The 458,177-nt window shown below is 72.6% G+C and carries 397 protein-coding genes, 3 tRNA genes, 4 pseudogenes and 3 riboswitches (1 of these 407 running past the window's edge); of the genes and pseudogenes, 164 read left to right on the forward strand and 240 right to left on the reverse strand.

The genetic code is table 11. The annotated features are described in order from the left end of the window. The 4 genes from IE237_RS00005 to IE237_RS00020 form a co-directional block, all read right to left on the reverse strand. The coding region (locus tag IE237_RS00005; RefSeq protein WP_308433012.1) for a carboxyl transferase domain-containing protein at positions 1–258 on the reverse strand (258 nt) is incomplete at its 3' end. 153 nt (positions 259–411) lie between these two features. Continuing rightward, on the reverse strand, positions 412–2,733 hold the full coding sequence (locus IE237_RS00010; protein ID WP_189800625.1) for a polysaccharide lyase 8 family protein: 2,322 nt from the start codon (positions 2,731–2,733) through the stop codon (positions 412–414). 113 nt (positions 2,734–2,846) lie between these two features. Beyond that, a complete protein-coding gene (locus IE237_RS00015; protein ID WP_189799689.1) occupies positions 2,847–6,692 on the reverse strand; it encodes an endo-alpha-N-acetylgalactosaminidase family protein in 3,846 nt (1,281 codons plus the stop codon). Positions 6,693–6,820: 128 nt separating this feature from the next. Next, the gene (locus IE237_RS00020; RefSeq protein ID WP_189799690.1) at positions 6,821–7,330 is read right to left on the reverse strand and encodes a hypothetical protein; all 510 of its coding nucleotides are present in this window, start codon (positions 7,328–7,330) and stop codon (positions 6,821–6,823) included. Between the two features lie 235 nt (positions 7,331–7,565). On the opposite strand from IE237_RS00020, the gene IE237_RS00025 reads away from it, so the two are divergent. Then, a complete protein-coding gene (locus tag IE237_RS00025; RefSeq protein WP_189799691.1) occupies positions 7,566–8,177 on the forward strand; it encodes a YceI family protein in 612 nt (203 codons plus the stop codon). Positions 8,178–8,262: 85 nt separating this feature from the next. Here the strand turns inward: IE237_RS00025 and IE237_RS00030 are convergent, their stop codons facing one another. Together IE237_RS00030 and IE237_RS00035 are read right to left on the reverse strand one after the other, a co-directional pair. Further along, positions 8,263–9,096, reverse strand: a complete 834-nt coding sequence (locus IE237_RS00030; protein WP_189799692.1) for a hypothetical protein — start codon at positions 9,094–9,096, stop codon at positions 8,263–8,265. Positions 9,097–9,170: 74 nt separating this feature from the next. Next, entirely contained in the window at positions 9,171–10,319 is a 1,149-nt protein-coding gene (locus IE237_RS00035) for a serine hydrolase domain-containing protein (RefSeq protein WP_189799693.1), read from the reverse strand. A gap of 149 nt (positions 10,320–10,468) precedes the next feature. On the opposite strand from IE237_RS00035, the gene dnaN reads away from it, so the two are divergent. Beyond that, complete coding sequence (gene dnaN / locus IE237_RS00040; RefSeq protein ID WP_189799694.1) at positions 10,469–11,572, forward strand: DNA polymerase III subunit beta; 1,104 nt, start codon at positions 10,469–10,471, stop codon at positions 11,570–11,572. A 4-nt stretch (positions 11,573–11,576) separates the two neighbouring features. Here the strand turns inward: dnaN and IE237_RS00045 are convergent, their stop codons facing one another. From IE237_RS00045 to ureA, 7 genes are all read right to left on the reverse strand, one after another. Then, on the reverse strand, positions 11,577–12,914 hold the full coding sequence (locus IE237_RS00045) for a hypothetical protein (RefSeq protein ID WP_189799695.1): 1,338 nt from the start codon (positions 12,912–12,914) through the stop codon (positions 11,577–11,579). 52 nt (positions 12,915–12,966) lie between these two features. Further along, a complete protein-coding gene (gene cimA / locus IE237_RS00050) occupies positions 12,967–14,583 on the reverse strand; it encodes a citramalate synthase (RefSeq protein ID WP_189799696.1) in 1,617 nt (538 codons plus the stop codon). Positions 14,584–14,865: 282 nt separating this feature from the next. Beyond that, positions 14,866–16,218 carry an MFS transporter gene (locus tag IE237_RS00055; RefSeq protein ID WP_189799697.1) on the reverse strand — a complete coding sequence of 451 codons (1,353 nt, stop codon included), beginning with the start codon at positions 16,216–16,218 and terminating at the stop codon, positions 14,866–14,868. A gap of 75 nt (positions 16,219–16,293) precedes the next feature. Next, the gene (locus IE237_RS00060) at positions 16,294–16,839 is read right to left on the reverse strand and encodes a TetR/AcrR family transcriptional regulator (protein ID WP_229842267.1); all 546 of its coding nucleotides are present in this window, start codon (positions 16,837–16,839) and stop codon (positions 16,294–16,296) included. Between the two features lie 211 nt (positions 16,840–17,050). Beyond that, positions 17,051–18,067 carry an agmatine deiminase family protein gene (locus tag IE237_RS00065; protein WP_189799699.1) on the reverse strand — a complete coding sequence of 339 codons (1,017 nt, stop codon included), beginning with the start codon at positions 18,065–18,067 and terminating at the stop codon, positions 17,051–17,053. A gap of 10 nt (positions 18,068–18,077) precedes the next feature. After that, a complete protein-coding gene (locus tag IE237_RS00070; protein WP_189799700.1) occupies positions 18,078–19,760 on the reverse strand; it encodes an urease subunit alpha in 1,683 nt (560 codons plus the stop codon). After that, the gene (ureA, locus tag IE237_RS00075) at positions 19,760–20,446 is read right to left on the reverse strand and encodes an urease subunit gamma (protein WP_189799701.1); all 687 of its coding nucleotides are present in this window, start codon (positions 20,444–20,446) and stop codon (positions 19,760–19,762) included. The genes IE237_RS00070 and ureA overlap by 1 nt, the downstream gene beginning before the upstream one ends. Before the next feature lie 149 nt (positions 20,447–20,595). Between ureA and IE237_RS00080 the strand changes: the two genes are divergently transcribed. Continuing rightward, positions 20,596–22,020 (forward strand): cytosine permease, encoded by a 1,425-nt coding sequence (locus IE237_RS00080; RefSeq protein WP_189799702.1) that lies wholly within the window; start codon positions 20,596–20,598, stop codon positions 22,018–22,020. A gap of 3 nt (positions 22,021–22,023) precedes the next feature. Here IE237_RS00080 and IE237_RS00085 read toward each other — a convergent pair whose 3' ends face one another. The 3 genes from IE237_RS00085 to IE237_RS41265 form a co-directional block, all read right to left on the reverse strand. Continuing rightward, positions 22,024–23,115: a branched-chain amino acid aminotransferase gene (locus IE237_RS00085; RefSeq protein ID WP_189799703.1), complete on the reverse strand. Its 1,092-nt coding sequence runs from the start codon at positions 23,113–23,115 to the stop codon at positions 22,024–22,026. 258 nt (positions 23,116–23,373) lie between these two features. Beyond that, on the reverse strand, positions 23,374–24,414 hold the full coding sequence (locus tag IE237_RS00090; protein ID WP_189799704.1) for a 3-isopropylmalate dehydrogenase: 1,041 nt from the start codon (positions 24,412–24,414) through the stop codon (positions 23,374–23,376). A 92-nt stretch (positions 24,415–24,506) separates the two neighbouring features. Next, positions 24,507–24,638, reverse strand: a complete 132-nt coding sequence (locus IE237_RS41265) for a hypothetical protein (RefSeq protein WP_256341282.1) — start codon at positions 24,636–24,638, stop codon at positions 24,507–24,509. Between the two features lie 468 nt (positions 24,639–25,106). On the opposite strand from IE237_RS41265, the gene IE237_RS00095 reads away from it, so the two are divergent. Both IE237_RS00095 and IE237_RS00100 read left to right on the forward strand, forming a co-directional pair. Then, a complete protein-coding gene (locus tag IE237_RS00095) occupies positions 25,107–25,448 on the forward strand; it encodes a PadR family transcriptional regulator (RefSeq protein WP_189799705.1) in 342 nt (113 codons plus the stop codon). Then, complete coding sequence (locus IE237_RS00100; protein ID WP_189799706.1) at positions 25,445–26,182, forward strand: hypothetical protein; 738 nt, start codon at positions 25,445–25,447, stop codon at positions 26,180–26,182. Before IE237_RS00095 ends, IE237_RS00100 begins: the two co-directional genes overlap by 4 nt. 7 nt (positions 26,183–26,189) lie before the next feature. Here IE237_RS00100 and IE237_RS00105 read toward each other — a convergent pair whose 3' ends face one another. Beyond that, positions 26,190–26,726 (reverse strand): GNAT family N-acetyltransferase, encoded by a 537-nt coding sequence (locus tag IE237_RS00105; protein ID WP_189799707.1) that lies wholly within the window; start codon positions 26,724–26,726, stop codon positions 26,190–26,192. Positions 26,727–26,822: 96 nt separating this feature from the next. Here IE237_RS00105 and IE237_RS00110 point away from each other — a divergent pair, with 96 nt between their 5' ends. Beyond that, positions 26,823–27,710 carry an alpha/beta fold hydrolase gene (locus tag IE237_RS00110; protein WP_189799708.1) on the forward strand — a complete coding sequence of 296 codons (888 nt, stop codon included), beginning with the start codon at positions 26,823–26,825 and terminating at the stop codon, positions 27,708–27,710. Here IE237_RS00110 and IE237_RS00115 read toward each other — a convergent pair. The 3 genes from IE237_RS00115 to IE237_RS00125 form a co-directional block, all read right to left on the reverse strand. After that, positions 27,700–27,936 carry a hypothetical protein gene (locus tag IE237_RS00115; protein WP_189799709.1) on the reverse strand — a complete coding sequence of 79 codons (237 nt, stop codon included), beginning with the start codon at positions 27,934–27,936 and terminating at the stop codon, positions 27,700–27,702. The two genes, IE237_RS00110 and IE237_RS00115, sit on opposite strands and share 11 nt — an antisense overlap. A 125-nt stretch (positions 27,937–28,061) precedes the next feature. Beyond that, positions 28,062–29,693: an L-glutamate gamma-semialdehyde dehydrogenase gene (gene pruA, locus IE237_RS00120; protein ID WP_189799710.1), complete on the reverse strand. Its 1,632-nt coding sequence runs from the start codon at positions 29,691–29,693 to the stop codon at positions 28,062–28,064. Positions 29,694–29,723: 30 nt separating this feature from the next. Beyond that, positions 29,724–30,650: a proline dehydrogenase family protein gene (locus IE237_RS00125; protein ID WP_189799711.1), complete on the reverse strand. Its 927-nt coding sequence runs from the start codon at positions 30,648–30,650 to the stop codon at positions 29,724–29,726. 183 nt (positions 30,651–30,833) lie between these two features. Here IE237_RS00125 and IE237_RS00130 point away from each other — a divergent pair, with 183 nt between their 5' ends. From IE237_RS00130 to IE237_RS00140, 3 genes are read left to right on the forward strand one after another with little or no spacing between them, the layout of a single operon-like run. Then, entirely contained in the window at positions 30,834–31,955 is a 1,122-nt protein-coding gene (locus IE237_RS00130; protein ID WP_189799712.1) for a PucR family transcriptional regulator, read from the forward strand. Positions 31,956–31,992: 37 nt separating this feature from the next. After that, positions 31,993–33,141, forward strand: a complete 1,149-nt coding sequence (locus IE237_RS00135) for a DUF1266 domain-containing protein (RefSeq protein ID WP_189799713.1) — start codon at positions 31,993–31,995, stop codon at positions 33,139–33,141. After that, positions 33,138–34,307, forward strand: coding sequence for a DUF1266 domain-containing protein (locus IE237_RS00140; RefSeq protein ID WP_189799714.1), 1,170 nt, complete (start codon positions 33,138–33,140; stop codon positions 34,305–34,307). Before IE237_RS00135 ends, IE237_RS00140 begins: the two co-directional genes overlap by 4 nt. Positions 34,308–34,332: 25 nt before the next feature. Here IE237_RS00140 and IE237_RS00145 read toward each other — a convergent pair whose 3' ends face one another. From IE237_RS00145 to IE237_RS00175, 7 genes and pseudogenes are all read right to left on the reverse strand, one after another. After that, positions 34,333–34,908 (reverse strand): TetR/AcrR family transcriptional regulator, encoded by a 576-nt coding sequence (locus IE237_RS00145; protein WP_189799715.1) that lies wholly within the window; start codon positions 34,906–34,908, stop codon positions 34,333–34,335. A 76-nt stretch (positions 34,909–34,984) separates the two neighbouring features. Further along, entirely contained in the window at positions 34,985–36,574 is a 1,590-nt protein-coding gene (serA, locus tag IE237_RS00150) for a phosphoglycerate dehydrogenase (protein WP_189799716.1), read from the reverse strand. A gap of 237 nt (positions 36,575–36,811) precedes the next feature. Beyond that, the gene (gene ilvC / locus IE237_RS00155; protein WP_189799717.1) at positions 36,812–37,813 is read right to left on the reverse strand and encodes a ketol-acid reductoisomerase; all 1,002 of its coding nucleotides are present in this window, start codon (positions 37,811–37,813) and stop codon (positions 36,812–36,814) included. Positions 37,814–37,932: 119 nt separating this feature from the next. Then, entirely contained in the window at positions 37,933–38,460 is a 528-nt protein-coding gene (gene ilvN, locus IE237_RS00160; RefSeq protein WP_024756291.1) for an acetolactate synthase small subunit, read from the reverse strand. Between the two features lie 30 nt (positions 38,461–38,490). Further along, positions 38,491–40,341: an acetolactate synthase large subunit gene (locus tag IE237_RS00165; protein ID WP_189799718.1), complete on the reverse strand. Its 1,851-nt coding sequence runs from the start codon at positions 40,339–40,341 to the stop codon at positions 38,491–38,493. Positions 40,342–40,567: 226 nt separating this feature from the next. Beyond that, positions 40,568–43,406 (reverse strand): annotated as a pseudogene (locus IE237_RS00170) (putative bifunctional diguanylate cyclase/phosphodiesterase). A gap of 472 nt (positions 43,407–43,878) precedes the next feature. Then, a complete protein-coding gene (locus tag IE237_RS00175; protein WP_229842155.1) occupies positions 43,879–44,844 on the reverse strand; it encodes a 2-hydroxyacid dehydrogenase in 966 nt (321 codons plus the stop codon). Positions 44,845–44,919: 75 nt separating this feature from the next. On the opposite strand from IE237_RS00175, the gene IE237_RS00180 reads away from it, so the two are divergent. The 3 genes from IE237_RS00180 to IE237_RS40455 all read left to right on the forward strand — a co-directional run bounded on the left by IE237_RS00180 (position 44,920) and on the right by IE237_RS40455 (position 47,530). After that, entirely contained in the window at positions 44,920–45,930 is a 1,011-nt protein-coding gene (locus IE237_RS00180; protein WP_189799719.1) for an aldo/keto reductase, read from the forward strand. 104 nt (positions 45,931–46,034) lie between these two features. Next, positions 46,035–47,165, forward strand: coding sequence for a PQQ-dependent sugar dehydrogenase (locus IE237_RS00185; protein ID WP_189799720.1), 1,131 nt, complete (start codon positions 46,035–46,037; stop codon positions 47,163–47,165). A 14-nt stretch (positions 47,166–47,179) separates the two neighbouring features. Further along, a complete protein-coding gene (locus IE237_RS40455; RefSeq protein WP_229842268.1) occupies positions 47,180–47,530 on the forward strand; it encodes a DUF6191 domain-containing protein in 351 nt (116 codons plus the stop codon). On the opposite strand, the gene IE237_RS00190 is transcribed toward IE237_RS40455, so the two are convergent. The 7 genes from IE237_RS00190 to IE237_RS00220 form a co-directional block, all read right to left on the reverse strand. Beyond that, the gene (locus tag IE237_RS00190; RefSeq protein ID WP_189799721.1) at positions 47,414–50,470 is read right to left on the reverse strand and encodes a helix-turn-helix transcriptional regulator; all 3,057 of its coding nucleotides are present in this window, start codon (positions 50,468–50,470) and stop codon (positions 47,414–47,416) included. The two genes, IE237_RS40455 and IE237_RS00190, sit on opposite strands and share 117 nt — an antisense overlap. A 7-nt stretch (positions 50,471–50,477) precedes the next feature. Beyond that, positions 50,478–50,666, reverse strand: a complete 189-nt coding sequence (locus tag IE237_RS00195) for a hypothetical protein (RefSeq protein WP_189799722.1) — start codon at positions 50,664–50,666, stop codon at positions 50,478–50,480. A 160-nt stretch (positions 50,667–50,826) separates the two neighbouring features. Further along, positions 50,827–51,405, reverse strand: a complete 579-nt coding sequence (locus IE237_RS00200; protein WP_189799723.1) for a hypothetical protein — start codon at positions 51,403–51,405, stop codon at positions 50,827–50,829. Between the two features lie 35 nt (positions 51,406–51,440). Then, positions 51,441–51,998, reverse strand: a complete 558-nt coding sequence (locus IE237_RS00205) for a GNAT family N-acetyltransferase (protein ID WP_189799724.1) — start codon at positions 51,996–51,998, stop codon at positions 51,441–51,443. Next, positions 51,976–54,216, reverse strand: coding sequence for an MMPL family transporter (locus IE237_RS00210; protein WP_189799725.1), 2,241 nt, complete (start codon positions 54,214–54,216; stop codon positions 51,976–51,978). The genes IE237_RS00205 and IE237_RS00210 overlap by 23 nt, the downstream gene beginning before the upstream one ends. Before the next feature lie 132 nt (positions 54,217–54,348). Continuing rightward, on the reverse strand, positions 54,349–56,427 hold the full coding sequence (locus IE237_RS00215; RefSeq protein WP_189799726.1) for a phosphocholine-specific phospholipase C: 2,079 nt from the start codon (positions 56,425–56,427) through the stop codon (positions 54,349–54,351). Positions 56,428–56,618: 191 nt separating this feature from the next. Further along, positions 56,619–57,551: a hypothetical protein gene (locus IE237_RS00220; RefSeq protein ID WP_189799727.1), complete on the reverse strand. Its 933-nt coding sequence runs from the start codon at positions 57,549–57,551 to the stop codon at positions 56,619–56,621. Positions 57,552–57,894: 343 nt separating this feature from the next. On the opposite strand from IE237_RS00220, the gene IE237_RS00225 reads away from it, so the two are divergent. After that, positions 57,895–58,350 (forward strand): RICIN domain-containing protein, encoded by a 456-nt coding sequence (locus tag IE237_RS00225; protein ID WP_189800628.1) that lies wholly within the window; start codon positions 57,895–57,897, stop codon positions 58,348–58,350. A gap of 73 nt (positions 58,351–58,423) precedes the next feature. On the opposite strand, the gene gatB is transcribed toward IE237_RS00225, so the two are convergent. From gatB to IE237_RS00270, 9 genes are all read right to left on the reverse strand, one after another. Then, on the reverse strand, positions 58,424–59,935 hold the full coding sequence (gene gatB / locus IE237_RS00230) for an Asp-tRNA(Asn)/Glu-tRNA(Gln) amidotransferase subunit GatB (RefSeq protein ID WP_189799728.1): 1,512 nt from the start codon (positions 59,933–59,935) through the stop codon (positions 58,424–58,426). A 16-nt stretch (positions 59,936–59,951) separates the two neighbouring features. Next, positions 59,952–60,185, reverse strand: coding sequence for a hypothetical protein (locus IE237_RS00235; RefSeq protein ID WP_189800629.1), 234 nt, complete (start codon positions 60,183–60,185; stop codon positions 59,952–59,954). 5 nt (positions 60,186–60,190) lie between these two features. Next, the gene (gene gatA, locus IE237_RS00240) at positions 60,191–61,687 is read right to left on the reverse strand and encodes an Asp-tRNA(Asn)/Glu-tRNA(Gln) amidotransferase subunit GatA (protein ID WP_189799729.1); all 1,497 of its coding nucleotides are present in this window, start codon (positions 61,685–61,687) and stop codon (positions 60,191–60,193) included. Between the two features lie 5 nt (positions 61,688–61,692). Further along, positions 61,693–61,989 (reverse strand): Asp-tRNA(Asn)/Glu-tRNA(Gln) amidotransferase subunit GatC, encoded by a 297-nt coding sequence (gene gatC, locus IE237_RS00245; RefSeq protein ID WP_015036350.1) that lies wholly within the window; start codon positions 61,987–61,989, stop codon positions 61,693–61,695. Between the two features lie 93 nt (positions 61,990–62,082). Beyond that, positions 62,083–64,197 carry a putative bifunctional diguanylate cyclase/phosphodiesterase gene (locus tag IE237_RS00250; protein WP_189799730.1) on the reverse strand — a complete coding sequence of 705 codons (2,115 nt, stop codon included), beginning with the start codon at positions 64,195–64,197 and terminating at the stop codon, positions 62,083–62,085. Positions 64,198–64,510: 313 nt separating this feature from the next. Then, positions 64,511–66,691, reverse strand: a complete 2,181-nt coding sequence (ligA, locus tag IE237_RS00255) for an NAD-dependent DNA ligase LigA (protein WP_189799731.1) — start codon at positions 66,689–66,691, stop codon at positions 64,511–64,513. 15 nt (positions 66,692–66,706) lie between these two features. Further along, positions 66,707–67,705 (reverse strand): methionine synthase, encoded by a 999-nt coding sequence (locus tag IE237_RS00260; protein ID WP_189799732.1) that lies wholly within the window; start codon positions 67,703–67,705, stop codon positions 66,707–66,709. A 2-nt stretch (positions 67,706–67,707) separates the two neighbouring features. Then, positions 67,708–68,406 carry an SDR family oxidoreductase gene (locus IE237_RS00265; RefSeq protein WP_189799733.1) on the reverse strand — a complete coding sequence of 233 codons (699 nt, stop codon included), beginning with the start codon at positions 68,404–68,406 and terminating at the stop codon, positions 67,708–67,710. A 7-nt stretch (positions 68,407–68,413) separates the two neighbouring features. After that, complete coding sequence (locus tag IE237_RS00270) at positions 68,414–68,953, reverse strand: LOG family protein (protein ID WP_189799734.1); 540 nt, start codon at positions 68,951–68,953, stop codon at positions 68,414–68,416. A 78-nt stretch (positions 68,954–69,031) separates the two neighbouring features. On the opposite strand from IE237_RS00270, the gene IE237_RS00275 reads away from it, so the two are divergent. Continuing rightward, positions 69,032–69,598, forward strand: coding sequence for an alpha/beta fold hydrolase (locus IE237_RS00275; RefSeq protein ID WP_189799735.1), 567 nt, complete (start codon positions 69,032–69,034; stop codon positions 69,596–69,598). 1 nt (position 69,599) lies between these two features. Here the strand turns inward: IE237_RS00275 and mnmA are convergent, their stop codons facing one another. Then, positions 69,600–70,733, reverse strand: coding sequence for a tRNA 2-thiouridine(34) synthase MnmA (mnmA, locus tag IE237_RS00280; protein ID WP_189799736.1), 1,134 nt, complete (start codon positions 70,731–70,733; stop codon positions 69,600–69,602). Between the two features lie 61 nt (positions 70,734–70,794). Here mnmA and IE237_RS00285 point away from each other — a divergent pair, with 61 nt between their 5' ends. Further along, the gene (locus IE237_RS00285; RefSeq protein WP_189799737.1) at positions 70,795–71,469 is read left to right on the forward strand and encodes an N-acetylmuramoyl-L-alanine amidase; all 675 of its coding nucleotides are present in this window, start codon (positions 70,795–70,797) and stop codon (positions 71,467–71,469) included. On the opposite strand, the gene IE237_RS00290 is transcribed toward IE237_RS00285, so the two are convergent. The 11 genes from IE237_RS00290 to IE237_RS00340 all read right to left on the reverse strand — a co-directional run bounded on the left by IE237_RS00290 (position 71,462) and on the right by IE237_RS00340 (position 83,782). Beyond that, on the reverse strand, positions 71,462–72,625 hold the full coding sequence (locus tag IE237_RS00290; RefSeq protein WP_189799738.1) for a cysteine desulfurase family protein: 1,164 nt from the start codon (positions 72,623–72,625) through the stop codon (positions 71,462–71,464). The genes IE237_RS00285 and IE237_RS00290 overlap by 8 nt on opposite strands. Positions 72,626–72,798: 173 nt before the next feature. Continuing rightward, positions 72,799–73,647, reverse strand: coding sequence for a thioesterase family protein (locus IE237_RS00295; protein ID WP_189799739.1), 849 nt, complete (start codon positions 73,645–73,647; stop codon positions 72,799–72,801). A 24-nt stretch (positions 73,648–73,671) separates the two neighbouring features. Then, a complete protein-coding gene (locus tag IE237_RS00300; protein ID WP_189799740.1) occupies positions 73,672–74,349 on the reverse strand; it encodes a trimeric intracellular cation channel family protein in 678 nt (225 codons plus the stop codon). A gap of 375 nt (positions 74,350–74,724) precedes the next feature. After that, a complete protein-coding gene (locus tag IE237_RS00305; RefSeq protein WP_189799741.1) occupies positions 74,725–75,882 on the reverse strand; it encodes an ABC transporter ATP-binding protein in 1,158 nt (385 codons plus the stop codon). Between the two features lie 8 nt (positions 75,883–75,890). Then, on the reverse strand, positions 75,891–76,997 hold the full coding sequence (locus tag IE237_RS00310) for an ABC transporter ATP-binding protein (RefSeq protein WP_189799742.1): 1,107 nt from the start codon (positions 76,995–76,997) through the stop codon (positions 75,891–75,893). Next, positions 76,994–77,992: an ABC transporter permease gene (locus tag IE237_RS00315; protein ID WP_189799743.1), complete on the reverse strand. Its 999-nt coding sequence runs from the start codon at positions 77,990–77,992 to the stop codon at positions 76,994–76,996. The genes IE237_RS00310 and IE237_RS00315 overlap by 4 nt, the downstream gene beginning before the upstream one ends. A gap of 114 nt (positions 77,993–78,106) precedes the next feature. After that, entirely contained in the window at positions 78,107–79,873 is a 1,767-nt protein-coding gene (locus IE237_RS00320; protein ID WP_189799744.1) for an ABC transporter substrate-binding protein, read from the reverse strand. A 110-nt stretch (positions 79,874–79,983) separates the two neighbouring features. Then, the gene (locus tag IE237_RS00325; RefSeq protein WP_189799745.1) at positions 79,984–81,009 is read right to left on the reverse strand and encodes an ABC transporter permease; all 1,026 of its coding nucleotides are present in this window, start codon (positions 81,007–81,009) and stop codon (positions 79,984–79,986) included. Between the two features lie 362 nt (positions 81,010–81,371). After that, positions 81,372–82,163, reverse strand: coding sequence for an enhanced serine sensitivity protein SseB C-terminal domain-containing protein (locus tag IE237_RS00330; protein WP_189799746.1), 792 nt, complete (start codon positions 82,161–82,163; stop codon positions 81,372–81,374). A 78-nt stretch (positions 82,164–82,241) separates the two neighbouring features. Next, positions 82,242–82,982, reverse strand: coding sequence for an enhanced serine sensitivity protein SseB (locus tag IE237_RS00335; RefSeq protein WP_189799747.1), 741 nt, complete (start codon positions 82,980–82,982; stop codon positions 82,242–82,244). 140 nt (positions 82,983–83,122) lie between these two features. Next, positions 83,123–83,782, reverse strand: a complete 660-nt coding sequence (locus IE237_RS00340; RefSeq protein WP_189799748.1) for an AAA family ATPase — start codon at positions 83,780–83,782, stop codon at positions 83,123–83,125. Between the two features lie 160 nt (positions 83,783–83,942). After that, positions 83,943–84,042, forward strand: a riboswitch (glycine riboswitch). A 1-nt stretch (position 84,043) separates the two neighbouring features. Further along, positions 84,044–84,155, forward strand: a riboswitch (glycine riboswitch). A 60-nt stretch (positions 84,156–84,215) separates the two neighbouring features. Between IE237_RS00340 and gcvT the strand changes: the two genes are divergently transcribed. The 4 genes from gcvT to IE237_RS00360 all read left to right on the forward strand — a co-directional run bounded on the left by gcvT (position 84,216) and on the right by IE237_RS00360 (position 88,605). Further along, positions 84,216–85,340, forward strand: coding sequence for a glycine cleavage system aminomethyltransferase GcvT (gene gcvT, locus IE237_RS00345; protein WP_189799749.1), 1,125 nt, complete (start codon positions 84,216–84,218; stop codon positions 85,338–85,340). Between the two features lie 77 nt (positions 85,341–85,417). Further along, positions 85,418–85,795, forward strand: coding sequence for a glycine cleavage system protein GcvH (gene gcvH / locus IE237_RS00350; RefSeq protein ID WP_189799750.1), 378 nt, complete (start codon positions 85,418–85,420; stop codon positions 85,793–85,795). Between the two features lie 31 nt (positions 85,796–85,826). Next, entirely contained in the window at positions 85,827–87,095 is a 1,269-nt protein-coding gene (glyA, locus tag IE237_RS00355; protein ID WP_229842157.1) for a serine hydroxymethyltransferase, read from the forward strand. A 139-nt stretch (positions 87,096–87,234) separates the two neighbouring features. Beyond that, positions 87,235–88,605, forward strand: coding sequence for an L-serine ammonia-lyase (locus IE237_RS00360; RefSeq protein ID WP_189799751.1), 1,371 nt, complete (start codon positions 87,235–87,237; stop codon positions 88,603–88,605). A gap of 73 nt (positions 88,606–88,678) precedes the next feature. Here IE237_RS00360 and IE237_RS00365 read toward each other — a convergent pair whose 3' ends face one another. Continuing rightward, positions 88,679–89,995: an FAD-dependent monooxygenase gene (locus tag IE237_RS00365; RefSeq protein WP_189799752.1), complete on the reverse strand. Its 1,317-nt coding sequence runs from the start codon at positions 89,993–89,995 to the stop codon at positions 88,679–88,681. Positions 89,996–90,212: 217 nt separating this feature from the next. On the opposite strand from IE237_RS00365, the gene IE237_RS00370 reads away from it, so the two are divergent. Beyond that, complete coding sequence (locus IE237_RS00370; protein WP_189799753.1) at positions 90,213–91,202, forward strand: ABC transporter ATP-binding protein; 990 nt, start codon at positions 90,213–90,215, stop codon at positions 91,200–91,202. Next, on the forward strand, positions 91,199–92,029 hold the full coding sequence (locus IE237_RS00375) for an ABC transporter permease (protein ID WP_189799754.1): 831 nt from the start codon (positions 91,199–91,201) through the stop codon (positions 92,027–92,029). The genes IE237_RS00370 and IE237_RS00375 overlap by 4 nt, the downstream gene beginning before the upstream one ends. An 82-nt stretch (positions 92,030–92,111) precedes the next feature. On the opposite strand, the gene IE237_RS00380 is transcribed toward IE237_RS00375, so the two are convergent. The 6 genes from IE237_RS00380 to IE237_RS00405 are packed head-to-tail and all read right to left on the reverse strand — an operon-like array spanning position 92,112 to position 102,164. Beyond that, positions 92,112–93,101, reverse strand: a complete 990-nt coding sequence (locus IE237_RS00380; RefSeq protein WP_189799755.1) for a thiopeptide-type bacteriocin biosynthesis protein — start codon at positions 93,099–93,101, stop codon at positions 92,112–92,114. An 11-nt stretch (positions 93,102–93,112) separates the two neighbouring features. After that, positions 93,113–94,678, reverse strand: a complete 1,566-nt coding sequence (locus IE237_RS00385) for a nitroreductase family protein (protein ID WP_229842162.1) — start codon at positions 94,676–94,678, stop codon at positions 93,113–93,115. Beyond that, positions 94,675–96,597, reverse strand: a complete 1,923-nt coding sequence (locus tag IE237_RS00390) for a TOMM precursor leader peptide-binding protein (protein WP_189799756.1) — start codon at positions 96,595–96,597, stop codon at positions 94,675–94,677. Before IE237_RS00390 ends, IE237_RS00385 begins: the two co-directional genes overlap by 4 nt. Then, positions 96,587–98,386: an amino acid adenylation domain-containing protein gene (locus tag IE237_RS00395; RefSeq protein ID WP_189799757.1), complete on the reverse strand. Its 1,800-nt coding sequence runs from the start codon at positions 98,384–98,386 to the stop codon at positions 96,587–96,589. Before IE237_RS00395 ends, IE237_RS00390 begins: the two co-directional genes overlap by 11 nt. 2 nt (positions 98,387–98,388) lie before the next feature. Further along, positions 98,389–100,974 (reverse strand): lantibiotic dehydratase, encoded by a 2,586-nt coding sequence (locus IE237_RS00400; protein WP_189799758.1) that lies wholly within the window; start codon positions 100,972–100,974, stop codon positions 98,389–98,391. After that, on the reverse strand, positions 100,971–102,164 hold the full coding sequence (locus IE237_RS00405; RefSeq protein ID WP_229842163.1) for a hypothetical protein: 1,194 nt from the start codon (positions 102,162–102,164) through the stop codon (positions 100,971–100,973). Before IE237_RS00405 ends, IE237_RS00400 begins: the two co-directional genes overlap by 4 nt. Positions 102,165–102,377: 213 nt before the next feature. On the opposite strand from IE237_RS00405, the gene IE237_RS00410 reads away from it, so the two are divergent. Then, positions 102,378–102,941 carry a hypothetical protein gene (locus IE237_RS00410; protein WP_189799759.1) on the forward strand — a complete coding sequence of 188 codons (564 nt, stop codon included), beginning with the start codon at positions 102,378–102,380 and terminating at the stop codon, positions 102,939–102,941. A 102-nt stretch (positions 102,942–103,043) separates the two neighbouring features. Here the strand turns inward: IE237_RS00410 and IE237_RS00415 are convergent, their stop codons facing one another. From IE237_RS00415 to IE237_RS00425, 3 genes are all read right to left on the reverse strand, one after another. Further along, a complete protein-coding gene (locus tag IE237_RS00415) occupies positions 103,044–103,214 on the reverse strand; it encodes a thiazolylpeptide-type bacteriocin (RefSeq protein WP_189799760.1) in 171 nt (56 codons plus the stop codon). Between the two features lie 36 nt (positions 103,215–103,250). Further along, a complete protein-coding gene (locus IE237_RS00420; protein ID WP_189799760.1) occupies positions 103,251–103,421 on the reverse strand; it encodes a thiazolylpeptide-type bacteriocin in 171 nt (56 codons plus the stop codon). Between the two features lie 140 nt (positions 103,422–103,561). Beyond that, complete coding sequence (locus IE237_RS00425) at positions 103,562–105,247, reverse strand: SagB/ThcOx family dehydrogenase (RefSeq protein ID WP_229842165.1); 1,686 nt, start codon at positions 105,245–105,247, stop codon at positions 103,562–103,564. 380 nt (positions 105,248–105,627) lie between these two features. Between IE237_RS00425 and IE237_RS00430 the strand changes: the two genes are divergently transcribed. From IE237_RS00430 to IE237_RS00445, 4 genes are read left to right on the forward strand one after another with little or no spacing between them, the layout of a single operon-like run. Further along, the gene (locus IE237_RS00430; RefSeq protein ID WP_189799761.1) at positions 105,628–107,088 is read left to right on the forward strand and encodes a multicopper oxidase family protein; all 1,461 of its coding nucleotides are present in this window, start codon (positions 105,628–105,630) and stop codon (positions 107,086–107,088) included. Between the two features lie 42 nt (positions 107,089–107,130). Beyond that, on the forward strand, positions 107,131–108,795 hold the full coding sequence (locus tag IE237_RS00435) for a class I adenylate-forming enzyme family protein (RefSeq protein ID WP_189799762.1): 1,665 nt from the start codon (positions 107,131–107,133) through the stop codon (positions 108,793–108,795). Beyond that, positions 108,792–109,721 (forward strand): 2-amino-3,7-dideoxy-D-threo-hept-6-ulosonate synthase, encoded by a 930-nt coding sequence (locus IE237_RS00440; protein WP_189799763.1) that lies wholly within the window; start codon positions 108,792–108,794, stop codon positions 109,719–109,721. The genes IE237_RS00435 and IE237_RS00440 overlap by 4 nt, the downstream gene beginning before the upstream one ends. After that, entirely contained in the window at positions 109,693–110,808 is a 1,116-nt protein-coding gene (locus IE237_RS00445; protein WP_189799764.1) for a 3-dehydroquinate synthase II family protein, read from the forward strand. Before IE237_RS00440 ends, IE237_RS00445 begins: the two co-directional genes overlap by 29 nt. A gap of 86 nt (positions 110,809–110,894) precedes the next feature. On the opposite strand, the gene IE237_RS00450 is transcribed toward IE237_RS00445, so the two are convergent. Together IE237_RS00450 and IE237_RS00455 are read right to left on the reverse strand one after the other, a co-directional pair. Continuing rightward, on the reverse strand, positions 110,895–111,500 hold the full coding sequence (locus IE237_RS00450; RefSeq protein ID WP_189799765.1) for a response regulator transcription factor: 606 nt from the start codon (positions 111,498–111,500) through the stop codon (positions 110,895–110,897). Positions 111,501–111,542: 42 nt separating this feature from the next. Continuing rightward, positions 111,543–112,070 (reverse strand): SDR family NAD(P)-dependent oxidoreductase, encoded by a 528-nt coding sequence (locus tag IE237_RS00455; protein WP_189799766.1) that lies wholly within the window; start codon positions 112,068–112,070, stop codon positions 111,543–111,545. Between the two features lie 99 nt (positions 112,071–112,169). Here IE237_RS00455 and IE237_RS00460 point away from each other — a divergent pair, with 99 nt between their 5' ends. Next, complete coding sequence (locus tag IE237_RS00460) at positions 112,170–113,153, forward strand: helix-turn-helix transcriptional regulator (protein WP_189799767.1); 984 nt, start codon at positions 112,170–112,172, stop codon at positions 113,151–113,153. Between the two features lie 43 nt (positions 113,154–113,196). Here IE237_RS00460 and IE237_RS00465 read toward each other — a convergent pair whose 3' ends face one another. Next, entirely contained in the window at positions 113,197–113,457 is a 261-nt protein-coding gene (locus IE237_RS00465) for a hypothetical protein (protein ID WP_189799768.1), read from the reverse strand. A 412-nt stretch (positions 113,458–113,869) separates the two neighbouring features. Then, positions 113,870–114,085 carry an EF-hand domain-containing protein gene (locus tag IE237_RS00470; protein ID WP_189799769.1) on the reverse strand — a complete coding sequence of 72 codons (216 nt, stop codon included), beginning with the start codon at positions 114,083–114,085 and terminating at the stop codon, positions 113,870–113,872. Between the two features lie 74 nt (positions 114,086–114,159). Here IE237_RS00470 and IE237_RS00475 point away from each other — a divergent pair, with 74 nt between their 5' ends. After that, positions 114,160–114,798: a GNAT family N-acetyltransferase gene (locus tag IE237_RS00475; protein ID WP_189799770.1), complete on the forward strand. Its 639-nt coding sequence runs from the start codon at positions 114,160–114,162 to the stop codon at positions 114,796–114,798. Between the two features lie 32 nt (positions 114,799–114,830). On the opposite strand, the gene IE237_RS00480 is transcribed toward IE237_RS00475, so the two are convergent. From IE237_RS00480 to IE237_RS00505, 6 genes are all read right to left on the reverse strand, one after another. Then, complete coding sequence (locus tag IE237_RS00480) at positions 114,831–116,024, reverse strand: YncE family protein (RefSeq protein ID WP_189799771.1); 1,194 nt, start codon at positions 116,022–116,024, stop codon at positions 114,831–114,833. Continuing rightward, on the reverse strand, positions 116,024–116,785 hold the full coding sequence (locus IE237_RS00485; protein WP_189799772.1) for a polysaccharide deacetylase family protein: 762 nt from the start codon (positions 116,783–116,785) through the stop codon (positions 116,024–116,026). Before IE237_RS00485 ends, IE237_RS00480 begins: the two co-directional genes overlap by 1 nt. 403 nt (positions 116,786–117,188) lie before the next feature. Then, complete coding sequence (locus IE237_RS00490) at positions 117,189–117,695, reverse strand: ATP-binding protein (protein ID WP_229842167.1); 507 nt, start codon at positions 117,693–117,695, stop codon at positions 117,189–117,191. A 97-nt stretch (positions 117,696–117,792) separates the two neighbouring features. Further along, positions 117,793–118,560 (reverse strand): enoyl-CoA hydratase/isomerase family protein, encoded by a 768-nt coding sequence (locus IE237_RS00495; protein ID WP_189799774.1) that lies wholly within the window; start codon positions 118,558–118,560, stop codon positions 117,793–117,795. A gap of 82 nt (positions 118,561–118,642) precedes the next feature. Continuing rightward, positions 118,643–119,899 (reverse strand): L,D-transpeptidase, encoded by a 1,257-nt coding sequence (locus IE237_RS00500; protein WP_189799775.1) that lies wholly within the window; start codon positions 119,897–119,899, stop codon positions 118,643–118,645. A gap of 172 nt (positions 119,900–120,071) precedes the next feature. After that, positions 120,072–121,250, reverse strand: coding sequence for a L,D-transpeptidase (locus IE237_RS00505; RefSeq protein ID WP_189800634.1), 1,179 nt, complete (start codon positions 121,248–121,250; stop codon positions 120,072–120,074). A 215-nt stretch (positions 121,251–121,465) separates the two neighbouring features. Here IE237_RS00505 and glgX point away from each other — a divergent pair, with 215 nt between their 5' ends. Then, on the forward strand, positions 121,466–123,670 hold the full coding sequence (gene glgX / locus IE237_RS00510; RefSeq protein ID WP_189799776.1) for a glycogen debranching protein GlgX: 2,205 nt from the start codon (positions 121,466–121,468) through the stop codon (positions 123,668–123,670). A gap of 249 nt (positions 123,671–123,919) precedes the next feature. Here the strand turns inward: glgX and IE237_RS00515 are convergent, their stop codons facing one another. From IE237_RS00515 to IE237_RS00530, 4 genes are read right to left on the reverse strand one after another with little or no spacing between them, the layout of a single operon-like run. Then, on the reverse strand, positions 123,920–124,561 hold the full coding sequence (locus tag IE237_RS00515) for a response regulator (RefSeq protein ID WP_189799777.1): 642 nt from the start codon (positions 124,559–124,561) through the stop codon (positions 123,920–123,922). Beyond that, positions 124,558–125,856, reverse strand: a complete 1,299-nt coding sequence (locus tag IE237_RS00520) for a sensor histidine kinase (protein WP_189799778.1) — start codon at positions 125,854–125,856, stop codon at positions 124,558–124,560. The genes IE237_RS00515 and IE237_RS00520 overlap by 4 nt, the downstream gene beginning before the upstream one ends. Before the next feature lie 17 nt (positions 125,857–125,873). Beyond that, positions 125,874–126,623 carry an ABC transporter permease gene (locus IE237_RS00525; protein ID WP_189799779.1) on the reverse strand — a complete coding sequence of 250 codons (750 nt, stop codon included), beginning with the start codon at positions 126,621–126,623 and terminating at the stop codon, positions 125,874–125,876. Further along, on the reverse strand, positions 126,620–127,522 hold the full coding sequence (locus IE237_RS00530; protein ID WP_189799780.1) for an ABC transporter ATP-binding protein: 903 nt from the start codon (positions 127,520–127,522) through the stop codon (positions 126,620–126,622). The genes IE237_RS00525 and IE237_RS00530 overlap by 4 nt, the downstream gene beginning before the upstream one ends. Before the next feature lie 137 nt (positions 127,523–127,659). Between IE237_RS00530 and IE237_RS00535 the strand changes: the two genes are divergently transcribed. After that, positions 127,660–129,438, forward strand: coding sequence for an ABC transporter ATP-binding protein (locus IE237_RS00535; RefSeq protein WP_189799781.1), 1,779 nt, complete (start codon positions 127,660–127,662; stop codon positions 129,436–129,438). Next, complete coding sequence (locus tag IE237_RS00540) at positions 129,435–131,258, forward strand: ABC transporter ATP-binding protein (RefSeq protein WP_189799782.1); 1,824 nt, start codon at positions 129,435–129,437, stop codon at positions 131,256–131,258. The genes IE237_RS00535 and IE237_RS00540 overlap by 4 nt, the downstream gene beginning before the upstream one ends. Before the next feature lie 137 nt (positions 131,259–131,395). On the opposite strand, the gene IE237_RS00545 is transcribed toward IE237_RS00540, so the two are convergent. Beyond that, entirely contained in the window at positions 131,396–132,886 is a 1,491-nt protein-coding gene (locus IE237_RS00545; RefSeq protein WP_189799783.1) for an MFS transporter, read from the reverse strand. A 125-nt stretch (positions 132,887–133,011) separates the two neighbouring features. On the opposite strand from IE237_RS00545, the gene IE237_RS00550 reads away from it, so the two are divergent. The 4 genes from IE237_RS00550 to IE237_RS00565 all read left to right on the forward strand — a co-directional run bounded on the left by IE237_RS00550 (position 133,012) and on the right by IE237_RS00565 (position 138,410). Continuing rightward, positions 133,012–133,917, forward strand: coding sequence for a TetR/AcrR family transcriptional regulator C-terminal domain-containing protein (locus tag IE237_RS00550; RefSeq protein ID WP_189799784.1), 906 nt, complete (start codon positions 133,012–133,014; stop codon positions 133,915–133,917). 246 nt (positions 133,918–134,163) lie between these two features. Continuing rightward, positions 134,164–136,188 (forward strand): M4 family metallopeptidase, encoded by a 2,025-nt coding sequence (locus IE237_RS00555; protein ID WP_189799785.1) that lies wholly within the window; start codon positions 134,164–134,166, stop codon positions 136,186–136,188. A 76-nt stretch (positions 136,189–136,264) separates the two neighbouring features. After that, complete coding sequence (locus IE237_RS00560; protein ID WP_189799786.1) at positions 136,265–136,921, forward strand: response regulator; 657 nt, start codon at positions 136,265–136,267, stop codon at positions 136,919–136,921. Continuing rightward, entirely contained in the window at positions 136,914–138,410 is a 1,497-nt protein-coding gene (locus tag IE237_RS00565; RefSeq protein WP_189799787.1) for a sensor histidine kinase, read from the forward strand. The genes IE237_RS00560 and IE237_RS00565 overlap by 8 nt, the downstream gene beginning before the upstream one ends. Here IE237_RS00565 and glgP read toward each other — a convergent pair whose 3' ends face one another. From glgP to IE237_RS00595, 6 genes are all read right to left on the reverse strand, one after another. Beyond that, positions 138,411–140,975, reverse strand: coding sequence for an alpha-glucan family phosphorylase (gene glgP, locus IE237_RS00570; RefSeq protein ID WP_189799788.1), 2,565 nt, complete (start codon positions 140,973–140,975; stop codon positions 138,411–138,413). A 112-nt stretch (positions 140,976–141,087) separates the two neighbouring features. Next, a complete protein-coding gene (locus tag IE237_RS00575) occupies positions 141,088–142,485 on the reverse strand; it encodes an FAD-dependent monooxygenase (RefSeq protein ID WP_229842169.1) in 1,398 nt (465 codons plus the stop codon). A gap of 33 nt (positions 142,486–142,518) precedes the next feature. Beyond that, complete coding sequence (locus IE237_RS00580) at positions 142,519–143,625, reverse strand: monodechloroaminopyrrolnitrin synthase PrnB family protein (protein WP_189799789.1); 1,107 nt, start codon at positions 143,623–143,625, stop codon at positions 142,519–142,521. 102 nt (positions 143,626–143,727) lie between these two features. Beyond that, positions 143,728–145,176, reverse strand: coding sequence for an MFS transporter (locus tag IE237_RS00585; RefSeq protein WP_229842172.1), 1,449 nt, complete (start codon positions 145,174–145,176; stop codon positions 143,728–143,730). Then, positions 145,173–146,603 carry a 4-hydroxyphenylacetate 3-hydroxylase family protein gene (locus IE237_RS00590; protein WP_189799790.1) on the reverse strand — a complete coding sequence of 477 codons (1,431 nt, stop codon included), beginning with the start codon at positions 146,601–146,603 and terminating at the stop codon, positions 145,173–145,175. Before IE237_RS00590 ends, IE237_RS00585 begins: the two co-directional genes overlap by 4 nt. A 137-nt stretch (positions 146,604–146,740) precedes the next feature. Next, complete coding sequence (locus IE237_RS00595) at positions 146,741–147,748, reverse strand: AraC family transcriptional regulator (protein ID WP_189799791.1); 1,008 nt, start codon at positions 147,746–147,748, stop codon at positions 146,741–146,743. A gap of 118 nt (positions 147,749–147,866) precedes the next feature. Between IE237_RS00595 and IE237_RS00600 the strand changes: the two genes are divergently transcribed. The 5 genes from IE237_RS00600 to glgB all read left to right on the forward strand — a co-directional run bounded on the left by IE237_RS00600 (position 147,867) and on the right by glgB (position 156,803). Next, positions 147,867–148,808, forward strand: a complete 942-nt coding sequence (locus IE237_RS00600) for an SDR family oxidoreductase (protein ID WP_189799792.1) — start codon at positions 147,867–147,869, stop codon at positions 148,806–148,808. Positions 148,809–149,134: 326 nt separating this feature from the next. Next, positions 149,135–151,120: an alpha-1,4-glucan--maltose-1-phosphate maltosyltransferase gene (locus IE237_RS00605; protein ID WP_229842173.1), complete on the forward strand. Its 1,986-nt coding sequence runs from the start codon at positions 149,135–149,137 to the stop codon at positions 151,118–151,120. After that, a complete protein-coding gene (gene treS, locus IE237_RS00610; RefSeq protein WP_189799794.1) occupies positions 151,117–152,829 on the forward strand; it encodes a maltose alpha-D-glucosyltransferase in 1,713 nt (570 codons plus the stop codon). Before IE237_RS00605 ends, treS begins: the two co-directional genes overlap by 4 nt. A 245-nt stretch (positions 152,830–153,074) precedes the next feature. After that, complete coding sequence (locus tag IE237_RS00615) at positions 153,075–154,412, forward strand: maltokinase N-terminal cap-like domain-containing protein (protein ID WP_189799795.1); 1,338 nt, start codon at positions 153,075–153,077, stop codon at positions 154,410–154,412. Positions 154,413–154,568: 156 nt separating this feature from the next. Further along, the gene (gene glgB / locus IE237_RS00620; RefSeq protein WP_189799796.1) at positions 154,569–156,803 is read left to right on the forward strand and encodes a 1,4-alpha-glucan branching enzyme; all 2,235 of its coding nucleotides are present in this window, start codon (positions 154,569–154,571) and stop codon (positions 156,801–156,803) included. On the opposite strand, the gene IE237_RS00625 is transcribed toward glgB, so the two are convergent. Beyond that, a complete protein-coding gene (locus IE237_RS00625; RefSeq protein WP_189799797.1) occupies positions 156,790–159,072 on the reverse strand; it encodes a HelD family protein in 2,283 nt (760 codons plus the stop codon). The genes glgB and IE237_RS00625 overlap by 14 nt on opposite strands. A gap of 156 nt (positions 159,073–159,228) precedes the next feature. Beyond that, complete coding sequence (locus IE237_RS00630; RefSeq protein ID WP_189799798.1) at positions 159,229–159,753, reverse strand: Lrp/AsnC family transcriptional regulator; 525 nt, start codon at positions 159,751–159,753, stop codon at positions 159,229–159,231. Between the two features lie 67 nt (positions 159,754–159,820). Here IE237_RS00630 and IE237_RS00635 point away from each other — a divergent pair, with 67 nt between their 5' ends. Continuing rightward, positions 159,821–160,717: an NAD-dependent epimerase/dehydratase family protein gene (locus IE237_RS00635; protein ID WP_189799799.1), complete on the forward strand. Its 897-nt coding sequence runs from the start codon at positions 159,821–159,823 to the stop codon at positions 160,715–160,717. After that, positions 160,717–161,598 carry an aldo/keto reductase gene (locus tag IE237_RS00640; protein WP_189799800.1) on the forward strand — a complete coding sequence of 294 codons (882 nt, stop codon included), beginning with the start codon at positions 160,717–160,719 and terminating at the stop codon, positions 161,596–161,598. Before IE237_RS00635 ends, IE237_RS00640 begins: the two co-directional genes overlap by 1 nt. A 149-nt stretch (positions 161,599–161,747) precedes the next feature. On the opposite strand, the gene IE237_RS00645 is transcribed toward IE237_RS00640, so the two are convergent. Further along, positions 161,748–163,157, reverse strand: coding sequence for a cation:dicarboxylate symporter family transporter (locus IE237_RS00645; protein ID WP_189799801.1), 1,410 nt, complete (start codon positions 163,155–163,157; stop codon positions 161,748–161,750). Between the two features lie 129 nt (positions 163,158–163,286). Here IE237_RS00645 and IE237_RS00650 point away from each other — a divergent pair, with 129 nt between their 5' ends. The 4 genes from IE237_RS00650 (at position 163,287) to IE237_RS00665 (ending at position 167,161) form a co-directional block, all read left to right on the forward strand. Further along, entirely contained in the window at positions 163,287–164,924 is a 1,638-nt protein-coding gene (locus IE237_RS00650) for a sensor histidine kinase (RefSeq protein ID WP_189799802.1), read from the forward strand. Further along, positions 164,921–165,616, forward strand: a complete 696-nt coding sequence (locus IE237_RS00655; protein WP_189799803.1) for a response regulator — start codon at positions 164,921–164,923, stop codon at positions 165,614–165,616. Before IE237_RS00650 ends, IE237_RS00655 begins: the two co-directional genes overlap by 4 nt. A 165-nt stretch (positions 165,617–165,781) precedes the next feature. Next, positions 165,782–166,390, forward strand: a complete 609-nt coding sequence (locus IE237_RS00660) for a helix-turn-helix domain-containing protein (protein ID WP_370468146.1) — start codon at positions 165,782–165,784, stop codon at positions 166,388–166,390. Between the two features lie 27 nt (positions 166,391–166,417). Beyond that, a complete protein-coding gene (locus IE237_RS00665) occupies positions 166,418–167,161 on the forward strand; it encodes a tyrosine-protein phosphatase (protein WP_189799805.1) in 744 nt (247 codons plus the stop codon). A gap of 169 nt (positions 167,162–167,330) precedes the next feature. Here the strand turns inward: IE237_RS00665 and IE237_RS00670 are convergent, their stop codons facing one another. Both IE237_RS00670 and IE237_RS00675 read right to left on the reverse strand, forming a co-directional pair. Further along, entirely contained in the window at positions 167,331–168,386 is a 1,056-nt protein-coding gene (locus IE237_RS00670) for a helix-turn-helix domain-containing protein (RefSeq protein ID WP_189799806.1), read from the reverse strand. Between the two features lie 276 nt (positions 168,387–168,662). After that, the gene (locus IE237_RS00675) at positions 168,663–169,688 is read right to left on the reverse strand and encodes an ATP-dependent 6-phosphofructokinase (RefSeq protein WP_189799807.1); all 1,026 of its coding nucleotides are present in this window, start codon (positions 169,686–169,688) and stop codon (positions 168,663–168,665) included. Positions 169,689–169,991: 303 nt separating this feature from the next. Here IE237_RS00675 and pta point away from each other — a divergent pair, with 303 nt between their 5' ends. The 3 genes from pta to pyk all read left to right on the forward strand — a co-directional run bounded on the left by pta (position 169,992) and on the right by pyk (position 174,809). Further along, positions 169,992–172,070: a phosphate acetyltransferase gene (pta, locus tag IE237_RS00680; protein ID WP_189799808.1), complete on the forward strand. Its 2,079-nt coding sequence runs from the start codon at positions 169,992–169,994 to the stop codon at positions 172,068–172,070. Then, positions 172,067–173,296, forward strand: coding sequence for an acetate kinase (locus tag IE237_RS00685; RefSeq protein ID WP_189799809.1), 1,230 nt, complete (start codon positions 172,067–172,069; stop codon positions 173,294–173,296). Before pta ends, IE237_RS00685 begins: the two co-directional genes overlap by 4 nt. 82 nt (positions 173,297–173,378) lie before the next feature. Continuing rightward, positions 173,379–174,809: a pyruvate kinase gene (gene pyk, locus IE237_RS00690; RefSeq protein WP_189799810.1), complete on the forward strand. Its 1,431-nt coding sequence runs from the start codon at positions 173,379–173,381 to the stop codon at positions 174,807–174,809. Between the two features lie 85 nt (positions 174,810–174,894). Here pyk and IE237_RS00695 read toward each other — a convergent pair whose 3' ends face one another. The 4 genes from IE237_RS00695 to IE237_RS00710 form a co-directional block, all read right to left on the reverse strand. Then, positions 174,895–176,199 carry a hypothetical protein gene (locus IE237_RS00695; RefSeq protein ID WP_189799811.1) on the reverse strand — a complete coding sequence of 435 codons (1,305 nt, stop codon included), beginning with the start codon at positions 176,197–176,199 and terminating at the stop codon, positions 174,895–174,897. Beyond that, entirely contained in the window at positions 176,189–176,758 is a 570-nt protein-coding gene (locus IE237_RS00700) for a DUF6114 domain-containing protein (RefSeq protein ID WP_189799812.1), read from the reverse strand. The genes IE237_RS00695 and IE237_RS00700 overlap by 11 nt, the downstream gene beginning before the upstream one ends. 119 nt (positions 176,759–176,877) lie before the next feature. Then, positions 176,878–177,543 (reverse strand): DUF6230 family protein, encoded by a 666-nt coding sequence (locus tag IE237_RS00705; RefSeq protein WP_189799813.1) that lies wholly within the window; start codon positions 177,541–177,543, stop codon positions 176,878–176,880. Between the two features lie 603 nt (positions 177,544–178,146). Then, a complete protein-coding gene (locus IE237_RS00710; RefSeq protein WP_189799814.1) occupies positions 178,147–179,112 on the reverse strand; it encodes a tetratricopeptide repeat protein in 966 nt (321 codons plus the stop codon). Positions 179,113–179,440: 328 nt separating this feature from the next. Between IE237_RS00710 and IE237_RS00715 the strand changes: the two genes are divergently transcribed. Further along, positions 179,441–180,076, forward strand: coding sequence for a TetR/AcrR family transcriptional regulator (locus tag IE237_RS00715; protein WP_189799815.1), 636 nt, complete (start codon positions 179,441–179,443; stop codon positions 180,074–180,076). Positions 180,077–180,133: 57 nt separating this feature from the next. On the opposite strand, the gene icmA is transcribed toward IE237_RS00715, so the two are convergent. The 4 genes from icmA to IE237_RS00735 all read right to left on the reverse strand — a co-directional run bounded on the left by icmA (position 180,134) and on the right by IE237_RS00735 (position 184,124). After that, the gene (gene icmA / locus IE237_RS00720) at positions 180,134–181,834 is read right to left on the reverse strand and encodes a coenzyme B12-dependent isobutyryl-CoA mutase large subunit (protein WP_189799816.1); all 1,701 of its coding nucleotides are present in this window, start codon (positions 181,832–181,834) and stop codon (positions 180,134–180,136) included. A gap of 72 nt (positions 181,835–181,906) precedes the next feature. Then, a complete protein-coding gene (locus IE237_RS00725) occupies positions 181,907–182,239 on the reverse strand; it encodes a DUF3817 domain-containing protein (RefSeq protein ID WP_189799817.1) in 333 nt (110 codons plus the stop codon). A gap of 55 nt (positions 182,240–182,294) precedes the next feature. Further along, complete coding sequence (locus IE237_RS00730) at positions 182,295–182,804, reverse strand: MarR family winged helix-turn-helix transcriptional regulator (protein WP_189799818.1); 510 nt, start codon at positions 182,802–182,804, stop codon at positions 182,295–182,297. Between the two features lie 9 nt (positions 182,805–182,813). Continuing rightward, positions 182,814–184,124, reverse strand: a complete 1,311-nt coding sequence (locus IE237_RS00735) for an MFS transporter (RefSeq protein WP_189799819.1) — start codon at positions 184,122–184,124, stop codon at positions 182,814–182,816. An 80-nt stretch (positions 184,125–184,204) separates the two neighbouring features. On the opposite strand from IE237_RS00735, the gene IE237_RS00740 reads away from it, so the two are divergent. Beyond that, positions 184,205–185,197, forward strand: a complete 993-nt coding sequence (locus tag IE237_RS00740; RefSeq protein WP_189799820.1) for an ArsR/SmtB family transcription factor — start codon at positions 184,205–184,207, stop codon at positions 185,195–185,197. Positions 185,198–185,200: 3 nt separating this feature from the next. Here the strand turns inward: IE237_RS00740 and IE237_RS00745 are convergent, their stop codons facing one another. The 5 genes from IE237_RS00745 to IE237_RS00765 all read right to left on the reverse strand — a co-directional run bounded on the left by IE237_RS00745 (position 185,201) and on the right by IE237_RS00765 (position 188,081). Beyond that, positions 185,201–185,890 (reverse strand): TetR/AcrR family transcriptional regulator, encoded by a 690-nt coding sequence (locus IE237_RS00745; RefSeq protein ID WP_189799821.1) that lies wholly within the window; start codon positions 185,888–185,890, stop codon positions 185,201–185,203. Next, entirely contained in the window at positions 185,887–186,570 is a 684-nt protein-coding gene (locus IE237_RS00750) for a DUF4166 domain-containing protein (protein WP_189799822.1), read from the reverse strand. Before IE237_RS00750 ends, IE237_RS00745 begins: the two co-directional genes overlap by 4 nt. Further along, positions 186,567–187,289: a hypothetical protein gene (locus IE237_RS00755; protein ID WP_189799823.1), complete on the reverse strand. Its 723-nt coding sequence runs from the start codon at positions 187,287–187,289 to the stop codon at positions 186,567–186,569. Before IE237_RS00755 ends, IE237_RS00750 begins: the two co-directional genes overlap by 4 nt. Before the next feature lie 157 nt (positions 187,290–187,446). Further along, complete coding sequence (locus IE237_RS00760) at positions 187,447–187,740, reverse strand: MTH1187 family thiamine-binding protein (protein WP_189799824.1); 294 nt, start codon at positions 187,738–187,740, stop codon at positions 187,447–187,449. Continuing rightward, positions 187,737–188,081 carry a DUF3817 domain-containing protein gene (locus IE237_RS00765; RefSeq protein ID WP_189799825.1) on the reverse strand — a complete coding sequence of 115 codons (345 nt, stop codon included), beginning with the start codon at positions 188,079–188,081 and terminating at the stop codon, positions 187,737–187,739. Before IE237_RS00765 ends, IE237_RS00760 begins: the two co-directional genes overlap by 4 nt. Positions 188,082–188,188: 107 nt before the next feature. Here IE237_RS00765 and IE237_RS00770 point away from each other — a divergent pair, with 107 nt between their 5' ends. The 4 genes from IE237_RS00770 to IE237_RS00785 all read left to right on the forward strand — a co-directional run bounded on the left by IE237_RS00770 (position 188,189) and on the right by IE237_RS00785 (position 190,896). Then, complete coding sequence (locus IE237_RS00770; RefSeq protein WP_041662875.1) at positions 188,189–188,827, forward strand: AIM24 family protein; 639 nt, start codon at positions 188,189–188,191, stop codon at positions 188,825–188,827. Next, on the forward strand, positions 188,827–189,477 hold the full coding sequence (locus IE237_RS00775) for an AIM24 family protein (RefSeq protein WP_189799826.1): 651 nt from the start codon (positions 188,827–188,829) through the stop codon (positions 189,475–189,477). The genes IE237_RS00770 and IE237_RS00775 overlap by 1 nt, the downstream gene beginning before the upstream one ends. Continuing rightward, complete coding sequence (locus tag IE237_RS00780; protein WP_189799827.1) at positions 189,474–190,259, forward strand: AIM24 family protein; 786 nt, start codon at positions 189,474–189,476, stop codon at positions 190,257–190,259. The genes IE237_RS00775 and IE237_RS00780 overlap by 4 nt, the downstream gene beginning before the upstream one ends. 160 nt (positions 190,260–190,419) lie before the next feature. After that, the gene (locus IE237_RS00785) at positions 190,420–190,896 is read left to right on the forward strand and encodes a MarR family winged helix-turn-helix transcriptional regulator (protein WP_189799828.1); all 477 of its coding nucleotides are present in this window, start codon (positions 190,420–190,422) and stop codon (positions 190,894–190,896) included. A gap of 64 nt (positions 190,897–190,960) precedes the next feature. On the opposite strand, the gene meaB is transcribed toward IE237_RS00785, so the two are convergent. Further along, positions 190,961–191,917: a methylmalonyl Co-A mutase-associated GTPase MeaB gene (gene meaB / locus IE237_RS00790; protein WP_189799829.1), complete on the reverse strand. Its 957-nt coding sequence runs from the start codon at positions 191,915–191,917 to the stop codon at positions 190,961–190,963. Between the two features lie 29 nt (positions 191,918–191,946). Then, positions 191,947–193,155: an acetyl-CoA C-acetyltransferase gene (locus IE237_RS00795; protein ID WP_189799830.1), complete on the reverse strand. Its 1,209-nt coding sequence runs from the start codon at positions 193,153–193,155 to the stop codon at positions 191,947–191,949. Between the two features lie 137 nt (positions 193,156–193,292). Between IE237_RS00795 and mce the strand changes: the two genes are divergently transcribed. The 7 genes from mce to IE237_RS00830 all read left to right on the forward strand — a co-directional run bounded on the left by mce (position 193,293) and on the right by IE237_RS00830 (position 203,556). Then, positions 193,293–193,745, forward strand: a complete 453-nt coding sequence (mce, locus tag IE237_RS00800) for a methylmalonyl-CoA epimerase (RefSeq protein ID WP_189799831.1) — start codon at positions 193,293–193,295, stop codon at positions 193,743–193,745. 212 nt (positions 193,746–193,957) lie between these two features. Then, positions 193,958–198,475 (forward strand): polarized growth protein Scy, encoded by a 4,518-nt coding sequence (gene scy / locus IE237_RS00805; RefSeq protein WP_189799832.1) that lies wholly within the window; start codon positions 193,958–193,960, stop codon positions 198,473–198,475. A gap of 114 nt (positions 198,476–198,589) precedes the next feature. Next, positions 198,590–199,525, forward strand: coding sequence for a coiled-coil domain-containing protein (locus IE237_RS00810; protein WP_116158785.1), 936 nt, complete (start codon positions 198,590–198,592; stop codon positions 199,523–199,525). Positions 199,526–199,620: 95 nt separating this feature from the next. Then, positions 199,621–200,589, forward strand: coding sequence for an ABC transporter ATP-binding protein (locus tag IE237_RS00815; RefSeq protein WP_189799833.1), 969 nt, complete (start codon positions 199,621–199,623; stop codon positions 200,587–200,589). A 3-nt stretch (positions 200,590–200,592) separates the two neighbouring features. Continuing rightward, positions 200,593–201,372 (forward strand): ABC transporter permease, encoded by a 780-nt coding sequence (locus IE237_RS00820; protein ID WP_189799834.1) that lies wholly within the window; start codon positions 200,593–200,595, stop codon positions 201,370–201,372. Between the two features lie 190 nt (positions 201,373–201,562). Continuing rightward, positions 201,563–202,723 carry an ABC transporter ATP-binding protein gene (locus IE237_RS00825; RefSeq protein ID WP_189799835.1) on the forward strand — a complete coding sequence of 387 codons (1,161 nt, stop codon included), beginning with the start codon at positions 201,563–201,565 and terminating at the stop codon, positions 202,721–202,723. Further along, on the forward strand, positions 202,720–203,556 hold the full coding sequence (locus IE237_RS00830) for an ABC transporter permease (RefSeq protein ID WP_189799836.1): 837 nt from the start codon (positions 202,720–202,722) through the stop codon (positions 203,554–203,556). The genes IE237_RS00825 and IE237_RS00830 overlap by 4 nt, the downstream gene beginning before the upstream one ends. 3 nt (positions 203,557–203,559) lie before the next feature. Here the strand turns inward: IE237_RS00830 and IE237_RS00835 are convergent, their stop codons facing one another. Beyond that, on the reverse strand, positions 203,560–203,886 hold the full coding sequence (locus IE237_RS00835) for an Rv1322 family protein (protein WP_189799837.1): 327 nt from the start codon (positions 203,884–203,886) through the stop codon (positions 203,560–203,562). 198 nt (positions 203,887–204,084) lie between these two features. On the opposite strand from IE237_RS00835, the gene IE237_RS00840 reads away from it, so the two are divergent. After that, positions 204,085–205,119 (forward strand): LLM class flavin-dependent oxidoreductase, encoded by a 1,035-nt coding sequence (locus tag IE237_RS00840; protein WP_189799838.1) that lies wholly within the window; start codon positions 204,085–204,087, stop codon positions 205,117–205,119. A 109-nt stretch (positions 205,120–205,228) separates the two neighbouring features. On the opposite strand, the gene IE237_RS00845 is transcribed toward IE237_RS00840, so the two are convergent. Beyond that, the gene (locus IE237_RS00845) at positions 205,229–205,621 is read right to left on the reverse strand and encodes an SCO5389 family protein (protein WP_015036224.1); all 393 of its coding nucleotides are present in this window, start codon (positions 205,619–205,621) and stop codon (positions 205,229–205,231) included. Between the two features lie 249 nt (positions 205,622–205,870). Here IE237_RS00845 and nucS point away from each other — a divergent pair, with 249 nt between their 5' ends. After that, complete coding sequence (gene nucS, locus IE237_RS00850) at positions 205,871–206,542, forward strand: endonuclease NucS (protein ID WP_041131270.1); 672 nt, start codon at positions 205,871–205,873, stop codon at positions 206,540–206,542. A 79-nt stretch (positions 206,543–206,621) separates the two neighbouring features. Here nucS and IE237_RS00855 read toward each other — a convergent pair whose 3' ends face one another. The 4 genes from IE237_RS00855 to IE237_RS00870 form a co-directional block, all read right to left on the reverse strand. Next, on the reverse strand, positions 206,622–209,207 hold the full coding sequence (locus IE237_RS00855; protein WP_189799839.1) for an ATP-binding protein: 2,586 nt from the start codon (positions 209,205–209,207) through the stop codon (positions 206,622–206,624). Between the two features lie 227 nt (positions 209,208–209,434). Further along, complete coding sequence (locus IE237_RS00860) at positions 209,435–209,758, reverse strand: STAS domain-containing protein (RefSeq protein WP_030210572.1); 324 nt, start codon at positions 209,756–209,758, stop codon at positions 209,435–209,437. Positions 209,759–209,885: 127 nt separating this feature from the next. Then, on the reverse strand, positions 209,886–210,734 hold the full coding sequence (locus tag IE237_RS00865; RefSeq protein WP_189799840.1) for a 3-hydroxyacyl-CoA dehydrogenase family protein: 849 nt from the start codon (positions 210,732–210,734) through the stop codon (positions 209,886–209,888). Between the two features lie 183 nt (positions 210,735–210,917). Beyond that, complete coding sequence (locus IE237_RS00870) at positions 210,918–211,556, reverse strand: TetR/AcrR family transcriptional regulator (protein ID WP_189799841.1); 639 nt, start codon at positions 211,554–211,556, stop codon at positions 210,918–210,920. Between the two features lie 105 nt (positions 211,557–211,661). On the opposite strand from IE237_RS00870, the gene IE237_RS00875 reads away from it, so the two are divergent. From IE237_RS00875 to IE237_RS00885, 3 genes are read left to right on the forward strand one after another with little or no spacing between them, the layout of a single operon-like run. Further along, complete coding sequence (locus IE237_RS00875; protein ID WP_189799842.1) at positions 211,662–212,435, forward strand: ABC transporter ATP-binding protein; 774 nt, start codon at positions 211,662–211,664, stop codon at positions 212,433–212,435. Positions 212,436–212,444: 9 nt separating this feature from the next. Then, positions 212,445–213,203 (forward strand): ABC transporter permease, encoded by a 759-nt coding sequence (locus IE237_RS00880; protein WP_189799843.1) that lies wholly within the window; start codon positions 212,445–212,447, stop codon positions 213,201–213,203. A 4-nt stretch (positions 213,204–213,207) separates the two neighbouring features. Further along, the gene (locus IE237_RS00885; RefSeq protein WP_189799844.1) at positions 213,208–213,780 is read left to right on the forward strand and encodes a cob(I)yrinic acid a,c-diamide adenosyltransferase; all 573 of its coding nucleotides are present in this window, start codon (positions 213,208–213,210) and stop codon (positions 213,778–213,780) included. Here IE237_RS00885 and IE237_RS00890 read toward each other — a convergent pair. Then, positions 213,697–214,332, reverse strand: a complete 636-nt coding sequence (locus tag IE237_RS00890) for a hypothetical protein (RefSeq protein WP_189799845.1) — start codon at positions 214,330–214,332, stop codon at positions 213,697–213,699. The two genes, IE237_RS00885 and IE237_RS00890, sit on opposite strands and share 84 nt — an antisense overlap. A gap of 161 nt (positions 214,333–214,493) precedes the next feature. Here IE237_RS00890 and IE237_RS00895 point away from each other — a divergent pair, with 161 nt between their 5' ends. From IE237_RS00895 to IE237_RS00905, 3 genes are all read left to right on the forward strand, one after another. Continuing rightward, a complete protein-coding gene (locus tag IE237_RS00895) occupies positions 214,494–215,675 on the forward strand; it encodes a sensor histidine kinase (RefSeq protein WP_189799846.1) in 1,182 nt (393 codons plus the stop codon). Further along, on the forward strand, positions 215,672–216,310 hold the full coding sequence (locus IE237_RS00900) for a response regulator (RefSeq protein ID WP_189799847.1): 639 nt from the start codon (positions 215,672–215,674) through the stop codon (positions 216,308–216,310). Before IE237_RS00895 ends, IE237_RS00900 begins: the two co-directional genes overlap by 4 nt. 123 nt (positions 216,311–216,433) lie before the next feature. Beyond that, on the forward strand, positions 216,434–218,281 hold the full coding sequence (locus tag IE237_RS00905; RefSeq protein WP_370468133.1) for a glycoside hydrolase family 18 chitinase: 1,848 nt from the start codon (positions 216,434–216,436) through the stop codon (positions 218,279–218,281). Between the two features lie 53 nt (positions 218,282–218,334). Here IE237_RS00905 and IE237_RS00910 read toward each other — a convergent pair whose 3' ends face one another. The 25 genes from IE237_RS00910 to IE237_RS01030 form a co-directional block, all read right to left on the reverse strand. Next, the gene (locus IE237_RS00910) at positions 218,335–218,781 is read right to left on the reverse strand and encodes a DUF2550 domain-containing protein (RefSeq protein WP_189799848.1); all 447 of its coding nucleotides are present in this window, start codon (positions 218,779–218,781) and stop codon (positions 218,335–218,337) included. 146 nt (positions 218,782–218,927) lie between these two features. Further along, positions 218,928–219,302: a F0F1 ATP synthase subunit epsilon gene (locus tag IE237_RS00915; RefSeq protein ID WP_189799849.1), complete on the reverse strand. Its 375-nt coding sequence runs from the start codon at positions 219,300–219,302 to the stop codon at positions 218,928–218,930. A 112-nt stretch (positions 219,303–219,414) separates the two neighbouring features. After that, positions 219,415–220,857 carry a F0F1 ATP synthase subunit beta gene (gene atpD / locus IE237_RS00920; protein ID WP_189799850.1) on the reverse strand — a complete coding sequence of 481 codons (1,443 nt, stop codon included), beginning with the start codon at positions 220,855–220,857 and terminating at the stop codon, positions 219,415–219,417. Then, positions 220,857–221,774, reverse strand: a complete 918-nt coding sequence (locus IE237_RS00925; protein WP_189799851.1) for a F0F1 ATP synthase subunit gamma — start codon at positions 221,772–221,774, stop codon at positions 220,857–220,859. Before IE237_RS00925 ends, atpD begins: the two co-directional genes overlap by 1 nt. A 20-nt stretch (positions 221,775–221,794) precedes the next feature. After that, positions 221,795–223,393, reverse strand: a complete 1,599-nt coding sequence (gene atpA / locus IE237_RS00930; protein ID WP_189799852.1) for a F0F1 ATP synthase subunit alpha — start codon at positions 223,391–223,393, stop codon at positions 221,795–221,797. Positions 223,394–223,542: 149 nt separating this feature from the next. After that, positions 223,543–224,358 carry a F0F1 ATP synthase subunit delta gene (locus IE237_RS00935; RefSeq protein ID WP_189799853.1) on the reverse strand — a complete coding sequence of 272 codons (816 nt, stop codon included), beginning with the start codon at positions 224,356–224,358 and terminating at the stop codon, positions 223,543–223,545. After that, on the reverse strand, positions 224,355–224,900 hold the full coding sequence (locus tag IE237_RS00940) for a F0F1 ATP synthase subunit B (RefSeq protein ID WP_189799854.1): 546 nt from the start codon (positions 224,898–224,900) through the stop codon (positions 224,355–224,357). The genes IE237_RS00935 and IE237_RS00940 overlap by 4 nt, the downstream gene beginning before the upstream one ends. A gap of 40 nt (positions 224,901–224,940) precedes the next feature. After that, positions 224,941–225,207: an ATP synthase F0 subunit C gene (gene atpE / locus IE237_RS00945; protein ID WP_024761915.1), complete on the reverse strand. Its 267-nt coding sequence runs from the start codon at positions 225,205–225,207 to the stop codon at positions 224,941–224,943. Positions 225,208–225,298: 91 nt separating this feature from the next. Beyond that, positions 225,299–226,108, reverse strand: a complete 810-nt coding sequence (atpB, locus tag IE237_RS00950) for a F0F1 ATP synthase subunit A (RefSeq protein ID WP_189799855.1) — start codon at positions 226,106–226,108, stop codon at positions 225,299–225,301. 225 nt (positions 226,109–226,333) lie between these two features. Then, the gene (locus IE237_RS00955) at positions 226,334–226,747 is read right to left on the reverse strand and encodes a Cg1360 family ATP-synthase-associated protein (RefSeq protein WP_189799856.1); all 414 of its coding nucleotides are present in this window, start codon (positions 226,745–226,747) and stop codon (positions 226,334–226,336) included. A gap of 264 nt (positions 226,748–227,011) precedes the next feature. After that, on the reverse strand, positions 227,012–228,346 hold the full coding sequence (locus IE237_RS00960) for an MraY family glycosyltransferase (RefSeq protein ID WP_189799857.1): 1,335 nt from the start codon (positions 228,344–228,346) through the stop codon (positions 227,012–227,014). A 107-nt stretch (positions 228,347–228,453) separates the two neighbouring features. After that, positions 228,454–229,701, reverse strand: a complete 1,248-nt coding sequence (gene glyA, locus IE237_RS00965) for a serine hydroxymethyltransferase (RefSeq protein ID WP_189799858.1) — start codon at positions 229,699–229,701, stop codon at positions 228,454–228,456. A 228-nt stretch (positions 229,702–229,929) separates the two neighbouring features. Then, complete coding sequence (locus IE237_RS00970) at positions 229,930–230,580, reverse strand: arsenate reductase/protein-tyrosine-phosphatase family protein (protein ID WP_189799859.1); 651 nt, start codon at positions 230,578–230,580, stop codon at positions 229,930–229,932. Continuing rightward, positions 230,577–231,224, reverse strand: coding sequence for an L-threonylcarbamoyladenylate synthase (locus IE237_RS00975; protein WP_189799860.1), 648 nt, complete (start codon positions 231,222–231,224; stop codon positions 230,577–230,579). The genes IE237_RS00970 and IE237_RS00975 overlap by 4 nt, the downstream gene beginning before the upstream one ends. A gap of 40 nt (positions 231,225–231,264) precedes the next feature. Beyond that, a complete protein-coding gene (prmC, locus tag IE237_RS00980) occupies positions 231,265–232,110 on the reverse strand; it encodes a peptide chain release factor N(5)-glutamine methyltransferase (RefSeq protein WP_189799861.1) in 846 nt (281 codons plus the stop codon). Positions 232,111–232,150: 40 nt separating this feature from the next. After that, positions 232,151–233,227, reverse strand: coding sequence for a peptide chain release factor 1 (gene prfA / locus IE237_RS00985; protein WP_189799862.1), 1,077 nt, complete (start codon positions 233,225–233,227; stop codon positions 232,151–232,153). A gap of 96 nt (positions 233,228–233,323) precedes the next feature. After that, complete coding sequence (rpmE, locus tag IE237_RS00990) at positions 233,324–233,542, reverse strand: 50S ribosomal protein L31 (RefSeq protein WP_030321069.1); 219 nt, start codon at positions 233,540–233,542, stop codon at positions 233,324–233,326. 158 nt (positions 233,543–233,700) lie between these two features. Beyond that, positions 233,701–234,795, reverse strand: coding sequence for an LCP family protein (locus tag IE237_RS00995; protein WP_189799863.1), 1,095 nt, complete (start codon positions 234,793–234,795; stop codon positions 233,701–233,703). Between the two features lie 204 nt (positions 234,796–234,999). Beyond that, the gene (rho, locus tag IE237_RS01000; RefSeq protein WP_308433013.1) at positions 235,000–237,030 is read right to left on the reverse strand and encodes a transcription termination factor Rho; all 2,031 of its coding nucleotides are present in this window, start codon (positions 237,028–237,030) and stop codon (positions 235,000–235,002) included. Between the two features lie 421 nt (positions 237,031–237,451). Continuing rightward, entirely contained in the window at positions 237,452–238,369 is a 918-nt protein-coding gene (gene thrB, locus IE237_RS01005) for a homoserine kinase (RefSeq protein ID WP_024761927.1), read from the reverse strand. A gap of 311 nt (positions 238,370–238,680) precedes the next feature. Next, entirely contained in the window at positions 238,681–239,751 is a 1,071-nt protein-coding gene (gene thrC / locus IE237_RS01010) for a threonine synthase (RefSeq protein ID WP_189799865.1), read from the reverse strand. A gap of 6 nt (positions 239,752–239,757) precedes the next feature. Further along, positions 239,758–241,050, reverse strand: coding sequence for a homoserine dehydrogenase (locus tag IE237_RS01015; RefSeq protein ID WP_189799866.1), 1,293 nt, complete (start codon positions 241,048–241,050; stop codon positions 239,758–239,760). 135 nt (positions 241,051–241,185) lie between these two features. Beyond that, positions 241,186–242,577: a diaminopimelate decarboxylase gene (lysA, locus tag IE237_RS01020; RefSeq protein ID WP_189799867.1), complete on the reverse strand. Its 1,392-nt coding sequence runs from the start codon at positions 242,575–242,577 to the stop codon at positions 241,186–241,188. A 12-nt stretch (positions 242,578–242,589) separates the two neighbouring features. After that, a complete protein-coding gene (gene nrtL, locus IE237_RS01025; RefSeq protein ID WP_189799868.1) occupies positions 242,590–243,552 on the reverse strand; it encodes an ArgS-related anticodon-binding protein NrtL in 963 nt (320 codons plus the stop codon). Between the two features lie 234 nt (positions 243,553–243,786). Then, on the reverse strand, positions 243,787–244,251 hold the full coding sequence (locus tag IE237_RS01030) for a response regulator (protein ID WP_189799869.1): 465 nt from the start codon (positions 244,249–244,251) through the stop codon (positions 243,787–243,789). Positions 244,252–244,411: 160 nt separating this feature from the next. Here IE237_RS01030 and IE237_RS01035 point away from each other — a divergent pair. Further along, positions 244,412–244,483: transfer RNA gene (locus IE237_RS01035), tRNA-Arg, on the forward strand. A gap of 197 nt (positions 244,484–244,680) precedes the next feature. Here the strand turns inward: IE237_RS01035 and IE237_RS01040 are convergent. After that, the gene (locus IE237_RS01040; protein WP_189799870.1) at positions 244,681–245,025 is read right to left on the reverse strand and encodes a hypothetical protein; all 345 of its coding nucleotides are present in this window, start codon (positions 245,023–245,025) and stop codon (positions 244,681–244,683) included. Positions 245,026–245,453: 428 nt separating this feature from the next. On the opposite strand from IE237_RS01040, the gene IE237_RS01045 reads away from it, so the two are divergent. Together IE237_RS01045 and IE237_RS01050 are read left to right on the forward strand one after the other, a co-directional pair. Further along, positions 245,454–245,840 carry a hypothetical protein gene (locus IE237_RS01045; protein ID WP_189799871.1) on the forward strand — a complete coding sequence of 129 codons (387 nt, stop codon included), beginning with the start codon at positions 245,454–245,456 and terminating at the stop codon, positions 245,838–245,840. Positions 245,841–246,049: 209 nt separating this feature from the next. Then, the gene (locus tag IE237_RS01050; RefSeq protein ID WP_189799872.1) at positions 246,050–247,090 is read left to right on the forward strand and encodes a hypothetical protein; all 1,041 of its coding nucleotides are present in this window, start codon (positions 246,050–246,052) and stop codon (positions 247,088–247,090) included. A 136-nt stretch (positions 247,091–247,226) separates the two neighbouring features. Here the strand turns inward: IE237_RS01050 and IE237_RS01055 are convergent, their stop codons facing one another. Together IE237_RS01055 and ku are read right to left on the reverse strand one after the other, a co-directional pair. Beyond that, positions 247,227–248,768: a M4 family metallopeptidase gene (locus IE237_RS01055; protein WP_229842272.1), complete on the reverse strand. Its 1,542-nt coding sequence runs from the start codon at positions 248,766–248,768 to the stop codon at positions 247,227–247,229. A gap of 345 nt (positions 248,769–249,113) precedes the next feature. After that, on the reverse strand, positions 249,114–250,118 hold the full coding sequence (gene ku, locus IE237_RS01060) for a non-homologous end joining protein Ku (protein ID WP_189799874.1): 1,005 nt from the start codon (positions 250,116–250,118) through the stop codon (positions 249,114–249,116). Between the two features lie 50 nt (positions 250,119–250,168). Between ku and ligD the strand changes: the two genes are divergently transcribed. The 3 genes from ligD to IE237_RS01075 all read left to right on the forward strand — a co-directional run bounded on the left by ligD (position 250,169) and on the right by IE237_RS01075 (position 254,511). After that, positions 250,169–251,134 carry a non-homologous end-joining DNA ligase gene (gene ligD, locus IE237_RS01065; RefSeq protein ID WP_189799875.1) on the forward strand — a complete coding sequence of 322 codons (966 nt, stop codon included), beginning with the start codon at positions 250,169–250,171 and terminating at the stop codon, positions 251,132–251,134. A 236-nt stretch (positions 251,135–251,370) separates the two neighbouring features. Continuing rightward, complete coding sequence (locus IE237_RS01070) at positions 251,371–252,225, forward strand: ATP-dependent DNA ligase (protein ID WP_189799876.1); 855 nt, start codon at positions 251,371–251,373, stop codon at positions 252,223–252,225. A 192-nt stretch (positions 252,226–252,417) separates the two neighbouring features. After that, complete coding sequence (locus IE237_RS01075) at positions 252,418–254,511, forward strand: PBS lyase (RefSeq protein WP_189799877.1); 2,094 nt, start codon at positions 252,418–252,420, stop codon at positions 254,509–254,511. A gap of 151 nt (positions 254,512–254,662) precedes the next feature. On the opposite strand, the gene IE237_RS01080 is transcribed toward IE237_RS01075, so the two are convergent. Further along, positions 254,663–256,180, reverse strand: coding sequence for a glycerophosphodiester phosphodiesterase (locus tag IE237_RS01080; protein ID WP_189799878.1), 1,518 nt, complete (start codon positions 256,178–256,180; stop codon positions 254,663–254,665). 138 nt (positions 256,181–256,318) lie between these two features. Between IE237_RS01080 and IE237_RS01085 the strand changes: the two genes are divergently transcribed. The 4 genes from IE237_RS01085 (at position 256,319) to IE237_RS01100 (ending at position 261,333) form a co-directional block, all read left to right on the forward strand. Then, positions 256,319–257,095 carry an NADH-quinone oxidoreductase subunit E gene (locus IE237_RS01085; protein WP_189799879.1) on the forward strand — a complete coding sequence of 259 codons (777 nt, stop codon included), beginning with the start codon at positions 256,319–256,321 and terminating at the stop codon, positions 257,093–257,095. After that, positions 257,092–258,363, forward strand: a complete 1,272-nt coding sequence (locus IE237_RS01090; RefSeq protein WP_189799880.1) for an ATP-binding protein — start codon at positions 257,092–257,094, stop codon at positions 258,361–258,363. Before IE237_RS01085 ends, IE237_RS01090 begins: the two co-directional genes overlap by 4 nt. Positions 258,364–258,475: 112 nt before the next feature. Next, complete coding sequence (locus IE237_RS01095) at positions 258,476–259,858, forward strand: FtsW/RodA/SpoVE family cell cycle protein (protein WP_189799881.1); 1,383 nt, start codon at positions 258,476–258,478, stop codon at positions 259,856–259,858. Further along, positions 259,855–261,333, forward strand: coding sequence for a penicillin-binding transpeptidase domain-containing protein (locus IE237_RS01100; RefSeq protein ID WP_189799882.1), 1,479 nt, complete (start codon positions 259,855–259,857; stop codon positions 261,331–261,333). The genes IE237_RS01095 and IE237_RS01100 overlap by 4 nt, the downstream gene beginning before the upstream one ends. A gap of 38 nt (positions 261,334–261,371) precedes the next feature. On the opposite strand, the gene IE237_RS01105 is transcribed toward IE237_RS01100, so the two are convergent. Both IE237_RS01105 and IE237_RS01110 read right to left on the reverse strand, forming a co-directional pair. After that, positions 261,372–262,016 carry a hypothetical protein gene (locus IE237_RS01105; RefSeq protein WP_308433014.1) on the reverse strand — a complete coding sequence of 215 codons (645 nt, stop codon included), beginning with the start codon at positions 262,014–262,016 and terminating at the stop codon, positions 261,372–261,374. A gap of 258 nt (positions 262,017–262,274) precedes the next feature. Further along, positions 262,275–263,387, reverse strand: a complete 1,113-nt coding sequence (locus tag IE237_RS01110; protein WP_189799884.1) for a ferritin-like domain-containing protein — start codon at positions 263,385–263,387, stop codon at positions 262,275–262,277. Between the two features lie 110 nt (positions 263,388–263,497). On the opposite strand from IE237_RS01110, the pseudogene IE237_RS01115 reads away from it, so the two are divergent. The 5 genes and pseudogenes from IE237_RS01115 to IE237_RS01135 all read left to right on the forward strand — a co-directional run. Beyond that, positions 263,498–264,441, forward strand: a pseudogene (locus IE237_RS01115) (AurF N-oxygenase family protein). A 30-nt stretch (positions 264,442–264,471) separates the two neighbouring features. After that, positions 264,472–265,194 (forward strand): TetR/AcrR family transcriptional regulator, encoded by a 723-nt coding sequence (locus IE237_RS01120; protein ID WP_189799885.1) that lies wholly within the window; start codon positions 264,472–264,474, stop codon positions 265,192–265,194. A gap of 27 nt (positions 265,195–265,221) precedes the next feature. Further along, positions 265,222–265,503 carry a DUF8847 domain-containing protein gene (locus IE237_RS01125; protein ID WP_189799886.1) on the forward strand — a complete coding sequence of 94 codons (282 nt, stop codon included), beginning with the start codon at positions 265,222–265,224 and terminating at the stop codon, positions 265,501–265,503. A 74-nt stretch (positions 265,504–265,577) separates the two neighbouring features. Next, positions 265,578–267,098, forward strand: a complete 1,521-nt coding sequence (locus IE237_RS01130) for a C40 family peptidase (protein WP_229842175.1) — start codon at positions 265,578–265,580, stop codon at positions 267,096–267,098. A 102-nt stretch (positions 267,099–267,200) separates the two neighbouring features. Then, positions 267,201–268,112 (forward strand): annotated as a pseudogene (locus IE237_RS01135) (MFS transporter); the annotation flags it as partial. 275 nt (positions 268,113–268,387) lie between these two features. Here the strand turns inward: IE237_RS01135 and IE237_RS01140 are convergent. Continuing rightward, the gene (locus tag IE237_RS01140; protein WP_189799887.1) at positions 268,388–268,915 is read right to left on the reverse strand and encodes a DUF6584 family protein; all 528 of its coding nucleotides are present in this window, start codon (positions 268,913–268,915) and stop codon (positions 268,388–268,390) included. Positions 268,916–268,997: 82 nt separating this feature from the next. On the opposite strand from IE237_RS01140, the gene IE237_RS01145 reads away from it, so the two are divergent. After that, entirely contained in the window at positions 268,998–269,171 is a 174-nt protein-coding gene (locus IE237_RS01145) for a hypothetical protein (RefSeq protein ID WP_189799888.1), read from the forward strand. A 142-nt stretch (positions 269,172–269,313) separates the two neighbouring features. On the opposite strand, the gene IE237_RS01150 is transcribed toward IE237_RS01145, so the two are convergent. From IE237_RS01150 to IE237_RS01170, 5 genes are read right to left on the reverse strand one after another with little or no spacing between them, the layout of a single operon-like run. Beyond that, positions 269,314–270,549 (reverse strand): styrene monooxygenase/indole monooxygenase family protein, encoded by a 1,236-nt coding sequence (locus IE237_RS01150; protein WP_189799889.1) that lies wholly within the window; start codon positions 270,547–270,549, stop codon positions 269,314–269,316. 47 nt (positions 270,550–270,596) lie between these two features. After that, the gene (locus IE237_RS01155) at positions 270,597–271,310 is read right to left on the reverse strand and encodes a GTP-binding protein (protein ID WP_189799890.1); all 714 of its coding nucleotides are present in this window, start codon (positions 271,308–271,310) and stop codon (positions 270,597–270,599) included. Continuing rightward, positions 271,291–271,704, reverse strand: a complete 414-nt coding sequence (locus IE237_RS01160; protein ID WP_041134250.1) for a DUF742 domain-containing protein — start codon at positions 271,702–271,704, stop codon at positions 271,291–271,293. The genes IE237_RS01155 and IE237_RS01160 overlap by 20 nt, the downstream gene beginning before the upstream one ends. 5 nt (positions 271,705–271,709) lie before the next feature. After that, on the reverse strand, positions 271,710–272,201 hold the full coding sequence (locus IE237_RS01165) for a roadblock/LC7 domain-containing protein (protein ID WP_030688835.1): 492 nt from the start codon (positions 272,199–272,201) through the stop codon (positions 271,710–271,712). Then, complete coding sequence (locus IE237_RS01170; RefSeq protein ID WP_229842177.1) at positions 272,198–275,050, reverse strand: nitrate- and nitrite sensing domain-containing protein; 2,853 nt, start codon at positions 275,048–275,050, stop codon at positions 272,198–272,200. Before IE237_RS01170 ends, IE237_RS01165 begins: the two co-directional genes overlap by 4 nt. A gap of 371 nt (positions 275,051–275,421) precedes the next feature. On the opposite strand from IE237_RS01170, the gene IE237_RS01175 reads away from it, so the two are divergent. Next, complete coding sequence (locus tag IE237_RS01175) at positions 275,422–276,213, forward strand: protein phosphatase 2C domain-containing protein (protein WP_189799891.1); 792 nt, start codon at positions 275,422–275,424, stop codon at positions 276,211–276,213. An 83-nt stretch (positions 276,214–276,296) separates the two neighbouring features. Here the strand turns inward: IE237_RS01175 and IE237_RS01180 are convergent, their stop codons facing one another. Beyond that, positions 276,297–276,779, reverse strand: a complete 483-nt coding sequence (locus IE237_RS01180) for a MarR family winged helix-turn-helix transcriptional regulator (protein WP_189799892.1) — start codon at positions 276,777–276,779, stop codon at positions 276,297–276,299. A gap of 234 nt (positions 276,780–277,013) precedes the next feature. Between IE237_RS01180 and IE237_RS01185 the strand changes: the two genes are divergently transcribed. Next, entirely contained in the window at positions 277,014–277,850 is an 837-nt protein-coding gene (locus IE237_RS01185; protein ID WP_189799893.1) for a lysozyme, read from the forward strand. Between the two features lie 201 nt (positions 277,851–278,051). Further along, positions 278,052–278,933 carry a lytic polysaccharide monooxygenase auxiliary activity family 9 protein gene (locus tag IE237_RS01190; protein ID WP_189799894.1) on the forward strand — a complete coding sequence of 294 codons (882 nt, stop codon included), beginning with the start codon at positions 278,052–278,054 and terminating at the stop codon, positions 278,931–278,933. A gap of 28 nt (positions 278,934–278,961) precedes the next feature. On the opposite strand, the gene IE237_RS01195 is transcribed toward IE237_RS01190, so the two are convergent. Then, positions 278,962–279,555, reverse strand: a complete 594-nt coding sequence (locus tag IE237_RS01195; RefSeq protein WP_229842178.1) for a DUF4240 domain-containing protein — start codon at positions 279,553–279,555, stop codon at positions 278,962–278,964. A gap of 101 nt (positions 279,556–279,656) precedes the next feature. Next, the gene (lon, locus tag IE237_RS01200; protein WP_189799895.1) at positions 279,657–282,068 is read right to left on the reverse strand and encodes an endopeptidase La; all 2,412 of its coding nucleotides are present in this window, start codon (positions 282,066–282,068) and stop codon (positions 279,657–279,659) included. Between the two features lie 131 nt (positions 282,069–282,199). On the opposite strand from lon, the gene IE237_RS01205 reads away from it, so the two are divergent. The 7 genes from IE237_RS01205 (at position 282,200) to IE237_RS01235 (ending at position 288,242) form a co-directional block, all read left to right on the forward strand. Continuing rightward, on the forward strand, positions 282,200–282,847 hold the full coding sequence (locus IE237_RS01205; protein WP_189799896.1) for a GNAT family N-acetyltransferase: 648 nt from the start codon (positions 282,200–282,202) through the stop codon (positions 282,845–282,847). An 87-nt stretch (positions 282,848–282,934) separates the two neighbouring features. After that, entirely contained in the window at positions 282,935–283,468 is a 534-nt protein-coding gene (locus IE237_RS01210; RefSeq protein ID WP_189799897.1) for a hypothetical protein, read from the forward strand. A gap of 114 nt (positions 283,469–283,582) precedes the next feature. Beyond that, positions 283,583–284,179 carry an RNA polymerase sigma factor gene (locus tag IE237_RS01215; RefSeq protein WP_189799898.1) on the forward strand — a complete coding sequence of 199 codons (597 nt, stop codon included), beginning with the start codon at positions 283,583–283,585 and terminating at the stop codon, positions 284,177–284,179. Then, positions 284,176–285,417: a zf-HC2 domain-containing protein gene (locus IE237_RS40465; protein ID WP_229842179.1), complete on the forward strand. Its 1,242-nt coding sequence runs from the start codon at positions 284,176–284,178 to the stop codon at positions 285,415–285,417. The genes IE237_RS01215 and IE237_RS40465 overlap by 4 nt, the downstream gene beginning before the upstream one ends. Further along, a complete protein-coding gene (locus IE237_RS01225) occupies positions 285,414–286,211 on the forward strand; it encodes an ABC transporter ATP-binding protein (protein ID WP_189799899.1) in 798 nt (265 codons plus the stop codon). The genes IE237_RS40465 and IE237_RS01225 overlap by 4 nt, the downstream gene beginning before the upstream one ends. A 40-nt stretch (positions 286,212–286,251) precedes the next feature. After that, on the forward strand, positions 286,252–287,574 hold the full coding sequence (locus IE237_RS01230; RefSeq protein WP_189799900.1) for a hypothetical protein: 1,323 nt from the start codon (positions 286,252–286,254) through the stop codon (positions 287,572–287,574). A 59-nt stretch (positions 287,575–287,633) separates the two neighbouring features. Continuing rightward, positions 287,634–288,242, forward strand: coding sequence for a hypothetical protein (locus tag IE237_RS01235; RefSeq protein ID WP_189799901.1), 609 nt, complete (start codon positions 287,634–287,636; stop codon positions 288,240–288,242). 13 nt (positions 288,243–288,255) lie between these two features. On the opposite strand, the gene IE237_RS01240 is transcribed toward IE237_RS01235, so the two are convergent. Further along, positions 288,256–288,897, reverse strand: coding sequence for a TetR/AcrR family transcriptional regulator (locus tag IE237_RS01240; RefSeq protein WP_189799902.1), 642 nt, complete (start codon positions 288,895–288,897; stop codon positions 288,256–288,258). A gap of 184 nt (positions 288,898–289,081) precedes the next feature. Between IE237_RS01240 and IE237_RS01245 the strand changes: the two genes are divergently transcribed. The 6 genes from IE237_RS01245 (at position 289,082) to IE237_RS01270 (ending at position 298,805) form a co-directional block, all read left to right on the forward strand. Next, complete coding sequence (locus IE237_RS01245; RefSeq protein ID WP_189799903.1) at positions 289,082–290,827, forward strand: glycoside hydrolase family 3 protein; 1,746 nt, start codon at positions 289,082–289,084, stop codon at positions 290,825–290,827. 184 nt (positions 290,828–291,011) lie between these two features. Further along, positions 291,012–292,076 (forward strand): 5'/3'-nucleotidase SurE, encoded by a 1,065-nt coding sequence (surE, locus tag IE237_RS01250; protein WP_189799904.1) that lies wholly within the window; start codon positions 291,012–291,014, stop codon positions 292,074–292,076. Positions 292,077–292,160: 84 nt separating this feature from the next. Continuing rightward, entirely contained in the window at positions 292,161–292,832 is a 672-nt protein-coding gene (locus IE237_RS01255) for a spermidine synthase family protein (protein ID WP_189799905.1), read from the forward strand. Between the two features lie 71 nt (positions 292,833–292,903). Beyond that, entirely contained in the window at positions 292,904–293,641 is a 738-nt protein-coding gene (locus IE237_RS01260; RefSeq protein WP_189799906.1) for a response regulator transcription factor, read from the forward strand. Further along, entirely contained in the window at positions 293,638–294,750 is a 1,113-nt protein-coding gene (locus IE237_RS01265) for a HAMP domain-containing sensor histidine kinase (RefSeq protein WP_370468134.1), read from the forward strand. The genes IE237_RS01260 and IE237_RS01265 overlap by 4 nt, the downstream gene beginning before the upstream one ends. Positions 294,751–295,019: 269 nt before the next feature. Beyond that, positions 295,020–298,805 (forward strand): multifunctional oxoglutarate decarboxylase/oxoglutarate dehydrogenase thiamine pyrophosphate-binding subunit/dihydrolipoyllysine-residue succinyltransferase subunit, encoded by a 3,786-nt coding sequence (locus IE237_RS01270; RefSeq protein ID WP_189799908.1) that lies wholly within the window; start codon positions 295,020–295,022, stop codon positions 298,803–298,805. Between the two features lie 86 nt (positions 298,806–298,891). On the opposite strand, the gene fxsT is transcribed toward IE237_RS01270, so the two are convergent. The 7 genes from fxsT to IE237_RS01305 form a co-directional block, all read right to left on the reverse strand. Further along, positions 298,892–301,915 (reverse strand): FxSxx-COOH system tetratricopeptide repeat protein, encoded by a 3,024-nt coding sequence (gene fxsT, locus IE237_RS01275; protein ID WP_189799909.1) that lies wholly within the window; start codon positions 301,913–301,915, stop codon positions 298,892–298,894. 59 nt (positions 301,916–301,974) lie between these two features. Next, positions 301,975–303,252: an HEXXH motif domain-containing protein gene (locus tag IE237_RS01280; protein WP_189799910.1), complete on the reverse strand. Its 1,278-nt coding sequence runs from the start codon at positions 303,250–303,252 to the stop codon at positions 301,975–301,977. A gap of 90 nt (positions 303,253–303,342) precedes the next feature. Beyond that, a complete protein-coding gene (locus tag IE237_RS01285; RefSeq protein ID WP_189799911.1) occupies positions 303,343–303,549 on the reverse strand; it encodes an FxSxx-COOH-like cyclophane-containing RiPP peptide in 207 nt (68 codons plus the stop codon). A gap of 90 nt (positions 303,550–303,639) precedes the next feature. Further along, complete coding sequence (locus tag IE237_RS01290) at positions 303,640–306,780, reverse strand: SAV_2336 N-terminal domain-related protein (RefSeq protein ID WP_189799912.1); 3,141 nt, start codon at positions 306,778–306,780, stop codon at positions 303,640–303,642. A gap of 7 nt (positions 306,781–306,787) precedes the next feature. Beyond that, the gene (locus tag IE237_RS01295; protein WP_189800642.1) at positions 306,788–307,804 is read right to left on the reverse strand and encodes an AAA family ATPase; all 1,017 of its coding nucleotides are present in this window, start codon (positions 307,802–307,804) and stop codon (positions 306,788–306,790) included. A gap of 316 nt (positions 307,805–308,120) precedes the next feature. Continuing rightward, positions 308,121–310,154: a VMAP-C domain-containing protein gene (locus IE237_RS01300; protein WP_189799913.1), complete on the reverse strand. Its 2,034-nt coding sequence runs from the start codon at positions 310,152–310,154 to the stop codon at positions 308,121–308,123. Then, entirely contained in the window at positions 310,151–310,591 is a 441-nt protein-coding gene (locus tag IE237_RS01305) for a CU044_2847 family protein (protein WP_229842180.1), read from the reverse strand. The genes IE237_RS01300 and IE237_RS01305 overlap by 4 nt, the downstream gene beginning before the upstream one ends. A gap of 125 nt (positions 310,592–310,716) precedes the next feature. Here IE237_RS01305 and IE237_RS01310 point away from each other — a divergent pair, with 125 nt between their 5' ends. After that, positions 310,717–310,902 (forward strand): DUF6104 family protein, encoded by a 186-nt coding sequence (locus IE237_RS01310; protein ID WP_024761804.1) that lies wholly within the window; start codon positions 310,717–310,719, stop codon positions 310,900–310,902. 21 nt (positions 310,903–310,923) lie between these two features. On the opposite strand, the gene IE237_RS01315 is transcribed toward IE237_RS01310, so the two are convergent. Beyond that, on the reverse strand, positions 310,924–311,739 hold the full coding sequence (locus IE237_RS01315) for a hypothetical protein (RefSeq protein ID WP_189799914.1): 816 nt from the start codon (positions 311,737–311,739) through the stop codon (positions 310,924–310,926). A 150-nt stretch (positions 311,740–311,889) separates the two neighbouring features. Between IE237_RS01315 and IE237_RS01320 the strand changes: the two genes are divergently transcribed. Both IE237_RS01320 and IE237_RS01325 read left to right on the forward strand, forming a co-directional pair. Further along, on the forward strand, positions 311,890–312,801 hold the full coding sequence (locus tag IE237_RS01320; RefSeq protein WP_189799915.1) for a DUF4097 family beta strand repeat-containing protein: 912 nt from the start codon (positions 311,890–311,892) through the stop codon (positions 312,799–312,801). Position 312,802: 1 nt separating this feature from the next. Then, on the forward strand, positions 312,803–313,717 hold the full coding sequence (locus tag IE237_RS01325; RefSeq protein WP_189799916.1) for a PadR family transcriptional regulator: 915 nt from the start codon (positions 312,803–312,805) through the stop codon (positions 313,715–313,717). Between the two features lie 270 nt (positions 313,718–313,987). Here IE237_RS01325 and IE237_RS01330 read toward each other — a convergent pair whose 3' ends face one another. From IE237_RS01330 to IE237_RS01340, 3 genes are all read right to left on the reverse strand, one after another. Beyond that, positions 313,988–315,430 carry a cellulase family glycosylhydrolase gene (locus IE237_RS01330; RefSeq protein WP_370468135.1) on the reverse strand — a complete coding sequence of 481 codons (1,443 nt, stop codon included), beginning with the start codon at positions 315,428–315,430 and terminating at the stop codon, positions 313,988–313,990. A gap of 90 nt (positions 315,431–315,520) precedes the next feature. Next, the gene (locus tag IE237_RS01335; RefSeq protein WP_189799917.1) at positions 315,521–316,486 is read right to left on the reverse strand and encodes a zinc-binding dehydrogenase; all 966 of its coding nucleotides are present in this window, start codon (positions 316,484–316,486) and stop codon (positions 315,521–315,523) included. Positions 316,487–316,658: 172 nt separating this feature from the next. Then, on the reverse strand, positions 316,659–317,870 hold the full coding sequence (locus IE237_RS01340) for an NAD(P)-dependent malic enzyme (protein ID WP_189799918.1): 1,212 nt from the start codon (positions 317,868–317,870) through the stop codon (positions 316,659–316,661). Between the two features lie 537 nt (positions 317,871–318,407). Between IE237_RS01340 and IE237_RS01345 the strand changes: the two genes are divergently transcribed. The 3 genes from IE237_RS01345 to IE237_RS01355 are packed head-to-tail and all read left to right on the forward strand — an operon-like array spanning position 318,408 to position 321,116. Continuing rightward, the gene (locus IE237_RS01345; protein WP_189799919.1) at positions 318,408–319,370 is read left to right on the forward strand and encodes an ABC transporter substrate-binding protein; all 963 of its coding nucleotides are present in this window, start codon (positions 318,408–318,410) and stop codon (positions 319,368–319,370) included. A 31-nt stretch (positions 319,371–319,401) separates the two neighbouring features. Continuing rightward, positions 319,402–320,352, forward strand: a complete 951-nt coding sequence (locus IE237_RS01350) for an amino acid ABC transporter permease (RefSeq protein WP_189799920.1) — start codon at positions 319,402–319,404, stop codon at positions 320,350–320,352. Then, positions 320,349–321,116 carry an amino acid ABC transporter ATP-binding protein gene (locus tag IE237_RS01355; RefSeq protein ID WP_308433016.1) on the forward strand — a complete coding sequence of 256 codons (768 nt, stop codon included), beginning with the start codon at positions 320,349–320,351 and terminating at the stop codon, positions 321,114–321,116. The genes IE237_RS01350 and IE237_RS01355 overlap by 4 nt, the downstream gene beginning before the upstream one ends. A 59-nt stretch (positions 321,117–321,175) precedes the next feature. Here the strand turns inward: IE237_RS01355 and IE237_RS01360 are convergent, their stop codons facing one another. Continuing rightward, complete coding sequence (locus IE237_RS01360; protein ID WP_189799921.1) at positions 321,176–321,925, reverse strand: class I SAM-dependent methyltransferase; 750 nt, start codon at positions 321,923–321,925, stop codon at positions 321,176–321,178. A 106-nt stretch (positions 321,926–322,031) separates the two neighbouring features. On the opposite strand from IE237_RS01360, the gene IE237_RS01365 reads away from it, so the two are divergent. Further along, the gene (locus tag IE237_RS01365) at positions 322,032–322,661 is read left to right on the forward strand and encodes a CGNR zinc finger domain-containing protein (protein ID WP_189799922.1); all 630 of its coding nucleotides are present in this window, start codon (positions 322,032–322,034) and stop codon (positions 322,659–322,661) included. On the opposite strand, the gene sodX is transcribed toward IE237_RS01365, so the two are convergent. Continuing rightward, positions 322,565–322,999, reverse strand: coding sequence for a nickel-type superoxide dismutase maturation protease (sodX, locus tag IE237_RS01370; RefSeq protein ID WP_189799923.1), 435 nt, complete (start codon positions 322,997–322,999; stop codon positions 322,565–322,567). The genes IE237_RS01365 and sodX overlap by 97 nt on opposite strands. Positions 323,000–323,161: 162 nt before the next feature. On the opposite strand from sodX, the gene sodN reads away from it, so the two are divergent. Beyond that, on the forward strand, positions 323,162–323,557 hold the full coding sequence (gene sodN, locus IE237_RS01375; protein ID WP_030688769.1) for a superoxide dismutase, Ni: 396 nt from the start codon (positions 323,162–323,164) through the stop codon (positions 323,555–323,557). Between the two features lie 69 nt (positions 323,558–323,626). Here the strand turns inward: sodN and IE237_RS01380 are convergent, their stop codons facing one another. Continuing rightward, a complete protein-coding gene (locus IE237_RS01380; RefSeq protein ID WP_189799924.1) occupies positions 323,627–324,112 on the reverse strand; it encodes a GNAT family N-acetyltransferase in 486 nt (161 codons plus the stop codon). Next, positions 324,109–325,077, reverse strand: coding sequence for a LysR family transcriptional regulator (locus IE237_RS01385; RefSeq protein WP_189799925.1), 969 nt, complete (start codon positions 325,075–325,077; stop codon positions 324,109–324,111). The genes IE237_RS01380 and IE237_RS01385 overlap by 4 nt, the downstream gene beginning before the upstream one ends. 197 nt (positions 325,078–325,274) lie before the next feature. Here IE237_RS01385 and snpA point away from each other — a divergent pair, with 197 nt between their 5' ends. After that, the gene (snpA, locus tag IE237_RS01390; RefSeq protein ID WP_189799926.1) at positions 325,275–325,919 is read left to right on the forward strand and encodes a snapalysin; all 645 of its coding nucleotides are present in this window, start codon (positions 325,275–325,277) and stop codon (positions 325,917–325,919) included. 55 nt (positions 325,920–325,974) lie between these two features. Here the strand turns inward: snpA and IE237_RS01395 are convergent, their stop codons facing one another. Genes IE237_RS01395 through IE237_RS01405 form a run of 3 tightly spaced genes read right to left on the reverse strand, consistent with a single transcriptional unit; the run spans position 325,975 to position 327,300 of the window. Next, on the reverse strand, positions 325,975–326,394 hold the full coding sequence (locus IE237_RS01395; RefSeq protein WP_189799927.1) for a DUF6304 family protein: 420 nt from the start codon (positions 326,392–326,394) through the stop codon (positions 325,975–325,977). Positions 326,395–326,436: 42 nt separating this feature from the next. After that, positions 326,437–326,676, reverse strand: coding sequence for a hypothetical protein (locus tag IE237_RS01400; RefSeq protein WP_189799928.1), 240 nt, complete (start codon positions 326,674–326,676; stop codon positions 326,437–326,439). A gap of 42 nt (positions 326,677–326,718) precedes the next feature. Continuing rightward, on the reverse strand, positions 326,719–327,300 hold the full coding sequence (locus IE237_RS01405; RefSeq protein WP_189799929.1) for a dihydrofolate reductase family protein: 582 nt from the start codon (positions 327,298–327,300) through the stop codon (positions 326,719–326,721). Positions 327,301–327,426: 126 nt separating this feature from the next. On the opposite strand from IE237_RS01405, the gene IE237_RS01410 reads away from it, so the two are divergent. Next, positions 327,427–328,002: a TetR/AcrR family transcriptional regulator gene (locus tag IE237_RS01410; protein WP_189799930.1), complete on the forward strand. Its 576-nt coding sequence runs from the start codon at positions 327,427–327,429 to the stop codon at positions 328,000–328,002. A gap of 28 nt (positions 328,003–328,030) precedes the next feature. Here IE237_RS01410 and IE237_RS01415 read toward each other — a convergent pair whose 3' ends face one another. Continuing rightward, positions 328,031–329,074: a family 2 encapsulin nanocompartment cargo protein polyprenyl transferase gene (locus IE237_RS01415; protein ID WP_189800645.1), complete on the reverse strand. Its 1,044-nt coding sequence runs from the start codon at positions 329,072–329,074 to the stop codon at positions 328,031–328,033. 147 nt (positions 329,075–329,221) lie between these two features. After that, on the reverse strand, positions 329,222–330,637 hold the full coding sequence (locus IE237_RS01420; protein WP_189799931.1) for a family 2B encapsulin nanocompartment shell protein: 1,416 nt from the start codon (positions 330,635–330,637) through the stop codon (positions 329,222–329,224). Between the two features lie 253 nt (positions 330,638–330,890). On the opposite strand from IE237_RS01420, the gene IE237_RS01425 reads away from it, so the two are divergent. Both IE237_RS01425 and IE237_RS01430 read left to right on the forward strand, forming a co-directional pair. Then, positions 330,891–331,481, forward strand: coding sequence for an N-acetylmuramoyl-L-alanine amidase (locus IE237_RS01425; protein ID WP_189799932.1), 591 nt, complete (start codon positions 330,891–330,893; stop codon positions 331,479–331,481). 49 nt (positions 331,482–331,530) lie between these two features. Beyond that, positions 331,531–332,448 (forward strand): 1-aminocyclopropane-1-carboxylate deaminase/D-cysteine desulfhydrase, encoded by a 918-nt coding sequence (locus IE237_RS01430; protein WP_189799933.1) that lies wholly within the window; start codon positions 331,531–331,533, stop codon positions 332,446–332,448. Here IE237_RS01430 and IE237_RS01435 read toward each other — a convergent pair. Continuing rightward, complete coding sequence (locus IE237_RS01435; RefSeq protein WP_189799934.1) at positions 332,445–334,037, reverse strand: Na+/H+ antiporter; 1,593 nt, start codon at positions 334,035–334,037, stop codon at positions 332,445–332,447. The two genes, IE237_RS01430 and IE237_RS01435, sit on opposite strands and share 4 nt — an antisense overlap. Positions 334,038–334,076: 39 nt before the next feature. Here IE237_RS01435 and IE237_RS01440 point away from each other — a divergent pair, with 39 nt between their 5' ends. The 3 genes from IE237_RS01440 (at position 334,077) to IE237_RS01450 (ending at position 335,978) form a co-directional block, all read left to right on the forward strand. Continuing rightward, a complete protein-coding gene (locus tag IE237_RS01440; protein ID WP_189799935.1) occupies positions 334,077–334,337 on the forward strand; it encodes a UBP-type zinc finger domain-containing protein in 261 nt (86 codons plus the stop codon). A 205-nt stretch (positions 334,338–334,542) separates the two neighbouring features. Then, positions 334,543–334,956 carry an ATP-binding protein gene (locus tag IE237_RS01445; RefSeq protein WP_019889334.1) on the forward strand — a complete coding sequence of 138 codons (414 nt, stop codon included), beginning with the start codon at positions 334,543–334,545 and terminating at the stop codon, positions 334,954–334,956. Continuing rightward, a complete protein-coding gene (locus tag IE237_RS01450) occupies positions 334,953–335,978 on the forward strand; it encodes an RNA polymerase sigma factor SigF (RefSeq protein WP_189799936.1) in 1,026 nt (341 codons plus the stop codon). Before IE237_RS01445 ends, IE237_RS01450 begins: the two co-directional genes overlap by 4 nt. A gap of 10 nt (positions 335,979–335,988) precedes the next feature. On the opposite strand, the gene IE237_RS01455 is transcribed toward IE237_RS01450, so the two are convergent. Beyond that, on the reverse strand, positions 335,989–336,393 hold the full coding sequence (locus IE237_RS01455; RefSeq protein WP_189799937.1) for a hypothetical protein: 405 nt from the start codon (positions 336,391–336,393) through the stop codon (positions 335,989–335,991). Positions 336,394–336,518: 125 nt separating this feature from the next. Between IE237_RS01455 and IE237_RS01460 the strand changes: the two genes are divergently transcribed. Both IE237_RS01460 and IE237_RS01465 read left to right on the forward strand, forming a co-directional pair. Beyond that, positions 336,519–337,487, forward strand: a complete 969-nt coding sequence (locus IE237_RS01460) for a diacylglycerol/lipid kinase family protein (RefSeq protein ID WP_189799938.1) — start codon at positions 336,519–336,521, stop codon at positions 337,485–337,487. A 317-nt stretch (positions 337,488–337,804) separates the two neighbouring features. Beyond that, on the forward strand, positions 337,805–338,062 hold the full coding sequence (locus tag IE237_RS01465; protein ID WP_003953983.1) for a WhiB family transcriptional regulator: 258 nt from the start codon (positions 337,805–337,807) through the stop codon (positions 338,060–338,062). 148 nt (positions 338,063–338,210) lie between these two features. On the opposite strand, the gene IE237_RS01470 is transcribed toward IE237_RS01465, so the two are convergent. Beyond that, the gene (locus tag IE237_RS01470; protein ID WP_189799939.1) at positions 338,211–339,677 is read right to left on the reverse strand and encodes a sensor histidine kinase; all 1,467 of its coding nucleotides are present in this window, start codon (positions 339,675–339,677) and stop codon (positions 338,211–338,213) included. A 401-nt stretch (positions 339,678–340,078) separates the two neighbouring features. Next, the gene (locus IE237_RS01475; RefSeq protein WP_189799940.1) at positions 340,079–340,681 is read right to left on the reverse strand and encodes a TetR/AcrR family transcriptional regulator; all 603 of its coding nucleotides are present in this window, start codon (positions 340,679–340,681) and stop codon (positions 340,079–340,081) included. Positions 340,682–340,765: 84 nt separating this feature from the next. Here IE237_RS01475 and IE237_RS01480 point away from each other — a divergent pair, with 84 nt between their 5' ends. Both IE237_RS01480 and nagB read left to right on the forward strand, forming a co-directional pair. Beyond that, a complete protein-coding gene (locus IE237_RS01480) occupies positions 340,766–341,530 on the forward strand; it encodes an SDR family oxidoreductase (RefSeq protein WP_189799941.1) in 765 nt (254 codons plus the stop codon). A gap of 183 nt (positions 341,531–341,713) precedes the next feature. Beyond that, positions 341,714–342,499, forward strand: a complete 786-nt coding sequence (nagB, locus tag IE237_RS01485) for a glucosamine-6-phosphate deaminase (RefSeq protein WP_189799942.1) — start codon at positions 341,714–341,716, stop codon at positions 342,497–342,499. Positions 342,500–342,560: 61 nt separating this feature from the next. Here nagB and IE237_RS01490 read toward each other — a convergent pair whose 3' ends face one another. The 4 genes from IE237_RS01490 to IE237_RS01505 all read right to left on the reverse strand — a co-directional run bounded on the left by IE237_RS01490 (position 342,561) and on the right by IE237_RS01505 (position 347,416). Then, complete coding sequence (locus IE237_RS01490) at positions 342,561–344,084, reverse strand: glycoside hydrolase family 3 protein (RefSeq protein WP_189799943.1); 1,524 nt, start codon at positions 344,082–344,084, stop codon at positions 342,561–342,563. A 9-nt stretch (positions 344,085–344,093) separates the two neighbouring features. Further along, positions 344,094–344,930 (reverse strand): carbohydrate ABC transporter permease, encoded by an 837-nt coding sequence (locus IE237_RS01495; protein ID WP_189800646.1) that lies wholly within the window; start codon positions 344,928–344,930, stop codon positions 344,094–344,096. Positions 344,931–344,959: 29 nt separating this feature from the next. Then, positions 344,960–345,982 carry a carbohydrate ABC transporter permease gene (locus IE237_RS01500; RefSeq protein ID WP_189799944.1) on the reverse strand — a complete coding sequence of 341 codons (1,023 nt, stop codon included), beginning with the start codon at positions 345,980–345,982 and terminating at the stop codon, positions 344,960–344,962. A 138-nt stretch (positions 345,983–346,120) separates the two neighbouring features. Beyond that, on the reverse strand, positions 346,121–347,416 hold the full coding sequence (locus tag IE237_RS01505) for an extracellular solute-binding protein (RefSeq protein ID WP_189799945.1): 1,296 nt from the start codon (positions 347,414–347,416) through the stop codon (positions 346,121–346,123). 285 nt (positions 347,417–347,701) lie between these two features. Here IE237_RS01505 and IE237_RS01510 point away from each other — a divergent pair, with 285 nt between their 5' ends. The 19 genes from IE237_RS01510 to IE237_RS01600 all read left to right on the forward strand — a co-directional run bounded on the left by IE237_RS01510 (position 347,702) and on the right by IE237_RS01600 (position 368,294). After that, positions 347,702–348,466, forward strand: coding sequence for a GntR family transcriptional regulator (locus tag IE237_RS01510; RefSeq protein ID WP_053649500.1), 765 nt, complete (start codon positions 347,702–347,704; stop codon positions 348,464–348,466). Positions 348,467–348,920: 454 nt separating this feature from the next. Next, positions 348,921–349,127 carry a hypothetical protein gene (locus IE237_RS01515; RefSeq protein ID WP_189799946.1) on the forward strand — a complete coding sequence of 69 codons (207 nt, stop codon included), beginning with the start codon at positions 348,921–348,923 and terminating at the stop codon, positions 349,125–349,127. A 26-nt stretch (positions 349,128–349,153) separates the two neighbouring features. Beyond that, positions 349,154–349,432: a hypothetical protein gene (locus tag IE237_RS01520; protein ID WP_189799947.1), complete on the forward strand. Its 279-nt coding sequence runs from the start codon at positions 349,154–349,156 to the stop codon at positions 349,430–349,432. A gap of 49 nt (positions 349,433–349,481) precedes the next feature. Further along, positions 349,482–350,504 (forward strand): glycosyltransferase family 2 protein, encoded by a 1,023-nt coding sequence (locus tag IE237_RS01525; protein ID WP_189799948.1) that lies wholly within the window; start codon positions 349,482–349,484, stop codon positions 350,502–350,504. Positions 350,505–350,538: 34 nt separating this feature from the next. Further along, on the forward strand, positions 350,539–351,501 hold the full coding sequence (locus tag IE237_RS01530; RefSeq protein WP_189799949.1) for a UbiA prenyltransferase family protein: 963 nt from the start codon (positions 350,539–350,541) through the stop codon (positions 351,499–351,501). Between the two features lie 5 nt (positions 351,502–351,506). Next, on the forward strand, positions 351,507–352,496 hold the full coding sequence (locus tag IE237_RS01535; protein WP_189799950.1) for a lysylphosphatidylglycerol synthase domain-containing protein: 990 nt from the start codon (positions 351,507–351,509) through the stop codon (positions 352,494–352,496). After that, positions 352,493–353,923: an aspartate aminotransferase family protein gene (locus IE237_RS01540; RefSeq protein WP_189799951.1), complete on the forward strand. Its 1,431-nt coding sequence runs from the start codon at positions 352,493–352,495 to the stop codon at positions 353,921–353,923. Before IE237_RS01535 ends, IE237_RS01540 begins: the two co-directional genes overlap by 4 nt. Next, complete coding sequence (locus IE237_RS01545; RefSeq protein WP_189799952.1) at positions 353,917–354,969, forward strand: NAD-dependent epimerase/dehydratase family protein; 1,053 nt, start codon at positions 353,917–353,919, stop codon at positions 354,967–354,969. Before IE237_RS01540 ends, IE237_RS01545 begins: the two co-directional genes overlap by 7 nt. Positions 354,970–354,981: 12 nt before the next feature. Then, entirely contained in the window at positions 354,982–356,025 is a 1,044-nt protein-coding gene (locus IE237_RS01550) for a glycosyltransferase family 2 protein (RefSeq protein ID WP_189799953.1), read from the forward strand. Continuing rightward, the gene (locus tag IE237_RS01555) at positions 356,018–357,133 is read left to right on the forward strand and encodes an endonuclease/exonuclease/phosphatase family protein (protein ID WP_189799954.1); all 1,116 of its coding nucleotides are present in this window, start codon (positions 356,018–356,020) and stop codon (positions 357,131–357,133) included. The genes IE237_RS01550 and IE237_RS01555 overlap by 8 nt, the downstream gene beginning before the upstream one ends. Next, positions 357,130–358,101, forward strand: coding sequence for an endonuclease/exonuclease/phosphatase family protein (locus tag IE237_RS01560; RefSeq protein WP_189799955.1), 972 nt, complete (start codon positions 357,130–357,132; stop codon positions 358,099–358,101). Before IE237_RS01555 ends, IE237_RS01560 begins: the two co-directional genes overlap by 4 nt. A gap of 17 nt (positions 358,102–358,118) precedes the next feature. Further along, positions 358,119–359,084 (forward strand): aldo/keto reductase, encoded by a 966-nt coding sequence (locus tag IE237_RS01565; RefSeq protein WP_189799956.1) that lies wholly within the window; start codon positions 358,119–358,121, stop codon positions 359,082–359,084. Further along, on the forward strand, positions 359,074–361,038 hold the full coding sequence (locus IE237_RS01570) for an MMPL family transporter (protein WP_189799957.1): 1,965 nt from the start codon (positions 359,074–359,076) through the stop codon (positions 361,036–361,038). Before IE237_RS01565 ends, IE237_RS01570 begins: the two co-directional genes overlap by 11 nt. Before the next feature lie 17 nt (positions 361,039–361,055). After that, positions 361,056–362,039: a LuxR C-terminal-related transcriptional regulator gene (locus IE237_RS01575; RefSeq protein WP_189799958.1), complete on the forward strand. Its 984-nt coding sequence runs from the start codon at positions 361,056–361,058 to the stop codon at positions 362,037–362,039. A 100-nt stretch (positions 362,040–362,139) separates the two neighbouring features. Continuing rightward, positions 362,140–362,403 (forward strand): DUF3311 domain-containing protein, encoded by a 264-nt coding sequence (locus IE237_RS01580; RefSeq protein ID WP_189799959.1) that lies wholly within the window; start codon positions 362,140–362,142, stop codon positions 362,401–362,403. Next, positions 362,400–364,025, forward strand: a complete 1,626-nt coding sequence (gene mctP / locus IE237_RS01585) for a monocarboxylate uptake permease MctP (RefSeq protein WP_189799960.1) — start codon at positions 362,400–362,402, stop codon at positions 364,023–364,025. Before IE237_RS01580 ends, mctP begins: the two co-directional genes overlap by 4 nt. Before the next feature lie 87 nt (positions 364,026–364,112). Beyond that, positions 364,113–364,613 carry a GNAT family N-acetyltransferase gene (locus tag IE237_RS01590; protein WP_189799961.1) on the forward strand — a complete coding sequence of 167 codons (501 nt, stop codon included), beginning with the start codon at positions 364,113–364,115 and terminating at the stop codon, positions 364,611–364,613. Between the two features lie 55 nt (positions 364,614–364,668). Then, a riboswitch (cobalamin riboswitch) is annotated at positions 364,669–364,791 on the forward strand. Positions 364,792–364,923: 132 nt separating this feature from the next. Next, complete coding sequence (locus tag IE237_RS01595; protein WP_189799962.1) at positions 364,924–367,278, forward strand: ribonucleoside-diphosphate reductase subunit alpha; 2,355 nt, start codon at positions 364,924–364,926, stop codon at positions 367,276–367,278. Further along, positions 367,278–368,294 carry a ribonucleotide-diphosphate reductase subunit beta gene (locus IE237_RS01600; protein ID WP_189799963.1) on the forward strand — a complete coding sequence of 339 codons (1,017 nt, stop codon included), beginning with the start codon at positions 367,278–367,280 and terminating at the stop codon, positions 368,292–368,294. Before IE237_RS01595 ends, IE237_RS01600 begins: the two co-directional genes overlap by 1 nt. A 66-nt stretch (positions 368,295–368,360) precedes the next feature. Here the strand turns inward: IE237_RS01600 and def are convergent, their stop codons facing one another. The 8 genes from def to IE237_RS01640 all read right to left on the reverse strand — a co-directional run bounded on the left by def (position 368,361) and on the right by IE237_RS01640 (position 375,624). Next, positions 368,361–368,996 carry a peptide deformylase gene (gene def / locus IE237_RS01605; RefSeq protein WP_189799964.1) on the reverse strand — a complete coding sequence of 212 codons (636 nt, stop codon included), beginning with the start codon at positions 368,994–368,996 and terminating at the stop codon, positions 368,361–368,363. Positions 368,997–369,063: 67 nt separating this feature from the next. Further along, on the reverse strand, positions 369,064–370,044 hold the full coding sequence (locus tag IE237_RS01610; protein ID WP_189799965.1) for a tetratricopeptide repeat protein: 981 nt from the start codon (positions 370,042–370,044) through the stop codon (positions 369,064–369,066). Positions 370,045–370,123: 79 nt separating this feature from the next. After that, entirely contained in the window at positions 370,124–371,380 is a 1,257-nt protein-coding gene (locus IE237_RS01615; RefSeq protein WP_189799966.1) for an HD domain-containing protein, read from the reverse strand. Beyond that, positions 371,377–372,771, reverse strand: coding sequence for an HD-GYP domain-containing protein (locus IE237_RS01620; protein WP_368858561.1), 1,395 nt, complete (start codon positions 372,769–372,771; stop codon positions 371,377–371,379). Before IE237_RS01620 ends, IE237_RS01615 begins: the two co-directional genes overlap by 4 nt. A gap of 148 nt (positions 372,772–372,919) precedes the next feature. Then, a complete protein-coding gene (gene rsrA, locus IE237_RS01625; protein ID WP_189799967.1) occupies positions 372,920–373,237 on the reverse strand; it encodes a mycothiol system anti-sigma-R factor in 318 nt (105 codons plus the stop codon). Then, the gene (locus IE237_RS01630) at positions 373,234–373,890 is read right to left on the reverse strand and encodes a sigma-70 family RNA polymerase sigma factor (protein ID WP_187282890.1); all 657 of its coding nucleotides are present in this window, start codon (positions 373,888–373,890) and stop codon (positions 373,234–373,236) included. Before IE237_RS01630 ends, rsrA begins: the two co-directional genes overlap by 4 nt. Before the next feature lie 252 nt (positions 373,891–374,142). Further along, positions 374,143–374,775 carry an alpha/beta hydrolase family protein gene (locus tag IE237_RS01635; RefSeq protein WP_189799968.1) on the reverse strand — a complete coding sequence of 211 codons (633 nt, stop codon included), beginning with the start codon at positions 374,773–374,775 and terminating at the stop codon, positions 374,143–374,145. A 33-nt stretch (positions 374,776–374,808) separates the two neighbouring features. After that, complete coding sequence (locus IE237_RS01640) at positions 374,809–375,624, reverse strand: SOS response-associated peptidase (protein ID WP_189799969.1); 816 nt, start codon at positions 375,622–375,624, stop codon at positions 374,809–374,811. Positions 375,625–375,673: 49 nt separating this feature from the next. Between IE237_RS01640 and IE237_RS01645 the strand changes: the two genes are divergently transcribed. The 4 genes from IE237_RS01645 to IE237_RS01660 all read left to right on the forward strand — a co-directional run bounded on the left by IE237_RS01645 (position 375,674) and on the right by IE237_RS01660 (position 379,154). Further along, positions 375,674–376,369: a M50 family metallopeptidase gene (locus tag IE237_RS01645; protein WP_189799970.1), complete on the forward strand. Its 696-nt coding sequence runs from the start codon at positions 375,674–375,676 to the stop codon at positions 376,367–376,369. Between the two features lie 20 nt (positions 376,370–376,389). Then, positions 376,390–377,721 (forward strand): 3-phosphoshikimate 1-carboxyvinyltransferase, encoded by a 1,332-nt coding sequence (gene aroA / locus IE237_RS01650; protein WP_189799971.1) that lies wholly within the window; start codon positions 376,390–376,392, stop codon positions 377,719–377,721. Positions 377,722–377,724: 3 nt separating this feature from the next. Then, positions 377,725–378,738, forward strand: a complete 1,014-nt coding sequence (gene rsgA, locus IE237_RS01655) for a ribosome small subunit-dependent GTPase A (RefSeq protein ID WP_189799972.1) — start codon at positions 377,725–377,727, stop codon at positions 378,736–378,738. A 92-nt stretch (positions 378,739–378,830) separates the two neighbouring features. Beyond that, positions 378,831–379,154 (forward strand): DMT family transporter, encoded by a 324-nt coding sequence (locus IE237_RS01660; RefSeq protein ID WP_189799973.1) that lies wholly within the window; start codon positions 378,831–378,833, stop codon positions 379,152–379,154. Here IE237_RS01660 and IE237_RS01665 read toward each other — a convergent pair. Beyond that, positions 379,046–379,681, reverse strand: a complete 636-nt coding sequence (locus tag IE237_RS01665; RefSeq protein WP_189799974.1) for a TetR/AcrR family transcriptional regulator — start codon at positions 379,679–379,681, stop codon at positions 379,046–379,048. The genes IE237_RS01660 and IE237_RS01665 overlap by 109 nt on opposite strands. 117 nt (positions 379,682–379,798) lie before the next feature. On the opposite strand from IE237_RS01665, the gene hisN reads away from it, so the two are divergent. Beyond that, complete coding sequence (gene hisN, locus IE237_RS01670) at positions 379,799–380,599, forward strand: histidinol-phosphatase (RefSeq protein ID WP_189799975.1); 801 nt, start codon at positions 379,799–379,801, stop codon at positions 380,597–380,599. A 28-nt stretch (positions 380,600–380,627) separates the two neighbouring features. Here hisN and IE237_RS01675 read toward each other — a convergent pair whose 3' ends face one another. The 4 genes from IE237_RS01675 to IE237_RS01690 all read right to left on the reverse strand — a co-directional run bounded on the left by IE237_RS01675 (position 380,628) and on the right by IE237_RS01690 (position 386,139). Then, the gene (locus tag IE237_RS01675; RefSeq protein WP_189799976.1) at positions 380,628–381,191 is read right to left on the reverse strand and encodes an RICIN domain-containing protein; all 564 of its coding nucleotides are present in this window, start codon (positions 381,189–381,191) and stop codon (positions 380,628–380,630) included. A 32-nt stretch (positions 381,192–381,223) separates the two neighbouring features. Beyond that, a complete protein-coding gene (locus IE237_RS01680) occupies positions 381,224–382,099 on the reverse strand; it encodes a peptidoglycan-binding protein (RefSeq protein ID WP_189799977.1) in 876 nt (291 codons plus the stop codon). 5 nt (positions 382,100–382,104) lie between these two features. Then, entirely contained in the window at positions 382,105–383,007 is a 903-nt protein-coding gene (locus IE237_RS01685) for a CAP domain-containing protein (protein ID WP_189799978.1), read from the reverse strand. A 123-nt stretch (positions 383,008–383,130) separates the two neighbouring features. Next, complete coding sequence (locus tag IE237_RS01690) at positions 383,131–386,139, reverse strand: AfsR/SARP family transcriptional regulator (RefSeq protein ID WP_189799979.1); 3,009 nt, start codon at positions 386,137–386,139, stop codon at positions 383,131–383,133. A gap of 135 nt (positions 386,140–386,274) precedes the next feature. On the opposite strand from IE237_RS01690, the gene IE237_RS01695 reads away from it, so the two are divergent. Further along, positions 386,275–387,723, forward strand: coding sequence for an AfsR/SARP family transcriptional regulator (locus IE237_RS01695; RefSeq protein WP_189799980.1), 1,449 nt, complete (start codon positions 386,275–386,277; stop codon positions 387,721–387,723). Between the two features lie 127 nt (positions 387,724–387,850). Here the strand turns inward: IE237_RS01695 and IE237_RS01700 are convergent, their stop codons facing one another. Beyond that, a complete protein-coding gene (locus tag IE237_RS01700; protein ID WP_189799981.1) occupies positions 387,851–388,375 on the reverse strand; it encodes a hypothetical protein in 525 nt (174 codons plus the stop codon). A gap of 230 nt (positions 388,376–388,605) precedes the next feature. On the opposite strand from IE237_RS01700, the gene IE237_RS01705 reads away from it, so the two are divergent. Then, positions 388,606–388,995, forward strand: a complete 390-nt coding sequence (locus tag IE237_RS01705) for a CBS domain-containing protein (protein WP_189799982.1) — start codon at positions 388,606–388,608, stop codon at positions 388,993–388,995. Between the two features lie 82 nt (positions 388,996–389,077). On the opposite strand, the gene IE237_RS01710 is transcribed toward IE237_RS01705, so the two are convergent. Beyond that, positions 389,078–390,547 carry a catalase gene (locus IE237_RS01710; protein ID WP_189799983.1) on the reverse strand — a complete coding sequence of 490 codons (1,470 nt, stop codon included), beginning with the start codon at positions 390,545–390,547 and terminating at the stop codon, positions 389,078–389,080. Positions 390,548–390,699: 152 nt separating this feature from the next. On the opposite strand from IE237_RS01710, the gene IE237_RS01715 reads away from it, so the two are divergent. Next, positions 390,700–391,119, forward strand: a complete 420-nt coding sequence (locus tag IE237_RS01715) for a Fur family transcriptional regulator (protein ID WP_055641420.1) — start codon at positions 390,700–390,702, stop codon at positions 391,117–391,119. A gap of 211 nt (positions 391,120–391,330) precedes the next feature. On the opposite strand, the gene IE237_RS01720 is transcribed toward IE237_RS01715, so the two are convergent. From IE237_RS01720 to IE237_RS01735, 4 genes are all read right to left on the reverse strand, one after another. Next, positions 391,331–391,404, reverse strand: a tRNA-Met gene (locus IE237_RS01720). Positions 391,405–391,467: 63 nt separating this feature from the next. Further along, on the reverse strand, positions 391,468–393,432 hold the full coding sequence (locus IE237_RS01725) for a tetratricopeptide repeat protein (protein WP_189799984.1): 1,965 nt from the start codon (positions 393,430–393,432) through the stop codon (positions 391,468–391,470). A 202-nt stretch (positions 393,433–393,634) separates the two neighbouring features. Then, positions 393,635–393,708 (reverse strand) — tRNA-Met (locus IE237_RS01730). Positions 393,709–393,753: 45 nt separating this feature from the next. After that, positions 393,754–396,657 (reverse strand): UPF0182 family membrane protein, encoded by a 2,904-nt coding sequence (locus tag IE237_RS01735; protein ID WP_189799985.1) that lies wholly within the window; start codon positions 396,655–396,657, stop codon positions 393,754–393,756. A 135-nt stretch (positions 396,658–396,792) separates the two neighbouring features. On the opposite strand from IE237_RS01735, the gene IE237_RS01740 reads away from it, so the two are divergent. After that, the gene (locus tag IE237_RS01740; protein WP_189799986.1) at positions 396,793–397,344 is read left to right on the forward strand and encodes a PPA1309 family protein; all 552 of its coding nucleotides are present in this window, start codon (positions 396,793–396,795) and stop codon (positions 397,342–397,344) included. A gap of 63 nt (positions 397,345–397,407) precedes the next feature. Here IE237_RS01740 and IE237_RS01745 read toward each other — a convergent pair whose 3' ends face one another. The 4 genes from IE237_RS01745 to IE237_RS01760 all read right to left on the reverse strand — a co-directional run bounded on the left by IE237_RS01745 (position 397,408) and on the right by IE237_RS01760 (position 400,657). After that, positions 397,408–398,496, reverse strand: a complete 1,089-nt coding sequence (locus IE237_RS01745; RefSeq protein WP_189799987.1) for a YlbL family protein — start codon at positions 398,494–398,496, stop codon at positions 397,408–397,410. Positions 398,497–398,561: 65 nt separating this feature from the next. Next, positions 398,562–398,696, reverse strand: coding sequence for a hypothetical protein (locus tag IE237_RS41695; protein WP_370468150.1), 135 nt, complete (start codon positions 398,694–398,696; stop codon positions 398,562–398,564). 287 nt (positions 398,697–398,983) lie between these two features. Then, positions 398,984–399,445, reverse strand: coding sequence for a molybdenum cofactor biosynthesis protein MoaE (locus tag IE237_RS01755; protein WP_189799989.1), 462 nt, complete (start codon positions 399,443–399,445; stop codon positions 398,984–398,986). Positions 399,446–399,547: 102 nt separating this feature from the next. Beyond that, positions 399,548–400,657 carry an SDR family oxidoreductase gene (locus IE237_RS01760; protein ID WP_189799990.1) on the reverse strand — a complete coding sequence of 370 codons (1,110 nt, stop codon included), beginning with the start codon at positions 400,655–400,657 and terminating at the stop codon, positions 399,548–399,550. A 214-nt stretch (positions 400,658–400,871) separates the two neighbouring features. Here IE237_RS01760 and IE237_RS01765 point away from each other — a divergent pair, with 214 nt between their 5' ends. Together IE237_RS01765 and IE237_RS01770 are read left to right on the forward strand one after the other, a co-directional pair. Then, entirely contained in the window at positions 400,872–402,293 is a 1,422-nt protein-coding gene (locus IE237_RS01765) for a zinc-dependent metalloprotease (RefSeq protein ID WP_189799991.1), read from the forward strand. Further along, positions 402,290–402,817 (forward strand): NUDIX hydrolase, encoded by a 528-nt coding sequence (locus IE237_RS01770; RefSeq protein WP_189799992.1) that lies wholly within the window; start codon positions 402,290–402,292, stop codon positions 402,815–402,817. Before IE237_RS01765 ends, IE237_RS01770 begins: the two co-directional genes overlap by 4 nt. A gap of 51 nt (positions 402,818–402,868) precedes the next feature. Here the strand turns inward: IE237_RS01770 and IE237_RS01775 are convergent, their stop codons facing one another. From IE237_RS01775 to IE237_RS01790, 4 genes are all read right to left on the reverse strand, one after another. After that, the gene (locus IE237_RS01775; protein WP_189799993.1) at positions 402,869–403,624 is read right to left on the reverse strand and encodes an AIM24 family protein; all 756 of its coding nucleotides are present in this window, start codon (positions 403,622–403,624) and stop codon (positions 402,869–402,871) included. Positions 403,625–403,643: 19 nt separating this feature from the next. Further along, complete coding sequence (locus tag IE237_RS01780; protein WP_189799994.1) at positions 403,644–404,324, reverse strand: AIM24 family protein; 681 nt, start codon at positions 404,322–404,324, stop codon at positions 403,644–403,646. 11 nt (positions 404,325–404,335) lie between these two features. Further along, entirely contained in the window at positions 404,336–405,991 is a 1,656-nt protein-coding gene (locus IE237_RS01785; RefSeq protein ID WP_189799995.1) for a TerD family protein, read from the reverse strand. Between the two features lie 132 nt (positions 405,992–406,123). Next, on the reverse strand, positions 406,124–406,699 hold the full coding sequence (locus IE237_RS01790) for a M48 metallopeptidase family protein (protein WP_189799996.1): 576 nt from the start codon (positions 406,697–406,699) through the stop codon (positions 406,124–406,126). A gap of 220 nt (positions 406,700–406,919) precedes the next feature. On the opposite strand from IE237_RS01790, the gene IE237_RS01795 reads away from it, so the two are divergent. Beyond that, on the forward strand, positions 406,920–408,080 hold the full coding sequence (locus tag IE237_RS01795) for a TOMM precursor leader peptide-binding protein (RefSeq protein WP_189799997.1): 1,161 nt from the start codon (positions 406,920–406,922) through the stop codon (positions 408,078–408,080). Between the two features lie 41 nt (positions 408,081–408,121). After that, entirely contained in the window at positions 408,122–409,471 is a 1,350-nt protein-coding gene (locus IE237_RS01800) for an ABC1 kinase family protein (RefSeq protein ID WP_189799998.1), read from the forward strand. Here IE237_RS01800 and IE237_RS01805 read toward each other — a convergent pair. The 6 genes from IE237_RS01805 to IE237_RS01830 form a co-directional block, all read right to left on the reverse strand. Next, positions 409,468–410,136, reverse strand: coding sequence for a class I SAM-dependent methyltransferase (locus tag IE237_RS01805; protein ID WP_189799999.1), 669 nt, complete (start codon positions 410,134–410,136; stop codon positions 409,468–409,470). The genes IE237_RS01800 and IE237_RS01805 overlap by 4 nt on opposite strands. A 28-nt stretch (positions 410,137–410,164) precedes the next feature. Further along, a complete protein-coding gene (locus IE237_RS01810) occupies positions 410,165–410,347 on the reverse strand; it encodes a hypothetical protein (protein ID WP_189800000.1) in 183 nt (60 codons plus the stop codon). Between the two features lie 122 nt (positions 410,348–410,469). Continuing rightward, the gene (locus IE237_RS01815; protein WP_189800001.1) at positions 410,470–410,793 is read right to left on the reverse strand and encodes a putative WhiB-interacting protein; all 324 of its coding nucleotides are present in this window, start codon (positions 410,791–410,793) and stop codon (positions 410,470–410,472) included. Next, positions 410,790–411,158, reverse strand: a complete 369-nt coding sequence (locus IE237_RS01820) for a WhiB family transcriptional regulator (protein ID WP_189800002.1) — start codon at positions 411,156–411,158, stop codon at positions 410,790–410,792. Before IE237_RS01820 ends, IE237_RS01815 begins: the two co-directional genes overlap by 4 nt. A gap of 170 nt (positions 411,159–411,328) precedes the next feature. Beyond that, positions 411,329–411,676 (reverse strand): hypothetical protein, encoded by a 348-nt coding sequence (locus tag IE237_RS01825; protein ID WP_370468137.1) that lies wholly within the window; start codon positions 411,674–411,676, stop codon positions 411,329–411,331. Between the two features lie 171 nt (positions 411,677–411,847). Then, positions 411,848–414,028, reverse strand: a complete 2,181-nt coding sequence (locus tag IE237_RS01830; protein ID WP_189800003.1) for an ATP-dependent DNA helicase UvrD2 — start codon at positions 414,026–414,028, stop codon at positions 411,848–411,850. A 146-nt stretch (positions 414,029–414,174) separates the two neighbouring features. On the opposite strand from IE237_RS01830, the gene IE237_RS01835 reads away from it, so the two are divergent. After that, positions 414,175–414,432 carry a mycoredoxin gene (locus tag IE237_RS01835; RefSeq protein WP_189800004.1) on the forward strand — a complete coding sequence of 86 codons (258 nt, stop codon included), beginning with the start codon at positions 414,175–414,177 and terminating at the stop codon, positions 414,430–414,432. 94 nt (positions 414,433–414,526) lie between these two features. Here IE237_RS01835 and IE237_RS01840 read toward each other — a convergent pair whose 3' ends face one another. After that, a complete protein-coding gene (locus IE237_RS01840) occupies positions 414,527–415,324 on the reverse strand; it encodes a hypothetical protein (RefSeq protein ID WP_189800005.1) in 798 nt (265 codons plus the stop codon). 92 nt (positions 415,325–415,416) lie between these two features. Further along, positions 415,417–417,057 (reverse strand): recombinase family protein, encoded by a 1,641-nt coding sequence (locus IE237_RS01845; RefSeq protein ID WP_189800006.1) that lies wholly within the window; start codon positions 417,055–417,057, stop codon positions 415,417–415,419. A gap of 56 nt (positions 417,058–417,113) precedes the next feature. Here IE237_RS01845 and IE237_RS01850 point away from each other — a divergent pair. Further along, positions 417,114–417,200, forward strand: a pseudogene (locus IE237_RS01850) (NrdH-redoxin); the annotation flags it as partial. A 65-nt stretch (positions 417,201–417,265) separates the two neighbouring features. Here IE237_RS01850 and nudC read toward each other — a convergent pair. The 7 genes from nudC to IE237_RS01885 all read right to left on the reverse strand — a co-directional run bounded on the left by nudC (position 417,266) and on the right by IE237_RS01885 (position 428,949). Next, on the reverse strand, positions 417,266–418,213 hold the full coding sequence (gene nudC, locus IE237_RS01855; RefSeq protein WP_189800007.1) for an NAD(+) diphosphatase: 948 nt from the start codon (positions 418,211–418,213) through the stop codon (positions 417,266–417,268). 35 nt (positions 418,214–418,248) lie between these two features. Next, positions 418,249–419,667 carry a dipeptidase gene (locus tag IE237_RS01860; RefSeq protein ID WP_189800008.1) on the reverse strand — a complete coding sequence of 473 codons (1,419 nt, stop codon included), beginning with the start codon at positions 419,665–419,667 and terminating at the stop codon, positions 418,249–418,251. Positions 419,668–419,677: 10 nt separating this feature from the next. Beyond that, entirely contained in the window at positions 419,678–423,091 is a 3,414-nt protein-coding gene (locus IE237_RS01865; RefSeq protein ID WP_189800009.1) for an ATP-dependent helicase, read from the reverse strand. Positions 423,092–423,151: 60 nt separating this feature from the next. After that, positions 423,152–423,958: a hypothetical protein gene (locus tag IE237_RS01870; RefSeq protein ID WP_189800010.1), complete on the reverse strand. Its 807-nt coding sequence runs from the start codon at positions 423,956–423,958 to the stop codon at positions 423,152–423,154. A 91-nt stretch (positions 423,959–424,049) separates the two neighbouring features. After that, the gene (locus IE237_RS01875; protein ID WP_189800011.1) at positions 424,050–424,796 is read right to left on the reverse strand and encodes a hypothetical protein; all 747 of its coding nucleotides are present in this window, start codon (positions 424,794–424,796) and stop codon (positions 424,050–424,052) included. Between the two features lie 137 nt (positions 424,797–424,933). Next, positions 424,934–428,347, reverse strand: coding sequence for an ATP-dependent helicase (locus tag IE237_RS01880; RefSeq protein ID WP_189800012.1), 3,414 nt, complete (start codon positions 428,345–428,347; stop codon positions 424,934–424,936). 176 nt (positions 428,348–428,523) lie between these two features. Beyond that, positions 428,524–428,949 carry an MGMT family protein gene (locus IE237_RS01885; RefSeq protein ID WP_189800013.1) on the reverse strand — a complete coding sequence of 142 codons (426 nt, stop codon included), beginning with the start codon at positions 428,947–428,949 and terminating at the stop codon, positions 428,524–428,526. Positions 428,950–429,099: 150 nt separating this feature from the next. Between IE237_RS01885 and IE237_RS01890 the strand changes: the two genes are divergently transcribed. Continuing rightward, entirely contained in the window at positions 429,100–431,745 is a 2,646-nt protein-coding gene (locus IE237_RS01890; RefSeq protein WP_189800014.1) for a flippase-like domain-containing protein, read from the forward strand. An 83-nt stretch (positions 431,746–431,828) separates the two neighbouring features. After that, on the forward strand, positions 431,829–433,403 hold the full coding sequence (locus IE237_RS01895; RefSeq protein ID WP_189800015.1) for an alpha/beta hydrolase: 1,575 nt from the start codon (positions 431,829–431,831) through the stop codon (positions 433,401–433,403). Positions 433,404–433,464: 61 nt separating this feature from the next. Here the strand turns inward: IE237_RS01895 and moeZ are convergent, their stop codons facing one another. The 11 genes from moeZ to IE237_RS01950 all read right to left on the reverse strand — a co-directional run bounded on the left by moeZ (position 433,465) and on the right by IE237_RS01950 (position 448,184). Next, entirely contained in the window at positions 433,465–434,643 is a 1,179-nt protein-coding gene (gene moeZ / locus IE237_RS01900; protein ID WP_189800016.1) for an adenylyltransferase/sulfurtransferase MoeZ, read from the reverse strand. Positions 434,644–434,706: 63 nt separating this feature from the next. Continuing rightward, positions 434,707–435,453, reverse strand: coding sequence for a spherulation-specific family 4 protein (locus IE237_RS01905; protein WP_189800017.1), 747 nt, complete (start codon positions 435,451–435,453; stop codon positions 434,707–434,709). Beyond that, on the reverse strand, positions 435,441–436,412 hold the full coding sequence (locus IE237_RS01910) for an NAD-dependent epimerase/dehydratase family protein (RefSeq protein ID WP_189800018.1): 972 nt from the start codon (positions 436,410–436,412) through the stop codon (positions 435,441–435,443). The genes IE237_RS01905 and IE237_RS01910 overlap by 13 nt, the downstream gene beginning before the upstream one ends. Positions 436,413–436,593: 181 nt before the next feature. Beyond that, on the reverse strand, positions 436,594–438,066 hold the full coding sequence (locus IE237_RS01915) for a hypothetical protein (RefSeq protein WP_229842184.1): 1,473 nt from the start codon (positions 438,064–438,066) through the stop codon (positions 436,594–436,596). A 13-nt stretch (positions 438,067–438,079) separates the two neighbouring features. Continuing rightward, positions 438,080–439,717, reverse strand: coding sequence for a glycosyltransferase (locus IE237_RS01920; protein ID WP_189800019.1), 1,638 nt, complete (start codon positions 439,715–439,717; stop codon positions 438,080–438,082). A 190-nt stretch (positions 439,718–439,907) separates the two neighbouring features. Continuing rightward, the gene (locus IE237_RS01925) at positions 439,908–441,545 is read right to left on the reverse strand and encodes an ABC transporter ATP-binding protein (RefSeq protein WP_229842186.1); all 1,638 of its coding nucleotides are present in this window, start codon (positions 441,543–441,545) and stop codon (positions 439,908–439,910) included. After that, the gene (locus IE237_RS01930; RefSeq protein ID WP_189800020.1) at positions 441,542–442,531 is read right to left on the reverse strand and encodes an ABC transporter permease; all 990 of its coding nucleotides are present in this window, start codon (positions 442,529–442,531) and stop codon (positions 441,542–441,544) included. Before IE237_RS01930 ends, IE237_RS01925 begins: the two co-directional genes overlap by 4 nt. Beyond that, positions 442,528–443,541 (reverse strand): ABC transporter permease, encoded by a 1,014-nt coding sequence (locus tag IE237_RS01935; RefSeq protein ID WP_189800021.1) that lies wholly within the window; start codon positions 443,539–443,541, stop codon positions 442,528–442,530. The genes IE237_RS01930 and IE237_RS01935 overlap by 4 nt, the downstream gene beginning before the upstream one ends. Continuing rightward, complete coding sequence (locus IE237_RS01940) at positions 443,538–445,283, reverse strand: ABC transporter substrate-binding protein (protein WP_189800022.1); 1,746 nt, start codon at positions 445,281–445,283, stop codon at positions 443,538–443,540. The genes IE237_RS01935 and IE237_RS01940 overlap by 4 nt, the downstream gene beginning before the upstream one ends. Positions 445,284–445,632: 349 nt before the next feature. Next, positions 445,633–447,210 carry a DUF3152 domain-containing protein gene (locus tag IE237_RS01945; protein WP_229842187.1) on the reverse strand — a complete coding sequence of 526 codons (1,578 nt, stop codon included), beginning with the start codon at positions 447,208–447,210 and terminating at the stop codon, positions 445,633–445,635. A gap of 8 nt (positions 447,211–447,218) precedes the next feature. Further along, on the reverse strand, positions 447,219–448,184 hold the full coding sequence (locus tag IE237_RS01950; RefSeq protein WP_189800023.1) for an alpha/beta hydrolase: 966 nt from the start codon (positions 448,182–448,184) through the stop codon (positions 447,219–447,221). A 140-nt stretch (positions 448,185–448,324) separates the two neighbouring features. On the opposite strand from IE237_RS01950, the gene IE237_RS01955 reads away from it, so the two are divergent. From IE237_RS01955 to IE237_RS01970, 4 genes are all read left to right on the forward strand, one after another. After that, a complete protein-coding gene (locus tag IE237_RS01955; protein ID WP_189800024.1) occupies positions 448,325–448,540 on the forward strand; it encodes an Rv3202a family protein in 216 nt (71 codons plus the stop codon). A 164-nt stretch (positions 448,541–448,704) separates the two neighbouring features. After that, entirely contained in the window at positions 448,705–449,364 is a 660-nt protein-coding gene (locus IE237_RS01960; protein ID WP_041131117.1) for a TetR/AcrR family transcriptional regulator, read from the forward strand. 135 nt (positions 449,365–449,499) lie between these two features. Continuing rightward, entirely contained in the window at positions 449,500–449,727 is a 228-nt protein-coding gene (locus IE237_RS01965; RefSeq protein WP_189800025.1) for a DUF3107 domain-containing protein, read from the forward strand. Positions 449,728–449,915: 188 nt separating this feature from the next. Then, complete coding sequence (locus IE237_RS01970; RefSeq protein ID WP_189800026.1) at positions 449,916–450,185, forward strand: hypothetical protein; 270 nt, start codon at positions 449,916–449,918, stop codon at positions 450,183–450,185. A gap of 31 nt (positions 450,186–450,216) precedes the next feature. Here the strand turns inward: IE237_RS01970 and IE237_RS01975 are convergent, their stop codons facing one another. Beyond that, positions 450,217–450,939 carry a ferritin-like fold-containing protein gene (locus IE237_RS01975; RefSeq protein ID WP_189800027.1) on the reverse strand — a complete coding sequence of 241 codons (723 nt, stop codon included), beginning with the start codon at positions 450,937–450,939 and terminating at the stop codon, positions 450,217–450,219. A gap of 486 nt (positions 450,940–451,425) precedes the next feature. Here IE237_RS01975 and IE237_RS01980 point away from each other — a divergent pair, with 486 nt between their 5' ends. Then, complete coding sequence (locus IE237_RS01980; RefSeq protein ID WP_229842188.1) at positions 451,426–454,005, forward strand: DEAD/DEAH box helicase; 2,580 nt, start codon at positions 451,426–451,428, stop codon at positions 454,003–454,005. Positions 454,006–454,093: 88 nt separating this feature from the next. Then, entirely contained in the window at positions 454,094–454,981 is an 888-nt protein-coding gene (locus IE237_RS01985; protein WP_189800028.1) for an alpha/beta fold hydrolase, read from the forward strand. On the opposite strand, the gene IE237_RS01990 is transcribed toward IE237_RS01985, so the two are convergent. Further along, entirely contained in the window at positions 454,965–455,894 is a 930-nt protein-coding gene (locus IE237_RS01990; protein WP_189800029.1) for an NYN domain-containing protein, read from the reverse strand. The two genes, IE237_RS01985 and IE237_RS01990, sit on opposite strands and share 17 nt — an antisense overlap. Before the next feature lie 175 nt (positions 455,895–456,069). Here IE237_RS01990 and IE237_RS01995 point away from each other — a divergent pair, with 175 nt between their 5' ends. Next, positions 456,070–456,222, forward strand: coding sequence for a DUF8834 family protein (locus IE237_RS01995; protein ID WP_086823662.1), 153 nt, complete (start codon positions 456,070–456,072; stop codon positions 456,220–456,222). Positions 456,223–456,326: 104 nt separating this feature from the next. Here the strand turns inward: IE237_RS01995 and IE237_RS02000 are convergent, their stop codons facing one another. The 3 genes from IE237_RS02000 to IE237_RS02010 form a co-directional block, all read right to left on the reverse strand. After that, positions 456,327–456,932 (reverse strand): MarC family protein, encoded by a 606-nt coding sequence (locus tag IE237_RS02000; RefSeq protein ID WP_189800030.1) that lies wholly within the window; start codon positions 456,930–456,932, stop codon positions 456,327–456,329. A 217-nt stretch (positions 456,933–457,149) separates the two neighbouring features. Continuing rightward, positions 457,150–458,010 (reverse strand): PHP domain-containing protein, encoded by an 861-nt coding sequence (locus IE237_RS02005; protein ID WP_189800031.1) that lies wholly within the window; start codon positions 458,008–458,010, stop codon positions 457,150–457,152. 107 nt (positions 458,011–458,117) lie between these two features. Continuing rightward, a protein-coding gene (locus IE237_RS02010) for a DUF6758 family protein (RefSeq protein WP_041131110.1) crosses the window boundary here: on the reverse strand, positions 458,118–458,177 show its end. Its footprint extends 579 nt past the window's final position; only the last 60 of its 639 coding nucleotides appear in the window; its start codon lies off the right edge, out of view; it ends in the stop codon at positions 458,118–458,120.

Below are 458,177 nucleotides of genomic sequence, written 5' to 3' on the forward strand. Positions count from 1 at the left end.
ACCGTCGGTGTACGGCTTCTTCGCCTCCAGGCCGAAGCCCTGGGCGCGGTGCCGGCGCAACTGCTCGACCTCGTTGAAGGAACCCGGGTCGAGCAGCAGCTCGATGCGCTCACGCGCCGTCAGCTTGCCCTTCGCGTGCTGCGCCTCGGTCGCGCGCTCACTCGGGCCACGCAGCGCCTGCTCGCGCAGGACGTGCAGCTCGGCCACTCGGCCACGGGCGTCAGCGGGCTCGCTCGGGATCTGGTCCACAACGGTCATGTACCGACCCTACGAAGTCACACAAGAAAACCCCGCCGTCGACTCCGTACAGTCTCGCGTGTCGAATCCTGGTGGGGCTGGACAGAACCCTTGCCCGTCCAGCCCGAGTCAACAGCCAGACACCCCTCGTGTTTGTCGGGTTCCGACATAGACCTAGACGAGAACCTCGCAACCATGGGTCGTACCCCCGGTACCCGGGGTGATCCGCAGCCGCAGCGCGGACCCGGTGGCGAGGACCTCCACCGAGGGATCGTGGCGGAGCACCCGGCGGACCGGACGGTTCCACACCAGCTCCAGCGGCTGCCCCGTGCGCAGCGGCTCGGAGACCCTCAGATCGAGGACGGAGCGGCGGCGCCGGACGAGGACGCTCGCGGGCGCGGTGACCGTGAGGGGTCCCACCGTACCGGCCTGCCAGAGGTTCGCGGCGGTCATTCCGAGGGACGGGACGGCGATCGCCTGACGCTCGGCGGTGTTGTCGAGAACGTGCAGCCAGCGGGGGTCGGCGGCGCGGGCGGCGACCGTGCGCCGGGAGGCGCCCGGCATCAGGAGGTACACGTACGAGGCCGCGACCGGGTCGGTGCCGTGGTCCAGCCAGAGGGTCTGGTAGCGGCGGGTGCGGCGCTCGGTGGAGCTCGTGGTGTTGATGTCGCTCCAGGCGCCGGTACGGTCCTCGCGCAGGGTGCGCAGGTCGCGCGTCCCCCGGGGGAAGACCCAGCCGCCGTGGCCCTCCAGGTGCGCCCAGCCGCCGCCGGTGGTGAGGGCCTGGGTGCCCGCCTCCCCCAGGAGCCGGTTGTCGACCACCGTCTCGACGGGCACCCCGTCGGTCGCGGTGATCCCGGCGCCCAGGCAGATGACCGCGTCCGCCGCGCAGAACCAGGACTTGCGCGCCTCCAGGGTGGAGCCGAGGCCCTTGAGGTGCTGGCCGACGGCCGCGTACTCGCCGTCGGTGGCCCCGCCGACCCAGCGCACGGCCGGTCGGGGCGCGCCCCACTCGCCGCCCGCCCGGTCGGCGAGCCGCTTGGTGGAGACGGTGGTGCCGGGGAGGCGGTACGGATCGACGGTGGGCCAGAACCAGTCGGTGTACTGGTCGCCGAGGTCCGGGGTCCACCAGGAGAGCATCCCGGCGCCGGTGTGCCAGCCGCGCGGGTTCTCGCCGTTGCCGCACTCGTAGTACGTGATCCGGTCCGAGGCCATCGCGATGCCGGCGGCCCAGCCGGGGCGGCGGTGGACGGCCCGGTCCATCGCGGCGAAGAGCCGGTGGCCGGTGGGTTCGGGGGCGGCGGGGACGGGGGCGGCGGCCACCGCGTGCAGCCGGGCGAGGTCGGCGACGCCGAACTGGCGGGCGGCGAGGATCGGGGAGACGGTGTCGCGCTCGATCCACCCCTTCACGCGCGCGTGCCACCGGTCCCGCTCGGCCGCGGACGCTCCGCCCGCGAGGAGGGCGATGGCCGCGATGACGCCCTGCCCGTGGAAGTGGTCGGAGCGCATGATCCGCCGGTCGTCGTTCTTGAGGTAGCCGCGGCTGATGGCGCGCCCGTTGACGGCGTCCATCATCAGGCCGTCGTAGAGGAAGGGCGCGTAGGCCTTCTCGACGCTGTCGAGGACGATCTGCCGCTGGGGGTCGGTGACGGCCCAGCTGGAGCCTGCGAGGAGGGAGAAGAGCCGGCCGAGCCCGTCGAGCATGACCTGCCCGTACGTGCCGGAGTAGGCGACCCAGGTGTGCTGGACGAAGGAGCCGTCGGCGTAGAGGCCGTCGCCCTGGGCGACGTACGGGAAGACGGGCGAGAGGGCGTCGCGGGCGAGGGCGATCTTGGCGGGGTTCGCGCCGAGGACCCCGCGCAGGGCGACCGAGCGGCAGAGGTCGACGCGGTTGGCGCCGGTGGAGGTGCCCGAGTAGTTCGTGAGGACCGAGTCGGGCACGAAGTGGTCGACGGCGGCGCAGGCGGCGGCGATGCGCTCGGCGCCGAGCCGCGGGTGGAGCACGGCCACGATGTCCATGAGGAGGCGGGGGCTGCCGATCTGCCACTCCCACCAGTTGCCGTAGCGCGGGGCGCCCGCCCGGTAGACCGTGGCGGAGAGGTGGTCGAGGCCGCGCAGCACGTCGGCGAGCAGGCTCTCGTCGCCGGTGAGTCCGGTGCCGGGCTGCGCGTACGCCTGGGTCATGGTCCACAGGCGGCTGTAGCTCTGGGTGATGCCGGCCGGCGGGTCGAAGGGGGCGTCGGGCCAGAGCGAGGTGGGCGTGGCGGCCATGCCCGCGCGGAAGGTGCGCGCGAGCGTGCCGGTCTCGGCGAGCCGGCCGGCGTAGGGCTCGGCCCCGGCGTCGAAGCCGGAGCCGAGCTGGAGGTCGAGCCAGCGGAGCCGCAGTGTCTCGAACTCGTCCGCCGGGTCCGCCGCGCGGGCGGAGGGGGAGAGTGCGAGGGCGGTCGCGGCGGCGGCCGTCGTGCTCAGGAAGGTGCGGCGGGACCAGAGGGGCAGGGACACGGGAGCCTCCCGGGGGAAGTGGTGGAGACCGGTCGGCGCCCGGTGTAACACCCTGTTTCCGACGCAATCAATGAGCACGGCAAGCGCTTACCGCCTCGGGGCCTCCGTCAGCTCCCACAGTGGAAGCGGGCGCTCCCCCAGTCCGCGTGGTCGTTGCCGTTCCCGTCGCCGCCGTCGCCGACCACCAGGTCGACGTAGGAGGCGCCGGTGACGTCGGCGGTGAGCGACCAGGCGGGGTCCGCGGCCTTGAGGACCGGGGACTTCACCTTCTCCGCGCCGTCCGCGAGCACACTGAACTGGACGCTGCCGCGGCTGGTCTGGACGTCGTCCACCCCGACCTCGGCGGTGAGCGAGGTGCACCGGCCGCCGAGGTAGTAGCGGACCTTGGCCGGGGCGTGGGTGCCCAGACCCTTCGCGTACGTCACTCCGCCGATCCGCAGCGGGGAGCCGTCGCCGGCGCCTGTCTCGCCGTTGGAGAGGTCGCGCTCGACGGGTCCCCAGCCGTTCTCGGACGAGGTCCAGTCGAGGTCACTGGCCCAGCTGTCGGCGGTGGGCGGCGGCGGCAGGGTGCGCACGGTGGTGGCGGCGGTGAGCTTCCGCTCCCCTCCCCCGACGGTGTAGGCGACGGAGGCGCCCAGCGGGTACGGCTGGTAGGCCGCGTCCACCGGCGGTGTCACCTGCCAGGTGGCGGTGGCCTTCGCGCCCGGGGCGACCGTGCCGAGGGCGACGGGCGCGGCGGGTTCGGCGGTCCAGCCCTCGGGGAGGGTGAGGACGGCCCGGGCGCCGGTGGCCTCGGTGGCCTCGTCGTTGCCGAAGGTGGCGGTGACCTGGTTCGGCCGGCCGGGCTCCAGGGTCTCGGGAGCGGTGACGGTGAGCGTGCCGCAGGCGGCGCGCTCGGCGGCCGGGCCGAGGTCGGTGACGGTGAAGCCGTCGAGGACGAAGTCGGCGCCGTCGGGGGCGTCCCCGCGCTTGCGCAGGCCGGTCCAGGTGTCGCCGCAGCCGGCGGTGACGGTCTCGGTGAAGTGCCCGGTGGTCCGCTGCTGCCCGATCGGGGTGCGCCGGGTCTCGACCGCCCCGGTGCCGTTCGCGCGGTCGTAGCCGGTGACCCACTCGTACGCGCCCGCGTGGCTGGACTGGTAGTCGTACTCCACGCGGTAGTTGTGGCCGTCCTTCATCGGGACGGTCCAGGGCGCGGTCCGGTAGACGAGTCCGCTGTTCTCGTCGTGCGACTTGAGGGTCTCGGCGCCGCCGATGACGTCGTCGATCGGCTTTCCGTTCCAGCCGGCCTGGGTGTACGGGGCGTGCAGCTGGGCGATGTGGGTGCGCGGGTCGGTCGTGCCGCCGGAGTCGCCCTTGAGGAAGGGGCCCCAGCCCTGGTCGACGGCCTCGAAGTCCTCGTACGCGACCGTCCCGGCCTTCGTCGCGGGGGCGTTGGCCACGATCCGGACGTCGTCGATCCGTACGGTCGCCTCGCTGCCGCTCGCGGCCTGGATCCGCAGCGGTACGGAGCCGCCGGCGGGTGCGGTGAAGGTGACCTTGGCGCGCTGGAAGCGGGTGCCGTTCCAGTCGGAGGCGGCGACCCGGTCCTCCAGGGAGGAGCGCTCGACGGTGACGGCGGTGCCGCCGGCGGAGAGGGTGGTCGGGCGGGTCTTGCCGGGTTCGACCTCGATGAGGGCGGAGGCGGTGTACCGCTTGCCGGGGGTGAGGCCGGTGATCTGCTGGCGGACCGAGGCGGTGGTGGTGCCGCCGAGCTTCGCGCTGTTGCGGCCCTGGTCGTCGGTGTCTCGGGCGACGGTGCCGGCCGTGGTCCAGGCGCCGAGCTTCGCGTCGTTGAAGCCGGGGTCCTTCACCGGGGTGCCCTGGCCCCACCGCGGGGCGGTCTGCGCGGGGGCGCTGTCCGGGTAGAGGACGTAGGGCTGTCCGGCGGTGGCGTCGAGGGTGATCCGTCCGCCGGAGGGCCGTACGGTGCCGGTCTTCACGCGGCCGTTGTCGGTGAGCTTGTAGACGGTGTACGCGCGCGTGCCGCCGGGTACGGCCCAACTGGTCGTCCCGCCGGACTTGTTGTAGTGGTAAAGCTTCTTGCCGCCGTCCCACGGGAGCAGGTAGCTCTCGCCGTCGAGGACCTTGCGGCCGTTCTCGTAGAAGGTGCGGCGGCCGTTCTCGACGGTGCCGCGGACGCCGCCGGTGAAGGTGATGTCGTCGCCGTTCCAGCGGGTGATCTTCTGCTGCTGGAGGTACTTGGCGGGCAGGTTCCGCTGCCAGATGTTGGCGGAGAAGGCGTTCCAGTCGGTCTCGCCGGTCCAGCCCTCGAAGTCGACCAGGGCGGTCTGGCCGAGGACCGGGTGGTTGTTCCAGACGTCCTTCTCGCCGTTGCGGATGAAGCGGATGATCTGCGAGTTGAGGCCCTTGTTGGTGGCGCCGCCGTAGTCGAGGTCGTTGGCCCAGTGGGCCCAGAGGGAGGACCGCTCGAACTTCTCGGACCACTCGGTGGCGACGTTCCAGCCCTGCGCCTGGACGGCCTGCATCGTCTTGTCGGCGATCCAGCCGTGCGTGTAGTAGACGTCGATGTAGAGCATCGACAGGTTGGGGTCGGTCTCGTCGCGGAGCTGCTGGAAGCGGCGGGCGAGGTCGCCGCTGTTCACGTCGCGGCGCTGGTCGATGTAGTAGCTCTGGTTGAGCCAGTTCCAGCCGGGCTTGGTCTTGTCGACGAGGGTCTCGCTGAAGTTCTTCGCCTCGGGGTACGACTCGGTGGCGTTCACGTGGACGCCGAAGCCGGCGCCCCACTTCCTGCCCTCGCGCAGCAGGGTGTTGAGGTCGGCGAGGCCGCCGGCCCGCTTGTTGTAGTTGCCGCCGTAGTCGGGGTGGGCGGAGTCGTGGCCCTCGGAGCCGTACCCCTTGAGCAGCGCGAACTGGCCGAGTCCGTCCGTGGAGAGCGAGATCCGCTTGACGTCGTCGAGGGTGCGCAGGAAGGGGTGGGTGGCCTGGGAGGCGAAGTTGAACGGGATGTGGGCGACGACCCTCCCGGGCGTCTGCTCGCTGCCGGGGGCCTTGATCCCGATCGCGCGGAAGGCGACGGCGCCGTCCTGCCAGTCGGTGGTGCCGTCGGCGTTGGCGTCGGGGGTGACGACGACCTTCGCCCAGGGCAGGTTGTCGCCGCTCTCGGGCTGCGGGGCGCCGGCGCCGCGGTAGGTCCACTGGCCGGACCAGACGCCGACGCGGGTCTCCGCGCCGTTCCTGCGGGCCTGGTGCCAGAAGCGGGCGCCGTCGCGGGCGGAGGCGCCGGAGGGCTTGTCGTAGCTGGAGTTGGACTCGACGGCGGCGGCGAGCCGGCCGGTGTTGACGATCGCGTAGCTCGCGCCGACCGGGTTCGCCTCGGCGGCGGTGGCGTCGGTGACCTGGGCGAAGACGTCGGCGGTACGGGTGGAGTCCGGGTCGAGCCGGGTGAAGGCGGTCGCGGCGCCGGTGTCCGAGGAGCCGACGGAGACCAGGTCGTGGCCGGGGACGTCGATCGTGCCGACGCGGAAGGTCTCGGTGTCCCGGACGGCGGTCACCTTGAAGGTGGTGGTCCGGCCGGCCACGCTCAGCCGGGCGTCGATCTCGACGCCGGGCAGGTCGGGGAAGACGAGGGTGTACGCGGCGGAGCCGGCGGTCAGGACGGGGGCGCCCTTGGCCTGGACGGCGTGGGCGGTGCCGTTGAGGACGACCTGTGTGACGGGGGCCGTGCTCCCGAGGAGGCGGGCGCCGCTCGCCCTGTCGGTGTACGACAGGACGCGGGGGAAGTCCTCGGCGACGGCGACGGAGAGCTGGTCGGAGCCGATGACGGCGTCGGCGGACGCGGCCGCGGGGGCCCCGGTCGTGTCGGCCAGGGCGGGCCCGGACAGGGCGAACACCGTGGCCGAGGCGGCCGCGAGCGCGCAGGCCGCACGGAGTCTGGAGGAGAGGGGGAGGGACATGCGGACCAGTCAGCCGCGCCCCGGCGGCACCGTCAACGAGATCGCGCCGAGCGGACCCCTCCAGTCCAAGAACCCCCTTCGGTTAGTCCAAGTGACCACCGAAGGGGGCTCGTTCGCCGCTGTACGGGTCAGCAGCCGCCGCAGTTGTAGAAGGTCACGTCCCAGTGGTTGCCCTCGTCGGCGTAGACGTTGCCCGCGCCGGACCTCCACTGCGGGGCTCCGTCGCCGCGCACACCGATGTAGGTGAAGGTGTTCTTCACGTAGTTGGTGATGCAGGTGGCCTTGCCGAAGTCGAGCTTGTAGCCGTTCCAGTGCGAGTAGGTGCCGCTCGCGTGGCCGGTCTCGGTGCCGCCGGTGATGTTGAGGGCGCAGCCGCTGGCACTCCGGAGGGTCTGGGCGCCCTGGGCGGTGGCGAGGTTGAGCTGCTCGAAGGACGTACAGGTGGAGTTGTTGCGGTCCGAGCAGCCGCCGGACGAGGACCAGGTGATGCCGGAGGACCGGAACATCGAGGTCGCGGTGGCGTGGCTGATCTTGGTGACCGCGTGGGCCTCGCCGGCGGCGGTGAGGACGCCGACGCCGGGCGCGAAGAGCGCGCCGAGGACGAGGGCCAGAGCGGTCAGGACGGAGCGGAGCTTCATCGGGAGTGCCTCCTGCTGGTGACCGTGACGGATGGGGACGGCGGTGCAGGTGGAGCCGGTGGATCCGGTGGCGCTGGAGAGATGGTGCCGTAGTTCTACGCGCGTCCGCCAGAGGGCGTCGGTGTCCGTGTGACGCCATCCGGATGAACATCCTCCAGGGATGTTGAATGTTGAACGGAATAGGGTTACAGTCGTTCTCGTTGAAGGTTCAACAAACACCGACAAGGAGCACGTCATGGGTATCTTCGGCCGCAAGAGCACCGAGTCCGCCGTCGCCACCGCCACCCTGCCCGTCGACCCGGCGCTGGCCGCCCTGAGTGGCGACTACACCATCGACCCGGCGCACAGCAGCATCGGCTTCACCGTCCGTCACGCGATGGTCACCAACGTCCGCGGCACCTTCGCCGAGCACGAGGGCGCGCTGAAGCTCGACGGCTCGAACCCGGGCGCCTCCACCGCCTCGATCGACGTCAAGATCGCCTCCATCGACACCGGCATCGGCGACCGCGACGGCCACCTGCGCAGCGGCGACTTCTTCGACGCCGAGCAGTTCCCCCTGATGAGCTTCCGCTCCACCGGCGCCGAGCAGCTGGGCGGCGACAAGTACCGGATCACCGGCGACCTGACCATCAAGGACGTCACCAAGCCGCTCGCCATCGACCTGGAGTTCAACGGCACCGCGACGGACGTCTACGGCAACGAGCGCGTGGGCTTCGAGGGCTCCGCCGAGATCCTGCGCTCCGCGTGGGGCCTGACCTGGAACGCGGCCCTGGAGACCGGCGGCGTCATGGTCAGCGACAAGGTCAAGCTGAACTTCGACATCTCCGCGATCAAGAACGCCGCCTGATCCTTTCCGGCACCCCCGGACACACGAGCGCGCCCGCCCTCCGCAGCAGCGGAAGGCGGGCGCTCGGCGTTTCCGGGACCGGGCGTCAGCCGCGCTTCTCGGCGGCGGTGCGGAAGGCGAGGGCGGTCTTCGCGGCCCCGGCGAGGTCGCCGCCTCCTCCTCCGAGCAGCACGCTGCCGAAGGTTCCGGAATCGGTCCACGCGCACAGCACCGGCTGAGCCCCGGACGCCGCGAGGGTCCCGCAGCTCAGCTTGCCGCCCCAGGGGCCGGCGTCGAACGGGGTCACGTCCTGGGCCTTCGCCCCGGCGAAGAAGTTCCGCAGCTCCTGGTCGAGCGTGTCCCTCCCCTTCTCCGCGGCGAGGGAGGGGTCCCACTCGACGGCGTCGATGCCGAGCATCAGGTCCGGGGCCCCGTCGCCGTCACGGTCGTAGTACCACTGCCTGCCCCTCGGCCTCTTCTTCCCCTTCATCGGGTCCTCCCCCGCAAGGAGCCGGTACTCCCCGACGCGTTCGGGCCCTTCGACGACCCGGTCCGGGACGGCCTCACCCTGCCCGGCCCCGGCCACCGCGGCGGAACCGGCCCCCGACCGCGCCGCCGGGGGCTCCCCCTCGAACGAGAGCGCCCTCGTGACGCCGAGGGCGACGATCGCCGCGACCACGCCGAGGACGATCCTCTGCCGGCGCCGGGCGCGCGCCCAGGATCCGTCGGCGCCACCGTCCGTGACACGCGCGTCGGCCTCCGCGGCTTCGGCGAGCGGGGCCGGCGAGGAGGGCGCGGGGCCGCGGCCCGGGGCCTCCTGCCGCCAGGAGCGGGTGAGGCGCCAGACGAGGGCTGCGGCCAGGACGGCGACCAGGAGCGTCCCGATGGCCTGGCCCTGGGCGAAGGACTCCGAGGAGGGGTCCACGGCAAGGATGATCATGACGAGGATCGTAGGGGCGCGGCGGGCCCGGGCGGGTCACGATCCCGCATCGCCCCGGCACGCGATCGCGCAGGTCAGACGGACTTCGCCGCCTCCACGACCGCCGGGACGAGGCGGTCGTTCTCGGGGGCGCCCGGGCCGGCCAGGAAGCCGAAGCGGCGGCGGGTGTAGCTGTAGGCCAGGCCGGTGGACGGGTCGGCGAAGGCCTGGGAGCCGGGGGCGCCGCTGTGGCCGACCGCGGTCGGGCCGAGGGACGGGTGGCGGGTGGCGAGCGGGACGAAGCCGAGGCCGAAGGCGTTCTCGGAGCCCGTGACGAGGTCGGTGCCCTCGGAGTGGATCCGGGCGAACTCGGCCAGGGTGCCGGGGGTGAGCAGCGGAGGCCGGCCGTCGAGCTCGCCGGCGATCGCCGCGTACATCCGCGAGAGGCCGCGGGCGGTGCCGACGCCGCCGCCGGAGAGCGGTGCCTGGACGCGGACGGCCCGGGAGTTCCCGTACCCGACGTCGTCGAACGGCGGATCGGCGTGGAGGTTGAACGCGATCGCCATGAAGCTGTCCGGTGCGACCGGGTTCTCGGCGAGGAAGGCCTGCTCGGCGGGGGTCGGCCGGACCGGCAGGGCCGTACGGAAGCGGGGTTCGAGCTCCTCGGGCAGGCCGAGGTGGTAGTCGAGGGCGTACGGGACGCGGACCCGCTCCTCGTAGAGTTCCTGGACCGTCCGGCCGGTGGCCCGCAGCACCACCTCGCCGACCAGGGCGCCGATCACCAGGGCGTGGTAGCCGTGACCCGTGTCCGGCTCCCAGAAGGGGCGCTGCCCTGCGAGGCGCGCGGCGATCAGGCGGTCGTCGGCGAGCTCCTCGTCCGAGAGGCCGCCGTCCGCGCCGATCAGTCCGGCGCGATGGGCGAGCAGCTGCCGGAGGGTGATCCTCTCCTTGCCCTCGGCGGCGAACTCGGGCCACCAGGAGGCGACTTCGCGGTCCAGGTCGAGGACGCCGTCCTGGACGAGGAGGGCGGTGATCAGGGCCATGACGCCCTTGGAGGAGGAGTACAGCCCGAGCAGGGAGTCGCCGTCGACGCCGTCCCCGCCCCAGAGGTCGACGACGAGCCGGCCGCGGTGGTGGACGGCGAGCTGGGCACCGCCGTCCCGCGCCTCGTTCGCGGCGATCCCCGCGAACACCTCCCGTACGGACTCGAATCCGGGCTCCACCGTGCCGTGGACGTCGGGCATGGCTCCACTCCCCCTGTCTGTCGCTGCCGTGGTCACCCAGCAGAACGATCAAGGGCGCGGTTCCCTTCCCGTTCCGCGGAGTGGAGTTCGATCCTGCCCGGAACGGCCGCTCGACGCCGTTGTCAGTGGCGGCCGCTAGCGTCGCCGGCATGGAATTCCGCATCGACAGCGCCGTGTTGACCGACGCCGTGGCCTGGGCCGCGCGCGTGCTGCCGGCCCGCTCCCCCCTGCCCGTGCTCGGCGGACTGCTCCTGGAGGCGGCGGAGGGCGGACTGCGCGTCTCGGGCCTCGACCACGAGGCCTCGGCCCGCGTCGAGGTCGAGGCCGACACCGCCGTCGAGGGCCGGGCGCTCGTCCTCGGCCGGCGTCTGCTCGACATCTGCAAGGTGCTGCCCAAGGGCCCCGCCGAGCTCGCCGTCGAGGGCGCCCGCCTCTCGGTGACCTCGGGCGACGCCCGCTTCGGCCTCTCCCTGCTGCCGCTCGACGACTACCCCGCCGCGCCCGCCCTGCCCGAGGTGCGCGGCCTGGTGGACGGGGACGCCTTCGCCGCGGCGGTCGGCCAGGTCGCGGTGGCCGCCGGCCGGGACGACTCCCTGCCCGTCCTGACCGGGATACGCCTCGCCCTGGACGGCGCCACGATGACGCTCGCGGCCACCGACCGCTACCGCTACGCGGTCCGCACCCTGGAGTGGCAGCCGGAGGCCGGTGCCCCCGCGGAGGGGGCCGACGTGGTGGTGCCGGCCCGCCGCCTCACCGAGATCGCCCGCTCCCTCGCCGGCACGGGCCCGGCCCGTCTCGCCCTCGACTCCGGCTCGCTCGGCTTCGAGAGCGCCGACACCCGCAGCACCACCCGGCTGCTCGACGGCCGGCTCCCCCGTCACGACAAGCTCTTCGCGCTCGGCGAGCACGCCCTCGCGGTCACCGGGCGGGCCCCGCTGACCGAGGCCGTCAGGCGGGTCGCGGTCGTCGCCGAGGGCGACAGCCCGGTCCAGCTGGCCTTCTCCCCCACCGGCCTGCACCTCCAGGCGGGTTACGAGGACGACGTGGCCTCCCAGCGCCTCCCCGCCACCCTCACGGGGGCGGAGTCCCTGACGGTCGCCTTCAACCCGGGCTACCTCCTGGACGCGCTGGGCTCACTGGCTTCGCCCGAGGTCCACTTCCACCTCCTGGGGCCCGGCCAGCGCGCCCTGCTCACCGACGGCCCGGAGGCGACCCACCGCCATCTGCTGATGTCGGTGAAGCCGCTGGTCTGAGCCGTCAGAAGCCGCCGCCGCCGTCGAATCCACCGCCGCCGCCGAAGTCCCCGCCGCCCCCGAAGTCGCTCGACCCGAAGTCCCCGGAGCTGAAGTCGGCGCCGGAGAAGTCGCCGCCCTGGAAGTCGCCGCCGCCGTACTCGGAGGCGTACGCGGGGGTGGCGAGCATGGAGCCGAGCATGGTGCCCACGAGGAGGCCGGGCAGCATGCCGCCGCCGAAGTAGCCGCCGGCCCAGGGGCCGTAGGCGGGGCCCGCCTCCCAGTAGGGGCGGCGGCCGGTGTCGGTGTCGACGGTGCGGGCCACCGGGTCGAGGCCGTCGTCGAGGCGGGCCGCGTCGGCGGCGCAGACCGGGACCTGGCGGGGGGCGCCGCCGGCCGGGGTCCAGGTCCGGTCGTCGGCCGCGGGACCGTGACGGGGGTCGAAGAAGCACGGGGGCCGCCGCTCGGGGAGCGGGCGGGACTCGCGGCGGGCGGCCAGGACGGCCAGGGAGTAGCGGCCGTCCTCCAGGGCCTGGGTGACCTCGCGGACCTCGTGCGGCCGGGCGACCGCGCCCATGAGGGACTTGGCCCGGTCGTAGGAGTCGAGGGCGCGCTCGTAGTCGCCGCGCATGGCGTCGTCGGCACCGCGCTCGGCGGGGTGGAAGTCGAGGCGTTCGAGCTCTTCACCGAAGGCGGTGATGTCCTCGTCGACGACGACCCGGAGCCGGTCGAGCGCGGCACGCTCCTCGGCCTCCTTGCGGAGCCGGTTGCGGCGGACGACGGCGTAGGCGCCCGCGCCGCCGGCGACGACGACCGCTCCGAGGGTCACGAGCCCGGCGACGGGGACGCCGGAGTCCGTGCCGGCGGAGCCCCAGGAGGCGGGGGCGGAGCCGCGGAGGGTGGGCAGGGCCTGGTCGACGAAGTTGTTGAGCTCGGTGGCCGCGTCGGCGCCGGGCTGGCGTACGGAGGTGACGAGGTTGTCCACGGCGTCCCGGGACATCACCGAGCGGTCGGCGCGGGCGTCGAAGCCGTCGCCGAGGCGGATCGCGTACAGGCCGGTGATGCCGGTCTGGGTGCGCAGGTTCTGGAAGAGGTTCTCCGGCGGGAACTGCGCGTTCGCGGGGAGCACCGCCACGAGGAGCGGCTTGTCCGCGTTCTTGATCTTCTGCGCGAGGGCGTCCGCGTCGGCCTTGGAGAGCTGGTCGGCGGCGCCGGGGTCGACGTACACCGGGCCCTGTTTCAGGGCGGCGGCCGCGTCGGACACGCCCGTGGCCCTGGCGCCCGCGGTGGGCGCCAGGACCAGAAGCAGCAGCAGGAACAGCCCGCCGAGGGCCGACCACACGGATATCGCCCTGGTCCTCATGGTTCGACGCTACCCGAACCAGACCAAACCGAACACAGATGGGCGATACGGACTATTCCGCCGGGTCGACCCCGGCCCGCAGCAGGCCGTACGTGAAGGCGTCCTCCAGGGCCTGCCAGGACGCGGCGATGACGTTCTCGCCGACGCCGACCGTGGACCACTCGCCGTTGCCGTCGCTGGTGGTGACCAGGACCCGGGTCGTGGACTCGGTGCCGTGGCGGCCCTCCAGGATGCGGACCTTGTAGTCGACCAGCTCGAACTTGGCGAGCTGCGGGTAGATCCGCTCCAGGGCCACCCTCATCGCCCGGTCGAGGGCGTTGACCGGGCCGTTGCCCTCGGCGGTGGCGACGATCCGCTCGCCCTTGGCCCAGAGCTTCACGGTCGCCTCGTTGGCGTGGGTGCCGTCGGGGCGGTCCTCGACGATCGCCCGCCAGGACTCCGTACGGAAGTAGCGACGGGCCCGGCCCTCGGCCTCCTCGCGGAGCAGCAGCTCGAAGGAGGCGTCGGCGGCCTCGTACGTGTAGCCCTTGAGCTCGCGCTCCTTGACCCGCTCGACGACCCGGGCGACGAGCGCGCGGTCGCCGCCCAGGTCGACGCCGAGCTCCTTGCCCTTGAGCTCGATGGAGGCGCGGCCGGCCATGTCGGAGACCAGCATCCGCATGGTGTTGCCGACCAGCTCGGGGTCGATGTGCTGGTAGAGGTCGGGGTCCACCTTGATCGCCGAGGCGTGGAGTCCGGCCTTGTGGGCGAAGGCGGAGACGCCGACGTACGGCTGGTGGGTGGAGGGGGTGAGGTTGACGACCTCGGCGATGGCGTGCGAGATCCGGGTCATCTCGGCGAGGGCGCCGTCGGGGAGGATCTTCTTGCCGTACTTGAGCTCCAGGGCCGCGACGACGGGGAAGAGGTTGGCGTTGCCGACCCGCTCGCCGTAACCGTTGGCGGTGCACTGGACGTGGGTGGCGCCCGCGTCGACGGCGGCGAGGGTGTTGGCGACGGCGCAGCCGGTGTCGTCCTGGGCGTGGATGCCGAGGCGGGCTCCGGTGTCGGCGACGACGGTGGCGACGACGGCCTGGACCTGGGCGGGCAGCATGCCGCCGTTGGTGTCGCAGAGGATGACGACGTCGGCCCCGGCCTCGTGGGCGGCGCGGACGACGGCCTTGGCGTAGTCCGGGTTCGCCTTGTAGCCGTCGAAGAAGTGCTCGCAGTCGATGAAGACCCGGCGCCCCTGGGAGGTCAGGTAGGAGACGGTGTCGCGGACCATCTCCAGGTTCTCTTCCAGAGTGGTGCGCAGGGCGAGCTCGACGTGCCGGTCGTGCGACTTGGCGACCAGGGTGATCACCGGAGCGCCGGAGTCGAGGAGCGCCTTGACCTGCGGGTCCTCGGCCGCGCTGCCACCGGCCCTGCGGGTCGCGCCGAAGGCGACGAGTTGCGCGTTCTTGAACGCGATCTCCTGCCGGGCACGGGCGAAGAACTCCGTGTCGCGCGGGTTGGCGCCGGGCCAGCCGCCCTCGATGAAGCCCACGCCGAAATCGTCGAGGTGCCGGGCGATGGTCAGCTTGTCCGCGACGGTGAGGTTGATGCCTTCACGCTGCGCCCCGTCGCGCAGCGTCGTGTCGAAGACATGGAAGCTGTCGTCGAGGCGCGAGCCCTCGGCGTTCTCCGTGGTCATGGCTGTGATGGCTCCTGTCGGATGTGGCTCCGGAAGGGATGGATCCACTTGCCCCCATTCTCACGCGTCGTCCGTTTCCGGCATGGGTGGGGCCGGAAAACGAAAAAACCCCTCGCGGGTGCGAGAGGTCTGCGCGCGGGTCTGAGGCACGGTGTCCACTGCCGCGGGGGTGGTGCCGCGATTCAGTGGCCACTGCGGACCGGCGCGCCGCTGCCGATAATCATCGTGGTAGCAAGCACGCCGGAAGTCTGACACAGGTGCGCGGCCGACGGGACGCCGGTCTCACGATACGGGCAGTTGATCTCGCTCCTGCCCCGGCCGCTCTCCCGGCCCCTGTCCGGGCAGCGCGGAGCCGGCTGCGCCGACGCGGCCCAGGTCGATGTCGCGGGTCTCCCGCATCGTGAGGTAGACGACCAGGGAGACGGCCGCGCAGCCCGCCACGTACCAGGAGAAGCCCGACTCGGCCCCGGCGTCCTTGAACCAGAGCGCCACGTACTCGGCGGTGCCGCCGAAGAGGGCGTTGGCGATGGCGTACGGCAGGGCGACGCCGAGCGCGCGGATGCCGGTCGGGAAGAGCTCGGCCTTCACGCAGGCGTTGATCGAGGTGTAGCCGGTGACGACGAGGAGCGCGAGGAGGGAGAGGCCGAGGGCCGGCCAGAAGGAGCCGGCGTGCTTGAGCATCGTCAGGATCGGGACGGTGAGGAGGGTCGAGCCGACCGCGAAGGTGATGAGGAGCGGGCGGCGCCCGATCCGGTCGGAGAGCCGGCCGGCGAGCGGCTGCAGACAGGCGAAGACGATCAGCGCGCAGAAGGAGACCAGGGTGGCGGTCTGCTTCGGCAGCCCGGCGGAGTTGGAGAGGTACTTGGTGAGGTAGGTGGTGTACGTGTAGTACGCCACGGTCCCGCCCATGGTGAGCGCGATGACGAGGAAGACCTCCCGCCGGTGCGCCCACAGGGCCTTGAGGGTGCCCTGCTGTCCCCGCGCGACCCCGGAGTCGGCGGTCTCCTCGTACACCTCCGTCTCCAGCATGTTCCGGCGCAGGTAGAAGACGACGGCCGCGCCGAGGGCGCCGACGACGAACGGGATCCGCCAGCCCCAGGCGTGCAGGGCGTCGGCGGACAGGGTGTGCTGGAGGACGAGCAGCAGACCGAGGCCGAGGATCTGGCCGGCGGTCATCGACACGTACTGGAAGCTGGAGGCGAAGCCGCGGTGCTCGGGCGCGGAGGCCTCGGTGAGGTAGGTGGCGCTGGCCGCGTACTCGCCGCCGACGGAGAGGCCCTGGAGGAGGCGGGCGAGGAGGAGGACGGCGGCGCCTCCGTATCCGGCGAAGGAGTAGGTCGGCGCGACGGCGATCAGCACGGCGGAGGCCGACATCAGCGTCACCGTGAGGGTGAGCGCCGCCTTGCGGCCCTTCCGGTCGCCGACCCGGCCGAGGAGCCAGCCGCCGACGGGGCGCATGAAGAAGCCGACGGCGAAGATGCCGGCGGTGTTCATGAGCTTGGCGGTGTCGTCGCCCTCGGGGAAGAAGGCCCCCGCGAAGTAGGTGGCGAAGCTCGCGTACACGAACCAGTCGAACCACTCGACCATGTTGCCCGCGGAGCCGACCCAGATCTTCTTCCAGTGCTCTCGTCCCATGGGCAGGAACCGTGCCGGAGATCACGCGGCGCCAACAAGGCTGTAGCGCACAACGATCGGGTGTACTTACGTGCGTTACGGTCGCGAGAGCAGGCTCTGCTCGAGGAACTCCCGCACGTGTGTGAGGACCTGCTCCCGGCCCGTGCCCGGGATGCCGACGGCGACGTGCACGCTGAAGCCGTCGAGCAGGGCCCGCATCCGGGTGGCGAAGCGGTCCGGGTCGACCGCGCGGAACTCCTCCCGCGAGACGCCCTCGGCGAGGATCGCGACCAGGTCCCGGTGCCAGGCCCCCTCGATGGCGGCCTGCCGGGCGCGGGCGTCGTCGTCGGCGTTCTGCGAGCGGTTCCAGACCTCCAGCCAGAGCGTCCAGTGCGGGTCGCGGGGCCCGCGGGGCACGTACACGTCGACGTATCCGTCGAGCCGGTCGCGCGCCGTCCCCGGCCGGGACAGCAGAGCGCTCCGCTCGGCCCCGAGCCGCCCCTCGCTCCATTCCAGGGTCTGCAGCAGCAGCTCGTCCTTGGTCCGGAAGTAGTAGAGGAGGTGCCCGCTGCTCATCCCGACCTGCCGCCCGAGCCCGGCCATGGTGAGCCCGTCGAGCCCGCGCTCGGCGATGGTGTCCATGGCCGCGGCGAGCACGTCCTCCCGCGGCGGGGCCGCCTGGTTGCGCCGCCGGGGGTGGGAGGGGGTGGTGGGGTTGCTGCTCTGACTCACTCGTACGTTCTACAGGATGCGGCCGACGGGCCCTCCCCGAAGGTGACGCCTGGGACGGCCGTCTCGCTGTCGGCGCGGCGCCGGCCCCCGTCGGACGAGTGATCCGCGGGGGCCGGGCGGGTCAGACCTTCGGCTGCTGCTGCGTGATGCAGTGGATGCCGCCGCCGCCCGCGAAGATCGTGCGGGCGTCGACCAGGACGACCTCGCGCTCCGGGAAGAGGCGGCGGAAGATCTCGGCCGCCAGCTCGTCGTGGGGGTCCTCGAAGGCGCAGAGGACGACGCCGCCGTTGCACAGGTAGTGGTTGATGTACGAGTAGTCGACCCAGTCGCCCTCCTCGTCCTTGAGGACGGTCGGGGCGGGGACCTCGACGACCTCCAGGGGCCGGCCCTGGGCGTCGGTCTGGCCGCGCAGGATGTTCACGTACATCTTGGAGCGCTCGTAGTCGGGGTGGGCCGGGTCCTGCTGGCTGTGGACGAGGACCGTGCCGGGGCGGGCGAAGGCGGCGACGATGTCGACGTGGCCCTGGGTGCCGTAGAGGCCGTAGTCGCCGGCGAGGCCGTGGGGCAGCCAGATCGCCTGCGTCGTGCCGAGCTTGGCGTGGATCTCGTTCTCGACCTGCTCACGGGTCCACTCGGGGTTGCGGCCGGAGCCGAGCTGCACGGTGTCGGTCAGCAGGACGGTGCCCTCGCCGTCGACGTGGATCGCGCCGCCCTCGTTCACCAGCGGAGACGTCAGTACGGGGACTCCCGCCGCGTCCGCGACATGGCGGGCGATCTTGGAGTCGTGCTCCCAGCGGGCCCAGTCCTGGGCACCCCAGCCGTTGAACACCCAGTCCACGGCGGCGAGCTCGGTGCCGTTCGTGACGAAGGTCGGGCCGATGTCCCGCATCCAGGCGTCGTCGAGCTCCCGCTCGACCAGGTCGATCTCCGGGCCGAGGAGCGCGGCGGCCGACTCCCTGTCGCCGGGCGCGACGACGACGGTCACCGGCTCGAAGCGGCGGACGGCGCGGGCCACCGACGCCCAGGCGGAGCGGGCCTCGGCGAGCTCCTCCTCGTTGGTGAAGGTGGGGTTGGTGCCGGGCCAGGCCATCCAGGTGCGCTCGTGCGGCATCCACTCGGCGGGCATACGGAAGGTCATGAGTCAGGTCCTAGAGGAAGTAGAGGCGGTTGAGGGAGACGGACTCGGCCGCTTCGGAGCGGATCGGGGAGCCGTCGAGCGAGACGAGGCCCGTGCGGTCGTCGACCTGCACGTCGCCGACACGGGAGTTGAGCCTCAGGTCGGCGGGGCCGATGCCGCGGGTGCCGCGCACCGCGACCCGGCGGCGCCGGGTCGGCAGGGCGTCGGAGCCGAGGTCGACGGCGGCCCGGGCGACGAAGGCGACGGAGAGGTCGGCCGGGGTCGCTCCGTGGGCCCCGAACAGCGGCCCGAGGACGAGCGGTTCGCAGGTGTCGGTGGCGGCGTTCGGATCGCCCACGACCCCCCACGCGGGGAAGCCGTTCTTGATGACCATCTGCGGCTTGGCGCCGAAGAACTCCGGCCGCCAGAGCACGATGTCGGCCATCTTCCCGACTTCGATCGAGCCGATCTCGTGGGCGAGGCCGTGGGCGATCGCCGGGTTGACGGTGAGCTTGGCCATGTAGCGGAGCACGCGCGCGTTGTCGTCGTGCGCGCCGTCGCCCTCCATGGGTCCGCGCTCGGCCTTCATCTTCCCGGCCATGGCGAAGGTCCGGCGTACGGTCTCGCCGGCCCTTCCCATCCCCTGCGCGTCGGACGAGGTGATCCCGATCGCGCCGAGGTCGTGCAGGACGTCCTCCGCGCCCATCGTTCCGGCCCTGATCCGGTCGCGGGCCATGGCGGCGTCGCCGGGGAGGTCGGTCTTCAGGTCGTGGACGGAGACGATCATCCCGTAGTGCTCGGCGACCGCGTCGCGGCCGAAGGGCAGGGTGGGGTTGGTGGAGGAGCCGATGACGTTCGGCACGCCCGCCATCTTCAGGACGTTGGGGACGTGACCGCCGCCGCAGCCCTCGATGTGGAAGGCGTGGATCGTACGGCCTTCGAGCACCTTCAGGGTGTCCTCGACCGAGAGGCACTCGTTCAGGCCGTCCGAGTGCAGGGCGACCTGGACGTCGTGCTCCTCGGCGACTCGCAGGGCCGTGTCGAGGGCCCGGGTGTGGGCGCCCATGTCCTCGTGGACCTTGAAGCCGGACGCCCCGCCCTCGGCGAGGGCCTCCACCAGTGGCGCCGGGTCGGAGGACGAGCCGCGGGCCAGGAAGCCGATGTTGACCGGCCAGGCGTCGAAGGCGTTGAAGGCGTGCCCGAGGGCCCAGGGCGAGTTGACGCCGACGCCCCAGACGGGGCCGAACTCCTGGCCGATGACCGTGGTGACGCCGCTCGCGAGCGAGGCCTCCATGATCCGTGGCGACAGGAGGTGGACGTGGGTGTCGACGGCTCCGGCCGTGGCGATGAGCCCCTCGCCGGAGACGATGGTGGTGCCGGTGCCGACGACGACGTCGACGCCGTCGAGGGTGTCGGGGTTTCCGGCCCGCCCGATGGCGTGGATCCGGCCCTCGCGGATGCCGACGGACACCTTGCGGATGCCCTGCACGGCGTCGATCACCAGGACGTTGCTGATCACGACGTCGCAGGTCTCCCGGACGGCCGCGGCCTTGAGGTGGAGGCCGTCGCGGGCGGTCTTGCCGAAACCGGCCAGGAACTCGTCGCCGGGCTTCTGGGAGTCCGACTCGACGCGGACGACGAGTCCGGAATCGCCCAGGACGACACGGTCCCCGGCGCGGGGGCCGTGCACGGATGCGTACTCGTACGGGTCCATCACTCGTCCTCGATTCCCAGGTAACCGCACGCCCGCGCCCTGCGCAGGGCCTCCTCCTTGGCACCGGGCGCGTCCAGCGGGCCGTCGACCAGTCCCGCGAAGCCGATGGCGACGCGGGCGCCGCCGATCGGGACGAGCCCGACCTCGGCCCGGCCGCCCGGGTCGAAGCGGAAGGAGGCTCCGGCGGGGATGGCGAGCCGCATGCCGTAGGCGGCGGACCGGTCGAAGTCGAGGCGCGGGTTGGCCTCGAAGAAGTGGAAGTGGGAGGTCACGCTGACGGGGACCGTCGCCGTGTTCCGTACGAGGAGGGTGAGCGCCGGCTCGGTCTCCGGGTGTCCGGGGCCGGGCAGCAGCGCGCCCGGCGCCGCGGCGCCCAGGCGTCCTCCGCCGATCGGGTCGGTGACGACGGCGAGCCGCGAGCCGTCGTCGAAGACGGCCTCGACGTGGACCTCGGTGACCACGTCCGCGACACCGGGCAGGACGTCGTCGGGGCCGAGGACGGAGCGGGCCGCCTCGATCGCCTCGGCGAGTCGCTTGCCGTCGCGGGCCGCCTCGCAGACGGTGTCCGCGACGAGCGCGGTCGCCTCGGGCACGTTGAGCCGCAGGCCCCGGGCCCTGCGGGCCCGGGCGAGTTCGGCGGCACCGAAGAGGAGCAGCCGGTCGCGTTCCGTGGGAGTCAGTCGCACGCCCCACACACCTCCTGCCATGGGCGACACGTTTGAGCGACACTCTAAATGTTGAGACGGACTCTTCCAAGCATTGACGTCACCGACAGGCGTAGGTCACATTGAGCGCCGCTCTAAAACTGTCCCGTCCGCCCCCGCAGGGAGTCCACATGCCGATCGAACAGCGTGGCGTCGACACCATCCCCGAGGCCGAACGCACCAGCGGCCCCCGCGACCTCGTCTCGATCCTGCTCGGATCCAACCTCTGTCTGGGGGTGATCGTCTTCGGCTGGCTGCCGGTCTCCTTCGGCCTCGGTTTCTGGGCCTCGGTGACCTCCGTCGTCACCGGCACCCTCGTCGGAGTCGCGGTCACCGCCCCGCTCGCGCTCGTGTCCCTCCGCACCGCGACCAACCTCTCCACCTCCTCCGGCGCCTTCTTCGGCGTCCGGGGCCGGCTCGTCGGCTCCGTGGTCGGCCTGCTGCTCTCGCTCGGCTACACCGCGCTGACCCTCTGGATCGGCGGCGACGTGATGGTGGGCACGCTCGCCCGCCTGATCGGCCTGCCGACCGGCGGCGCGGCGCACGCCGCCGTCTACGCGGTCCTGGCCGCCTGCACCGTGGTGGGCGCGGTGTACGGCTACCGGCTGCTGCTCCGGCTGAGCAAGGCGCTCGCCGTCGGCATGACGGTGCTCCTCGCCGTCGGCCTGGCCGCCTACGCCGGGGACTTCACGACGGCGGCGGTGCCGGACACCCCGTATCTGCTCGGCTCCTTCTGGCCGACCTGGCTGCTCGCGGCCGTCGCGGCGGGGCTCAGCGGACCGGTCGCCTTCATCACCCTCCTCGGCGACTACACCCGGTACGTCTCCCCCGAGCGGTACAGCGCGCGGACCGTGTGGCGGGCCACCTGTCTGGGCCTGACCGTGGGCCTGCTCGTCCCGCAGCTCTTCGGCACGTTCACCGCCCTGGCGGCGCGCGGCGGCCTGGACTACGCGGGGCCGCTCGTCGACGCTTCCCCGGCCTGGTACCTCGTGCCCCTGCTCGTCGCGGCCACCGCCGGCTCCGTCGGCAACGCCGGGCTGATGCTGTACTCGATGGGGCTCGACCTCGACGCGATCCTGCCGAAGGCCACGCGTGCGCGTGCCACCCTCGTGGTCGCGGCGGTGGCGACGGCCTTCGTCTTCCTCGGCCACTTCGCCTCGGACGCCCAGACGGCGATGACCTCGTTCGTGCTGCTGCTCACCGCGATCGGCACCCCGTGGGCGGTGATCACCCTCATCGGGCACGCGCGCTGCGGCGGGCGGTACGACCCGGAGGCGCTCCAGGTCTTCAACAACCGCTCGCGCGGCGGGATCTACTGGTACTCGGCGGGCTGGCACCCGCGCGCCACCGTCTCCTGGGCGATCGGCGCGGCGATCGGCCTGGCCGCGGTGTCGACGCCGCTCTACGAGGGGCCGCTGCTCGCCCTCACGGGCGGGATCGACTGCAGCTTCGTCTTCTCGGGGATCGCGGGCGGCGTGCTGTACGCCGTCCTGACGCCGAACAGGGCTCCCGAGACCGTGACGACGGCCCCGGAAGCCCTGGCGGCGACGGAGTAGGTCCTAGTTGCCGAGCTGGTGCATCCAGCCGTGGACGTCCTCGGACTTGCCGGTCTGGATCGCGAGCAGCGCCTCGCGCAGCTTCATCGTGACCTCGCCGGGCTCGCCGCCCGACTGCTGCCACTCGCCCCGGGCGGACTTGACCGTGCCGACCGGGGTGATGACGGCGGCGGTGCCGCAGGCGAAGACCTCGGTGAGGGTGCCGTTCTCGGTGTCGGCCTGCCACTGGTCGATGGAGACGCGGGCCTCCTCGGACTCGTAGCCGAGGTCCTTCGCGACCTTGAGGAGCGAGTCGCGGGTGATGCCGGCGAGGAGCGAACCGGTGAGGGTCGGGGTGACGATCTTGTCTCCGTACACGAAGTACAGGTTCATGCCGCCGAGTTCCTCGACCCACTTGTGCTCGACCGCGTCGAGGTAGCAGACCTGGTCGCAGCCCTTGGCCGCCGCCTCGGCCTGCGCGAGCAGGGAGGCCGCGTAGTTGCCGCCGGTCTTGGCGTCGCCCACACCGCCGGGGACGGCGCGGACGCGGTCCTCGGAGGCCCAGATCGAGACCGGCTTCACGCCGCCGGGGAAGTACGGGCCGGCCGGCGAGGCGATGACGACGAAGAGGTACTCGTTGGCCGGGCGGACGCCCAGGCCGACCTCGGTGGCGATCATGAACGGACGCAGGTAGAGCGAGTCCTCGCCGCCGTGCGCCGGAACCCAGGCCTCGTCGTGCCGGACGAGCACGTCGCAGGCCTCGACGAAGGTCTCGACCGGAAGCTCGGGCATGCCGAGCCGGCGGGCGGAGGCCTGGAACCGGCGGGCGTTGGCGTCCGGGCGGAAGGTGGCGACGGAACCGTCGGGGCGGCGGTAGGCCTTCAGGCCCTCGAAGATCTCCTGCGCGTAGTGCAGGACGTTCGTGGCCGGGTCCAGGGAGAGAGGACCGTACGGCACGAGCTGGGCGTCGTGCCAGCCGCGGCCCTCGGTCCACCGGATGGTGACCATGTGGTCGGTGAAGTGGCGGCCGAATCCCGGGTTGGCCAGGATCGCCTCGCGCTCCGCGGCGGACAGCGGGCTGGAGGAGGGCTTGAGCTCGATCGTGGGCGTCGTCATGAGTGCGTGTCCTTCACCGGTTGTGTGGGTAGGACCGCGCGCGCACTCCGCCGTCGGGGACGGCTGTCCCTGACGAGGCGGCGTCCGGGCATGCCCGTATGCCGCGGCCCCACGTTCGATTATCGCCCGTGGGGGCCGGTGCGGAAAACGGGTGAGCGCGGTCCGTGATTCGGGGGGAGCGCCCCGCGGCCGCGCATGGGACAGCCGCCGGGCGCTGGTGCGACCCGGCGGCTGCTGTCTGATGTCAGTCGGCGCGGGTCAGCTCGCTACTCGCGCGGCGAGCGCGTCGCCGATCTCGTCCGTCGTGCGGACGCTGTCCCCGCGCTCGGTGAGGTCGGCGGCGACGGCCTCCTCGACCCGGGCGGCCTCGGCCTCGTAGCCGAGGTGGCGGAGGAGGAGGGCGACGGAGAGGACGGTGGCCGTGGGGTCGGCCTTGCCCTGGCCCGCGATGTCCGGAGCGGAGCCGTGGACCGGCTCGAACATGGACGGGAACTCGCCGCTCGGGTTGATGTTTCCGGAGGCGGCGACGCCGATGCCGCCGGAGACGGCCGCGGCGAGGTCGGTGATGATGTCGCCGAAGAGGTTGTCGGTGACGATCACGTCGAAGCGGGCCGGGTCGGTGACGAGGAAGATCGTCGCGGCGTCGACGTGCAGGTAGTCGGTGGTGACCTCGGGGAACTCGGCCGCGACCTTGTTGAAGATGTTCGTCCAGAGGTGGCCGGCGAAGGTCAGCACGTTGTTCTTGTGGACCAGCGTCAGCTTCTTGCGCGGGCGGGCCTGGGCGCGGGCGAAGGCGTCCCGGACCACGCGCTCGACACCGAAGGCGGTGTTGACCGAGACCTCGGTGGCGACCTCGTGCTCGGTGCCCTTGCGGATGGTGCCGCCGTTGCCCGTGTACGGACCCTCGGTGCCCTCGCGGACCACGACGAAGTCGATCTCGGGCTGCCCGGCGAGCGGGGTGGCGACGCCGGGGAGCAGCTTCGAGGGACGCAGGTTCACGTGGTGGTCGAAGGCGAAGCGGAGCTTCAGCAGGAAGCCGCGCTCCAGGACGCCGGACGGCACCGACGGGTCGCCGATGGCGCCGAGCAGGATGGCGTCGTGCTTCTTGAGCGAGTCGAGGTCGGCGTCGGTGAGGGTCTCACCGGTGGCGTGGTAGCGCTTGGCGCCGAAGTCGTACTCCTCGGTCTCCAGCTTCACGTCCTGGGGAAGGACGGCCGCGAGGATCTTGAGGCCCTGGGCCACGACCTCCTGGCCGATGCCGTCGCCGGGAATGACTGCGAGATTGATGCTGTGAGACATGTCGGCACCCTACTCTTCGTCCCATCGTCTGACACGTTCCGTCCGCCATGTGGACGAAGCGCCATGCCGGGGGGACGGTGTCGGACCAGGCGTCAGTGGCCGGTGGAGCCGCCGTTGTCACGGCGGTCGAGGGCGCGCTGGAGGGCGGCGGCGGCGTTCTGGCGGGCCTCGTCGCTGGGACGGTTGGCGGAGTGGCGGACGCGGCGGGCGGTCTGAGCGGCCATGAGGGATCGACTCCTTGAGATCATTGGTGATCCGGATGTGCGGAGATCAGCTTGTGATCGAAGGCGCCGGAAGGGGCGGGGAGCGCCGCCGCAGGGGTTGCCTGCGCAGGGCGTCGCGCTCTCGACCGCCATTCGCTTGATGAAGCGAGACGTTCGGCTCCTACAAAGCTAGGGCAGGCCTCCTCATCTGTCTCCACAATTACTCGGACTTCCTACTATCTGAGACGGCACCTCACCCTCCCGGATCCCCGGCTCACGGATGAGTGACCGCACGGTGAGGGATCGTGCCAGCTCAGGGGTGGCGACATGGCCCACGGACCGGGTCGGGCGGGCCGGTCCGAGATCGGCGATCCCGACCGAGGGCGGTGCTCCGATCAGGGACAGTTCCGGCATCACGGCCATCCCGCGCCTGACCTCCTCCTCACTACCTAGGTTGCATTCCTACCTAGGTAGTGGTGAGATGCATCCATGGCCGCAGACCGCAGATCCAGCTGGCTCAAGGGAGTCCTCGACCTGCTCGTCCTCTCCCGCCTGACCGACGGGGAGAGCTACGGGTACGAGATCGCCAAGGCACTCGCCGAGGCGGGACTCGGCGAGATCAAGGGCGGGACGCTCTACCCCGTCCTGAACCGCCTGGAGGAGGCCGGCCTGGTGGAGGCGGAGTTCCGCGCCGCCGAGCGCGGCCCGGGACGGCGCTACTACCGGCTCACGGCTCTCGGCCGCGAGCGCCTCACCGCCGAGAGCGGGGCGTGGCTGGCCTTCCACCGCGCCGTACAGACCATGCTCAGCCCAGGGGGAACGACACCATGACCACCGACGCCTACTTCGCCGAGCTCTCCGGTTCGCTGCGCGCCGCCCACGTGCCGGACGAGCAGATCGCCGCGACCGTCGAGGACCTGCGGGCCCACCTCGCGGAGACGGGGACGGCCCCGGAGGAGGAGTTCGGCCCCGCCGCCGCGTTCGCCGCGCAGCTCGGGGGCCTCGCGCCCACGCCCGGCGAGCCGGACGGGCGCGCCGAGTCGTGGACCTGGACCGCCGACCTCTTCAACGACCGCCGGATGCTGGCCGTCCACGGCGACCAGGGCTGGGAGGTGGAGTCGCTGGACCCCCTCGGCCGGTTCGTCTGCCGCCGCTCCGCGACGGCGGCACTCCGCTGGGAGTACCGCCGCGAGATCATCGGCGCCCGGCGCCGCACCAAGGTCCTGGCCGAGCTGGAGCCCGAGGGCTGGGAGCTGTGCGGCGAGTGGCTGGTGTACGGCTACTTCAAGCGGCCGCGCGCGGCGACGGCAGGCCCGGCGGGCGCCCTGGGGGCCCGGCCGGCCGCCCCGCACCGCCGGCTGTTCCTGAGCCGCCGCGGCAAGCTGGCGCTCGCGGTGTGGGCCGTCGTGGTCGGCGGCGCGACGGCGGCGTGCTTCATCGGGACGCTCGGCATGGGCGGCCTCGCGATCACCATCGCCCTGACCTCGATGTTCTCCGCCCTGTTCACCTCCCACCTGGAGACGGCCAAGGGGCGGGTGGACCAGGACCGCTCGGTGTCCTCCTGACCCTCCCTCACATCACGTCGCCGTCCCGCCAGTCGAAGACGAGCGGGGCGGCGGGGTCCGGCAGGGGCAGGCCGTCCGCGGGGCGCAGGAACACGGAGCCCTCGTCCTCGGCGAGGTGGACGATCCCCTCGGGTCCGAGCGCTTCGAGGCGCCCCTCCCAGATCCGCCAGCCGCGTGCCCGGTAGAGCGCCGCCCCCTCGTCGGAGGCGCTGAGCGCCCCGAAGGCGTACGCCCCGTCGATGACCCGCTCCAGGCCGTCCATCACGGCGCCGCCGAGCCCCTGCCGCCGGAGGTCCTCCCGGACGGCCACCCCTTCGACGTATCCGATGCGGTGCGAGCGGCCCCGGTGGAGCGGCCTGCGCAGCACGACGGCGCCGTGGGCGACGATGCCCCGCTCGTCCTCGATCCAGGCGTGGACCCCGCCGAGGGTGTGGTCCCAGTCGTCGTCGGAGAAGTCGCCCTCGAAGGCGGTGTCGAGCATCTCGCGTACGGCGCGGAGCCGGGCGGCACCGAGTTCGTGGGTGGGCGCGATTCTCACGGTCATCCCCTCACCCTAACCCCTCATAACCCATTGACAGGTTAATCCGACCCTGATTGAGTTCCCTCATAACTAGTCAAGGCGCCTTAAGGGGTTAGACCGATGTCCGTGCTGCCGACCCACCACCGCACCGTCACCGTCCGGGGCCACGAGATCGCCTACCGCGAGGCCGGCCCGGCCGACGCCCCCGTGCTGCTCCTGCTGCACGGCTTCCCCACCAGCTCGCACATGTTCCGCGACCTGATCCCGCGGCTCGCCGGCTCCTACCGCCTGATCGCCCCCGACCACCTGGGCTTCGGCCGCAGCGCGGCCCCCGACGCCGCCGAATTCGACTACACCTTCGCCGGACTGGCCGCGCTCACCGCCGAGTTCACCGAGGCCCTCGGCCTCGACCGGTTCGCGCTCTACATCCAGGACTACGGCTCCCCCATCGGCCTGCGCCTCGCCCTGGCCCACCCGGAGCGGATCACCGCGATCATCAGCCAGAACGGCAACGCGTACGAGGAGGGCCTCGGCGCCGAGGCCTGGGCCCCCGTCCTCGCCCTGATCGAGAAGCGCACCCCGGAGACGGAGGAGCCGGTCCGCGCGATCCGCTCCCTCGACGGGATCCGCTGGCAGTACGAGACGGGCGTCCCCGCCGAGTACCGGGACCTGCTCAGCCCGGACGCCTGGCACCACGACGCCGCCCTGATGGCCCGCGCGGGCCAGGACGAGATCCAGCTGGGCCTGATCGCCGACTACGGCTCCAACTTCGCCCTCTACCCGGCCTTCCAGGAGTACTTCCGCACCAGCCGGGTCCCGCTCCTCGCGGTCTGGGGCGAGGGCGACCAGGTCTTCGTCCCGGCGGGCGCCGAGGCCTTCCGCCGCGACCTCCCGGACGCCGAGATCCACCTCCTGCCCACGGGCCACTTCGCCCTGGAGACCCACGCGCCGCGGATCGCGGAGCTGATCGGCGACTTCCTCGCGCGGCGCGTCCTCGTCAGGCCGTAGCCTTCTCCAGGTCGCGGGCCATCCGCTCCACCCAGTCGGTGAAGCCCTCACGATGGCGGCCGTCGCTCTCGAGCAGGGTCGCGATCTGTGCGTCCGTGAGCCGGTCGGGGCCCGGCACGGTCAGCAGCCGGTACAGCTCCTTCATCAGGGACAGCATCCGCAGCGCGTCGATGTGCTCGATCGCGTCGACCCCGTGTCCGGGGCCGATGGTCGTCGAACCGGGCATGTCGTGCCTCCTCACCGAGCCCCCTCCCAGCAGCGTAAGCCCACCGCATGAGAACCGCCCCCGTCCTCAGTTGGGGGACCGAGGAGGGGGGCGGTGATCAGGGGCCTCTACGAGGCGGGCGGGCGTCAGCCCATGTGCGGGTAGCCGTACTCGGTCGGCGGGACCAGCGTCTCCTTGATGGCGCGGGTCAGCGTCCAGCGCATCAGGTTCTGCGGGGCACCGGCCTTGTCGTTGGTGCCGGAGGCGCGGCCGCCGCCGAAGGGCTGCTGGCCGACGACGGCGCCGGTCGACTTGTCGTTGATGTAGAAGTTGCCCGCGGCGAAGCGCAGCTTCTCCATCGTGTACGCGGCGGCCGCGCGGTCACCGGAGATGACCGAGCCGGTGAGGGCGTAGTCCGAGACCGACTCCATCTGGGTCAGCATCGCGTCGTAGTTCTCGTCCTCGTAGACGTGGATCGCGAGGATCGGGCCGAAGTACTCGGCCTTGAAGACCTCGTTCTCCGGGTCGGTGCAGGCGATGACGGTCGGGCGGACGAAGTAGCCCACCGAGTCGTCGTAGCTGCCACCGGCGATGATCGTGCAGCTCGGGTCGGCCGCGGCACGGTCGATCGCCGCCTTGTTCTTGGCGAACGAGCGCTCGTCGATGACGGCGCCGATGAAGTTCGACAGGTCGGTGACGTCACCCATGGTGATGCCGTCGACCTCGGCGGCGAACTCCTCCGCGAAGCCGTCGTTCCAGATGGACGCCGGGATGTAGGCGCGCGAGGACGCGGAGCACTTCTGGCCCTGGAACTCGAAGGAGCCGCGGGTCAGCGCGGTCTTCAGGATGGCGCGGTCGGCGCTGGGGTGGGCGACGACGAAGTCCTTGCCGCCGGTCTCGCCGACGATCCGCGGGTACGAGCGGTACTTCTCGATGTTGTTGCCGACCGTCTTCCACAGGTGCTGGAAGGTCTTGGTCGAGCCGGTGAAGTGGATGCCGGCCAGGTCGCGGTGGTTCAGGGCCACCTCGGAGACGGCGATGCCGTCGCCGGTCACCAGGTTGATGACGCCCTTCGGCAGGCCGGCCTCCTCCAGGAGCTCCATGAGGAGCACGGCGGAGTGGGTCTGCGTCGGGGACGGCTTCCAGACCACCACGTTGCCCATGAGGGCGGGGGCGGTGGGCAGGTTGCCCGCGATGGCCGTGAAGTTGAACGGCGTGATCGCGTAGACGAAGCCCTCCAGCGGGCGGTGGTCCAGACGGTTCCACACGCCCGGGGAGTTCGCCGGCGGCTGCTCGGCGAGGATCTGGCGGGCGTACGCCACGTTGAAGCGCCAGAAGTCGACGAGCTCGCACGGGGTGTCGATCTCGGCCTGCTGGGCGGTCTTGGACTGGCCGAGCATGGTGGACGCGGCCAGCGTCTCGCGCCACGGGCCGGCGAGCAGCTCGGCGGCGCGCAGGATGATCGCGGCGCGGTCGTCGAAGGACATCGCGCGCCAGGCCGGAGCCGCGGCCAGGGCGGCGTCGATGGCGTCCTGGGCGTCCTGCTCGGTGGCGCCGCGGAAGGTGCCGATGACGGCCTTGTGGTTGTGCGGCTGGACGACCTTGAACTCCTCGCCGCCGCCGAGGCGCTTCACGCCGCCGATGGTCATCGGCAGCTCGCGCGGGTTCTCGGCCAGCTCCTTGAGCTTGACCTCGAGGCGGGCGCGCTCCGGGGAACCGGGGGCGTAGCTGTGCACCGGCTCGTTGACCGGAGCGGGGACCTGGGTGACAGCGTCCATGAGTCTCGATACTCCTTGTGAGAGGTGGGCTCAGCCCTTGGTGAGGATGGAGCGGACGAAGAAGAGGAGGTTGGCCGGCTTCTCCGCGAGGCGGCGCATGAAGTAGCCGTACCAGTCGGTGCCGTACGCGGTGTAGACACGCATGCGGTGGCCCTCGGCGGCGAGGCGGGTCTGCTCCTCGCTGCGGATGCCGTACAGCATCTGGAACTCGTACTCGTCCAGCTTGCGCCCGGCGCGGCGGGCCAGCTCCTGGCCGATGGAGATCAGGCGCGGGTCGTGCGAGCCGATCATCGGGTAGCCCTCGCCGTCCATCAGGATCTTCATGATCCGGACGTACGCCTTGTCGATCTCGGGCTTGTCCTGGATGGCGACCTCGGCGGGCTCCTTGTAGGCGCCCTTCACGATCCGGACGCGGGAGCCGTTCGCGGCGAGGCGGCGGGCGTCGTCCTCGGTGCGGAACAGGTAGGCCTGGATGACGCAGCCGGTCTGCGGGAAGTCCTTCCGCAGCTCCTCGTGGATGGCGAACATCGAGTCGAGGGTGGTGTGGTCCTCGGCGTCCAGGGTGACGGTCGTGCCGATCTCGGCGGCGGCCGCGACGACCGGGCGGACGTTCGCGAGGGCCAGCTCGTGGCCGTTCTCCAGGGACTGGCCGAACATCGACAGCTTCACGGACATCTCGGCGCGGGCGCCGAGGCCCAGCTCCTTGAGGCGGCCGATGAGCTCCAGGTAGGCGTCCCGGGCGGCGTACGACTGCTCGACGGTGGTGATGTCCTCACCGACGACGTCGAGGGTGACCTCCAGGCCGCGGGCGCTCAGCTCGGAGACGATCGGGACGACGTCGTCGACCGTCTCGCCGGCGATGAAGCGGGCGACGACCTGCTTGGTCCCGGGGGCGGCCGAAACGAGACGGCGCATCTTGTCGCTGCGCGACGCGGCGAGGATCACGGGACCCAGCACGGGGACCTCCAGAAGGACAGGGTGACGAAGGGTGCCGTACCCGATCTTTCGTAAGAATCCGGGAACAGCACGAAGAACCACCGTGAAACCTATGGATCGCTCCGATCGTCCGCCATCTACAGCTGTCACGCATCCGTGCGCGGCATCTCATACAGATGTCTGAGGGGGTGCGAGAATGGCGCTGTGAAGGGCGATTACCAAGAACTGGTGGACGAGATCTCCGCGCTGCTCGGCGCCCCGGCGACGCTGGAGAACCGCGACTTCGGGCTGATCGCCTTCGGCGCCCACGACAGCGACGACGACACCGCGATGGACCCCGTCCGGACGCGGTCGATCCTGACCCGGAAGTCGACCCCGGCCGTCCGCGCCTGGTTCGAGGGCTTCGGCATCACCCGGGCGACGGGCCCCGTCCGCATCCCGGCCGCCCCGGACGCCGGGGTGTTCCGCGACCGGCTCTGCCTGCCCGTACGCCATCGGGGCGTCGTCCTCGGGTACGTCTGGCTGCTGGACGCCGAGCCCGGCCCCACGCCCGCCCAGCTCACGGCCGCGATGGACGTCGCCACCCGGATCGGCGGCCTCCTCGCCGACGAGGAGCGCGCCGACGCCGACCTCTCGCGCGAGTTCGCCGCCGTCCTGACCGCCGGACGCGGCTGGCAGAGCGACATGGCCGTCGCGGCGCTCCGGGTGGCCCTGGGCCCCAGCGCGGACGGTCTGCACACCGTCGCCTGCGTGACCCCCTGGCAGGGCGAGGCCCCCTCGATCCGGTCGGTCCCCGGCGCGGCGGCGGTCGCCGTGCTCCCCGAGGGCGAGTCCGGGGAGTCCCTCGCCGTCCTCGTACGGCTGCGCACGGCCGAGGACCTCTCCCCCGCCCACACGGCCGCCGACCGGCTGCGCGCCGCCGCCCCGGCCGGCATCGCGAGCCCCCGCCGGGGCCTCACGGAGCTCCCGGCGGCCTGGCGCGAAGCCAACACGGCCGCCCGCGCCGCCACGGCCCAGCCGAAGCTCGGCCCCGTCGCGGAGTGGGCCGGGATCGGCCCGTACCGGCTGCTCGCCGCGCTCTACCACCCCGAGATCGACCCCGTCGTCGCCCCGCTGCTCGCCCCCGCCCACGCCGAACTGGCCCGCACCGCCGAAGTGTTCCTCGACAACGCGGGCCAGGCGGGCCGTACGGCGGCGGCCCTGGGCATCCACCGGCAGACGCTCTACTACCGGCTGTCCCGGGTCGAACAGCTCACGGGCCTGGACCTGGACGACGGCGAGGACCGCCTCCTGCTCCACATGTCCCTGAAGTCCGCCCGGCTCTGAACGACAGCCCCTCCGGGCCGGTTTATAGGATCGCCCCATGACCACGGGGAGTTGGGCACCGCCGACGCACACCGAGCAGCTGCTGTACGAGGCCGGGGCGCGCGGGGACCGGGCGGCCGTCCTGGACGCCCTCGGACGGACGCGCCTCCACGTGCTCGTCGCACGGCTGCACGCGGACGTGCCCGACTTCGCCAGGCCCCTCCCCAGCCGGCGCGACACGTCCGCCCGGCGCACCGTCGTACCGGTCCTGACCGAGGGCATGCTGCCGCCGTGGCACGCGGAATGGGTGTTCCGGCAGACCACCCTCGACCGGCTCGCCTCGGCCTGGCCGAACGACCGGTGGTGGCTCGCCGTCAACCCGGACACCCCCTTCGCGGCGACCGTGCCCGCCAGGCCCGCCGACCGGCGGGCCTGGCAGGAGGCGGCCGAGCGGGGCGGCGGACCCGCCCGGCTGCGGCTGCTCACCCATGCCGGCGAGCACCTGCACGGACCGGTCGCGCACGCCCTCGCGCTCGGCGCGCACCTCGCCGTCCTCAACGGCCTGGTGTGGAACGCGCTCGGCGCCCACTACGAGGACTACCCCACCGACATCGCCCGGCTGCGCCGGCCCTGGGCCGTCCACCACCGGGCGGACTTCCGGGACAAGCTGCGGACGCTGATCGCCACCCGGCTCGTGGGCCGGGTCCCCGAGACCGTGCTGGGGATCCGGCGCCGCCTCGCCGCCCGGCTCGGCACCGCGCCCACCGACGGGCAGTGGGCGAAGGAGGTCACGGCCGCCTTCGAGCGGGACGACCCGTACGGCGAGGACCGGGCCGAGGCCGCGGAGTTCCTGCGCCGGATCACGCACTTCGAGGAACGGTTCCGCGCCGACGGGCTGCTCCCGCCGGGCGGCCGCGTCGACACCCTCGCCGCCTTCGACCACGGCCGCGCCGTGAACGTCGCACGGCTCGCGCTCGGCGCGCGGTACTGCGACCCCGCGGAGGCGCAGGACTCCGTGCTGCGGGTCCTCGAAGCCGCCCGGCGGATGTACGGCTCCTGGGAGGCGTTCTCACTGGGCTATCTGCTCGCCCGGCTGATCCACTTCGACGAGGGCGAGCCCGAGCCGATGTACCAGGAGTCCCTGACCCTCCACCGCGTCCTCACCCAGGACCCCTCCAGCCCCTACCGGAACATCCCGTGGTCATGAACCCCCACCGCCCCCAGCCCCACGGCACCCCCTGGATCCCGCCCTCCGAGACCGAGCAGCTGCTGCACGAGGCGGCGCTGCGCGGCGACTTCAGGGAACAGATCCGTGTCCTCGCCGGGGCCGAACTCTTCATCGGCGCCCCCAGGGCGCAGGTGGACGCCGAACCCGACGCGATCTACTGGCGCGCCCAGCAGGTGGCGAAGGGGCTCGTCGTCCGGCCCGTCCTCACCCGGGGGACGCTGCCGCCCTGGCAGCCGGACTGGGTGTTCCACCGGATCACGCTCCGGTGGGCCGCCGAGTGCACCTGGCGCGACCCCCGGGTGCTCCTCGCCGTCAACGGCGGCACCCCCGGCGAGCTGCTGCTGCCCGCCACGCCCGAGCACCGCGCGGGGTGGCTGCGCGCGTACGGCGAGCGCGAGCACGGCTCGGGAGACCGGTTCGCCGCCCTGCGCCACGGGCCCCTGCACGGCCCGCTCGCCTTCGGTCTGGCCTGCGGCGCCCATCTGGCCTTCGGCAACGGCGTCCCGTGGAACGACGTGGGTTCCGTCTACCGGGGGTACACCGAGGAACTGGAGACGCTCCGCGACTCCTGGGACATCACGGACCGGGCCGGCTGGCGCGAGGAGCTGGACGCTCTCCTCGACGGGCGCAACAGTCCGCCGGAGCCGGACTTCGCCCTCCGGGTCCGCGAGGAGCTCAGGATCGGGCGGGGCGCGGTGCCGGCCGCCGACGACTGGCGGGAGACGGCCGCCGGGCACGCCCAGGACCTGGGCGCGGGCCCCGCGGCGGTGCGGCACGTCGAGGAGCTGGTGCGCCGCATCCTGCGCTACGAGGCCCGGTTCCGGGCCGAGGGGCTGCTGCCGCCGGACGGGCGCGTGCGGAAGACGGTCGCGTACGACTACGGCCGCGCGGTGAACCTGGCCCGCTGGGGCCTGTCGGCCCGGTTCTGCGCACCCCCCGAGGCCGAGCAGGCGATCGTCCACGCGGGAGCCCTGGCCCGCTCGGCGTACGGGTCCTGGGAGGAGTACTCGGCGGGGTACGCGCTGGGGCGGGTGCTGCGCTTCGACGGGGAGGAGTACGGCTGCTTCCACGAGGGGAACGTGGCCGCCCACCGCGCCCTGACGGAGTACGGGGGCAGCCCCTGGCGCAACATCCCGTGGCGCTGAGCGCCGCCCCCGGCGGCCTTCGCCCCTACTGACCCTCCATCAGGACCCTGAGTCCCGCGGTGAGGTCGTCGGCGCTCGGCGCCGTGTCCGGGTCGACCATCCACTGGATCATGACCCCGGTCGCCAGCGCCTGGCAGAGCAGCCCCGCCACCCGGGCCTTCTCGGGGTCCTTCTCCGGGTCGATGCCGAGGAAGCCCTGGGCCATGCCGAGGCGGCCCTCGCGCTGCGGCTCCTTGATGGCCTCACGGAGCTTCTCGTCGTCGTCGATGCGTGTGACGACCTCGGTCTGCAGCTTCCAGACCGGACGGCTCGCCCCGGCGGCCGCGACGACCTGCTCCCAGACGGCGTGGAATCGTTCGTACGGGTCGGCCGGCAGCGTCTTCTCGCCCTCGGCCCCGGCCGCGCCGGCCCGGTCCCCCCACTCCTCGGTGAGCGCCAGGAAGGCCTGCTGGAGCAGGGCGTCCTTGGAGCCGTAGTGGTAGCCGATGGAGGCGAGGTTGGTGCCCGAGGCGGCGACGATGTCGCGCGCCGTGGTGCGCCTGTACCCCTTCTCCAGGAGGCAGCGCTTGGCGCCTTCGAGCAGGTCTTCCTTGTGTCCCATGACAGCACTGTACCCGGCCTCTAGACACTTGTGTAAGACGAGCGTCTAGAGACCGGGTACGGGCGAGCGGGGTGCGTCAGATCAGGTTGACCGAGCGGGCCGAGGCCGCGCCGATCTCCTCCGCGATCTCCGCGAGCACGGTGGCCGGCACCGTGTCGTCCACGGTGAGGACGACGAGCGCCTCGCCGCCCTCCTCCGCGCGCGCCACCTGCATGCCCGCGATGTTCAGACCGGCCTCGCCGAGGATCCGGCCCACCGTGCCGACGACACCCGGACGGTCCTCGTACCGCAGCACGACCATGTGGTCGGCGAGCGCCACGTCCACGTCGTAGTCGCCGACCGCGACGATCTTCTGGAGGTGCTTCGGGCCGGCCAGCGTGCCGGAGACCGCGACCTCCTCGCCGCTCGAGAGCGTGCCGCGCACGGTGACCACGTTGCGGTGGTCGGGCGACTCGGAGCTCGTCGTCAGACGGACCTCGACACCGCGCTCCTGCGCGAACAGCGGGGCGTTGACGTACGACACGGTCTCGTCGACCACGTCCTCGAACACGCCCTTGAGCGCCGAGAGTTCGAGCACCTTCACGTCGTGCTGGGTGATCTCGCCGTAGACCTCGACGTCGAGACGGGCCGCGACCTCGCCCGCGAGGGCGGTGAAGATCCGGCCGAGCTTCTCCGCGAGCGGCAGACCCGGCTTCACGTCCTCCGCGATGACACCGCCCTGGACGTTGACCGCGTCCGGGACCAGCTCGCCCGCGAGCGCCAGGCGCACCGACTTGGCGACCGCGATACCGGCCTTCTCCTGGGCCTCGTCCGTGGAGGCGCCGAGGTGCGGGGTACAGACGACCTGGTCGAGCTCGAAGAGCGGGGAGTCCGTGCAGGGCTCCTTCGCGTACACGTCGAGGCCCGCGCCGGCGACCCGGCCCTCCTTGAGCGCCGAGTACAGCGCCGTCTCGTCCACGATCCCGCCGCGCGCGGCGTTGACGATGCGGACGGAGGGCTTGACCTTGTGCAGCGCCTCGTCACCGATGAGACCGATGGTCTCCGGCGTCTTGGGCAGGTGGACGGTGATGAAGTCGGCGACCTCGAGCAGCTCGTCCAGGGCCAGCAGCTTCACGCCCATCTGGGCGGCGCGGGCCGGCTGCACGTAGGGGTCGTACGCGACGATCTTCATGCCGAAGGCGGACATGCGCTGGGCGACCAGGACGCCGATGCGGCCGAGGCCGACGACGCCGAGGGTCTTCTCGCTCAGCTCGACGCCGGTGTACTTGTTGCGCTTCCACTCGCCGTTCTTCAGCGCGGTGTTGGCCTGCGGGATGTTGCGCGCGGTGGCGACGAGCAGACCGCACGCGAGCTCGGCGGCGGTGACGATGTTCGAGGTCGGGGCGTTCACGACCATCACGCCGGCCTTGGTGGCGGCGGAGACGTCGACGTTGTCCAGACCGACACCGGCACGGGCGACGACCCGGAGCTTGTTCGCGGCGGCGAGGGCCTCGGCGTCGACCTTGGTCGCGGAGCGGACCAGGATCGCGTCCACGTCGGCGATGGCGGGGATCAGCTCGGCGCGGTCGGCGCCGTTGCAGTGCCGGATCTCGAAGTCCGGGCCCAGCGCGTCGACGGTGGCGGGCGACAGCTCTTCAGCGATGAGTACGACAGGTTTCGAGCTCACGTGAGTCCTCACAGGTCCAGTGCGGACGGCCGTCCCGACGGCCGCAGGCGGTGGAGGGGGCTTGCCGCGTGAAAGCGCACGACGCTGTGGGCCTGACGCGTATGTTGTTGAGCAGTGTAGTGGTGCGTCGGCGCCGTTCATGCGCCTCGTTGGAAGGATCACCCGTCCGTGGTTGGACGGGGTGTCCAACGATGTGGCGAGGGGCCGGACACACCGTCCGGCCCCTCGCCCGAAGGCTTACGCCTCCTCGTCGTTCACCCAGCTCATGAGCTTGCGCAGCTCCTTGCCGGTGGTCTCCAGGAGGTGGTTCTCGTCCTGGGTCTTGTACTCGTTGTACTTCTTCAGACCGCCGTGGTACTCGGCCATCCACTCCTTGGCGAAGGTGCCGTCCTGGATCTCCGCGAGGACCTTCTTCATCTCGGCCTTGGTGGCGTCGGTGATGATCCGCGGGCCGGTGACGTAGTCGCCCCACTCGGCGGTCTCGGAGACCGACCAGCGCATCTTCTCCAGGCCGCCCTCGTACATGAGGTCGACGATGAGCTTCAGCTCGTGGAGGCACTCGAAGTACGCGATCTCCGGCTGGTAGCCGGCCTCGGTCAGGGTCTCGAAGCCCGCCTTGACCAGCGCCGCGGTGCCACCGCAGAGGACGGCCTGCTCACCGAACAGGTCGGTCTCGGTCTCCTCGGTGAAGGTCGTCTTGATGACGCCGGCGCGGGTGCCGCCGATGCCCTTGGCGTACGAGAGCGCCAGCGCGAAGGCGTTGCCCGTCGCGTCCTGCTCGACGGCCGCGATGCACGGAACGCCGCGGCCCTCCTCGTACTGACGACGGACCAGGTGGCCCGGGCCCTTCGGGGCGACCAGGGCGACGTCGACGCCCTCGGGCACCTTGATGAAGCCGTAGCGGACGTTCAGACCGTGGCCGAAGAAGAGCGCGTCGCCCTCCTTCAGGTGGTCCTTGATGGACTCCTCGTAGACCTGGGCCTGGATCGGGTCCGGGGTCAGGATCATGATGAGGTCGGCCTCTTCCGCCGCCTCGGCGACGGAGACGACGCGCAGGCCCTGCTCCTCGGCCTTGGCCTTGGACTTCGAACCCTCCTGGAGACCGACGCGGACGTCGACACCGGAGTCACGGAGCGACAGCGCGTGGGCGTGGCCCTGGCTGCCGTAGCCGATCACCGCGACCTTGCGGCCCTGGATGATGGACAGGTCGGCGTCGTCGTCGTAGAACAGCTCGGCCACTGGGAATCTCCTTGAGGTGCTGGTGGTGCGTCCCACCGTACGGCGGGGAGCGGGAGGAAAGTTTTCGGGTCTCGTCAGTCGGACCGCCGGATGGACCGGCGGTCGACCTCCGGCGACTCTCAGGCGCTGCGGTCGAGGGCCCGCAGGGACCGGTCCGTGATGGACCGGGAACCACGCCCTATGGCGATCGTGCCGGACTGCACGAGCTCCTTGACGCCGAACTGCTCCAGCATCTTGAGCATGGCGTCGAGCTTGTCACTCGAACCGGTGGCCTCGATGGTGACCGCCTCGGGCGAGACGTCCACGGTCTTGGCGCGGAACAGCTGCACGATCTCGACGATCTGGGAGCGGGTCTCGTTGTCGGCGCGGACCTTCACCAGGACGAGCTCGCGCTGGATCGCAGCGCTGGGCTCGAGTTCGACGATCTTCAGGACGTTGACCAGCTTGTTGAGCTGCTTGGTCACCTGCTCCAGTGGCAGGTCCTCGACATTGACCACGATGGTGATGCGGGAGATGTCGGGGTGCTCGGTGACGCCCACGGCGAGCGAGTCGATGTTGAAGCCGCGGCGGGAGAACAGGGCGGCGATCCTGGCGAGGATGCCGGGCGTGTTCTCGACGAGAACGGAGAGCGTGTGCTTGGTGGACATGTCTGGGTCTCTTCCTTTTCGCTCTTCGCCTCAGTCGTCTTCGCCGTCGCCGAAGTCGGGGCGGACGCCCCGCGCGGCCATGACCTCGTCGTTCGAGGTGCCGGCGGCGACCATCGGCCAGACCTGGGCGTCCTCGTGGACGATGAAGTCGATCACGACCGGGCGGTCGTTGATGGCGTTGGCCTCGGCGATGACCTTGTCCAGGTCGGCCGGGTCCTCACAGCGCAGGGCGACACAGCCCATGGCCTCGGAGAGCTTGACGAAGTCGGGGACGCGGGTGCCCTTGTTCGCCTGGACGTCGTCCGGGCCGGAGTGCAGGACGGTGTTCGAGTAGCGCTGGTTGTAGAAGAGCGTCTGCCACTGACGGACCATGCCCAGGGCGCCGTTGTTGATGATGGCGACCTTGATCGGGATGTTGTTCAGGGCGCAGGTGGTGAGCTCCTGGTTGGTCATCTGGAAGCAGCCGTCGCCGTCGACCGCCCAGACCGTGCGGTCCGGCATGCCGGCCTTGGCGCCCATCGCGGCGGGGACCGCGTAGCCCATCGTCCCGGCGCCGCCGGAGTTCAGCCAGGTGGCCGGCTGCTCGTAGTCGATGAAGTGGGCGGCCCACATCTGGTGCTGGCCGACACCCGCGGCGAAGATCGTGCCCTCCGGCGCGAGCTGGCCGATGCGCTGGATGACCTGCTGCGGCGAGAGGCTGCCGTCCTCCGGCAGGTCGTAGCCGAGCGGGTAGGTCTCGCGCCAGCGGCTCAGGTCGCTCCACCAGGCGGTGTAGTCGCCCTTGTTGCCCTCGCTGTGCTCGGCCTGGACGGCCTGGACCAGGTCGGCGATGACCTCGCGGGCGTCACCGACGATCGGGACGTCGGCGGCGCGGTTCTTGCCGATCTCGGCCGGGTCGATGTCCGCGTGGACGATCTTGGCGTACGGGGCGAAGCTGTCGAGCTTGCCGGTGACGCGGTCGTCGAAGCGGGCGCCGAGGGCGACGATCAGGTCGGCCTTCTGCAGCGCGGTGACGGCGGTGACCGCGCCGTGCATGCCCGGCATGCCGACGTGCAGCGGGTGGCTGTCGGGGAACGCGCCGAGCGCCATCAGGGTCGTGGTGACCGGGGCGCCGGTGAGCTCGGCGAGGATCTTCAGCTCGGCGGTGGCGCCGGCCTTGATGACGCCGCCGCCGACGTACAGGACGGGCCGCTTGGCGGCGCTGATCAGCTTGGCGGCCTCGCGGATCTGCTTGGCGTGCGGCTTGGTCACCGGGCGGTAGCCGGGCAGGTCGGTCTGCGGCGGCCAGCTGAAGGTGGTCTTCGCCTGCAGGGCGTCCTTGGCGATGTCGACCAGGACCGGGCCCGGGCGGCCGGTGGAGGCGATGTGGAAGGCCTCGGCGATCGTCCGCGGGATGTCCTCGGCCTTGGTGACGAGGAAGTTGTGCTTGGTGATCGGCATCGTGATGCCGCAGATGTCCGCCTCCTGGAAGGCGTCCGTGCCGATCGCCTTCGAGGCGACCTGGCCGGTGATCGCGACCAGCGGGACCGAGTCCATGTGCGCGTCGGCGATCGGGGTGACCAGGTTGGTCGCGCCGGGGCCCGAAGTCGCCATGCAGACGCCGACCTTGCCGGTGGCCTGGGCGTAACCGGTGGCGGCGTGGCCCGCCCCCTGCTCGTGACGGACGAGGATGTGACGCACCCGCTGCGAGTCCATCATCGGGTCGTAGGCGGGGAGGATCGCGCCGCCGGGGATGCCGAAGACGGTGTCGGCGCCCACTTCCTCGAGAGAACGGATGAGGGACTGCGCACCCGTGACGTGCTCGACGGTGGTGGCGGGCTGCGCGCCGTTACGGGGCCGCGGCTGCGGATGGTGCCCGGTGGCCTGCTCGGTCATCAGCATCTCTTCTCGAGGCAGAGGGTTTTTGCGAGGTGTTGTGCGAGGTTTACGTCGTTTTGGGGTGAGCCAGTGCAACAAAAAACCCCTCGTGCCGTGAGGCAAGCGAGGGGAGCGCGTCGGGTGCGTTCTCAGCGGGACCTACGGGGGCCCTGCCTCAGCCGACGCGCTTTCCAAGTACGAGAATTCGGGTGCGCATGGCACTGACCCTCCCTCTCCGCCCTCACCACTGTCAAGTGGGTGGGACAGGCGTCTCATTATTTGAGCGGATCGGGGGACGGTTTCCCGACACGCACGGGCACCGCTCCGGGCAGCGGGTACTCGTCCCGTACGAGGGCCCTGCGCAGCCGGTACTCGTCGAGCGGGCCCGAGAAGGCCATGCCCTGGGCGTGGCTGCACCCCATCGCGCGCAGGGCGATGACCTGCTCCGGGACGTCGACGCCCTCGGCGACGGTCTGCATGCCGAGCTCACCGGCGATGCGCAGCACCCCACGCGTGATCTTGCGGAGCCGGGCCGACTCGACGACGCCTTCGACGAGCCCGCGGTCCAGTTTCAGTATGTCGACGGGGAGCCTCCGCAGGGCGTTGATCGCCATGTGTCCGCTGCCGAACCCGTCGAGCGCGATCCGCACGCCGAGCCGACGCAGGGTGACCAGGCGCTGCTCCAGCTCGTCGAGCGAGGTCCGGGGGTCGCTGTCGGCGAGCTCCACGATCAGCGAGCCGGACGGCAGCCCGTGCCGGGTGAGCAGTGACTCGACCGAGCCGAGCGGCAGCGAGCGGTCCAGGAGGCGCCGGGCGGAGAGCCGGATGGACACGGGCGTACGGTGGCCGATCTCCGCCCGCTCGGCGGCCTGCTCCACGGCCTCCTCCAGCAGCCAGCGGCCGAGCTCGGCGGTGCGCTCGCCGTCGTCGGTGACCCGGAGGTACTCGGCCGGGGTGAAGAGGATGCCCTGGCTGGAGCGCCAGCGGGCCTGGGCGCTGACGGCGGAGATCCGGCCGGTGGAGAGGTCGACGACCGGCTGGTGGAGCAGGGCGAACTCGCCGTCGTGGAGGGCGGTGCGCAGCCGGGCGGCCAGCTCGGTCCGCCGGACCACCTCGGCCTGCATCTGCGGGGCGTAGAGCTCGACGCGGTCCTTGCCGGCGGCCTTGGCCCGGTACATGGCGAGGTCGGCGTTGCGCAGCAGGTCGCCGGCCTCGATGCCGGGCTCGGCGAAGGCGACGCCGATGGAGGCGGCGACCCGTACCTCGTTCCCGCCGTCCACGCGGTAGGGCTGGGAGAGCGTGAGCCGGAGGCGGTCGGCGATCTCCTGGACCTGGTTCCGGCGGGCGGCCCGGTCGCGTCCGCCGTCGCCGAGGATGAGCGCGGCGAACTCGTCGCCGCCGAGCCGGGCGGCGGTGTCCCCGGCCCGTACGGAGTCGTGGAGGCGGCGGGCGGCCTGGACGAGCAGGTCGTCGCCCGCCTGGTGGCCGAGGCGGTCGTTGACCCCCTTGAAGCCGTCGAGGTCGATGAAGAGCACGGCGGTGCCGGGGTCCGAGGAGCGCCGGCCGCTGAGCGCCTGCCGGACCCGCCGGGTGAAGAGGGCGCGGTTGGGCAGGTCGGTGAGCGGGTCGTGCTCGGCGTTGTGCTGCAACTGGGCCTGGAGGCGGACGCGTTCGGTGACGTCGCGGCTGTTGAAGATCAGGCCGCCCTGGTGCCGGTTGACGGTCGACTCGACGTTGAGCCAGTCGCCGCGGCCCGAGCGGAAGCGGCACTCGATCCGGGTGGTGGGCTCCTCGGCGGGCGAGACGGCCAGGAAGCGGCGCACCTCGTGGACGACCGCGCCGAGGTCCTCGGGGTGGATGAGGGAGGCGAGCTCGGAGCCGATGAGTTCGTCGGCCTCCCGTCCGTACACGCCGGAGGCGGCCGGGCTGACGTAGCGCAGCATCCCGGTGGGCGCGGCGATCATGATGACGTCGCTGGAGCCCTGTACGAGCGACCTGAAGTGGTTCTCCTTCTGGGCCAGTTCGTGGGTGAGGGCGATGTTGTCGAGGAGCATGATGCCCTGGCGCACGACGAGGGCGAGCACGACCGTGCAGCCGGTGAGGACGACGACGCGGTCGATCCGCCGCCCCTCGACGACGTTGTACAGGATGCCGAGGGTGCAGACCGCGGCGGCGAGGTACGGGGTGAGGGCGGCGAGCGAGCCGGCGACCGGGCGGCTGTGGAGCCAGGGGCCGCGCGCGGTGGCCGCGCTGTCCGGTGGACGGCGCACTCCCCAGGGCGCGTAGGCGAGCAGCAGCGAGCCGGCGAACCAGCCGGCGTCGAGCAGCTGGCCGGAGGCGTAGTTCTCGCGGAGCAGCGGCGAGGTGAACAGGGCGTCGCACAGCACGGTCAGGGCGAGCGCGGCGATCGCCGTGTTCGTCGCCGAGCGGTTGGCCTGCGAGCGCCGGAAGTGCAGCACGAGGACCATGCTGACGAGCACGATGTCGAGCAGCGGGTACGCGAGCGACAGCGCGGCCTGGGCGACGGACTCGCCCTCGAAGTGCGCGGTGCGGGCGAGGGCGAGGCTCCAGGACAGCGTGAGCAGGGAGCCGCCGATGAGCCAGGCGTCGAGTCCCAGGCACACCCAGCCGGCCCGGGTGACGGGCTTCTTGGCGAGGACGAGGAGGCCCACGATGGCGGGCGGCGCGAAGAGTAAGAAGAAGAGATCCGCGACGGAGGAGTCCGGCACCTCGGCGCGGAGCACGACCTCGTACCAGCCCCAGACGGCGTTCCCCGCGGCCGCCATGAAGGAGGAGAAGGCGAAGAGCAGCCAGGCCGGGCGGGCGCTGCCGCGGTGGGTGCGGCCGTAGAGGAAGCAGGAGACGGCGGCGGTGAACGCGGCGGCGCTGAGCCCGAAGTCGCCCATGAAGAGCGCCAGTCGGGGGGATCCCCAGCCGAGGGAGGCGCCGGTGGTGTAGGCCGCGCAGACGAGTCCGAGGGCGACCTGGGCGGCGGCCCCGCCGAGGCGGGGGCGCCCGGGGTCCGGGTGCCCGGAGCCGCCGGCGCCGCCGACGGGGCGGCGCGTGATGACCGCCCCGGGCGCGCTCACCGGATCCTCCGGTGCCGCGCCGCCGCACCCGGCCGCGTCGTGCGGCCGCGCCGCCGGCTCGTCGGCACCCCCGGGGGCGTGCCCGCCGCGGTCATGGGCGTCACGGTCGCGGGTGTCGCGGCCGGCGTCCTGCGGCTCGGCGGCGCGTGGCGTCCGGTGTGGCACCGCCTGGTCCGGCACCGACGGTGCGAGGCCCGTGGCGAGGCGTGGAAGGCTCGCCGGCGGCGGTGTCGCCGCGTCGGATCGTCGGTCCTCCGGCCGTGCTTCACCCGTCGCCCCCCTCGGAATCTGATGTCCCGTCACTTCGCTCCCCAGCGTCAGCCCGTTCTCGACGCAGTCCCCCGCCACCGGACGATACACCAGGACCGTCACTCAGGGACAGGGTCGCAGTACTCTCCGTGACGATCAGGGGGCTTGTGTGCGGCGCGTGTCGGGGGCGCGCCACCCGACCGGCCGGAGCGCGGCCCTCCGGTCAGCCGGTGGTGAGGAGGACGTTGGCCAACTCCTCGCCCGCCGCGAACCGCCGCAACTGTCCCGCGATCAGCCGCTTCGCCCTCGGCATGAAGGCCGAAGTGGAACCTCCCACATGGGGACTGATCAGGACACCGGGAGCGTGCCACAGAGGGTGCCCGGCCGGCAGCGGTTCCGGGTCGGTGACGTCGAGCGCCGCCGTGATCCTGCCGCTCTCGACCTCCTTGAGCAGCGCGGACGTGTCGACGACCGGGCCCCGGGCGACGTTCACCAGGAGCGCCCCGTCCTTCATCCTCGCCAGGAACCCGGCGTCGGCGAGACGGGTGGTCTCGGGCGTGAGCGGAGTGGAGAGCACGACCACGTCCGCCTCCGGCAGCAGTGCGGGCAGGTCCGCCAGGGCGTGCACCGGGCCGCGCTCTGTGGTGCGCGCGGAGCGCGCGACGCGCGCCACCCGCGCGCACTCGAAGGGCGCGAGCCGGTCCTCGATGGCGGCGCCGATCGATCCGTACCCGACGATCAGGACGGACTTGTCGGCGAGCGCCGGGTAGAAGCCGGCCCGCCACTCCTCGGCGTCCTGGCCGCGCACGAACCCCGGGATGCCGCGCAGCGAGGCGAGGATCAGGGCGAGCGTGAGCTCGGCGGTGCTGGCCTCGTGGACGCCCCTGGCGTTGCAGAGGGCGACCCCCGGCCGCAGCGAGCCGATGCCCGGCGTGACGTGGTCGATGCCGGCGGAGAGGGTCTGCACGACCCGGAGGGAGGTCATCCCGGCCAGCGGCCGCACGGCGATCTCCGAGCCCTTCATGTACGGGACGACGTAGAACGCGCAGCGCGCCGGATCGGCGGGGAATTCGGGACCGCCGTCCCAGAAGCGGTAGTTCAGGCCCGACTCACCGGGCGCGGGGAGCCCCTCGATCTCGTCGGCGGGAACGGGAAGCCACACGTCAGCGGTCGTGTCTTCGAATCTCATGACCGGGAGGCTATGCGAAGAATCCCGGGCGCCATTGGTTACTTTGGGGGACGGCACAGGGAGGGGTACCGGCAGGTGGAGCGCAGGAGTATCGGGGCGACGGCGCTCGACGTGGGGGCGATCGGCCTGGGGTGCATGCCGATGAGCTGGGCGTACAGCCGTTCGGAACAGCGCGGGGACCGCTCGCTGCGGACCGTGCACGCGGCGCTCGACGCCGGGGTGAGCCTGCTCGACACCGCCGACATGTACGGGCCGTTCACCAACGAGCTTTTGGTGGGGCGGGTGTTGAAGGAGCGCCGGTCCGAGGCCTTCGTCTCGACCAAGTGCGGACTGCTCGTCGGCGACCAGCACGTGGTCGCCAACGGCAGGCCGGGGTACGTGCGTCGGGCCTGCGACGCCTCGCTGCGGCGGCTCCAGACCGATGTGATCGACCTCTACCAGCTGCACCGGGCGGACCCCGAGGTGCCCATCGAGGAGACCTGGGGCGCCATGGCCGAGCTGGTGTCGGCGGGCAAGGTGCGGGCGCTCGGCCTCTGCGCCGTCGGCGCCCGGTCGGCCCGCCGGGGCGCGACCGGCGCGGGCCGCGACGGGTACGAGGGAACGATCCGGCAACTGGACCGCATCCAGCAGGTCTTCCCGGTCGCGGCGGTGGAGGCGGAGCTCTCGGTGTGGTCGCGGGAGGCACTGGTACGCCTGCTGCCCTGGTGCGCGGCGCGGGGCGTCGGCTTCCTGGCGGCGATGCCCCTGGGGAACGGCTTCCTGACCGGGACGCTGACCCCGGGCAGCGGCTTCGAGCCGGACGACCCGCGGGCCCGGCACCCCCGGTTCACGGCCGAGATGATGGCGGCGAACCAGCCGATCGTGGCGGGCCTGCGCCGGGTGGCCGCGCGGCACGGGGCGGAGGTCACCCCGGCGCAGGTGGCGCTCGCGTGGGTGCTGGGCCTCGGGCGGCACGTGGTGCCGGTGCCGGGGGCGAAGCGGGAGCGGTGGGTGGTGGAGAACGCCCGGGCGGCGGCACTGCGGCTCACGGCGGAGGATCTCGGGGAGATCGCGAGGCTGCCGGCGCCGCGTGGGTCCTGGGACTGAACGGCCCGCGGAGAAGTCGGTCCCGGCGGCCGGGAACCTGATCGGGTCGAGCGGTGTATCAAGGGTGTGGGGATGCCGCTCGACTCGTCGAAGGGGACCGGACCATGAGCCGTCCTGTCGTGAAGGCCCTGTGGGGCGCCGCCGTGCTGGTGCTCGTGGCCGGCTGCTCCTCGGGAGGCACCGGGGAGCGCTCCGGCACGGCTCCGCCGACGACGGTCTCCGCCCCGCCGTCCTCACGGTCCTCGCCGTCCGCTCCGCCCTCCGCCGGCCGGGTGTCCGTGGCGGGCACGCTCACCGAGGGGCTGAAGTCCCCCTGGGGGCTGGCGGAGCTGCCCGGCGGGGATCTGCTCGTCTCCTCGCGGGACGAGCGGACGATCACCCGGGTCGACGGGCGGACCGGCGCGAAGACCCCGCTGGGCGAGGTGCCGGGCGTGGTGCCGGGCGGTGAGGGCGGGCTCCTGGGGCTCGCGGTGCGGGACGGCTGGGTGTACGCGTATCTGACGGCCGCCTCGGACAACCGCATCGTGCGCATGCGGTACGGCGGCGGGGAGGGTGACCGGCTCGGCCCGCCGGAGCCTGTGCTCACGGGCATCCCGAAGGGATTCGTGCACAACGGCGGACGGATCGCGTTCGGGCCGGACGGCATGCTGTACGCGGGGACGGGCGAGACGGGCCGGACCGGCCTCGCCCAGGACCGGGCGTCGCTGGGCGGGAAGATCCTGCGGATGACACCGGAGGGCGGGCCGGCACCGGGCAATCCCTTCCCCGGCTCGGTGGTCTATTCGTACGGTCACCGCAATGTGCAGGGCCTCGCCTGGGACCCGGCGGGCCGGCTGTGGGCGGCCGAGTTCGGGCAGAACACCTGGGACGAGCTGAACCTGGTGGAGCCGGGGCGGAACTACGGCTGGCCGGAGGCCGAGGGGCGGGCCGGAAGATCCGGGTTCGTGGACCCGGTGGCCCAGTGGCCGACCTCGGAGGCCTCCCCGAGCGGAATCGCGTACGCGCGGGGCGCGATCTGGATGGCCGGGCTGAGAGGCGAGCGGCTGTGGCGCGTGCCGCTCTCCGGAGCGGAACGATCCGGGGACCCCGAGGCGTTCCTGACAGGTGAGTACGGACGCCTGCGCACGGTTGTCGCGGCGGGCGGCGACCGGCTCTGGCTGGTGACCAGCGAGACCGACACCCGGGGGACTCCCGGGCCCGGGGACGACCGGATCCTCCGGCTGGAGGTGAGGTGAGGGAGGCGGTGACCGTGTTCGGCGGACTGGACGAGTTCTTCGCGCCGGGGCGCAGGCACATCGAGGAGGAGCGGCGCAGGGAGGCCCTCACCCGGGAGGACCCCGGGGACGCGGACCCGGGGCGGGGTCCGGTGGACCTGGCCTCGGGCCGCGTGACGATACGTCTCCCCCGCCCGGCGGACGGCTCCGGCGGGGCGGGGGAACCGGCTTCCGGTGCGGCGGCCGAGGGGTCAGAAGGGTCGGAGGGGTCAGAGGGTCGTGTCGAGGAGGTGCAGGCGGTGCGCCATGGCGGCGGCCTCGCCTCGGCCGGCGACACCGAGCTTGGCGAGGATGTTGGAGACGTGGACGCTGGCCGTCTTCGGTGAGATGAACAGCTCCTCGGCGATCTGGCGGTTGGTGCGGCCGGCCGCGACCAGGCGCAGCACGTCCTGCTCCCGGGGGGTGAGGCCGAAGCTGTCGTCCCCCGGCTCCACCGGTGACGGGGCCTGCTTCTCCGGGGTGAGGGAGAGGCGGGCGCGGGCGGCGAGGAGTTCCACGTCCTCGCGGAGCGGGCGGGCGCCGAGGCGGACGGCGGCCACCTGGGCCTCGCGGAGCAGGGCCGCGGCCTCCTCGCGGCGGCCTCCCTCGACGAGCAGGGCGTCGGCGAGGCGGTGGCGGGCGCGGGCCAGCTGGTGCGGGCGTTCGAGCGGCTCGTAGGCGGCGACGACCTCGGCCCAGCGGGCGGCGGTCTGGCGGCCCTCGGCGCGGGCGAGCTCCTCGGACACCTGCCGGGAGTGGGCCTCCCAGACCGGGGCCGGGGTGGCGAGGGCGCGGACGCAGCGGCGGACGACGTCGAGCGCCTCGGCGCGGCCCTCGTCGGCGGCGGGCAGCCCCCGGCTGTCGGCCTCGGCGGTGACGGCGGTCAGGACGAGCGGCCAGCCGTAGCGGTGGGTGCCGGGCGGGAAGCCGGTCTCCGCGGTGGCGGCGAGCTGGCGCCGTACGTCCGCGAGGCGTCCCTCGGCGGCGGCGACGGCGATCTCGGCCTGGGCCATGGGCAGGGTGTACTGCGGGATCGGGTCGCGGGTGCCGTAGCGGGTGCGGGCCTCGGCCAGGTGTGCGGTGGCCCTGGCCGGCTCGCCGCGGGCGGTGGCGAGGTGGGCGAGCTGCAGCAGGGCCGTGCCGCCCGGCTTGGTGCTGCTCGCCCCGGAGCGGAGCAGCAGCTCGGCCTCCTCCTTGCTCCGGTCCCATTCGCCGAGCGAGAGGAGCGACTCGGAGAGGTTGGCGCGGATCCAGCCGGCGCTGTCGACGAGGCCCCGGGAGCGGGCCAGTTCGATCCCGGAGACGGCGATCTCCACGGCCTCGCGGGAGCGGCCGAGGGCCTCCATGGAGGAGGAGAGGTTCACATGGGCGCGGGCGGCCTCGTGGAACTGGCCGAGGGCGATGGTCCGTTCGCGTGCCTCGTGCATCGCGGCGAGCCCGCCCTCGGTGTCACCGGCCGAGACCATGATGGTGCCGAGGGTGATCCGGGCGTTCAGTTCGATCGGTTCGGCCTTGACGAACCGCGCGTACTCGACGGCGCGTTCGGCGGCGGCGAGCGCCTCGGGGCCGGGGTTGCGGAGCATGCCCCAGCCGGCCGCGCCGACCAGGACGGTGGCGTGGACGGCGGACGGCGGGAGGCCCTTGACGAGTTCCTGGGCGCGGGCGATCTCGGGCCAGCCGTCGCCCCGGCCGAGGTTGGACTGGAGGCGGGCCATCTCGGTCCAGAACCAGGCGGCGCGCAGCGGGTCGTTCTCGTCGCCGTCGAGGAGCCGGAGCGCCGTGCGGCAGATCTTCGCGGCCCGCTCCCGCTCGCCGCTGAGCCGGGCGGCGACGGCGGCCTCGGCGAGCAGGTCGAGGTAGCGCAGGGAGGTGGTGTCGGGGTCGCAGCCGCAGGCGGGGTACGCGTCGGCGTAGTCGATGGGGCGCAGGGACCCGCGTGTCTCGGCGGGGACCTTGTCCCAGAGCTCCATGGCCCGTTCGAGGAGGCTGAGCTGCTCGGTGTAGGCATGGCGCTTGCGGGTCTCGACGGAGGCCTGGAGGACGGCGGGGAGGGCCTTCTCCGGGGCGTGCGCGTGGTACCAGTACGTGGCGAGCCGGGTGGTCCGCTCGTGGGCGCGGACGAGGCCGGGGTCGGCCTCCAGGGCCTCGGCGTAGCGCCGGTTGAGGCGGGAGCGTTCGCCGGGCAGCAGGTCGTCGCTGACGGCCTCGCGGACGAGGGAGTGGCGGAAGCGGTAGCCGTCGCCGTCGGGGACGGCGAGCAGGATGTTGGCGCCGACGGCGGCCCGGAGCGCCTCGATGAGTTCGTCCTCGGAGAGGCGGGCGACGGCGGCGAGCAGTCCGTACTCGACGGTGGAGCCGCCCTCGGCGACGATCCTGGCGACCCGCTGGGCGGCCTCGGGGAGCGTCTCGACCCGCACGAGCAGGAGGTCGCGCAGGGAGTCGCTGAGCTGGCCGGCGGCGCAGCCGGCCTCGTGGGAGACGACGAGTTCCTCGACGAAGAAGGCGTTGCCGTCGGAGCGTTCGAAGACCTCTTCGACGAGTCCGGGGTCGGGTTCGGCGGCGAGGATGCCGGTGAGCTGGCGGTGCACCTCGGCGCGGGTGAAGCGGGAGAGTTCGATGCGGCGGATGGTGCGGAGCCGGTCGAGTTCGGCGAGGAGGGGGCGCAGCGGGTGGCGGCGGTGGATGTCGTCGGCGCGGTAGCTGGCGACGACCACGATCCGGCCGCGGCGCAGGGTGCGCAGGAGGTAGGTGAGCAGGTGCCGGGTGGAGGCGTCGGCCCAGTGCAGGTCCTCCAGGACGAGCACGATCGTACGGTCGGCGGCGAGCCGTTCCAGGAGCCGTACGGTCAGTTCGAAGAGCCGGGCGGTGGAGTCCTCGTCGGAGGGCTCGTGGCTGCCGGGGTCGCCCAGTTCGGGCAGCAGGCGGGCGAGCTCGCCCTCGTGGCCGTCGGCGGCGGCGGTGAGTTCGTCGGGAAGGCGGCGGCGGAGCGCGCGCAGGGCGGCGGCGAAGGGGGCGAAGGGCAGGCCGTCGGCGCCGAGTTCGACGCAGCCGCCGAGGGCCACGACGGCACCCTGGTCGCAGGCGGTGTCGAGGAACTCCTCGATGAGCCGGGTCTTGCCGACGCCCGCCTCCCCCGCGATGAGCAGGGCCTGGGGCTCTCCCGCGGTCGCGCGGGAGAGCGCCTCGGTGAGGGCGGTGAGTTCGCCGGCGCGGCCGACGAAGACGGGGCTGACTGACCTGGTCTCCACGGCGCCGAGCATCGCACAGACTTCCGTGCCGTCGCTCATAAGGGGGTCACGCGGCCCGGACGAAGCGACCGCGACCGCCGTCGGTCACCTGTCCCTCCTTGACCTGGCCCGCGTGGCGGCGGCCGAAGAGGTGCAGGCCCTTGTGGGTCGCCGCGGCCTCGTGGGCGAGGCGGTGGGCGGCGGCCTCGGCGATGAGCTCGGCGTGGTGCATGGTGTGGAGTTCGTACGCGAACATCGTGTGCTCCCCTGGGTTTCCCGGTTTCGGTGTCGCTCTCTGCGATGCCTCTACTTTCGTTTCCCAGGGGGTGCCGTCACATCGGGCGAGTGCCGCATGTTCGGGGCAGGGGGGTCCTTAGGAGGGTCCTAGGGGGGCCTTAGGTCGTGCCGCGGGGTGCTCAGGACCCGGCGGTCGGGAGGCTCAGGAACAGGTCGAAGTAGGTACCGACCGACAGGAGCAGCCCGAGGCCGCCCAGGACGGCGCCGGCGACGGCGACCGCGCGCACCCAGGCGGGGCGCCGGGGCAGGGTGAGCACGAGGGCGGCGACGATCAGGGCGAGCAGGGCGAAGACGCCGTTCACGAGGGCGGTGCTGTGCCAGGCGTCGCCGTAGATCTCGCTGATCTGCTGGGCCGGGGTGCCGCTGCCGGAGGTCTTGATCTGCCCGACGAGCGTCTCGCGCTCGGCGACGACCTTGCCGGTCCACGTGCCGGTGAGGGCGACGGCGGAGAGGGCGGCGGAGACCACGGCCGCGGCGCCGGCGCCGATGCCGGTGGCCTCCGGGGAGGCCGCCTCCTCGTCGTCCTGCTCCTCGTCCTGCGCGTCGTCGTCCTGCGCGTCCGGCTCGTCGGGCAGGTCGGCGTCGGCGGCCGCGGGCGTCCCGGCGTCCGGGGTGGTGTCCGCGGCCTCGGTGGTCGCGTCCTCCGCCACCTCGTCGGTCTTCGCGGTCGCGGTCTTCTCGGTCGTCTTGGTGTCCATGCGGCGCACGCTAGGGCGCCCACATGAGAGGCGGCTTAAGACGCCTTCGCCGCGCGCCATTCCGGGGCGAGGACGGCCCAGATCTCGGTGTCGGCGCGGCTGCCGCGGTACAGGTAGTTCTCCCGCAGGACGCCTTCCCTGGTCATCCCGAGGCGGCGGGCGACGGCGACGCTCGCGCCGTTCTTCGTGGAGGCGTACCACTCGACGCGGTGGATGCCGCGCTCCTCGATCGCCCAGTCGATGATGGCGCGGCAGGCCCGGGTGATCAGGCCCTTGCCCGCGGCGGAGGGCTCCAGCCAGCAGCCCGCCTCGGCGGTGCCGTTCGCGACGTCGAAGGTCCGGAAGAGCACGCCGCCGACGAGGGTGCCCCCGTCCCAGATGCCGTAGAGGCGTCCGGTGTCGCTCGCGGCCTTCTCGGCGTACGAGCGGAGGTAGGCGCGGGCGGATTCGAGGTCCGCGACGACGTCGGGGAGGCCGATGTGCTGCCCGATGAACTCCCGGCCCCGGTCCATGTGGGCGAGCAGCTCCTCGGCGTGGAAGGGCTCCAGGGGCCTCAGCTCGGCGCCGTCGTCACCCAGCGATATCGCGAACATCGTCGTTCCTCTCCTCCGCGGCCGCAGCCGTCACGCGCTGTACGGGGATCTTCGCACGCGCGTCGGCGGCCTCGCGGCACTCGGGCGGTTCGATGCTGATCCTCGGGAGGAGCCGGTCGAGCCACTTCGGCAGCCACCAGTTCGCGCCGCCGAGCAGGTGCATGAGCGCGGGGACGAGGAGGGTGCGCAGGACGAAGGCGTCGAGGGCGACGGCCGCCGCGAGCGCGATGCCGAACATCGCGATGACCCGGTCCCCGCTGAGGACGAAGGCCAGGAAGACGGAGATCATGATGACCGCGGCCGAGTTGATCACGCGGCTGGTCTCGGCGAGGCCGATCCGGACCGCCCGCCGGTTGTCGCCGGTCTCCAGCCACTCCTCGTACATCCGGCTGACCAGGAAGACCTGGTAGTCCATGGAGAGTCCGAAGAGGACGGAGACCATGATCACGGGGAGGAAGGGTTCGATCGGTCCGGCGCTGCCGAGGCCGAGGAGCTCGCTCCCCCAGCCCCACTGGAAGATCGCGACGACGATGCCGAAGGCGCCGGCGACGGCGGCGACGTTCATGACGGCGGCCTTGAGCGGGATGCCGATCGACCGGAAGGCGAGCAGGAGCAGCAGGCAGCCGAGCGCGACGACGACGCCGACGAAGAGGGGCAGCTTGCCGACGATGATCTCGGCGAAGTCGTCGTACGAGGCGGTGACGCCGCCCACGTGGACGTCGAGGGAGGTGCCGGTCTCGGCCTTCGGGAGGACGTCCGTCCGGAGCCGGTCGACGAGCTCGCTGGTCGCCTTGGACTGCGGCGAGGAGTCGGGCACGACGGTGAGGACGGCGGTGTCGCCGGCGCTGTTGTACGTGACCGGGGAGACGGAGGCGACGCCCTGGGTGGCTCCGAGGGCGGTCGGCAGCTGGTCGAGGGCGACCCGGTCGTCGGCGCCGTCGAGGCCGGCGACGAGGGTGAGGGGCCCGTTGACGCCCGGCCCGAAGCCCTCGGCGAGCAGGTCGTACGCCTGGCGCGTGGTCGCGGTGGCCGGGCCGTTGCCCTGGTCGGAGGTGCCGAGGTGGAGCGAGAGGGTCGGCAGCGCCAGGACGCCCATGACGACGACGGCGACCGCGCCGAGGAGCTTGGGGTGCCGCTCGACGAAGGCGGACCAGCGGGCGGCGAAGCCGGTGGGCAGTTCGGGCTGGGGTCCGCGCTCGGCGAGCACCCGGCGTTCGCGCCGGGACAGCGCCCGTACGCCGATGAACGAGAGCAGCGCGGGGAGCAGGGTGACGGAGGCGGCGACCGTGAGGAGCACGGTGAGCGAGGCGGCGATGGCGACGCCGTTGAGGAAGCTGAGCTGCAGGATCAGCATGCCGAGGAGGGCGATGCAGACGGTGGCGCCGGCGAAGACCACGGCGCGGCCGGTGGTGGCGACGGCGGTCTCGGCGGCCTCGGCGACGGAGAGGCCGCGTTTGAGGCCTCTGCGGTGCCGGGTGACGATGAAGAGGGCGTAGTCGATGCCGACGCCGAGGCCGACGAGCATGCCCAGCATGGGGGCGAAGTCGGCGACGGTCATCAGATGGCCGAGGAGCACGATCCCGGAGTACGCGATGCCGACGCTGACGAGCGCGGTCGCGATGGGGAGCGCGGAGGCGGCGAGCGAGCCGAAGGCGAGGAAGAGGACCACGGCCGCGACGGCGACGCCGACGATCTCGGCGATGTGTCCGCCGGGGGCCTCGGTGAGGGCGACGGCGCTGCCGCCGAGTTCGACCTGGAGGTCGTCGGAGGCGGCGGCCCTGGCGGTGTCGACGAGGGCGCGGGCCTGGGTCTCGGGGATGTCGTCGGCCTGCGCGTCGAAGGTGACGGTGGCGTAGGCGGTGTGCCCGTCCTCGCTGACCTGGCCCCGCGCGTCGCCGTACGGCGAGGTGACGGCGGCGATGCCGGGGAGGTCGGCGACCTTGTCGAGCATCGCCTCCATGCGCTGCTCGACGGCGTCGGCGCGGACGCTGCCCCGGTCGGTGTGCCAGACGATGGTGTCGCTGTCGCCGCCGAGGCCGTGGAAGCCCCGGTCGAGGAGGGCGGTGGCCCGGCCGGACTCGGTGCCGGGGACCTCGTAGTCGTTGGAGTACGCACTGCCGGCGAGGGTCGCGCCGGCGGCGGTACCGCCGAGCGCGAGGAGCCACAGGAGAACGACGACGAGACGGTGCCGGAGGCACCACCGTGCGATTGCGGCCAAAGGACGTGCTCCTGACTGGATCTGTACTCGCGCCCCACTGTTACAGCCAAACGTGATCGTTTGCCCGTTTCGTGGCGATCCTCACAGGGTGTGCGAGAGGCCGGGGACCAAGGTCCCCGGCCCCTGGGGACCTCAGCCCGAGACGCTCGCGCGGCCGTTCTCGATGTGGCCCATGAGCCGGCGGCGGAAGCCGCCGGGTGCGGTCACCTCGACGTCGTACCAGCCGTGCGCGTCGGCGGCCGAGTGGACGACGGTACGGGTCCTCCCGGGCTTCACCGTGACGGTGCGGGTCCAGTCGGCGAGGTCGTCCTCGTCGACGTACCCCAGCGGCCGGACGGTGAAGGAGACGGCGGCCGGTCCGGTGTTCCGGACGGTGAGGTGCAGGTCACGGTCGTGGTGGTCGACCCGGGTGGCGAGCTCGGCGCCGCCCGTCGCGGGGCCCTCGAACTCGCGCCGGAAGCCGTTCGGGCCGGTGATCGTGAAGCGGTAACGATCACCCGGAACGGGGACGGTCCACTCCCCCTCCCCCCTGACGTCCCGGTGCTGGGGGACGGCGAACTCGCCCGCGTACGGGTAGAGCGCGAAGTGCGCGCTCGCCTTCCCCCGGTTGCTGAGCGCGACCGTCACGGCACCGTCACCGGTCGTCGCGGAGGCGTCCGGCTGGTACGGCAGCGGGCGGGCACGGCGGACGCCGGGCTCCTGGACGGGCATCCGCTGCACGGCCGGGGGCTGGGGCCGCCAGCGCCCGGTGAAGGGCGGGATCGGGCCGGGCTGCTCGACCTCGGGCTGCCGGCGGCCGCGCTGGAAGTCGAAGGCGGAGGTGAGGTCACCGGTGACGGCCCGCCGCCAGGGGGTGATGTTGGGTTCCCGGATGCCGGTGAGCTTCTCCAGGAAGCGGATCACGGAGGTGTGGTCGAAGGTCTCGGAGCAGACGTAGCCGCCGACCGACCAGGGGGAGACGACGAGCAGCGGGACGCGGATGCCGAGGCCGGTGGGCTGGCCCTTCCAGTGCTCGTCCGTGTCGTCGGCCGGCGGGACGGGCGGCGGGACGTGGTCGAAGAAGCCGTCGTTCTCGTCGTAGTTGATCAGGACGACGGTGTGGCGCCAGACGTCCGGGTGCGCGCCGAGGGCGTCGAGCACCTTGTAGACGAGGGTCGCGGAGGCGATCGGCGAGGAGGAGCCGGGGTGCTCGGAGTCGATCGCGGAGGGGACGAGGTAGGAGACCTCGGGGAGGGTGCCGGCGGCGACGTCCGCACGGAAGGCGTCGGCGAGGGTGCCGCTCTCGACGCGGCGGAGCCCGCGCTCGAAGAGGGAGCGCTCGGCGGCGGTGAGCGTGGCGACGCCCTCCTCCAGGAGGCCGAGCAGCCTCGCCCGCTCGGTGAGGTCCTCCGTGTCGCGGACGGCGGCGTAGAAGGACTCCATGAAGGTGTGCCCGCCGGTGCCGGCGAGCGCCTTGCGGGCGATCTTCTTGAAGGTGGTGAAGAACTCGATGTTGTTGTCGGTGAAGTTCTCCCACTCGGTGTACGTCTTCCAGCTCCGCCCGGCGGCTTCGAGCCGCTCGGCGTAGGTGGACCAGCCGTAGCCGGGGTGGGTGCCCTCGGCGTAGGCGGCGTTGGTGACGGCCCGGCTGCCGTCGGCCTCGAAGCCGGTCCAGCCGGACCAGAGGTGGTTGCGGTTGGGGCTCGTCGAGGTGTGGATGGACGAGTGGTAGGCGTCGCAGACGGTGAAGGTGTCGGCGAGCTCGTAGTGGAGCGGGATGTCCCGCCGGTCGTAGTACGCCATGGTGGCGGCGGTCTTGGCCGAGACCCAGCCGTCCATCCAGCCGCCGTGCCAGGCCTTGCCGCCGCCGCTCCAGGAGTGGTCGAGGTCGCCGATGTACTGCAGGTCCTTCTGCTGCGTCTCGGCGGCGCCGCGGATCGGGAAGGGCAGCACGGTCCGGCCGAGCGCGGCGGGCTGCTCGAAGACCGGCTTGCCCGAGGGGAGTTCGATGGCGTTGCGGTCGCCGAATCCGCGGACCCCGCGGAGGGTTCCGAAGTAGTGGTCGAAGGAACGGTTCTCCTGCATCAGGATCACCACGTGCCGGATCGCCGCCATCCCCCCGGCCGGGGGCTCCGCGGCCATCGCCGCCTGCAACGACGGCGGCAGCAGCGAACCGGCCGCGGCGACACCGAGGGCGCCCCCGCCCAGTGCGAGGAGCCTTCGGCGGGACATCTGGGACTTCTCGGGGGACAAGACCGACCTCCAGTCGACTGCCCATGGTTCGCCTTCGAGCCATGGGGTGGTTCGCCGGGGACGGTAATGAGACCGGATGACCGAGAAGAGGCCTCACGGGGGCGCGGTGGTGAACGTCCGTCAGACCGCGACGACGATCCGGGCGACCGTCGTCGCGGGGTGGTGGAGCCTCAGGTCCCGGTCGGGGTGACGCAGTGACCGGGGCCGCTCGGGAGGACCCGCTTCTCGTCGTACAGGTCGGCCAGGGTGACGCGGGGCCCCTTCCCCGACCGGCCCGCCTTCCACCGGCCCTCGGCGGAGAGCGGGTGGAGGTAGCCGTCCTTCGGGGCCGCGCAGTCGTGGTTGGCGACCTCGCTCGCGTAGCCGACCAGGACGAGCTTCCCTCCCTTGGCCGTGACCGTCATCTGGCGCCGCACGGCGATCCGCGACACCTCGGGGACGTCCGGCATCACCTCGTGGCCCCTGGCCCACACCAGGGGGTAGACGAAGGCGTAGTCGGCGTGCACCGTCATCTCCCCCGTCGCCGAGACCTCGTAGGTCATCGTGCCCCGCGACCGGACACCGCTCTCGTCCAGGTACGCCTCCTCGGGGTCGAAGCGGGTGACCAGGTCCTTGCGTACGGCCTCGTCGACCCCGTGCGGATCGAGCAGGGCGAGCGCCGCCGCGGGCTCGGCGCCGGCCAGGACGTCCTCCGAGACGTTGGTCTCGACGAGCAGGGTCTTCACGTCCTCGAGGACGGCGGTCATCTCCTGCGCGCTGAGCCCGCCGGCCGCGAAGGGCACGGGGACGTAGATCCCGTCGGCCCCTTGCACCCAGCCGGAGGCGGGCGAGTTCCGGAACGGCATGTCGCTCGTGTACGGCCACTCGAGGGGCCAGAGCTCCTCGTGGAGCGTCTGCGCGCCGAACGGCTCGTACGGCGGCCGCTCCCCCGTCACGTCGCTCAGCCAGTACCCGAACCCGCCGAGCAGCAGCACACAGGCACCGGCCGCGAGCGCGATCTTCCGGCGCCGCACCACCCTGTCCCGCCGCAGCGCCTCCTGGCGTCCGGGATCGCTCTCCTCCGCGCGCAGCCGGGCGACATATTCCTTGGCTTCCAACGACATTCTCCGTTCCCTCCCCTGCTCCGTCAGAGATCGACGGAGCGGAGCGGAGCCTCTCATATGCGGTGCCGGCCGTCACCGCCGTTTCCCTCTTCGTCGCCGGGGCGGCTTCCTAGAATGGCCGGATGAGTCTGAGCGGGCTGCGCACGGGGGACCCGAGGCAGGTCGGCGAGTGGACGCTCGTCGGTCGGCTGGGTGCGGGCGGCATGGGCGTCGTCTACCTGGCACAAGGTTCCGACGGGCGGCTCGTCGCCCTCAAACGGTTACGGGAGGACCTCGCCTCGGACTCCGAGTTCCGGGAACGGTTCCGGCGTGAGGCGGCGGCGTTGCTGCGCGTGCAGGGGACCTGCACGGCACGCGTGCTGACCGTCGGTCCACACCGGCGGCGACCCCACCGCCTCCGCCGTCACCTTCCGCGGCCACGGGCCCGGTCACCAACACCCACAGCGGCCTGTGCCTCGACACCAACGGCCCCCAGCGCCCCGGACTCGACGTGGTGCTCCGCACGTGCGGGAACTTCAGCGGTCAGATCTGGCGCCACGACGAGACCGGCCTGCACCTCACGAACACCCCCAGCGGCCTGTGTCTCGACACGAACGGGAAGCCCGCCACCGGCGTCCCGGCCGTGCTCAACCCGTGCGGGAACCACACCGGCCAGCAATGGCGCTACGACGCCGAGAGCGGCCGGCTCGCCAACCCGGCGAGCGGCCTGTGCCTGGACACGAACGGCGCCCCGGCGAACAACGTCGCCCTCGTACTCGACCCGTGCGGCAACTACACCGGCCAAGGCTGGCGGATGTGACAGCGGCCCCGCACCGGAACTCCGGTGCGGGGCCGCCCTCTTGAGCCGTACGAGAACTCCGTACGGCTCGGCATCAGCCTTCGCTGACGCCCAGCTTCTCCAGGATCAGGTCCTTGACCTTCGCCGCGTCCGCCTGGCCACGGGTGGCCTTCATGACCGCGCCGACCAGGGCGCCGACGGCCGCGACCTTGCCGCCGCGGATCTTGTCGGCGATGGCCGCGTTGCCCGCGATGGCCTCGTCGACCGCCGTGCCGAGCGCGCCGTCGTCGGAGACGACCTTCAGACCGCGCTTCTCGACGACCTCGTCCGGGGTGCCCTCGCCGGCGAGGACGCCCTCGATGACCTGACGGGCCAGCTTGTCGTTCAGGTCGCCGCCGGCGACCAGGGCGGAGACCCGGGCCACGTCGGACGGGGTGATGGACAGCTCCTCCAGGGAGACGCCCTGCTCGTTGGCGTTGCGCGCCAGCTCGCCCATCCACCACTTGCGGGCCGAGGCCGCGTCCGCGCCCGCCTCGGTGGTGGCGACGATCGCGTCGACCGCGCCCGCGTTGAGGATGGCCTGCATCTCCACCTCGGAGACGCCCCACTCCTCGCGGAGCCGGTTGCGGCGCACGCGCGGGAGCTCGGGGAGGCCCTTGCGGAGCTCCTCGACCCACTCGCGGGCCGGGGCGACGGGGACGAGGTCGGGCTCCGGGAAGTACCGGTAGTCCTCGGCGTTGTCCTTGATGCGGCCGGAGGTGGTGGAGCCGTCGTCCTCGTGGAAGTGACGGGTCTCCTGCACGATCGTGCCACCGGCGGTGAGCACGGCCGCGTGGCGCTGGATCTCGAAGCGCGCCGCGCGCTCCACCGAACGGAGCGAGTTGACGTTCTTCGTCTCCGAGCGGGTGCCGAAGGTCGTGGTGCCGTTCGGACGCAGCGACAGGTTCACGTCGCAGCGCATCTGGCCCTTGTCCATGCGCGCCTCGGAGACGCCCAGGGCACGGATCAGCTCGCGCAGCTCGGCGACGTACGCCTTGGCGACCTCGGGGGCACGCTCGCCCGCGCCCTCGATCGGCTTGGTGACGATCTCGATGAGCGGGATGCCGGCCCGGTTGTAGTCGAGCAGGGAGTGCGAGGCGCCGTGGATGCGGCCGGTCGCGCCACCGATGTGGGTGGACTTGCCGGTGTCCTCCTCCATGTGGGCGCGCTCGATCTCCACGCGGAAGACCTCGCCGTCCTCCAGCTGGACGTCCAGGTAGCCGTTGAAGGCGATCGGCTCGTCGTACTGCGAGGTCTGGAAGTTCTTCGGCATGTCCGGATAGAAGTAGTTCTTCCGGGCGAAGCGGCACCACTCGGCGATCTCGCAGTTCAGCGCGAGACCGATCTTGATCGCGGACTCGACGCCGATCGCGTTGACCACCGGCAGGGAGCCGGGCAGGCCGAGGCAGGTCGGGCAGGTCTGCGAGTTCGGCTCCGCGCCCAGCTCGGTCGAGCAGCCGCAGAACATCTTCGTCTTGGTGCCGAGCTCGACATGGACCTCCAGGCCCATGACGGGGTCGTACGCGGCCAGCGCCGCTTCGTACGACAGCAGTTCAGTGACGGTCACGGTGAGACTTTCCCTCTCAGCCCAGCAGGACGTCGTCGTCGCCCAGGCGCTTCAGCTCCCGGTAGAGGATCGCCAGGCCGGTAACAATGGCGGCGGCGGACACGGCGGAGTCGATCAGCCGCAGCACGTCGTGGTCGTTTCGGGCCAGCTTGGCCTGCTTCGCGACACTGACGGCGCCGAACGCGGTGGTCGCCAGCGACACGTAGATGCCGGTCTTCGACTTCTTGAAGTTCTTGGCCTTCTTTGCCATGGCACTCACAGCGACGGAGCCTCCTCAAGCAGCGGGTGACCCCACTTTTCCACGAAGGCGGCCTCGACGGCGGCGCCGACCTTGTACAGCCGGTCGTCCTTCATGGCGGGGGCGATGATCTGCAGGCCGACCGGGAGACCGTCCTCGGGCGCGAGGCCGCAGGGCAGCGACATGGCGGCGTTGCCGGCCAGGTTGGTCGGGATGGTGCACAGGTCCGCGAGGTACATCGCCATCGGGTCGTCGGCGCGCTCGCCGATCGGGAAGGCGGTGGTGGGCGTCGTCGGGGAGACGATGACGTCCACCTCCTCGAAGGCCTTCTCGAACTCGCGGGTGATGAGCGTGCGGACCTTCTGCGCCGAGCCGTAGTACGCGTCGTAGTAGCCGGAGCTCAGCGCGTACGTACCGAGGATGATGCGGCGCTTGACCTCGTCGCCGAAGCCGGCCTCACGGGTGAGGGCGGTGACGTCCTCGGCGGACCGCGTGCCGTCGTCGCCGACCCGCAGGCCGTAGCGCATGGCGTCGAAGCGGGCCAGGTTGGAGGAGCACTCCGACGGCGCGATCAGGTAGTACGCGGAGAGCGCGAGGTCGAAGGTCGGGCAGTCCAGCTCCACGATCTCGGCACCGAGCGACTTCAGCAGCTCGACGGACTCGTCGAAGCGCTGCACGACACCGGCCTGGTAGCCCTCGCCGCGGAACTGCTTGACGACGCCGACGCGCATGCCGGCGACCGAGCCGTTGCGCGCGGCCTCGACGACCGGCGGGACCGGGGCGTCGATGGAGGTCGAGTCGAGCGGGTCGTGTCCGGCGATCGCCTCGTGGAGGAGGGCCGCGTCCAGGACCGTACGGGCGCAGGGGCCGCCCTGGTCGAGGGAGGACGAGAAGGCCACCATGCCGAAGCGGGAGACGCCGCCGTAGGTCGGCTTGACGCCGACGGTGCCGGTGACGGCCGCGGGCTGGCGGATGGAGCCGCCGGTGTCCGTGCCGATGGCGAGCGGGGCCTCGTACGCGGCGAGGGCGGCCGAGGAGCCACCGCCGGAGCCGCCGGGGATCCTGGTCAGGTCCCAGGGGTTGCCGGTCGGGCCGTACGCGCTGTTCTCCGTGGAGGAGCCCATCGCGAACTCGTCCATGTTGGTCTTGCCGAGGATGACGACGTCGGCGGCCTTGAGGTTCTTGACCAGGGTCGCGTCGTACGGCGGGATCCAGCCCTCGAGGATCTTCGAGCCCACGGTCGTCGGCATGCCGACGGTGGTGAAGATGTCCTTGAGCGCGAGCGGCACGCCGGCGAGCGGGCCGAGCTTCTCGCCGCGGGCGCGCTTCTCGTCGACGGCACGGGCCTGGGCGAGCGCGCCCTCGCGGTCGACGTGCAGGAAGGCGTGGACCTTCTCGTCGACGGCCTCGATGCGGGCGAGGTGCGCCTCGGTGACCTCGACGGCGGTCAGCTCGCCGGCGGCGATCTTCCCGGCGATCTCGGCCGCGGTGAGCTTGATGATGTTGTCCGTCATGACTGTTAGTCCTCCCCCAGGATCTGCGGCACCTTGAAACGCTGCTGCTCCTGGGCCGGGGCGCCGGAGAGCGCCTGCTCGGGGGTGAGCGACGGACGGACCTCGTCCGCGCGCATGACATTGGTCAGCGGCAGCGGGTGGGAGGTCGGCGGTACGTCTTGGTCGGCGACCTCGGAGACGCGGGCGACCGCGCCGATGATGTCGTCGAGCTGGCCGGCGAAGTGATCGAGTTCTTCGCCCTTCAGCTCCAGACGCGCCAGCCGTGCGAGGTGGGCGACCTCCTCGCGCGTGATGCCAGGCATGCGGATCCTCACGGGGTGAGCTTGATGGTGTCGGACCATCCTATGGCGCCGGTGCCGCTGCCCGTTAAACGGTTTGCCCCGGGCGGGGGTGGATCACTGCACGACCTGGCCCGAGGGGTGGTCCAGGTCGACCTCGGCGGCGATGTCGGCGGGACGGCGCCAGCCGTGCTCGCCGCGGGCGAGGAGCCAGGCGGTGGCCTCGCCGGGCGGCATGGCGGCGGCGACCAGCCAGCCCTGGACGGCGTCGCAGCCCAGGTCGCGCAGGCGCTCCCAGGTCTCGTCGTCCTCGACGCCCTCGGCGACGACGAGGAGCCCGAGCGAGTGGGCGAGGTCGACGGTGCAGCGGACGATCTCGGCGTCCTCGGTGTCGACCGCGAGCCGGGCCACGAACGAGCGGTCGATCTTCAGTTCGCTGACGGGCAGCCTGCGCAGATGGACGAGGGAGGAGTAGCCGGTGCCGAAGTCGTCGAGGGACATCTTGACGCCGTGGCCGGTGAGGCCGTTCAGCGTGTCGGCGGCCCGCTGGGGGTCCTCCAGGAGCACGTGCTCGGTTATCTCCAGCTGGAGGGCGCCGGCCGGGACGCCGTGGCGGGCGAGCCGGGCGGCGACGGCGCCGGCGAAGCCGGGGGTGTGGACGTCGCGGGGCGAGACGTTGACGGCGACCGGGACGTTGAGGCCCTGGGCGCGCCAGCGGGCGACCTGGGCGAGGGCGGTCTCCAGGACGTACTCGGTGAGGTGGGGCATCAGGCCCGAGGACTCGGCGATGGCGATGAACTCGTCCGGCGGCACCTTGCCGCGCTCGGGGTGGACCCAGCGGACGAGCGCCTCCAGGCCGGCGACCTGGCCGTCGAAGCGGACCTTCGGCTGGTAGTGGAGTTCGACCTCGCCGGCGTCGAGGGCGCGGCGGAGGTCGCCGAGGAGGCCGAGCCGGTCGGGCGTGTTGGAGTCGCGCTTGGACTCGTAGACCTCGACGCCGGTGCGGTCGCGCTTGGCCTGGTACATGGCGACGTCGGCCCGGCGCAGCAGGCCCTCGGCGTCGAGGGCGTGGTCGGGGAAGACGGCGACGCCGGCGCTGGCCTCCAGGACGAGGGTGAGCCCGTCGAGGTCGAGCGGCGAGGAGAGCTCGGCGACGAGGTGGCGGGCGACCCGCTGGGCGCTGGTGGTGGAGTCGGCGGTGGGCAGCAGGACGGCGAACTCGTCGCCGCCGAGCCGGGCGGCCTCGGCGCCGCGGGGCAGGGCGAGGCGGAGCCGTTCGGCGATCTGCAGGAGCAGCCGGTCGCCGGCGAGGTGCCCGAGGGTGTCGTTGACGGAGCGGAAGCGGTCCAGGTCGATCAGGACGAGGGCGGCGCGGGCTCCCTCGCCCTCGGCCTCCTCCAGGGCGTTCCAGGCCCGCTCCAGGAGCCACTGGCGGTTGGGGAGCCCGGTGAGCGGGTCGCGGAGCTGTTCCTCGGCGCGGGCGCGGGCGATCCAGAGGGTGGAGTCGAGGGCGATGAGGGGGACGGCGAAGAGCGGCAGGAGGATCGGCCGGGTGGCGGCGACGACGCAGATGAGCGGGGCGATGCCGAGGAGGGCGACGGCGACGAGGCCCTGCCGGAGGAGGGCGGTGCGGGCGATGGTGGGCAGTCCGCGGCCCTGGGGTGCGAGCGTGTACCACAGGAGGAGGCGGGTGACCACGAGGTAGGTGCCCGCGGCGAGGACGACTTCCGGGAGGTCCCCGATCGTCCAGTCGAGGGGCCGCCAGGGCTGTTCGACCGTCGGTACGTCTCCGAAGGCGGCGAGGACGAGGGCGGCGGCGCCGACCCCGAGGATGTCGGCGGCGCCGTGCTGCAGGCCCTGGCGCCAGCGGTGCCGGCGGGCGGCGCCGACGAGGGCGACGACGGTGAGCGAGACGAGTCCCGCGGGCACCCAGCCGTACAGCAGGAGGACGGCGAGGGTGAGGGCGGCGCCGGAGCCGGTGCCGCCCCACCAGCGGTCCCGGCCGAGGGCGACCAGGTGGCCGACGATGAGGCCGGTGAGGACGGCGAGGGACCAGCCGGCGACGCCGCCTGGGAAGAGTCCGTGGCCGGCGCCGATGGCTCGCTGGAGCCCGGCGACGAGCACGACGGCGGCGATGCCCACCACGGCTGCGGGCAGCCGGGAGGGGAAGCCCAGGGGGACCACACGGCCGTGCGGCCGTGGGACCCTGGCGGCGCTCTCGGTCGGTTCCATTCCCGTCCCTCTCACAGGCGGCGGTGCCGTCGGTGTGCGATGGGCCGCGCTGACGCGGCCGTTCGTCGTCCGGCCCGTCGTCCGGCGTGCGGCCGCCGACGGGCGGCCGCTCCCGGTGTCACGGGGCCGTTGTCCTGACGCCACGCCGGCAGAGCCCTCGCGCGGGCGTGCAGGACTGGACGCACGGTCACCACACTAGGCCGCCGAGGGCTCCGACGGGCAGCGCTCTCCCTCTCTTGCCCGAATGCGACCTGGCCACCCGTAACGATCTGGTATGCGCCGAACGGGTGAGCTTCCGACGGGTGTCCGGGGGCTACTCGGCGACGGGCACCGCGGCCTCCCGAGCTGCGTCGGGCCCCTGTTCGAGCAGGACGGAGAAGCCTTCCTCGTCCAGAACCGGAACCTTCAGCTGCATCGCCTTGTCGTACTTCGAACCAGGGTTTTCACCCACCACGACGAAGGCGGTCTTCTTCGAAACGGAACCGGTCACCTTCGCTCCGAGCCGCTGGAGCGACTCTTTTGCGCCATCCCTGGTGAACTTCTCCAGGGTGCCGGTCACCACGACCGTCAGACCTTCCAGCGGACGCGGGCCCTCGTCCTCTCCGGCCCCCTCGTCCTCCAGGCTGACCCCCGCGGCGCGCCACTTGCGCACGATCTCGCGGTGCCACTCCTCCGAGAACCACTGCTTCACGGCGGCCGCGATGATGCCGCCGACCCCGTCGACGGCCGCCAGCTCCTCCTCGCTCGCCTGCTCGATCCGCTCCAGGGAGCGGAACTCGCGGGCCAGCGCCTCGGCCGCGACCGGCCCCACGTGCCGGATGGAGAGCCCGTTGATGAAGCGGGCGAGCGGGCGGGTCCTCGCCGCCGCGATGTTCTCCAGCATGGCGAGCGCGTTCTTCTTCGGCTCGCCCTTCTGGTTGGCGAAGACCGTGACGATCTTCTCCTCGCCGGTCTTCGGGTCGCGCCTCGGCAGTCCGCTGTCCGGGTCGAGCACGTACGCCTTGATCGGGAGGAGCTGCTCGATGGTGAGGTCGAAGAGGTCGCCCTCGTCCGCGAGCGGCGGCTCGGACGGCTCCAGGGGCCGGGTCAGCGCCGCCGCCGCCACCGCGCCGAAGTTCTCGATGTCCAGGCACTGGCGCCCGGCGAGGAAGAAGAGACGTTCACGCAGCTGGGCCGGGCACGTCCGGGCGTTCGGGCAGCGGAGGTCGATGTCGCCCTCCTTCATCGCCTTCAGCGGCGTCCCGCACTCCGGGCACTCGGCGGGCATCACGAACTCCCGCTCGGTGCCGTCCCGCAGGTCGGCGACCGGACCGAGGATCTCCGGGATGACGTCGCCGGCCTTGCGCAGCACGACCGTGTCGCCGATCAGGACGCCCTTGGCCTTCACCACCTCCTGGTTGTGGAGGGTGGCGAACTCGACCTCGGAGCCGGCCACGGTCACCGGCTCGACCTGCGCGTACGGGGTGACGCGTCCGGTCCTGCCGACGCCGACCTTGATGTCGACCAGCCTGGTGTTGACCTCCTCCGGCGCGTACTTCCAGGCGATCGCCCAGCGCGGGGCGCGCGCGGTGGAGCCGAGCCGGCCCTGGAGGGGGATCTCGTCGAGCTTGACGACGACCCCGTCGATCTCGTGCTCCACGGAGTGACGGTTCTCCCCGAAGTACGCGATGAACTCGCGGACGCCGTCGAGCGAGTCCACCACCCGGTTGTGCCGGGCGGTGGGCAGGCCCCACTCGTGGAGCAGCTCGTACGTCTGCGAGAGGCGGGAGATGTCGAAGCCCTCACGGGCGCCGATGCCGTGCACCACCATGTGGAGCGGGCGGGAGGCGGTGACCTTCGGGTCCTTCTGCCGGAGCGAACCCGCGGCCGCGTTGCGCGGATTGGCGAAGGGCTTGTCACCGGCCTCCACCAGACGGGCGTTGAGCCCCTCGAAGGCCTCCATCGGGAAGTAGACCTCGCCGCGGATCTCCACCAGGTCGGGGACGCGGTCGCCCTTGAGGCGCTCGGGGATGTCGGCGATCGTCCGGACGTTGGGCGTGATGTCCTCGCCGGTGCGGCCGTCGCCGCGGGTGGCGGCGCGGGTCAGCCGCCCGTGCTCGTAGGTGAGGTTGACCGCGAGGCCGTCGACCTTCAGCTCGCACAGGTAGTGGTAGTCGGGCGTGCCGACGTCCCGTGCGACGCGCTCGGCCCAGGTGGCCAGCTCCTCGTCGTCGAAGGCGTTGTCCAGGGAGAGCATGCGCTCCCGGTGCTCGACGGAGGTGAACTCCGTCTCGTACTGCCCCGCGACCTTCTGGGTCGGCGAGTCCGGTGTCCGCAGCTCCGGGTACTCCTCCTCCAGCGCTTCGAGCGCGCGCAGGAGCTTGTCGAAGTCGCCGTCGCTGATGACCGGCTGGTCCTTCACGTAGTACCGGAAGCGGTGCTCCTCGACCTGCTCGGCCAGCTCGGCGTGCTTCTCCCGTGCCTCGGCGGGCAGGGCCCCCTGTTCGACTGCCACCGTTTCGTCCTCCCGTTACTCAGGGTTGTCCGCGAGCGACCGTGCCGCTCTGACGCAGTGGGCGAGCGCCGCCCGGGCATAGGCGGGCGAAGCACCCGCGAGACCGCACGAGGGCGTGACCACGACGGACTCCGCGAGAGTCCCCGGATTCAGCCCCAGCCTGCGCCACAGCGTCCTGACACCCATGACGCTACCGCCCGGGTCCGACAATGCCGTGTCGGTGGACGGCACCACACCGGCGAAGAGCTTCGTCCCGGCCTCCACGGCCTCGCCGATCGGCTCCTCGTCACGTTCGGTGAGGAGCGAGAAATCGAACGAGACGCCCGCCGCCCCGGCGCGCCGCAGCAGCGCGAAGGGGACGTCGGGGGCGCAGGAGTGGACGACGACCGGCCCGTCGTGGACGGCCATGACGTCCCGGAGGGCGCTCTCCACGACCTGCCGGTCGACGGCCCGGTGGGTGCGGTAGCCGCTGGCGGTACGGACGTGGCCGCGCAGCACGGCGGTGAGCGAGGGCTCGTCGAGCTGGAGGACCGGCTGCGCGCCGGGGACCCGCTTGCGCAGCTCCGCCAGGTGCGCGCGGAGGCCCTCGGCGAGGGAGCCGGCCAGGTCGCGGCAGGCTCCGGCGTCGCCGAGTGCGGCCTCGCCGCCGCGCAGCTCCAGGGCGGCGGCGAGCGTCCACGGGCCCACGGCCTGGACCTTGAGGGGGCCCTCGTACCCCTGGGTGAACTCCTCCAGGGCGTCGAGGTCCTCGCCGAGCCAGGAGCGGGCCCGCTTGGTGTCGCGGCCGGGCCGGTCGCTGATCCGCCAGCCGCTGGGCTCCACGTGCGCGTAGAGGTCGACGAGCATCCCGATCGTCCGGCCGATCATGTCGGCGCCGGGGCCGCGCGCGGGCAGTTCCGCGAGGAACGGGAAGTCCTCGAAGGATCCCGTGACGGTCTTCGCCGCCTCGCGCGCGTCGCCGCCGGGCAGGGACCCGACGCCGGTGGCCGGGCCCCAGAGGTTCGTGTCGCCCATGTCTACCGCCCCGGGCGCACGGTGAGGTCGTTGATCTCCGCGTCGCGCGGCAGGTCGATCGCGGTGAGGATCGCCGTCGCGACCGACTCGGGATCGATCCAGCGGGAGGCGTCGTACTCCTTGCCCTCCTGCTGGTGGACCTTCGCCTGCATGGGGCTGGCGGTGCGGCCCGGGTAGACCGAGGTCACCCGCACCCCGTTGGCGTGCTCCTCGTGGCGCAGGGAGTCCGCGAGGGCCTTGAGGCCGTGCTTGGAGGCGGCGTACGCGCCCCACTCGGCGTGCGCGTTGAGCCCGGCGCCCGAGTTCACGAAGACGACGTGGCCCTGGGAGACCCGCAGCTGGGGCAGGAAGTGGCGGGTCAGCTCGGCCGGGGCGACCAGGTTGACGTTCAGCTGGTGGTGCCAGGTCTTCGGGGTGAGCTCCCCGATCGGGCCGAGGTCGACGACGCCCGCGATGTGCAGCAGGCTGTCGACCCGGTCGGGGAGGCTCTGGTGCGAGAAGGCCCAGGACAGCCGGTCCGGGTCGGCGAGGTCCCCGACGAGGGTCCGCGCGCCGGGGAACAGCGCCGCGAGCTCCTTGGCCCGGCCCGCGTCGCGCGCGTGGAGCACGAGTTCGTCCCCGCGCGCGTGGAGGCGGCGCGCGACGGCCGCGCCGATGCCGGAACCCGCTCCGGTGATCACATGTGTAGCCATGGGCACCATGCTCGCATCAGCGGGAGGCGATCTCCGCCTCCAGGTGCGCGAGGGCCGACGGGCCGTCGTCCGCGAAGAAGACGAGGTCGGTGAGGGGGATCGGGAGGAAGCCCTCCTCCTCCATGCGGTGGAACTGGGCCTTCAGTCCGTCGTAGAAACCGGCCGTGTTGAGGAGGACGACGGGCTTGGCGTGCTTGCCGTGCTTCTTCAGCTCCAAAATCTCGGTGGCCTCGTCGAGGGTGCCCGTGCCGCCGACCATGACCACGACCGCGTCGGACTTGGCGAGGAGCAGCGCCTTGCGCTCGGCCAGGTCCCCGGCGACGACCATCTCGTCGGCGTTCTCGCGGGCCTTGTGGGCGAGGAAGTCGACGGAGACGCCGACGAGCCGGCCGCCCGCCTCCTGGACGCCGTCCGCGACGACCTTCATGAGGCCGGTGTCGGAGCCGCCCCAGACGAGGGTGTGACCGGCCTTGCCGAGCAGGCCGGCGAACTCGCGGGCCGGGGCGGTGTACCGCTCGTCGAGGTCGGCGGCGGAGAGGAAGACGCAGATGTTCATGGCCTCCACCGTAGGGGGTCGCGGAAGAAGTCCGGCGGGCGGCGATGAGTTCCGGCGACGGCCCCGGTCTGCCCTGCCATGGACGAGGTGAGCACCATCCCGGGCGGTGTCCGGGGCCGGGTCGTGTCGCGGGACGGCACGGAGATCGCGTACGAGCGCTACGGGGACGGCCGTCCCCTCGTGCTGGTGGGAGGCGCGGACGGCGGCGCGGGGCGGGCGCTCGCCGGGCTGCTCGCCCGGCGCTTCTCCGTCGTGACCTACGAGCGGCGCGGGGTAGCCGCGGTGGAGCGGGAGATCGAGGACCTGGCGGCGGTCCTGGAGGCGGCGGGCCCGGGGGCCGCCGTGCACGGCACGGAGACGGGCAGTGTCCTCGCGCTCGCGGGGGCGGCGGCCGGGCTGCCGGTGGACGCGGTGTCGGTGTACGAGCCGGAGCCGCTCGCGGACGGGCTCGTCCGGGCGGTCCACGCGCGCGTGCTGGTCGTCGACGGGGGCGCGAGCCCGGCGGCGACCCGGCAGGCGGCACGCGCGCTGACGGCGGCCCTCCCCCGGGCCCGGCACCGCACCCTGACGGGCCAGACGCACGAGGTGGCCCCGCACGTGCTGGCCCCGGTCCTGGCGGAGTTCCTGGACGAACCGGTCCCGTGACTCAGGCGGTGGCCGTCGCGGCGGTGCGCCGGGTGGTCGCCGCGATCGTCGCCGAGCCCACCACGCGCGTGCCGTCGTACAGCACGATCGCCTGGCCGGGGGCGACGCCGCGGACGGGCTCGTCGAAGGAGACCGTCAGCTCGCCGTCCTCCAGGGCCGCGCTCACGGGCGTCTCGCCGCCGTGGGCGCGGAGCTGGGCGGTGTAGCGGCCGGGTCCCTCGGGGGCGGTGCCGCACCAGCGGGGCTTGATGGCGGTGAGGGCGGTGACGTCGAGGGCCTCGGCGGGGCCGACGGTCACGGTGTTGTTCACGGGCGAGATGTCGAGGACGTAGCGGGGCTTGCCGTCCGCGGCCGGGTGGCCGATCCGCAGGCCCTTGCGCTGGCCGATGGTGAAGCCGTACGCGCCCTCGTGGCTGCCGACCTTCGTGCCGGACTCGTCGACGATGTCGCCCTCGGCCTTGCCCAGCCGGGCGGCGAGGAAGCCCTGGGTGTCGCCGTCGGCGATGAAGCAGATGTCGTGGCTGTCGGGCTTCTTCGCGACCGCGAGCCCGCGCCGCTCGGCCTCCGCCCGGATCTCGTCCTTGGTGGTGAGGGTGTCGCCGAGCGGGAACATCGCGTGGGCGAGCTGCTTCTCGTCGAGCACGCCGAGGACGTACGACTGGTCCTTGGCCATGTCGGAGGCCCGGTGCAGCTCGCGGGTGCCGTCCTCGTTCAGGACGACGGTCGCGTAGTGGCCGGTGCAGACGGCGTCGAAGCCGAGGGCGAGGGCCTTGTCGAGGAGCGCCGCGAACTTGATCTTCTCGTTGCAGCGCAGGCACGGGTTGGGGGTGCGGCCGGCCTCGTACTCCGCGACGAAGTCGTCGACGACGTCCTCGCGGAACCGCTCGGCGAGGTCCCACACGTAGAAGGGGATGCCGATGACGTCGGCCGCCCGGCGCGCGTCGCGCGAGTCCTCGATCGTGCAGCAGCCGCGTGCTCCGGTGCGGAAGGACTGCGGGTTCGCGGAGAGGGCCAGGTGCACGCCGGTGACGTCGTGACCGGCTTCGGCCGCGCGGGCGGCGGCGACGGCGGAGTCCACTCCGCCCGACATGGCGGCGAGGACGCGGAGGGGGCGCTGGGGCGGAGTCTGAGTCATAGCCCTACCAGGGTACGGGGCGCCGGGAACCGCGGTCGCGGTAGTAAGCGTTCTCCCGGGCATGGGGAGCGACTCGAAGGGCACGGGGACCGGGGCGGGCGGGCGGCGCGTGGGGCGGCGGGCCGTGCTGATCGGCGGCACGGCCGCCGCCGTGGGCACGGTCGCGCTGGCCCGGGACGAGCTGGCGCGCCTCTGGTGGCGCCTGCCGGGGATGGAGAAGAAGCGGGTCGAGGGGGAGCTGGACCACAAGGGCGCCGAGTGGACGTCGGCGGCGCGGGCGAACTGGCGGCGGGCCGACCGGCCGGACGACTACACGATCGACCGTGTGGTGATCCATGTCGTCCAGGGGAGCTACGCGACCGCCCTGAAGGTCTTCAAGGATCCGGGACACGGGGCCGCCGCGCACTACGTGGTCCGCAAGGACGGTCATGTGGCGCAGATGATCCGCGAGCTCGACGTGGCCTTCCACGCCGGGAACCGCGACATGAACGAGCGGAGCATCGGCATCGAGCACGAGGGCTTCGTCGACCGGCCGCGGGACTTCACGAAGGCGATGTACGAGGGGTCGGCGCGGCTCACGGCCGACATATGCGCCCGGTACGGGATACCCGTGGACCGGGAGCACATCATCGGGCACGTCGAGGTCGAGGGAACCGACCACACCGATCCCGGTCCGCACTGGGACTGGGACCGGTATCTGGAGCTGGTGCGGAGGGCGCGCTCGCGGCTCAGCTGAGGCCGGCGGTGCGGGCCCGTTCGACGGCGGGTCCGATCGCCCCGGCGACCGCCGCCACGTCCTCCTTGGTGGAGGTGTGGCCGAGGGAGAAGCGCAGGGTGCCCCGGGCGAGGTCCGGGTCGGTTCCGGTGGCGAGCAGGACGTGGCTGGGCTGGGCGATGCCGGCGGTGCAGGCGGAGCCGGTGGAGCAGGCGATGCCGGCCGCGTCGAGGAGCAGGAGCAGGGAGTCGCCCTCGCAGCCGGGGAAGGTGAAGTGGGCGTTGGCGGGGAGCCGGTCGACCGGGTCGCCGCCGAGGATCGCGTCGGGCACGAGCGCGCGGACGGAGGTGACGAGTTCGTCGCGCAGGGTGCCGACCTCGCGGGCGAACTCCTCCTGCCGCTCGGCGGAGAGCCGGGCGGCGACGGCGAAGGCGGCGACGGCGGGCACGTCGAGGGTGCCGGAGCGGACGTGCCGCTCCTGGCCGCCGCCGTGCAGGACGGGGACGGGGGTGTGCTCGCGGCCGAGGAGGAGGGCTCCGATGCCGTACGGGCCGCCGATCTTGTGGCCGGAGACCGTCATCGCGGCGAGCCCGGAGGCGGCGAAGTCGACCGGTACCTGACCCACGGCCTGGACGGCGTCGGCGTGCAGGGGGACGCCGAACTCGGCGGCGACGTCGGCGAGTTCCCGGACCGGCATGATCGTGCCGATCTCGTTGTTCGCCCACATGACGGTGGCCAGGGCGACGGATCCCGGGTCGCGGGCGATCACCTCGCGCAGCGCCTCGGGATGGACGCGGCCGTGGGCGTCGACGGGCAGGTACTCGACGGTGGCGCCCTCGTGCGTGGCGAGCCAGTCGACGGCGTCGAGGACGGCGTGGTGCTCGACCGGGCTGGCCAGGACGCGGGTGCGGCGGGGGTCGGCGTCGCGCCGGGCCCAGTACAGGCCCTTCACGGCGAGGTTGTCGGCCTCGGTGCCGCCGGAGGTGAAGACGACCTCGCTCGGCCGCGCGCCGAGCGCGGCGGCGAGCGTCTCGCGTCCTTCCTCGACGGTCCGCCGGGCGCGCCGTCCGGCGGCGTGCAGGGAGGAGGCGTTGCCCGTGACGGCGAGGTGGGCGGTCATCGCCTCGATCGCCTCGGGCAGCATGGGCGTGGTCGCGGCGTGGTCGAGGTAAGCCATGGTGGGTCGATTCTACGAGCCCACCCACCGGCTCCCGGCGCCCGGCCTGTTTACGCCGGGCGCCGACGGCGGTTCTCAGCCGCGTCGCCCGGGGTCGGAGTTCGGCCACGCGGGGCGCTGCCCGGGGCGCGCGGGGTCCGGTCGCGCGGGGCGCGGGGCGGTTCGCGCGGGGTTCAGTCGCGCGGGGCGCGGGCCAGCTGGCGGGACTGGGCGACCAGGCGGCCGGCGCTGTCCCACACCTCGGCGTCCTCCTCCAGGAAGCCGCCGGCGAGGTTCCGGGTGGTGATCGAGATCCGCAGCGGGCCGGGCGCCGGGCGGCAGCGCACGTGGGTGGTGAGCTCCACGGTCGGGGTCCAGCCCTTGAGGCCCAGCTCGAAGGAGGTCGGCGGCAGGGCGTCTACCGCGAGGAGCAGGGACAGGGCGTCGGGCTCGCGGCCGTCGGCGAGGCCGAACCAGGCGCGCATCTCGCCCTTGCCGGAGGGGGCGCCGACCGCCCAGCCCACGCAGGCGGGGTCGAGCCGGAGGTCGAGCCGGTCGGCGATCGCGGAGGAACCGGGGATCCGCGGGGCCGGGTTGTCGGCGGCGCTGAAGCAGTTCTCGATCGGGGCCATCGCCGGGGGCGTCGCGACGGTGCGGACGTCGTCGGGGAGGGCGTCGAGGGATCCGTACGAGGCGAGGACGCGGATGCGCTCGACCTCGGTTCCGTCCTCGGTGAACTGGAAGAGCGAGGCCTGGCCGGTGGAGAGGGTCCGGCCGGTGCGGACGGTCTCCGTACGGATCACCGCGGGGCCCGGCACGGAGGGCGTGAGGTAGTGCGCCGAGATCGTGAACGGGTCCGGGTGCGGGAGGTGGTCGCCGAGGGCGCGGCCGAGCAGGGCGAGGAGGTAGCCGCCGTTGACGGCCTGGATGATCGTCCAGCCGGCGGAGAGGTCGGCGTCGTAGACGCCGGGCTCCCGGAGGGTGATCGCGGTGTCGCGGTCGAACTCGCTCGTGACGGTGGCGGTCTCGGTGCTCGTGCTCATGGATCCGACGGTACCGCAGGGTAGCTACTGAGCGGTAGCTTTTTCCGGCTCCTCGCGGGCGGAGGAACGGCGGTTCCAGGCACGGGGCGCGCGCCAGTGGTAGCGCATCGCGAAGAGGCGGAGCACGAAGGCGGTCAGGACGGCGGTGCCGCTCGTGAACGCGTTGAGCGTGTCGAACCGGATGCACAGCACGACCATCGTCGCGCCCACGATCGCCGGGACGGCGTACAGGTCCCGGTCCCAGCGCAGCAGCGACGGCACCTCGTTGGCGAGCACGTCCCGCAGCACGCCGCCGCCGACGGCGGTCGCGAGACCGAGCGCGGCGGAGGAGGTGAGGCCGAGGCCGTAGTCGTACGCCTTGATGGTGCCGGTCACGCAGAAGAGCCCCAGACCGGCCGCGTCGAAGACGTTCACCGCGGTCTGGGTGCGCTCGACCTCCGGGTGCAGGAAGAAGACGAGGACCGCAGCGACCAGCGGCATCAGGAAGTAGCCGAGATCGGTGAAGGCGGCGGGCGGTACGGCGCCGATGATCAGGTCGCGGAGGAGACCGCCGCCGAGGGCGGTGACCTCGGCGAGGACGGCGATGCCGAAGACGTCGAAGTTCTTGCGGACGGCGAGGAGGGCGCCGGAGATGGCGAAGACGAAGATGCCGACGAGATCGAGGGCGTGTTGGACGGAGGGGGTGAACAATTCGTGGAGCACGGGGCCATTGTCCCGGTTGCCCGGGGTGCCGTGGCCGGGCGGTGCCCGGCTGCCGTGTGGGCAGGCGTCCCGCGGGGCGGTGCCCCTCGCGGGGGCCGCGCCCGGGACGGCGCCTCAGCGGCGCCTCCGCGTTCCGCGCCCTGGACCCGCACCACGAGCTTGGTGCGCGAGGTACGGGTCAGGGCGCGTAAGCCTTCGGCGCCGGCAAGGGCGCCGTTCCGTTGTGCCCACCCTCCCCCAAGCTCTCGGCTTCGCTCGAGCAGGGGGGACCCCCATCGCCCTGGGGGCACCTCCCGGACGAAGCCTGGGGGAGGAACGCATGCCCACAACAGGCGGAGCGCCTGCCCACAACGGGATGGGCAGGCGCTCCGGGGGTCACTCCTTGGGCGCGTCGCCCTCGGCCGCGGCCTCCGGCTCAGCCGGGGTCGGGGCCTCCGCCTCGGCCGGCTCGGCCGCCTCCGGCTTCGACGGCTCCGGCTTCGGTTCCGTCGGCTGCGGGGCCTTCGTGATCGTGACGTCCACCGATTCGCGGGCGGCCGGGATCGTCACGCCCTCCGCGTTCTCCGGGTGGTGGCAGGCCACGCGCTGGCCCGGGCGGAGCTCCAGGAGCGGGGGCTCCTGGGTCTTGCACAGGTCCGTGGCCTTCCAGCAGCGGGTGTGGAAGCGGCAGCCCGGCGGCGGGGCGATCGGCGACGGGACGTCGCCCTTCAGCAGGATGCGGTCGCTCTTGGCTCCCCGGCGGCGCGGGTCCGGGATCGGGACCGCGGACATCAGGGCCCTGGTGTACGGGTGCATCGGGGACTCGTAGAGCGACTTGCGGTCCGCGAGTTCGACGATCTTGCCCAGGTACATCACCGCGATGCGGTCCGACACGTGGCGGATCACGGAGAGGTCGTGGGCGATGATCACGTACGTGAGGCCGAGCTCCTGCTGGAGGTCGTCCAGGAGGTTGACCACCTGGGCCTGGATGGAGACGTCCAGGGCCGAGACGGGCTCGTCCGCGACGACCAGCTTCGGCTTCAGGGCCAGGGCACGGGCGATGCCGATGCGCTGGCGCTGGCCGCCGGAGAACTCGTGCGGGTAGCGGTTGTAGTGCTCGGGGTTGAGGCCGACCAGACCGAGCAGGCGCTGGACCTCCTTCTTCACGCCGCCCTCGGGCTCGACGCCCTGGAGCTTGAAGGGGGCCGAGACGATCGTGCCGACCGTGTGGCGCGGGTTCAGCGAGCCGTACGGGTCCTGGAAGATCATCTGGATGTCCCGGCGGAGCGGGCGCATGCCCGAGACGCCGAGGTGCGAGATGTCCGTGCCCTGGAACTCGACGGTGCCGTCGGTCGGTTCGAGGAGCCGGGTGATGAGCCGGCCCATCGTGGACTTGCCGCAGCCGGACTCGCCGACGACGCCGAGGGTCTCACCGGGGTAGACCTCGAAGTCGAGGCCGTCGACCGCCTTGACCGCACCGGTCTGGCGCTGGAGCAGCCCCTTCTTGATGGGGAAGTGCTTCTTCAGGCCGTTGACCTTGAGCAGAGGCTCCATGTTGTCGCTCACAGTTTCGGCGCAATCTCTTCGGTCCAGATGCGGGTCCGCTCCTCCTGCGGCATGTGGCACGCCGAGAAGTGGCGGTCCCCGGCCGGCGCCAGCTCCGGCCGCTGGGTGCGCGTGATGCCGCCCTTGGGGACGTCCGCGTACGGGCAGCGGGGGTTGAAGGCGCAGCCGCTCGGGATGTTGATGAGGCTGGGCGGGTTGCCCTTGACCGGGATGAGCCGCTCGGTCTGATCGCGGTCGATCCTCGGCATCGAGCCGAGCAGGCCCCAGGTGTAGGGGTGCTGCGGCTCGTAGAAGACGGACTCGGCCGGTCCGCGCTCGACGCAGCGACCGCCGTACATGACGAGGATGTCGTCGGCGAGCTCGGCGACGACGCCGAGGTCGTGGGTGATGATGACGACCGCCGAGCCGAACTCCTTCTGGAGGTCCCGCATCAGGTCGAGGATCTGGGCCTGCACGGTGACGTCGAGCGCGGTGGTCGGCTCGTCGGCGATGAGCAGTTCGGGGTTGTTGACGAGCGCCATGGCGATCATCGCGCGCTGGCGCATGCCGCCGGAGAACTCGTGCGGGTAGTTCTCGAACCGCTTGGCGGGCTCGGGGATGCCGACCCGGTCGAGGAGTTCGACGGCCCGCTTGCGCGCCGTCTTCTTGTCGACGTCGTTGTGGATGCGGTACGCCTCGACGATCTGGTTGCCGACCGAGTAGTACGGGTGCATCGCGGACAGCGGGTCCTGGAAGATCATCGCCATCTCGCGGCCGCGCATCCGGCGGACCTCGTCCGGGTCGGCGGAGAGCAGCTCGCGGCCGTTGAGCCAGATCTCGCCGGAGATCTTCGCCTTCTGCCGGCCGTACTGGCCGACCGTGTGCAGGCCCATGATGCCGAGCGAGGTGACCGACTTGCCGGAGCCGGACTCGCCCACGATGCCGAGGGTCTTGCCCTTCTCCAGCTGGAAGCTGAGGCCGTCGACCGACTTCACGAGACCGTCGTCGGTCGGGAAGTGGATCTTCAGGTCGCGTACGTCGAGGAAGGCGTCGGACGGGGCGGACTTCCCGGTGTCGACGGGCTCTCCCACGGCCGCGCCCGTCTTCGTCAGCTTGTCCGTCATGCGAGCCTCACTCGGGGGTCGATCACCGCGTACAGCAGGTCCACCACGAGGTTCGCGATGACGACGCAGGCGGCGGTGATGAGGGTGACGGCCAGGATCAGCGGCAGGTCACGCTCGCTCACGCCCTTGATGGCGAGGCCGCCGAGGCCGTGGAGGCTGAACGCGGTCTCGGTCAGGATCGCGCCGCCGATGAGGGCGCCGAGGTCCATGCCGAAGATGGTCAGGATGGGGGTCATGGTGGAGCGCATGGCGTGCTTGCCGAGCACGACCGGCTCCGGCAGACCCTTGGCCCGCGCGGTGCGGATGTAGTCCTCGCCGAGGACCTCCAGCATGGTGGCGCGGGTGAGTCGCGCGTACATCGCCGCGTACAGGAAGGCGAGGGTGACCCAGGGAAGGAGCAGTCCGCCGAACCAGCCGCCGAAGGACTCGGTGATCGGCACGTACGAGGCGTCGACCCAGTGGAGCTGGGTGCGGAAGACGAGCATCGCCAGCATGGCGGTGAAGAAGATGGGGAGCGAGACACCGGCGAGCGCGGTGATCATCGCGGCGCGGTCGATGACCGTGCCCCGCTTGAGCGCGGAGACCACGCCCGTGGACACGCCGAGGACCAGCCACAGCACGGCGGCGCCGACGACCATGGAGAGGGTGACCGGGAAGGCGTCGACCAGCATGGTCCAGACGTCCTGCTCGGTACGGAACGAGTAGCCGAAGCAGGGCGCGGCACAGTGGATCGTGTCGCCGCCGCCGGTGTAGTCCCGGCCGACGAAGATGCCCGAGACGAAGTGCCAGAACTGCACCAGGATCGGCTCGTCCAGGCCCAGCTTCTGCCGGATGGCCTCGATGGAAGCCGGATCCGCCTGCTTGCCGACGAACATCGCGGCAGGATCGCTGCCGGTCATCTTGGGGATGAGGAAGAAGATGCTGAGCGTCACCAGAGTGACGACGAGCAGCATCACGACGACTGCGAAGAGCCGTCGGATTATGTATGCAAGCATGCGGTCGGCCGGTCGGCGGCCGGGGAACCCGATCGGGTTCCCCGGCCGCCGCCAACGGCCATCACCTGCCCTTCGGACCTGGCGGCGGGTGGTGCGCCGGTGAAGCGGGTCGGATTACTTGACGACGCCGAGCGACGCGTAGTCGTAGCGGCCGTTGTAGGCGTCCGCCGTGTAGACGTTGGTCAGCCGGGAGCTGCGCCAGATGATGTTCTTCTCGTGGGTGAAGGGCAGGTAGACCGCGGCCTCCGAGACCTTCGTGTTGATCTGCTTGTAGAGCTCGCCGGCCTTGGTCGGGTCGGTCTCCTTCAGCGCCTGGTCGAACAGACCGTTGACGGCCTTGTCGTTCAGCTCCGAGAAGTTGTTGTTACCGCTCTGGAGGATGAAGCGGCCGTCGACCAGCGGCTGCAGGAAGCCCTGACCGGTCGGGAAGTCGGCGCCCCAGCCCATGATGATGATGCCGTAGCCCTTCTCCTTGACCACCTTCGGCGAACCGATGATGCCGGAGGTCTGGGCGCCGTCGAACTGGTCGATCTGGGCGTCGATGCCGACGGCCTTCAGCGACTGCTGGAGGGACTCGGCGGTCGCGATCTCGATCTTCTTGTTGTTGCGGACCGCGATCGTGGTCTTGAAGCCGTCCGGCTTACCGCACTTCTTCAGCGCCTCCTTGGCCTTGGCCAGGTCCGGGGCGCCGGCGAGCTTGCCGTACGGGTCGTACTTGGCGTCGGCACCCTTGAGCGCCGGCGGCAGCATGTTGGAGGCGATGTCGCCACCGGCCTGCGGGCCACCACGGGCGGTCTGCAGGGACTTCGAGTCGGCGGCGTAGATGATCGCCTTGCGGCACTCGATGTTGGGGATCACCGTCTGCGGGAAGACCGCGTAGCGGATGAAGCCCGTCTGCGGGTTGTCGACGTTGTCCTTGTGCTGCTGGAGCACCTTCTGGCGCGCGGCGGCGCCGACACCCGTCGCGTTGATGTCGAGGTCGTACTCGCCCTCGACCAGGCGGTTGTCCATGTCGTCGGCGTTCGTGGTGAACGTGACGCTGATCCTGTCCGGCAGGGCCTTGCGGACGGTGTCCGTCTTGGCGTCCCACTTGTCGTTGCGGACGAGCTTGATGGACTTGTTGGGGGTGTACGACTCCCACTTGTACGGGCCGGAGGAGAAGGGCTTCAGGCCGTACTTGGCCTTGGTGTCCTTGTCCTGGCGGACCGGGGAGGCGGCGGGCATGGCCAGCATCTGCAGGAAGTCACCGTTGGCGACCGGCAGCTTGAAGATGATGGTCTTGTCGTCCGGGGTCTCGATCGCCTTCAGGCCGAGCTTGTCCGCGGCGGTGTCCTTGTACGGACCCTTGTACTCGCCCTTGGGGTCGAGGACCTGCTGCAGGTAGATCGGGCCGCCGGAGATGACGTCCTGCGCCCAGATGCGCTCGATGCCGTACTTGATGTCCTTGGAGGTGATCGGCTTGCCGTCCTCCCAGGTGATCCCGTCCTTCAGCGTGAAGGTGTAGGTGAGGCCGTCGTCCGAGACCTTGCCGGCGTCGGTGGCGAGGTCCGGGACCAGCTCGGTGGAGGCGGCGCCCGGCTCGGCCTTGAAGGTGACGAGCTGGCGGGTGTAGTAGCGGGCGAAGTCCCACACGAAGCCGTAGTAGCCGCGCTGCGGGTCCCAGTTGTCGGCCTCCTGCGAGCCGATGAACTTCAGCTCGCCGCCCTTCTTGTCGGAGGCGTTGGCGACCTTGTTCACGGCGGCGTTGAAGCCGGCCGCGCCCGCCTTGCCCTTGCCGCCACCGTTGTCGCCGCTGCCGCCGCCACAGGCGGTGGTGACGACCATCGTGGCCGCGGCAAGCAGCGCGCCCGCGGCGATTCTGCGCTGAGAGCTCTTCAGCATGGGTCCAGCAACCTCCGGGATAGTGGCGGCCGTTACGGCGGTCCGCCGATTGGGGATGGGCCTCCTGTCGCCAGCGGCAGGGGCGGGTCTTGCGTGTCGTCGGCGAACGGTCAGCGGGAGCCCTTCGGGTCGAGCGCGTCACGCACGCCGTCGCCGAAGAGGTTGAACGCCAGAACGGTGATGAAGATCGCGAGGCCGGGGATCACCATGAACAGCGGGTCCGACTCGTAGGTGGTGATGGCCGTCGACAGCATCTGGCCCCAGGAAGCGGTGGGAGGCTTCACACCCGCGCCGAGGAAGCTGAGCGCCGCTTCGGTGAGGATGTTGGTGGGGATCATGAGGGTCGCGTAGACCATGATCGGGGCGAGCAGGTTCGGCAGCAGCTCGCGGCGGAGGATGTAGAAGCGGCCGGCGCCCAGGCTCTGGGCGGCCTCGACGTACTCGCGGTTGCGCAGCGAGAGGGTCTGGCCTCGGACGATACGGCCGACGTACGGCCAGCCGAAGAAGCCGATCACCAGGACGAGCGCGGCGATGCGCACGCCCGATCCGTCCAGTCCGAGGAACTCGTTGGGCAGCACCGAGACCAGGGCGATCGTGAAGAGCAGCTGCGGGAAGGCGAGCATGACGTCCATGACCCGGCTGAGGGCCGCGTCGACCCAGCCGCCGAAGTAGCCGGCGATGACGCCGAGGACGGTGCCGAGGAAGACCGCGAAGACCGCCGCGAGGAAGGCGACGAGCAGGGAGATCCGGGCGCCGTACACGATCCGGCTGAAGACGTCGCGGCCGTTGACGGGCTCGACGCCGAAGAGGAAGTCGGAGCTGACCCCGCCCCAGGAGCCGATCGGGGTGCCGAACAGCGGGTCGATCTGGTCCTCGTGGAACTCGTCCGGCGGGTGGCCCAGGAGGCCGACGATGACCGGCGCGAAGATCGCGACGAGGATGAGGAAGACGACGACGAAGGCGCCCGCGAGGGCCAGCTTGTCGCGCTTGAGGCGGGTCCAGGCGATCTTCCAGGGCGAGCGCCCCTCGATCGCCTTGGAGGCGCCGGAGTTGTCCGGAGTGCCAGGAGCGTCGGGCGCGCCGTCGACGGTGGCGGTCGCCTCGCCCGCACTCGTCTCGTGCAGTGGTGCCGTCATCGTGGTGAGGACCCCTCTCGGCCGCCGGTAGCCGGCCCTTGCCCGCCGCGGGTAGCGGCTCGGTGGAACAACATGCTGGGCACCTGCTCGAAAGGAGCGGAACGCCCGGTGTTCCGGGGAGTCTTCAATGCGTTTGTGATCACCCGCCAGCCCTGACGGGGAATGTTTGCTCAAACGTGATGCGGTGCTGCGACTTCCGTTATCCGGACGTCGTGATCACCTGAGCGGACCAACCGGGGCCCTCTCGCCCGCAATCGGACATGTCGCTCAACAGGTGTCGCGAGCTGTCGAATTGGGGTGAACGAAGGCCTCCGGAGTGGACTCCGGAGGCCTTTGCCGACAAGTGGGACAGGAGGGACGTCTCAGTATCCGGACGGAGCCGGTGGCGGGTACCCGTACCCCGGTACGGCGGCGGAGCCGCGTCCGGCGTGCGCCTCCCGGTCGTAGAACGGGCGCGCGTTCGCCCGCAGCCACAGGGCCACCGGGTCGTACGCGTCGGAGAGGGCGACCGTCGAGACGGGCAGCTCGTCGGGGACGGCGCCGATCGACTGGCGCATCATCGAGCGGACCGTGTCGACGGCCGCCGCGGACGTGTCGTACAGGTCGAGGCCGATGACGAGGTACGGGGAGCCGAGGGCCGGCTGCACCCAGCCGCGGCGCAGCGCCCGGACGGCCGGGGTGCGGTGCGCGTTCTGCGTGAGCAGGGCGTAGAACTGCGGGATCTCCAGGGCGGGCTCGGTGACGCGCAGCGGTCCGGCGGGCATCCGGTCGAGGCCGGTCGCGATCCGGCGCAGGTCGGCCCAGGGGATGCCGACGCCGCCGCCGGGGGCGTGCGGATTGAGCCAGACGCCCCAGCGGTCGGGGTAGAGGGCGCGGGCGATCTCGCGGCCGGTGACGAGCTCGTGGGCGCGGTTCCAGCCGGAGGCGGCGAGCTCCTGGGCGGAGGTGACGCAGGGCGCGTAGCCGAAGCCGTCGACCTCCATGTTCCCGTACTGGGCGTCGGGCGAGCCGGGGGCGCCCTGCCAGAGCAGCATCCAGAGCTCGCCGTCGGCGAGGGCGTGCAGCAACTGCTCGTACGCGTCGTAGCGTCCGGGTGCCACCTGGCGCAGCATGTGCTCGACCGTTCCGGCCGCAGCGGTGCCTGACGCGCTCACCCTGGGTCCCGCCCCTCTTCCGTCCACCACGTACGTCTGTCCAGCGATCCAGTCAGTTCAGCTTAAACAGGGTGCCGCTCACACGGCGGCGCGCTGGTAGAAGGGGCGCACCCGCTCCAGCATCCAGTCGCCGACCGGGTCCTGCGCCATGTCGAGCAGGATGAGGTTGACCGGCCAGGCGACCTCGACGCGGCCGAGGGCGCGGCCGAGGGCGTCCAGGGGGGCGTTCCGGTCGACGCCGTCCCAGCCGGCGAGCTGGACGCCGACGAAGAGGGCCGGTTCGGTGCCCTCGACGCTGGCGAGGGCACGGCGGGCGGTGGTGACGACTCCGGTGGCCTCGAACTCGGCGGAGGCGGCGGCGAGGAAGTCGACGGGGTCGTCCTGCCAGTCGGGCTCGAAGAGCCGGACGCGGCCGCCGCTGGCGGGGCCGTCGAGCGGGGTGCGGCCGGCGCGGCAGAGCTCGGCGACGGCGGGCGGGGGCAGCGGGACGCCGACGGTGCCGCCGGGGTTCACGGCGATGCCGAGCTGCGGGGGCAGGCCGCGGGCGAAGTCGCGGGCGGGGGCGACGGTGAAGGACATGTGGTCGCCGACGCAGGCGAGGAACTGCTGTTCGGAGCTGAAGACGGGGACGTAGGCCGCGCCGTCGATCTCCATGGTGGCGAGGTCGAGGCCGGGGCTGTCGGGGCCGCCGCCGTTGGGCAGGGGCACCCAGACCGGACTGCGGCCCAGCACCTCGACCAGGCGTCCGCCCGCCTCGGGGTTGCCGAGTGAGGCGGCAAGGACCTCTTCGAGCTCATTGCCCGGCCACGTCACGTCCACGGTCGCGTTTCCCCTTCTCGCACGGCCTGCCGCACCGGCCGCCCGGCAGCACCCTAACGCCGCCCCGGCGCCGCCGTGGCCAAAAGGGAAGGGTACGGGCGTCCCGGGACGGCCCGGGACGCGGCGTGGGGAGCGGACGGTCAGGCGGCCTCCCGGAAGCCGATCCTGCGGAGGGAGTCGGCGGCGTCCCGGTCGAGGAGGGTCACCGAGGCGCAGCCGTGCGGCAGGCTGCCGGACTCGGCGGCCCGCAGGAGCCGGCCGACGGCCCTCCGGTGCCGGGCGAAGGCGTACGCGGAGACGCCGCGGCCCCGGGCGTGCTGCCCCTCCCGCGCGGTGTCGGGGGTGACGTCGAGGAGGAGCAGGTGCAGGGCGCGGCCGCGCCGTCTCGCCTCGCGGGCGAGCCAGGCCCGCACCCAGGACTGGGTGCCGCAGTCGTGGACGATCACGCTCGCGCCGGAGCGCAGGACGCGGCGGAGTCCGGCGTAGTGCGCGATCCGGACCAGGGGGCGGTAGACGGCGTACGGGAGGAGGCGGGGCATGCGGGCCTCCCAGCGCTCACGGGTGTCCTGCGAGTCGATGCCGCTGTCCCCGGCGGCGCGCTTCATCAGGGTGGACTTGCCGCTGCCGGGCAGCCCGGAGACGACGACCAGGTCGCCGGCGGCGAAGGTGAGCGCACGGGGCCCGCGGCCGCCGCGCTCGCGCAGGTCGCGCAGGATGCGGCCGCGGCGGCTCCGGGCGCGGGCCCGCTGGGACGGTATGCCGGTACTCGCCGCGTATGCGCCGGTGTGCTGGATCCTCATCGCTCTCCCCCTGTCGGGTCTCAGGAGACCTGAGGAGACCCTTGCCCACGAAGTGTAAAGAAACGGTAATGCGGCACAAGCGATTTGCCCCGCCGACACCGCGTGCAATGATGTGCGCGCCAGGCGCGCACAGTCGCCGCACAATCGCATACCGGCCGCTCGAATCCGCGCGGGAGAGTTCCGGACCGCCGAGCGCGTCCGGGCGCCGAAGGAGCAAGACCCTCCCTTGAATCTCTCAGGCCCCGTACCGCGTGGATGAGGCAGATCTGAAAAGCGGGACACCCTGCCGTGTCCCCACCCAAGGTGCAAGCCGACCTCTCGGTGACGAGATGCTCTCGGTGAACCTCTCAGGTTCCATGACAGATGGGGAGGACGTCCTCGCCCGTCATGTGTTTTCGTCACCGATCACGCCCTTGGGACCCGGGAGCCACCCATGAGCACTGCCCCCCGTCTGACCGCCCTCGATGCCCTGCATCGTTCGCTGGGCGCGACCATGACCGACTTCGCCGGCTGGGACATGCCGCTCCGGTACGGCAGCGAGCGCGACGAGCACAACGCCGTCCGTACGCGGGCCGGCCTCTTCGACCTCTCCCACATGGGCGAGATCACCGTCACCGGCCCGCAGGCCGTGGAGCTCCTCGACCACGCCCTCGTCGGCAACATCTCCACCGTGGGCAACGGCCGCGCCCGCTACACGATGATCTGCCAGGAGGACGGCGGCATCCTCGACGACCTGATCGTCTACCGCCTCGGCGAGACGGAGTACATGGTCGTCGCCAACGCCTCCAACGCCCAGATCGTCCTGGACGCCCTCGTCGCCCGCGCCGAGGGCTTCGACGCCGAGGTCCGCGACGACCGCGACGCGTACGCCCTGCTCGCGGTCCAGGGCCCGGAGTCCCCCGGCATCCTGAAGTCGATCACCGACGCCGACCTGGACGGCCTGAAGTACTACGCCGGCCTGCCCGGCACGGTCGCGGGCGTGCCGGCGCTGATCGCCCGCACCGGCTACACCGGCGAGGACGGCTTCGAGCTGTTCCTGAAGCCCGAGCACGCCGAGGGCGTCTGGAAGGCGCTGACCGAGGCGGGCGAGGGCGTCGGCCTGATCCCCTGCGGCCTGTCCTGCCGCGACACGCTCCGCCTGGAGGCGGGCATGCCGCTGTACGGCCACGAGCTGACCACCGCGCTCACGCCCTTCGACGCGGGCCTGGGCCGGGTCGTGAAGTTCGAGAAGACGACCAACGAGGGCCGCTTCGTCGGCCGCGAGGCGCTGGAGAAGGCCGCCGAGCGCGCCGAGACCGCCCCGCCGCGCAAGCTCGTCGGTCTGGTCGCCGAGGGCCGCCGGGTCCCGCGCGCCGGCTTCCAGGTCGTCAAGGACGGCGAGGTCATCGGCGAGGTCACCTCCGGCGCCCCGTCCCCGACCCTCGGAAAGCCGATCGCCATGGCGTACGTGGACGCGGCGCACGCCGCGCCCGGCACCGAGGGTGTAGGTGTGGACATCCGCGGCACCCACGAGCCGTACGAGGTCGTCGCGCTGCCGTTCTACAAGCGCCAGAAGTGACGCAGTCGTCTCATCCCCGGTCTCATCCCGCGAGACCGACGTTCATCAGTACTCCCCCGATCCAGGAGAATCAGGTCATGAGCAACCCCCAGCAGCTGCGCTACACCAAGGAGCACGAGTGGCTGTCGGACGCCGTGGACGGCGTCTCGACCGTCGGCATCACGGAGTTCGCGGCGAACGCCCTCGGTGACGTCGTCTACGCCCAGCTCCCCGCCGTCGGCGACACCGTCACCGCGGGCGAGACCTGCGGCGAGCTGGAGTCGACGAAGTCCGTGAGCGACCTCTACTCCCCCGTCACGGGCGAGGTCGTCGCCGCCAACGAGGACGTGGTGAACGACCCGTCGCTGGTGAACACGGCTCCGTTCGAGGGTGGCTGGCTGTTCAAGGTGCGCGTCACCGGTGAGCCGGAGGAGCTGCTCACCGCCGACGAGTACACCGCGTTCTCCGCCGGCTGAGACCGGGCCCGAGACCCCTAGGGATCGATTCATGTCGCTTCTGAACACTCCCCTCCACGAGCTGGACCCCGACGTCGCCGCCGCCGTCGACGCCGAGCTCCGCCGTCAGCAGTCCACCCTCGAGATGATCGCCTCGGAGAACTTCGCTCCGGTCGCGGTCATGGAGGCCCAGGGCTCCGTCCTCACCAACAAGTACGCCGAGGGCTACCCGGGCCGCCGCTACTACGGCGGCTGCGAGCACGTCGACGTGGCCGAGCAGATCGCCATCGACCGGATCAAGGACCTGTTCGGCGCCGAGTACGCCAACGTCCAGCCGCACTCCGGCGCCTCCGCGAACCAGGCCGCCCTCTTCGCGATCGCCCAGCCCGGCGACACGATCCTGGGCCTGGACCTGGCGCACGGCGGCCACCTCACCCACGGCATGCGCCTGAACTTCTCCGGCAAGCAGTTCAACGTGGTCGCGTACCACGTGGACGAGGCCGGCCTGGTCGACATGGCCGAGGTCGAGCGCCTCGCCAAGGAGCACCGCCCGAAGGTGATCATCGCGGGCTGGTCCGCCTACCCGCGCCAGCTGGACTTCGCGGAGTTCCGCCGGATCGCCGACGAGGTCGAGGCCTACCTGTGGGTCGACATGGCCCACTTCGCGGGCCTGGTCGCCGCCGGTCTGCACCCGAACCCGGTCGAGTACGCGGACGTGGTGACCTCCACCACGCACAAGACGCTCGGCGGCCCGCGCGGCGGCATCATCCTCGCGAAGAAGGAGTTCGCGAAGAAGCTGAACTCCTCGGTCTTCCCCGGCTTCCAGGGCGGCCCGCTGGAGCACGTGATCGCGGCCAAGGCCGTCTCCTTCAAGATCGCGGCCTCGGAGGAGTTCAAGGAGCGCCAGCAGCGCACCCTCGACGGCGCCCGCGCGCTCGCCGAGCGCCTGGTCCAGGACGACGTCACCGCCCACGGTGTCTCCGTCCTGTCCGGCGGCACGGACGTGCACCTGGTCCTGGTGGACCTGCGCGACTCCGAGCTCGACGGCCAGCAGGCCGAGGACCGTCTCCACGAGGTCGGCATCACGGTCAACCGGAACGCCGTTCCGAACGACCCGCGCCCGCCGATGGTCACCTCGGGTCTGCGCATCGGCACGCCGGCGCTCGCGACCCGCGGCTTCCAGGCCGAGGACTTCGCCGAGGTCGCCGACGTCATCGCCGAGACCCTGAAGCCGGGCTTCGACGCCGACAAGGCCGCGGCCCTCAAGGCCCGGGTGACCGCGCTCGCGGACAAGCACCCGCTGTACCCCGGCCTGAAGTAATTTCGTACCCTTTTGTTCGTACGGAATCTCCGGGGCACCGCGCACACTGGACAGTGGGCGCGGTGCCCCGCCCCTTGCTCAGCCCTTTCTGCTCCACCCCGGCAGACAACGGCGTCTAGCCCCCACAAGGAGTCCTCCCGTGGCCATCTCGGTCTTCGACCTGTTCTCGATCGGCATCGGCCCGTCGAGCTCCCACACGGTGGGCCCCATGAGGGCTGCCCGGATGTTCGCCCGCCGGCTGAAGAACGAGGGCCTGCTCGCCCACACGGCGAAGATACGGGCGGAGCTGTACGGCTCCCTCGGCGCGACCGGCCACGGCCACGGCACCCCGAAGGCGGTCCTGCTGGGCCTGGAGGGCAGCTCGCCGCGCACGGTGAACGTCGAGACCGCGGACGACGAGGTCGAGCGGATCAAGTCGAGCGGCCGGATCAACCTGCTCGGCGCGCACGAGATCCCCTTCGACTTCGACGCCGACCTGATCCTGCACCGGCGCAAGGCGCTGCCGTACCACGCCAACGGGATGACGATCTTCGCGTACGACGCGGAGGGCGGCCTGGTCCTGGAGAAGACGTACTACTCGGTCGGCGGCGGCTTCGTCGTCGACGAGGACGCGGTCGCCGGCGAGAACCCGATCGTCCCCGACGACACCGTCCTGAAGTACCCCTTCCGCACCGGCGACGAGCTGCTCCGCCTCGCGAAGGAGACCGGCCTGTCGATCTCCGCGCTGATGCTGGAGAACGAGAAGGCCTGGCGCACCGAGGACGAGATCCGCGAGGGCCTGCTGGAGATCTGGCGGGTCATGCAGTCCTGCGTGTCGCGCGGCATGTCCCGCGAGGGCATCCTGCCCGGCGGCCTGAAGGTCCGCCGCCGCGCCGCGAACCTGGCCCGCAAGCTGCGCTCCGAGGGCGACCCGAAGATGCACGCCATGGAGTGGATCACCCTCTACGCGATGGCCGTGAACGAGGAGAACGCGGCGGGCGGCCGGGTGGTCACGGCTCCGACGAACGGCGCCGCGGGCATCATCCCCGCCGTCCTGCACTACTACACGAACTTCGTGCCCGGCGCCGACGACGACGGCATCGTCCGCTTCATGCTGGCGGCCGGCGCGGTCGGCATGCTCTTCAAGGAGAACGCCTCGATCTCCGGCGCCGAGGTCGGCTGCCAGGGCGAGGTCGGCTCGGCCTGCTCGATGGCGGCGGGCGCGCTCGCCGAGGTCCTCGGCGGCTCGCCGGAGCAGGTGGAGAACGCGGCCGAGATCGGCATGGAGCACAACCTGGGCCTGACCTGCGACCCGGTCGGCGGACTGGTCCAGATCCCGTGCATCGAGCGGAACGGCATGGCGGCGGTCAAGGCCGTCACGGCGGCGAAGATGTCGATGCGCGGCGACGGCAGCCACCTGGTCTCCCTCGACAAGGTCATCAAGACCATGAAGGAGACGGGTGCCGACATGAGCGTCAAGTACAAGGAGACCGCGCGCGGCGGTCTCGCGGTGAACATCATCGAGTGCTGAACCGTTCACGCACACGGCCGGCCGGCCCCGGGACTCCCGGGGCCGGCCGTTCCCGTTCCCGTCACGCCGCCCTTCACGCCGGGCTCGGCACCACGCTCCGGCCCGTCTCGTGGGCGTACAGCATCGCCCGGTCCCGCAGCGCGGCGTGGACCGCCATGCGGGCGTCCCGGCGGCGCTGCGCCGGACCGTCCGGCAGGTGCAGGATGCCGGCGTTGCCCCGCGAACCGCGCTGGATCTCGGCCGTGCGGGGGATCCGCAGCCCCTGGTAGCGGTCCAGCCGGGCCGCGGTCGTCGCCGCCGCCGGGTCCGCCAGGCACGCCGCCAGGTCCATCGCGTCCTCGACCGCCTGGTTGGCGCCCTGCGCCATGAACGGCAGCATCGGGTGGGCCGCGTCGCCGAGCAGCGTGAGCCGGCGCGAGGACCACACGTCCAGCGGGGGACGGTCGTGCAGCGCCCACTGGTGCGTCGACTCGACGGCCGCCACGACGTCCGCGACCAGGCCCGTCCAGCCGCCGAAGACCCCGCGCAGCGCCTCCGGGTCGCCCGGGGCCGACCAGGACTCGCCGGGCGACGCGGCCATCGGCACGGTCGCCGCGAAGCTCAGGTACTCCCCCGCCGCGACCGGGTAGCACACGAAGTGCCCGCCCGGGCCGAGCCAGAGGCGTACCAGGGGCTCGCGGGCCGTGTCCGGGAGGGCGTCCACCGGCACCAGGCCCCGGTAGATGCCGAGCCCGGCGAACTCCGGCTCGTCACGCCGGAACGCCTCGCGGACCGTGGAGTGGATGCCGTCGGCCCCGACCACCAGCTCCGCCCCGCGGACCGTCCCGTCCTCGAAGCTCAGCCGCACGCCCTCGGGCCCGGTCTCCCGGGCCTCGCTCAGCCGCTCGCCGAGCCTGAGGGCGTCGGGGTCGACCAGCGAGAGCAGCGCGTCGTGGAGGTGCGCGCGGTGCACCGCGTAGTACGGGGCCCCGAACATCCGCTCGCACTCCGCGCCCAGCGGCGTCCGCGCGATCGGCCGCCCGCTCCACCCCCGTACCTCCATGGCCTCGATCGCCACCGCCCGCTCGCGCAGGGCCGGGCCGAGGCCGAGCCGCAGCAGCGGCCGGACCGCGTTCGGCGAGAGCTGGACCCCCGCCCCCACCTCCGCGAGCCGCCGCGCCTGTTCGTACACCGTGTACGGAATGCCCATGGAGGAGAGCGCACCGGCCAGGGCCAGGCCGCCGATGCCGGCGCCGACCACCGAGACGTGCGGCCGCTCCTCCGCTCCCCACTCGTCCAGATCCCCGAACCGCACCTTTGAGACCGCCTTCCGCGTCGCTGCTGTGTCGGCACCGTCGGCGTCGCCGGCCGCGGTCTCCCCCGGTCCGGCCGTCCGCCGCATCCCGAGCATGGGCGGGCCGCCCGCCCCCGGCAACGCGGGTCACGGCCCGCGCTGACAACTGTCGCGGCTTCCATGACGTCCGTCACCGGCGCCCCCGCGCGCCCGCTCGGGGCCCCTGCCGCGCGCCTAACGTCGAGGCCGCGCCCCGGAGTCCGTCTGCGGGCGACGACCCCACGACGCCCCACGAGACCGGGAGGCACACAGTGACACGAGCGGAGGGACCGCGGTGACCGCCGCGGTGGCCGTCGAAGGCCTGCAGAAGCGGTACGGCGACCACGAGGCCGTACGCGGAGTCGACTTCACCGTCGCCGAGGGCGAGATCTTCGCCCTGCTCGGGCCGAACGGCGCGGGCAAGACCACCACCCTGGAGATCCTGGAGGGCTTCCGCGAACGCGACGGCGGCCGCGTCGAGGTCCTCGGCCGCGACCCCGGCGTCAAGGCCGACGGCCACTGGCTGCGCGGCCAGGTCGGCCTCGTCCTCCAGGACATCGCCGTCGAGCCCTATCTGTCGGTGCGGGAGACCGTCGCCCGGAACGCCGGGTACTACCCGGACCCGCGGAACGTCGACGAACTCCTCGACCTCGTCGGCCTGAACGAGAAGAAGGGCGCCAAGGTCAAGGACCTGTCCGGCGGCCAGAAGCGCCGGCTCGACCTGGCCCTCGGCGTCGTCGGCCGGCCGAAGCTGCTCTTCCTGGACGAGCCGACCACCGGCTTCGACCCGAACGCGCGCCGCGGCGCCTGGGACGTCGTGCGCAACCTGCGCGACGACGGCACCACCGTCGTCCTCACCACCCACTACATGGACGAGGCACAGGCCCTCGCCGACTCGGTCGTCGTCATCGCCGAGGGCCGGATCGTCGCCTCCGGCACGCCGGACACGCTCGGCGGACGCGACAGCGCCCAGACCCGGATCCGCTTCGCGCTGCCGGCCGGCGCCTCGCTCGCCGACGTGCCCCTTCCGGTGAACGACGTCGAGGACGGCCTCGTGACGGCCGAGACGACGGAGCCGACGGCCGCGCTGCACCGGCTGACCGGCTGGGCCCTCGACCGGGGCACGCCGCTCGACCGGCTCACCGTCGAGCAGCCCACCCTCGAGGACGTCTACCTGAGCCTGACCAGCGAGTACGTACAGCAGGAAGCCTCCTCGCCGTCGTCCGCGCGGGGGCGCAAGACGCCCGCGGGACGAGGGCGCCGACCCGGACGGAGCCGCTCATGACCACCCTGATCCCCCCGACCGCCGAGACCGCGGCGGCGGCCCCGTCCGCGCGCGCGGACGCGCCCCGCGAGCGGAACCCGCTCGCCCTGCTCGGCCATCAGATCCGCTACGAACAGCTGTCGTTCTGGCGCAACCCGCAGTCGATGGTCTTCACCTTCGTGCTGCCGATCGTCATCATCGGCATCTTCGGCGCCGTCTTCAGCGGCAGCGAGGGCCAGGACTTCTTCTTCGGCCTCACCGGCATGCAGTACTACACGCCGGTGATCGCCGCCGTCTCCGTGCTCGGCGCCTGCTACGGCCAGCTGGCGATCGTGCTCGCGATGCGCCGGCAGACCGGCGTCCTCAAGCGGCTGCACGCCACCCCGCTGCCCGCCTGGGTGTACTTCGCGGGCCTGCTCGTGCACTGCGTCGTCGTCAGCATCGTGGACGTCGCCCTCGTCTTCGGCATCGGCGCCCTCTACGGCGTCGACCTGCCCACCCACTGGGGCGCGGTCCTCCTCACCCTGGTGCTCGGCGCGGCCAGCTTCTGCGCGCTCGGCGTCGGCGTGGCCTCGCTGATCAAGAACTCGGAGGCGGCCCCGGCCGTCGTGCAGTTCATCCAGTTCCCGCTGGTCTTCATCTCGGGCAGCTACTTCCCGATCCACGCCGAGCTGCTCAACACCATCGCGGGCCTGCTCCCCGTGAAGCCGTTCAACGACGCCATGCTGGCGCTCTTCACGCAGGACGCCGGCTTCCAGTGGCGTGACCTCGCCGTCCTCGCCGCCTGGGGTGTCATCGGTGCCCTGATCGCCGTCCGCAGCTTCCGCTGGGACCCGCGCCCCGAGTAGTGGGGGGGGAACGCATCAGGAAGGCCCGGCCGGGTTTCCCGGCCGGGCCTCCTGCTGTGTGACACCCCGTGGGGGGCGGGGGTCACGCGGCGGGCACCGCGGGGGATCCGGTGCCGTGCGGTACGGGGGTGTTCTCCGGGAGCGGGAAGGCGTGGGCCAGCACCGCGTAACTGCGCAGCTCCTCCAGGAGGCTCAGGCCCAGCCGGTTGTGGAGCATGTGCGCGTGCGAGAAGAGGACCATGCCGGGGTGGGACGGGGACTGCGCCCGGATCTCCTCGGCGTGCGCGGCGAGGAGGGACGGGGACTGCGCCCGGATCTCCTCGGCGTGCGCGGCGAGACGGTCGTGCCAGCCGGCGAACGGGCCGTGGGCCTCGGGGTCGAGGGTCACGGCGCCCTCGACCCGGGTGATCGTGTCGAGGAGCGCGGCCGGGTGGCCGGCCTCGGCGGCCCAGGCGCGCCAGGCGCCGAGACCGTGGGCGAAGTAGTACGCGCGCTCCGCCGGGTCCCCGAGGGCGGCGGCGACGGCCAGGGTGCCGCGCAGGGCGAGCAGGGCCCGCTGCCGTTCGCCGGTCACCCGGGGCAGGGCGGCCAGGACGAGGCCGCTGGACAGGGTGAAGAGGGACTCGGCGGCCGGCATGAGGGCCCGGCCGCCGTAGCGGTCGAACTCCGGCTCGTAGACGGCCGGGTGGACACCGGGCGGCAGCAGGTCCTTCACGGTGGTGTTCTCGCCGGTCTCGCCCGCGGCGGCGAGCCGCTCGGCCCCGCTGCGGTAGGCCGCGGGGTCGAGCGGCTCCTCGCCCGGGGCGGGGGCGCCGGCCACGGCGAGACGCGCGGTGAGCGCGGCCTCGACCCGGGCTCGCGCCCCGGCGTCGAGGTCGCCCACGCGCAGCCGCAGATGGGGACCCGACTGCCAGTAGCGGATGAAGAACCACGGTGTGCCGGGGACCAGTTCGCGGACGGTGGGGCCGATGACGTCGGTGACGACCCGGTCGTGGGCCGACCGGGCCGTGGTGCCGAGGTGGAGGTGCCAGGCGGTCCACTCGGTGGGCCGGGGATCAGGTGGCGGGGTCACGGGACGCTCCTTCAGAGTCTGAGGTCGAGCAGCGCGCCGCCGGTGGGCTGCGGTACCCCCACGACCACGGACAGGACGACCATCTCGTCCGGGTCCAGGCCGAGGACGCGCTGGGTGGGGATCTCCTTGAACGCCCGCACCGGGCGGGCGAAGAGGCCGGAGGCCGCGGCGGACAGGCAGAGGCCGTGCGCGGCCCAGCCGGCGGCGTGCTGGACGGCGCCCCAGCCGGCCGGCCCGAGGCGCTCGAAGAGCTCCCGGGTCCGCACCGAGAGGAAGACGGTCAGGGGCGCGTCGCGGATGCCGCAGCCGTTGACGGGCGAGACGCCGTAGCCGTACCGCTCCTCCAGGCGTTCGGGTGCGGTGGGGTCGCCGCGCAGCAGGTGCGCGGCGCCCTCCCGCAGCCGGTGGACGCCGTCGGTCCGCCCGTCGACGCCCTGGACGACCGCGGTGACCTTCAGGGCCGCGAAGGCCGCGGCCAGTTCGGGTCCGGGCGGCGGGACGGAGAGCCAGCGGGCGGCGCTGTCGAGGGCCTCGGCGGGCACGCGCGCGCGGCGGCCGCTCATGCCGTGCAGGGCGCGCGGCATCCGTCCGGAGTGGCGCCGCCACAGGAGCTCGGCCCAGTCCGGCACGACCGCGGAGGGCCCGAGGCCCTCGGGGACGGCGGTGGTGAGCGGGGCGGGGGCGCTGCCGTAGGTCTGCGCGCGGTTGACGTGGATCAGGGCGGCGAGGGCGGGGTCGGTGCGGTCCAGGTGCGCGGGGGGCTCCGGTACGGGTCCCCCTCCCCCGGCCGCCGGTCCGGCGCCGTCCAGCTCCACCACGAACGGCAGGGACCAGGCCCAGGCGTCGTCGAGGCCGAGGGCGGGCAGCAGGGTGTGGGCGTCCGGGCCGGGCGGGCGCAGTCGCGCGGGGACGCCGAAGAGTTCCAGGCCGAGGCTCAGCGACCGCAGCACGAAGCCGAGTTCGATGGCGACGAGGGAGCCGCGGAACCACTGGTAGGCGGGCGGTACGGAGGTGTACCGGCCGGTGAGGAGGACGTTGCGGGCGGGCGCGGCGGGGGTGCCGGTGAGGGCGTGCCGGTCCGGTTCGAGGAGGCGCCAGGGCATGCCCGCGCCCCCGTCCACGAAGGCGTGGACGGGGAAGAGGCAGCGGGGCGAGGCGTAGGGCCGGTGGTCGTTGTAGGGGTTCTCGGGCTCTCTTCGCCGGGGCCCGAAGGCGGTCACGAGGGCGCGGCCGAGCCGGTCCCCGTCCGGTCCGGCCGCGTACGGGGTCACCGGCGGCACGGCCGGGAACGGCAGCGCCGCGAGCCGGTCGTGGGTGCCGGCCGGCAGGGCCCCGCGCGGGCCGCCCCCGCGCGGGGGCGGGGGCGGCACGTGCGTGTCGGGCGGCGGCTGCGGCACCCAGGTCCACGGGGGCGCCTCGGGTGCGTCGTCCCCGGCGCCGTACGCGTACCAGAGTGGCTCGCGGGCGATGCTGTTGTCGCCGTCCGGGCCTGGCAGGTCGACGGGCCCGCGCCGGGGCGGTACCCCGGAGTCGCCCCAGCGGGGTGCGGTGGCCGGTCCGATCGGCGGCGCCGTCACGGGAACGGGTGGGGGTCGAGGGGCAGCGCCCGGTGCTCCTGGCCGGTGCCGCGCAGCGCGGCCGTGAGCCGGGGCAGTCCGGCGAGGCGCTGCTGGGCGTGGCCGAAGCACATCGGGAGGATGCCGGGGACGACCGCGCGGGCCACGTGGATGCCCGCGTCGGCGTGCTCGCGGCTCGTCTGGTCGACGAGGACGATCCGGTCGAGTCCGGCCTCGGCGAACAGCCCGCGGACGAAGTCCAGGGCGCCGCGCACGTCCCCGCCGGAGCCCCGGTCGAGCCGGCCGGGCCAGTCGGGGAAGGCCTCGTCCAGGGTGACCCGGGGTCCGCCGAGGGCGGCGGTGGCGCGGGCGGCGGTCTCGGGCAGGGAGGAGAAGCGGACGTGGTCCTCCAGCTCCTGGACCAGCCACGGGTCCTCGACCATCGGCTCGACGTCCTCGCGGGTCCAGTCGACCGGGTTGGTGACGAGCTGGGCGACCTCGCGCAGGGCGCCGCGGATCGCGGACTGCGGGTCGGCGCCGGAGCCGGCGGAGGAGAAGGTCGCGGGGAAGGGGTTCAGCCGGTTCACCGCGAGGACCCAGACGACCGGCAGGCCGATGTCCCGGGTGGCGACGAGGAGATGGACGTCGAAGCCCCGGGACTCCATCAGCTCGATCATGGCGCGGCTGGTGGGGTCGGTGAGCGTGTGGTTCGGGATGGTCGGCAGCGGGGCGGCCCGGTGCCAGGAGAGCAGGAACGCGTCCCGCTCCGCGAGCTCGAACAGCGAGTGCAGGGCGGCCTCTTCGAGGTTCGCGCCGACGGCGCAGCCGCTGGACGACTCGTAGAAGTAGTGCTTGCGGCCCGGTGTCCCGGCCTCGCGGGCGGCCCTGCGGTCCCGGCGGTGGTTGTACTCGTACTGGTAGAAGGCGTGGTCGGCGGGGACGAGCAGCGCGCGCCCGTCGTCGAGGTCGTGGCCCCACACCCAGTCCATCGGGGTGTCCGCGTCGAACGGCGTGGCCCGGCTGGTGGGGTGGGCGAGCTGCTCGGCGGTGTACTGCCCGAGCCCGGCCGGGTCGACGGCGTGGCCGGCGACCTCCCGGTACGAGCGGTGGGTGAGGACGGGCAGGTCGTACGGGAAGCCGGCGAGCCGCTCGTACGCCTCCAGGATCGCGACCGGTCCGGTCTCGGCGAAGGTGCGGGCGCGGCCGTGGCCCATCGCCGGGGCGTCCGGCACCACGGCCATGCTCATCGCGAAGGGCGCGCGGGACTCGCGCAGGAGCGCGCGGACGGGCCCGAAGCGCTCGTCGACCAGGCGCTCCTGGAGGACCCCGCGCTCGACGAGCCGGCTCGCGGCCGTGCGGGTGGAGTCGTCCGGGAACGCGGGCCGGTCGGTCAGCGCGAGCGGCGCCGGGGTGCCGGTGCCGTCGAGCCGCTCGTACGCCGGTCCGCACAGGGGGCAGTGGAAGCTGCGGGCGATGCGGTGGCGGCGCAGGCCGCGCGGGGAGACCGCGAAGAGTTCGCCGGGCCCGAGCGGCCGCTCCGCGAGGTGCTCCAGGGTCGCCCGGAGCAGTTCGGGGAGGAGCGGCGCGCCCGGCCCGGGGGCGGCGGTCGCGTGCCGGAGGTCGCCGACGAGGGGGTGGTCGGGGACGGTGCGGTCGCGGACCTCGGCGCAGCCCGCGCAGCCCGCGTCGGTGCCGGGCCGCCAGAGCGGGCCGACGAGGACCTCGTCGGCGCGGAGACGGACGGAGAGGTGCGGGCGGCCCGCGGCGCGGGCCTCGTCGAACCGGCCGCGTTCCCAGCCGAGGTCCCAGCCCCGGTCGACGGCGACGGTCCCTTCGGGGAGGAGGCCGGCGAGGGCGTCGAGCGCGTCCCGCCAGGCCTCATCGGCGGGGAGGGCGTCCAGGCCGGGGCCGAGGGCGAGCGTGAGGGTGTCAGTGGGCATCGTGGGCCTCCACGGGGCCGTACCAGAGGGGGAGCTCGCCGAGCACCGGGTCGTGGCGGTGGGCCTCGCCGCGGTAGGTGGTGCCGGTGGCGGCGAGCTGGGCGCGCAGCGCGTCCAGGGCGGCGCGGTCGGCGAGGAGCAGGGCGTCGGTGGAGAGCGGGTCGACGGTGCCGGGGGCGGTCGTGCCGGGGGCGGGGGCGGTCTGGGTGCGGGCGAGGGCGGTGCACAGGGCGTTCCGGACGGCCTCGGCCGTGTCGGCGCCCCAGGCGCGTCCGAGGACGGCGCCGTCGGCGGTCACCTCGGCGAGCCGCCAGTCGAGCCCGGGCACGCGGGCGATCCGTACGACCGGTTCGTCCGGGCGGAGGGCCCGGAGGCGGGCCAGGATCCGCAGGCCCTCGGGGTCGGTGCCCCCGGGGGCTCCGCCGCCCGCGGCCACGGCGGGGTCGCCCGCCGGGAGGGCCGCGGGCGGCTCGTGCGGGGTGGCGGTCTCCGCCGGCGGGAACGGGGTCTCCTCGGCGAGCAGGCGCAGCGCGCCGTCGAGGAGCCAGTGTTCCCGCGTGAGCCCTGCCGCCGGGGTGGGAGCCCCGGGGATGCGGGCGTGCGGGCCGGCCGCCGGGGTGGGAGCCCCGGGGATGAGGGCCCGCAGGGCCTGGAGGGTCGCCGCGACGGCGGCGGTCTCCTGGTGGGCGGCCCAGGCGAGGACCGTGGTCGTGGGGCGGCCGGCCGTGCGGAGCTCGGCGGCGCGCAGGGCGAGCGGCATCTGGGGCAGGTCGGCGCCCTCGGTGAGGGCGAGCGGCCCGGTCCAGCGGGCGGCGAGCGGGGCGGCGGCCTCGCGGGCCTCGTCCGGCTCGGGGCGGTCGTCGGCGGGGGCGTCGGCGAGGGTGTGCGTGTGGACCTCCGCCGTACGGGCCTCCGCCGTACGGGCCTCCGCGTCCTGGAGGGAGCCGGGTCGGCCGGGCGCGGCCGCCATGGGGGCTCCCTCGACGGTGACCCGGTCCGAGACCAGGTCCGTCCCGTGCACGACGTGGGCCTCGCCCACGTCCGCCGTACCGGTCAGGGTGTCGACGAGCAGCTGGGCCGCGAGGGCGCCGGCGAGCGCGTCGGCCACGGGGCGGGGCGCGGGCGCGGTGGCCTCGGCGGCGGCCCAGGCGCGGGCCCGGTCGTGGAACGCGTCGCGGACGGCCGGGTGTCCGGGGCCGCTGAGGGCCGGTCCGACGAGGGTGACGCCGGTCGTGCCGATCCGGACCGGGACGACCAGGGGCGCGTCGGACGGGGGACGGGGGTCGTCGTCCTCGCGGATGTCGAGGACGGCGTCGGGGGCCTGGGCCCCCGCTTCCGTGAGGACCGTGCCCACACCCGCGCGGCGCAGGCCCCGGACGGCGGGTCCGGTGGCGGCCCGCGGCCCGGTGACGAGCACGGTCGCGGCGCGGAGCCGGGCGAACGCGCCGTACGGGTCGTCGAGGAGGCCTTCGAGCCGGGCGAGGGACTCGGCGTGCCGTTCCCGCACGTCGGCGGGGGGCTCGGGGGCGGTGTACGCCGCCGGGTCGAGGAGCAGTCCGTTCGCGCGGAGCCTGTCGACGAGGTGGCGTACGGCGGGGCGGGCGCGTTCGGTGCCGATCTCGGCGACGAGCGCGTCCTCGTCGGTGCCGTCCTCCAGGAGCGGGACGCAGCCCTGGGCGACGGCGTGCAGGACCTCGGAGCCGCGCAGGACGAACTGGGCGCGGACGCCGCTGAAGTAGACCCCGCCGGGGACGGGAGCGTAGTGCAGGTCGGGGCGTGCCTTGAGCATCGTCACCGCTCCTCAGCCTGGGTGCTCGGGTGGTAGGTGAAGCGGCCGCCGGCGGTCCGGCCGACCTCGACGACCCACTCGGTGGCGTGGGTGCCGTCGACGACGCCGGGCAGCGCCTCCTCCAGGTAGCTGCCGCCGGTGTCGGCGCCGCGCCGTTCCAGCATCCGGGGCAGGACGCGGGCACCGAGCGCGCTGCTCAGGTCCACGTACTGGGGCTTCTGCTGGAGGCGCTTGGACTGGATGTCGGGGGCTCCGACGGAGAGCGGGCCCTCGTCCTCGGGGACGGTCTTGACGACGACCTCCTCGGGGACGCCGTGCTTGGCGCGCCAGGCGTTGAGGGCGAGGAGCCGCTCGTGCTCCTCGGGTCCGGCGGCGAGCGCGGTGCCGAGTTCCTCTCCCCCGTACCAGCGGCGGCGGCCGATGAGGACGTCGCCGACGGCCATGCGGGGCGCCGTGCGGGTGGTGGCCCTGTCCCAGGGGGTGGCGGCGTGCCAGCTGTTGGGGAGGGCGTTGAAGAGGCGGCCGCTGATGGCGAGCCCGGAGGCGACGGAGAGCGGCGGCGGGAAGAGGCCGGGGTGGCCGGTGCCGAGGGGCAGGACCCGCAGCGGGGCGCCGTCGGCGTCCTCGACGCGCAGGGAGTCGGTCTCGGGGTCGTGGGCGAGCCGCAGTCCGAACCAGTCGTCGGGGGTGAGGCCGCCCGGCAGGATCGGTGTGTGGGCGTTGACGTTGAGGCGGTGCAGGCCCAGGTCCTCGGTGACGCGGGCGCCGTCGTGGCCGTACACCCGGCGTACGTGGTCGGCGAGGCGGGGCAGCGCGCGGCCGCCGAGGCGCCGGTCGGCCTCCAGGAAGCGGGCGTAGAGCATGCCGTGGCCCGGCAGGCCGTCGTTGAGGACGAGGTGGCCGTCGCCGCGCTGGAGCAGGATGCCGTAGATCAGCGGGTCGCGGCGGAAGCGCTCCGGCAGGTCGCCGGTGAGGCCGGCGACCTGCTCCGGGCTGATGCGGAGGGTGTCGTCGCCGCGCTCGACGGCCTGGCCGATGAGGGCGTGGAGCGCCTCGGTGACCTCGCGGCGCAGCTCGTAGATGCGCTCCAGGGAGCCGTCGGCGGGGCCGATGCCCTTGAGCGCGGTCGGGTCGCCGGGGCCGTCGGGGCCGTAGACGGCGGCCATGGCGGCGGCGCGGCGGGAGACCTCGCCGACGACGAAGGGGGCGTGGGCGGCGAGGGGGACGTTCGCCCCGGGGCCGAAGCGCTCGACGAACGCGGCGGTCATGAGGACCCGGACGTCGTGCAGCCAGTCGAAGACGGTGAGGAGTTCGACGGCCGGGCCGAGGTCCTTCAGGGACTCCTTCCAGGGCTCCGTGGCCACCGTCAGCGGCGGCATCACGTAGTCCTCCTCGACCGTGACGTGCGCGGGGCGGCCGGCGGCGTGGCTGAGCTCGCCGAGGGCTCCGCGCAACTCGGCCAGCGCGGCGCCGCGTTCGGCGGCGGGCGCGGCCGTGAAGGCGGGCAGCCCGGTCTTGACGCGGTCGGTGAGCTCCTTCGTGAGCGGGCGGTCGTCGTCCGGGGAGAGCAGGTCGTCGTAGTCGGCGGAGCCGTCCTCGGCCTCGTGGAAGGTGCACAGCAGGCCCTGGGCGACGGCGCCCCTGACCTGGCGGTCGGCGTCCTCGGGGGTGCGCCCGGAGCGTTCGGCGACGTGGGCGACGACGGACGGGAAGGGACGGGGGCCCATGGACACCGCGTCGAGGAGGTCGCCGGCGGGGCCGTCGAGGGAGACGGCGGCACGGCGCATCCCCTCGGGCCCGGGCCGCAGGAAGAACAGCTTCCCGGCCGCCGGGTCGGGCGCGGAGGTGGGCGGGAGTCCGATCCAGAGCTCTTCGAGGGGCCGGTCGGCGGGGTCGGGCAGGCCGCCGACCACGTAGTTGAGCATCACGCGGTCGAGGCCGGGGAAGGCGGTCGCGCCGGGGAATCCGGTCTCGTCGGGGCCGGGGGCGGCCGGGTCGGGCTCCGCGATGCCGACGGCGGTGAACCGGGCCAGCGGGCTCGTGCGGACCATGGCGCGGGTGACGTACTGGATGAGTCCGCGCTCGGACTTGCGGGACTTCGCCGGGACCCGGCCGGGTGCGGCGACGGCCGTGCGGTAGCGCTCGGCCTCCTGGTGGACCTCGGGCGCGACGAGCGCGAGGGAGCGCAGCAGGTCGGGGTCGCCGAGGAGTCCGGCGAGGACTCCGCGCTCGCGTTCGGCCGCGTCGGGGTAGCCGGCGACGAGTTCGCCGCGGATCCGGTCGCGCTCCTCGCGGGCGCCGAGCCAGGCCGCGATCGCGGGTCCGGCGGGCTCGGGGGCCTTCTTCGGGGCCTTGTCGTTGTGCACGGAGCGGCGCAGGGCGATGAGTTCGCGCCGTTCGGCGTCGTCGGTCGCGGCGCCGATCCGCTCGTACAGCTCGTCGGAGGCGGTGGCGGCGGCGTCGGCGAGGGTCCGTTCGGCGGCGGTCAGCAGGGCGAGCAGGCGCCGCAGCTCGGGGTCGGCGAGCCGGGCCCGGCGCAGCGGGTTGACCCGCAGGAACCAGAGCGGCTCGGGCGTCACGGCGGTCATCGCGGGGCTCCCTCGGGGGCGGTGGCGGTCGTGTCCGGGTCTCCGGCGGGGCCGTTCGCGGCGATCCGCTCGCGCCAGGAGACGCCGAGCACCTCGTCGACGGTCTCGGCGATCGCGAAGCACGTGTAGTAGCGCTGCATCGGGGAGACGGTGAGCAGCGGCAGCTGCTCGTAGAAGAGGTTGGTCAGGAGGCGGAAGGCGGCGAACCACGGGGAGGGGGAGGCCGTCACCCCGGCCGCGCCGACGGTCCGGTGGAAGTCGCTGTCGGGCTGCTCGCCCTGCGGCACGACCCGGGTGGCCCCGGGCGGGCCCATCTCGGAGCGGTCGAGGCCGTCGGTGGCAGCGTCGAGGAGGTCGAGGGTGAGGGTGCCGGCGGCGACCGCGCTCTCCAGCGCCCCGGCTCCGTAGGCGAAGCCGGTGCGCCAGGCGGCGGCGGTCGCGGAGACCTCGCCGCTCAGCCGCTGTTCGACGACCCGGCGGAGGACCGGGGCGTCCTGGGCGAGGCGCTGCCGGAAGACGGGCCGCACGTCCTTGGTGGGCGCGGCCCAGGCGAGGAAGGCCTCGACGTGGGAGCGCGGCGAGAAGACCCCGTAGCCGAGGCCGAGGGCGTGGGTGTCGGCGAGCGCGGCGAAGGCCTCGGCGAGGCGGAGGGTGCCGGAGCCGGGCCCGGCCGCGAGGTCGTCGACGGTCCGCAGCAGGGCGGGGGTGAGCGCCGCGTGCACGACGGTACGGAAGGTGTCGAGGCGCGGGTCGCGGGAGGTGTGCGCGGTGCCCGCGCCGCCGGGGGCGATCCGCTCGACGGTGCCGTGCTCGCGCAGCGGCAGGTAGGGAGGCTGGACGGCCTCCAGGCGGCCGAACTCCCGCGCCTGGTCGAGGTAGGTCTCCTCGGTGAGGGCCCGGGGCGGGTCGAGCGGGCCGGCGTCCAGGCCGCGGACGACCGCGTCCCAGTCGGGGCCGCCGCCGGGGAGGCCTGCGGCGTCCCGGGCGAGGATGTCGACGTGCGGTCCGTGCAGCCATCCGCGGCGCAGCTGGACGGCGGGGGCGCCCGCCTCGTTCAGCGCGCGGGCGACCGGGACGACGTACCGGGCGAGCCAGGCCGGTGTGACCGGCATCCGTGTGTGCAGCCGCACTCCCGTCAGGCCGTCGGAATCCGGCTTCACGGCAGTGCGCTCCAGCGCATCAACCCCCATGCTTTCGCACCTTCCGAGAAATCGAGAATTAACGTCCTGTGTTCCGCTCGAAATGATGCCGCGAGGGAATTGCGGCGGAACAGGGAAAAGGAGTCGCCGCTGACATGTGTCACGCTTTCCGTGACGCTCGGGCCAGGGCTCCGCCGACCCCCTCGGGGTCGGACTGGCCGAAAATAGACAACCCGGTCGGATCATCGCTGTAGGGTCCGCGCCATGACTACGGAAACCACCGACGCGGAGTGCCTGGCTCTCACGCGCAATCTGCGCCGTCGCGGCGCGATCGTCCTCGCCGTCTTCGCCCTCGTCTGGGCCTTCGCCGGCGGTTCGGGGATAGCGGCGGTACCGGTTTCGGTCACCGTCGGCGTCGTCGCGGCGGCCGTGACGGCCGGCGCGGTGGTCCTCGCGTTCCGGGGCACCGCGGGTCCCGTGACCCGTCTGGTGCGGCTGCCGGAGAAGTGGAACCGGGGGGTCGGCCTGGTCAACGCGGCCGAGCTGGTGGCGATCTTCGCGGTGATCGCCGCGTCGAACGCCTCGGGGCACCCGGAGTTCATCCCGGTCGGGATCTGCCTGGTGGTGGGCCTGCACTTCTTCCCGCTGGCCCGCCTCTTCGACCAGGGACAGTACAAGTGGACCGCGATCTTCCTGACGGCGGTCGCGCTGGTGGGGCTCGCCGTCCTGGCGGCCGGCACCACGGCGGAGACCATCCGCACGGTGGTGGGCCTGGGCGCGGCGCTCGTGCTCTGGGCCTCGTCGTTCCACGTCGCCCTGCGCGGCTGACGCCCCCCGCACACTCCCGAAACGCACGCGAGGATGCGCCACCCGGCCTGAGCCGGGCGGTCGCATCCTTCGTGCGTCGTGCGTTCAGCCTCGGTTACTCGGTCAGCAGGCCGAGCAGGTGGAGGACGAGGACGACGAGGTGCCGATCGAGCCGCTGGAGGCACCCATCTCCGGGAGGGCGACACCCTGGGCGACCTCGAGGGTCTCCAGCTCGTCGACGTTGAAGTCGTCGAACGCCTTGTCGTCGCCGTTCTTGATGTCGTCGATGCTCATGCTGCGATTCCTTTCAGCGTTTCGGTCGGGGGAGGTTCAGCAGGCGGAGCAGGTGGAGGACGAGGAGGACGAGGTGCCGATCGAGCCGCTGGAGGCACCCATCTCCGGGAGGGCCACGCCCTGGGCGACCTCGAGGGTCTCCAGCTCGTCGACGTTGAAGTCGTCGAACGCCTTGTCGTCGCCGTTCTTGATGTCGTCGATGCTCATGTGAATTCCTTTCGGATTTCTTCTCGGCAACCGTTCGGCTGCATCACCAATAATGCTGACCGGCCACCCGGTGCACCAGCCTTTCCAAGCACGGCCTGACGTTTATCACGCCCGGAATAACGGGCGTCATGCCGAAAGCCTCAGGGATTCTCGGGAAGGGACCACTCGGGGCTGTTGAGCATCCGCCAGCCCTCCCCCGGCTCACCTGCGACGGAGTCGTCGGGGCGCCGGCTGCCGAGCAGGAAGTCGCCCACCGAGGACTCCTGGAGGTAGTCCAGGCCGAGCACACGGGCGGACATGTCGGCGTCGCCGTTGCCCAGGGCGCAGGGGGCCAGGCCGAGGGCCGTCGCGACCAGGTACATCGTCTGGTAGAGCACGCCGGTGTGCCGGAGCGTGGTCGCGTACGCGATGGCCCGGTACTTCCACGACATGCGCTGGAAGCGGGCCGTGACGGTGACGAGCACGTCGGGGCGGGCCTCCATGCCGGTGGCCCGCGAGGCCACGTGGAAGAGGGACTCCCGGTCGGCCTCCTCGTCGTTGCGCAGGATCAGCCGGTGGCCGACGGGGTCGTAGTAGTAGATGCCGGGCTCCAGGCCCGCGCAGCGCCGCACGGTGACGTACAGCTCCAGTTCGTAGCCCTGGCCGCCGCTCGGGTACGGACGCGAGACCACCTCGTCGCGCGTGCCGCCCGGCTCGGGGGTGTAGTGGGCGCGGACCCGGGCGACCCGGTAGAGGAGCTCACCGAGCTGGCGCGCGGTCATCTCCTTCTCGCCGTACCCCCGGATGGAGCGCCGGGTCTCGATCGCGGTGGTGAGGGACGGGTCGCGCTCCGCGATCTCCTCCCGGGTCGGCCGGTACAGGGGCACGAAGGGGCCCTCGGGCACCGGCTTCACCGCCGGCCGCGGCTCGATCGCGCCCCGGTGCGGATAGACGGCGCCGAAGACGTCGTCGTACCGGCCGGAGCGGATCCGCGAGTGGAACAGCAGGTCGTGGAAGTCCCACTGCCGCAGGACCGGTTCGGCGTCGGAGGCGAAGGCGCCCTCCTCGTCGGCGAGTTCGGCGAAGCCGGCGCCGACGAGGTGGCCGAGGACGTCGGCGGTGGAGGCGGCGTCGAGGCCCGCGTCCGCGCCGAGCCGCGCGGGGGTGCCGGGCGCGCCGAGGGCGGCGGCCAGGGTCCGGGCGGCGGTGTCGGTGAGCACCGCGCGGTACTTCACGAGCGGCGACTCCAGGACGAGGGCACCGTCGCGGCTGCGGCAGAAGGCGAAGCGGGAGAGGCGTACGGTCGCGTCGGAGCCGACCGCGACGGGCCGGTACTCCGCGTCGCGGGCCACCGGCTCCAGGCGCAGCAGCATCCGCCGCGCGCCGCCCTCCGGGGCCCGGCCGCCCCGGGCGAGGACGGCGTGGGCGACCAGGTGCCGGGCCCGGCCGAGGATCCGCTCGACGTGGACGCGTTCGGCGGGGAGCAGCCCCTCGTACAACTCCTCGGTGGGCAGCGGTCCTTCGGCGAGGCGCCGCAGGGCGGTGCGGACGCCGCCCCGGACCGGCCGGACGGCGAGCGAGGTCGCGGGCCCGGCGAGGGTGGCGGCGTCGCCGTCGTCGGCGAAGAGCACCCGGACACCGGCGGTGAACACCGGGACGGCGGGCGCGGGTTCGCCCGCGGCGGGCGGGGTGGACCCGGCTCCGCCGGCCACCGGCGCGGCGGGCGTCGCGGCCCCGGGTCCGGCGACCACCGGCGGGGTGGTCTCCGGTGCGGGCCCCCGTGCGCCGGCCGTCGGCGGGGTGGTCTCCGGTGCGGTGGGGTCTGCGTGGGTCTGTGTGGTCTGCACGGGGCCTCCGTGGGCGCGTGGACGAGGGTCCGGCGCCGGGGGCCGAGCGGCCCTGGCGCCGGCGGACGGGACGGCGCCGCCCGCAGGGCAGACGCCGGGCAACACTCTCGCGCCGGGAATTCACCCCCGGTCCCGCGCCACCGGAATCGGTGACATTTCCCGGGCGGTCCGTGACGGGGAGCATTCCGCGCCGTGACGCCCGTCATCCCGGAGGGCCCCATTCCCGTGTCCACCGGCGGAAATGACCGAGGTCATCGATCGCGTGACACATGCAAGCACCGGGGCGAACTCCCTCGGAGTTCCACCCGTTCGCGCCCATGCTCGGAGAGCGAATCGACAGACCTTTCGCTCCCGGAAAACCGTCACGTAAGGAATCCGCTGTGTTCTCTCGCCGCCATGCGATACGACTCGGACTCACCGCCGGTGCCGTCGGCGCTGTCGGCGCGGCCGGCGGGGTCTTCCAGGGCCTCACCTCGGGCACCCCGGCCGTGGCCGCCGAGCCTCCGGCCGGACCGCCCGCGGTCACCCCGTTCACCGTGCCGCTGCCGCGGCCGCGGGTCCTCGCCCCGTACCGGCGGACCCGGTCGGCCGACTACTACGCGGTCACCATGCGCAGGGCGAGGGTGGAGATCCTGCCCGGCCTGAAGACCGAGGTCCTGACGTACAACGGCACCTTCCCCGGCCCCACCATCCGGGCCCGCAGCGGCCGCACCGCCGTCGTCCGGCAGATCAACGGGCTGTCCATGCCGACCTCGGTGCACCTGCACGGCGGGGCCAACCCGCAGGAGCAGGACGGCGGGATGATGGACGTGATCCAGCCGGGGGCCGCGAGGACGTACGTCTACGCCAACCGGCAGGTGGGCGCCACCCTGTGGACGCACGACCACGCCCACCACATGGAGTCCGAGCACGTCTACCGGGGCCTCTCCGGGCTCTACCTCCTCGGCGACGAGGCCGAGGACGCGCTCGGGCTGCCCTCGGGGCCGTACGAGGTGCCGCTGATCCTGCGGGACGCGCACTTCGACGCGGACGGCCAGATGGTCTACACGATGGACGACGCCCTCAACCGCACGACCATCCTGGTCAACGGGGCCCCGTGGCCGCACCTGAAGGTGAAGGCGCGCAAGTACCGCTTCCGGATGGTCAACTCCTGCAATCTGCGGATCTTCGTGATGGCGCTCTCCGACGGCAGCCCCATCGTCCACATCGGCTCGGACGGCGGGCTGCTCCCGGCGCCGGCGCCCTCGCCGGTGATCGTCCTCTCCCCCGGCGAGCGCGCCGACTTCGTCATCGACTTCTCCCGGTACGCGCCGGGCACCCAGGTCACCCTGTCGAACATGCTGGGTCCCGGGCCGACCGAGCTCGTCGGGCAGATCATGCGCTTCGACGTCGAGGAGAAGGTGGACGACCCGAGCCGGGTGCCGGACGTCCTCACCACCCTCCCGGCGCTGCCCACGCCGACCGTCGAGCGCTCCTTCGAGCTGCGGATGGACGAGCCGGGCACGGGCCACCAGGCGTACATCAACGAGAAGACCTTCGACCACGACCGGATCGACACCGAGATCGCGTGGGGCTCCACGGAGGTGTGGACGGTCAAGAACACCAGCACGACCGTCCCGCACAACTTCCACACGCACCTGGTGCAGTTCCGCATTCTCGAGAGGGACGGAATGCCGGTCTATCCCGCGGAGGCGGGACTCAAGGACACGGTGCTCCTCTTCCCGGGACAGACCGCGAAACTCCAGCTGACCTTCGACACGCACCGCGGGGTCTTCCCCTATCACTGCCACATGATCGACCACAGCGCCATGGGAATGATGGCGCAGATGCGCATCGCCTGACCCTTCCCCTGATTTTCCCGCCTCTTTCGGAAAGGAGGAACGATGTACGTACGCCGCATTCTCGACGCCCTCGGGAAGGACCCGGGGCGCGTGGTGATCGACCACGCCGACGAGGCCGTCACGGCCGGCCGGCTCGCCGGCTCCGTGCGGGCCGCGACCGCCCTGCTGCACTCCCGCGGCGTCCGCCCCGGCACCACCGTCGCCGTGCTGACCGGCCCGAACCGGCCGTCGATGCTCGCCGCGCGGTACGCCGTCCATCTCCTGGGCGCCACCTCCGTGTACGTACGGTCGATGAACCCCCGCACGGACACGGAGACCTTCTCCGTCGCCACCCAGGCGCGGCTCCTGGAGGACCTCCGGGTGTCGGTGCTGCTCGTCGACGACGAGAGCGCCGAGCGCGGTGAGTGGCTCACCCGCCGCGTACCGGAGGTGACCCCGCTGACCATCCCCTGGGGGGCGGCGGCCGAACCCCCCGGGCCGCTGCCGGCGCGGCTGCCCGAGCCGCGCCCGGAGGACCTCGCGACCGTCGAGTTCACCAGCGGGAGCACCGGCCGGCCGAAGATGGTCGCCCAGCGGAACGACACACGTGAGGAGCTCGTCCGCCGCCTCGCCCATGGCCTCGATCCCCGGGGACCCGCGACGCTGCTGTCCGTCACGCCGATCAGCCACACGACCGCGCCGATGGCCGACGCGGTCCTCGCGAGCGGCGGACGGGTCGTCCTGCACGACGAGTTCGACGCGGGCGATGTCCTCGATGCCTTCGAGCGCCACGGGGTCACCGACGTCTACCTCGCCGTACCGCACCTCTACCGGCTCCTGGACCACCCGGCCGCCCCGCTCACCGATCTGTCCTCGCTGCGCCGCATCACCTACAGCGGCACCCCGGCGGCGCCGGCGCGGGTGGCCAGGGCCGTCGAGCTCTTCGGCGACGTGCTCATCCAGGTGTACGGGACGACGGAGGCGGGCGGCATCAGCAGCCTCAACCCGCTGGACCACCGCGAGCCCGAGCTGCTCGGCTCGGCGGGCCGCCCGTTCCCCTGGGTGCGGGTGGAGATCCGCGGCCCCGGCGGCGGACCGCAGGTGGAGCGGGGGGTGACGGGCGAGATCTGGATCAGCTCGCCCACCGTCACGGCCGGCTACATCGGCGACGAGGAACGCACCGGGACGGTCTTCCGCGACGGCTGGCTGTGCACCGGCGACCTGGGACACCGGGACCGGTACGGCTACCTCCGGCTGGACGGCCGGATCGGCGACGTGATCAAGCACGGCGGTCTCAAGCTGGATCCGGCGGCCATCGAGGAGGCGCTGATGCGCCATCCGCAGGTGCGCCAGGCCACGGTGTTCGGGGTCCGCGACCGCGACTGGGTGGAGCAGGTGCACGCGGCCGTCGAGCTGTACTCGGGGGCCGGGCACACCTCCTGCGACCTGCGGGGATACGTGGCCGCCGCGCTGACCCCGGAACACACGCCGGTACGGGTCTCGGTCTGGCCGCGGCTGCCGCTCACACCCTCGGGCAAACCGGACCGCGCCTATCTGCGCTCCGTCTCGCCGCCGGACCCCACCGCCGATCCCGCCGGCGTCGGAGCCGGCGGGCCGGCCCCCAGCTCCCCGCGCGGAGCCACCGCGCGGGCCGACCCCGTCCGCGCGCGCGGACCGGGTCACCAGCCCGATCACGCCTCCTCGCGAACCAGAAAGGGCGTTCCATGACCGGTTTCGGCCACTTCGCCCGGTCGCTGCGGCTACGGCGGCTCTACCGCCACAGCACGGCCGGCCTGATGATCACCCCTCTCGACCACTCGATCCACGACGGTCCGGTGGTGCCCAAGGGCACGACGCTCGACCAGCTCGCCGCCAAGATCGCCGCCGGCGGCTCGGACGCCGTCGTCGTGCACAAGGGCAGCGTGCGCCACATCAGCCCGGAGCGGTTCGCCGCGATGTCGCTGATCATCCACCTCAACGCGAGCACCAGCCAGGCGCTCGACCCCAACGCCAAGTACGTCGTCGCCGGCGTCGAGGAGGCCCTGCGCCTCGGCGCGGACGCGGTCAGCGTCCACGTCAACCTCGGCTCCGACGACGAGCGGCAGCAGATCGGCGACCTCGGGAGGATCGCCGACGCCTGCGACCGCTGGAACCTGCCGCTGCTCGCCATGGTGTACCCGCGCGGGCCGCGGATCAGCGACCCGCGGGACCCGGCGGTCGTCGCGCACGCCGTGACGATCGCCGCCGACCTGGGCGCGGACCTGGTCAAGACCGTCTTCCTCGGATCCACCGCGGAGATGCTCGACCTGACCGCGGCCTGCCCCGTACCGGTCCTCGTCGCGGGCGGGCCCGCCCTCGACAAGGAGGAGGACGTCCTGGCGTACGTCCGGGACGCCATCGCCGGCGGGGCGGGCGGGGTGGCCATGGGCCGCAACATCTTCCAGGCCAAGGACCCGCGCGCCCTCGCGGCCAAGGTCGCCCGGATCGTGCACCACTTCCCCGAACAGCACTTCGCCGGCGCCCCGTTCGGCGATCCGGACCAGGGGCCGGTGCACAGCGAACGTCTCACCCCCGATCACCTCGACGACTCATCTCTCGACAACCACCTGACAGGAGGTCCGCATCATGACGGACGCCAAACTGTGCTGGCTTGACATCCGCGAGGCCGGCGACGCCACCGCCGCCGTCCTGGAGGAGGCGGTGCACCAGAAGATCGACGGCATCGTCTCCGCCGACCCGGCCGTCTTCGCCGGCCTGCCGCCCACCGTGCGCAGGGTCCTGCTCTTCGAGGACGGAGCCGCGACCGTCCCCGCCGACCTGGGCGAGGCCGACGTGGTGATCGTGCCCGGCCCGCGCGACGCCCGCGCCGAGCTCGAAGCGGCCCACCCGGGCGTGCAGTTCGGGCGGTACGTGGAGATCGTCGACGCCGACACCCTGGAGGACGCCTGCCTGGCGGCGCGTCTGGAGGCCTGGAGCGTCCTCGACTTCCGCGACCCGACGAAGATCCCGCTGGAGATCGTCATCGCGGCCGCGTCGGGCGCGCCCGGCTCGATCGTGACGACCGCGGCCGACACCGAGGAGGCCGAGATCCTCTACGGCGTCCTGGAGCACGGCTCGGACGGTGTCCTGATGCGGGGCCGTACGGTCGGCGACGCGACGGCGCTGCGGACCGCGGCGACGGCGCACGGCGGCGAGATCTCCCTGGTCGAGCTGGAGGTCACGGCGACCACGCACATCGGGATGGGCGAGCGGGCCTGCGTCGACACCACGACGCACTTCCGCAAGGACGAGGGCATCCTCGTCGGTTCGCACTCCAAGGGCATGGTCCTGTGCGTCAGCGAGACCCACCCGCTGCCGTACATGCCGACGCGGCCGTTCCGGGTCAACGCGGGCGCCCTGCACTCGTACACCGTGGGGCAGAACGGCCGCACCCACTACCTGAGCGAGCTGCACGCCGGCAGTTCCGTCCTGGCGGTCGACGTGGACGGCCGCACCCGGCCGGTCAGCGTGGGCCGGGTGAAGATCGAGACGCGTCCGCTCATCTCGATCGACGCGGTCGCGCCCAGCGGGCAGACGGTCAACCTGATCCTCCAGGACGACTGGCACGTGCGGGTCCTGGGCCCCGGCGCCGCGGTGCTGAACAGCACCGAGCTCAAGCCGGGCGACCGCATCCTGGGTCACCTGCCGACGGCCGACCGTCATGTGGGCTACCCGATCAACGAGTTCTGCCTGGAGAAGTAGGAGCACCCGGCACCACCTTCTCGTGACGCCCCGCCCCGGCACGCCCCGTGCCGGGGCCGGCTCGCGTCCGGGGGTCACGGCGCCCCTCACAGCAGCCCGCACTCGGCGGCGATGCGGGCCGCGTCGAACCGGTTGCGGCCGCCGAGCTTCTTGATCGCCGCCGAGGTGAGGTTCCGTACCGTCCCCGCCGCGAGGTAGAGCTCTCCCGCGATCTCCTTGACCGTCGCCCCGCCCGCCGTCAGCCGGAGCACGTCCGTCTCGCGGACGCTGAGCACCGCCTCGCCCGCCGCCGGCGTCCGCAGCAGCCCCGGGTCGACCGTGAGGCAGCCGCCCGCGACCCCCACCAGGGTGGTGATCAGCTGCGGCAGCCGGGCCGTCTTGGGGACGACGCCGAGCGCCCCGGCGGCCACCGCCCGGTCCACCACGGAGGGCGTGGCCGAGCCGACCATGAGCGCCACCCCGCAGGTCGGATGGTGCGAGCGGACCTCGGTGGCCGCGCGCAGGGCCTTGCCGCCCATGGTGCTCTCGCCGAGGAGCAGGACGGTGGGGCGGTGCCGCTGGACGGCCGGCAGGACCGACTCGAAGGTCGTGGCGAGACCCACGACGTCCAGGCCGTTGGTGCCGTTCAGGGTCTCGGCGAAGGCCTCCAGGACCAGCTGGTGGTCACCGGCCACGACGACGCGAATGGACATGTCTCTCCCCGTGGTGACTTCTCGCAGTGGGTTGCGGCCGGCTCAGCGGCTGGGGGCCCGGGCCGCCTCCGCGGCCAGGCCGTCGACGACGGAGCGGACCCAGGCGCGGTCCTCGGCCGTCCCCGGTTCCGGGCCGTCCCCGGCGGCCGGGGCCCGCTCGATGTGCCGGGCGCCGGGCGGCAGCGCGCCCGCGAGGGCGGCCGAGACGATCCGGAAGGCCCGCCGGAGGCCCTCCGCCGCGCCCGGTGGCGGCAGCACCACGACCGCGGCCGCGACGGGCCCGGCGTCGGCGGCGATCTGGCCGGGCAGCCGGGCCGCCTCGTCCGGGTCGCCGATGTCGATCCGGTACGGGAGGGCCACGAGCCCCCGGTCCGCGAGCTCCTTGCAGAGGAAGGCCGCGTTGGTGGCGGCGTCGTCACCGCGGCCCGGATGGCCCGCGCCGACGACGGCGACGATCGCCCCGGCGGCACAGAGCCGGGTGGTGAGCTCCCGGCCGACGCCCGTCGTCGCGTCGACGACGAGGACGACGAGACCGTCGAGCCGCGGCGGAGAGGATCCGGTACGGGCCACGTGAACGCCCTTTCGAGGAGATCGTCGAGCGGGTAGCGTGCTGATCGTGTCAATGGGGTGAATCGGGTGGCTCGTGCGACCTGGCAAGGGGGACACCACGTGGACGAGGTCTCATCGCTCGATCAGCACACGCTGGGCGTCTATCGCGCGATCCTGTTCCACAAGGAGCACGATCCGGAGCGCCTGGCGAAACTGCTGAACTGCACGGCCGAGCAGGTGGAGGAAGCCCTCGTCCTGCTGACGCGGCTCTCCCTGCTCGCACCGTCCCGGGACACCCCGGGCGGGGTGCGGGCGGTGAACCCCTCACTGGGCCTGAAAGTGCTGCTCCAGCGGGAGGAGCGCGAACTCGCCTCGCGGCAGCAGCGGATCGAGCAGAACCGGGCGGCGCTCGCCGCCCTCGCCGCCGAGTACACGGCCTCGGGCCGGTCGGGCGGTCTGGACGGGGCGGAGCACCTCGACAACGTCGACGACATCCGCACCCGGCTCGAAGCCCTGGCCGAGTCCTGTACGCACGAGTCGCTCGCCTTCCATCCCGGCAAGGCCCTCACCGAGGAGTCCGTCGAGGCCGGCCGGCCCCTGAACGAGCGGGCGATGGACCGGGGTGTCCGCTTCCGGACCGTCTATCTCGACAGCGTCGCGGGCGACCGGGTCACCCGGGCGCACGCCCAGTGGATGGCCGAGCGCGGCAGCGAGATCCGTACCTCGCCGACGCTCCCCATGCGGCTGCTCATCGTCGACACCACGGCGGCGGTCGTCGCCGGGCTGCCGGGCCAGGCCCAGCCGTCCGCACTGCTCTTCAGCAGCCAGCCGGTGGTCCTGGCCATGCGCGCCCTGTTCGAGGCGTACTGGGAGCACGCCTCCCCCCTCGACGGTCCCGGGGACGCCCTGCCGGGCGGGCTCACCCCGCAGGAGCGCAAGCTGCTCCAGCTGCTCGCGAGCGGTCTCACCGACGAGGCCGTGGCGCGTGCGCTGGGCATCGGGGTGCGGACGGAGCGGCGGATCGTCGCCGACCTGATGGACCGGCTCGGGGCGTCGAGCCGCTTCGAGGCGGGGGTGCAGGCGACCCGCAGGGAGTGGATCTGAAGCGGTCCCGCGGCGGTCGCGGCGGTGGTCACACGCATGGTGATCAGTCCCGGGGGGCGGTCGGCCAGACGAAGTCGTCCGGGATCTGGGGGATGCAGGGCAGGCCGGGGAGCGTGGGCACGCAGGGGAAGCTCGGCATCTCCGGGTGAGGCGGCGTCGGCCAGACGAAGTCGTCACCGCCCTGGGTCACGGCCGGCGGGGCGGCCGGGGCGGCCTGGGCCGGCGAAGCGAGCAGGACTCCGCCGAGGACGGCGGCGGCGACGGTGGCGAGGATGCTGCTGGTGGCGCGGAGGCGACAGGACATGCGGGTCTCCATTCCAGGGCGGCAACGGTACGAGTGCGGTCGTACGCGCTTCTCGGGAGGTCCTCGGCGACCGGGGGGTTTTCAGCCTTCCCGGCCGCACACCCAGAGGAAATCACCGCGGGGGCCCGCCTGTCCGCTTCCGGACAGGCCAGGAAGCTGCCTGGCAAAGAGCTGCCGCACGACCTGCGGGGAAAACGGAGGGCTTCTCCGAGCGGACCCGCGTCTTCCGGCCAAAAGCCCAGGCCGGAGGCGCCCCCGGGCCCGGGCCGGGATCCGGCCACGCCACCGTGCGTCGCGCGTCCCCGGGAACCGGGAACCCGCCGGAAACGACGCCGGGCCCCGGGCGGGCGGCAACGCGGGGTTGCTGCGCCCACCGGGACCCGGTGGATGGGGCCTGGCGTCAGGCGCCGGCTCAGGCCTTGCTGTAGTGCGCCCAGAACTCGTCCCAGGACAGCACACCGTCGCCGTTGTCGTCGCGCTGCTTGATGAGCACCTCGGCGACCGTCTCGGTGACGTTGAAGTCGCCGTGCTTCGCCATGAGGCTCTTGTACTCCGCGGCGGTGATGAAACCGTCCCCGTCGGTGTCGAAACTGTCGAATGCCTTGCGTGCGTCGTCGATGTCCGCCACTGCGTCCGCCCCTTCTCGGTGCTTGTCTGACGGGGGTCAGATTAGCTGGCTCCCCGGTGCCGGATGATGGGGGCATGAACGACGACGTGGCACGGATCCTGGCGGCGGCGGCACACGGGGAGTTCCCTCCCCCGGACGGAGCGACGACGGTGGTGCCGCAGCCGGGGCCCCGGGACGCGGGGGTGCTCGCCTTCACGGCCCACTCGGTGGTCTTCACGGACGCCGACCCCGAGTGGGTGCGGGCGGAGCTGGCGGCCACGTCCGCCGACCCGCTGGCGGCGAGCATGAACCCGGCCTTCCTGCTGGCGCTGATGGCCCGCACCGGCCGCCGCATGAACACGATCGACCTGCTCACGGTCGCCGACGCGCTGCCGGGCCCGCCCCCGCTGGAGCTCCGCGAGATCGACGACCCCTCGCACCCCCGGGTGGCGCGGGCCCTGAAGTACCGCGACGAGGTCCGGGTGTGGGCGGCCGACGGCGGGGTCCTGATCCTGGGCCGGGGTGTCGCGGGCCGCTGGGAGGCGGCGATCGAGGTGGACGAGGAGGTGCGCCACCGGGGCCTGGGCCGGGCCCTGGCGACGGCGGCCCGCCACCTCACCCCGGGCGACGTGGTGTGGGCCCAGCAGGCCCCGGGCAACGCCCGCAGCGTCCGCGTCTTCCAGGCGGCGGGCTACCGCCCGGTGGCCTCGGAGGCGCTCCTGACCGCCGTCTGACCGGCCCGGCGCCCGGCCGCCGCCCCGGCCCGCTACCGGAAGATGCCGGTGTGGCCGAGGGAGTAGCGGCCGGGCTGGGGGTAGACGGCGAGGCCGTGGGGGCCGCTGCCGACGGGGATGCGGGCGAGCTGCTTGCCCGTGGCGGTGTCGATCGCGTAGACCTCGGAGTCGTAGCGTCCGGAGAGCCACAGGACCTTGCCGTCGGCGGAGACGCCGCCCATGTCGGGGGAGCCGCCGTCCGGGAGCGACCACTTCTTGGTGAGCTTCTTCTGCTCGAAGTCGAAGACGGAGACCGAGCCCTCGCCGCGGTTGGAGACGTACATCTCGCGCGAGTCCCGGCCGACGTAGAGGCCGTGGCAGCCCTTGCCGGTGGGGAGCAGGGTGGGGGTGGTGAACTTCTCGCCGTCCAGGACCCACATGCCGTGGGCCATCATGTCGGCGATGTAGAAGGTCTTGCCGTCGGGGGAGATCTTCACGTCCTGCGGCATGGCGCCGTCGAACGGCAGCTTCTGCTGGCCGATCACCTCCATCTTCTCGGTGTCGACCTTGAGGAGTTCGCCGGAGAACTCGCAGGAGACGACGAAGTAGCGTCCGTCGGCGGAGAAGTCGGCGTGGTTGACGCCGAAGCAGCTGACCGGGACGGACTTCTTCCGCTCCATGGTGTGCGGGTCGCGGAAGACGAGTTCCCGGTCGAGCGAGGCCATGACGACGGCGTACTTGCCGTCGGGCGTGAAGTAGAGGTTGTACGGGTCGTGGACCTCGACGGGCTTGCCCGCGACGCCGGTGGCGGGGTCGATGGGGGTGAGCGTGTGGCCCCGGTTGTTGTTGACCCAGAGGGTCTTCATGTCCCAGGAGGGGACGACGTGCTGGGGCTGGACGCCGACCGGGATGGTCTCGACGACCTGGTAGGTCGTGGGGTCGATGACCGAGACGGTGTTGGAGTTGGTGTTGGGGACGTAGACCCGGGAGGGGAAGTCCCGCACCACCGGGGAGAGCTTGTTCGGCCGGTCGGCGGCGTAGACGTCGTGCGGGTCGAGCAGGGGCGGCATCCCGGGCAGTCCGGCGGGGGCGGCGGCCGGCTTGGGCAGGGCGGGGGCGGCCTTCTTCACGGGGGCGGCGCCCTCGGGGTGGTTCGCGGTGCCGCAGCCGGCGAGGGCGGTGAGGAGGGCGGCGGCGAGAAGGGTCCGGGTGCGCGCCGTGAGGTGTCTCTGTGCGGTGTGTGCCATCAGCTCAGCAGCTCCGTGGTGGTGACCGCGCTCAGGCCGCGGCGGTCGAGGTCGGCGAGGAGGAGGGGCAGCGCGGCGGCGGTGTCCGGGTAGCCGAAGTGCAGGCTGACGACGGATCCGGCGCGGACCGGCCCGGTGACGTTGCGGACGACGGCCGCGGCGCCGGGCGAGGTGAAGTCGAGGGAGTCGACGTCGTACGAGAGGACGTGCGGGTATCCGGCGCGCCGGGCGGCGCGCAGGACGGCGGGGGCCGCGTTCCGGGCGCGGGAGGGGCGGAACCAGGTGCCTACGGACCCGGTGAGCCGGCGCAGGCGCCCCGCGCAGGCCTCGATCTCGGCGAGGGCCTCGGCCTCGGTCATGGCGTTGATGTCGATGTGGCGCTGGGTGTGGTTGCCGAGGTCGTGGCCGCCGTCGAGGATGCGGCGGGCCATGCCGGGGTGGGTGTCGAGCCAGCCGCCGACGGCGAGGACGGTGACGCGGGCTCCGGCGTGCTCCGCCTGGGCGAGGAGCCGCCGGGCGAGGGCGGGGTCGCCCTGGCCGTGGAAGGTGAGGGCGACCCTGGGCCGGTCACGGGGGCCGTGGGTGATCTCGTCCGGCTGTCCGGGGAAGCGCCGGGGGGCCGGGGCGAGGGGCGCGGGGGCGGGGCGGTGCCCGGCGGCGGGGGCCGGGGCGGGTTCCGTGCCGCAGGCGGTGGCGAGGGCTCCCGCGAGGGCGGCGGCCGCGCCCGCCCGGAGGGCTCCTCGGCGGTCGGTCGGCTTCACGCGACCATTCAAGAGGGACTTCGCCGGATTGGTGACGATTAGGCCAATTCAGGACGTTTGCGGGCATACCTGGGGCGTCCAGCATGCGGACGATCCCGGGAAACAATCGATGAACCGCATAGCCATTCAATGTTTGCAAGGTGAGTGCTGCACGTCACCAACGATTCACTGTTGAACTGTCCGCTTTTATCCCATCTTGCCCCACTAGGGACTTTTGGCGACAAGGCCCCCTGTCTGCCATAGTCGGAGACACGACCCCCATTGACCCGGGCCAGGTCGACCTAGCGGCCGTGGATACACCCCCCCGTCCACGGCGCACCACACGGAAGCCCCCACGCGCCTCACCACGGCGCACGGGGGCTTCCGTGCGTCCGGGGCCAGGGCCGTCGTCCGGGCCAGGGCGTCAGGGGCGGTCCGCCACCCGCATCTCGAACCAGGTGGTCTTGCCGCGCGGCGCGAGGTCCACGCCCCAGCGGTCGGCGAGCTTGTCGACGAGGAAGAGCCCGCGGCCGCTGATGTCGAGCTCGTGCACCGGCATCAGGCAGGGCAGTCCGCGCGAGGGGTCGCGGACCTCGATCCGGATCCAGCCGCGGCGGCGCTGCAGCCGCAGCGCGAAGACCCGGGCCCCGGTGTGCCGGACGGCGTTCCCGACGAGCTCCGAGACGAGGAGCACCGCGTGCTCGGCGATCTGCGGACCCAGCGCCCACTGTCGCAGCACGACGTGATGGGTGAGCCTGCGGGCCACCCACGCGGACTCGGGGCGGGACGGCAGCCGCACGTCCTCCTCGGCCGGATTGCCGTACAACTCCACTGCTTCGGCGGCCTGTTCGTCCTCCGCGGCAGGTGACCACCGCGGCGCGGCGGCGCTCGCGCGCTGCCACGGTTGTTCCCTACCCTCCAGGCCCGCCATGCCCCCCATCATGGCCGCACGGAGACGTCCGCGGGGGCCGTTCCGGTGGAATCGGCCCCCGCATGTGAAGGATCGTCACCCGACCCGTGAAGGATCGTCAGGCGAACTTCGCCTTCCCGGGGCCCTCCTCGACGAAGCTGCGCATCCCGCGCTCGCGGTCCTCGGTGGCGAACAGACCCGCGAACCAGTTCCGCTCGATGGCGAGACCGGTGTCGATGTCGGCCTCCAGACCCTGGTCGATCGCCTCCTTCGCGGCCCGCAGGGCGACGGCCGGGCCCTGCGCCAGCTTCGCGGCCCAGGCGTGCGCCTGCTCGTACACCTCGGCGGCCGGGACGACCCGGTCGACCAGGCCGAGCGTCAGGGCCTCGTCGGCCTTCACCATCCGGCCCGTGAAGATGAGGTCCTTGGCCTTGGAGGGGCCGACCAGCCGGGACAGACGCTGGGTGCCGCCCGCACCCGGGATCAGGCCGAGCAGGATCTCCGGCTGGCCCAGCTTGGCGTTGTCGGCGGCGATCCGGTAGTCGGCGCAGAGCGCGAGCTCGCAGCCGCCGCCGAGCGCGTAACCGGTGATGGCGGCGACGACCGGCTTGGGGATGCGGGCGACGGCGGTGAAGGAGTCCTGGAGGGCGCGCGAGCGCTTGACCATGGCCACGTGGTCCATGACCTGCATCTCCTTGATGTCCGCACCGGCGGCGAACACCTTCTCGCCGCCGTAGAGGACCACGGCCCGCACGTCGTCGCGGTCGGTCGCCTCCTGGGCCAGCTCGCGCAGCCGGTCCTGGGTGGCGACGTCCAGGGCGTTCATCGGGGGGCGGTCGAGGCGGATCGTGCCGACGCCTTCGGCGACTTCGAGGTTCACAGTCATGGGAGGAAGGTTAGTGGCCGTTAACGGGAGCGGGCCCGGTGCTGTTGCTCACAGCACCGGGCCCGCGCTCAGTCGCGTACGACTAGGCGATCCACTCCGACCAGTCCATGTTCCAGCCGTTCAGGCCGTTCTCCGGCGTGATCTGCTTGTCCTTGGAGTTCTTCACGATCACGACGTCGCCGATGATCGAGCTGTCGTAGAACCAGGCGGCCGGCATCGAGCTGTCGCCCGCGCCCCGCGCGTCCTGCAGACCGACGCAGCCGTGGCTCACGTTGGAGGAGCCGAAGGTGGAGGCGGGGGCCCAGTAGTTGCCGTGGACGAAGGTGCCCGAGTTCGACAGACGCATCGCGTGCGGCACGTCCTTGATGTCGTACTCGCCGCCGAAGCCGACCGTGGCCCCGTTCATGCGGGTCACCTTGTACTTCTCGCTGATGACCATCTGACCGTTGTACGTGGTCGTGGACGGCGCGCCCGCGGTGATCGGCAGCGTCTTGATGACGGCGCCGTCCCGCTCGACCTTCATCGTCTTGGCGCTCGCGTCGACGGTGGAGACCTGACGGCGGCCGATCGTGAAGGAGATCGACTTCTTCTGCTTGCCGTAGACGCCCGGGCGGCCCTCGACGCCGTCCAGGTTCAGGGCGACCGTGACCTTGGTGCCGGCGGCCCAGTAGTCCTTGGGACGGAAGTCGAGCCGGTCGTTGCCGAACCAGTGGCCCTCGATCTCGACGGCCGGGACGGCCGTCACCTTGATGGCCTTCTCGACGGCCTCGGGGTCGGTGATGCCCCGGGTGAAGTTGATGGAGACCGGCATGCCGACGCCGACGGTCGAACCGTCCTCCGGCGTGTAGTGGCCGATGAAGGTGTTCTTCGGGACGAGGGTGGTGAAGGTGGTGTCCTTCGCCGACTCACGGCCGTCCGCGTCCTTCGCGATCGCGTGGACCTTGTACTGGGTGGACGCGGCCAGGTGCGCGGTCGGCGACCAGCTGGCACCGTCCGCGGCGATCTTGCCCTCGACCGCGGTGCCCTTGGAGTCGGCGACCGTGACCGTGGTCAGCTTGCCCTGCGACGCGGTGATCTTGAGGGCACCGCTGGTGGCGACCGAGTCGGCCCCGTCCTTCGGAAGGATCGTCACGACCGCCTGGGAGGCCGCGTTCTCCTGCTTGCCGCCGCCCTGGGCCGCCGGGCCCTGTCCCCCCGCACCCCCGCCGGTGGCGGTCTCACCGCCGCCGCAGGCGGTCAGGACCAGGAGCAGCGCCCCCGCCGCCAGGGCCTGCAGCCTGACGCCCCCGCGTCGCCGCACGCTCTTGACCGATGCCCCCGATATCGGCTGCCCGTTCACTGTGGTCTTCTCCCCTCGCACGGCCTGGCAACGCCACGACCCCACCCCCGTGCGCATCCGCTCGCGCACACAGCGCTAGATAATCACACCGCAGGACACGAAAGTTCCTCGTGAATGTCACCGTTCCGTCCCGATCGGCGTGCTAGGGGCGGATGCGCGGAGCGGGCCGGGCTCAGTGCAGGGCGGAGCCGGCCTTCCAGAGGTTCCACTCCAGGTTCCAGCCGCCGAGGCCGTTGTCGGGAGCGACCTCCTTGTCGCGGGAGTTCACCACCTCCACCACGTCGCCGACGAGCGTCCGGTCGAAGAACCAGCCCGCGGGCGAGTCCGCGCTGCCGCCCTTCTCGTCCCGGAGTCCCACGCAGCCGTGGCTGACGTTGGCGGAACCGAAGGTGGAGGCATCGGCCCAGTAGTTGCCGTGCAGGAAGGTCCCCGAGTCGGTGAGACGCATCGCGTGCGGCACGTCCTTGATGTCGTACTCGCCGCCGAAGCCGACCGTCCTGCCGTCCATCCGCGTCACGTCGTACAGCTCGGTCACGACCATCTTCCCGTTGTACGTGGTGGTCTTCGGCGCCCCCGCGGTGATCGGCACGGTGGTGAGCAGCTCGCCGTTCCGCCGGACCTCCATGGTGTGCGCCGCCGCGTCGACCAGGGAGACCTGGGAGCGGCCGACGGTGAAGCCCACCGTCCTGCGCTGGACGCCGTACACGCCGGGCGCCCCCTCGACGTCCCGCAGCCCCAGTTCCACGGTGACCTTCGTCCCGGGCCGCCAGTACGCGGCGGGGCGGAAGTCGAGCCGCTCCTTGCCGAACCAGTGGCCGACGACCTCCACCGGCGGCTCCGAGGTGATCCGGATGGCCCGCTCCACCTCGGCCCGGTTCTCGATCGGCCGGTTGAAACCGAAGGAGACGATCATGCCGGTGCCGACCGTGGAACGGTTCTCCGGTTTGAAGTAGCCGATGAAACGGGACTCGGGGACCACCGTGGTGAAGGTGGTGTGCCGGGCCGAGCGGCGCCCGTGCCCGTCGAGCGCGACCGCGTCCACGCTGTACTTGGCGGCCAGCGCGAGCCGGGTGTCCGGCCGGGGCCGCCAGCGCAGCCCGTCCGGCGAGATCTCCCCGGCGACCTCGGCCCGCCGGCCGTCCTCGATCTGAGCGACGGTCACCCGTTCGAGCCGCCCGCTGTCCAGCTTCACCTCGACGGGCCCGTCGGCCGGCACCGCCCGGCTGCCGTCCTCCGGACTCACCCGGATGACGTCGCCCGGAGCCCGCGCCTTGCCCGGCAGGCTGATGTCCACGCCCCCTTCGCCGTCGGCCCCGGTGCAGCCCGCGAGCCCCATCGAGAGCCCCGCCATCAGTCCCGCCACCACGAGGGCGTGGCTCGCCCGCTTCCATACAAGTGTCACGCTCGGCCCAACGACGGCCACCCTCCAGGGGAAACGTGCGTGCGGGTCATGTTGGGAGCACGGCCGTGCGGGCAGAACAGGGGGAGAACCACGCGTGGGAGCGACGGCCGGGACGCCGCCGCTCCCCCGGGTGCGGGCCCGACGAGCCGCGGGAGGCCGGGACGGTGGCGAGCGCAGCCGAGCAGGAGGCGGTACCCGAGCATGCCCTGGAGCGGGCCGGGCCACCGGTGTGGCCGGGGGCGCCGACCCCGCTGGGGGCCCGCTGCCGGGTCGGCCCGGGCGGGGTGACGGGCACCAACTTCGCCCTGTGGGCGGGCGGGGCGGAGGCCGTGGAGCTGTGCCTCTTCGCCGCCGACGGGACGGAGACACGGCTCCCGCTGACCGAGCTGACCCACGAGATCTGGCACGGCTTCGTGCCCGGAGTCGGGCCGGGACAGCGGTACGGCTACCGGGTGCACGGCCGCTGGGACCCCTGGACCGGCGCCCGCTGGAACCCGGCGAAGCTGCTCCTCGACCCGTACGCGCGGGCCGTCGACGGCGATTTCGCGGCGCTGCCCCCGGAGGCGTACGGACACGTCCGGGACTGGCCCCAGCAGCACGTGGCCGACACCGTCCGCGACGAGCGGGACTCCGCCCCGTACGTCCCGAAGGGCGTCGTCGTCCATGACGACGACGACTGGTCCGACGACCGCAGGCCCAAGACGCCCTGGCAGGACTCCGTCATCTACGAGCTGCACGTCAAGGGCTTCACCCGGCTGCACCCGGGCATCCCGGAGCACCTGCGCGGCACGTACGCCGGGCTCGCGCACCCGGCCGCGATCGACCACCTGGTCCGGCTCGGCGTGACCGCGGTCGAACTGCTCCCGGTGCACCAGTTCGCGCACGAGGACCACCTCCTGCGGCGCGGACTGCGCAACTACTGGGGCTACAACTCGCTCGGCTACTTCGCCCCGCACGCCGGATACTCCTCCTCGGGAACGGCCGGGCAGCAGGTCGGCGAGTTCAAGCGGATGGTCCGGGCGCTGCACGCGGCCGGCATCGAGGTCATCCTCGACGTCGTCTACAACCACACGGCCGAGGCCGGCGAACTCGGCCCCACCCTCTCCCTGAAGGGCATCGACAACCGCGGCTACTACCGGCTCCAGTCCGACGCCCGCCGGTACGCCGACTACACCGGCTGCGGCAACACCCTGCACGTCGTGCAGCCGCAGGTGCTCCGCCTCATCACCGACTCCCTGCGGTACTGGGTCACCGAGATGGGCGTCGACGGCTTCCGCTTCGACCTGGCCGCGGCCCTCGCCCGCTCCTTCCACGACGTCGACATGCTCTCCCCCTTCCTGGCCGTCATCGCCCAGGACCCGGTCCTGCGCCGGGTCAAACTGATCGCCGAACCCTGGGACGTGGGCAACGGCGGCTACCAGGTGGGCGCCTTCCCTCCCCTCTGGACCGAGTGGAACGACCGCTACCGGGACGCCGTACGGGACTTCTGGCGCGGGGCGCTGCCCGACGTGCGGGACCTCGGCTACCGGCTCTCCGGCTCCAGCGACCTGTACGCCTGGGGCGGCCGCCGGCCCTACGCCTCCGTCAACTTCGTCACCGCCCACGACGGCTTCACCCTGCGGGACCTCGTCACCTACGAGCGCAAGCACAACGAGGCCAACGGCGAGGGCAACCGGGACGGCACCCACGACAACCGCTCCTGGAACTGCGGGACGGAGGGCGAGACGGACGACCCCTCGGTCAACACCCTCCGGCTGCGCCAGCAGCGCAACCTCCTGACCACCCTCCTCCTCTCCACCGGGGTCCCGATGCTCGTCGCCGGTGACGAGATGGGCCGCACCCAGGGCGGCAACAACAACGCCTACTGCCAGGACAACGAGCTCGGCTGGCTCGACTGGTCGCTGCCGGACGACCCGGGCCGGGCCGGGCTGCTCGCCCTCACCCGCCGGCTCCTCTCGCTGCGCCACCGCCACCCGGTGCTGCGCCGCCGGGCCTTCTTCTCCGGCCGGCCGCAGGGCGCGGACGGGCTGCGGGACCTGGCCTGGTTCACCGCCGAGGGCACCGAGATGACGGAGCGGGACTGGTACGCGCCGACGGCCACGCTCGGCCTCTACCTCTCGGGCCGCGACATCCCCGGCCGGGACGAGCGGGGCGAGCAGATCACCGACGACAGCTTCCTCGCGGTCCTGCACGCGGGCTCCCGCCCCCTGGAGTTCCGCCTCCCGGGCCCGCCGTGGGCGGCGACGTACGAACTCATCGTGGACACGTCGAGAGAGGACCAGTCGGAGGCACCGGGCACGTCGCACGCGGGGGGCGGGACGATCACGGTGGGGGCGCGGTCGATGGTGCTGCTACGGGTGGGGGCGTAGCCCGCCGCCCGTTGTGGGCATGCGTTCCTCCCCCAGACTTCGTCCGGGAGGTGCCCCCAGGGCGGAACGGGTGGGCACAACGGAACGGCGCCCTTGCCGGCGCCAGAGGCTGCTGTGCCTGGACCCGCACCGACTGTGCGCCGCGCAGGGTGGTGCGGGTCAGGGCGCGGAACGCGGAGGCGCCGCTGAGGGCGCCGTCCCGTGTGCCCACCCGTCCCGCCCAGCGGGACGATTGCCCACACGGGGGTCTCACGCGCCGCCCAGGATGCCCCGTTCGTAGCCCGTCGCGACCGCCGAGGCCCGGTCGTTCACGCCCAGCTTGCCGTAGATGTGCGTGAGGTGCGTCTTCACCGTCGCCTCGCTGATGAACAGCTCCGCCGCGATCGCCCGGTTCGCCGTGCCCTTCGCGACGAGGGCGAGGATCTCGCTCTCCCGGGCGGAGAGCGTGCTGTCGGCGGCGGCCGGCGCGCGGACGGCGGTGACCAGCCGGGAGGCGACGGCCGGGGAGAGGACCGTACGGCCCTCGGCGGCGGCCCGCACGGCCGCGAACAGCTCCTCGCGGGGCGCGTCCTTCAGGAGGTACCCGGTGGCGCCGGCCTCGATCGCCGGGAGGGTGTCGGTGTCCGTGTCGTACGTGGTGAGGACGAGGACCCGGGAGCGGGCGCCGCGCCGGGTGAGCGCGGCGATCGCGTCCACCCCGCCGCCACCGGGCATGCGCAGGTCCATGAGGACGACGTCGGGGTCGAGTTCCAGGGCGAGTTCGACGCCCCGGACACCGTCGGGGGCCTCGCCGAGGACGCGGAAGCCGGAGCCCTCGGCGGCGAACATGCCGCGCAGGCCGTCCCGTACGACCGGGTGGTCGTCGACGATCAGGAGCGTGATGTCAGTCATGGCGTTCCCAACGGTACGCGAGCGGAGATCGCCGTGCCCTCGCCCGGCGCGGTCTCCACGGCGACCGTGCCGGCGAGGCGCTCGGCGCGGGCCCGCATGCCGTCGAGCCCGAACCCGCCGCCGTCGGCGGGCCGTTCGGGCCGGGCGAGCGGGTCGAAGCCGCGGCCGTCGTCCCGTACGTCGAGGGTGATCTCGTCGCCCATGTAGGAGAGGGTGACACCGGCCCGGGCGGCCCCGGAGTGGCGCGCGGCGTTGGACAGGGCCTCCTGGGCGATCCGCAGCAGGGTGGCGGCGACCTCGTCGTGCAGCGGCGCCTCGGTGCCGGTCACGGTGAACCGGGTGTCGACGCCGGTGCGTTCGGCCCAGTCGGCGACCGTCTTGCGGAGGGCCTCCGGGAGGGCGTCGTGCTCCAGGGCGACCGGGCCGAGGTTCCGTACGGAGCGGCGGGCCTCGCCGAGGCTGTGCCGGGCGAGGTCGGCGGCCCGCCGGAGGTGCGCCTCGGCGTCCTCCCGGCCGGGGGCGGCGTTCGCGGCCTGGAGCTGGGTGACGATCCCGGTGAGGCCCTGGGCGATGGTGTCGTGGATCTCGGCGGCGAGCCGCCGCCGCTCGTCGGCGACGCCGGCCTCCCGGGCCTGGAGGAGGAGCTGGGCCTGGAGGGCCGAGTTCTCGGCGAGGGCCTGTTCCAGGCGGCTGTTGGCGCGGCCGAGTTCGGCGATGGTGGCGGCCCGCTCGGCGGCCTTCTCGGCGTCCTTCGTGGCGAGGTGGGAGAAGCCGAGGGACAGCGCGGCGTTGAGGGCCAGCAGCCCGCCGAAGGCCAGCCACTGCACGAGCGAGGCGGGCGGCAGGCCGCCGGACTGGGAGCCGGCCATGATGACGGCGGTGACGAGGAGCCCGGCGCGGGCGAGCCGGCGGGGCAGCAGGTGGGTGGCGTCGAAGTAGCCGATGCAGGCGTAGATCGAGAAGAAGGGGCTGAGCCAGGTCAGCGCGAAGGCGAGGGCGGTCCGGAGGACGAAGTGGACGGTCGAGGCGGGCCCCGGCGCACCCGGCACGAGCACGGGTCCGCACCCGGGCGGCTCGGGCTCCCACCCGGTGGCCGCGGCCACCCTGCGGCAGCGGTGGTCCCAGAGCACGTGGAGGAGGAGCACCGCCGCCACCAGGGCGGCGGCCTCCCCCTTCTCCTCGCGGTCCATGAACTCGTCCGCCGACGCCGCGGCGATCGCGACGGCGATGCCGAGCAGTCCGTACGGCCCCCAGCGGAAGAACTGCCGCCAGCGGTCCTCGACGGTGGTGGGCACCCCGTCCCCCTCTTCCCTCACTCCCAGCGGAACCAGCGCACCGAGGCGCCGGTCAGCAGGGCCGTCCACAGGGCCGGCACTCCGAGGGCGGCCCAGCCGGGCCAGCCGCCCGAGGCGGCCGCGTCGAGTGCCTCGGAGGCGGCGCCGAACGGGGTGAACCCGACGATCCGCTGCAGGGTATCCGGCATGGCCTGGACCGGCACCCAGACCCCGGCCGTGAACATGGCGGGGAAGAAGACGACGGAGCCGATGGCCGTGGAGACCTTCTGGGTCCGGGAGACGGCGCACACGGCCGAGCCGAGGGCCAGGGCGCCCGCGACGGCGAGCAGCAGGGCGAGCAGGTATCCCGCGAGGTTCTCCGGCAGGGCGACGCCGAAGGCGATCCGTCCCACCGTGATCGCGAGCACCGAGGAGACGAGCGCGGCCGTGCCGTGCAGCACGAGCTGGGCGGTGAGCACCGCCCCGGGCCGGACGGGGGTGGTGGACATCCGGCGGAGGATGCCGCGTTCGCGGTAGGCGGCGAGGACCGGGGGCATGGCCTGGAGCCCGGCCATGATGAGGGCGAACAGCACGGAGACGGGGACGTAGACGTCGATGACGCGGCGCCCCCCGAGGTCCTCGGAGGCCTCCCGGAAGGAGGGGATCAGACCGAGGATCACGAGCAGCACCGTGGGCGAGAGCATCACCCAGAACAGGGCGGCGGGTTCGCGGCCGAAGAGACGGAACTCGGTGCGCAGGACGGTCGCGGCGGGGCCGGCGGTGCTCATCGTTCGGTTCCCGTCAGGTCGAGGTAGGCGTCGTCGAGGGAGGCGTCGGCGACCCGGAGCTGGCCGGCCGTGATGCCCTCGCGGGCGAGGAGGGAGACGAAGGCGGCGACGGTCTCCTCCGTGCCGGCGACGACCGCCCGGCCGTCCTCCGTGCGGACGGACACGGCGCCGGGCAGGGTCCGCAGCGCCTCCGGGTCGAGCGGGGTGCCGGCGGCGAAGGAGATCTCCTTGGCGGCCGACGCCCGGGCGATCAGGCCGCCGGGGGTGTCGAGCGCGGTGATCCGGCCCCGGTCGAGGACCGCGATCCGGTCGCAGAGGCGCTGGGCCTCCTCCATGAAGTGCGTGACGAGCAGCACGGTCACGCCGGAGTCCCGGAGGGACTCCACCAGCGACCACACCTCGCGGCGGGCCCGCGGGTCGAGACCGGTGGTGAGCTCGTCGAGGACGACGACCCGGGGGTCGCCGAGGAGGGCGAGGGCGATGAACAGCCGCTGCTTCTGGCCCCCGGACAGCTTCCCGAACCGGGTCCGCAGGTGCGGAAGCAGCCCGAGCCGCTCGGCGAGCTCCTGCCGGTCGGCGGGCCGCTCGTAGAAGGAGGCGTACAGGTCGAGCGCCTCGCGGACGGTCAGCTTGGCCTGGAGCTCGCTCTCCTGGAGCTGCACCCCGAGCACCCGGGTGACCTCGTCGCGCTGCGCGGCGGGGTCGTACCCGCACACCTTCACCCACCCCTCGTCGGGGGTCCGCAGCCCCTCGACGCACTCCACCGTGGTGGTCTTGCCGGCGCCGTTGGGGCCGAGGATCCCGAAGATCTCCCCCTCGCCGACCTCGAACGAAACCCCGTCGACGACCTTCCGGCCGCCGTACGTCTTGTGCAGTCCCCGCACCTCGATCGCTGTCATGTCCCCAGACTGCCGAGCGGGCCGGATCCGGAACATCGGCCATCGCGCTCGAACCGGCATCAGCCGATCGGTCGATGCCGGAGTACGACCGAAAACCGGATGAGCCGCGACAGTGGTGAACCGTATGGTCGGACCTGATGCCCGAGAAACCGATCCCCCCGCACCCCGACCGCTCGACGGTCCGCGTCCTGCTCCGTCTCTGGCCGTACGTGCGGCCCGTGCGGAACCGGCTGTTCACGGCCGCGATCGTCGCGATCGTCGCCTCCTGTCTGTCGCTCGTCATCCCCCTCGTCCTGAAGTGGCTGGTGGACGGGCCCGTCGCGGACCGGGACCCCGGGGGCGTCTGGCTCGGGGCCCTGTACCTGCTGCTCCTGGGCATCACCGAGGCTGTCCTGTTCGGCTTCCGCCGCTGGCTGGTGGCGCGCCCGCTGTCCTCCGTGGAGGCCCGGATGCGCGCCGACCTGTACGGCAGGCTGCAGCGCCTGCCGATCGCCTTCCACGACCGCTGGGCGTCCGGACAGCTGCTCTCGCGCGGGACGACGGACCTGATGCTGGTCCGGATGTTCCTGGCCTTCCCGCTGACCTTCCTCCTGGTCAACGGCGTGACGATCCTCGCCGGTTACGTCCTCCTCCTGGCCCAGGACTGGTCCCTCGGCCTGGTGCTGCTCACGCCCGTCATCCCGCTCGTGATCGTCTCCAACCTCTTCGAGCGCCGGTACGGAGCGGTGGCGCGCAGGGCCCAGGACCAGGTCGGCGACCTGACGACGGTCGTCGAGGAGAGCGTCCTCGGCATCCGGATCGTGAAGGGCTTCGGCCGGCACCGCAGCCAGGCACGGGCCTTCCGCGCACTCTCCGGAGAACTCCGCGGCACGGAACTGGCCAAGGCCCGGCTGCTCGCCATGATCTGGGCGGTCATCACCGCCGTACCGGAACTGGCCATCGGTGCGGCCCTCGTGCTCGGCACGGTGCAGGTCGCCGACGGGAACCTGTCGGCGGGCACGCTCGTCGCGTTCCTCTCGACGGCCCTGGCCCTGCGCTGGCCGGTGGAGTCGATCGGTTTCCTGCTCGCGATGAGCCAGGAGGCGGCGACCGCGACGGAGCGGTACTTCGAGGTGATGGACGCGGCGGAGGAGCCGGACACCGCCGGGGTCACCACCGCCGCCGGCACCCCGGACGGGGTGCGCTTCGAAGGCGTCACGTTCCGCTACCCCGACGCCCCCGAGGAGACACCCCCGGTCCTGGACGGCATCGACCTCCACATCCGCCCGGGCGAGACGCTGGCCCTGGTCGGCGGCACGGGCTCCGGCAAGACGACCCTCACCGCCCTCGTACCGCGCCTGCACGAGGCGACGGCCGGCCGGATCCTCCTCGACGGCGAGGACATCGCCCTCATGGAACGGCAGAAGCTCCGCGCCCTCGTCTCGATGGCCTTCGAGGAGCCGACGCTGTTCTCGGCGAGCGTCGGCGAGAACGTCCTGATGGGCGCGGAAGGGGCCGGTGACCCCGAGCTGCGGCGCGCCCTGGACATCGCGCAGGCGGACGGCTTCGTCGACCGGCTCCCGGACGGCACGGCCACCCAGGTCGGCGAGCAGGGCCTCAGCCTGTCGGGCGGCCAGCGGCAGCGGCTCGCCCTGGCCCGCGCGGTGGTCGGCAGGCCCCGGTTCCTGGTCCTGGACGACCCCCTCTCGGCGCTCGACGTCCACACGGAGGCCCGCGTCGAGGCGGCCCTGCGGGAGGTCCTCAGGGAGACGACGGCCCTGGTCGTGGCGCACCGCCCGTCGACGGTGATGCTCGCCGACCGGGTCGCACTGCTCTCACGGGGCCGGATCGCCGCCGTGGGCACCCATCAGGAGTTGCTGCGGAGCAGCGCCGAGTACGCCTGGCTGATGTCCGGCGAAGGGAACGACAACCGATGACGGACACACCCGCGGAACCGACCCACGAGTCCCCGGCGGACCCCTTCGACCGCGACGACCTCCCGGCACCCAGGGGAGCGACGGGAGGCCTGCTCCGGGACCTCCTGTCCACCCACCGCACGCGCGTGGTGATCGCGGCCCTGATCCTCCTCGTCAAGGAGGCCGCGGTCCAGGCGGGCCCCCTGCTCGTCGCGTACGCCATCGACCGGGGCGTCCCGGCCTTCCGTGCGGGCGATCACGGCCCGGTGATCGCGGTGGCGATCGGCTACCTCCTCTGCGCCACCCTCTCGGGCGTCCTCCAGTACGCCTTCGTCCGCGGCGCGGCCCGCATCAACCAGGACGTGCTGCTCGACCTGCGCGGCCGGATCTTCCGCCACGCGCAGCTGCTGAGCGTCGACTTCCACGAGCGGTACACCTCGGGCCGTCTGATCTCCCGCTCGACCACGGACGTCGAATCACTGCGCGAACTGCTCTCGGAAGGCCTCCAGGAGCTGATCGGCGTCGTCCTCTCCTTCGCGTCGATCTCCCTGGTCCTCCTCTGGCTGGACTGGGGCATCGGAGCGGTGGCGGTGGCCTCCTTCGTGCCGCTCCACCTCCTGATCCGGCTCTACCGGCGGCGCGCGGGCGAGGTCTACTCGGAGCGCTCCACGGCCATCGCGGGCGTGATCGTGAAGTTCGCGGAGACGATGAACGGCATCCGCCCGGTCCGGGCGTTCCGCCGCGAGCGGGCCAACGACGAGGAATTCGCGGTACTGAACCACCGCCACGAACGAAGCAACGGCGACGCCCTCCTCGAGATGGCCCGCTATGTGGTCGGCTCCCGCCTCGTGGCGAACACGGCGGTGGCGGGCATGTGCCTGTGGGGCGCGTACCGCGTCGCGGACGGCACGCTCGAACTGGGCGTCCTGGCGGCGGCGGTGCTCTACATGCGCCGCCTGTACGACCCGATCGACCGCCTCGGCATGTTCCTGAACTCGTACGAGTCGGCGGCGGCGTCGCTCGCCAAGATCGCCGGGCTGCTGGCCCAGGAACCGGGAGTCCCGGAGACGACGGCACCCCGGGAGCTGCCGGCCAGGCAGGGCGGCAGGGAGATCACCTTCGAGAAGGTCGGCTTCGCCTACCGGACGGGCGGCGAGGTGCTCCCCCGCTTCGACCTGACGATCCCGGCGGGCCAGACGGTGGCGGTGGTGGGTGCGACGGGCGCGGGCAAGTCCACCCTCGCGAAGCTCCTGGCGCGCTTCTACGACCCGACCGAGGGCCGGGTGAGGCTCGACGGGGTGGACCTCCGTGACCTGGCGACCCCCGAGCTCCGCCGCGGGGTGGTGATGGTGACGCAGGAGGCGTTCCTCTTCTCCGGCACGGTCGCGGACAACATCGCGATCGGCCGCCCGGAGGCGACGCGTGCCGAGATCGAGGGGGCGGCGAAGGCGATCGGGGCGCACGACTTCATCACCTCGCTCCCGGACGGCTACGACACGGACGTCCGCAAACGGGGCGGCCGCATCTCGGCGGGCCAGCGCCAGCTCGTGGCCTTCGCCCGCGCGCTCCTCGCGGACCCGGCGGTCCTGATCCTGGACGAGGCCACGAGCTCTCTGGACGTACCGGGCGAGCGCGCGGTGCAGCGGGCGATGGACACGGTCCTGGCGGGCCGTACGGCGGTGGTCATCGCCCACCGCCTGTCCACGGTGGAGGTGGCGGACCGGGTCCTGGTGATGGAGGGGGGCCGGATCGTCGAGGACGGTCACCCGGCGACCCTGGTGAGGGGCGAGGGCCACTACGCGGGCCTCCACCAGGCCTGGCGCGAAAGCCTGGTGGGCTGAGGAGCAGAGGCTCACGAACGGAAGTGGGGGATGGGCGGGGGGTTGTGTTCGAGACGTAGAGCGTGATGTGTGGCGCCCCGGCGCCGTACATCATGCAGTCCCGAACACAACCCCCCGCCCATCCCGCACGACCCACGTCAGACCTGCCGCCCCCGCAACAACACCAGCGACAGGACACCGGCCAGAAGCATCAGCAGGGCGGCCCCCAGAGCCGCACCGGACATGGCCTCCACGAAGGCGCTCCGGGCGGCGTCGACGACGGCGGGGGCGGAGCCCAGCGCACCCCCCAGGGTCTCCCGGGCGGCGGGCGGCGCCGAGGAGGGCATGGCGGCGGTGTACACGGCGGCACCGATCGAGCCGAGGACGGCCATCCCCAGCGCCCCGCCCAGCTCCGACCCCGATTCGAGGACGGCGGCGGCGGCACCGGCCCGCTCGGGCGGCGCGGCGCCGAGGGCGAGTTCGTTGGCGAGGGTCATCGCGGAGACGAGCCCGGCGGCGTAGACGGCGCTGCCCACGAGGACGACCCAGAAGGGCGTGGCGCGGTCGATCGTGGCCAGCCACCCGAAGCCCGCGGCGGCGACGAGGAAGCCGCCGCCCATGACGTGGGCGCGGTCGACCCGCTGGGCGAGCACCGCGGCGACGGGCGCGGCGACCATGACGCCGCCGGCGGGGACGAGGCTCCAGAGGGCCGCTTCGAGGGGGCTCTGTCCGAGGACGGACTGGAGGTACTGGGTGAGGAAGACGGCGAAGCCGACGGTGGCGACCATGGCGAGCAGGTTGACGAGGAGGGAGCCGCCGTAGGCAGGGGTGCGGACGAGCCGCAGGTCGATCATGGGGTGGTCGAGCCGCGCCTGACGGCGGACGAAGACGACCCCGAGAAGGAGCCCCACGGCGATGCCCAGGGCGGGCACGGGGGCCCATCCGTCCTTGGCGAGCTCCTTGATCCCGTGGATCACGGGCAGCAGCGCGGCGAGCGAGAGCCCGGCGCTGACGAGGTCGAACCGCCCCCGGCCGGCCGCTCCCTTGGACTCGGCGAGCAGCAGGGGCGCGAGGACGAGGAGCAGGACCATGGCGGGCAGGTTGATGAGGAACACGGATCCCCACCAGAAGTGTTCGAGGAGCGCGCCGCTGACGACGGGCCCGAGGGAGATGCCGCTCGCCATGACGGTGGTCCAGAGGGTGACGGCCTTGGCGCGCTGGGCCGGGTCCTGGAAGAGGGTGCGGATCAGGGCGAGGGTGGACGGCATGAGGCAGGCGCCGGCGACGCCGAGGAGCGCGCGGGCGCCGATGAGGGCGCCGGGGCTGTGGGCGTAGGCGGCGGCGACGGAGGCGGCGCCGAAGAGGGCGGCGCCGAGGAGGAGGAGTCTGCGGCGCCCGACGCGGTCGCCGAGGGAGCCCATGGTGACGAGGAGTCCGGCGAGCACGAAGCCGTACATGTCGAGGATCCACAGCTGCTGGGTCGCGCCGGGGCGGAGGTCGGCGGCGATGGAGGGGATCGCGAAGTAGAGGACGGAGACGTCCATGGAGACGAGGAGGAGGGGGAGCATGAGGACGCCGAGGGCGGTCCATTCGCGCCGGCCGGCGCGGGCGGGTCCTGCGGCTGTCGACGGGCCTGCGGTGAGTGTCATGCGGGCAGCGAAGCAACACGGGGCGTACAGCGCCACGAACGCCCTAGTGCACCCCCCAACACCCCTATGAAACCCCAGATCACACGGCTGTACGCCGCACAGGTGCACTAGTACACTCGCCCCCCGTGACGACGGAACCGCCCTACCTGAGCATCGCCGCCGAGATCCGGGGCCGCATCCAGACCGGAGCGCTGGCCCCGGGTGACCGGGTGCCGTCGACGCGGGCGATCACGCGGGAGTGGGGCGTGGCGATGGCGACGGCCACGAAGGTGCTGGCGGCGCTGCGCCAGGAGGGCCTGGTCCGGGTGGAGCCGGGCGTGGGCACGGTGGTCGTGGACCCGCGGCAGGCGCGGCAGGCGACGGCTCCGGCGCTGACGCAGGCCCGGATCGTGCGCGCGGCGCTCGAACTCGCCGATTCCGAGGGCCTGAACGCCCTGACGATGCGCCGGCTCGCGACGGTGCTGGACACCTCGGCGATGGCGATGTACCGGCACGTTCCGGGCAAGGGCGAGCTGGTGCGGCTGATGGCGGACGAGGCGTGCGGGGAGGTGCCGCTGGGTCCGGTGCCGAGGCACTGGCGGCCCGGTCTGGAGCGGGCGGCGCGCTGGCTGCGCGAGGTGTACGCGCGGCACCGGTGGATGGCGCAGGCGATGGCCTCGTTCACGCGCCCGGTGGCCTCGCCGAACGCGATGGCCTACACGGAGTGGGTGCTGGCGGCGCTGCGGGAGACGCCGCTGACCTCGTCCCAGAAGCTGCACACCCATCTGACGCTGTTCGCGTTCGTCCAGGGTCTGGCGCTGGCGGACGATCTGGAGGAGCAGGCGCGGCTCGACACGGGCCTGTCGGACGGCGAGTGGATGGAACAGAACGAGCCACGCTTCGACGCGATGCAGTCGGGGCACCCGTACCCCCTCCTCGACGCCGTCACCCGTGACGGGGGCTTCGAGCTGAGCCTGGAGAGTCTCTTCGAATTCGGGCTCCGGCGAACGTTGGACGGCGTCGCGGCCATGATCGACGAAACGTCCGGTTAACGAACACGGCCTTACGGGCAGCGGACGATTTCCGGCCAACTTCCTGACGCGGTCCTGACAGGTCCCCGTCATTCCTGTCACTCTCTCCCCGGTTCTTCGCACCAGAGTTCACCGCTTCACCCGAACGAGTCCGGGGTCATCCGAACGCGTTCGGTGTCACACGTACGTGCTCCACAGCTCTCTCCTTGCTCTGCCCGGACGGGCTCACCCAAGTCCGCCGGTACCCCCCTCGCATAAGGAGTCTGCGTGAGATCCACGCCCAGCCGTCGCGCCACCGCGACCGGCGCTCTGATCGCCGCCGCCGCCATGCTCACCATCGGTGTGCAGGCCGGCACCGCTTCGGCCGACATCGACACCTTCGCGGCGGCCCCCAAGGCGCTGTCCGCCGGCAAGGCCAACCCGGGCAAGCTCCCGGCCGACCTCACCCCCGCCCAGCGCTCCGCGCTGATCAAGGCGGCGGACGCGGACAAGGCCGCCACGGCCAAGTCCCTCGGCCTCGGCGCCCAGGAGAAGCTGGTCGTCCGCGACGTCGTCCAGGACCGCGACGGCACGACCCACACCCGGTACGAGCGCACCTACGCCGGACTCCCGGTCCTCGGCGGTGACCTGATCGTCGCCGAGACGAAGGCCGGCGCCACCACCGGCGTCATCAAGTCGAACCGTGCCGAGCTCAAGAACGTCGACCTCGCCGCCGACGTCGCCCCGGCCGCCGCCGAGAAGCAGGCCCTCGGCCTCGCCGCCGCGGAGGGCTCGAAGAAGGCCGCCGCCGACCGCGCCCCGCGCAAGGTCGTCTGGATGGCCCAGGGCGCCCCCGTCCTCGCGTACGAGACCGTCGTCGGCGGCCTCCAGCACGACGGCACCCCGAACGAGCTGCACGTCGTGACGGACGCGAAGACCGGCGCCAAGCTCTACGAGTGGCAGGCCGTCGAGACCGGCATCGGCAACACGCAGTACAGCGGCCAGGTGACCCTCGGCACCGCGCCCTCGTACACGCTGACCGACACCGGCCGCGGCAACCACAAGACGTACAACCTCAACGGCGGTACGTCGGGCACCGGGACGCTCTTCACCAACACCACGGACACGTGGGGCAACGGCCTCGCCTCCAACAAGGAGACGGCCGGCGCCGACGCGCACTACGGTGCCGCGCTCACCTGGGACTACTACAAGAACGTGCACGGCCGCTCCGGCATCCGCGGTGACGGCGTCGGCGCGTACTCCCGGGTCCACTACGGCAACGCCTACGTCAACGCGTTCTGGCAGGACAGCTGCTTCTGCATGACGTACGGCGACGGCTCGGGCAACAGCAAGCCGCTCACGTCCATCGACGTGGCCGCGCACGAGATGACCCACGGCGTCACCGCCGCCACCGCCAACCTGACCTACAGCGGCGAGTCCGGCGGTCTCAACGAGGCCACCTCGGACATCTTCGCGGCGGCGGTCGAGTTCTACGCCAACAACGCCAACGACAAGGGCGACTACCTCGTCGGCGAGAAGATCGACATCCGCGGCAACGGCACCCCGCTGCGCTACATGGACAAGCCGAGCAAGGACGGCTCGTCCAAGGACTCGTGGTACTCGGGCATCGGCTCCATCGACGTCCACTACTCCTCGGGCCCGGCGAACCACTTCTTCTACCTGCTCTCCGAGGGCAGCGGCGCCAAGGTCGTCAACGGCGTGAGCTACGACTCGCCGACCTCCGACGGCCTGCCGGTCACCGGCATCGGCATCGACAAGGCCCGGCTGATCTGGTTCAAGGCGCTCACCACCAAGTGGGGCTCGTCGACCAACTACGCCGGCGCCCGCACGGGCACCGTCGCGGCGGCCACCGAGCTGTACGGCGCCGGCAGCGCCGAGGTCACGGCCGTCGAGAACGCCTGGGCCGCGATCAACGTCGGTTCCCGCCCCGGCGGCCCCGGCGGCGGCACGGTGTTCACCAACGACGCCGACGTCTCCATCCCGGACAACGGCGCCGCGGTCACCTCGTCGCTGACCGTCTCCGGCGTCGCGGGCAACGCGCCCTCGACCCTCAAGGTCGGCGTGGACATCGTCCACACCTACATCGGTGACCTCGTCGTCGACCTGATCGCCCCCGACGGCTCGGTCTACAGCCTGTCGAACCGGGCCGGCGGCAGCGCCGACAACATCAACCAGACCTACACCGTGAACGCCTCCTCCGAGGTCGCCAACGGCGTCTGGAAGCTCCGCGTCCAGGACAAGGCGTCGATCGACACCGGCTACATCAACAGCTTCAAGCTGACCTTCCCGTAAGCGGCACCACACGGGAGCGGGCGCCCGGAGGGAACCTTCCCTCCGGGCGCCCGCGCGTCTGCATACCCTGGACCGCATGATCAGGGTGCTGCTTGCCGACGACGAGACGATGATCAGGGCCGGAGTGCGAGCCATCCTCGCCACCGACCCCGGGATCGAGGTGGTGGCCGAGGCCGGCGACGGGCACGAGGCCGTCGAACTCGCCCGCGAGCACCGGCCCGACGTGATCCTGCTCGACATCCGGATGCCCCGGCTCGACGGGCTCGGCGCGGCCGAGGAACTGCGCGCGACGGTGCCGGACGCGGCCGTCGTCATGCTCACCACCTTCTCGGAGGACACCTCCATCGCCCGGGCGCTCGGCAGCGGCGTGAGCGGATTCCTCCTCAAGTCCGGAGACCCGCGCGAGCTGATCGCCGGGGTCCGCGCCGTGGCCGGGGGCGGCGCCGCCCTCGCCCCCACGGTCGCCCGGCGGGTCATCGACACCCTCGGCGGCGAGCGGTTCACCCGCGCGGCCGCGGCACGCTCCCGCCTGGAGCCCCTCACCGGACGGGAACGGGAGGTCGTCGCCCTCCTCGGCGCCGGGCTCTCCAACCAGGAGATCGCCGGCCGCATGTACGTCGTCGAGGGCACCGTCAAGGCGCACGTGAGCGCCGTCCTCGGCAGGCTCGGCCTGCGCAACCGGGTCCAGCTCGCCGTCCTGGCGTACGAGGCGGGCCTGGTCCCCGATGCGTGAACGCGCCTTCGACCTGGCGCTCTGGCTGCTGCTGTGCGTCCCCGTCCTGCTCAGGTCGGACCCGAACGACGGCGGGAGCTGGACCGAGGTCGTGGTCGGCGTGGCGCTCCTCGGCGGCTGCGTCGCGGTCAGCCGGCGGTGGCCGCCGGTGCCGATCGCCGTCATGGTCGCGGTGAGCCTGTCCTCCACCCTGGAGCTGTTCACCGCCTCGTACACCCTGGCCCTGGTCGCCTTCGGCTATCTCGCCGGACGGCGGCAGGAGCGGACCCGGGCGGCGCTGTGGCTGTTCGGCGCGGTCGCGGTGGCGGGGCTGCTCCTGACGACGGTCACGCACACCTCCCTCGGCCAGTGGTTCACGCTGCTGCTCACGCTGGCGCTGGCGGTCGTGGCGCCCTGGCTGATCGGCCGTTACGTGCGCCAGTACGACCGGCTCGTGCGCAGCGGCTGGGAGCTGGCCGACCGGATGGAGCGGGAGCAGGAGGCCGTCGCCGACCGGGAGCGGCTGCGGGAACGCTCCCGGATCGCGGGCGACATGCACGACTCCCTCGGCCACGACCTGGCCCTGATCGCGGTCCGCGCGGGCGCCCTGGAGGTCGATCCGGGGCTCGGGCCCGCCCAGCAGCACGCGGCGGGCGAGCTGCGGCGGGCGGCGGCGGACGCGACGGCCCGGCTGCGGGACATCATCGGCGTGCTGCGCGAGGACGACGCCGGGGCGCCGACGACCCCGGCCGGGGAGACGGTCGAGGAACTGGCGGCCCGGGCCCGGGCGTCGGGACTCGACGTCACGCTCACCCCGACGCCGGTGCCGACGCTGCCGGGCATGTCCGGCCTCGCCCTGCACCGGGTCGTGCAGGAGGGGCTCACGAACGCGGCCAAGCACGCGCCCGGCGCGGCCGTCGCGGTCTCCGTCGCCCCGGACCCGGCGAGCGTGCGGGTCCGGGTGGTCAGCGGCCCCGGCGCGGCGGAGGCGCTCCTGCCCTCGGGCGGGACCGGGCTCGTCGGGCTCGACGAGCGGGTGCGGCTCGCGGGCGGTGCGCTGACGCACCGGGTCACCGGGGACGGCGGATTCGTCCTGGAGGCCGTCCTGCCCAGGAACCCCCCGGCGCCGCTGCCCGCCGCGCCGACCTCGGCGAGGGAGCTGGACCGGGCCCGCCGCGAGGTCCGCAAGGGCCTCGCGCGGGCGATCTGGATCCCGCTCGCGCTCCTCGTCGCCCTGGGTCTGCTGATGGCCGGGGTCGCCCTGTGGACCCAGCACCAGTCGTACCTGGAGCCGGAGGACTACGGCCGGATGCGGGTCGGGCAGTCGCTCGCGGAGCTCTCCGAGGACCTGCCCGAGCATCCGCTGGACGGCCCGCCGCAGCGCACGCCGGCGGAGCCGCGCGGCATGGACGAGTGCCGGTACTACCGGTCCACGATGCTGGCCGCGATCCCGGTGTACCGGCTCTGCTTCGTCGACGGGCACCTCGCCGGCAAGGCCGAGGTCCCGTAGCTACCTCAGGAGCACCCCCGCCCCCTCCCCCGTCGTCTCCTCCGGCAGCGCCGCGAGGCCGAGCTCGGCCGGGTGGGCGAGCAGCGGGTGGGCGGGCAGGACGCGGACCGTGCAGCCGAAGGAGCCGGTCCGGTCGAGCTCCAGGGTGCCGGCGTAGGGCAGGCGTCCCTCCAGGTCGGGTCCGCCCGCCGGCTTGAGGGTGACGGTGCGGGTGGCGGCGAGGGTGTCGTCGGCGTCGACCCGGCCGGTGACGGCCTGCACCTCGACGTCGTCGGGGCCGAGCGCGCCGAGCGTCACCCGGACGCGGACGACGGGCGTGGCGCCCAGTTCGGCGTCGGCGAGGTCGTCCGCGAGCCCGTCGCCGACCTCGACGCGGTCGACGGCCACCTTGGGCCAGGCCTCCCGGACGCGCGTCTTCCAGGCGGCGAGGTCCCGCGCCCGGTCCGGACCGAGGGCCCGGCGGGCGCCGGCGGCGGGCACGTACAGCTTCTCGACGTACTCGCGGACCATCCGGTCGGCGAGCACCTTCGGGCCGAGGTCGGCGAGGGTGCGCCGGACCATGGCCGTCCAGCCGGACGGCACCCCGTCGGGGCCGCGGTCGTAGAAGCGGGGCGCGACCCGGCGCTCGATCAGCTCGTAGAGGGCCGCGGCCTCCAGGTCGTCGCGGCGGTCCTCGTCGGCGGAGGCGGCGCCGTCGGCGGTGGGGATGGCCCAGCCGAAGTCGGGCCGGAACCACTCGTCCCACCAGCCGTCGAGGACGGAGAGGTTGAGGCAGCCGTTGAGGGCGGCCTTCATGCCGCTGGTGCCGCAGGCCTCCAGGGGGCGCAGCGGGTTGTTGAGCCAGACGTCGCAGCCGGGGTAGAGGCCGCGGGCCATCTCCATGCCGTAGTCGGGCAGGAAGACGATCCGGTGCCGGACCCGTGGGTCGTCGGCGAAGCGGACGAGTTCCTGCACGAGCCGCTTCCCGCCGTCGTCGGCGGGGTGGGCCTTGCCGGCGACGACGAGCTGCACGGGCCGCTCGGGGTGGAGGAGCAGCGCCCGCAGCCGGTCCTTGTCCCGCAGCATCAGGGTGAGCCGCTTGTACGAGGGGACGCGGCGGGCGAAGCCGATGGTGAGGACGTCGGGGTCGAGGACGGACTCGGTCCAGCCGAGTTCGGCGGCGGCGGCGCCGCGCTGCCGCCAGGAGGCCCGCAGCCGGTCGCGCACGTCGGCCACGAGCCGTTCGCGGAGGGTGCGGCGCAGCTCCCACAGCTCCCGGTCGCTCGCGTCCGGGGAGAGCCGGGTGACTTCGGGGGCGACCCAGGTGGGGGCGTGGACGCCGTTGGTGATGGAGGTGATCGGCACCTCCTCGGCGTCGAAGCCGGGCCAGAGTCCGGCGAACATGGAGCGGCTGACGGCGCCGTGGAGGGTGGAGACGCCGTTGGCGCGCTGGGCGAGGCGCAGGCCCATGGCGGCCATGTTGAAGACGCCGGGTTCGCCGCCGAGGGGGGTCTCGTCGCCGAGGGCGAGGATCCGGCCGAGGTCGACCCCGGGGAGGGCGCCGTCGTCGCCGAGGTGGCGGGCGACGAGGGCCCGGTCGAAGCGGTCGATGCCGGCCGGGACGGGGGTGTGGGTGGTGAAGACGGTCCCGGCCCGGACGGTCTCCAGGGCGCTGCCGAAGTCGAGTCCCTCGCCCTGGAGTTCACGGATCCGTTCGAGGCCGAGGAAGCCGGCGTGGCCCTCGTTGCTGTGGAAGACCTCGGGGGCGGGGTGGCCGGTGAGCCGGGTGTAGGTGCGGACGGCGCGGACGCCGCCGATGCCGAGGAGCATCTCCTGGAGGAGCCGGTGCTCGCTGCCGCCGCCGTACAGCCGGTCGGTGACGCTCCGTTCGCCGGGGGCGTTCTCCTCGACGTCGGAGTCGAGCATGAGGAGCGGGACGCGGCCGACCCGGGCGATCCACAGGTGGGCGTGGAGGCTGCGGCCGCCGGGGAGGGCGAGGGTGATCCGGGCGGGGGTGCCGTCGTCCTCGCGGAGCAGGGTGACGGGCAGCTCGCCGGGGTCGAGGACGGGGTACTGCTCCTGCTGCCAGCCGTCCCGGCCGAGGGACTGCCGGAAGTAGCCGTGCCGGTAGAGCAGGCCGACGCCGATCAGCGGGACGCCGAGGTCGCTCGCGGACTTGAGGTGGTCGCCGGCGAGGATGCCGAGGCCGCCGGAGTACTGGGGCAGGGCGGCGGCGACGCCGAACTCGGGCGAGAAGTAGGCGACGGCGGCCGGGACGTCGCCGGAGCGGCCCTGGTACCAGCGGGGGGCGTGCAGATAGTGGTCGAGGTCCTCGGCGGCGGCGCCGAGGCGGACCAGGAAGTCCCGGTCGGCGGCGAGGGCGGCGAGCCGGGGCGCTTCGAGGGCGCCGAGGACCCGGACGGGGTCGGCGCCGTTCGGCACCGCCTCGGAGGGGGGTACCAGGGATTCGAAGAGCGCCCGGGTGGGCTCGTGCCAGGACCAGCGCAGGTTGTGCGCGAGGTCGGCGAGGGGTCGAAGGGTGTCGGGGAGGACGGGACGCACGGTGAATCGACGGATTGCCTTCACGTTGTCCACCTTCGCAGGCGAGTACGGAGCGGAGCGGGCGCACCACGCTGTGCGTCCGGCGTGCCGCTCCGACGTTAGGGCAGGGGACCCCGTCGGGCCACGGCGCACGGGGTCAGACGGTGGGTACCGCCGGCTCGTACGGGGAGCCCTGGTTCACGGTGGCCGGGTCGAAGGCTCCGGTCGCCGCGTACCGTCCGGCGATGGCGGCGAGCTCCTCGGCGGGGATGACCTGGTGGATGTCGGTGAAGCCGTGCGGGGCGCGCGCGTGGGCGAGGTCGATGACGACCTCGGGGCCGAGCTGCCGGTTGGCGTGCTGGAGGGCGGTCATGGCGGGGCGGCGTTCGCGCTCGTACGCGGCGAGGCCCTCGGCGGGGTCGGCGTGCCGGGCGAGGGCGTGGGCGAGGGCGCGGGCGTCGACGATCGACTGGGTGGCTCCGTTGGAGCCGATCGGGTACATGGCGTGGGCGGCGTCGCCGATGAGGGTGGTGCGGCCGTGGGTCCACCGGTCGAGGGGTTCGCGGTCGACCATCGGGTATTCGTGCGCGGTGTCCGCGGCGCGCAGGACGGCGGGGACGCTGACGCCGTCGAACTCCCAGCCCTCGTAGTGCGGGAGGAAGGCGTCGACGGGGACGGCGCGGTTCCAGTCGCCCCGCAGCCGCTCCTCGCAGGCGTCGCCGGGGGTGTCGGCGGGCCGGGCGAGGGCCCAGTTGACGAGGACCTCCCGGCCGGGTCCGGTGGGCCGGCCCATCGGGTAGACGACGGCCTTCTGCCGGTCGTCGCCGGCGATGAGCATGAAGGAGCCCACGGCCCGTGCGGGCATCCGGGAGACCCCCCGCCACACGAGCATCCCGTTCCACGGGGGCCCGCCCTCCGCCGGGTACAGCGCCGCGCGGACCGCGGAGCGGATGCCGTCGGCGCCGACGAGGACGTCCGGTTCGAGGGAGGCCCGGCCCCGGACGGGTCCGTCGCGGTGTTCCAGGCGCAGCCGGGGCCGGCCGTCCGGGAGCAGTTCGACGCCGGTCACCTTGACGCCCGTGACCAGGGCCGCCGAGCCGAGCCGGGCGCGGACGGCGCCGGCGAGGACCTGCTGGAGGTGGCCGCGGTGGACCGACAGCTGGGGCCAGCGGTAGCCGGCGCCGAGGCCGCGGGGTTCGCGGGATATCAGGCCGCCGGAGCGGTGGTAGTAGCGCAGTTCGCGGGTGCGCAGGGCGCCCGCCTCCAGGGCGTCGAGCAGGCCGAGCGCGTCGAGTTCGCGGACGGCGTTCGGCATCAGGTTGAGCCCGGCGCCGAGGGGGCGGATGGCCGCGGCGGCCTCGACGACCGTCACCCGTTCGAATCCGGCGGCGTGCAGGGCGAGGGCGGCGGTGAGGCCGGCGATGCCGCCGCCGGCGATCACGATGTGCGGGCTGTGACCGTAGTGCGGCCGGTGGTCCGGTCCGTGGGGAGCGGGGGTGCGGAGGGCGGGGGTGCGGGGGGCGGGGGTGCGGGGGACGGGGTTGTGGGGGGACATCTCGAATGCTCCTTCGCGCCGATGGGGCCTGTCCTACGCGGCCGACGGGCCGACGGGAGCCCCGGCGGGACGGCGCCGCGCGGTCGCGCGGCGCACCATGGTCTCGTTCTCCCTGGTCAGGTCCAGGATCGAGCGCAGCAGCGCGACGGGGGCCCCGCCGCTGCCCTCCTCGTACAGGCGCACCTCGTCGCTGTACGCCTTGCGGGCGATGCCGAGGTGCCGGGCCCGGAAGGTCTTCAGGATCCGCAGGACGCGGCCGAGCGCCTCCGCCGAGGCGGCCAGCACGGGCGGCAGCCGGTCGGCGCCCTCCCAGCTGACCGCCGCCGACAGCTTGCTGACGGCGGAGACACCGCCGCGGTGCCGGGCGTGGAAGGCGCGCCAGGACGGCAGGGCGTAGGGCAGGGACTCGGCGAGGAAGGCGTCGTAGGCGGCGTCGGAGCGGTCGCACTGCCACAGCGTCAGGTCGACCAGCCAGAGCGGGACCTGTGCGGCGGCCGGGCCGAGGTAGTCGCGGCCGTCGATCTCGACCTCCTCGAAGTACGGGCGAAGGGTGAGGGCGAAGTACGCGGGCGGGACCTGCGCGACGGTGAGGTCGATGGAGTCCACCATCGTCCGCACGTGGCCGGCGACGCGGTCCAGGGCGGCGGCGAAGCCGGGGGCGTACGGTTCGAGGCGGGCGACCCGGGCGCAGTCCTCCAGGGCCGCGACGAGCCCCGGGAAGACCATACGTACCGCGTCCTGGAGGCGGGCCTCGGTCGGGTCTCCGGTGTAGGTGCGGCGGCGGGGGCCGTCGGGGTTCCAGGTCGTGTAGTGGTGGACGGTGTCGCGCGGGATCATGTCGGTGCGGCGGCCCAGGAGTTCCAGGACGGGCAGCGCCTCGGGCACCGCGGCCAGCGGCTGCACGCCGTGCCGTTTGAGGGAGCCGAGCAGGATGCCGAGGTCCCGCATCGCGGCGAGTGCGCCGCCGACGCTCCACAGCGCGGCCCGTTCGGGGTCCGGCAGGAGGGCCCGGAGGGCGACGGTCAGGGCCGCCGTGTCGGCCCGCGCGTTCATCGCGGGGACCGCGGCGAGCAGGGCGTCGGCGCCCAGCGGGTCGGCGGCGCGTATCTCCTCGGTCATGTGACGCGGGTCGCCGAGCACAGCGGGCTCCTCTTCTTCGGGGCTCGGTTCGCCTCCGGGGCGCTGGTGCGGCCCCTCGGCTCACTCGCCGGGTGGTCGTGGGCATCGCGGAGCGGGACGGGGTCAGTACGGATCGGGCACCCGGTCCTCCGGTGCCGCGGCCCGCTCCGGGAGGTGGAGGCGTACGGAGAGCAGGGCGGCGAGCGCGGCGAGGGCGGCGCCGGTGAGGAGGGCGGCGCGGAAGCCGGCGGTCTCGGCGGCGGCCCGGGCCGCGCCGGCGGCCCCGGTGCGGGTGGTGTCCGCGGTACGGGCGGCGGCGACGGCGACCAGGACGGCGAGGCCGAGGACGGAGCCGAACTGCTGGCTGGTGTTGACGAGTCCGGAGGCGAGTCCGGTCTCCTCGGGTGCGGCCTCGGCCGTCGCGGCGACGTTGGTGGTGACCATGACCAGCGGCAGGGCGGCGCCGAGGAGGAGGCTGGGGGCGAGGACGGTGCTCGCGAAGGTGCCGTCCGGGGTGAGCGCGAGGGCCAGCCAGAGGGTTCCTGCGCACAGCAGGACGAAGCCGAGGGTCATGGCCCGGTGCAGGCCGACGCGGAAGATGATCCGGCCGGTCTGCGGGGCGACCGCGACGACGACCAGGGAGAGCGGCAGGAGTCCGAGGCCGCCGCCGAGGGGCGCGTACCCGAGAACGCTCTGGAGGTAGAGGCTGACCAGGAAGAACATCGGGAACAGCGCGGTCTGCGCGAGTGCGGCGAGGATGTTGGCCAGGCGGAGCGCGGGCCGGGCGAGGACCGCGGGCGGGACGAGCGGGGCGGCGGCCCGGGTCTCGACGGCGGCGAAGGCGAGCAGCAGCGCGAGCCCGGCTCCTCCGGCGCCGAGGGTGCGGGCGGACAGCCATCCGGCTTCGGCGCCGCCGACGAGGGCGTGGGCGACGAGGCCGAGCCCGGCGGTGGCGGTGAGCGCCCCGGCGAGGTCGAAGCCGCCGCGGGGCGCGGCTGCGGTGCGGGGGGCGAGGATCCGGAGGGCCGGGGCGGCGAGGGCGGCGGCGAGCAGGACGTTCAGCCAGAACGGGGCGCGCCAGCCGAGGGCGTCGGTGAGGACGCCGCCGAGGACCGTGCCGAGGACGCCGCCGAGACCGCCCATGGCGGCGAAGGCGCCGAGGGCCCTGTGCCGGGCGGGGCCGTCGGGGAAGAGCAGGAGGAGCAGGGCGAAGGCGGCGGCCGCGGCGAGGGCGGCACCGACGCCCTGGGCGGCGCGGGCCGCGACGAGGGCGTCGGCGCCGGGGGCGAGACCACCGGCGGCGGAGGCGACGGCGAGCAGGCCGAGGCCGCCGAGGAAGACCCGCCGGTGGCCGAGGAGGTCGGCGACGCGTCCGCCGAGGAGGAGCAGTCCGCCGAAGGTGATGAGGTAGGCGTTGGCGACCCAGGAGAGGCCGGTGGAGCCGGAGCCGAGGTCCTCTCCGACGGAGGGCAGCGCGACGTTGACGATCGCGGTGTCCATGATCAGCAGCAGCTGGGTGGAGGCGAGCAGGGCGAGCGCCCCGCGCCGTGGGACCGGTGGTGGTGCCGTCACCGGGTCGTCCCCAGGCCGTAGCCGTCGAGGCAGGCCCGGGCGAGGTTCTCGCACTCCCCCGCCGCGCCGGCCCAGGTCTGCATGGTCAGGTAGACGTGCGGGGCGCCGTGGTAGAAGCGCTCGTACTGCTCGTGGCGGCCGGCGAACTCCGAACCGAGGGCGTCCCAGGCGAGTTTGAGCAGCTTGACGCGGTCCTCCGCGGAGTGGCCGGGCGTCGCGAAGTAGCGGCGGACCAGGGGCCCGAGTTCGGGGTGGAGGAGGTCGCGGCCGCTCGCGGGGAGCTGGACGAGGGCACCACCGGCGAGGAGCTTGACGTCCTGGACGGCGCGCGGGTAGAGCTCGCCGGCCATGATCCGCTGGGCGAAGGAGATCTCCTGCCCGGGGCGGACCCCGCCGCGCCCGCCGTCGACCTCCTCGTAAGAGGCCTCGGCGGCGAGCACGAAGGCCTTGGCCTGGGCGACCATGCCGAGGAGCCGGCCGAGGGCCTGGGTGACGGGCGGCAGTTTCTCGGTGCCGTTCGAGCGGGTGAGGAGGATCGCGAGGCCGGTGAGGAACTCCAGCTTGGTCCAGAAGCGGGTGGCGGCCTGGTGGACGAGGTTCGGGTAGGCGGGGGTCTGCCACCAGATCGCGCCGGTGGTGGCCGGGTCCCGGTAGGTGAGCACCCGCTCCCAGGGCACGAAGACGTCCTCGCAGACGAGCATCGCGTCGTTCTCGTCGTACCGGGAGGAGAGCGGGTGGTCGAAGACGGAGCGGGAGCGTTCCTCGTAGGAGGTGCGGGAGATCAGCTTGAGGCCGGGGGTGTCGAGCCGTACGGAGAAGGTGACGGCGCGCTCGGTGTCGTCGGCGGCGAGCGGCTCGATGGTGCCGACGAGCAGCTCGTCGGCGAAGACCGCGCCGGTGCCGATGGTCTTGGCGCCGCGGACGACGATCCCGCCGTCGCGTTCCCCGACGACCCGCAGGGTGAGGTCGTCCTCGCCGCGCCCGGAGGCGGGGTTGGTGAGGGTGAACGCGACGTGCAGGTCTCCCTCGGCGATCCTGCGGTGGAAGGCGAGGGCGTGGTCGGCGCCGTCGAAGGTCTCGCCGGTGAAGACGGCGGGCGCGGCGGCGAATCCGGCCGCGCCCGCGGCCATGTAGTCGGGGGTGCGGCCGAGGAAGCCGTAGCTCGCCGCGGCCGTGGTGCGGAAGGCGCGGCGCCGGGCGACGAGGTCCTCGTAGGAGCGGGGCACGGCGCAGGCGCGGCGCACCCCGCCCTGGACGAGGACGGGGCGGTGCACGGGGTCGTCGGCGAGGTCGTAGAGGCCGGCGAAGGAGGCGGCGGAGGCGCGGAAGGCGGGGTGGGCGGTGACGTCCTCGACCCGTTCCCCGTCGAGCCAGATCTCGCGCCCGTCGCGCAGTCCCTCCAGATACTCCTGCCCGGACCTCGTCACCGGTGTGTCGCCTCTCCTCGGGTGCCACGGCTCTGCCGTCCCGAGCCTGTCCCGGTGGACCCGGCCGGACAATGAACGTCCGTCCAGGGGTCCTTAAGAACCGTCCAGGGGCTCCCGAAGATGTCAGGTCGGCGGGATCAGGCGGCTCTGACCTCCCCCGCCCGGTACTCGCCGGGGGTCACCCCGAACCACTTGCGGAAGGCGAGGTGGAAGCCGACGGCGCTGCGGTAGCCGACGCGGGCGGGCAGGGCCGACTGCGGGAGGGAGGTCTCGGTGAGGAGCCGTCCCGCCTCCTGCATGCGGCGGGCGGCGAGGTAGCGGGCCGGGGAGTCGCCGACGAGGTCGCGGAAGGCGGCGGTGAAGGCGGAGCGGGACATGCCCACCTCCCGGGCGACGGAGTCGATGGTCCAGGGCTCGGCGAACCGGGTCGCCATCATGACGACCGCCCGGCTGATCCCGGGGTGGCGGAGCAGCGGCAGCGAGGCCGGGTTCCCGGCGAGTTCGCGGAGGAGCGGGCGGAGCGCGAGGACGAGCGCCATCTCGAAGGCGCGCAGCGTGATGAGCCGGTCGCCGGGGCCGACGGGCCGGTCGGGGGCGGCGAGCAGCCGGAGGGTGTCGCGGAGCAGCGGTTCCCGTTCGACCTGGGGGCCGTCGAGGACGAGGGCCCAGGGCAGGGAGGTGTAGAGGTCGGTGGCGGCGCTGGCGTCGTAGTGGAGCCCGGCGCAGAGGAGGCGGCTCTCGGGGCCGCTGCCGTCGATGACGATCTCGCCGGAGGTGCCGGGCTGCCGTTCGGGCAGGACGGCCTTGAGCGGGAGGCCCTGGCGTTCGGGCCGGTCGGAGAGGCGGTGGGCGGCGCCGGTGGGGAAGACGACGAGGTCGCCGGCGTGGAGTTCGACCGGGGTCTCGTCGTCGGTGGTGATCCAGCAGGTGCCCTCGACGACGTAGTGGAGGACGGCGCAGCTGCGTTCGGCGTCGCCCTCGATGGCCCAGGGGGCGCGGACGTGCCAGCGGCTGTCGAAGACGCCGGTGAGCCGGAGGGGTTTGAGGAGTTCGCTCAGGAGGTCTTCGTGTTCGCCCTCGACGAAGGAGTCATGCCGGTCGAGGGGGTCTCGCCGGTCGCGACGGTCGGTTCCCGCGGTTTCCATGGACGATCCTTCAACTTCCGCCCCGGTTTGTTAATTGAACGGCCGAAGCCGTCGCGGCGAGCCTGGAGGGACGCCGTCACGGCAGCGGTGACAGCCTATCGAAGGGCCTCAGACACACATGTCCAGTGAGATTCCGATGCGGGTGGCGGTCGTGGGCGCGACCGGCTTCCAGGGCGGTGCGGTGGCCCGCCTCCTCGCCGAGCGCCACCACCGGGTGCGGACCCTGACCCGGCGCCCCGAGGCGGACCGGCCGCCGCTCCCGGGCGCCTTCTTCCTCGCGGGCGACCTGGGGGTCCCTGGCGATGTGCGGCGGCTCTTCGCGGGGGCCACGCACGCGTTCGTCACGATGCCGCTGGTGTACGACGAGACGCGGGTGGAGGCGTACGCGCGGAACATCGCGGAGGCCGCCCTGGCGGCGGGGACGTCCCGCCTCGTGTTCAACGCCAACACCCGTCTCCCGCTGGGCCCGACGGACGTCGCCGCCTTCGAGACGCGGCGGCTCGCGGAGCGGGTGCTGCGGGACAGCGGGGTGCCGCTGGTGGTGGTCCGGCCGCCGGTGTACCTGGACAACCTGTTCTCGCCGTGGAACGGCCCGGCGCTCGTCGACGACGGCGTCCTCGCCTATCCGCTGCCGGAGTCCGCGCGGACGGCGTGGCTGTCGCACCGGGGTCTCGCGGAGGCGGCCCTCGCGGCGCTCACCCGGGAGGGCCTGGAGGGCCGGACCTTCGACATCGGCGGGGACCGCGCCCTGACGGGCCGCGACCTCGCGGCGGCCTTCGGGCGCGGGCTGGGCCGGGCGGTGCGGTACGAGGAGCTGGATCCGGCCGTGTTCGAGCGGGGCCTGGCGCAGCTGCTCGGCCCGGAGACGGCGGCCGGGGTCGCGGGGATCTACCACTACATGGCGAGCGGCGCCGATCCGCTGCTGATGGCGGACGACGACGGGGTGTCGTCGGAGGTCCTCGGCCTGGAACCGGCCCCGGTGGAGGAGTGGGTGGCCCGCCAGCCCTGGCAGGTGTGGTCGACGGACGCGGAGGAACCGGACGCCTCGCCGCGCCCCTGACTCCGCCCGCAGACCGAGCCCCGCCCCACAGAGGCGGGGCTTCTTTCTTGTCCGGGTCGGGTGCTTGCCGATGTGCCTACGTCCGAGTAGTTAACAAAGCGCCGGATTGCCCACCCGAGAACCGTGGGAAGGCTCCTGCGGTACACCCCCGAACCCGTCCCTCCGTGACCTTCGTTCATCCCTGTTTCATCCCTGTGGACCCGCCATCCGAGTGAACGCGGACAGGAGCCGTCATGCCCGCAACCCGCCGGCCGTCGACGGAGCTAGAAAGAGCGCACCACCACCCGCACCCCCGTAACCCGTCAGGTGATGCTGTGAATCCGCTCATGGGACGCATTCCCGTACTGGACGTACGCCCGCTGGTCGACTGTGGCCGGCGCCCCGCGAAAGCGGTGGCCGGAGAGTCCTTCGAGGTGACGGCGACCGTCTTCCGCGAGGGCCACGACGCGGTCGCCGCCAATGTCGTACTGCGCGGCCCGTCGGGCCGCCCCGGCCCGTGGACCCCGATGCGCGAACTGGCCCCGGGCACCGACCGGTGGGGTGCCGAGGTCACCCCGGACACCGAGGGCCTGTGGACGTACACCGTGGAGGCCTGGAGCGACCCGGTGGCCACCTGGCGCCACACGGCGAGGATCAAGATCCCGGCCGGGATCGACTCCGAACTGGTCCTCGCCGAGGGGGCCGAGCTGCACGAGCGGGCCGCGAAGGGCGTCCCGAAGAAGGGCGGCGGCCGGGAGGCCGTGCTCGGGGCGGCGGACGCGCTGCGCGACGTCTCCCGTCCGGCGGCCGTGCGGCTGGCTGCGGCGCTCGCCCCGCAGGTGGTCGACGCCCTGGACCGGCACCCGCTGCGCGAACTGCTCTCCGCCTCCCCCGCGTTGCCGCTGCAGGTGGAGCGCGAGCGGGCCCTGTTCGGCTCCTGGTACGAGTTCTTCCCGCGCTCGGAGGGCGTGCGGAAGGTGAAGGGCCGTACGGTCCCGGGGAACTTCCGCACCGCGGCCGAACGGCTCCCCGCGGTCGCGGCGATGGGCTTCGACGTGGTCTACCTGCCGCCGGTGCACCCGATCGGCGAGACCCACCGCAAGGGCCCCAACAACTCGCTGTCGGCGTCGCCGAGCGACGTCGGCGTGCCCTGGGCGATCGGCTCGCCGGAGGGCGGGCACGACGCGCTCCACCCGGACCTGGGGACCTTCGAGGACTTCGACGCCTTCGTGGCGCGGGCCCGGGAGCTGCGGCTGGAGATCGCCCTGGACTTCGCGCTCCAGTGTTCCCCGGACCACCCGTGGGTGGAGAAGCACCCGGAGTGGTTCCACCACCGCCCGGACGGTTCGATCGCGTACGCGGAGAACCCGCCGAAGAAGTACCAGGACATCTATCCGATCGCGTTCGACAAGGACATGGACGGGATCGTCGCCGAGACCGTGCGGGTGCTGCGGCACTGGATGGACCACGGGATCCGGATCTTCCGCGTGGACAATCCGCACACCAAGCCGGTGGTGTTCTGGGAGCGCGTGATCGGCGAGATCAACCGGGCGGACCCGGACGTGATCTTCCTGGCGGAGGCGTTCACCCGTCCGGCGATGATGCGGACGCTCGGCGCGATCGGATTCCAGCAGTCGTACACGTACTTCACCTGGCGCAACACCAAGGAGGAGCTGACGGAGTACCTGACCGAGCTGTCCGGGGAAGCGGCCGCGCAGATGCGGCCGAACCTCTTCGTGAACACCCCCGACATCCTGCACGCCTACCTCCAGCGGGGCGGCCGGCCGGCGTTCGAGGCGCGGGCGGTGCTCGCGGCGACCCTCTCGCCGTCCTGGGGCATGTACGCCGGCTACGAGCTGTGCGAGAACACCGCGCTGCGGGACGGCAGCGAGGAGTACCTCGACTCGGAGAAGTACGAACTGCGGCCGAGGGACTGGGAGTCGGCGGAGCGCTCCGGGGCGACGATCACCCCGCTGATCACCGCGCTGAACCGGATCAGGCGCCGCAACCCGGCCCTCCGCCGGCTGCGGAACCTGACCTTCCACGACACCGACAACGCGCAGGTGATCGCGTACTCGAAGCGCTCCGGTTCGAACATCGTTCTGGTGGTCGTCAACCTCGACCCGCACCACACCCAGGAGGCTTCACTCTCGTTGAACATGCCGGAACTCGGCCTCGACTGGCACGAGACCGTGCCGGTGCGCGACGAGCTCACCGGCGAGACCTATCACTGGGGCAGGGCAGCTTACGTGCGCCTGGAACCGGGCGTCACGCCCGCGCACGTACTCGCCCTGCGACCGTCCCCGCAGACCGGAGGGTCACCCACCACATGACTGTCAACGAGCCCGTCCCCGACACCTTCGAGGACACCCCCGCCAAGGACCGCGATCCCGACTGGTTCAAGCGGGCGGTGTTCTACGAGGTCCTCGTCCGCTCCTTCCAGGACAGCAACGGCGACGGCGTCGGCGACCTGAAGGGCATCACGTCCAAACTGGACTACCTCCAGTGGCTGGGCGTGGACTGCCTCTGGCTGCCGCCGTTCTTCAAGTCCCCGCTGCGGGACGGCGGCTACGACGTCGCCGACTACACCTCGGTGCTCCCCGAGTTCGGCGACCTGGCCGACTTCGTGGAGTTCGTCGACGCGGCCCACCAGCGCGGCATGCGCGTGGTCATCGACTTCGTCATGAACCACACCAGCGACCAGCACGAGTGGTTCCAGGAGTCGCGGCGCGACCCGGAGGGCCCGTACGGCGACTACTACGTCTGGGCGGACGACGACAAGCAGTACGCCGACGCCCGGATCATCTTCGTCGACACCGAGTCGTCGAACTGGACCTTCGACCCGGTCCGCAAGCAGTACTACTGGCACCGGTTCTTCTCGCACCAGCCGGACCTCAACTACGAGAACCCGGCGGTGCAGGAGGAGATCCTCTCCGCGCTGAAGTTCTGGCTGGACCTGGGGATCGACGGCTTCCGGCTGGACGCCGTGCCGTACCTGTACCAGCAGGAGGGCACCAACTGCGAGAACCTCCCGGCCACCCACGCCTTCCTCAAGCGGGTGCGCAAGGAGATCGACGACCACTACCCGGACACGGTGCTGCTGGCCGAGGCCAACCAGTGGCCGGAGGACGTCGTCGACTACTTCGGCGACTTCCGCTCGGGCGGCGACGAGTGCCACATGGCCTTCCACTTCCCGGTCATGCCGCGGATCTTCATGGCCGTCCGGCGCGAGTCGCGCTACCCGGTCTCCGAGATCCTGGCCAAGACCCCGGAGATCCCGTCCGGCTGCCAGTGGGGCATCTTCCTCCGCAACCACGACGAGCTCACGCTCGAGATGGTCACGGACGAGGAACGCGACTACATGTACGCCGAGTACGCCAAGGACCCGCGCATGCGGGCCAACATCGGCATCCGGCGGCGGCTCGCCCCGCTCCTCGACAACGACCGCAAGCAGATGGAGCTGTTCACCGCGCTGCTCTTCTCGCTGCCCGGCTCGCCGGTGCTCTACTACGGCGACGAGATCGGCATGGGCGACAACATCTGGCTGGGCGACCGGGACGGGGTGCGGACCCCGATGCAGTGGACCCCCGACCGGAACGCGGGCTTCTCCTCCTGCGACCCGGGACGGCTCTACCTGCCGGCCATCATGGACCCGGTCCACGGCTACCAGGTGACCAACGTCGAGGCAGGGATGGCCTCGCCGTCCTCGCTCCTCCACTGGACGAAGCGGATGATCGAGATCCGTAAGCAGAACCGGGCCTTCGGCACGGGGACGTACACGGAACTCCCGGCCTCCAACCCGGCGGTGCTCGCCTTCCTGCGGGAGACCGCCCCCGAAGAGGGAATGGACGCCGACCTGGTCCTCTGCGTGAACAACTTCTCGCGGTTCGCGCAGCCGACCGAGCTCGACCTGCGCCGCTTCGACGGCACCCGGCCCGTGGAGCTGATCGGCGGGGTGCAGTTCCCGGCCATCGGCCAGCTGCCCTACCTCCTGACCCTTGCGGGACACGGCTTCTACTGGTTCCGTCTCAAGAAGGCCTGAGCGGGAGCCAGTTCCCGCTCGCTCGGGGTGGGACGGTTTCCCCCGTCCCACTCTGGGCACTGTGAACGACACACGATCCACGCCACGATTCAGGTCCATCCGGGCCTTCTTGCCGGGCCCATACGGATCTTCCCCTTCCGACACGTCCCGCACATCCGGACAGTCACAGCCGCAATCCGGGACACTCTGCGCATTTGAACGTATACGAACGCCACTTGCGCGCCCCGGGGAAAGGACGCGATGCCATGCCGGAGACCGCATCCACCACCCGGGCCCCGGACGCCCTCCTTCCGGCCCTCACCCCCCTGCTCCACGAATGGCTGCCGAGACAGCGCTGGTTCGCGGGCAAGGGCCGCCGGGTCACCGGATTCACGCTGGACGCGGCCACCGAGCTGCTGCCCCTGGACGGCGCGGGACCCGGTCTTCTCCATCTGCTCGTACGGGTCGAACAGCCCGGCCGGCCGGCCGGGACGCCCGCCGACTGCTACCAACTCCTCCTGGGCGTACGGACCCAGCTCCCGCCCCGCCTCGCCCCCGCCCTGATCGGGCGGATCCGGCAGGGGCCGCTCGCCGGACGGGCCGTCTACGAAGGGCTGCGCGACCCGCGGCTCGCCGGCCTCCTCTACGAGCGGCTGCGCACCCCGGGCCGGACCGGCCCCCTGCGCTTCCACGCCACGACCCCCCTCCCGCCCGCCCTCGCCCCCCGCATGCTCGACGCCGAACAGTCCAACTCGTCACTGGTCTTCGGAGATTCGTTCATCCTGAAGATCTTCCGAAGGGTCAGCCCGGGGGCCAACCCCGACCTGGAACTCCCCCTCGCCCTCGCCGGAGCCGGCTGCGCCCGCGTCCCGGCACCCGTGGCCTGGTTCGAGTCCGGTGCCTCCACCCTCGGCGTCCTCCAGCCCTATCTGCGGGACTCCCGCGACGGCTGGCGGCTCGCCCTCGACGCGCTCGCCGACGGGAGGGAGTTCACCACGGAGGCCCGGGCCCTCGGCCGCGCGACGGCCGAGGTGCATCTGGCCCTCGCCCGGGCCCTCCCCACCCGGCGCCTCGCCCGGTCCGAGACCGAGCTGCTGGCCGCCGCGATGGACCGCCGGCTGCACGAGGCGGCCCAGGCGGTCCCTGCGCTGCTGCCGCACGTGCCGGGCCTGCGGGCCGTGTTCGCCGCGGCGAGCGGCGGGGCCGCGGTGCAGCGCATCCACGGGGACCTGCACCTCGGGCAGACGCTGCGCGGCTCCGACGGCGGCTGGGCCGTCATCGACTTCGAGGGCGAACCGGCGAAGCCGCTGGACGAACGCCGCAGCCCCCAGCCCACCGTCCGCGACGTCGCCGGGATGCTCCGCTCCTTCGACTACGCGGCCCGCACCCACCGGCCCTGGAACGCCGACTGGGCGGCCCGGTGCCGGGCGGCGTACTGCACGGGCTACGCCGAGGCGGCGGGCGTGGACCCCCGGGCGGACCCGGCGCTCCTGCGGGCCTACGAGACGGACAAGGCGGTCTACGAGGTCGTGTACGAGGCCCGCCACCGTCCGGACTGGCTCCCGGTCCCGATGTCAGCCATCGAACGCCTGTCCACGCCGTGACCCCGACCCGGCCCGTGTGGGCAATCGTCCCGCCGGGCGGGACGGGCGCGGCCCGCAACGGCGCGGCCCGCAACGGGGCCCGTTCGGCCGAGTTTCCCCGCGACCCGCATCACCGTTGCGCATTCGTACCCCCCGTACCCCCCAGGAGGCACCCCCGTGACCGCCCGACCCGCAGGCAAGACGGCCGGCAAGACGCCCCGTAAGGCGCCCCCGCTCGACCCCGGCGACCGGGCCCGGCTGCTCGCCGGGGAGCATCACGATCCGCACGGCGTGCTCGGCGCGCACCCGGTCAGGGGCGGGGTCGTCATCCGGGCCCTCCGCCCCTGGGCGAAGGAGGTGGCCGTCCTCACCAAGGGCAGGCGGATCGAGCTCGACGACGACGGCGACGGGCTCTTCTCGGTGCTCGTCCCGCTGCTCCGCAAGGTGCCCGCGTACGAGCTGCGGGTGCGGTACGACGGGGACGAGCTCGCGGTCCACGACCCGTACCGCTTCCTGCCGTCCCTCGGCGAGCTGGACCTGCACCTGATCGGCGAGGGGAGGCACGAGGAGCTGTGGACGGCGCTCGGCTCCCACCCGATGACGCACGAGGGCGTCGAGGGCACCCGGTTCGCCGTGTGGGCGCCGAACGCGCGCGGGGTGCGGGTCACGGGCGACTTCACGCACTGGGACGGCACGGCCCTGCCGATGCGTTCGCTCGGTTCGACGGGCGTGTGGGAGCTGTTCGTGCCGGGGGTCGGCGAGGGCGCCGTCTACAAGTACGACATCACGCGGCCCGACGGCTCGCACACGGTCCGCGCGGACCCGATGGCCCGGCGTACGGAGTGCCCGCCGAACACCGCGTCGATCGTCACCGCGTCGCACTACACGTGGGACGACGCGGAGTGGATGGAGCGGCGCGGCTCCCGCCCGCCGCACGAGGCGCCGATCTCCGTGTACGAGGTGCATCTGCCGTCCTGGCGGCCGGGGCTGACCTACCGCCAGCTGGCCGAGCAGCTGCCCGCGTACGTCCGTGAGCTGGGCTTCACGCACGTGGAGCTGATGCCGGTCACGGAGCATCCCTTCGGCGGTTCCTGGGGCTACCAGGTCACCGGGTTCTACGCGCCGACGGCCCGCATGGGCACCCCGGACGACTTCAGGTTCCTGGTGGACGCGCTGCACCGGGCGGGGATCGGGGTCCTGATGGACTGGGTCCCGGCGCACTTCCCGAAGGACGACTGGGCGCTGGCCGAGTTCGACGGGCGGCCGCTGTACGAGCACGAGGACCCGCGCCGCTCGCACCATCCCGACTGGGGGACCCTGGAGTTCGACTACGGCCGCAAGGAGGTGCGGAACTTCCTCGTCGCCAACGCCGTGTACTGGTGCCAGGAGTTCCACGTGGACGGGCTGCGGGTGGACGCGGTGGCCTCGATGCTCTACCTCGACTACTCGCGGGAGCACGGCGAGTGGCTGCCGAACGAGTTCGGCGGCCGGGAGAACCTGGACGCGGTGGCGTTCCTGCAGGAGATGAACGCGACGGTGTACCGGCGCTGCCCGGGGATCGTCACCTTCGCCGAGGAGTCCACCGCCTGGGACGGGGTGACGCGGGCGACGGACCAGGTGGGTCCGGGCGGCTTCGGCGGTCTGGGTTTCGGCATGAAGTGGAACATGGGCTGGATGCACGACTCGCTGGAGTACATGCAGAAGGAGCCGGTGCACCGCAAGTACCACCACCACGAGATGACGTTCTCGATGGTGTACGCGTACAGCGAGAACTACATCCTGCCGATCTCGCACGACGAGGTGGTGCACGGCAAGCGGTCCCTGGTGTCGAAGATGCCGGGCGACTGGTGGCAGCAGCGGGCCGACCACCGCGCGTATCTGGGCTTCATGTGGGCGCATCCCGGCAAGCAGCTGCTCTACATGGGGCAGGAGTTCGCGCAGGGGGCGGAGTGGTCGGCGGACCACGGCCCGGACTGGTGGCTGCTCGATCCGGCGTACGGGGCGGAGGCGGACCACCGGGGGGTGCGGGATCTCGTCCGGGACCTGAACACGGTGTACGCGGCGACGCCCTCGCTCTGGGAGCGGGACACCGTTCCGGAGGGTTTCCAGTGGGTGGTGGGGGACGCGGCCGACGACAACGTCTTCGCGTTCCTGCGTTTCGACGCCTTCGGTTCGCCGCTGCTCGCGGTGTCCAACTTCTCGCCGGTGGTGCGGCACGACTACCGGCTCGGGGTCCCGGACACGTGCGCGGCCTGGGCGGAGGTCCTGAACACGGACGCGGCGCGGTACGGCGGCTCGGACGTGGTGGGCACCGACCCGGTGAAGACCGAGTCGGTGCCGTGGCACGGCCGTGACGCGAGCGTGCGGATGACGCTTCCGCCGCTGGCGACGGTCTGGCTCAGGCCCGCGTGACGGCCGGGGTGACGGGGCTCGTGACGGCCGGCGTGACGGTCGGCCTGATCACACCGAGTCGCTGAGTGGCCCGGGTGAGCGCCACGTACAGGTCGTTGACGCCGTGCGTGGCGCCCTCCCGGATGCCGTCGGGGTCGACGACGAGCACCGTGTCGAACTCCAGGCCCTTCGCCTGCCGGGGGTCGAGGAGCACCACCGGGCGCGTGAGGTCGGGCTTCGGGCCGTACGCGGCGCCGGGGAGTGCCGTGATCAGCCCCGGGTGGAGGCCGGGCGGGGCGATCACCGCGATCCGGCCCTCCTCGCGGAGTTCGGCGGCGACCGCGTCGGCGGCCTCCTTCACCGGGTCGTCCGCGGTCCGGTCCCAGGGTTCCACGCCGGTGGAGCGCACCGAGCGGGGCGGTTCGAAGCCGGGGTCGGCGGCGCGGCGCGCCTCGGCGGCGACGGCCATGATCTCGGCGGGCGTGCGGTAGTTGACGCCGAGGCGGACGTGGTCCCAGCGGTCCTCGACGTACGGGCCGAGGATGCTCTCCCAGGTGCCGACGCCGGCCGGGTCGCCGGTCTGGGCGGGGTCGCCGACCAGGGTCATGGAGCGGCTGGGGCTGCGGCGCATGAGGAGCCGCCAGGCCATGGCGGAGAGCTCCTGGGCCTCGTCGACGATGATGTGGCCGAAGGCCCAGGTGCGGTCGGCGGCGGCCCGCTCGGCGGCGGTGCGGTGGTCGGCCTCCTCGTGGCGCTCGGCGAAGCGTTCGGCGTCGATGATGTCGTGGGCGGAGAGGACCTCGGAGGCGTCCTTGTCGAGTTCCTCCTTGTCCTCGAACTCGTAGGTGCGGGAGGCGAAGGAGACGTCGAGGACGCCCTGCGCGTACTGGATCTGCTTCTGGCGTTCGGCCTCCTCGGCGGCGCGGGCGGCGGAGTCGTCCTCGCCGAGGAGTTCGGCGGCCTCGTCGAGCAGCGGTACGTCGGCGGGGGTCCAGGGTCCGCCGTCGCGCCGGATCGCCTCGGCGTCGGCCTCCGTGAGGTGGGTGGGTCCGGCCAGGTATCCGGCGAGGAACTCCCGCGGGGTGAGGCCGGGCCAGAGGGTGTCGATCGCCGCGTGGACCTCGGGGTTGGCGGCGATGCCCTTGGCGAGGAGGGCGATGTCGTCGGGGCCGAGGAAGTTGGGGCCGCCGTAGGGGTCGGCGCCGATGCGGTCGGCGAGCTGTTCGGCGAGCGCGTCGAGGATCCGGAAGACGAAGTAGGGGCGGGCGAGGTTGTGCGGGAGGGCGGTCTCGCGGGCCTTGTGGCGGGCTTCGAGGGCCATGTCCCAGTCGATGACCAGGTCGCCGTCCTCGTGCGGGACGATCAGCGGTTCGCCGCGCTCGGGGACCCGCTGGTGGTCCCGTACGGCCGCGGCGAGGGCGTCGGCCATGGCGGCGGCGCCCTTGACGGCGGCGGCGTGCGGGGTGTCGGTGCCGGTGGCCCGGACGCCGGGGAAGAGTTCGGCGGGGGTGGCGAGGAGGACGCCGGTCTCGCCGAGGGAGGGCAGGACGTTGCCGATGTAGCCGAGGAAGGCGGGGTTGGGGCCGACGATGAGGACGGCCCGCTTGGCGAGCTGCTCGCGGTGCGCGTAGAGGAGGTACGCGGCGCGGTGCAGGGCGACGGCGGTCTTGCCGGTGCCGGGGCCGCCCTCGACGACGAGGACTCCGCGGTGCGGGGAGCGGATGATGGCGTCCTGCTCGGCCTGGATGGTCTGGACGATGTCGTGCATGCGGCCGGTGCGGGCGGCGTCGAGCGCGGCGAGCAGTACTTCGTCGGCGTTCCGGCTCTCGTGGCCGGTGCGGGTGGCGTCGGCGAGGTCGAGGACCTCGTCGTGGAGGGAGACGACCTCGCGGCCCTGGGTGGTGATGTGGCGGCGGCGGGTGAGGCCCATCGGCTCGTACCCGGTGGCGAGGTAGAAGGGGCGGGCGATCTCGGCGCGCCAGTCGACGACGAGCGGGGTGCGGTTCGGGTCGTCCTCGCGGATGCCGAGCCGGCCGATGTGGTGGTCGCGGCCGTCCTGGAAGACGAGCCGGCCGAAGCAGAGTCCGCTCTCCCCCGCGTTGAGCGCGGAGAGCAGCCCGGACTGCTCGGCGACCATCACGTCCCGTTCGAGGCGGCCCTGGCTGCTGCCGACCCCGGGGGTGCGCAGCGCCTGCTCGACGGCGGCTTCGGCCTGGTCCCTGAGGTCGTCGAGTCGTGCGTAGAGATCGGCGATGAATTGCTGCTCATTCCGAAATTCCTCGGTTGACAATTCGACTCCCGGCGCGATACAGTGCGTTTATTGAACTTCTCCGCGTCTGGAGCATGTCCGGACACGGAATCCATAAATATACGCGAAACAATGCCCCGACTGTCCATTCTAGTCGGGGCATTTCTGTGTGCCCTGTGGAGCGCGTGCCCCGCGGAGTCAGTGCGAGGCGGGCGGCAGCAGGGGTTTGCGGACCACCGGGGAGGACAGCACGATCGAGGTCGTGGTCCTGCCGAGGGCCGAGGTCTGCTCCAGGATCTCCTCCAGGTGGATCGTGTCGGTGACCGCGACCTTCAGGATCCAGCAGTCCTCGCCGACCACGTGGTGCACCTCCAGGATCTCGGGGCGCGCGGTGAGCTCCAGGGTGCGCGGGTGCTTCAGGGTGTAGCCGCCGTGCGGGTTCACGCGGATGAAGGCCTGGATGCCGTAGCCGAGCAGGGCCGGTGCGACGTGCGCGCCGTAGCCGGTGACCGCCCCGCCCGCCTCCAGGCGGCGGACGCGCCCGGTCACGGCCGCGGGGCTGAGCCGGACGCGCCGGCCGAGCTCGCTGAGTTTGATGCGGCCGTCGGTCTGCAGGAGGTCCAGGATCTGCCGGTCGATCGGGTCGAAGGCGGTCGCCGAGGTTTCGTCGGTGGCGGCGCGCGAATGCCGTGGTTCCTTCGGCGGGACGGCCTGCACTCCCATGTTTCCCCCTTCAATCGGCGAGCGCACAACGTAACACTTGACCCCGGAAGCAAGGGAGTTGAGGTTCATGGACATTCTGGTCATCGGCGGCAACCGCTATTTCGGAAAGCGGCTCATCACGCTCCTCCGGGAATCCGGGCACCGCGTCACGGTGCTCAACCGGGGTTCTTCCGCCGCCCCGGAGGGAATCGAGCGGCTGATCGCCGACCGCGACGACGAGAAGGCGCTCACGTCCGCCCTCGCGGGCCGCTCCTTCGACGTCGTCGTGGACCAGGTCTGCTACACCCCGCGCCAGGCCGAGATCGCCCGGCGGGTGTTCGCGACGCGCACCCGGCGCTATGTGATGACCTCCACCGTGGAGGTGTACGAGTACGAGGACTCGGCCGTGCCGGTCGCCGAGTCGGCCCTCGACCTGGCCGCCGTGACCGTCGACACGGGCCTGCCGTGGGGGGACCCGGAGTTCCTCGACGCGCACTACGGCGAGGGGAAGCGGCAGGCCGAGGCGGTCTTCGCGGCCGGGTCCCCGTTCGCCTGGGCCTCGGTCCGGGTGGCCCATGTGCTCGGTGGCGCCGACGACTTCACCGGACGTCTCGACCACTACGCGCGGCGCATCCGCGCGGGCGAACCGATCTCCGTGCCGGTGGTGAACCACCCGGCGACCTATGTGTACGTCGAGGAGATCGCCGCCTTCCTCGCCTGGGCGGTCGGCGCGGACTTCACCGGGCCGGTGAACGCGCACTCCCACGGCCCGCTCACCACCGCCGACCTCTGCGCGGAGATCGAGAAGCTGGTCGGCGGCCGGACCGTCTTCCGGGAGGTGGAGGTCGGCGAGGTCTCGCCGTTCTCCTTCGCCCGCTCGTACGGCATGGACAACTCCCGTGCGACCGCCCTCGGTTACTCCTTCACCGACTCCGGCGAGTGGCTCGCGCGGGCGGTCTCCGAGACGGTGGGGGTGGAGCGCTGATGGGCTACCGGATGCTGGGGGACGTACGGGTCGGGGCCGTCGGCCTGGGCACGATGCCGCTCTCCATCGAGGGCCGGCCCGACGGGGCGCGGGCCGTCGCCACCGTGCACGCGGCCCTGGACGCGGGGGTGACCCTCCTCGACACCGCCGACTCCTACCACCCGCCGGGCGGCGCGCCGGGCGAGGGCGAGCTCCTCGTGGCGCGGGCCCTCGCCTCGTACGGCGGCGGCACGGACGGCGTGCTCGTGGCGACGAAGGGCGGCCGGGGGCGCACGGCCGACGGCGGCTGGACCGTCGACGGCCGGCCCGGGCACCTGCGGCGGGCGGCGGAGGGCTCGGCGCGGCGGCTCGGCGTCGAGGCGATCGGCCTGTACCAGCTGCACAAGCCGGACCCGGCCGTCCCGTACGCCGAATCCCTCGGCGCGGTACGGGAGCTGCTGGACGCGGGCACGGTCCGGCTGGCGGGGATCTCCAACGTGGACGCCGCGCAGATCCTGCTGGCCCGGGAGATCCTCGGCGACCGGCTGGTCTCCGTGCAGAACCGCTACTCGCCGGCGGTGCGGGACAGCGAGGCCGAGCTGCGGCTCTGCGCGGAGCTCGGCCTCGCCTTCCTGCCGTGGAGTCCGCTGGGCGGGATCTCGCGGAGCTCCCTGGACGGGACGTCCGCCCAGGAGGCGGACCCGGAGTTCGGGGCCTTCCACCGGGTCGCGCGGGCCCGCGGGGTCAGCCCGCAGCGGGTGGCCCTCGCCTGGCTGCTGGCCCGCTCGGCGACGGTGCTCCCGATCCCGGGGGCGAGCCGGCCGGAGACGGTGCGGGACTCGGCGGGTGCCGCGTCGCTGACGCTCTCGCGGGAGGAACTGGCGGAACTGGACGGCCGCTGAGAGCGAGGGCGGCCCCGCGTCGACAGCGAGGAGGGCGGCCCCGGCCGCTGCCGGTGCCGCCCTCCTCCCGAGGCCCGGATCCGGCTCAAGGCCCGGGACTCGGGGTCCTTCCCGCCCTCGCGGGGCGGGTCGTGTGCCGCGCTCCCGGGTCAGACGCCCGCGCGGGCCTTCTCCTCGCCCTCCTCGGCGCGCTGGTCCGGCACCGGTGCCGAGGCGTGGTCGTCGACCAGGGTCTTCTCGTCGAAGGGGACCCGGCCGGCGAGGACCTCCTCGACCCGCGCCCGGTCGATCTCCTTGGTCCACGTGCCGACGAGCACCGTCGCGACCGCGTTGCCCGCGAAGTTGGTGAGGGCGCGCGCCTCGCTCATGAAGCGGTCGATGCCGACGATCAGGCCCACCCCGTCGACCAGCTCGGGCCGGTGCGACTGGAGGCCGCCCGCGAGGGTGGCGAGCCCGGCGCCGGTGACGCCCGCGGCACCCTTCGAGGCGATGATCATGAAGACGAGGAGCGAGATCTGCTCGCCGATCGAGAGCGGGTCGCCCATCGCCTCGGCGGTGAAGAGCGAGGCCATCGTCAGGTAGATCGCGGTGCCGTCGAGGTTGAAGGAGTAGCCGGTCGGCACGGTGATGCCGACGACCGGCTTGCTGACGCCCAGGTGCTCCATCTTCGCGATGAGCCGGGGCAGCGCGGACTCCGAGGAGGAGGTGGACAGGATCAGCAGGAACTCGCGGCCCAGGTACTTCAGGAGGGACCAGATGTTGATCCCGGCGACCAGCCGCAGGAGCGCGCCGAGGACCACGAAGACGAAGAGCCCGCAGGTCAGGTAGAAGCCGATCATGATGACGGCGAGGGACTTGAGCGCGGCGGCGCCGGTCGCCCCGACGACGGCCGCGATCGCGCCGAACGCGCCGACCGGAGCGGCCCACATGATCATGCCGAGGATGCGGAAGACGAGCCGCTGGATGTGGCCGATGCCGCGCAGGACGGGCTCCCCGGCGGAGCCCATGGCCTGGAGCGCGAAGCCGGCGAGGAGCGCGACGAGGAGCGTCTGGAGGACCTCGCCCTCGGTGAAGGCGGAGACGAGGGTGGTCGGGATGATCCCGAGCAGGAAGTCCGGGGTCGACTCGCTCGCGCCCTCGGCCTGCTTGGCGCCGGCCTCGGCGATCTCCTTGGTGAGGTGGAGCCCGGAGCCGGGCTCCAGGAGGTTGCCGACGAGCAGACCGATCGCGAGTGCGACGGTCGACATCACGAGGAAGTAGCCGAGGGCGAGGCCGCCGACGGCGCCGACCTTCGCGGCCTTCCGGACCGAGCCGACGCCGAGCACGATCGTGCAGAAGATGATCGGCGAGATCATCATCTTGATCAGATTGACGAAGCCGGTGCCCAGCGGCTTGAGCTCGACGGCGACCCCCGGCGCCAGGAACCCGACCGTGATGCCGAGCAGTACGGCGCCGATGACGGCCAGATACAGATAGTGCGTACGGTCCCGGCGTGCGGCCACGGGGTCCTCCTCGTGCTGATGGGTGTCCACGTCCCGGTGGACTCCGCGACTATCCATCAGGCTGTGACCCGGGTCACGGTTACGTACGTTTCGTTCACGACCGAAACGACCGACCCCCCGGTGGAGAAGGGCACGATTCGGGAACGCGGTGCCGCCCCGCCCGTTCCCACGTGCACACTTACCCGCATGCGTCTCCCGCTCCCCCGCCCCCGCAGCCTGGCCGGCCAGCTCTTCGCGATGCAGGTCGTGCTCGTGGCCGTCGTCGTGGCGGGGTGCGCGGTCTTCGCGTACGTCACGGACCGGGCACAGGCCGAGGAGACCGCGCGGCGCCAGGCCACGGCGACCGCCGCCGCCGTCGCCGACTCCCCGTCCGTGGTCGCCGCCGCCCGCTCCGCCGACCCGACGGCCGCCCTCCAGCCGTACGCGGAGTCGCTGCGCCGCCACGCGGGCGTCGCCTTCGTGGTGATCATGGCCCCGGACGGCACCCGCTGGACGCATCCCGAGCCGGCGCAGATCGGCCGCACGTACCTCGGCCACATCGAGGAGGCGCGGCGGGGCCGCCTCTACTCGGAGACCCACCTGGGCGTCCTCGGCCCCTCCGTGCGGACGGTGGCACCGGTCTTCGACGGCGACCGGGTCGTCGCCCTGGTCAGTGCGGGCATCACGATCGACAAGATCAGTGAGCAGGTACGCGAGCAGGTGACCGCCCTGCTCGGCATGGCGGGCGTGGCGCTCGCGCTCGGCGGAGCGGGGACGTACGTCGTGAACGCGCGCCTCCGCCGCCACACGCACGGCATGAACGCCACCGAACTGAGCCGGATGCACGACTACCACGAGGCCGCGCTGCACGCGGTGCGGGAAGGCCTCGTGATGCTCGACGGACGGCGGCGCATCGCCCTCATCAACGACGGCGCGCGGGAGCTCCTCGGCCTGGACGGGGCGGTCGTCGGCCGCCCGGCCGCGGAGCTCGGCCTGCCCGCCTCGCTGACCGGCGCGCTGCTCTCCTCGGAGCCGCGCGTCGACGAGACGCACCTGACGGCCGACCGGGTCCTCGTGGTCAGCACCCGCCCGGTGGTGGGCGGGGAGCGGCGCGGCACCGTCGTCACCCTCAGGGACCGCACCGAACTCCAGGCGCTCTCGGGCGAGCTGGACTCCGAGCGGGGCTTCACGGAGGCGCTCCGTTCCCAGGCCCACGAGGCGGCGAACCGGCTGCACACGGTCGTGTCGCTGATCGAGATGGGCCGGGTGGCCGAGGCCGTGGAGTTCGCGACGGCGGAGCTGGAACTCGCCCAGGCGCTCACGGACCGGGTCGTCGACGCCGTCGGCGAACCGGTCCTCGCGGCGCTGCTGCTCGGCAAGGCGGCGCAGGCCAACGAGCGGGGTGTGGAGCTGGTCCTCACCGAGGACAGCCGCATCGACGACGGCCGGGTCCCGGCGGCGCTGCCCTCCCGGGATCTGGTGACGATCCTGGGCAACCTCATCGACAACGCGGTGGAGGCGGCCGGCGGGACGCCGCACGCGCGCGTGACGGTCACCGTCGCGGCACGCGCGGGCGACGGCGAACTGCTGCTCCGGGTCGGCGACAGCGGCCCCGGTGTCCGTGCCGCCGACCGGGAGGCGGTCCTCGGGCGCGGCTGGTCCACCCGGGGTCCCGGCCGCGGCCTCGGCCTCGCCCTGGTGGGCCAGGCGGTCGCGCGGGCCTCGGGCACGCTGGACCTGGCGGAGGCGGAGGAGGGCGGCGCGCAGTTCACCGTGCGGCTGCCGCTGCCGAGGGACGGCGGGGCCCCGGGTGCCGTCGGCACGGAGAAGGAGGTGACCGCGTGAGCAGGAGCCCCCTCCGGGTCCTCGTCGTCGAGGACGACCCCGTCGCGGCCGACGCCCACGCGCTCTACGCGGGGCGCGTGGAGGGCTTCGGTGTCGTCGGGGTCGCCCACTCGCGGGCCGCGGCCGTGCGGATCCTCGACCGGACGCCGGTCGATCTGATCCTGCTCGACCTCTACCTGCCCGACGGCCACGGACTGCAGCTGCTGCGGGCCCTGCGCGCCGCCGGGCACTCCGCCGACGTCATCGCCGTGACCTCCGCCCGCGACCTGGCGGTCGTCCGGGAGGGCGTGTCCCTCGGCGTCGTCCAGTACGTCCTGAAGCCGTTCACCTTCGCCACGCTGCGGGACCGGCTCGTCCGGTACGCCGAGTTCCGGGCGGCCGCCGGGGAGGCCTCCGGCCAGGACGAGGTGGACCGGGCCCTCTCCGCGCTCCGGGCCCCGCACCCGGCCACGCTCCCCAAGGGGCTGAGCGCCCCGACGCTCGAAGCGGTCACCCGTACCCTGCGCGCCACCCCGGCGGGGCTCACGGCCGCCGAGGCCGGCGCGGCCGTCGGGATCTCCCGGATCACCGCGCGCCGTTACCTGGAGCACCTGGTCACGGAGGGCCGGGCCGTGCGCGCCCCGCAGTACGGTCAGATCGGGCGGCCGGAGCTCCAGTACCGCTGGCTCGACGGCCCGGCGCGCGGGCACTGAGCACCCGCGCGGTTACCGATCGGTTCCCATGTTCCTACGACGAAGCACGTTTGGGGGAACGCACCGTAGCCAGCCGTCACTTCTTGTACCTAGCGTGGCCGGGTGCACCAACCCTCCCCACCCTTCGACGCCCAGGCCGCGCGCCGGCTCCGCGAGGCCCTCGGCATGGCCCCCGGGCACGTCGCCTACGGCCTGCGGGCGCAGTACGGCATCCTCGTCGAGCCCGAGATCGTGGTCGCCTGGGAACGCGGCACGGCGGTCCCGGGCGAGCAGCAGCTCACCGCCCTCGCGGGCGTCCTGTGGTGCTCCCCCTCGGACCTGATCGCCGCCGCGTCCACCCTGCGGGAGCACCGGGTGGCGCGCGGGCTCTCCGCCGAGGAGCTCGCCCGGCGGGTGGGCGTGTCGGCCTCCGCGTACCAGCGGATGGAGGACGAGGGCCGCTGGCGCGGCACCGAACGCCAGACGGCCGCCCTCGCCGAGGTGCTCGGCCTGGGGCCGCGCGAGCTGATCACCGCGACCGGCGGCGACGAGGCACTCGCCGAGCTGCTGCGCGACGCGGCGACCACCCGCTGGCAGGCGTACGTGAAACCGGCGGTGAAGATGATGCCGCTGCCCAAGCGGGTCGTGGAGTCCGCGCTCCAGCGGCTCCACACCGAGTACCACGCGCGGATGGTGGCGACCAGCAGCTGGGGCGCCTCCGCGGCGACCGGCGACGAGGGGCGCGCCTACCTCGGGGAGATCACCGCGCACTTCTGGGCGGCGGTCGGACCGTGACGGCGGAACGGCCCGTAGATTGGCGCCGTGAGACGACACATACCCTTCGAACGACTCCACAACTTCCGTGATCTGGGCGGCTATCGGACCGCCGACGGCGGGACCGTGCGGTGGGAGACCCTCTACCGCTCCGACTCCCTCGGCAAGCTCGCGGACGCCGGCCCGGCCGACCTGGAGCGCTTCCGCGCGCTCGGCGTGGGCACGGTGATCGACCTGCGCTATCCGTGGGAGATCGCCGGCAGGGGCCGCCTGCCGGAGACCGAGGAGGTCTCCTGGCACAACCTCTCCATCGAGCACCGCCCCTACGACCAGGAGGCGATCGACCCGGCCCTCGACCCCTGGCGCTACCTCGCCGACCGGTTCGCCGAGGTCGCCGAGGACGGGGCGGAGGAGCTCCGCGCGGCCCTGGAGCTGATCGCCGCCTCCGAGGGGCCGCTCGTCTTCCACTGCGCCTCGGGGAAGGACCGTACGGGTCTGCTCGCGGCCGTCGTCCTCGCCCTCCTGGACGTCCCGGACGAGGAGATCCTCGCGGACTTCGCGCTCACCGAGCTGGCCACGGAGCGGCTGATCGGCGACTGGCGGGCCGCGCACCCCGGCCGGGAGCCGCGCTGGCCGGGCTACGGCCGGGCGCCCGCCGACATCATCCGGCTGTTCCTCGCGGATCTGCGCGAGCGGTACGGATCGGTGTACGGGTACGTCACCGGTCACGTCGGGCTCGACCCGGCCGTGGTGACGGCGCTCAGGGCCCGTCTCGTGGAGGCCCCCCGGTAGCCTCCGTGAACGCCTCGCGGGGCCGCCGGGGTCAGTGGGATCCCGGCGGACCGAGGGCGCGTCGGCGGCCGTGACGGGCGCCGGCGCGGATGCCGAACTGCCATGGCCCGCCTCGGTGTTCGCGCGGACCGCGCTCGCCGCCGTGCGCCGATCTTCGCCCCGTCCCCCGTCAGTCCCGCCGGTCGAAGTCGAAGAGCTGGCCCGCCGCGTCCGGCGCGCAGGGCGCCTGGGCGAGCCGTGCCCAGGCGGCCGAGCGGTCGCCGACGACGGTGACGCAGCTGCCGGGGGTCGCGGAGTCCACCGGGACGATCCGGTAGCCCTCGACGGGAGTGCCGTACGCCTCCAGGGCGAAGGACTCGACCCGGGTCGGGTCGCCGCACTCCGAGTCCTCGTACGCGGCGTCGGGTATCCGGCCGCCGGAGGGTATGCCGGAGCAGCCGGGGCCGAAGTCGGGGTGGTCCGAGACGATCCTCCACCGGCCGCCGCCCACCTCCGCCAGCGAGTAGCGCGGGACGCCCTCGGCGGCGCACGGCAGCTGATGTATCTGGCCGGTGCGGGCGCCGCGCCGCTCGCCCAGGCAGAACTCGGTGCCGGTCACCCGGATGCGGACGTCCCCGGCGGCGGGTGCGGTGGGGGTACGGGGCGGATGCCCGGCGTGCCCGTCCTTCAGGAAGGCGACGACGCTGATGCCGGCGAGGACGAGCCCGGCGAGCGCGACCGCCGCGACGAGGCCGCGCCGTATCCGCGACCGGGGCCCGGGCCGGGCCGGGCCCGCACCCCCGCCGGGGCCCTCGGCGGCCCCGGGCCAGGCGGGCGCCGGCCCGGGACCCTCGCCGGGACCCTCGCCGGGGTCGGCGCCCGGGTCCTCGGTACGGTCGGCGAAGGTGTCCTCGGCCCCGCCCCCGCCCGCGGCTTCCGCCGGGCCGGGCCCGTACACCCCCCGTACCGCGAGTTCCTTCCGTACCGTCTGCCAGTCCGCCAGCTCGCCCGGTGCGACCCCGCACGCGCGGACGAAGGCGGTGAGGAGCTCCTCGCGGGGCAGGGTCGGGCGGGACAGCATGTTCGCCACCGTCGAGCGGGGCAGGACGTCGCCGCGGGCCTCCGCGTGGGCCGACAGCTCGCGGTAGGTCAGGCCCGACCAGTCCTTGAGGGCCTGGAGGCACGCGAGGAACTCGGCGGCGCTCCGTGCCTCCCGTGGATCAGGAGCGTGCTCCCCCGGCGTCATCCGCGCCTCCCCCTTCGGCCGGACAGCGTTGGGACATGTCCGGGACAGGCCCCAAGCCTTGTTGATCGCGCGCCGTGGCTCAAGAGTGGAATTCGGCATTTCCGGGGGTGATGCCGTGCACGCCGAGTGGCCCCGACCGTCCACGGGGGGACGGTCGGGGCCACTCGGACCGTTCGGGTCCCGGAAGGAATCCGGGAGAGGCGGGGGCGGAGGTCCCGGCGCGGGGGGGGCCGGAGGACCGGGCCGTCCGGACCGCGCGGGTCCTCCCGCGGGAGGCTAGAAGACGGACTCGGCCTCGCGCATGCGGTCCTCGGGGACCCTCTTGAGCTGGGTCACGGCCTCGGCCAGCGGCACCATCTCCACGTTCGTGCCGCGCAGCGCCGTCATCCGGCCGAAGTCGCCGCGGTGCGCCGCCTCCACCGCGTGCCAGCCGAAGCGGGTCGCGAGCACCCGGTCGTACGCGGTCGGCGTGCCGCCGCGCTGCACGTGACCGAGGATGACCGGGCGGGCCTCCTTGCCGAGGCGCCGCTCCAGCTCGACGGCGAGCTGGTTGCCGATGCCCTGGAAGCGCTCGTGGCCGAACTGGTCGATCTCGCCCTTCTTGTAGTCCATCGAGCCCTCGGCGGGGTGGGCGCCCTCGGCGACGCAGATGACGGCGAACTTCTTGCCGCGCGCGAAGCGCTCCTCGACCATCTTGACGAGGTCGTCGATCTGGAAGGGGCGCTCGGGGAGGCAGATGCCGTGGGCGCCGCCGGCCATGCCGGACTCCAGGGCGATCCAGCCGGCGTGGCGGCCCATCACCTCGACGACCATCACGCGCTGGTGGGACTCGGCGGTGGTCTTGAGGCGGTCCATGGCCTCGGTGGCGACGCCGACGGCGGTGTCGAAGCCGAAGGTGCGGTCCGTGGAGGAGATGTCGTTGTCGATCGTCTTCGGGACGCCGACGACGGGCATGCCGGCGTCGGAGAGCATCCGCGCGGCGGTCAGGGTGCCTTCGCCGCCGATCGGGATGAGGACGTCGATGCCGTACTCGCGGGCCAGGTCGGAGGCGGAGTCGGCGGCCTCGCGGAGCCGGTTCCGCTCCAGGCGGGCCGAGCCGAGGATGGTGCCGCCGCGGGCCAGGATGCCGCTGACGGCGTCGAGGTCGAGGGGCCGGAAGTGGCCGTCGAGGAGGCCCTTGAACCCGTCCTCGAAGCCGATGACTTCGTCGTCGTGGCCGGTCAGCGCCCGGTGCACGACCGACCGGATCACTGCGTTCAGGCCGGGGCAGTCGCCGCCTGCGGTGAGAACTCCGATGCGCATCGTGCTGTGTCTCCTGCTCGGTCGCGGTCCGTTATGAGCCACCGCAATTCTCACACGCTCCGCCTGACGGGCGCGCTCGCCGGCGGTCAGCGCGTCCTCGTGGGGGGCTCCTGGGGGGCCTTTCGGCCCGGGTTTCCGGGCCCTTCGTCCGGCGGGCGACGTAACCATCGGCGGAGGTATTGTCAAGGGGGTAATGCCGCCCTATAGGGGCTTTCTGAGCACTGTCGATTGACGAACGGGCCGCAGAGGTGTCGCGAGGGCGCCGCTCGGCCCCTTCCGCAGGACTGGACAGGAGACCACGGCGTGACGCGCAGCGTGTACGTGACCGGGATCGACCGCGGTGACGGCCGCCAGGTCGTCGAGCTGGGAGTCATGGAGCTCCTCACCCGCCAGGTGGACCGGGTGGGGGTGTTCCGGCCACTGGTGCACGACGGCCCCGACCGGCTCTTCGATCTGCTGCGCGCCCGCTACCGCCTCTCGCAGGACGCCTCGACGGTCTACGGCATGGACTACCACGAGGCCTCCGCGCTCCAGGCCGAGCGGGGCACCGACGAGCTGGTGTCCCGGCTCGTCGACCGCTTCCACGCGGTCGCCCGCGACTACGAGGTCGTCCTCGTCCTCGGCACCGACTTCGCCGCCACCCAGCTCCCGGACGAGCTCGCGCTCAACGCGCGCCTCGCCAACGAGTTCGGCGCCTCCGTCATCCCGGTGGTCGGCGGCAAGGGCCAGACCGCCGAGTCCGTACGGGCCGAGGCGCGCAACGCCTTCCGGGCGTACGACGGGCTGGGCTGCGACGTGCTCGCGATGGTCGTCAACCGGGTGGCCGCCGAGGACCTCACGGCGCTGGAGCGGCTCGCGACCCGGGTCCCCGTGCCCTGCTACGTGCTGCCCGACGAGCCGGCGCTCGCCGCGCCCACCGTCGCCCAGATCACCCACGCGCTCGGCGCCTCCGTCGTCCTCGGCGACGACGCGGGGCTCGCGCGGGACGCGCTCGACTTCGTCTTCGGCGGCGCGATGCTGCCGAACTTCCTCAACGCGCTGACCCCGGGCTGCCTCGTCGTCACCCCCGGGGACCGCGCCGACCTCGTCATCGGCGCGCTCGCCGCGCACTCGGCCGGCACCCCGCCGATCGCCGGCGTGCTGCTCACCCTGAACGAGCGGCCCAGCGAGGAGATCCTGACCCTGGCGGCCCGCCTCGCGCCCGGCACCCCGGTCATCTCCGTGCCCGGCAACAGCTTCCCGACCGCCACCGAGCTGTTCTCGCTGGAGGGCAAGCTGAACGCGGCCACCCCGCGCAAGGCGGAGACCGCCCTCGGTCTCTTCGAGCGGCACGTGGACACGGCCGACCTCCTCAAGCGGATCTCGGTCGCGCGCAGCGGCCGGGTCACCCCGATGATGTTCGAGCACGAGCTGCTCGAACAGGCCCGGGCCGACCGGCGCCGGGTGGTGCTCCCGGAGGGCACCGAGGAGCGGGTGCTGCGCGCCGCCGATGTGCTGGTCCGCCGTGACGTCTGCGACCTGACGCTGCTCGGCGACGTCGAGGCCATCCGCAAGAAGGCGGCCGACCTGAGCGTGAACCTCGGCGACACGCAGCTGATCGACCCGCAGACCTCGGAGCTGCGCGACACGTTCGCGGAGAAGTACGCGGCGCTGCGGGCCCACAAGGGCGTCACCGTGGAGCTGGCGTACGACGTCGTCTCCGACGTGAACTACTTCGGCACGCTGATGGTCCAGGAGGGGCTGGCCGACGGCATGGTGTCGGGGTCCGTGCACTCCACGGCGGCGACCATCCGGCCCGCCTTCGAGATCATCAAGACGAAGCCGGACGCCTCGATCGTCTCCTCGGTGTTCTTCATGTGCCTCGCCGACAAGGTCCTGGTGTACGGCGACTGCGCGGTCAACCCCGACCCGAACGCCGAGCAGCTCGCGGACATCGCCGCCCAGTCGGCGGCGACGGCGGCCCGCTTCGGCGTGGAGCCGCGGATCGCGATGCTCTCGTACTCCACGGGCACCTCGGGCTCCGGCGCCGACGTCGACAAGGTGCGGGAGGCGACCAAGCTGGTCCGCGAGGCCCATCCGGAGCTGCGGATCGAGGGCCCGATCCAGTACGACGCCGCCGTCGAGCCCTCCGTCGCGGCGACGAAGCTGCCGGGTTCGGAGGTGGCGGGGCAGGCGACCGTGCTGATCTTCCCGGACCTCAACACGGGCAACAACACGTACAAGGCCGTGCAGCGTTCGGCCGGCGCCGTGGCCGTCGGCCCGGTGCTCCAGGGTCTGCGCAAGCCCGTGAACGACCTCTCGCGCGGCGCGCTCGTCAGCGACATCGTCAACACGGTCGCCATCACGGCGATCCAGTCCCAGGCCCAGGAGCTGCCGGCATGACGACTCCCACCCGTGTACTCGTCCTCAACTCCGGCTCCTCGTCGGTGAAGTACCAGCTGCTCGACATGCGTGACGACAGCCGCCTCGCGCAGGGGCTCGTGGAACGGATCGGCGAGGGGACCTCCCGGCTCGTCCACACGCCGCTGCAGGGCGGGGGAGGTCGGAAGCGCGAGAAGAACGGGCCGATCGCGGACCACGCCGCCGCGCTGAAGGCGGTCGCCGAGGAGCTGGCGGCGGACGGTCTGGGCCTGGACTCCCCCGAGTTGGCGGCGATCGGCCACCGGGTGGTGCACGGCGGACTGCGGTTCACCCAGCCGACGGTCATCGACGAAGAGGTGCTCGCGGAGATCGAGCGGCTCGTGCCGGTGGCGCCGCTGCACAACCCGGCGAACCTCACCGGCATCCGTACGGCGATGGCGCTGCGCCCGGACCTGCCGCAGGTGGCGGTCTTCGACACGGCCTTCCACACCACGATGCCGGAGTCGGCGGCGCGGTACGCGATCGACGTGGAGACCGCGGACGCGCACCGCATCCGCCGGTACGGCTTCCACGGCACCTCGCACGCGTACGTCTCGCGGGAGACGGCGCGGCTGCTCGGCAAGGAGCCGGAGGAGGTGAACGTGATCGTGCTGCACCTGGGGAACGGCGCCTCCGCCTCGGCGGTGCGGGGCGGCCGGTGCGTGGACACCTCGATGGGCCTGACGCCGCTGGAGGGCCTGGTCATGGGCACCCGCTCGGGCGACATCGACCCGGCCGTGACCTTCCACCTCAAGCGGGTGGCGGGCATGTCGGAGGACGAGATCGACGTGCTGCTGAACAAGAGGTCCGGTCTGGTGGGGCTCTGCGGCGACAACGACATGCGGGAGATCCGCCGGCGGATCGACGAGGGCGACGAGCGGGCGGCGCTCGCCTTCGACATCTACGTCCACCGCCTGAAGAAGTACATCGGGGCGTACTACGCGGTGCTCGGCCGGGTGGACGCGGTGGCGTTCACGGCGGGGGTCGGCGAGAACGCCGCGCCCGTGCGGGAGGCCGCGATCGCCGGTCTGGAGGAGCTGGGGCTCGCGGTGGACGCGGACCTCAACGCGGTGCGTTCCGACGAGGCCCGGATCATCTCGCCGGTGTACGCGCGGGTGGCGGTCGCCGTGGTGCCGACGGACGAGGAGCTGGAGATCGCACGCCAGAGCTACGCGCTCGTTCTGGACGAGGCGAGCTCGAACGAGTGAACGCTTGAGCGGGCCCGCGCCCATTTGTACTTTCCGCCAGACGGAATATTCCGCAGTGAAACAAACCGATAGGATCCGCCTCATGCGCCGTTCCAAAATCGTCTGCACGCTGGGCCCCGCCGTCGACTCGTATGAGCAGCTGAAGGCTCTCATCGAGGCCGGCATGAACGTGGCCCGATTCAACTTCAGCCACGGGTCCCAGGCAGAGCACCAGGAGCGGTACGACCGCGTCCGGCAGGTCTCCGCGGACACCGGTCGCGCCGTCGGTGTCCTCGCCGACCTCCAGGGCCCGAAGATCCGCCTGGAGACCTTCGCCGAGGGACCGGTCGAGCTGGTGCGCGGTGACGAGTTCACCATCACCACCGACGACGTCCCCGGTGACAAGTCGATCTGCGGCACCACCTACAAGGGTCTGCCGGGCGACGTCTCCAAGGGCGACCAGGTCCTGATCAACGACGGCAACGTCGAGCTGCGGGTCGTCGAGGTCGACGGCCCCCGGGTCAAGACCATCGTCGTCGAGGGCGGTGTCATCTCCGACCACAAGGGCATCAACCTGCCCGGCGCGGCGGTCAACGTCCCCGCCCTCTCCGAGAAGGACGTCGACGACCTCCGCTTCGCCCTGCGGATGGGCTGCGACATGGTCGCCCTCTCCTTCGTCCGCGACGCCGACGACGTCAAGGACGTCCACAAGGTGATGGACGAGGAGGGCCGCCGGGTCCCCGTCATCGCCAAGGTCGAGAAGCCGCAGGCCGTCGAGAACATGGCCGACGTCGTCGCCGCCTTCGACGCGGTCATGGTGGCCCGTGGCGACCTCGCGGTGGAGTACCCGCTGGAGAAGGTCCCGATGGTGCAGAAGCGCCTCGTGGAGATGTGCCGCCGCAACGCCAAGCCGGTCATCGTCGCCACCCAGATGATGGAGTCGATGATCACCAACTCGCGGCCGACCCGCGCCGAGGCGAGCGACGTCGCCAACGCGATCCTGGACGGCGCCGACGCGGTCATGCTGTCGGCCGAGTCCTCGGTCGGCGCGTACCCGATCGAGACCGTGAAGACGATGTCGAAGATCGTCGCCGCGGCCGAGGAGGAGCTCCTCTCCAAGGGCCTCCAGCCCCTGGTCCCCGGCAAGAAGCCGCGCACCCAGGGCGGCTCCGTCGCCCGCGCGGCCTGCGAGATCGCGGACTTCCTCGACGGCAAGGCGCTGATCGCCTTCACGCAGTCCGGCGACACGGCCCGCCGCCTGTCCCGCTACCGCACGCAGCAGCCGATCCTCGCCTTCACGACGGACGAGGGCACCCGCAACCAGCTCACCCTGAGCTGGGGCGTCGAGTCCTTCCTGGTCCCGTTCGTGGACAACACGGACTCCATGGTCGACCTCGTGGACGCCGAGCTCCTCAAGCTCCAGCGCTACAACGCGGGCGACACCATGGTCATCACCGCCGGCTCGCCCCCCGGCGTCCCGGGCACGACCAACATGGTCCGCGTGCACCACCTCGGCGGCGGCGAGCACAAGTGACGCCGCGCTGACGCCATGACGAGGGCCCCCGTCCGGATCGGACGGGGGCCCTCGTCATGGGCGGCTCCCGGAGTGGTACGCGGGGTCAGCTGGGCTCGATCGTGTTGCGGAGGCCCTTGACCTTGAGGGTGCCGCCGAACTGACCCGCCTGCTTGAGCTTCACGTTGGTGAAGAAGACCTCGGGGATGTTCAGCGGAGGCGGGGACTCGGGGCCGAAGGTGATCGGGATGATGCCGAGGAGGTTGCCCTTCAGCTCCTCCGTGTACATCGTCACCGTGCCGCCGGTGATCGTCGACGTGGTGCCCTTGTCCGAGCGGACGTGCCCGGTGAGGCCGTCGGAGTGCTCCGTCAGCTGGTGCAGGTCCTTGATCCCCACCGAGGACGCGGTGAACTTCAGCACCTTCTTGATCTTGCCACTGCCGGTCTTCACCTCGACGATGCCGTGGTACTTCAGACCGTGCAGCGTGAGCCACGAGCTCTCCAGACGCCAGGGCTCGTCCGGGAGGAGCGGGATGCCCTGCTCCAGGTCGGCGTCGGCGAGCGCCTGCTCGTCCAGTTCGGGGCACGGGAAGCGGGGCTTGGCCCCGTCGGGTATGTCCGTGTCCTGCTTGACGTCGAGCCCCTTGGCGCTCTCGGGGAGCTCCTCGACCTCGGCACCGGCCTTCGCCGCGGCCTTCTCGATCGCCGTCCGCGTCCCCTCGTCGTCCGGGTCCGCCGCGGGCTTCGGCTTCGAGGACGCGGTGGCGGTCGGCGCCGGCGCGTCGGCCGTCGGCTTCTCGGCGGGTGCCGCGGTCTGCTGCGGGGCGGAGGTGGTCGGCGCCGCCGTCGTGGGCGTGGCCGTCGGCTCCTTGTCCGGGCCGTCGAAGAGGTCCTTCAGGGCGTCGCCGACGCCCAGCGGGTCCAGCGGGTTCTTGGACTTCGTGGGCGAGGCGGTGGCCGTGGGGGTCGCGGTGGGCGCGGGGGCGTTCTGCGCCTGCTCCCGCGTCTGCTGCGCGGCCGTCTGCCCGGTCGCCGTCGCGGTGGGCGTCGGGGTCGCGGACGGGGTCGCGGTGGCGGACGGGGTCGCGGTCGCCGAGGGGGTGTCCGTCGGCCTGACCGTGGCGGTGGCGGTGGGCTTGGCGCTCTCCTCCGGCTTCGCCGTCTCCGTCGCCTCCGGTGTCGGCTCGTCCGAGCGCGTCACACAGGGGCCGGGGGCGAAGGGCAGGTCCTTGTCGTCCGCGAGGGCGAGCTTGGGCGTGAGGCCCATGCCCACGAACACCGCGGTCGGCATGGCCGCCAGTGCCATCGCCTTCCCGGCGGGGCCCTGGATCCTGTTCAGCAGCGACTTGCGCGGGGCCGCGTGCCGCGGGCCCTCCTTCGCGAGCGCCGACTGATTCTCGTCACCCCGCACTGTTCCTCCCGCCGTTGGCGTCGATCGTCGATTCGGTCGCCTGGTGCTCCGCCTCGCGCTGCTCCGGGACCACGGCCGCCGGCACGACCTCCGTCTCGGGCTCCGCACCGGCCTCGTCCGAGGCCTCCGGCCGACCGTCGTGCTGTGCGTCCTCGGTCTCCTCGACCGGGGGCGCGGGCGCCCAGGCGGCGGAGAGGCCGCCTCCGATGAGGGCGAAGAGGAATCCGATGACGAGGCCGCCGAAGTTCGACACCGGGATGGAGACGAGTGCCAGGATGATCGACGCAACGCCCGCGAAGACCCGGACGACGGGCTGGAACCACATCGTCAGACCGAGCGTGATGAGCAGGACGCCGATGATCAGCGCGCCCGCGCCGGCGGTCGTCTGCATGGCGAGCGTGACGTTGCCGAGCCGCATGTCCCCGTACGGGAGGTAGGCGATCGGTACGCCGCCGATCATGGTGAACAGTCCCGCCCAGAAGGGCCGGGTCTGCCTCCAGACCTTGAACCGGTTCTCCTTTTTGGGGACTTCGCGGGAAGCGGGGATCTCGGCGCTCATGGAACAGCTCCCTGGAAGCGGTGTTGCTGAGAAAGATGGAGAGAACGAACCTGGCGGGTGGGACCGCACGCGACGGCCCCACCCCTCAGGACGGATCGGTCCTCAGGGACCGGCCGGTCCTAGTAGCACTCGGCGTCCGTGCCCCGGTGCAGCGACAGGTGCAGGTCGGGGAGCTTGAAGGTGCCGGCCGTGGTGGCCCAGGCCTTCTGCTGCACGTTGTTCAGCGTCGCCTGCTCGGCGCGCTGGCCGAAGCCGTACGGGTTGGCCTTGGTGTTGGGCTGGATGCCCGGCTTGCCCGGCGACTTCGGGAGGGCACCGGCGGCGACGCCGATGTCGATGTTGGTGAACTCGGCGTCGGCCTTGAGCTCGGAGACATCCAGGTAGATGCCCTTCGCGTAGACCTTGTCCGCGTCCTTGCCGGTCTTGGCGGCCTCGGTGCCGGCCTCCAGGCGGAGGGTGACGTCACCGATGAACGGCACCTTCGGCGTGACGACCGACTGGCACATGTTCGTGATCCAGGCCTCGGAGAAGCCGGACACGGCCACCGGGGCGGCGAAGTCCTTGCCCTCGAGGTCCTTGCCCGCGTCCACGCTGCCGTACTGGACGAAGTCCGTACCGACGAGGCTGTTGGCCTTAACCTTGAATTCCTGGCCGGAGATGCTGAAGGACGCGGCCAGCGCGCCCTGGGCCAGGCCGACACCGATCGCGGCCGTCGCGGCCACGCTCGGGACCATGACGACGGCGAACCGCTTCCATCTGGTCCCGCCACGAACCTGGGACTTCATGAGAATTCCTCCTTCTCGGACGTACATCTCCGGAGGGCCCGGGGGGCCACCCTGGGATGGGAGAAGAGCTACGTCCTCGGGAAGGAGAGCGCCGAGGCATCAGGCGGCGCGATGCGCGTCCGAATCACCGGCGATCACCCCCGAGCGACAACCATGGGTCACGCCTTCGGGCGCGACCTGTTGTGGACAGGCCCCGTTCGGTGAGAGCGGGAACCCCCCTGTCCGCGACCGGTGCCGGAACACCGGTCCACTCGGTGGGGACCCTGGCCGCGATCCCGGTTGGTTGCCGGGGTGGTGCGGTTCGGACCGAGCGTCGCCGATCGTGGTCCATTCCGGGCCCCCGCACAAGGGGGTTCGTTACTGGCTAGTAACGGGTGGATAACCACGTCATGGCGGCGCGGTACCGAACGGGCACTCTGGGTACGTTCGAGCGACCGGGAATGTCGGTAGATCATCGGATGAATCCGGACAGAATGCCGGGTTCGATTTACTGCAAGTAACAGCGGCCGCGATTACCAAGTTTTGGTAAAGCGCGGCCGCGTTTTGTCACCCTGCTGCCAAATCGTCAAACGATCCGGCGCCCTGAACCGGGCCGGACAGCCCTCAGAACAGCACCCGGGCGAGGGCCTGCCGGGCCGCCGTCACGCGCGGGTCGTCGGAGCCGATCACCTCGAACAGCTCCAGGAGGCGCAGCCGCGCCGCGTTCCGGTCCTCGCCCGCCGTACGGCGCACGGTCTCCACGAGACGGCCGAAGGCGTCCTGCACGTGACCGCCCACCAGGTCGAGGTCCGCGGCGGCGATCTGCGCGGTGACATCGGCCGGATTGTCCGCCGCGTTCCTGCGGACGGCGCCGGGGTCCAGATCCTGCACCCTGGTGAGCAGTTCGGCCTGGGCGAGGCCGAGCTTGGCCTCCGGGTGGGCCGGGTCGTCGGCGAGCACGTTCTTGTAGGCCTGGACGGCGCCCGCCAGGTCACCCGCGTCGAGGGCGGACATGGCCGCTTCGAGGAGGGCGTCGTACGGGCCGGCGGGCCGCGCGGCGGGGGCGGAGGCATCGGCGTCGGCGTCCACGGCGATGCCCGTGAGGCCGAAACGCTCCTCGCCGACCTGGATCAGCTGGTCGAGGGTCTCCCGGATCTGCGCCTCGGGCACGGCGCCCTGGAACAGCGGCAGCGCCTGACCGGCGACCACCGCGAAAACGGCCGGAATTCCCTGGATGCCGAACTGCTGCATCAGCATCTGGTTGGCGTCGACGTCGATCTTGGCGAGCAGGAAGCGGCCGTTGTACTCGACGGCGAGACGCTCCAGGAGGGGGCCCAGCTGCTTGCAGGGCTCGCACCACTCGGCCCAGAAGTCGAGGACGACCGGAACCTCGGCGGAGCGCTGGAGCACATCACGCTCGAAGCCGGCCTCGTCGACGTCGATCACCAGGGCCGAGGGGGACACGGCGGCGGAACCGCCCTGCCGGGCGGCTTCGGCGCGCACCTGCTCCGCCTTCGCCTTGGCCTCTCCGGCCGCCTTCACCGCGGCGAGGTCGACGACGCCGCTCATGGACATGTTTCGGGGCTGCATGGATACATCCTCCCCCCTCCGCGCGCGTAACCGGTAAGTCATGGCTGAACCGTGCCGTCCGCGCATCTCCCGCCGGTGTGCGAGACGCGTGGACGACACGGTTCTTCGTCTTCGGTGGCACCGGGTCCCCACCCGGCACCTTCTGTCGTGCCGGGTCCCCACCCGGCACTGCGGTTGTCGCTCAGGCCGCTCAATGCCTTTCGCTACAGGTCGTAGCGTAACTCCAGGGGAGGAGCGCGCGGGAGGGCGCGAGCGGGATCCGCGCGGTGAACTGCCTCACATCACCGGCCTCTGGCGGTATACCTACCGGCGGGTATGGTCGCTTTTCATGTGTAGTCGCACCAACCCCCGCAGCAGCCGTACCGGGCGCCCCCGCTCCACCGAGGCCCACACGGCCATCCTGGAGGCGACCCGCGCGGCCCTGGTCGAGCTGGGCTGGTCCAAGCTCACGATGGGGGACGTGGCGGGCCGCGCCGGGGTTGCGAAGACGACGCTCTACCGCCGCTGGGCCAACAAGAACGAGCTCGTCGTCGACGCCGTCGCCGTCCTCTTCGACGAACTCGAACTGCCCGACCTGGGTTCCCTCCAGGCCGACATCGAGCACGTGGTGCTGCAGTTCGCGGCCCTCCTCGAACGGCCCGAGACGAAGACGGCCCTGATGGCCGTCGTGGCCGAATCGACCCGGGACGAGCCGCTGCGCGAGCGCATCCGCGCCTCCATAGTCGACCGCCAGAAGCGGCTGGTCCTCGCGGGCCGCGAGCGGGCGCAGCAGCGCGGTGAACTCCCGGCGGGCCGTGACCCGATGGCGGTGGACGCCACCGACGACCTGATCTTCGACGTCATCGCCGGCGCGGTCGTGCACCGGGCGCTGGTCAGCGCCGAGCCGGTCGACGCGCCCTGGGTGGCCCGGCTCTCCGCCCTCCTGGTGGGCGGCCTGGGAGCGGCCGCGGCGGCCGGGGCCTGAGACGACGAGGGGGCGGTACGGGAGTCCCGTACCGCCCCTTTGTCACGTCCTGCCGGATCAGAAGCCCGGGGGCTCCGTGTAGACGCCCCACTCGTCGCGCAGCGCGTTGCAGATCTCGCCGAGCGTGGCCTCGGCGCGGACGGCCTCCAGCATCGGGGCGATCATGTTCGAGCCGTCGCGGGCGGCGGCCAGCATCGCGTCGATCGAGGCGCGGACCTTGGCGTCGTCGCGGCGGCCCTTGCGCTCGCCGAGGACGCGGACCTGCTCCCACTCGACCTCGTGGCTGACCCGCAGGATCTCCAGGTCGCCGGTGACGGAGCCGTGGTGGACGTTGACGCCGACGACCCGCTTGTCGCCCTTCTCCAGGGACCGCTGGTACTGGAAGGCGGACTCGGCGATCTCGCCGGTGAACCAGCCGTCCTCGATGCCGCGCAGGATGCCGGAGGTGATCGGGCCGATGGGGTGCTGCCCGTCCGGGTGGGCGCGGCGGCCGCGCTCCTTGATCTGGTCGAAGATCTTCTCGGCGTCGGCCTCGATGCGGTCGGTGAGCTGCTCGACGTACCAGGAGCCGCCGAGCGGGTCGGCGACGTTGGCGACGCCGGTCTCCTCCATCAGCACCTGCTGGGTGCGGAGCGCGATCTCGGCGGCCTGCTCGCTGGGGAGCGCGAGGGTCTCGTCGAGGGCGTTGGTGTGGAGGGAGTTGGTGCCGCCGAGGACGGCGGAGAGGGCCTCGACCGCGGTGCGGACGACGTTGTTGTACGGCTGCTGGGCGGTGAGGGAGACGCCGGCGGTCTGGGTGTGGAAGCGCAGCCACTGGGCCTTGTCGGTCTTGGCGCCGTACACCTCCTTCATCCAGCGGGCCCAGATCCGGCGGGCGGCGCGGAACTTGGCGATCTCCTCGAAGAAGTCGAGGTGCGCGTCGAAGAAGAAGGAGAGGCCGGGGGCGAAGACGTCGACGTCGAGGCCGCGGGAGAGGCCGAGCTCCACGTAGCCGAAGCCGTCGGCGAGGGTGTACGCGAGCTCCTGCGCGGCCGTCGCCCCGGCCTCGCGGATGTGGTAGCCGGAGACGGAGAGCGGCTTGTACGCGGGGATGTTCGCCGCGCAGTGCTCCATCAGGTCGCCGATGAGGCGCAGATGGGGCTCGGGCTCGAAGAGCCACTCCTTCTGCGCGATGTACTCCTTGAAGATGTCGGTCTGGAGCGTGCCGTTGAGGACGCCCGGGTCGACGCCCTGGCGCTCGGCGGCCACGAGGTACATGCAGAAGGCCGGGACGGCGGGCCCGGAGATCGTCATGGACGTCGTGACGTCCCCGAGCGGGATGTCCTTGAAGAGGACCTCCATGTCGGCGGCGGAGTCGATGGCGACACCGCAGTGGCCGACCTCGCCGAGGGAGCGGGGGTCGTCGGAGTCGCGGCCCATGAGGGTGGGCATGTCGAAGGCGACGGAGAGGCCGCCGCCGCCGGCGGCCAGGATCATCTTGTACCGCTCGTTGGTCTGCTCGGCGTTGCCGAAGCCGGCGAACTGGCGGATGGTCCAGGTGCGGCCCCGGTAGCCGGTCGGGTGGAGACCCCGGGTGAAGGGGTACTCACCGGGCCAGCCGATGCGCTCGAACCCCTCGTAGGTGTCGCCGGGCCGGGGCCCGTAGACCGGCTCGACGGCGTCGCCGGAGAGCGTGGTGAAGTCGGCGTCCCGCTTGCGGGCCTTGTCGTAACGGGCCTGCCAGCGACGGCGGCCTTCCTCGATGGCGTCAGCGTCCATGCTTCGAATTTACTAGGACGTCCTAGTAAATGTCGATGGCAAACCCCCGCACATCAGTGCGGGGGTGAGTCCTCAGGCCTTGACCGGCTCCGGCCGCACGCCGCTGACCAGCGGAAGCGTGTCACGGACGACCTTGCGCTCGACGAAGAAGGCGGCGAAGGGGATGGTCCCGGACAGCAGCACCCACAGGAGCCGGCCGAACGGCCACTTCGCCTTGGAGCCCAGGTCGAAGGCGAAGACCAGATAGATGATGTAGAGGACGCCGTGGGCCTGGGAGACCGCGAAGGTCACGTCCTCGCCCATCTCGAACCCGTACTTGAAGACCATGCAGGTGCACAGCACGAGCAGCATGACGGCGGTCACGTACGCCATGACGCGGTAGCGGGTCAGCACGCTGGATTTCATGGCTCCGAGCGTAACGGCACGTTCCGGGCGATCTTCGCGGGGGCCCGGTTCCGGGTCAGCCCTCGTCGAAGTCGTGCGCGGAGACCCGCAGCGGGCGCAGCATCGCGAAGATCTCCGCGCACTCCTCGGCGTCGTACGCGCCGAGGCCGAACTCCATCTCCATCAGGTCGCGGGTCGCGGACTCCACCACCTCGCGGCCCTTCTCCGTGATCGAGGCGAGGGTGCCGCGCCCGTCGTTGGGGTTGGGGCGCTTGTCGACGAGACCCGACCTCACCAGGCGGTCCACCGTGTTCGTCACCGAGGTGGGGTGGACCATCAGCCGCTCGCCGATCTTGGACATCGGCAGCTCGCCGGCCTTCGAGAAGGTGAGCAGGACCAGGGCCTCGTACCGCGCGAAGGTCAGTCCGTACGGCTTGACGACCGCGTCGACCTCCGCGAGGAGGATCTGGTGGGCGCGCATGATGGAGGTGATCGCGGCCATCGAGGGGACCGGGCCCCAGCGCTTCTGCCAGAGTTCGTCGGCTCGGGCGATGGGGTCGAAGGGGAGACTGAGCGGCTTCGGCACGCATTGACCTTACCGACTGGTCATATGCCGGTCAGCCCCGTCTCGCCTTTCGGTCGCCCGCAGCTCGGCGGCGGCCGCGAGGAGGCAGAGCGTGCCGAGGACGCCGGTGCCCGCGACGACCATGTGCACGGGGGCGAACTCGGCCGCGATCCCGGCCCCGGCCATGCCGACGCCCTGGACGGTCATCATGCCCGCGGTCATCAGGGTCATGGCCCTCCCCCGCTGCTCCTCGGGGACGGCGGCGACGAACCAGGCGTCGAGACCGAGGGTGTACGCCCCGGTGGCACCGGCCAGGAGGAGGGCGACGGCCGCGAGGGCGACGCCGGGCTCGGGGGCGTACAGGAGGTAGGGCAGGACGCCGGTGACGGCGAGCGGCAGCACGATCCGGGAGCGGGTCGCGGCGGAGAGGAACGATCCGGCGAAGAGCTCGCCCGCGATGGTGCCGACGGGCAGCGCGCACATGAGGAGCCCGAGGGCGGCGGTGGAGACGCCGATCTCGTCGGCGTAGGGGGCGGCGAGCGCCTCGGGGACGACGGCGAAGAGCGGCGGCACCCAGAACATCAGCATCAGGGCCCGCACGCGCCGGTTCCGCAGCACCGCCCAGGTGCCGGAGAGCCCGCTCGCCTCGCCGGCCGCCCGGGCGGGACGGCGGGCGGTGCCGAGGCGGAGCAGCAGGGCCGAGACGAGGAAGGTGGTCGCGGTGACGGCGAGGGCGCCGCGCGGGGGGACGAGGGTGAGGAGGACACCGCCGGCGGCGAAGCCGGTGAGGAGGGCGCTCTGCGACACGATCCGCAGCAGCGACCGCCCGAGGACGAACAGGTCGCCCTCGCCGAGGATGTCGGCGAGGGTCGCCATGCGGGTGCCGTTGAAGACGGGCGAGACGACGGCGACGGCGCAGCGCAGGACGAGCAGGACGGCGACGGGGGTGGCGGGGACGACCATGAGCGCGACGCAGCCGGCGCAGACGAGGTCGCAGACGACGAGGATGCGGCGGGGCGGGAGCCGGTCGGTGAGACCGGCGAGGAGGGTGCCGCCGAGGAGGTACGGCAGGAACCCGAGCGCGAAGGTGAGCGAGGAGAGGAGCGGCGACCGTGTCAGGTCGTACACGAGCACGGTGAGCGCGAGCTCGCTGACGACGACACCGAGCAGCGAGAAGAGGTGCGCCACGAACACGACCCGGAACTCCCGCACGGCGAAGACGGCGAGGTAGCCGGGGGCGGGGGCGGTCGTCGCGGGCGCGGCGGGGAGGCCGTCCTCCGAGGCGTGGGCAGGGGTGGGCGCGGGCGCCTGGGACGGCGCCCGGGTGTCGTTCTCGGGCATGGCCGCAGCGTGCCCGGCGCGGGAGTTCCGGCCTAGACTTTCGGCTCCAGGCGAATGTTCCGGTCGTTCCAGGGGGCTGCGTGCCGTACCACCTGCATTTCGGCGAGGCCGACCCGCTGCGGATCCGGTTCGCGATCTCGCCGCTCTGGGAGACGCACTCGGCCGTGCGGGTCCTCGCGCGGCCCGCCAAACAGGGGTACCACCTGCCGTGGATGCGGCGGATCGCGGACGCCGCGCGGGAGCTGGACCTCGGGCCGCTGCAGCTGCTGATGCCGCTCCGCGGGCACAGCCCGGACTTCCTCTATCCGCCGCCGCTGGGGCCCGCCGCCGCCTTCGAGGACGAGATCGCCGCGGTGCGGGAGACCGACCCGGCGCTGGTCCTGGACGACTTCGAGCGGGCGCTCGCGGAGACCCCGGGGGCGGCCGCGACGCCGGAGGGCCGGCGGCTGCTCGCGGATCCCGCCGGGGCGGTGGTGCACCTCGCCGAGCTGCTCCGGGAGGCGTGGGAGGCGCTGATCGCCCCGGACTGGCCCCGGCTGCGCGCTCTCCTGGAGGCGGACGTGGCGTACCACTCGCGGCGGCTCGCGGAGGGCGGGCTCGAACGCCTCCTGGACGAGCTGCACCCGGCCTTCGCGTGGGACGCGGGGACCTCGACGCTCACCGTCGCGTACCCCGGCCGGCACATCCGGCCGCTGGAGGGGCAGGGGCTCGTCCTGATGCCGTCGGTGTTCACCTGGCCCGACGTGGTGAGCGGCTTCGATCCGCCCTGGCAGCCGACGGTGGTCTACCCGGCGCGCGGGATCGGCGGGCTGTGGTCGGAGTCCGGGGACCGCACCCCGGAGGCGCTGGCCCGGCTGCTCGGTCCGGTGCGGGCGGGCGTCCTGTGTGCCCTGGCCGAGCCGATGGGGACGACGGCGCTCGCCCATCTCCTCGGCCGGGCACCCTCGTCCGTCTCCTCGCATCTGACGGTCCTGCGGGACGCGGGGCTGCTGACCTCGCGGCGGTACGGCCACCAGGTGCTGTACGAGCGGACGCCGCTGGGCATCGCGCTGTCGGGGGCCGGCCCGGGGTGACCCTCACGCCTCCAGGCGGCGGCGCAGGGTGTAGGTGACGGCCTTCCGCGCGACCGGGTTCAGTTCCTCGACGGCGGCCATCAGGGCCCCGAGCTGCTCCAGGGCGGTGAGCGCGGCCTCCGCGCCCGCCGGGTCGACCCCTTCGTAGAGTTCGAGGCCGACGAAGGAGGCGGCGACCGCGCGGGCGAGCCCGGCGGGGTCGGTGAACTCGGCGAGCGGGGTTCCGGCGAGGACGCGGACGAGCACCTGCTCGATCTCGGCGATCCACAGGTCGAGCCCGGCGGCGGTGGCCGGGGCGAGCCGGGGGTGGGTCTGGGCGCCCGCGAGCAGCTGCCCGAGGACGGCGACATGGCCGGCGTCCCGCTCCTCGGCGTGCATCTCGCGCCCGAAGGCGAGCAGTTCGGCGAGGCTGCCGACGGAGCGGAGCCGCTCCCGGTGGCGGGCCACCCGCAGCTCGGCGCCGTGCCGGCAGGCGGCCGCGAGCAGTTCGTCGACGGAGCCGAAGTGGTAGAAGACAAGGGCCTGGTTGACCCCGGCGGTGGTCGCGATCGCGCGCGCGGAGGCCTTGGTGATGCCCTGCTCGACGAGGGTGCGCAGGGCGCCGTCGAGGAGCTTCTCCCGGGTCTCCTGGCTCCTGGCGTCCTGCGCCGCGGCCTTCGGGACCCGCACGGCCCCCCGCCCGTCCCCGGTCATGCCCGTACCTCCTCGCGCACCGGGCGCAGCCCCGCGCGCACCCCGTGGGAGCCTACGTCGGCGTAGGTGGCGGTGAAGGACCCGCGGTAGCCGAAGAGCGGTCCGAAGCGGCGGTTGACGACCCGGACGTCGATGCGGAAGCGGCCGGTGCGCTCGTCGAAGGACTCCCGCACCTCGGCCCGGCCCGCCACGAGGTCCGGGACGCGCATGTCCACCGGGCCCTCGCGGAAGCGGTGTTCGCCGGAGGTGACGAGGAGCGAGCCGTCGGGTTGCGCGGTCGGGTGCAGGTCGCTGGCGAGGTGCTGGTGGGTGCCGAGGTAGTCGAGGACGCAGTCGCGCTCGGGGCTGTGGACCATGGTGGCGTCGAAGCGCCGGGGGCCGCCGGGCAGGGCGAAGGTGCGGACGAAGGTGACGGTCTCCCGCCCGTACGAGTCGAGGTAGGGGACGTTCTCGATGGTGAAGGGGACGTCGCGGCCGGTGCGGGGCAGCAGGATGTTCCGCAGGCCGCCGAGGGCGAGGAAGGGCTTCACGAAGGCCCGGCCGTGCCAGATGCGGTCCATGACGCCCCGTCCGACGCACATCTCGCCGCTCGCGAGTCCGACCGAGAAGCGCCGCTGGAGCTCCGGGTGGAGCCGCTCGAACTCGGCGTCCCCCATGGCGGTGCGGAAGATCGAGGTCACGGCTGCTCCAGGGTGGCGAGGAGCCGGGGCTCCGCGTGGCGGGCGGGCGGGGTGCGCAGACAGCGCCGGGCCGCGGGGGCGCGCGACGAGGGCGGTACGAGGACGGCGGCGGCGAGCCCGAGGATCGTGAGCGGGACGGCGGCGGGCGAGACGAGCCCGAGCGGCAGGGCGGTGGCGAGCCAGGGCACGGCCACGAGCAGGATCCGGGCGGCGAGTTCGAGGAGCCAGCGGTCGCGGGAGCGCTCGGGGGTGATGCCCCGTTCGCACCAGAGCCGCAGCCGGTCGAAGGACCAGGCGGTGGCCCAGCCCATGAGGGGCCGGAAGACGAGCCGGTCGGCGAGCCGGCCGGCGCGGCCCCAGCGGGGCCGGTAGTCGTAGCCGGTGAGGAAGCGGACGCCGTCGGGGGTGGGGACGTAGCGCCAGTAGCCGCTGCCCTCGGCGAGGAGCGAGAGCGGGTGCGGCGAGGCGAAGCGGAGGGCGGAGACCCGGTCGCCGCCGGCCCGGTGGCGCTCCCCCGCGGAGACACCGGTGCCGGCGACGACCAGGAAGGGCAGTACGCGCGTCGCGTAGCGGAAGTGCTGGGGCTCGCCCTCGGCGCGCGGGAGGTACGAGATCTCCGTGAACCGCAGGTCCCACCGCTGGTGCCGGCCGGGTTCCTGCGTGCGCTCCCAGAGGGTCTCCAGGTCCGCGCGCACGCGCGTCTCGATGTAGAGACCCATGACCGTTCCCCCAGCTCATCCGGCATTTTGAGCGAGTGCTCAAAACTGCCTCGGGAGGGAAGGTAGCCGATTTTGAGCAGTCGCTCAACCGGTGGACACGAAGAAGCCCCCGGTCCTGGGTCCAGGACCGGGGGCTTCTCGCGTACGGGCGGGGGCGTCAGGCCCCGAGGTGGCGCTCCACCGTCTCGACCTTCGAGGTCAGACCGTCCGTGACGCCGGGCCGGATGTCGGCCTTGAGGACCACGGAGACGCGCGGCGCGCGGGCCTCGACGGCGGCGACGGCGCGCTTCACGACGTCCATCACCTCGTCCCACTCGCCCTCGATCGAGGTGAACATCGCGTCGGTGCGGTTCGGCAGGCCGGACTCCCGGACGACCCGGACGGCGTCGGCGACGTACTCGCCGACCTCCTCCCCCACCCCGAGGGGGGTCACCGAGAACGCGACGATCACGCCTTCACCGCGCTCTCCGCGCGGGCGCGGGAGGCGATGACCGCGTCCTCGGCCTCACGCTTCAGCTTCCGCTCGGCGTAGAAGCCGCCCAGGGGCAGGACCGAGAGGACGAAGTAGAGGGCGGCGGTCCCGAAGCTCCACTTGGTGCGGTTCCAGGCGTCCAGCCAGAAGAGGACGTACAGGATGAACAGCACGCCGTGGATCGCGCCCATCACCGGCACCGCGTTGAAGTCCGTCGTCCGCTTGAGCACCGAGCAGACCAGCAGGAGCAGGAACGAGACGGCCTCCGGCGCGGAGACGAGCCGGAGCCGGTGGAGGGAGGAAGCGGTCTTGATGTCCACGGAGGGGGTCACCTTCGTTCGATCTTGTGAACGGATGCACAAGGGCGCGTCCATTGTGCACGGCGACTTTGCTGTCTCTTTAGCCGGGGGCCCAGTACCTTCCTCGGGTGGCAACGTTCCGACTCCAAGGCAGCAAGGTGCTCGCCGTCTCGATGACCGGCGACGCCGTCAAGGCGAAGAACGGCTCGATGGTCGCCTATGACGGCCAGATGGCGTTCAAGAAGATGAGCGGGGGCGGTGAGGGCCTGCGCGGCATGGTGACCCGCCGGCTCACGGGTGAGCAGATGGAGGTGATGGAGGTGCGCGGCCAGGGGACCTGCTGGTTCGCCGACCGGGCCTCCGAGATCAATCTCGTCTCCCTGCACGGCGACAAGCTCTGGGTGGAGGCGAGCAACCTCCTCTGCACCGACGCGGGGCTGCGCACCGGCACGACCTTCACGGGCCTGCGCGGCGGCGCCACCGGCAACGGCCTCTTCACCACGACCGTCGAGGGCACCGGCCAGGCGGCGATCATGTCGGACGGCCCGGCGGTGGTGCTGCGGGTGACCCCGCAGTACCCGCTCCAGGTCGACCCCGGCGCGTACATCGCCCACCAGGGCAACCTCCAGCAGCACTTCCAGTCGGGTGTGACCTTCCGCACCCTGATGGGCGAGGGCGGCGGCGAGGCGTTCCAGATCCGCTTCGAGGGCGACGGGCTCGTGTACGTCCAGCCGAGCGAGCGGAACACGATCGGGGGCGACGTCTGATGCCGTTCCGCGAGATCAACTCGAAGATGGTCGAGGCGACCGTCATCCCGGGGCAGCGGATGTTCAGCCAGCGCGGCGCGATGCTCGCGTACCGCGGCGACGTCACTTTCACGCCGAACATGGCCGGCGGCCAGGGCGGCCTGATGTCGATGATCGGCCGACGGGTGGCCGGCGAGGCGACCCCGCTGATGACCGTCGAGGGCAACGGCACGGTGATGTTCGGGCACGGCGGCCACCACATCCAGGTGATCGCGCTGACGGGCGACACCCTGTACGTCGAGGCCGACCGGCTGCTCGCCTTCGACGGGACCCTGGAGCAGGGCACGATGTTCATGGGCTCGCAGGGCGGGGTCATGGGCATGGTCCGCGGCCAGGTGACCGGCCAGGGCCTCTTCACCACGACCCTGAAGGGCCACGGCTCGGTGGCCGTGATGGCGCACGGCGGTGTCATCGAGCTGCCCATCACCCCGGGCCGCCCGGTCCACGTGGACCCGCAGGCGTACGTGGCGCACCACGGCGACGTGCGGAACAAGCTCTCCACGGCGCTCGGCTGGCGCGACATGGTGGGGCGCGGCTCGGGCGAGGCGTTCCAGCTGGAGCTGAGCGGCAGCGGCGCGGTGTACGTCCAGGCCTCGGAGGAGAAGCTGTGAGCACCCCTGTCATCCACGACCCGCACTCCCTGCCGTCGGACGACAACGTCAATCCGTACACCTTCTGCGTGGAGCTCAAGGGCTCCCAGTGGTTCCTGCAGAAGGGGAAGATGATCGCCTACTACGGGCGGATCGAGTTCAACGGCATCGGGCACGGACGCCTGGACCGGCTGGTGCGGACGTCCTTCCACTCGCCGCTGCACGCGAGCGACTGGGTGGTGGCCGAGGGCAGCGGGAAGATGCTGCTCGCGGACCGGGCCTTCGACGTGAACTCGTACGACCTGGACGAGGGCAATCTGACGATCCGCTCCGGGAACCTGCTGGCCTACCAGCCGACGCTGTCGCTGAAGCAGTCGATCGTGCCGGGCTTCGTGACGCTGATCGGCACGGGCAAGTTCGTGGCCGCGTCGAACGGTCCGGTGGTCTTCATGGAGCCGCCGATGCGGGTGGACCCGCAGGCGCTCGTCGGCTGGGCGGACTGCCCCTCGCCCTGCCACCATTACGACCACGGCTACATGACGGGCGTGATGGGCGGTGTCCGCGCGCTGACGGGCATCGGCGGGACCTCGGGCGAGGAGCACCAGTTCGAGTTCGTCGGGGCGGGTACGGTACTGCTGCAGTCGACCGAGCTGCTGATGGCGGAGCGGGCGGTCGGCGCGCCGCCGGCGCAGGCGGGCGTTCCCGGCGGGCACGGGGCGCCTGGTTCCGGCCAGGGGCCGCTGGGGTCGGTACCGCGCCTTCCCGGCCAGCTCGGTGACCTCCAGCGTCGCTTCGGCCTGTAGCCGGTAGTCTGCGGAGTGTGACGTCCTCGAACGTCTGCGCCGGTCCGCGAGCCCGGCATGATCGGCAGGGTGCCCCCTGAGCCCGGAACACCGGACGCGGTGCCCGGCGTCACACTCCCCGACTTCGTCAAGTATTCAACTTCTTAGGTAGAATCCATATATGGAGACCGAGACGGCCACCCCCTGGCTCACCGACGGCGAGCAGTGCGCCTGGCGCACGTTCCTGGACGTCCAGAGAATGCTGACGTACCAGCTGGAGCGGGACCTCCAGCCCTTCGGCCTGACGATGAACGACTACGAGATCCTGGTGAACCTCTCGGAGTCCGCGGAACGGCGACTGCGCATGAGCGACCTCGCCGCCGCCACCCTCCAGTCGAAGAGCCGGCTCTCCCACCAGATCACCCGCATGGAGAACGCGGGGCTCGTACGCCGCGAGAACTGCGAGTCCGACCGGCGCGGGCTCTACGCCGTGCTCACCGACGACGGCATGGAGACCATGCGCAAGGTCGCCCCGCACCACGTCGAGTCCGTGCGCAAGCACTTCATCGACCAGCTCAGCGGCGAGGCCCTCGGCGACCTCCACCAGTCCCTGAAGCCGGTCGCCGAGCAGCTCCGCGGCCGCCGCGGCAAGCCGTGACCTGACAGAGAACGGGAAGGGCCCCTCCGGTGACCGGAGGGGCCCTTCCCGTACGTGCCGGGGATCAGTTTCCGGTCAGGCTCGCGACCAGTTCGTCGGAGGCCGCGTACGGGTCCAGGGCGCCCGCCACGATCCGCTCCGCGAGCGCGTCCAGGCGCCGGTCGCCGTGCAGGTCGCCGATGCGCTCGCGCAGGGCCGTGACCGCGATGGTCTCCACCTCGCGCGCGGCACGGGCCCGTCGGCGCTCCGCCAGGACCCCGTGCTCCTCCATCCACGCCCGGTGCTTCTCCAGGGCCTCCACGACCTCGTCGATGCCCTCGCCGCGCGCCGCGACCGTCTTGACGATCGGCGGCCGCCAGTCGCCCGCGCCCCGCGCCTCGCCGAGGCCCAGCATGTGGTTGAGCTCCCGGGCGGTGGCGTCCGCGCCGTCCCGGTCGGCCTTGTTCACCACGTACAGGTCGCCGATCTCCAGGATGCCCGCCTTCGCGGCCTGGATCCCGTCGCCCATACCCGGCGCGAGGAGCACGACCGAGGTGTCGGCCTGGGAGGCGATCTCGACCTCCGACTGCCCGACGCCGACGGTCTCCACGAGGATCACCTCGCAGCCGGCCGCGTCGAGGACGCGGATGGCCTGCGGGGCGGACCAGGCGAGGCCGCCCAGGTGGCCGCGGGTGGCCATGGAGCGGATGTAGACGCCCGGGTCGGAGGCGTGCTCCGACATCCGGACCCGGTCACCGAGCAGCGCTCCCCCGCTGAACGGGGAGGACGGGTCGACGGCCAGGACGCCGACCCGCTTGCCCGCCCTGCGGTACGCGGAGACCAGCGCGGACGTCGACGTGGACTTGCCCACGCCCGGCGAGCCGGTCAGGCCCACCACGTACGCGCCGCCGGTGAGCGGCGCGAGCGCCGCCATCACCTCGCGCAGCTGCGGGGACGCCCCCTCCACGAGCGAGATGAGCCGGGCCACGGCCCGCGGCCTGCCCTCCCGTGCCTGGGCGACGAGTTCGGGGACGTCCACCATCTGCGCTGCTCCTTGCCTGGGCCGGGTGCTTACTTGCCGTTGCCGGGGACGCGCACGATCAGCGCGTCGCCCTGGCCGCCGCCACCGCACAGGGCCGCCGCGCCGACGCCGCCGCCGCGCCGCTTGAGCTCCAGGGCGAGGTGGAGCACGACACGGGCGCCGGACATGCCGATCGGGTGGCCGAGGGCGATCGCGCCGCCGTTGACGTTCACCTTCTCGGGGGTCACGCCGAGGTCCTTCATTGACTGGACGGCGACCGCGGCGAAGGCCTCGTTGATCTCGATCAGGTCGAGGTCCTCGACGCCCAGGCCGTCCTTCTTGAGGGCGTGCAGGATCGCGTTGGACGGCTGCGACTGGAGCGAGTTGTCCGGGCCCGCGACATTGCCGTGGGCGCCGATCTCGGCGATCCACTCCAGGCCGAGCTCCTCCGCCTTGGCCTTGCTCATCACGACCACGGCGGCGGCGCCGTCGGAGATCTGCGAGGAGGTGCCGGCGGTGATGGTGCCGTCCTTGGCGAAGGCCGGGCGGAGCTTGCCGAGGGACTCGGCGGTGGTCTCCGCGCGGATGCCCTCGTCCTTGGAGAAGATCACCGGGTCGCCCTTGCGCTGCGGGATCTCGACCGGGGTGATCTCGGCCTCGAAGATGCCGTTCTTCTGGGCGGCGGCGGCGCGCTGGTGCGAGAGGGCGGCGATCTCGTCCTGCTCGGGACGCTGGATGCCGAGGCGGGTGTTGTGCTTCTCCGTGGACTCGCCCATGGCGATGCCCTCGAAGGAGTCGGTGAGGCCGTCGTAGGCCATGGCGTCGAGCATCTCGATGGCGCCGTACTTGAAGCCCTCGCGGGACTTCGGCAGCAGGTGCGGGGCGTTCGTCATGGACTCCTGGCCGCCGGCGACGACCACGTCGAACTCGCCGGCGCGGATCAGCTGGTCGGCGAGCGCGATGGCGTCGAGACCCGAGAGACACACCTTGTTGATGGTGAGCGCGGGGACGTTCATCGGGATGCCGGCCTTGACGGCCGCCTGACGGGCGGGGATCTGCCCGGCGCCCGCCTGGAGCACCTGGCCCATGATCACGTACTGCACCTGGTCGCCGCCGATGCCGGCCCGGTCGAGGGCCGCCTTGATGGCGAAGCCGCCGAGGTCGGCGCCCGAGAAGGACTTGAGCGAGCCGAGCAGGCGACCCATGGGCGTGCGGGCGCCCGCGACGATCACTGAGGTGGTACCGGTCGTTCCAGACATGAGGCACGGCCCCTTGGGATGAGGAGTGAACGAGGGTTTACCGCCAATGTACTGAGCGGCGCCGCGCGCGGTCACCGGCCCGATGGTGTGATCGCGCGCACGTTGCGTAACCACCCTTCCAGCGGTGCACTGGAGGCATGCTGACGCGTATCGACCACATCGGGATCGCCTGCTTCGACCTGGACAAGACCGTCGAGTTCTACCGTGCCACGTACGGTTTCGAGGTCTTCCACTCCGAGGTCAACGAGGAGCAGGGCGTCCGCGAGGCCATGCTCAAGATCAACTCGACCGACGACGGCGGGGCCTCGTACCTCCAGCTCCTCGAGCCCACCCGGGAGGACTCGGCGGTGGGCAAGTGGCTCGCCAAGAACGGCGAGGGCGTGCACCACATCGCCTTCGGCACCGCGGACGTCGACGGCGACGCCGAGGCCATCCGCGGCAAGGGCGTCCGGGTCCTCTACGACGAGCCGCGGATCGGCTCCATGGGCTCCCGGATCACCTTCCTCCACCCCAAGGACTGCCACGGCGTCCTCACGGAACTGGTCACCTCGGCCAAGCCGTCCGCTGACCACTCCTCAGCGGAGCACTGACCTCCGGATTCCTGGCCCGGTAGAGTGGGCGGCTCCGGGCCGGGGCCGGTCGGGGCCGCTCCGTGCGGCACCGAAGTCGGGATGTCGGGGTCGTCCGATCTGCCACCATTCCCCGGGGGCCGTCCTCGGCCTTGAGGGCGTGCTCGTTGGAGTTGCGACCAGGGTTGGGGTCTCCCCTGCTCGAAGAGCTCGGGGAAGGATGGGACCGCGCAGTGCGGGGCTACGAACGCCAGGAGAGCCACCGAGCTGAAGACGACCATCTCGCCAGGTTCGAAGCCGAGATGGACCGGCTGAAGACCGAACGCGAGAAGGCCGTCCAGCATGCCGAGGACCTGGGCTACCAGGTCGAGGTCTTGCGCGCCAAGCTCCACGAGGCGCGCCGCACCATCGCGTCCCGGCCCGCGTACGACAGCGCCGACATCGGCTACCAGGCCGAGCAGATGCTGCGGAACGCGCAGGCGCAGGCCGAGCAGCTCCGCCAGGACGCCGAGCGCGAGCTGCGCGAGGCCCGCGCCCAGACCCAGCGCATCCTCCAGGAGCACGCCGAGCACCAGGCCCGGCTCCAGGCCGAGCTGCACAACGAGGCCGTCCAGCGCCGCCAGCAGCTCGACCAGGAGCTCAACGAGCGCCGCCAGACCGTCGAGGCGCACGTCAACGAGAACGTCGCCTGGGCCGAGCAGCTCCGCGCCCGCACGGAGTCCCAGGCCCGCCGCCTGATGGAGGAGTCCCGCGCGGAGGCCGAGCAGTCGCTCGCCACCGCCCGCGCCGAGGCCACCCGGCTCGCCGAGGAGACCAGCCGCCGGGTCGGCGCCGAGGCGGAGACCGCCCGTGCCGAGGCCGAAGCGATTCTGCTGCGCGCCCGCAAGGACGCCGAGCGGCTCATCGGCGCCGCCTCCAGCCAGGCGCAGGAGGCCACCACCCACGCCGAGCAGCTCCGCTCGTCCACCGCCGCCGAGACCGACCAGGCCCGCCGCCAGGCCACCGAGCTCTCCCGCGCCGCCGAGCAGCGCCTGCAGGAGGCCGAGGAGAAGCTGCGGCTCGCCCGCGCCGAGGCCGAGAAGGCCCTCGCCGAGGCCAAGGAGTCCGCCACCCGGCAGCTCGCCTCCGCCGAGTCGGTCAACGAGCAGCGCACCCGCACCGCCAAGACCGAGATCGCCCGGCTCGTCGGCGAGGCCACCAAGGAGGCCGAGGCCCTCAAGGCGGAGGCCGAGGAGAAGCTCCGCGAGGCGACCGCCCAGGCGGAGAAGCTCGTCACGGAGGCCTCCGAGAAGGCCGTCACCGCCGCCGCCGAGGACTCCGCCGCCGCCCTCGCCAAGGCCGCGAGGAACGCCGAGGAGATCCTCACCAAGGCGTCCGAGGACGCCCGCGAGACCACCCGCAAGGCCTCCGAGGAGGCCGAGCGGGTCCGCCGCGAGGCCGAGACCGAGGCGGACCGGCTGCGCGCCGAGGCCGGGGAGCAGGCCGACGAACTGCTCGGCTCGGCCAAGGACGACACCAAGGAGTACCGCGCCAAGACGGTCGAGCTCCAGGAGGAGGCCCGCCGGCTGCGCGGCGAGGCCGAGGCGCTGCGCGCCGAGGCCGTCGACGAGGGCGAGCGGATCCGCGGCGAGGCCCGCCGCGAGGCCCTCCAGCAGATCGAGGAGGCGGCGAAGACCGCCGAGGAGCTGCTCACCAAGGCCCGCACGGACGCCGAGGAGCAGCGCACCAAGGCCGGCGCCGAGAGCGAGCGGGTCAAGTCGGAGGCGATGGAGCGCGCACAGACGCTCCGGACCCAGGCCGAGGAGACCCTGGAGCGCACCCGCGCCGAGGCCGAGCGGCTGCGCGCCGAGGCCGAGGAGCAGGCCGAGTCGGTGAAGGACGCGGCCGAGGAGGCCGCCGCCGGACTCCGGGCGGACGCCGAGCGGGCCGCCGAGGCACGCCGGGCGGAGGCCGCCGCGGAGCTGACCCGGCTGCACACCGACGCCGAGGCGAAGGTCACGGCCGCCGGCGAGGAGCTCGCCGACGCGCGGACCGAGGGCGAGCGGATCCGGCGCGAGGCCGCCGAGGAGACGGAGCGGCAACGGAGCGAGGCCGCCGAGCGGATCCGTACGCTCCAGGAGCAGGCCGAGCAGGAGGCCGAGCGGCTGCGGGCCGAGGCCGCTTCGGACGCGTCCACCACGCGCACCGAGGCCGAGTCCGCCTCCGTACGGCTCCGCACCGAGGCCGCCGAGGAGTCCGAGCGGCTGCGCTCGGAGGCCCAGGAGACCGCCGACCGGGTGCGGGCCGAGGCCGCGGCCGCCGCCGAGCGGGTGGCCGCCGAGGCCGCCGAGGCGCTGGCCGCCGCGCAGGAGGAGGCCGTCCGGCGCCGCCGGGAGGCCGAGGAGACCCTGGAGTCGGCCCGCTCCGAGGCCGGCCGGGAGCGCGAGCACGCCCGGGAGCAGTCCGAGGAGCTCCTCGCCGCCGCCCGCAAGCGGGTCGAGGAGGCGCAGGCCGAGGCGCAGCGCCTGGTCGAGGAGGCGGACACACGGGCGACCGAGATGGTCGCCGCGGCCTCGCGAGCCGCCCAGGAGCTGCGGGACTCGGTGGCCGGTCTGCGCGAGCAGGCCGAGGAGGAGATCGCAGGGCTGCGCAGCGCCGCGGAGCACGCGGCCGAGCGGACGCGCACCGAGGCGCAGGAGGAGGCGGACCGGGTCCGCGCCGACGCGTACGAGGAGCGGGAGCGGGCGTCGGAGGACGCCGTCCGCACGCGCGAGCGTGCCCAGGAGGAGTCGGAGGCCGCGAAGGCGCTGGCGGAGCGGACGGTCACGGACGCGCTCGCCGAGGCGGAGAAGCTGCGGGCCGACACCGCCGAGTACGCGCAGCGGGTACGGACCGAGGTGACGGACTCGCTCGCCTCGGCCGAGCAGGACGCGGCCCGCACGCGGGCGGACGCCCGGGACGACGCGAACCGGATCCGTTCGGAGGCCGCCGAGCGCGCCGAGTCGACGGTCGGCGAGGCGCGTACGGAGGCGGAGCGGATCGCCGCCGAGGCCGCCGCGCTGCGCGCCGAGGCCGAGCAGGTCAAGGCGGACGGCGAGGCACAGGCCGAGGCCCTGCGCGCCGAGGCACGCGCCGAGGGCGAGCGGGTCCTCGACGAGGCCCGCAAGGCCGCCGACAAGCGCCGCGCGGACGCCGCCGAGCAGGCCGACACCCTCGTCGGCGAGGCCACCGCCGAGGCCGAGCGGCTCACCGCCGAGGCGGTCGAGCTCATGGAGACGACCGAGCAGGACGCCCTGCGGCTGCGCGCCGAGGCCGAGCAGGTCAAGGCCGACGGCGAGGCACAGGCCGAGGCCCTGCGCGCCGAGGCACGCGCCGAGGGCGAGCGGGTCCTCGACGAGGCCCGCAAGGCCGCCGACAAGCGCCGTACGGACGCCGCCGAGCAGGCCGACACCCTCGTCGGCGAGGCCACCGCCGAGGCCGAGCGGCTCACCGCCGAGGCGGTCGAGCTCATGGAGACGACCGAGCAGGACGCCCTGCGGCTGCGCACGGAGGCCGAGCAGGTCAAGGCCGACGGCGAGGCGCACGCGCAGGCCCTGCGCAACGCCGCGCTGGCCGACGCCGACCAGATCCTGGACGAGGCCCGCGCGGCCGCCGACAAGCGCCGTACGGACGCCGCCGAGCAGGCCGACACCCTCGTCGGCGAGGCCAGGGCCGAGGCCGAGCGGATCGTGAACGAGGCGGCCGAGCTGGCCGATTCGGTCGGCGCGGACGCCCGTGCCGAGGCGGGCCGGACCGTGGGCGCGGCCTCGGAGGAGGCCGAGCGGCTGCGCGCCGAGGGCGCCGAGGCGATCGCCGAGGCCCTGCGGGACGCCGAGCGGATCCGTACCGAGTCGGAGCGGGTGAAGGCCGACGCCGCCGCCGCGGGCGAGCAGATGCGCGCCGAGGCCCGCGAGGAGGCGGACCGGACCCTCGACGAGGCCCGGGAGGCCGGGGCCCGGAAGCGTTCCGACGCGGCCGAGCAGGCCGACCAGCTCGTCGCCAAGGCCCAGGAGGAGGCGCTGCGGGCGACCACGGAGGCCGAGTCGCAGGCCGACACGATGGTCGGCGCGGCCCGCAAGGAGGCCGAGCGGATCGTCGCCGAGGCGACCGTCGAGGGCAATTCGCTGGTGGAGAAGGCCCGTACGGACGCGGACGAGCTCCTGGTGGGGGCGCGCAGCGACGCGACGGCCATAAGGGAGCGGGCCGAGGAGCTGCGGGGCCGGATCGAGGGCGAGATCGAGGAGCTGCACGAGCGGGCGCGGCGCGAGACGGCCGAGCAGATGAAGACGGCCGGCGAGCGCGTCGACAAGCTGGTGACGGCCGCGACCGAGCAGCGCGCCGAGGCGGAGGAGAAGGCGAAGGAGCTGGTCTCCGAGGCGAGTTCGGAGGCGAGCAAGGTCCGGATCGCCGCGGTCCGCAAGGCGGAGGCGCTCCTGAAGGAGGCCGAGCAGAAGAAGGCCTCACTCGTCGCGGAGGCCGAGGGCATCAAGGCGGAGGCCGAGCGGATCCGCGCGGAGGCCGCGGCCGAGGCCGAGAAGACGGTCGCGGACGGACAGCGCGAGCTGGAGACCCTGACGCGGCGTCGCAAGGACATCAATGCCGAGATCTCCCGTGTCCAGGACGTCCTGGAGGCGTTGGAGTCTTTCGAGACGCCGTCCTCCGGAAAGGACGGGGTCAAGGCGGGTGCGTCGTCGGGGTCCACTCGTACGGGTGGCAAGTCCCAGGACGGCTAGCCACTCAAAAGGCTGGACATTCTCCAGATCAAACGGGCATACGCTCGATGACACGCCGCTTCGGCCCCTAGGATTCCCTCTAACACCTCACCGGTCTCATTCGACAGGAACCCCATGAGCGACACTTCCTCTCCCTTCGGCTTCGAGCTCGTGCGGCGCGGTTACGACCGCGGTCAGGTGGACGACCGCATTACCAAGCTCGTGGCCGACCGCGACAGCGCCCTGTCCCGCATCACCTCGCTGGAGAAGCGCATCGAGGAGCTCCACCTCGAGACGCAGAACGCCCAGGCGCAGGTCACCGACGCCGAGCCGTCGTACGCGGGGCTCGGCGCCCGGGTCGAGAAGATCCTCCGGCTCGCCGAGGAGGAGGCGAAGGACCTGCGTGAGGAGGCCCGTCGCGCCGCCGAGCAGCACCGCGAGCTGGCCGAGTCGGCCGCCCAGCAGGTGCGCAACGACGCGGAGTCGTTCGCGGCCGAGCGCAAGGCGAAGGCCGAGGACGAGGGTGTCCGGATCGTCGAGAAGGCGCAGGGCGAGGCCAACTCGCTGCGTGCCGAGGCGCAGAAGGACGCGCAGTCGAAGCGTGAGGAGGCGGACGCCCTCTTCGAGGAGACCCGCGCCAAGGCCGCCCAGGCCGCCGCGGACTTCGAGACGAACCTGGCGAAGCGCCGCGAGCAGTCGGAGCGGGACCTGGCCTCGCGTCAGGCGAAGGCCGAGAAGCGCCTCGCGGAGATCGAGCACCGCGCCGAGCAGCTCCGCCTGGAGGCCGAGAAGCTGCGGACGGACGCGGAGCGCCGGGCCCGTCAGACGGTGGAGACCGCGCAGCGCCAGGCCGAGGACATCGTGGCCGACGCGAACGCCAAGGCCGACCGGATCCGTTCGGAATCGGAGCGCGAGCTCGCGGCGCTGACGAACCGCCGCGACTCCATCAACGCGCAGCTCACCAACGTCCGCGAGATGCTGGCGACGCTGACCGGTGCCGCGGTGGCGGCGGCCGGCTCCCCGATCGACGACGAGCGCACGGCCGGCGTCCCGGCGCAGCAGTCGCGATGACCCGCGCGGCCGTCGCGTAACGAAGAGGCGGCATCTGCCAGAACCCTCCGTCATTCCGGTGGCGGAGGGTTTTGCGCGCCCGTAGGTTGGGACGCATGATCGAGCTTGAGGGCCTGACCAAGCGCTACGGGACGAAGACCGCGGTCGACCACCTCTCCTTCCAGGTCCGTCCTGGCGTGGTCACCGGCTTCCTCGGGCCGAACGGGGCGGGCAAGTCGACGACGATGCGGATGATGCTCGACCTGGACAACCCGACGAGCGGGACGGTCCGGATCGACGGCAAGCACTACCGGGAACTGGCCGAGCCGCTGAAGTACATCGGGGCGCTGCTGGACGCGAAGGCGATGCACGGTGGCCGTTCCGCGTACAACAACCTGCTGTGTCTGGCGCAGTCGAACCGCATCCCGGCGAGCCGGGTGGGCGAGGTGCTCGACCTGGTGGGTCTGACGCCGGTGGCGAGGAAGAAGTCGAAGGGTTTCTCCCTCGGCATGGGGCAGCGGCTCGGCATCGCGTCGGCGCTCCTCGGTGATCCCGAGATCCTGATGTTCGACGAACCCGTCAATGGTCTGGACCCCGAGGGAATTCACTGGATCCGCAATCTGATGAAGGCGTTGGCGGCCGAGGGCCGGACGATCTTCGTTTCCAGCCATCTGATGAGTGAAATGGCGCTGACGGCCGATCATCTGATCGTGATCGGGCAGGGAAAACTGCTGGCCGACACGTCGATGGCGGATTTCATCCAGCAGAATTCCCGGAGTTATGTGCGGATGCGCTCTCCGCAGCAGGAACGACTGCGGGACGTGCTCCACGCCAACGGTTTTGTCGTGGTCGAGGCGGGCAACGGCACCCTCGAGGTGGACGGGGCGACGACGGAGAAGCTGGGCGAGCTGGCGGCGGAGAACGGGCTCGTGCTGCACGAGCTGAGCGCGCAGCGCGCCTCCCTCGAAGAAGCGTTCATGCAGATGACGGCCGGCGCGGTGGAGTACCACGCGCACGGCACCGACGTACACAGCGGCGCCGCGGCGCCCGGCCCCCAGTGGGGCACGACCTCCCAGGGAGCCTGAACGATGGCAGCGGCATCCGCGGTCCTGCAGTCCGAGTGGACCAAGATCCGGACGGTGTCGTCGACCGTCTGGACACTGGCGAGCGCCCTCCTCGTCACGGTGGCGATGAGCGCGGCGCTGTGCGCCCTGTTCAAGTCGACCTTCGACGATCTCAGCGAGGTGGAGCAGGCCACCTTCGACCCGACGTTCGCCAGCTTCTCCGGGATGATCCTCGGGCAGCTGGCGATGGTGGTCTTCGGCGTCCTGGTGGTCGGCACCGAGTACTCCTCGGGCATGATCCGCACCTCGCTCGCGGCGGTCCCGCAGCGCGCCACCTTCCTCTTCTCGAAGATCGCGGTGGCCGGCGGGCTCGCCCTGGTCGTGGGCCTGGCGACCAGCTTCCTCTCCTTCTTCCTCGGCCAGGCGCTGCTCGGCGAGCACCGCACGGACCTGGGCGCGGACAACGTGCTGCGCGCGGTGGTCGGCGGCGGCCTCTACATGGGGCTGATCGCGATCTTCTCGATGGGCGTGGCGACGATGCTGCGCTCCTCGATGCTGTCGCTGGGCATCCTGGTGCCGTTCTTCTTCCTGATCTCGCAGATCCTCTCGGCCGTCCCGAAGGCCAAGGAGGTCGCCAAGTACTTCCCCGACCAGGCCGGCTCCAAGATCATGCAGGTGGTCCCGGACGCGATGGGCTCGGAGAAGGCACCGTACGGCCCCTGGGGCGGGCTCGGGATCATGCTGCTCTGGGTGGCGGTCTCGCTGCTCGGCGGCTACCTGGTGCTGAAGAACCGGGACGCCTGACCCTCCGGAACGATCGCGCGCGTCCCCTGGGGGAGAACCCCGAGTTTTCCCCCGGGGGCCGCCCGGAGGCTCTCTCCGCTTCGCCGGAACCGTCAACGGCTGGATAAGCTCCTAGCTCATACGGGGGGCTCCGGCCGACGGCCGCCACGCCCCGACATGGATGAGACCGACCTGTCGATGGGGCTGGAGAATGATCGAGGCAGTCGGCCTGACGAAGCGCTACGGCGCCAAGACGGCCGTGTACAACCTTTCCTTCCAGGTGAGGCCCGGTGTCGTCACCGGGTTCCTGGGGCCCAACGGGTCCGGCAAGTCGACGACGATGCGCATGATCCTGGGGCTCGACCGGCCCACCGCGGGCCAGGTGACGATCGGCGGCCACCCCTTCCGGCAGCTGCCGAACGCGCCCCGGCAGGTCGGTGCGCTGCTGGACGCCAAGGCCGTGCACGGCGGCCGGAGCGCGCGCAGCCACCTGCTGTCGCTCGCGCAGCTGGCCGGCATCCCGGCGCAGCGCGTCGACGAGGTCCTCGGCGTGGTCGGTCTCCAGGACGTCGCCAAGCGGCGCTCGAAGGGCTTCTCGCTCGGCATGGGCCAGCGGCTCGGCATCGCGGCGGCCCTCCTCGGCGACCCGCAGGTGCTGCTCTTCGACGAGCCGGTCAACGGCCTGGACCCCGAGGGCATCCTCTGGGTGCGGAACCTGATGAAGAAGCTGGCCTCCGAGGGCCGCACGGTCTTCGTCTCCAGCCACCTCATGAGCGAGATGGCGCTGACGGCCGACCACCTGATCGTGATCGGCCGGGGGCAGCTGCTCGCGGACATGAGCGTCACGGACTTCATCTCGGCGAACTCCGCCGACTTCGCCCGGGTGCGGACCCCCGGGACCGAGCCGGGGCAGCGGGAGAAGCTGACCTCGGTGCTGACGGAGGCCGGCGGCCAGGTGCTGTCCGAGCCGGACGGCGCGCTGCGCGTCACCGGCCTGCCGCTGCCGCGGATCAGCGACCTGGCGCACGGCGCGGACGTGCGGCTCTGGGAGCTGTCCCCGCACCAGGCCTCGCTGGAGGAGGCGTACATGCGGATGACGCAGGGCGCCGTGGACTACCGCTCCACCGACGACCGTCTCGCCCACCTCCAGCCGCCCGTGCAGCCGGGGCAGCCGGGGTACGGCATGCCGCCGCAGCCGCCGGTCCACGAGGTGCCGCAGCAGGGCTGGTACGCCCCGCCGCCGCCCGGACAGAACCCGTACGGCGGGGCGCCGCAGGGCTCCTACGCCCCCGCGCCGGGTCCGTACGCCCCTCCGGCCGCTCCGCAGCCGGGCCTCCCGCAGCCGAGCGACACCCCGAAGGACGCCCGATGACCGCCCCCACCCACCACCACGCCCCGGCGCCGCACGCCTACGTCTCCCCCATCCCGGTCCGCGCCGCGCACCTCGGTGACGCGCTCGCCTCCGAGTGGACGAAGATCCGCTCGGTGCGTTCGACGATGTGGACGCTCGGGGTCATGATCCTGCTGATGTTCGCCATCGGTCTGGGCGTGGCCGCCATCGCGTCCGGCTCCGGCGCCCCGATGGGCGACGAGTCCGCGCTCGGCTTCGGCTTCTTCGGGATGCTGCCGGCGTCGATCTGCGTGATCACGCTCGGCGTCCTGACGATCGCCTCCGAGTACGGCACGGGCATGATCCGTACGACCCTGACGGCCTGCCCGAGCCGGGCGCGGGTGCTCCTGGCGAAGGCGATCGTCTTCTTCCTGCTGGTCTTCTCGGTCACCACGGTGGTCGCGACGCTCGTGGCGCTGGCGCAGGTCGGCATCGTGGACACGGCGGCGGCGCCGACGGGTGGCGAGTGGCTGCGGGCGACGGTCGGCGCGGGCGCCTACCTGGCCGTCCTCGGGCTGATGTCGCTCGGGGTCGGGACGCTGATCCGGCACTCGGCCGGCGCGATCACGGTGATGATCGGCCTGCTGCTGCTCCCGCTGGTGGCGGCGCTGTTCATGTTCTCCGAGGCGCTGAAGTCGGTGCAGGAGTTCCTGTTCACCTACGCGATCCCCTCGCAGATGATCGCGCTGTACAGCGAGCGGCCGCCGTTCGGCGACTCGGGCCCCGCGGGCTGGGAGCCGCTGCTGATCATGGCGGCGGTCGCGGCCGCGGCGCTGGGCGGTGCCTTCGCCCTGCTGAACAGCCGGGACGTCTGACCCTCAGTACCTCGGCGCGTTACGGGACCGCTGCACCCTGCTGGTGCGGCGGTCCTTCGCGTTCCAGCAGGCCTTGTGCCAGTGGCGGCGGTCGTCCACCCCGCCCCACTCCGGCCAGGCGACCACGTGCGGGGCGCCGGGCGGGATCTCCTGGTCGCAGCCCGGGCAGCGGTAGCGCTTGCCGGGTGCGCTCGCCCCGGCGACGAGCCGGACGTACCACTCCTCGCCCTGCCAGGTCTCGGTCCGCTGCGCGCCGCCGTACCGGTCGCCGTGATCGCCCTGCTGCACGGGCTTCTCGCCGCCTCGGGAGCGGTTGTGACGCGGGGACACGGGCACACCTCACAGGGTCTGGGAACACGGACCGTTCCCTCCAGCCTACGGGCCGCCACCCGGTGCCCCGGGCCCCGTCCGGGACGGCTTAGCCGAAAATCGCAAGAACTTCATGAACGGCCGTTGCCTTTGGCACGTGTCAGACGTTGGTGCCTGTGCGAGGGGAGATACGCGTCGGCCGCAAGGAGGCAGAAGGCGATGCGCGTGGGTACGTTCGTTCTGGCAGCCCAGTTCCCGGGCCAGGGCCAGGGGGAGGCACTGCACCGGGCGGTGCGGACCGCCGAGGTGGCCGAGGAGGCGGGGCTCGACTCCGTCTGGCTCGCCGAGCACCACTTCGTGCCGTACGGGGTCTGCCCCTCGGCCGTGACACTGGCCGCGCTGCTGCTCGGCCGCACCCGGCGGCTCCGGGTCGGCACGGCGGTGAGCGTGCTGCCGACCGTCCACCCGGTCGCCCTCGGCGAGCAGGCGGCGCTGCTGCACCTCACCTCGGGCGGCAGGTTCACCCTCGGGGTGGGCAGGGGCGGGCCGTGGGTCGACCTGGAGGTGTTCGGCGCGGGCCTGGAGGCGTACGAGCAGGGGTTCCCCGAATCGCTGGACCTGCTGCTGCGCTGGCTGACCGAGCCGCGCGTCGGCGCCGCGGGGGAACGATTCGCGTTCCGCGAGGTGCCCGTGGTGCCCCGCCCCGACGAGCTGATCGGCGGGGCGGCCTCCCCCGAGGTGGTGGTGGCCTGCACCTCGCCGAAGAGCGTGCGGCTCGCGGCCGAGCGCGGACTGCCGATGCTGCTCGGCATGCACTGCGGCGACGAGGACAAGGCCGAGATGGTCGCGGCCTGGGCCCGGTGCGCGCGGGAGGCCGGGCGGGACCCGGACGAGATCGCGCGGATCGCGGCCGGCCATGTCTCGGCGGGGGTGGCCCAGCTCGCGGACCGGCGGGCGGACGCGGCGGAGGCGCTGGTGAAGGCGATGCCGGGCTGGCTCAGGCAGGGGCTCGACGCGCATGTCACGGTGGACGGCCGGCACCGGGCCATGCGGGACCCCGTCGCGTACACGGAGCTGCTGTGCGGGCTCCACCCGGTGGGCACGCCCCGGCTCGCGGCGGACCGGCTCGCGGCGACCGCGGAGCGTACGGGCATCACGCGCTTCGCCCTGCTCGCGGAGGGCTCGGGCGACCTCGCGGCGACCGAGGAGAACGTCCGGCGCCTGGGCGCGGAGGTCCTGCCGCTCCTGGTGTGAGAGCGGTCCCGTCCGGGACTGTGCTGCCGCTCCGGCACCTGTCGGCGGCGATGCGCGTCGGCTCGCATCGGTCGCGTCCTCCCGCGATGCGGAGCGGCAGCACCATGTCTCAGCAGTCGCGCAGTTCCGGCGACTGGTTCAGCAGCTGTCCCCGTACGGACGTGAAGCGGGCGAGCCGCTCGTCCACCGACGGGTCCAGCGGGAAGACCGCCACGCGGTGGCAGTTCTGGAAGGCGAGACGCACCCCGAAGTGCCGCTGCAGCGCACCACGAATGGCATCGCTCGCGAGCGCGCGCAGCAGCTGACCACGTGCCTGCTCATTCGGCGGCGGCGTCTGGTTGTCGGCGAACTCTCCGCCGTCGACCTTCAGCTGTGCCACCAGAGAACTGATCATCTCCCATGCGTAGGGCAGGGAGGTCCGGACGCAGTCGACGAAGTCGGCTTCGTCGACCTCGCCTCGCTCGGCCTGTTCCAACAGTGCCGGTGAGACGTCGAGCGACATGGGTTCTCCTCTCGCGACCCCGCGGACGGGGTCTTGCGGGCAGGGACGAAGGCCGGTCGTACGCCACGCAGCGTGCACGGACGACGACCTCCAGCTTCCACGGTAAGCGCGCAGTCCGGGCGGCACCAGAAGAATGGGCACACAACCGGCTGATAACCGACGGGTGTTCGGCTCACGACGACCCCCACCCGGCGCCGGGCCGATGCCCGAATCGCGCGGAAGAGCGCCCGTCTTGTAGCGTTGGCGACCATGCGTCTCGTCATTGCCCGTTGCTCCGTGGACTACGCGGGTCGACTCACGGCCCACCTGCCCTCCGCGCCCCGTCTGATCCTGGTGAAGGCAGACGGCAGCGTGTCCATCCACGCGGACGACCGGGCGTACAAACCGCTCAACTGGATGTCCCCGCCGTGCACCCTGAAGGAGGGGGTCGACGGTGAGGCGGGCATCTGGACCGTGATCAACAAAGCGGGCGAGAAACTGATCATCACGATGGAGGAGATCCTCCACGACTCCTCGCACGAACTGGGCGTGGACCCGGGTCTGATCAAGGACGGCGTCGAGGCGCACCTCCAGGAGCTGCTCGCCGACCGCATCGAGACCCTCGGCGAGGGCTACACCCTGATCCGCCGCGAGTACCCGACCGCGATCGGCCCCGTGGACATCCTGTGCCGGGACGCCGACGGCGCGACGGTCGCGGTGGAGATCAAGCGGCGCGGCGAGATCGACGGCGTCGAGCAGCTGACCCGCTACCTGGAGCTGCTCAACCGCGACCCGCACCTGGCGCCGGTGAAGGGTGTCTTCGCGGCCCAGGAGATCAAGCCGCAGGCGCGGGTCCTCGCGACGGACCGCGGGATCGGCTGTGTGGTCCTCGACTACGACGCGCTGCGCGGGATCGAGGACGACAAGCTGCGGCTGTTCTAGCCGCGGCGCAAGGACGAGTACGGGGACGGCCCCGGGTGCGGTGGACGCACCCGGGGCCGTCGTCGTGTCCGTACGGGCGTCAGGCCGGCGACTCCGAGCCGGCGGGGGTGCCGGAGGAGGCGCCGAGGGTCGTGGCCTCCCCCGACTCCGGCGGGGGGGTCGTCGTCGGCGGGACCGTCGTGGGCGGCGGAGTGGTGGTCGGCGGCGGGGTGGTGGTCGTCGTCGGCGGCTTCGGCGTCGTCGTGGTCGGCTTCGGCGACGAGGTGGCCGTCGGCGGCCGGGTCGTCGTGGGCCGCGTGGGCGGTGTCGTGGTCGCCGTCGGCGCTCCGGTCGTCTCCGACGGGCTGTCCGAGGGCGACGCGGAGCCCGAGGTCGACGGGTCCGTCGAGGAGGACGGCGACGCGCTGCCGGAGACGGTGGGGCTCGGGGAGTCCGAGCGGGTCGCCTTCCCGGTCTCGCCCGGGTCGGCCTCGCCCTCGGCCGGCGGCTCCTCGCCGTCGAGGCCGTCGTCGGTGCCGTTCTCGCTCGCGGTGCTGTCGGAGGTGACGCGGTCGGTGGCGGGGTTCTCGCCGTTGCCCGAGGTGGCGCCGAGGGTCACGACGGTGCCCAGGACGGCGACGAGGAGCGCGCCCGCGCCGACGGCGACGAGGTTGCGGCGGGCGCCGTTGAGGATGCCGCCCTTGAGGCCGGGGCGGCGGCCGCCGCCCTCGGCGGTGTCGGGGCTCGTGAGGAGCGTCGGGCCCTCGTCGGCGAAGTCGGGGAACGCGGGGACCGGCGCCTTCGCCGGGGTGCGGACGGGCCCGCCGGGCAGCGGGGCCGTGACGGGCTCCGGTCGCGGGAGGGCGGGGCGGGCGGCCGGGCCGCGCAGGGCGGGGGTGCCGCGCGGCGGGGAGACGGGCTCCTCGGCGCGGGGTGCGGCGGTGTGCGCCCCGGAGAGGTCGGAGACGAGGGCGAGCGCCCGGCGGCCGGCGACGGTGCCGCGCTTGTCGGCGAGCACCCCGCGCATCCCGATGGAGGCCTCCAGCTCGGCGCGGGCGCGCTCCAGGTTGCCGGCGCAGATCGCGAGGACGCCGAGTTCGTGGTGGAAGTAGGCCTCCTCGGCGACCTCGCCGGTGAGCCGGGCGGCCTCCTGGCCGGCGCGCAGGGCGCGTTCCCAGGCGCCCCAGTGCAGTCCGGCGGCGAAGGCGGGGGCGGCGGCGCGGGCGAGGAGGACGGCGGTGGCCCGGTGCTCGGGGGCGGCGTCCCCGGTGCCGGGGATCAGCGCGGCGAGGGCGGCGAGCAGGGCGTCGGACTCGGCGGCGGCCCGCTCGGGGGTGACGGAGGGGTGGGCGGCCCACCAGGCGTAGTGCTGGGCGACGGTGTGGGCGCGGTCGGCGGCCCCGTGCTCGTAGCCGTGGGCGAGGAGCTGGGTGAGGACTCCGGCGGCGAGCCGGTAGCGGGGGCCGACCGGGGAGAGCAGTCCGCAGGCCATGAGTTCGCCGAGGGCGGCGTCGGCGTGGGTGTCGCCGACGAGCGCCGGGAGGTGGGCCTGGTGCGGGACCTCGCCGCCGAGGGCGACGGCGAAGCGCAGCGCGGCCTGGGCGGAGCGGCTGAGGCGGGAGGCGAGGAGGGCGGCCGGTGCTGCGCCCTCGCCGAGGCTGGGCAGCGGTATGTCGCGCAGTTCGACGTCGGGGTCGTCGATGCCGTCGAAGGCGGCGGCCGCGACGGCGGCCGCGGCCGCCGGGTCGGTGGGTCCGAAGGCCTCTTCGAGGGCGCCGAACGCGTCGAACTCGGCGGGGGTGACGCGCAACCGGTCGCGCTGGCGGAGGAGGGCGCCGGCCTGGACGAAGCGGAGCGGGAGGCCCTCGGACTCGAACCACAGGTCCCCGGCCCAGTTGGCCTCGTCCTCGGTGAGGGTGCGGCCGACGGCGCTCTCCAGGAGCTCCAGGGCGGCGGCGCGGCCGAGGCCGGCGAGGAGGATCTCCTCGACGTGGGCGTCGGCGGAGGGGGCGGGTGTGTCGGGGCCCGCGGCGAGGAGGAAGGCGCACTCGGGGGCGGCGGCGAGGAGCTCGTCGAGGGCGGCGCCGCCGAACTCCAGGTCGTCGACGACGACCACGGCGCCGATGTCGCCGAGCCGGTCGAGGAGGCCGGCCCGGTCGGGGCGCTGGTCGGGGGCGTGCCGGACGGCGGTGACGAGCTCGTGGAGGAGTTCGGTGGGGGTGCGGTGGTGACCGGAGAGGCGGACCACGCCGTCGGGGGCGAGGCCGGCACAGTCGGCGGCGACGGCGTCGAGGAGGGCGGTGCGGCCGGATCCGGGGGCACCGACGAGGCGGGCGCAGCGGCCGCGGCCGAGGATGCCGGTGAGCCGTTCGCGCTCCTCCTGGCGTTCCAGGAGGGGCAGCTCGGGTGCGGCGGGGCCCGGCGGGACGGGCGGGGCGGCGGCGCGGGCGGCCTCGGCGCGTTCCTCGGGGGTGCGGGGGCGGGGCGCGGCCGGTTCCTGCCCGGGCGGGCAGGGTTCGATCTCGCTGCCGTCGACGGGGTTGACGGTGAGGAGCAGTTCGCCGGAGACGAGCCGGACGACGCGGGCACGCGGGGGCGTCTGTGCGGGCACGCCGCGGCCCTGACGGGCCTCCTCGCCCTCGGTGTCGTGACCGTACTCCTCCGACCCAGGGTTGATCGGGTCCATGGTGCAAGCCCCCAAGAAGCGGTGTCCTGTGCCCGCCGGTGGTTCCGTCCTGTGCGGGCGGGTCCGTCATTGTGCGGGCGACCGAACCCTAGACCGTGGTCAGACCCTCGGGAACAGCCGGGGTGCTCCCGAGACCAAGACGTCACGGTCTTGTGAGGATTGAGCGTGACGCCTGGTTCACACAGCTGCTTCACAGACGGCGGGGGCGCCGGGGGCGCCCCGGAGGGTCACACCCGGGGCAGGGACTCGAGGGCGAGGCCGCCCTCGATGGCGAGGATGCGGTGCAGTCGGGTGGCGACGAGGAGCCGCTGCATCTGGGGCGGCACTCCGCGCAGGACGAGGCGCCGGCCGCAGCGGCCGGCCCTCCGGTGGGCGCCCATGATGACGCCGAGTCCGGTCGCGTCCCAGGAGTCGAGGCCGGTCAGGTCGAGCACCAGGTCGCCGACTCCGTCGTCGACGGCCGAGTGCAGGACCGTACGGGCGTCCGCCGCGCTGCGCACGTCGAGGCGGCCCCCGACGACCAGCTCGACGTGGTCGCCCCTGATGTGCATATGCGCTCCCCGAGAGTGCTCCGTCTTCGCAACAACTGACTGCCGCACCGGCAGATACGTTGCGCCTTGTCAGCGAACCGATACCGAAATTCACCCCACGGAGTGAGGGCGGGGTGGCGGGTCCGGCTCAGTACTTGTAGAAGCCCTGCCCGCTCTTGCGGCCGATGTCACCCGCGTCCACCATCCGGCGCATCAGCTCCGGGGGCGCGAACTTCTCGTCCTGGGACTCGGTGTAGATGTTGTTGGCGGCGTTCACCAGGATGTCGATGCCGGTGAGGTCGGCGGTGGCGAGCGGGCCCATGGCGTGGCCGAAGCCGAGCTTGCAGGCGATGTCGATGTCCTCGGCGGTGGCGACGCCCGACTCGTGGAGCTTGGCGGCCTCGACGACGAGGGCCGAGATGAGGCGGGTGGTGACGAAGCCGGCGACGTCGCGGTTGACGACGATGCAGGTCTTGCCGACGGACTCGGCGAACGCGCGGGCGGTGGCGAGGGTCTCGTCGCTCGTCTTGTAGCCGCGGACCAGCTCGACGAGCTGCATCATCGGGACCGGCGAGAAGAAGTGGACGCCGACGACGGCCTCGGGGCGCTCGGTCACCGCGGCGATCTTGGTGATCGGGATCGCGGAGGTGTTGGAGGCGAGGACGGCGCCGTCCTTGACGATCTTGTCGAGCGAGCGGAAGATCTCGTGCTTGACGTCGAGGTTCTCGAAGACGGCCTCGACGACGATGTCCGCGTCGGCGACGGCGTCGAGCTCGGTGGTGGCGGTGATCCGGCCGAGCGCGGCCTCCGCGTCCTCGGCGCCGAGCCTGCCCTTGGCGACGAACTTGTCGTACGACGCCTTGATGCCGTCGGTGCCGCGGGTCAGGGCGGCGTCGGTGACGTCACGCAGGACGACGTCCCAGCCCGCCTGTGCCGAGACCTGTGCGATGCCGGATCCCATGAGTCCGGCCCCGATGACGGCGAGCTTCCTGGCCACGATGTTCCACCCCTTAACGCCTGTTCACTTCTGGCTCTCCGGCGGAGATTAGCGGTCGCGGGGCGTCATGTGACCGCGAAGTAATGCGCGTCACGCCCTCTTTGACGGACGTCACACTCACGACACCCCTTCTCCGGGCCGCCGCCCGGCGTCCGGCGGCGCGGCGGGTGCGCGGGGGAGGTCTCAGCCCTCGCGCACCGCGTACGTCAGGACCTTCTCGCCGAGGAGCTCCTCGATCTCGTCGAGGAGGACGAGGGCCTCGCGGGAGACGGTGGTCGCCTTGCGTCCGGCGGTCATCTCGCCGGTGATGTAGCCGACGACGGCGCTCTCGATCCAGGCGATCTGGCCGCCGACGAGCAGCGGCAGCGGGTCGTCGGCGGCCGCGCCGGTCTCCTCGCGCAGGGTGGCGACGACGGCCTCGTGGACCTGGTCGCGCAGGTGGAAGAGGCGGGCCTTGAGCGGGGGCGCGTGCTCGATGACGTTCATGAAGGCGTCGAAGCCGTCCATGAGTCCGTACGCCGGGGACACGGCCCCGATGTCCTGGCGCAGCTCCCGCAGGACCGCCCGGGCGGCGGACTCCCCCCGGTCGCGGCCGCGGATCATGCGGGCGAGCCGCTGGGTGACGCCGTCCATCCGGTCGAGGAAGAGGTCCTCCTTGGCCGGGAAGTAGTTGTAGACGGTGTTGACGGAGACGTCCGCCGCCTCGGCGACGTCCGCGACGGTCACGGCCATGAAGCCGTGCTCCAGGAAGAGCCCGGTCGCGATGTCCGAGATCCGCTGCTTCGTCTCGCGCTTCTTGCGTTCCCTGAGTCCCTCGGCCATGGGCTCATCCTAGGCTCCCTGAAACTTCGGCGCCGATGCAGTTTTGCCATCTCTGTAATTTTGGAGGCGTTGCAAAATTACAGTGACTCTGTTTTCGTGGTCGCCATGCCCATCATCAGCACGGCCGGGCTCGCCCGGACCTTCACCGGCAGGAACGGCCCCGTGGAAGCCGTACGGGGGATCGACCTCACCGTCCGGCCCGGCGAGATCCTCGGACTCCTCGGCCCCAACGGCGCCGGCAAGACCACCACCCTGCGGATGCTCACGACGCTCCTCCCGCCCACCGGCGGCACCGCCACCGTCGCCGGCCACGACCTCGTCGAGAACCCCGCCGCCGTACGCCGGCACATCGGGTACGTCGCCCAGTCCGGCGGCCTCGACCCCCAGGAGACCGTCCGCTCCGAGCTCGTCACCCAGGCCAGGCTCTACGGCCAGGACCGGGCGGGCGCGGCGGCCCGCGCCGAGGAGCTCGCGGCCGACCTCGGCCTCACCGAACTCCTCGACCGGAGGACCCCGGCGCTCTCCGGCGGCCAGCGCCGCCGGCTCGACCTCGCGATGGGACTCACCCACCGCCCGGAGGTCCTCTTCCTCGACGAGCCGACGACCGGCCTCGACCCCGGCAGCCGCACCGACCTGTGGGCGCTGGTGCGGCGGCTGCGCGACGAGCACGGCACCACCGTCGTCCTCACCACGCACTACCTCGACGAGGTCGACGCGCTCGCCGACCGGCTGGTGATCGTGGACAAGGGCACGGTCGTCGCCGAGGACAGCCCCGCCGGCCTCAAGGCCGCGCACGGCGCGACCACCCTCCAGGAGGCCTTCCTCGCCGTCACCGGCCGCGGCCCGGCCCCCGCCGACACCACCCCCGTAGCGGTCTAGGAGACCCCGATGCTGCTCCGCGACACCGCGCTCCTCTTCGGGCGCTACGCCCGCCAGACCCTGCGCTCCCCGTTCCAGATCTTCTTCGGCGTCCTGATGCCGCTGCTCTACCTGCTCTTCTTCGGGCCGCTGCTCACCGGCCTCCCGCTGGGCCGCGAGGGCGACTCCTGGCAGATCCTCGTCCCCGGCCTGCTGCTCCAGCTCGGCCTCTTCGGCGCCTCGTTCGCCGGCTTCTCGATCATCATGGAGAAGGGCTGGGGGGTGTTCGACCGGATGCGGGTCACCCCGGTGAGCAGGCTCGCCCTGCTGCTCGGCCGGGTCCTGCGGGACGCCGCGCTCTTCGTCTTCCAGGCGGTCCTGCTCGTCCTGGCGGCGATCCCGATGGGCCTGCGGGCGCCGGTCGTCGGGATCCTCGTCGGCTTCGGCTTCGTCGCGCTGCTCTCCGCCGCGCTCGCCTCGCTCTCGTACGCGCTGGCCCTGAAGCTGCGCACCCCGCAGGAGTTCGGACCCGCGATCAACACCCTCGCGATGCCGGCGATGCTGCTCTCGGGCCTGATGCTGCCGATGGCCCTCGCCCCGGGCTGGCTCGACGTGGTCTCCCACCTCATGCCGTTCCGCTATCTGGTGGACGCGGTCCGGGAGGCGTACATCGGCCACTACACGACGCCGACCATGCTGTACGGGGTGCTCGTCGCCCTCGGACTGACGGCGCTCGCCGTGACGGTCGGCACACGCACGTTCCGGAGCGCCGGTGCCTCACTAGGCTGATCCCATGGTCAATCTGACGCGCATCTACACCCGTACCGGCGACAAGGGCACCACGGCGCTCGGTGACATGAGCCGGACCGCAAAGACGGATCTGCGGATCTCGGCCTACGCCGACGCCAACGAGGCCAACGCCGCCATCGGGACGGCCATCGCCCTGGGCCGGCTCGACGAGGAGCTCGTGAAGGTCCTCACCCGGATCCAGAACGACCTCTTCGACGTGGGCGCGGACCTCTGCACGCCGGTGGTGGAGAACCCCGAGTACCCGCCTCTCCGCGTCGAGCAGGGCTACGTCGACAAGCTGGAGGCCGACTGCGACCGCTTCCTGGAGCAGCTCGACAAGCTGCGCTCCTTCATCCTGCCGGGCGGCACGCCCGGGGCGGCCCTGCTGCACCAGGCGTGCACGGTGGTCCGGCGGGCGGAGCGCTCCACCTGGGCGGCCCTGGAGGTGCACGGCGAGACGATGAACGCCCTGACCGCCACGTACCTCAACCGGCTATCGGACCTGCTCTTCATCCTTGCCAGGACGGCGAACAAGGAGGTCGGGGACGTGCTCTGGGTCCCGGGCGGGGACCGCTGAACCCGTCCCGGACTTCTGCTCCGGCTCCTTCTTCTGCCAGACGAGGTAGCTGAGCGCGATCAGACCGTGGATGCCGACGGCCCGCCAGGCGCCGAACATCCAGCTCCGCAGGCCGTCGGTGTTCCCGTCGTCGCCGACGTACGCCATGGCGAGGAGGAGCAGGGCGGTGGCGACGGCGCCGCCGACCAGCGTGCCGAGCCAGATCGCGCCCTCGTGGCGGGCGCGCGCCATGCCGTACTTCGGGGGCTTCGGGGGCGGCGGCCCGCCGCCCAGGCGGTGTGCGGCGTGGCCGTCGAGCCACTTCACGGTGCGGTGGCCGTGCCCGACGGTGTAGCCGATGTAGAGCGCCGCGAGACCGTGCTTCCAGCTGGGGTCGGCGCCGTTCTTGAGGTCGATCGCGGTGACGACGAGCAGCACGATCTCCAGGAGCGGCTCGCACAGGAGCAGCGCCATACCCGTCCGGGGCATCTTCAGGAGGTAGCGGGTGGCGAGGCCGGCGGCCAGCAGGACCCAGAAGCCGACCTCGCAGAGCACGATCAGCGTGACGATCACGGCGTTCCCCTTTCGGTTCCCCTTCAGCGTCCCGTGGGACCGGGCCCCGTTCGTCGTCGCCGTTGACGAAGTACGACTACATCCTTCGACGGAGGCCGGCGGGCGCGCGGATCGGCCCGGACGAGGAGGTCCGCGCGCGCGGGGGCGTGTTGGATGAGTACGTGACACTCCCCCGCCCGCACCGCACCGACCTGTTCATCGCCGCCGTCGGCCTCGTCGGCGGCCTCGTCCTCTGGTCGTTCGGGCTGTACGTGACGGGGGACCACGTCTTCGGACAGCGCTGGGCGACACTGATCCCGCTGGCCGTGATGTCCGGGGCGGAGGCCGTGCGCCGCACCGTCCCCCGGGCCGCGCTGGTCGTCGGCACCCTCGCGATCGTCGCCGACCAGTTCACCAACGGGAACCTGGCGACGGTCCTGATGTTCACGGACGTGGTCTACGCGGCCGTCGTGTACGGCCCGGCCGCCTCCGCGCGCCGCATCCCGTACACGACCGGCCTGATCACGGTCGCGGTGACCGCGGTCTTCCTCATCTGGTGGCAGAACGCGTTCGGGCTCCTCATCGGGGTGCTGACCGGCATGATCTGCTTCCTCCCCGCGATCACCGGCGCCATCGTCCGCAACCACCGCGAGGCGGCGGACGCCGCCCGGCTGCGGGCCGAACAGACCGCGCTGCTCGCCGAGATGGACCGGGCGCAGGCCGTGGTGGCCGAGCGGGCCCGGATGGCGCGAGAGCTCCACGACATGGTCGCGAACCACCTCTCGGCGATCGCGATCCACTCCACGGCCGCGCTCTCCCTCGACGAACCGGCCACCACCCGGCAGGCGCTGACGGTGATCCGGGAGAACAGCGTGGCGGGCCTCGCCGAGATGCGACGGCTCATCGGCCTGCTGCGGGACAGCAGCGGGGACGCGGAGCCGGGAGCGGTGCCGAGTCTCGACGCGCTGGACGGTCTGCTCGCCCGGGCCCGTACGAACGGCTCGTCCGGCGGCCTGGAGTTCGTCCTCGAGGACACCCGGCCCGCGGACGGAGCCGCCCTGCCGGCGCCGGTGGAGCTGGCCGCGTACCGGATCGTGCAGGAGTCGCTGACCAATGCGGTCAAGCACGCCTCCCCCGGTACGGTCACCGTACGGGTCGGCCGCGGCGACGGGGTCCTGACCGTGGCCGTGGACTCGCCGTGCGGGAAGCGGCCGGGGCCGTCGGCGCCCGGGACGGGTTCGGGTCTGGTGGGGATGCGGGAGCGCGCGGAGCTGCTCGGCGGGGAGTTCCGCGCGGCGGCCGCGGGAGCGGTCTGGCAGGTGCGGGCGGTGCTGCCCGCGGACGAGAAGGCAGGGAACGCATGACGATCCGGGTGGTCGTGGCCGAGGACCAGTCCGCGGTGCGGGCGGGGCTGGTGCTGATCCTGGGCAGCGCGGCGGACATCGAGGTGGTCGGCGAGGCCGCGGACGGCGAGCGGGCGGTGGAGCTGGCGCGCGAACTGCGCCCGGATCTGGTCCTGATGGATGTGCAGATGCCCCGGATGGACGGGGTGACGGCCACCCGTCTGGTGGTGTCGGAGGGGCTCGCCGATGTGCTCGTCCTGACGACGTTCGACCTGGACGAGTACGTCTTCGGGGCGCTGCGGGCCGGGGCCTCGGGCTTCCTGCTGAAGGACACGGACGCGAAGGACCTGATCACGGCGGTCCGGACGGTGGGGCGCGGGGAGGGCCTGATCGCCCCGGCGGTGACGCGGCGGCTGATCGCGGAGTTCGCGGCCCCGAGGCGTCCGGTGGCGAACTCGGCCGTACTGGACGTGCTGACGCCGCGGGAGCGGGAGGTGCTGTCGGCGCTGGGCCTGGGTCTGTCGAACGCGGAGATCGCGGTACGGCTGGACATGGCGGAGGCGACGGTGAAGACACACGTCAGCAAGGTGCTCGGGAAGCTGGAGCTGCGCAGCAGGGTCCAAGCGGCCGTGCTGGCACAGGAGTTGGGGGTTTAGAAGAACTTTGCCGACGATGGTCTGGACCTCTTGACGATTGGTCCAGACCTTCCTACGCTCGCGGGGCGCGCGCATCTTCACGGACCACCCCCACCTTGTCCGTCCGCAACTTGAGGAGCACCGTTGAGCACTCAAGCACCGACGCGCAGAACAGGGTTCAGACACCGGACCGCCGCCGGACTGACCGCCCTGATCCTGCCGCTGGCCGCCATGGTCGGCCTCGCCTCCCCCGCGGAAGCCGCCACCTCGGCCACCGCGACCTACACCAAGACCCAGGACTGGGGCACCGGCTTCGGCGCCAACTGGACCATCAAGAACACCGGCACCACCACCATCAGCTCCTGGACCGTCGAGTGGGACTACCCCTCCGGCACCGCCGTCACCTCCGCCTGGGACGCCACCGTCACCAGCTCCGGCACCCACTGGACCGCCAAGAACGTCGGCTGGAACGGCACCCTCGCCCCCGGCGCCTCCGTCTCCTTCGGCTACAACGGCGCCGGCTCCGGCGCGCCCACCGGCTGTAAGATCAACGGCGCTCCCTGCGACGGCACCACCCAGCCGGGCGACAACCCGCCCTCGGCCCCCGGCACCCCGGTCGCCTCCAACATCACCGACACCTCGGCGAAGCTCACCTGGACCGCGGCCACCGACGACAAGGGCGTCAAGAACTACGACGTCCTGCGCGACGGCACGAAGGTGACCACCACCACCGCCCTCACCTTCACGGACAGCGGCCTCACGGCCGGCACCGACTACTCGTACACCGTCGTCGCCCGCGACACGATCGACCAGACCGGCCCCGCCGCCGGCCCGGTCGCCGTCCGCACCACCGGCGGAGGCGGCGGCCAGCCCCTCCCGAACGCCGTGAAGATGGGCTACTTCACCAACTGGGGCGTCTACGGGCGCAACTACCACGTGAAGAACATCGTGACCTCGGGCTCCGCGTCCAAGATCACCCACATCAACTACGCCTTCGGCAACGTCACCGGCGGCAAGTGCACCATCGGTGACGCCTACGCCGACTACGACAAGGCCTACACCGCCGACCAGTCCGTCGACGGCGTCGCCGACACCTGGGACCAGCCGCTGCGCGGCAACTTCAACCAGCTGCGCAAGCTGAAGAAGGCCTACCCGAACATCAAGATCCTCTGGTCCTTCGGCGGCTGGACCTGGTCCGGCGGCTTCGGCCAGGCCGTGCAGAACCCGACCGCCTTCGCCCAGTCCTGCTACGACCTGGTCGAGGACCCGCGCTGGGCCGACGTCTTCGACGGCATCGACCTGGACTGGGAGTACCCCAACGCCTGCGGTCTGTCCTGCGACACCAGCGGCGCGGCCTCCTTCAAGAACATGATGCAGGCCATGCGCGCCAAGTTCGGCGCCAACAACCTGGTCACCGCGGCCGTCACGGCCGACGCCTCCGCCGGCGGCAAGATCGACGCCGCCGACTACGCGGGCGCCGCGCAGTACATGAACTGGTTCAACGTCATGACGTACGACTTCTTCGGCGCCTGGGCGGCGCAGGGCCCGACGGCCCCGCACTCCCCGCTCACCTCGTACGCCGGCATCCCGCAGGCGGGCTTCAACTCCGCCGAGGCGATCGCCAAGTTCAAGGCGAAGGGCGTCCCCGCCAACAAGCTGCTGCTCGGCATCGGCTTCTACGGACGCGGCTGGACCGGCGTCACCCAGTCCGCCCCCGGCGGCACGGCGACGGGCCCGGCGGCGGGCACGTACGAGCAGGGCATCGAGGACTACAAGGTCCTCAAGAACAGCTGCCCGGCCAACGGGACGATCGCCGGCACCGCGTACGCCCACTGCGGCACCAACTGGTGGAGCTACGACACCCCCGCCACCGTGAACTCGAAGATGAGCTGGGCCAAGAACCAGGGCCTCGGCGGAGCGTTCTTCTGGGAGTTCAGCGGTGACACCAGCAACGGCGAGCTGGTCGGCGCGATCAACACCGGCCTGAACTAGGACACGAGAAGAAGCGGGGACGGCGCAGCACGCCGTCCCCGCTTCTTCATGCCTCAGGCCACATTCACCCTCTGGCCGGGAGGCGCCGCCTCCAGCCAGGCCATGAAGCCCGTCCGGGCGTCCTCGCTCATCGCGAGCTCCAGGCGGACGCCCTCGTACATACAGGGCTGGATCACGGCGTCGGAGAGGAGCGCGAGCTCCTCCTCGCCCTCCGGCATCCGGCGCTCGAGGGCGACGATGGACGCGCGCTCCAGGACACGGCGCGGGCGGGGCGAGTACGAGAAGACACGGAACCAGGCGATCTCGTCACCGCTGTAGCGGGCGACGCCGTACACCCAGCCCTTGCCGGTCGGATCCGGCTCGTCGGGGATGTTCCAGCGCAGCGAACAGTCGAAGGTGCCGCCGGCGCGCTGGATCAGTCTCCGGCGCAAGCCGAAGACGAAGAGCCCGATCACCACCAGTGCGACGACCAGGCCGCACACGAGCAGAGCGAGGAACATCTTCACCGACCTCCTCGCTGCGTCCCGTAGCCGGCACGGCCGGCAGAACCGAATACAACCTGCATCTGCATCGCCTCAGCCGCGACACGGTCCGGAAAATTCCGGATCGTGCCGCGGCTGAGGGCACTCCTGCTCGGCGCGGTCCGCTAGCGGACCGATACCGCGCGCAGCCGGACCTCGGCGCGCCGCTCGGCGGCGGCGTCGGAGTCCGTCTTCGCACGCTCCAGCGCGCGCTCGGCGCGCTGGGCGTCGATCTCGTCCGCCAGCTCGCAGATCTCCGCGAGCAGAGACAGCTTGTCGTCGGCGAACGAGATGAATCCTCCGTGGACGGCGGCGACGACGGTCGCGCCCTCGCTCGTACGGATGGTCACCGGGCCCGACTCCAGCACACCGAGCAGCGGCTGGTGGCCGGGCATGACGCCGATGTCGCCGGAGGTGGTACGCGCGATGACCAGGGTGGCCTCGCCGGACCAGACACTCCGGTCCGCGGCGACCAGCTCGACGTGCAGCTCAGCAGCCAAGGGTGGCTCCTCGGGTCACCACCCGGCGGTCGTGCCGGGTGTTGGGGTCAATTCTAGGGGGCGTGGAGAGGGGGACGGGACGGATCCCGTCCCCCTCGGGCGAGCACGGGGCTCAGGAGACGCCGAGCTCCTTGGCGTTGTTCTTGAGGTCCTCAAGGCCACCGCACATGAAGAACGCCTGCTCCGGGAAGTGGTCGAACTCACCGTCGCAGATCGCGTTGAACGCGGCGATCGACTCGTCGAGCGGAACGTCCGAACCGTCCACGCCGGTGAACTGCTTCGCCGCGTGGGTGTTCTGGGACAGGAAGCGCTCGACACGGCGGGCGCGGTGGACAACGAGCTTGTCCTCCTCGCTCAGCTCGTCGATACCGAGGATCGCGATGATGTCCTGGAGGTCCTTGTACTTCTGCAGGATTCCCTTGACGCGCGTGGCGGCGTCGTAGTGGTCCTGCGCGATGTAGCGCGGGTCCAGGATCCGGGACGTGGAGTCCAGCGGGTCCACGGCCGGGTAGATGCCCTTCTCGGAGATCGGACGGGAGAGAACCGTCGTCGCGTCGAGGTGGGCGAAGGTGGTGGCCGGGGCCGGGTCGGTCAGGTCGTCCGCGGGGACGTAGATCGCCTGCATCGAGGTGATCGAGTGACCACGGGTCGACGTGATGCGCTCCTGGAGGAGACCCATCTCGTCGGCCAGGTTCGGCTGGTAACCCACCGCGGAGGGCATGCGGCCGAGCAGCGTCGAGACCTCGGAACCGGCCTGCGTGAAGCGGAAGATGTTGTCGATGAAGAACAGCACGTCCTGCTTCTGCACATCGCGGAAGTACTCCGCCATGGTCAGACCGGCGAGGGCGACGCGGAGACGGGTGCCCGGGGGCTCGTCCATCTGGCCGAAGACCAGCGCGGTCTTGTCCAGAACGCCGGACTCTTCCATTTCCGCGATGAGGTCGTTGCCCTCACGGGTGCGCTCGCCGACGCCGGCGAAGACGGAAACGCCCTCGTGCAGCTTGGCCACACGCATGATCATTTCCTGGATCAGAACGGTCTTGCCGACACCGGCGCCACCGAACAGACCGATCTTTCCACCCTTGACGTACGGGGTGAGAAGGTCGACGACCTTCAGGCCGGTCTCGAACATCTCGGTCTTCGACTCGAGGTCCGCGAACGCCGGGGCCTTGCGGTGGATGGACCAGCGCTCGCCGACCTCCGCCTCCGCCTCGGGCTCGTTCAGGATCTGGCCCAGCGTGTTGAACACGCGACCCTTGGTGACGTCGCCGACGGGCACGGTGATGCCGTCGCCGGTGTCGACCACGGGGGCCTGGCGGACCAGACCGTCGGTGGGCTGCATCGAGATGGTACGGACGATGCCGTCACCGAGGTGCTGCGCGACCTCGAGGGTCAGCGTCTTGAGCTTGCCCTCCTCGGCCGGGTCGGCGACCTCGACGTGCAGGGCGTTGTAGATCTCCGGCATCGCGTCGACGGGGAACTCCACGTCGACGACCGGGCCGATGACCCGGGCGACGCGGCCCGTGGCGGCGGCCGTCTCAACAGTGGTCGTCATTACTTGTCACTCCCCGCGGTCGCGTCGGCCAGGGCTGCGGTGCCACCGACGATCTCGCTGATTTCCTGGGTGATTTCGGCCTGGCGGGCCGCGTTGGCAAGTCGGGAGAGGTTGTTGATCAAGTCTCCCGCGTTGTCGGTCGCCGACTTCATCGCGCGGCGCGTGGCGGCGTGCTTGGAGGCAGCCGACTGGAGCAGCGCGTTGTAGATCCGGCTCTCGACGTAGCGCGGCAGAAGGGCGTCGAGGACGTCCTCCGCCGACGGCTCGAAGTCGTACAGCGGTCGGAGGGTGTCCGGCTCGCCGGCCTCCTTCGCCACCTCGTCGAGGCTGAGGGGCAGCAGCCGGGCCTCGATCGCCGTCTGGGTCATCATCGAGACGAACTCGGTGTAGATGATGTGGAGCTCGTCCACACCGCCCTCGGCCGTGTCCTTCTCGATCGCCTCGATCAGCGGTGCCGCGATCTTCTTGGCGTCCGCGTACGTGGGCTCGTCCGTGAAGCCGGTCCACGTGTCGCTCAGCTTCCGCTCACGGAAGTTGAAGTGCGCGACACCACGGCGTCCGACGACATAGATGTCGACCGCGCGGCCCTCGCCCTCCAGCTTCTTGATGAGCTTCTCCGCCGCCTTGATGGCGTTGGAGTTGAAGGCACCGGCCAGACCACGGTCGCTCGAGAGGAGCAGGACCGCGGCACGGCTCGGGTTCTCCGCCTCGGTGGTCAGCGGGTGCTTGTCGTTCGCACCCGTGGCCACCGCCGTGACCGCGCGCGTGAGCTCGGTCGCGTACGGAGTCGACGCCTGCACCTTGCGCTGCGCCTTGACGACACGCGAGGCGGCGATCATCTCCATCGCCTTGGTGATCTTCTTCGTCGCGGTGACGGATTTGATGCGACGCTTGTAGACCCGGAGCTGCGCTCCCATGAGTCAGGTCCCTTCCGTCGTCACTTCGAGACGTTGACGGCGGCAGGGGCGTCCGCGCCGAGCAGCTTGCCGTCAGACGTCTCGAACTGCTGCTTGAACTCCGCGATGGCGTCGGCGACGGCCGTGAGGGTGTCGTTCGACATCTTCTTGCCCTCGCGGATGGAGGTCATCAGGCCGGAGTGGCTCTGGCGCAGGTACGCCAGGAGCTCGGCCTCGAAGCGACGGATGTCGGCGACCGGGACGTCGTCCATCTTGCCCGTGGTGCCGGCCCAGACCGAGACGACCTGGTTCTCCGTGGGCATCGGCTGGTACTGAGCCTGCTTGAGCAGCTCGACCATGCGCTGACCACGCTCCAGCTGCGCCTTCGAGGCCGAGTCCAGGTCGGAACCGAAGGCCGCGAAGGCCTCGAGCTCACGGAACTGGGCCAGGTCCACGCGGAGGCGGCCGGCGATCTGCTTCATGGCCGGGTGCTGGGCGGAGCCACCGACTCGGGAGACCGAGATACCGACGTTCAGGGCCGGACGCTGGCCGGCGTTGAACAGGTCGGACTCCAGGAAGCACTGGCCGTCGGTGATGGAGATGACGTTGGTCGGGATGAACGCGGAGACGTCGTTGGCCTTCGTCTCGACGATCGGCAGACCGGTCATCGAACCCGCGCCCAGCTCGTCCGAGAGCTTCGCGCAGCGCTCGAGGAGACGGGAGTGCAGGTAGAAGACGTCACCCGGGTAGGCCTCACGGCCCGGCGGGCGGCGCAGCAGCAGCGACACGGCGCGGTAGGCGTCGGCCTGCTTCGACAGGTCGTCGAAGACGATCAGGACGTGCTTGCCCTGGTACATCCAGTGCTGACCGATGGCGGAACCGGTGTACGGCGCCAGGTACTTGAAGCCGGCCGGGTCGGACGCCGGGGCGGCGACGATCGTCGTGTACTCGAGCGCACCGGCCTCTTCCAGGGCGCCGCGAACGGACGCGATGGTCGAGCCCTTCTGGCCGACGGCGACGTAGATGCAGCGGACCTGCTTGTTCACGTCGCCCGAGCGCCAGTTGTCGCGCTGGTTGATGATCGTGTCGACACACAGCGCGGTCTTGCCGGTCTGACGGTCACCGATGATCAGCTGACGCTGACCACGGCCGACCGGCGTCATGGCGTCGACGGCCTTGTAGCCGGTCTCCATCGGCTCGTGCACCGACTTACGGGCCATAACGCCCGGGGCCTGCAGCTCGAGGGCGCGGCGGCCCTCGGTCGCGATCTCGCCGAGACCGTCGATCGGGTTGCCGAGCGGGTCGACGACGCGACCCAGGTATCCCTCACCGACACCGACGGAGAGGACCTCGCCGGTGCGCTGCACCGACTGTCCCTCCTCGATACCGCTGAACTCGCCGAGGACGATCGCACCGATCTCGCGCTCTTCGAGGTTCAGCGCGAGACCGAGGGTCCCGTCCTCGAACTTCAGCAGCTCGTTCGCCATGGCCGAGGGAAGACCCTCGACCTTCGCGATACCGTCACCGGCCAGGCTGACCGTGCCGACCTCCTCGCGCGAGGCCGCGTCCGGCTGGTACGACTGGACGAAGTTCTCCAGTGCGTCCCGGATCTCCTCCGGCCGGATCGTGAGCTCCGCCATCTGGGTTCCCTGCTCTCCTTGTTGGGCCCGAAGTTTCTTAAGGGGTCTGGGGGCCGACCCCCAGGAATCTTCTGCAATCTCTGCACGGCCCAACCGGGCCGCTGGTGATGCTGTGTTGCTGTGCTTCTGTGCTGTTGCGGTCGCTGCCGTCAGCCGGCCAGTCGACGGGTCGCCTCGCCGAGGCGCTCCGCGATGGAACCGTCGATGACCTCGTCGCCGACGCGCACGGTGATCCCGCCGAGGACCGCGGGGTCCACGTCCAGGTTCAGGTGCATCTCGCGGCCGTACAGCTTCGCCAGTACGGCACCGAGGCGCTGCTTCTGCCGGTCCGACAGCGGCACCGCCGAGGTGACGACGGCGACCATCCGGTCCCGGCGCGCCGCGGCGAGCTTGGACAGGGACTCGAGTCCCGCTTCCAGGCTACGTCCCCGGGGCTGGGTCACCAGACGGACGACCAGACGCTCGGTGGTCGCGTGGGCCTTGCCGCCGAGCAGGCTGCGGAGCAGCGTGCCCTTCGCGGTGGCCGTGGCGGCCTTGTCCGTCAGCGCCGAGCGGAGCTCGGTGCTGGAGGACACGATCCGGCCGAACCGGAACAGCTCGTCCTCGACACCGTCGAGCGCGCCCGCCTTCTGCGCCGCGGTGAGGTCGGCGGTGTTCGCCAGCTCCTCGGCCGCGTCGACCAGGTCACGCGAACGCGACCAGCGGGAACGCACCATGCCGGAGACCAGGTCGACGGTCTCGCCGCCCACCTGTCCGCGCAGGAGTCGCTGCGCGAGCTCGGCCTTGGCCTCACCCGACTGAGCGGGGTCGGTCAGGACCCGGCGCAGCGACACCTCGCGGTCGAGCAGCACGGTGACGGCGGCCAGCTCGTCCGCGAGCTTCGTCGCGTCGACCGGCGTGTTGTCGGTCAGCGCGTCGAGGGACTCACGGGCGGCGGACAGTGCCTCGCGGCTCGCTCCGTTCATCGGACAGCCTCGGCCTTCTCCTCGAGCTCGTCGAGGAAGCGGTCGATGGTGCGGCTCTGGCGGGCGGTGTCCTCGAGGGACTCGCCTACCAGCTTGCCGGCCAGGTCGGTGGCGAGCTTGCCCACGTCCTGACGCAGCGACGCGGACGCGGCCTTGCGGTCGGCCTCGATCTGCGTGTGGCCGGCCGCGATGATCTCCTCGCGCTGGCGCTGGCCTTCCGCCTTCATCTCCTGGATGATCGCGGTGCCCTGCTCCGTCGCCTCCTGGCGAAGACGCGCGGCCTCGTGGCGGGCCTCGGCGAGCTGGGCCTTGTACTGCTCCAGCACACTCTGAGCCTCGATCTGGGCCGACTCGGCCTTCTCGATGCCACCCTCGATGGCCTCGCGACGCTCGTCCAGAACCTTGTTGATGTTCGGGAGGAGCTTCTTGGCGAGGAAGCCGAAGACGATGACGAAGGCGATCAGGCCGATGACGAGCTCGTCGAGATGCGGGATCAGAGGAGGCTGGGGCTCCTCCGCCTGCGCAAGAAGAAGCGCGTTCACATCAGTGCCTTCCGTAAAAGAATCGGGCAGTCGGTCCGGCTTACTGGTAGACGAAGCCCATGACGATGCCGATGAGGGCGAGCGCCTCACAGAACGCGAAGCCCATGATCTGGTTGGTGCGGATCAGGCCGGCAGCTTCGGGCTGGCGGGCGAGCGCCTGCGTACCGTTACCGAAGATGATGCCGACGCCGACGCCGGGGCCGATCGCGGCGAGGCCGTAACCGATCGAGGCGACGTTGCCGACGACGTTGGTCTTGGCGCTGCCACCTTCGGCGGCGAGGTTGATCATGTCGAGAGCAGCGGACATGCCGTTACTTCCTTCTCTTTCAATGACCCGATGGGGGTTGGCCACCGGACGACTGATGGATTCGGGGGTGGAGCTACGGGGCCGGAACGGCTCAGTGGTGCTCGGAGAGCGCGCCCTGGACGTAGCTGCAGGCCAGGAGGACGAAGACGTACGCCTGGACGGCCTGGATGAAGAGCTCGAAGGCGGTCATCACGAGGACCATCACGAACGAGGCGCCGGCGTAGACGAAGCCCAGGCCGTTCATGAGGTACCAGGTGGCCAGCGAGAACATCACGATCAGCAGGTGACCGGCGAACATGTTCGCGAACAGTCGCACCGCGTGCGTGAAGGGCCGGATCAGGAGGTTCGAGAAGAACTCGAGGACGACGACCATCGGGAGGATGGCACCGAGGGACTTGTCGTAGCCGACGATGTTCTTCCAGCCGCCCACGAAGCCGTGCTTCTTGAAGGTGAGCGAGATCCACATGACGTACACGATCAGCGCGAGACCGGCCGGGAAGGCGATCAGCGAGGTGACCGGGAACTGGGCGAGCGGAATGATCGACCAGAGGTTCATGATCCAGACGAAGAAGAACAACGACACCATGAAGGGGACGTACTTCTCGCCGTCCTTCTTGCCGATGATCTCGTAGACGATGCCGCGGCGCACGAAGTCGTAACCGGCCTCGCCGACCATCTGCATCTTGCCGGGGATCAGCTTGGGCTTGTTGAAGGCGGCCCAGAAGAACCCGACGACCACGATGGAGCCGAGAACGGCGAGCAGCATCGGCTTGGTGATGTCGATGCCCCCCACCGTGGCGATGGGCTCGTACATGAACGTGTGCAGGCCCGGCGCCGGGAAGCCACATCCACTGAAGATGTGGCAATCCGGGTCGAAGGCAAGCGTCTGGTCAGCACTCACCGCGGGCTCCTTCAGCGTGGCGCATAGGTACGGCAACCTCGTTGTGTCGGCGCGGCGCGCAGCCGCGGGTCGGCACTGGACTGGTCTTACGGATAAGGGGGCGGCGGTTCGGCATCGAGCCTCTCGCTGGGACAGGCGCCGTTTCGGATGCCCGCGTCCGCAGTGCCGCAGTTGGCACCGGACGATAGCAGGAAGCCGAACGCGGCTTTATCCCGGCCCTACCCTTCACGACTTCGGCCCCGAGTTTCCGGGGTCGATGTACGTGATCTTGGCCTTCATGTAGGCCCGGGCCTGTGCGGCGACCCACACCACGGTCGTCGCGAGCAGCGTGAAGGCGAAGGCCTTGAAGTCGAACAGCGTCGTGTTCTTGAGCAAGGCCAGGAAGATGAAGAGCACCAGCAGCTGGGCCGTGTAGAGCATGAGCCCCATGGCCTGGAAGAGGTGCGGAAGCGACTTCGCCGTCCGCTGGAGAACCAGCTGCCCGATCCCCATGAAGAGAAGGACCACCAGGGTGCCGACGACGGCACCGATCGCACCCTTGCCACCGGCGACCACCCCGCTGATCACCGTGGCGACGGCGCCGACGGCTGCGGTGGGTACGGCGGTGTGCAGAAGGATGCGTGCGTCGTTCGACGGCATGGCGGTGTCTCCGCTTGCTCTGGAGGGGGCGATGGTGTCGTCATGGACGAGCGTAAGCCCGGTCCGAGGTGGGTCTCGGGGCCAACAGACCGTCGCACTACGGTCTTTCGGCACTGTCGCCGGGTCTCGTGAACCGTATCACAAACTATTTGAATAGGTCTTTACCCATAAGGTGTGCCAACAGTCACACATGAGAGTTACCCCGCGCGTGTGTGCGCGACAGCGAGGCACCTTGTCTGCTATTGGCCCCGGATGGGGCTTTCGTCAACCGCGCGCCCCGGCCTTACTCCTGTCGGAGAAGCGCGAACGGTGACCGATGGCGGTCGCCCCGTTGACCCCCGCGGGCACGGGCTCCCGCTCCTCCTCCGCGGACTCGGCCGCCTCGGCGGACGCGGCGGGCCCGTCGGCCCCCGCCGGCACGACGGCCGGCTTGCGACGGCGGTAGCGCGGCGGCACGACGGACTGGGCCCAGCGGGGAGCGCGCGGCGTGAACCGCGGCAGCAGGAGCAGCACCAGGCCGATCGCGCTCAGCGCGACGACCCCGAGGACGATCCACATCGAGGTCGAGTGGACCGAGTAGGCCAGCGTGCCGAAGGCGATGAGCGCCGACCAGAAGTACATGATCAGGACCGCGCGGCTGTGCGAGTGCCCGATCTCCAGGAGCCGGTGGTGCAGGTGGCCGCGGTCGGCCGCGAACGGCGACTGGCCCTTCCACGTACGGCGCACGATCGCCAGGACCAGGTCGGCCATGGGGATCGCGATGATCGTGAGCGGCAGCACGAGCGGGATGAAGACGGGCAGGGCGGCGTGCGTGGCCTGCCGGGTCGAACCCTCGAAGATCTTCAGCGCGTCCGGGTCGACCTGGCCGGTGATCGAGATGGCGGAGGCCGCCAGGATCAGGCCGATCAGCATCGAGCCGGAGTCGCCCATGAAGATCCGCGCCGGGTGCATGTTGTGCGGGAGGAAGCCCAGGCACATGCCCATGAGGATGGCGGCGAACAGGGTCGCGGGGGCGGCCGCCTCGATCGTGTAGCCGTACCAGAGGCGGTACGCGTACAGGAAGAAGGCCGCGGCGGCGATGCAGACCATGCCGGCGGCGAGACCGTCGAGGCCGTCGACGAAGTTCACGGCGTTGATGGTGAGGACCACCAGGGCCACCGTGAGGAGCGTGCCCTGCCAGGGCGTGAGGGCGACCGTGCCGACACCGGGGATCGGCAGCCACAGGATCGTCAGACCCTGCGCGACCATCACACCGGCCGAGATCATCTGCGCGCCCAGCTTGATGAGCGCGTCCAGCTCGAACTTGTCGTCGAGGACGCCGATGAGCCAGATCAGCGCGGCGCCGGAGAGCAGCGCGCGGGGCTCGTTGGACTGCTCGAAGACGCTGTTCAGGTTCTGCAGGTGGTCGGCGACCAGCAGTCCCGCGCACAGCCCGAAGAACATGGCGATGCCACCGAGCCGCGGAGTCGGTTCTCGGTGTACGTCGCGGGCGCGGATCTCCGGCATCGCCCCGGTCGCGATGGCGAACTTCCGCACCGGCCCGGTGAGCAGATAGGTCACCGCAGCCGTGACACAGAGCGTCAGCAGGTAATCACGCACGGGCTGCCCCACAGGAATAGCTGGCCATCTCAGCCCCACACCCTAGCCGTGCCGTCCATGTGCTTGGAGACACACGGGCCGTCCGAACGGTTGCGCTCGGGCTCGGGTCAGCGCCCATACGGGGGAAATCGGGAGGTCAGCTCCCGTACTTCCGCCCGTACCCGGGCCGTTTCCCCGGGGTCGTCCCGCAACGCGACGGTGAACAGTGCGGCAATTCTCGCCATCTCCGGGGAGCCCATCCCCTGCGTGGTGACGGCGGCGGTGCCGAGCCGGATCCCTCGGCTCTCCCCGTAGGGCAGGGCACAGGTGTCGAGGACCATGCCGGCGGCGGCGAGCCGGGCGCGGGCCGTGCGCCCCTCGACGCCGAGCGGCGCCGGGTCGGCGGTGATGAGATGCGTGTCCGTGCCGCCGGTGGTGAGCGCGAAGCCCTCGGCGGCGAGCGCGGCCGCGAGGACCTTCGCGTGTTCGACCACCTGATGGGCGTACGCCGTGAACGCCGGGGTGGACGCCTCGCCGAAGGCCACCGCCTTGGCCGCGATCGTGTGCATCTGGGCGCCGCCCTGGGTGAACGGGAACACCGCCCGGTCGATCCGCCCCGCGAGCTCCTCGCCGCACAGGATCATGCCGCCGCGCGGCCCGCGCAGCACCTTGTGCGTCGTGGCGCAGACCACGTCGGCGTACGGGACGGGGCTGGGGGCCGCTCCCCCGGCGACGAGACCGATGGGATGGGCGGCGTCGGCGATCAGATACGCCCCGACCTCGTCGGCGATCTCCCGGAAGATCGCGTAGTCGAGGTGGCGGGGATAGGAGATCGAGCCGCAGACGATCGCCTTGGGACGGTGGTGGCGGGCGAGCGCGGCGACCTGCTCGTAGTCGACGAGCCCGGTCTCGGCGTCGACTCCGTACGGCACGAAGTCGAACCAGCGGCCGGAGAAGTTGGCGGGCGAACCGTGCGTGAGGTGCCCGCCGTGACCGAGCCCCATGGCCAGAACCGTGTCACCGGGCCTGAGAAGGGCCGCGTACGCCGCCAGGACGGCCGAGGAGCCGGAGTGGGACTGCACGTTCGCGTGGTCGGCTCCGAAGAGCGCGGTGGCCCGCTCGACGGCGATCCGCTCGACGGCGTCGGCGTACTCGCAGCCGCCGTGGTGCCGGGCGCCGGGATAGCCCTCCGCGTACTTGTTGGCGAGCGGCGAGCCGAGCGCGGCGAGCACCGCCGACGACGTGAAGTTCTCGGCCGCGATCAGCTGCAGGCTGTCGGCCTGCCGCCGTACCTCGCCGAGCAGCACGTCGGCGACCTCGGGGTCCTGCCGGCGCAGGACGTCGAGTTCCTCATCGGGGGGCGCGGTGACCGGCATGCCACCAATGTAGGCGCGCCCCCGCACCCCCGCCTGTCGGCTCCTCCTGACGCACCCCTCGCACCGCCGATGCCGTCAGCGCCGCGCCGAGACCCCCGTCAGGGCCGTCACCACAGGGACCCGATCCCCGACGCGCCCCTCGCACCGCTCGGCCCCGAGGGGCCTCCCGGGCTTCGCGGCGCTGCGGCGGCCTCCGACCGCCGCTCACGGCCGAAGCCCCAGGGCCCGTCAGCGCCGCGCCGAGACCCCCGTCAGGGCCGTCACCACAGGGTCCAGTGCCTGGTTGATCTCGTCGCCGATGGAGCGGAAGAAGGTGATCGGGGCGCCGTACGGGTCGTTGACCTCGTCCGCGTCCACCGAGGGGGCCAGGAGCCACCCGCGTAGAGCCGCCGCCGCGCGGACCAGGGCCCTGGCGCGTTCCACCATGCCCTCGTCGCGCGGGTCCGGGAGCGTCGCCGGGTCGATCGCGCGGACCAGGCGGGTGAACTCCTTCAGCGTGAAGGTCCGCAGGCCCGCCGAGTGGCCCATCGAGATGACCTGCGCGCGGTGGTCTCGGGTGGCCGTCAGGACCAGGTCGGCGCGGATGACGTGCTCGTCGAGGAGCTCGCGGCCGACGAAGCCGCTGTAGTCCGCGCCGAAGTCGGCGAGGACCAGTTCCGCGTTGGCCTCCATCGGGGCGCCCTCGTGGCCCCAGGTGCCCGCGCTCTCCACGATCAGGCCGCCGCCGAGGGGGTCGCCGAGGCGGTCGCTCAGGGCATGGCGGGTCAGCCGCTCGGTGATCGGCGAGCGGCAGACGTTGCCGGTGCTGACGTGGAGGATGCGGAAGGTGCTGCTGTCGTCGTCGAACCCCGCTATGCCACGCCCCTCAGGGGCGGTCAACTGGCCACCTCGAGGTCGGGTACGACCTTCCGGAGCTCCTCCGGGGACAGCGCGCCCTCGCGCAGCAGCACCGGCACCTTGCCCGTGACGTCGACGATGGACGAGGGGACGAGGCCGGGGATCGGGCCGCCGTCGAGGTAGACGGAGACGGAGTCGCCGAGCATGCCCTGCGCCGCGTCGCAGTCCTCCGGCGCCGGGTGGCCGGTGAGGTTGGCCGAGGTGACGGCCATCGGGCCGACCTCGGTGAGCAGTTCGATGGCGACCGGGTGCAGCGGCATCCGGATGGCGACGGTCCCCCGGCTGTCGCCGAGGTCCCACTGGAGGGAGGGCTGGTGCTTGGCGACGAGGGTGAGCGGGCCGGGCCAGAAGGCGTCGACGAGCTCCCAGGCCTGCTCGGAGAAGTCGGTGACCAGGCCGTGGAGGGTGTTCGGGGAGCCGATGAGCACGGGCGTGGGCATGCCGCGGCCGCTGCCCTTGGCGGACAGCAGGTCCCCGACGGCCTCGCTGCTGAAGGCGTCCGCCCCGATCCCGTACACGGTGTCGGTGGGCAGCACGACCAGCTCGCCCCGGCGGACGGCGGACGCGGCCTCGCGCAGACCGGTCACGCGGTCGGTCGCCTCGTTGCAGTCGTATCGCCGTGCCATCAGTTCCCGGCCTCCTCGTACGCGTCGTTCGTCATGGCGCTCATGGCATCGCCTTGCGTGCGGTCGCGAAACGCGGCCGGTTGTTCAGGTCCGGGTGGTCGGCGGCGTCCGCCCAGCCGGCCTCCTCGTTGAAGATCCACGGCACCTGCCCGCCCTGGGTGTCCGCGTGCTCGATGACGACGAGGCCGCCGGGGCGCAGGAGCCGGTGGGCCGTGCGCTCGATGCCGCGGATGGTGTCGAGACCGTCCTCGCCGGAGAAGAGGGCCATCTCCGGGTCGTGGTCACGGGCCTCGGGCGCCACGTACTCCCACTCGGTGAGCGGGATGTACGGCGGGTTGGAGATGACCAGGTCGACCTGGCCGTCCAGCTCGGGCAGCGCGGTGAGCGCGTCGCCCTGGTGGACGGTGACGCGGGAGCCCTCGGCGTTCTTGCGGGTCCACACGAGGGCGTCGTCGGAGAGCTCGACGGCGTGCACGCGCGAGCGCGGCACCTCCTGGGCCATGGCGAGGGCGATGGCCCCGGAGCCGGTGCACAGGTCGACGATGAGCGGCTCGACGACGTCCATGGCGCGTACGGCGTCTATGGCCCACCCGACGACCGACTCGGTCTCCGGGCGCGGCACGAAGACGCCGGGCCCCACCTGGAGCTCCAGGTAGCGGAAGAACGCCCGTCCGGTGATGTGCTGGAGCGGCTCGCGCGCCTCGCGGCGGGCGACGGCCTCCCAGTAGCGGGCGTCGAAGTCCGCGTCCTTGACGTTGTGCAGCTCCCCCCGCTTGACGCCGTGCACGAACGCGGCGAGCTCCTCGGCGTCGAAACGCGGTGAGGGAACGCCGGCGTCGGCCAGCCGCTGGGTGGCCTGGGCCACCTCGGCAAGCAGCAGGTTCACGCTGGTCCTCCGTGGTGCGGGGTGGGGCTTGAGGGGGGCCTTACGCTGCGGCGAGCTTCGCCGCCGAGTCGGCGTCGACGCACGCCTGGATCATGGCGTCCAGGTCGCCGTCGAGCACCTGGTCCAGGTTGTACGCCTTGAAGCCGACGCGGTGGTCCGAGATCCGGTTCTCCGGGAAGTTGTACGTACGGATCTTCTCGGACCGGTCGACGGTGCGGACCTGGCTGCGGCGGGCGTCGGCGGCCTCGGCCTCGGCCTTCTCCTGCGCGGCGGCGAGGAGCCGGGAGCGCAGGATGCGCATCGCCTGCTCCTTGTTCTGGAGCTGGCTCTTCTCGTTCTGGCAGGAGGCGACGATGCCGGTCGGCAGGTGGGTGATGCGGACGGCGGAGTCGGTGGTGTTGACCGACTGGCCGCCGGGGCCCGACGAGCGGTAGACGTCGATGCGCAGGTCGTTGGCGTGGACCTCGACCTCGACCTCCTCGGCCTCGGGCGTGACGAGGACGCCGGCGGCGGAGGTGTGGATGCGGCCGGCGGACTCGGTCGCGGGCACGCGCTGCACGCGGTGCACCCCGCCCTCGTACTTCAGGCGCGCCCAGACGCCCTGGCCGGGCTCGGTGGCGCCGTTGCCGCCCTTGGTCTTCACGGCGACCTGGACGTCCTTGTAGCCGCCCAGCTCGGACTCGGTGGCGTCGATGATCTCGGTCTTCCAGCCGACGCGCTCGGCGTACCGGAGGTACATCCGGAGGAGGTCGCCGGCGAAGAGGGCGGACTCGTCGCCGCCCGCGCCCGCCTTGATCTCCAGGATGACGTCCTTGTCGTCGCTCGGGTCGCGCGGGACGAGGAGCAGGCGGAGCTTCTCGGTGAGCTCCTCCCGGTCCTTCTCCAGCTGCTTGACCTCGGCGGCGAAGTCCGGGTCGTCGTGCATCAGCTCGCGGGCGGTCTCGATGTCGTCACCGGTCTGCTTCCAGGAGCGGTAGGTGGCGACGATCGGGGTCAGCTCGGCGTAGCGCTTGTTGAGCTTGCGCGCGTTCGCCTGATCGGCGTGGACCGAAGGGTCCGCGAGCTTCGTCTCGAGATCGGCGTGCTCGCCGACCAGTTCCTCGACCGCCTCGAACATCGGGGGCTCCTGGGGTTTTCGTCAGTTGCTACGGGACGGCAAAGCGCCGGTCCCGGCCACCCGCGCGGGGCGACCGAGGACCGGCGCAGGGGCTCGCTACTTGGCGGAGCCGGCCTTGCCGAAGCGGGCCTCGAAACGGGCCACGCGGCCACCGGTGTCGAGGATCTTCTGCTTGCCCGTGTAGAACGGGTGGCACTCGGAGCAGACCTCGGCACGGATGGTGCCCTCGGTCAGGGTGCTACGAGTGGTGAACGACGCACCACAGGTGCAGCTGACCTGGGTCTCGACGTACTCGGGGTGGATCTCGCGCTTCAAGGTGTCTCCTAGTTTCGGGAGGGCGCCGGGTCGCCGCCGCGGGTTGCGGACAGCGTGAACCGGGGCCGACGTACCAGTCTGCCAGGACCGGCCGCATCTCCCCAAACCGGGGTCGGGCCGAAGGTATTCCCGGGCGGCCCGGGGGCCGCTCCCGGGGGCTACTTCACGACGCCGTCGGCCTTGCCGGTGGCGGTGTCCTTCGTGGCCGACGCGGGGATCGGCAGGTCGCTCTTGAGGGCCTTCCAGACCTGCCGGGACTGGGCTTCGAGGGGGACGACGCGGTTGGGGTCCCGGGGGTCGTACTCGACGGGCAGGGTGACCATGTGGACGTTCTGGGGGCCGATGCCGGAGAGGCCCTTGGCGAAGCCCATCAGCTCCTGGACCGAGTCGAGCTCGGAGTCGGGCGTGATGGCCTTGGTGGCGGCGTCGGCGAGCCCGTACAGCTTGGTCGGGTTCGAGAAGACGCCGACGTCCTTGACCTGGTCGATGAAGGCCTTCATGAAGGCCTGCTGGAGCTGGATGCGGCCGAGGTCGCTGCCGTCGCCGACGCTCTTGCGGGTGCGGACGAGGCCGAGGGACTGCTCGCCGTCCAGGGTGTGCGTGCCCGGGGCGAGGTCGAGGTGGCTCTTGGAGTCCTTGATGGCCTGCGTGGTGGTGATCTCGACGCCGCCGAGCTCGTCGATGAGCTTCTTGAAGCCGGTGAAGTCGACCTCGATGTAGTGGTCCATGCGGATGCCGGACATCGACTCGACGGTCTTGACGGCGCAGGCGGGGCCGCCGACCTCGTACGCGGTGTTGAACATGGCCCGGTGCTCGCCGGGGACCGCGGTCCCCCGCTCGTCGGCGCAGGCGGGCCGGTCGATGAGGGTGTCGCGGGGTATGGAGACCACGCTCGCCTTCTTGTGGCCCTCGTAGACGTGCACGACCATCGCGGTGTCGGAGCGGGCGCCGCCCTCGTCCTTGCCGTAGGCGCCGTTGTCGCCGGAGCGGGAGTCGGAGCCGAGGACGAGGATGTCGAGCGAGCCGTTGTCGACGTCGTCGGGGCGCTCGGTGCCGAGCTGGGCGTTGATGTCGACGCCCTTGAGGTTGCCGTCGAGCTTGAAGTAGACGTAGCCGAGTCCGGCGCCGCCGAGGACGAGGACCGCGACGGCCCCCGATATCAGGATCGGCGCCTTGCGCCGCTTGGCGCGCTGCTTGCGGCGTCGGCCGCCGCCCGCGCCGCGTGCGCGGCCGCTCTTGCTCTGCTCGGTCATCGTCTTCCTTCGGCCTCGGATTCACCTTCTGTGACGGCGACGCACCCGAAAGGGTTGCATACGGGCCTGTGAGGTTTGGGTGAGCTTCGCCCGGAACAGCACTGCGCCCACCGTGCGGGGCACGGTGGGCGCAGTGGTTCACGCAGGTCACGACGGGGTTACGGGACCGGGGTCCGGCTCTCGTCGTGTGACGCAGCTCTCGCGTCAGTCGTTGTTGCCGGCTCCAGGGGTGGTCTTCTGGATCTGGAGCAGGAACTCGCCGTTCGACTTCGTCTGCTTCATCTTGTCGAGCAGCAGCTCGATCGCCTGCTGCTGGTCGAGCGCGTGGAGCACGCGACGCAGCTTCCAGGTGATGGCGAGCTCGTCGCTGCCGAGGAGGATCTCCTCCTTGCGCGTACCCGAGGCGTCGACGTCGACGGCCGGGAAGATGCGCTTGTCGGCGAGCTTGCGGTCGAGCTTGAGCTCCATGTTGCCGGTGCCCTTGAACTCCTCGAAGATCACCTCGTCCATGCGGGAGCCGGTGTCGACGAGCGCGGTCGCGAGGATGGTCAGCGAGCCGCCGTCCTCGATGTTGCGCGCGGCACCGAAGAAGCGCTTCGGCGGGTAGAGCGCGGTCGAGTCGACACCACCGGACAGGATGCGGCCGGAGGCCGGCGCCGCGAGGTTGTACGCGCGGCCCAGGCGGGTGATCGAGTCGAGCAGGACGACCACGTCGTGACCCAGCTCCACGAGACGCTTGGCGCGCTCGATGGCCAGCTCGGCGACGGTGGTGTGGTCCTCGGCCGGACGGTCGAAGGTCGAGGAGATGACCTCGCCCTTGACCGACCGCTGCATGTCGGTGACCTCTTCCGGACGCTCGTCGACCAGGACGACCATCAGGTGGCACTCGGGGTTGTTGTGCGTGATCGCGTTGGCGATCGCCTGCATGATCATGGTCTTGCCGGTCTTCGGCGGGGCCACGATCAGACCGCGCTGGCCCTTACCGATCGGCGACACGAGGTCGATGATGCGGGTGGTCAGCACGCCCGGGTCCGTCTCCAGGCGGAGGCGGTCCTGCGGGTACAGCGGCGTCAGCTTGTTGAACTCCGGGCGGCCGCGGCCGGAGTCGGCGGCCATGCCGTTCGCGGAGTCCAGGCGGACCAGCGCGTTGAACTTCTCGCGGCGCTCGCCCTCCTTCGGCTGACGCACGGCGCCGGTGACGTGGTCACCCTTGCGCAGGCCGTTCTTGCGGACCTGGGCGAGGGAGACGTACACGTCGTTCGGACCGGGCAGGTAGCCGGAGGTCCGGATGAACGCGTAGTTGTCGAGGATGTCGAGGATGCCCGCGACGGGGATCAGGACGTCGTCGTCCGCGACCTGCGGCTCGCCGGCCTGGAAGTCGTCACGGCCACGACGGCCGCGGCGGTCGCGGTAGCGCCCGCGACGGCCACGACGGCCGCCCGCCTCGTCGTCGTAGTCGTCCTGCGGACCGGCCTGCTGGCCACCCTGCTGGCCGCCCTGCTGGCCCTGGCCGCCCTGGCCCTGGCCACCCTGGCGCTGACGCTGGCCGCCCTGGCCACCGCCCTGCTGCTCGTCGCCCTTGCGGTCGCGCTGACGGTCGCGGCGGTCACGGCGGTCGCCGCGCTCCCCGCGCTCGCCGCGGTCACGGCGGCCACGGCCCTCGGCGCCGTCCTCGGCCTTGGCGTCGCCCTGCGGCTCGGCCTTGACCTCGCGGGTCTCGGTACGGGCCTCGGTCTTGACGACCTGGGCGGCCTCGGCCTTGGCCTCGCCCTCCGGCGAACCGGCGGGGGCGGTGGCGCGACGGCGGCGGCGCTCACCGGCCGGGGCGTCATCGGCGGCCGGCTGGCCCGGGATGTCGATCTGCTGCTGGGCGACGGCCTTCTCGGCCTTCTCCGCCTTGGGCGCGGCGGCCTCGGCGGTCTCGGCCGTGCGGGCCTTGGAGGTGGCGCGGCGCTTCGGCTTGGCGTCGGCGGCGTCGGCGGTCTTGGCGGGGGCGGCGGAGCCGCCACCGGCCTGCGCCTCCTTGATGACCTCGATCAGCTGGCTCTTGCGCATCCGCGCGGTGCCCCTGATGCCGAGGCCGGACGCGACCTGCTGCAGCTCGGCCAGGACCATGCCCTCGAGGCCGGTGCCGGAGCGGCGGCGCCGTGCGGTGCCGGTGGCACCTGCGGCGGGCGCGGCGGTGTCGACACTGTTGTCGGCAGTCACGCCCATCAGATCGGTGGTGTCGCTCACGAAGGGTCCTTCCCTGGAGCGGACGTCGGCCATCTGGCTCGGCGACCGGTTGTGCTGTCCGGCAGGGTCCTGGTTCGTGGACCGTGTCCGGGGCGGTGGTCCCGCCGGGTACGGCGGAGAGAGAAAACGTGCTGTGGCGTCCGGCCCGAGCGCCCCCTGCTCGGCCCTCGGCTCGAAAGAAGAGCGAGGGGTGTCGTGCCGGTTCCGGAGCGTGCTCAAAACTGCTCAGGCAGGCTGCTCAGGCAGTTGAGGAGGCTCCCGGAAGAATGGGTGGTCCCTGATGGGGACACTCCGCACCGCTCCACAAAGAGGTCAGGTGCAGACTTGAGGTTAACACTACCGGCTCCAACAAACATTCCCCCTCTCCCTCACCGGCAATCTCCTGTCCGAGGCGCTGCCCGGCGCCCCGGCCGCCACACGCCTAGGGCGCCAGCGGCAGGACGCTCGCTCCGGACGCGTCGAGGTCGAGCCGGTTCGCGGCCCAGCCCTCGCCCGCGAGGCGGGCGACCTTGTCGGCCGTCCCGTGTTCGGCCAGCGCGAGGACCGTGGGGCCCGCGCCGGAGATGACCGCGGGGACGCCGTCCGCGCGCAGCCGGTTCACCAGGGCGATGCTCTCCGGCATCGCGGGAGCCCGGTACTCCTGGTGCAGCCGGTCCTCGGTGGCCGAGAGCAGCAGCTCGGGGCGGCGGGTCAGGGCCTCGACGAGGAGGGCGGCACGGCCGGCGTTCGCGGCGGCGTCCACGTGCGGGACGGTGCGCGGCAGGAGTCCGCGGGCGGTCTCGGTCAGTACGGGCTTCCCGGGGACGAAAACCACCGGAACGATGGAATCCGAGGGATCCATCCTGATCGCCCGCGCGGCACCGGACTCGGTCCAGGCGAGCGTGAAGCCGCCGAGGAGACAGGCGGCGACGTTGTCGGGGTGGCCCTCGATCTCGGTGGCGAGCTCCAGGAGCGCCGCCTCGTCGAGCTTGGCGTCCCCGCCTATGGTCACGGCGCGGGCGGCGACGATGCCGGCGCAGATGGCGGCGGAGGAGGAGCCGAGGCCGCGGCCGTGCGGGATGCGGTTGGCGCAGACGACCTCGAGGCCGCGCGGCTGTCCGCCGAGCAGGTCGAAGGCCGTGCGCAGGGAGCGTACGAGCAGGTGGCTCTCGTCGCGCGGGAGCGTCTCGGCGCCCTCGCCGGCGATGTCGACGTGCAGCCCGGAGTCGGCGACCCGGACGACCACGTCGTCGTAGAGCCCCAGCGACAGGCCGAAGGCGTCGAAGCCCGGGCCGAGGTTGGCGCTGGTGGCGGGGACGCGCACCCGTACGGCGGCGGCGCGGAACGCGGGACCGGCCATCGCTCGATGACTCTCCTTGATTGCGACAACGGGTATTTCAAGAGAAGTACTCGGAGACCCGGGGGCCGTTTCAGCCGCGGAGGCGACAACGGCAACGACACCGCGCATATGCGTCGGGGCGGGTTCGGTACAGCCTATCGAAGGAAGGTTCTGTGGCGACATAGGGCGCACAGGAGGCGCACGATGCGTGTCGCGCGCCAACCTGTGCGCCTATGTACGTTCCTGATCGGGTTTCGATCAGTGCTGCTGCCCCGGTCGGGGGCGCCGCCGGCCTCTTCCCGGGCCGGCGGTCCCCCGTCGGAGGGTCCGGATCAGGCCAGACCGAGGCGCTCGGCGGCGGCCGCGGCGTCGACCGGGACGGTGACCGGCTGCGGCGCGCCGGCGACGGCCCAGTCGGGGTCCTTGAGGCCGTTTCCGGTGACGGTGCAGACGATCCTCTGGCCGGGGTCGACCTTGCCCTGCGCGGCGGCCTTCAGCAGACCGGCGACCGAGGCGGCCGAGGCGGGCTCGACGAAGACGCCCTCCTGTGCGGCCAACAGGCGGTAGGCCTGCAGGATCTCACGGTCCGTCACCTCGTCGATGAAGCCGCCCGACTCGTCGCGCGCGGCGATCGCGTAGTCCCACGAGGCCGGGTTGCCGATGCGGATCGCGGTGGCGATCGTCGACGGGTCCTTGACGACCTCGCCGCGCACGAGCGGGGCGGAACCGGAGGCCTGGAAGCCCCACATGCGCGGGCGGTGCGTGGCGAGACCGTCGGCGGCGTACTCGCGGTACCCCTTCCAGTACGCCGTGATGTTGCCGGCGTTGCCCACGGGCAGGACGTGGATGTCGGGGGCGTCGCCGAGCATGTCCACGATCTCGAACGCGGCGGTCTTCTGGCCCTCGATGCGGACCGGGTTGACCGAATTGACCAGCGCCACCGGGTAGTTCTCGGAGAGGCTGCGGGCCAGGGTCAGGCAGTCGTCGAAGTTGCCGTCGACCTGGAGGATCTTCGCGCCGTGCACGAGGGCCTGGCCCATCTTGCCGAGCGCGATCTTGCCCTGCGGCACGAGGACGGCGGAGACCATCCCGGCGCGCACCGCGTAGGCGGCGGCGGAGGCCGAGGTGTTGCCGGTGGACGCGCAGATGACGGCCTGCGCGCCCTCCTCCTTGGCCTTGGAGATGGCCATGGTCATGCCCCGGTCCTTGAAGGAGCCGGTGGGGTTGGCGCCCTCGACCTTGAGGTGCACCTCGCAGCCCGTGCGCTCGGAGAGGACCTGAGCGGGGACGAGCGGCGTGCCGCCCTCACGGAGCGTGACGACCGGCGTCGTGTCCGTGACCGGAAGGCGGTCCCGGTACTCCTCGATGATGCCGCGCCACTGGTGGGTGCCCTTGTGGGTCATGGGTCCTTACTCCCCTTCAACACGCATGATGCTGGCGACACCGCGCACGGTGTCGAGCTTGCGCAGCGCCTCGACGGTCCCGGAGAGGGCGGCGTCGGGCGCGCGGTGGGTGACGACGACGAGGGAGGCCTCGCCGTCCTTGCCCTGCTGGCGCACCGTATCGATGGATACGCCGTGCTCGGCGAAGACCGTCGCGACCTGGGCGAGGACGCCCGGCTTGTCGGCCACGTCGAGACTGATGTGGTACCGCGTCACGACCTCGCCCATGGAGCTCACGGGCAGCTGGGTGTACGCGGACTCGCCGGGGCCCGTCGCCTCGTTGAGACGGTTGCGGCAGACGGCGACGACGTCGCCGAGAACGGCGGAGGCGGTCGGCGAGCCGCCCGCCCCGGGGCCGTAGAACATGAGCTGCCCGGCGGCCTCCGCCTCGACGAAGACCGCGTTGTACGCCTCGCGGACGGAGGCCAGCGGGTGGCTGAGCGGGATCATCGCGGGGTGCACGCGCGCGGTGACGGACCCGCCGTCGGCGGCCCGCTCGCAGATCGCGAGCAGCTTGATGGTGCAGCCCATCTCCTTGGCGGAGGCGAAGTCCGCGGCGGTGACCTCGGTCATGCCCTCGCGGTAGACGTCGTCGAGACGCACGCGCGTGTGGAAGGCGATCCCGGCGAGGATGGCGGCCTTGGCGGCTGCGTCGAAGGCCTCGACGTCGGCGGTCGGGTCGGCCTCGGCGTACCCGAGGGCGGTGGCCTCGTCGAGCGCCTCGCTGTAGCCGGCGCCCGAGGTGTCCATCTTGTCGAGGATGAAGTTCGTCGTGCCGTTGACGATGCCCATCACACGGTTGATCTTGTCGCCGGCGAGCGACTCGCGCAGCGGCCGGATGAGGGGAATGGCACCGGCGACGGCGGCTTCGTAGTACAGGTCCTGCCCGTGCTGCTCGGCGGCGGCGTAGAGGCTCGCGCCGTCCTGGGCCAGCAGCGCCTTGTTCGCCGAGACGACGGAGGCGCCGTGCTCGAAGGCGGTGGTGATGAGCGTGCGGGCCGGCTCGATGCCGCCGATGACCTCGACGACGACGTCGATGTCCCCGCGTTTCACGAGGGCGGTCGCGTCGGTGGTGATCAGCTCGGCGGGGACTCCCCCGCGGACCTTGTCGGGCCGGCGGACGGCCACGCCGGCGAGCTCGACCGGCGCGCCGATGCGCGCGGCGAGGTCGTCGGCGTGCGTCGTCATGATGCGCGCCACCTCTGAGCCGACCACTCCACAGCCCAGCAGCGCCACCTTCAGCGGACGCGTACGCATCATCCGACCTCGTTTCTCGTACTACTTCGTATCTCTACGGTTTCGTATCTCTACGGAGAACCAGTCTCACTCACCGGACGAGGGATTCCGCCCCTCGTCCGGATCCTGAGACATCTATTTCATCACTCGACTATTTCATCATCCGACGTCGAGACGCAGGAGATCTTCCTCCGTCTCGCGCCGGACGATGACGCGCGCCTCGCCTTCGCGGACGGCGACGACGGGCGGCCGGAGCGCGTGGTTGTAGTTGCTGGCCATGGAGCGGCAGTACGCACCGGTGGCCGGCACGGCGATGAGGTCGCCGGGCGCCAGGTCCGAGGGCAGGAAGGCGTCCCGTACGACGATGTCGCCGCTCTCGCAGTGCTTGCCGACGACACGGGAGAGCATCGGCTCGGCCTCGCTGGTCCGCGAGACGAGGCTGACGCTGTACTCGGCGTCGTAGAGGGCGGTGCGGATGTTGTCCGACATGCCGCCGTCGACGCTCACATACGTCCGCAGGCCTTCGAGGGGCTTGACGGTGCCGACCCGGTAGAGGGTGAAGGCGGTGGGGCCGACGATGGCGCGCCCGGGCTCGACGGAGATCCGCGGCGTCCGCAGCCCCGCGGACTCGCACTCCCGGGTCACGATCTCGCTCAGCGCCTTGGCGATCTCGTGCGGCTCGCGCGGGTCGTCCTCGGAGGTGTAGGCGATGCCGAGCCCACCGCCGAGATCGATCTCGGGCAGCTCGACCCCGTGCTCGTCGCGCACCTCGGCGAGCAGCTGGACGACGCGCCGGGCGGACACCTCGAAACCGGCCATGTCGAAGATCTGCGAGCCGATGTGGGAGTGGATCCCGATGAGCTCAAGGCCGTCGAGCTTCAGCGCCCGGCGCACGGCCTCGGCGGCCTGCCCGCCGGCGAGGGCGATGCCGAACTTCTGGTCCTCGTGGGCGGTGGCGATGAACTCGTGGGTGTGGGCCTCGACGCCGACGGTCACGCGGATCTGCACGCGCTGCCGCTTCCCGAGGGACTGGGCGATGTGGGCGACCCGCACGATCTCCTGGAAGGAGTCGAGCACGATCCGCCCGACGCCGGCCTCGACGGCCGTGCGGATCTCCTCCTCGCTCTTGTTGTTCCCGTGGAAGGCGATCCGCTCGGCGGGCATCCCGGCGGAGAGGGCGGTGGTCAGCTCGCCGCCGGAACACACGTCGAGGTTCAGCCCCTCCTCCTTGAGCCACCGCACGACGGCGCGGGAGAGGAAGGCCTTCCCGGCGTAGAACACGTCGGCGTCCTTGCCGAAGGCCTCGGCCCAGGCGCGGCAGCGGGCGCGGAAGTCGGTCTCGTCGAGGAAGTAGGCGGGCGTGCCGAACTCCTCGGCGAGCGCGTCGACCGCGATCCCGCCGACGGTGGCGACCCCGCGCTCGTCCCGCGTGACGGTCCGGGCCCAGACCTTGGGGTCGAGGTGGTTGAGGTCGGCGGGCGGCGCGGAGTAGTGGCCCTCGGGCAGGACGTCGGCGTGGCGGGGCCCGGCGGGGTGGGCGGAACGGCTCATGGTCTGCGTCTTTCAGATCTGGTCGGGTGCGCTGATGCCGAGCAGGGAGAGGCCACCGGCGAGCACCGTCCCGGCGGCTTCGGCGAGCGCGAGCCGGGAACGGTGGGCGGCCGAGGGTTTCTCGTCGCCGAGCGGCAGAACGGTGTGCTGGAACGCGAGCAGCGCGTCGGCGGTGGCTTCGAGGTGCCGGGCGACCCGGTCGGGGGCGCGGTGGCGGGCGGCGGAGAGGAGGACGACGGGGTGGTCGCCGAGAACGCCGAGAAGCTCGGGAGCGTGGATGTCCGTCTCGTACGAGGGCGCGATGCCGAGCTGCGTCCCGTTGACGAGCAGCCGCCGGACCCGCGCATGGGCGTACCGGACACGGAAGAGGGAGTTGCGCTCGTGCTGGACGAGGAGGGGCGGCCCGTCGAGGGGACGGTCCTGGGGCGCGGCCCGCAGCAGCGACCAGCGGCCGGCGTCGGCACCGAGGAGCTCGCGCTCGTACGCCCCGCCCCGCACGTGGATCCGCTCGTCCCCGCCGAAGTCCGCGTCGGCCCCCTGGCTCCGCAGGAGCCGGAGGACGACCTCGACGACGATCCGGGCCCGGGACTCTGTCACCTCGGCGAACCGGACGGTGGTGCCGGCCAGGGCGTCGCCCTGCCCGTAGGCGGGTCCGGCGGTACGGATCGCCCGAACGAGTTCGCCGCCGGCATCGCGGCGGAGGGTGAAGTTCAGGAACCCGGGTCCGGTGATGTCGACGGCGAGGATCCCGGGGCTCTCGAGGAGCCGCTCCTGGAGGATCCCGGCGACGTCGAGGGCGCTGCGCCCGGCGGGCCGGGCCAGGGTGAGCGCGACGCTGCTGGCGTACTCCCCGGTCCCACCGGGCCGGGCCCGCTCGACCTTGACGCGCGGGGGGACGTCGACCCGCAGCGCACCGTCGTCGACCGCACGGCGCACGGCGTGCTGCACGGTGAGGGAGAGGTCCGCGGGGGTCACGGGACAAGCCTAGGGGAGGAGGGGGGTCGGAACGCGAACCGGTTTCGCCATGCGGGCACCTGCAGGGCGACGGGGGCACGCGAGCCGGTTTCGCGATGCGGGCACCGGCCCTGGCGACGTCGGAACGCGAACTGGTCTCGCGATGCGGGCACCGGCCCTGGCGACGTCGGAACGCGAACCGGTCTCGCCCTACGGGCACCTGCCCTGGCGACGTCGGCACGCACCGGCCTCGACTCAGCCCGCGCACACTCCTGGCAGCGATCCGTCGACGGCTGCGGCGGGTTCCTCTCCCCCGTCCTGGCCGGCTGCCTCGGGCCGCTCCCGCCGCTCGCGGTGCATCAACTGCCGCACCACGCGCACGAGCTCCGAGGGCTCGAACGGTTTGGCGAGGAAGGCGTCGACACCGGAGGAAACCCCACCGACCTCGTGCTCACCGCAGGCACTGATGATCGCCACCGGCAGATGACTGGTCCGGGGGTCGGCCCGCAGCCGCTCCGCGGTCTTGATGCCGTCCAAGCGGGGCATGACGACGTCCAGGGTGACGACATCAGGACAGACCTGATGTACGACATCCAGACACTCGGCACCATCGGCCGCGGTCACGACCTCGAACCCCTCGAGTTCGAGATTGACCCTGATCAACTGCCGGATCACCTTGTTGTCATCGACAACGAGCACCCGACCGGACACGCCTGACACACGAACGAGAGTAGGCCGCCCCCAACGGCTGCGTCCGGGTTTTACCCACTTCTGACCCGTGCGGGGGACCCAGCCCCCGGTGACGCCCCGGAAATACCTGTTCACAGGCACGCCCGGAGAGCTGGTAGGGTTCTACCCGTCGCCGCCGAACGCGGCGGACGCCCCCGTAGCTCAGGGGATAGAGCAACGGCCTCCGGAGCCGTGTGCGCAGGTTCGAATCCTGCCGGGGGCACTTCGCAGAAGTGCCACACAGACCCCGTGATCAGCGGAAACGCTGAACGCGGGGTCTCTTTGTATGTGCGGCCCTGAGCCACCGCAAGCAGGCTCCGCGGATATTCGTGGAGAGACCCTCGGGGCATCGTCCCCCGGTCAGTCCAGGCAACCGCGAAGGCCCCGGACGGGTCCAGGGGCCTTGAGGCCGGCGGCGGATCACCCTCTGATCGCTCGCACCAAGGCGTTGTTCTCGTCGCTCAGTTCAAACTCGTAGGGGAGCCCGAAGAAGCCGAGAAGCCGCCCCAAGTCGTCAAGGCGGGCGGGGTCGACGACGCCGTTGAGCAGGACGTCCGAACCGTCGATCGGATCGATCTCCACCTGGCACCAACTGGTCTCCAGCTCGTAGCCGTGCCAGGACGATGAACGAGAGCTCCAGCCGGCACGGACGAAGCGAGCGGCTACGGCGGACGCGGTTCGACAGCCGCGGAGCACACCGCACACGTTGTGGCCCAGGTCGATCCACTGCCGATCGAGCGTCAGGCCCTCATCGGATATGTCCATGCCCGGAGTATGAAGCAGCAGCCGAACCCTGCGAGGACCGACGGTCGTGCGCCATCGCACGGAAGCTGTGGCCGGATGTCGAGATCGACAGCGCTTCAAGCCCGACTCCATCGAAGACGTCCGCTCCTCCAGCGACTGCTGGTCCACCCGGAGCAGGGCTTCATGACCAGCCGGCAGGTCCCCCGGATGGCCGTGGACTCCTCATCGACGCACCGTGGCACACTCCTCCTCTGATCACGGGGGTGCATAACCCTGTGACCTGGGAGGGGACCACTGTGCGCAGGATCAGACGGGCCGCCGTTGCGATAGCGGTCATCGTGCTTGGAGCCACGGGCTGCGGCAAGGGCGGTACAGGCACCGAGACGACCACGACTCCTGTGCCGGCGCCGCCACGGCCCAAGGGCACCGGACCGTTCACGAAGGAGTTCGTGCGCACCGATCTGGAAAGCTCGGCCGCGGACGCGGGTGTTCCGGCGAATGATCATGAATATGCCCGTCCGTTCGAGGAGGCTCCGGCGGGCTCGCCTCCATGGTGCGCCGTCGCTTTCAGAGGCATCGGCGACAAGAAGACCCCGCTTGATTTCGAAGACTTCAAGGCCGTGGTGGGCGAGTTGCGTGAACGCGACTGGCAGCAGTCTGGAGGGCTGAGGGAGCGCGAGAACCTGGACGGCGTGATCGGCGATGCCGTCGCGAGCCTCAAGCAGCGTGGCTGGTCCGTGACCGCTCAGTACGGGATCGCCGTGGACGGGGAGACGAGCGCGATCACTCTGACGGCCTACGACCAAGCGTGCATGAAGCGGACTGGCGCCGGCTGACCGATCCCCCTTGCACAGCGAGGCGAACCGGTCAACGGTGCGGCCCAGCCCGGCCGCCGGCCGCACCAGCCGGGGAGGCTGGTGGCTGAAAGTAGATCGTTGACTCGCCCAGGGCAGCCCACCAGGATGCGCGTCATGTTGCGAGGAGATCATCAAGAGAAACTCGCTATCGGAGCTGCCACGCCGGGGAACACAACTAGGGGAAAGCAATGAGGAGTCCGCGCGCATTCCTCCGGGCTCGATCTCAAGCCCGCGGCGACAAGGCCATCGAGGACCTGAAAGCAGCGCTTGGTCAACTCGGAATCGATGAAGCCATACCCGAGCCCCTGGAGCGTGGCCTCCGCCACTACACGAGGTACGAGGTGAGGCTGGCGGCCGCGTCGATCGTTGCGCTTTGGGTGGCCGGCCTGTGGTCCGCAGCAGCATTCGGCCTTCTGGTCAGGGCTGGCACTGCCGTGGCGGCCACGGCCACAAACCTCAGCACCCCCTCACTCGCTTCCGTCGAAAAGCTTTGGAATGAGCGGGGTCCTGAGTCGTTCTGGATCGCCTCGTTGATGCTGGCGGGAGCCATGGCCCTCGCCGCGCTGGTGCTTTTCTTGATCGCGAGCTCAGGCTTCTTCATATCGTCGATGCTGTCCGGATCACCTACTGCATATCGGATACTGGGGACGCGAAAGGGTTGGTATCCCGCCCTCATTTATCGACCCGTCTATCACGCGACGCAAGTCATCGTGAAATGTGGTCGGGCGATCCGAGAACACGGCGAAGAGAAAGTCATCAAAGTCGGCGAAGTTCCCACCGTTTCGGCACAGGCAAGGGACGACATCCAGAAAGCACACCGACTGCGGGGCACCATCGCGCCGTTCGGGCGCCGCAAGAAGGTGATTCGCGATCACACGGCCCGCGTCGCTGCACGGCTTCAGGAGATCGAGGACGACCTTTTCCGTACCCCCGACGATGCGCTGCGCATGCTGGCGACTTCGTGGTTGTCGATCGCCGAGCGTTACGCCGAAGGCCGTATCGGCGCCCTGCTGGATGACGATCTGTCCACGGTCGAGCCGGCACGCACGAGGATTCGCGACAGACTCCGTGACGCCCTTGCCGTCGCGCTCACCGTCGGGACGGTCTTCTTCACCGCCTCCCTCGAACTGCCTCAGGCGATTGAGGGGTACGTGATCGCGGGTTCTGCGGTGGCTGTGCTGATCCTCGTCTACGGGTCGAAGGCCGTACTGGATCGTCGCGTCCGATGACCGCCAAGAATCGGCATTCCCGATATTGCCAGGCCGGCGACCGGTCAGGGTCGGGGGCCGTCGGGTCGGGTGGTGCGCCGGGGAACGGCAGACCCGCGCGGCGTTGTGGGCCGCGCGGGTCGGTGGGACGGGGGTGTTACTTGACGTTGATCGCCGTCCAGGCGGTGGCGACCGCGTTGTACTGGGTGCTGCCCGTGCCGTAGAGGTCCTTGGCCGCGTTCAGGGTGGCCGTGCGGGCGGCGGAGTAGCCCGTCGTGGACGTCATGTAGGTGGTGAGGGCCTTGTACCAGATCTTGTACGCGGCCTGGCGGCCGATGCCGGTCACCGTGGAGCCGTTCGAGGTGGGCGAGTTGTACGTGACGCCGTTGATCGTCTTCGTGCCGCTGCCCTCGGAGAGCAGGTAGAAGAAGTGGTTCGCCGGGCCCGAGGAGTAGTGGACGTTCAGGCGGCCGACCGACTTCGACCAGTAGTCCGCGGAGCTGCCGTCCTTGCTGGGCTTGTCCATGTAACGGAGCGGCGAGCCGTCGCCGTTGATGTCGATCTTCTCGCCGATGAGGTAGTCGCCCTGGTCGGACGCGTTGTTCGCGTAGAACTCGACCGCCGTGCCGAGGATGTCGGACGTCGCCTCGTTCAGGCCGCCGGACTCTCCGCTGTACCGGAGGTTCGCCGTGGAGGACGTCAGGCCGTGCGACATCTCGTGGCCGGCCACGTCCAGGGACGTGAGCGGGTGGGTGTTGCCGATGCCGTCGCCGTACGTCATGCAGAAGCAGGAGTCGTCCCAGAAGGCGTTCACGTACGCGTTGCCGTAGTGGACGCGGGAGTAGGCGGCGACGCCGTCTCCGCGGATGCCGTTGCGGCCCAGCTCGTTCTTGTAGAAGTCCCACGTCACGGCCGCGCCGTAGTGGGCGTCCGCCGCCGCCGTCGCGCGGTTGCTCGCGAGGCCGTTGCCCCACGTGTCGGTGGAGTTGGTGAAGAGGGTGCCGGTGCCCGACGTGCCGCCGTTCAGGTCGTACGTCTTGTGGCCGCCGCGCGCGGTGTCCGTGAGCGTGTACGAGGGGGCCGTGCCGAGCGTCACCTGCCCGCTGTACATCGTGTTGCCGACGCCCGTCTCGATGGCCTCGTCGGCGAAGAGCTCCTTGCCGGTCGTGGCGTCCGTGATGACGGTGCGGCGGCTCGGGGTGCCGTCGGACTGGACGCCCGTGACGACCGTCTCCCAGGCCAGGACGGGCTTGCCGGTGGCCGCCCAGATCACCTTGCGGGCGCCGGACGCGGACTCCTGGGTGTTCGCGGCGGAGGCGAGGGCCGCCTTCTTCGCCGTCGCGGGGGTGACCGCCGCGGTGGTGGTCGCCACGGATATCCGGGCCTCGGTCGCCTTCGTGGTCGAGCGGGCGCCGGACTTCTTCTCGTGCACGACCAGGTCGCCGCCGATGACGGGGAGGCCGGCGTAGGTGCGCTCGTAGCGCGTGTGCACGGTGCCGTCCGCGTCCTTGACGACGTCGCGGGCGACCAGCTTCTCCTGAGCGGGCAGGCCGATGGCCTGCGCGGTGGCGCCGGCCTCGCCCTGGGCCTCGTGGATGGCGGCGGCGCGCTGGGAGCCGGTCAGCTGGATCGCGGTGGCACCGGCCTCGCGCTGGGCATCGGCGCTGGCGGATCCGGTCTGGACTCCGACGACGACCATGGCGGCCGATGCGATCAGGGCGGCGGCTCGGGCGGTGGTACGGCGGTGCGAGGACTGCTGGCGGGTCACGCGGGCTCCTTCGCTGGAAAGCGTGGGGGTTGTGGGGGTGGGTGGTGCGGGTGTGAGCGTGCCAGCGAAGAAGTCTGTTTGACAGGTCTGCAACAAGGATTTGACCATGTGTTGTCCGAAGGACAGCGAACTCTGTTCGCTATGCGGGGAGTTCGGGCGTCACCGCGCGGCCCGCTGCCCAGATTCGGGCAGCAAGAAGCCCCCCGGAGGATCTCCGGGGGGCTTCTGGGGTGTTGGGGCGGTTGTGACGTTACGAGCCTTTTGGGGTGGTCGGGTTCACGCCGTGCGCTTGCGGGCCGCCGCCTTCTTGGCCGTCGTCTTCTTCGCCGTCGCCTTCTTCGCCGTCGCCTTCTTCGCCGTCGTCTTCTTCGCCGGCGCGCCCTTCGTCGTCGCGCCCTTCTCCGTCGCGCTCCCGGCCGCCGCGGTCTTCCTCGCCGTCGCCCTCTTCGCCGCCGTCTTCTTCGTCGGCTTGAGTTCCGTCACCACCGCGTCCTCCCCACGCGCCTCCCTGGCCGCCCGGACGCTGTTCTCCAGGGCCGCCATCAGGTCGATGACCCGGCCTCCGCCGGTCTCCTCGCCCGGAGACGGCGGCGCGACGCCCTCGCCGCCCGCCGCCTTCGCCGCGATCATCTCCTCCACCGCCGTGCGGTAGTCGTCGTGGAGGGTGCTGATGTCGACCTCGCCCAGCGTGGCCATCAGGGCGTCCGCCAGGTCGAGTTCGGCCTCACGGACCGTGACCGGGGTCTCCGGGGCGACGCCCTCCGGAGCGCGGATCTCGTCCGGCCAGAGCAGGCCGTGCATGGCGATCACGTCGTCCACGACCCGGAGCATGCCGAGCCGCTCCCGCCCCCGCAGGGCGTACTTCGCGAGCGCCACTCTGTCGCTGCGCTTGAGCGCCTCGCGGAGCAGGGTGTACGGCTTGGCCGCGGGCACGCCGTTCGCCGAGAGGTAGTACGCGGCGTCCATCTGCAGCGGATCGATCTGCCCGGCCGGCACGAAGGCGACGATCTCGATCGTCTTCGCGGTGGGCAGCGGCAGCGCGGCCAGGTCCTCGTCGGTGATCGGGATCATGGTCCCGTCGGCGTCCTCGTACGCCTTGCCGATCTCCGCCTGCGGCACCTCTTCCCCGTCGAGCTCGCACACCTTCTTGTAGCGGACCCTGCCGCCGTCCTCGGTGTGGATCTGGCGGAAGGAGACGGACCGGCTCTCGGTGGCGTTCACCAGCTTGATCGGGATGCTGACCAGCCCGAAGGATATGGCGCCGTTCCAGATGGATCGCACGTCTCTTCCCTTTCGAGTCGAATCACCCGCAAACGTGGGATTCTCATCGTATGACGCCGATCACAGAGGTGGAGGGGCGGCGCCTGGCGCTCAGCAACCTGGACAAGGTCCTCCACCCGCTCACCGGCACCACCAAGGGCGAGGTGCTCCACTACTACGCGACCGTCGGGGCCTTGATCCTGCCGCATCTGCGCGACCGCCCGGTGTCCTTCCTGCGCTACCCGGACGGTCCCGGAGGGCAGCTCTTCTTCACCAAGAATCCGCCGCCCGGCACACCCTCCTGGGTGAGGACCACCCCCGTGCCCCGCTCCGAGGACCCCCGCGCCCGGCAGGTGGTGATCGAGGACCTGCCCTCGCTCATGTGGGCCGCGAACCTCGTCGTGGAGTTCCACACGCCGCAGTGGCGGGCCTCCTCCCCCGCCGTCGCCGACCGGCTCGTGTTCGACCTCGACCCCGGGCCGCCCGCCGGCGTCGTCGACTGCTGCCGGGTCGCCCTGCACCTGCGCGAGCGGCTCGCGGCGGACGGCCTGGAGGCCTTCGCCAAGACCTCCGGTTCCAAGGGACTCCACCTGCTCGTCCCGGTGCTCCCCACGCCGTCCGCACGCGTCTCGGCGTACGCGAAGCTGCTCGCCGTCGAGGCGGAGGCGGCGCTGCCCGGGCTCGTCACGCACCGCATGGCACGGGCCCTGCGATCCGGGAAGGTCTTCGTCGACCACAGCCAGAACGCCGCCGCCAAGACCACCGCCACCCCCTACACCCTGCGGGCGCGCGCCCGGCCCACCGTCTCGGCACCCGTCACCTGGGAGGAGGTCGAGGGCTGCGCCGCCCTCGCCGGCGATCGCAGCGGTCCCGACGGCCCCGACGATCGCGGTCCCAGTGATCCCAGTGGCCCCAGTGGCCCCGGCGATCCCGATGCGCTGGTCCTTCTCATGGGCGACATCGCGCCACGTCTGGAGCGGTACGGGGACCTCCTGGCGCCACTCTTCGCGCCCGAGCGGGCGGGAGCCGTGCCGTGAACCGGGCCCGCTCGGCGAAGGGGGGCGGCGCCGGAGGCCCGGTCCCGGAGGCGGGTGGGGGTGGTGCCGGTCCGGTTTCCGCGGCGGGTGCGGGCGGCGCCGGAGGCCCGGTCCCGGAGGCCGGTGAGGGTGGTGCCGGCCCGGTCCCGGCGGCCGGTGAAAGTGGCGCCGGGGGCCGCTCCCCGGGGCCTTCCGCCGGCACCGGGACCGCCGTACTGCTGCCGCCCGTCGACGTCATGCGGCCCCGGGCCGCCGACGAGATCCCCGCACAGGCGGAGCCGCCCCGGGAGCTCCAGTACTCCCTCAAGCTGGACGGGTTCCGTGCCCTCGCCTTCGTCCTCGACGGCGGGAAGGTCGTCCTCCAGTCCCGCTCCCGCCGGGACCTCGCTCCGGAGTTTCCCGACATCGCCGCGCACCTGCGCGACCAGCTGCCGCCGGGGATCGTCCTCGACGGCGAGCTGTGCGCCTACCGGGACGGCCGGCTGAGCTTCACCGACCTGCTCCGTTCGCACGCCGACCGGGTACGGGGCGGGGTGCCCGTCTCGTACGTCGCCTTCGACCTGCTCGCCGTCCCCGGGCGCGACGTGCGGGCGCTGCCGCTCCGCGACCGGTGGGAGCTGCTCGGGGCGGCCCTGCGGGAGGCCGGGCCCCCGCTCCAGCGGGTCCTGGCCACGGCGGACGAGGAGACCGCGCGGGGCTGGTTCCGGGACCTGCGGGACGCGGGAGTCGAGGGGGTCGTCGCGAAGCGGCTCGACTCGCCCTACCGCGCGGGCTCCACCTGGGCCTGGCGCAAGATCCGGCACGCCGACACGAGCGATGCCCTCCTGATCGGTCTCGTCGGTCCGCCGGAACGGCCCCGGGCCCTGGTCGTCCGGCTCCCCGACGGCCGCGCCCTGACCACCTCGCCCCGGCTGACCCCGGCGCAGTCGCGCCAGGTCGGCGGCCTGGCGGGCGACCGCGCGGGGCCCCTCGCGGAGGACCCGGAGCACGGGCCGGTGCGGTGGGTCGACCCTCCGCTCCCGGTCGAACTGCGCCAGGTCGCGGGACGGCACGGGACGGCGGCCTTCGTGCGCGTCCGGTCGGAGGGGTAGCCCGGAGGCGGTACGCGGCGTGTCGCCCGCCCGGATACCGAGTGCAACTGCCTTGCTCCGCACCGTACATGGCGGAAAGAGACCGCAACGGGCGCTCCGGGCACGGCAGGTGTCGCCGGTTCGGCCTTGTTGTCCGTCCTGTGGTGCACACTTGCTGCCTGGCACAGCGCTCACGGGGAAGGCGGCCTGGCAATGCTGACGGGGATCGAGGAGGTCGACTGGGCCTCGCTGGGGCACGCGTACGGCCCCGCGGACGACGTGCCGGAGCTGCTCCGCGGACTCGCCTCCGCCGACCCCGCGGAGCGGGAGACCGCGCTCGACGGCATGTACGGCGCGGTGCACCACCAGGGCGACGTCTACGACTCGACGCTCGCCTGCATCCCCTTCCTCCTCGAACTCGTCGCCGACCCCGCCGTCCAGGACCGGGGCTGCATCGTCGAGCTGCTCACCAGCATCGGCGGGATCGAGCTCGACGACGACGAGGAACTGGACGAACTCGACGCGGACGACGAGGAGTTCATCCCCGCCGCCAACTACGCGATGGCCGCCGCCGCCATCGCCGCCGGCGCCGACGTCTTCCTCGGGCTCGTCTCGGACCCCGACCCCGAGGTGCGGCTCACCGCGCCGTGCGCGCTCGCCTCGCTGCACCCCGAGCCCGCCCTGGTGCTGACCCTGCTGCGGGAGCGGCTCACCGTCGAGCGGGACACCGAGGTGCGGCTCGCCCTGGTGGCCGCCGTCGGGCGGATCGCCCTGCGGCACGCGTCGCTGCGCACCGAGACCGTCGACTGGCTCGGCTGGCTCGCCCGCGCCGCGCAGGACCCCGGGCTCCGGCTCGCGGCGCTCGCGCAGCGGGCGCGCTGCGCGCCCGGGGACATCCCGGACGACGTCGTGCCGTGGGTGACCGGGCTCCTGGAGGAGATCAGGACCTCGGCGGACCGGCCGGCCCCCGGCACGGAGCGCGCCGCGGCACCGACCCTCATCGGGCAGGTCCGCGAACTCCTCGAGGAGCACGCCGCCGGGCGGCCCGCGCCGTGGACCGAGGAGCTGCTGCGGACCCTGCACGCCGCGCTCGACGACCGCGTCGACGACCGGATCGCGCTGATCGTCGCGCAGCTGCGCAGCCCGGACTGGGGGCAGCGCTCGGACGCGATCTGGTTGTGCGGCGGTTTGATACGGGTCTGGCGCGGGCGGTACGAGGAGGTCGTCCGGCTCGTCGGCGCGCAGCTCCAGGATCCCGAGCCGCGGCTCCGGGAGGCGGCCACCTCCTTCCTGGAGCGGCTCTTCGAGCTGGGCGCGCCCGCCGCCGACGCGCTCGCGGCCCGCCTGGCCGCGGGGCCGGCCGGGTCCGGTCAGGGCCAGAGCGCTTTCGTCGGGCGGTCCGGGCGGGACGGGGCGCTGCTCGCGCTGGCCCGCGCCGGGGACACCCGCGCGGTCCCGCTGCTCGCGCGCGCCCTGGAGGAGCCCGAGGTGCGGCGCGAGCTGCTGTACGCCATGGACGGCCTGGGGCCCTCGGCGGCGATGCTCGCCCCGCTGCTCCGGCGCCGGCTCGCCGAGGTCGAGCTCGACGAGCGGCTGTACGACCGGGCGGCGCCGCTGCTGTACGCCCTGGCGGCCGTGCGGGGCGGCCAGGCCCTGCCGGAGGTGCTGCGGGTGCTGCGCGGGGCGCCGGCGAACCGGCGCGACTGGGTGCGGGAGGCGGCCCTGCGCACCCTGGCGGCCTTCGGGCCCGCCGCCCGGGAGGCCGTACCGGACATGCGAAGACTCCTGGCCGCCGAGTCGGCCGCGGTGGCCACGACGGCGGCGCGGGCCCTGTGGGCGGCCGAGGGGGACCGGGGGGACGTGCTGCCGGCTCTGGAGCGGTGGCTGCGGCCGGGCACGACCGACGCGGACTGGTGCGCCGCCGCGCAGGCCCTCGGCGAGATCGGCCCGGCGGCGGCCGCGGCGGCCCCTGCCCTCCGGCCCGGCCTGGTCTCGCGGGACCTGTGGGTGCGGGTCCGCAGCGCCGCGGCGCTGTGGCGGGTGACCGGCGAGGCGTCGGCGTCGCTCCCGGTGCTGCTCGCGGCCTGGGAGGAGAACCGGCACGCGCGCGCGGACATCGCGGAGTGCCTGGCGGAGATGGGTCCGGCGGCCGCGGAGGCGCAGCTGGTCGTCCTCACCGAGCTGACGCGCAGGCGCCGTCACAACGCCCGTGAGGGCGGCTCCGGCAGCCACGACATCCATCACGACGAGAAGCTGCTGACCCTGTGCCGGGCGGCGCTGGCCCGGATGGAGCGCGGCACGTTCTAGCCGGGGGCGTCGCCCGGTCGATCCCCGACCTGCCACGAGCGGCCACGAACTGCCACGAGCGGCCACGACCCACGACGACCGGCCACGACCCGCAACGGTCGGCCATGATCCGTCACGACCGGCCACGACCGGTCACGACCGACGGCGCGGCTCAGTGATCGCCGTGGAGCCGGCCCGCGTTCCAGCCCGACAGTTCGGCCGGGCGGTTCGTGATGATCCCGTCGGTGCCGAGGGCCTCCAGGGAGTTCCAGCGGGTCGCGTCGTCGACCGTCCAGACCGTCACCGCCACGCCGGCGGCGTGCAGGCTCTTCGCCAGACCGGGGTGGGCGAGCAGCTCGCCGGCCGGCGGGTTGTACGTGCTCAGGCCGAGCTCTCGGGCGACCGCGACGGGATCGGGGTCCAGCTCGGTGCGCAGCAGGCCGAGGGGCAGCTCGGGCGCGAGCGCGCGGGTGTACTTCAGCGCGTCGACGTCGAAGCTCTGCACGACGACGCGGCCGGCCATGCCGTGGTCGCGGACCTCCTCGACGATCCGGGCCACCTCGGCGCGACTGTGCCGGCCCTTGATCTCCAGGAGCATGTTCCCGCCGCGCCTGCGCAGGTCGTCCAGCTGGGCGGCGAGGGTCGGGACGCGGGCACCGGCGTAGGCGGGGCCGAACCAGGAGCCGGCGTCCAGGGCGTCCACCTCGGCGGCGGTCAGCGAGCGGATCGGGCCGGTGCCGTCGGTCGTCCGGTCCACGTCGGTGTCGTGGAGCACGTACGGCACGCCGTCCTTGCTGGGCTGGACGTCGTTCTCGATCCACTCGGCGCCGCCCCGGCGGGCGACCTCGTCGGAGACCAGGGTGTTCTCCGGCGCGGCGGAGGAGGCGCCGCGGTGTGCGATGACCGCCATCGGGGAGCCGACCGGGCGGAGGAGGGGGTTCGCGCCGAGTTTCGTCACCCGGACGTCGTCGAAGGAGACCCGGGCGCCGTCCACGAGCAGGGCCTGGCCTCCGTCGGCGGTACGGGTGAGGCGGCTGGTGCGGAGGGCCTCGCGGCCGTCGAGGAACCAGCGGGCACGGGTCCCGTGCACCTCCACGGCGAGCCGTACGTCCCGGTCGCCGCCCGCGGCGGCCGGCAGGGCCGCCTTGTCGGTGACGTCCCAGGTGTCGCGGTCGGTGCGCCGCGCGAACTCCAGGAGGCCGCCCGGGGCCGCGCCGCCCCGCAGGGCGCCGACGGACCAGGGGGCGGCACCGCTCGCGGGCACGTCCACACCGAGCGCCACCCAGGGGGCCGCGCTTCCGGTACGGGCCGCGCTTCCCCCGCCCCCGAGCCGGGCCCCACCTCCGATACGGGCCGTGGTCTCCAGCCTGAAGTCGGTCAGGTGCCGGCCGAAGACGATCCGTCCGGGCTGTCCGCCGCCCCCCGGCGCACCGACGAGGCGGCCGCCCTCGACCTTCCAGTCGCCCCCGGCGGCCTTCCAGCCGTCGGGAAGACCCGCTCCGGAGAAGTCCTCGACGACGACCCGCTCCCCCTTCACCGCGGGGGCCGCGACGGGCCGGAGCCCCGGCGACGGTGTGCGGTACACCAGGAAGACGGCGACGAGACCGCACAGGACGGCCAGGACGAGCGCGACGAGGGTGAGACGCCTCCCCCGGCCCGTACCGGAAAGCGCTGTGCGGTGCTTGGTCATGCGCCACACCCTAAGGAGCCCCGGCCCCACGCCCCCGGGCGGGCCCCCCGTTCCGGTTTGTCCCCGATGACCACAGGTGGACAAGACGCCTTCGTTCGTGTTTATGGTCCGGAGGGGGCCGACCGACCGAGGAGGCATGTGAGACCGCGTGGCGTGCGCAGCGCCGCGGGCGTCCTGTGCGCCCTCGGCCTCGCCCTCGCGCTCACCGGCTGCGGTGGCCGCGAGGGCGGCCTCAAGAGCGCCGGGCCCACGCCCACCGCCGTGGGGCCCGTCCGGCTCTGGCCCGATCTGCCGCCCGCGACGAACCCGCCGATCGACTACGGGGAGTCCGACACCCAGCGCGTCCCCGGCGTCGAGGTCACCGACAACGACGTCCACTCGGTCGATCCGGTGGCGGTCGTCCGCGCCGAGGTCCGCGCCCACCCCGACACGTACACCGGCGCCGACGGCCTGTACGAGGAGACCGTCCGGGCGATCGAGGCCTGCGGCACGGCCCCGGCCGCGTGTCCGGTCCTGAAGCCCTACTACCGCGACCTCACCGGCAACGGCCGCGACGAGCTGATCGTCGGGATCCGCATGCCCGAACAGCAGGTCGCGGTGCGCGTCTACGTCGCCGAGAACGGCGGCCTGACCAGGATCATGTCCACCGTCGACCAGGTCATCAGCGTGGAGCTGGCCGGCCGGGACCTGATCCTGCGGGTCGGTTCGGCCGGCATCCCCGGGTACGAGTACCGGACCGCGTGGACCTGGGACGAGCAGCAGGGCAGCATGCTGCCCACCCGGGACGAGATCGTCCGGGTGAAGCCGCCCGGCACCGGTCCCTCGACGGTGCCCGCGCCCCGCCTGGTCAGCCCGACGCCCACCCCGCCGGACACGCCCGCTCCCGCACCCCTCCCCCCGGAGGCCACGCAGTGAGGGCGCCCCGGAGGCCCGCCTGGACCGCGACCCTCACCTGGAAGGCCGCGGTCTTCATCGCGGTGATGTGCTGCGCCCTCGCCGCGCTGCTCGGCGTCCTCGTGCACGTCTCGGTGACCGGCCAGACCGTGAGCGACTCCCGGGACAAGGCCATGGCGCGGCTCACCGAGGTCACCGGGCTCTACGAGGCGGGCGAGCCGCTCCCCCGGTTCGCCGGTGTGGATCCGCCCGGCCTCCCGGCCTCGCTGCGGGCGCTCGCCGCGCGCGGGGAGCGGGGCACGATGGTCACGGAGTACGAGGGCCGGCCGACGATGTGGGCGGCGGGCCCTGCGGACGGCCGCGCCCTCGCCGTACGCCTCGACTACACGCAGAGCGCCGAGACGATCGACGCGCTCGACCGCTCGATCCTCGGCTCCTCCGTCCTGGCGATCGGGGCGACCCTGCTCGTCGGCGTCTTCGCCGTCACCCGGGTCACCCGCCGGCTGCACCTGACCGCGCAGGTGGCCCGGCGGATCAGCGCCGGCGACCTCGACGCGCGCGTGGACGATCCCCGCACCAAGGACCCCTCGCGTCCGCAGGACGAGGTGGCCACGGTCTCCGGGGCGCTCGACACGATGGCCTCCTCGCTCCAGCGCAAGCTGCAGACGGAGCAGCGGTTCACCGCCGATGTTGCGCACGAGCTGCGGACCCCGCTGACCGGGTTGTCGGCCGCGGCGGAGCTGCTGCCGGAGGGGCGGCCCTCGGAGCTCGTACGGGACCGGGTGCGGGCGATGCGCGGGCTCACCGAGGACCTTCTGGAGATCTCGCGGCTCGACGCCCGCACCGAGACGGTGGACCTGGCGGTGCACGAGCTGGGGCCGCTCGCCGAGCGGGTGGTGCGCGCCTCGGGCACGGACACGGAGGTACGGGTCGTGCGGGACGCCACGGTGGAGACGGACCGGCGGCGCGTGGAGCGGGTGCTCGGCAATCTGGTGGCCAACGCGCACAAGCACGGGGCGCCGCCGGTGGTGGTGACGGTGGACGGCCCGGTGGTGTCCGTGCGCGACCACGGGCCGGGCTATCCCGCGTACCTCCTGGAGTCGGGGCCGCAGCGGTTCCGTACCGAGAGCGGGGGCAAGGGGCACGGTCTCGGGCTGACCATCGCGGTGGGCCAGGCCGGGGTGATCGGCGCCGAGCTGGTCTTCGCCGCCGCCCCGGACGGGGGCGCCGAGGCCCGGCTGCGGCTTCCGGAGTACGTACGCCTCGCCGCCGCCGAATCCGAGGAGTGACGGCGGCACCGCCGCACGGACTCGCAGGTTCCGGACCGTTCCGGACCCGAGGAGCGACGGCACACCGTCACACAAAAGGGACATAGGGCATACCGCTTGCTACGTTGCGCCCATGACCGCACCACGGCGACCGGACGCACCCCCGCCCGGCATCCGTGTCCCGAAGCGGCGCGGCGTGGAACTGTCGCTCCTGATCGGCGCGGTCCTGATCTCCGTCCTCGGCTACGCGGAGGTCGGCCTCGCCCGCAGCGGCGCCGTGCCGCCCGACGCCGCCCGGTACGGCGCCGGGCTCGGACTGCTCGCGCTCGTCGCCCATCTCGCGGTCCGCTTCCGCGCCCCGTACGCCGACCCGCTGCTGCTGCCGATCGCGGTCCTGCTCAACGGCCTCGGCCTGGTGCTGATCTACCGCCTGGACCTGGAGACGCCGAAGGACCAGGCGGCGGCGACGCAGCTGGTCTGGTCGACGCTCGGGGTGGCGCTCTTCATCCTGGTCGTCCTGCTGCTCCGCGACCATCGCACGCTCCAGGGGTACGCGTACGTGTCGGTGGCCGCCGCACTCGCCCTGATGATCCTGCCGATCTTCTTCCCGGCGGTGAACGGCGCCAAGATCTGGATCCGGCTCGGCGGGCTCTCCTTCCAGCCGGGCGAGTTCGCCAAGATCCTGCTCGCGGTCTTCTTCGCCGCGTACCTCGCCGCCAACCGCAACGCCCTCGCGTACACCGGCCGCCGGATCTGGAAGTTCCAGTTCCCCACCGGGCGGGTGCTCGGACCGATCGTCGCGATCTGGCTGCTGAGCGTCGGCGTCCTCGTCCTGGAACGGGACCTGGGCACCTCGCTGCTCTTCTTCGGCCTCTTCGTGATCATGCTGTACGTGGCGACCGGCCGGACCGGCTGGATCGCGGTCGGGCTCGTCCTGGCCTCCGCCGGCGCCTTCCTCGTCGGCTCGCTCGAACCGCACGTCCACAGCAGGGTGCAGGACTGGCTCGACCCCTTCGCCTCGATCCGCGCGGGCGACGGGCCGGGGCAGCTGGCCCAGTCGCTCTTCGCCTTCGCCGCCGGCGGGATGCTCGGCACCGGGCTCGGTCTCGGCCACTCCGTCCTCATCGGCTTCGCCACCAAGTCCGACTTCATCCTGGCGACGGCCGGCGAGGAGCTGGGGCTCGTCGGCCTCACCGCGCTCTTCCTGCTGTACGCGCTGCTCGTCGCCCGCGGCTACCGCGCCGGCCTCTCGCTGCGCGACCCCTTCGGACGGCTGCTCGCTATCGGCCTCGCCTCGATCGTGGCGCTCCAGGTCTTCGTGATCGCGGGCGGGGTGATGGGGCTGATCCCGCTGACCGGCATGGCGATGCCGTTCCTGGCCCAGGGCGGCTCCTCGGTCGTCACCAACTGGGTGATCGTCGCGCTCCTCATCCGGGTCAGCGACTCCGCCCGGGCACCCCAGCCGGACGCCTCCGACACCGGGGAACTCGCCAGGATCGGGGAGGGCGCGCGGTGATCCGCTACATCCGGAGGGCCGCCGCCCTCTGCCTGATCCTTCTCGTCGCCCTGCTCGTCAACGCCGCCCGGGTGATGGTCATCGAGGCCGAGTCCCTCGACGACGACCCGGCCAACCGGCGGATCGCGATCGACCGGTACGCACGACCGCGCGGCGAGATCGTCGTCGACGGGAAGCCGGTGACCGGCTCCCGGGACAGCGGGCAGCAGCTGCGCTGGGAACGGACCTACAGACAGGGGCCGTTGTACGCGCCGCTGACCGGATACGCCTCCCAGACGTACGGCACGACGATGGTCGAGCACGCCGAGGACGAGATCCTCGCGGGCACCGACCCCATGCTGGCGCCGCTCCCCCTCTGGAACGACCTCACCCGGGGCCGTCAGCCCGGCGGCGACGTGGTGACCACGATCCGCGCCACGATGCAGGAGGCGGCCTTCCGGGGGCTCGACGGGAAGCGGGGCGCGGTCGTGGCGGTCGAGCCGTCCAGCGGCCGGATCCTGGCGCTCGTCAGCTCCCCCTCGTACGACCCGGGGATGCTCTCCGGGACGGGACGGAAGGTGAAGGACGCCTGGCGGCACCTCACCACCTCGCCGAACCAGCCGATGCTGAACCGGGCGCTGCGGCAGACGTACCCGCCGGGCTCCACCTTCAAGATCGTGACGGCCGCGGCGGCCCTGGACGCGGGGGTGGTGCGGGACGTGGAGGCGCCGACGGACACCCCGGACCCGTTCGTGCTGCCGGGCACCCGGCACGTGCTGCCGAACGAGGCGAAGGGCTGCGGCGACGCCTCCCTCGCGTACGCGATCCAGTGGTCCTGCAACACGGTGATGGCCGGGCTCGGGGTGGAGGTGGGGCTGACGGGGATGGTCGAGGCGGTGGAGCGGTTCGGCTTCAACGACACGACGCTCCGGGTGCCGTCCTGGGTGGCGAAGTCCAACTTCGACCGGGAGATGGGCCCGGACCAGCTGGCGCTGTCGTCGATCGGCCAGTTCGACACGACGGCGACCCCGCTCCAGATGGCGATGGTGGCGGCGGCGGTCGCCAACAACGGGGAGATCGCCCACCCGTACCTCGTCGACCGCACCACGACCTCCCGCGGCACGACCGTGGACCGCACGGGTCGCCGCGGCTACCGGCAGGCGATGAACCCCGCGACGGCCATGCAGCTCCAGCGGCTGATGGTGCGGGCCGTGGAGGAGGGCACCGGCGAGAACGCGGCGATCCCCGGGGCCCGGGTCGGCGGCAAGACGGGCACCGCCCAGCACGGCTTCGGCAACACGGGCACCCCGTACGCCTGGTTCATCGCCTGGGCCCAGGCGGACGACGCGGCCCAGCCGGCGGTGGCGGTCGCGGTCGTCGTCGAGGACGCGGAGGCCTCCCGTACGGACATCAGCGGGGGCGGCAGCGCGGCCCCGGTCGCGAGGGCGGTGATGGAGGAGGCGCTCCGGCTGGAGGCCGAGGCGCGGAACCCGTAGCCCGGTTCTCCGTGCTGCCCCGGGCCCCTCCCCGGGGGTCAGCCGATCGGCTTGCGGATCTCGGCGCGGATCTTCACCGTGGTCTCGGCGAGCGCGGCCAGGTCGATGTCCTGCGGGTCGGTGGTGGCCGTCTCGGGGGTGACGAGGGCGACGGCGGCCGCGGTGTTGTCGTCGCCCCAGGCGCACATGGGGAGCGTGGTCGTGCCGAGAGCGTCCTTCGAGGTGGTGACCTGGCAGCTGACGGTCACGCCGTACCCGGCGGGGGTGAACTCCCTGGGGCGGACGACGAGCGTGGAGCCCTTGTCCGTGGCGGCGCCCTGGAGGATGGACGTACGGCTGGACTCGCCGTTCTTGATGCGGCCGTACATTCCGGAGAGCACGAGGGTGGCGTCGTCCTCGCCCTTGTACTGCCCGACCGCCGCCTTGGCGTCCTTCACGGTGAAGTCGGGGGTGTCCTCGATCTCCTTGCCCTGGGTGTCGGAGAGGTCGGAGACCAGGGTGTACCGGCCGGCGAGGAGGGTCTCGGGGACGACGAGCTCGTGCGTCGCCTCGGGGAAGGAGCCGGTGACGCCGTCGAGCCCGGCCTTGGTCGCGTAGAGGAGACCGCCGACCACGGCCAGGGAGCCGAGGACGATGGCGACGATCGCCCCGGCCGACAGCTTCTTCTTCGGCGGCGGCCCCATGGGCGGCTGCCCCCAGGCCCCCGCGCCCGGCCCGGGGTACTGCGGCGGGACACCGTGCGGAGGGCCCTGCGGGGGGTACCTCGGCGCAGGACCGTGCGGGGGATACCCCTGGGGAGGCCCCTGCGGGGGATACCCCTGCGGAGCTCCGAACGCGCCGGGCTGCTGCGGGGGCGGTACGGGCCCGCCGTACGGCTGGTGGGGCGGTGGATTCGGCGACGACGGCGGCGGCATGGTCATGACGGGCACGCTACGGCACCCCTACGACACCTCCGCCGCCCCCTCCTCGATCGCCGCCTCCACCTCGGCGACCCGCTCGGCCTCCTCCGCCGCGAAGCGCTCGCGGTCCAGCGCCTCCGCGATCTCCTCGTCCTGACGCATCAGCAGGTCCAGGTTGGAGTCGCCGAGGTCGAAGACGCCCATGTCCAGGTAGGCCTTCTGGAGGCGTTCGCCCCAGAGGCCGATGTCCTTGACGCAGGGGACGATCCGGCTGAAGAGGAGCTTGCGGAAGAGGTGCAGGAACTCGCTCTGCTCGCTGAGTTCCTCGGCCTCCTTCCTCGGGATGCCGAAGTTCTCCAGGACCTCGACCCCGCGCAGCCGGTCGCGCATCAGGTGGCAGCCCTCGATGACGAACTCCTCGCGCTCGCGGAGCTCGGCGTCCGTCAGCTGCCTGTAGTAGTCGCGCAGCGCCATGCGGCCGAAGGCGACGTGCCGGGCCTCGTCCTGCATCACGTACGCGAGGATCTGCTTGGGCAGCGGCTTGTCGGTGGTGTCGCGGATCATGCCGAAGGCGGCGAGGGCGAGGCCCTCGATGAGGACCTGCATGCCGAGGTAGGGCATGTCCCAGCGGGAGTCGCGCAGGGTGTCGTCGAGGAGGCCCTGGAGGTTGTCGTTGATCGGGTAGAGCATGCCGATCTTCTCGTGGAGGAAGCGGCCGTAGATCTCGGCGTGCCTGGCCTCGTCCATGGTCTGGGTGGCCGAGTAGAACTTGGCGTCCAGGTCGGGGACGGACTCGACGATCCGGGCGGCGCAGACCATGGCGCCCTGCTCGCCGTGGAGGAACTGGCTGAACTGCCAGGAGGAGTAGTGCCGGCGCAGGTCGCCCTTGTCCTTCTCGGTCATCCTCGCCCAGTGGCGGGTGCCGTGGAGCGTCAGGACCTCGTCGGGGGTGCCGAGCGGGTCGTACGGGTCGACCTCGATGCCCCAGTCGATGCGGGTGGCGCCGTCCCACTGCTTGTCCTTGCCCTTCTGGTAGAGGGCGAGGAGGCGGTCGCGGCCGTCGTCGTAGTCCCAGGAGAAGCGGGCGGCGCCGGCGGCGGGGACCTCCCAGACGGGTCCGGCGGGGGCGTTCACGTAGAGGTCGTGCGTCGACACTGACGACTCCTTCCGTCCGTTTCCAGCAGGCTCACACGGTGGTAGACGGATCGTCAACAAGTCGGACGCGAGGGATTGACGGCATTGCTGACGAGCAGTCTGATAACCGCATGACGCCGTCGAGGACCTCCACCGAGCCCGACTTCAGCCTCCTCCGGGACGCCCTGGGGCCGCTGCGCGACCGCGAGCAGGTCGCCGAGCGCCTCCTGGAGTCCTCCCGCAGGCACTCCTACGACCCGGACACCGAACTCGACTGGTCCGCGCCCTTCGAGGACGGCCTGTGGTTCTGGCGCCCGAGCTGGTCTCCCTCTACGACACCCCGCTCTGGCGCCGGATGTCCGAGGAGCAGCGGATCGAGCTCTCGCGCCACGAGGCGGCGTCCCTCGCCTCCCTCGGCATCTGGTTCGAGATCATCCTCATGCAGCTGCTCGTCCGGCACATCTACGACAAGTCCCTGACCAGCCATCACGTCCGCTACGCCCTCACCGAGATCGCGGACGAGTGCCGCCACTCGATGATGTTCGCCCGGCTGATCCGGCAGAGCGGCACCCCCGCCTATCCGGTGCCGAGGATCTACCACAACCTCGCGCGGATCCTGAAGACCGTGTCCACCACCCCCGGCTCCTTCGCCTCCACCCTGCTCGGCGAGGAGATCCTCGACTGGATGCAGCGCCTGACCTTCCCGGACGAGCGGGTGCAGCCCCTCGTCCGCGGGGTGACGCGCATCAACGTCGTGGAGGAGGCCCGTCACGTGCGGTACGCGCGCGAGGAACTGCGCCGGCAGATGGCGACCACCCCGCGCCGGGAGCAGGAGTTCACCCGGCTGAGCTGCGGCGAGGCCGCACGGGTGTTCTCCACCTGCTTCGTCAACCCGGGGGTGTACGAGGCCGTGGGCCTGGACCGCCGCGAGGCCGTCGCCCAGGTGCGGGCCAGCGGGCACCGGCGGGAGGTCATGCGGTCCGGGGCGCGGCGGCTCACGGACTTCCTCGACGACGTCGGCCTCCTGCGCGGGGCGGGCCGCCGGCTCTGGAAGTCGTCCGGGCTGCTGGCCTGAGGGAACCGTTCCGCGGTTACGCTGCGGTCCATGACGAGCGCCGCCACCCCCGCGTACCGCAGGCTCAGCGTCGAGGAGCGGCGCGGGCAGCTCCTCGACACCGCCCAGGAGCTCTTCGCCCACCGGGCCCCCGAGGACGTGTCGCTCGACGACGTCGCCGAGGCGGCCGGCGTCTCGCGGCCCCTCGTCTACCGCTACTTCCCCGGCGGCAAGCAGCAGCTGTACGAGGCCGCCCTGCGCTCCTCCGCCGACGCCCTGAACCGCTGCTTCACCGAGCCGCCGACCGGGCCGCCCACGGAGCGGCTGGGCCGGGTGCTCGACCGCTACCTGACCTTCGTCGACGAGCACGACGCCGGCTTCAGCGCCCTGCTGCGGGGCGGCAGCGTCGCCGAGACCTCCCGGACCTCGGCGATCGTGGACGAGGTGCGGCGGGCCGCCGCCGAGCAGATCCTCGTCCACCTCGGGGTGGAGCGGCCGGGCCCCCGGCTCGGCATGCTCGTCCGGACGTGGATCGCCGCCGTCGAGGCGGCCTCGCTCATCTGGCTCGACGAGGAGAAGCAGCCGCCCGCGCGGGAGCTGCGGGAGTGGCTCGTCGACCATCTCGTCGCCCTGCTCGCGGCGACCACGGCGAGCGACGAGGAGACGGCGGGGGTCGTGAAGCGGCTGCTGGCGCAGGAGACCCCCGAGGGGCCGGTGGCGACGCTGGCCCGCCGGGTGATCCCGGTGGTGGGCGAGGCGGCCCACCTGCTGTGAGGCGGTGAGCCGGGAGAGACTGAGGGGGTGAAGAGCGAGAACACCCCCTTCCGCGGCGGCCCCCTCGACGGCCGGTCCCTGCCGGTCCTGGTCGGCCCGATCGGCCACCCTCCGAAGTGGTACGAGATCCCGGTCCCGGCGCACGACGGGCACCCGCCGACCCTGCACACGTACCGGCGCGAGCCCTCGGGCTACACGAAGCGGCTCGGGCTCCAGCGCGGCTGGGTCTATGTGTACGCCCCCGAGGGGCGGGAGCGGCGCGAGCTGAAGTGGCCGTGGTCGAAGCCGACGCCGAGGCCGAACGGGTGACGCGGCGGGGCACGCCCCGATTCGTACGGTAATCAGATGAAGTGACCCGTCATCATCCCCGTGGAGGTGGTGACGTGTCGCGAAGGCTGCTGCGCACGGTCTGCACGGGGGCGCTCGCCGCGGCGACGGCGCTCATGGGGGTGCTCCCGGCGGCGGGCGCCGCCCCGGACCCGCCCGCGGACCCTCCGGCGGAGGCCCCGATCGCCTGGGCGGACCCGGCGGCGGAACCGGTGGGACCGGTCGACCCCGCGTCCGCGGGAGCGGACAAGGAGTCGGCGGCACCGGCGTCGGCCACGGGAGCGGCCGCCCCCGCGGCCCGGCCGACCCCGACCACGGATCCGGACGGCCCCGCAGACCCGTCGACCCCGACCACGGATCCGGACGGCCCCGCGGCCCGGCCGACCCCGACCACCGATCCGGACGGCCCCGCAGACCCGGCCCCACCGGCGACCGGTCCCGTCGGTCCCGCCCGCCCGGAGGCCTCCTCGGCCTCCCCCTCGCCCGCCGTCGAGGACGCCCTCGGTGACGACGTCCAGGACGACGCCGCCGCGCTCCCGCCCTCCGGCGGTGGCTCCGTCGGCGCGTTGCTCACCCGGCTGCGGACGCTCTACCAGCAGGCCGAGGCGGCGACCGAGCGGTACAACGCCGCCGAGGAGGCGCTGAAGCTCCAGGCAGCCGACACCAGGACGGTCACCGCCCGGCTCACCGCCGCCCGGACCGCCCTGGCGCAGGGCCGTGCGGCGGCCGGCCGGATCGCCCGGGACCAGTACCAGGGCAGGTCGGCGCTCTCCTCGTTCCCCTCCTCCCTGCGGCTGCTCTTCGCCGCGGACCCCCAGTCGGCCCTGGACCAGGGGCACCTGATGGCCCGCGTGGCCCGCGAACGGACGGCCGCCGTCTCCCGGCTCACGAGCGCCGAGCGGCGGGCGGGCAGCCTCGCGAGCGCCTCGCGCAAGGCGCTGGACCGGCAGCAGGGGCTCGCCGCCGCGCAGCGCGTCCGGCGCGACGAGGTGCGGGCCAAGCTGCTGGAGGTCGAGAAGCTGCTCGCCGCCCTGTCGCCGGACCAGCTGGCCCGGCTGACCGCGCTCGAACACGTCCAGACCGCGGGCGCGCAGCGCGAGCTGCTCGACTCCGGCGTCCTGGACGGCCCGCGCACCCCGTCCGGGGCCGGCGCGGAGGCCCTGCGCTTCGCGGTGGGCCAGATCGGCAAGCCGTACGAGTGGGGGGCGGAGGGCCCGGAGGCGTACGACTGCTCGGGGCTGACGCAGCGGGCGTGGGCGGCGGCCGGCCGGGAGCTGCCGAGGACCAGCCAGGAGCAATGGGCGACGCTGCCCCGGGTGCCCCTGACCGAGCTCCGTCCCGGCGATCTGGTGGTCTACTTCCCGGGCGCGACCCATGTGGCCCTCTACCTGGGCGGGGGCCTGGTGGTGCAGGCCCCGCGCCCCGGCGGGAAGGTGAAGGTCTCACCGCTGGCGGCGAACCCGCTGCTCGGGGCCGTACGGCCCGATCCGGGGGGCACGGCCCTGGAGGCGTACAGCCCGCCCGCGCTCCCCGACGGCGCCAGGGACGGCGGGGACGAGGGCTACGACCGGACGTGAACTCCCCTTCCCTGTCCGCCCCTTGCCCTCGTCCGTAATATGCAACAAGCTTGACGGGTCCTTACCGATGGCCGACCGCCGACCCGGACACGGAGCCCCGTCATGCCCAGATCACTGCCGGACACCCGCCCCCGACGCGCCCTCGCCGCCTCCAACTTCGTCAACGCCGTCGGCAGCGGACTCTTCCTCACCGCCGGAGTCCTGTACTTCACCCAGGCCGTACGGCTCCCGGCCGCCACCGTGGGCCTCGGACTCGGCATCGCCGGGCTCCTCTCCCTGGCCGTGGGCATCGCCGTCGGCCACCTCGCGGACCGGCACGGGGCGCGCGGGGTCTTCATGACGACCCTGACGGTGCAGGCGCTCGCCACGGCGGCCTTCGTGCTCGCCGACAGCTTCTGGCCGTTCGTCCTCGCCGTCTCCGCGGCCACCGGCGCCAAGGCGGCCGGTCTCGCCGCCCGGGCGCCGCTCATCCGGCACTACGGAGGGGACCGGCCGCAGGAGTTCCGCGCCTCTCTGCGGGCCGTGACCAACGTCGGCATCTCCCTCGGCGCGCTCCTCGCGGGATGGGCGGTCCAGGTCGGCACGCTCGGCGCCTACCAGGTCCTCGTCGCCGGGAACGCGTGCGCGTTCGCGGCCTCGGCCGCCGTCCTGTTCCTGCTGCCGCCCGTCGCTCCGGCGCCGGCCGCCCGCGGGCCCCGGTGGATCGCGCTGCGCGACCGGCCCTACCTGGCGCTCACCGCGCTCGACGGCATCATGGCGATCCAGTTCAAGGTGCTCACCGTCGCGATCCCGCTCTGGCTGGTGGGGTCCACCACCGCCCCGCACTGGCTCGTCTCCGGCACCATGCTCACCAACACCGTCCTGGTCGTGGCCCTCCAGGTGCGGGCGAGCCGCGGCGTCGGCTCGCCCCGGGCCGGCGGCCGTGCCTACCGGCGCGCCGGAGCGGCCTTCCTCGTCTCCTGCGCCCTCGTCTCGCTCTCCGCGGGAACGCCCGTGGCGGTGGCGGTCGCCCTGCTGCTGACCGCCGTGGTCGTCCACACGGTCGGCGAACTGTGGCACGCGGCGGGCGGCTTCGAGGTGTCGTACGCCCTCGCACCGCCCCACGCCACCGGCCAGTACCTGGGCGTCTTCGGGCTGGGCGCCGGTCTCTCCGAGGCCCTCGGGCCCGGGCTGCTCATCGCGCTCTGCATCGGCTGGGGCCGCCCCGGCTGGTTCGCCGTGGGCGCCCTCTTCGCGGTGACCGGCCTCCTGACCCCGCTCGCCGTCCGCCGGGCGGAGCGGTCCGGCACCTACGAGAAGAGGGAGACGACCCCCAGCACCCAGACCCCCGCGAACACGACGCCCCCGACCACGCAGCCGAGGCCCGCGATCACCCCGCCGGCGTTCCACCCGCCGGTGTCCGGCGCGTGCTCCTCGTCCCCGTCGTCCTCGTAGGAGGCCGGGTCGTCCCAGTCGACCGGCCGTCCCAGCTCCTCGGCGCGGGCCGTACGCAGCGCCGCGAGCCGCTCCTCGGCGAAGGCGGTCGCCGCCATCGACTCGGGGCCGCGCCACGCGAGGGCCTTCATGCGCCACCCGGGCGACCCGTACCGCTCCTCGAAGGCCGCCGTCTCGTCCGGGCGCCGGTCCTCCTCGAGGTACATCCAGCGCCCCGCCTCGGCCGCGTCCCCGTACAGCCGGTACACCTCGGCGAGCCGGCGGCGCAGCGTCAGGTCGTACGGGAAGGAGGAGACGAGCCCGCGCAGGCGCTGGCGCGCCATCGGCACGCGTCCGGCGGCCAGGTCCGCGTCCACGCGGGCGAGGGTGTTCTGCTGAGACATGAGCACATGATCGGACACCGGGGCGGAACGGCTCGACCCGTTTTACGACGACGGCTCCGCCGGCCGTCGTCGCTGTGTGCGGGTGAGTTCGGAGAGCAGCGTCCACGCACCCTCCGCCGGCGACCACGGGGCGGCGGCGGTCTCCAACTGCCAGCCGTCCCCGCAGCAGCCCCGAGGACTGCTGGGCAGCCTCGGGCTCGGCGCGGTGAACATCGGAAGCTCCATCACCTGCACACCCGCCGCGACCTCCTCCTGACCTCGGCACCTCCGTCGCCGCGCCGGTGGCGCGGCCCTGAAAAGGCCGAGGGCTCCCGTGGGCGATGCACGCCGGCGGGAGCCCTCGGCACCGGAGCGGCCAACCACCCACGGCGACCACTCCGACGCGGGTCGGCGGCCTGTCAGCTCGCGGAGACCGAGGCCAGGTAGGCGTTCGTCTTCTCCGGCTCGAAGAAGAAGTTCTCGAAGTCGGCCGGGTCGTTGAAGCCGTTCGCGAAGCGGTCGGCGACGGGCTGGAGTTCGCCGGCCGCGCCGAGCAGGTTCAGGACGTGCTCCGGCGGGGGCGCCAGCATCGCGTTCGTCCACTTGGTGACGTGCTGGGCCGTCTTCCAGTAGCGGTCGAAGGCGCCCTGCATCCACTCCTCGTCGAAGGGCCTGTCGCCCTGCTCGACGATGGCGGCGAGGTACGCGGCGGCGCACTTGGACGCCGAGTTGGAGCCCTGGCCGGTGATCGGGTCGTTGGCGACGACGACGTCGGCGACGCCGAGGACCAGGCCGCCGCCGGGCAGCCGGCCGATCGGGTTGCGGACGGTCGGCGCGTACCGGCCGGCGAGGGTGCCGCCGGCGTCGGTCAGCTCGACCTTCGTCGCCCGCGCGTACTCCCACGGCGTGAACTTCTCCATCAGCTCCAGCGTCAGCGCCAGGTGCTCGGAGGGGTCCTTGACGCCCTGGAAGACGTCGAGCGGGCCGCCGGGGACGCCCTCCCAGAAGAGGATGTCGGCGCGGCCGCCGGTGGTGAGGGTCGGCATCACGAAGAGCTCGCCGACGCCCGGGACGACGTTGCAGCGGACCGCGTCGAAGTCGGGGTGCTCGGGGCGCGGGCCGAGGCCGTGGACGTACGCGACGGCCAGGGCGCGCTGCGGCTCGCTGTACGGCGAACGGGCCGCGTCACGGCCGAACATGGAGACCAGCTCGCCCTTGCCGGCCGCGACGAGCACCAGGTCGTAGCTGCGGGAGAAGTAGTCCAGGTCGCCGACGGCCGCGCCGTGTATCACCAGCTGGCCGCCGCGCTGGGCGAAGGTGTCCATCCAGCCGGCCATCTTCACGCGCTGGTCGACGGACTGGGCGTGGCCGTCGAGCCTGCCGACCCAGTCGATGAGGCGGGCGGAGTCGGGGCCGGCGACGGAGACGCCGAGGCCCTCGATCCGCGGGGCCTGGGACTCCCAGAAGTCGAGCCCGAGGTCCCGCTCGTGCTGGAGGGCGGTGTCGAACATGCACTGGGTGGACATGACCCGGCCGTTGCGGATCTCGTCCGCGGTCCGGTTCGACATGAGGGTGACCTCGTACCCCTGCGACTGGAGTCCGAGGGCGAGCTGCAGGCCGGACTGGCCGGCGCCGACTATGAGTATCTTCCGCATGGGCGGGGCTCCTGGCGTGACGGGTCGAACTATTCGGGGGGGGCGGGCTATTCGGGCGTGGCTTCGAGGGCGTGCGCGACCATCGCGAGCAGGCTCTCGACGACGCTGTACCGCTTGCGCGCGTCCATGATCACCACGGGCACGTGCGCGGGCACGGTCAGGGCCTCCCTGACGTCGTCCGCCTCGAACAGCTCGGTTCCCTCGAAGTGGTTGACGGCCACGATGTACGGCAGCCCGCAGCTCTCGAAGTAGTCGAGGGCCGGGAAGCAGTCGGTGAGCCGGCGGGTGTCGGCGAGCACGATGGCCCCGATCGCCCCGCGCACCAGGTCGTCCCACATGAACCAGAAGCGCTGCTGGCCCGGCGTGCCGAAGACGTACAGCACCAGGTCGTTGTCGAGGGTGATCCGGCCGAAGTCCATCGCCACCGTGGTGGTGAGCTTGTCCGGCGTCGCGGTGAGGTCGTCGGTGTCCTCGCTCGCGCGGGTCATCAGCGCCTCGGTCTGGAGCGGGGTGATCTCCGAGACGGCGCGGACGAAGGTGGTCTTGCCGACGCCGAAGCCGCCCGCGACGACGATCTTCGTCGCGATCGGGGCGCGGGAGTGGTCGAGCTGCCAGTCCTGGGCGCCCTCTTCGGTGTCGGGCTCCGCGGGGTCGGCCTCCGCGGTGTCGAGGAGGGGATCCTCGGCGCCGGGCTGGGCGGGGATGCCGGCGACCGCCGGGGTTTCGGAGACGGCGGTGGCGTCAGAGACGACGGAGTCCACTCAGCACCCTTTCGAGGAGCGCGCGGTCGGGCTGGCCGGTGCCGTGACCGGTCCCGTACACACGGATCTTTCCCTGGTCGGCCAGGTCGCTGAGCAGCACCCGGACGACCCCCAACGGCATCTTCAGAAGAGCCGAGATCTCCGCGACCGTCCGCATCCGGCGGCAGATCTCGACGATGGCCCGCATCTCCGGCATCAGCCCGCGGGCGGCGGGCCCGCCGTCCGTCAGGACCTTGCGGGCGGCGGGCGCTTCGAGCGCCGCCACGAAGGTCTCGACGAGCAGGATGTGACCGAAGCGGGTACGGCCGCCGGTCAGCGAGTACGGGCGCACGCGCGCGGGGCGCCGCCCCTCTCCGCGTACCGGCAGCTTGAAGGCGTGATGAGCTGAGGACATGGCCGTCACTGGGTGCTCTCCATCGATTTGCGCAGCTCGCTGCGGACTTCGGGGGTGAGTACGTGACCGGCGCGGCCCACGAAGAGCGCCATGTGGTACGCCACGACGCTCATGTCGCAGTCGGGCGTGGCGTGCACGCCGAGCAGCGAACCGTCGCTGATCGACATGACGAAGACGCTGCCCTCCTCCATCGCCACCATCGTCTGCTTGACCCCGCCGCCGTCCATCAGGCGGGCGGCGCCGATGGTGAGGCTGCCGATGCCGGAGACGATGGTGGCCAGATCGGCGCTGGAGCCGCGCGGCCCGTCAGGACGGCCGGCGTCGGCGGCGACCGTCGTGGCCTGCTGGGTGGCCGGGTCCGACGAGAGCAGCATCAGGCCGTCGGAGGAGACGACGGCCACCGAGCGGACACCCGGGACCTCCTCCACCAGATTCCCCAGCAGCCATTGCAGGTTGCGGGCTTCCGTACTCAGTCCGAACGTTCCCGTCGCGGTCAACTGCGTGCCTCCTCGACTGTGTCCCCCGTCATCTCCTCTGTACGTGCGGTCCTCGCGGCTTCCGTGCGTGCCGTGTCGAGCTCCGCCTCCACGTCCCGGCGCCCGGCCTTGGCGCCCTGGTGGAAGCCGCCGAGCCGGCGGCGCAGGGCCTCCGCGTCCACGCCGCCCTGGCGGGGCGTGGTGTCGGCGGAGGGCTGACGGACCACCTGCGGGGTGCGCTTGGGCAGCCCCTTGTCGGTGACCCGCTCCCACTGCGCGGGGCGCGGTCCGGGTACGGCCGCGTCGGCGGCGGGCACCTCGGCGGGCGCCGGCTCCCCGTCGGCGGCGCGCTCGTGGGTGTCCGGCTCCGGCGGCGGGTCGGGCAGCCGGACCTGGAGCGTGGTCTCGGAGACGGACTCGTACGGCGCGTCCGGCGCGTACTCCGGCTCGTAGGCCGTCTCGGTCTCGGGCTCGGGCGCGTACGCCGCCTCGGTCTCGGGGGCGTACGCCGGCTCGGCCTCCGGCTCGGGGGCGTACTCCTGCGCCTGCGCCTGCTGCTGGACGGCCTCCGCCTCCGTCCCCGCACCCGTCTCCGCCGCCAGGAACGCGGCCTCCGCCGCCTCCACGAGCGGGTCGCGGTGCCGGGACGGCAGGGTGTTGGAGTTGGCCTCCGCGACCGAGCCCGGCAGCTGGAGCACGGGCGAGGTGCCCGCGACCCGTACGGGCTCCGACACGGCCGTCGGCGGGGTGGTGGGCAGCAGGGGCAGCGGCAGGACCACGACGGCGGCCGTACCGCCCGGCTTCTGCTCGCGCAGCTCGACGCGCACCCCGTGGCGGGCGGCGAGCAGCGCGATGACCCGCATGCCGAGGCCCTCGCCCTCGAAGGCGTCCGGGTCGGCCTCGGCGAGGCGCGCGTTGAGCTCGGCGGACCGGGAGGCGGTCATGCCGATGCCCGCGTCCTGCACGGAGAGCATCACCTCGCCGCTCTCCAGGAGCCAGCCGGAGAGCTGGACCTCGGCGTCCGGCGGCGAGAAGGAGGTGGCGTTCTCCAGGAGTTCCGCGACGAGGTGGCTCAGGTCGTCCGCGGCGAAGCCGGCGACCTGGGCGTGCGGCGGCAGCGACTGGATGGTGACCCGCTCGTAGCGCTCGATCTCGCTGACGGCGGCGCGCAGCACGTCGACGAGCGGGACGGGCCCGGCGTGGCCGTGGACGTGCTCGTGGCCGGCGAGGACGAGGAGGTTCTCGCTGTGGCGGCGCATGACGGTCGCCATGTGGTCGAGCTTGAAGAGGGTCGCGAGGCGGTCCGGGTCCTGCTCGCGCTCCTCCAGCTTCTCGATGACGCCGAGCTGCCGCTCGACGAGCCCGAGGCTGCGCAGCGAGAGGTTGACGAAGGTGTGGTGGACGGTGTTCCTGAGCCGTTCGAGGTCGGCGGTGAGGAGGGCGACCCGGCCCTGGAGGTCGGCGCGCTGGGCGGCGAGTTCGGCGCCGACGGCGTCCTTGGCGGCGGCCAGGTCGGCGCGCTCGTCGGTGAGCCGCTCGGTCTGCGCGGCGAGGCCGGAGAGCTTGCCGTGCAGGGCGTTGAGCGAGCGGACGACCTGGGCGAACTCGTCGTTGCGGCCGGTGAAGCGGACCGCTTCCTCGCGGTGCGGCTCGGGGGCGGCGGCGAGCCGGGCGGCGCCGAGGCGGAGCACGGCGAGCGGCCGGGTGAGGGTGCGGGCGACGTAGGTGGAGATGCCGATCGCGACGAGGAGGCAGCCGCCGAGGTAGGCGATGCGCAGTTCGAGGGCTTCGACGTCGTCGTCGCGGAGCGCGGCGAGGCGTTCGACCCGCTCGGTGGCGAGGGCGGACTCGACGCCGCGCATCTGCTCGATGCGGGCGGAGAGGGCGGCCTCCAGGGCGGCCGGGTCCGTGCCGCGCTCGGCCTCGGTCAGTTTGGGCTGGTCGGTGAGCGAGGCGAGGGCGAGCTCGGCGGTCTTGACGTCGGGGCCGGTGACGGTGGCCGCGAGGGAGTCGCGGGCGGTGGCGCCGGCGGCCTGGTCGAAGTCGCCGAGGGCGGCGAGCTCGCGGACGCGGGCCTGCTGGGCGGCGGCGGTGAGGCCGTCGCGGGCGCGTTCGGCCTCGGCGGCGCCCTCGGGCACGTCGGCCACGTAGGTGCCGGTCTGCGGGTCGTAGTGGACGTCCCCGGAGGGCTCGGGCTGGGGCACGGAGAGTGCGGCGAGGAGCAGGCCGCGGGTGGTGGAGGCCTGTTCGACGGCGCGGCCGAGGGCGGCGGGGGCGCGGGTGGCCTCGGTCAGTGCGGCGTCGGAGGCGCGGGCCGGGGTCTTGTCGGCGAGCTCGTCGGCGAGGGCCTGGAGCTTCCCTATGACGTCCGAGTACGCCTTGTGGGCCTCCAGGGCCGTGCCCTTGCCGGTCAGCGCGCTGCGGCGGACGGAGGGGACCCCGGCGAGTTCGCGGCGGAGTTCGGCGGGTGCGGCGGGCCGGATCTCGTCGATCTGGCGGTCGACGCGGGTGGAGCGCGCGTCGGTGATCTGCCGCTTGTGCTTGGCGTCGCCGCTCTGGGCGTCGCGTCCGGCGGCGATGTACGCCACGACCTCGTCGCGCTCGTCGGCGAGGGAGTGCGCGAGGGTGACGGCCTGCCGGTCGAGTTCGGCGAGGGTGACGAGGCGCTGCGACTCGGTGAGCTCGGCGGAGGCGGCGAGGATCGCGGGGGCTCCGGCGGCGAGGACGGTGACGCCGACGAGGGCGACGCCGGCGACCAGCCGGTTGCGGACGCGCTTGGGCCGGCCGGCGGGGGCCTGCGGCTCACCGGGGGTCTGGCTCTGCGTGCCGTTGTTGCTCCGAGGCCGCTTCTTCTGCACCGGTGCTCGCATTCTTGATTCGTCCGCCCATGAAGCAGGGGTGACGACCGGTCACATGGAGCGCCCCCACCCCTGGTACGGCTTCCGACCATTCCAGCGCTTCCGGCAAGGGGACGGGCATCGGCCGCTCCGCCACCCGAACGAGTGAACAACACTCAGTAGTTGGCGAACAACTTCCGGAGGCGGCGGCCGGGGGCCCGTACGGGGCGCCGGTTGGATCTTCCGGGCGGGCTTTGGCAGGATGCCCGCCCGCAGCTCCCCGGAGGTGACCCTTCCGCCTCGCCGGCCGCTTCCACGGGGTTGGTACAGGCCTTTTCCGGTCATTTGCAGGTCCGGTGAAGGAGTTCACGGCGGAATGCGCGGGTGCGGGCAGACTGGAGGCCATGCGCAGCGAAGTCGCCTCCCTTCCCGGCAGCCCCGAACGCCCCAACGAGGACTGGGCGGCCGCCGCCCTGCCCGCTTCGGGGAGCGGGGGGACGGTCGTGCTCCTCGACGGCGTCACACCTCCCGCCGGTGATGACGGTTGTGTGCACACGGTCCCGTGGTTCACCGCACGACTGGGCGGGGCTTTGACCGAACTGTCCGGTTCCCGCCGGGACATGCCCCTGTCTGAGATCCTGTCGCTGGCCATCCGGCGCGCCGCGGACGCCCACCGCGACACCTGTGACCTTTCTCACGTGCGAACGCCTCAGGCGACCGTGGTGCTCGTCCGCTGGGACGAGGCGTCGGTCGAGCACCTCGTCCTGTCCGACTCCGCGCTGCTCCTGGAGGCCCCGGACGGGACGGTACGGGCCGTGCTCGACGACCGGCTCGACCGGATGCCGGACGAGGTGCGGCGCTCCCTGGAGGCGACGGACCGGCTGCGGAACCGGGAGGGCGGCTTCTTCACGGCGGCGGCGGACCCGGCGGTCGCGGACCGGGCGGTGACCGGGACGACCCCGCGCGCGGAGGTGCGGGCGCTGGCGGCGCTCACGGACGGGGCGAGCCGCTGGGTGGAGCTGTTCGGCGCGGGCGACTGGGCGGACTGCTTCGGTGTGCTGCGCGAGGAGGGCCCGGCCGGGTTGCTCCGGCGGGTGCGGGCGCTGGAGTCCGCCGACGCGCGGGCGGGCGGGGCGCACCGCTGGAAGCTCCACGACGACGCGACGGCGGTGTACGCGGAGCTGTCGGACCACTGACCCCGGTCCGCTCCCCCTCTCCGGCCTTCCGCTGATCCCCGGCCGCTTCCCTTCCCCGGTTCCCAGCCGACCCCGTCCGCCCCTCAGCCCTCCGAGCGGACGTTGAAGTGGTTCAGGAGGCGGGCGAGTTCGGCGACCTCGGCGCGGTCCCAGTCGGCGAGTTTGCGGACGTAGCGTTCGCGCCGGGCGTCGCGGACGCTGCGGAAGCGGCTGCGGCCCTCCTCGGTGAGGCGGACGAGCGAGGCGCGGCCGTCGGCCGGGTCGGGGTCGCGGGCGACGAGCCCGAGGTCCTCCAGGACGCGGAGCTGGCGGCTCATGGTGGCCTTGCCGACGCCGAAGTACCCGGCGAGTTCGGTGGCCCGCTGGGGGCCGGCGTCGTCGAGCCGTACGAAGAGTCCGTAGGCGGACGACTCCAGTTCGGGGTGGACCTCGCGGGCCATCTCGCCGGACTGGGCGCGGGCGCGGCGCAGGAAGACCGCCAGCTCCCGTTCGAGAGCGAGGAATTCCTGGTATCCACCACCTCCGGCGGTGACCCGGCCTTCACTTCCCGTACCGCTTCCGTGCACGTCAGCACCTCCCGCACGCTTTCCGGTCGCTGAAAGTTTCTTCCGGCGGCGTCCATCGCCGCAGCTCCTTCAGTATTTCGCAGGCGTAGACCAACGGCGGCAACCAGGCCCCCTTCCGCCGGGCGGGTCTACGTGCGTAGCGTCTTTCCCGGCAGCCCCGAATGACATGTCCATTCCAGGCATGGTCGCGGGTCCGCCCCACCGCTCCCCCACCGAGCCTTTCGGAGGCACGCAATGCGTGTGCACAGATCCGGAACGACCCTCGCCGGCGCCGCCCTCGCGGCCCTGGCCCTCCTCCTCCCCCTCGGCCTCTCCGGCACCGCCACCGCCGCCCAGGACCCCGGCGCCCGGCAGGCGACCCCCGCACGCGGCTCCGCCTACCTGGGCATGGGCGTGATCGCGCACGACGGGCAGGGCCCCACGTCCGGCGCCGCCACCCTGGCCGCGCAGACGGAAGGCGTGGACGTCTCCAGCCACAACGGCAACGTGGCCTGGTCCACGCTGTGGAACAGCGGGGTCAAGTGGGCCTACGTCAAGGCGACGGAAGGCACGTACTACAAGAACACGTCCTTCACCCAGCAGTACAACGGCTCCTACAACGTCGGCATGATCCGCGGCACGTACCACTTCGCCACCCCGGACACCACGACCGGAGCCGCCCAGGCCGACTACTTCGTCAACAACGGCGGCGGCTGGTCGAAGGACGGCAGGACCCTGCCGGGCGTGCTCGACATCGAGTGGAACCCGTACGGCGCGACCTGCTACGGCAAGACGGCGTCCGGGATGGTCGCGTGGATCCAGGACTTCGTGAACCGCTACCGGTACCGGACGGGCCGCGACCCGGTGATCTACACGGCCACGAGCTGGTGGAAGCAGTGCACCGGCAACTCCGCGGCCTTCGCCTCGACCAACCCGCTGTGGATCGCCCGGTACGCCTCCGAGGTCGGCGAACTCCCGGCCGGCTGGCCGTACTACACGATCTGGCAGTACACCTCCTCCGGCCCGACGGTCGGCGACCACAACCACTTCAACGGGGACTACTCGCGCGTGCAGGCGCTCGCGAACGGCTGACCCCCCGTCTCCCTCCGTCCGACGGCGGCCTCCCGGGTGTGCGGCACCCCGGGGGGCCGCTTCGGCTTTTTCCACCCACCCTCTTGCCCATTGGTATGGACCAATGCGACGCTCTACGGCGGCCGCCCGGATTTCAACTTCCGTGCGCCCCGCGCGCGTTGCTCGTTCCGTACTCCCCCACGCACGAGAGAGAGCCCCCGCATGCCCTCCTACCGCCGCACCACCGCCGTCGCCGCCTCCGCCCTGTCAGCCGCCGCGCTCGTCGGCCTCACCCCCACCGCGGCCGGTGCCCACGGGGCCGTCTTCAACCCCGTGAGCCGGGTGGCGGCCTGTTACGCCGAGGGCCCCGAGACGCCCAAGTCGCAGGTGTGCAAGGACCTCGTCGCCGACTCCGGCACCCAGCCGCTCTACGACTGGAACGAGGTCAACATCGCCAACGCCGACGGCCGGCACCAGGCCCTCATCCCGGACGGCAAGCTCTGCTCCGCCAACCGCGAGAAGTACCGGGCCCTGGACTGGGCGCGCACCGACTGGCCCGCGACGGCCGTCGCCGCCGGCTCCTTCGACTTCAAGGTCCGGGTGACGGCCCCGCACTCGGGCACGATGACCGTCTACATCACCAAGGCGGGCTTCGACCCGACCCAGCCCCTGAAGTGGTCCGACCTGGACCCGACCCCCGTCGCCGTCTACGGCACCACCCGCACCGCGACCGACGGCTACTACAACTTCACGGGCAACCTCCCGGCCCGCACCGGCCGCCACATCGTCTACAAGGTGTGGCAGCGCAGCGACAGCCCCGAGGCCTTCTACAGCTGCTCGGACGTCACCTTCGGCGGCACGGCCACGGCCGCGAGGGCGCAGGCCCAGGCCCCGACCGAGGCGAAGATCGCGGCGGGCGCCTCGCTCTCCACCGTGAGCCACGCGGGCCACGGCGGCGACGAGCAGCCCCCGGCCCTCTCCGCCGAGACCGCCGAGTCCCCCTCCTCGCCGCTCCCGATGGCCCTCGCCGGCGCGGGCGCCCTCGCCGCCTTCGCCGGCGGCAGCCTGCTCCTGGGCCGCCGCCGCAACCCGTCCGCCTCCTGACCGCTCAGGCCACGGACCCCTCCGGCTCCTAGGAGCCGGAGGCACCGGGCGGGAAGAGGGCGGTGAGCCGGGGTATCGCCAACCCCTCCGGCCGAGGCCCCCGGGACTCCCCGTCCTCTTCCCACTCCCCCGCCGCCTCCGCGGCGTCCTCCGCCTCCTCGACGGCGTCGAGGAACTCCTCGCCGTCGTCGCCCTCCTGGCCCGTCAGCTCGTCCCACGCGTCCTGGGCCACGTAGTCGAGCTCCTCCCACTCGGGCCACTCGTCGTCGTCCCAGGAGTCGTGGTGCCGTCCCACGAGCGCCCGCACGCCGGGCACGTCGGCCAGCGCGTCCGGATCGGCGAGGACCGACTCGTACACCTTGCCGCCCTGGCCGACCAGCCAGAGCGTGAAGTAGTGGAAACCGTCGTCCGTGCAGTCGCCGCCCTCGATCCGGTTCGCCGCCGTCCACACCGCGCGCGTGTCGGCGCGCTCGCACGCCCGCTCCAGCCGTACCTGGAACTCCACACTCTCGGCCGCCGGACGCCCCAGCAGCTCCTCCCGCAGCCACTCGAGGCGTTCGTCCCGGTCACCGGTCCGTCGGCCCAACTCGTCGATGAGAGCCCAGAAGGCGTCGTCGTTCATGCGTACGAGCATGCCAGCCGCGACCGACATCCGGGTACCGGGTTCCGGGTACGCCGGAGCGGGGTGCCCGCCGGGGGCACCCCGCTCTGCTACGGGGGGAGTTACGCGGCCACGTCCACCGGCACCACCGCCGGGGCCAGGGCGATCTCCAGGACCTGGCGGACGTCCGTCACCGGGTGGACCTCCAGCTTCTCCAGGATCTCGGCCGGGACGTCGTCCAGGTCGGCCTCGTTCCGCTTGGGGATCACGACCGTCGTGATGCCCGCCCGGTGCGCGGCGAGGAGCTTCTGCTTCACTCCGCCGATCGGCAGCACCCGGCCGGTGAGGGAGACCTCGCCGGTCATGGCCACGTCCGTACGGACGAGCCGGCCGCTCAGCAGGGAGGCGAGGGCGGTCGTCATGGTGACGCCCGCGCTCGGCCCGTCCTTGGGCACCGCGCCCGCGGGGAAGTGGATGTGCACGCCCCGGTCCTTGAGGCCGGTGACGGGCAGCTCCAGCTCCGCGCCGTGCGAGCGGAGGAAGGAGAGCGCGATCTGCGCCGACTCCTTCATCACGTCGCCCAGCTGACCGGTGAGGGTCAGACCGGCGGCGCCCGTCTCCGGGTCGGCGAGGGACGCCTCCACGAAGAGGACGTCACCGCCCGCGCCGGTCACGGCGAGCCCGGTGGCGACACCCGGCACGGCCGTCCGCCGCTCCGCCGGGTCCTGGGCCGACTCCGGCACGTGGTGCGGCCGCCCGATGAGCTCCCGCAGGTCGTCGGGGCCGACGGCGAACGGCAGCTCGCGGTCGCCCAGTTCGTGCTGGGCCGCGACCTTGCGGAGCAGCCGGGCGATCGCCCGCTCCAGGGTCCGGACACCGGCCTCGCGGGTGTACTCGCCGGCCAGCTTCCGCAGCGCGGACTCCTCCAGGACGACCTCGCCCGCCTCCAGACCGGCCCGCTCCAGCTGGCGCGGGAGCAGGTGGTCACGGGCGATGACGACCTTCTCGTCCTCCGTGTAGCCGTCGAGGCGCACCAGCTCCATGCGGTCGAGGAGCGCCTCCGGGATGGCTTCGAGGACGTTGGCCGTGGCCAGGAAGACGACGTCGGAGAGGTCGAGTTCGACCTCCAGGTAGTGATCGCGGAAGGTGTGGTTCTGCGCGGGGTCGAGGACTTCGAGGAGGGCGGCCGCGGGGTCGCCGCGGAAGTCGGAGCCGACCTTGTCGATCTCGTCGAGCAGGACCACCGGGTTCATGGACCCGGCCTCCTTGATGGCGCGGACGATCCGGCCGGGCAGGGCACCGACGTACGTCCGCCGGTGGCCGCGGATCTCGGCCTCGTCCCGTACGCCGCCGAGGGCGACCCGGACGAACTCGCGGCCCATCGCGTGGGCGACGGACTCGCCGAGGGAGGTCTTGCCGACGCCGGGCGGGCCGACGAGGGCGAGGACGGCTCCGCCGCGGCGGCCTCCGACCACACCGAGGCCGCGCTCGGAGCGCCGCTTGCGCACCGCCAGGTACTCGGTGATGCGCTCCTTCACGTCGTCGAGGCCGGCGTGCTCGGCGTCCAGGACCGCGCGGGCGCCCCGGATGTCGTACCGGTCCTCGGTCCGCTCGTTCCAGGGGAGTTCGAGGACGGTGTCCAGCCAGGTGCGGATCCAGGAGCCCTCGGGGGACTGGTCGCTGGACCGCTCCAGCTTCTCGACCTCCTTGAGGGCGGCCTCCCGCACCTTCTCGGGCAGGTCGGCGGCCTCCACGCGGGCGCGGTAGTCGTCGGACTCGTCGCCCTCGGCCTCGCCGTTGAGGTCGCGGAGCTCCTTGCGGACGGCTTCGAGCTGACGGCGGAGCAGGAACTCGCGCTGCTGCTTGTCGACGCCCTCCTGGACGTCCTTGGCGATGGTCTCGGCGACGTCCTGCTCGGCGAGGTGCTCGCGGAGCTGGGCGGTGGCCAGCTTGAGGCGGGCGACCGGGTCGGCGGTCTCCAGGAGTGCGACCTTCTGCTCGACGCTGAGGAAGGGCGAGTATCCGGAGTTGTCGGCGAGGGCGCCGACGCCGTCGATCTGCTGGACGCGGTCGACGACCTGCCAGGCGCCGCGCTTCTTGAGCCAGCTGGTGGCCAGCGCCTTGTACTCCTTGACCAGTTCGGTCACGGAGCCGGGCAGCGGGTCGGGCAGGGCCTCCTCGACGGTGCCGCCCTCGACCCACAGGGCGGCGCCGGGGCCGGTGGTGCCGGCGCCGATGCGGACGCGGCCGAGGCCGCGGATGAGCGCGCCGGGATCGCCGTCGGACAGGCGTCCGACCTGTTCGACGATGCCCAGGACGCCGGTGCCGGCGTAGGTCCCGTCGACCCGCGGCACGAGCAGCACGCGGGGCTTCCCCGTTCCGGTGCGGGCGGCGGCCTGGGCGGCCTCGACGGCGGCCCGTACGTCGTTGTCCGACAGGTCCAGCGGCACCACCATTCCGGGCAGCACGACCTCGTCGTCGAGCGGCAGCACAGGCAGAGTGAGCGGCACAGACGCCATGGACTCAGAAGCCATGATCTCCCCTTCGGCAGTCAAGTTGAGCTATACGCACTCAATGCTTGTGAGCCCGAGGATGTTCCCGGACGTTCGTTCGCTCTGAGCGATCACCCTCGCACGCACCCGCGTGGAGCAGATGTAATGCCCACATGGATATTTCGGCTATTACGAAAGTCTGGGTGGCGGGCTGGACCGTCTCCCGGGGCACCCCGTCCGCCGTCACCGAGCCCTGGGGCTACCGGATCGACGTCGGCCTGCCCCGGCACGTCGTGCGGCACGTCCTGCCCGCCCCCGACGCGGCCTCCGTCGGCGCGCTCTGCGCCCGGCTCACCGCGCCGTACAGCTGGCTCAAGGTGATGGCGGGACCGGAGGAGGTGGAACCGTGGATCACCGAGGGATGGACCGTCCCCGACGACCCGGGCTTCATGATGGTCAAGCCGCTGGACCCCGGCGCCCGCCCCGCGCCGCCCGAGGGGTACGCCAGGACCACCGAGGTCCAGGACGGTGTCGTCCGGGTCCGGATCCTCGCCCCGGACGGCGCCCTCGCCGCCCGCGGCCAGATCGCCCCCACCGGCTCCACCGCCGTCGCCGACCAGATCGAGACCGACCCCGCGCACCGGCGCCGGGGCCTCGGCGCGAACGTCATGCGCACCCTGGAGGCCGCCGCCGCCCAGGCCGGCGCCACCACCGGAGTGCTCGCCGCGACCACGGACGGCCGCGCGCTGTACGACTCGCTGGGCTGGCACCACCGGGGCCCGCTCACCGGGATCGTCCGCACGGGGCCCGAGGACGACTGACGGGGCGGATCCCGCGCGGGACCCCGGACGGGGGGAATCCCGGGCGTCCGGCTGCGCGCGGGACCCCGGACGGGGCATGCTCGACCCATGGCGAGAGGCGTACGGAGGACGTGGTCGTGGTGCGGGGCCCTGCTGCTCGCGGGGGCCCTGGCCGGCGGGGTGAGCGGCTGCGGCCCCGGAGTGCCGCCCGCGCCCGGCGGGTCGCCGTCGAGCGTCGGCGCGCCGGCCGTGCCGAGCCCCACGACCGAGCCCGGCACACCGGCGGCGGACCCCCAGCCGGGCGAGGTCCTCGTCGAGGTGGTCGTCAACGGCGGCTTCGCGGGCGTCCGCAACCAGCTCGTCGTCCACTACGACGGCAGCTGGACCAGCCGCGCCGGCACCAAACCGCCCCGCACCGGCAAACAGACCCCCGCCGAGGCCGCCGAACTGCGGGCGGCCCTGGAGGACCCCGCGTACGCCCTGGTCCCGGAGCGCCCGACGGGCAGCCCGGTCGCGGACGGCTTCCAGTACTACGTGACGTACCGCCACCGCCTGGTCGTCGCGGGCGACGGCGAGCGCCCGCCGGCCCTCCAGCGCGTCTTCGCCGCCCTCCCGGAGGGCGGCCCGCCGACGAGCCCGTGAGCGCGTGAACCGGGATGCTCTGCTTTCCGGCGAGCCCGTGAGCGCGTGAACCCGTTGGCGCGTGAACCCGTGAGCGCGTGAACCGGGAGACGGCCTCCCGGCGATAGAGAGGGCGTGAGACTGTTGCGCCCCGCAGGGGGAGGCCCCTCCGGGGGCGACGAGGACGACGACGCGGCGCTGCTGCGCGCGGTCGCCCGGGGGGACACCCAGGCACTGGCCGTGCTCTACGACCGGCACGCCGGCTGGCTGCACGCCCGGCTGGCCCGGCGCTGCCCGGACGAGGAGACCGTCCGGGAGGTCCTCCAGGACACCTTCGTCACGGTCTGGCGCTCGGCCGGCGGCCACCGGGGCCGCGGCGAGGCCGGCGGCTGGCTCTGGGTGATCGCCGCCCGGCGCCTGGTGGACGCCCGGCGCGCCGGCGCCCGGGCCGAACGGGCCGCCGCCCGGCCCGCGGAACCGGCCGGCCCCGCGCCCTCCGCCGAGGACCGGGTCCTCGCGGGCCTGGAGTACGGCGAGGTCGGCGCCGCCCTCGACCGGATCTCGCCCGAGCTCGCCGAGGTCCTGCGGGCCACCGTCGTCGACGGGCTGACCACCCGCGAGACCGCCCGGCTCCTCGGCATACCCGAGGGCACCGTCAAGACCCGCGCCCTGCGCGCCCGCCGCGAACTCCGCGCCGCCCTCGGCCCGCACCCTCTGGGAGGCACCGCATGACGGCCCCCTGGCACGTCTCCGACACCCTGGCCCACCGGTACGCGGCGGGCGCCGCGCCCGAGACGGACGCCTGGTCCCTGGAGAAGCACGTCGAGTCCTGCGGGTCCTGCGCGACCCGCGTCTCGGCGGCGGTCCGCGCGGGCACGGCGGGCCCGGCCCTGGCCGCGATCCGCGCGGACCTCCTCGCGTCCCTCGGCCACGTACCGGCCGGGGCGGACACGATTGCGCCCGCCACGCGCGGGCGTGGCCACGAACCGGTCGCACACCCACCGCACACCGCGGCGAGCACCACGCACCCGCAGGCCGGTACGCCGGCCCCGGCGACGCACGGCGAAACAGCCGCCACGCGCGGGCGTGGCCACGAACCGGTCACGCACCCACCGCACACCGCGGCGAGCACCACGCACCCGCAGGCCGGTGCGGCGGCCCCGGACCGGCCGGAGCTCGGTGCGGCGGCCGCCGCGGTGCACGCTGCCCCCGCCGGAACAGCCGCCACGCGCGGGCGCGGCAAACCCGGCTCGCACCCCGGCCCCGCGCCCGTCGCGGCGTCCCCGGCCCGCCCGGGACCCGCCCGCGCGGGCCTCGCGGCCGGGCCCGGGCGGATCGCCGTCGCGCACCCGCTCGGGCGGTGGGCGCGGATCTGGTGGGCCGCCGGGCCCGCGCTGCGCGGCTCCTGGATCGTGGCCGTCGCGCTCGTCCTCGGCGGGGCGTTCGCGCTCGCCCACGCGGCCGGGTTCCGGGGTGCCCGGAGCTGGCTGCTCGCCGTCTCCCCCCTCCTGCCGCTCGCCGGGGTCGCCGTCTCGTACGGACGGCACGCCGATCCCCTGTACGAGATCACCGCCGCCACCCCGTCGGGCGGCCTGCGGCTGCTGCTCACCCGTACCGCCGCCGTGCTCGGCGTGTGCGTACCGCTGCTGACCGCCGGCGGGGCGCTGCTGCCGCCGGCGGCCGGGACCCCGGGGGCGGCGGCCTGGCTCCTCCCCGGCCTGGCCCTGACCCTGGCCACGCTGGCGCTCGGCTCGTTCGTCGGCTGCCGTGCGGCGGCCGCGACGCTCGGCGGCGGGTGGCTGCTCGCCGTGACAGGCCCCCTGCTCGGACCCCAGGGGCAGGGCGCGGCCGGCGTCGCCCGGTACTTCGCGGGCCCCGCCGTGCAGGGTGCCTGGGCCGCCGCGGCGCTCGTCTGCGCCGCCCTCCTCGCGCTGCGGCGCCGTTCCTTCGACCACCTGGAGACCCGGTGAACCCCTCGGCCACCGTCGCGGTGACCGGACTGACCGTCCGGCACCGCCGTACCGTCGCCCTCGACGCGCTCGACCTCTCCCTCGGCCCCGGCGTGCACGGGCTGCTCGGCCCGAACGGGGCCGGGAAGACCTCCCTCATCCGGGTCCTCGCGACCGTCGCGGCGCCCTCCTCCGGCCGGGTGGAGCTCCTCGGGACCGACTCCGCCGGCCACGGCGAGCGCACCGCGATCCGGCGCCGGCTCGGCTATCTGCCGCAGGAGTTCGGCTACTACCCGGCCTTCACGGTGCGGGAGTTCGTCGCGTACGTGGCCTGGCTCAAGGAGGTGCCGGCCGACCGCGCCCCGGCGGCCGTGGAGCGGGCCGTCCGTCGCGTCGGGCTCGGGGACAGGATCGACGCGCGCATGAAGACGCTGTCGGGCGGGATGGTCCGGCGCGCCGGGATCGCGCAGGCCATCGTCAACGAGCCGGAGCTGCTGCTGCTCGACGAGCCGACCGCCGGACTCGACCCGGAGCAGCGCGTCGAGTTCCGCGCGCTGCTCCGGGAGCTCGGTACGCGGGCGACCGTCGTGGTCTCGACGCATCTGGTCGAGGACGTGGCGGCGGCCTGCACCGACGTCGCCCTCATCGAGGCGGGACGGCTCGCGTTCCAGGGGGCGACGGCGGAACTCGTCGCGCTCGGCGGCGAGCCGGCCGAGCCGGGCGGCTCGCCGACGAGCGCCGTGGAACGCGGCTACACGACCGCGCTGCGCGCCCACCGGGGCCCCACGGGCCGCGCGCGGGAGTCGCTGCGATGACCGGGACCTCCGCCACCCCTCGTACGAAGGAGACGCCGCGGTGACCGCGACCCTCACCCCGTCCCGTACGGACGCACCCGCGCGCGTACGGGCGGCCCGCCCGCTCCGGACCGAGCTGCGCCGGGGGCTCGGGCCCTGGGCCGGCGCCGCCGTCGCGGTCACCGTGCTGGTGGCGATGTACGGCAAGGGACCGCAGTGGCAGACCCGCTGGACGGACGTGACGGCACTGCTGCACGTGACCGTCGGGCTGCTCGGCGGGCCCCTCGCGCTCGCGGCCGGCTGCTGGCAGGGGGGCCGCGACCGGCGGCGCGGCACCACGGAGCTGTGGGGATCCGTCCCCCGCTCCCCGCTGCGCCACCTCCTCGTCTCGGCCGCCCCGTCCGCGCTGTGGCCCGCCGCCGGCGTGCTGCTCGCCGACACCGTGTCCCTGCTGGCGACCTGGCCGTACACCTCCGTGGGCCGCCCCTTCCTCGAACTCCTCGCCGCCGACGCGGTCGCCGTCGCCTCCCTGGGCGCGCTCGGGCATCTCGCCGGACGGCTGGTCCCCTGGCGGCTGACGGCCCCGCTCCTGGGGATCGTCGGATACGTGGGACTCGCCATCGGCACGTACACGCAGTCGGAGGCCCGCTGGCTGAGTCCGGCCTCCGAGTACACGTACCCCTGGGCCCGGACGGTGTGGTGGTTCGGGCCGGTGTCGATGGCGTGGACGGCGGGGCTCGCCCTCGCCGCGCTCCTCGCGTACGGGGCACGTCCGGCCCGTCTGCGGGCGTTCGCGCTGATCCCCCTGGCGGTCGCGGTCACCGCCGCGGGGCTGATCCTGCGCCTGCCGTCGGACGAGGGCCCGTGGCGGCTCGATCCGACCCTGACCCGCGCCGTCTGCGACCGCGGCAGTCCGCAGGTGTGCGTGACGGTCCTCGACGAGAAGCTGCTCTCCGCCGTGTCGGAGGCCCTGGCCCCGCTGAACGCGCGCCTCACGGGACTGCCGGGCGCTCCGACCCGCTGGGCGGTCGGCCCGGTCGACCCCCGCCCCGGCGACGTGGAACTGCCCGATCCCACGCAGGACATGGTGCGCGGACGGGTGGAACGCGCCGATCTGTACCGCAACTCCGCCGTGGCGCAGCTCTTCGCGGACACGTGCGAGCCGGGCGACCTCATGGGCCCGAACGCCGAGCGGGCGAGCCTCGTCAACGCCGCCGTCATCGAGTGGCTGGCGCCGACACCGAGCGACTTCGGGCCCGACACGGCCGTCGCCCAGCCCTACATCGACCGGCTGAACGCGAAGTCCCCCGCCGCCCAGCGCGACTACCTGACCCGCTACCTCGCGGCGAACCCCTGCCACCCGGACGAGGTGCCGATCCCATGAGCCTCAAAGGCTCCTTGACCCCCTGGGGCCCCTTGAAGGCCATGAATCCCCTGAGCCCGATGAGTCCCCTGCGGCTCTACGCCCGCTCCCGCGCCCTGCCCGCCGCCCTCGCCGCCCTGGCGGGCACGGCGGTGGCCGCCGCCTGGGCGGCCCACTGGCTGGTGTCGCTGCCGGCGTTCGACCACACGGCCCGGCTGCCGGTCGTGGTCTTCGGCCCGCTGCTCGCGGCCGCCGCGATCGGCACCGGTCTGCACACGCCGAGCGACGAGCTGGACCGTACGGCGGTACGCGCGTGGTGGCCCCGCCGGCTGGCCCATCTCCTGGGCGCGACCGTCCTCGCCGTGGCGCTGCTCGCCCTGGCGGTGCCGGGTCACGCGGAGGCGTTCGGCGCGCCGGCGGCCGTACGCAACACCCTGGGCCTGGCGGGCGTGGCGGCGGCCGGAGCCGCGCTGATCGGCGCCCGGCTGAGCTGGCTGCCGCCCGTCCTGTTCGTGGGCGGGGTCTATCTGGCGGCCCCGGGCGAGCCGGGCGGTGCGGCGGACTGGTGGGCGTGGGTGATGCAGCCGGGCCCGCAGGGCGGGTCGTGGACGGTGGCGGTGGCGGCCTTCACGGCCGGTGCCACGCTGTACGCGTGGCGCGGCGCGCGCCGCGCGACCGCCGCCTCCTGACACGGACCTCGCGTCACTCCTGCGGGGCCGCGATCTCCGCGTACCGGCGCCGGAGGTACGCGCCCACCCGGGCCGGCATGTCCATCGAGGACGGGTCGAGGGCCCACTGGATCTGGAGGCCGTCCATGACGGCGAGGTGTTCCTGGGCGACGGCCGGGCAGTCGGTGTCGGCGCGGAGTTCGCCGCGCCGGACGCCCTCCTCCAGGAGCGCGACGGTGTGCCGGAGCACGCGCGCGTAGCGCTCCCTGAAGTACTCGTGGGCGGGGTGGCCGATGTTGCCGGACTCGCCCACCAGGACGTTGAACATCCGGACGATGCCGGGGCGGCGGGTGTTCTCCTCGATCAGGGCGACGAGGGTGTCCAGGTAGTCGGCGTACGAGTCGGGATCGACGCTGAACAGGCGCTCCTCGTCGTGCTGTTCGCTCTGCGCGAGGACCGAGAGGAGCAGGTCCTCCTTGCTGCGGAAGTGATGCAGCAGGCCGCCCTGGGTGATCCCGCAGTCGTGGGCGATCCGGGCGAGGGAGGAGGCGTGGAAACCCCACTGCCCGAAGTGGTCGACGGCGGTGTCGAGGATCTTCTGGCGGCGTGCGTCACCGACCGCGTAACTGCCCCTGCCCCCGCTCTTGCGGGGCGTTCGGCCCGTGTTCTCCGGCATGCGGCCCACCTTAACCGGGCCCGAAATAGGGCTTTCATCCTGTGATCCAGGACACAAAGCAGAAACCTAGTGGTCACTCGGTTTTCACGCTTAGCCTGTGGTCGCCCAAGGTCGGCACCGCCGCCGGCCCGTGACCGCCGAAGCCTTCCCCGCGCCCTTCGGTCGATCAGCCCCGGAGCCAGCCATGCACCCGTACCAGGACCCCGCCCGCCCCGTCGACGAGCGCGTCGAGGACCTCCTCTCCCGCATGACGCTGGAGGAGAAGGCCGGACAGCTCTTCCACACGATGCTGATGATGAACGCCGACGGCACCCCGGTGACCGAGGCCGACGGCGAGACCCTGGAGCTCGGCACCCCGCAGCTCGTCCAGGACCGGCAGCTGACCCACTTCAACCTGCTCGGCAGCCACGGCGCCCGCGAGATGGCCCTCTGGCACAACGCGGTCCAGGAGATGGCGGCGAGCACCCGGCTCGGCATCCCCGTCTCGCTCTCGACCGACCCCCGCCACGCCTTCACCGACAACATCGGCGCCTCCTTCAACGCCGGCGCCTTCTCCGCCTGGCCCGAGGCCCTCGGCCTGGCCGCGATCGGCGACCCGGAGCTGGTCTTCCGCTTCGCCGACACCGTCCGCCGCGAGTACCTCTCCGTCGGCTTCCGCACCGCGCTCCACCCGCAGGTCGACCTCGCGACCGAACCCCGCTGGTCCCGCCAGTCCGGCACCTTCGGCTCCGACGCGAAGCTGACGGGCGAACTGGTCCAGGCGTACGTCCGCGGCCTCCAGGGCCCCGAGCTCGGCCCGGACTCCGTGGCCGCGATGGTCAAGCACTTCCCCGGCGGCGGCCCGCAGAAGGACGGCGAGGACCCGCACTTCCCGCACGGCAAGGAGCAGGTCTACCCGGGCGGGATGCGAGAGCACCACCTGGAGCCGTTCAGGGCCGCGATCGCCGCCGGCTGCTCGCAGATGATGCCGTACTACGGCCAGCCGGTCGGCACCGACTGGGAGGAGGTCGGCTTCGGCTTCAACAAGGGCGTCATCACGGGCCTCCTCCGCGAGGAACTCGGCTTCACCGGCATCGTCTGCACCGACTGGGGGCTGCTGGAGGACGCCCGGATCCTCGGCGAGACGCACGAGGCCCGCGCCTGGGGCGTCGAGCACCTCGGCGTGGCCGAGCGGGCCGCGAAGGCGCTGGACGCGGGCGTGGACCAGTTCGGCGGCGAGGAGTGCCCCGAAGTGATCGTGGAGCTCGTCACGACGGGCCGGATCACCGAGGCGCGCGTCGACGCCTCCGTACGGCGGCTGCTGCGGGAGAAGTTCCTCCTGGGGCTCTTCGACGAGCGCCGGTACGTCGACCCCGACGAGGCCGCCGAAACGGTCGGCCGCGCCGACTTCGCCGCCGCCGGCGCCGCCGCCCAGCGCCGCTCGCTCACCGTGCTCACCGACGGCCCGCTCCCCCTGTCGGGACGGCCGAGGCTGTACGTGGAGAACGTCGACCCCGCGGTCGCGGCGGCGTACGGCGAGGTCGTCGCCGACCCGGCCGAGGCCGACCTCGCGGTGCTGCGGCTCCGCACCCCGTACGAGGAACGGCCGAACAGGTTCGAGTCCTTCTTCCACTCCGGCAGCCTCGCCTTCGCCCAGGAGGAGCTGGACGCGGTCCTCGCCCTCCTGGGGACCACTCCGACCGTGGTGTGCGTGAACCTGGAGCGGCCGGCCGTCCTGCCGGAGATCGCCGAGCACGCGGCGGCGCTGATCGCCGACTACGGCGCGAGCGACGGGGCCCTCCTCGACGTGGCCTTCGGCCGGGCGAAGGCGGCGGGGAGGCTGCCGTTCGAGCTGCCGAGCTCGATGGCGGCGGTGGCGGCGTCCCGGCCGGACGTCCCGAACGACACGGTGGATCCGGTGTTCCCGCACGGCCACGGCCTGGAGATCTGATCCGGGATCCCCTGCCGGGCATCCCGGATCCCATATCCATATCTCGGATATTGGATCCGGAATCCACCCACAGACCGCGGGGCATCTGACGACCCCGCGCACGATCCGGGGCCCGCCCGTGGGGGGCCGGGCCCCGGATCTCTTCTCCCTGCCCGCATGTCATGCTCATGAAGGGATCGCACGCATGCGCACGTACCTCGCGCTGTCCGCGGCGGCAGCCGTCCTCGCCGCCGCCGGAGCCACCGCCTACGCCACCACCCCCGACAGGACCGAGAAGACGCTCCCCCTCGCCGGGATGCGGATCCTGATCTCCAACGACGACTCGATGCAGGCGGCGAAGGCGAGCAACTCGGACGGTCTCGGCCTGTACGAGCTCCGGCGCGCGATGTGCGCCGCCGGAGCCGACGTCGTCGTCATGGCACCCTGGCAGGTCCAGTCCGGCAAGGGCACCGCCGTCACCAACGGCGGCGTCCTCACCGCCCAGCGCCGCACCGCCCTGCCCGCCGGCTACGAGAACGACTGCGCCCAGGCACCCGCGCGGGGAGCGGTCTACGGCGTCTGCCTCGCCGACGGCCCCTGCACCAAGGACTCCCCGTCCGCCACCCCCGCCGACACGGTCAAGCTCGCCCTCCGCGCGGGCCTCGAGGCCAAGGCCGGCTGGACCGAGGCGCCCGACGTCGTCCTGACCGGCATCAACTCCGGCCCCAACGTCTCCGCGAGCGTGAACGACTCCGGCACCGTCGGTGCCGCCGTCGCCGCGATCGACCAGGGCGTTCCGGCCATCGCGTTCTCCTCCTCCGGCGACGAGAGCAACCTGAACTTCCCCCGCGTCAACTACCGCGCCCATGCCGAGTTCGGCGCCCGCTTCCTCGCCGGTCTCAGACAGCGTTCCCTGCTGACCGGCGAGTTCGCGCTCAAGGTCGACTACCCCGACGTCAGCACCGGGCAGCGGGCCGGGACCCCGGTCTGGACGCGCGTCGGGGACGGGGCCGTCGTCCACCACGCCTTCGAGCAGCGCGGGACCGGCGACTCCTTCGACATCGCCCTCGGCCTCTGCCCGGTGGACGGCACCGGCGAGGGCGAGTGCGCCGAGGGCCGGAGGGACGCCGACTCCACCTGGCTGCTCGACAAGGGCCACGTCACGGTCGCCCCGATCACCTGGGACCGCACCTACGGCACCCCGGCCGGAGCCCGCCGCGAACTGAAGGCGATCGAGCGGTACGTGGAGCGCGAAGCCCCGCGTCCGTAAGGCTCGTTAAGCGTTTGTCCCGGCCGTCGCCACCGCATGAGGATGGCCGGGACGAACCGTACGCACACGAGCCACGGAGTGATCATGACCAGCCCCGTCACCCTCGACCGCCGCGAAGGACCGTACGGAGAAGTCGTCCTGCGCCGCCGTGCGGAGCACTACGAGATCATCGCCAACGGCACCTTCCTGATGGACACCTCCGACGGGCGCTCCGAGCGGCTCCTGATCGACGCCGCCCTGGCCGCGCTGCCCGAGGAGTCCCGTACCGGCGCCTCTGTCCTCGTCGGCGGCCTCGGCGTCGGCTTCTCCCTCGCCCACGCCGCCGCCGACCCCCGCTGGGGCCGGATCGCGGTCGCCGAGCGTGAGGAGGCGATCATCGACTGGCACCGGCGGGGACCCCTCGCGGCGATCTCCGGGGCCGCGCTCGCCGATCCGCGGACCGTGATCCTGCACACGGACCTCGTGGCCCACCTCCGCACCACCACCGACACCTACGACGCCCTCTGTCTCGACATCGACAACGGGCCCGACTGGACGGTCACCGAGGACAACGAATCCCTTTACTCGGCCGAGGGATTGGCGGCCTGCGCGGCCCGGCTGAACCCCGGCGGAATCCTCGCCGTCTGGTCCGCGCGACCCTCCGCCGATTTCGAAGAGTCGTTGCGGAATGCCGGATTCAGCGGGGTACGGACGGAAGAGATCCCCGTTGCCCGGGGCGTCCCCGACGTGGTCCACCTCGGCGTCCGTCCCGGGTAGCTCCTGGATAGCCGGGACGCCGCCGGTGCCTCTAGGCTGCTGAGCCGACAACGGCGACGCGAGGCGGGGCAATGGAGCAGACACACACCACGAACCACGGTGCGGCGGCCACTCCGGGGGCCCAGCGGCGCGTCCTTGTGGTCGAGGACGACGCCACGATCGTGGAGGCGATCTCCGCGCGACTGCGCGCGGAGGGCTTCCTCGTGCAGACGGCGACCGACGGACCCGCGGCCGTCGACGCCGCCGAGGCCTGGCAGCCGGACCTGATGGTCCTGGACGTGATGCTGCCCGGTTTCGACGGACTTGAGGTGTGCCGCAGGGTCCAGGCCCAGCGTCCCGTCCCGGTCCTCATGCTGACCGCACGGGACGACGAGACCGACATGCTGGTCGGCCTCGGCGTCGGCGCGGACGACTACATGACCAAGCCGTTCTCGATGCGCGAGCTGGCCGCCCGGGTGCACGTGCTGCTGCGCCGGGTGGAGCGGGCCGCGCTCGCGGCGGTCACCCCGCGCAGCGGGATCCTGCGGCTCGGCGAGCTGGAGATCGACCACGCGCAGCGCCGGGTCCGGGTCCGCGCGGAGGACGTGCACCTGACCCCGACCGAGTTCGACCTGCTGGTCTGCCTGGCGAGCACGCCGCGGGCGGTCCTCTCCCGCGAGCAGCTGCTCGCCGAGGTCTGGGACTGGGCGGACGCCTCGGGGACCCGGACCGTGGACAGCCACATCAAGGCGCTGCGCCGGAAGATCGGGGCCGAGCGGATCCGTACGGTCCACGGGGTCGGCTACGCGCTGGAGACCCCGGCGCCGTGAACCGGCCGGGGCCCGGGAAGCCGCACGTGGGACAGAGACCGCACCGGCCGCGCCGGATCGTGATCTCGATCAAGACCAAGCTGGGCGCCCTGGTCGTCGGGGCGGTCCTGCTGACCTCCTGTCTGGCCCTGGTCGCGATCCGCACGTCCACGGAGTTCCGGTACATCACGATCTTCGCGATGATCGCGACGCTGCTGATCACCCAGTTCGTGGCGCAGTCCCTGACGGCGCCGCTGGACGAGATGAACACGGTGGCCGGGTCGATCTCGCGCGGGGACTTCTCCCGCCGGGTGCGGGGCGCGGACCGGCGGGACGAGCTGGGCGACCTCGCCTCGACGATCAATCGCATGGCGGACGACCTGGAGGCCGTCGACCGGCACCGCAAGGAGCTGGTGGCGAACGTCTCGCACGAGCTGCGCACGCCGATCGCCGCGCTCCGGGCCGTCCTGGAGAACGTCGTGGACGGAGTGTCCGAGGCGGATTCGGAAACGATGCGGTCGGCGCTGAAGCAGACGGAGCGGCTCGGCCGGCTGGTGGAGACGCTGCTGGATCTGTCACGTCTTGACAACGGTGTCGTCGCGCTGAGGGCGAGCCGTTTCGAGGTCTGGCCCTATCTGTCGGGGGTGCTGCGGGAGGCCAATCTGGCGGCGTCCCAGCGCGGCCTCTCGTCCACCTCGGGCCTGCACCGGCGTACGGACGTGCATCTGCACCTGGACGTGTCGCCGCCCGAGCTGGTCGCGCACGCGGACGCGGAGCGGCTGCACCAGGTGATGGCGAACCTGATCGACAACGCGGTGAAGCACTCCCCGCCGCACGGCCGGGTCACGGTCCGGGCCCGGCGGGGCCCGTATCCGGACTCGCTGGAGCTGGAGGTCGAGGACGAGGGTCCCGGCATCCCGGAGGCGGAGCGGCACCGGGTCTTCGAGCGGTTCAACCGGGGTTCGACCCCGGACCGGCACGGCCCGGGCAGCGACGGCGGCACAGGGCTCGGGCTGGCGATCGCCCGCTGGGCGGTGGATCTGCACGGCGGCGGGATCGGAGTGGCCGAATCGTCACGTGGCTGCCGCATCAGAGTCACTCTTCCGGGCAGCCTTCCCCGGAGAGATTGACGTAGGGTTCGAACCGGAAGCGCACGTTCTGCGTGTACGTGAGCAGGACGTGATCAGGGGTGCGGTCGAACAGGGCCGTGCCTGCGCTTTTCTGTACCCTCACACATGCGGAACCCCGCTTGTTTCCCGCCATTCACGGCGTCGAAACACGCTGTCAAGTGTGACTTGCACAACGTTGGAGTGCCTGGCCTGCACCTCTCGGCCGGACAGGCGTAGCCTTTATTTCCGCTGTCCATCACCTTGCGAAGCGGAAGAGGGCGGTTGCCGCCGTGTCGTCTCAGTCCCCCAGTACCCCGAGCTCCCCGGCCCACCAAGACGGGCAGGGCGTGAGCCCCGCAGCCGCCTTCGGTGCCAATGAGTGGCTCGTCGACGAGATCTACCAGCAGTACCTCCAGGACCCGAATTCGGTCGATCGTGCCTGGTGGGACTTCTTCGCCGACTACAAGCCCGGAGCGTCGGAGACCCCGGCCGCCCCGGCCGCCACCACTCAGAGCGCGCCCGCCGCGGCGCAGGCGGGCCCCGCACAGGCCGCGCCTGCCGTTCCGGCCCCCGCGCCCGCCCCGGTCGCGGCCCCGGCCCCGGCCCCGGCTCCCGTGAAGCCCGCCGCGGCCCCCGCGCCGGTCGCCGCGAAGCCCGCCGCCGCCGCTCCGGCCGCGGCGAAGGCCGCGCCGGCGAAGGAGGCCCCCGCCGGCCCCGAGCTGATCACGCTGCGCGGCCCCGCCGCCGCGGTCGCGAAGAACATGAACGCCTCCCTGGAGGTGCCGACGGCCACGTCCGTCCGCGCCGTCCCGGTGAAGCTGCTCTTCGACAACCGGATCGTGATCAACAACCACCTGAAGCGCGCCCGGGGCGGGAAGATCTCCTTCACGCACCTCATCGGCTACGCGATGGTGCAGGCGATCAAGGCCATGCCGTCGATGAACTACTCCTTCGCGGAGAAGGACGGCAAGCCGACCCTGGTCAAGCCGGAGCACGTGAACTTCGGTCTCGCGATCGACCTGGTCAAGCCCAACGGCGACCGCCAGCTCGTCGTCGCGGGCATCAAGAAGGCCGAGACGCTCAACTTCTTCGAGTTCTGGCAGGCCTACGAGGACATCGTCAAGCGCGCCCGCGTGGGCAAGCTGACGATGGAGGACTTCTCCGGCGTCACGGTCTCCCTGACCAACCCCGGCGGCCTCGGCACCGTCCACTCCGTGCCGCGTCTGATGCCCGGACAGTCGGTCATCATGGGCGTCGGCTCGATGGACTACCCGGCGGAGTTCCAGGGCACCTCCCAGGACACCCTGAACAAGCTGGGCATCTCCAAGGTCATGACCCTGACCTCGACGTACGACCACCGCGTCATCCAGGGCGCCGCCTCCGGCGAGTTCCTGCGCGTCGTCGCCAACTTCCTCCTCGGCGAGGAGGGCTTCTACGACGAGATCTTCAAGGCCCTGCGCATCCCCTACGAGCCGGTCCGCTGGCTCAAGGACATCGACGCCTCGCACGACGACGACGTCACCAAGGCCGCGCGCGTCTTCGAGCTGATCCACTCCTACCGGGTCCGCGGCCACGTCATGGCCGACACCGACCCGCTGGAGTACAAGCAGCGCAAGCACCCCGACCTGGACATCACCGAGCACGGCCTCACCCTGTGGGACCTGGAGCGCGAGTTCGCGGTCGGCGGCTTCGCCGGCAAGTCGATGATGAAGCTCCGCGACATCCTCGGCGTGCTCCGCGACTCGTACTGCCGCACCACCGGCGTCGAGTTCATGCACATCCAGGACCCGAAGCAGCGCAAGTGGATCCAGGACCGCGTCGAGCGCCCGCACTCCCGCGTGGAGCGCGAGGAGCAGCTGCGGATCCTGCGCCGGCTGAACGCGGCGGAGGCCTTCGAGACCTTCCTGCAGACGAAGTACGTCGGCCAGAAGCGCTTCTCCCTGGAGGGCGGCGAGTCCGTCATCCCGCTGCTCGACGCGGTCATCGACTCGGCCGCCGAGTCGCGCCTCGACGAGGTCGTCATCGGCATGGCCCACCGCGGCCGGCTGAACGTCCTGGCGAACATCGTCGGCAAGTCGTACGCGCAGATCTTCCGCGAGTTCGAGGGCAACCTCGACCCGAAGTCGATGCACGGCTCCGGCGACGTGAAGTACCACCTGGGCGCCGAGGGCACCTTCACGGGCCTCGACGGCGAGCAGATCAAGGTCTCCCTGGCCGCCAACCCCTCGCACCTGGAGGCGGTCGACCCGGTCCTGGAAGGCATCGTCCGCGCCAAGCAGGACGTCATCAACAAGGGCGGCACGGACTTCACCGTCCTGCCCGTCGCCCTCCACGGCGACGCGGCCTTCGCCGGCCAGGGTGTCGTCGCCGAGACGCTGAACATGTCGCAGCTGCGGGGCTACCGCACCGGCGGCACGGTCCACATCGTCATCAACAACCAGGTCGGCTTCACCGCCGCCCCGGAGTCCTCGCGTTCCTCGATGTACGCGACCGACGTGGCCCGCATGATCGAGGCGCCGATCTTCCACGTGAACGGCGACGACCCGGAGGCCGTCGTCCGCGTCGCGCGGCTCGCCTTCGAGTTCCGCCAGACGTTCAACAAGGACGTCGTGATCGACCTCATCTGCTACCGCCGCCGCGGTCACAACGAGGGCGACAACCCGCAGTTCACCAACCCGCAGATGTACAACCTGATCGACAAGAAGCGTTCGGTGCGCAAGCTGTACACCGAGTCGCTCATCGGTCGCGGCGACATCACCCTCGAAGAGGCGGAGCAGGCGCTCCAGGACTTCCAGGGCCAGCTGGAGAAGGTGTTCGCGGAGGTCCGCGAGGCCACCGCCGCCCCGGCGGCGACGACCGTCCCGGACGCGCAGGCCGAGTTCCCGGTCGGCGTGACCACCGCGGTCTCCCAGGAGGTCGTGAAGCGGATCGCCGAGTCGCAGGTCAGCATCCCGGAGCGGATCACGGTCCACCCGCGTCTGCTCCCGCAGATGCAGCGCCGTGCCGCCTCGATCGACGACGGCACCATCGACTGGGGCTTCGGCGAGACCCTCGCCATCGGCTCCCTGCTGATGGAGGGCACCCCGGTCCGCCTGTCGGGCCAGGACTCCCGCCGCGGCACCTTCGGCCAGCGCCACGCGGTCCTGGTCGACCAGGAGACCGGCGAGGACTACACCCCGCTGCTCTACCTGACCGAGGACCAGGCCCACTACAACGTCTACGACTCGCTGCTCAGCGAGTACGCGGCGATGGGCTTCGAGTACGGCTACTCGCTGGCCCGCCCGGACTCCCTGGTCATCTGGGAGGCCCAGTTCGGTGACTTCGTCAACGGCGCGCAGACCGTCGTCGACGAGTTCATCTCCTCGGCCGAGCAGAAGTGGGGCCAGACCTCCGGCGTCACGCTGCTCCTGCCGCACGGCTACGAGGGCCAGGGCCCGGACCACTCGTCCGCGCGCCCGGAGCGCTTCCTCCAGATGTGCGCCCAGGACAACATGACGGTCGCCATGCCGACGCTGCCGTCGAACTACTTCCACCTCCTGCGCTGGCAGGTGCACAACCCGCACCACAAGCCGCTCATCGTCTTCACCCCGAAGTCGATGCTGCGTCTGAAGGCCGCGGCGTCCAAGGTGGAGGAGTTCACCACCGGCGGCTTCCGCCCGGTGATCGGCGACTCGACGGCCAACCCGGCCGATGTCCGCAAGGTCGTCTTCTGTGCCGGCAAGGTCTACTACGACCTGGAGGCCGAGCGTCAGAAGCGCGGTGACACGGAGACCGCGATCATCCGTCTGGAGCGTCTGTACCCGCTGCCGGGTGCCGAGCTGCAGGCCGAGATCGCCAAGTACCCGAACGCCGCGAAGTACATCTGGGCGCAGGAGGAGCCGGCGAACCAGGGTGCCTGGCCGTTCATCGCGCTCAACCTGATCGACCACCTGGACCTGGCGGTCGGCGCGGACATCCCGGCGGGCGAGCGCCTGCGCCGGATCTCGCGTCCGCACTCCTCCTCCCCGGCGGTCGGCTCGGCCAAGCGCCACCAGGCGGAGCAGCAGCAGCTGGTCAACGAGGTCTTCGACGCCTGATCGACCACTCCGTACGCGTACGGAAGGAGGCCCGGCACCCCTTGTGGGTGCCGGGCCTCCGGCGTTTCCGGTGCGCGTACGGGCGGTCAGCCCAGGTTGGCCTCGAAGTCCCAGTAGGGCCGGTTGCGCTGGCGTGCCGACAGGGTGTGCGGGTGCTGGGCGCCCAGCGTGCGGGTGAGGGTGAGCAGGGCGTCCTCCTCCAGCTTCCCGGCCTCCTCGGTCTCCCTGAGTCCGCGCAGGTCGGTGGCGAGGGCCACCTGGCACGACAGGGTGAGCGGGTGCTCGTTGCCGAGGGTGTGCCGGGCGCGGCGGAGGGTGTCCCGGCTGAGCTCGGCCGCGTCGTGCACCCGGCCGTTGAAGTTGCGGGCGGCTCCGGCGTTGAGCGCACAGCCGAGCACCCAGGGGTGGTCGGACCCGAGCGAGGAGGTCAGTCCGGCGAGCGCGGCCTCCAGGATGGCCAGGGCGTCCGCGCGTTCGCCGGACGCCTGGAGGACGAGGGCGGTGTTGGCGAGGACGCCGGTGGCGACCGGGTGCGCGGGTCCGAGGAGGGCCCGGTAGCCGGCCTCGGCCTCGCGGCTGAGTTCGCGGGCGTGGTCGAGGTCGCCGTGTTCGCGGAGGTAGTTGGCGTAGTTGTTGATCGACGAGAGGGTGATGTAGTGGTCGCGCCCGTGCACCTGCTGCATCTGTTCGAGCAGGCTCGCCATGGTGGCACCGAGGTCCTGCTGGAAACTGCCCTCCCGCCGACGGCACAGAGCGAGCTGCGCCCGGGCGTACAGGGTCTGCAGGTGCTGCGGCCCCATGATCCGGACGTGCACGCGGACGTTGGCCTCCTGACGGGCCAGCGCCTCACGGTACTGGCCGAGTAGGCGCTGGTCCTGAGCGACGTTGTTGCCGAGGATGAGGGTCTGCGAGTGCAGGGCGCCCAGAGCGCTCTCCGCGCGGGCGAGGGAGGCGATGTCCTGTTCGTACGCCTCCTTGTATCGTCCGAGCATCCGCAGGGCGACCCCGAGGTTGTTCCCGGCGACGAGGGTGAGGAATTCGTTCTCGCCGAGGAGGCGCTGGGACTCGGCAACGACGTCGCGCTGCATCCGTTCCGATTCCTGGTACTGCCCGAGGTAGCGGAGGTCACTGGCGATGGAGATGGCCGAACGGAGAGAGCCGAGCGGGTCGGGAGTCGCTGCCTCGTCGAGGCGGGCGCGCAGGGCGAGATCGAGTTGGTACGCGTCGCGGAAGCGTCCGTAATTGCGCAGGATGGAGCACTCCTGGTTGGTGAGCTCCTGCATCTCGGGGCTCACCGGGTCCATGAAGGTGGACCAGGTCTCCCGGATCCGCTCCGCGAGCCGGATGCCGGCCCGGTATTCGGCGCTGCGGAAGCAGTAGCGCAGACAGTTGAGCACGGCGGTCTGCACGCGTGGGTTCCGGCTGGCCAGGGCTCCGGAGGGTTCCAGGTGGGGCAAGAGTTCGGCGTAGCGGGGCCAGTTCCGGCTGTCCAGGGGGTTGCCGGGATCGGCCTCGGCGAGCAGGGTGCGGACGGCCTTGCGGTGGGCCGTGCGGTGTTCGCCGTCGGTGAGCCGGGCGACGATGTCGTGGACGAGCCGGTGCATGTGCACGGACTCCTGGTGGGGCCCCATCTCCCCGCTCGCGACCGGGCCGCGTGACTCACGGCTGAGCACGGAGTAGTTGACCAGGGTGTCCAGGGCCCGCGACCAGGCGGCGAGGTCGGTGACCATCCAGCGCAGGTCCTCGGGGAGGTCGGCCTGCGGGTAGGCGCGGACGATGCCGAGCGGGATGCGGCCGGGGGCGAAGGAGGCACACAGGCTGAGCACGTCGATGGCCTGCGGCTGGGTGCGTCGGAGCCGGTTGATCAGTATCGACCAGGAGGTCAGGGAGGCGTTGGGGATGCCGTCGCCGCCAGCTGGCTCGTCCATCGCATTGATCCGTCCCTCCCGGACCATGCGCAGGTACTCGGGGACCTCCATCCGGGACTCGCCGAGCCAGGCGGCGGCCTGGACCAGCTGCAGCGGCACGTCGCCGAACTCGGCGGCGACCTCGTCGGCCTCGGGCGCGGTGATGTGCGGGGCACGGCGCATCAGGTAGGCCGTGGACTCGGCCCGGTCGAAGCCGCGGATGTTCAGGGTGTCCGTGAACTCGTCCCAGCCGCGGTTTCGGGAGGTGATCAGTACGTGGCCGGGACCGTGCGGCAGCATCACGTTCGCGCCGTCGGTGTCGTCCCAGCCGTCGAAGATGACGAGCCAGCGAGAGTGCGGGTCGCCACGGCGCAGGGCCTCGCGGACTGCGCGGATGCGTTCGCCGGGCTCGTTGCCGGTGGTCAGGCCGAGTTCGGCAGCGAGTTCGCCCAAGCGGTCGCGCTGCACGTTGCGGTCGTCGGAGCTGACCCACCAGACGACGTCGTAGTCGGAGCTGAAGCGGTGGGCGTACTCGGCGGCCATCTGGGTCTTGCCGATGCCGGACATGCCGACCAGGGTGCATGCGGCGTTGCCGCGCCCGGCGTCCATGAGTCGCGCCTGAAGCTCGGTGAGCAGGTCGTCGCGGCCGGTGAAGCGCGGGTTGCGGCGCGGGATCTCGCCCCAGATCTCAGGGGGCGTGTCCGGGAAGCGGACGAGGGCCCCGGCGGGCAGCCGGCGGCCCGCGGCACGGCGCGGATCGATGCCGAGCCGGCTGAGCAGCCGGGCCTCGGCCTCCTCCTCGCCGACGCCCCACAGGCTGACGGGTTCGAGGACGGCGGTGGCCGGGAGCAGGGGCCGGTTGGTGAGGTTGACCGCGGCGAACCGCTCGGAATGGGCGGCGACGAAGCCGCGCAGCACGTCGTTCCACTCGCCGGCCGCACGTGGGCCGAGCTGGAAGAACCAGTCGTCCAGGACGAGCAGCACCTGGCCACGGGCGAGCAGCAGGTCGCCGAGGGAGTCTTCGAGGGGCACCTCGCGCGGAGGGTCCCAGCGCTGGAGGGTGGCGCGCACGCCGTGGGCATCGAGCCGTTGGTTGACCCAGGTCGCCCAAGGGCGGTGATAGCCGGGAAAGACCACCAGGACGTGTTCCGGCCCGTTCCTGTCCCCGTGGTCCGCCGCACCGCCGGACCGCTGTTCCGCCATCTGTCGTGTCTCCCGTCCCGCTCCCGCGCAACGCAGTGTCATGTGCCGTGGGCACAGTGTTACCCAGCGGCCAGGGGAGCCGCGCCGAGGCTCGCGTGGTGCCGCCTCATTTGCTCCGCGAACTCCCGCCCCTCCGGAGTCAGTTCATCGGATTCAAGCAGGATCGCCAGCGCTTCACCCACCTGATCGTGGAGTTCGTCGAACTGTTGCCCGGCATCGGACCGCCAGGACTTCCGCACCCCGTCGACGGTGGCCGCGCGCCGCCACAGATCGGCGAGCGCCAGATGCGCGTAGGCTCCGTGCAGCACACCTGCGATGGGCCGCAGGTCGGGCCGCCAGCCGACCTGGTGCACGGCGTCCCGCCCGGGGCCGTACAGCGGCACGATCTCGTGAAGCGTGGCCAGCTTGCTGTGGTGCAGCTCGTGGACGAGCGTCTCGGCCATCCCCTGTGCCCCGTCGGGCAGCGAGGTCAGCACGGCTCCGGGAGCGGCGCTCAGTGTGGCGCCGCGGTGCCGCGACCCTCGAGGGACGAGCGGCACGATCACACGGACCGAGCGGGTGACCTCGACGGCCCGGCCGGGGTCGGTGTACGCGAGCAGCTCGTGGGCCGCGTGCCAGCGAGCGGACCAGGCGGCGTGGTCGATGTCGTCGTGGTCGGCGGCGGTGCCGACGGAGCCGCCCGCCGCGCCCACCGGCACCCTGTACGGGTCGAGGTCGTCCAGACGTGCGGTGCCACGGGGCAGCGGACGCACCGGGCTCCAGTCGGGCCCTCGGCCCGCGAGCACGCCGTGGCGCCGGTCGACGAGGGTGAGGACGGCGGGCGCGGGATGCCGGGCGCCGTCCGGATGGAACCGTACGGTCCGGTCGTCGGCACTGATCCGGACGCGGTCCGCGGCCACCCTCAGCCGCCCCACGCCCGGCAGGGAGAGCAGGCCGTCCGGGTTCTCGACGGTCAGGTCGAGCGGGCCGCCGCAGCGCAGGGCTGCAGTGAGCGAGACCATGTCGAGGCGGGCCAGCAGCCGGTCGAAGCCGGGCCCGGCGGGCTCGGCGAGCACGGTGGCCAGCCAGACACCGGTCATCGGGTAGTCGAGGACGTCACGGACCACGGCGGGGTGGCCTCGCTCGACCCGTTCGAGCAGGTCCCAGGAGCGCTCGAAGCGGCCGAGGGCGCCGGGCTCGACGGCCTCGCGCTGCCCGTGGACGCGGACCAGGAGCGCCTTGAGGAGCAGCAGCCGCCGGGTGTGCAGGGCGGACCGCAGCAGGGTCAGCCCGGCCGGGGCGGAGCTGGTCCGGGCCAGCTCGGCGAAGGCCGGCGCGGGCAGCGGCGCGACGTTCATGCCCGCCTCCCCTTACGTCGTGCCGGTCCGCCGTCGACCGGCGGGCATCTGGCCGGAAACGGCCGGTCGGCACAGCCGCTCCGGCGGAGATCAGCCGTGGACCCCGTCCCCGGCACTCTCCAACCAGGAATCCCCCAGCTCCTGCGTCCGCCAGAACACCCGCTCGACGGCGTCTGCCAGGTCGGGATCGTCCATGAAGCGCAAGGTTCGCAGGTCCACGCCGGTGAGGTCGGGCAGGCCCCGGGGCCGTCCTCCGGCCCGGTCGACGCCTGCGCCCCGCTTCGTGTGCTCCAACACCCTCGGCTCCTCCTCACCGGCCTTTGCCCCCCACGGTCGTAGCGGCGGAGCGGTTCTTCCCGACGCCTCGGAGACGGAAACCCGTTCGACTCAACTGCGCCCATGCGCGCCCCCGTTATCCAGCCGTTCCGTTTCCCCTTCGCGCCATGCCCACCAGGGCGGCGCGATCCGGCGCCGTTCCTCGCGTGAGAGGAGGTCCGGCCGCGGGCGGGGGACGGCGCCGACCTCGGCGAGCAGGGCCCGGGTCCGCTGCACGTCCGCCCAGTCCACCGGCACCAGTACGCCGTCCAGCCGCCGCCACTGCTCGGCGGCCTCCTCCAGGACGGTGGCGGCGTGGCCGACGCGGTCCATCAGGTACAGCACCGCCCCCTGGGCGTGGAGGGCCCGCGCCAGAGTAACCGTGCCGGGGGTGTCGCCGCGGGCGGCGCGGGTACCGTCGGCGGCGCGCTGGAAGGCGGTGAGAGCGCCGACGAGCTGCCCGTCCCTCGCCGCCTCGCTCAGCTGCAGCTGCACCCAGCCCAGTTGGAGCCAGACCTCGGCCCGGGTCTCCGGGTCACGGGTTGTGCGAACGGCCTCGTCGAGGAGGTGACGGCTCTCGTACAGGTCCGGCAGGAAGCCCGCGCGGTCGAAGCGCAGGGCGAGCACGCTGCCGATGAGGATCCGGGCCCGCTCGCGGGCGGCGGCGCCGGCGGGTAGGCAGGTGAGGGCCTCGCGCAGGACGGACTCGGCACGGTCGACCGGCCCGGTCCCGGTGTCGGCGGCGGCGCGGCGCAGCAGGGACTCGCCCCAGGTGAGCAGGAGCCGGCCTCGCTGTCCGCTCTCGGCGGGGGCGAGCAGAGTGGCCTCCTCGTACGCCTCGTCCGCCGCCGCACCGTCGCCGGTGGTCTCGTACAGGCGTGCTCGCGCGACGGTGTGACGCACCTTCAGGGCGCGCCCGTCGCCGACGAGGGCTTCCGCGCGGTCCAGGACGGGGGTGATGCGGTCCGGTCCGGCCTCGGCGAGGTGCAGGGCGTCGGCGAGGTCGAGCAGGGCGGCGGCGCTCTCCCCGAGGGCGAGGGCCTTGGTGAGCTCCTCGGCCGCCGCGGCGCCGTCGCCGCGCGCCAGGAGCAGCCTTCCCCGGCGCAGGTGCAGGGTGGGCCGGGCGGCCGGGGGCCACTGGTCCGTGTCCCCGGCGAGCGCGTCGAGCGCGGCGTCGAGCTGCCGGACGTCGTCGGTCTCCTGCCACAGGGCGTGGTGGACGACGGCCCGTTCGAGACGGGCCTCGGCCCAGTGGTCGTCTCCGGGCCGGGCCAGTTCCCCGGCGTGGACGAGGGTGTCGGCGGCCCGGGTGAGGAGCTCGCGGCGGTTGCCCGCCCGCCGGGCGGCCCCGGTGCCCGCCTCCGCGGACAGGATGCGGCCGAGGACGACCCGGGCCTCGACGGGCGCGGCCGGAAGCGCCTCCTCGGCGCGCTCGCGGGCGGCCGAGAGGAGAGCGGGGTCGGACTGGGCGCGTCCCTGGTCGAGGAGGCGGCGGGCCTCGGTGAGCGGGTCGGGGGTGACGAGGTCGGGGTGGTAGAAGCGGAGCACGCGCGCGGGGATGCGGGCGAACAGTTCCGCCTCGGCGCCCTCGGGCCCGGTGGTGTCGTCGGTCGCGTCGGGCGGGGTGGCGAGGCCGGGTCCGCCCTCGCCGTCGGCGGCGGGGCCGTGGCCGGCGAGCCGGGCGGCGGCGAGCGCCGGGAAGTTGCGCATGCCCTGGCCGAAGTTGCGCTCCACGTAGGCCGAGCAGTGCTTGAGGACGAGGGCGGCGGCGCCGGGGTCGAGCGAGCCGAGGAGGAGCTGCTGGATGCCGGGCGGATAGCTGAAGCAGGGGTACGGGGCGGGGCCGGGGAGCCGGCGCAGGAGCCCGCTGAGCAGGACCTCGGCCAGCTCCATGGGCCCGGTGTCGGGCAGCATCGCGCGCTGGACGAGCTGCATGACGGGGAGGGTGAGCGGGGCCGCCGCGAGCTGGACGGCGAGCCGGAGCGCCCCCGGGGAGGCGCCCGCCCGGAAGGCGCGCAGGAGTTCCTCGTCGCCGCGAGGGGCGCGGGGTGTCCGGGGCGCCTGCGGCCGTGCCGGTTCGGGGGTGAGCCAGGCGGCCCAGCCGCGGACGGTGTCGCCGCCGTGGCCGGTGTGGAGCCGGGCCCAGGAGGCGAAGGCCTCGGGGGTGGGGGTGAGCACGGGAACGGCCCGCCGGGCCGGGTCGAGGACCGCCCAGGGTTCGTCGTCGGAGCGGAAGGCGGCGGGGCCCCCGGGGCGCGCGGAGCGCTGGAAGGTGCCCGGTTCGGCGGGGAGCGCGGTGCGCGGCCAGAGGCGCGGCGGCAGCGGCTGGACGAGGGCGAGCGGGGAGTGGCGGGGCCACTGGCGCAGGAAGCGGTGGGCGGCGCCGCGCTGCCAGAGGGGTCCGACGCAGTCGCTGACGACGAGGGTGAGGCGGCGCCCGGTGGGGTCGTGGAGCTGGTCGACGGGGCGGAGCCGTGGCCGGCCGTCGGCGCCGGAGGTGGTGGTGACGAGCGGGGGGCCTTCGCCGGTGTCGTACAGGCGGTGGACCTGGACGTCGCGGAACGCGCCGGACTGCTGGCAGGCCTGGCGGAGCTCCTCGACCATGCGGTCCCAGACGATCATGGCGGGGCCGGTGTCCATGAGGAGCTGGATGTCGGGCCGGCGGCCGGCGGCGGGGCGCAGGACCGGGGTGAGGATGCCGGCCGCGGCGCTGCGCTCGGCGGTGGCCTCCTCGTCGAGGGTGCCCTCGCCGGGGCGCGGCGGGGCGGGCGCGTACCCCCGCAGCGGGCGCAGGGCCTTCTGGAGGCCGAGGAGTCCGGGCAGGGCGTTGGCGCCGGGCGCGCGTACGGGCAGGGCGGCGCCCCGTCTCGTACCGCCGCCGGGGCCACCGCGTACTCCGTCCGCCGCGGCGGCTCCGCCGCGCATGTGGAGGGCGACGGACTCGTGGCTTCCGGTACGCCGGGACGGGCGCTCGGGCGTGCGCGAGGGCGCCTCCTCGCGATTGGCCGGATCTCGCCCCTCGTCGGCGGTCGGGGCGGTCACCGTGCTCCCGTCGTCCGTGCGGGAGGGCGGCTCCGGAGCCGGGGTTTCCGGTTCCGGCAGCCACTGGGACAGCCAGAGCGCGTCCGCGACCGCCTCGGCGGACGGGTCCGCCCCGCCCGCCCGCAGTCTGCGGGTCAGCTCCTCCAGAGGCATCCGGTGCGTCCGGTGCATCCGGTCATCACCTCGGCTGATCGAGTGGCTGCATGAGCATGTCCGCGATGCGTTCCCTGGTCACCCGCTCGGCGCGGGAGGCGTGCTGGGTGAGGTAGAGCGCGTTGAGCAGCTGGTCGGTGGCGATGACCTCGCCCGGCTCGCGGTTCAGGAAGCGCTGGACCAGGCCCTGTTCGCCGTCGCCCGAGGCGGCGTCGGTCCCGAGATGGGCCTCGATCATGGCGCCGAGCTGCTCCTCGCCGGGAGGTTCGAGCTCCAGACGGATGCAGCGGCGCAACAGGGCGGCGGGGAAGTCCCGTTCGCCGTTGGAGGTGAGCACGATGAACGGGAAGGTGGTGCAGCGGATCCGGCCGCCGTACACCGGCACCTTGCGGCCGTCGTCGCTGAGCACCTCGACGACGGGCTCCCGGTCGGCGAGCCGCTCCAGCTCGGGGATGGCGAACTCGCCCTCCTCCAGCGCGTTCAGGAGGTCGTTGGGCAGGTCGAGGTCGCTCTTGTCGAGCTCGTCGATGAGCAGTACGCGGGGCTGCTCGGAGGGGAGCAGCGCGGTGCCGAGCGGTCCGAGCCGGATGTACGAGCCGATGCCGGCCGGGGCCGCGGCGGCGGAGCCGGGCGCACCGGTCTGGGCGCGCTCCAGCTGGACGTCCTGGAGGCGGCCGATGGCGTCGTACCGGTAGAGGCCGTCCTGGAGGGTGGAGCGGCTGACGATGGGCCAGCGCAGCACGCGGCCGAGGCCCAGCTCGTGGGCGACGGCGTGCGCGAGGGTGGACTTGCCGGTGCCCGGGTTGCCGGTGACGAGGAGCGGACGGCGCAGGTACAGCGCGGCGTTGACGGCGTCGGTCTCGGCGGGCCGGGGATGGTGGTTCTGGACGAGTCTGCGCTTGACGCCGAGCCGGCGGTCGGAACCGGCGAGGGTGTCGTCGGCTCCGCCCGTCGAGAAGTCGCGCCAGGGCGGTGGGGCGGGCAGGCGCCGTATCTCGTCGTGCGGATGCCCGGCCCCACGGTAGATCCGCCAATCGTTCACCATGAACTCCTTCTGGCTGTGGTGTGCTTGGCCGGGCCCTCCGAACGTACCGCCGGGGGACCACCCCTGCCGACCCCCAAATCGGTCGTCCCGGGCGGGCCGTGAGCCGCCGGACGCGCGGCGCGGGGCGGTCCGGACGGATCCCCCGACCGCCTCGGACCGGAGTCGCGCCCCGCCGTCCTCACGCGCCCCGTCCCTGCCGGACGCACGGCGCGCCCCGCCGGCCTCACGAGCCCGGCCCGCCCCGGATGCACGGCGTACCCCAACGGCCTCACGAGCCCCGCCCGCCCCGGACGCACGGCGCGCCCCGCCGGCCTCACAGGTCCTCCTCGCCGAGCAGCGGCGGGGCTTCGAGGCGGCCGCCGTGCGGCGGGCGGTCGGGCGGGTCGTACAGGACGGCGACGGTCTCCGCCCAGGCGAGGTCGGGCCGCTCCGGCGCCAGGGTGCGCAGGGAGCGGACGCGTTTGCCGAGCCCGTGGGCCGTCACCGCGTCCGCGAGCAGCCGGCCGGCCTGTTCGTGGAAGTCCGCGCAGTCGGTGTGGCCGTCGGCGCCGGTCCGCCAGAGGGCCAGCGGGTGGCCGGCGGTCAGGGCCGCGTTCATCGCCATGAGCCCGTCCCCGCTGCCCACCTGCCCGCAGAAGACCGGCACGGTGCCGCCCTCGGCCTCCCGGAGCCGGTCGTACGTCTCCGCCCAGGTCTCCCGGCGCACGCGCGCGGTATGGGCGTCCGGGCCGGCGCCGGGCACCTCGGCACGCAGCGGGGCCGCGCACAGCGGTCCCCGCTCCCCGGCCTCCCAGCGCTCCCGCCACTCGGGCGACGGCTCCTTGTCGTGCCGCCGGGCGTCCCGGATGACCACGATGCGGCGCTGCCCGAGGGTGATGGCCCCCCACGCCTCGTCGGGGCCCTGCGGAGGTTCGAGCCGCCAGGTGTCGAGCGGCTCGTCGAAGAGCTCGCGCGGCAGCACCGCCTCCACCGCGGCCAGGTGCGGCCCGTTGTCGCCGAGCCGGAGGGCCTCGGCGAGCGGCCCGCTCAGGGTCTTCCTGAGCTCGGCCCGCACCACGCCGCGGTCGTCGCCCTTCAGCGGGGTGACCGTGTGCCCGTCGCGGAGCAGCTTCACGCGCCAGGGGTAGAGCTCGCCCCAGCGGGGCGTGTCGATCTCCAGGAGCACGTCCGCGCGTGGCCGGCGCTCGTGGGCGGTGAAAGGGGCCGCCGAGCGGTCCGCGCCGATCAGGCCGTCGATCTCACGGCGGAGGAACGGGCCCGCGTCGGCGGCCCGGTCGATGAGCCAGCCGCGGAAGGCGGCCACGTCGCCGCGACCGCCGGGGCGCCCGGAGACACGCCGGACGACATGGGCCGCGTACAGGAGCACGGCGTCGAGGCCGGGGTCACCGGGATCGCTGCGGTCGGGCGCGCGCAGCCCGTACAGCAGGGCCGCGCCCTCGCTCCACGTGCGCGGGTCGTCCTCGAACGCGTCCGGGGTCGTGGTGTTCCTGATCCAGGCCTTCACCTGGTCGACCAGGTCCATGATCTCGCCGGGGTTGATCGGCGGGGGCAGGGCGGCGAGCTGTCCCCGCAGCCGGGTGCGCAGCTTCGGGCTCAGCGGGTGCGGGCCGCCGAGCCGCTCCTGCGCGCGCGTCCAGTCGGATCCGTCGTCCAGTGACTGGTGGTAGTGGTCGAGGTGATGACGGTCGTGGTCGCGCAGGGCCTCGGCCCAGAACTCGCCCCCGGGCGCGTCGTGCAGGCGGCGCAGGGCGGCGAGGGGGACGAGGGCGCCCTGGTCGGACCAGCGTCCCTTGTTGAAGCCGATCACGGCGCCCTGGAGGTCGTCGACGACGGGGCCGCCGGAACAGCCCTCGACGGGCAGCACCCCCTTCGTGACGAGGGCGCGGGCGTCGACGCCGCTCAGCCGGCCGTGCACCTGGCGGATGCCCAGCTCCCCGGTCTCCCGGGACCAGCCGTGCAGACCCACCTCGGTGGTCCGGGCCGGAGGCAGCTCGCCGAGCAGGACGCAGGAGGCCTTGCGCGTGCCGGGCACGCGCACGAGGGCGACGTCGGGGAAGCCCCAGGGCTCGGGGCGCACCCCCGGGTCCTCGGGCCGGGGCAGGGCGAGCACGACCGTGCCGACGGACCGGCGCGCTGTCTTGCCGTCCTGCCAGGTGATGCCGACGGCCGGCTCCTTCCTCCACACCTCGCCACCCCCCTCGGCCACGACATGGGCGCACGTCAGCACCCAGCCGGGGGCGATGAAGAAGCCCGTGCCCCAGAACTGGTCGCCGTGCGGGTCATACCCGCCGTCGGGAGCACCGATGCGTACGAGTGCGGGGCGCACGAGAGCGTCGAAGGCGCTCATGCGGTTCCATCGGCCGCCGGGCGCCGCTGCGGGACGATGCCCGGCCGTTCCTCCGCGGCCTCCGGCTCGGCGGAGCCGGGTGCGGGCTCCGCCGCCCGGCCGGCCGCCGGGCCCGGTTCGGTCCAGGTGAGGGAGACGTTCACGGAGGCCTTGCCCGCGCCGTCCGCGAGGACGCCGATCACCTTGCCCGACTGTGCCGACAGCTCGATGCCGAAGCTGACGGCGACCTCCACCGGCCCCTGCGGGTCGAGGCCGGCGCGCAGGGAGCCGACGACTCCGCGCACCACGTCCGTGAGCCCGCCGGCCATCGAGACCACCCGGTCCCTGACGCCGGTGTCCTGGAAACCGCCGCCTCTGCCGAGCTCCTCCGCGTCGCTGACACGTGCCCAGACAGGCGTGCCGTCGTCCAGTCGAATCCGAGCGATCCCGTGTGCCATCGCGGCCCCCGCTCCCCGAAGCGATGTTGGATCCAGATGTTGGATCCAGATGTTGGATCCAGAAGGCTAATCGGTGGGGCTGACGGGCGACAGGGGACGTGAGGGCCACGTCCTATCCTGATCGCATGTACTTCACCGACCGTGGCATCGAGGAACTGGAGAAGCGACGCGGCGAGGAGGAGGTCACCTTCGAGTGGCTCGCCGAGCAGCTGCGTACGTTCGTCGACCTCAACCCCGACTTCGAGGTGCCGGTCGAGCGCCTCGCGACCTGGCTCGCCCGTCTGGACGACGACGAGGACGACGACGAGTAGGACACCCTTCCGGCGGCGGGCTCATCTCTCCCGCAGCCGGTCGTGGGCGAGGCCGAACGCGCCGTGCGCGACGAGCAGCGCTCCGGCCGCCGCCCAGCCGCCGCTGCGCCGGGCGACGCCCCAGAGCAGCAGCGGCATCCCCACGAGGAGCTGCGCCCCGCCCAGTACGCGCGCCCTGGGGCCGCGCGGGTACGGGCCGGGGGGACCGCCCTCCACCCTCTCCGGCTCCGCGGGCGCGGCGTCGCGCCGGCCCGCCCCTTCCAGCTGCTCCGCGCCCTGGGCGAGGGCGGCGGAGCGGAGCCGTTCGGCGCTCTCGCCCGGGACGATCCCGGTGGGCAGCGCGAGTCCGTCGCGGGCGAGGACCGCGACGACACCGATGAGCCGGGCGCGGGCGTCGGCGTCGGGATCGGGCTCGGTGAGCGGTTGGAGGGCCTGTACGTCCAGGACGGGATCGAGGGCGAGCCGGGCCGCGAAGGTGCGCATGGCCTCGTCCTCGCCGACGGGGGTGCCGTCCGCGAGCCAGGTGTAGCCGACCGTCCGGCGGAAGCCCGCGGCGAGCGTGAGACCGGCGCGGTCGCGGTCCCACCAGAGCCCGACGACGGGCCGGCCCGCGGCGGGGACGGCGAGAGCGGTCGCCCAGCCGGTGACGACCTGTTCGACCGGCTCGCCTCCGTGCAGCCAGGGCTTCCCCTCGGGTACGAGCACGCTCCACTCGGCACCCGCGGGGGCGAGGAGCAGCTGTTCCCGGAGGAGTTGGGCCGGCGGCCGGACCGCCGGGGGCTCGGCGCGGCAGAGCAGCAGGGCTCCGGCGGATCGCGGTCCGGACGTCGGATTCATGGGCCCTACGCTAGGACAATTTGTCCGCATATGAAGTAGATCGCCCCTGCCCTGTCAGGGAAGAGTCAGGGTTGACTCCGCAAGGCCGCGATATATCGTGTCTATCGAGAGACGCGATATGTTGCGTTGCCGATACGGGAGGTCAGCACCATGACAGAGTGGTCCGTCACCGAGCCGACGAAACTGGCTCCGGCCGAGCCCGTGACGCTCCTGCAGGTCCGCATCGTCAACGGCACGGTGAACGTGGTGGGGACGGACGAGAGTTCCGCCCGCGTCGAGGTCTCCGAGATCGAGGGTCCTCCGCTGATCGTGACGCAGGACGGCTCCACGCTGACCGTGACGTACGAGGATCTGCAGTGGAAGAGCATCCTCAAGTGGTTCGAGCGCAAGGAGTACCGGCGCCGGGCCGTCGTCTCCGTCGCGGTCCCCGCGGGCGTCGACGTCGAGGTGGGCGTGGTCGGCGCCGAGGCGGTCGTCACGGGGATCAGAGGGCGTACGGAGGTGCGCGGCGTCACGGGCGACACCACCCTCCTCGGCCTCTCCGGCCCGGTCCGCGCCGAGAGCGTCTCGGGGAATCTGGAGGCCCAGTCGGTCACCGGCGCGCTGCGCGTCAACTCCGTGACCGGCGACGTGACGGTGATCGAGGGCGCGGGCTCCTCCGTGAAGGCCGACACGGTCAGCGGCGACATGGTCATCGACCTCGACCCGGCCAGGCTCGACGGGCCGCCCGCCGACATCCGGCTCACCAGCGTCTCCGGCGAGGTCGCCATCAGGCTCCCCCATCCGGCCGACGCCCGGGTCGAGGCGAGCACCACGAGCGGTGCCGTGTCGAACGCCTTCGAGGACCTGCGGGTCGGAGGCCAGTGGGGTGCCAAGTCCATCACCGGCACGCTCGGTTCGGGCCGGGGCACGCTCAAGGCGACCACCGTCTCCGGGTCCATCGCCCTGCTCCGCCGTCCCGAACCCCAGGACGACGGCGACGCGGCCCCTTCATCCGCTTCCTCGTCCGCCCCCTCGTCCGCTTCCCCGTCCGCTTCCTCCGCGACCGGAAAGGTGCTCTGACATGCCGCCCGTCTTCGCCCACGGACGCCTCCGCCTCTACCTCCTCAAACTGCTCGACGAGGCCCCCCGCCACGGGTACGAGGTGATCCGGCTCCTGGAGGAGCGCTTCCAGGGGCTGTACGCCCCCTCGGCCGGCACGGTCTACCCGCGCCTCGCCAAGCTGGAGGCCGAGGGCCTCGTCACCCACGCCAGCGAGGGGGGCCGCAAGGTCTACTCGATCACCGACGCCGGCCGCGCGGAGCTGGCCGGGCGCGGCGCCGAACTGGACGACCTGGAGCGGGAGATCCGCGAGTCGGTCTCGGAGCTGGCGGCGGAGATCCGCGACGACGTGCGCGGCGCGGCCGGCCGGGTGCGCAGCGAGATGCGTGCCGCCGCCGGGCAGAGCCGCACGGTGGATCCCCCTTCCTTCGCCGAGGCGAAGGAGGAGATGCGCCGGTTCAAGCAGGAGTGGAAGCAGCAGGCCCGCGAGGCCCGCGAGGAGGCCCGTTCGGCGCGCCGCCAGGCGAAGGAGTTCCAGCGGATCGCCCAGCAGGTGCAGGAGGAGGTCCAGGACCGGTTCTCGCGGGGCGACTGGCCGAAGGGGGTCTGGGAGGGGATCTCCGGCATCACGGCCCAGCTCGGTGACCTGGTGGCGGGCACGACCCACCCGAAGGCCGCCTCGCGGGAGCCGTCGTTCACGAAGACCCACGCCGACGAGACCCCGACCGGCGAGGCGCCGGAGTGGGCGCGGGACACGGCGGGCACGGGCGACCCGGCCCGCGACCTCGACCGGCTCCTCGACCGCTTCCGCGACGAGATCCGTGACGCGGCCCGCGACCACGGGGTGACCCAGGACCAGCTGACGGAGACCCGCCGCCACCTGTCGACGGCGGCCCTCAGAATCACCGCCCTCCTGAACCCCGACCGAAAGCCCTGACCGACCGCCCCCGAGACCCGCCCCGCCCACTCGCCGCCCCAAGGCATGGACCGGACGGCGGGGGGCGTCAGCGCCAGGCAGAGCGGCGCATCCGTCACCCTCCGGCCGGGATGCGCGTCCGTCAGCACCCGCCGGACAGCGGGTCGTCAGCTCAGGTCGGACGGTGCCGGCACGGACCCGTCGCCACCCGACAGCACCTGCCGGACGGCGAGTCCGCCGGCACCCGCCGGGCGGCCGGGCGTCAGCCTCGGGCTGCCGGGATGCGCGCCGTCAGCCTCGGGTGACCGTGACCGTCACCCGGGCTCCGGGGGCCGCGAGGATCCAGGCCCTCCCCCGGTCCTTGCGGAGCACCAGCGCGGCGCCGCGCGCGGTCACACGCCAGTCGCCGGGCGGCAGGGAGAGCTCGGTGACGCGGGAGCCGCGCCGGCCGGCCGCGTCGTACGACAGCCGGTAGACCCCGGCCGCCGGGTCGTACACGGAGGAGCGGACCGTGCCGGCGACCGCCTCGGCGTAGGGCTCGGCGGTCAGCTCCTTGTTCGGGCGGAAGGCCCCGGTGGCGTCCACGGCGCAGTAGCCGGCGCCGTAGCACCACTCCCAGCCGGTCCAGCCGGAGCTGTAGCGGCCGAGGGAGGCCATGGCCTCGCGGTAGAAGCGGTTCATGTTCGGGCGGGAGTTGTTGAGCGGCCCCCACTCCCCCACGATCACCGGCACCTTGTACTCCTTGGGGTACAGGGTGACCGCCGCCTCGTAGTTCTCGATCCAGCGGGCCGACGGGTCGTAGTCGCCGCCCGCCTCCATCGCGCCGTTGTAGAAGTGCGGGGCGTAGACCACCTTCGGGTCGTCGATCCTCCCCAGTCCGGTGGGCACGCCCTCGCCCACGATCGGGGTCGGCTCGACGAAGATCCACCCGTCCTTGTCGACCGAACGGATCTGGTCCGCGATCCGGTTGTACATCGGGGTGATCTGGTCCCGCTCGATGCGCCGGGCGGCCGTCGCCAGGTCCTCGCCCTCGCGCATCTCGCCCATCGGCTCGTTGATCGGGTCGTAGCCGAGCACGGCCGGGTGGTCCTCGAAGCGGTCGGCGAGCACCCGCCACATGCGGGCCTGGGCACGCTGCAGGTCCTCGTCCTCGTACAGGTGGGTGAAGGCACGCTGGACGGCGGGTTCGAAGTACTCGGAGAACCAGTCGTCGGGGTGCGGTGTGAAGGGCAGCCCGTCGGTCCTGGTGGCCCAGGCGGGCACGCCCCGGGAGCCGAACGCGGGCCCGAAGATGTCCTGGTGGGCGTCGAGGATGACCTTGACGTCGTACTTCGCGGCCCAGTCCAGGATCCGTTCGATCTTGCGGAGGTAGGAGGTGCTGTACTGGCCGGGGCGGGGCTCCAGGTCGTCCCAGAAGACCAGGAGCCGGGCCGTGTTGTAGCCCTTCGCCCGCATGTCCCGGAGGTACTTCTCGGTGATCGCGGAGAGGGCGGTGTCGCCGCTGTGCGACTTGTCCGCGAGGTTCCAGCCGCGGAGGGTGAGGACCCGGCCGCGGGAGTCGGTGAGGGCGGGAATCCCGTCACCACCGGCCTCCGCACGGGCGCCGGCCTCCGCACGGGCGCCGGTCTCCGCACGGGCGCCGGTCTCCGCCATCGCGGCGGTCTCCGCCATCGCGGCGGTCGGGGCGAGCAGCGAGGCGACGACGACGGTCGCCGCGAGGGTGGTTCGCAACAAGGAGGACCTCCGGCACGACAAAGTGAGTGATGTTCACGTTTCGCGTGCCGGAGATCTCATCAGGTCAAGCGACCTGTATCAAGGGGGCCGTCACGAGGTCTTCAGAACGATCTTTCCGAAGAGCTCGCCGGAGGCCATCTTCTCGAAGCCCTCGCGCGCCCGGTCCAGCGGCAGGACCTCGTCGATCACCGGCCGGAGACCCGTCGCCGCGCAGAACGACAGCAGGTCCTCCAGCTCGTCCTTCGAGCCCATCGTGGAGCCGACGACCTTCAGCTCCAGGAAGAAGATCCGGGTCAGCTCGGCGTGCGAGGGCCGGTCACCGCTCGTGGCGCCCGAGATGACGACCGTGCCGCCGGGCCGCAGCGACTTGACCGAGTGCGACCAGGTCGCGGCGCCGACGGTCTCGATGACGGCGTCCACCCGCTGCGGGAGCCGTGCCCCCGGCTCGTACGCCTCGACGGCGCCGAGCTCGATGGCCCGCTTGCGCTTGGCCTCGTCGCGGCTGGTGGCGAAGACCCGCAGGCCGGCCGCCTTGCCGAGGGCGATCGCGGCGGTGGCGACGCCGCCGCCCGCGCCCTGCACGAGCACGGAGTCCCCGGGCCGCACGCCGGCGTTGGTGAAGAGCATGCGGTACGCGGTCAGCCAGGCGGTGGGGAGGCAGGCGGCCTCCTCGAAGGACAGCTCCTTCGGCTTGGGGAGCACGTTCCAGCGGGGCACGGTCACCCGCTCGGCGAAGGTGCCCTGGTAACGCTCGGTGAGGATGGACCGGGGCTCGTCCGGGCCGACGCCGTGGCCCGACTGGCCGATGACGGAGTGCAGGACGACCTCGTTGCCGTCCTCGTCGATGCCGGCGGCGTCGCAGCCGAGGATCATCGGCAGCTTCTCCTCGGGCAGTCCGACCCCGCGCAGCGACCACAGGTCGTGGTGGTTGAGCGAGGCGGCCTTGACGGTGACGGTGGTCCAGCCGGGACGCGCCTCGGGTTCGGGGCGTTCGCCCAATTCGAGGCCGTTCAGGGGCTGGTCGCGGTCGATTCGGGCGGCGTAGGCAGCGAACATGGCCCCGACCCTAGGGGCCCGCGGGCGGCCGGGGGAACCACGCCCCGGTGTGACCCCTGTCGCCTGGACAGCGCGCGCCGGCACGCCTCGGCGCACGCCCCTGAGCTCCCCGTATGCCGAAGGGCCCCGTCCCGGTGTCCGGAACGGGGCCCTTCGGCGTGCCTGGTGCGCGTCAGCGGCGCGCGACGCCCTCGGCGCGGGCGGCGGCGGCGACCGCGGCCGCGACGGCCGGGGCGACCCGCTCGTCGAACGGCGACGGGATCACGCAGTCGGCGGCGAGCTGGTCGCCGACGACGTCCGCGATGGCGTCGGCCGCGGCGATCTTCATGCCCTCGGTGATCCGGGAGGCCCGGACCTGGAGCGCGCCGGCGAAGATGCCGGGGAACGCGAGGACGTTGTTGATCTGGTTCGGGTAGTCCGAACGGCCGGTCGCCACGACGGCCGCGTACTTGTGCGCGACGTCGGGGTGGACCTCGGGGTTCGGGTTGGCCATGGCGAACACGAAGGCGTTCGGGGCCATGGCGGCGACGGCCTCCTCGGGGACCGTACCGCCGGAGACGCCGATGAAGACGTCCGCGCCGGCCAGGGCGGTCTCCAGGGAGCCGCTGAGGCCCGCCTTGTTGGTGAGCTCGGCGATCTCGCGCTTGACGTCCGTGAGGTCCTCGCGGTCGCGGCTGACGATCCCCTTGCGGTCGGCGACGGCGACGTCGCCGAGGCCGGCCTGCAGGAGGAACTTGGCGATCGCGACACCGGCCGCGCCGGCACCGGAGATGACACCGCGCAGCTCGCCGAGGGTCCGGCCGGTCAGCTTCGCCGCGTTGCGGAGGGCGGCCAGGGTGACGATGGCGGTGCCGTGCTGGTCGTCGTGGAAGACGGGGATGTCGAGGCGCTCCTGGAGCTTGCGCTCGATCTCGAAGCACCGCGGGGCCGAGATGTCCTCCAGGTTCACGCCGCCGAAGGACGGGGCGAGCCGGACGACGGTCTCGACGATCTCGTCGGTGTCGGTGGTGGCGAGGGCGATCGGGACCGCGTCCACGCCGCCGAACTGCTTGAAGAGGATGGCCTTCCCCTCCATGACCGGGAGGGAGGCCTCCGGGCCGATGTCACCGAGGCCGAGCACCGCGGTGCCGTCGGTCACGACCGCGACGACCTGGGACTTCCAGGTGTAGTCGTTGACCAGCTCGGGCTGCTCGGCGATCGCGGTGCACACCTTGGCGACGCCGGGCGTGTACGCGAGGGAAAGGTCGTCCTTGTTCCGGACGGGCACGGTGGCCTGCACAGCCATCTTGCCGCCCCGGTGAAGGGCGAAGACAGGATCGAAGGGCTCCTCCGGAGCTCCTTCCGTACCACTGTCATTGCGAGGATTGACGATCTCCGCTGCCATTGGGTTGACCCCTTAAGTCTGCTTCATTTGAGGGTTGGCCGCTCCTGGTGTGGAGCGGTGGGCGGGTCCCGCGGCCGCCGTGTCTGGCAGCCGCGCGGGCGCGCCGCACAACGCGCCCTGAGCCCCGGATGAGGGGTGTAAGGATCCTTCTTACCGGACGGACGGCACCGCAGACGAGTCCATATCCGCTCGGTGACGCGACTCATACCGAGCGCATCCGGACACGGACGGAGAACGACACGTCACCCGATGTCCCGATAGATGGTTTCCGCACCCGATTGGCGGAGTTCCATTCGTCCGAATGCCGAGATGAACCGCAGATTTTTCGGTGACGGGGAAGGGATTCCGCAGAAGGTCCGGCCTTGATGTACCGGCCTGTCGGGATTTCGGGGTCACCCGTTACCCGATTTTGACATCCGTGGCCGTCGGTTTGTGGCAGTCCGAATGGCAAGATGCCGTAATCACACGAGGTCGCGACACTCGAAGATGCGTCCGCGACCACCTGGCAGCTCCCTCACACGCCGGAGGAACCCGACCATGACCGCACGCTCCACGCGCTGTACGACCGCCAAGACCCGCACTTCCCGTCTTGCCGCGGTCGCCGCCATCGCGGTCGCCGGCTCGATGCTGCTGACCGCCTGCGGCGACCAGACGGAGAGCGCGAGCACGCCCACCGACACCGGCTCCGCGTCCGCCGGCAAGGCCCCGCTCTTCTCGAAGCTCCCCGCCGACATCCAGAAGGCGGGTGTCATCAAGGTCGGCACGGACGCCTCGTACGCCCCGATGGAGTTCACCGAGGGCGGCAAGATCGTCGGCGTCGACCCGGACCTCGGCGAGGCCCTCAGCAAGCAGCTCGGCGTCAAGCTCGAGTTCGTGTCGGGCACCTTCGACGGCCTGATCACCTCGATCTACTCCGGCCGCCAGCAGCTGATCATGTCCTCGATGACGGACAACAAGAAGCGCCAGGAGGGCCTGGACGACAACGGGAAGAAGATCGGCAAGGGCATCGACTTCGTCGACTACTTCAGCTCCGGCGTCTCCCTGCTGGTCAAGAAGGGCAACCCGCAGGGCATCAACTCCCTCGACGACCTCTGCGGCAAGACCGTCGCCGTCCAGCGCGGCACGATCTACGAGGACACCTTCAAGGCGCAGGCCGCCAAGTGCGGCGACAAGAAGCTGACCATCCAGGCCTTCGACACCGACGCCGAGGCCCAGACCCGCGTCAAGGCGGGCGGCGCGGTCGCCGACCTGAACGACTACCCGGTCGCCGCGTACATCGCGAAGACCTCGGGCGGCGGCAACGACTTCGAGGTCGTCGGCAGCCAGAGCGACGTCGGCCTCTTCGGCATCGGCGTCTCGAAGGAGAACACCCAGCTGCGCGACGCCGTCAAGGAGGCGCTCGACGCGATCATCAAGGACGGCTCCTACGCGGAGGTCCTGAAGAAGTGGGACGTCGAGGACAGCGCGGTCAAGTCGGCCACGATCAACGCCGGCAAGTGACCTCTCCTCGTACCACTGAAGGGCAGTCGTCATGACTGACAAGATCAGCAAGGAACCGGCCGCCGCTCCGGCCGGTCCCTCCCCCTCGGGCGTCCCCTACGAGGCGATCAAGGCCATCCCCGTGCGGCACTACGGCCGCTGGATCAGCGCCGTGGTGGTCGTCGGGCTCCTCGGGTGGCTCGTCTACGCCTTCTCCCAGGGCAATGTCATCTGGGACACGGTGTGGGACAAGGTGTTCGACCCGTCCGTGATCAGCGGCATGTGGAACACCATCATCATCAGCGTCTCCGCGATGGCGCTGGGTCTCGTCCTCGGCATCCTCTTCGCCGTGATGCGGCTCTCCAAGAACCCGGTGACCGGTGCGGTCGCCTGGCTCTACATCTGGTTCTTCCGCGGCACCCCGGTCTACGTCCAGCTGCTGGTGTGGTTCAACCTGTCGCTGATCTTCCAGTACATCGACCTCGGGCCGATCTACAAGAACGAGACCGTGGACGTCATGACGCCGTTCATGGTGGCCCTGCTCGGCCTCGGCCTGAACGAGGGCGCCTACATGGCGGAGATCGTCCGCGCCGGCATCCAGTCGGTCGACGAGGGCCAGACGGAGGCGGCGCACGCGCTGGGCATGTCCCAGACGAAGACCATGGGCCGCATCGTGCTCCCGCAGGCCATGCGCGTGATCGTGCCCCCGACGGGCAACGAGTTCATCAACATGCTGAAGACCTCGTCGCTGGTCTCGGCCGTGCAGTACACCGAACTGCTGCGTGCCTCGTCGAACATCGGCAACACCGCCGGCGCCGTCATGGAGATGCTGTTCGTGGCCTCCATCTGGTACCTGGCGCTGACCAGCGTGTTCAGCGTCGGCCAGTACTACCTGGAGCGCCGCTTCTCCCGCGGTTCGACCCGCAACCTGCCGCCCACTCCGTTCCAGCGGGTCAAGGCCAACCTGACCACGTTCAAGCGTTCCCCGGAGGCATCGGCATGACCGGTCAGACCATGGTCAAGGCAGAGGGCGTCCACAAGTCCTACGGCGCCGCCCACATCCTCCGCGGCATCGACCTGGAGGTGCAGAACGGCGAGGTCTTCTGCCTCGTCGGCCCCTCCGGCTCCGGCAAGTCGACCTTCCTGCGGTGCATCAACCACCTGGAGCGCATCGACGGCGGCCGGCTGTCCGTCGACGGCCAGCTGGTCGGCTACCGGCAGAAGGGCGACAAGCTCTACGAGCTGAAGGACAGCGAGGTCGCGGTCCAGCGCCGTGACATCGGCATGGTCTTCCAGCGCTTCAACCTCTTCCCCCACATGACGGCCCTGGCCAACGTCATGGAGGCCCCCATCCAGGTGAAGGGCGACTCCAAGGCGGTGGCGCGCGAGCGGGCCGAGCGCCTGCTCGACCGGGTCGGTCTGCGGGACAAGATGGGGAACTACCCGTCGCAGCTCTCCGGCGGCCAGCAGCAGCGCGTGGCGATCGCCCGCGCGCTGGCGATGGAGCCGAAGCTGATGCTCTTCGACGAGCCGACCTCGGCGCTCGACCCGGAGCTCGTGGGTGACGTCCTCGACGTCATGCGCGACCTGGCCGAGTCCGGCATGACGATGATCGTCGTCACGCACGAGATGGGCTTCGCCCGCGAGGTCGGCGACTCGCTGGTCTTCATGGACGGCGGCGTGGTGGTCGAGTCGGGCAACCCGCGGGACGTCCTGACGAACCCGCAGCACGACCGGACGAAGGCGTTCCTCTCGAAGGTGCTGTAAGCCGTACGGAAAGGGGCGGTGCGGGCTCGTGCCCGCACCGCCCCTTTCCCGTCCCCCGGCTACTTCACGGCCAGCAGGAGGGTGTCCGAGGGCGAGGCCCAGACCGGCCGCGCCTCGCCGAAGCCGGCGGCGCGGAGGGTGTCGGCGTGCCAGCCGGCGGAGGGCGCGTCGCCGTCGGCGTGCTCGCCGTAGATCTCGAAGCGGCGGGCCGTGGGCTCGGCGAGGACCGGGTCCGCGGCGGCGACCGCCCACCACTCGGCCCAGTCGAGGGCGCCGGCGCCCTTGGCCCGGTCCATGGCGGCGTGCCGGTGGGCGCGCTCGGCGGCGTTGATCCGCGGGGTGGCCTCGTCGATCATGTGGTCGGCGTTCATGAGGACGCCGCCGTCCCGGACGAGGCCGGCGAGCTGCCCGTAGAGGGCCGTCAGGGGCTCGCTGTGGAGCCAGTGGAGGGCGGTGGCGGTGAGGACGGCGTCGTACGTGTCGTACGGCAGGCTCCGCACCCATGCGGGGTCCTTGAGGTCGGCGGTCACGAAGGTGACGCGCTCGTCGCCGGCGAAGGAGCCCTCGGCGATGGCGAGGAGGGCCGGGTCGAGGTCGACGCCGGTGCTGGTCGCGTCGGGGAACCGCTGGAGCAGCCGGCTCGTAATACTCCCCGTACCGCACGCGAGGTCGAGGACGCGGGGCTTCGGCCCCACGAGCGCCTCGACCATGTCGAGCATCACGCGGAACCGCTCCTCACGGTCCGGCATGTACCACTCCTGCTGACGGTCCCAGCTCTGCTGCCAGCCCGCCCAGTCGGTTCCGGTCATGGTCGTTCCTCCCCGCGTTCGCCCTACCGTTTGTAATACCCTCGAAGGGGAAACAGCCGTTACCCCTTCCGACCGAGACACTAGCCCGCCGAAGTAAGGACTACAAGTGGAACTGGCCCATTACTCGGATTTCGCCGTACGTCTGGTCAACACCGAGGAGCCGGCCCGCAGCAAGGACACCCTGACCTCCGTCGAGGTGCTCCGGGACCTCTTCGGACCGGCCACCCAGATGGCCCGGAGGGTCACGGAGGCGGACCTCCCGCGCTTCCGCACGGTGCGCGCCCGGCTGCGGGCGGTCTTCGCCGCGGCCGACGAGGGCGACCACACGGGAGCGGTGGACCTGCTGAACTCACTCCTCCTGGAGTTCCCCGTCAGCCCGCAGATCTCCGGCCACGACACCCTCGACGAGGAGGGCCGGCCCCGCTGGCACATGCACCTCGCCGACCACTCCTCGAACGCGACGACGGGCTACGCCGCCATCTCGGCGATGGGCCTCGCCTTCCACCTCACGGAGTTCGGCGCGGACCGGCTCGGCCTCTGCCAGGCGCCGCCCTGCCGCAACGCCTACCTGGACACCTCCACCAACCGGTCCCGCCGCTACTGCTCGGACCGCTGCGCGACCCGGGCCAACGTGGCCGCCTACCGGGCCCGCAAGCGCCTGGAGGCCGAGCGGTCCGACCGGACCGGCCTCACCGAGGACACCAGCCAGGAGAGCACCACCCCGGCCGAACGCTGACGCCCCGGCGTCACCGGCCGGTACCGCGCCCGCACCCGCCCGAGGACCAGCTCGGGCGGTACGGCCCCGAAGACCCGGCTGTCGCCCTCGGCGTCCGGGTTGTCGCCGAGCACCCACCAGCCGCCGTCACGTCGCTCGATCAGCCGCTTCACGATGAGCAGATCCTGCTGGAGCGGATGCCGCAGCACGGCCACGCACCCCGCCCGCAGCCGCGCCCCGTACTGCACGAGCAGCTGGTCGCCGTGGAGCAGCGTGGGCACCATCGACACCCCCGTCACCTCGGCGATCCCGAACGGGGCACCGGCCTCCCCCACCTGCTCCCGCCCGGACCTCGTCATCCGGCACCTCCCGATCCACTCCTGCGTGGACTCGTCCACTCGTACACGAGTCCCATGGTGACCCTGGACTTTTGACCTAAGCCCCAGGGGGCGCCCGCGAAAACGCCCTTCTCACCGAGTAATGTCCCACCTGAGAAGACGATCACGAGGAAGGACGGCTCAATGCTCTCCCGCCTGTTTGCCCCCAAGGTGAAGGTCAGCGCCCACTGCGACCTCCCGTGCGGCGTGTACGACCCGGCCCAGGCCCGCATCGAGGCCGAGTCCGTCAAGGCTGTCCAGGAGAAGTACCTGGCCAACGACGACCCGCACTTCCGTGCGCGCGCCACGGTCATCAAGGAGCAGCGCGCGGAGCTCGCCAAGCACCACGTCTCGGTGCTCTGGAGCGACTACTTCAAGGCCCCGCACTTCGAGAAGTACCCCGAGCTCAACCAGCTGGTCAACGACACCCTGAAGGCCCTCTCGGCCGCCAAGGCGTCGACCGACCCGAAGACGGGCGAGAAGGCGCTGGAGCTCATCGCCGAGATCGACCGCATCTTCTGGGAGACCAAGAAGGCCTGACCTTCTTGACCTTCTGATGTCCACCCGGAGGGGTACGGCCGCGCCGCGGTCGTACCCCTCCGGGCGTTTCTACGCCTCCGTCGGGAGCGTGTAGCGGCGCTTCTCCTTCGAGGTGGCGCCCAGGCGGTCGTAGAAGCGGATCGCGCTCTCGTTCCACGCGGGGGTCTGCCACTGGAGTTCCGGGAGTCCGAGGGTGCGGGCCTCCGTGCGGAGCGCCGCGATCAGCAGGGGGCCGAGGCCGTGACCCCGGGAGGTCTCCGTCAGGTAGAGGCAGTCCATGTGGAGGTACTCCGTGCCGTCCCAGGTGGAGAGCTCCGGGGCGCAGGTGGCGTAGCCCGCGAGGGTGCCGTCGGGGAGGGCGGCGACGAAGCAGCGGAGGCGGGGGCGCTCGGGGCCGAAGAGGAGGCCGGCGAGACGGTCCGCGAGGCCGGGGGCCGGGGGCGCGGACTTCTCGTACGCGGCGTGCTCGGCGATGAGTTCCACGACCCGGGGCAGGTCCTCGGGGCGCGCGTGCCGCACCTCTGCCCGGCCCGGGCCGTCCTCGCGTTCGCTCATACGGTCATCATGCACGGTCCCACCGACAGCGTGGCCGTCGCGCCCTGGCGGCGGAGCCACTCGCGGTACGGGGCCGCCCGCAGGGCCACCTCCCGGTAGGCCGCGGCGAGTTCGGCGTACAGCACGTCCAGGGGCGCCCCGGGGCGCGCGTACAGCAGGAGGCGGACGCCGAGCGGGTCGCCGCGCAGGGGCCGGACGGCCATGTCCTCGCGCGGGACCGAGGTGGGCTGGCAGGGGGCGACGGCCTCGCCGAGGACGATGAGCGAGGCGGCCGTGTGGTAGTCGCCGTGCAGCAGGGGCGGGTCGATGCCGGCGGCGCCGAGGACCCGCCGGAGGCCGTCCCATTCGCCGTCGACGGTCGGGTCGACCATCCAGTGGTCGGCGGCGAGGTCGGCGAGGTCCACGACGGTGCGGGCGGCGGCCGGGTGGTCGCGGGCCATCGAGATGAACTGCGGTTCGCGGGCGACCAGGACCCGGCCCGTGAGCCCCTCGGGGACCCGCAGCGGGCAGCCCTCCACCTCGTGCACGAAGGCCACGTCGAGCTGCCCGGCGGCGACCGTGCGCAGCAGCGCGTTGGCGGAGACGTCCACCCGGAGGCCGACCTCCGTGCCGGGCAGCCGCTGCCGGAGGCGGCGCAGCCAGCCCGGGAGCGCCCGGCTGGCCGTGGAGCCGACGCGGAGCCCCGGCCCGTCCTCGCGGGCGGCCGCGGCCCGGGTCTCGGTGACGAGCGCGGCCATGTCGGCGACCAGGGGGCGGGCCCGGCTGAGCAGGGAGCGGCCGAGCGGGGTGGGGCGGCAGCCGGTGCGGCCGCGGGAGAAGAGTTCGGCGCCGAGGGAGTTCTCGATGCGGCGCAGCTGGGTGGTCAGCGAGGGCTGGCTCATGCCCAGTTGGCGGGCGGCCTTGTGCAGGCTGCCCGTGTCCGCGATGGCGCAGAGCGCGCGCAGATGTCTCACCTCCAGCTCCATGCCCCGAGGGTAGGGCGGCTCCCGGAGTCGCACCAGACGCCCGGAACCTCTCAATCACCTTTGATTCCAAGGGAGTTGATGAGTCGTTCAGGGGGTCGGAGGGGTGGTGATGCGGTGGGGCTATCGGCGGTTGACATCATCCCCACGCGGCCCGGCTCCCCCGAGACTCTCTCCGACCCCAACAGGAGGAGCCCCCCATGCGTCACCCCAAGGTCCTCACCTCCGTGCTGACCGCCACCCTCGGTCTCGGCCTCGCCGCCTCGCTCGGTACGGCGCCGGCGGCGGCGGTCGGCACGGCCCCCCACGCCAACGCCGCCGTGGCGTACGCCGGTTCGGCCGAGGAGGCCAAGGCCAACCAGGCCTTCTTCGACGCCGTCGTGAAGTCGGTGGCGAAGAAGCGGGCCGCCACCCCCGGCGCGGCCGCCGTCACCGTCGTCTACAGCGCCGCCAACGCGCCGAGCTTCCGCAGCCAGATCGCCCGCTCGGCCCAGATATGGAACAGCTCGGTGGCGAACGTCCGGCTCGTCGAGGGCAGCAACCCGGACTTCGCCTACTACGAGGGCAACGACTCCCGTGGCTCGTACGCCAGCACCGACGGTCACGGCAGTGGCTACATCTTCCTCGACTACCGGCAGAACCAGCAGTACAACTCGACCCGGGTCACCGCCCACGAGACCGGACACGTCCTCGGACTGCCGGACCACTACAGCGGCCCCTGCAGCGAGTTGATGTCGGGCGGCGGCCCCGGCACGTCCTGCCAGAACGCCCAGCCGAACGCGCAGGAGCGGTCCCGCGTCGACCAGTTGTGGCGGTACGGCCTCGCCTCGGCCTTCAAGAGCTGACGCGTAGCCACGTACGGCGGTGGCGCCCCCTCCCCGGGGCGCCGCCGTCCCGGCCTCAGGCCGCCTGGAGGAGCCTGCGGCCGAAGTCCGCACCGGCCGGCAGCTGGCGCCGCACCCTTTCGAGGGCTCCCTCGAAGTCGCCCCCGGCGACGCACGCCTCGAAGGCGGCGCCGCCGTAGTGCAGCGTCAGGCTGAGGTCGGCGCGCTCACCGAGCGTCAGCAGGCAGGCCAGGGTGGCCTGCTGGGCGGCGCCGTCCACGACGACGGGGAGCGGCAGGTCCCACTCCAGGACGCAGCCCGTGAGGGCCCGCCCGCCCTCGTCGGCGGCGGTGAGCGCGGCGAAGCTCTCGCCCGTGTACTCGACCCCCCTGATCCGGGTGGCGACGCGCCGCCCGTCGGCCGTGATGACGATCGCTTCCGCGCCGCTGCGGTCCCGGTACCAGCCGGTCCAGACTTCTGTCGACTCCGATGACATGCGCGGACTGTAGCGGTATGACCGGCTCCGCCGCGCGCCCGGTCACCCAGGGGCCGGACTTCTCCCGATCTCGCCGTTCTTGCCGGTCACGTGCGGGGTAGTGGCTTCCGCACCCTCGTGGAGCGGGCACTCCGGGTTGCGGCACGGCTGCACCTCCCACTCCGGCACCCAGGCCCCGAGGACCTTGTGCCGGGTGGCCAGCGTGCCGAGCGGTCCGCCGCAGGCCGGGCAGTGACGCTCGGCCAGGGGGTCCCGCGTCGTGCGAGGCACCTCGTCGCCCATGCATCCAGGGTAGGCCGCCCCGCGCGACACCGCTTGGCGCCGCTACCGCTTCCTGGTGTACGTGCGGACGATCACGCCGTTGTCGAAGACGCGGACGTCGCCGAGGTCGAAGTCCCGGGGCTCGAAGCCGGCGCCGAACATCGGCATGCCGGAGCCGTAGACCTGCGGGTAGGTCTTGATGACCAGCTCGTCGATCTCCTCGATGAGCTCACCGGCGATGGTGGAGCCGCCGCAGAGATAGATGCCCAGGGGGCTGTCCTCGGCCTTGAGCTCGCGGACACGGCCGACGAGGTCGTCGGCGATCAGCTCGACGTTGGGGTGGGGCGACTCGGCGAGCGAGCGGGTGGCCACGAACTCGCGCAGGTGGTTGTACGGGCTGGTGACGCCGATGTCGAGGGCGAGCTGGTACGACCGCCTGCCCTGGATGAGGGTGTCGTAGTGCTTGTTCTCGGCGTCGACCCCGAACATCTCCCGCGCGTGCGTCGGGACGGTCTCGGGGTACTCGGCGTTCATGGTCGCCATGTACTCACCGGTCGAGAACTTGAACATGGAGCTGGCGTCGCCCTCGGGGTCGCCGATGAAGCCGTCGATGGTGCAGGCGATGTAGTAGGTGAGCTTGCGCAAACCGGTCCTCTTCGTCTCGGGAAGCGGGCTGCCGTCGCAACCACGACACTTATAGTGCTTCACTTGTAGTGGTTACGCAAGGCCTATTTTCGAAGAGAACCGATTCAGCACACGAGGGAGCCCGACATGGCGAGAAACCCGGAGCGCCGTACGGCCCTGCTCGACGCCGCGATCGAGGTCCTGGCGGACGAGGGCGCCCGCGGGCTGACCTTCCGGGCGGTCGACGCCCGGGCGGGGGTCCCCACGGGCACCTCCTCCAACTACTTCTCCGACCGGGACCAGCTGCTCTCCCAGGTCGGCGACCGGATCTTCGTCCGGCTGACCCCGGACCCGGACGACGCGGCGGCCGCCATGCGGCACGCTCCCAGCAGGGAGCTGGTGCTCGACCTGATGCGCTGGATCGCCCGCAGGCTCGCCGCCGAGCGCACCTGCTACCTCGGCCTCTTCGAACTCCGCCTCGAAGCCGTCCGCCGGCCCGAGCTGAGGACCCAGCTCACCCAGGTGCTCCGCTCCGACCTGGACGCGAACGTCCAGGGGCACCTCGACGCCGGGATGCCCGGGGACGCCGACACGGTGCGGCTGCTCTACTTCGCCCTCACCGGACTGCTCCTCGACCACTTCACCGTCCCCGGGATCCTGGGCGACCGGGACCTGGACGACATGATCGAGACGGTGGTCACCCGCATCGTCCCGGAGACGTGACCACCCGCCGCCCACGCCCGCCCGGGGATCAGCGCGTACGGCGCGTGACGAACTCCGCGAGGGCGAGCAGGTCCTCCGCCGCCGCCAGATCCGGCACCGCCTGCGCCAGGTGCTCGACGGCGCGCCCCATGCGCTCGGCCGCCTGGGCCTGCGCCCAGTCGCGCCCACCGGCCCGCTCGACGGCGTCCGCCGCCGCCCGTACCGCCGCCGCGTCGAGGGCCGGGCGGGAGTACAGCTCGGCCAGCTCCTCCCCCGCGGAGGTGCCGGAGGTGAGCGCCGCCACCACGGGCAGCGACTTCTTGTGGGCGACGAGATCGGCACCGGCCGGCTTGCCCGTGCGCTCCGGGTCGCCCCAGATGCCGATGAGGTCGTCGATCAGCTGGAAGGCGAGACCCGCCTCCCGGCCGAAGGCGTCCATCGCCGCGACCTCCTCCTCCCCCGCGCCCGCGTAGAGCGCGCCGAGGGCGCAGGAGCATCCGAGCAGGGCACCGGTCTTGGCGGTCGCCATGGCCAGGCACTCGTCGAGGGAGACCTCGCGCGGGTCGCGGCGCTCGAAGGCGCAGTCGGCCTGCTGGCCGGCACAGAGCTCGATGACGCAGGCGGCGAGGCGCGCGGAGGCCGCCGGGGAGGCCGGGTGGGGGTCCTCGGCGAGCAGCCGCAGGGCCAGCGCGCTCATCGCGTCACCGGCCATGAGGGCGTCGGGGATGCCGAAGACGGTCCAGGCGGTGGGCCGGTGCCGCCGGGTCGGGTCCTCGTCGACGATGTCGTCGTGGAGCAGCGTGAAGTTGTGCGCGAGCTCCACCGCCGCCGCGGCGTTCACGGCCCGGGACTCGTCCGCGCCGAGCGCGCGGGCCGCCGCGAGGACCAGGGCGGGCCGGATCGCCTTGCCCGGCCGGCCCGCGTCCGGGGTGCCGTCGGCGCGCTCCCAGCCGAAGTGGTACATCGCCACGCGCCGTACGGAGTCCGGGAGGGACTCGACGGTCGACCGCAGTCGGGGGTCGACGGCCGTACGCGTCCGGTCCAGGAGCGTCACGGCCCCCTGGCCGTCGGCGACGGGGTCCGGGCTGGTCATGGTCACGGTCATTTCCTTCGCATCCTTCGCGACGGGCCGCCACGGCGGGTCCGCCACGGAGATCGGCCGCGGCGGTCCTTCGCCGCGGCGGGCCGGGGAGCGCCCGGGGGCGGGCGGGTTCGGCCCCCGCCCCCGGGCGCCGCCGGCTCAGCGCCAGCGGCTGACCTCGACGTTCTCCAGGACACCGAGGGCGTCCGGGACGAGGACGGCCGCCGAGTAGTAGGCCGTGACCAGGTAGGAGATGATCGCCTGCTCGTCGATGCCCATGAAGCGGACGGAGAGGCTGGGCTCGATCTCGTCGGGGAGGCCGGTCTGGTGCAGACCGATCACGCCCTGGTCCGCCTCGCCGGTACGCATGCAGATGATCGAGGTGGTCCGGGCGTCCGAGACCGGGATCTTGTTGCACGGGTAGATCGGGACGCCGCGCCAGGTCGGGATGCGGTTGCCCGCGATCTCGATCGTCTCGGGCACGAGGCCGCGCTTGTTGAGCTCGCGACCGAAGGCGGCGATGGCGCGCGGGTGGGCGAGGAACATCTTGGAGCCCCGGCGGCGGGAGAGCAGCTCGTCCATGTCGTCCGGGCTGGGGGCGCCGTCGTGCGGCTGGAGCCGCTGTCCGTAGTCGCAGTTGGAGAGGAGGCCGAACTCCTTGTTGTTGATCAGCTCGTGCTCCTGGCGCTCGCGGAGCGCCTCGACCGTGAGCCGCAACTGCTGCTCGGTCTGGTTCATCGGCTGGTTGTAGAGGTCGGCGACACGGCTGTGGACCTTCAGCACGGTCTGGGCGACGCTCAGCTCGTACTCGCGGGGCGAGGCGTCGTAGTCCACGTAGGTGTGCGGGACGACCGCCTCGCCGACGTGGCCCGCGGAGAGGTCGATGGCGGCCTCGCCGTAGGTGTTGGTGCGCTGGTCGGGCGCCGACGCGACCCCCGCGAGGTGGGCGGCGAGCGAGCCGGCCCGGTCCGCGAGGTTCCGTACGTCGTCCCGGGTGAGCTCCAGGACCGTACAGGCCGTGGCGGCCCGGGCGGTCCAGTCCCAGGTGGCGTCCGCGTCGACCAGCGCGGCCTCGCCGAGGTAGGCGCCGTCGGCCAGGACGCCGAGGACGGCCTCGTCGCCGTAGGGCCCCTCGCCGATCTGCTCGATGCGGCCGTGCGCGAGGAGGTGCACCCGGTCGGTGGGGGCTCCGGCCACGGCGATGATCTCGCCCGCCGCGTACTCCCGCTGGGTGCAGCGGGCCGCGAGCTCGGTCAGCGCGCCCTCGTCCTCGTAGCCACGCAGTGCGGGGAGTTCGCCGAGTTCGGCGGGGATCACCGCGACGCGCTCTCCGGTCTGCACGAAGGTGACGCGGCCGTCACCCACGGAGTAGCTGAGCCTCCGGTTCACCCGGTACGTGCCGCCCTGCACCTGGACCCACGGCAGCGTCCGCAGCAGCCACCGGGAGGTGATCTCCTGCATCTGCGGGGCCGACTTGGTGGTCGTGGCGAGGTTCCGCGCGGCGGCGGTCCCGAGACTCTGCTGCGGGGCCTGCTGCTCCGCGCGGACCTCGCCGTCAACCGAACCAACGGACATGGAACTCCCTCTCGTATGACTGAGTTGCGAGTGAAGCCTTTCAGCACGGAGCGTGTCGGCGCCATTACACATTCGGGTGGGACTGTTCGACGATCTTCGGGGCATGTCACGTGATTTCCATCCGAACAGACCAGCCCCACAGACCTCCTGACGATCTGTCCGGATCTGCTCGCACACGGCCCGAACGGATGGCAGCGGAGTAGCGGACTCCGGTACTCCGGAACCTCACCCCGCCCTCCGGAAGGAGTCGGTCATGGCCTCACCCATGTCCGCGAAGAAGTTCCTCGGCGCCCTGCGCGCCGAGCACCTCGCGGTCGTCCAGGTCGGCGACTGGTCCACCCACAACCGCAACCACAAGGGCCCCTGGGGCCCCGTGCACGGCGTGATGATCCACCACACCGTGACCCGTGGCACCGCCGCGACCGTCCGGCTGTGCCGGGACGGCCACGAGAACCTGCCCGGGCCGCTGTGCCACGGCGTGATCGCCAAGGACGGCACGGTCCACCTCGTCGGCTACGGGCGGGCCAACCACGCGGGGCTCGGCGACGACGAGGTCCTCCGGGCGGTCATCGCCGAGCGGAACCTGCCGCCGGACGACGAGGCCACCACGGACGGCAACCGGCACTTCTACGGCTTCGAGTGCGAGAACCTCGGCGACGGCGAGGACCCGTGGCCGGACGTGCAGCTGGAGGCCATCGCGAAGGCGGCGGCCGCCGTCTGCAGGGCGCACGGCTGGACGCACCGGTCGGTCATCGGACACCGCGAGTGGCAGCCGGGCAAGGTGGACCCGCGCGGCTTCACGATGGCGTCGATGCGGGAGCGGATCGCCGACCTGCTGCGCTGACCCGCCGGGCCGCCGCGCCGGCCTCCGGAGGGGCGGCGAGAATGACCGGGTGAACGCGTTCGACCTCTCCCGCCTGCGGCCCCGGCTCCCCTCGCCTCTGGAGCCGGTGGAGGACGAGCGCTTCACCCGGCGCGGGCTCACGCTGCTGCTGAAGCGCGAGGACCTCATCCACCCCGACCTGCCCGGCAACAAGTGGCGCAAGCTCGCGCTCAACCTGCGCGAGGCGGCCGGCCGGCCCGTGCTCACCTTCGGCGGCGCGTACTCCAACCACCTGCGGGCGACGGCGGCGGCGGGACGGCTGCTCGGCTTCCCGACGGTCGGGGTGGTCCGCGGCGACGAGCTGGCCGGGCGCCCGCTCAACCCCTCGCTCGCGCGCTGCGCGGCGGACGGGATGCGGCTGGAGTTCGTGGACCGGGCCACGTACCGCGCGAAGGGCGACCCGGCCACGCTCGCGAAGCTCCTGGAACGGGCCCCCGCGGGCGCGTACGTGGTCCCGGAGGGCGGCAGCAACGCGCTCGCCGTCCACGGCTGCGTGGAGCTGGGCCGCGAGCTCGCCGGGGCGGCGGACACGGTCGCGGTCGCCTGCGGCACGGGCGGCACCCTGGCGGGCCTCGCCGCCGGTCTCTCCCCCGGGCAGAGGGCGCTGGGCGTCCCCGTACTCAGGGGCGGCTTCCTCGGCGGGGAGGTCCGCGCCCTCCAGGAGACGGCCTTCGGCGGCCCGCGTGGCGAGTGGAGCCTGGACGAGCGCTTCCACGGCGGGGGCTACGCGCGCGTGCCCCCCGTTCTGGAGGCGTTCGCACAGGACTTCGAGGCGCGGCACGGACTCGCCATCGAGCGGCTGTATGTCGCCAAAATGCTGTACGGCCTGACGGCCCTCGCGGAGGAGGGCGCCTTCCCGGCCGGCACCCGGCTCGCGGCGGTGATCACGGGCGCACCGGACGCCCGGGACACCCCGGACACCCCCTAGTCGGTCTCCCGGAAGGCCGCCGCCTCCTCCAGGTCGAGGCGACGGAGGAGGGTGCGCATCATCTCGTCGTCGATCCGGCGGGCGTCGCGCAGCTGTACGAAGACCTCGCGTTCGGCGTCGATCATCTCGCGCGAGAGGCGGCGGTAGGTGTCGTCCGCGGTCTCCCCGGTGATCGCGTTGACCGCGCCGAGGCGTTCCCACACGGCGTTGCGGCGGCGCTCCATCACCGTGCGCAGCCGGTCGGCGAGGGGCTGCGGCAGGGCGTTGCGCTCGTCGGCGAGGAGTGCGTCGAGGCGTTCCTCGGCGGCCCGGGAGGCCTCGCTCTGGGCCTGCGCCTCGGCCAGGGTCTCGGCGTACCGGTCGCGTCCGGGGAGCTTCAGGAGCCGGATCAGCGGCGGCAGCGTCAGGCCCTGCACCACGAGGGTTCCGATCACGGTGGTGAAGGTGAGGAAGAGGACGAGGTTCCGCGCCGGGAACTCCACCCCGTCGGTGACGACGGGGATGGAGAAGGCGATGGCCAGGGAGACCACGCCGCGCATGCCGGCCCAGCCGACGACGAGCGGCGCCCGCCAGTCCACCTCGGGCTCCCGCTCCCTGATGCCCGAGGACATCCAGCGGGGCAGGAAGGTCGCCGGGTAGACCCAGACGAAGCGGACGACGACCACGGCGACGAAGACACCGACCGCGTACCAGGCCGCCTCGCCCATGCCGTACCGGCCGAGTCCCTTGACGACGTACGGCAACTGGAGGCCGATGAGGGCGAAGACGGCGGACTCCAGGATGAAGGCGACCATCTTCCAGACGGCCTCCTCCTGGAGGCGGGTGGCGAAGTCGACCTTCCAGGCCTTGTGGCCGAGGAAGAGGCCGACCACGACGACGGCGAGCACGCCGGAGGCGCCGACCTCCTCGGCGGCGGCGTACGCGATGAACGGGATGAGCAGGGAGAGGGTGTTCTGGAGCAGGGCCTCGGTCAGGTGGGTGCGGAGCCAGTGGATCGGGACCATCAGGACGAGGCCGACGCCGATGCCGCCGATCGCGGCCAGGGCGAACTCCCACAGGCCGCCGGCCCAGCTGATGCCCTCGCCGACGGCGGCGGCGAGGGCGACCTTGTACGCGGTGATCGCGGTGGCGTCGTTCACGAGGGACTCGCCCTGGAGGATCGTGGTGATCCGGTTCGGCAGGCCGAGGCGGCGGGCGATGGCGGTGGCGGCGACCGCGTCCGGCGGGGCGATCACGGCGCCGAGCACGAGGGCGGCGGTGAGCGGCAGATCGGGCACGAGGACGTACGCGAGCCAGCCCACGGCCACGGTGGCGAAGAGGACGTACCCGACGGAGAGCAGCGCGACGGGCCTGATGTTGGCCCGCAGGTCCAGGTACGAGGACTCGACGGCGGCCGTGTAGAGGAGCGGGGGCAGGATCAGCGGCAGCACGATGTGCGGGTCGAGGGTGTAGTCGGGGACCCCCGGCAGGTACGAGGCGGCGAGGCCCACGGCGACCAGGAGCAGCGGGGCGGGCACCGGGGTCCTGCGGGCGAACCCGGCCACGGCGGCGCTCGCCGCCACCAGTGCCACCAGCTGCAGTGCGTCCATGCCCGACCCCGTCCCGTGCCGCAACGTAACCTGGCCATCATGAGCGAGTGCCCGCACGTAGCCGAAATGCCGCGCCCCGAACCGGTGCCGCTGGCCGACACCTGTCCCGAGTGCCTGGCGGACGGCACGCACCCGGTCCAGCTGCGGCTCTGTCTCAGCTGTGGGCACGTGGGCTGCTGCGACTCCTCGGCGGGACGGCACGCGACGGGCCACTTCTCCTCGACCGGGCACCCGGTGATGCGGACCTTCGAACCGGGCGAGGCCTGGCGTTGGTGCTTCGTCGACGGTTCGATCGTCTGACGGCTGGGTACGTCACCCCTCCGCGGGTTCTCCGCGGCTGCCGGGTCGGGGGCGAGGATTCACCTGGTCTCCAGGGCTCACGGCGACACGGCAGGACGGATCGCGATAGTTTCACGGCGGACCGCGCAGGCTCCCTGCGTACCGCCCGGTTCGGGGGCCTCTCCCCCCGAGCCCCGAATGAGCTTGTGCCACCTTGGAGGTGAGGGTGTCCCAGATCGCAGGCGAGCCCGGGACCCAGGACTTCGTGGAAGTCCGGCTGCCCGCTGCGGGTGCCTATCTGTCCGTGCTGCGTACGGCCACGGCCGGCCTCGCGGCGCGCTTGGACTTCACCCTCGACGAGATCGAGGACTTGCGGATCGCGGTCGACGAGGCCTGCGCCATCCTGCTCCAGCAGGCCGTGCCGGGGTCCGTCCTCAGCTGTGTCTTCCGGCTGGTCGACGACTCCCTCGACGTGACGGTCTCCGCCCCGACGACGGACGGCAGGGCGCCCGAGCGGGACACCTTCGCGTGGACCGTGCTGTCGGCGCTGGCCGGGAAGGTGGAGTCGTCGGTGGCCGATGACCGTACGGTCTCGATCAGCCTGTACAAACAGCGCGGCGCGGGGCCAGGCCCGGCGTGAGGAGCGGGGACGCGACGGCCGGCATCCCTGAGCAGCAGGCGCGGCCGAACAGGGTCGCTACGGAGCAGGCGGACCAGATGAGCGAGCACGAGCAGCACCACGAGGTTCCCGAGACACCAGGAGTCTCCGAGGCCCCCGCGAGTTCCGAGGGCTCCCCCGAGGCTCCCGAGGCGCGTACGCCCGACGAGGCCGAGGCGGCCGCGGCGGCGGAGAAGGCCGAGGAGGAGGACGACGACGAGGGCCCGGACGCCCCCGCCGTCCCGGACCCGCACGACCGGAGCGGCGCCCGCGCCCTCTTCGTCCAGCTGCGCGAGCTGCCCGAGGGCTCCCCGGAGAAGGCCGAGCTCCGCAACCGGCTGGTGCGCATGCACCTGCCGCTGGTGGAGCACCTGGCCCGGCGCTTCCGCAACCGCGGCGAGCCGCTGGACGACCTCACGCAGGTGGCGACGATCGGCCTGATCAAGTCGGTCGACCGGTTCGACCCGGAGCGCGGGGTGGAGTTCTCCACGTACGCGACGCCGACGGTCGTCGGCGAGATCAAGCGCCACTTCCGTGACAAGGGGTGGGCGGTCCGGGTGCCGCGCCGGCTCCAGGAGCTGCGGCTCTCGCTGACCACGGCGACGGCGGAGCTCTCGCAGCAGCACGGCCGCTCACCGACCGTGCACGAGCTGGCGGAGCGGCTGGGGATCTCCGAGGAGGAGGTCCTGGAGGGTCTGGAGTCGGCCAACGCCTACTCGACGCTCTCCCTGGACGTCCCGGACACGGACGACGAGTCGCCGGCGGTGGCGGACACGCTGGGCGCGGAGGACGAGGCCCTGGAGGGGGTCGAGTACCGCGAGTCGCTCAAGCCGCTCCTGGAGGACCTGCCGCCCCGGGAGAAGCGGATCCTGCTGCTCCGTTTCTTCGGGAACATGACCCAGTCGCAGATCGCGCAGGAGGTGGGCATCTCGCAGATGCACGTCTCCCGGCTGCTGGCTCGGACCCTGGCGTCGCTTCGGGAGAAGCTTCTGGTGGAGGAGTAGTCCCTCGGGCCTACTGGCCGGGGCGCCGGATGCCGAGCGCCTCGGTCGTGGCCGGGTTCACCAGGAGCACGAGCCCGGTCACGGCGAGCACGGCGAGGGCGATCCCGAAGGGGATCACGCCGTCGGTCTGGAGCATCTGCCAGGCGACCGGCAGGGCGAGGATCTGGGTGATCACGGCCGGGCCTCGACTCCAGGAGCGCATCGTCCACAGGCCGCGGGCGGCGGCGAGCGGGATCAGTCCGAGTGCGATCACGGTCACACCGCCCGTCACCCCGCTGGTGACGTCGCCGCCGTCGGCCAGGGTCCGCACCAGCATGTAGACGCCCCCGGCGAGCAGCCCGAGGGCCTCGACGAGAGCCACGCCCGCGGCTGCGGCCAGGCGGGCGGGGCGGGGGGTCTGCTCCGTACTGCTCATGAAAGGCAGCGTAACGGGGACGCCGGGGGAACCGGGGCCGGGCCCCGGACCGGGGGTCCCGTCGGAGGTGTCCGGGGATCGGGCTGGGCTGGGCCCGGTACCGCCGGGTAGGTACGCTGGCGGTCATGCGCGCACTTCTCGTGGTCAATCCGGCAGCCACCACCACCAGTGCCCGCACCCGTGACGTGCTCATCCACGCGCTGGCCAGCGAGATGAAGCTGGAGGCGGTCACCACCGAGTACCGGGGGCACGCGCGCGACCTGGGCCGGCGGGCCGCCGAGGCCGGCAACATCGACCTGGTCGTGGCCCTCGGCGGGGACGGCACGGTGAACGAGGTCGTCAACGGACTGCTGCACGGCGGCCCCGATCCGGACCGGCTGCCGAGCCTCGCGGTCGTCCCCGGCGGTTCGACGAACGTCTTCACCCGCGCCCTCGGACTGCCGAACGACGCCGTGGAGGCGACCGGCGCCCTGCTCGACGCGCTGCGTGAGCGGCGGACACGGACGGTGAGCCTCGGCCTCGCGTCCGGGACACCCGGCACCGAGGACGAATCGGTGCCGGAACGATGGTTCACGTTCTGTGCCGGACTCGGTTTCGACGCGAGCGTCATCGGCCGGGTCGAACAGCAGCGCGAGCGCGGGAAGCGGTCGACGCACGCCCTCTATCTGCGCCAGGTGGTGCGCCAGTTCCTGGAGGAGCCGCACCGCCGGCACGGCACGATCACCCTGGAGCGCCCCGGCGCCGAGCCGGTCGAGGACCTGGTCCTCTCCATAATCTGCAACACCTCCCCCTGGACCTACCTGGGCAATCGTCCGGTGTACGCGTCCCCGGAGGCGTCCTTCGAGACCGCGCTCGACGTGCTCGGACTGCGCCGGCTCTCCACTCCGGCGGTGGCCCGTTACGGCACCCAGCTGCTCACCTCGACCCCGGAGCGGGGTCCGCGCGGCAAGCATGCCGTGTCTCTGCACGACCTGACCGACTTCACCTTGCATTCGAAGGTTCCCCTCCCCCTGCAGATGGACGGCGACCACCTCGGGCTGCGTACGAGCGTGACGTTCACAGGCGTACGCCGTGCACTGCGTGTGATTGTGTGAGCGGAAGGGCCCAAAGTCCTTTCACTCGAACGTTTAGGCGCGCATCCACCCCTAAGAAGTACGGCTGTGACCTAGCCGACACCGAGGAATCAAAAAAAACTTTCCGGAAGGGGTTGTATCCGCCCCTGGGGTTTGGGAGTCTCTTCTTGGCGATCGGGACGGCCCGCAACACCGGCCTCCACTGAGAGCCAGAACCCCTCCTCAGCACAAGGACCACACCAGTTCACCTGGCAGTCGGCCCTTCCCTTGCGGAGGGATTCGTGAAAGCGTTCACATTCACAAGCAACTCGCACGTAACACTGAGAGAGGTAGCAGCCATGGACTGGCGTCACAACGCCGTTTGTCGTGAGGAAGACCCCGAGCTGTTCTTCCCCATCGGCAACACCGGTCCTGCGCTGCTGCAGATCGAGGAAGCCAAGGCCGTCTGCCGCCGCTGCCCCGTCATGGAGCAGTGCCTGCAGTGGGCGCTCGAGTCCGGCCAGGACTCCGGCGTCTGGGGTGGCCTCAGCGAGGACGAGCGCCGCGCGATGAAGCGCCGTGCCGCTCGCAACCGGGCGCGTAACGCCAGCGCCTGAGCCACCTGCACAGCCTGAGGCAAGCGGCGCGTACACCGCGTACGCAATCACCGCCCCCGAGCCGCAGCGCGCAGCAGTAACCCACAGCATTCGAGCCCCGGACCGATCTCCTTCGGTCCGGGGCTCGCTGCTGTGCTGCCTCAGCCCGTCACTTCTGCGGCTGTACGGGGATGTCGAGGACCACCTTCGTGCCGCGCTCGGCGCCGGGCAGCATGTCGAAGGAACCGCCCAACTCCCCTTCCACCAGGGTCCGTACGATCTGCAGGCCGAGGTTGCCGGCCCGCTGCGGGTCGAAGCCCTCGGGCAGGCCGCGGCCGTCGTCCTGGACCGTGATCAGGAGCCGGGCGTCCGCACGGGTCTCGCCGCGGACGGCGCTGACCTCGACGGTGCCCTGCTCACCCTGAGCGAAGGCGTGTTCGAGCGCGTTCTGCAGGACCTCGGTGAGGACCATGGAGAGCGGGGTGGCGACCTCGGCGTCGAGGATGCCGAAGCGGCCGTTGCGCCGGCAGGTGACCTTGCCCGGGGAGATCTCGGCGACCATCGCGATGACCCGGTCGGCGATCTCGTCGAACTCCACGCGCTCGTCCAGGTTCTGGGACAGCGTCTCATGGACGATGGCGATCGAACCGACGCGCCGCACAGCCTCGTTGAGGGCCTCGCGGCCACCCTCGGAGTCCATCCGCCGGGCCTGGAGGCGGAGCAGGGCGGCCACCGTCTGGAGGTTGTTCTTCACCCGGTGGTGGATCTCCCGGATGGTGGCGTCCTTGGTGATCAACTCGCGCTCGCGGCGGCGCAGTTCGGTGACGTCCCGGAGCAGCACGAGCGAACCGATGCGGGTGCCCTTGGGCTTGAGCGGGATCGCCCGCAGCTGGATCACCCCGCCGTTGCCCTCCACCTCGAACTCCCGGGGCGCGTAGCCGGAGGCGAGTTTGACCAGGGCCTCGTCCACCGGGCCCCGGGAGGGGGCGAGTTCGGAGGTGATCTGGCCGAGGTCCTGGCCGACCAGGTCGGCGGCGAGGCCGAGCCGGTGGTACGCGGAGAGCGCGTTCGGCGAGGCGTACTGGACGACACCCTCGGCGTCGAGGCGCACGAGACCGTCGCCGGCGCGGGGCGAGGAGTCCATGTCGACCTGCTCGCCGGGGAAGGGGAACGTTCCGGCGGCGATCATCTGCGCGAGGTCGGAGGCCGACTGCAGATAGGTGAGCTCCAGCCGGGAGGGGGTGCGGACGGTCAGCAGGTTGGTGTTGCGGGCGATGACGCCGAGGACCCGGCCCTCGCGGCGCACGGGGATGGACTCGACCCGGACGGGGACCTCCTCGCGCCACTCGGGGTCGCCCTCGCGGACGATCCGGCCCTCGTCGAGGGCGGCGTCGAGCAGCGGACGGCGCCCGCGCGGGACCAGATGGCCGACCATGTCGTCCTGGTAGGAGGTGGGGCCGGTGTTGGGCCGCATCTGGGCGACGGAGACATACCGCGTGCCGTCGAGGGTGGGGACCCAGAGCACGAGGTCGGCGAAGGAGAGGTCGGAGAGCAGCTGCCACTCCGACACCAGCAGGTGGAGCCACTCGAGGTCGGAGTCGCTCAGGGCGGTGTGCTGGCGGACGAGGTCGTTCATGGAGGGCACGGTGCGAGCGTACCTGCGGAATTACAGGGGCGGTGAACCTGGATCTCCGGGGCTCCGTGTTGGAGGATGGGCCGGGAAACACCGCGTTCCTGTGGATGGACAGACAAGAATGGTCTAGTCCACAATGAATGAACCGAGCCTCCATCCTCCCCGCACAGGAGGATGGACGAGGTACCCGGCGCTCTCTGCCCTGACTGCGCCGAGACCTCCCACACGGCCGTGGGACCGCACACCCCCGGCCGAGCAACTCCGGGCTGCGGTGCCGGGCGGGCTGAGGGTCCCGCCAGGCGCCGCGGCCCGCGGGTGCCGCTCCCCCGCTCAGCACCCCTCTCTCCTCGCGCCCCCTTCGCGCTCCCCGCCTTCGCCGCTCCCCGCCTTCGCCGCTCCCGGTCTCAGTCCACCGCCTCCGGCCAGGCCCGCATCGCCGCCTCGGCCACCGCCGCCAGCTCCTCCGCCGTCGCCCCGTCGCGGGCCTGCTGGGACATGCCCTGGAGGACGGCACCGCTGAAGCGGGCGAGCACGCGGGGGTCGGTGCCGGCCGGCAGCCCGCCCGACTCGACGTCGCGGCGGATGCGGTCCTCGAACGACGCCAGGTTCGCGTTCCTGCGGTCGCGCAGGGCCTCCTCGACCTCCGGGGTCGAGCAGTTGATCGCGGCGGAGATCATCAGGCAGCCGCGGGGGTGCCCCGGCTCCGTGAAGTGGTGGGCGGCCTCGCGCAGCATGCGCCCGATGGCACCCCGGGCCGTCGCCTCCTCGGCGAAGGCCCTGCCCCCATAGGCGCCGTACGACAGCGCGTACGCCTCGACGACCTCCTCGAACAGCGTCTTCTTGTCACCGAAGGCGGCGTAGAGGCTGGGGGCGCTGATGCCCATGACCCGGGTGAGGTCGGAGACGGAGGTCGTCTCGTAGCCGTGCTCCCAGAAGGCCATCGTCGCCTGCTCCAGGGCCGTGAGCCGGTCGAAGGAGCGGGGGCGGCCGCGCTGTCTCGTCACCATGGAGTGAATTCTATAGCGCTCGCTACGAATCGTGGGGTACGGTCTTTACGTAACGACCGCTACAGAAGTGAGGGGGGCGTCGCCATGGGCGTGCTCGACGGAAGGCTGGCCGGGAAGACGGCACTGGTCACGGGCGGCAGCCGGGGCATCGGACGGGGGATCGCCGAGCGGCTCGGCCGCGAGGGCGCCCGGGTCGGGGTGCACTACGGGACGAACGAGGCCGCGGCGAAGGACACGGTCGCCGCGATCGAGGCGGCCGGCGGCTCCGCCTTCGCGGTGGGCCAGGAGCTGGGGGTGCCGGGGGACGCGGCGGAGCTGTGGCGGGCCTTCGACGCCCACGCGGACGGCCTGGACATCCTGGTGAACAACGCGGGGATCGGGACCTCGCAGCCGTTCGCGACGATCGGCGACGAGGAGTACGACCGGATCTTCGCGGTCAACACGAAGGCGCCCTTCTTCCTGGCGCAGCTGGGCGCGGAGCGCCTGCGGGACGGCGGCCGCATCATCAACGTCTCGACCGGGCTGAGCCGGGCGGCGGCGATGCCGGACCTGATCGCGTACGCGATGTCGAAGGGCGCCCTCGACGTCTTCACCCGCTATCTGTCGAAGGTGCTCGGTCCGCGCGGGATCACGGTCAACGCGGTGGCGCCGGGGATCGTCGACACCGACATCAACGCCGCCTGGCTCCGGGGGAACGAGGAGGCCTGGGCCGGGGCGGCGGCGATGGCGGCGCTGGGCGGGGTCGGGACGCCGCCGGAGATAGCGGACGTGGTGGCCTTCCTGGCCTCCGAGGACGCGCGCTGGGTGACGGGCGACTGGATCGACGCGACGGGAGGCTCGCTGACCTGAGCCCGGACGGTCCGGAGTGGGGTTCGAGTGGCTGGTGGAGCGGGCGCGGCCGACGATGGATGCGGCGCCGTCCGCGGGGCGGAACGGCATGAGGGGAAGGCCTCCCCTCTGCTAGATTTGGACTTAGATTGGTCTATACCACACGGTCCTTCAGCAGCCCCTCACCAGATCGGCAGGCACAGCGTGGAAGTTGTCATCGTCAAGGACGCCAAGGCCGGCGGCGAGCTCATCGCGGACGGCATCGCCGACCTCCTGCGCCGCAAGCCCGACGCGCTGCTCGGCGTGGCCACGGGCTCGACCCCGATCCCGATCTACGACGCCCTTGTCGCCCAGGTCTCCGCCGGTGCCGTGGACGCCTCCCGGGCGCGGATCGCCCAGCTGGACGAGTACGTCGGCCTGCCCGCGGGGCACCCGGAGTCGTACCGCTCCACCGTGCTCCGGCAGGTCGTCGAGCCGCTCGGGCTCTCCCCCGAGGCGTTCATGGGCCCCGACGGCTCCGCCGAGGACGTCCTGGCGGCGTGCGAGGCGTACGACACGGCGCTGGCCGAGGCCGGTGGTGTGGACCTGCAGATCCTCGGCATCGGCACCGACGGGCACATCGGCTTCAACGAGCCGTGCTCCTCGCTCGCCTCCCGCACCCGGATCAAGACGCTCACCGAGCAGACCCGCGTGGACAACGCCCGCTTCTTCGACAACGACATCGAGCAGGTGCCGCACCACGTCATCACCCAGGGCATCGGCACCATCCTGGAGGCCCGTCACCTGGTGCTGCTCGCCACCGGCGAGGGCAAGGCCGAGGCCGTGGCGCAGACCGTCGAGGGCCCGGTCGCGGCGCTCGTGCCGGCCTCCGCGCTCCAGCTGCACCCGCACGCCACGGTCGTCGTGGACGAGGCGGCCGCCTCCAAGCTGAAGCTCGCGGACTACTTCCGCCACACGTTCGCGAACAAGCCCGCCTGGCAGGGCATCTAGGACCACGTGCGAAGGGGCCCGGCACCTGGTTCAGGTGCCGGGCCCCTTCGCGTACGTCCCGTCAGGCGCCGGTGCCGACCACGGCCTCGGCGGCCGCGCGGCCGCAGACCCGGGCCGCGCCGTGCGTGGCGATGTGCAGGGCCCCGCGGGGCTCCGCCTCGTTGAGGCCCATCTCGACCACGACCGTGTCGGGGCGGGCCGCGAGGAGGCCGTCCAGGGCCTCGGTCATCCACGGGTGCCGGTGGGCGTCCCGTACGACCGCCACGATCCGCCGCTCCCCCGCGGCTGCCAGGACGGCGTCCACGGACGGCTCGTCGTACGAGCCGGTCTCCGTGCCGGGCAGCAGCCGCTGCAGCTCGGCCGCGATGCCCCAGGGCGTCTCGTCGCCGACCGCGAAGTTCGCGACCGGGGTGAAGGAGGCCACGTAGGGAGCGTCGGTCACCGGCGTGTGGGGGTGCTGCCCCCGGGTCACCCTGAGGGCCCGGCGGGCCGCCACGAGTCCGATGTCGGCGCCGGGCGCGGTCCCCTCCTGCACTGCCGCGCCCGGCACCGATCCAGCCCCCCTGGCCCGGTGCGCCTGGGTCCAGGCCGCCAGGGCGCGCACGCGCGCCGCGGCGTCGGCCAGCCGCTCCTCGGGCAGTTCACCGGTCCGTACCGCGGTGACGAGCGCGTCGCGCAGCCGCAGCACGGTGTCCTCGTCGCACAGCCCGCCGCCGACGCAGATGGCGTCGGCGCCCGCGGCGATCGCGAGGACCGATCCGCGCTCGATTCCGTACGTCGCCGCGACGGCCTGCATCTCCATGCCGTCGGTGACGATCAGCCCCTCGAAGCCCAGCTCCTGGCGCAGCAGTCCGGTGAGGATCTGCGGGCTCAGGGTGGCCGGACGGTGGGGGTCGAGCGCGGAGAGCAGAATATGCGCGCTCATGACCGCTTTGGTACCCGCGGCGACGGCCGCGCGGAAAGGTACCAGCTCACGGGCGTGCAGTGTGGCGAGGTCCACATCGATCCGGGGCAGCGCGTCGTGGGAATCCACGTTGGTGTCGCCGTGTCCGGGGAAGTGCTTCGTGCAGGCCGCGACCCCGACGCCCTGGAGGCCGTCGACGTACGCCACGGTGTGCCGGGCGACCAGGTCCGGGTCCGGTCCGAAGGAACGGACGCCGATGACCGGGTTCTCCGCGTTGGAGTTGACGTCCGCCGAGGGCGCCCAGTTCAGGTCGACGCCGCACTGCACGAGCCGGCGGCCGAGCTCGCGGGCGACGGCCCGGGTGAGCTCGACGTCGTCGACGCTGCCCAGCGCGTAGTTGCCGGGGAAGGACGAGCCCTGCTTGACCTCCAGGCGGGTGACGTCCCCGCCCTCCTCGTCGATGGCGACGAGGACGTCGTCCCGCTCGGCGCGCAGCTGCGCGGTGAGCGCGGCGAGCTGCTCGGGGGCGACGATGTTCCGGCCGAACAGGCCGACCGAGGACAGGCCCTCGCCGATGCGGCGGAGCAGCCAGTCGGGGGCGGTGGTGCCGACGAAGCCGGGCTGGAGGACCGTGAGCGCGTCACGGGTCAGGGTGTCCGAGCCGTGTACGAGTGTGGTCATGGGGGTCCGTTATCCCTTCACCGCGCCGGCGGTCATGCCGCCGACGGCCTTGCGCTGGAGGAAGAGGAAGACGACGAGCACGGGGAGGGCGAAGAGCGTGGAGGCGGCCATGGTGGCGCCCCAGTCGCTGCCGAACGCGGTCTGGAACTGGGTCAGCCAGAGCGTCAGGGTCTGCGACTCCTTGTCCTTGTTCAGCATGAGGATCATGGCGAACTCGTTCCAGGCGGTGATGAAGCCGAAGAGCGAGGTCGACATGAGGCCGGGGGCGAGCAGCGGGAAGATCACCTTGCGGAACGCCTGGCCCCGGGTGCAGCCGTCGATCTGCGCGGCCTCCTCCAGCTCGACCGGGACGGCGGCGATGAAGCCGCGGAGGGTCCAGATCGTGAAGGGGAGGACCATGACGAAATAGATCAGCGTGAGCATCGGGATGCTGTTCAGCAGGTCGTTCTCACGGGAGATCATGTACATCGCGATGACCATGACCTCCCAGGGGGCCATCTGCGCCATCATCACGATGAGGACGATGCCCTTGCGTCCCTTGAACTTGAGACGGGCGATCGCGAAGCTCGCGGCCAGGGCGACGACCAGGGCCAGCAGCACGGCGCCGATGGTGACGGTGAGGCTGTTGGTGACGTACGTCCAGAAGAGGTCGACGCCGGTCGCGGTCTTGTAGTTCTCGAAGGTCGGCGTGAAGACGAAGACCGGGTCCTTCGTCATGATCTCGTGCTGCGGCTTCAGCGAGGACGAGAACATCCAGTAGACCGGGAAGACGAACACGACCGCGAGGACGAGGGCGCCGAGGTTCTTGGCGACCGCCGCGACGGTGAGCGGCTTCCTGGTGCGCAGCTTCTGCGGAGTCGGGGTGGTGGCGGCGCTCACAGCTCCTCCTCCTCCTTCAGGATCAGGCGGAAGTAGAAGGACATGACCGCGATGAGCATCACGATCGTCAGGATGGAGATGGCGGCGGCGACACCGTAGTGGAACTGTCCGACGCCCTCGATGTAGGCGAAGACCGGGAGCGTCTCGGAACCGCGGTCGGGACCACCCAGGTTCATGGCGTAGACCTGGGCGAACGCCTTGAAGATCCAGATGATCTCCAGGAACGTCGTGATCATGAAGAAGGACCGGAGGTTCGGGAAGACGACGGCCCAGAAGGTGCGCCAGCCGCTGGCGCCGTCCATCTTCGCGGCCTCGTACAGCTCGGACCCGATGGTGGTCAGGCCGGCGTACATGTTGAGGGCGACGAACGGTACGGAGCCCCAGACCAGCAGGATCAGGACGATGACCAGGGTGGAGAAGCCGGTCTCGAACCAGTTGTGCTGGTCGTAGCCGGAGAAGCCCAGCGTGCGCATCAGCCAGTTCACGACGCCGAACTGCTCGTCGAAGAGCCAGCGGAAGACCGTGACGGAGGCGACGATCGGCATGGCCCAGGCGAACATCAGGGCCAGCGAGAGGACCAGTCGCATCTTCTTGCCGAGGCGGTTGAGCAGCAGGCCGATGCCCGTGCCGATCGCCATGATGAGGGCGACGTTGACGGCCGTGAAGACGACGCTTCGGACGACGACGGTCCAGAAGTCGGAGTCACCGAGGAGCTCGGTGTAGTTGTCGAAGCCGGTCCAGACCGTCTCGCGGGTGATGAATTCCTTCCGGTTGAGCTGCTGGAAGGAGAGGATCACGTTGCGGATCAGCGGGTAGAGCAGCAGCACCGCCATGGACAGCAGGGCGGGCGCGACGAGCAGGTAGGGCAGCACCCCGCTGGGCAGGGAGCGCCTGCCGCGTGGAGGCTGAAGGACTTCCTTCGGGCCCGGAGAGGGTGGCGGAGTCTGAGACTTCCCTGCCGCCCTCCCGGGCGCGTCCTGGGGACCGGCGGTCGCCGTCCCCTGGGAGTCCACGGTCATGGTCTTATTCCTCGCGGTTCTGGGGCTCCCGCGCCCACCGGGGCACGGCCCGGGGGAGCGGGCCGCTGATCACTGCATCGCTGCAACGCGCCGGTGGTGCGGCCGGTGCGACACCGGCCGCACCACCGGGGCTACGGATTACTGCTGGTTGATGCGCTCGTTGATGACCTTGTCGGCCGCCTCGCCGGCCTTCTTGGCGTCCTCACCCTTCAGGACCTTGGTCATGTAGTCCTTGATCGGGTTCGGGGCGGTCTCGACGTTGGCCCAGCCCGGGGTGACCGGGGTGACCTTGCCGGAGGCGGAGGAGAGCGCCATGGCCTCGGCGAAGGAGCCCGCGGCCGGCTTGAACTGCGCGGCGTCGGTGTTCGGAAGCAGCGCGCCCTCGGTGGCGGCGGCGTACTTCGTCATGAACTCCTTGCCGGCGGCGAGGGCCAGCCACTCCTTCGCGAGGTCCTTGTTCTGGGAGCGCTCGGCGATGGCGAGGTTCGAGCCGCCGAGGAAGACGGAGCCCGGCTTGTCGGCGGTCTTGCCCGGGATCGGGAAGTAGCCGAAGTCGGCGGTCTTGCCGGCCTTCTTCATGGCGTCGATCGCGCCGCCGGCCTCCCAGCCGAGACCGATCCAGGACGAGACGCCGCCCTTGGGGATGATGTCGGTGGACTGCTGCGGGGTCGCCTCGTCCTTGTCCTTCGGAGCGGTGGAGTAGGACGCCAGCTCCTTGTAGAAGTTCATGGCGCTGACGGCCTCGGGGGAGGACAGGTTGCCCTTCCACTTGTCGCCGTCCTTGACCGCGAGGTCGCTGCCCTCGTCCCAGATGAGGCCGGCGAGCACGTACCAGGACTGACCCGGCAGGTAGATCGCCTGCGACTTCGGGTCGGAGGCCTTGAGCTTCTTCAGGCCGTCGATCCACTCGGCGCGGGTCTTCGGCGGGGTGACGCCGGCCTTCTTGAACGCGGCCTTGTCGTAGACGACGACGCGGTTGGCGGCGTACCACGGGGCGGAGTAGAGCTTGCCGTCCAGCTCGTTGGAGGCGACCATGCCCTTGTTCCAGGCGTCGTAGCCGAGCTTGGCCTTGTCGCCCGACAGGTCGGCGAGACCGCCGGTGACCGCGTAGCCCGCGGTCTGCGTGTTGCCGAGCTCCAGGACGTCCGGCGGGGTGTCCTCGGAGAGGGCGGTGGTGACCTTCTCCTGGATGCCGTTCCAGATCTGCTTCTCGACCTTGACCTTGACGCCCGGGTGCTTGGCCTCGAAGGCCTTGTTCACCTCGGCCATCCAGGCGTCCGGCGCGGAACCGTCCATGACCCAGACGGTCAGGGTCTTGTCGCCGCCGGCCGTGGCCTTGCCGCCGTCCTTGCCGCTGTCGCTGTCCGAACCACACGCAGCGATGGAGACCATCATGCCCGCGACGCCGATCGCCGCGATGAGCTTGCGCTTCACGCCACCCTCCTCAGGGATGCCTGCAACCCCTGCCCACCGCGCGAAGACATACGTCGGGTAGTGCTCGTGGGGCTGGGACCTGGTCTTTAATGGTTTAGACCAGTACCCGGAGCTTGGCCTAGACCTTTAGGGGTGTCAAGGGTGTATAAGAAGGGCAGTCGCGTCCGTTATCGGACCGACACCTGAGGGAGGGCGACGACCCGTGACCGGTCCGTGCCACCATGTGAGCCGCGACAGACGGAGGAGCCGGTGACGGCAGCAGCACAGGAGTCGGGAAGGCAGGCCATGGCCACGGACGCGGGCAGTACGGAGACAGAGAGCGGGACACCGACCCGCACCGCGCGCGTGCCCAAGTACTACCGACTGAAGCGGCACCTGCTCGACATGACGGAGACCCTGCCGCCCGGCACGCCGGTCCCGCCGGAGCGGACGCTCGCCGCCGAGTTCGACACCTCGCGCACCACCGTGCGCCAGGCACTCCAGGAACTGGTCGTCGAGGGCCGCCTGGAGCGCATCCAGGGCAAGGGCACCTTCGTGGCCAAGCCCAAGGTCTCGCAGGCCCTGCAGCTCACCTCGTACACGGAGGACATGCGGGCCCAGGGCCTGGAGCCCACCTCGCAGCTCCTCGACATCGGGTACGTCACGGCCGACGACACCCTCGCCGGACTGCTCGACATCTCGGCCGGCGGCCGGGTGCTCCGCATCGAGCGCCTGCGCCTCGCGAGCGGCGAGCCGATGGCGATCGAGACCACGCATCTGTCGGCGAAGCGCTTCCCGGCCCTGCGCCGCTCGCTCGTGAAGTACACCTCGCTGTACACGGCGCTCGCCGAGGTCTACGACGTGCACCTCGCCGAGGCCGAGGAGACCATCGAGACCTCCCTCGCCACCCCGCGCGAGGCCGGACTGCTCGGCACGGACGTGGGCCTGCCGATGCTGATGCTCTCCCGCCACTCCCTGGACGCCCAGGGTGAGCCGGTGGAGTGGGTCCGGTCCGTCTACCGCGGCGACCGGTACAAGTTCGTGGCGCGCCTCAAGCGCCCCAACGGCTGAGCCTCACGTACGGCACGGACGGCCGCACCTCGGCGGGGGGTGCGGCCGTCCGGCGTTTCCGGGACGGCGCGCGACGGGCGGGCGACTCCGTGACGGTGTGCGACGGGCCGGGGCGCGACGGGACGGTGCGCGACGGGACGGTGCGCGACGGGCCGGTGCGCGACGGGCCGGGGCGATTCCGGGGGCCGTACGGAGAGGTGACGGGCCCCCGGCACCTTCCGCCTGGCAGGAACGTGACGCCTCCCGGAAACCCCCTGGTGGGCGGCGCGCGGAGGCTCGTGGCACGCACTGGCCCCTAACGGCCACGCGGTTGGCGCCAGCCGTTCTCCGGTGACAGGGCACCTCCGGCAGGCCAGTCTTGGACCTGTCGAAGCCGCCCGGCAGAGCCCGGGAGCGGCCCGGGGGAACACCCCCGCGATCCCCACTCCGCACCGTCCAGGAAGGCAGCCCCGCCATGCCCAGCAGCGCCCGTTTCGCCACTTTCGCCCGCGTTCAGCTCCGTGCCGCCGTCGCCCTGGCCGTCCCCGCCGCCGCCGCGCTCACCCTCGTCCTCGCGGCCCAGCCGGCGCCCGCCGCGACGGTCGCCGTCACCGCCTCCGACGCGACCGCGACCGGGACCCCGCAGCCCACCGACGGCAACGACGGATTCTCCTGGGGCTGATCCCCATCTACCTCATCGGCGTCTCGATGAGGGAACCGGACGACGAACCCGCACCGGACACCGACCCCCCACCGGCCCCGTCCGCCGCACGGCTCGTCGAGACGCTGCACCGCGTCGCCCGGCCGCAGGACCGCTTCGAGTCCGCCCGGGCGCTCGTCCTCGACCGGACGGTCCGGCTGGCCCTGTACATCCGGGGCCCCGACGAGATCGAGGCCGTCGGCCACGCGCTGCTGCTCTGCCGGCTCCTCCTCGGCCACTCCCCCGAGCTCTCCCGCCACCGCATCGCGGACTTCCGGCTCCTCTGACGCCCCCACCGCCCGGGGAGCCCCGCCCCCAGGAACCCAAGGAACCCCCATGCCCAGGGCCCGTCCCAGCGTGTCCGTCATCATCCCCAACTACAACTACGAGAAGACCCTGCGCGCCTGCCTCACCTCGGTCTTCGCGCAGACCCACGCCCCGCTCGACGTCATCGTCGTGGACGACGCCAGCACGGACCGGTCCCGTGACATCGCCCGCGAGTTCGACGTCGTCCTCATCGCCAACCCCCACAACCGCGGGGTGTCCGCCGCCCGGAACATGGGGGCCGCCGCCGCCCGCGGCGACGTCCTCTTCTTCCTCGACTCCGACACCGCCCTCCACCCCGAGGCCCTCGCCCACGCCGCGGACCTGCTCGGGAACGACCCCGGCCTGGGCTGCGTCCACGGCGTCCTCGACCCCGAACCGCTCTTCGACGACGGGCCGGTGGAGCGCTACCACGCCCTGCACGCCCACTTCTGGCGCCGCCGCGCCGCCGGCGAGGTCCGCACCGCCTTCTTCGCCCTCGGCGCCCTCCGCAAGGAGGTCTTCGAGGAGACCGGCCCCTTCGACGAGAACCTCCGGGACTCGGAGGACGTCGAGTACAGCGGCCGGCTCGTCCGGTCCCACCGGATCCTGATGACCGAGGCGATCCGCGGCCGCCACGACGACGTGGACCGGCTCGGGGCGATGCTCTCGGAGCAGTACCGGCGCTCGCAGCTGCTGATCGCGGCGCTCGGACAGATGCGGGAGGGCGGCCTCACCGCCAACCGGCCGCTCGGTGTCCTGGCCGCCGCGCTGACGCTCCCCACGCTGCCGCTCGCCCTGCTCTCCCCCTGGCTGCTGCTCGTCCCGGCCCTGTGCGCGCTGCTCTTCGCCTGCGCCGACCCGGGCCTGAGCCGGTTCGCGCTGCGGACCCGGGGACCCGGCTTCCTCCTCTACTTCACCGCGGTCCACTTCGTGCTGCACCAGGCGATCGTCCTGGGCGCGGCCCGCGGCGCCGTCCGCTGGCTCACCGAGCCGGACTTCGGCCCGAGCGTGCGCCGCCGGCCCGCCCCCGCCGCCCCCACCACCTCCGTATGACCTCCCGTACGACCCTCCCCACAGGAGTACGTCCATGGCCACGCCCACGCTCACCGGCCGAGAGGCTCCGGCGGTCCGTCCGCCGGCCTCCCGTCCGCCCGGTCGCCTCGCCGACCTCACCGCCCTCGTCCGCCCCGGACAGTGGACGAAGAACCTGGTCGTCGTCCCCCTCGGCCTGCTCGGCGCCCCCCGCCTCGACGGCGGCGCGCTCGGCGGCGCGCTCGCCGCGATCGCCGTCTTCACCCTCGCGTCCGCGCTGATCTACCTGGTCAACGACATCGGCGACCGGGACCGCGACCGGCGTCACCCGGAGAAGCGGCACCGGCCGATCGCCGCCGGACGCATCGGCGTCGGGACCGCCGTGTCCTTCGCCGCCGCGCTCGCCGCCCTCCTCGCGGCGACCGTCGGGCTGACCGCGCTCACCGGCACGGCCGGACTCGCGGACTGGTGGCCGGTCGCCGCGTACCTCGCGCTCAACGCCGCCTACAGCAAGGGGCTCAAGCACGTCCCGCTGCTCGACGTCTTCATCGTGGCCCTCGGATTCGTGCTGCGCCTCGCCCAGGGCTGCCTGGCCACCGGGAACCCGGTGCCGAGCTGGCTCGCGCTCTGCGTCTTCTCCCTCTGCCTGCTGCTGATCCTGGGCAAGCGGCGCCACGAGATGGCGGTCGGCGGGGTGCTGCACCGGCCCGCGCTGCGCGGCTACACCCTCGGCTTCCTCGACCAGCTGCTCGCCTTCACCGCGGTCCTCACGGCGGTGAGTTACGTCCTGCAGGTCCAGGGCAGCCCGGTCTTCGGGACGCACGGCCCGCTCGTCGCGGTCCTCACCGCGCCGTTCGCGCTCTTCGGGCTGGCCCGCTACCTCCAGCTGATCGTCGTCGACGCGGGCGGCGGCAACCCCTCACGGGCCCTGTTCAGCGACCGGATGACCGTCTCCAACGCCCTGCTCTGGTCGGCGCTGCTCGCCGGCGCCTGGCTGCTCGGCCGCCTCGGGTCATGACGCCCATGACGCTCACCACCGCCGCACCGGCGCCCCGCACCGCACCGGAAGCACCGGCCTCGCCGCGCGGTCGCCTCCGGCGCGCCCTGCCCGTCCTCTTCCCCGTCGCGGTCGTCACCGGCATCGGCTTCGCCCTCCACGACCGGGCGGACGAGCTCGCCGCCCTCGTCCTGCGGCCCGACTCCGTCCCGTACCTCCTCGCGGCGCTCGCGGCCAACGCCCTCGCCGTCCTGCTCTCGATGGCCACCTGGCGGACCCTGCTGTCCGACCTGGGGCCGCGGGTGCCCGGCCGGACCGCGACCCGGATCTACTTCACCTCCTACCTCGGCAAGTACGTGCCGGGCGCCGTCTGGGGCGTCCTCGCCCAGCTGCGGATGGGCGGCGCGGCCGGGGTGCCCGCGCCGGTCGTGCTCGCCGTCTTCCTGCTCAACCTGATCGTGGCCGTCCTCACCGGCCTCGCCGTCGGCCCGCTCGCCGCGCCCTGGACGATCGGCGCCGAGGCCTGGTGGCTGGTGCTGCCGGGCGCGGTCACCCTCGCCTTCGCCGTCCGGCCGGGACTGCTCCACCGCCTCGCCGCGTCCGCCGCGCGCCTGGCCCGCCGGCGCCCGCCGGAGACCCGGGCGAGCGACCGGGGCATGCGCCGGGCCCTCGCCTCCGCGACCGGCTCCTGGGCGGCCGGCGGGCTCCACCTGTGGGCCCTCGCCGTGATGCTGGGCGCCCCTCCGCTGACCGCCCTGCCGGTCTGCGTGGGCGGCTTCGCCCTGGCCACGGCCACCGCCAGCCTCGTGGTGGTGCTGCCGGACGGCTGGGGTGCCCGCGAGGCCCTGCTGCTCCTGGCCCTGACCGCCGTCCTGCCCTGGCAGGAGGCGACCGCCGTCGCGGTCGCCAGCCGGGTGGTCTGCACCCTCAGCGAGGTCCTCGTCGGCGGTGCCGCCCTCCTCCTGACCCTCCCCCGCCGCCCGCTTCCCCCCACCGACCCGAAGGAACGGACATGACCGCCCTCTACTCCGTCGACGACTGCGAGTCGCTGACGACCAAGCAGGTCCACGGCCTGTACAAGGACCACGTCAACAAGAGCCAGGTCTCCCTGATGACCTCCTTCGGCTTCGGCCAGGAGCTCGTCGAGAGCGCCGAGGGCGTCTGGATCACCCAGCGCGACGGCCGCCGCGTCCTCGACTTCACCGGCGGTGTCGGCGTCCTCAACCACGGCCACAACCACCCCCGGATCCTCGCCGCCCGGCAGCGGTTCCAGGAGCGGAAGAGCATGGAGGTCCACAAGACCTACTTCTCGCCGTACGTCGCGGCCCTCGGCCACAACCTGGCGGAGCTGCTGCCCGGCGACCTGAACATGTCGTTCTTCCCCAACTCCGGTGCGGAGGCGGTCGAGGGCGCGGTCAAGCTGGCGTACAAGTACCACGGCGGCCGGCGCTCCCGGGTGCTGCGGGCCGACATCTCCTTCCACGGCAAGCTGCTCGGCTCGGGCAGCCTGACCGGCCAGAACCAGTCCGGGTTCCAGTTCCCCGGCATCCCCGGCGTGGGGATCTTCCGGTACGGGGACCTGGAGTCCGTCCGGAGCCTGGTCGCCGAACTCCGCACCGACAAGGGCGAGTCGGACGTGTACGCGATCCTCGTCGAGCCGCTGTCGGCGTCGACGATGAACGAGTGCTCGGAGGAGTTCCTGCGCGGTCTGCGGGAGCTGTGCACGGCCGAGAACATCGTCCTGCTCTTCGACGAGATCTACACCGGCTGGGGCAAGACGGGCACCCTCTTCCACTTCATGCGGTACGAGGGTCTGGTCCCCGACATCCTCACCACCTCGAAGTCCTTCGGCGGCGGCAAGTCCTCCATCTCCGCGTTCGTCGCCCGCGAGCCGGTCTTCCGCAAGGCCTACGACAACCTCACCGACGCCCTGCTGCAGTCGACCTCCACCACCTACTACGGCTTCGGCGAGGAGGCGGTGACCGCGATCGAGGCGGTCAACGTGGCCGTGGAGGACGACTATCCGGCCCGCGCGCGGGACATCGAGCGGATCCTCGCCCCGGGTCTGGAGCGGATCGCGAAGGAGTACCCGGACGTGGTGGCGGAGGTCCGCGGCCACGGCGCGCTGCACGGCGTCTTCCTGCACAAGGGCCCGAAGATCCTGGAGCTGGTGACGAAGCTGGTGCCGGGCGCGATGACGAAGGACCCGCGCTTCCGCACCAAGCTCATCACCTCGTCGGTGGTCAACGCCCTGTACCGGGACCACGGCGTCTACACGTACTACACGCTCAACGGCGAGAACCCGCTGATGGTCGCCCCCTCGCTGGTCGCCGAGCCGCACGAGGTCGAGTTCTTCCTGGACTGCCTCGACAAGACCCTGGCCCAGGGTCTGCCCCGTCTGCTCACCCGTTTCGTCAAGGAGAAGGTGTCGTCGCTGTGGTAGAGCGCATCGTGGTCACCGGCGGTGCCGGAATGCTCGGTTCGACCCTGATCGAGCGGCTGCTCGACGAGGGCCGGCAGGTGCACTGCGTGGACCTGCGGGCCCCGCGCACGGAGCACGCTCACCTCACGCACACGGTCTCGGACGTCCGGGACACCGTCACGATGAAGCGGGCCACGGCGGACGCCGACGTGGTGGTGCACTGCGCCGCCGCCCTGCCCAGCTACCCGGCCGACACGATCCGCTCGGTGATCGTCGGCGGGACGGAGGCGGTCCTGACGGCCGCCGAGGCGAACGCCGTGCCCCGGGTCGTGCACATCTCCTCGACCGCCGTGTACGGACTGCCGAAGGTGGTGCCGACCCCGGAGGAGTACCCGCGCGAGCCCGTCGACACGTACAGCGCCGCCAAGGCGGAGGCCGAGGAGGTCGCCGAGCGGTTCCGCGGCCGGGAGATGTGCGTGCCGATCCTGCGGCCCAAGACCTTCCTCGGGCCGGGCCGGATGGGGCTCTTCGCGATGCTCTTCGAGTGGGCCGAGGAGGGCCGGAACTTCCCGGTCCTCGGCCGGGGCGACGTCCGCATCCAGATGTTCGACGTGGCCGACCTGGTCGACGCGGTGGTCACCGCCATGGAGGCGCCCGCCGAGCGGGCCGACGACACCTTCAACCTCGGCGCCACCGAGTTCGGCACGATACGCGAGGACTTCCAGGCCGTCCTGGACGCGGCCGGGCACGGCAAGCGGGTCCGCTCGCTGCCCGCGAAGCCGGCGCTCGCCACGCTCAGTCTGCTCCAGCGCTCCGGGCTCTCCCCGGTCTACGGGCGCCTGCTGCACAAGCTCCTCGACGACAGCTTCGTCTCCACCGAGAAGGCCAGGGACGTCCTCGGCTTCCGGCCGGTCCACTCCAACCAGGACGCGATCCTGCGCACCTTCGCCTGGTGGCGCGAGCAGCGGCGCACCGCCGGCGCCCGCCCCACGAAGAAGAGCGAGGGCGTCACCAGCGTCGAACCGTGGCGGCAGGGAGCACTCTCCCTCGCCAAGGTCCTCTTCTAGGAGAACTCCCCGATGTCCCTCCCCCTGGTCTCCGTCATCGTTCCCAACTACAACTACGGCCGCTCGATCGGCCTGTGCGTCGAGGCCGCCCTCGCCCAGACGTACCCGAACATCGAGGTCCTCGTCGTCGACGACTGCTCCACCGACGACTCCGCGGCGATCGCCGCCGCGGCCGGCGCCCGGGTGGTCTCCACCGGCGTCAACGGCGGGGTCGCGGTCGCCCGCAACCTCGGTGCGGAGCTCTCCTCCGGCGAGATCCTGGTCTTCCTCGACTCCGACGTGGCCATGCACCCCGACGCGGTCGCCAGGTCGGTCGAACTCCTCGCCTCCGGGCAGGGGTACGGCGCGATCTGCGGCACCTACGAGCCGGAGCCGCTGATCCGCGACAGTCTGATCGAGGAGTACCGATCGCTCCAGCAGTACTACCTGCTGCTGAAGTCGGAGGGGGTCATCGACACCGTCCACACCGCGATCCTGGCCATGCCCCGGCGGGTCTTCGACGAGGTGGGGCCGTTCAACCCGATCCTGCGGCACACCGAGGACCAGGACTACGGGCGCCGGATCTCCGAGCGGTACACGGTGCTCAGCTCCCTGGAGGTGCGCGGCCGGCACGACCACGACGACACCGTGCGGATCGTCCTCGACAAGGTCTTCGCCCGCGCCCGGCTCGCCGTGCCGCTCATCCTCGGCAGGCGGCACCTCCAGGGCGGCTTCGTCACGGGACCGCGCGCGGGCGCCAGCCTGGCCGCGCCCCTGACGGTCGCGGCGCTGGCAGCGCCCTTCCTGTGGGGGCCCGCGTGGGCGCTGCTGCCGCTCGCGCTGTTCGTCCTGGGTGTCTGGGGCGACCTGGACATGTACCGGGAGGTGCGGCGGCACCGGGGGCGCCTGTTCCTCGGGTACTTCGTGGCGGTCAACTTCCTGGTGAACCTGACGGTGTTCGCGGCGATCGGGGTCGCGGGCGTGCAGTGGCTGTGCTCGAAGCGGTTCCGGCACCTGTACGACCCGCAGCCGCGCCCCGACCTCGCGCGGCTGCCCGCGGGTGCCTCCCATGGCTGACACGCTCGCCCCGCCGGAGACCGTCCCCGCGGCCCCCGCCCCTCCCCGCCGCCGGAACCGGCTGGTCCTCGGCACCGCCCTGGCCTGGCTCGCGCTGCTCCTCGTCGAGTGGGCGGCGGACGGCCGGATCTGGCTCGGGCACCTGGTCGGCATCGTGCCGCCGGCCGTCTTCGTCCTGGTGCCGCTCGGGCTCGCGGTCCTGGCGCTCCTCGCCCGGGGCGCCGCCCGGTGGCGGACCCTCGCCGCCGCGGCGCTGGCCCTGATCCTGGGCTTCGGGCAGTCGGGCTTCGACCCGGCGGCGCTGTGGCGGGCGGAGCCGCGGCCCGGCCCGGACGCGGTACGGGTCTTCGCCTGGAACACCAACTCGTGGAACCAGCTGCTCGGCACCCAGGACCACTTCTACGCCTTCCTGAAGGCGAAGGACGCGGACGTGTACCTGCTGCACGAGTACCAGCACGTCACCGCCGACCGGAAGGGCAGGCTGCCGATCGACGATCTGGCGCGGCTGCGCCGGGAGTTCCCCGGCTACGGGGTGGCGGTCCGGGGCGAGCTGGTGACGCTCTCGCGCTTCCCGATCCTGCGGCGGCCGGCCGTGGGCCCGGCCCGGGAGGTGCCGCCGGGCGCGGACTGGCCGACGGAGTACCGCGAGAACAAGGTGCTGCGGACGGACGTGCTGGTCAGGGGGCGCACGGTGTCCTTCTACAACGTGCACATGCCGGTGTGGAACAGCATGCCGGACGGCCTCCTCTCCGCCGCCTTCTACCGTCACATGCGGGAGCGGTCCGCCCCGCGCCGTGCGCAGTACGAGGGCCTGGAGGCGGACCTGGCGGCCAACCGCAACCCGGTGGTGGTGGCCGGCGACTTCAACGCGACGGCCGCGATGTCGGACCTCGACCCGCTCCGGGAGCGCCTCGACGACGCCGCGGAGGTGAGCACCGACCCGTACCCGACGAGCTGGGAGGAGGGCGGCTGGAAGCCCTTCTGGCGGACCGACTGGGCGTTCACCGGGAACGGGGCGCGGGCGGAGCGGTACGCGTTCGGCGCTCCGGAGAAGCTGTCGGACCACGCCGTGCAGGACCTGTGGGTGTCGCTGCCGGGGAGCGGATGACGGCGATGGTCCTGTACTGCGCCCTCGGCTGGGCGGTGTTCCTCGCCCTGCACCTCGCGCTCAACGGCCGCTGGTGGCCGTGGCTCGCGGTCTCGCTGTTGCCGCCGGTCGCCCTCGCGCTCGTCCCGCTGGCGCTGCTCGCCGCCGCCGTGGTCACCGGCGGCCGGCTCGCGGCGGCGCTGGCCGGGGGCTGTCTGCTCGTGGCCTGGCCGCAGAACGGGATCAACCTGCGGGGGCTCCTCCCCCGGGGGCCCGAGGAGGACGGCCTGCGGCTGGTGTCCTGGAACACCCAGCACTGGAACCAGGGCGGCGACCCCGACCGCTTCTACGCCTTCCTGCGCGCGCTCGACGCCGACGTGTACGTCCTCCAGGAGTACCTGAACGGCTTCGAGGGCGGCGCGGTCTGGGACATCGACGACGAGGAGCGGCTGCGGGCCGCGTTCCCCGGCCACCACCTGGCCGTCGGCAACAACTCCGTGACGCTGTCCCGGTTCCCGCCCGCCGGGCCGCCCGTGCCGGTCGGCGCCTGCTCGCTCCGGGTGGACCTGCGGGTCGGGGACGGTGTCCTGTCGACGTACAACGTGCACATCCCGGTCCAGCTCACGGTGATGAACCCGCTGCGGCCGGCCTTCCTCCGGGACGTGCGGCGCCGGGCGGCGGCCCGCGACCGGGAGTACGCGGCGCTCGTCGCCGACCTGCGGGGCAACCCGCACCCGGTGCTGGTGACCGGGGACTTCAACACGAGCGCCGCCATCGGCGACATCCGCCGGATGCCGCGCTCGCTGCGCGACGCGATCGGCGCCTGCCGTGCGCTCCTCCCGGCCAGCTGGAACGCCCGCGCGCGGCTGCGGCTGTGGCGGATCGACTGGGCGTTCACCGGCGGCGGCGCCCGGGTCGGCTCGTACCGCTTCCGCGCCGCGGAGGGCCTCTCGGACCACCTGGTCCAGGAGCTGACCGTCACCGTATGAGAGAGAGGGAAGACACCATGGAGTACACGAACCTGGGCGGAACCGAGGGTCCGCGCGTGTCCACGCTGTGCCTGGGCACCCTGCCGTTCGGCACCCGGATCGACGAGGCTGCGGCCTTCGCCGTGCTTGACCGTTTCCACGAGGCCGGCGGCACCTTCATCGACACCGCGAACACCTACGCCTTCTGGGAGCCGGGCGCGACCGGCGCGGAGAGCGAGCTGCTCATCGGCCGGTGGCTGCGGAGCCGGGGCGTCCGGGACGAGATGGTGCTCGCGACCAAGGTCGGCGCCCTGCCCGATCCGCCGGGCTCGGCCTGGCCGGAGTGCGCGGAGGGCCTGTCGGCGCCGGTGATCCGCCGCCAGCTGGAGGAGAGCCTGCGGAACCTGGGCACGGACCGGATCGACCTGTACTACGCGCACATCGACGACCGGTCGACGCCGGTCGCGGAGACGATGGGCGTGTTCGGCGAGCTGGTGGACGTGGGGAAGATCGGCCGGGCCGGCTGCTCGAACTTCGCGGCCTGGCGGATCGAGGAGTCGCGGGGCGCGGCGGTCGCCGCCGACGTGCCGGACTACGCGGCCGTGCAGCAGCGGTACACGTACCTCCGGCCGCGCCCCGGGGCGGAGTTCGGGGTGAACCCGCACGCCTCGGAGGAGCTGCTGGACTACCTGGGGACGCGTCCGGAGCTGACGTTCACGGCGTACACGACCCAGTTGACGGGGGCGTACACCGATCCGGGCAAGGAGATCCCGGACCAGTACCGGCACGCGGGTTCGGAGCGCCGTCTGAAGGTGCTCGCCGAGGTGGCGGCGGAGCTCGGGGTGACCGCGAACCAGGTGGTCCTGGCCTGGGCGCTGGGCGGCGGGCTGCCCGTCCTGCCGGTGATCGGGGCGAGTTCGCCGGAGCAGCTGGACGAGACGCTCGGCGCGGTGGGGCTGCGTCTGGACGACGAGCTGAGGAAGCGGCTCGACGATGTGGACTGAGCGGGTACGGACCGCGGTGCTGCGGCACCGGGCCGCGGTCGGGGTGGTGTGGCTGCTGGTGCTGCTGCTCGGCGGGGCGACGGCGGTGCTCGGCCTCGGGCGGCTGGACCAGTCGTTCACCGCCTCCGGCGGGCCGGGCCACCGGGCGAACCTGGCAGTCCAGGAGCGGTACGGGAACGGTGCGGCGGTCGCCCCGCTGGTCGCGGTCGTGACCTGGGACGTGCGCACCCGGGAGTCCGCCGAGCGGCTCGCGGACGCGCTCGACCGGGTGGCGGGACCGGGCGCGCGGACGGTCTCGTACGCGGGGACGGGCGACGAGGGCTTCCTCGGCGCGGACGGCCGGACCGCGTACGCGCTGGTCTACCCGGGGGCCGGGAAGCCGGACCTGGCGGGCCTGGCGGCCGTCGAGGAGGCGGCGGTCTCGCTGCGCGCGGGGCTGCGGTCGGCGCTGCCCGAGGCGCGGGTCGAGGTGACGGGGGTGCTCCCGCTCCAGCACGACAGTGCGCTCGCGGGGCCGGGGGCGGCGGCCCTCGCGGTGAAGGCGGCCTGTGCGCTCGGGCTGCTGCTGGTGCTCGTCCTGGCGTTCCGCTCGACGCTCGGGGTCCTGGCGCCGCTGCTCCTGGCGGCCGTGACCTCGGTCGGGGCGCTCGTGCTGGTGGAGGCGGTGGCCGGGTTCGCCGAGATCAGCTTCGTCGTGGTGTACCTGGTGCCGGTGACGGCGTTCGTGGTCGCGGTGCACCGGTGGGCGCAGCCGCCGGGGACGGCCGACCGGTCGGCGGTGACGGGCGGCGCGGCGGGCGCGGCGGCCTGCGCGGTCCTCGCGGTGTGCCCGGCCGCGTTTCTGCGGTCGGTCGGGGTCGCGGGCCTCGCGGTCTGCGCGGTGGGCACGGCGGCGGCCCTGACGCTGACGCCGGTGCTGCGGTCGGTGGCGGGGCCGGTGGCAGGGCTTCGGTCCGCACGCCGCGCCCGTGCGTTCCCCGCCGTCGGTCTCGTCCGACCCGCCCGTGCGCTCCCGGCCGTCGGTCTCGTCCTGCTCGTCCTGCTCACGGGCGCGGCCACGCAGCTGCGGGTCGGGAATCCGGAGGCCCGGGCCCTCGTGGCGAGCGGTCCGGCCCGGGACGGTCTGGACCGGCTCGCGGCGGCCGGGGTGCCGTCGGGGGTGCTGAACCCGCTGGAGCTCCTGGTGCCCGAGGGCGGGGACGCGGCGGAAGTGGCCGCTCGGGCGGCGCGGGTGCCGGGGGTGCTGCTCGCTGCGGCGCCCGCCGCCTGGCAGCGCTCCGGGTCCGCGCTGGTCGTGGTCGTCCCGGCGGAGGAGCCGATGACGGCGGCCGGGGCCGGGACGGTGACCGCGCTGCGGTCGGCGCTCGCGGACACGGGCGTCCTGGTGGGCGGTTCGGGTGTGGTGGACCGGGATCTGGTGGACGGGGTGTACGGACTGCTGCCGTACGCGGTCCCTCTGGCGGCCCTCGCGGCCTTCGGGGTGGTCGCCCGGCGCCTGGGGCCGGGCCCGGCGGCGCGGGCGGTGCTCGGCGGGCTGCTCGCGGCGGGCGCGTCGGCGGGGGCGCTCGTGGTGGTGTGGCAGTGGGGCCCGGCGGGGACCGGCGCGGTGACGGGCTGGGTGCCGCTGGTGGTGGGCGCCTTCGCGTTCTGCGTGTCCCTGGAGCGGTCGGCGGCCTCGGCGTCGGGCGGGCCCGGGTGGGCGGGCGGGGTGGCGGCGGTCGCGGGCGCGCTCGCGGTGCTGGCGGTGGGGATCGGTCCGCAGGTGGAACTCGCCCTGCTGGTCTCCGGGTTCGCGGCGGGCGCGGTGGCCGCCGTGGCGTCCGGCCGTCTCCTCGTCGTGCGCGCGGGGGTGCGCCCCGGAGTTCACCCCAATTGGTCTAGACCTAGACGGTCTCTCCCCTCTAGCATCGACGACCGCGATCACGAGTTCGACCGGTCGCGCCACGGAAGGTGACGAGGGGGAGATACCTGATGCTGGAGGCGCTCGGCATAAAGGAGTCGACGGAGGCCGTCTACCGCCTGCTCCTGGAGCGGCCCGAGTACGACGTAACGGAGATGGCGGCCCATCTGGGCCGCCCCGAGCCGGAGGTCCGCGAGGCGCTCGCCTGTCTCGCGGACCTCAAGCTCGTCCTCATGGACGACTCCTCGGGCGAGGTCGAACCCTTCAACCCGGACGTCGGCTTCTCGTTCCTGCTCTCCCGCGCCGAGGCCGAGCTGAGCAAACGCAAGCGCCAGGTGGAGCAGGCCGGCCGCGCGGTGGCCGGCATCCTCGCCTCGTACGCGGACTGCTCCGAACCGGGCGTCCGGCACGACCTCGTGGACCGCATCACGGGACTCGACAACGTCCGCGAACGCCTGGAGGACCTGGCCGCGAACGCCCGCACCGAGTGCCTCTCGCTGCTGCCCGGCGGCGCCCAGCTCCCCGACACGATGGACGCGAGCCAGCCGCTCGACCAACTCGCCCTGGAGCGCGGGGTGAAGATCCGCTCCCTCTACCAGGAGAGCTTCCGCAACGACCCGCCGACCGTCGAGTACGTGCGCTGGTACTGCGACCTCGGCGGCGAGGCGCGGACCGTGCCCGTCGTCCCGATGCTCATGGTGATCGTCGACCGCGAGGCCGCGCTCGTCCCCGTCGACCCCGAGGACGGCCGCGCGGGCGCCCTCGAGGTGCGCAGCCCCGGCCTGGTCCACGCGCTCGTGGTCCTCTTCGACCGGCTGTGGGACGCGGGCACCCCCTTCGGCGAGACCCCGCGCCGCGACGCGCACGACCTCTCCCCGCAGGAGCGGGAGTTGCTGATGCTCCTCGGCATCGGCTGCACGGACGACATCGCTGCCCGGCGGCTCGGCGTCTCGCTGCGGACGGTCCGCCGGATGAGCTCGGAGCTGATGAACCGTCTGGGAGCCCGCAGCCGGTTCGAAGCCGGGGTACGGGCCGCCAAGGAGGGCTGGCTCTGACGAGTCGCTTCCGTTATGCGGACAGGGGTTCCCAGCGCGGGAGCCGTCCCCTAGATTTCCCCAGCATTACCGAGGTGATCAGCGAGGGGACGGAATCGCCATGTCAGACGCGCCAGATGCGACACAAGGGAAACAACCGACCATCACACCCCTGCGGGTGGTGATCGCGCTCTGCCTGATCGCGCCGTTCGTGGCGATGCTCTGGGTGAGCTCCTACGCGAAGGTCGAACCGCTCTTCGCCGGCATCCCGTTCTTCTACTGGTACCAGATGCTCTGGGTGCTGATCTCCACCGCACTCACCATGATCGCGTACAAGCTGTGGCAGCTGGACCAGCGTGCCCGCAAGGGAGGTGACACGCGATGAAGGACGGCGTGAACGGTGTGGCGCTCGGCGTCTTCATCTTCTTCTTCGTGGCCGTCACGGTCATGGGCTTCCTGGCCGCGCGCTGGCGCAAGGCCGAGAACGAGCACAGCCTCGACGAATGGGGTCTGGGCGGCCGGTCGTTCGGCACCTGGGTGACCTGGTTCCTGCTCGGCGGCGACCTCTACACGGCGTACACCTTCGTCGCCGTCCCCGCGGCCATCTACGCGGCGGGCGCGGCCGGCTTCTTCGCCGTCCCGTACACGATCCTGGTGTACCCGCTGATCTTCACCTTCCTGCCCCGGCTCTGGTCGGTCTCGCACAAGCACGGATACGTCACCACCTCGGACTTCGTCCGCGGCCGTTTCGGCTCCAAGGGCCTGTCGCTCGCGGTGGCGGTCACCGGCATCCTCGCCACCATGCCGTACATCGCGCTCCAGCTCGTCGGCATCCAGGCCGTCCTGGACGTGATGGGCGTCGGCGGCGGCGAGAACACCCACTGGTTCGTCAAGGACCTGCCGCTGCTGCTCGCCTTCGGCGTCCTCGCGGCGTACACGTACTCCTCGGGCCTGCGCGCCCCCGCGCTCATCGCCTTCGTCAAGGACACCCTGATCTACATCGTCATCGCCGTGGCGATCATCTACATCCCGATCAAGCTGGGCGGCTTCGACGAGATCTTCGCCAAGGCGGGCGAGGCGTACGCGCAGACCAACCCGGCGACCGGCAAGCCGCGCGGCGCGCTCGTCCCCGGCGAGGCGGGCCAGTGGACCTACGCGACGCTCGCGCTCGGCTCGGCGCTCGCGCTCTTCATGTACCCGCACTCCATCACGGCGACGCTGTCGTCCCGGAGCCGTGAGGTCATCCGCCGCAACACCACGATCCTGCCGCTCTACTCGCTGATGCTGGGCCTGCTCGCGCTGCTCGGCTTCATGGCGATCGCCGCCGGGATCAAGGTCAAGAACGGCCAGCTCGCCATCCCGCAGCTCTTCGAGACCATGTTCCCGGACTGGTTCGCGGGCGTCGCGTTCGCCGCGATCGGCATCGGCGCGCTCGTCCCCGCCGCGATCATGTCGATCGCCGCGGCCAACCTCTTCACCCGGAACATCTACAAGGACTTCATCAAACCGGACGCCACCCCGGCGCAGGAGACCAAGGTCTCCAAGCTGGTCTCGCTCCTGGTGAAGGTCGGCGCCCTCGTCTTCGTCCTCACCATGGACAAGACGGTCGCGATCAACTTCCAGCTGCTCGGCGGCATCTGGATCCTGCAGACCTTCCCGGCCCTCGTCGGCGGCCTCTTCACCCGCTGGTTCCACCGCTGGGCACTGCTCGCCGGCTGGGCCGTCGGCATGGTCTACGGCACGGCCGCCGCGTACGGCGTCGCCAGCCCGACCCAGAAGCACTTCGGCGGCTCCTCCGCCGAGATCCCCGGCATCGGCGAGATCGGCTACATCGGCCTCACCGCCTTCGTCCTCAACGTCCTCGTCACGGTCGTCCTGACCTTCGTCCTCAAGGCCGTCAAGGCCCCCGAGGGCGTCGACGAGACCTCTCCCGAGGACTACACGGCGGACGCGGGCGACGCCGGTGTCCGCACCGAGCTCCCGAAGGTCGGCGCCTCGACGCACTGACCCGCGGACGCCCACGGCAGGGGCCCGGGATCTCCACCAGGAGATCCCGGGCCCTTCGCGTACCCCCCACGAGGCAGACTGGCGTGCATGGACTTCATGATCAGGGCGGTACGGCCCGAGGAGTACGAGGAGCTCGGTGACCTCACCGGGCTGACCTACCTGAACGACGGACTGCTGCTGCACGGCGAGGACGACTTCTATCTGGACGTGCTCCGCGACACGGCACGGCGGGCCCGCGAGAGCGAGGTGCTCGTCGCCGTCGACGCCGAGGGCGGGATCATCGGCGGGGTCACCTTCGCCCCCGGCGCCACCCCGTGGGCGGACATCGCCGTCGCCGGCGAGGCCGAGTTCCGGATGCTCGTGGTCGCGCCGGCGGCCCGCGGCAGGGGCGTCGGGGAGGCGCTCGTGCGCACCTGTGTGGACCGGGCGCGGGCCCTGCCGGAGTGCGCGCGGCTGGTGCTCTCCACGGACGCGAAGATGGTCTCCGCGCACCGGATCTACGAGCGGATGGGCTTCGTCCGCACCCCCGACCGGGACTGGGAGCCGATCCCCGAACACGCTCTGCGAACGTACGCCCTGGAGCTGTAACCCTCGGGGGCGACACAACATGTGGGGGGTGCAGCAAGCGGCGCCCCCCACATGTATGCTCGTCCTCGCTGTCGACGCAGGGGAATCCGGCGCGAATCCGGAACTGTCCCGCAACGGTGTACTACGTGCGGTTTCGTGCGCGGTGAGTCCGAGATCCTGCCGGCAGCGCGCCCGGTCCGTCCGGTCCGGGTGCCACAGACGTCCGGGCCTCGCGGAGTGGGCCGGTGGACGCGGCGTTCCCGCGCGTGCGGGTGCCCGCATGCCCGCCTCCCCCGCCCTGGCCCCGAGCCGAGCGAGGGAGAGCCCCCACGTGACCATCGCGCCCGCCGATCCGGCCGCAGCGATCGAGACCGACGGCCCCGGGACCGTACTCCTGCGGACCCTGACCGATCTCACCGCCGACCTCCCGGACACCGACCCCGGCAAGGTCGCCGCCGCCGCTCTGCGCGGCCGCAGCGCCACGTCGGACGAGGCGGAGCTGCGCGAGCTGGCCACCGAGGCGGCCGCCGGCCTGATCGCCGAGGACCCCGCGTACTCCCGGCTCGCCGCCCGGCTCCTCACCATCACCATCGCCGACGAGGCCGCCTCCCAGGGCTCCGTCACCTTCTCCGGCTCCGTCGCCGTCGGGCACCGCGAGGGCCTGATCGCCGACCGCACCGCCGAGTTCGTCACGCTGCACGCCGCCGCGCTCGACGCGACGATCGACCCGGCCGGCGACGACCGCTTCGGCTACTTCGGTCTGCGCACCCTCTACTCGCGCTACCTGCTGCGCCACCCGATCACCCGCAAGGTGATCGAGACCCCGCAGCACTTCATGCTGCGCGTCGCCTGCGGCCTGGCCGAGGACGAGAGCGTCCGCGCCCTCGACGAGGTGGCCGCGCTGTACGGTCTGATGAGCCGCCTGGACTACCTGCCGTCCTCCCCCACGCTCTTCAACTCCGGCACGCGCCACCCGCAGATGTCCTCCTGCTACCTCCTGGACTCCCCCCAGGACGAGCTGGACTCCATCTACGACCGCTACCACCAGGTCGCGCGCCTCTCGAAGCACGCGGGCGGCATCGGCCTCTCGTACTCCCGCATCCGCGCCCGCGGTTCGCTGATCCGCGGCACCAACGGGCACTCCAACGGCATCGTGCCGTTCCTGAAGACCCTCGACGCCTCCGTCGCCGCAGTGAACCAGGGCGGCCGCCGCAAGGGCGCCGCCGCGGTCTACCTGGAGACCTGGCACGCGGACATCGAGGAGTTCCTGGAGCTCCGCGACAACACGGGCGAGGACCAGCGCCGCACCCACAACCTGAACCTGGCGCACTGGATCCCGGACGAGTTCATGCGCCGGGTCAACGCCGACGCCCCGTGGTCGCTGTTCTCCCCCTCGGACGTCCCCGAGCTCGTCGACCTGTACGGCGAGGAGTTCGACGCCGCCTACCGCAAGGCCGAGGCGGCGGGCCTGGCCCGCAAGACGATGCCGGCCCGCGACCTCTACGGCCGGATGATGCGGACCCTCGCGCAGACCGGCAACGGCTGGATGACCTTCAAGGACGCCTCCAACCGGACCGCGAACCAGACCGCCGAGCCCGGCACCGTCGTCCACTCCTCGAACCTCTGCACCGAGATCATCGAGGTCACGAACGACGGCGAGACCGCGGTCTGCAACCTCGGCTCCGTCAACCTGGGCGCCTTCGTGCAGAACGGCGACATCGACTGGGCGCGGCTCGACGAGACCGTCCGCACCGCCGTCACCTTCCTCGACCGGGTCGTCGACATCAACTTCTACCCGACCGAGCAGGCGGGCCGCTCCAACTCCCGCTGGCGTCCGGTCGGCCTGGGCGCGATGGGCCTCCAGGACGTCTTCTTCCAGCTGAAGCTGCCGTTCGACTCTCCCGAGGCGCGCGCCCTGTCCACCCGTATCGCCGAGCGGATCATGCTCGCCGCGTACGAGGCGTCCGCCGACCTCTCCGAGCGCAACGGTCCGCTCCCCGCCTGGGACAAGACCCGCGCGGCCCGGGGCGTCCTGCACCCCGACCACTACGACGTCGAGCTGAACTGGCCGGAGCGCTGGGCCGCGCTGCGCGAGCGGATCGCCGCCGTCGGCATGCGCAACAGCCTGCTCCTCGCCATCGCGCCGACGGCGACCATCGCCTCGATCGCGGGCGTCTACGAGTGCATCGAGCCGCAGGTCTCCAACCTGTTCAAGCGCGAGACGCTGTCCGGCGAGTTCCTCCAGGTCAACTCGTACCTCGTCGACGAGCTGAAGAAGCTCGGCGTGTGGGACGCGCAGACCCGCGAGGCGCTGCGCGACGCCAACGGCTCGGTGGCCGGCTTCACCTGGGTCCCGGCCGAGGTGCGCGAGCTGTACCGCACGGCCTGGGAGATCCCGCAGCGCGGCCTCATCGACATGGCCGCCGCCCGGACCCCGTTCCTGGACCAGTCGCAGTCGCTGAACCTGTTCCTGGAGACACCGACGATCGGCAAGCTGTCGTCGATGTACGCGTACGCCTGGAAGCAGGGCCTGAAGACGACGTACTACCTGCGCTCCCGCCCGGCGACCCGGATCGCCCGCGCCGCCCAGGCCGCCGCCCCGATCCCCGTCCAGCAGGCGGTCCCCGACGCCGACGCGCTCGCCTGCTCCCTTGAGAACCCCGAGTCCTGCGAGGCCTGCCAGTAATGAGCTCCACCGAGAAGAAGAACCTCCTGGACCCGGGCTTCGAGCTCACCCTCCGCCCCATGCGCTACCCGGACTTCTACGAGCGCTACCGGGACGCCATCAAGAACACCTGGACCGTGGAGGAGGTCGACCTCCACTCGGACGTCGCCGACCTCGCCAAGCTCACCCCCGGTGAGCAGCACATGATCGGCCGGCTGGTCGCGTTCTTCGCGACGGGCGACTCGATCGTCTCGAACAACCTGGTCCTGACGCTCTACAAGCACATCAACTCCCCTGAGGCGCGGCTGTACCTGAGCCGTCAGCTCTTCGAGGAGGCGGTGCACGTCCAGTTCTATCTGACGCTGCTCGACACGTACCTGCCCGACCCGGACGACCGCGCCGCCGCGTTCGACGCGGTCGAGGAGATCCCCTCCATCCGCGAGAAGGCGCAGTTCTGCTTCAAGTGGATGGACTCGGTCGAGAAGATCGAGAAGCTGGAGACGGCCGCCGACCGCCGCCGCTTCCTGCTGAACCTGATCTGCTTCGCGGCGTGCATCGAGGGCCTGTTCTTCTACGGCGCCTTCGCGTACGTCTACTGGTTCCGGTCCCGCGGCCTGCTGCACGGCCTGGCGACCGGCACCAACTGGGTGTTCCGCGACGAGACGATGCACATGAACTTCGCCTTCGAGGTCGTGGACACCGTCCGCAAGGAGGAGCCGGAGCTCTTCGACGACGCGCTCCAGCAGCAGGTCACGGACATGCTGAAGGAGGCCGTCGAGGCGGAGCTGCAGTTCGGCCGCGACCTGTGCGGCGACGGCCTGCCGGGCATGAACACCGAGTCGATGCGCGAGTACCTCCAGTGCGTCGCCGACCAGCGCCTCCAGCGCCTCGGCTTCCCGCCGGTGTACGGCTCGGAGAACCCGTTCGCGTTCATGGAGCTCCAGGGCGTCCAGGAGCTGACCAACTTCTTCGAGCGCCGTCCGTCCGCCTACCAGGTGGCGGTCGAGGGCTCGGTGGACCTGGACGAGGACTTCTAGGTCCCCCTACGGAGAAGGGCCCCGCACTCGGCGAGTGCGGGGCCCTTCTCCGTGAGGTGCGGGCGATCAGGCGTTGGGGACCGTCTCGTAGCGCGGGGTGCCCTCTTCCATCTGGCGCAGGGCGTCCTTGCGGTCCCGCTTCGACAGCTTGTCGATGTACAGGAAGCCGTACAGGTGGTCCGTCTCGTGCTGGAGGCAGCGGGCGAAGTAGCCGGTGCCGCGCACCTTGATCGGGTTGCCCTGGGCGTCCTGGCCGGTGACCGCCGCGTAGTCCGGGCGGGCCAGCTCGGCGTAGGCCGTCGGCACGGACAGGCAGCCCTCGTTGGACTCGTCCAGGACGCGCAGCTCGGCCGGGAGCTCCTCCAGGACCGGGTTGCAGACGACGCCGACGTGCCGGACGCCCTCGTCGTCCATGCAGTCGTAGACGAAGACCTTGAGGTCCACGCCGATCTGGTTCGCGGCCAGGCCCACACCCTCGGCGGCCTTCTGGCTGGCGAACATGTCGTCGATCAGCTTCGCGAGCTCGTCGTCGAACTCGGTGACGTCCTTGCACTCGCGGTGGAGCACGGGGTTGCCGACGACCGTGATCGGGCGGGCCGTGCCGCGCTCACGGTAGGCGAGCTCGCGCGCCTCACAGTCCTCCGTGTCGACCACGTAGCCGTCGTTGATCTGCGTCTGCTCGTCCGTGTCCTGCTGCGCCATGTCCGGCCGCGCCTTCCTGAAAACCCGATTCCGTCGAAGGACAGCCTACGGGCCCCGAAGCGAACGCTCAGCAGACCTCTTCGAGATCGCGCCACTCGCGGGAGTCCGGGCTGTCCGCCACCCAGCCGTCGAGGAGTCCGCGCACCAGGCCCGCGGGGGCCGCGATGCCGCACTCCCGCTCCGGGACCCACAGCTCGCCCGGCGAGCGGTGGCCCAGCGGCCCGGGGTGCCCCGGCTCGCTGTGGTCGTGCGGATCGGAGTGCTCGCCCTCGCCCTCGGCGCTCGGCATGGTCGACTCGGAGCAGGCGCGGCAGAGCAGCCGCACGGAGGACGACCAGTCCTCGGCGGCGAAACCCGCCTCGGCGGCGAGCTGCTCCAGGGCGTCCCGGTCGGCCTCGGTGGCCGCCTCCAGGAGGACGACCCAGGTGGGGACGGGCGAGGGCGCCCACAGCTCGATCTCGTCGAAGACGGGGTAGGAGGGGCCGGCGGTGGTGGTCCGCTCGCCGTTCGGCACGCCGTCGTGGAGGACGACCTCGCCCCAGCGGCGGCCGGAGGACGGCAGCGGGATGGAGAGGACCTCGATCCGGGCCGGGTCGAGTCGGCGGCCCCACACGACCTCCGCCTCGCCCTCCGGCGACAGCCGGACGGCGGCGCTGCCCAGCTCCATGCCGGCGGGCTCGCCGGTGCCCGCGGCGGCGCCGGGCACCTTCAGTCCGTACGCCTGCCAGGCGCGGCGGGCCAGCGGCCAGTCCTGGAGCGCGGTGGCGGCGATGCCCACGTTCCACCAGTCGGGGGCGCCGGTCTCCTTGTCGAGCAGCGCGACGGCGCGCAGCCCGGCGGCCCGCGCCTGCTCCCAGTCGTGCCGGAACTTGTGCAGCAGGGCCAGGTTGAACCAGGACTCCGAGAGCCAGGGCTCCAGATCCGCCGCGCGCGTCAGAAGTGCGCCCGCGTCCTCGTACCGGCCGTCGCCGATCAGCGTGAACGCGCGGTCGGTGGCCTGCCGCCACGAGGCGGAGGGCCGATGCCGTACCTTCCCGAAGATCCTCACGATTCCCGCCTGCCGGTCGCTTCACCCTCTTGTTCGCATCCAACCATGCCCGGTCGGACGCGCGCTCATTACCCATGGGTTACCCAGCGACGGCCGAGGTCACCCCAGTGGCTCCGCCCCTTGCCAGGACCCTGGCCAGGCATTCGACGACATCCGGGTGATAGTCGCGGGCGGTGCCGAGCCTGAGCCTCTCCAGGGCCCCCAGGGCGGCCCCCGCCCCGTCCCCCGCGAGATCGTCGTAGGCGTTCACGGCCCGGACGATCCGGGCGGCCCGCGGCTGCTCCCGGTACGGGTCGGCCTGCCGCTCCACGACGACGGCGACGGCCTCGGGGACCCCGGTCCTGCGGACGACCTCGCCGCCCAGGAGGGCGATGCGGCGCTGCTCCTCGGCCGGCAGGAGGGCGGTGGCGCCGCCCTCGACCGGGTCGACGAGGGAGAGCTGTCCGATGTCGTGCATGAGCGCCGCGTGCTCCAGGACGGTCAGCTCGGTCCCGGAGAGGCCCAGCTCGCGCCCGACGGCCGCGCTGAGGGCGGCGACCCGGTGGGCGTGCCCGGGCGGGGTGCAGCCGGCGATCTCGGTGGCGCGGGCGAGGGAGGCGATGGTCTGCCGGTTGACGGTGCGCACGGCCGCGTACCGCCGGAAGGAGAGCTGGGTGAGCAGGAGGGGCACGGCGAGCACGGGCAGGGCCCACAGTCCGGCGGCGGCGACGCCGAGCGCCATCACGGTGCCGGTGGCGCAGACGGCGGAGCCGATGCCGAGGAAGGCGCGGAGTTCGTCGCGGAGGAGGGGGCCGTACGGGAATCCGGTGCGGGCGCGGAGGACGAGGGCGGCGAGCACGGCATCGCACAGGGCGGTCAGGACGAGCAGGAGGACCAGGAAGAGGGCGTACGCCGGGCCCTGGCCGAGGTGCTCGGTGACGGCGCCCGCGTTGTAGAGGGGCTGGAAGCAGAGTGCGGCGAAGCCGACGGTGAGGACGCGGCGGGCGAGGTGGTCGGGGCCGGGGCCCCGGCCCCGGGCGATGTGCGGGACGATCCCGGCGAGGCCCGCGGCGGCGACGACGGCGACGGTCTGGAGGACGCCGTGGGTGGTGGCGCTGCCGGCGCTGGTGCCGAGCAGGGCGTACGCGAGGGCTCCGGCGGCGCCGAGCGGCGCGGGCTCCCGCTCCTGGGGCGCGGCGCCCCAGCGGGCGAGCTCGCCGAGGGCGACGAGGGTGCCGAAGGCGAGGGCGTTGCCGGGTTCGTCGACGCCGGACCAGAGGGTGGCGCCGAGGCCGGCGAGGCCGAGGAGGAGCGCGGCGCCGCGCACGGCGCCGACGGTGAGCGCCCCGGGTCTCACGCGGGCTCCTTGGCCGAGGGGGCGGGGAGGGGTTCGCGCGGCGGGGGCACCTGCTCGGGCCGCGGGGCGGTCTCCGTGGCGGAGGCCGTCTCGTCGGCGGTGGCGGCGGGCTGCCAGCCGTGCCGGTCGAGGGCCTGGACGAGGGCGGTGACCATCCGGGGGTCGAAGTGGGTGCCCGCGCAGCGCTCCAGTTCGGCGAGGGCGGTGGGCACCGGGCGGGCCCGGCTGTAGGAGCGGGTGGAGGTCATGGCGTCGAAGGCGTCGGCGACGGCCACGACCCGGGCGAACTCGGGGATCTGTTCGCCGTGGAGCCCGTACGGGTAGCCGCTGCCGTCCATGCGTTCGTGGTGGTGGAGGATCGCGGACCGTGCCTCGCCGAGGAAGCCGATGCCGCGGACCATCTCGTGGCCGTACTCGGGGTGCAGTTCGATGATCCGGCGTTCCTCGGGGGTGAGAGGGCCGTCCTTGCGGAGGACCCGGGTGGGCACGCCGAGCTTGCCCACGTCGTGCAGGATGCCGGCGAAGCGGACGACGTCGAGGCGGTCCTCGGCCATGCCGAGCTCACGGGCGATCAGGACGGAGGCGTGACCGACGCGTTCGCTGTGACCGCGGGTGTACCGGTCCTTGATGTCGACGGCCTGGACGAGGGCGCGGATGGCGGCCTGGTGGGCGGCGCGCTCGCGGTGGTACTGGGCGAAGACCCAGCAGGAGATGTACATGGGGAGGACGACGAAGAGCGCCGCGACCGGCCCGTAGGTGCTGCGCCAGAGGACGGCCATCATCAGTCCGGCGAGGCCGTGGACGGTGTGCGGGGCGAGGGCCCGGCCGAGGAGGCCGCGCCAGGCGGTCCGCGGGGGCAGTCCGTCGGCGGTGGCCCGGATGCCGCCGTCGAGGGCGGTGAGGACCAGGCAGAAGGCGAGGGCGGCGGCGCCGGCGGGCAGCAGCGCGTACGGCAGGTCGGGGGCGTCCGGGCCGCTGCCGAGGGCGGCGGGCCCGCCGAGGGCGCCGGCGGTGAGGGCGGCGGCCCAGACGGCGAGGGCCGTGGCGGCGGCCCGCCAGGCGCGGCGGGGTGCGGCGGGGGGTTCCGCGACGCGGGCGAGGAGGCTGCCGGGGACGGCGGTGAGCGCGGCGGCGGCGGGCGGCAGGAGCAGTGCGGAGGCGAGGAGCACGGGGAAGAAGGAGCCGGCGCCCATGGGGACGGAGCCGCCGAGGGCGCGGCCGATGAGCCGGCAGCGGGCGGGCAGCTCGCAGAGCGCGTACAGGGCGGCGAGGAGCGCGACCGTGTCCCAGGGGACGGATGCGCCGGGGCGCAGCGCGGGCAGGGCGCACGCCCCGGCGCCGAGCAGGGCGCAGCCGATGTACACCCGGGCCGCTCGCGGAATGACCTTCACGCCCATCACGCCCGTCACGCTAGCGAGTTGGGCGTCCCGGGACGGCACGGTCCGGGTGATTCGCACCATCGGGTGATACAAGCTGATGTATGCGCGAGGCCGCCGCGAAGGGATCGCGGCGGCCTCGACACCCGGTACGGGAGGGGTGTTACTCCTGCGGCGCCGGGGTCGTCGGGGCGCTCACCGTGATGTCCTGCTCGGGCACCAGGTGTCCGGCGCGGATCAGGTCGATCCGGCCCATGACCTTGGCGCGCAGGTCGGTGGGGACGTCGTCACTGCCGCAGCAGCGCTTGACGAGCTTCTTCACCGCCTGCTCCAGGCCGTACTTCTCCAGGCACGGGGAGCACTCCTCGAAGTGGACCTCGAACTTGGTGCAGTCGGTGTCGGGCATCTCATTGTCGAGGAACTCGTAGAGATGATCCAGGACCTCTGAGCAATCCGTCTCGTGCGGCTCTCCGCAGCTCATGAGCCCGAGCCTTTCAGATCGTTCGACGACTCTCCGGCGCCCGCGGGTACCAGCCCGCGGTCGCGAGCGTAGTCCTCGAGCATGCCGCGCAGCTGGCGGCGGCCCCGGTGCAGTCGGGACATCACCGTACCGATGGGTGTCCCCATGATGTCCGCGATCTCCTTGTACGCAAAGCCCTCGACATCCGCGAGATAGACGGCGATGCGGAACTCCTCGGGAATCGCCTGGAGCGCTTCCTTCACATCGGAGTCCGGGAGGTGGTCGAGCGCCTGCGACTCGGCCGAGCGCAGACCGGTCGACATGTGCGACTCGGCGCGCGCGAGCTGCCAGTCCTCGATCTCCTCGGCGGCGCTGCGCTGGGGCTCACGCTGCTTCTTGCGGTACGAGTTGATGAAGGTGTTCGTGAGGATGCGGTAGAGCCAGGCCTTCAGGTTCGTGCCCTCACGGAACTGGTGGAAGGACCCGTACGCCTTGGCGTAGGTCTCCTGCACCAGGTCCTCCGCGTCCGCGGGGTTGCGCGTCATGCGCAGCGCGGCCGAGTACATCTGGTCGAGGAAGCCGAGGGCGTCCCGCTCGAAGCGCGCGTTGCGCTCCTCGGTCGTCTCCTCGGGGCCGTCGTCGGTCCCTGTGTCGGTCCCAGTGACCGGACCCACCTCCTCCAGCGCGGCGGCGAGCCCGAGGGCGGACCCGCTCGTTTCGGAGGATAGACGAGGAACCGCTCCGCCCGCCGCCCGAATCGGGGCGGCCTTGGGCGCGGGCAGCACTGTCCAGTCGAGGTCAGCGGCCTGCGCACGCTCCGGGCAGATGGTCGAACCCATGCGACGGACTCCCTCTTCCTTGCTCTCACACCGACGCTCTCCACAACAGTGACCCCCCGCTCCGCATTCCCGGTGCGGGGGCGGGTGTCAGCGGAGCGCGGAGATCCATTCGGTGACCCCGTCGACGAGGAGACCGAGGGCCTCGTCCTGGCCGAGCGGCGCGCGCTTGGGGACGGCGAAGCCGTGGTCCCCGTACGGGATCTCCACGAGCCCGTACGGGCCCTCCGGGTACTCGGCGGGCCGCCCGAAGGGGTCGTTGCCGCCCTGGACGACGAGGGTGGGCAGTCCGGTGGAGAGGAGCTCCTCGGCGCGGGAGCGCTCGGGCCTGCCCGGCGGGTGCAGCGGGAAGCTCAGGGCGAGGACGGCGAGCGCGCCCAGCTCCCGCCCGGTCCGGCAGGCGACCCGGGCGCCGGCGCTGCGGCCGCCCGCGATCACCGGGAGGCCGGGCTTCGCGAGGGCCGGCCAGAGGCCGCGCCAGCCGGTGTCGAGGGTCTTCGGCGCGGGCGCGACCTTCTTGCCGGCGACCCGCCAGGGCTGCTCGACGAGGGCGACGGTCACGCCGTGCGCGGGCAGCGCCCCGGCCAGGGCCTGGAGGTCGCGGGCCTCGACGCCGCCTCCGGCGCCGTGCCCCAGGGCGAGGACGGCCCAGGGCTTCGTCCCCGCGCGCCAGGTGATGCGCGCCTCACCGGCGTCGGTGGAAACGTTCTCGTACTGTGTCACGTCCCCATCCTGCCGCCCCGCGGGTCCCGGAGGTCAGAAGAGCGTGCCGACCTCCGGTCCCGCCAGCTCCTCCAGGAGCTCGGGACCGTTGTTGCGGACGTTGCTGACGGCGGTGGCGACCGGGTAGGCCCGCATCAGGCCCCCCGGCGGCGGGGCGAGCAGCCCGCGCAGCTCCTCGGGGGCGGTGCGCGCCGGGTCGAGCCAGGCGTCCCAGCGGTCCTCCGTCAGCATGAGCGGCATCCGGGGGTGGATGTCGGCGAGCGAGCCGGGGCCCTCGGCCGGGGCGACGCCCAGCGGTCCGGTCTCGGCCTCGGTGGTGACCACCGAGCAGGTCACCCACCACGCGGAGGGGTGGCCGTCGGGCAGGGTGCGGTCCCGCCAGAACTCGTAGAGCCCGGCCATCGCGAAGACGGAGCCGTCCGCCGGGGTCACGAAGTACGGCTGCTTCCGCGTCCGCTTCCTCTTCCCCTCGACCTCCAGGTCGCGCTCGGCGGCCCCCGTCACCCACTCGTAGTAGCCGTCGGCGGGCAGGATGCACCGGCGCGACTGGAAGGCCCGCTTGAAGGAGGGCTTCTCGTCGACGGTCTCCGCGCGCGCGTTGATCATCCGGGCGGCGCCCTCCGGCGACTTCGCCCAGGACGGCACGAGCCCCCATTTCAGCGCGCGCAGCTGGCGAACCGGGCGCGGCGATCCGGCGTCTTTCAGAGGACGCTCCAGAACGGCCCAGACCTCTTTGGTGGGGGCCACGTTCCAGTCGGGGGCCAGGGTCTCCTCCGGCTCCCACTTCTCGACCCCGAAGAGACCCACGAGGTCCTCGGGACGCCGACTCGATGCATACCGTCCGCACATACGTGCCACACTGCCACGATCCCCGACCTCCCGAGGAGCGGCCCGGAAGATGGACTTCGCGATCGACCTCCTGAGCCCGCAGCCCGCCCCGGCCGAGTGGATCGTCTGGTTCACGGCCGGCTGCGCGCTGAGCCTGGTCGTGTTCCGGCGGCTCTGGCTCCTGGCCCGGAACGCGGTCACCATCGCCCACGAGGGCGGGCACGGGCTCGTCGCCCTCGCCACCGGCCGCCGCCTGGAGGCGATCCGGCTCCACTCCGACACCAGCGGCCTGACCGTGTCCCGGGGCCGCCCGACCGGCGTCGGCGTGGTCCTCACCCTCGCCGCCGGCTATCCGGCGGCGCCGCTGCTCGGGCTCGGCGGCGCCGCGCTGCTCGGCACCGGCCACGTCACCCTGCTGCTGTGGATCGCGACCGGACTCCTGCTCGCGATGCTGGTGATGGTCCGCAACGCGTACGGGATCCTCACCGTCGTCCTCACGGGCGCCGCCTTCCTCCTCGTCTCCTGGCAGACCGGCCCCGAGGTCCAGTCCGTCTTCGCCTACGCGGTGGTCTGGTTCCTGCTGCTCGGCGGCGTCCGGCCCGGCTTCGAGCTCCAGGCGAAACGGCGCCACGGCGGCGCGCCCGACTCGGACGCGGACCAGCTCTCGCGGCTCACCCACGTGCCCGCCGGGGTGTGGCTCCTCTTCTTCCACACGGTCGCGATATCCGCCCTGATCGGCGGCGGGCGCTGGCTCCTGGGCTTCTGACTCCCCCGTACAGTGAGTCCATGACCGCAGCAGCTTCCGTGCACACCGACCCGCCCACCGACCTCTGGCCCGCCCCGTACGCGCGCGGCGCCGTCGACGCGACCGTCACCGTGCCCGGATCGAAGTCGGTCACCAACCGCGCCCTCGTCCTCGCCGCGCTCGCCGCCGAGCCCGGCTGGCTGCGCCGCCCCCTGCGCTCCCGCGACACCCTCCTGATGGCCGAGGCGCTCCGTACCCTCGGCGTGAAGATCGAGGAGGGCGTGGGCCCCGACGGCTCCGGCGAGGCCTGGCGGATCATCCCCTCCCCGCTGCGCGGACCCGCCGCGGTCGACGTCGGCAACGCGGGCACGGTCATGCGCTTCCTGCCCCCGGTCGCGGCCCTCGCCGACGGCCCGGTGCGCTTCGACGGCGACCCCCGCTCCCACGAGCGCCCCCTGCACGGCGTCATCGACGCGCTGCGCGCGCTCGGCGCCCGCATCGACGACGACGGCCGGGGCGCGCTCCCCCTCACCGTGCACGGCGCCGGCGGTCTCGACGGCGGCACGGTCGAGATCGACGCCTCCTCGTCCTCCCAGTTCGTCAGCGCCCTGCTGCTCTCCGCGCCCCGCTTCAACCAGGGCGTCGAGGTACGGCACGTGGGCAGCCGGCTCCCCTCGCTCCCCCACATCCGGATGACGGTCGACATGCTGCGCGCGGTCGGTGCCCGGGTCGACGAGCCGGAGCACGGCGGCGAGCCGAACGTGTGGCGGGTGACGCCCTCCGCGCTGCGCGGCCGGGACCTCGTCGTCGAGCCCGACCTGTCGAACGCGCAGCCGTTCCTGGCGGCGGCCCTGGTGACCGGCGGCCGGGTGACGATCCCCGACTGGCCGGCGCGGACCACCCAGCCGGGCGACGAGCTGCGCCGGATCTTCACCGAGATGGGTGGCTCCTGCGAGCTCACCGACGCGGGCCTGACCTTCACCGGCACGGGCCGCATCCACGGCATCGACGTCGACCTGGGCGAGGTCGGCGAGCTGACCCCCGGCATCGCGGCGGTCGCGGCCCTCGCCGACTCCCCCTCCACCCTGCGCGGGGTCGCGCACCTGCGGCTGCACGAGACGGACCGGCTCGCGGCGCTCACCAAGGAGATCAACGAGCTCGGCGGCGACGTGACCGAGACCGAGGACGGTCTCCACATCCGCCCGCGCCCGCTGCACGGCGGCGTCTTCCACACGTACCACGACCACCGCATGGCGACGGCGGGCGCGATCATCGGCCTCGCGGTCGAGGGCGTGGAGATCGAGGACGTGGCGACGACGGCGAAGACCTTGCCGGACTTCCCGACGATGTGGACCGAAATGCTCGGGGTCTGAACCATGCGGCGCTACGGCAAGAACACCGACGAGGACGACATCCGCCAGCGGCCCAACCGCAAGGGCACCCGTCCCCGCACCAGCATCCGCCCGAAGCACGAGGACGCCGTCGAGGGCATGGTCCTCACCGTCGACCGGGGCCGGCTGACCTGTCTGGTCGACGACCGGACCGTGACGGCGATGAAGGCACGCGAGCTGGGCCGCAAGGCCGCCGTCGTCGGCGACCGGGTCTCCCTCGTCGGCGACCTCTCCGGCGAGAAGGACACGCTGGCCCGGATCGTGCGGATCGGCGAGCGCAGCTCGGTGCTGCGGCGCACGGCCGACGACGACGACCCGTACGAGCGGGTGGTCGTCGCCAACGCCGACCAGCTCGCGATCGTCACCGCGCTCGCCGACCCCGAGCCGCGCCCCCGGCTGATCGACCGCTGTCTGGTGGCGGCGTACGACGGCGGGCTCTCCCCGCTGCTCGTCCTGACCAAGTCGGACCTCGCGCCGCCGGACACGCTCCTGGAGATGTACGGCGCGCTGGGCGTGCCCCATGTGGTGACCACCCGCGAGGAGTTCGTCGACGGGGTCGCCGCCGAGCGGGTGCACGAGCACCTCAAGGGCCGCACCACCGCGTTCGTCGGCCACTCCGGCGTCGGCAAGACGACCCTGGTGAACGCCCTGGTCCCGGCGGACCGTCGGCGTACCACGGGTGTGGTCAACGCGGTCACGGGCCGCGGCCGGCACACCACGACCTCGGCGCTCGCCCTGCCGCTGAACGACAAGGAGGGCGGCTGGGTCATCGACACCCCGGGCGTGCGCTCCTTCGGTCTGCACCACGTCGATCCGTCCCGGGTGATCCTCGCCTTCCCCGAGCTCGTACCGGGCACGGAGAACTGCCCGCGCGCGTGCAGCCACGACGAGCCGGACTGCGCGCTCGACGCGTTCGTGGCGGAGGGGCACGCCGATCCGGCGCGGCTGTTCTCGCTGCGGCGGCTGCTCGCGACCCGGGAGCGACGCGAGGGCGACTGAGCCGTCGGCGTTTACGTCCGCTCGCTGTCGGTAAGTGCATAATCGCACCAAGTGCGACGAAGCAGTCACCGACGGCGTGGGAGGCACTGACGATGGCGTGGCTGCTGGTGGTGATCGCGGGGATCCTGGAGACGGGCTTCGCGGTCTGCCTGAAGCTCTCGCACGGTTTCACCCGGCTGTGGCCGACGGTCGCCTTCGCTGCCTTCGCCCTGGGCAGCTTCGGACTCCTCACGCTGGCGCTGCGGAAGCTCGACGTGGGTCCGGCGTACGCGGTGTGGACGGGGATCGGCGCGGCCGGGACGGCGATCTACGGCATGGTCTTCCTCGGCGACGTGGTCTCCACGCTCAAGATCGTCTCGATCAGTCTGGTGATCGCGGGCGTCATCGGGCTCCAGCTCTCCGGCTCGGCGCACTGAGGGCCCACCGGCAGGGCCGGTGCGACGACGTGACTGAGGGCGATCCGTACGGCGAGTTCGCAGCCGGCCGCCCACCCCTCGCCCGCGCAGGCCGCGGTCTCCGCGACGAGCTCGCCGGGCGCGGGCGGACCGGCGTCGGCGCGCCGCTGGGCGGGGACGGGGGCGAGCCGGGCGCCGGGGCGCACCGGCCGGGGCTGGGGCAGCCGCTCGTTCCAGGCGCCGGTGAGCAGGGCACGGAGTATCGGGCGGACGGCGGCGCGGGCGACGATCCACTCGGCGACGGCCACGAGGTTCCGTTCGGGCGGTCCGGGGGCGGCGAGCAGGCGGCGCACGCCCTGCAGATAGGTGTCGGCCTCCCTCCGTACGAGGGCACGGGCCAGCCCGTCCTTGGAGCCGAACTCGTTGTAGAGGGTCTGCCGGGAGACCCGGGCTGCGGCGGCGAGGTCGGCCATCCGCACGGTGGACCAGGAGCGGTGCGCGAGCGCGGCGAGCGCGGCGTCGAGCAGTGCCTCGCGGGCGTTCGCCATCCTCACCTCCGGGAGGGAACGGTTCTCCGCTCAGCGTCGGCAGGCGTCCACACCCTGTCAAGGGGCCGCGGTGGACGCTTCCGCGTGCGCTCCCGGCTCGGGGATAGAGTGCCGACCATGGCCGACTACCACGATGATCTGCGTCTCGCCCACGTCCTCGCGGATGCCGCCGACGCGGCCACCATGGACCGATTCCAGGCGCTCGACCTCCAGGTCGAGACGAAGCCGGACATGACTCCGGTGAGCGAGGCCGACAAGGCGGCGGAGGAGCTGATCCGCGGACAGCTCCAGCGCGCCAGGCCGCGCGACGCGATCCTCGGCGAGGAGTACGGCGTGGAGGGCACGGGCCCGCGCCGCTGGGTGATCGACCCGATCGACGGCACGAAGAACTACGTGCGCGGGGTGCCGGTCTGGGCGACCCTGATCGCGCTGATGGAGGCCGGCGAGACCGGGTTCCAGCCGGTGGTGGGCGTGGTGTCCGCCCCGGCGCTCGGCCGGCGCTGGTGGGCGGCGAAGGGCCTCGGCGCGTACACCGGCCGCAGCCTGGCCTCGGCGACCCGCCTCGGCGTCTCGAAGGTCGCGTCCCTGTCGGACGCCTCCTTCGCGTACTCCTCGCTGAGCGGCTGGGAGGAGCGGGGCCGCCTCGACGGCTTCCTCGACCTCACGCGCGCGTGCTGGCGGACCCGGGCGTACGGCGACTTCTGGCCGTACATGATGGTCGCGGAGGGCTCCGTGGACATCTGCGCCGAGCCGGAGCTGTCGCTGTGGGACATGGCCGCGGTCGCGATCGTCGTCCAGGAGGCCGGCGGCACGTACACCGGCCTCGACGGCCGCCACGGCCCGCACAGCGGGAACGCGGCGGCGTCGAACGGGCTGCTGCACGGGGAGCTGCTCAGCTACCTGAACCAGGAGGGCTGAGCGGCCCCGTCCGCGGGCTGTTCCGGCGTCAGCCGAGCTTCCACCACTGGCCGGCGTCGTTCGCGTCGCACGGCTCCATGGCGTTGTAGTAGCCGACGCCGGGCGACTTCAGGCACTGGCCGGTGGCCACGTTCTTGGCCATCCGCCAGCCGTTGCCGCCGTCGATGAGCCGCCACTTCTGGTTGTCGTGGGTGCCGCTGCCGTACTGGTCGTTGAGGCCCTGCCAGCCGTGGGGCGCGTCCCAGATCTGCGGGACGTTCGTGCGGCGGTCGACGTCGAGCACCTTGCCGTCGCCGCCGTGGCTGATCACGCTGGTGCCGTCGCAGTAGTTCCACACCGCCCAGGTCTGGGCGGGCGAGCCGTTGGGCGTCCAGGTGACCAGGCGCTGCCCGTTGACCTCGCTGTTGTTCAGCAGGTCGAGGGCTCCGCCGCGGTAGGTGGCGACCTCCGTGGTGGAGTGCAGGGCCGGCGGGAACAGCATGCAGGTGTCGTCGGAGGCGGTGGCCTGCGCGGCCGGAGCGGTCGCCAGGGCCGCCCCCGCGACGGCCAGGGCGGCGCCGAGACCGGCGGCGAGGGTACGGAAGGTGTTCATGAGCGTCCTCTCGTGGGTGGGGTAGGGGGGTGTCACGCGCCGACCTGGAAGCCGTGGGCCCTGCCCAGGCGGTCCAGGGTGGTGCGGCCGGGCATGCCGTCGGCGTCCGCGCCGGTGTAGCCGCAGCGGCGCTGCCAGGCGGCGTACGCGGTGACGGTCCTGGTGCCGAAGGAGCCGTCGGCCCACTCGGCGGGCAGCAGCCCTTCGGCGGCGAGCGCCTTCTCGACGGGCAGCACGTCGGCGCGGTGGGCCGCCGCGCCCTGCGCCGCGGCCGGGTCGGTACGGGCCGCCGCGAGCACCCGGGCCAGGCTGATCACGGACCGCAGGCGGGAGCGGTCCGCCGCGCCTCCGGTTCCGCCGGCCTTCGCCGCCCCCGCGGCGGCGAAGAGCCGGGCCGGGTCGATCCTCCCCGGGTCCCAGTGGTCGTTGCCGGGGACGTTCACGTGGCCGAAGTGGCCGCCCCTCCCCCGCCAGTCCGTACGGGACCGCTCCCGGCCCGCCCAGACGTCGGGCACGCCCCAGGAGCGGGCCGCCGCCATGAGCGCGCGGAAGTTCGGGCCCGGCTTCCAGTAGGAGGTGAACGGGGTCGCGGCGCGGGCCAGGACCTCGATCTGCACGCAGACCCGGCCGGTCCGGTTGGTCCGGGTGTCCCCGTCGTTGCGCAGCGCCCGGGCACTGCGGTCGAGCGGCCCGAACTGGCCGAGCCGGTCGGTGGTGGGGTCGTACAGGAGGTGGGGTTCGCTGCCCTGCCGGATCAGGTAGGCGCCGACGGAGGCGAAGGCCGCGTTCCCCGCGCCGCTCTCGGTGGTGTGCCAGACCACCCGGGGCGGCAGCTCCGGGGTGTCCATCGGTCCGCCGATCGCCCCGTCACCGAGGCGTACGGCCCCGGGGATCCATGCCGTTCCCATCGGGCTCAGCTCCCGAAGGTCTGCACGAACCGGCCCCAGTTGCCGCGCCGGCGGGGCGCGTAGCCGACGCCGAGGTTGCGGTAGGCGCCGTTGAGGATGTTGGTGCGGTGGCCGGGGCTGTTCATCCACATCCGCATGGCCTCGGGGACGCTGTTGGACGGGGTGACGTTCTCCGCGCGGGCGGTGTTGCCCGGGTAGCCGGCGTCACTGATGCGGCGGCTGAAGTCGGAGCCGTCGGTGCCGTTGTGCTGGGTGAGGTCGTTCGAGGCCATGTCGTCGGCGTGGCGCTGGGCGGCGGACGACAGCCGGTCGTCGAGCCGCATGTCCGGCACGCCGGCGCGGCGGCGCTCCTCGTTGACCATGGCCAGCATCTCGCCGTGGACCCCGCCCGGCGCGGGCTGCGGCTGGGGCTGCGGCTGCGGCCGGCTGCCGCCGCCCTGGCCTCCGCCGGTGGTGCCCGCCGGGGCGAGCTGCCAGAGCTGGCCCTGGTTGGCGGGGTCGCGTCGCCAGACACCGAGCGGCGCGCCCTGCGCGTCGGCGGTGAGGTACGCCGGTCCCTCGTCGGAGCGGGCGCTGCGCAGCAGGACCCGGTCGTTGCCCGCGTCCTCCAGGTGCCAGCGCTGGTTGGCCTGGCCGTGCTCCTGGAACAGGTGGGTGGTGTAGTTCGAGAAGTTGTAGTCCATCACCATCGCCTGGCCGGGGGCGTGGGCGTTGTGGGTGAGCTGGGTCTCCAGGAGGAAGGTGCCGTTCTCCTTGGCCCAGAAGACCCAGCCCTGGGCGGCGGTGCCGTTGGGGCCCCAGGCCTGGATCCGGTTGCCGTTGCCGGTCTGGCTCGCGTTGACGTCGGCGGCCCGGCCGTTGCCCGAGATGAGCGTCCAGACCTGCCCGTTCTGCGGCTGTGTCGTCATGTCGTGATGTCTCCTGTCGTGTCGGTGACCTGACGGGAAGTACGGTCACCGACGCCGGTAGACATCCGGTCAACGCGCGTAGCGCGAGGGCGGCGGTACGGGTGGTGCGGCGGCGCCGTACCGCTACGGGCTCGGCAGGGCGGCGAGCAGGGCCCGTACGGCCGCCTCCTCCGCGGTGATGCCCAGCCGCGCGTACACCTCGGCCGCGTCCCCGAGGCAGGCGCGGGCCTGGCGGGGCCTCCCGAGGGAGGCGAGCGCCGAGCCGAGGGTGTGCAGCAGGGCCGCCTCCAGGGCCGCGCTGGTCTTCCGGGCGAGCGGCAGCACCGCCTCGGCCGCCTCCGCCGCGAGCGTGGCCCGCCCCGACTCCGCGTGGATCCGGGCGGCGAGGTCGCCCGCCGCCGCCTCGAACACGGCCACCTGGAGCCGGGCGAACTCCTCCCGCGCCCCGGTCGCCGCCGCGAGCGCCCCCTCGGGGTCGCCGCACAGCCGCAGCACCCGCGCCAGGTAGTAGCGCCCGGTCGCGGCCGACACCGGCCCGGTCCCGCTCATCAGCCGTGCCCCGCGCTCGGCGGCCCGCCGGGCCTCGTCCAGGCGCCCGCCGTGCGCCGCGTTGAAGGCGAACTCCCCGAGGGCGCCGCCCTCGGCGCGCTCGGCCCCGAGCGCCCGGAACACCTCGGCGGCCCGCCCGGCGTGTCCGGCGGCCTCCTCGTGCCGGCCGTTCACCCGTGCGTTCCCGGCGAGCGTCAGGAGCGCCTTGGCCCACACCCGGGCGGCGGGTCCCGCGTCGGCGTCGGGGGCGAGGGATTCGCAGAGCACGACCGCGCGGGTGATCTCCTCCCGGGACTCCTCGTAGCGGTTGACGTGCCAGAGCATGCTGCCGCGCACGTACCGGGCCAGCGCCTCGGGCGCGAGGTCGCCCCGGGCCCCGGCCGCCTCGGTGATCCGCGCGGCGAGGGTCGCGATGACGGTCGTCTGGGTCCGTTCGAAGAGGACGGAGCCCATCTTGTCGACGAGTTCGGCCGCCTGGGCGAGCGGCAGGGCCGGGTCCGCGCAGGCGAGGGCGACGGCGGCGGCGTGGACGGGTGCCTGGTCGCGCATCCAGCGGACGGCGTCGGCGCCGGTGGCGAGCGGGCGGCCGGTCCCGGTGACCGGGGTGTCGAGCAGGCTCTGCTCGGCCGGGTCCACCGAGCGGGCGGCGGTGTCGGCGCGGCGGGCGGTGGCCAGGCAGAAGTCGAGCAGCCGTGCCGCCGCCGCGCTCCGCTCCGTGCCGCTCTCCTCCTCGGCCAGCCGGGCGCGGGCGTAGGCGCGGACCAGGTCGTGGTAGCCGTACCGGCCGAAGCCCGGCGAGTGCAGGAGGTTGAGGTCCACGAGCTTTTCGAGGAGCTCGTCGGCCGCCGCCTCGGACCGGTCGAGGAGGGCGGCGGCGCAGGGCAGCGCGACGTCGGGCGCGTCGGGCAGGGCGAGCAGCCGGAAGGCGCGGGCCTCCTCGGGCGTGAGCCGGTGGTACGAGAGCGCGAAGGTGGCTTCGACGGCCCGTTCCCCGTCGTCGAGCGCGGCAAGCCGCCGCTCGTCCCGCAGGCCCTCGGAGAGCGCGGCGAGGGTGAGGCCGGGGTCGGCGGCGAGCCGGGACGCGGCGATCCGCACGGCGAGCGGCAGCCGGCCGCAGGCGGCGACGATCTCCTCGGCGAGGCCGGGTTCGGCCGCCACCCGGTCGGGTCCCGCGATCCGGGTGAACAGTTCGGCGGCCTCGTCGGCGGGGAGCGGGTCGACCCGCAGGTGGTGGGCGCCGGCCAGGCCGGGCAGGCGGGTGCGGCTGGTGACGAGGACCGCGCAGTCGGCGGAGCCGGGCAGGAGCGGCTCGACCTGCTCGGGCCCCGCGGCGTTGTCCAGGACCACGAGGACCCGGCGGCCGGTGAGCACGGAGCGGTAGCAGGCGGAGCGTTCGGCCGTGCCCGGCGGCACGTCCTCGGCGGCCGTCCCGAGGGCCCGCAGGAACTCGGCGAGGACGGCGGCCGGTTCGCGCGGGGTGGGGTCGGCGCCGCGCAGGTCGGCGAAGAGCTGCCCGTCGGGGAAGCGGCCGGCCGCCCGCCGGGCCGCGTGCACGGCGAGGGTGGTCTTGCCGACACCGCCCATGCCGTCGAGCGCGGACACCACGACGGCCCGGCCTCCGGTGCCCGCGAGCCGGTCCGCGAGGGCGTCGACGGCGGGCCCGCGCCCGGTGAAGTCGGCAAGGTCGGCGGGGAGTTGCTCCGGTACGGGCCGGACGGGCGCGGCCGCCTCGGCGGGCCCTTCCGCCGGTCCGCCGAGCAGGGTCGGATCGCCGCGCAGGATCCGCAGCTGGAGCCCGGCGGGCGAGTCGGGCGCGGGGGCGTCGCCGGGGGCGTCCGGGGCACCGGGGCCACGGCGGGTGCCCGGGCCGTCGGGGGCCGTGCGGGGCTCCGGGGGGAGCGACGCGCGGGCGTCCTCGTAGACGGCGAGGGCCTCCGCCGTGCGGCCCGCGCGGTGGAGGGCGCGCATGAGGACGGCGACGAGGCGCGGGCGGCCCGGGTGTTCCAGGCAGAGCGCGGCGGCCTCGGCGGTGAGCGCGGGGCGGTCGTCGAGCTCGGCGTCGAGTTCGAGCCGCCGTTCCACGGCCGTGAGGCGTTCCCCGGCGAGGCGGGCCCGTACCGCCTCGGCATGCGGTCCGGGCAGCCCGGCGAGCGGTTCGCCGTCCCACAACCGGTGTGCGGCGCGCAGCAGTTCCCGTGTCACGTGCGGCGACATGCCGTGCTCCGCCTCGGCGAGCAGCCGCCGCCACTCGGCGATGTCGGTCCCCGCGTCCGGGACGCGCAGGGCGTAGCCGTCGCCGACGCGGACGATCGGCGACTCGGCCAGGTACGGCCGGAACGCGGACCGCAGTCGGTGGACGAGCAGTTGGAGCGCCTTGCGGGGATCGGCCGGGGCGGCTCCGTCGCCCCAGATCCCCTCGGCGAGCACACCGTGGGCGACCGTCCGGCCCGGCGCGTCGAGCAGCACCGCGAGCAGGGCCCGCTGCTGCGGCCTGCCGAGGGCGATCTCCTCCTCCCCGTACCAGGCCCGCAGCGGCCCCAGCAGCGCGAACCTCAGCTCGCCCGTCTCCCTCGTCTCCCCCATGGCCCCCGTCTTTCCCTCTCGTTTCCGCTGGTCGGCGCGGCGCGCCGAGGGGCGGCAACCCCGACGGGCGGCGCGGCCCGGCCGCCTATGATGCGCCACGCAACCCGCGAAGGACTCATGGCTCAGGGGGGTGTCATGGGACTCGATTTCGCCGTTCTCGGCCCGCCGCGCGCGTGGCACGACGGACGGGAACTCGCGCTCGGCCGGCCGCAGCAACGGGCGCTGCTGTGCGCCCTCCTGCTCGCGCCCGGCGAGCTGGTGCCCACGCGGCGGCTGATCACCGCGCTGTGGGGCGAGGACGAGGAGGAGTGGCCCAAGGACCCGGTCGGGCAGATCGGCACGCACGCCCACCGGCTGCGGCGGCTCCTCGGCCGGCCGGACGTCCTGGTCGCCGGGTCGGGCGGCTACCGGCTGGCCGTCGTACGCGAGGCGGTGGACGTCTTCCGGTACGAGGACGAGGCCGGCCGCGCCGCGGCGCTGCTGCGCCGTGCGCCGGAGGAGGCGCGGGAGCTGCTCGTACGCGCCCTGGGGCGGTGGACCGGGACCGCGCTCGACGGGGTGCCGGGGCCGCTCGCGGCGCGCGCCCGGGAACGGCTGGCGGCCTCCCGGCACGCGGCGGGCATGGCGCTGCACGAGGCGGAGCTGGCGCTCGGCCGGCACGCCGGGGTCCTCGCGGCGCTGCGCTCGCTCGTGGCGGAGCGCCCGGAGGACGAGGAGGCGCACCGGCTGTGCCTGCTGGCCCTGCACCGCTGCGGGCGGCGCGCGGAGGCGCTCGCGCTGTTCGAGGCGCTGCGCGAGCGGCTCGACGTCCGGCTCGGGCTGGATCCGGGTGCGGCACTGACGGGCCTCCACGAGCGGATCCGGCGCGACGATCCGGCGCTCGCCGTGGCGGCCGGCGGCCCGCGCCCCTGCCAGCTGCCGCCGGACATCCCGGACCTGGTGGGGCGCGGGGCGCAGGTGCGGGAGGCCGAGCGGCTGCTGCGGTCCGGCGGTGCGGGTGGCGGCGGCCCGGTGGTCGTGGCCCTCTCGGGGCCGGACGGGGTGGGCACGTCCACGCTCGCGGTGCATCTGGCGCACCGGGTGCGGGACGCCTTCCCGGACGGCCAGCTCCATGCGCGGGGCGACGCGCCCGGGGCCGTACGGGAGGTGCTCGCCGGTTTCCTGCGGGCGCTGGGCGAGCGGCCTCCGCGGGGTGCGGGGGCGGAGGAGCTCGGGGCGCGCTACCGGGCGGTCCTCGCGGGGCGGCGGGTCCTGGTGCTGATCGACGGGGTGCCCGAGCCGGGACCGCTGCTGCCGGTCGCGGCGGGGTGCGCCGCCCTGGTGACCGGGGCGGGGGCGGCCCGGGAGGAAGGGGCCGTGCTGCTGCCGGTCGGGCCGCTCGATCCGGACGACGCGTACGAACTCCTCGCCCGGATCGCGGGCCCGGACCGGATCCGGCGGGAGTCGGACGCCGCGCGGGAGCTGGCCGGTCTGTGCGGCCACCTGCCGGGGCGGCTGCGGTCGGCGGCGGCCCGGCTCGCGGCCCGGCCGCAGTGGTCGGTGGCGGACCTGGTGGGGCGCCTCGCGGACGGCGGCCGGTTCTGAGGCGACGGCCCCCCGCCCGGAAGGGCGGCCGCGTGTCGTCCGCCCCTCCGGGCGGGGGCCGTGGACGCGGAGTGGCCCCGGCCGGAGGGGGTCCGGGCCGGGGCCACGTTCGAGGGGGCGGGGCGGGTCAGTACAGGTCGGAGAGGAGCTCGGCCTGGGTCGTCGCGGGGAGGCTCCGCGCGGTCACGCCGGTGAAGGTGCCGCACCGGGTGTTCGTGTACCAGATGTGGAGCCCCTGCTCCCCGGTGACCTGGAGGCAGGCGTAGGCGTACCCGCCCTTGTTCCAGCCCAGCGAGGCGCACTCGCGGCCGTCGGCGCCGCGCACCACGAGCCGGCCGTCGCTCTGCATGACCGCCTTGGTGCCGCAGCCGACCGTGTGGCTGGCCCAGGGGGCCGTGGCCCGGGACCAGTCGCCCGGCGTGGAGGTGCGGTAGAGGACGAGGTTGCCGTCGGCCTGCATGATGAGCCGCGTGTAGCTCGTGCTGACGTGCCAGCCGGGGTACAGCGGCTCGTCGCCCCACAGCGTCTGGGTGCCGGGGTCGTACGCGGCCTGGGCCGTGCCCGTGCCCGTCAGCGTCGCGGCCAGGGCGAGCAGCCCCGCCGCCGCGGCTCCGGCCGTCCTGCGCAGCGTCTTCTTCACGATCGTCGACATCCCCGTCGCCTTCCTGTGGTCCGGTGTGCGTTCCGATCCTCGGAGGCGGCGGTAGACAAACGATGAACGTCCGCTCGCGGGGCACTCGTGCGGGGCGTGCGCGCTCCCCCGGGGCGCCTCGCGCGCCCCCTTGTCGGCCCCTGCTCCCGGTGCCACTCTGAGAGTCCCCCCACTTGTGAACTTGTGAATTCGTTCTCTTTGAAGAATTCACCAAGGAGGTGGCTCCGTCCATGCTCGTCCGTGACGCCATGAGCACGGTGGTCCTCACCATCGGCCCCGCCCACACCCTCCGGCAGGCGGCCCGGCTGATGTCGGCGCGCCGCGTCGGCGCGGCCGTCGTCCTCGACACCGACGCCGGCGGGCTCGGGATCCTCACCGAGCGCGACATCCTGAACTCCCTCGCCCGTGACCAGGACCCCGACCGGGAGACCGCCGGCTCCCACACCACCCGTGACGTCGTCTTCGCCGCGCCCACCTGGACCCTGGCGGAGGCGGCCGAGGCCATGACGCACGGCGGCTTCCGTCACCTCGTCGTCCTCGACGACCGCGGCCCCGTCGGCATCGTCTCCGTGCGCGACATCATCCGCTGCTGGATCCCGGTGCACAGCGTCGCCGGGTAGGCCGCGCCCGGCCCGGGTACGCGAGAGCGGGCCGGACTTCCGTACGGAAGTCCGGCCCGCTCCCTACCTACGGCAAGCGCCCTCAGCCACGCAGGGCCTGGACCGCGGCCTCCAGCCGCTTGCCGAAGTCACCGTCCGCCTGGCGGAAGTTGTCGATCGCCCGCTCGGCGATGTCGTCGCGCGAGACCTTGGCGATGAAGCCGGCCAGGTTCTCGACGAGGCGGCCCTTCTCGCCCTCCGACATCAGACGGTAGAGGGTGCCCGCCTGCACGAAGTCGCTGTCCTCGGCGTGCGAGGAGGCGGCGTGGTCGCCGGTCGCCCCGGTCACCGCGGAGCCGACCCAGAGCGGCCTGTCCGTCTGGTGCGGGCCGCCGAAGCTGTTCGGCTCGTAGTTCTTCGCGCCCTTGTGGCGGCCGTCGTAGAGGAAGCCGTCACGCGAGTGGGTGCGCGCCTCGGTGGCGTGCGGGCGGTTCACCGGCAGGTGGTCGGCGTTGATGCCGACGCGGTAGCGGTGGGCGTCGCCGTACGCGAAGAGACGGCCCTGGAGCATCTTGTCCGGGGAGGGGCCGATGCCCGGCACGAAGTGCGCGGGGCTGAAGATCGACTGCTCGACCTCGGCGAAGATGTTCTCCGGGTTGCGGTTGAGCTCCAGCTTGCCGATCTCGATCGGCGGGTAGTCCTCGTGCGGCCACACCTTGGTGAGGTCGAACGGGTTGAAGCGGTAGTTCGCCGCGTCGGCCGCGGGCATGATCTGGACCTGCACGGTCCAGCTCGGGAAGTCGCCGCGCTCGATGGCCTCGCGCAGGTCGCGCTGGTGCGAGTCCGGGTCCTCGCCGGCGAGGCGGTTGGCCTCGTCCTGGGTGAGGTTCTTGATGCCCTGGTCGGTCTTGAAGTGGTACTTGACCCAGAAGACCTCGCCGGCCTCGTTGTTCCACTGGAACGTGTGCGAGCCGTAGCCGTTCATGTGGCGGTACGAGGCGGGGATGCCGCGGTCGCCGAAGAGCCAGGTGACCTGGTGGGTCGACTCCGGGGAGAGGCCCCAGAAGTCCCAGACGTTGTCCGCCTCCTGCGAGCCCGTGTACGGGTCGCGCTTCTGGGTGTGGATGAAGTCGGGGAACTTGATGGCGTCCTTGATGAAGAACACCGGGGTGTTGTTGCCGACGAGGTCGTAGTTGCCCTCCTCGGTGTAGAACTTCAGCGCCCAGCCGCGGGGGTCGCGCACCGCGTCCGCCGCGCCGAGGTTGCCCGCGACGGTGGAGAAGCGCAGGAAGGTCTCGGTCTCCTTGCCGACCTCGGAGAGGAACTTCGCGCGCGTCCACTGCGAGACGTCACGGGTCACCGTGAAGGTGCCGTAGGCGCCCGCACCGCGCGCGTGGACGACGCGCTCCGGGATGCGCTCGCGGTTGAAGTGGGCGAGCTTCTCCAGGAGGAGCTGGTCCTGCACGAGGACCGGACCGCCGACGCCCGCGGTCTCGCTGTTCTGGTTGTCGGCGACCGGAGCCCCGGCCTCCGTGGTGAGCGGTCCCTGCGTCACGTGCGCCTCCTGCGTCATGTCCTGCGTGTCCTGTCCCGTGGCCCGGATCCCTGCATGAGATCTTGGCCAGTGCCGGTTTCGATCCTACAATGGACAATGTCTAAGTCAAGTGAACTTCCAAAGTCACACCGGTTCGGGACCCCCTTCCCTCGACTGTTAGGCTGGCCCTCATGAGTGACCTGTTGGAACGACTGCGCGGACGCGGCTGGCGGATGACCGCGCAGCGGCGTGTCGTGGCCGAGGTCCTCGACGGGGACCATGTGCATCTGACCGCCGACGAGGTCCACGCACGTGCCGTGACGAGGCTGCCCGAGATCTCGCGCGCGACCGTGTACAACACGCTGGGCGAGATGGTCACTCTCGGCGAGGTCATCGAGGTCGCGACCGACGGGCGCGCCAAGCGGTACGACCCCAACGCCCACCGGCCCCACCAGCACCTGGTCTGCGGCCGCTGCGGCGCGATCCGCGACGTGCACCCGGCCGGCGACCCGCTGGCGGACCTTCCGGACACCGAGCGCTTCGGCTTCACCATCTCGAACGTCGAGGTCACCTACCGGGGCATCTGCCCCAGCTGCGCCACGACGGCCTGACGGCCCGACAGCACGAGAGAACGAGCCCCCGCTCCGGCGGGGGCTTTTTCACGTCCCCTCACACCTTCGGGAGCGCGGACACGACCGAAGCCGGGACACGACGAAGGCCGGACACGACGAAGGCCGGACACGACGAAGGCCGGACACGACGAAGGCCGGACACGACGAAGGCCCGGATCCAAGAGGATCCGGGCCTTCGTTTGCTACTGAGTAGCGGGGACAGGATTTGAACCTGCGACCTCTGGGTTATGAGCCCAGCGAGCTACCGAGCTGCTCCACCCCGCGTCGGTAAAAACGACTCTACGGGACCCCCGTCACCAGCGCAAATCCGTTAACGCGCCGCCCCCGCTACGCCGTGAGCTCCTGGTGCAGCGCCTCGCTCAGCCGCGCCGCCCGCTCGGCGACCTCCGCCGGGCCCAGCTCCACCGCGCGGTCGCACCAGCGACGCCCCTCGGTGAGCTCGCCCCGGCGCGCCGCGAGCAGCGCGAGACGGAGCGCGGCGCGGCCGTGGCCGGCCCGGGCCGCCCGGGTCCACCACAGGGCGGCCTCCCGCTCGCTGCCCTCGCGGGCGAGGAGCAGCCCGAGGTTGAAGGCGCCGTTGCGGCTGCCCGCCTCGGCGGCCTCGCGGTACCAGCGGTCCGCCTCGGCCAGGTCGCCGCGCCCGGCGGCGAGCATCCCGACCCGCACCTGGGCACGCCGGTGGCCCTGCTGGGCGGCCCGCTCGTACCACTCCTCGCACTCGGACTTCTCCTCGCGGGGCGCGCCGAGCACGGCGGGGCCGGGCTCGGGGCGGCGCGCGTCGAGCACCGAGGCGAGCCGGAAGGCGGCCTCGGCGCTGCCGCCGCCCGCCGCGCACCGCAGGTGGCGCTCGGCGGTCTGCTCGTCGCCGTCGCGCAGGGCGGCGATGCCGACCTGGAGCGCGGCCTCGGTGTGTCCGGCGGCGGCGGCCCGCTCGTACCAGACCAGGGCCGTGCGGTCGTCGTCGCGGCCGGCGTGGAGGATGCCCAGATTGAAGGCGGCGTCCACGCTGCCGGCCTCGGCGGCCTTGGAGAACCAGGGCTCGGCGCCGTTGGCGTCGCCCGCCTGGAGGAGCAGGACGGCGAGCGCGTTGGCGGCCTCGCGGTGGCCCGCGTAGGCGGCGCGCCGGTACCACTGCTCGGCCTGCGGGATGCGGTCCTGGGCGGCGCAGAGCAGCCCGAGGTTGTAGGCGCCGTTCACGTCGCCGGCGTCCATGGCGGCCCGGTACCAGCGCTCGGCGGTCTGCTGCTCGCCCCGGGCCGCGTGGAGGGCTCCGAGGGCGTTGGCGGCGTTGCCGTCGCCGTCCTGGGCGGCCCGCAGCCACCACACGGCGGCGCTCTCCTCGTCGCCCGCGTCGCGGAGCAGGAAGCCGAGGGCGCAGGCGGCCTTCGCCTCGCCCTCCTTGGCGGAGCTGAGGTACCAGCGGCCGGCCTCCTTGAGCTCGCCCCGGTGCTCCAGGATCGCGCCCAGGTGGAGCGCGGCCCGCCGGTGGCCGCGCGCGGCGGCCTGCCGGAACCACTGCTCGGCCTCGGCGGCCTCTCCCGAGCCCTCGCCGGCCGGCCCGGGGACGGCGGGCCGGGTGCCGGTCGCGGGCGCGCCGGAGGGCACGATGGCGGCGGTGCCGGGGACTCGGAGCCGGGTGCCGGTCTCGTGCGGTCCGCGGGTGGTCTCGGTGGCGCGGCGCTCCAGGGCGAGGGCGAGGCGGTAGGCGGCCTCGCGGTGGCCCTGTTCGGCGGCGGCGCGCAGCCAGCGCTCGGCGCCGACGTCGCTGCGGTGCTCCAGGAGGTCGGCGAGGGCGTACGCGCCGAGGGCGTGGCCCTGCTCGGCGGCCTGGCGCAGCCAGTACTCGGCGGCCGGTTCGTCGCCGCGCTCGCGGTGGTGGCGGCCGAGGGCGTGGGCGGCGGGGGCGGAGCCGGCGACGGCGGCGACCCGCCACCAGCCGGCCGCCTCCTCGGCGTATCCGCGCTGGTGGAGCAGGACGCCCAGGTTGTTGGCGGCGGCCCGGTCCCCCTCGGCGGTGGCACCGCGCAGGTACGGTTCGGCGCCGTCGAGGTCACCGCGGCGCAGCAGCAGCGCGCCGAGGGCGCTCATCGAGGCGAGGTCGCCGCGCTCGGCGGCGCGCCGGTGGCGAGCCTCGGTCTCGGTCTCGTTCTCGGCGTCGGTCTCGGCGGTGGTGTCGACGGCCGCATCGACGGCCCCGACTGCCTCGATGATCTCGTCTGCGGCGTTTCTGGCGTGCCGCTGCACAAACCGCCCTGTCTCCAACAGAGTTGCCCTGTCCCCCATAAATACCATCGTCGCACCACCCGCAACCCGAGCACACCTGGTATACCGCAGCCAGTGAGGTCACTCAGCGTTTTGTCGACATGCCCACAGAGAGACAAGTCAAACACGACTCACGCCAACTCGCCCCTTCCCTACCGCTCTTCGGCACCCCCAGGCACGCCGACACACGACAAGGGCCCGGATCCTTATGGATCCGGGCCCTTGTCCTGAGTAGCGGGGACAGGATTTGAACCTGCGACCTCTGGGTTATGAGCCCAGCGAGCTACCGAGCTGCTCCACCCCGCGTCGGTGAACCAACAGTATCACGACGCGGGGGTGGAAAACCTCAGGTCAGCCGCCCGACCCGGGCGTCTTCAGCTTCGCCCCGGCCTCGGCGGCCTTCTGCAGCGCCGCCTGGAGGTCCTCCTGAGCCTTGCCGTACGCGGCCCAGTCGCCCTTCTGCAGAGCGGCCTCGCCCGCGTCGTACGCCTTCTGGGCGTCGGCGATCGCCTGCTGCAGCGCGGCGTCGTTCGAGGCGGGCGGCTGGGTCGTGCCGGGCGGCTGCGTGGTGCCCGGCGGGGTCGTCGGCGTGGTGGGCGCCTCCACCCCGAAGACCGCGTTGAGCGCCTTGGTGAGGTTGTCCTCGAACACCGTGGTGTCCTTGGTCGTGTCACCGTCCGGCTGGTCCGCGTCCACGTACGACACCGCGACCTTCTTCAGGAGCGGGTAGAGCGCGTTCCGCCCCTGGGCGTACACCGGCTCCACGTACAGGAACCCGCCGTCGAGCGGCACGGTCAGCAGGTTGCCGTACTGGATGTCCGAGTCGGCGCCCTTCATGTCCCGGACGAACTGGGCCACGGACGGCAGACCGTTGAGCTTGCTCTGCACCTGGGCCGGACCGGGGACGTCCTCGGTGACCCGCAGCAGTCTCAGCCGGCCGTACTCCTTGCTGGTGGCGTCGGCGTCGACCGCCATGAAGCCGCCCAGGTTGGGCCGCCCGTTCGGCGTGAACGTCGTCGTCAGCGAGAAGCGCTGCGCCGTGTCCCCCGGCATCTTCATGCTCAGGTAGTACGGCGGGACCGCGTTGCCGTCCTTGTTGGTCGGGTCGTCCGGCACCTGCCAGGCGTCCGAGCCGCTGTAGAACTGCGCGGGGTCGGTGACGTGGTAGCGGGTCAGCAGCTCGCGCTGGACCTTGAACATGTCCTGCGGGTAGCGCAGGTGCGCGAGCAGGTCGCCCTTGATCGCGGACTTCGGCTGGACCGTGTCCGGGAAGGCCTTCATCCAGGTCTTGAGGACCGGGTCCTGGGTGTCCCACTCGTAGAGCTTCACCGTGCCGTCGTAGGCGTCGACGGTGGCCTTGACCGAGTTGCGGATGTAGTTGACCTGGTTCTGCTGGGCGACGACCGTGCGCTGCTGGTTGCCGACGGTCAGCGAGTCGGCGGTGGTGTCGCCGAGCGTGGTGCGCGAGGCGTACGGGTAGCCGTTGGTCGTCGTGTAGGCGTCGACGATCCACTGGATCCGGCCGTCGACGACCGCCGGGTAGGCGTCGCCGTCGATGGTCAGCCAGGGCGCGACCGCCTCGACGCGCTCCTTCGGCGTGCGGTTGTAGAGGATCCGCGAGCCCTCGCCGATCGCTCCCGAGTAGAGGATCTGCGGCTCGCTGAAGGCCACCGCGTACGCGGCGCGGTTGAAGGTGTTGGAGAGGCTGACGCCGCTCTTCTCCTTGTAGCTGGTGGTCTTCTCGCCGTTCTCCTCGTAGTCCAGCTCCTTCTGGGGGCCGCCCACGATCGAGTACTGGTCGGTCTTCTCGCCGTAGTAGATCCGCTGCTGGTAGGTCCCCAGCGAGCCGGTCGTCGGCAGTCCGGACTCGGTGAAGACCGGGGAGCCGTTGGCGTCCGTCTGCGTGCCCGCGGCCATGATCGCGCCGTAGCCGTGGGTGTAGGTGAAGTGGTCGTTGATCCAGTTCCGCTTCGGGATGCCCTTGATGTTGAGCTCGCGCAGACCGACGACGGTGTCCTTGCCGTTGTAGCGGTCCACGTCCAGGGTCGTCGGGAACTGGTAGTACTTCCGCTTCTGCTCCAGCTGCTGGAACGTCGGCGACACGATGTTCGGGTCGAGGACGCGGTAGCTGGCCGCCGTGTCGGCGTCCGCCCGCAGCTTGTCCTTGGCCTTGACCGTCGACTTGCCCGAGTAGTTCTCGGGCTTCGTCCCGTCGATCGCGTACGCCTTGCGGGTCGCGTCGATGTTCTTCTGGATGTACTGCGCTTCCTTGGCCTGCTCGTTCGGCTGGACCTGGAACTTCTGCACGATGGCCGGGTACAGGCCGCCGATCAGGATCGCGGAGAGGACCATCAGACCGAAGCCGATCACCGGCAGCTGCCAGGTGCGGCGCCAGAGCGTCGCGAAGAACAGCAGCGCGCAGATGATCGCGATGCAGAACAGGATGGTCTTCGCCGGCAGGTACGCGTTGGCGTCGACGTACCGCAGACCCGTCCAGTTGCCGGTGGCCTTGAAGTCACTCGACTTCACCGCCAGGCCGTACCGGTCGAGCCAGTACGCGACGGCCTTGAGCGCCACGAAGAGTCCGAGCAGCACCGAGAGGTGGCCGGTGGCGGCGGCGGTGGCACGCGCGCCCGGGCTGGTGATCCGCAGCCCGCCGTACAGGTAGTGCGTGAGCGCGGCGGCGATCAGCGACAGGATGGCGGCGGCGAAGCCGAACGAGAGGAGGAAGCGGTACCAGGGCAGGTCGAAGGCGTAGAACGACACGTCGAGACCGAACTGCGGGTCCTTCTGGCCGAACTTCACCCCGTTGACCCACATGAGCCAGGTGCGCCACTGGCCGGACGCGGAGGCACCGGCGATCAGGGCCACCAGGGCGGTGACCGCGAGGAGCACCCACTTCTTGAACGGGGCCAGACCCATCCGGTACCGGTCGAGGCTCTGCTGCTCCAGCGACATCGCGCTCAGCGGCGGCCGCAGCCGGTACGCCAGCCAGATGTTGAAGCCGACGGCGAGCCCCATCAGCAGGCCGAAGACCGCGAAGAGGCCGATCTTGGTCCACAGGGTGGTGGTGAACACGGACGAGTACTCGACCGAGCGGTACCAGAGCCAGTCCGTCCAGAACCCGGCGAACATCACGAACGCCATGGCGAGGACGGCCAGCACCCCGAGTGTCATGAGCAGGGTGCGGGCCCGCCGGGACGGCCGGCCGACTCTCACCCTCGGCCCGGACGGGCCCTGGCCACGGTCCGGCATCTGGAAAGCCAACGTGCGCCCCTCGATGTTGATGCGTCTGAAAGCAGGCCCAGCGATCGTAGAGCCCACTGATGCAACTTACTGAGGCTTTACCTAGTTCCCGTCTTCGGGGGAAGAGGAGGCAGGATATTGGTCATGTCCAACGTTTCCCCCTCCGGCCCGGCCATGGCCGCGAGCCCCCTCACCCGCGCGGTGCTCGAGATCGACGAGTACGCGTCGGGCCTCGGCTGGGACCAGCCCGCCCGCCTGTTCGCCCTGGTCGACACCGCACGGCTCCGCGCCCAGGAACCCAAGCTCGCCACCCAGCTCGGCCTGGGCGACGACGCCACCGCCTACACCCCGATCGAGCAGGACAAGCTGCCTCGCGGCAAGGCCCTCGACGAATTCCTCGGCACGATCGCCTGGCCCGCCGCGGTCGCCGGCTGCGCCCTGACCGTGGAGCGGCTCATGCTGCCCCCGTCGGCCGAGGCCCAGGTCCCCCAGGGCCTGAACGAGAAGCAGCTCGCCAAGTGGGTCGCCGCGCACCCGGACCGCCAGGAGGTCCGGATGACCGTGGCGGTGCTGCGGGACGGCGCCCGCGAGGCGGCGATCCGGCTGCGCGAGAAGGACTCCGCGACCGAGGTGCTGACCGGCCCGGACCTGGTGCCGGGGCTCGCCGAGGCACTGGCGGCGACCTTCGAGAGCTGAGCCCGGACGCGAGAGGGGCGCCCGGTCGGTGACCGGGCGCCCCTCTCGCGTACACGCGCGTGCTCAGCTCTTCGAGCAGCTCGGCAGCGACTTCGTGTCGCCCTTGCGGAGCTTCTCCAGCGACTTCGTGGCGTCGTCGATGGTGTCGACCTTGATCAGGGTGAGCCCGTCGGGGGTGTCGGCGGCGGCCGCCTCGCAGTTGTCGGCCGGGGTGAGGAAGTACGCGGCGCCCGCGTCGCGCGCGCCGACCAGCTTCATCTCGATGCCGCCGATCGGGCCGACCTCGCCCTTGTCGTCGATGGTGCCGGTGCCGGCGATGAACCGGCCGCCGGTGAGGCTCTCCGGGGTGAGCTTGTCGACGATGCCGAGGGCGAACATCAGACCGGCGCTGGGGCCGCCGACATCGGCCAGGTTGATGTCGATCGTGAACGGGAAGACGTGGTCGGTGCCGGCCTGGATGCCGACGACGGCCCGGTCGCCCTCCTCGGAGGTGGTGGTCGTGATGACGACCTTCCGGGTGACGGTGGGCTCCTTGCGGGCCTTCTCCGCGGCGGCCGCCTCCTTGGCGGGGACGATCGTGAACTCGACGTCCTGGCCGGGCTTGCGCTTCGTCACCTGCTTGGCGACGTCCGCCTGCTCCTTCACGGGCACGCCGTCGACGGCCTTGATCACGTCCCCGGCGTGCAGCTTGCCCTCGGCCGGGGCGTCCTTGACGACGGTGGCGACGACGACCCGGGCGACCACCGGGACGCCCAGCTCCCCGAGGGCCGCCACCTTGGCGCTCTCCTGGGACTGGCTGAACTCCTCGGCGTTCTCCTGGCTCGACTCCTCCTCGGTCTTGCCGTCCGGGTAGAGGGTGTCGTGCGGCACCACCACGTTGTCGTGGGCGAGCCATCCGTAGACGGCCTCGACGGCGTTCATCTTGTAGTCCGCGCTGGTGACGCGGACCGTCGTCATGTTGAGGTGGCCGTCGGTCGGGTAGGTCTTGCGTCCCGAGATCTGGAGGACCGGTTCTCCCCTGGCCTCGCCGAGGGTGTTGACCGTGGGGCCCGGGCTCATCTCCGCGTACGGCACCGGGATCAGAACGCCCGCGATGAGCAGACAGATCAGGACCAGGGTGGAGGCGAGCATCGTCGCGGTGCGGCGTGGCATGGAACGACAGTACGGGACTCGCCTGTGGGTGCACCCCTGGGGCGGTCCGTACGGGGCGGCCCGCGTCAGCCGGACGGCGAGGTGGTGACCGCGGAGGCCGCCGCGGCGGGCTCACGCTCCGTACGAGCGGAATCGGCGGTCGTGGTGTGGGCCCGCTCCATGGCGTCCCGGAAGCGTGCGTAGCCGGCGAGTTCCGCCACGTCGCCTATGGTCTTGTTCCTCGAAGCCCAGCTTCCCCATATCGCCGCGCCGACGACTGCGAAAAGCGGAATCAGCAACCAGGCCAGCGCTGCCATCCCGACCTCCCATCCCCAGTGAGTTGATCAGCAGACTGTGTCATCTGTGAGGTCAACGCTGGCGCCTGGGGGGCGGTTACGCAAATCGGGCGTTCGGCTACGCCCCGTCGGCGCGTCGCCTTGCCGTTCCTAGCAAGCCCCCACCCTCCCCCAGCCTTCGGCCGGGGGGACCCCCAGCCAGGGGCGAGGGCTCAGCAGGAGCCGACCCACTCGTCCGTGCCGTCCGAGAAGGTCTGGTGCTTCCAGATCGGGACCTCGTGCTTGAGGTCGTCGATCAGCTTCCGGCAGGCCTCGAAGGCCTCGGCGCGGTGGGGGCAGGAGACGGCGACGACGACCGCGATGTCGCCGACGCGCAGGTCACCGACGCGGTGGACGGCGGCCAGGGCACGGACCGGGTAGTTCGCGACGACCTTCTCGGCGACCCGCCGCAGCTCCGCGTCCGCGGTCGGGTGGCAGGAGTAGCCCAGCGCGTCGACGTCCGCTCCGCCGTCGTGGTTGCGCACGGTGCCGACGAACAGCGTCGTGCCGCCGGAGGCGTCGTCTCCGACGGCCCGGAAGACCTCGTCGACCGAGAGCGGGGTGTCACGGATCGCGAGCAGCTTGATCGGGTCGTCCGCTGCCTGCTCGCCGGGGTGGTCGTGCGTCTGCGCCATGCGCCCATGGTGCCGCACGGCTCCGGCTTCCGGTAAGGGACCTTTCGACCTGTGGACGGAACCCTCCGTAGGAGGGTCCTACAAGCGACGTCCGGGCAGGTCCTAGAGGCCCCGCCGCTTCCGCATCTGCCGCACCAGGGCCGCCGTGCCGAGCAGCGCCACCGTCGCACCGGCCGCGCCGGCCGCCGTGGCGTCCTTGCGGCCCAGGCGGCGGCCGGCGACCGTGTGGCGGCCCTCGACCTCCTCCAGGAGCGCGGCGAGGACCTCCTCGTTCGTCCACTTCGGGCGCCAGCCCGCGTCGTGCAGCCGTCCGACGCTCACCACCCAGGGGTGCATGGTGTAGGCGAGGTCGCCCGCCGGGGACGGGGTGAGCCCGATCCGGTGGAGCCGGGCCGCCGTGCCGAGGGCCACCGCGGAGGGCAGCTCCATGCGCCGGATCCCGGAGAGCTCCTCGACCTCCTCCTGTTCGAGCCAGCCCTCGCAGCCGACCGCGAACTCCCCGTCGACCTTCTCCAGGGCCGCGTACTCCAGGGCGCTCACCAGGTCCTCGACGTGGCAGAACTGCCAGGTGGGCCGGGATCCGGCGACGACGAGCAGCCGGGGCGACTCGAAGTAGCGGGTCAGCGCCGTGTCCGTACCGCCGACGAGGACGGCGGGGCGGACCACGGTGACGTGGAGGCCGGGGTGGGCGCGGGGGGCGCGGCGGCCGAGGCGCTCGATCTCCAGCATGTCGCCGACGCCGGTGGCCTCCGCCGTCGCCCTGAGCTCGGCGTCCTCGGAGAGCGGGATGTCGTTGTCGGGCAGGGCGCCGTAGACCATCGCGGAGGTGCAGAGCACCACGCGGTGGACCCCGGCCGCCGCGGCGGCGGTCAGGACGGTCTGGGTGCCGCGCACGTTGTAGGCCGTCCGGGCGGCGGGGTCGGTCTCCAGGTCGAGGTCGACGGCGAGGTGCACGACGACGTCCGCGCCGCGCAGCTTCTCGGCGATGGCCGGGTCGCGCACGTCGAGGATGTGCCACTGCGCCTCGGCGACGTCGCCCCGGCGCTCGTCGATGGCGACGACCCTCTTGATCTCGTCGGACGCGGCGAGGCGCCTGGTCAGCAGGTCACCGACGCCGGAAGCGGCGCCGGTGACCGCGACGACGGGGCCGCGCACGGCGGACCGGGTTGAGTGGTTTCGCGCTCCGCGAACCTGTGGATCTGGGGAACTCACCGGGCGTCTCCAGCGGTTGTCTTCAGTACGGACGCGCATGACGCGTACGGACCAGGTGGCGTCCATCCTGCCGCAGGGCACGCCCCGGCGGAGCACCGAGCCCGATTCCGGCCCGGATGTCTACGCTGGTGGTGTGCGGGGCCTGTCTGGACAGGCCCTGGTCGGGCAGTCGCCGTCGGCAGGAGGCCGGCGGCCCTACGAGCCGAGGAAACCTGTGAGTGACACCCCATTCGGATTCGGCCTTCCGCCGGAGGAGCCGGAGAACGGCGACGAGGGCAAGAAGAAGGACCCCGCCGGAGGTGGCCAGGGGTCCGGTGGCAACCCGTTCGGTGCGAACCCGTTCGGCTTCGGCGGGCTGCCCGGCATGGGCGGTCCCGGAGGCGCGGACAATCCGTTCGCCGCGATGTTCGGCTCCCTGAACCCCAACGATCTGGGTGCGGCCTTCCAGCAGCTCGGGCAGATGCTGAGCTACGAGGGCGGTCCCGTGAACTGGGACATGGCCAAGCAGATCGCGCGCCAGGTGGTGGCCCAGGGCACCGCCGACGGCACCAAGGACGCGAGCGTGGGCCCGGCCGAGAAGTCCGCGGTCGAGGAGGCCGTGCGCCTCGCCGACCTGTGGCTGGACGGCGTGACCTCGCTGCCCTCGGGCGCGAGCACGGCCGTGGCGTGGAGCCGCGCCGAGTGGGTCGAGGCGACGCTGCCGGCGTGGCAGCAGCTCGTGGACCCGGTCGCCGAGCGGGTCGGCTCGGCGATGGGCGACGTCCTGCCGGAGGAGATGCAGGCCATGGCCGGCCCGCTGATCGGCATGATGCGCTCGATGGGCGGCGCCATGTTCGGCCAGCAGATCGGGCAGGCCGTGGGCGCGCTCGCCGGTGAGGTCGTCGGCTCGACGGACGTCGGTCTGCCGCTGGGCCCGGCCGGGCGTGCCGCGCTGCTCCCGCTGAACATCGAGGCCTTCGGCAAGGACCTGGGCGTGCCCTCGGACGAGGTGCGGCTCTACCTGGCCCTGCGCGAGGCCGCGCACCAGCGTCTCTTCGCGCACGTGCCGTGGCTGCGGGCGCACCTCTTCGGCGCGGTCGAGGGGTACGCGCGCGGGATCAAGGTCGACACCTCGAAGCTGGAGGAGGCCGTCGGTCAGCTCGACCCGACGCATCCGGAGCAGCTGCAGGAGGCCCTCCAGCAGGGCATGTTCCAGCCGGAGGACACCCCGGAGCAGAAGGCGGCCCTGGCCCGTCTGGAGACGGCGCTCGCGCTGGTCGAGGGCTGGGTGGACGCGGTGGTCCACGAGGCCGCCAAGTCCCGGCTGACCTCGGCGGACGCGCTGCGCGAGACGCTGCGCCGGCGCCGGGCCTCGGGCGGTCCGGCCGAGCAGACCTTCGCGACGCTGATCGGTCTCGAGCTTCGTCCGCGGCGGCTGCGGGACGCGGCGCGCCTGTGGGCCTCGCTCACCGACGCGCGCGGGGTCGACGGCCGGGACGGGCTGTGGGAGCACCCGGACATGCTGCCGACGGCGACCGACCTGGACGACCCCGACGGCTTCGTGCACCGCGAGCACCTCGACTTCTCCGAGCTGGACAAGATGCTCGGCGAGGCGGCCAAGGGTGAGAACCCCGAGGACGGGGACGCCGGGAAGTGAGCCTCTACGACGACGCGGTCCTCGTGCTGAAGGGGTACGGGGACCAGCCGGAGCTGCGCGATGTCTACCTCGACCATCTCGCCCGGCACCCGGACGGCATGTACAAGCCCTGCGAGGCCGGTCATCTGACCTCCAGCGCGCTGGTGATCGACCCCGACCGGGGGCGGGTGCTGCTGACCCTGCACAAGAAGCTGGGGATGTGGCTGCAGATGGGCGGTCACTGCGAGGAGGGTGACGCGACGCTGGAGGCGGCCGCGCTGCGCGAGGCGGCCGAGGAGTCCGGCATCGCCACGGGCCTCACCCTGCTGCCGGGCGGTCCGGTGCGGCTCGACCGGCATCCGATCCCGGCGCCGTGCCACTGGCACCTGGACGTGCAGTACGCGGCGCTCGCCCCGGCGGACGCGGTGGCGGAGATCAGCGAGGAGTCGCTGGACCTGCGCTGGTTCGCGTACGAGGACGTGGCGGGTGTGGCCGACACGTCGGTGGTCGAGCTGCTGAAGGGCACGCTGGCGCGGCTCGCCTGAGCATGCCCGAGGGGCGGCCTCCGGTGGAGGCCGCCCCTCGGTCGTGGGTGCTCAGTTCCAGGCGTTGTTCTGGTTCTGGGCGTGGGAGCCGTGCTGGCCGGCACCGAACTGGGCGGCGATGCCCTGTCCGATGGCCGCGTTCTGCGGGGGCATGACCTCGCTCGGCTGGACGAGCGCGAAGCCCTGTCCGAGGAAGCTGAGCTCCCAGCCCTCGCCCGTGTCGCCACGGCGGCGGCGGATGCTGGAGTTGGTCGTCTGCGCCTGCATCTGGACGCGCAGTCCGGTGGACCAGGCGACGATGGCGTCCGCGTCGACGCTGACGTACTTCTCGGGCGTGACCTGCATCATCAGCGGCTGCCCGGAGGTCATCAGGGCGACCTTGCCGCGGCCGGAGATGTTCAGCTGGTACTTGCCGGAGCCGGAGATGCCGTACTGGCTGTCGACGGCGATGACCTCGGTGTGGAGGGTCGAGTCGAGCGCCAGGACGTAGGCGCTGTCGACGGTCAGGCCCTCCTGCTCGACCTCCACGACGTGGATGTGCTGGGCGAGGTTGGCGAAGTAGACCGTGCCCTGGCCGGAGCAGCGCATCAGGTCCAGGCCCTCACCGGTGCGGGCCTGGGCCCGGCGCTGGCTCGGGGTCTTGTACTCGCCGTCGAAGTCGACGAGTCCCTGGTACGCGACCATGGCGCCCTTGCGGGCGAGGATGTCGTCCTGCCCGGTGAGGCTGACCCGCAGGAGCTGCGGGTTCTGGATGACGTACCGCTCCTGGCTCTGCTGTTCGGCGTGGTTGAAAAGCGGGCTCTGCATGGTGTGTTCTCGCTCCCCCTCAGCCCCGGACCCGCAGGCGGTCGGTGCTGTCCTCGCTCGGCTGTACGACGACGATGCCCTGGCCCGAGAAGGCCATCTGGTACGCCTCGCCGCTGCCCCGCCCGATGAGGGAGGACGCCTTGAAGCTGCGCTTGCCCTTGACCTTGAGCGCGGGCGACCAGGCGACGAGCGCGTCGGGGTCGACGTACGTCTCGTCCTCGCCGCGGCCGCAGTCGACGACGAGCGGCGTGCCGCGCGAGGTGAGCGCGACCCAGCCGGTGCCGGCGATCTCCACGTTGAACAGGCCCTGGCCGGCGAACTTGGCGAGTCCCTTGACCCGCTCGACGCCCCACTGGAGGTGGGCGTCGAAGGCGAGGACGTTGGTGCCGTTGACCGAGATCGAGTCGTTCTGGAGGTTGATGACGACGACGTCGGCGCCGTAGTCGGCGAGGTAGAGCAGTCCGTCTCCGGAGCACTTCATGATGGGCGCGCCCTCGCCGGTGGCCCACTGCTGGGCGACCTGGCGGACGGCGGGCGGGTTGGGCTCGTAGGTGATGAAGCCCTCGTAGGCGACCATCGAGCCGGTCCGGGCGTACAGGTCCTGGCCGGATGCCATGGCGACCTTGAGCATGGTGCGGCCGTGGTTCTCCATCCGGGCCGCGACGGGGGTCGGGGCGTAGCCCGCGAGTTGCTGGTTCATGACGGGCTCCCTCAGACCTCGTAGGGCTGGACGACGATGAAGTTGCCGGGGGCTCCCCGGAACTGGAGGTTCACGGTCTCCCCGCTGTGGCCCGGGTAGGCGTTGCGGCGCAGCCGCACCTGGCTGGAGAGGATGACCTGGGACGCGGACGACCAGGCGACGACGGCGTTGCAGTCGGCGAAGGTCGTGGGCGTGACGGGCAGGACGACGGGGACGCCGTGGGTCTTCACGACGACGGTGCCGCTGCCCTGGAACTGCATGGTGAACAGGGCGCCGCCGGGGATGCCGTGGCCCTCGATGCGGCGGACCTCGTACTGCAGGGACTCGTCGAACGCGAGGACGTTCTCCGCGGAGACGCAGATGCCGTCGCCCTGGAGCTCGATCGGGTGCAGATGGGCGCCCTCCTCGGCGAGGAAGACCTGGCCGCGGCCGGTGCAGCGCATGAGCTGCATCTCCTGGCCGGTGGCGTTGCCGACGATCCGGCCGGCGAAGCCCGCGCCCTTGTAGCCGAAGTCGACCTTGCCCTGGTACATGACCATGGAGCCCTGCCGGGCGAGGACGGGGACGCCGCCCATGGCGAGGTCGACCCGCATGAGCTGCTGGTTCTGCGGGGTCCAGCGGGCGCCGGTGGCGGTCTCCTTGTACGGCGCGAGCGCGGCGGCGAGCCCCGCTCCGGTGGCAGGCACGCCCTGCGGGACGCCGGGCTGCTGCCCGTACGCCGGGGGCTGCTGCCCGTATGGAGCGGGGGCGGCCTGCCCGTACGGGGCCTGCGGCGGCTGGCCGTGACCGGGGTACGGGCCGGGTGCCTGGCCCGGGATCTGTCCGGGGTACTGGCCGGGAGGCTGTCCCGGGACCTGGCCGTACTGCGGCTGCGGCGGCTGCGGCGGCTGGCCGTACGGGGCGGGGGCCGGCGCGGGCGGCGGCACGGGGGCCGGGGCCATGGGCGCGACCATGGTGGGTGCCGTGTGCACCGGCGGCGCGGGCGGGACGGGCGCCTGCGGGGCCGCGGGCGCGCCGAAGGCGGGCGCGGGGGCCGGGGCGGGCGCCGCGGGCGCGCCGAAGGCCGGGGGCGCCGCGGCCTGCGGCGGCGGGGCGAAGCCGGGGGCCGGGGCCTGCTGCTGCGGGGCGGCGGGCTCCTCCTCGGCGACCTCGCCGCCGAAGTTGCGCAGGAGTGCCTCCAGGCCTCCGTCGAAGCCCTGGCCGACGGCGGCGAACCGCCACACGTCCTTCAGGTAGAAGTCGCCGAGCATCACCGCCCGCTCGGTGGAGAACTCCGCGCCCGTGAACGCGTAGCGCGCGACCTCCTCGCCGCCCGCCACGATCCGCAGGTGACCGGGGCCGACCTGGGACATCTGGCCGGCGCCGTCGATGGTCGCGGTGAACGACAGCTTGTGGATGTTCGCGGGGATGCGGTCGAGGGTGACGCGGAAGGACTCGGTGTCACCGGACTGCGCGCCGAGCAGCTGGATGGACTCCTCGGGCGACTTCGGCTGGTTGAAGAAGACGAAGTAGCGGTCGTCGGAGAGCCGCTCGTCCGCGTCGAGTCCGAAGCAGCTGATGTCGAAAGTCAGTCCGGGCGCCGCGATCTGCACGCCGACGTACAGATCGGTTCCCGCGGTCAGATCACTGATCTTGGCCTTGTGGCCGCGTTGGAATTCCCTGGCCATGCGTAACGACCGTCCCCCATCCCGAATGGCGAATGCTCGCGCCAGGCTAACCGCTGGGCACGACATTGAGACAGGCCAGGTCGTTTTCGGTACGGAATCGGGAAACCCGTGCGGGCGCGACCGGCGGCGCCGTCACTCCTCGCGGGCCGCCGGAAGGTGCGGCAGGCGTTCGGCGGCGACCACGCCCTCCAGGTAGCCGCGCGCCCGCTCGGTGCGGGGGTACGCCTCCAGGAGCTGCCAGAACCGCGGTCCGTGCCCGGGGACGAGCAGATGGGCCAGCTCGTGCAGGAGGACGTAGTCGACGACGTACTCGGGCATGCCCTGGAGCCGGTGGGAGAGGCGGATGCTGCCCTCGGAGGGGGTGCAGGAGCCCCAGCGGGTGTTCTGGTTGGTCACCCAGCGGACCGAGCCGGGGCGGGCCCGGCCCCCGAAATACTGCTCCGAGAGACGCAGGGCCCGCTCGGTGAGCTCACGGTCGCCGAGGATGCTGCGGCTCTCCTGGGCGGCGAGCTTGTCGAGCATGACCCCGACCCAGCGGCGCTCCTCCGCCTCCGACATGCGGGCCGGGATGAGCACGATGGTCCGGTCGCCCTCGCGGTAGGCCGAGACGGTTCTGCTCCGCCGCGCGCTTCTGCGGACCTCGACCGCACTCGTCCCCGCCCCGCGGGGCGGTTCGCTGGTCACGCTGCGCTGTGGGTCGGCGGGCACGGCCCCGACGTTACCCGCTGTCAGCGCGGGAAGTCCCGCCTCCGGAGTGGTTTCGGGAACGATCCGACCCCACCCGGCACCATTTGAATGACTAATCCCCTGGCCTGTGGACAACTTTCGGCGACCGTCACGGCGGCGGGGCATTCTCGACTCGGGGACGACGGAATGCCGTTGTCGATCATGAATGCGATGTCGGCCGAGGACGGACGGGGGCGGGGAAATGCATCCGATGGTGAAACCGGCGCTGCGCCGGGCATGGCGGAGTCTGCGGTGCGTCCAGTTCGGGGTCGCCCCCGCGCACGCGGTGGTGCTCGGCCCGGTCGACCAGGCGACGGGGGCGGTGCTCGGGCTGCTCGACGGCACCCGCGGGACCGCTCTGCTGCGGGCCGAGGCACGGGCGCTCGGGCTTCCGGACGGACGCCTGGAGGCGCTCCTGGGCAGGCTGGAGTCGGCCGGGCTCCTCACCGACGCGGCGACCGGACGGCCGGGGAAGGCGGGGCCGGCCGCCGGCGCGGTGGACGTGGCGCTCGATCCGCTCCGCGCCGACCTGGCCTCCCTCTCCGTGGTCCACCCCGAGCCCGAGCGGGCGGCGCGGACCCTGGCGGCCCGGCGGGCCCTGCGCGTCCAGGTCCGGGGCGCCGGGCGGGTCGGGGCGACGGTGGCGGCGCTGCTCGCGGCGGCGGGCGTCGGCACGGTCGAGGTGCTCGACTCGGGCCGGGTCGAGCCCTGGGAGACGGCCCCCGGCGGCCTTCCGGCCGAGGCCGTCGGCGAGCGCCGGGCGACGGCGGCCCGACGCCTGGTCGGCCGCTGGTCACGGGAGCCCGCCCGTTCCGCCCGCCCGCGAGGACCCGGCGGACCGGGTGAAGGCCGTGCGGAGCCCGGACTGTCACTCGTCGTGGTGACACCGCGGGACGGTCTCGGCGCGTACGTCCCCGATCCGCTCCCCGCCGAGCCGTGGCTCTCCACCGGCACCCCCCATCTGTACGCGGGCGTCCTGGAGGCCACCGGGACGGTCGGGCCGCTCGTGCTCCCCGGCGGCACGGCCTGCGCGCGGTGCCTCCAGGAGGAGCGGACGGACCGGGACCCGGTGACGCCACGCCTCCTCGCCCAGTGGCGCTCCGGCGCCCCGCATCCGCTGCCGGCCTGCGACCTCGGCCTCGCCACGGCGGTGGCCGGGCTGGCCGCCGCGCACGCGCTGGCCTTCCTCGACGGCGACCTTCCGGCGAGCACGGGCACCCGCTGGACGGCGTCGCTGCCGCTTCTGGAGTGGCGGTCGGAGCGGCTGAGACCGCACCCGGCCTGCCCCTGCGGGGCGGCGCGCGGAGGAGAAGGGGAGCGCACCTCGGCGGCCGGGGACACGCACGACACAATGGCGGGGTAACGGCCCTGCGCGGCACGGCAGTCTGGGTTTTGGAGGGGCGTATGTCTGATCTTCCCCGGAAGGCGGTCACCCGGACCGCGAAGTTGGCCGCGTTGCCGCTGGGCTTCGCGGGCCGGGCCACCTGGGGCCTGGGCAAGCGGATCGGCGGCAGATCGGCGGAGCTCGTCGCCCGCGAGCTCCAGCAGCGCACGGCCGAGCAGCTGTTCAAGGTGCTCGGTGAGCTCAAGGGCGGGGCCATGAAGTTCGGGCAGGCACTGTCCGTCTTCGAGTCGGCGCTTCCGGAGGAGGTCGCCGGGCCGTACCGGGCGGCGCTGACGAAGCTTCAGGACGCGGCTCCGCCGATGCCGACGCGCACGGTGCACGCGGTCCTGGAGGAGGGGCTCGGTGCCGAATGGCGGGAGCTGTTCCTGGAGTTCGAGGACAAGCCCGCGGCGGCGGCCTCGATCGGACAGGTGCACCGGGCCGTGTGGCACGACGGCCGCGAGGTCGCGGTGAAGGTGCAGTACCCGGGCGCCGGGGAGGCGTTGCTCTCGGACCTGACGCAGCTGAGCCGCTTCGCCCGGCTGCTCGGTCCGCTCGTCCCGGGCATGGACATCAAGCCGCTGATCGCCGAGATGCGGGACCGGGTCTCCGAGGAGCTGGACTACGCCCTGGAGGCGGAGGCCCAGCAAATCCACGCGGAGGAGTTCGCGGACGATCCCGACGTGGTGGTGCCCGCCGTGGTGCACCGGGCGGAGCAGATCCTCGTGACCGAGTGGATGGACGGGGTCCCGCTCGCGGAGGTGATCGCGGACGGCACCGAGGCCCAGCGGGACCGGGCGGGGCAGCTGCTCGCCCGCTTCCTCTTCTCGGGCCCCGCGCGCACGGGTCTGCTGCACGCCGATCCGCACCCGGGGAACTTCCGGCTGCTGCCCGGCGCCGACGAGGACGAGGGGCCGGAGGGCTGGCGGCTCGGTGTCCTCGACTTCGGCACCGTGGACCGGCTGCCGGGCGGGCTGCCGGAGACGATCGGCACCTGTCTGCGGATGGCCGTCACGGGCGAGGCCGAGACGGTGTACGAGCTGCTGTGCGCGGAGGGCTTCGTCAAGGAGTCCGTCGCGCTCGACCCGGACGCGGTCCTGGAGTACCTGCTGCCGATCATCGAGCCGGCCGAGGTAGAGGCCTTCGCCTTCAGCCGTGGCTGGATGCGCACCCAGGCGGCCCGGATCGCCGACCCGCGCTCCCCCGCCCACCAGCTGGGCAAGCGGTTGAACCTGCCCCCCTCGTACCTGCTGATACACCGGGTGACGCTGAGCACGATCGGGGTGCTGTGCCAGCTGAACGCGACGGTACGGCTGCGGGACGAGCTCGCCGAGTGGCTGCCGGGCTTCGAGGAGCCGGATCCCGCCTAGGCGGTGTGCGGCTTCCGCCAGACGAGGGTGTAGCGCCAGAAGAGGCGGCGGCGGATCCGGGCACCGGGCAGGATCCGCCGGGCGAGGAGCGCGATCTCGGCGAGGCTCTCCTCGGCGTCGCGGGTCGCGGCGGTCATCGCCACGGGCCGGGGCGCCGGGCGGCCCCGGTTCTTCAGCAGGCCGGTGGCGGCATTGAGGGGGACGGAGAGCAGGCCGAGGAGGTGGTCCGCCGGGGTGTCGGGGCGGGACAGGCCGAGGACCACCAGGGTGCCGCCGGGGGCGAGCCGCTCCCGGAAGCGCGTCAGCGCCTCGGCCGGCGGCAGATGGTGCAGGGTCGCGAGGCAGGTGACGGCGGTGTAGGCGCCGTCGTCCCCGGTGTCGGCGAGCGCTTCCTCGACGGCGAAGGCGACCGGGACGGTCGGGGCGGTCAGTTCGCGGGCGCGGGCGACGATCGCCGGGTCGGCGTCCACGGCCCGGACGGCCGTGGCGCGGGTGGCGAGAAGCCTGGCGAGGTCACCGCTGCCGCAGCCGACGTCCAGGGCGCGGTCGAGGCGGCGCGGCAGCCGTCTCAGGATCCACCGGTGGTAATGGGCGTTGTGATCCCAGGGGTGGGCGGCGTTGAACCGTTCGAGTGCGCGCAGGACGCGATCCGTGAGGGCTGCCATCGCGACAGTCGATCACAGGAGGTGCGGCTCACCACCAGGAGGAGTCGAGACGTCCTTCGATGGCCCGGATGTTGGCGCGGGCGCACTCCTCGCAGAAGTACTCCCGCCGGCCGTTCTCGACGGAGCAGGTCCAGGTCACCGGGAGGGGGTCGGCGGTCCTGCCGCAGCGGGCGCAGGAGACGGGCTCCTGGGGGACGCGGGCTTCGTTCACCCTGGTGACGATAACCCGGCGCGGGGCCACGGCGCGGACAACGCACCGCGGGGGCCGGTCCGTTCGGACCGGCCCCCGCGTGGCCCTGTCCGTCGGACAGGGCCGGGGCATCACGGCGATGCTCAGTGCATGACGGCCATGGCGAGCGCGCGGCGGGCGCGCAGCGAGACGCGCTCGGCGCGCCGCTGCATGCGCCGGGCGGCGACCAGGCGCAGGGCCTGGCGTTCCGCGTCGGCCTCGCGCAGCCGCTCGTGCATATGGGCACGGGCCAGGGCTTCTGGGATGAGTTGCATTTCACGGGTCCTGTTCTGACGCGCGGTGTACGCGGCGGCGGGGGAGAAGACTGGGGTCGCGGAGCCTGCGGGCTCACTGGCGGAAGAGGTCATCGGGGCCTGCTTCTGGGGATCGTGCGTGAGGGGACGGTCGATGGTTCCGGTGGCGCTCATGCCGCGACCGGGTTCTTGCGCGGACGGCCACGGGGCCGCTTGCGGGCGACGACCACGCCCTGGACGAAGAGCTCGCCGCCCCAGACGCCCCAGGGCTCGCGGCGCTCCTGGGCGCCGGCCAGGCAGGCCGCCACGAGCGGGCAGGTCTTGCAGAGGGACTTCGCGTACTCGACGTCGGCCGGGGACTCCGCGAAGAAGACCTCGGGGTCGTAGGCGCGACACGGGACGGGGACGCCGAGGTTCTCGATGGCGTCGTCGAGCGCGGTGAGCGTGGTGAGGGGGGTCAAAGCGGGGTCCTCCGTGAGGCCGGGCAGGGGGAGCGAATCGGAAGGCGGTACGGACGGGGCGTGCGCTTCGAGTTGCACGGTGGTCTTTCCTCGTCTGGTCGTTCCGGCCTGTTGGCCGGGGTTTCGGCTGGTACCGGGTGTTCTGCCCGAGGCCCCTTCGCGCCGTCGTCCCCGTTCGGGGACAAACAGAAGGGCCGCGGATCCCGGGTGGGGTTCCGCGGCCCTGAAGGCGCCGGTCTGATCATGGATCAGACTGGATCACTCCAGGGTTCGAGCCCACGGAAGGCCCACATCATGTGGTGGTGCGTCGTCGTCTGCTGCTTGGTTCCGGCACCGGTCGCCGCAAAGTCATAGGCCTTGGCCTTGCCTGCTGCTCCTGCTTCCAGTGCCTTGGTCGGTCGCTCATTGCGCGGAGCCACGGCGGCCACACCGAGACCGGAAAGACCGGTGACGGGCAGGCCGGCGACGGGCAGACCGGTGCCAATGAGCGCCGAGGCGGAGAGGCCGAGCGAGCAGGCGGAGACGACCGAGCGATCGGTCATTTTGGCGGTGCTGACGAAGCTGGCGGTGCGGGTCTGAATGGTGTAGCTGATCACTGGAATCGCCTCCTCTCGGCGTCTCGGAGGGCTCGGGTGCGAGCCGGACCCTCATGTTTATTTGGACAAGTACAGCACGAAGACAGGGCTTCGAAGAAGCGCTGTTTCCGTGGTTAAGAACCTATGGGGCTTGACGGGGCGGGCGCAAACTATTTTTCCCACGAGTTTTCGTCAGACCTCGCTCGCGCCCGTCCCGCCCTCCTCACCTGCGCAGATGGCCAGGACCTCGGCTCCGAAGCGGTCGAGCTTGCGGGCGCCGACGCCGGCGATCGAGGAGAGCTCCCCGTCGGTGGCGGGGACCCGCTCGGCGATCGCCATGAGCGTCTTGTCGGTGAACACGCAATACGCCGGCTGGCCGAGCTCCCTGGCCTGTTCCGACCGCCAGTCCCGGAGCCGCTCGTACAGGGCCTCGTCCATGTCCGAGGGACAGTCCTCGCAGCGCATCAGCTTCATCGCGCCGGCCTCGGTGAGGGTGGCGCCGCAGACCCGGCACAGGACGGGGCCGCGGGGCTTGCGCCGGACGGGGCCGCTCCCCCGCTCGACGGAGCCGGCGAAGCCCCCGGAGCCGGTGGAGCCGAGGGAGCCGGAGCCGGGGCGCAGGCCCTTGAGGAAGCGGCTGGGGCGCCGGCCGGCCCGGCCGCCCGGGGAGCGGGAGAGCGCCCAGGAGAGCATGAGGTGGACCCGGGCCCGGGTGACGCCCACGTACAGCAGGCGCCGCTCCTCCTCGACCTGCTCGTCGGTCTTGGCGTAGGTGATCGGCATCATGCCCTCGGTGAGGCCGACCAGGAAGACGGCGTCCCATTCGAGGCCCTTGGCGGCGTGCAGCGAGGCGAGGGTGACGCCCTGGACGGTCGGGGCGTGCTGGGCGGCGGCCCGCTCGTCGAGCTCGGCGACCAGGTCGGAGAGGGTGGCTCCGGGCTTGGCGCGGGCGAAGTCCTCGGCGAGCCGGACGAGGGCGGCGAGGGACTCCCAGCGGTCGCGGACGGCACCGGATCCCGCGGGCGCCTGGCTGGTCCAGCCCTTGGTGGAGAGGACGGCCCTGACCTGTGCGGGAAGGTCCTCGACGTCGTCGAGGAGCGAGTCGTTGCCCCCGGCGCGGGCGGCGCCGCGCAGGGCGATGCCCGCCTCCCGTACCTCCTGGCGCTCGAAGAAGCGCTCGGCGCCGCGGAGCTGGTAGGGCACTCCGGCGTCGGCGAGGGCCTGCTCGTAGACCTCGGACTGGGCGTTGATCCGGTAGAGGACGGCGATCTCGCCGGCCGGGACGCCGGATGCGATGAGGTCGCGGATGCGGCGGGCGGTGCCCTCGGCCTCGGCGGGCTCGTCGGCGTACTCCGTGTAGACCGGCTCGGGGCCGGGGTCGCGCTGGGAGATCAGCTCCAGGCGGTGCTCGGCGGCCCGGCCCCGGGCCTGGCTGAGCAGCCCGTTCGCCAGATGGACGACCTGGGGGGTGGAGCGGTAGTCGCGGACCAGTTTGACGACCGTGGCGCCCGGGTGCCGGGTGCGGAAGTTCAGCAGGTGGTCGGGGGTGGCGCCGGTGAAGGAGTAGATCGTCTGGCTGGCGTCGCCGACCACGCAGAGGTTGTCGCGGTCGCCGAGCCACAGGTCGAGCAGCCGCTGCTGGAGCGGGGAGACGTCCTGGTACTCGTCGACCACGAAGTGCTGGTACTGGCGGCGGATCTGGTCGGCGATGTCGTGCCGGTCCTGGAGGATGCCGACGGTGAGCAGCAGCACGTCCTCGAAGTCGATCACCGAGCGGTCGCGCTTCAGCTGCTCGTACATGGCATAGATCTGGCCGATCTCGGCCGGGTCGCGCGGGGCCTCTCTGACGGACTTGGCCACGGCGGCCGGGTAGTCGGCGGGGACGGTCTGGGTGACCTTGGCCCACTCGATCTCGCTGGTCACGTCCCTGAGCTCGTTCCGGTCGAGCCGGATCCGGCAGCGGGCCGCGGCCTCGGCGACCACCTGGATCTTCCGCTCCAGGAGCCGGGGCAGCTCGCCACCGACTGCTTTCGGCCAGAAGAACTGGAGCTGGCGGAGGGCCGCGGAGTGGAACGTCCGGGCCTGGACCCCGCCCGCGCCGAGCTGCCGGAGCCGGCCGCGCATCTCGCCCGCGGCCCGGTTGGTGAACGTGACGGCCAGCACACTGGAGGGCTGCAGGATGCCCGCCCGCACTCCGTACGCGATGCGGTGGGTGATGGCCCGCGTCTTGCCCGTGCCGGCTCCCGCGAGGACGCACACCGGCCCGTTCAGGGCAAGGGCGACCTCGCGCTGCTCCGGGTCGAGCCCGTCGAGCACCGCGTCGGCCGTCTCCGGGACCTGCGGGAAGAGAGTGGAGTGCGTTGCTGCTGTCACCCCGCCATGCTGCCAGGTCGGCGGAGCCGGTGCGGCGGCTCGTCCACAGGGGCGAGACGCCGGTCATACGAATTCCGGGAATGGGGCCGCCGGGACGTACGTTCTTCTTCTCGGCACCCGTCCGCGAACAAGAGGAGCGCCTGGTCATGCAGGGCACTGTGACGATGTACAGCACCACGTGGTGCGGCTACTGCCGTCGGCTGAAGAGCCAGATGGACCGCGAGGGCATCGCGTACACGGAGATCAACATCGAGCAGGACCCGGACTCGGCGGCGTTCGTCGAGAAGGCCAACGGCGGCAACCAGACGGTGCCGACCGTACAGGTAGTCCCCTCCAGCGGTGGCTCTGAGGTCGTGATGACGAACCCGAGCCTTGCCCAGGTGAAGCAGGCGCTGGGCGCCTGACCCTCGCGACACGCAACCCCCGACCAGTCTGACGCTGATCGGGGGTTTTGTGCGCCAACAGAAGCTCTCAGCGCGTATTGCCAGAGCCGCAGGTTCAGAGCGTGAGCACAGGCCGCGTGGAGAAGTCCTCGCAAAGGTCTTCGCCGTCCGGGCCATACACGAACTCGACCATGGATGGGTTGCGATTGGCGGTGGCCAGGGGCAGCCATGCAAGCATGTGACCGTAGCCGCCGCACACCGACTCGCCACCGTCTCCGCCGTGGACCGCAGTGGCTTCGCTCGTCAGCTCCGTACGGTAGGTGTCGTAGGCGATGCGTAGGCCGAAGGCGCTCAGTTGGTTCTGCGGGCCTGTGCGGTCCCCGTAGGGGATGCGGTCGAGGGGGCAGTCGTTCCCCCACCGAAACAGGGTTTCTGCCCCAGCTCCACAAGCGTGCTCCCACTCGTCGGGGCTCGGCATCCGCAGGCCACGAGCCGCAAGAACAGCCGGCATGTCAGCAGGCAACTCACTCAGGTTCTCGTCCTCCACAGCCATGAGCACAGTGGCCAAGGCGACGCTCCGGCGGGGGCTGAGCACCTGCGCGAGGTGGGCCCGCAGGTCAGGTCCGTAGCCGAAGCCCTGTTCCAGGCTCTCGGCGTAGTCGGCAGTCTGCTGCGGAGTCGGTTGCCAGCTGTCCAGGTCGAAGCCGAGGGACACCGACCCTCCGGGTATCAGAGCGAATTCCTGCTCGTTCCGCTCGATCCGTACGCGATGCAGCGGGGCACCAAGGTGCTCGGTGGTCTCGATGAGGGTCACCCGGCCGTCCACCAGGCCAGCGGCCTCCTCGGCGACGCGGCGTGCGGTAGGCAGTTCGAAGGACCGCCACTGGTCGAGAGTGAGATCAGCGAGAGGCATGGATCGCAGTGTTGCACGCAGGTCTGACACGGCTCACGACCACCTCCGCCATGGCACAGAAGGCCCCCAGGTCGGGGGCCTTCCTCGGTTGCTCAGCCTGCATCAGGCAGAGAATCGAAGTCCTCCCAGCGGCTGACGATCTCCCACTCCACACCCGTAAGCGGCTTCGGCTTCTCGTACGGCTTTCCGTGCAAGGAGGTCGGCGTGATCGGTGAGAGCACCTGAGAAGACTTCGAGGGCACGTTCCAGTACGTGATGCCCTGCTGCTTGATGTTCTCGATCAGGTCGCCAGGATCGATGGCCAGGACGTCATGTCCGAAGTACGCCTTGACCTTGTGCTTCTTCAGCCACTCGCGCCGTTCGTCGACACTCGACCGCTCCCACCACTCCGCGTAGCCCTCGCCCGTACCCGTCCATACGGTCACCGGCTTCGGCCCCTCCTGGCTGGTGACCTTCTCCCGGTCCTGGGCAAGGCTGGCAACTTGCGAGCCGTACGCGACGGCGCTGATCTCGCCCTGCTGAAGTTCCTTCAGGAGCTGGTTCATCCTGCCGTCGATCACGGCGAGCTTCGCTGCACGACTGTCGTCGATGGTCGTCTTCGACTCCATCCGCTCCAGGTGGCCGATCTCGCCCAACAAGGCCGACTCCAGCCAGGGGTACAAGTCCTCTGCCCAGAACCTCTGCTTCGGGCACGCCGGGATGCCCTTGGTCTTGTTGCCATGACAGCGGTATCGCTCACGCTTGCCCTTGGCCGGGTCGCCCTTCACGAAGTAGAGAGAGCTGCCGCACAGCATGCAGAACGTCACGCCCACCGTCGGCGACGTAGAGCCCTTCTGCTTCTTGTACTTGACCGAGGCGACGGCTTCCGACAGCTTCGCCCACTCCTCCTCGTTCAGCACTGGCTCAGAGCGCATGATGGGGGTGCCGTCATCGTTGCGCGCTACGGCTCCACTGGCACGTGCGTACTCCCCGAGGAGCGAGCGGCTGACCAGTACGGCTTGCACTGTGGTCGGCGTCCACCTGGCTCCCCGAGGCTTCGGGTCCGCCAGTCGAGTCGTGCTCTCGCCTGCCGCCGCGCGGATACGGGCGATGTCCTGAGCCGTGGGTACGCCTTGCTCGTTCAGCCAGTTGGCGACGGCCGAGAAGCTCGGCTTCTCGATGAAGCGTCGGATCATCTCGATCAGCGTCGGGCCGTACTCGGGGTCGAGTTCCAGGGTGAAGCCTGCGTCGCCCTTCACCGCTCTGCGTCCGAACGGGACAAGGCCACCCGGCCAGCGGCCGGTCTTCCGCATGGTCTCGCGGGAAGCCTTGTTGCGGGCCTTGATGGCGTCCAGCTCGGCCTCTGCGACCACGGCCAGGATCTTGGCGATGGTCTTGCCCCACGGCTTCGAGAGGTCGAATCCCTCCTCGCAGGAGATGAGGCCCTTACCGTTCGCCTCGCACCACTCGATGATGTCCGAGAGGTGGCGGACCGACCGCGCGATACGGTCGATCTTCAGGATGATGATGTGGTCGAACTGGTCCTTCTTGTTGTTGAGCCAATCCCCCAGGGACGGGCGCACCCACGGCGAGATGGACGCCGACACGTCGATGTCGACGGCGAAGTCGATCAGATCCATTTCCTCCGCGTCCGCCCGCTTGCTGATGCGGGTCCGCTGCGTTTCCTCGCCAGTCTGATTCTCGTTGCCTACAGACAGACGGACCACACCAAGCGCCCTGGGCTTGTCGCTCACCCTTGCCCCTCCCCGTGACATGGGCGGCCTCCCCTGGCTGTCAAGAGAGAAGTCTACAGACCGTGCCGACCGTCCTCTTCCCGGACGGTTCCACCCTGACGAACCCGAGCCTCGCGCAGGTCAAGCAGAAGATCAGCGTCTGAGACGCGCGGCGGCACGACGAAGCCCCCGGCCGGACGGCCGGGGGCTTCGTCGTGCGTGAGGACGGTCAGACCACGTCGCCCGGCTTGGGGAGCGGCTTGCCGTACCAGCGCTCGATCAGGCGCGAGGCGATCGAGATGCCGTACGGCGGCAGCACCTCGCCGGACTCGAAGCCGGCCGCCAGGTCCTCGCGGGAGAACCAGCGGGCCTCGTGGATCTCCTCGCCGTCCACGTGTATCTCGGAGGACGTGGCCCGGGCGAAGAAGCCCAGCATCAGGCTGGACGGGAAGGGCCAGGGCTGGCTGGCGATGTACTCGACCTCGCCGACCGTGACGCCGGCCTCCTCGAAGACCTCGCGGGCCACCGACGCCTCGATGGACTCGCCCGGCTCCACGAAGCCGGCGAGGGTCGAGAAGCGGCCCTCCGGCCAGTGCACCTGGCGGCCGAGCAGCGCCCGGTCCTGCTCGTCGGTGACCAGCATGATCACCGCGGGGTCGGTGCGCGGGTAGTGCTCGGCGCCGCAGGCCTGGCAGCGGCGGATGTGACCGGCGGCCGCGATGACCGTGCGCTCGCCGCAGCGCGAGCAGAAGCGGTGGAGGCGCTGCCAGTTCTCCAGGGCCACCGCGTGCACCATGAGGGCCGCGTCGCGGTCGGAGAGCAGCAGACCGGCCTCGCGCAGGCCGGCCGGGCGCGCGGACTGGTCCATGCGGCCGGGCAGGGAGTCCTTCTGGAGCGCGAAGTAGGAGACGCCGTCGCCGTCCGTGCCGAGGAAGTAGCGGTGGGTCTCGGTGACGGGGGCCTCGAAGGCCGGGGTCATCACGAGCTCCGTGGTGCCGTCGGCGCGGTCGTCGATCAGCACCTGCCCCCCGGAGACCACGAAGACCCGGGTCGTGGGGTGGCTCCAGGCCGCGGCCAGCCACGCCTCGTCGAGGCGGTGGTGGGCGGCGCGGTCGATGCCGCTCGGGGCGGTGAGCGAGATCGGGCGGTCCGCTGACGCGTTCTTCAAGGTGCTCACAGGTGCTTCCAACTCCCCCGGATCGGTGTGTGGGTTCAGCGCGCGGCGGCGGCGAGGGCGGCGGGCAGGTCGCCCCACAGGTGCGCGGTCGTCTCGACGCCCTTCATGAGGAGATCGAGTTCGATCTTCTCGTTGGGGGCGTGCCAGCCGTCGGACGGGACGGAGATGCCGAGGAACAGGACGGGTGCGTCCAGGACGTCCTGGAGGTCGGCGGCCGGTCCGGAGCCGCCCTCGCGGGTGTAGCGGACCTTGGCGCCGTCGAAGGCCCGGCTCATGGCCCCGGCCACCGCCTTGAGGGCGGGGTGGTCGAGGGGGGTGAGGCAGGGGCGGGTCGGGGCGCCGAAGACGATCTCGTACCGGATGCCGGCGGGGACGAGGCCGGCGAGCCAGTCCCGCACCGCGAGCTCGATCTTGGCCGGGTCCTGGCCCGCGACGAGCCGGAACGACAGCTTGAGCTGGGCCGAGGCGGGGACGATCGTCTTGCCGCCGGGGCCCTGGTAGCCGCCGCCGATGCCGTTGACCTCGGCGGTGGGCCGGGCCCAGACGCGCTCCAGGGTCGTGAAGCCGGCCTCGCCGAGGGTGCCGTGGGACTTCGCCGTCCGCAGCCAGGCCGCCTCGTCGAAGGGCAGCTCGGCGACGAGGGCCCGCTCGGCGTCGGTGAGTTCCGTCACCCCGTCGTAGAAGCCGGGGATCGCGACGTGCTCGTGCTCGTCGTGGAGGGCGGCGACGATCCGGCCGGCGACGGTGGCCGGGTTCGGCACGGCGCCGCCGAAGGAGCCGGAGTGGATGTCCTGGTCGGGGCCGTACAGCTCGATCTCGCAGTCGGCGACCCCGCGCATGCCGGTGCACACGGTGGGGGTGGTCTCGGACCACATGCCGGTGTCGGAGACGATCACGGCGTCGGCGGCGAGCCGCTCGGCGTGCTCCTCGACCAGTGCGCGGAAGTGCGGGGAGCCGGACTCCTCCTCGCCCTCGACGAGGAGCTTGAGGTTGACGGCGGGCGCGGTGCGGCCGGTGGCGGCGAGGTGGGCGCGGACGCCGAGGGTGTGGAAGAACACCTGCCCCTTGTCGTCGGCGGCCCCGCGCGCGTACATCCGGCCGTCGACCACCGTCGGCTCGAACGGGTCCGTGTGCCAGCCGTCCTCGCGGGCCGCCGGCTGCACGTCGTGGTGACCGTAGACGAGGACGGTCGGGGCGTCCGGGTCCCCGGAGGGCCACTCGGCGAAGACGGCGGGGGCGCCGTCGGTCTCCCAGACCTCGACCGTGGTGAAGCCGGTCCCGGTGAGCTTGGCGGCGAGCCACTCGGCACTGCGCCGTACGTCCCCGGCCCGGTCCGGCTGGGCCGAGACGGAGGGGATGCGCAGCCACTCGGCCAGGTCGCCGAGGAAGGCGGCACGGTGCTGCTCGATGTACGTGCGTACGGTGTGGACGGCGCTGTCCGGGGTCTCGCTCATGCCCCCGAGCCTATCCGGCGTCCGGGGGTGCCCCGCCCAGCAGGAGGGCCTCGAGCTCGGCCCGGCCGGGCAGGCGTGCGGGACGGGCGACCTCACCCGTTCGGACGTACACGAAGGCGGCGTCCACCTCCTCCGGCGCGAGGCCGTGCTGCTCGGCCCAGGCGAGCCGGTAGAGCGCGAGCTGCAGCGGATCCGCGGAGCGGTCCCGGCTGGTCTTCCAGTCCACGATCTCGTACGCGCCGGACTCCGGGTCCCGGTAGACGGCGTCGATCCTGCCCCGGACGACCCGGCCCGCGAGGGAGAGGTGCACGGGGACCTCGACGCGGTACGGGGTGCGGTGGGCGTACGGGGTGCGGGCGAAGGCCTCCTTGAGCTCGTCGAGGTCCCGCTCGTCGAGGATCTCGGGTTCGCCCGCGAAGTCCTCGCCGCCGGGCAGCTCCTCCGGGCCGAGGAACGGCAGCGGGAGCTCCTCGAATCGGGACTCCACCCACGCGTGGAACCGGGTGCCCCGGCGGGCCGCGGGCTGCGGCGCCTTGGGCATGGGCCGGGCCAGTTCCTGGGCGAAGCCGTCGGGGTCGGCGGCGAGACGCAGGACCTGGGAGGCGGAGAGGTACGCGGGCAGCAGGACGTCCCGGGTCGTCGCGCGGGCGCGACGGAGCTCGGCGGTGAGGGCGGTGAGGTCGCGGTCCCAGGAGGCGATGGTCCGGGTGTCCTCGGGGGTGAGTTCCCCGTACGGCTCCGAGGGCGGGGCCTCGGGCTCCCTCGGTGCGGGTACCGCGTCCGCGTGGGTGTCCTCGGGGAGGGTCTCCTCGTCCTCGTCCCAGACGGGCTCCTCCTCGTCGGGCCAGAGGCTCCCGGGGTCGGGATCCGGGAGGTCGGGCGCCGTGCCGGTGGGGTGGTGCCCACCCGTTCCGCCCTGCGGAGCGTAGGCCCGCAACCGGGCCGTCACGGCTTCCGCCGCAGCCCTGCGCCTCGTCAACGCCTCGCCGTCCAGCGGGAGCGGCCAGGCCCGGTCCGCGTCACCGTCCCGCAGGGAGGGGTTCTCCGCGTCCTGTTCCGGTTCGTCCGCCCAGGCCTCGATGTCGCCGTGGCCCGCCGCGCAGTGCTCGTACAGCGCCCGGAGGAAGTCGGAGGGGCCGCGGGGCTTCTTCTGGGCCGGGCCCCACCAGTGGGCGGAGCCGAGGAGCAGGGAGCGGGGGCGGGTGAAGGTGACGTAGCCGAGGCGGAGCTCCTCGGTGTGCTGGTGGTCCCGCATCGCGTTCTTGAAGGACGTGAGGGACTTGGCGTCCCAGGTGTCGATCCCGGGCAGGGTGGCCGCGTCGCCGCGCAGGGCGTGCGGGAGCACCTGGGGCTGCGAGGTCCACGACTCGCGGGCGCGGGCGCTCGGGAACTGGCCGGTGACCAGGCCGGGGACGGCGACGACGTCCCATTCGAGGCCCTTGGACTTGTGGGCGGTGAGGACCTTCACGGTGTTCTCGCCGCCCGGCAGGGCGCTGTCGAGGCCCTTCTCGAACTGGACGGCCGTGCGCAGGAAGCCGAGGAAGGCGAGGAGGCTGGCCTCGCCGTCGAGGGAGGCGAAGCCGGCGGCGATGTCGAGGAAGTGGCCGAGGGTCTCGCGGCGGCGGGCCGCGAGGGCGTGCGGGGAGGCGGAGAGCTCGACCTCCAGGCCGGTCGCGCCGAGGACCCGGTGCAGGACGTCCATGAGGGGGTCGGCGAGCGAGCCGCGCAGGGCGCGCAGCTCGGTGGCGAGGCGTGCGAAGCGGACCCGGGCCTCGGCGGAGAAGGCCAGGCCGTCGTCGGCGCCGCCGGAGTCGAGGAAGGTGTCGAGCGCGTCGGCGAGGGAGACGACCTCGGCGGGGTCGACGCCCTCGACGGCGGCGGCGAGCCGCTGGTCGGGGTCGGCCTCCTCGCCGCCGCGGTGGACCAGCAGGCGGGCGCGCCGGCCCAGGAGGGCGAGGTCGCGGGCGCCGATGCGCCAGCGGGGGCCGGTGAGGAGGCGGACCAGGGGGGCGTTCGCCCCCGGGTCCTGGAGCACCTCGCAGACGGCGACGAGGTCGGCGATCTCGGGCAGGTGGAGGAGGCCGGAGAGGCCGACGACCTCGACGGGCACGTCGCGCGCCACGAGGGCGGCGTGGATGGCGGGGAAGTCGGTGGCGGTGCGGCACAGGACGGCGATCTCGCCGGGCTCGCGGCCGGTCCGTACGAGGTGGGCGAGGGAGTCGGCGAGCCAGTCGATCTCCTCGGCGTGGGTGGGGAGGAGCGCGATCCGTACGGTGCCTTCGGCCTCGGCGCCGGGTGCGGGGCGCAGCGCCTCCACGCCCGCGTGCATGGCTCGGAGGGGGGCGGCGAGCCCGTTGGCGAGGTCCAGGAGGCGGCCGCCGCTGCGCCGGTTCTCGGAGAGGGAGTAGCGGCTCGCGGGGCTGCCGTCCCGGTGCGGGAAGTGCTCGGGGAAGTCGTCCAGGTTCGCGACGGAGGCGCCGCGCCAGCCGTAGATGGCCTGGCAGGGGTCGCCGACGGCGGTCACCGCGTGTCCGGTGCTCCGGCCGGAGGGGCCCTGGCCGAAGAGTCCGGAGAGCAGCAGCCGCTGGGCGACGGAGGTGTCCTGGTACTCGTCGAGGAGGACGACCCGGAACTCCTCGCGCAGGATCGCGCCGACCTCGGGCCGGGTGGTGGCGAGCTCGGCGGAGCGGGCGATCTGGTCGCCGAAGTCGAGCAGGTCGCGGGAGCGCTTGGCGGCGCGGTAGCGGACGACGAGGTCGAGGAGCTCGCGGCGGGCGGCGGAGGCCTCGGGGATCTTGCGCAGCTCGGCGTTGCTGAGCCGGGCTCCGGCGAGGGTGTCGAGGAGCTCGGCGTCGTACGCGAGGAGCCGCTCGGGCGGCACGAGGTGCTCGGCGAGCTCGGCGTCGAGGGCGAGCAGGTCGGTGATGAGGGTCGCGAAGGACCGGGTGAGCGCGGGGTACGGGCCGGGGGCCTCGCGCAGCACGCGCGCGGCGAGCTGGTAGCGGGTGGCGTCGGCGAGGAGGCGGGAGGTGGGCTCCAGGCCGATGCGCAGGCCGTGGTCGGTCAGGAGCTGACCCGCGAAGGCGTGGTACGTGGAGATCCGGGGCTCGCCCGGGGGGTTGTCCGGGTCGATGACGTCGGGGTCGGTGACGCCCGCGCGGACGAGGGCGGTGCGGACGCGCTCGGCGAGCTCGCCGGCCGCCTTGTTGGTGAAGGTGAGACCGAGGACCTGCTCGGGGGCGACCTGGCCCGTGCCGACCAGCCAGACCACCCGGGCGGCCATCACCGTCGTCTTGCCGGAGCCGGCTCCGGCCACGACGACCTGCGGGGCGAGCGGCGCGGTGATGCAGGCCGTCTGCTCCGGGGTGAACGGGATGCCGAGGAGCTCCTTGAGCTGCTCGGGGTCGGTGAGATGCGCGGTCACCTCAAAGAGGCTAACGGGGCCGACCGACACTCCGGCCCCGTACGGATGTGACCTGCGACGTCACGCGGGCGTGCCGCTGTCCAGCTTCGAGAGGTCCACGGTCTCGTCGGCCGGCGGGACCTTCACCACGACCGGCTTGTCGTAGTCGGAGAACACCATCGCGCCGGGCTCCTCGCCGCCCGCCTTGACCAGCTTCAGGATGTACGGCTTGCCGCGCTCGGAGACGGACACGGTCGTCGTCTCGCCGCCGGCCTTCTTCTTCACCAGGGTCGCGACGGGCGTCCCCGCGACCTCGCCGTCCGGCCCCCGGACCAGTCCGCTGCGCTGCTCCTTGTCCTTGTCCAGGTCGGCGAGGAGCGCCTTCAGGTCGCAGACGCCGCCGAGGTCCTCACTGCCCGCCTGCCCCGGGGCGATCTTCAGCCAGCGGCCCTTGATCAGTTCGAGGGTGGCCGTGATCTGCGGCTCCGGCAGGCCCTGGGAGGCCATCGAGGCCCGCCAGAACGCCTCGTCGCCCTTGATGTAGGTGACGTGGTCGACGCGCCGCAGCTCCGAGGTGCCGCCCTTGATCTTCATCAGGCCGGTGCATTCGTCGTGGTCGTTGACGGCGAAGTCGATGTCGAGGGGCTGCCCGTCGCTGACGACCCGGCCGGTCATGCGCAGGGACGTCGCCGACCGGGTGGCGGTCACGGCCCGCTCGGCGATCTCGTCGGCGGTGAGGTCCGCGAACGGGTCCGGGGAGGGGGCGACGGACACCTCGGGGGCCGCGGGGGCCGCCGCCGCGGCGGCCGTCGTCACGGGTCCCGCGACGACGAGGGCGGCGCAGACGACGGCCGCGGCACGGAGCTTGCGGTGGGGGTGGGACGCCATGCGAGCCTCCTCGCGGTTTCCCCGAGGCTCCCACCAGGGTCACCCCGTGCGCGCGTGCCCGCGACTTCTGGGCCTCACGGCCCGGGGTGGGTCAGGAAGCGCCCTTCATCAGCTCTTCCATGTCCACGACCTCGGAGGCCGGCGGGGCGGTGACCGTGACCGCCTTGCCGAAGTCGCTCAGGGTGACCGTGCCCGGGTCGTCGCCGCCGGTCGTCACGACGCGGAGGATGTAGGGCTTGGCGGAGTCCTTGGCCACGTAGAAGGTCGTGGTCTCGCTCTTCTCCTTCTTGCTGAGGACGGCGGTGGGCGTGCCGTCGACGTCGGCGTCGGCCTCGCGGGTCAGGCCCTTGGTCGGGGTGTCCTCCTCCATGTCCTTGACGATCTTCTTCAGGTCGCAGAAGTTGTCCTCGTCCTCGCCGGCGCCGGCGGGCATCTTCATCCAGCGGCCCTTGACCGCCTTGGCCATCTCGTCGGAGCCGCCCTCCTCGCCGGTGCCGGACGACCAGAAGGCGTCGTCGCCCTTCATGTAGCTGGTGCCGCCGGTGGCGAGCATCTCGGCCTTGCCGCCCTTGGGGGTCGTCATGGTGCCCTGGCAGTTGCCCTTGTCGTCGACGGCGAAGTCGACGGTCGTCTCCTCGCCGTCGGCCTTGCCCACGCCGTTCATGCGGAAGGCGGTGGCCGCCTTCGTCGTGTCGATGGACTTCTTGGCGATGGCGTCGGCGGTGAGTCCCGCGAAGGGGTCGGCCGCCTTGTCGTCGCCCTGGGAACAGCCCGTGACACCCGCGACCACGGCCGCACAGACCGTCGCCGCCGCCCAGAGCTTCCGGTTGGCCCTCATGCGCGTACTCCTCACAGCGTTCTTCACAGCTTCTCTTCACCGCGCCTTGAGACAGGCGCGCAAAGAGTGACCTGTGAGACCGGGCGAGGGATGCACGGAAGGTGACGTGACCCGGCCCACACGACCGCGGGGCGGGCTCAGTCGACGACCTGGCGGCCCTCCGGGCGGGCGCTGCACGAGGCCCGGAAGGCGCAGGTCGTGCAGTGCTGGCCGGTGCTCGGGGTGAACCGCTCGTCGAGGACCCGGCCCGCCGCGTCGGCGAGCAGCTCGCCGACCCACTCCCCGGTCAGGGGCTGCTGCGCCTGGACCTTGGGAAGGGCGTCTCCGCCCTCCTTCTTCGGGGCGGCCTGCCGCAGCTGGACGAGTTCCGCGCCGCCCGGCTCCGGACGGTCGCCGCCGAAGACCTCGTCGAGGGCGCCCTCCCGCACCGCGAGCTGGTAGACGGCGAGCTGCGGGTGGTGGGCGACCTCGTCCTTGGTGGGGGCCGACTTCCCGGTCTTGAAGTCGACGACGTAGGCGCGCCCGTGCCCGTCGGTCTCGACCCGGTCCATGGAGCCCCGGATGCGGACCTCGTACTCCCCCGCCTCCAGGGTCACGTCGAAGCCGTGCTCGGAGGCGGCGGGGGCACGGCCGCCGCGGTCCATGACGTGCCAGCTCAGGAAGCGTTCGAGGGCCACGCGCGCGTGCTGCTTCTCCTGCGCCGACTTCCAGGGCGCGTCGAAGGCGAGGGCGTCCCAGACGGAGTCCAGCCGGGCCATGAGGACGTCGAGGTCGGCCGGGGTGCGCCCGGAGGCGACCTCGTCGGCGAGGACGTGGACGACGTTCCCGAAACCCTGGGCTGCGGTGGCGGGGGCCGCCGCCTTGACCTCGCGGCCCAGGAACCACTGGAGGGAACAGGTGCCGACCAGGTTCTCCAGGGAGCTCGGCGACAGCGCCACCGGCCGGTCGCGGTCGCGCAGCGGCTCCGCGCTGCGCGTGGGCTCGAACAGGCCCCACCAGCGGTCCGGGTGCGCGGCCGGGACCAGCGGCTGGCCCTCGTCGTCGGTGAGCGCGGCCAGCCGGGCGAGCCGGTCGGCGGCCGCCTCGCGGAGCTCGGGGGAGGCCTCCGGGTCGACGGTGGTGGCGCGGAGCTCGGCGACCAGGGCGGCGACGGCGAGGGGGCGGCGGGGGCGGCCCGGGACGTCCTTCGGCTCGGCGCCGAGCTCGGTGAGGAACCGGGACGGCTGGTCCCCGTCCTCGGCGGCGGCCTTCACGGCGGTGACCACGAGCCGGTCGCGGGCGCGGGTGGCGGCGACGTAGAAGAGCCGGCGCTCCTCGGCGAGGAGGGCGCCGGGGGTGAGGGGTTCGGCGAGGCCGTCGCGGCCGATGCGGTCGGCCTCCAGGAGGGAGCCCCGGCGGCGGAGGTCGGGCCAGAGGCCCTCCTGCATGCCGGCGACGACGACGAAGCTCCACTCCAGGCCCTTGGAGCGGTGGGCGGTCATCAGGCGGACGGCGTCGGGGCGGGTGTGCCGGCGGGTGAGGGTGTCGGCGGCGATGTCCTGGGCGTCGAGCTCTTCGAGGAAGTTGAGGACGCCCCGGCCGCCGACGCGCTCCTCGGCGCGGGCGGCGGTCTCGAAGAGGGCGCAGACGGCGTCGAGGTCGCGGTCGGCGTTGCGTCCGGCGGGGCCGCCGCGCAGGGCGGCGCGCTCCAGCCGGCCGGGCCAGGGGGTGCCCTTCCAGAGCACCCAGAGGGCTTCCTCGGCGGTGCCGCCGGCGGCGAGCAGGGTGCGGGTCTCGCGGAGCAGGGCGCCGAGGCGCTGGGCCCCGCGCGCGTAGGCGGGGTCGTGCACGACGAGGCGCTCGGGTTCGGCGAGGGCGCGGGCGAGGAGGACGTCGGAGGGGGGCGGGAGCTTGTTGCCGGCGGCGCGTTCCTCGTCCCTCAGGGCGCGGCCGAGCCTCCGGAGATCGGCCGGGTCCACTCCCGCGAGTGGCGAGGCGAGCAGCTCCAGGGCGGTTTCCACGGGCAGCCAGCCTGTGGTGCCGTCCGGCTCCGCGGCGACGGGCTCCGTGTCGGGCCCGGGCTCGGCGGGCGTGGCGTCAGGATCGGGTGCGGCGCCGTGGGTGGTCGTGCCCATCTGTTCCGCCCCGGGGGCACCTCCCGGACGAAGTCCGGGGGAGGACAGCGTGCCCGCGACGCCCGCCACCGCCCTCAGCGCCAGCAGGAGCGGAGTCACCGCCGGCTCGTGGCGCAGGGGGGTGTCCGCCGCGTCCGTCTCGACCGGGACTCCGGCCGAGGTGAGGGCGCGGCGGAGGGACGGCAGGGAGGCGGCGGCGCGGGTGAGGACGGCCATGTCCTGCCAGGGCACGCCGTCCTCCAGGTGGGCGCGGCGCAGCAGGTCGGCGATGTTCTCGGCCTCGGCCGAGGCCGTGGGGTACGTGTAGGCCTCGGCCCGGCCCCCGTCCCGCGTGGGAGCGAGTTCGCGGTGGGCGCGGACCTTGTCGGCGGGGAGCCGGGGCATCGGCATCCGCTGGGCGAGCAGCCGGGTGGCCCCGAGCAGCGCGGCGCCGGAGCGGCGCGAGGTGCGCAGGACGCGGACGCCCGCGCCGCCGAAGGTGGCCGGGAAGTCGAGGATGCCGTTCACGTCGGCGCCGCGGAAGGCGTAGATGGACTGGTCGGGGTCGCCGAAGGCGACGACGGTGCTCCGGCCGCCGCCCGCGAGCGCGTGCAGGAGCCGGACCTGTGCCGGGTCGGTGTCCTGGTACTCGTCGACGTAGATCGCGTCGTACGCGGGCAGGCGGGCGTCGCGGGCGAGCGGTACGGCCCGGTGGACGAGCTCCGCGTAGTCGAGGACGCCCTGGAGGTCGAGGACGTCGAGGTACTCGGCGAGGAAGCCGGCCGCCGCCTTCCAGTCCGGGCGGCCGACCCGGTCCGCGAAGCGGGCGAGCGCGTCCGGCCCGAGGCCCAGTTCGCGGGAGCGGGCGAGGACGGCCCGTACCTCGTCGGCGAAGCCCCGGGTGGTGAGGCAGGCGCGGAGTTCGTCGGGCCAGCGGACGCGGCCGAGGCCCGTCTTCTCCAGGTCGATCTGGCCGGCGAGCAGTTCACGGACGGCGAGGTCCTGCTCGGGTCCGGAGAGCAGCCGGAGCGGTTCGGCGAAGAGCTCGGCGTCCTGGTGGGCGCGGATCAGGGCGTAGCAGTACGAGTGGAAGGTCGTCGCCTGCGGCGGTCGGCGGCCGCCGAGCCGGGTGGCCATGCGGTCGCGGAGTTCGACGGCGGCCTTGCGGCTGAAGGTGAGGACGAGGAGGCGTTCGGGGTCGGCGCCGTTCTCCATGCGGGCGGCGACCGCCTCGACCAGCGTGGTCGTCTTGCCGGTGCCGGGTCCGGCGAGGACGAGGAGAGGTCCGCCGGTGTGGTCAACCACTTCCCGCTGCACTGCGTCCAGCTGAGGGGGATCCAGCGGGGCCGGCGTGGTGCGCACCAGTCGGTACGCGCCCGGGGTCCGCTGCCGTCCCGGACCCGGGTACGGCTGTCCCTGGTGCGGCGGCGTACGCCGGGTGGTGGAGGAGGAGCTCACGTGGATCGCCGGTCCTGGTGGGTGTGGTGGTGCGGGTGAGGCGGCCGTGTGCCGTGGCCGCCGCCTCGGGAGACGCGAACGTCGACGTTACGCGAAGCGGACCGCCGACGAGCCGTACTCCGTACCGCGTCCACCCCCGCGGGCCCGTCCCGGCCGGGCGGACCGGGGCGGCGCCCTCAGGTGTGAGTTCCGGCACCCCGGCCGGCGCCCCCGGCGCCTCCGCCGGTCCCCGGCTCGTCCCCCGTGCCGCCGTCCCAGCGGGCCCGCCGCATGTCGATCCTGGGCACGTGCCCCTCGGTCGCCGGGCCCGCCGCACGCAGCGGAGTGCCCTCCTCGCGGTAGTGCCCGAGGGCGCGCAGCTCGTGGCCGGGCAGGAGCGTGCCGTCGGCCCGGACCACCCGCCACCACGGGGCCGCCCCGCCGTACAGGGCCATGACGCGGCCGACCTGACGCGGTCCGCCCTCGCCCAGCCACTCGGCCACGTCGCCGTAGGTCATCACGCGGCCGGGAGGGATCGCGTCGGCGACGTCGAGCACCCGTTCCGCGTACTCGGGCAGTTCTCCGGTCTCCCCCACGGGCTCCTCCATGCTCATCCGACCCATCCTGCCTCACCGCACCGACATGGCCCTGATGCCTCCGCACGGCAGCTCTTCGTGCCACCATCGTCCGGGCGGTGACTGGTGATACGAGATCAAGAGCGACAAGTACAAGAACACGAACAAGATCGACAAGACGCACAGGCAGAGACGGACATGGTGATGGGGCAGGACACGAAGCCTCCCGAGGGGGCTGAGCCCGACGTGCCCGAGCGGGTCTCCGGCGACGAACCGCTGCTCGCCGCCCGCGTCCACCGGCCCTCCGACCTCATGCGGCTGCTCGTCGGCCTGCTCGCCATCGGACTCGTCATCGCCATCGCCGCGTTCGCCCACGCCACGACCTCGGGCCTGGAGGAGGACATCAACAAGGGCGCGGTCGGCGCCCCCGACGTCTTCGTCAAGATCGCCGGTCTCGTCTCCTCCATCGCCGTCCTCCTCGTGCCCGTCGCCTTCGCCATCGAACGGCTGATCAAACGCGACGGGCTGCGGATCGCGGACGGCGTCCTCGCCGCCGTCCTGGCGCACGGCGTCACCCTCGCCACCGACCTCTGGGTCGCCCAGGCCGCGCCCGGCACGATCCAGGACGCGCTGACCCAGCCGCAGTCCGGGGGCGGTCTCACGGACCCGGTGCACAACTACCTCGCCCCGGTGATCGCGTACATGACCGCCGTCGGCATGGCCCGCAGGCCCCGCTGGCGGGTGTCGCTCTGGGTGGTGCTGCTGCTCGACGCCTTCACGATGCTGGTGGCCGGCTACACCACCGCCCTCTCGATCATCCTGACCGTGCTCATCGGCTGGACGGTCGCGTACGGCACGCTCTACGCCGTCGGCTCGCCGAACGTCCGGCCCACCGGGCAGACCCTCCTCGCCGGCCTGCGGCGGGTCGGCTTCCGGCCGGTGACCGCGCTGCGCGCCGAGGGCGTGCCCGACGCGGCGGACAGCGGGGACCGGGGCCGCCGGTACATCGTGACCCTGGAAGAGGGGCCGCCGCTCGACGTCACCGTAGTCGACCGGGAACAGCAGGCGCACGGCTTCTTCTACCGCGCCTGGCGGCGGATCACCCTGCGGACCATCACCACCCGCCGCTCGATCGTCTCGCTGCGCCAGGCCCTGGAGCAGGAGGCGCTCCTCGCGTACGCCGCGATCGCCGCCGGGGCGAACGCGCCGAAGCTGATCGCCACCTCCGAGCTCGGCCCGGACGCCGTGATGCTCGTGTACGAGCACATCGGCGGCCGGAGCCTGGACTCGCTCGACGACGCCGAGATCACCGACGACCTGGTCCGCAGCGCCTGGCGGCAGGTCCGGGCGCTGCAGTCGCGCCGGATCGCGCACCGCCGGCTCTCGGGGGACGCGATCCTGGTGGATCGTTCCGGCAGGGTGATCCTCACGGATCTCCGGGGCGGCGAGATCGCGGCCGGCGACCTGATCCTGCGGATGGACATCGCCCAGCTGCTCACCACCCTCGGTCTGCGGGTCGGGGCGGAGCGGGCGGTCGCCGCGGCCGTCGAGGTGCTCGGCCCGGACACCGTCGCCGACTGTCTGCCGCTGCTCCAGCCGATCGCGCTGAGCCGCTCCACGCGCGCGACGCTGCGGAAGCTGGCGCGGGAGCGGTCGGCCCGGGAACGTGAGGCCGTGCTCGCGGCCTCGGAGGCGGCCAAGCACGAGCGGGAGCTCGCCAAGGCCGAGGCCGCGGCGGACAGGAAGGCCGTGCGGGCGGAGACGAAGGCCGAGAAGAAGGCGGACAAGAAGGCCGAGAAGCGGGCCCTGGACACCGCCCTCGACGAGGCCCGCGAGGAGGACCTGCTCGCGCAGATCCGGCAGCAGGTGCTGCTCATCCGCCCGCAGGCCCCGGTGGAGCCGGTCCGCCTGGAGCGGATCAAGCCGCGGACCCTGGTCAGCATGATCGCGGGCGCGGTCGCCGCGTACTTCCTGCTGTCGCAGATCGCCCGTACGCCGCTGTCGACGATCAGCGAGGCGGACTGGCGCTGGGTGGCGGCCGCGGTGCTGTTCTCGGCGATCAGCTACGTGGCGGCGGCGATGAGCCTGCTGGGCTTCGTGCCCGAGCGGGTCGGGTTCTGGCGGACGGTGGTGGCGCAGGTCGCCGGCTCGTTCGTGAAGATCGTCGCTCCGGCGGCGGTCGGCGGCGTCGCCCTGAACACCCGCTTCCTCCAGCGCTCGGGCGTACGCCCGGGGCTCGCGGTCGCGAGCGTCGGCGCCTCGCAGCTCTTCGGGCTCGGGGCGCACATCCTGCTCCTGCTCTCCTTCGGCTATCTGACGGGCACGGAGAAGTCGCAGTCCTTCACCCCGTCGAGGACGGTCATCGCCGGGCTCCTGACGGTCGCGGTGCTCGTCCTCGTGGTGACGGCGATCCCGTTCATGCGCAAGTTCGTGTCGACGCGGCTGCGCTCGCTCTTCGCCGGTGTGGTGCCGCGCATGCTGGACGTGCTCCAGCGGCCCGTGAAGCTGGCGACGGGCATCGGCGGGATGCTGCTCCTGACCATCGTGTTCGTCCTCTGTCTGGACGCCTCGATCCGGGCGTTCAGCCACGGGAACCAGACGATCAGCTACGCGACCGTGGCCGTCGTCTTCCTCGCGGGCAACGCGCTCGGTTCGGCGGCCCCCACCCCTGGCGGTGTCGGCGCGGTCGAGGGCGCGCTCACCTTCGGCCTGGTCACCGTCGGCGGCCTGCCGATCGAGGTCGCGACCCCGGCGGTGCTCCTGTACCGCCTCCTCACGCTGTGGATCCCGGTGCTGCCGGGGTGGATCTGCTTCAACTGGCTGACCAAGCGGGAAGCCCTGTAGCCGGTCCGGAAGGCCGCCGCCCCCGCCACCCGCTTGGACCCCCGTCCCGCGCGGCGGCGGGGGCGGCGGCCCACGATGGGCCTATGCCGATCTCCGCCGCCCAGCGCGCCGCTCTGCTCACCGCCGCCACCGTGCTGCTCGCCGCCGGATGCTCGGACGGCGGGGACGACGCGGCGGACCCGGGGACGCCGACCGGCTCGGCCGGCCTCTCGGCGCTCACCTCGCAGAAGCTGTCCTGGGCGCCCTGCCCGGCGCCGTCCGCCGCCGAGGGCGGCGGTCCCCCGCCCTCCCCGCTGCCCGGGGGCGCCACCTGGGAGTGCTCCTTCCTCCAGGCGCCGCTCGACTGGGCGGACCCGGAGGGCGAGACCATCGAGCTGGCCCTCATCCGGGCGAGGGCCCGCGACGCCTCGAAGCGGATCGGCTCGCTCGTCTTCAACTTCGGCGGGCCCGGCGGCTCCGGCGTCACCGCCCTGCCCGGTTTCGCGGCCGACTACGAGTCCCTGCGCTCCCGCTACGACCTGGTCTCCTTCGACCCGCGCGGGGTCGGCCGCAGCGACCCCGTCGAGTGCGCCACCGACAAGGAGCTCGACGCCTACTACGCCCTGGACTTCACGCCCGACGACACCGCCGAGGAGCGGACGCTGTCGGACGCGCAGAAGCGGTACGCCAAGGGCTGCGAGCGGGACGCGGGCGCGGTCCTGCCGCACGTCGGCACCGAGAACGCCGCCCGGGACATGGACCTGATGCGCCAGGTCCTCGGCGACGAGAAGCTGCACTACTTCGGCATCTCGTACGGCACCGAACTCGGTGGCGTCTACGCCCACATGTTCCCGAAGAACGTGGGCCGGGCCGTGTTCGACGCGGTCGTCGACCCGGAGGCCGGCGTCGAGGACGGCGCCCTCGGCCAGGCGAAGGGCTTCCAGCTCGCACTCGACAACTTCGCCCAGGACTGCGTGGACCGCGGCGACGAGTGCTCCCTGCCCGGCAGCAGCGTCGCCGAGATCGAGGAGGGGATCACGGACCTCCTCACGGCCCTCGACAAGAAACCGATCCCCGGCATCGGCGACCGCGAGCTGACCCAGACGCAGGCCACCAACGGCATCGCGCAGGCCCTGTACTCGAAGGAGTTCTGGCCGTATCTGGAGCAGGGGCTCGACGCGGCCGACGGCGGTGACGGGGCACTGCTCCTCTCGCTGTCCGACTCGATGAACGGGCGCGGCGAGAACGGCTCCTACAGCAACATCCAGGCCGCGAACGCCGCCATCAACTGCGTGGACTTCAAGGAGCGCTACACCCTCGGGCAGGCGAAGGAGCGGCTCGGCCAGTTCCGCGAGGCCTCCCCCGTCTTCGGCGACTTCATGGGCTGGTCGCTGGCGAGCTGCTCGCAGTGGCCGGTGCCCGGGGTCTGGGAGCACCCGGACGTCTCCGCGCCCGGATCGGCGCCGATCCTCGTCGTGGGGAACACCGGCGACCCGGCCACGCCGTACGAGGGCGCCCGGTCGATGGTGGAGGCGCTCGGCAAGGGCGTCGGCGTGGAGGTGACGTACGAGGGCGAGGGCCACGGCGCCTACAACAGCGGCAGCGCGTGCGTGAAGAAGACGGTGGACGAGTACCTGCTCGCGGGCAAGGTCCCGGCCTCGGGCACGGTCTGCAAGTAGCGCGCCCAGGACGGCCGGAAGGCCCCGGACCTGAGGTCCGGGGCCTTCCGCGCGGTGCGTCCTAGTAGACCGGCTTCTCGGGCTCGATCTGGTGGACCCAGCCGATCACGCCGCCGCCGACGTGGACCGCGTCCGCGAAGCCCGCGGACTTGAGCACCGCGAGGACTTCCGCACTGCGGACACCCGTCTTGCAGTGCAGGACGATCCGCTTGTCCTGCGGGAGGTCCTGGAGGGCGCTGCCCATGAGGAACTCGTTCTTCGGGATCAGACGCGCGCCCGGGATCGAGACGATCTCGTACTCGTTCGGCTCGCGGACGTCGATGATGTCGATGTTCTCGCCCTCGTCGATCCACTCCTTGAGCTGCTTGGGAGTGATCGTCGAGCCGAGCGCCGCCTCCTGGGCCTCCTCGGACACGACGCCGCAGAAGGCCTCGTAGTCGATGAGCTCGGTGACGGTCGGGTTCTCGCCGCAGACCGCGCAGTCGGGGTCCTTGCGGACCTTGACCTGCCGGTACTGCATCTCCAGGGCGTCGTAGATCATCAGACGGCCGACCAGCGGGTCGCCCACGCCGGCCAGGACCTTGATGGCCTCGGTGACCTGGATGGAGCCGATGGACGCGCACAGCACGCCCAGGACGCCGCCCTCGGCGCAGGACGGGACCATGCCCGGCGGCGGGGGCTCCGGGTAGAGGCAGCGGTAGCAGGGACCGTACTCGGACCAGAACACGGACGCCTGGCCGTCGAAGCGGTAGATCGAGCCCCAGACGTACGGCTTGTTCAGCAGCACGCAGGCGTCGTTCACCAGGTAGCGGGTGGCGAAGTTGTCGGTGCCGTCGACGATCAGGTCGTACTGGCTGAAGATGTCCATCACGTTGTCGGCCTCGAGCCGCTCCTCGTGAAGGATCACGTTCACGTACGGGTTGATGCCGAGCACGCTGTCGCGCGCCGACGCGGCCTTGGAGCGGCCGATGTCGGCCTGGCTGTGGATGATCTGGCGCTGGAGGTTCGACTCGTCGACCTCGTCGAACTCCACGATGCCGAGCGTTCCGACGCCGGCGGCGGCCAGGTACATCAGCGCCGGGGAGCCGAGGCCACCGGCGCCGACACACAGCACCTTGGCGTTCTTCAGCCGCTTCTGCCCGTCCATCCCGACGTCCGGGATGATCAGGTGGCGGGAGTACCTGCGGACCTCGTCTACGGTGAGCTCGGCAGCCGGCTCGACCAGGGGTGGCAGCGACACGGGGACTCCGGTGGTCGGGATGTCAGTACGGTTGTTCTCCCCGTAACACTGCCACGCCCCTTCTCATTCCGAGACACCCGGTCCGATCCGCGAGACGATTTCGTCCCAGTAGCCGGGCAGGGTGTGGAATTGGTCGCTTTGTCCCGGCCGGCCGGGACGGTCCGTGAAGAAGATCGTCCCCGCGCCCTGCCAGCGGGCGATCCGCAGGGCCTCGTCGAGGTGGGTGCGCGGGACGCCGTGGACGAGGTGGACGAACTTCGCCTCGGTGTACTCGGCGGTCCACTCCGCCACCTGCGACCAGCGGTAGTCCACCCAGGAACCGGCGAAGGTCACCAGCTGGTCGGCCGCCTCGGCGTACCCCGGGTGGGGGTGGGTGCCGTGGCCGAGCACGAGGTGGGCCTCGCCGCCGAGGACGGTCTCCAGGGTGGCGGTGAGCCGCCGCGTCCCCGCCAGGTCGGCCCGGTCGGCCGGGGCGCGGTCCAGGTAGAAGCCGCCGACCTTGTACCAGTCGAGGAAGCGGTGGGCGTCGGAGACGAGCTCCCCGAAGGGCCGGGAGCCGTACGCCAGGTCCAGGTGCCCGAGGACCCTGACCCCGGCGTTCCGCAGCTTCCCGGCCGCCTCCAGGCAGTGCGGGTCGGGGCGGCTCCCGGGACCGTCCGCCACATTGAGGACCGCCCAGTGCAGCGGGGTCCCGGGGCGGGTCAGTTCGGCCCACTCGACGGGGGCGAGCAGCGGATGGGCGTAGCCGGGGACGCCGAAGCCGAGCGCCTGGACGGCGCCGGTGGCCGTGGTCGTCGTCAGATGCGACACGCCGCCTCCATCCAGATGTCGGCGAGGGACTCCTCCAGGTTGATCCGGGGCCGCCAGCCGAGCCGGTCGCGGGCGGTGCGGACGTCGGCCTGCTGCCAGGGTCCGCAGCCGTCGGGGTACGGGTACGGGGCGGAGGCCAGCTGGTCGGCGATGGTCCCCTCGGTACGGGGGGCGCCGATCATCGGGCGCTGCGGGATGCCGTGCGGGGCGTCCAGCTCGTGCAGGTTGCCGGAGTAGCCGGCGACCCGGGCGAGGACGGCGGCGGCGTCCCGGAGCCGGACGGCGCGGCCGGTGCCGATGTTGACGACGCCCTGGGCGGCGGAGAGGGAGGCCGCGTGGACGGCCCGCGCCACGTCCCGTACGTCGACGAAGTCCCGCTGCACGCCGAGGCCGCTGAGCTTGAGCTCGCCGTCCCCGGCCTGCATCGCGCGGCGCATCGCCTCGGCGAGGCGGCCGAGCGGGGAGCCGGCGGGCGTGCCGGGCCCGACCGGGGAGAAGACGCGCAGGACGACGGCGTCGAGCCCGGAACCGAGGACGAGTTCGGTCGCGGCCAGCTTGGACACGCCGTACGGGCCGCCGGGGCGCGGGATCGCGTCCTCGGCCGTGGAGGAGCCTGGCTGGCTGGGCCCGTACTCCGAGGCGCAGCCGACCTGGACGAGCCGGGCCCCGCAGCCGCTGCGGCGCAGGGCCTCGCAGACGGTGGCGACGGCCACGGTGTTGTGCCGGGTCAGCTCGCGGGCGCCGCCGCGGGTGGCTCCGGCGCAGTTGACGACGACCCCGGGGTGGACGGCGTCCAGGAAGCGCGTGAGCGCGCCGGGGCTGCCGGAGGCGAGGTCGAAGCGGACGTCGGCGTCGTCGCCCCGGCCGAGCGCGGTGAGGTGGACGGCCGGGTCGGCGAGCAGCCGGTCGGCGACGAAGCGGCCGATGAAGCCGTTGGCTCCGAGCAGTAGCACCCTCATCGTGCGGCCCCTACGTGCCGACCGGCCGGTGCTGGGGGTTGGGTGGTCATGGTCTTCGGTCTCCTTGCGGGGTGATGAGAGAGGTGACGGGGCGCGCCCGCGGCGTCGGCTCCGCGGGTGCGGAAGGGTCTCGGCGGTGGAGGCCCGGCGGGATGGTGGTCGCCGGGCCTTCCGGGGCTCTTCATGGGGTGGCGTGGGCGGAGGCCCTCGTGAGGGCGCCGGTCGCGTGGGCCAGCAGGCCGAGCGCGGCGGCGCCGCAGACGAGGGTGGGTACGGCCCCGGGGCCCCAGGCGTCGACGAGGGCGCGCACGGGGGCGGCGAGGGCGTCGAAGCCGGGTACGGGGACGCGGGCGGCGAGGACGCTCGCGACGGCGAGGGCCTCGGCGGCACAGGCTGCGGCGAGGGCGGCGGAGGCCGTCTCGGGGAAGCCGTGGACGGTGAGGAGGCGGGCGAGCAGCAGCAGCGTGCCGAGGGCGAGGGCCCCGGAGCTGAACCCGGTGAGGGCGAGCAGGCCGGTGAGGGCGAGGAGTTGGAGGGTCACGGTGCCGAGGAGCAGCGGCCGGGTGGCGGCGGCGAAGTCGGCGAGGCCCCGGCTGTCGGCGATCCGGCGGCGGGCCCGGCTCGCGAAGAGGTGGGCGCACCAGGCGGCGGGGGCGACGGCGAGGGCGAGGCCCAGGAGGGGCGCGGGGGCGAGCGGCCAGGGCCCGTCGGGGCCTCCGCCGAGGACCTCCTCCAGGAGTCCGTCGCCGCCGACCGCGTACGCCAGGAGCCAGAGGGTCCAGAGCCGGGCGGCGGGGACGGTCCCTCCGTCGGGGGCGCGGAAGGGGCCCCGGCGGACGGCGAGCAGCAGTGCCGCGCCGAGGGCGAGCGCCCCTGCGGCGGCGACGGCGAGCCGCACCGGTCCGTGGCCGAGGGCGAGCCCGAGGCCGGTCAGACCGGCGGCCCCGCCGGGGGCGAGGGCGGCGAGCGCCCAGGGCGCGCGGGCCCGCTCGGGCTCCGGGGCGGGCGCGGGCCTCTCCTGGCCGCGCGGCACGCGCGCGTACAGCTCCTCGGCGAGCGAGAACACGTCCCGGTGGCGGAAGCGTGCGGCGGTCCGGTCGGTGAAGCCCTGCGCTTCGAGGCCGGCGGCGATCTCCAGCGGGTCGACGGCGTGCTCGCAGAGCTCCCGGTGCCGGTGCATGAGCACCTTCACGGGGTCGGCGTTCCCGCGACGGGGCCGCGGGGCGGCGGGGCCGGGCGCCGACTCCGCTCTCCACGCGGCACCCGGCACCGGAGCGTGGCCTCGGTCGGGACCGGGCTCAGGGGCGGCGGTTTCCGGCACACCACCCGCACCGTGCCCGGCCGGGCCCGGTCGGGCGGGGGCCTCGGCTTCCGCCGGTCCGGCCGGGGCGTCCGGCAGAGACCCGGTCTCGTCGGCGCCCGGTCGGGCGGGGGCCTCCGCTTCCGCCAGGGCCTCCGCTTCCGCCAGGGTCTCCGGGCGTGGGGGCGGCTCGGGGGTCGGGGCTATCCCGGAGGGTGCGGCGTCGACGGGGTCCTCGGGGGCGGGGGCGCGCAGGTCGAGGGAGCCGGCGGCGGTCAGGGCGGGGGTGCCGAGGAGGGCTTCGGAGCGGGCGTCCCAGGCTCCGGGGCTCGTCGGGGCGGCGGAGCCGCGCATGGGGGTGCCTCCTTCAGGCATCGGGGGCTCCTGTCCCCGCGGTCACGGCCTTGTGCGCCCAGCTGCCCGGCACATGGGCCTCGGCCGGGTGGGCGAAGGGGACGCCGTCCCCGGGGCGGTGGCGCACCGGCGCGTGGGAGAGGAGTTCGAGGTAGATGCCGCGGAACGCGGCGAGGTTCTGTTCGACCGTGAAGAGTTCGAGCGCGCGGGCGCGGGCGGCGGCGCCGAGCCGGTGGCGGCGCTCGGGGTCGCGGAGCAGCGCGAGGCAGGCGTCGGCGAGCGCCCGGGGGTTGCGCGGGGGGACGACGAGGCCGGTGCCGCCGATGATCTCGACGACGGCGCCGACGTCGGTGGAGACGGTGGCCCGGGCGCAGAACATCGCCTCGACGAGGCTGGCGGGGAAGCCCTCGACGACGCTGGACAGGACCACGAGCGCGCCGGAGGCGTAGGCGTCCTCCAGGGTGGGCGCCTCCGGTCCGCCGAGCTCCTCGAAGGTGACGGGGTTCTCGCCGACGGCGTGCGCCCCGGGGGCCTCGTCGGGGAAGAGCTGGGCCGCGACCCCCTTGCAGTAGGTGAGGTACGCGCCGGCGGCCGGTTCGGGTGCGGGGACGGCGACGATCCTCAGCCGGGCGTCGGGCTGCCGGGCCCGGATCTCGGCGAAGGCGTGGAGGAGGCCGATGAGGTCCTTGGCGGGTTCGACGCGGCCGACCCAGACGAGGGTGGCCGGGTCGCCGCTCTCCTCGTCCTCGCCGACCTCGGCGAAGCGGTCGGCGGCCATGCCGGGGTGGACGGTGCGGATGCGGGCCCGGTCGGCGCCGCACTTCTCCTGCCAGCGGCGGGCGTGGGCGTTGCCGGGGGTGAGGAGGGCGGCCTGCCGGTAGATCTCGCCGGCGAGCCGGCCGTGGAGGGCGGCGAGCAGGGTGCGCAGGGGGCCCGAGCGGTCGGCGCCCGCGGCGGAGAGGTAGTGGGCGCGGAGCGGTACGCCGTACTCGGTGACGAGCAGCGGGGTTCCGAAGAAGCGTTTGGCCAGCAGTCCGGGGAGGGCGGTGGTGCCTCCGGCGGCGGCGTGGCAGAGGTCGGCCGCGCCGAGCGTCTCCTCCTCGTACCAGTCGAGGGAGAGGGGGCGGAGGGCGCGCTCCAGCTGCTCGGCGAAGGCGAGGTGGTCGGGGAGTCCGGCGGCGGCCGCGCCCCGGCGTGCGCCGGGCGCGCGGCAGGCGGCCTCCAGGGCGCGGACGGCGTCGTCGGAGCGGAGTGCGGCGGGGAGTCCGCCGCGCCCACGGGCGAGTTCGGCGAGGGCGTAGAGCCCCTCGGCGAAGGAGGTCGCGTCGTCCTCGGCGCAGAGTCCGGTGGCGAGCCGGTGGTAGGCCTCGGTGAAGCGGCGGCGCTCGTGGCGTCCGTAGGCCCGGCGGGAGGCGCGGGGCTCGCGGAGGCCGGCGCGCTCGGCCTGGTGCGCCGGGGCGGCGTCGGGGCCGAGGTCGGCGGCGCGGGCGATACGGGCGTGGGGCGGCAGGGCCGGCGGGGTGCCGGTCCGGCCGAGGGCGTAGAGGTCGAACTGGTGCTGTCCGAGCCCGCGTACGAGCCGTTCGCACCAGCGTCCGGACTCACCGGTGGCGTACGGGTAGCCACCCTCCGTGAGCAGTCCGATCCGCACGCGTGCACCCCCGATCTCCCTTGACGGCGGCCACCGTCGGCCCGGTGACTCGCAGCGGGAAGAACGTAAGCGGAGACACCGGTGGTGCGACGGACGGTTGTCCGTCGCACCACCGGAAGGGGTGAATGCACGTAACTTTCCCACCCCGGTCGCGTTCTGTCGCGGTACGCGGCGGAACGGTCACGGAGGGTCAGGCGGCGGCCAGCTCCTGGCGCCGTCCCCTGCGCTCCGCCGCGAGGACCGGATCGAGCGAGGGCACGGCGGCGAGCAGCTGCCGGGTGTACGGGTCCTGGGGCGCGCCGTACACCTCGGCGACCGTGCCCTGCTCGACGATCCGGCCGCCGCGCATGACGGCGACCCGGTCGCTGACCTGCCGGACGACGGCGAGGTCGTGGGCGATGAAGACGAGCCCGAGGCCGAGTTCGGCCTGGAGCTCGGCGAGCAGCGCGGTCACCTGGGCCTGGGTGGTGACGTCGAGCGCGGAGACGGGCTCGTCGCAGACGATCAGCCGGGGTTCGGCGGCGAGCGCGCGGGCGATGCCGACGCGCTGGCGCTGGCCGCCGCTGAACTCGTGCGGGTAGGCCTCGTACCGGTCGGGGTCGAGCCCGACCCGGTCGAGCAGTTCCCGCACCCGGCCGCGGATCCGGGTCTCGTCCCGCTCCCCCGCCACGCGCAGGGGGTCGGCGATCGACTCGCCGACGGAGCGGCGCGGGTTGAGGGAGGCGACCGGGTCCTGGAAGACCATCTGGAGCTCGCGGCGGTAGGGGCGCAGCTCGCGCTCCGGCAGGGAGCCGATGCGCGTACCCCGGTAGCGGAGTTCGCCGCCGGTCGGGTCGAGGAGCCGGACGAGCATCCGGCCGAGGGTCGTCTTGCCGCTGCCGGACTCACCGACCACGCCGAGGGTCTCGCCGGCGCGGACGGCGAGCGAGACCCCGTCGACGGCGGTCACGGCGACCTTGCCCCGGCCGAACTCCCGTCGCAGGCCGGCGGCTTCGAGCAGCGTCTCCCCCTTCTCGGTGGGGGTCCGGACGGGCCCGTCGAGCCGGGGCACGGCGGAGAGCAGCGCCCGGGTGTACGGCGCCGAGGGCGCGCCGAGCACCCCGGCGACGGGCCCCCGCTCGACCTCGCGCCCGTCGCGCATGACGAGCACCTCGTCGACGCTCTCGGCGGCGACGCCCACGTCGTGGGTGACGAGGAGCAGCGCGGTGCCGGTCTCGCGCCGCAACTCGTGGAGCAGGTCGAGGATCTGGGCCTGGACGGTGACGTCGAGCGCGGTGGTGGGTTCGTCGGCGACGAGGAGCTTCGGCTCGCAGGCGAGGGCCATCGCGAGGAGGGCGCGCTGCCGCATGCCGCCGCTGAACTCGTGCGGGCGGGAGCGGGAGCGGCGGGCCGCGTCGGGGATGCCGACGCGGTCGAGGACCTCGACGGCGCGGGCCCGGGCGGCCTTTCTGGATACCGGATGATGGATCCGATAGACCTCCGCGATCTGGTCGCCGACGGCGTAGTACGGATCCAGGGCGGACAGCGGGTCCTGGAAGACCATGGCGGCGACCCCGCCGCGCAGCCGCCGCAGCTCGGCGGGACCGGCGGCGGCGACGTCGATGCCGCCCACCCGCACGGAGCCGCCGACCCGGGCGCCCGTGCCCCGGTGGAGGCCGAGGAGGGCGCCGGCGACGGTGGACTTGCCGCTGCCGGACTCGCCGACGAGGGCGAGCGCGCGGCCCTCGCCGAGGGTGAAGGAGAGCCCGTCGACGGCCCGTACGGCCCCGGCCTCCCGCTCGAACTCGACGGTCAGGTCGCTGACTTCCACCAGCGGGGACTCGGTCACGTCAGGACCACCCTTCGGTCGGCGGCCGCGTACAGCAGGTCCGCGAGGACGTTGGCGAGGACGACGGCCGTGCCCATCACCATGACCACGCCCACCACCACGGGCAGGTCGATCGTGCGGACCCCGTCGAGCAGGGTCTTGCCGAGGCCGGGGATGCCGAAGAGGGACTCGGTGAGCACGGCCCCGCCGAACATCGAGCCGAGGTCGACGGCGCTGACCGCGATGACCGGCGGCACGGCGCCGCGCAGCGCGTGGCGGGCGACGACGGACCGCTCCCCCACCCCGTACGCCCGGAAGGTACGGATGTGGTCCTCGGCGAGCGTCTCCAGGGTGGAACTCCTGGTGAGCCGCGCGTATTTGGCGGATTCGAAGAAGCCGAGGGTGAGCCAGGGAAGCAGCATGTTCCAGGCCCACTGCTCGGGGTCCTCGCCGAGCGGTACGTACGAGGGGAAGGGCAGCCACTGGAGATAGGCGCAGACGGCCATGAGGAGCAGCAGACCGAGGATGAACACGGGCGTGCCGGTCCCGGCGAGGGTCAGCACGGTCAGGGCGCGCTCGGTGACGCCGCCCCGGCGGAGCGCCGAGAGGAGCCCGGTGCCGACGCCGACGAGGAGCCAGATGACCATGGCGCCGAGGGCGAGGGAGGCGGTGGCGGGGAGCCGCTCCAGGACGAGCTGGGTGACCTGCTGGTCGTTCTGGTACGAGAGGCCGAGGCAGGGCGCGTCGCAGTGCGTGACGGACGTGCCGGTGGAGTGGTCGCGGCCGGTGAACACCCCCTGGAGGAAGTGCAGGTACTGCACGAACGCACTGTCGTTCAGGCCGAGTTGCTCGCGCACCTGGGCGATCTGCTGGGGGTTGCACCGCTCGCCGCAGGCGAGCCGGGCGGGGTCGCCGGGCGCCAGGTAGAAGAGGGCGTACACGAGGACCGAGAGCGCCAGCAGGACGAGCACGGCGCCCGCGAGCCGCTTGAGGACGAAGCGGGTCATCGGGAGGCCTCCTTGAGGGAGCCCGCGCGGGAGGCCCGGCGGGACTCCTTGCGGGTGCCCACGCGCAGCCGGCTCGCCTCGCGGGGGTCGAGCGCCGTGCGGACGGCGTCGCCGAGGACGGTGAAGGCGAGCACGGTGACGAAGAGCAGTCCGGCGGGCAGCAGGACGTACGCGGGGTCGGCCCGGAACCAGGTCTGGGCGGTCGACAGCATCTGCCCCCAGGACGGGGTGGGCGGGGTGACGCCCACCCCGAGGAAGGAGAGGGAGGCCTCGACGACGATGTTGGTCGGGAAGGAGATCGCCGCGTAGGTGATGACGGGAGCGGCGAGCGAGGGCAGCAGCTCCCGGCGAGCCGTCCGCCACCGGCCGGAGCCGGCGAGGCGGGAGGCGGCGACGAAGTCGAGGCTCCTGAGGGTGAGCGTCTGGGCGCGCACGATCCGGGACGTGTAGGCCCAGCCGAGCAGGCCGATGACGAGGATCAGCAGCAGCGGCCGGGGGAAGTCGCGCGGGACGACGGCGGTCAGCGCCAGGGCGAGGACCAGCATCGGGAGGGCGACGAGGACGTCGGTGAGGCGGCTGAGGAGCCCGTCGAGCCACCGGCCGCCGAGGCCGGCGGCGAGTCCGACGAGGACGCCGATGAGGATCTGGACGGCGGTGGCGCCGACGGCGACGAGGAGCGAGATCCGGGCGCCGTAGAGGAGGCGGACGAACAGGTCGCGGCCGGTGCCCGGTTCGACGCCGAGCCAGTGGTCGGCGCTCGCCCCGCCGAAGGCGCCGTACGGGACGCCGCCGCGGGCCGAGTCGACGAGGTCGTCGTGGTACGTGTGCGGGTCCTGGCCCTCCAGTGCGGCCAGCAGCGGCGCGGCGAGGGCGAGGAGGACGAGCAGGAGGAGGACGGCGGCGGAGACGAGGGCGGCCGGGCGGGTGCGCAGCCGTCGCCACACCTGCCGGGCGGCGCCCGTGGCGGGGAGGCCCGCCACGGGCGCCGGAGCGTCGGTCAGGCTGGTCACTTGACCGCGACCAGCGAGACGTCGAGGACGCCGGTCCAGTCGCCGATGACGACGTTCTTGACGTCCTTGCCGACGAGCCGCTTGTAGACCGGGTGGAAGAGCGGGACGTCGAGGGCCTGCTCGCCGATCTTCTTGTCGAGGGCGCCCCAGCGGGCGGCGGCCGCCTTGAGGTCGGTCAGCTTGTTGATCTCGTCGATCTCCTTGTTGACCGCCGGGTCGTTCAGCTGCGCGTGGTTGTAGTTGGAGCCGTCGGTGACGATCTGGCGGCCGTCGAAGATCGGCGCGAGGAACGGGCCGCCGGCCGGCCAGTCGGCGCCCCAGCGGGAGAGGAAGAAGCCGGGGGCGTCCTTGACGCTCCAGCGCTTCTCGTTGAAGGAGTTGGGCTCCTGGCCGTCGAGCTTGACGGTGATGCCGGCCTTGCCGAGGGCCTCCTGGACGGCAGTGGCGATCTCGGGGCTGGTGGTGCGGTTCTGGGCGGTGGAGTGCAGCAGGGTGACGGTCAGGCCGTTCGGGTAGCCGGCCTCCTTGAGCAGCGCCTTGGCCTTCGCCGGGTCGCCCGTCTTCCCGGCGGGGAAGTGGTCGTACGCCGTGAAGCCGAAGGCCTTCTGCTCGGGCAGGAATGTGGTGGCGGGCTCGGCCAGGGCGGAGCCGCCCGCCGCGTTGACGACGCTGGTGCGGTTGACGGCGTACGAGATGGCCTGGCGGACCTTCGGGTTGTCGAAGGGCTTCACCTTCGGGTTGAAGGCGATGTAGTTGGTGAAGCCGAACCGGCCGGTGCCGACGCGGGCGGCGAGCGCCTTGTCCGAGCCGACCTGGGCGAGTTCGGCGGGGCCGAGGTTGGTGTCGGTGGTGACGGCGGCGGCGTCGGCACCGGAGGAGGTGGCGAGGCGCTGGTTGATGACGGCCTCGTCGAGGCCGGACTTCACGTCGATCCTGTCCGGGTAGGCCTTGCGCTCCTCGTCGGTCTTCGGGTCCCAGTGCTCGTTGCGCTCCAGGACGAGGTGCTCGCCGTCGTTCTCGTTCTCGACGACCTTGTACGGGCCGGAGGAGACCGGGTGCTCCTCGTACTTGGCGCCGGTGTCCTTGGCCTTCGGGACGGGGGCGAACTGGGTCTGGGTGGCGACGAAGGGGAACTCGCCCTCGGGCTTCCTCAGCTTGAAGACGATCGTCCGGGCGTCGGGGGTGACGATGGACGCGAGGCCCTTCCCCTTCTTTCCATCAGACGCAGCCTTGTACGGGCCCTGGTAGGTGTCGCCGCCGACGAGCCAGTCACGCAGGTAGGGGGCGCCGCCGGAGAGCTCGGCCGCGAAGGAGCGCTCGATGCCGTACTTGATGTCGGCGCTGGTGATGGGCGTGCCGTCCTCGAACTTCAGGCCCTCCTTCAGCGTGTACGTCCACTCGGTGGCGTCCTTGTTGGGGCGGCCGGTGTCGGTGGCGAGGTCGGGGACGACCTGGGTGCCGGCCGCGCCCGCCTCGCGGTTGCGGGTGGTGAGCGTGCGGAAGACGAGGGAGGGGACGTTGCCGCCGCCGGAGGTGTAGAGACGGGCCGGGTCGAAGTCGCTCTGGGCCTCGTTGTTGAGGACCGTGAGCGTGCCGCCCTTCTGCGGGGCACCCGCGGCCTTGCCGGAGGTTCCGCCCTTGGCGCCGGCGTCCTCGGGACCGCAGGCGGCGGCGCCCGAGGCCAGGACGACACTGACGGCGGCCGCTGCCACGCGGCGCGAGATGACGGACGAATGACGCATCGGAAGGAGACCTCTCGGGGTGAACTGCGGGAAAGGGAAAGGAGATTTCCGCAGGCACGGAGAAAGGGCCCGAAAGGGGGGGACGGCGCCTGCGGGAATGAAGAACCCGGGCGCGGCGAGAAAAAGGAAGGCCGACGAGCGCTCGGGCTGCGTCAGCTACAGAGAATGTCGGCGACCGTGTGTCCGGTCACGCCGAAGAGCGCCAGCTCAAGGGCGGCGCTATCGGAAACGGCGTGACGGTGCGACATGCCGAGAAATATGGACGAACGCGTGAGCGATGTCAACGCGCATCCCCGCGATCCCGAGACACCCGTCTCGGGATGCGGACAGCGCCCATTCGGACGGGTCGTCAACTCTTGGGATACACCCAGGGGTTGGGGCGGCACTTGATCCCGTCGACGTTCAGGGACTTCGTCTGCTGCTGCATCACGGGAGCGAGCGCACCCGCCGTCTGACAGCTCACGTGCCCGTGTCCGAGCCGGTGTCCGACCTCGTGATTGATGAGCATCTGGCGATAGGCGTACATCGCCTTCGGACCGAAGGTCGACGATCCCTGCGCCCAGCGGAAGGCGTTGATCATCACGCGCTGAGTGGAGGCCGAGTCGCAGGAGACGTTGTCGACGGTGGTGTCGAGTCCGGACTTCGCGCACCACGCGCCGGTGGTCCCCGGACTCGCGAGCGTGATCACGAACTTCGGATCGCCGCTGGAAATGCGCTCGAAGGTCATCTCGCCCTGGCCGGCCCAGCTGCGCTTGTCGTTGAGCGTCTTCTGCACGGCGTCCGCGAAGAGCTTCGGATCGAGTCCGAGCCCCTTCTCGACGTCGATCCGGTAGCGGATCAGCTCCCCCTTGCCGGGCGCCTTCGCCAGGCCCGGCACGGCCTCGAACTCCCCGGAGCCCTTCAGCTTCGGGTCGATCGGGAACTGGCGGGTCATCAGCTGCTCGTACGTCGGCGGAGTGACGGCCGGCGCCGGCTTCGACGGGACGGTCCGGTCGTCGGAGCGGGAGGCCGAGGTGTCGTCCGTGGGCCGCTCGGCGGGTTTCTCGGCGGCCCGGGCGACGGGCGGGGCCTCGTCCCGGTCGGCGACCTGCCCGGCGACCACGACGGCGAGGACGGTGGCGACGGCGGCGGCCGCGACTCCGGTGAGGGTGCGGCCGAGACCGCCCCCGCCGGCCGGGGCCTCCGTCTCCGGGTCGCCCACCGCGCTCTCGCGGCGGGGCCCGGGGATGAACGGCGCCTGGGGATCGGCCTGTTCGGTCGCGGCGGTCCGGCGGGCGCCGTGCCGGGGACCGGAGGACCCGGGGCGCGGGGCGGAGGTCTCCTCGTGCTGCGGGTGCCCGCCCCGCACGGACGCCCCGTGGACGGGGACACCGTGCGCGGGGGTGCCGGGCGTGCCGTGCGCGGGGGTGTCGGAGGCCCCGCCGGCGTACGCGGGGGTGCCGTGCGCGGGGGTCCCGTGCCGCGGCGTGCCGTACGCGGGGGCGCCCTGGACCGGGGCGACGGGCGTGGAGGCCCCGAACCGGCCGGCGCCCCGCGCCGGAGCCCCGTACGGGGGTGCGCCCTGCGCCGGGGCGCCGTACCGCGGAGAACCCTGCGCGGGGGTGCCGTACATCGGCGTCCCGTGCGCGGGAGTGCCGTACTGGGGAGTCCCGTGCGCGGGAGTGCCGTACTGCGGGGTGCCGTGCGCCGGAGTCCCGTACTGCGGAGTCCCGTGCGCCGGCGTCCCGTACACGGGGGTGCCGTGCGCGGGGGTGCCGTACCCCTGCGGCCCGGCGGCCTCCTGGCCGTCGCCGCCCGTCGACCTGCGGCGGCGTCCCGTCCCGGGTGGTGGTCCCGCCGGAACCGCCCCCTGCCCCGTCCCCGCCCCGGCCTGTTGCCCGGTGTCGGCCACCGGGGGCGCGGAGCCCTTGCGACTATGCCGTCCCACGCCCCGGATCAGCTCCCGCCGTCATCGGCGATCAGTTCCCGGACGGCCTGGGCGACCGTCTCGGGGTACTCCATCATCGCCACGTGCCCCGCCTCGGGGAGGGTCAGCAGGCGCGAGCCGCGGAAGGCGGCGGCCGCCCTCCGGGCCATCCGGTACGAGACGAGCCGGTCGCGCAGACCGTAGACGAGCAGCGTCGGGGCGAGGACCCGCTCGGCCTGCCGCCACAGCCCGTGCTGCCCGCCGAGGGTGTACGCGTCGACGATGCCGCGCGAGGAGAGCGCCATGGCGTCCCAGAAGTAAGGGAGCTCCAGGCGGCGCTCCATCTCCTCGACGGCGTGCCGGAAGCCCTCCTCGGTGACCTGGCCGGGGTCCCCGTAACAGAGCGAGAGGACGCCCTTGACCCGCTGCTCGGCCGTCCAGTCCTTGGTGAGCTTCGCGAAGAACGAGGCGACGCCGGGCACCGCGAGCAGCGCGGTGGGCCAGGCGGTGCGCTGGACGCGGAGCTCGGGCAGCGCCGGGGAGACGAGGGTCAGGGTGCGGACCAGGTCGGGCCGGACGGCGGCGACCCGGGTGGCGACGGCGCCGCCCATCGAGTTGCCGACGAGGTGGACCGGTCCGCGTCCGGCGGCGTCCAGGAAGCGGATGACGGCGCGCGCGTGCCCGGTGACGGAGTAGTTGCCGTCGTCCGGCGGCGGGGAGTCGCCGAAGCCGGGCAGGTCGACCGCCTCGCCGTCGACGAGGTCCGCGAGCAGCGGCATGAGGGCGGACCAGTTCTGCGAGGAGCCGCCGAGACCGTGGACGTACAGCGCGGGTGGCAGACCGGGCAGGTTCCCCGGCCGGGCGCGCACGGTGAGGGTGAGTCCGGGCAGTGCGACGGAGCGGAGCTCCTCGCCGTCGGCGACCCGGACGGCGCGGGTCCGCGACGTGGTCGGTGCGGCGGCGGTCCGGGTTTCCGGCAGCTCGGTCGAGGACATGGCCGCAATATTACGAGACGATCACGCGCGGACGTGTGTGGGTGCGGTCACAGGTGCGTGTGCGGCGGGGCGCGTTCGCTCCTAGGCTCGAAGAGAGGGCCATCGGGAGCACCGCGACCCGCACCCCCGGAAGGAACCGCATGACTGTCGATCCGAGCGAGCCGGACACATTCCCCGAGGAAGAGGTCGACGTGCTGGACCAGGAAATCCCGGAGGCCGACGCAGCCGAGCAGCACACCGAAGTGCAGCAACGCGAGGACGAACAGCCCACCCATCTCGAGCGCGACTCGGCGAACGAGGCCGACGCGTCCGAACAGGCGCGTGTCGTCGCCCTCGACGAGGACGACTACCGCTGAGCACACGACTCCCGCTGATTTGTTCGGTTTAATCTTGAATCGACTGTCGACCCGGGCGTCCGGTCCGTGAAATTCTGCGTTCGCACCGCACACAGCCGGGTTACCCAAAAGTACGATGGCGGCGCGGCGCGACAGCGCGCATGGATCGATTTTTGGGAGGCCGCGTGAGCGCCATCGAGCAGACAGAGGCAGCACGCCCTCGGGGCACGCGCCTGCCGCGACGTGCCCGACGGAACCAGCTGCTCGGCGCGGCCCAGGAGGTCTTCGTCGCCCAGGGGTACCACTCCGCCGCCATGGACGACATCGCCGAGCGGGCCGGTGTCAGCAAGCCGGTGCTGTACCAGCACTTCCCCGGGAAGCTGGAGCTGTATCTCGCCCTGCTCGACCAGCACTGCGAGTCCCTCCTTCTCGCCGTCCGTACGGCCCTGGCCTCCACCACGGACAACAAGCTCCGGGTCGCGGCGACCATGGACGCCTACTTCGCGTACGTCGAGGACGAGGGCGGCGCCTTCCGCCTCGTCTTCGAGTCCGATCTGACGAACGAGCCTGCCGTGCGCGAGCGCGTGGACCGGGTCAGCCTGCAGTGCGCCGAGGCCATCTCCGACGTGATCGCCGAGGACACCGGCCTGTCGAAGGACGAGTCGATGCTGCTCGCCGTCGGTCTCGGCGGCGTCTCCCAGGTCGTCGCCCGCTACTGGCTGTCGAGCGGTTCCGGCATCCCCCGCGACAAGGCGGTCGGGCTGCTCACCTCGCTCGCCTGGCGCGGCATCGCGGGCTTCCCGCTGCACCCGGTGGACGGCCAGCTCAGCGCCGAGGGCCACTGAGGCACCCGCGCGCCTCGGAGCCTGTTCGCTCCTGGCGTGCGGCGGCTGACCCGTGCGGGTCCCCTCACCGGGCTAATGTGTGCAGCGTACGGCGCGGGTATTCGCGCAACGCTGACCGTTCGGAGGGACATAGCCGTGGAGGTCAAGATCGGCGTGCAGCACGCACCCCGGGAGATCGTTCTGGAGAGCGGGCAGTCCGCCGAGGAGGTCGAGCGCGCGGTGGCCGACGCGCTGGCCGGCAAGGCGCAGCTGCTCAGCCTCTCGGACGAGAAGGGCCGCAAGGTCCTCGTTCCGGCCGAGAAGATCGCGTACGTGGAGCTCGGCGAGCCCGCCGTGCGCCGCGTGGGTTTCGGCGCGCTCTGAGCCCCGGGATCTGACGGGGAAGGCCCGGTGGACCGCTTCGGTCCACCGGGCCTTCCGCTTCTCCGCCGGTCCGCCGGCAGACCCGTATGGCCACGTCAGGGGGTACGGGAGGATTGCGTTCCGGACGCCGGGGGTAGGACGCCCTTGACCGCACCACCCGCCCCGCACCCCTCGCGAGGTGATCCGCCGTGTTCCTGGAAGCCCTCGGTTCCGCCCTGCTCGGCTTCGCCCTGGCCTGGGCCGCCGTGCACCGGCTGCCCGACCGCCTCCCCGTCCGGGCGATCGTCCTCGTCACCGGGACGCTCGGCGGCGTCTTCGGTGCCCTCGTGACCCACGGGGCGCTCGGCCCCGGTCACTTGCTCGCCACCCTGATCGGCGCCGTCGCGGTCGCGGCGGTGCTGCTCTCGCTGCTGATCCGCCCGGCCTCGCGCAGACTGCGCCGATCAGCCGCTGTCTGACCGGCGCAGGCGCTTCGGGCCGCGCGACCGCTCAGGCCGCGAGGCCCAGCGCGGCCATCCGCTTGGTGTGCGCCTCGGTGATCCGGGAGAACATCCGGCCGACCTCCGCGAGGTCGAAGCCGTCCGCCACGCCGCCGACCAGCATCGTCGAGAGCGCGTCGCGCTCGGCGACCACGCGCTGGGCCTGGGAGAGCGCCTCCCCCATCAGACGGCGCGCCCAGAGCGCGAGCCGGCCGCCGACGCGCGGGTCGGCGTCGATCGCCGCGCGGACCTTCTCCACCGCGAAGTTTCCGTGGCCGGTGTCGTCGAGCACCGCGAGGACGAGGGCGCGCGTGTCGGAGTCGAGCCGGGCCGCGACCTCCCGGTAGAAGTCACTGGCGATCGAGTCGCCCACGTACGCCTTGACCAGGCCCTCCAGCCAGTCCGACGGCGCGGTCAGGCGGTGGAAGTCGTCGAGCGCCTTGGCGAAGGGCTCCATGGCCGAGGTCGGCTCGGCGTCGACGGCCGCGAGGCGGTCCCGCAGCTGCTCGAAGTGGTGGAACTCGGCCGCGGCCATCTTCGCCAGCTCCGCCTTGTCCGCGAGGGTCGGCGCCAGCTTGGCGTCCTCGGCGAGCCGCTCGAAGGCCGCGAGCTCTCCGTAGGCGAGGGCGCCGAGGAGGTCGATCACGGCGGCGCGGTACTGCGGCTCGGCGGAAGCCTCCGCCCAGTCCTTGGCGGCGATCCCGGTGGGTGTGGCGTTGTCAGGCGTCTCCATGGAGCGCACAATAGCCCGCTCCCGGGGCCCTGGAAGGCCCTGGTCAGTCAGTGTGACCGTGCCCTCATCACGATTTCTCCCAACACACATGCGCGAATCCGGGGTACAGTGATAAGGCGCCTGCTGAGTATGCGGACATGCTTTCGCACGTTCGGACGTATTCGGTGGGCCGACTCATGAATGAGGATGCCCGGTCGGTGGCCCGATCGGCTCCGGCCCGACAGCCCTTCCGGCGGACCCGCGGAAGGGTCACCCTCAGCGGTACGACGCTCGAGCGACGGCAGTGGTCCCGTGCCACCCGGCGGTGATCTCCCCTGATCCCCCCGGAAGATCCCGGCACGGTACGACCCCCTTCGTTCGCCTCGCGCCGCGTCTCACAGAAGAGGCAGCACCCTGACTACGACTTTCCGAGAACTCGGAATCCTTCCCGAGACGGCCGAGGCCCTTGAGGCCGTCGGTATCGTCAACCCCTTCCCCATCCAGGAGATGACCCTCCCGGTCGCCCTCACCGGCACCGACGTCATCGGCCAGGCCAAGACCGGCACGGGCAAGACCCTCGGTTTCGGCCTCCCCATCCTGGAGCGCGTCACCGTCCCCACGGACGTCGAGGCCGGCCGGGCGAAGCCCGAGCAGCTGACCGACGCCCCGCAGGCGCTCGTCGTCGTCCCCACCCGCGAGCTGTGCCAGCAGGTCACCAACGACCTGCTGACCGCCGGCAAGGTGCGCAACGTCCGCGTGCTCGCCATCTACGGCGGCCGGGCGTACGAGCCGCAGGTCGAGGCGCTCCAGAAGGGCGTCGACGTCGTCGTCGGCACCCCCGGCCGTCTCCTCGACCTGGCCGGCCAGCGCAAGCTGGACCTCTCGCACGTGAAGGTCCTCGTCCTCGACGAGGCCGACGAGATGCTCGACCTGGGCTTCCTGCCCGACGTCGAGAAGATCATGAACATGCTTCCGGCGAAGCGCCAGACCATGCTGTTCTCGGCCACCATGCCGGGCGCGGTCATCGGCCTGGCCCGCCGCTACATGTCGCAGCCCACCCACATCCGGGCCACCTCCCCGGACGGTGAGGGCGCGACCGTCGCCAACATCAAGCAGCACGTCTACCGTGCGCACAACATGGACAAGCCGGAGATGGTCTCCCGCATCCTGCAGGCCAACGGCCGCGGGCTCGCGATGATCTTCTGCCGCACGAAGCGCACGGCGGCCGACATCGCCGAGCAGCTGGAGCGCCGCGGCTTCGCGTCCGGCGCGGTCCACGGCGACCTCGGCCAGGGCGCCCGCGAGCAGGCGCTGCGCGCCTTCCGCAACGGCAAGGTCGACGTCCTCGTCTGCACCGACGTCGCCGCGCGCGGCATCGACGTCGAGGGCGTCACCCACGTCATCAACTACCAGTCGCCCGAGGACGAGAAGACCTTCCTCCACCGCGTGGGCCGCACCGGCCGCGCGGGCGCCAAGGGCACGGCGGTGACGCTGGTCGACTGGGACGACATCCCGCGCTGGCAGCTCATCAACAAGGCGCTCGGACTGGACTTCCACGAGCCGGTCGAGACGTACTCCAGCTCCGCGCACCTCTTCGAGGAGCTGGACATCCCGGCGGGCACCAAGGGCATCCTGCCCCGCGCCGAGCGGACCCGTGCGGGTCTGGGCGCGGAGGAGCTGGAGGACCTGGGCGAGCCCGGCGGTCGCCGCGGTCGCGCCCCCAAGGCCGCCGAGAAGACCGAGGAGCGCCCGGCCCGTACGCGGACCCCGCGCCAGCGTCGCCGCACCCGTGGCGGCAGCGACCTCGACGACGCCGTGGTGTCGGCGGCCCCGGCCGTCGAGACGCCGGCGGACGAGGCGCCCGCCGAGTCCGGCCCGCGCACCCCGCGCCGCCGCCGTCGCACCCGCGTGGGCGCCCCGGGCTCCGTGCCGGTCGCGGCCCGGACGTCGACGCCGGCTCCGGCCGCCGAGGCCCCGGCCGCGGTCAAGGTCGCCGAGGCTCCGGTCGCCGTCGAGGCTCCGGTCGTCGAGGCCCCGGTCGCCGTCGAGGCGCCGGTCGTGAAGACGCCCGTCGCCGAGGCTCAGGTCGCCGAGGAGCCGAAGGCTCCCCGTCGCCGTACCCGCGCCGCCCGTCCGGAGGCCGCGCCGGCCGCTCCGGTCGACCGTGCCCCCGCGGCCCCGGCTCCGGCCCCGCGCCGCCGCCGTGCCCGTGTGGCGCGTCCGGTCGAGGAGACCGTGTCGTTCCAGACGCCCGAGTCCGCCGCGGTCGCCCTGATGGCCAAGCGGGCCGTCGAGACCCCGGCCGCCGAGGCCCCGGTCGTCGAGGCCGCTCCGGTCGTCGTCGAGGAGCCGAAGAAGGCCCCGCGCCGCCGCACCACGAAGAAGGCCGTCGCCGAGCCGGTCGCCGCCCCGGTGGCCGAGCCCGTCGTCGAGGCCGTCGCGGCCCCCGTGACCGCGGCCGTGGCCGAGCCCGTCGCAGAGACCCCGGTCGTCGCCGAGGTCCCCGCGCCGCGCCGTCGCCGCACCGCCCGTCGGCCCGCCGGTTCGCCGGTGACCGCCGAGGCGCCGGTGGCCGAGGCCCCGGTCGTCGAGCCGGTCGCCGCTCCGGTCGCGGAGGAGCCCGCGCCGCGCCGCCGTCGTACGGCCCGCCGGCCCGCCGGTTCGCCGGTGACCGCCGGGGCGCCCGCCGAGGTCATCGTCGTGGCTTCCGTGGCCGCTCCGGTCGCGGAGCCCGTCGCCGCGCCCGTCGTGGAGGAGACGCCGAAGGAGGAGGCCCCGAAGAAGGCCGCCCCGCGCCGCCGCACCACGAAGAAGGCCGCCGCCGAGCCGGTCGCCGAGACCGCCGAGGCACCGGCGGCCGAGGAGGCCCCCAAGGCTCCCCGTCGCCGCACGGCCAAGAAGGCGGTCGTCGCCGAGGCTCCCGAGGCCTCCGCGCTGAAGACCGAGCCGAAGGCCCCGGCCCGCCGCCGTACGACCAAGAAGGCCGCGGCCGCCGAGGTCGAGGCACCGGCGGCGGAGGAGGCCCCGAAGAAGGCCGCTCCGCGCCGCCGCACCACGAAGAAGGCAGCGGCCCAGCCCGAGAGCTGACGCCTGCCCGCAGCACCCGAGCGGCCCGGTCCCTCCCCAGGGACCGGGCCGCTCGGCCGTCCCCCGCGCGCGCCGTTACAGTCCAGATATGAGCAAGCCCCGTTCCCTCGTCCTGCCGCCCCGCACCCGTGCCCGCCGGCTGGAGACCGCGCGCGGCCGGTTCGCCGTGCTCGACACGGCGCCCACGGGTGAGCCGCGGGGCACGGTGCTGCTGCTGCCCGGGTACACCGGCAGCAAGGAGGACTTCCTCGCGCTGCTCGGCCCGCTGAGCGAGGCCGGGTACCGGGCGGTGGCCGTGGACGGTCGCGGCCAGAACGAGACGCCGGGCCCCCGGGGCCGGGCCGCCTACCGCCGCAAGGCGCTCGCGCTCGACGCGGTGGCGCAGGCCGCGGCCCTCGCGGACGGTCCCGTGCATCTGGTGGGCCACTCGTTCGGGGGCCTGGTGGCCCGTGCGGCGGCCGGCCTCGCGCCGGACGCCTTCCGCTCGCTCACCCTGCTCTCCTCGGGTCCCGGCCGGGTCGCCCGGCCTCAGCGGATCCGCGTGCGGGTGCTGCGCGCCGCGCTCGCGGTGCTGCCGAAGGAGCGCGTGTGGCAGGCGATGTGCTGGCTGGACAGCCGGGGCGAGGAGCCGGACACGGGTGACACGCCGGAGCTCACGGGCTTCCTGCGGCGCCGCTGGATGCGCACCCGGATCGCCCAACTCGCGGGCGCCGGAAGACTGCTGTTGAACCGTCAGGACGGTACGGAGGAGCTGGCGGCGCTGCGCCTGCCGCTGCATCTGGCGTACGGGGCGGACGAGATGGTCTGGTCGCCGGCGGACCTCGCGGCGGCGGCCGCCCGGACCGGCGCGCACCGCACGGTGGTGGCGGGCGCCGGCCACTCCCCCAACGTCTCGCACCCCCGGGAGCTGACGGACCGCCTGACCGAGTTCTGGGAGCGCGCGATCGCCCCCGCCGGGGTCAGTACTGCGCCTTGAGGTGCTGCCAGAAGCCGTCGCGCAGCGCGCGCCGGAGCGAGGCGTGGCCGCGCAGGGAGCGGCTGAGCAGGCGCTCCGCCTCGACCAGCAGGTCCTGGTCGACGGCCCCGGGCAGGTAGGGCGCGCCCGGCAGGAGCTCGGCGAGCCGGTCCCGGCCGCGCTCGGCGAGCCAGGCCGCGGCGATCTGGGCGCCGACGAAGCGCACCTCCTCGCGGGAGGGCGGCGGCTCGCCCTCGTTCTCGTACGTGGTGACGGGGCGGCGCGTGACGTACGGGCGGCAGAAGTCGAGCTCGAAGGTGCGCTGGCTGTCGACCTCCCAGAGCAGCGCCTCGGCCTGGTTGCGCCCCTCGGCGGCCTCGATGCCCCAGAGGTGGACGCGGGCCCCGTAGCCCTGGGCGGCCTCCACGGCCGAGACGAGGTCCTCGTCTCCGCCGACGAGGGCGGCGTCGCTGATGGCGCGGTGGCGGGCGAGGGACTCCAGGTCGGTGCGGATGAGGGAGTCGACGCCCTTCTGCTGGTTGTTGGCGTTGAGGTTGCCGAGGCGGACCTTGACGTCGGGGAGCTCGGCGATGGCCTGCTGCTCGGGGGTGTGGATCCGGCGGCGGGCCCCGTCGTACCAGTAGACGCGGAGCAGTCTGCTGTCCGCGAAGATCGTGCGGGCCTTGTCGATGAAGGCCTCGATCAGCCCCTCCGCGTCGAGGTCGAAGTTGCGCCGGTCCTCGGTGCCCGCCACAAGCAACCCGGCCGCAGCATGGACGTAACCCGCGTCGACGAAGATGGCGTGGGTGGACGGGGTCTTGGCCACCTCGGCCAGCATCCGCTGCAGGAGCTCATTGGTGCGCTCCAGGCGGGCGTCCAGGGCTCGGAGGCGGGCGTCGGTCTCGGTCACCTGGGTGGTGTCTGCGTCGTTCATACGGGGCTCATTGTCCGCCGCTCCGGGCCCGGCCGCCACACCCCCCTACCCGCCAGTAGTTAGACATCCGAAAATTTTCCTTAGCGTAAGGAATGTTTGCAGGGTGCACGTCGTTGGACCCGTACGTAACGCAGTTCTCCATCAGGAGGATCAACTCAGACGAAGGGAGAAGCCTGTGCGCTTCGAAATCCTGCGACTCGACGACATCGACGGCACGCCCGTCGACCGGACCGTCGTGGACGCCGCCTCCGTCAATCGGATCGTGCAGCAGGCCGCCGCGATCGGCCAGCGCATCTGGATCCGCCCCGCCGAGACCTCGGCCTCGTAACAGGTCAGGTCCACACCACGCACCGCGCCCCCGCACGGACTTCGCAAGAGCGGAATCCGTACGGGGGCGCAGTGGTGTCCGGGGACGGCGCCCCGGGCGGCGGCTCAGGCGTTCTGGATCACCTGGGTGACGCCGTTGATGATCTGCTGGACCGCGATGGCGGAGAGCATCATGCCGGCGAGCCGGGTCACCAGGACGACGCCGCCGTCCTTGATGACGCGGATGATCAGCAGCGAGTAGCGCATGGTCAGCCAGAGCACGACGTGCATGGCGGCGATGGCCGTCCAGACGGAGACCTGCGAGGCCACGCTGTCGGCGTTCTGCACGGCGAGGATGACCGAGACGATCGCGCCCGGCCCGGCGAGCAGCGGCATGCCGAGCGGGACGAGGGCGACGTTGACGTCCTTGGTCTGCTTGGGCTCGTCGGTCTTGCCGGTGAGCAGGTCGAGCGCGATGAGCAGCAGCAGCAGACCGCCCGCGATCATCAGCGCGGGGACGGAGACGTGCAGGTAGTCCAGGATCTGCTGGCCCAGGAGACCGAAGACCGTGATGACGCCGAAGGCGACGGCGACGGCCTGCCAGGCCATCCGGCGCTGCACCTTGGCCGGGCGGCCGGAGGTGAGGGCGAGGAAGATCGGGGTGATCCCGGGGGGATCCATGATCACGAAGAGGGTGAGGAACAGCGAGCCGAAGACGGCGACGTCGAACACGGTGGGGTGCCTTGCGGGAGAGGTGGAACGGTGGGGTGTACCCCTACGCAGCGGAATGCAGGATTCCGGCGACAGGGCAGGAGAAGCCACCGGGGCACGGCACGGAGCCGTGCGGGCGGCGTGAGACAGGTGGGGGTGGGCACGCGCCGCGCGGGAGACGGCGGGCACGACGACCGGCCGCCGTCACGAGGAGCGGCGGAGAGGGGCCCGGAGGGGGCTAGAGCGCTCCCCCGGCACCGGGGACCGGGAAGGCACCCGCAGCGCGGCGGGTGATCTCGCCGTAGATCTCGGGGTCGGTGGTGTACTCGCCGAGGCGGCAGGTCTTGCGGCTGCCGTGGTAGTCGCTGGAGCCCGTGGCCAGCAGACCGAGCTCCTTCGCGAGTCCGCGCAGCCGGGCGCGCGTCGCCTCGTCGTGGTCCATGTGGTCGACCTCGATGCCGTCGAGTCCGGCCTCGGCGAGCCGGGCTATCGAGGCCTCCGGCAGCACCTGGCCGCGCTTGACGGCGAGCGGGTGCGCGAAGACGGTGACCCCGCCGGCGGCCTTGACGAGCCGGATCGCGTCGACCGGGTCCAGCTCGTGCTTCTCGACGTACGCCCGTCCGCCGTCGGCGAGCCACTCGGGCGTGAACGCGCCGGACACGTCCGGCACGACCCCGAGCTCGACGAGCGCCTCGGCGACGTGCGGGCGGCCGACGGAGCCGTCGCCGGCGATCCGGGCGACCTGCTCCCATGTGACGGGGACGCCGAGCTCCTGGAGCTTGGCGACCATGCCGCGGGCACGGGGCACGCGGTCGTCCCGGACGAGCTCGCGCTCGGCGAGGAGCGCGGGCTCCTCCGGGTCGAAGAGGTACGCCAGCATGTGCAGCCCGATGCCGTCCATCCGGCACGACAGCTCGGCCCCGGTGACGAGGGTCAGCCCCTCGGGCAGGGCGGCGACCGCCTCGGCATGGCCGCGGGTCGTGTCGTGGTCCGTGAGCGCGACGACGTCCAGACCGGCCGCGGCCGCGTTCCGGACGAGCTCGGCCGGGGAGTCCGTACCGTCGGAGGCCGTGGAGTGGGTGTGCAGATCGATGCGCACGACGCGGTACTCCAGGGACTCGGCACGGACGAGGGACGCTCCAGCATAACGGGCGAATCGAACACGTCCGTACGGAACGTCACCGGCCGCACCGCCGTCGACACCCCCTAGCCGAGCAGTCTCGGGGTGAGCGCGCCGCAGGGCAGCAGGTCGACCTCGGCGCCCGC

Source organism: Streptomyces tanashiensis, assembly GCF_014648895.1.
Classification (GTDB): domain Bacteria; phylum Actinomycetota; class Actinomycetes; order Streptomycetales; family Streptomycetaceae; genus Streptomyces; species Streptomyces tanashiensis.

Excerpts from the sequence above, each read along its gene's own strand:
- IE237_RS00250 (WP_189799730.1), bottom strand. The coding sequence starts at position 64,197 with ATGGAACCGACCGAGAGCGCCGCCAGGGTCCCACGGCCGCACGGCCGT.
- IE237_RS01355 (WP_308433016.1), top strand. The coding sequence starts at position 320,349 with ATGACCGGTCAGACCATGGTCAAGGCAGAGGGCGTCCACAAGTCCTAC.
- IE237_RS00815 (WP_189799833.1), top strand. The coding sequence starts at position 199,621 with ATGATCGAGCTTGAGGGCCTGACCAAGCGCTACGGGACGAAGACCGCG.
- IE237_RS00415 (WP_189799760.1), bottom strand. The coding sequence starts at position 103,214 with ATGAGCATCGACGACATCAAGAACGGCGACGACAAGGCGTTCGACGAC.
- IE237_RS01340 (WP_189799918.1), bottom strand. The coding sequence starts at position 317,870 with ATGGCAGCGGAGATCGTCAATCCTCGCAATGACAGTGGTACGGAAGGA.
- IE237_RS00795 (WP_189799830.1), bottom strand. The coding sequence starts at position 193,155 with ATGTCTGGAACGACCGGTACCACCTCAGTGATCGTCGCGGGCGCCCGC.
- IE237_RS00375 (WP_189799754.1), top strand. The coding sequence starts at position 91,199 with ATGACCACCCTGATCCCCCCGACCGCCGAGACCGCGGCGGCGGCCCCG.
- IE237_RS01785 (WP_189799995.1), bottom strand. The coding sequence starts at position 405,991 with ATGGCCAGGGAATTCCAACGCGGCCACAAGGCCAAGATCAGTGATCTG.
- IE237_RS01420 (WP_189799931.1), bottom strand. The coding sequence starts at position 330,637 with ATGTCCGTTGGTTCGGTTGACGGCGAGGTCCGCGCGGAGCAGCAGGCC.
- IE237_RS01645 (WP_189799970.1), top strand. The coding sequence starts at position 375,674 with ATGGACTTCGCGATCGACCTCCTGAGCCCGCAGCCCGCCCCGGCCGAG.
- IE237_RS01695 (WP_189799980.1), top strand. The coding sequence starts at position 386,275 with ATGGGACTCGATTTCGCCGTTCTCGGCCCGCCGCGCGCGTGGCACGAC.
- thrC (WP_189799865.1), bottom strand. The coding sequence starts at position 239,751 with ATGACCCACAAGGGCACCCACCAGTGGCGCGGCATCATCGAGGAGTAC.
- IE237_RS00490 (WP_229842167.1), bottom strand. The coding sequence starts at position 117,695 with ATGGCGGGCCTGGAGGGTAGGGAACAACCGTGGCAGCGCGCGAGCGCC.
- IE237_RS00365 (WP_189799752.1), bottom strand. The coding sequence starts at position 89,995 with ATGCTCGGGATGCGGCGGACGGCCGGACCGGGGGAGACCGCGGCCGGC.
- IE237_RS00140 (WP_189799714.1), top strand. The coding sequence starts at position 33,138 with ATGAACCCCCACCGCCCCCAGCCCCACGGCACCCCCTGGATCCCGCCC.
- IE237_RS00215 (WP_189799726.1), bottom strand. The coding sequence starts at position 56,427 with ATGTCCCGCCGAAGGCTCCTCGCACTGGGCGGGGGCGCCCTCGGTGTC.
- IE237_RS01410 (WP_189799930.1), top strand. The coding sequence starts at position 327,427 with ATGGCGAGAAACCCGGAGCGCCGTACGGCCCTGCTCGACGCCGCGATC.
- IE237_RS00285 (WP_189799737.1), top strand. The coding sequence starts at position 70,795 with ATGGGGAGCGACTCGAAGGGCACGGGGACCGGGGCGGGCGGGCGGCGC.
- IE237_RS01840 (WP_189800005.1), bottom strand. The coding sequence starts at position 415,324 with ATGCCTCTCGCTGATCTCACTCTCGACCAGTGGCGGTCCTTCGAACTG.
- IE237_RS00820 (WP_189799834.1), top strand. The coding sequence starts at position 200,593 with ATGGCAGCGGCATCCGCGGTCCTGCAGTCCGAGTGGACCAAGATCCGG.
- IE237_RS01800 (WP_189799998.1), top strand. The coding sequence starts at position 408,122 with ATGTCTGATCTTCCCCGGAAGGCGGTCACCCGGACCGCGAAGTTGGCC.
- IE237_RS01940 (WP_189800022.1), bottom strand. The coding sequence starts at position 445,283 with ATGCGTCATTCGTCCGTCATCTCGCGCCGCGTGGCAGCGGCCGCCGTC.
- IE237_RS01990 (WP_189800029.1), bottom strand. The coding sequence starts at position 455,894 with ATGAACGACGCAGACACCACCCAGGTGACCGAGACCGACGCCCGCCTC.
- IE237_RS01075 (WP_189799877.1), top strand. The coding sequence starts at position 252,418 with ATGCTGACGGGGATCGAGGAGGTCGACTGGGCCTCGCTGGGGCACGCG.
- hisN (WP_189799975.1), top strand. The coding sequence starts at position 379,799 with ATGGCCGACTACCACGATGATCTGCGTCTCGCCCACGTCCTCGCGGAT.
- IE237_RS00530 (WP_189799780.1), bottom strand. The coding sequence starts at position 127,522 with ATGACAGCGATCGAGGTGCGGGGACTGCACAAGACGTACGGCGGCCGG.
- IE237_RS01565 (WP_189799956.1), top strand. The coding sequence starts at position 358,119 with ATGGAGTACACGAACCTGGGCGGAACCGAGGGTCCGCGCGTGTCCACG.
- IE237_RS01465 (WP_003953983.1), top strand. The coding sequence starts at position 337,805 with ATGGACTGGCGTCACAACGCCGTTTGTCGTGAGGAAGACCCCGAGCTG.
- IE237_RS00420 (WP_189799760.1), bottom strand. The coding sequence starts at position 103,421 with ATGAGCATCGACGACATCAAGAACGGCGACGACAAGGCGTTCGACGAC.
- treS (WP_189799794.1), top strand. The coding sequence starts at position 151,117 with ATGACTGTCAACGAGCCCGTCCCCGACACCTTCGAGGACACCCCCGCC.
- IE237_RS01775 (WP_189799993.1), bottom strand. The coding sequence starts at position 403,624 with ATGCAGAGCCCGCTTTTCAACCACGCCGAACAGCAGAGCCAGGAGCGG.
- IE237_RS00060 (WP_229842267.1), bottom strand. The coding sequence starts at position 16,839 with ATGGACACCATCGCCGAGCGCGGGCTCGACGGGCTCACCATGGCCGGG.
- IE237_RS01400 (WP_189799928.1), bottom strand. The coding sequence starts at position 326,676 with ATGGGCGACGAGGTGCCTCGCACGACGCGGGACCCCCTGGCCGAGCGT.
- IE237_RS01890 (WP_189800014.1), top strand. The coding sequence starts at position 429,100 with ATGGTGATGGGGCAGGACACGAAGCCTCCCGAGGGGGCTGAGCCCGAC.
- IE237_RS00440 (WP_189799763.1), top strand. The coding sequence starts at position 108,792 with ATGACCGGTTTCGGCCACTTCGCCCGGTCGCTGCGGCTACGGCGGCTC.
- IE237_RS00640 (WP_189799800.1), top strand. The coding sequence starts at position 160,717 with ATGGGCTACCGGATGCTGGGGGACGTACGGGTCGGGGCCGTCGGCCTG.
- IE237_RS00955 (WP_189799856.1), bottom strand. The coding sequence starts at position 226,747 with ATGCCGTCGAACGACGCACGCATCCTTCTGCACACCGCCGTACCCACC.
- IE237_RS00685 (WP_189799809.1), top strand. The coding sequence starts at position 172,067 with ATGACGACTCCCACCCGTGTACTCGTCCTCAACTCCGGCTCCTCGTCG.
- IE237_RS00095 (WP_189799705.1), top strand. The coding sequence starts at position 25,107 with ATGGCCGCAGACCGCAGATCCAGCTGGCTCAAGGGAGTCCTCGACCTG.
- IE237_RS00275 (WP_189799735.1), top strand. The coding sequence starts at position 69,032 with ATGGACGAGGTGAGCACCATCCCGGGCGGTGTCCGGGGCCGGGTCGTG.
- IE237_RS01050 (WP_189799872.1), top strand. The coding sequence starts at position 246,050 with ATGAGGAGTCCGCGCGCATTCCTCCGGGCTCGATCTCAAGCCCGCGGC.
- IE237_RS01685 (WP_189799978.1), bottom strand. The coding sequence starts at position 383,007 with ATGACGACACAGCCGCAGAACGGGCAGGTCTGGACGCTCATCTCGGGC.
- IE237_RS01440 (WP_189799935.1), top strand. The coding sequence starts at position 334,077 with ATGAGCGAGTGCCCGCACGTAGCCGAAATGCCGCGCCCCGAACCGGTG.
- def (WP_189799964.1), bottom strand. The coding sequence starts at position 368,996 with ATGGCGCAGCAGGACACGGACGAGCAGACGCAGATCAACGACGGCTAC.
- IE237_RS00925 (WP_189799851.1), bottom strand. The coding sequence starts at position 221,774 with ATGGGAGCGCAGCTCCGGGTCTACAAGCGTCGCATCAAATCCGTCACC.
- IE237_RS00390 (WP_189799756.1), bottom strand. The coding sequence starts at position 96,597 with ATGCCCACTGACACCCTCACGCTCGCCCTCGGCCCCGGCCTGGACGCC.
- IE237_RS01175 (WP_189799891.1), top strand. The coding sequence starts at position 275,422 with ATGCGCAGCGAAGTCGCCTCCCTTCCCGGCAGCCCCGAACGCCCCAAC.
- atpD (WP_189799850.1), bottom strand. The coding sequence starts at position 220,857 with ATGACGACCACTGTTGAGACGGCCGCCGCCACGGGCCGCGTCGCCCGG.
- IE237_RS00090 (WP_189799704.1), bottom strand. The coding sequence starts at position 24,414 with ATGTCTCACAGCATCAATCTCGCAGTCATTCCCGGCGACGGCATCGGC.
- IE237_RS00645 (WP_189799801.1), bottom strand. The coding sequence starts at position 163,157 with ATGGATAGTCGCGGAGTCCACCGGGACGTGGACACCCATCAGCACGAG.
- IE237_RS00320 (WP_189799744.1), bottom strand. The coding sequence starts at position 79,873 with ATGCTGAAGAGCTCTCAGCGCAGAATCGCCGCGGGCGCGCTGCTTGCC.
- mce (WP_189799831.1), top strand. The coding sequence starts at position 193,293 with ATGCTGACGCGTATCGACCACATCGGGATCGCCTGCTTCGACCTGGAC.
- IE237_RS01255 (WP_189799905.1), top strand. The coding sequence starts at position 292,161 with ATGACCAGCCCCGTCACCCTCGACCGCCGCGAAGGACCGTACGGAGAA.
- ligD (WP_189799875.1), top strand. The coding sequence starts at position 250,169 with ATGACGCCGATCACAGAGGTGGAGGGGCGGCGCCTGGCGCTCAGCAAC.
- IE237_RS01195 (WP_229842178.1), bottom strand. The coding sequence starts at position 279,555 with ATGAACGACGACGCCTTCTGGGCTCTCATCGACGAGTTGGGCCGACGG.
- IE237_RS00660 (WP_370468146.1), top strand. The coding sequence starts at position 165,782 with ATGGCCCCCGGGCACGTCGCCTACGGCCTGCGGGCGCAGTACGGCATC.
- IE237_RS01985 (WP_189800028.1), top strand. The coding sequence starts at position 454,094 with ATGAGCAAGCCCCGTTCCCTCGTCCTGCCGCCCCGCACCCGTGCCCGC.
- IE237_RS01675 (WP_189799976.1), bottom strand. The coding sequence starts at position 381,191 with ATGAACACCTTCCGTACCCTCGCCGCCGGTCTCGGCGCCGCCCTGGCC.
- IE237_RS00065 (WP_189799699.1), bottom strand. The coding sequence starts at position 18,067 with ATGACCTTCCGTATGCCCGCCGAGTGGATGCCGCACGAGCGCACCTGG.
- nucS (WP_041131270.1), top strand. The coding sequence starts at position 205,871 with ATGCGTCTCGTCATTGCCCGTTGCTCCGTGGACTACGCGGGTCGACTC.
- IE237_RS01540 (WP_189799951.1), top strand. The coding sequence starts at position 352,493 with ATGACCGCCCTCTACTCCGTCGACGACTGCGAGTCGCTGACGACCAAG.
- IE237_RS00630 (WP_189799798.1), bottom strand. The coding sequence starts at position 159,753 with ATGGGAGTGCAGGCCGTCCCGCCGAAGGAACCACGGCATTCGCGCGCC.
- IE237_RS01530 (WP_189799949.1), top strand. The coding sequence starts at position 350,539 with ATGGCCACGCCCACGCTCACCGGCCGAGAGGCTCCGGCGGTCCGTCCG.
- IE237_RS01070 (WP_189799876.1), top strand. The coding sequence starts at position 251,371 with ATGCGGCCCCGGGCCGCCGACGAGATCCCCGCACAGGCGGAGCCGCCC.
- IE237_RS01260 (WP_189799906.1), top strand. The coding sequence starts at position 292,904 with ATGGAGCAGACACACACCACGAACCACGGTGCGGCGGCCACTCCGGGG.
- IE237_RS00755 (WP_189799823.1), bottom strand. The coding sequence starts at position 187,289 with ATGGGTCTCTACATCGAGACGCGCGTGCGCGCGGACCTGGAGACCCTC.
- IE237_RS01360 (WP_189799921.1), bottom strand. The coding sequence starts at position 321,925 with ATGACCGGAACCGACTGGGCGGGCTGGCAGCAGAGCTGGGACCGTCAG.
- IE237_RS01570 (WP_189799957.1), top strand. The coding sequence starts at position 359,074 with ATGTGGACTGAGCGGGTACGGACCGCGGTGCTGCGGCACCGGGCCGCG.
- IE237_RS00165 (WP_189799718.1), bottom strand. The coding sequence starts at position 40,341 with ATGCTGATGACCGAGCAGGCCACCGGGCACCATCCGCAGCCGCGGCCC.
- IE237_RS00845 (WP_015036224.1), bottom strand. The coding sequence starts at position 205,621 with ATGTCGCTCGACGTCTCACCGGCACTGTTGGAACAGGCCGAGCGAGGC.
- IE237_RS01490 (WP_189799943.1), bottom strand. The coding sequence starts at position 344,084 with ATGACCACACTCGTACACGGCTCGGACACCCTGACCCGTGACGCGCTC.
- glyA (WP_189799858.1), bottom strand. The coding sequence starts at position 229,701 with ATGCCGGTCACCGCGCCCCCCGATGAGGAACTCGACGTCCTGCGCCGG.
- meaB (WP_189799829.1), bottom strand. The coding sequence starts at position 191,917 with ATGGTGGACGTCCCCGAACTCGTCGCCCAGGCACGGGAGGGCAGGCCG.
- IE237_RS00185 (WP_189799720.1), top strand. The coding sequence starts at position 46,035 with ATGAGCCGTCCTGTCGTGAAGGCCCTGTGGGGCGCCGCCGTGCTGGTG.
- IE237_RS01705 (WP_189799982.1), top strand. The coding sequence starts at position 388,606 with ATGCTCGTCCGTGACGCCATGAGCACGGTGGTCCTCACCATCGGCCCC.
- IE237_RS01055 (WP_229842272.1), bottom strand. The coding sequence starts at position 248,768 with ATGGTCGTCGTCGGAGTCCAGACCGGATCCGCCAGCGCCGATGCCCAG.
- IE237_RS00515 (WP_189799777.1), bottom strand. The coding sequence starts at position 124,561 with ATGACTGACATCACGCTCCTGATCGTCGACGACCACCCGGTCGTACGG.
- IE237_RS00525 (WP_189799779.1), bottom strand. The coding sequence starts at position 126,623 with ATGAGCACCGCCGGCCCCGCCGCGACCGTCCTGCGCACCGAGTTCCGT.
- IE237_RS01480 (WP_189799941.1), top strand. The coding sequence starts at position 340,766 with ATGGGCGTGCTCGACGGAAGGCTGGCCGGGAAGACGGCACTGGTCACG.
- IE237_RS01190 (WP_189799894.1), top strand. The coding sequence starts at position 278,052 with ATGCCCTCCTACCGCCGCACCACCGCCGTCGCCGCCTCCGCCCTGTCA.
- IE237_RS00045 (WP_189799695.1), bottom strand. The coding sequence starts at position 12,914 with ATGAGGACCAGGGCGATATCCGTGTGGTCGGCCCTCGGCGGGCTGTTC.
- IE237_RS00195 (WP_189799722.1), bottom strand. The coding sequence starts at position 50,666 with ATGTTCGCGTACGAACTCCACACCATGCACCACGCCGAGCTCATCGCC.
- IE237_RS00270 (WP_189799734.1), bottom strand. The coding sequence starts at position 68,953 with ATGAACATCTGCGTCTTCCTCTCCGCCGCCGACCTCGACGAGCGGTAC.
- IE237_RS01245 (WP_189799903.1), top strand. The coding sequence starts at position 289,082 with ATGCACCCGTACCAGGACCCCGCCCGCCCCGTCGACGAGCGCGTCGAG.
- IE237_RS00295 (WP_189799739.1), bottom strand. The coding sequence starts at position 73,647 with ATGAGCACGAGCACCGAGACCGCCACCGTCACGAGCGAGTTCGACCGC.
- pruA (WP_189799710.1), bottom strand. The coding sequence starts at position 29,693 with ATGGACGCTGTCACCCAGGTCCCCGCTCCGGTCAACGAGCCGGTGCAC.
- IE237_RS01415 (WP_189800645.1), bottom strand. The coding sequence starts at position 329,074 with ATGACCAGCCCGGACCCCGTCGCCGACGGCCAGGGGGCCGTGACGCTC.
- IE237_RS00315 (WP_189799743.1), bottom strand. The coding sequence starts at position 77,992 with ATGCTTGCATACATAATCCGACGGCTCTTCGCAGTCGTCGTGATGCTG.
- thrB (WP_024761927.1), bottom strand. The coding sequence starts at position 238,369 with ATGGCCGGTCCCGCGTTCCGCGCCGCCGCCGTACGGGTGCGCGTCCCC.
- IE237_RS01930 (WP_189800020.1), bottom strand. The coding sequence starts at position 442,531 with ATGACCCGCTTCGTCCTCAAGCGGCTCGCGGGCGCCGTGCTCGTCCTG.
- IE237_RS00615 (WP_189799795.1), top strand. The coding sequence starts at position 153,075 with ATGCCGGAGACCGCATCCACCACCCGGGCCCCGGACGCCCTCCTTCCG.
- dnaN (WP_189799694.1), top strand. The coding sequence starts at position 10,469 with ATGGAATTCCGCATCGACAGCGCCGTGTTGACCGACGCCGTGGCCTGG.
- IE237_RS01385 (WP_189799925.1), bottom strand. The coding sequence starts at position 325,077 with ATGGAGCTGGAGGTGAGACATCTGCGCGCGCTCTGCGCCATCGCGGAC.
- IE237_RS00395 (WP_189799757.1), bottom strand. The coding sequence starts at position 98,386 with ATGCTCAAGGCACGCCCCGACCTGCACTACGCTCCCGTCCCCGGCGGG.
- IE237_RS01660 (WP_189799973.1), top strand. The coding sequence starts at position 378,831 with ATGGCGTGGCTGCTGGTGGTGATCGCGGGGATCCTGGAGACGGGCTTC.
- IE237_RS01560 (WP_189799955.1), top strand. The coding sequence starts at position 357,130 with ATGACGGCGATGGTCCTGTACTGCGCCCTCGGCTGGGCGGTGTTCCTC.
- IE237_RS00725 (WP_189799817.1), bottom strand. The coding sequence starts at position 182,239 with ATGAAATCCAGCGTGCTGACCCGCTACCGCGTCATGGCGTACGTGACC.
- IE237_RS01950 (WP_189800023.1), bottom strand. The coding sequence starts at position 448,184 with ATGTCCTCGACCGAGCTGCCGGAAACCCGGACCGCCGCCGCACCGACC.
- IE237_RS01520 (WP_189799947.1), top strand. The coding sequence starts at position 349,154 with ATGAGGGAACCGGACGACGAACCCGCACCGGACACCGACCCCCCACCG.
- IE237_RS01160 (WP_041134250.1), bottom strand. The coding sequence starts at position 271,704 with ATGTCCTCAGCTCATCACGCCTTCAAGCTGCCGGTACGCGGAGAGGGG.
- IE237_RS01590 (WP_189799961.1), top strand. The coding sequence starts at position 364,113 with ATGGACTTCATGATCAGGGCGGTACGGCCCGAGGAGTACGAGGAGCTC.
- IE237_RS01955 (WP_189800024.1), top strand. The coding sequence starts at position 448,325 with ATGACTGTCGATCCGAGCGAGCCGGACACATTCCCCGAGGAAGAGGTC.
- rsrA (WP_189799967.1), bottom strand. The coding sequence starts at position 373,237 with ATGAGCTGCGGAGAGCCGCACGAGACGGATTGCTCAGAGGTCCTGGAT.
- IE237_RS00605 (WP_229842173.1), top strand. The coding sequence starts at position 149,135 with ATGGGACGCATTCCCGTACTGGACGTACGCCCGCTGGTCGACTGTGGC.
- icmA (WP_189799816.1), bottom strand. The coding sequence starts at position 181,834 with ATGGACGCTGACGCCATCGAGGAAGGCCGCCGTCGCTGGCAGGCCCGT.
- IE237_RS01310 (WP_024761804.1), top strand. The coding sequence starts at position 310,717 with ATGTACTTCACCGACCGTGGCATCGAGGAACTGGAGAAGCGACGCGGC.
- IE237_RS01105 (WP_308433014.1), bottom strand. The coding sequence starts at position 262,016 with ATGGGGCCGCCGCCGAAGAAGAAGCTGTCGGCCGGGGCGATCGTCGCC.
- IE237_RS00975 (WP_189799860.1), bottom strand. The coding sequence starts at position 231,224 with ATGGCACGGCGATACGACTGCAACGAGGCGACCGACCGCGTGACCGGT.
- IE237_RS00670 (WP_189799806.1), bottom strand. The coding sequence starts at position 168,386 with ATGACGCCGGGGGAGCACGCTCCTGATCCACGGGAGGCACGGAGCGCC.
- IE237_RS01120 (WP_189799885.1), top strand. The coding sequence starts at position 264,472 with ATGACGAGCGCCGCCACCCCCGCGTACCGCAGGCTCAGCGTCGAGGAG.
- IE237_RS00775 (WP_189799826.1), top strand. The coding sequence starts at position 188,827 with ATGCCGTTCCGCGAGATCAACTCGAAGATGGTCGAGGCGACCGTCATC.
- IE237_RS00830 (WP_189799836.1), top strand. The coding sequence starts at position 202,720 with ATGACCGCCCCCACCCACCACCACGCCCCGGCGCCGCACGCCTACGTC.
- IE237_RS00880 (WP_189799843.1), top strand. The coding sequence starts at position 212,445 with ATGCTGCTCCGCGACACCGCGCTCCTCTTCGGGCGCTACGCCCGCCAG.
- IE237_RS00105 (WP_189799707.1), bottom strand. The coding sequence starts at position 26,726 with ATGACCGTGAGAATCGCGCCCACCCACGAACTCGGTGCCGCCCGGCTC.
- IE237_RS01170 (WP_229842177.1), bottom strand. The coding sequence starts at position 275,050 with ATGCGAGCACCGGTGCAGAAGAAGCGGCCTCGGAGCAACAACGGCACG.
- IE237_RS01860 (WP_189800008.1), bottom strand. The coding sequence starts at position 419,667 with ATGAGCGAGACCCCGGACAGCGCCGTCCACACCGTACGCACGTACATC.
- IE237_RS00465 (WP_189799768.1), bottom strand. The coding sequence starts at position 113,457 with ATGTCCTGTCGCCTCCGCGCCACCAGCAGCATCCTCGCCACCGTCGCC.
- gcvT (WP_189799749.1), top strand. The coding sequence starts at position 84,216 with ATGAGCACTGCCCCCCGTCTGACCGCCCTCGATGCCCTGCATCGTTCG.
- IE237_RS00535 (WP_189799781.1), top strand. The coding sequence starts at position 127,660 with ATGCCCGAGAAACCGATCCCCCCGCACCCCGACCGCTCGACGGTCCGC.
- IE237_RS00565 (WP_189799787.1), top strand. The coding sequence starts at position 136,914 with ATGCGTGAACGCGCCTTCGACCTGGCGCTCTGGCTGCTGCTGTGCGTC.
- IE237_RS00035 (WP_189799693.1), bottom strand. The coding sequence starts at position 10,319 with ATGCCCGACGTCCACGGCACGGTGGAGCCCGGATTCGAGTCCGTACGG.
- gcvH (WP_189799750.1), top strand. The coding sequence starts at position 85,418 with ATGAGCAACCCCCAGCAGCTGCGCTACACCAAGGAGCACGAGTGGCTG.
- IE237_RS01910 (WP_189800018.1), bottom strand. The coding sequence starts at position 436,412 with ATGAGGGTGCTACTGCTCGGAGCCAACGGCTTCATCGGCCGCTTCGTC.
- IE237_RS00885 (WP_189799844.1), top strand. The coding sequence starts at position 213,208 with ATGGTCAATCTGACGCGCATCTACACCCGTACCGGCGACAAGGGCACC.
- IE237_RS00745 (WP_189799821.1), bottom strand. The coding sequence starts at position 185,890 with ATGACCGGGGACGGGCGGGGGGCCGTGCGGGTCCCGAAGGCCGCGGCG.
- IE237_RS00400 (WP_189799758.1), bottom strand. The coding sequence starts at position 100,974 with ATGACCGCCGTGACGCCCGAGCCGCTCTGGTTCCTGCGGGTCAACCCG.
- IE237_RS01425 (WP_189799932.1), top strand. The coding sequence starts at position 330,891 with ATGGCCTCACCCATGTCCGCGAAGAAGTTCCTCGGCGCCCTGCGCGCC.
- IE237_RS00190 (WP_189799721.1), bottom strand. The coding sequence starts at position 50,470 with ATGAGCGACGGCACGGAAGTCTGTGCGATGCTCGGCGCCGTGGAGACC.
- IE237_RS01300 (WP_189799913.1), bottom strand. The coding sequence starts at position 310,154 with ATGAGCGCCTTCGACGCTCTCGTGCGCCCCGCACTCGTACGCATCGGT.
- IE237_RS00200 (WP_189799723.1), bottom strand. The coding sequence starts at position 51,405 with ATGGACACCAAGACGACCGAGAAGACCGCGACCGCGAAGACCGACGAG.
- IE237_RS00785 (WP_189799828.1), top strand. The coding sequence starts at position 190,420 with ATGGAGACCGAGACGGCCACCCCCTGGCTCACCGACGGCGAGCAGTGC.
- IE237_RS01500 (WP_189799944.1), bottom strand. The coding sequence starts at position 345,982 with ATGACCGTGGACTCCCAGGGGACGGCGACCGCCGGTCCCCAGGACGCG.
- IE237_RS00265 (WP_189799733.1), bottom strand. The coding sequence starts at position 68,406 with ATGGTGCCCATGGCTACACATGTGATCACCGGAGCGGGTTCCGGCATC.
- IE237_RS00310 (WP_189799742.1), bottom strand. The coding sequence starts at position 76,997 with ATGACGGACAAGCTGACGAAGACGGGCGCGGCCGTGGGAGAGCCCGTC.
- IE237_RS00735 (WP_189799819.1), bottom strand. The coding sequence starts at position 184,124 with ATGCCCGAGAACGACACCCGGGCGCCGTCCCAGGCGCCCGCGCCCACC.
- IE237_RS00560 (WP_189799786.1), top strand. The coding sequence starts at position 136,265 with ATGATCAGGGTGCTGCTTGCCGACGACGAGACGATGATCAGGGCCGGA.
- IE237_RS01710 (WP_189799983.1), bottom strand. The coding sequence starts at position 390,547 with ATGACGCAGGAGGCGCACGTGACGCAGGGACCGCTCACCACGGAGGCC.
- IE237_RS00910 (WP_189799848.1), bottom strand. The coding sequence starts at position 218,781 with ATGTTCCTCGCTCTGCTCGTGTGCGGCCTGGTCGTCGCACTGGTGGTG.
- IE237_RS01580 (WP_189799959.1), top strand. The coding sequence starts at position 362,140 with ATGTCAGACGCGCCAGATGCGACACAAGGGAAACAACCGACCATCACA.
- IE237_RS00870 (WP_189799841.1), bottom strand. The coding sequence starts at position 211,556 with ATGGCCGAGGGACTCAGGGAACGCAAGAAGCGCGAGACGAAGCAGCGG.
- IE237_RS00480 (WP_189799771.1), bottom strand. The coding sequence starts at position 116,024 with ATGGCACACACCGCACAGAGACACCTCACGGCGCGCACCCGGACCCTT.
- IE237_RS00575 (WP_229842169.1), bottom strand. The coding sequence starts at position 142,485 with ATGTCCCCCCACAACCCCGTCCCCCGCACCCCCGCCCCCCGCACCCCC.
- IE237_RS01015 (WP_189799866.1), bottom strand. The coding sequence starts at position 241,050 with ATGATGCGTACGCGTCCGCTGAAGGTGGCGCTGCTGGGCTGTGGAGTG.
- IE237_RS01475 (WP_189799940.1), bottom strand. The coding sequence starts at position 340,681 with ATGGTGACGAGACAGCGCGGCCGCCCCCGCTCCTTCGACCGGCTCACG.
- gatC (WP_015036350.1), bottom strand. The coding sequence starts at position 61,989 with ATGCCTGGCATCACGCGCGAGGAGGTCGCCCACCTCGCACGGCTGGCG.
- IE237_RS00220 (WP_189799727.1), bottom strand. The coding sequence starts at position 57,551 with ATGTCGTTGGAAGCCAAGGAATATGTCGCCCGGCTGCGCGCGGAGGAG.
- IE237_RS01150 (WP_189799889.1), bottom strand. The coding sequence starts at position 270,549 with ATGCGGAAGATACTCATAGTCGGCGCCGGCCAGTCCGGCCTGCAGCTC.
- IE237_RS01535 (WP_189799950.1), top strand. The coding sequence starts at position 351,507 with ATGACGCTCACCACCGCCGCACCGGCGCCCCGCACCGCACCGGAAGCA.
- IE237_RS01885 (WP_189800013.1), bottom strand. The coding sequence starts at position 428,949 with ATGGGTCGGATGAGCATGGAGGAGCCCGTGGGGGAGACCGGAGAACTG.
- IE237_RS00855 (WP_189799839.1), bottom strand. The coding sequence starts at position 209,207 with ATGGACCCGATCAACCCTGGGTCGGAGGAGTACGGTCACGACACCGAG.
- IE237_RS00290 (WP_189799738.1), bottom strand. The coding sequence starts at position 72,625 with ATGGCTTACCTCGACCACGCCGCGACCACGCCCATGCTGCCCGAGGCG.
- IE237_RS00235 (WP_189800629.1), bottom strand. The coding sequence starts at position 60,185 with ATGGCAAAGAAGGCCAAGAACTTCAAGAAGTCGAAGACCGGCATCTAC.
- IE237_RS00445 (WP_189799764.1), top strand. The coding sequence starts at position 109,693 with ATGACGGACGCCAAACTGTGCTGGCTTGACATCCGCGAGGCCGGCGAC.
- IE237_RS00260 (WP_189799732.1), bottom strand. The coding sequence starts at position 67,705 with ATGGGCGACACGAACCTCTGGGGCCCGGCCACCGGCGTCGGGTCCCTG.
- IE237_RS01525 (WP_189799948.1), top strand. The coding sequence starts at position 349,482 with ATGCCCAGGGCCCGTCCCAGCGTGTCCGTCATCATCCCCAACTACAAC.
- IE237_RS00305 (WP_189799741.1), bottom strand. The coding sequence starts at position 75,882 with ATGGAGCCTCTGCTCAAGGTCAACGGCCTGAAGAAGCACTTCCCCATC.
- IE237_RS01555 (WP_189799954.1), top strand. The coding sequence starts at position 356,018 with ATGGCTGACACGCTCGCCCCGCCGGAGACCGTCCCCGCGGCCCCCGCC.
- IE237_RS01915 (WP_229842184.1), bottom strand. The coding sequence starts at position 438,066 with ATGCGCGGCTCCGCCGCCCCGACGAGCCCCGGAGCCTGGGACGCCCGC.
- IE237_RS00860 (WP_030210572.1), bottom strand. The coding sequence starts at position 209,758 with ATGCACATCAGGGGCGACCACGTCGAGCTGGTCGTCGGGGGCCGCCTC.
- IE237_RS00055 (WP_189799697.1), bottom strand. The coding sequence starts at position 16,218 with ATGGGACGAGAGCACTGGAAGAAGATCTGGGTCGGCTCCGCGGGCAAC.
- ilvN (WP_024756291.1), bottom strand. The coding sequence starts at position 38,460 with ATGTCCACCAAGCACACGCTCTCCGTTCTCGTCGAGAACACGCCCGGC.
- IE237_RS01185 (WP_189799893.1), top strand. The coding sequence starts at position 277,014 with ATGCGTGTGCACAGATCCGGAACGACCCTCGCCGGCGCCGCCCTCGCG.
- IE237_RS00475 (WP_189799770.1), top strand. The coding sequence starts at position 114,160 with ATGAACGACGACGTGGCACGGATCCTGGCGGCGGCGGCACACGGGGAG.
- IE237_RS01690 (WP_189799979.1), bottom strand. The coding sequence starts at position 386,139 with ATGGGGGAGACGAGGGAGACGGGCGAGCTGAGGTTCGCGCTGCTGGGG.
- IE237_RS00700 (WP_189799812.1), bottom strand. The coding sequence starts at position 176,758 with ATGAGCGCCGAGATCCCCGCTTCCCGCGAAGTCCCCAAAAAGGAGAAC.
- IE237_RS01435 (WP_189799934.1), bottom strand. The coding sequence starts at position 334,037 with ATGGACGCACTGCAGCTGGTGGCACTGGTGGCGGCGAGCGCCGCCGTG.
- IE237_RS40465 (WP_229842179.1), top strand. The coding sequence starts at position 284,176 with ATGACGGCCCCCTGGCACGTCTCCGACACCCTGGCCCACCGGTACGCG.
- IE237_RS01550 (WP_189799953.1), top strand. The coding sequence starts at position 354,982 with ATGTCCCTCCCCCTGGTCTCCGTCATCGTTCCCAACTACAACTACGGC.
- IE237_RS01745 (WP_189799987.1), bottom strand. The coding sequence starts at position 398,496 with ATGCCACGCCGCACCGCGACGATGCTCGCCTCCACCCTGGTCCTGATC.
- IE237_RS00715 (WP_189799815.1), top strand. The coding sequence starts at position 179,441 with ATGTGTAGTCGCACCAACCCCCGCAGCAGCCGTACCGGGCGCCCCCGC.
- IE237_RS01715 (WP_055641420.1), top strand. The coding sequence starts at position 390,700 with ATGAGTGACCTGTTGGAACGACTGCGCGGACGCGGCTGGCGGATGACC.
- IE237_RS00145 (WP_189799715.1), bottom strand. The coding sequence starts at position 34,908 with ATGGGACACAAGGAAGACCTGCTCGAAGGCGCCAAGCGCTGCCTCCTG.
- IE237_RS01315 (WP_189799914.1), bottom strand. The coding sequence starts at position 311,739 with ATGAATCCGACGTCCGGACCGCGATCCGCCGGAGCCCTGCTGCTCTGC.
- IE237_RS01700 (WP_189799981.1), bottom strand. The coding sequence starts at position 388,375 with ATGTCGACGATCGTGAAGAAGACGCTGCGCAGGACGGCCGGAGCCGCG.
- mctP (WP_189799960.1), top strand. The coding sequence starts at position 362,400 with ATGAAGGACGGCGTGAACGGTGTGGCGCTCGGCGTCTTCATCTTCTTC.
- IE237_RS00600 (WP_189799792.1), top strand. The coding sequence starts at position 147,867 with ATGTCCAGTGAGATTCCGATGCGGGTGGCGGTCGTGGGCGCGACCGGC.
- cimA (WP_189799696.1), bottom strand. The coding sequence starts at position 14,583 with ATGACCACGGAGAACGCCGAGGGCTCGCGCCTCGACGACAGCTTCCAT.
- IE237_RS01395 (WP_189799927.1), bottom strand. The coding sequence starts at position 326,394 with ATGTCATCGGAGTCGACAGAAGTCTGGACCGGCTGGTACCGGGACCGC.
- IE237_RS00810 (WP_116158785.1), top strand. The coding sequence starts at position 198,590 with ATGAGCGACACTTCCTCTCCCTTCGGCTTCGAGCTCGTGCGGCGCGGT.
- lysA (WP_189799867.1), bottom strand. The coding sequence starts at position 242,577 with ATGAGCCGTTCCGCCCACCCCGCCGGGCCCCGCCACGCCGACGTCCTG.
- atpE (WP_024761915.1), bottom strand. The coding sequence starts at position 225,207 with ATGTCCGCTGCTCTCGACATGATCAACCTCGCCGCCGAAGGTGGCAGC.
- IE237_RS00710 (WP_189799814.1), bottom strand. The coding sequence starts at position 179,112 with ATGCAGCCCCGAAACATGTCCATGAGCGGCGTCGTCGACCTCGCCGCG.
- IE237_RS00675 (WP_189799807.1), bottom strand. The coding sequence starts at position 169,688 with ATGCGCATCGGAGTTCTCACCGCAGGCGGCGACTGCCCCGGCCTGAAC.
- IE237_RS01665 (WP_189799974.1), bottom strand. The coding sequence starts at position 379,681 with ATGGCGAACGCCCGCGAGGCACTGCTCGACGCCGCGCTCGCCGCGCTC.
- IE237_RS00025 (WP_189799691.1), top strand. The coding sequence starts at position 7,566 with ATGGGTATCTTCGGCCGCAAGAGCACCGAGTCCGCCGTCGCCACCGCC.
- rsgA (WP_189799972.1), top strand. The coding sequence starts at position 377,725 with ATGCGGCGCTACGGCAAGAACACCGACGAGGACGACATCCGCCAGCGG.
- pyk (WP_189799810.1), top strand. The coding sequence starts at position 173,379 with ATGCGCCGTTCCAAAATCGTCTGCACGCTGGGCCCCGCCGTCGACTCG.
- IE237_RS01575 (WP_189799958.1), top strand. The coding sequence starts at position 361,056 with ATGCTGGAGGCGCTCGGCATAAAGGAGTCGACGGAGGCCGTCTACCGC.
- IE237_RS00325 (WP_189799745.1), bottom strand. The coding sequence starts at position 81,009 with ATGACGGCACCACTGCACGAGACGAGTGCGGGCGAGGCGACCGCCACC.
- IE237_RS01980 (WP_229842188.1), top strand. The coding sequence starts at position 451,426 with ATGACCCTCCCGGTCGCCCTCACCGGCACCGACGTCATCGGCCAGGCC.
- atpA (WP_189799852.1), bottom strand. The coding sequence starts at position 223,393 with ATGGCGGAGCTCACGATCCGGCCGGAGGAGATCCGGGACGCACTGGAG.
- IE237_RS00085 (WP_189799703.1), bottom strand. The coding sequence starts at position 23,115 with ATGACGACGCCCACGATCGAGCTCAAGCCCTCCTCCAGCCCGCTGTCC.
- IE237_RS01895 (WP_189800015.1), top strand. The coding sequence starts at position 431,829 with ATGCCGATCTCCGCCGCCCAGCGCGCCGCTCTGCTCACCGCCGCCACC.
- surE (WP_189799904.1), top strand. The coding sequence starts at position 291,012 with ATGCGCACGTACCTCGCGCTGTCCGCGGCGGCAGCCGTCCTCGCCGCC.
- IE237_RS00825 (WP_189799835.1), top strand. The coding sequence starts at position 201,563 with ATGATCGAGGCAGTCGGCCTGACGAAGCGCTACGGCGCCAAGACGGCC.
- IE237_RS00540 (WP_189799782.1), top strand. The coding sequence starts at position 129,435 with ATGACGGACACACCCGCGGAACCGACCCACGAGTCCCCGGCGGACCCC.
- IE237_RS00340 (WP_189799748.1), bottom strand. The coding sequence starts at position 83,782 with ATGAGGATCCAGCACACCGGCGCATACGCGGCGAGTACCGGCATACCG.
- lon (WP_189799895.1), bottom strand. The coding sequence starts at position 282,068 with ATGGCTTCTGAGTCCATGGCGTCTGTGCCGCTCACTCTGCCTGTGCTG.
- IE237_RS00705 (WP_189799813.1), bottom strand. The coding sequence starts at position 177,543 with ATGAAGTCCCAGGTTCGTGGCGGGACCAGATGGAAGCGGTTCGCCGTC.
- IE237_RS00840 (WP_189799838.1), top strand. The coding sequence starts at position 204,085 with ATGCGCGTGGGTACGTTCGTTCTGGCAGCCCAGTTCCCGGGCCAGGGC.
- mnmA (WP_189799736.1), bottom strand. The coding sequence starts at position 70,733 with ATGACTCAGACTCCGCCCCAGCGCCCCCTCCGCGTCCTCGCCGCCATG.
- IE237_RS00030 (WP_189799692.1), bottom strand. The coding sequence starts at position 9,096 with ATGATCATCCTTGCCGTGGACCCCTCCTCGGAGTCCTTCGCCCAGGGC.
- IE237_RS01875 (WP_189800011.1), bottom strand. The coding sequence starts at position 424,796 with ATGAGGGCCAACCGGAAGCTCTGGGCGGCGGCGACGGTCTGTGCGGCC.
- IE237_RS00935 (WP_189799853.1), bottom strand. The coding sequence starts at position 224,358 with ATGAACGGAGCGAGCCGCGAGGCACTGTCCGCCGCCCGTGAGTCCCTC.
- IE237_RS00135 (WP_189799713.1), top strand. The coding sequence starts at position 31,993 with ATGACCACGGGGAGTTGGGCACCGCCGACGCACACCGAGCAGCTGCTG.
- IE237_RS00100 (WP_189799706.1), top strand. The coding sequence starts at position 25,445 with ATGACCACCGACGCCTACTTCGCCGAGCTCTCCGGTTCGCTGCGCGCC.
- IE237_RS01795 (WP_189799997.1), top strand. The coding sequence starts at position 406,920 with ATGCATCCGATGGTGAAACCGGCGCTGCGCCGGGCATGGCGGAGTCTG.
- IE237_RS01345 (WP_189799919.1), top strand. The coding sequence starts at position 318,408 with ATGACCGCACGCTCCACGCGCTGTACGACCGCCAAGACCCGCACTTCC.
- IE237_RS01335 (WP_189799917.1), bottom strand. The coding sequence starts at position 316,486 with ATGTTCGCTGCCTACGCCGCCCGAATCGACCGCGACCAGCCCCTGAAC.
- IE237_RS00405 (WP_229842163.1), bottom strand. The coding sequence starts at position 102,164 with ATGGGGGTTGATGCGCTGGAGCGCACTGCCGTGAAGCCGGATTCCGAC.
- IE237_RS01210 (WP_189799897.1), top strand. The coding sequence starts at position 282,935 with ATGGCGAGAGGCGTACGGAGGACGTGGTCGTGGTGCGGGGCCCTGCTG.
- IE237_RS01095 (WP_189799881.1), top strand. The coding sequence starts at position 258,476 with ATGACCGCACCACGGCGACCGGACGCACCCCCGCCCGGCATCCGTGTC.
- IE237_RS01350 (WP_189799920.1), top strand. The coding sequence starts at position 319,402 with ATGACTGACAAGATCAGCAAGGAACCGGCCGCCGCTCCGGCCGGTCCC.
- IE237_RS00595 (WP_189799791.1), bottom strand. The coding sequence starts at position 147,748 with ATGGAAACCGCGGGAACCGACCGTCGCGACCGGCGAGACCCCCTCGAC.
- IE237_RS00020 (WP_189799690.1), bottom strand. The coding sequence starts at position 7,330 with ATGAAGCTCCGCTCCGTCCTGACCGCTCTGGCCCTCGTCCTCGGCGCG.
- IE237_RS01755 (WP_189799989.1), bottom strand. The coding sequence starts at position 399,445 with ATGGCGCAGACGCACGACCACCCCGGCGAGCAGGCAGCGGACGACCCG.
- IE237_RS01680 (WP_189799977.1), bottom strand. The coding sequence starts at position 382,099 with ATGGGAACGGCATGGATCCCCGGGGCCGTACGCCTCGGTGACGGGGCG.
- IE237_RS01975 (WP_189800027.1), bottom strand. The coding sequence starts at position 450,939 with ATGGAGACGCCTGACAACGCCACACCCACCGGGATCGCCGCCAAGGAC.
- glyA (WP_229842157.1), top strand. The coding sequence starts at position 85,827 with ATGTCGCTTCTGAACACTCCCCTCCACGAGCTGGACCCCGACGTCGCC.
- IE237_RS00015 (WP_189799689.1), bottom strand. The coding sequence starts at position 6,692 with ATGTCCCTCCCCCTCTCCTCCAGACTCCGTGCGGCCTGCGCGCTCGCG.
- aroA (WP_189799971.1), top strand. The coding sequence starts at position 376,390 with ATGACCGCAGCAGCTTCCGTGCACACCGACCCGCCCACCGACCTCTGG.
- IE237_RS01805 (WP_189799999.1), bottom strand. The coding sequence starts at position 410,136 with ATGGCAGCCCTCACGGATCGCGTCCTGCGCGCACTCGAACGGTTCAAC.
- IE237_RS01290 (WP_189799912.1), bottom strand. The coding sequence starts at position 306,780 with ATGCACCGGACGCACCGGATGCCTCTGGAGGAGCTGACCCGCAGACTG.
- IE237_RS01735 (WP_189799985.1), bottom strand. The coding sequence starts at position 396,657 with ATGCCGGACCGTGGCCAGGGCCCGTCCGGGCCGAGGGTGAGAGTCGGC.
- prfA (WP_189799862.1), bottom strand. The coding sequence starts at position 233,227 with ATGTTCGAGGCGGTCGAGGAACTGGTCGGCGAGCACGCCGATCTCGAG.
- IE237_RS00650 (WP_189799802.1), top strand. The coding sequence starts at position 163,287 with ATGCGTCTCCCGCTCCCCCGCCCCCGCAGCCTGGCCGGCCAGCTCTTC.
- IE237_RS01380 (WP_189799924.1), bottom strand. The coding sequence starts at position 324,112 with ATGAGCGAACGCGAGGACGGCCCGGGCCGGGCAGAGGTGCGGCACGCG.
- IE237_RS00435 (WP_189799762.1), top strand. The coding sequence starts at position 107,131 with ATGTACGTACGCCGCATTCTCGACGCCCTCGGGAAGGACCCGGGGCGC.
- IE237_RS00900 (WP_189799847.1), top strand. The coding sequence starts at position 215,672 with ATGACGATCCGGGTGGTCGTGGCCGAGGACCAGTCCGCGGTGCGGGCG.
- IE237_RS00110 (WP_189799708.1), top strand. The coding sequence starts at position 26,823 with ATGTCCGTGCTGCCGACCCACCACCGCACCGTCACCGTCCGGGGCCAC.
- IE237_RS01140 (WP_189799887.1), bottom strand. The coding sequence starts at position 268,915 with ATGTCTCAGCAGAACACCCTCGCCCGCGTGGACGCGGACCTGGCCGCC.
- IE237_RS01455 (WP_189799937.1), bottom strand. The coding sequence starts at position 336,393 with ATGAGCAGTACGGAGCAGACCCCCCGCCCCGCCCGCCTGGCCGCAGCC.
- IE237_RS00070 (WP_189799700.1), bottom strand. The coding sequence starts at position 19,760 with ATGGACCCGTACGAGTACGCATCCGTGCACGGCCCCCGCGCCGGGGAC.
- IE237_RS01235 (WP_189799901.1), top strand. The coding sequence starts at position 287,634 with ATGAGTCCCCTGCGGCTCTACGCCCGCTCCCGCGCCCTGCCCGCCGCC.
- IE237_RS41265 (WP_256341282.1), bottom strand. The coding sequence starts at position 24,638 with ATGGCCGCTCAGACCGCCCGCCGCGTCCGCCACTCCGCCAACCGTCCC.
- IE237_RS01080 (WP_189799878.1), bottom strand. The coding sequence starts at position 256,180 with ATGACCAAGCACCGCACAGCGCTTTCCGGTACGGGCCGGGGGAGGCGT.
- IE237_RS00545 (WP_189799783.1), bottom strand. The coding sequence starts at position 132,886 with ATGACACTCACCGCAGGCCCGTCGACAGCCGCAGGACCCGCCCGCGCC.
- IE237_RS00175 (WP_229842155.1), bottom strand. The coding sequence starts at position 44,844 with ATGAGATTCGAAGACACGACCGCTGACGTGTGGCTTCCCGTTCCCGCC.
- IE237_RS01725 (WP_189799984.1), bottom strand. The coding sequence starts at position 393,432 with ATGGTATTTATGGGGGACAGGGCAACTCTGTTGGAGACAGGGCGGTTT.
- IE237_RS01515 (WP_189799946.1), top strand. The coding sequence starts at position 348,921 with ATGCCCAGCAGCGCCCGTTTCGCCACTTTCGCCCGCGTTCAGCTCCGT.
- snpA (WP_189799926.1), top strand. The coding sequence starts at position 325,275 with ATGCGTCACCCCAAGGTCCTCACCTCCGTGCTGACCGCCACCCTCGGT.
- IE237_RS01640 (WP_189799969.1), bottom strand. The coding sequence starts at position 375,624 with ATGTGCGGACGGTATGCATCGAGTCGGCGTCCCGAGGACCTCGTGGGT.
- IE237_RS01205 (WP_189799896.1), top strand. The coding sequence starts at position 282,200 with ATGGATATTTCGGCTATTACGAAAGTCTGGGTGGCGGGCTGGACCGTC.
- sodN (WP_030688769.1), top strand. The coding sequence starts at position 323,162 with ATGCTCTCCCGCCTGTTTGCCCCCAAGGTGAAGGTCAGCGCCCACTGC.
- IE237_RS01280 (WP_189799910.1), bottom strand. The coding sequence starts at position 303,252 with ATGAACGTCGCGCCGCTGCCCGCGCCGGCCTTCGCCGAGCTGGCCCGG.
- IE237_RS01870 (WP_189800010.1), bottom strand. The coding sequence starts at position 423,958 with ATGGCGTCCCACCCCCACCGCAAGCTCCGTGCCGCGGCCGTCGTCTGC.
- IE237_RS01460 (WP_189799938.1), top strand. The coding sequence starts at position 336,519 with ATGCGCGCACTTCTCGTGGTCAATCCGGCAGCCACCACCACCAGTGCC.
- IE237_RS00495 (WP_189799774.1), bottom strand. The coding sequence starts at position 118,560 with ATGACTGTGAACCTCGAAGTCGCCGAAGGCGTCGGCACGATCCGCCTC.
- IE237_RS00995 (WP_189799863.1), bottom strand. The coding sequence starts at position 234,795 with ATGACCGAGCAGAGCAAGAGCGGCCGCGCACGCGGCGCGGGCGGCGGC.
- IE237_RS00875 (WP_189799842.1), top strand. The coding sequence starts at position 211,662 with ATGCCCATCATCAGCACGGCCGGGCTCGCCCGGACCTTCACCGGCAGG.
- IE237_RS01305 (WP_229842180.1), bottom strand. The coding sequence starts at position 310,591 with ATGGCACACGGGATCGCTCGGATTCGACTGGACGACGGCACGCCTGTC.
- IE237_RS01815 (WP_189800001.1), bottom strand. The coding sequence starts at position 410,793 with ATGAGCGCCACCGGAACCATCGACCGTCCCCTCACGCACGATCCCCAG.
- IE237_RS01510 (WP_053649500.1), top strand. The coding sequence starts at position 347,702 with ATGGCCACGGACGCGGGCAGTACGGAGACAGAGAGCGGGACACCGACC.
- IE237_RS01325 (WP_189799916.1), top strand. The coding sequence starts at position 312,803 with ATGCCGCCCGTCTTCGCCCACGGACGCCTCCGCCTCTACCTCCTCAAA.
- IE237_RS00205 (WP_189799724.1), bottom strand. The coding sequence starts at position 51,998 with ATGTTCGCGATATCGCTGGGTGACGACGGCGCCGAGCTGAGGCCCCTG.
- IE237_RS01470 (WP_189799939.1), bottom strand. The coding sequence starts at position 339,677 with ATGAACGACCTCGTCCGCCAGCACACCGCCCTGAGCGACTCCGACCTC.
- IE237_RS00115 (WP_189799709.1), bottom strand. The coding sequence starts at position 27,936 with ATGCCCGGTTCGACGACCATCGGCCCCGGACACGGGGTCGACGCGATC.
- IE237_RS01600 (WP_189799963.1), top strand. The coding sequence starts at position 367,278 with ATGAGCTCCACCGAGAAGAAGAACCTCCTGGACCCGGGCTTCGAGCTC.
- IE237_RS01835 (WP_189800004.1), top strand. The coding sequence starts at position 414,175 with ATGCAGGGCACTGTGACGATGTACAGCACCACGTGGTGCGGCTACTGC.
- fxsT (WP_189799909.1), bottom strand. The coding sequence starts at position 301,915 with ATGGCGGAACAGCGGTCCGGCGGTGCGGCGGACCACGGGGACAGGAAC.
- sodX (WP_189799923.1), bottom strand. The coding sequence starts at position 322,999 with ATGACGAGGTCCGGGCGGGAGCAGGTGGGGGAGGCCGGTGCCCCGTTC.
- IE237_RS00505 (WP_189800634.1), bottom strand. The coding sequence starts at position 121,250 with ATGGCGGGGCTCTCGATGGGGCTCGCGGGCTGCACCGGGGCCGACGGC.
- gatA (WP_189799729.1), bottom strand. The coding sequence starts at position 61,687 with ATGACGGACAACATCATCAAGCTCACCGCGGCCGAGATCGCCGGGAAG.
- IE237_RS00635 (WP_189799799.1), top strand. The coding sequence starts at position 159,821 with ATGGACATTCTGGTCATCGGCGGCAACCGCTATTTCGGAAAGCGGCTC.
- IE237_RS01740 (WP_189799986.1), top strand. The coding sequence starts at position 396,793 with ATGTCCAACGTTTCCCCCTCCGGCCCGGCCATGGCCGCGAGCCCCCTC.
- IE237_RS00410 (WP_189799759.1), top strand. The coding sequence starts at position 102,378 with ATGACTACGGAAACCACCGACGCGGAGTGCCTGGCTCTCACGCGCAAT.
- IE237_RS00450 (WP_189799765.1), bottom strand. The coding sequence starts at position 111,500 with ATGTCCATTCGCGTCGTCGTGGCCGGTGACCACCAGCTGGTCCTGGAG.
- IE237_RS01320 (WP_189799915.1), top strand. The coding sequence starts at position 311,890 with ATGACAGAGTGGTCCGTCACCGAGCCGACGAAACTGGCTCCGGCCGAG.
- IE237_RS01040 (WP_189799870.1), bottom strand. The coding sequence starts at position 245,025 with ATGGACATATCCGATGAGGGCCTGACGCTCGATCGGCAGTGGATCGAC.
- IE237_RS01240 (WP_189799902.1), bottom strand. The coding sequence starts at position 288,897 with ATGCCGGAGAACACGGGCCGAACGCCCCGCAAGAGCGGGGGCAGGGGC.
- IE237_RS00080 (WP_189799702.1), top strand. The coding sequence starts at position 20,596 with ATGCCGATCGAACAGCGTGGCGTCGACACCATCCCCGAGGCCGAACGC.
- IE237_RS01780 (WP_189799994.1), bottom strand. The coding sequence starts at position 404,324 with ATGAACCAGCAACTCGCGGGCTACGCCCCGACCCCCGTCGCGGCCCGG.